Source organism: Flexilinea flocculi, from assembly GCF_001192795.1.
Classification (GTDB): Bacteria; Chloroflexota; Anaerolineae; order Anaerolineales; family Anaerolineaceae; genus Flexilinea; species Flexilinea flocculi.
Genome location: NZ_DF968181.1, coordinates 1,493,488 through 1,954,860, shown reverse-complemented (window position 1 = coordinate 1,954,860; position 461,373 = coordinate 1,493,488). Strand labels below are relative to the sequence as shown.

General features: G+C 38.9%; 382 protein-coding genes, 8 tRNA genes, 1 other RNA gene and 1 pseudogene (1 of these 392 only partly in view). 185 read left to right on the top strand and 207 right to left on the bottom strand.

The window, feature by feature from the left end; translation table 11 throughout:
* Both ATC1_RS13100 and ATC1_RS13095 read right to left on the bottom strand, forming a co-directional pair.
* A protein-coding gene (locus ATC1_RS13100) for an ABC transporter ATP-binding protein (protein ID WP_201777288.1) crosses the window boundary here: on the bottom strand, positions 1-1,430 show its 5' portion. 106 nt of this gene lie to the left of the window's left edge; 1,430 of the gene's 1,536 nt are visible here — the first part of the coding sequence; its start codon is at positions 1,428-1,430; its stop codon lies beyond the left edge, outside the window.
* A gap of 86 nt (positions 1,431-1,516) precedes the next feature.
* Positions 1,517-2,593 (bottom strand): BMP family protein, encoded by a 1,077-nt coding sequence (locus tag ATC1_RS13095; RefSeq protein ID WP_062283124.1) that lies wholly within the window; start codon positions 2,591-2,593, stop codon positions 1,517-1,519.
* 382 nt (positions 2,594-2,975) lie between these two features.
* Here ATC1_RS13095 and ATC1_RS13090 point away from each other — a divergent pair, with 382 nt between their 5' ends.
* From ATC1_RS13090 to ATC1_RS13080, 3 genes are read left to right on the top strand one after another with little or no spacing between them, the layout of a single operon-like run.
* The gene (locus ATC1_RS13090; RefSeq protein ID WP_172667791.1) at positions 2,976-4,424 is read left to right on the top strand and encodes a glycosyltransferase family 39 protein; all 1,449 of its coding nucleotides are present in this window, start codon (positions 2,976-2,978) and stop codon (positions 4,422-4,424) included.
* A 44-nt stretch (positions 4,425-4,468) separates the two neighbouring features.
* The gene (locus tag ATC1_RS13085) at positions 4,469-5,407 is read left to right on the top strand and encodes a sugar-binding transcriptional regulator (protein ID WP_062283117.1); all 939 of its coding nucleotides are present in this window, start codon (positions 4,469-4,471) and stop codon (positions 5,405-5,407) included.
* 20 nt (positions 5,408-5,427) lie between these two features.
* Complete coding sequence (locus ATC1_RS13080; protein ID WP_062283114.1) at positions 5,428-6,441, top strand: uroporphyrinogen decarboxylase family protein; 1,014 nt, start codon at positions 5,428-5,430, stop codon at positions 6,439-6,441.
* Between the two features lie 105 nt (positions 6,442-6,546).
* Here ATC1_RS13080 and ATC1_RS13075 read toward each other — a convergent pair whose 3' ends face one another.
* Together ATC1_RS13075 and ATC1_RS13070 are read right to left on the bottom strand one after the other, a co-directional pair.
* The gene (locus ATC1_RS13075) at positions 6,547-7,560 is read right to left on the bottom strand and encodes a glycosyltransferase family 2 protein (RefSeq protein WP_062283111.1); all 1,014 of its coding nucleotides are present in this window, start codon (positions 7,558-7,560) and stop codon (positions 6,547-6,549) included.
* An 11-nt stretch (positions 7,561-7,571) separates the two neighbouring features.
* On the bottom strand, positions 7,572-8,279 hold the full coding sequence (locus tag ATC1_RS13070) for a sugar transferase (protein WP_201777287.1): 708 nt from the start codon (positions 8,277-8,279) through the stop codon (positions 7,572-7,574).
* Positions 8,280-8,604: 325 nt separating this feature from the next.
* Here ATC1_RS13070 and ATC1_RS13065 point away from each other — a divergent pair, with 325 nt between their 5' ends.
* Together ATC1_RS13065 and typA are read left to right on the top strand one after the other, a co-directional pair.
* The gene (locus tag ATC1_RS13065; protein WP_082174801.1) at positions 8,605-9,258 is read left to right on the top strand and encodes a queuosine precursor transporter; all 654 of its coding nucleotides are present in this window, start codon (positions 8,605-8,607) and stop codon (positions 9,256-9,258) included.
* A gap of 150 nt (positions 9,259-9,408) precedes the next feature.
* Positions 9,409-11,256: a translational GTPase TypA gene (typA, locus tag ATC1_RS13060; protein ID WP_062283107.1), complete on the top strand. Its 1,848-nt coding sequence runs from the start codon at positions 9,409-9,411 to the stop codon at positions 11,254-11,256.
* 157 nt (positions 11,257-11,413) lie between these two features.
* On the opposite strand, the gene ATC1_RS13055 is transcribed toward typA, so the two are convergent.
* Positions 11,414-12,637, bottom strand: a complete 1,224-nt coding sequence (locus ATC1_RS13055) for a BaiN/RdsA family NAD(P)/FAD-dependent oxidoreductase (RefSeq protein ID WP_062283105.1) — start codon at positions 12,635-12,637, stop codon at positions 11,414-11,416.
* Positions 12,638-12,858: 221 nt separating this feature from the next.
* Here ATC1_RS13055 and ATC1_RS13050 point away from each other — a divergent pair, with 221 nt between their 5' ends.
* Positions 12,859-13,512, top strand: coding sequence for a response regulator (locus ATC1_RS13050; protein ID WP_062283102.1), 654 nt, complete (start codon positions 12,859-12,861; stop codon positions 13,510-13,512).
* Between the two features lie 65 nt (positions 13,513-13,577).
* Here ATC1_RS13050 and ATC1_RS13045 read toward each other — a convergent pair whose 3' ends face one another.
* From ATC1_RS13045 to ATC1_RS13025, 5 genes are all read right to left on the bottom strand, one after another.
* Entirely contained in the window at positions 13,578-14,438 is an 861-nt protein-coding gene (locus ATC1_RS13045) for a hypothetical protein (RefSeq protein WP_152024321.1), read from the bottom strand.
* 16 nt (positions 14,439-14,454) lie between these two features.
* Positions 14,455-15,954 (bottom strand): serine hydrolase, encoded by a 1,500-nt coding sequence (locus ATC1_RS13040; protein WP_062283093.1) that lies wholly within the window; start codon positions 15,952-15,954, stop codon positions 14,455-14,457.
* A gap of 165 nt (positions 15,955-16,119) precedes the next feature.
* The gene (locus ATC1_RS13035; protein WP_062283090.1) at positions 16,120-16,530 is read right to left on the bottom strand and encodes an ATP-binding protein; all 411 of its coding nucleotides are present in this window, start codon (positions 16,528-16,530) and stop codon (positions 16,120-16,122) included.
* Entirely contained in the window at positions 16,527-18,368 is a 1,842-nt protein-coding gene (locus ATC1_RS13030; RefSeq protein ID WP_062283088.1) for a PP2C family protein-serine/threonine phosphatase, read from the bottom strand. The genes ATC1_RS13035 and ATC1_RS13030 overlap by 4 nt, the downstream gene beginning before the upstream one ends.
* 9 nt (positions 18,369-18,377) lie before the next feature.
* Positions 18,378-18,674, bottom strand: coding sequence for an STAS domain-containing protein (locus ATC1_RS13025; RefSeq protein ID WP_062283085.1), 297 nt, complete (start codon positions 18,672-18,674; stop codon positions 18,378-18,380).
* 372 nt (positions 18,675-19,046) lie between these two features.
* Here ATC1_RS13025 and ATC1_RS13020 point away from each other — a divergent pair, with 372 nt between their 5' ends.
* Positions 19,047-19,478 (top strand): hypothetical protein, encoded by a 432-nt coding sequence (locus ATC1_RS13020; RefSeq protein WP_152024320.1) that lies wholly within the window; start codon positions 19,047-19,049, stop codon positions 19,476-19,478.
* Positions 19,479-19,644: 166 nt separating this feature from the next.
* Positions 19,645-20,298 carry a YigZ family protein gene (locus tag ATC1_RS13015; RefSeq protein WP_062283079.1) on the top strand — a complete coding sequence of 218 codons (654 nt, stop codon included), beginning with the start codon at positions 19,645-19,647 and terminating at the stop codon, positions 20,296-20,298.
* Here ATC1_RS13015 and ATC1_RS13010 read toward each other — a convergent pair.
* A complete protein-coding gene (locus ATC1_RS13010) occupies positions 20,270-21,367 on the bottom strand; it encodes a hypothetical protein (protein ID WP_062283075.1) in 1,098 nt (365 codons plus the stop codon). The genes ATC1_RS13015 and ATC1_RS13010 overlap by 29 nt on opposite strands.
* A 349-nt stretch (positions 21,368-21,716) precedes the next feature.
* Between ATC1_RS13010 and ATC1_RS13005 the strand changes: the two genes are divergently transcribed.
* The gene (locus ATC1_RS13005; RefSeq protein WP_062283071.1) at positions 21,717-23,036 is read left to right on the top strand and encodes a hypothetical protein; all 1,320 of its coding nucleotides are present in this window, start codon (positions 21,717-21,719) and stop codon (positions 23,034-23,036) included.
* Between the two features lie 195 nt (positions 23,037-23,231).
* Here the strand turns inward: ATC1_RS13005 and ATC1_RS13000 are convergent, their stop codons facing one another.
* The 6 genes from ATC1_RS13000 to lysA form a co-directional block, all read right to left on the bottom strand.
* The gene (locus ATC1_RS13000) at positions 23,232-23,744 is read right to left on the bottom strand and encodes a YkgJ family cysteine cluster protein (RefSeq protein WP_062283068.1); all 513 of its coding nucleotides are present in this window, start codon (positions 23,742-23,744) and stop codon (positions 23,232-23,234) included.
* Entirely contained in the window at positions 23,731-24,750 is a 1,020-nt protein-coding gene (locus ATC1_RS12995) for a tRNA dihydrouridine synthase (RefSeq protein ID WP_062283065.1), read from the bottom strand. The genes ATC1_RS13000 and ATC1_RS12995 overlap by 14 nt, the downstream gene beginning before the upstream one ends.
* Positions 24,729-25,415, bottom strand: a complete 687-nt coding sequence (locus ATC1_RS12990) for a hypothetical protein (RefSeq protein WP_062283062.1) — start codon at positions 25,413-25,415, stop codon at positions 24,729-24,731. The genes ATC1_RS12995 and ATC1_RS12990 overlap by 22 nt, the downstream gene beginning before the upstream one ends.
* Positions 25,416-25,924: 509 nt before the next feature.
* Positions 25,925-26,848 (bottom strand): NAD(P)-dependent oxidoreductase, encoded by a 924-nt coding sequence (locus ATC1_RS12980; RefSeq protein ID WP_062283056.1) that lies wholly within the window; start codon positions 26,846-26,848, stop codon positions 25,925-25,927.
* A gap of 16 nt (positions 26,849-26,864) precedes the next feature.
* Positions 26,865-27,935 (bottom strand): 3-phosphoserine/phosphohydroxythreonine transaminase, encoded by a 1,071-nt coding sequence (gene serC, locus ATC1_RS12975; protein WP_062283052.1) that lies wholly within the window; start codon positions 27,933-27,935, stop codon positions 26,865-26,867.
* Between the two features lie 168 nt (positions 27,936-28,103).
* Positions 28,104-29,411, bottom strand: coding sequence for a diaminopimelate decarboxylase (lysA, locus tag ATC1_RS12970; protein ID WP_062283047.1), 1,308 nt, complete (start codon positions 29,409-29,411; stop codon positions 28,104-28,106).
* A gap of 277 nt (positions 29,412-29,688) precedes the next feature.
* Here lysA and rffA point away from each other — a divergent pair, with 277 nt between their 5' ends.
* Positions 29,689-30,834, top strand: coding sequence for a dTDP-4-amino-4,6-dideoxygalactose transaminase (gene rffA, locus ATC1_RS12965; RefSeq protein WP_062284150.1), 1,146 nt, complete (start codon positions 29,689-29,691; stop codon positions 30,832-30,834).
* Positions 30,831-31,535 (top strand): WbqC family protein, encoded by a 705-nt coding sequence (locus tag ATC1_RS12960; protein ID WP_062284153.1) that lies wholly within the window; start codon positions 30,831-30,833, stop codon positions 31,533-31,535. Before rffA ends, ATC1_RS12960 begins: the two co-directional genes overlap by 4 nt.
* Before the next feature lie 22 nt (positions 31,536-31,557).
* Here ATC1_RS12960 and ftcD read toward each other — a convergent pair whose 3' ends face one another.
* Positions 31,558-32,451: a glutamate formimidoyltransferase gene (ftcD, locus tag ATC1_RS12955; protein WP_062283044.1), complete on the bottom strand. Its 894-nt coding sequence runs from the start codon at positions 32,449-32,451 to the stop codon at positions 31,558-31,560.
* A 74-nt stretch (positions 32,452-32,525) separates the two neighbouring features.
* Complete coding sequence (locus ATC1_RS12950; RefSeq protein ID WP_062283041.1) at positions 32,526-33,002, bottom strand: AI-2E family transporter; 477 nt, start codon at positions 33,000-33,002, stop codon at positions 32,526-32,528.
* Between the two features lie 798 nt (positions 33,003-33,800).
* Between ATC1_RS12950 and mreB the strand changes: the two genes are divergently transcribed.
* The 13 genes from mreB to ATC1_RS12885 all read left to right on the top strand — a co-directional run bounded on the left by mreB (position 33,801) and on the right by ATC1_RS12885 (position 47,977).
* Positions 33,801-34,865, top strand: a complete 1,065-nt coding sequence (mreB, locus tag ATC1_RS12945; protein ID WP_082174800.1) for a rod shape-determining protein — start codon at positions 33,801-33,803, stop codon at positions 34,863-34,865.
* Between the two features lie 324 nt (positions 34,866-35,189).
* Complete coding sequence (mreC, locus tag ATC1_RS12940) at positions 35,190-36,020, top strand: rod shape-determining protein MreC (RefSeq protein WP_062283037.1); 831 nt, start codon at positions 35,190-35,192, stop codon at positions 36,018-36,020.
* Positions 36,021-36,037: 17 nt separating this feature from the next.
* Positions 36,038-36,541 carry a restriction endonuclease subunit S domain-containing protein gene (locus ATC1_RS12935; protein ID WP_062283034.1) on the top strand — a complete coding sequence of 168 codons (504 nt, stop codon included), beginning with the start codon at positions 36,038-36,040 and terminating at the stop codon, positions 36,539-36,541.
* On the top strand, positions 36,538-38,613 hold the full coding sequence (gene mrdA, locus ATC1_RS12930; protein WP_062283032.1) for a penicillin-binding protein 2: 2,076 nt from the start codon (positions 36,538-36,540) through the stop codon (positions 38,611-38,613). Before ATC1_RS12935 ends, mrdA begins: the two co-directional genes overlap by 4 nt.
* A 412-nt stretch (positions 38,614-39,025) precedes the next feature.
* On the top strand, positions 39,026-39,712 hold the full coding sequence (minC, locus tag ATC1_RS12925; protein WP_062283029.1) for a septum site-determining protein MinC: 687 nt from the start codon (positions 39,026-39,028) through the stop codon (positions 39,710-39,712).
* Between the two features lie 7 nt (positions 39,713-39,719).
* Positions 39,720-40,511: a septum site-determining protein MinD gene (gene minD, locus ATC1_RS12920; protein ID WP_062283022.1), complete on the top strand. Its 792-nt coding sequence runs from the start codon at positions 39,720-39,722 to the stop codon at positions 40,509-40,511.
* 12 nt (positions 40,512-40,523) lie between these two features.
* Positions 40,524-40,775, top strand: coding sequence for a cell division topological specificity factor MinE (gene minE / locus ATC1_RS12915; protein ID WP_062283019.1), 252 nt, complete (start codon positions 40,524-40,526; stop codon positions 40,773-40,775).
* 6 nt (positions 40,776-40,781) lie between these two features.
* Positions 40,782-41,909, top strand: a complete 1,128-nt coding sequence (locus ATC1_RS12910) for an FtsW/RodA/SpoVE family cell cycle protein (protein ID WP_062283015.1) — start codon at positions 40,782-40,784, stop codon at positions 41,907-41,909.
* A 44-nt stretch (positions 41,910-41,953) separates the two neighbouring features.
* Positions 41,954-43,450, top strand: a complete 1,497-nt coding sequence (gene gltX / locus ATC1_RS12905; RefSeq protein WP_082174799.1) for a glutamate--tRNA ligase — start codon at positions 41,954-41,956, stop codon at positions 43,448-43,450.
* A gap of 286 nt (positions 43,451-43,736) precedes the next feature.
* On the top strand, positions 43,737-44,906 hold the full coding sequence (locus tag ATC1_RS12900) for an iron-containing alcohol dehydrogenase (protein WP_062283006.1): 1,170 nt from the start codon (positions 43,737-43,739) through the stop codon (positions 44,904-44,906).
* Positions 44,907-44,910: 4 nt separating this feature from the next.
* The gene (locus ATC1_RS12895; RefSeq protein ID WP_082174798.1) at positions 44,911-45,633 is read left to right on the top strand and encodes an SDR family oxidoreductase; all 723 of its coding nucleotides are present in this window, start codon (positions 44,911-44,913) and stop codon (positions 45,631-45,633) included.
* A gap of 2 nt (positions 45,634-45,635) precedes the next feature.
* Entirely contained in the window at positions 45,636-46,571 is a 936-nt protein-coding gene (locus tag ATC1_RS12890) for a hypothetical protein (protein ID WP_062283001.1), read from the top strand.
* Between the two features lie 338 nt (positions 46,572-46,909).
* Entirely contained in the window at positions 46,910-47,977 is a 1,068-nt protein-coding gene (locus ATC1_RS12885; protein WP_062282997.1) for a polysaccharide deacetylase family protein, read from the top strand.
* A gap of 109 nt (positions 47,978-48,086) precedes the next feature.
* Here the strand turns inward: ATC1_RS12885 and ATC1_RS12880 are convergent, their stop codons facing one another.
* The 4 genes from ATC1_RS12880 to thpR all read right to left on the bottom strand — a co-directional run bounded on the left by ATC1_RS12880 (position 48,087) and on the right by thpR (position 51,915).
* Positions 48,087-49,769, bottom strand: coding sequence for a glutamine--tRNA ligase/YqeY domain fusion protein (locus ATC1_RS12880; RefSeq protein WP_062282994.1), 1,683 nt, complete (start codon positions 49,767-49,769; stop codon positions 48,087-48,089).
* 527 nt (positions 49,770-50,296) lie between these two features.
* Complete coding sequence (locus ATC1_RS12875; RefSeq protein ID WP_062282991.1) at positions 50,297-50,692, bottom strand: RrF2 family transcriptional regulator; 396 nt, start codon at positions 50,690-50,692, stop codon at positions 50,297-50,299.
* A 259-nt stretch (positions 50,693-50,951) separates the two neighbouring features.
* Positions 50,952-51,269 (bottom strand): ribosome silencing factor, encoded by a 318-nt coding sequence (rsfS, locus tag ATC1_RS12870; RefSeq protein WP_269079302.1) that lies wholly within the window; start codon positions 51,267-51,269, stop codon positions 50,952-50,954.
* Between the two features lie 49 nt (positions 51,270-51,318).
* Positions 51,319-51,915, bottom strand: coding sequence for an RNA 2',3'-cyclic phosphodiesterase (thpR, locus tag ATC1_RS12865; protein ID WP_152024319.1), 597 nt, complete (start codon positions 51,913-51,915; stop codon positions 51,319-51,321).
* A 373-nt stretch (positions 51,916-52,288) separates the two neighbouring features.
* On the opposite strand from thpR, the gene alaS reads away from it, so the two are divergent.
* Positions 52,289-55,027 carry an alanine--tRNA ligase gene (alaS, locus tag ATC1_RS12860; protein WP_062282983.1) on the top strand — a complete coding sequence of 913 codons (2,739 nt, stop codon included), beginning with the start codon at positions 52,289-52,291 and terminating at the stop codon, positions 55,025-55,027.
* 178 nt (positions 55,028-55,205) lie between these two features.
* Here the strand turns inward: alaS and ATC1_RS12855 are convergent, their stop codons facing one another.
* Positions 55,206-56,063 carry a DegV family protein gene (locus ATC1_RS12855; RefSeq protein WP_062282981.1) on the bottom strand — a complete coding sequence of 286 codons (858 nt, stop codon included), beginning with the start codon at positions 56,061-56,063 and terminating at the stop codon, positions 55,206-55,208.
* A 354-nt stretch (positions 56,064-56,417) separates the two neighbouring features.
* On the opposite strand from ATC1_RS12855, the gene surE reads away from it, so the two are divergent.
* The gene (gene surE, locus ATC1_RS12850; RefSeq protein ID WP_062282978.1) at positions 56,418-57,218 is read left to right on the top strand and encodes a 5'/3'-nucleotidase SurE; all 801 of its coding nucleotides are present in this window, start codon (positions 56,418-56,420) and stop codon (positions 57,216-57,218) included.
* A gap of 243 nt (positions 57,219-57,461) precedes the next feature.
* On the opposite strand, the gene ATC1_RS15010 is transcribed toward surE, so the two are convergent.
* The 3 genes from ATC1_RS15010 to phnD all read right to left on the bottom strand — a co-directional run bounded on the left by ATC1_RS15010 (position 57,462) and on the right by phnD (position 61,390).
* Positions 57,462-59,291, bottom strand: a complete 1,830-nt coding sequence (locus tag ATC1_RS15010) for a PhnE/PtxC family ABC transporter permease (protein ID WP_062282974.1) — start codon at positions 59,289-59,291, stop codon at positions 57,462-57,464.
* Positions 59,292-59,295: 4 nt separating this feature from the next.
* The gene (gene phnC, locus ATC1_RS12840) at positions 59,296-60,048 is read right to left on the bottom strand and encodes a phosphonate ABC transporter ATP-binding protein (protein WP_062282971.1); all 753 of its coding nucleotides are present in this window, start codon (positions 60,046-60,048) and stop codon (positions 59,296-59,298) included.
* Positions 60,049-60,361: 313 nt separating this feature from the next.
* Positions 60,362-61,390, bottom strand: a complete 1,029-nt coding sequence (gene phnD / locus ATC1_RS12835) for a phosphate/phosphite/phosphonate ABC transporter substrate-binding protein (RefSeq protein WP_062282968.1) — start codon at positions 61,388-61,390, stop codon at positions 60,362-60,364.
* Positions 61,391-62,085: 695 nt separating this feature from the next.
* Between phnD and ATC1_RS12830 the strand changes: the two genes are divergently transcribed.
* A complete protein-coding gene (locus ATC1_RS12830) occupies positions 62,086-63,174 on the top strand; it encodes a formylglycine-generating enzyme family protein (RefSeq protein WP_172667790.1) in 1,089 nt (362 codons plus the stop codon).
* Between the two features lie 153 nt (positions 63,175-63,327).
* On the opposite strand, the gene ATC1_RS12825 is transcribed toward ATC1_RS12830, so the two are convergent.
* From ATC1_RS12825 to ATC1_RS12775, 11 genes are all read right to left on the bottom strand, one after another.
* Positions 63,328-63,852, bottom strand: coding sequence for a hydrogenase 3 maturation endopeptidase HyCI (locus ATC1_RS12825; RefSeq protein ID WP_062282962.1), 525 nt, complete (start codon positions 63,850-63,852; stop codon positions 63,328-63,330).
* A 682-nt stretch (positions 63,853-64,534) separates the two neighbouring features.
* A complete protein-coding gene (locus ATC1_RS12820; protein WP_062282960.1) occupies positions 64,535-64,945 on the bottom strand; it encodes a 4Fe-4S dicluster domain-containing protein in 411 nt (136 codons plus the stop codon).
* Positions 64,942-65,862 carry a complex I subunit 1 family protein gene (locus ATC1_RS12815; RefSeq protein WP_062282957.1) on the bottom strand — a complete coding sequence of 307 codons (921 nt, stop codon included), beginning with the start codon at positions 65,860-65,862 and terminating at the stop codon, positions 64,942-64,944. The genes ATC1_RS12820 and ATC1_RS12815 overlap by 4 nt, the downstream gene beginning before the upstream one ends.
* 2 nt (positions 65,863-65,864) lie before the next feature.
* The gene (locus ATC1_RS12810; protein ID WP_062282954.1) at positions 65,865-67,121 is read right to left on the bottom strand and encodes a hydrogenase large subunit; all 1,257 of its coding nucleotides are present in this window, start codon (positions 67,119-67,121) and stop codon (positions 65,865-65,867) included.
* A gap of 1 nt (position 67,122) precedes the next feature.
* The gene (locus ATC1_RS12805; RefSeq protein WP_062282951.1) at positions 67,123-67,617 is read right to left on the bottom strand and encodes an NADH-quinone oxidoreductase subunit C; all 495 of its coding nucleotides are present in this window, start codon (positions 67,615-67,617) and stop codon (positions 67,123-67,125) included.
* The gene (locus tag ATC1_RS12800; protein ID WP_082174794.1) at positions 67,614-68,270 is read right to left on the bottom strand and encodes an NADH-quinone oxidoreductase subunit B family protein; all 657 of its coding nucleotides are present in this window, start codon (positions 68,268-68,270) and stop codon (positions 67,614-67,616) included. Before ATC1_RS12800 ends, ATC1_RS12805 begins: the two co-directional genes overlap by 4 nt.
* A gap of 106 nt (positions 68,271-68,376) precedes the next feature.
* Entirely contained in the window at positions 68,377-68,691 is a 315-nt protein-coding gene (locus tag ATC1_RS12795) for a hypothetical protein (RefSeq protein WP_062282947.1), read from the bottom strand.
* A gap of 9 nt (positions 68,692-68,700) precedes the next feature.
* Positions 68,701-70,209, bottom strand: coding sequence for a complex I subunit 5 family protein (locus ATC1_RS12790; RefSeq protein WP_082174793.1), 1,509 nt, complete (start codon positions 70,207-70,209; stop codon positions 68,701-68,703).
* A gap of 4 nt (positions 70,210-70,213) precedes the next feature.
* Entirely contained in the window at positions 70,214-71,968 is a 1,755-nt protein-coding gene (locus ATC1_RS12785) for an NADH-quinone oxidoreductase subunit 5 family protein (protein WP_062282940.1), read from the bottom strand.
* 5 nt (positions 71,969-71,973) lie between these two features.
* Positions 71,974-72,273: an NADH-quinone oxidoreductase subunit K gene (locus tag ATC1_RS12780; RefSeq protein WP_062282938.1), complete on the bottom strand. Its 300-nt coding sequence runs from the start codon at positions 72,271-72,273 to the stop codon at positions 71,974-71,976.
* Positions 72,270-72,767 carry an NADH-quinone oxidoreductase subunit J gene (locus ATC1_RS12775; RefSeq protein ID WP_062282934.1) on the bottom strand — a complete coding sequence of 166 codons (498 nt, stop codon included), beginning with the start codon at positions 72,765-72,767 and terminating at the stop codon, positions 72,270-72,272. Before ATC1_RS12775 ends, ATC1_RS12780 begins: the two co-directional genes overlap by 4 nt.
* 185 nt (positions 72,768-72,952) lie before the next feature.
* Between ATC1_RS12775 and ATC1_RS12770 the strand changes: the two genes are divergently transcribed.
* The gene (locus ATC1_RS12770; RefSeq protein ID WP_172667789.1) at positions 72,953-73,534 is read left to right on the top strand and encodes a phosphatase PAP2 family protein; all 582 of its coding nucleotides are present in this window, start codon (positions 72,953-72,955) and stop codon (positions 73,532-73,534) included.
* 226 nt (positions 73,535-73,760) lie between these two features.
* Here the strand turns inward: ATC1_RS12770 and ATC1_RS12765 are convergent, their stop codons facing one another.
* The 3 genes from ATC1_RS12765 to ATC1_RS12755 are packed head-to-tail and all read right to left on the bottom strand — an operon-like array spanning position 73,761 to position 77,319.
* Complete coding sequence (locus ATC1_RS12765) at positions 73,761-74,777, bottom strand: homoserine dehydrogenase (RefSeq protein WP_062282929.1); 1,017 nt, start codon at positions 74,775-74,777, stop codon at positions 73,761-73,763.
* A gap of 18 nt (positions 74,778-74,795) precedes the next feature.
* Positions 74,796-75,854, bottom strand: coding sequence for an aspartate-semialdehyde dehydrogenase (asd, locus tag ATC1_RS12760; RefSeq protein WP_062282926.1), 1,059 nt, complete (start codon positions 75,852-75,854; stop codon positions 74,796-74,798).
* 34 nt (positions 75,855-75,888) lie between these two features.
* Complete coding sequence (locus tag ATC1_RS12755; RefSeq protein WP_062282923.1) at positions 75,889-77,319, bottom strand: aspartate kinase; 1,431 nt, start codon at positions 77,317-77,319, stop codon at positions 75,889-75,891.
* A 410-nt stretch (positions 77,320-77,729) separates the two neighbouring features.
* Here ATC1_RS12755 and ATC1_RS12750 point away from each other — a divergent pair, with 410 nt between their 5' ends.
* Positions 77,730-78,167, top strand: coding sequence for a dCTP deaminase/dUTPase family protein (locus tag ATC1_RS12750; RefSeq protein ID WP_062282920.1), 438 nt, complete (start codon positions 77,730-77,732; stop codon positions 78,165-78,167).
* Here the strand turns inward: ATC1_RS12750 and ndk are convergent.
* The 5 genes from ndk to ATC1_RS12720 form a co-directional block, all read right to left on the bottom strand.
* Positions 78,162-78,620, bottom strand: coding sequence for a nucleoside-diphosphate kinase (ndk, locus tag ATC1_RS12745; RefSeq protein WP_062282917.1), 459 nt, complete (start codon positions 78,618-78,620; stop codon positions 78,162-78,164). The two genes, ATC1_RS12750 and ndk, sit on opposite strands and share 6 nt — an antisense overlap.
* A gap of 14 nt (positions 78,621-78,634) precedes the next feature.
* Complete coding sequence (locus ATC1_RS12740; protein WP_062282914.1) at positions 78,635-80,053, bottom strand: tetratricopeptide repeat protein; 1,419 nt, start codon at positions 80,051-80,053, stop codon at positions 78,635-78,637.
* Between the two features lie 519 nt (positions 80,054-80,572).
* Positions 80,573-81,778, bottom strand: a complete 1,206-nt coding sequence (locus ATC1_RS12730) for a sigma-70 family RNA polymerase sigma factor (RefSeq protein ID WP_062282908.1) — start codon at positions 81,776-81,778, stop codon at positions 80,573-80,575.
* Between the two features lie 363 nt (positions 81,779-82,141).
* On the bottom strand, positions 82,142-82,990 hold the full coding sequence (locus ATC1_RS12725; protein WP_062282906.1) for a DegV family protein: 849 nt from the start codon (positions 82,988-82,990) through the stop codon (positions 82,142-82,144).
* 12 nt (positions 82,991-83,002) lie between these two features.
* Complete coding sequence (locus tag ATC1_RS12720; protein ID WP_062282903.1) at positions 83,003-84,004, bottom strand: P1 family peptidase; 1,002 nt, start codon at positions 84,002-84,004, stop codon at positions 83,003-83,005.
* A gap of 364 nt (positions 84,005-84,368) precedes the next feature.
* On the opposite strand from ATC1_RS12720, the gene ATC1_RS12715 reads away from it, so the two are divergent.
* From ATC1_RS12715 to ATC1_RS12700, 4 genes are all read left to right on the top strand, one after another.
* Positions 84,369-85,001, top strand: a complete 633-nt coding sequence (locus tag ATC1_RS12715; RefSeq protein WP_062282900.1) for an SH3 domain-containing protein — start codon at positions 84,369-84,371, stop codon at positions 84,999-85,001.
* Between the two features lie 173 nt (positions 85,002-85,174).
* The gene (locus tag ATC1_RS12710; RefSeq protein WP_062282897.1) at positions 85,175-86,035 is read left to right on the top strand and encodes a PSP1 domain-containing protein; all 861 of its coding nucleotides are present in this window, start codon (positions 85,175-85,177) and stop codon (positions 86,033-86,035) included.
* Positions 86,036-86,881: a deoxyribonuclease IV gene (locus tag ATC1_RS12705; protein WP_062282894.1), complete on the top strand. Its 846-nt coding sequence runs from the start codon at positions 86,036-86,038 to the stop codon at positions 86,879-86,881.
* A 19-nt stretch (positions 86,882-86,900) separates the two neighbouring features.
* A complete protein-coding gene (locus tag ATC1_RS12700; RefSeq protein ID WP_062282890.1) occupies positions 86,901-87,515 on the top strand; it encodes a VanZ family protein in 615 nt (204 codons plus the stop codon).
* A 105-nt stretch (positions 87,516-87,620) separates the two neighbouring features.
* Here ATC1_RS12700 and ATC1_RS12695 read toward each other — a convergent pair whose 3' ends face one another.
* The 3 genes from ATC1_RS12695 to ATC1_RS12685 all read right to left on the bottom strand — a co-directional run bounded on the left by ATC1_RS12695 (position 87,621) and on the right by ATC1_RS12685 (position 91,246).
* On the bottom strand, positions 87,621-88,796 hold the full coding sequence (locus tag ATC1_RS12695; RefSeq protein ID WP_062282887.1) for a phosphoglycerate kinase: 1,176 nt from the start codon (positions 88,794-88,796) through the stop codon (positions 87,621-87,623).
* A 304-nt stretch (positions 88,797-89,100) separates the two neighbouring features.
* Positions 89,101-90,153 (bottom strand): type I glyceraldehyde-3-phosphate dehydrogenase, encoded by a 1,053-nt coding sequence (gene gap / locus ATC1_RS12690; RefSeq protein ID WP_062282884.1) that lies wholly within the window; start codon positions 90,151-90,153, stop codon positions 89,101-89,103.
* 85 nt (positions 90,154-90,238) lie between these two features.
* A complete protein-coding gene (locus ATC1_RS12685) occupies positions 90,239-91,246 on the bottom strand; it encodes a gluconeogenesis factor YvcK family protein (RefSeq protein WP_062282881.1) in 1,008 nt (335 codons plus the stop codon).
* Between the two features lie 421 nt (positions 91,247-91,667).
* On the opposite strand from ATC1_RS12685, the gene deoC reads away from it, so the two are divergent.
* From deoC to ATC1_RS12670, 3 genes are all read left to right on the top strand, one after another.
* Positions 91,668-92,327, top strand: a complete 660-nt coding sequence (gene deoC, locus ATC1_RS12680; protein WP_062284145.1) for a deoxyribose-phosphate aldolase — start codon at positions 91,668-91,670, stop codon at positions 92,325-92,327.
* 3 nt (positions 92,328-92,330) lie between these two features.
* Positions 92,331-93,146: an alpha/beta fold hydrolase gene (locus tag ATC1_RS12675; protein WP_062282878.1), complete on the top strand. Its 816-nt coding sequence runs from the start codon at positions 92,331-92,333 to the stop codon at positions 93,144-93,146.
* 144 nt (positions 93,147-93,290) lie between these two features.
* A complete protein-coding gene (locus tag ATC1_RS12670) occupies positions 93,291-93,902 on the top strand; it encodes an SOS response-associated peptidase (protein ID WP_062282875.1) in 612 nt (203 codons plus the stop codon).
* Between the two features lie 83 nt (positions 93,903-93,985).
* On the opposite strand, the gene leuS is transcribed toward ATC1_RS12670, so the two are convergent.
* Positions 93,986-96,433: a leucine--tRNA ligase gene (gene leuS / locus ATC1_RS12665; protein WP_152024340.1), complete on the bottom strand. Its 2,448-nt coding sequence runs from the start codon at positions 96,431-96,433 to the stop codon at positions 93,986-93,988.
* Between the two features lie 383 nt (positions 96,434-96,816).
* Here leuS and ATC1_RS12660 point away from each other — a divergent pair, with 383 nt between their 5' ends.
* Positions 96,817-97,302, top strand: coding sequence for an InlB B-repeat-containing protein (locus ATC1_RS12660; protein WP_062282868.1), 486 nt, complete (start codon positions 96,817-96,819; stop codon positions 97,300-97,302).
* A 339-nt stretch (positions 97,303-97,641) separates the two neighbouring features.
* Here the strand turns inward: ATC1_RS12660 and ATC1_RS12655 are convergent.
* Positions 97,642-97,714, bottom strand: a tRNA-Ala gene (locus tag ATC1_RS12655).
* A gap of 44 nt (positions 97,715-97,758) precedes the next feature.
* Positions 97,759-97,831, bottom strand: a tRNA-Ala gene (locus ATC1_RS12650).
* Between the two features lie 450 nt (positions 97,832-98,281).
* Here ATC1_RS12650 and ATC1_RS12645 point away from each other — a divergent pair.
* Both ATC1_RS12645 and pfkB read left to right on the top strand, forming a co-directional pair.
* Positions 98,282-99,439, top strand: coding sequence for an IS256 family transposase (locus tag ATC1_RS12645; RefSeq protein ID WP_062278182.1), 1,158 nt, complete (start codon positions 98,282-98,284; stop codon positions 99,437-99,439).
* Positions 99,440-99,560: 121 nt separating this feature from the next.
* Positions 99,561-100,514, top strand: coding sequence for a 1-phosphofructokinase (gene pfkB / locus ATC1_RS12640; RefSeq protein ID WP_062282864.1), 954 nt, complete (start codon positions 99,561-99,563; stop codon positions 100,512-100,514).
* An 85-nt stretch (positions 100,515-100,599) separates the two neighbouring features.
* Here pfkB and ATC1_RS12635 read toward each other — a convergent pair whose 3' ends face one another.
* The 6 genes from ATC1_RS12635 to ATC1_RS12610 form a co-directional block, all read right to left on the bottom strand.
* A complete protein-coding gene (locus ATC1_RS12635) occupies positions 100,600-103,608 on the bottom strand; it encodes an insulinase family protein (protein ID WP_062282861.1) in 3,009 nt (1,002 codons plus the stop codon).
* A 151-nt stretch (positions 103,609-103,759) separates the two neighbouring features.
* Positions 103,760-105,796 carry a DUF6020 family protein gene (locus ATC1_RS12630; protein WP_236688151.1) on the bottom strand — a complete coding sequence of 679 codons (2,037 nt, stop codon included), beginning with the start codon at positions 105,794-105,796 and terminating at the stop codon, positions 103,760-103,762.
* A gap of 329 nt (positions 105,797-106,125) precedes the next feature.
* Positions 106,126-107,343: a CAP domain-containing protein gene (locus ATC1_RS12625; protein ID WP_062282855.1), complete on the bottom strand. Its 1,218-nt coding sequence runs from the start codon at positions 107,341-107,343 to the stop codon at positions 106,126-106,128.
* Between the two features lie 387 nt (positions 107,344-107,730).
* Positions 107,731-108,711 (bottom strand): ABC transporter ATP-binding protein, encoded by a 981-nt coding sequence (locus ATC1_RS12620; RefSeq protein WP_330218453.1) that lies wholly within the window; start codon positions 108,709-108,711, stop codon positions 107,731-107,733.
* Entirely contained in the window at positions 108,708-109,700 is a 993-nt protein-coding gene (locus tag ATC1_RS12615; protein ID WP_062282849.1) for an ABC transporter ATP-binding protein, read from the bottom strand. The genes ATC1_RS12620 and ATC1_RS12615 overlap by 4 nt, the downstream gene beginning before the upstream one ends.
* A 41-nt stretch (positions 109,701-109,741) precedes the next feature.
* Positions 109,742-110,446: an aspartate/glutamate racemase family protein gene (locus ATC1_RS12610; RefSeq protein ID WP_062282846.1), complete on the bottom strand. Its 705-nt coding sequence runs from the start codon at positions 110,444-110,446 to the stop codon at positions 109,742-109,744.
* Positions 110,447-111,448: 1,002 nt separating this feature from the next.
* Between ATC1_RS12610 and ATC1_RS12605 the strand changes: the two genes are divergently transcribed.
* The 15 genes from ATC1_RS12605 (at position 111,449) to ATC1_RS12535 (ending at position 129,053) form a co-directional block, all read left to right on the top strand.
* Positions 111,449-112,342 carry a VOC family protein gene (locus ATC1_RS12605; protein WP_062282843.1) on the top strand — a complete coding sequence of 298 codons (894 nt, stop codon included), beginning with the start codon at positions 111,449-111,451 and terminating at the stop codon, positions 112,340-112,342.
* Positions 112,343-112,467: 125 nt separating this feature from the next.
* Positions 112,468-113,583, top strand: a complete 1,116-nt coding sequence (locus ATC1_RS12600) for an aminotransferase class I/II-fold pyridoxal phosphate-dependent enzyme (RefSeq protein ID WP_062282841.1) — start codon at positions 112,468-112,470, stop codon at positions 113,581-113,583.
* Position 113,584: 1 nt separating this feature from the next.
* Positions 113,585-114,586: a 2-hydroxyacid dehydrogenase gene (locus tag ATC1_RS12595; RefSeq protein ID WP_062282838.1), complete on the top strand. Its 1,002-nt coding sequence runs from the start codon at positions 113,585-113,587 to the stop codon at positions 114,584-114,586.
* A gap of 22 nt (positions 114,587-114,608) precedes the next feature.
* Positions 114,609-115,796 (top strand): hypothetical protein, encoded by a 1,188-nt coding sequence (locus ATC1_RS12590; RefSeq protein WP_152024316.1) that lies wholly within the window; start codon positions 114,609-114,611, stop codon positions 115,794-115,796.
* A gap of 30 nt (positions 115,797-115,826) precedes the next feature.
* The gene (locus ATC1_RS12585) at positions 115,827-117,014 is read left to right on the top strand and encodes a M24 family metallopeptidase (protein WP_062282833.1); all 1,188 of its coding nucleotides are present in this window, start codon (positions 115,827-115,829) and stop codon (positions 117,012-117,014) included.
* Between the two features lie 63 nt (positions 117,015-117,077).
* The gene (locus ATC1_RS12580) at positions 117,078-118,229 is read left to right on the top strand and encodes a pyridoxal phosphate-dependent aminotransferase (protein WP_062282830.1); all 1,152 of its coding nucleotides are present in this window, start codon (positions 117,078-117,080) and stop codon (positions 118,227-118,229) included.
* Between the two features lie 181 nt (positions 118,230-118,410).
* Positions 118,411-119,331, top strand: coding sequence for an ABC transporter permease (locus ATC1_RS12575; RefSeq protein ID WP_062282828.1), 921 nt, complete (start codon positions 118,411-118,413; stop codon positions 119,329-119,331).
* A 9-nt stretch (positions 119,332-119,340) separates the two neighbouring features.
* On the top strand, positions 119,341-120,192 hold the full coding sequence (locus ATC1_RS12570) for an ABC transporter permease (RefSeq protein WP_062282824.1): 852 nt from the start codon (positions 119,341-119,343) through the stop codon (positions 120,190-120,192).
* Between the two features lie 16 nt (positions 120,193-120,208).
* A complete protein-coding gene (locus tag ATC1_RS12565; protein WP_062282820.1) occupies positions 120,209-121,387 on the top strand; it encodes a DegT/DnrJ/EryC1/StrS family aminotransferase in 1,179 nt (392 codons plus the stop codon).
* 2 nt (positions 121,388-121,389) lie between these two features.
* Entirely contained in the window at positions 121,390-122,664 is a 1,275-nt protein-coding gene (locus tag ATC1_RS12560; RefSeq protein ID WP_062282818.1) for a M24 family metallopeptidase, read from the top strand.
* Positions 122,665-122,748: 84 nt separating this feature from the next.
* Complete coding sequence (locus tag ATC1_RS12555; RefSeq protein WP_062282816.1) at positions 122,749-124,359, top strand: ABC transporter substrate-binding protein; 1,611 nt, start codon at positions 122,749-122,751, stop codon at positions 124,357-124,359.
* Between the two features lie 228 nt (positions 124,360-124,587).
* On the top strand, positions 124,588-125,613 hold the full coding sequence (locus tag ATC1_RS12550; protein WP_062282813.1) for a succinylglutamate desuccinylase/aspartoacylase family protein: 1,026 nt from the start codon (positions 124,588-124,590) through the stop codon (positions 125,611-125,613).
* A 60-nt stretch (positions 125,614-125,673) separates the two neighbouring features.
* Positions 125,674-126,675 (top strand): Gfo/Idh/MocA family protein, encoded by a 1,002-nt coding sequence (locus tag ATC1_RS12545; RefSeq protein ID WP_062282809.1) that lies wholly within the window; start codon positions 125,674-125,676, stop codon positions 126,673-126,675.
* 33 nt (positions 126,676-126,708) lie between these two features.
* Complete coding sequence (locus ATC1_RS12540) at positions 126,709-127,647, top strand: DUF362 domain-containing protein (protein WP_062282805.1); 939 nt, start codon at positions 126,709-126,711, stop codon at positions 127,645-127,647.
* Positions 127,648-127,832: 185 nt separating this feature from the next.
* Positions 127,833-129,053, top strand: a complete 1,221-nt coding sequence (locus ATC1_RS12535) for an MFS transporter (RefSeq protein WP_062282800.1) — start codon at positions 127,833-127,835, stop codon at positions 129,051-129,053.
* A 71-nt stretch (positions 129,054-129,124) separates the two neighbouring features.
* Here ATC1_RS12535 and ATC1_RS12530 read toward each other — a convergent pair whose 3' ends face one another.
* The 10 genes from ATC1_RS12530 to ATC1_RS12480 form a co-directional block, all read right to left on the bottom strand.
* On the bottom strand, positions 129,125-129,826 hold the full coding sequence (locus ATC1_RS12530; RefSeq protein WP_062282797.1) for a GntR family transcriptional regulator: 702 nt from the start codon (positions 129,824-129,826) through the stop codon (positions 129,125-129,127).
* Positions 129,827-130,140: 314 nt separating this feature from the next.
* Positions 130,141-130,638, bottom strand: coding sequence for a flavin reductase family protein (locus ATC1_RS12525; RefSeq protein ID WP_062282794.1), 498 nt, complete (start codon positions 130,636-130,638; stop codon positions 130,141-130,143).
* Positions 130,639-130,855: 217 nt separating this feature from the next.
* The gene (locus ATC1_RS12520; protein WP_062282791.1) at positions 130,856-132,397 is read right to left on the bottom strand and encodes a xylulokinase; all 1,542 of its coding nucleotides are present in this window, start codon (positions 132,395-132,397) and stop codon (positions 130,856-130,858) included.
* Between the two features lie 328 nt (positions 132,398-132,725).
* Positions 132,726-133,403 carry a hypothetical protein gene (locus ATC1_RS12515; protein ID WP_062282788.1) on the bottom strand — a complete coding sequence of 226 codons (678 nt, stop codon included), beginning with the start codon at positions 133,401-133,403 and terminating at the stop codon, positions 132,726-132,728.
* Positions 133,404-134,061: 658 nt separating this feature from the next.
* Positions 134,062-134,397 (bottom strand): cupin domain-containing protein, encoded by a 336-nt coding sequence (locus ATC1_RS12505; RefSeq protein ID WP_062282781.1) that lies wholly within the window; start codon positions 134,395-134,397, stop codon positions 134,062-134,064.
* A 154-nt stretch (positions 134,398-134,551) separates the two neighbouring features.
* Positions 134,552-135,292 (bottom strand): ABC transporter ATP-binding protein, encoded by a 741-nt coding sequence (locus tag ATC1_RS12500; protein ID WP_062282777.1) that lies wholly within the window; start codon positions 135,290-135,292, stop codon positions 134,552-134,554.
* The gene (locus tag ATC1_RS12495) at positions 135,285-136,067 is read right to left on the bottom strand and encodes an ABC transporter ATP-binding protein (RefSeq protein ID WP_062282773.1); all 783 of its coding nucleotides are present in this window, start codon (positions 136,065-136,067) and stop codon (positions 135,285-135,287) included. Before ATC1_RS12495 ends, ATC1_RS12500 begins: the two co-directional genes overlap by 8 nt.
* Positions 136,064-137,056: a branched-chain amino acid ABC transporter permease gene (locus ATC1_RS12490; RefSeq protein WP_062282770.1), complete on the bottom strand. Its 993-nt coding sequence runs from the start codon at positions 137,054-137,056 to the stop codon at positions 136,064-136,066. The genes ATC1_RS12495 and ATC1_RS12490 overlap by 4 nt, the downstream gene beginning before the upstream one ends.
* An 11-nt stretch (positions 137,057-137,067) precedes the next feature.
* On the bottom strand, positions 137,068-137,964 hold the full coding sequence (locus ATC1_RS12485) for a branched-chain amino acid ABC transporter permease (protein ID WP_062282767.1): 897 nt from the start codon (positions 137,962-137,964) through the stop codon (positions 137,068-137,070).
* 265 nt (positions 137,965-138,229) lie between these two features.
* Positions 138,230-139,390, bottom strand: coding sequence for an ABC transporter substrate-binding protein (locus ATC1_RS12480; protein WP_062282764.1), 1,161 nt, complete (start codon positions 139,388-139,390; stop codon positions 138,230-138,232).
* Between the two features lie 781 nt (positions 139,391-140,171).
* Between ATC1_RS12480 and ATC1_RS12475 the strand changes: the two genes are divergently transcribed.
* From ATC1_RS12475 to ATC1_RS12460, 4 genes are all read left to right on the top strand, one after another.
* Positions 140,172-141,665, top strand: coding sequence for an NAD(P)/FAD-dependent oxidoreductase (locus tag ATC1_RS12475; protein WP_062282761.1), 1,494 nt, complete (start codon positions 140,172-140,174; stop codon positions 141,663-141,665).
* Positions 141,662-142,927: an NAD(P)/FAD-dependent oxidoreductase gene (locus ATC1_RS12470; RefSeq protein ID WP_062282758.1), complete on the top strand. Its 1,266-nt coding sequence runs from the start codon at positions 141,662-141,664 to the stop codon at positions 142,925-142,927. Before ATC1_RS12475 ends, ATC1_RS12470 begins: the two co-directional genes overlap by 4 nt.
* 9 nt (positions 142,928-142,936) lie before the next feature.
* A complete protein-coding gene (locus ATC1_RS12465) occupies positions 142,937-143,323 on the top strand; it encodes a DUF1667 domain-containing protein (RefSeq protein WP_062282755.1) in 387 nt (128 codons plus the stop codon).
* Positions 143,324-143,585: 262 nt separating this feature from the next.
* Positions 143,586-144,350: a DeoR/GlpR family DNA-binding transcription regulator gene (locus tag ATC1_RS12460; RefSeq protein WP_062282752.1), complete on the top strand. Its 765-nt coding sequence runs from the start codon at positions 143,586-143,588 to the stop codon at positions 144,348-144,350.
* A 255-nt stretch (positions 144,351-144,605) separates the two neighbouring features.
* Here the strand turns inward: ATC1_RS12460 and ATC1_RS12455 are convergent, their stop codons facing one another.
* On the bottom strand, positions 144,606-145,262 hold the full coding sequence (locus ATC1_RS12455; protein ID WP_062282748.1) for a GDSL-type esterase/lipase family protein: 657 nt from the start codon (positions 145,260-145,262) through the stop codon (positions 144,606-144,608).
* 391 nt (positions 145,263-145,653) lie between these two features.
* Between ATC1_RS12455 and ATC1_RS12450 the strand changes: the two genes are divergently transcribed.
* The 3 genes from ATC1_RS12450 (at position 145,654) to ATC1_RS12440 (ending at position 149,301) form a co-directional block, all read left to right on the top strand.
* The gene (locus tag ATC1_RS12450) at positions 145,654-146,601 is read left to right on the top strand and encodes an ABC transporter permease (protein ID WP_062282743.1); all 948 of its coding nucleotides are present in this window, start codon (positions 145,654-145,656) and stop codon (positions 146,599-146,601) included.
* 38 nt (positions 146,602-146,639) lie between these two features.
* Positions 146,640-147,629, top strand: a complete 990-nt coding sequence (locus tag ATC1_RS12445; RefSeq protein WP_062282741.1) for a sugar ABC transporter substrate-binding protein — start codon at positions 146,640-146,642, stop codon at positions 147,627-147,629.
* 151 nt (positions 147,630-147,780) lie between these two features.
* Positions 147,781-149,301 carry a sugar ABC transporter ATP-binding protein gene (locus ATC1_RS12440; RefSeq protein WP_062282738.1) on the top strand — a complete coding sequence of 507 codons (1,521 nt, stop codon included), beginning with the start codon at positions 147,781-147,783 and terminating at the stop codon, positions 149,299-149,301.
* Positions 149,302-149,319: 18 nt separating this feature from the next.
* Here ATC1_RS12440 and ATC1_RS12435 read toward each other — a convergent pair whose 3' ends face one another.
* From ATC1_RS12435 to ATC1_RS12410, 6 genes are all read right to left on the bottom strand, one after another.
* A complete protein-coding gene (locus ATC1_RS12435; RefSeq protein WP_062282735.1) occupies positions 149,320-150,348 on the bottom strand; it encodes a LacI family DNA-binding transcriptional regulator in 1,029 nt (342 codons plus the stop codon).
* 858 nt (positions 150,349-151,206) lie between these two features.
* Positions 151,207-151,911, bottom strand: a complete 705-nt coding sequence (locus ATC1_RS12430) for a YesL family protein (RefSeq protein WP_062282732.1) — start codon at positions 151,909-151,911, stop codon at positions 151,207-151,209.
* 9 nt (positions 151,912-151,920) lie between these two features.
* Positions 151,921-152,784, bottom strand: coding sequence for a carbohydrate ABC transporter permease (locus tag ATC1_RS12425; RefSeq protein ID WP_062282729.1), 864 nt, complete (start codon positions 152,782-152,784; stop codon positions 151,921-151,923).
* Positions 152,784-153,704, bottom strand: a complete 921-nt coding sequence (locus ATC1_RS12420) for a carbohydrate ABC transporter permease (RefSeq protein WP_062282726.1) — start codon at positions 153,702-153,704, stop codon at positions 152,784-152,786. The genes ATC1_RS12425 and ATC1_RS12420 overlap by 1 nt, the downstream gene beginning before the upstream one ends.
* Before the next feature lie 81 nt (positions 153,705-153,785).
* A complete protein-coding gene (locus ATC1_RS12415) occupies positions 153,786-155,102 on the bottom strand; it encodes an ABC transporter substrate-binding protein (RefSeq protein ID WP_062282722.1) in 1,317 nt (438 codons plus the stop codon).
* Positions 155,103-155,160: 58 nt separating this feature from the next.
* Positions 155,161-157,098 (bottom strand): glycoside hydrolase family 127 protein, encoded by a 1,938-nt coding sequence (locus tag ATC1_RS12410; protein ID WP_062282718.1) that lies wholly within the window; start codon positions 157,096-157,098, stop codon positions 155,161-155,163.
* Positions 157,099-157,508: 410 nt separating this feature from the next.
* On the opposite strand from ATC1_RS12410, the gene ATC1_RS12405 reads away from it, so the two are divergent.
* Positions 157,509-158,543, top strand: coding sequence for a LacI family DNA-binding transcriptional regulator (locus tag ATC1_RS12405; protein ID WP_062282715.1), 1,035 nt, complete (start codon positions 157,509-157,511; stop codon positions 158,541-158,543).
* A gap of 2 nt (positions 158,544-158,545) precedes the next feature.
* Positions 158,546-160,045: an arabinosylfuranosidase ArfA gene (gene arfA, locus ATC1_RS12400; protein WP_062282711.1), complete on the top strand. Its 1,500-nt coding sequence runs from the start codon at positions 158,546-158,548 to the stop codon at positions 160,043-160,045.
* Between the two features lie 213 nt (positions 160,046-160,258).
* Here arfA and ATC1_RS12395 read toward each other — a convergent pair.
* Positions 160,259-160,331 (bottom strand) — tRNA-Asp (locus ATC1_RS12395).
* Between the two features lie 386 nt (positions 160,332-160,717).
* Between ATC1_RS12395 and ATC1_RS12390 the strand changes: the two genes are divergently transcribed.
* Entirely contained in the window at positions 160,718-161,887 is a 1,170-nt protein-coding gene (locus tag ATC1_RS12390) for an iron-containing alcohol dehydrogenase (protein WP_062282707.1), read from the top strand.
* A 472-nt stretch (positions 161,888-162,359) separates the two neighbouring features.
* On the top strand, positions 162,360-163,148 hold the full coding sequence (locus ATC1_RS12385) for a tryptophan-rich sensory protein (RefSeq protein ID WP_062282704.1): 789 nt from the start codon (positions 162,360-162,362) through the stop codon (positions 163,146-163,148).
* Between the two features lie 144 nt (positions 163,149-163,292).
* Here the strand turns inward: ATC1_RS12385 and ATC1_RS12380 are convergent, their stop codons facing one another.
* From ATC1_RS12380 to ATC1_RS12365, 3 genes are all read right to left on the bottom strand, one after another.
* Entirely contained in the window at positions 163,293-163,739 is a 447-nt protein-coding gene (locus ATC1_RS12380) for a MerR family transcriptional regulator (protein ID WP_062282701.1), read from the bottom strand.
* A 23-nt stretch (positions 163,740-163,762) separates the two neighbouring features.
* Positions 163,763-164,680 (bottom strand): ketopantoate reductase family protein, encoded by a 918-nt coding sequence (locus tag ATC1_RS12375; protein WP_062282698.1) that lies wholly within the window; start codon positions 164,678-164,680, stop codon positions 163,763-163,765.
* Positions 164,681-165,238: 558 nt separating this feature from the next.
* A complete protein-coding gene (locus ATC1_RS12365) occupies positions 165,239-166,681 on the bottom strand; it encodes a tryptophanase (protein WP_236688135.1) in 1,443 nt (480 codons plus the stop codon).
* Positions 166,682-167,137: 456 nt separating this feature from the next.
* On the opposite strand from ATC1_RS12365, the gene ATC1_RS12360 reads away from it, so the two are divergent.
* Positions 167,138-168,874, top strand: coding sequence for an ABC transporter ATP-binding protein (locus tag ATC1_RS12360; RefSeq protein WP_062282689.1), 1,737 nt, complete (start codon positions 167,138-167,140; stop codon positions 168,872-168,874).
* A 72-nt stretch (positions 168,875-168,946) separates the two neighbouring features.
* On the opposite strand, the gene ATC1_RS12355 is transcribed toward ATC1_RS12360, so the two are convergent.
* From ATC1_RS12355 to pyk, 3 genes are all read right to left on the bottom strand, one after another.
* Positions 168,947-170,038, bottom strand: a complete 1,092-nt coding sequence (locus tag ATC1_RS12355; protein ID WP_062282685.1) for a putative NPN-dependent ornithine cyclodeaminase — start codon at positions 170,036-170,038, stop codon at positions 168,947-168,949.
* A 56-nt stretch (positions 170,039-170,094) separates the two neighbouring features.
* Positions 170,095-170,577, bottom strand: coding sequence for a VTT domain-containing protein (locus ATC1_RS12350; protein ID WP_152024315.1), 483 nt, complete (start codon positions 170,575-170,577; stop codon positions 170,095-170,097).
* Positions 170,578-170,731: 154 nt separating this feature from the next.
* On the bottom strand, positions 170,732-172,159 hold the full coding sequence (gene pyk / locus ATC1_RS12345) for a pyruvate kinase (protein WP_062282677.1): 1,428 nt from the start codon (positions 172,157-172,159) through the stop codon (positions 170,732-170,734).
* Positions 172,160-172,510: 351 nt separating this feature from the next.
* On the opposite strand from pyk, the gene fni reads away from it, so the two are divergent.
* The 5 genes from fni (at position 172,511) to ATC1_RS12320 (ending at position 177,673) form a co-directional block, all read left to right on the top strand.
* Complete coding sequence (fni, locus tag ATC1_RS12340) at positions 172,511-173,509, top strand: type 2 isopentenyl-diphosphate Delta-isomerase (RefSeq protein ID WP_062282673.1); 999 nt, start codon at positions 172,511-172,513, stop codon at positions 173,507-173,509.
* Entirely contained in the window at positions 173,502-174,479 is a 978-nt protein-coding gene (locus ATC1_RS12335) for a polyprenyl synthetase family protein (protein ID WP_062282670.1), read from the top strand. The genes fni and ATC1_RS12335 overlap by 8 nt, the downstream gene beginning before the upstream one ends.
* A 29-nt stretch (positions 174,480-174,508) precedes the next feature.
* Complete coding sequence (gene folE / locus ATC1_RS12330; protein ID WP_062284142.1) at positions 174,509-175,063, top strand: GTP cyclohydrolase I FolE; 555 nt, start codon at positions 174,509-174,511, stop codon at positions 175,061-175,063.
* Between the two features lie 126 nt (positions 175,064-175,189).
* Positions 175,190-176,368 (top strand): aminotransferase class I/II-fold pyridoxal phosphate-dependent enzyme, encoded by a 1,179-nt coding sequence (locus tag ATC1_RS12325; protein WP_062282666.1) that lies wholly within the window; start codon positions 175,190-175,192, stop codon positions 176,366-176,368.
* A gap of 78 nt (positions 176,369-176,446) precedes the next feature.
* Positions 176,447-177,673 (top strand): hypothetical protein, encoded by a 1,227-nt coding sequence (locus ATC1_RS12320; protein WP_062282662.1) that lies wholly within the window; start codon positions 176,447-176,449, stop codon positions 177,671-177,673.
* On the opposite strand, the gene fliB is transcribed toward ATC1_RS12320, so the two are convergent.
* Complete coding sequence (fliB, locus tag ATC1_RS12315) at positions 177,651-178,922, bottom strand: flagellin lysine-N-methylase (protein WP_062282659.1); 1,272 nt, start codon at positions 178,920-178,922, stop codon at positions 177,651-177,653. The genes ATC1_RS12320 and fliB overlap by 23 nt on opposite strands.
* A 328-nt stretch (positions 178,923-179,250) precedes the next feature.
* Between fliB and ATC1_RS12310 the strand changes: the two genes are divergently transcribed.
* Positions 179,251-180,006: a hypothetical protein gene (locus ATC1_RS12310; protein ID WP_062282656.1), complete on the top strand. Its 756-nt coding sequence runs from the start codon at positions 179,251-179,253 to the stop codon at positions 180,004-180,006.
* Positions 180,007-180,101: 95 nt separating this feature from the next.
* On the opposite strand, the gene recR is transcribed toward ATC1_RS12310, so the two are convergent.
* The 4 genes from recR to ATC1_RS12290 form a co-directional block, all read right to left on the bottom strand.
* A complete protein-coding gene (recR, locus tag ATC1_RS12305; RefSeq protein ID WP_062282652.1) occupies positions 180,102-180,707 on the bottom strand; it encodes a recombination mediator RecR in 606 nt (201 codons plus the stop codon).
* Positions 180,708-180,714: 7 nt separating this feature from the next.
* The gene (locus ATC1_RS12300; RefSeq protein ID WP_062282649.1) at positions 180,715-181,068 is read right to left on the bottom strand and encodes a YbaB/EbfC family nucleoid-associated protein; all 354 of its coding nucleotides are present in this window, start codon (positions 181,066-181,068) and stop codon (positions 180,715-180,717) included.
* Between the two features lie 289 nt (positions 181,069-181,357).
* Positions 181,358-182,923 carry a DNA polymerase III subunit gamma/tau gene (gene dnaX / locus ATC1_RS12295; RefSeq protein ID WP_062282645.1) on the bottom strand — a complete coding sequence of 522 codons (1,566 nt, stop codon included), beginning with the start codon at positions 182,921-182,923 and terminating at the stop codon, positions 181,358-181,360.
* 257 nt (positions 182,924-183,180) lie between these two features.
* Entirely contained in the window at positions 183,181-183,801 is a 621-nt protein-coding gene (locus ATC1_RS12290) for a lamin tail domain-containing protein (RefSeq protein WP_082174784.1), read from the bottom strand.
* A gap of 176 nt (positions 183,802-183,977) precedes the next feature.
* On the opposite strand from ATC1_RS12290, the gene ATC1_RS12285 reads away from it, so the two are divergent.
* On the top strand, positions 183,978-184,478 hold the full coding sequence (locus ATC1_RS12285; RefSeq protein WP_062282638.1) for an NYN domain-containing protein: 501 nt from the start codon (positions 183,978-183,980) through the stop codon (positions 184,476-184,478).
* Here the strand turns inward: ATC1_RS12285 and ATC1_RS12280 are convergent.
* From ATC1_RS12280 to ATC1_RS12260, 5 genes are read right to left on the bottom strand one after another with little or no spacing between them, the layout of a single operon-like run.
* Positions 184,438-184,917, bottom strand: coding sequence for a tryptophan-rich sensory protein (locus ATC1_RS12280; protein ID WP_062282635.1), 480 nt, complete (start codon positions 184,915-184,917; stop codon positions 184,438-184,440). The two genes, ATC1_RS12285 and ATC1_RS12280, sit on opposite strands and share 41 nt — an antisense overlap.
* Positions 184,918-184,936: 19 nt before the next feature.
* On the bottom strand, positions 184,937-186,625 hold the full coding sequence (locus ATC1_RS12275) for an alpha/beta hydrolase (RefSeq protein ID WP_062282630.1): 1,689 nt from the start codon (positions 186,623-186,625) through the stop codon (positions 184,937-184,939).
* 19 nt (positions 186,626-186,644) lie between these two features.
* Entirely contained in the window at positions 186,645-187,358 is a 714-nt protein-coding gene (locus ATC1_RS12270) for a hypothetical protein (protein ID WP_062282626.1), read from the bottom strand.
* A gap of 3 nt (positions 187,359-187,361) precedes the next feature.
* Positions 187,362-189,026, bottom strand: coding sequence for an elongator complex protein 3 (locus tag ATC1_RS12265; protein WP_062282623.1), 1,665 nt, complete (start codon positions 189,024-189,026; stop codon positions 187,362-187,364).
* Positions 189,023-190,552 (bottom strand): CapA family protein, encoded by a 1,530-nt coding sequence (locus ATC1_RS12260; protein WP_062282620.1) that lies wholly within the window; start codon positions 190,550-190,552, stop codon positions 189,023-189,025. Before ATC1_RS12260 ends, ATC1_RS12265 begins: the two co-directional genes overlap by 4 nt.
* Before the next feature lie 349 nt (positions 190,553-190,901).
* Here ATC1_RS12260 and smpB point away from each other — a divergent pair, with 349 nt between their 5' ends.
* From smpB to ATC1_RS12205, 10 genes are all read left to right on the top strand, one after another.
* Positions 190,902-191,345 (top strand): SsrA-binding protein SmpB, encoded by a 444-nt coding sequence (gene smpB / locus ATC1_RS12250; protein ID WP_062282614.1) that lies wholly within the window; start codon positions 190,902-190,904, stop codon positions 191,343-191,345.
* Positions 191,346-191,422: 77 nt separating this feature from the next.
* The gene (locus ATC1_RS12245) at positions 191,423-192,514 is read left to right on the top strand and encodes a L,D-transpeptidase (RefSeq protein ID WP_062282610.1); all 1,092 of its coding nucleotides are present in this window, start codon (positions 191,423-191,425) and stop codon (positions 192,512-192,514) included.
* A gap of 63 nt (positions 192,515-192,577) precedes the next feature.
* A complete protein-coding gene (locus ATC1_RS12240) occupies positions 192,578-193,213 on the top strand; it encodes a DUF2085 domain-containing protein (protein WP_062282607.1) in 636 nt (211 codons plus the stop codon).
* A complete protein-coding gene (gene pgeF, locus ATC1_RS12235) occupies positions 193,210-193,992 on the top strand; it encodes a peptidoglycan editing factor PgeF (RefSeq protein WP_062282603.1) in 783 nt (260 codons plus the stop codon). Before ATC1_RS12240 ends, pgeF begins: the two co-directional genes overlap by 4 nt.
* A 22-nt stretch (positions 193,993-194,014) precedes the next feature.
* Positions 194,015-194,734 carry a YggS family pyridoxal phosphate-dependent enzyme gene (locus ATC1_RS12230; protein WP_062282598.1) on the top strand — a complete coding sequence of 240 codons (720 nt, stop codon included), beginning with the start codon at positions 194,015-194,017 and terminating at the stop codon, positions 194,732-194,734.
* A 28-nt stretch (positions 194,735-194,762) separates the two neighbouring features.
* A complete protein-coding gene (locus ATC1_RS12225; RefSeq protein ID WP_062282594.1) occupies positions 194,763-195,014 on the top strand; it encodes a YggT family protein in 252 nt (83 codons plus the stop codon).
* A 483-nt stretch (positions 195,015-195,497) separates the two neighbouring features.
* Positions 195,498-196,583, top strand: a complete 1,086-nt coding sequence (locus ATC1_RS12220; RefSeq protein ID WP_062282591.1) for a LacI family DNA-binding transcriptional regulator — start codon at positions 195,498-195,500, stop codon at positions 196,581-196,583.
* Between the two features lie 27 nt (positions 196,584-196,610).
* Positions 196,611-198,149: a sugar ABC transporter ATP-binding protein gene (locus ATC1_RS12215; RefSeq protein WP_062282589.1), complete on the top strand. Its 1,539-nt coding sequence runs from the start codon at positions 196,611-196,613 to the stop codon at positions 198,147-198,149.
* 11 nt (positions 198,150-198,160) lie between these two features.
* Positions 198,161-199,195: an ABC transporter permease gene (locus ATC1_RS12210; protein WP_062282586.1), complete on the top strand. Its 1,035-nt coding sequence runs from the start codon at positions 198,161-198,163 to the stop codon at positions 199,193-199,195.
* 306 nt (positions 199,196-199,501) lie between these two features.
* A complete protein-coding gene (locus tag ATC1_RS12205; RefSeq protein WP_062282582.1) occupies positions 199,502-200,476 on the top strand; it encodes a substrate-binding domain-containing protein in 975 nt (324 codons plus the stop codon).
* Between the two features lie 188 nt (positions 200,477-200,664).
* Here the strand turns inward: ATC1_RS12205 and argF are convergent, their stop codons facing one another.
* From argF to ATC1_RS12160, 9 genes are all read right to left on the bottom strand, one after another.
* Complete coding sequence (gene argF, locus ATC1_RS12200) at positions 200,665-201,594, bottom strand: ornithine carbamoyltransferase (protein ID WP_062282579.1); 930 nt, start codon at positions 201,592-201,594, stop codon at positions 200,665-200,667.
* Positions 201,595-201,778: 184 nt separating this feature from the next.
* Complete coding sequence (locus ATC1_RS12195; protein WP_172667788.1) at positions 201,779-202,609, bottom strand: SDR family oxidoreductase; 831 nt, start codon at positions 202,607-202,609, stop codon at positions 201,779-201,781.
* Positions 202,610-202,635: 26 nt separating this feature from the next.
* Positions 202,636-202,860, bottom strand: a complete 225-nt coding sequence (locus tag ATC1_RS15195) for an FmdB family zinc ribbon protein (protein ID WP_062282573.1) — start codon at positions 202,858-202,860, stop codon at positions 202,636-202,638.
* Positions 202,861-203,228: 368 nt separating this feature from the next.
* On the bottom strand, positions 203,229-204,626 hold the full coding sequence (locus tag ATC1_RS12185) for an ADP-ribosylglycohydrolase family protein (protein ID WP_062282570.1): 1,398 nt from the start codon (positions 204,624-204,626) through the stop codon (positions 203,229-203,231).
* A complete protein-coding gene (locus ATC1_RS12180) occupies positions 204,623-205,519 on the bottom strand; it encodes an ABC transporter permease (RefSeq protein WP_062282567.1) in 897 nt (298 codons plus the stop codon). Before ATC1_RS12180 ends, ATC1_RS12185 begins: the two co-directional genes overlap by 4 nt.
* Positions 205,516-206,604 (bottom strand): ABC transporter permease, encoded by a 1,089-nt coding sequence (locus tag ATC1_RS12175; RefSeq protein ID WP_062282562.1) that lies wholly within the window; start codon positions 206,602-206,604, stop codon positions 205,516-205,518. The genes ATC1_RS12180 and ATC1_RS12175 overlap by 4 nt, the downstream gene beginning before the upstream one ends.
* Positions 206,601-208,127: an ABC transporter ATP-binding protein gene (locus ATC1_RS12170; RefSeq protein WP_062282559.1), complete on the bottom strand. Its 1,527-nt coding sequence runs from the start codon at positions 208,125-208,127 to the stop codon at positions 206,601-206,603. The genes ATC1_RS12175 and ATC1_RS12170 overlap by 4 nt, the downstream gene beginning before the upstream one ends.
* Before the next feature lie 169 nt (positions 208,128-208,296).
* The gene (locus ATC1_RS12165; RefSeq protein ID WP_062282556.1) at positions 208,297-209,322 is read right to left on the bottom strand and encodes a BMP family ABC transporter substrate-binding protein; all 1,026 of its coding nucleotides are present in this window, start codon (positions 209,320-209,322) and stop codon (positions 208,297-208,299) included.
* A gap of 225 nt (positions 209,323-209,547) precedes the next feature.
* Positions 209,548-210,744, bottom strand: coding sequence for an MGDG synthase family glycosyltransferase (locus ATC1_RS12160; RefSeq protein WP_062282551.1), 1,197 nt, complete (start codon positions 210,742-210,744; stop codon positions 209,548-209,550).
* A gap of 615 nt (positions 210,745-211,359) precedes the next feature.
* Between ATC1_RS12160 and ATC1_RS14945 the strand changes: the two genes are divergently transcribed.
* From ATC1_RS14945 to ATC1_RS12115, 9 genes are all read left to right on the top strand, one after another.
* On the top strand, positions 211,360-212,007 hold the full coding sequence (locus ATC1_RS14945; protein WP_172667787.1) for a glycosyltransferase: 648 nt from the start codon (positions 211,360-211,362) through the stop codon (positions 212,005-212,007).
* Between the two features lie 72 nt (positions 212,008-212,079).
* Positions 212,080-213,117, top strand: a complete 1,038-nt coding sequence (locus ATC1_RS15045; protein WP_062282544.1) for a glycosyltransferase — start codon at positions 212,080-212,082, stop codon at positions 213,115-213,117.
* 4 nt (positions 213,118-213,121) lie between these two features.
* Positions 213,122-214,294: an O-antigen ligase family protein gene (locus ATC1_RS15190; protein ID WP_152024313.1), complete on the top strand. Its 1,173-nt coding sequence runs from the start codon at positions 213,122-213,124 to the stop codon at positions 214,292-214,294.
* Between the two features lie 190 nt (positions 214,295-214,484).
* On the top strand, positions 214,485-216,011 hold the full coding sequence (locus ATC1_RS12140; protein ID WP_062282535.1) for a lipopolysaccharide biosynthesis protein: 1,527 nt from the start codon (positions 214,485-214,487) through the stop codon (positions 216,009-216,011).
* A 190-nt stretch (positions 216,012-216,201) separates the two neighbouring features.
* Positions 216,202-218,166 (top strand): leucine-rich repeat domain-containing protein, encoded by a 1,965-nt coding sequence (locus tag ATC1_RS12135; RefSeq protein WP_062282532.1) that lies wholly within the window; start codon positions 216,202-216,204, stop codon positions 218,164-218,166.
* Positions 218,167-218,501: 335 nt separating this feature from the next.
* Positions 218,502-220,280, top strand: coding sequence for a leucine-rich repeat domain-containing protein (locus tag ATC1_RS12130; RefSeq protein ID WP_172667786.1), 1,779 nt, complete (start codon positions 218,502-218,504; stop codon positions 220,278-220,280).
* A complete protein-coding gene (locus ATC1_RS12125) occupies positions 220,277-222,586 on the top strand; it encodes a leucine-rich repeat domain-containing protein (protein ID WP_062282526.1) in 2,310 nt (769 codons plus the stop codon). Before ATC1_RS12130 ends, ATC1_RS12125 begins: the two co-directional genes overlap by 4 nt.
* A gap of 402 nt (positions 222,587-222,988) precedes the next feature.
* The gene (locus ATC1_RS12120) at positions 222,989-223,411 is read left to right on the top strand and encodes a DUF3842 family protein (protein ID WP_062282523.1); all 423 of its coding nucleotides are present in this window, start codon (positions 222,989-222,991) and stop codon (positions 223,409-223,411) included.
* Positions 223,408-225,165 (top strand): universal stress protein, encoded by a 1,758-nt coding sequence (locus ATC1_RS12115; RefSeq protein ID WP_062282520.1) that lies wholly within the window; start codon positions 223,408-223,410, stop codon positions 225,163-225,165. The genes ATC1_RS12120 and ATC1_RS12115 overlap by 4 nt, the downstream gene beginning before the upstream one ends.
* Positions 225,166-225,196: 31 nt before the next feature.
* On the opposite strand, the gene ATC1_RS12110 is transcribed toward ATC1_RS12115, so the two are convergent.
* The 31 genes from ATC1_RS12110 to ATC1_RS11960 all read right to left on the bottom strand — a co-directional run bounded on the left by ATC1_RS12110 (position 225,197) and on the right by ATC1_RS11960 (position 260,103).
* Positions 225,197-226,087, bottom strand: coding sequence for an ROK family protein (locus ATC1_RS12110; RefSeq protein WP_062282516.1), 891 nt, complete (start codon positions 226,085-226,087; stop codon positions 225,197-225,199).
* A gap of 152 nt (positions 226,088-226,239) precedes the next feature.
* Positions 226,240-227,490, bottom strand: a complete 1,251-nt coding sequence (locus ATC1_RS12105; RefSeq protein ID WP_062282512.1) for a nickel-dependent lactate racemase family protein — start codon at positions 227,488-227,490, stop codon at positions 226,240-226,242.
* Positions 227,491-227,552: 62 nt separating this feature from the next.
* Positions 227,553-228,551 (bottom strand): LacI family DNA-binding transcriptional regulator, encoded by a 999-nt coding sequence (locus ATC1_RS12100; protein ID WP_062282509.1) that lies wholly within the window; start codon positions 228,549-228,551, stop codon positions 227,553-227,555.
* Positions 228,552-228,715: 164 nt separating this feature from the next.
* Complete coding sequence (locus ATC1_RS12095) at positions 228,716-229,681, bottom strand: transketolase family protein (protein WP_062282505.1); 966 nt, start codon at positions 229,679-229,681, stop codon at positions 228,716-228,718.
* An 8-nt stretch (positions 229,682-229,689) separates the two neighbouring features.
* Positions 229,690-230,514, bottom strand: coding sequence for a transketolase (locus ATC1_RS12090; RefSeq protein ID WP_062282500.1), 825 nt, complete (start codon positions 230,512-230,514; stop codon positions 229,690-229,692).
* Between the two features lie 365 nt (positions 230,515-230,879).
* Complete coding sequence (locus tag ATC1_RS12085) at positions 230,880-232,142, bottom strand: phosphoglycerate kinase (protein WP_062282497.1); 1,263 nt, start codon at positions 232,140-232,142, stop codon at positions 230,880-230,882.
* Positions 232,133-233,155, bottom strand: a complete 1,023-nt coding sequence (locus tag ATC1_RS12080; RefSeq protein WP_062282494.1) for a type II glyceraldehyde-3-phosphate dehydrogenase — start codon at positions 233,153-233,155, stop codon at positions 232,133-232,135. Before ATC1_RS12080 ends, ATC1_RS12085 begins: the two co-directional genes overlap by 10 nt.
* 155 nt (positions 233,156-233,310) lie before the next feature.
* Entirely contained in the window at positions 233,311-234,207 is an 897-nt protein-coding gene (iolE, locus tag ATC1_RS12075) for a myo-inosose-2 dehydratase (protein WP_062282491.1), read from the bottom strand.
* A 19-nt stretch (positions 234,208-234,226) separates the two neighbouring features.
* A complete protein-coding gene (iolD, locus tag ATC1_RS12070; protein WP_062282488.1) occupies positions 234,227-236,092 on the bottom strand; it encodes a 3D-(3,5/4)-trihydroxycyclohexane-1,2-dione acylhydrolase (decyclizing) in 1,866 nt (621 codons plus the stop codon).
* Entirely contained in the window at positions 236,092-236,901 is an 810-nt protein-coding gene (locus ATC1_RS12065) for a 5-deoxy-glucuronate isomerase (RefSeq protein WP_062282485.1), read from the bottom strand. The genes iolD and ATC1_RS12065 overlap by 1 nt, the downstream gene beginning before the upstream one ends.
* Positions 236,902-236,927: 26 nt before the next feature.
* Positions 236,928-237,941 (bottom strand): inositol 2-dehydrogenase, encoded by a 1,014-nt coding sequence (gene iolG, locus ATC1_RS12060; protein WP_062282481.1) that lies wholly within the window; start codon positions 237,939-237,941, stop codon positions 236,928-236,930.
* Positions 237,942-238,527: 586 nt separating this feature from the next.
* Entirely contained in the window at positions 238,528-240,216 is a 1,689-nt protein-coding gene (gene ettA / locus ATC1_RS12055; RefSeq protein ID WP_062282478.1) for an energy-dependent translational throttle protein EttA, read from the bottom strand.
* 3 nt (positions 240,217-240,219) lie between these two features.
* Complete coding sequence (locus ATC1_RS12050) at positions 240,220-240,585, bottom strand: SUI1 family translation initiation factor (RefSeq protein WP_062282475.1); 366 nt, start codon at positions 240,583-240,585, stop codon at positions 240,220-240,222.
* A gap of 266 nt (positions 240,586-240,851) precedes the next feature.
* Entirely contained in the window at positions 240,852-241,406 is a 555-nt protein-coding gene (locus tag ATC1_RS12045; protein ID WP_062282473.1) for a zinc ribbon domain-containing protein, read from the bottom strand.
* 51 nt (positions 241,407-241,457) lie between these two features.
* Complete coding sequence (locus ATC1_RS12040; RefSeq protein WP_062282469.1) at positions 241,458-242,339, bottom strand: PfkB family carbohydrate kinase; 882 nt, start codon at positions 242,337-242,339, stop codon at positions 241,458-241,460.
* 73 nt (positions 242,340-242,412) lie between these two features.
* Positions 242,413-243,369, bottom strand: coding sequence for an NBR1-Ig-like domain-containing protein (locus ATC1_RS12035; protein WP_062282465.1), 957 nt, complete (start codon positions 243,367-243,369; stop codon positions 242,413-242,415).
* Positions 243,370-243,421: 52 nt separating this feature from the next.
* Positions 243,422-244,078 (bottom strand): NBR1-Ig-like domain-containing protein, encoded by a 657-nt coding sequence (locus ATC1_RS12030; RefSeq protein WP_062282462.1) that lies wholly within the window; start codon positions 244,076-244,078, stop codon positions 243,422-243,424.
* Between the two features lie 267 nt (positions 244,079-244,345).
* Complete coding sequence (locus tag ATC1_RS12025; RefSeq protein WP_062282458.1) at positions 244,346-245,422, bottom strand: ABC transporter ATP-binding protein; 1,077 nt, start codon at positions 245,420-245,422, stop codon at positions 244,346-244,348.
* Positions 245,423-245,441: 19 nt separating this feature from the next.
* Positions 245,442-247,868 (bottom strand): ABC transporter permease, encoded by a 2,427-nt coding sequence (locus ATC1_RS12020; protein ID WP_062282453.1) that lies wholly within the window; start codon positions 247,866-247,868, stop codon positions 245,442-245,444.
* A gap of 127 nt (positions 247,869-247,995) precedes the next feature.
* Positions 247,996-249,048 carry an ABC transporter substrate-binding protein gene (locus ATC1_RS12015; protein WP_062282450.1) on the bottom strand — a complete coding sequence of 351 codons (1,053 nt, stop codon included), beginning with the start codon at positions 249,046-249,048 and terminating at the stop codon, positions 247,996-247,998.
* 267 nt (positions 249,049-249,315) lie between these two features.
* Positions 249,316-249,741, bottom strand: a complete 426-nt coding sequence (gene mscL / locus ATC1_RS12010; RefSeq protein WP_062284139.1) for a large conductance mechanosensitive channel protein MscL — start codon at positions 249,739-249,741, stop codon at positions 249,316-249,318.
* A 394-nt stretch (positions 249,742-250,135) separates the two neighbouring features.
* Positions 250,136-251,224: a peptide chain release factor 2 gene (gene prfB / locus ATC1_RS12005; protein ID WP_062282447.1), complete on the bottom strand. Its 1,089-nt coding sequence runs from the start codon at positions 251,222-251,224 to the stop codon at positions 250,136-250,138.
* A gap of 11 nt (positions 251,225-251,235) precedes the next feature.
* Entirely contained in the window at positions 251,236-252,153 is a 918-nt protein-coding gene (gene ftsY, locus ATC1_RS12000; RefSeq protein WP_062282443.1) for a signal recognition particle-docking protein FtsY, read from the bottom strand.
* A gap of 288 nt (positions 252,154-252,441) precedes the next feature.
* Complete coding sequence (rlmN, locus tag ATC1_RS11995) at positions 252,442-253,485, bottom strand: 23S rRNA (adenine(2503)-C(2))-methyltransferase RlmN (protein WP_062282440.1); 1,044 nt, start codon at positions 253,483-253,485, stop codon at positions 252,442-252,444.
* Positions 253,486-253,536: 51 nt separating this feature from the next.
* Positions 253,537-254,334 (bottom strand): HAD-IIA family hydrolase, encoded by a 798-nt coding sequence (locus tag ATC1_RS11990; RefSeq protein WP_062282437.1) that lies wholly within the window; start codon positions 254,332-254,334, stop codon positions 253,537-253,539.
* A gap of 426 nt (positions 254,335-254,760) precedes the next feature.
* Positions 254,761-255,363 (bottom strand): ATP-dependent Clp protease proteolytic subunit, encoded by a 603-nt coding sequence (locus ATC1_RS11985; protein WP_062282433.1) that lies wholly within the window; start codon positions 255,361-255,363, stop codon positions 254,761-254,763.
* A 207-nt stretch (positions 255,364-255,570) separates the two neighbouring features.
* Positions 255,571-257,010, bottom strand: coding sequence for a trigger factor (gene tig / locus ATC1_RS11980; protein ID WP_062282430.1), 1,440 nt, complete (start codon positions 257,008-257,010; stop codon positions 255,571-255,573).
* 58 nt (positions 257,011-257,068) lie between these two features.
* Positions 257,069-257,150 (bottom strand) — tRNA-Leu (locus tag ATC1_RS11975).
* A gap of 153 nt (positions 257,151-257,303) precedes the next feature.
* Positions 257,304-257,375 (bottom strand) — tRNA-Arg (locus tag ATC1_RS11970).
* A gap of 177 nt (positions 257,376-257,552) precedes the next feature.
* On the bottom strand, positions 257,553-258,209 hold the full coding sequence (locus ATC1_RS11965; RefSeq protein WP_062282427.1) for a TIGR03936 family radical SAM-associated protein: 657 nt from the start codon (positions 258,207-258,209) through the stop codon (positions 257,553-257,555).
* 4 nt (positions 258,210-258,213) lie between these two features.
* Entirely contained in the window at positions 258,214-260,103 is a 1,890-nt protein-coding gene (locus ATC1_RS11960) for a TIGR03960 family B12-binding radical SAM protein (RefSeq protein WP_062284137.1), read from the bottom strand.
* Positions 260,104-260,346: 243 nt separating this feature from the next.
* Here ATC1_RS11960 and ATC1_RS11955 point away from each other — a divergent pair, with 243 nt between their 5' ends.
* The 8 genes from ATC1_RS11955 to lon all read left to right on the top strand — a co-directional run bounded on the left by ATC1_RS11955 (position 260,347) and on the right by lon (position 273,240).
* Positions 260,347-261,342, top strand: coding sequence for a LacI family DNA-binding transcriptional regulator (locus ATC1_RS11955; protein ID WP_062282424.1), 996 nt, complete (start codon positions 260,347-260,349; stop codon positions 261,340-261,342).
* Between the two features lie 55 nt (positions 261,343-261,397).
* Positions 261,398-262,717 (top strand): ABC transporter substrate-binding protein, encoded by a 1,320-nt coding sequence (locus ATC1_RS11950; protein WP_062282422.1) that lies wholly within the window; start codon positions 261,398-261,400, stop codon positions 262,715-262,717.
* Positions 262,718-263,090: 373 nt separating this feature from the next.
* Complete coding sequence (locus ATC1_RS11945; protein ID WP_062282419.1) at positions 263,091-264,188, top strand: carbohydrate ABC transporter permease; 1,098 nt, start codon at positions 263,091-263,093, stop codon at positions 264,186-264,188.
* Positions 264,188-265,315: a carbohydrate ABC transporter permease gene (locus ATC1_RS11940; protein ID WP_062282416.1), complete on the top strand. Its 1,128-nt coding sequence runs from the start codon at positions 264,188-264,190 to the stop codon at positions 265,313-265,315. The genes ATC1_RS11945 and ATC1_RS11940 overlap by 1 nt, the downstream gene beginning before the upstream one ends.
* Positions 265,316-265,517: 202 nt before the next feature.
* Positions 265,518-267,146, top strand: coding sequence for a maltose alpha-D-glucosyltransferase (treS, locus tag ATC1_RS11935; RefSeq protein ID WP_062282413.1), 1,629 nt, complete (start codon positions 265,518-265,520; stop codon positions 267,144-267,146).
* The gene (locus ATC1_RS11930; RefSeq protein ID WP_062282409.1) at positions 267,146-269,128 is read left to right on the top strand and encodes an amylosucrase; all 1,983 of its coding nucleotides are present in this window, start codon (positions 267,146-267,148) and stop codon (positions 269,126-269,128) included. The genes treS and ATC1_RS11930 overlap by 1 nt, the downstream gene beginning before the upstream one ends.
* A gap of 198 nt (positions 269,129-269,326) precedes the next feature.
* Positions 269,327-270,715 carry a bifunctional folylpolyglutamate synthase/dihydrofolate synthase gene (locus ATC1_RS11925; RefSeq protein WP_062282405.1) on the top strand — a complete coding sequence of 463 codons (1,389 nt, stop codon included), beginning with the start codon at positions 269,327-269,329 and terminating at the stop codon, positions 270,713-270,715.
* Between the two features lie 20 nt (positions 270,716-270,735).
* Complete coding sequence (lon, locus tag ATC1_RS11920; protein ID WP_082174779.1) at positions 270,736-273,240, top strand: endopeptidase La; 2,505 nt, start codon at positions 270,736-270,738, stop codon at positions 273,238-273,240.
* Positions 273,241-273,470: 230 nt separating this feature from the next.
* Here lon and ATC1_RS11915 read toward each other — a convergent pair whose 3' ends face one another.
* The 9 genes from ATC1_RS11915 to ATC1_RS11875 form a co-directional block, all read right to left on the bottom strand.
* The gene (locus ATC1_RS11915) at positions 273,471-274,850 is read right to left on the bottom strand and encodes a peptidylprolyl isomerase (RefSeq protein WP_062282402.1); all 1,380 of its coding nucleotides are present in this window, start codon (positions 274,848-274,850) and stop codon (positions 273,471-273,473) included.
* A gap of 70 nt (positions 274,851-274,920) precedes the next feature.
* Positions 274,921-275,202 carry a 30S ribosomal protein S18 gene (gene rpsR / locus ATC1_RS11910; protein WP_082174778.1) on the bottom strand — a complete coding sequence of 94 codons (282 nt, stop codon included), beginning with the start codon at positions 275,200-275,202 and terminating at the stop codon, positions 274,921-274,923.
* Positions 275,203-275,241: 39 nt separating this feature from the next.
* Complete coding sequence (rpsF, locus tag ATC1_RS11905) at positions 275,242-275,529, bottom strand: 30S ribosomal protein S6 (RefSeq protein WP_062282398.1); 288 nt, start codon at positions 275,527-275,529, stop codon at positions 275,242-275,244.
* 222 nt (positions 275,530-275,751) lie between these two features.
* Positions 275,752-276,123 carry a diacylglycerol kinase family protein gene (locus ATC1_RS11900; protein ID WP_201777285.1) on the bottom strand — a complete coding sequence of 124 codons (372 nt, stop codon included), beginning with the start codon at positions 276,121-276,123 and terminating at the stop codon, positions 275,752-275,754.
* A complete protein-coding gene (ybeY, locus tag ATC1_RS11895; RefSeq protein ID WP_062282391.1) occupies positions 276,113-276,583 on the bottom strand; it encodes an rRNA maturation RNase YbeY in 471 nt (156 codons plus the stop codon). The genes ATC1_RS11900 and ybeY overlap by 11 nt, the downstream gene beginning before the upstream one ends.
* A gap of 22 nt (positions 276,584-276,605) precedes the next feature.
* Positions 276,606-278,771, bottom strand: a complete 2,166-nt coding sequence (locus ATC1_RS11890) for an HD family phosphohydrolase (RefSeq protein ID WP_062282389.1) — start codon at positions 278,769-278,771, stop codon at positions 276,606-276,608.
* Positions 278,764-279,216: a GatB/YqeY domain-containing protein gene (locus ATC1_RS11885; RefSeq protein WP_062282386.1), complete on the bottom strand. Its 453-nt coding sequence runs from the start codon at positions 279,214-279,216 to the stop codon at positions 278,764-278,766. Before ATC1_RS11885 ends, ATC1_RS11890 begins: the two co-directional genes overlap by 8 nt.
* A gap of 13 nt (positions 279,217-279,229) precedes the next feature.
* On the bottom strand, positions 279,230-279,778 hold the full coding sequence (locus ATC1_RS11880) for a helix-hairpin-helix domain-containing protein (RefSeq protein ID WP_062282383.1): 549 nt from the start codon (positions 279,776-279,778) through the stop codon (positions 279,230-279,232).
* The gene (locus ATC1_RS11875; protein ID WP_062282380.1) at positions 279,775-280,680 is read right to left on the bottom strand and encodes a DUF1385 domain-containing protein; all 906 of its coding nucleotides are present in this window, start codon (positions 280,678-280,680) and stop codon (positions 279,775-279,777) included. Before ATC1_RS11875 ends, ATC1_RS11880 begins: the two co-directional genes overlap by 4 nt.
* Positions 280,681-281,007: 327 nt before the next feature.
* Here ATC1_RS11875 and radC point away from each other — a divergent pair, with 327 nt between their 5' ends.
* From radC to ATC1_RS11850, 5 genes are all read left to right on the top strand, one after another.
* Complete coding sequence (gene radC, locus ATC1_RS11870) at positions 281,008-281,715, top strand: RadC family protein (RefSeq protein WP_062282378.1); 708 nt, start codon at positions 281,008-281,010, stop codon at positions 281,713-281,715.
* Between the two features lie 788 nt (positions 281,716-282,503).
* Positions 282,504-282,575, top strand: a tRNA-Met gene (locus ATC1_RS11865).
* A gap of 354 nt (positions 282,576-282,929) precedes the next feature.
* Positions 282,930-283,346: a prepilin peptidase gene (locus ATC1_RS14940; RefSeq protein WP_172667785.1), complete on the top strand. Its 417-nt coding sequence runs from the start codon at positions 282,930-282,932 to the stop codon at positions 283,344-283,346.
* Positions 283,343-283,828, top strand: coding sequence for a pyridoxamine 5'-phosphate oxidase family protein (locus tag ATC1_RS11855; protein ID WP_062282373.1), 486 nt, complete (start codon positions 283,343-283,345; stop codon positions 283,826-283,828). Before ATC1_RS14940 ends, ATC1_RS11855 begins: the two co-directional genes overlap by 4 nt.
* A 5-nt stretch (positions 283,829-283,833) precedes the next feature.
* Positions 283,834-284,439, top strand: coding sequence for a GNAT family N-acetyltransferase (locus ATC1_RS11850; RefSeq protein ID WP_172667784.1), 606 nt, complete (start codon positions 283,834-283,836; stop codon positions 284,437-284,439).
* A 264-nt stretch (positions 284,440-284,703) separates the two neighbouring features.
* Here the strand turns inward: ATC1_RS11850 and pckA are convergent, their stop codons facing one another.
* The 3 genes from pckA to ATC1_RS11835 all read right to left on the bottom strand — a co-directional run bounded on the left by pckA (position 284,704) and on the right by ATC1_RS11835 (position 287,604).
* Positions 284,704-286,305: a phosphoenolpyruvate carboxykinase (ATP) gene (gene pckA, locus ATC1_RS11845; RefSeq protein WP_062282367.1), complete on the bottom strand. Its 1,602-nt coding sequence runs from the start codon at positions 286,303-286,305 to the stop codon at positions 284,704-284,706.
* Between the two features lie 243 nt (positions 286,306-286,548).
* Positions 286,549-287,103 (bottom strand): transcription antitermination factor NusB, encoded by a 555-nt coding sequence (nusB, locus tag ATC1_RS11840; RefSeq protein WP_062282364.1) that lies wholly within the window; start codon positions 287,101-287,103, stop codon positions 286,549-286,551.
* Between the two features lie 6 nt (positions 287,104-287,109).
* On the bottom strand, positions 287,110-287,604 hold the full coding sequence (locus ATC1_RS11835; protein WP_062282360.1) for an Asp23/Gls24 family envelope stress response protein: 495 nt from the start codon (positions 287,602-287,604) through the stop codon (positions 287,110-287,112).
* A 142-nt stretch (positions 287,605-287,746) separates the two neighbouring features.
* Between ATC1_RS11835 and ATC1_RS11830 the strand changes: the two genes are divergently transcribed.
* The 6 genes from ATC1_RS11830 (at position 287,747) to ATC1_RS11805 (ending at position 293,767) form a co-directional block, all read left to right on the top strand.
* Entirely contained in the window at positions 287,747-288,775 is a 1,029-nt protein-coding gene (locus ATC1_RS11830) for a tyrosine-type recombinase/integrase (RefSeq protein WP_062282356.1), read from the top strand.
* 211 nt (positions 288,776-288,986) lie between these two features.
* Positions 288,987-290,396: a LysM peptidoglycan-binding domain-containing M23 family metallopeptidase gene (locus ATC1_RS11825; RefSeq protein WP_172667783.1), complete on the top strand. Its 1,410-nt coding sequence runs from the start codon at positions 288,987-288,989 to the stop codon at positions 290,394-290,396.
* 49 nt (positions 290,397-290,445) lie between these two features.
* Entirely contained in the window at positions 290,446-292,044 is a 1,599-nt protein-coding gene (locus tag ATC1_RS11820) for a hypothetical protein (protein ID WP_062282349.1), read from the top strand.
* 2 nt (positions 292,045-292,046) lie between these two features.
* Positions 292,047-292,487: a hypothetical protein gene (locus ATC1_RS11815; RefSeq protein ID WP_062282346.1), complete on the top strand. Its 441-nt coding sequence runs from the start codon at positions 292,047-292,049 to the stop codon at positions 292,485-292,487.
* A 39-nt stretch (positions 292,488-292,526) separates the two neighbouring features.
* The gene (locus ATC1_RS11810; RefSeq protein ID WP_062282343.1) at positions 292,527-293,636 is read left to right on the top strand and encodes a DUF362 domain-containing protein; all 1,110 of its coding nucleotides are present in this window, start codon (positions 292,527-292,529) and stop codon (positions 293,634-293,636) included.
* A gap of 58 nt (positions 293,637-293,694) precedes the next feature.
* Positions 293,695-293,767: transfer RNA gene (locus ATC1_RS11805), tRNA-Arg, on the top strand.
* 85 nt (positions 293,768-293,852) lie between these two features.
* Here ATC1_RS11805 and ATC1_RS14755 read toward each other — a convergent pair.
* The 3 genes from ATC1_RS14755 to ATC1_RS11800 all read right to left on the bottom strand — a co-directional run bounded on the left by ATC1_RS14755 (position 293,853) and on the right by ATC1_RS11800 (position 294,760).
* A complete protein-coding gene (locus ATC1_RS14755) occupies positions 293,853-294,041 on the bottom strand; it encodes a hypothetical protein (RefSeq protein ID WP_152024312.1) in 189 nt (62 codons plus the stop codon).
* Positions 294,042-294,133: 92 nt separating this feature from the next.
* A complete protein-coding gene (locus tag ATC1_RS14750) occupies positions 294,134-294,313 on the bottom strand; it encodes a hypothetical protein (RefSeq protein ID WP_152024311.1) in 180 nt (59 codons plus the stop codon).
* A gap of 195 nt (positions 294,314-294,508) precedes the next feature.
* Positions 294,509-294,760 carry a hypothetical protein gene (locus ATC1_RS11800; RefSeq protein WP_062282340.1) on the bottom strand — a complete coding sequence of 84 codons (252 nt, stop codon included), beginning with the start codon at positions 294,758-294,760 and terminating at the stop codon, positions 294,509-294,511.
* Positions 294,761-295,131: 371 nt separating this feature from the next.
* On the opposite strand from ATC1_RS11800, the gene ATC1_RS11795 reads away from it, so the two are divergent.
* From ATC1_RS11795 to ATC1_RS11760, 7 genes are all read left to right on the top strand, one after another.
* A complete protein-coding gene (locus ATC1_RS11795) occupies positions 295,132-298,338 on the top strand; it encodes a hypothetical protein (protein WP_062282337.1) in 3,207 nt (1,068 codons plus the stop codon).
* 41 nt (positions 298,339-298,379) lie between these two features.
* A complete protein-coding gene (locus tag ATC1_RS11790) occupies positions 298,380-300,668 on the top strand; it encodes a phosphoadenosine phosphosulfate reductase domain-containing protein (RefSeq protein ID WP_236688133.1) in 2,289 nt (762 codons plus the stop codon).
* Between the two features lie 16 nt (positions 300,669-300,684).
* On the top strand, positions 300,685-304,833 hold the full coding sequence (locus ATC1_RS11785; RefSeq protein ID WP_062282329.1) for a hypothetical protein: 4,149 nt from the start codon (positions 300,685-300,687) through the stop codon (positions 304,831-304,833).
* Between the two features lie 7 nt (positions 304,834-304,840).
* Complete coding sequence (pglZ, locus tag ATC1_RS11780; protein ID WP_062282325.1) at positions 304,841-307,084, top strand: BREX-4 system phosphatase PglZ; 2,244 nt, start codon at positions 304,841-304,843, stop codon at positions 307,082-307,084.
* Between the two features lie 12 nt (positions 307,085-307,096).
* The gene (brxL, locus tag ATC1_RS11775) at positions 307,097-308,587 is read left to right on the top strand and encodes a BREX system Lon protease-like protein BrxL (RefSeq protein WP_062282322.1); all 1,491 of its coding nucleotides are present in this window, start codon (positions 307,097-307,099) and stop codon (positions 308,585-308,587) included.
* 215 nt (positions 308,588-308,802) lie between these two features.
* Positions 308,803-309,948, top strand: a complete 1,146-nt coding sequence (locus ATC1_RS11765) for a cysteine desulfurase family protein (protein WP_062282320.1) — start codon at positions 308,803-308,805, stop codon at positions 309,946-309,948.
* 338 nt (positions 309,949-310,286) lie between these two features.
* Positions 310,287-311,411, top strand: a complete 1,125-nt coding sequence (locus tag ATC1_RS11760) for a hypothetical protein (RefSeq protein ID WP_062282318.1) — start codon at positions 310,287-310,289, stop codon at positions 311,409-311,411.
* A 233-nt stretch (positions 311,412-311,644) separates the two neighbouring features.
* On the opposite strand, the gene ATC1_RS15100 is transcribed toward ATC1_RS11760, so the two are convergent.
* Complete coding sequence (locus ATC1_RS15100; protein ID WP_269079296.1) at positions 311,645-311,773, bottom strand: hypothetical protein; 129 nt, start codon at positions 311,771-311,773, stop codon at positions 311,645-311,647.
* Positions 311,774-311,826: 53 nt separating this feature from the next.
* On the opposite strand from ATC1_RS15100, the gene ATC1_RS11755 reads away from it, so the two are divergent.
* From ATC1_RS11755 to malQ, 3 genes are all read left to right on the top strand, one after another.
* The gene (locus tag ATC1_RS11755) at positions 311,827-313,002 is read left to right on the top strand and encodes a molybdopterin-binding protein (protein WP_062282315.1); all 1,176 of its coding nucleotides are present in this window, start codon (positions 311,827-311,829) and stop codon (positions 313,000-313,002) included.
* A 47-nt stretch (positions 313,003-313,049) separates the two neighbouring features.
* The gene (locus ATC1_RS11750) at positions 313,050-314,513 is read left to right on the top strand and encodes a glycogen synthase (RefSeq protein ID WP_062282313.1); all 1,464 of its coding nucleotides are present in this window, start codon (positions 313,050-313,052) and stop codon (positions 314,511-314,513) included.
* 296 nt (positions 314,514-314,809) lie between these two features.
* Entirely contained in the window at positions 314,810-316,393 is a 1,584-nt protein-coding gene (gene malQ, locus ATC1_RS11745; protein WP_330218458.1) for a 4-alpha-glucanotransferase, read from the top strand.
* Between the two features lie 98 nt (positions 316,394-316,491).
* Here malQ and ATC1_RS11740 read toward each other — a convergent pair whose 3' ends face one another.
* The gene (locus ATC1_RS11740; protein WP_062282307.1) at positions 316,492-317,505 is read right to left on the bottom strand and encodes a formylglycine-generating enzyme family protein; all 1,014 of its coding nucleotides are present in this window, start codon (positions 317,503-317,505) and stop codon (positions 316,492-316,494) included.
* Positions 317,506-317,558: 53 nt separating this feature from the next.
* Positions 317,559-319,262: a DUF6909 family protein gene (locus ATC1_RS11735; protein ID WP_062282304.1), complete on the bottom strand. Its 1,704-nt coding sequence runs from the start codon at positions 319,260-319,262 to the stop codon at positions 317,559-317,561.
* A gap of 578 nt (positions 319,263-319,840) precedes the next feature.
* Between ATC1_RS11735 and ATC1_RS11730 the strand changes: the two genes are divergently transcribed.
* Positions 319,841-320,620, top strand: coding sequence for a hypothetical protein (locus ATC1_RS11730; RefSeq protein ID WP_062282301.1), 780 nt, complete (start codon positions 319,841-319,843; stop codon positions 320,618-320,620).
* A 10-nt stretch (positions 320,621-320,630) separates the two neighbouring features.
* Here ATC1_RS11730 and ATC1_RS11725 read toward each other — a convergent pair whose 3' ends face one another.
* Positions 320,631-323,522: a transglycosylase domain-containing protein gene (locus tag ATC1_RS11725; protein ID WP_062282297.1), complete on the bottom strand. Its 2,892-nt coding sequence runs from the start codon at positions 323,520-323,522 to the stop codon at positions 320,631-320,633.
* A gap of 496 nt (positions 323,523-324,018) precedes the next feature.
* Between ATC1_RS11725 and ATC1_RS11720 the strand changes: the two genes are divergently transcribed.
* From ATC1_RS11720 to ATC1_RS11710, 3 genes are all read left to right on the top strand, one after another.
* The gene (locus ATC1_RS11720; protein WP_062282294.1) at positions 324,019-324,357 is read left to right on the top strand and encodes a cyclic-di-AMP receptor; all 339 of its coding nucleotides are present in this window, start codon (positions 324,019-324,021) and stop codon (positions 324,355-324,357) included.
* Position 324,358: 1 nt separating this feature from the next.
* Positions 324,359-324,619, top strand: a complete 261-nt coding sequence (locus tag ATC1_RS11715; RefSeq protein WP_062282291.1) for a cyclic-di-AMP receptor — start codon at positions 324,359-324,361, stop codon at positions 324,617-324,619.
* Between the two features lie 192 nt (positions 324,620-324,811).
* On the top strand, positions 324,812-325,474 hold the full coding sequence (locus ATC1_RS11710) for a DUF4013 domain-containing protein (RefSeq protein ID WP_062282288.1): 663 nt from the start codon (positions 324,812-324,814) through the stop codon (positions 325,472-325,474).
* Between the two features lie 57 nt (positions 325,475-325,531).
* Here ATC1_RS11710 and ATC1_RS11705 read toward each other — a convergent pair whose 3' ends face one another.
* Positions 325,532-327,160 carry a DUF6311 domain-containing protein gene (locus tag ATC1_RS11705; protein WP_062282286.1) on the bottom strand — a complete coding sequence of 543 codons (1,629 nt, stop codon included), beginning with the start codon at positions 327,158-327,160 and terminating at the stop codon, positions 325,532-325,534.
* Positions 327,161-327,381: 221 nt separating this feature from the next.
* Between ATC1_RS11705 and ATC1_RS11700 the strand changes: the two genes are divergently transcribed.
* The 5 genes from ATC1_RS11700 to ATC1_RS11680 all read left to right on the top strand — a co-directional run bounded on the left by ATC1_RS11700 (position 327,382) and on the right by ATC1_RS11680 (position 332,479).
* Entirely contained in the window at positions 327,382-328,017 is a 636-nt protein-coding gene (locus ATC1_RS11700) for a DUF4013 domain-containing protein (RefSeq protein ID WP_172667782.1), read from the top strand.
* A 308-nt stretch (positions 328,018-328,325) separates the two neighbouring features.
* Positions 328,326-329,159, top strand: coding sequence for an N-acetylmuramoyl-L-alanine amidase family protein (locus tag ATC1_RS11695; protein WP_062282280.1), 834 nt, complete (start codon positions 328,326-328,328; stop codon positions 329,157-329,159).
* A gap of 7 nt (positions 329,160-329,166) precedes the next feature.
* The gene (locus tag ATC1_RS11690) at positions 329,167-329,592 is read left to right on the top strand and encodes a hypothetical protein (protein WP_062282277.1); all 426 of its coding nucleotides are present in this window, start codon (positions 329,167-329,169) and stop codon (positions 329,590-329,592) included.
* A 536-nt stretch (positions 329,593-330,128) separates the two neighbouring features.
* Positions 330,129-331,625 (top strand): hypothetical protein, encoded by a 1,497-nt coding sequence (locus ATC1_RS11685; RefSeq protein ID WP_152024309.1) that lies wholly within the window; start codon positions 330,129-330,131, stop codon positions 331,623-331,625.
* A gap of 20 nt (positions 331,626-331,645) precedes the next feature.
* Positions 331,646-332,479 (top strand): tetratricopeptide repeat protein, encoded by an 834-nt coding sequence (locus tag ATC1_RS11680; protein ID WP_062282271.1) that lies wholly within the window; start codon positions 331,646-331,648, stop codon positions 332,477-332,479.
* 3 nt (positions 332,480-332,482) lie between these two features.
* Here the strand turns inward: ATC1_RS11680 and ATC1_RS11675 are convergent, their stop codons facing one another.
* From ATC1_RS11675 to ATC1_RS11645, 7 genes are all read right to left on the bottom strand, one after another.
* A complete protein-coding gene (locus ATC1_RS11675) occupies positions 332,483-332,833 on the bottom strand; it encodes a hypothetical protein (protein WP_062282268.1) in 351 nt (116 codons plus the stop codon).
* On the bottom strand, positions 332,830-334,254 hold the full coding sequence (locus tag ATC1_RS11670) for an AI-2E family transporter (RefSeq protein ID WP_062282266.1): 1,425 nt from the start codon (positions 334,252-334,254) through the stop codon (positions 332,830-332,832). Before ATC1_RS11670 ends, ATC1_RS11675 begins: the two co-directional genes overlap by 4 nt.
* 83 nt (positions 334,255-334,337) lie before the next feature.
* Positions 334,338-335,645, bottom strand: coding sequence for an FHA domain-containing protein (locus ATC1_RS11665; protein ID WP_062282263.1), 1,308 nt, complete (start codon positions 335,643-335,645; stop codon positions 334,338-334,340).
* A 507-nt stretch (positions 335,646-336,152) separates the two neighbouring features.
* Positions 336,153-337,892 (bottom strand): [FeFe] hydrogenase, group A, encoded by a 1,740-nt coding sequence (locus ATC1_RS11660; RefSeq protein WP_062282260.1) that lies wholly within the window; start codon positions 337,890-337,892, stop codon positions 336,153-336,155.
* Positions 337,893-337,895: 3 nt separating this feature from the next.
* Positions 337,896-339,782, bottom strand: coding sequence for an NADH-ubiquinone oxidoreductase-F iron-sulfur binding region domain-containing protein (locus ATC1_RS11655; protein ID WP_062282257.1), 1,887 nt, complete (start codon positions 339,780-339,782; stop codon positions 337,896-337,898).
* 8 nt (positions 339,783-339,790) lie between these two features.
* Positions 339,791-340,285: an NADH-quinone oxidoreductase subunit NuoE family protein gene (locus tag ATC1_RS11650; protein ID WP_062282254.1), complete on the bottom strand. Its 495-nt coding sequence runs from the start codon at positions 340,283-340,285 to the stop codon at positions 339,791-339,793.
* Positions 340,286-340,844: 559 nt separating this feature from the next.
* Positions 340,845-342,002, bottom strand: coding sequence for a Gfo/Idh/MocA family protein (locus ATC1_RS11645; protein ID WP_201777284.1), 1,158 nt, complete (start codon positions 342,000-342,002; stop codon positions 340,845-340,847).
* 806 nt (positions 342,003-342,808) lie between these two features.
* Here ATC1_RS11645 and ATC1_RS11635 point away from each other — a divergent pair.
* Complete coding sequence (locus ATC1_RS11635; protein WP_062282247.1) at positions 342,809-343,183, top strand: YtxH domain-containing protein; 375 nt, start codon at positions 342,809-342,811, stop codon at positions 343,181-343,183.
* A 61-nt stretch (positions 343,184-343,244) separates the two neighbouring features.
* On the opposite strand, the gene ATC1_RS11630 is transcribed toward ATC1_RS11635, so the two are convergent.
* Genes ATC1_RS11630 through ATC1_RS11620 form a run of 3 tightly spaced genes read right to left on the bottom strand, consistent with a single transcriptional unit; the run spans position 343,245 to position 345,575 of the window.
* A complete protein-coding gene (locus tag ATC1_RS11630; RefSeq protein ID WP_062282245.1) occupies positions 343,245-343,829 on the bottom strand; it encodes an ATP-binding cassette domain-containing protein in 585 nt (194 codons plus the stop codon).
* 2 nt (positions 343,830-343,831) lie between these two features.
* Positions 343,832-344,602 (bottom strand): ABC transporter permease, encoded by a 771-nt coding sequence (locus ATC1_RS11625; protein ID WP_062282243.1) that lies wholly within the window; start codon positions 344,600-344,602, stop codon positions 343,832-343,834.
* Positions 344,574-345,575: an ABC transporter substrate-binding protein gene (locus tag ATC1_RS11620; protein WP_062282240.1), complete on the bottom strand. Its 1,002-nt coding sequence runs from the start codon at positions 345,573-345,575 to the stop codon at positions 344,574-344,576. The genes ATC1_RS11625 and ATC1_RS11620 overlap by 29 nt, the downstream gene beginning before the upstream one ends.
* Before the next feature lie 362 nt (positions 345,576-345,937).
* Between ATC1_RS11620 and ATC1_RS11615 the strand changes: the two genes are divergently transcribed.
* Entirely contained in the window at positions 345,938-347,119 is a 1,182-nt protein-coding gene (locus tag ATC1_RS11615) for a peptidylprolyl isomerase (protein WP_062282238.1), read from the top strand.
* A 680-nt stretch (positions 347,120-347,799) separates the two neighbouring features.
* Here ATC1_RS11615 and ATC1_RS11605 read toward each other — a convergent pair.
* Together ATC1_RS11605 and ATC1_RS11600 are read right to left on the bottom strand one after the other, a co-directional pair.
* The gene (locus ATC1_RS11605) at positions 347,800-348,507 is read right to left on the bottom strand and encodes a sugar phosphate nucleotidyltransferase (protein ID WP_062282232.1); all 708 of its coding nucleotides are present in this window, start codon (positions 348,505-348,507) and stop codon (positions 347,800-347,802) included.
* Positions 348,508-348,520: 13 nt separating this feature from the next.
* Positions 348,521-349,501, bottom strand: a complete 981-nt coding sequence (locus ATC1_RS11600) for an NAD-dependent 4,6-dehydratase LegB (RefSeq protein ID WP_062284124.1) — start codon at positions 349,499-349,501, stop codon at positions 348,521-348,523.
* Positions 349,502-349,695: 194 nt separating this feature from the next.
* Between ATC1_RS11600 and ATC1_RS11595 the strand changes: the two genes are divergently transcribed.
* The 3 genes from ATC1_RS11595 (at position 349,696) to ATC1_RS11585 (ending at position 352,194) form a co-directional block, all read left to right on the top strand.
* Entirely contained in the window at positions 349,696-350,445 is a 750-nt protein-coding gene (locus tag ATC1_RS11595) for a YveK family protein (protein ID WP_062282229.1), read from the top strand.
* Entirely contained in the window at positions 350,438-351,193 is a 756-nt protein-coding gene (locus tag ATC1_RS11590; RefSeq protein WP_172667781.1) for a CpsD/CapB family tyrosine-protein kinase, read from the top strand. Before ATC1_RS11595 ends, ATC1_RS11590 begins: the two co-directional genes overlap by 8 nt.
* Positions 351,194-351,441: 248 nt before the next feature.
* The gene (locus tag ATC1_RS11585) at positions 351,442-352,194 is read left to right on the top strand and encodes a tyrosine-protein phosphatase (protein ID WP_062282227.1); all 753 of its coding nucleotides are present in this window, start codon (positions 351,442-351,444) and stop codon (positions 352,192-352,194) included.
* Between the two features lie 718 nt (positions 352,195-352,912).
* Here ATC1_RS11585 and ATC1_RS11575 read toward each other — a convergent pair.
* From ATC1_RS11575 to ATC1_RS11560, 4 genes are all read right to left on the bottom strand, one after another.
* Positions 352,913-354,394 carry a hypothetical protein gene (locus tag ATC1_RS11575; RefSeq protein WP_082174773.1) on the bottom strand — a complete coding sequence of 494 codons (1,482 nt, stop codon included), beginning with the start codon at positions 354,392-354,394 and terminating at the stop codon, positions 352,913-352,915.
* A gap of 453 nt (positions 354,395-354,847) precedes the next feature.
* Complete coding sequence (locus tag ATC1_RS11570; protein ID WP_062282219.1) at positions 354,848-355,195, bottom strand: metal-sulfur cluster assembly factor; 348 nt, start codon at positions 355,193-355,195, stop codon at positions 354,848-354,850.
* Between the two features lie 41 nt (positions 355,196-355,236).
* Positions 355,237-356,919: a hypothetical protein gene (locus ATC1_RS11565; RefSeq protein ID WP_062282218.1), complete on the bottom strand. Its 1,683-nt coding sequence runs from the start codon at positions 356,917-356,919 to the stop codon at positions 355,237-355,239.
* A gap of 157 nt (positions 356,920-357,076) precedes the next feature.
* Positions 357,077-359,203, bottom strand: coding sequence for a glycosyltransferase family 39 protein (locus ATC1_RS11560; protein ID WP_152024307.1), 2,127 nt, complete (start codon positions 359,201-359,203; stop codon positions 357,077-357,079).
* Positions 359,204-359,327: 124 nt separating this feature from the next.
* Here ATC1_RS11560 and ATC1_RS14745 point away from each other — a divergent pair, with 124 nt between their 5' ends.
* The 5 genes from ATC1_RS14745 to ATC1_RS11540 all read left to right on the top strand — a co-directional run bounded on the left by ATC1_RS14745 (position 359,328) and on the right by ATC1_RS11540 (position 362,950).
* Positions 359,328-359,630, top strand: a complete 303-nt coding sequence (locus tag ATC1_RS14745) for a hypothetical protein (protein ID WP_152024306.1) — start codon at positions 359,328-359,330, stop codon at positions 359,628-359,630.
* Between the two features lie 291 nt (positions 359,631-359,921).
* Entirely contained in the window at positions 359,922-360,416 is a 495-nt protein-coding gene (locus ATC1_RS11555; RefSeq protein ID WP_062282211.1) for a double zinc ribbon domain-containing protein, read from the top strand.
* A 22-nt stretch (positions 360,417-360,438) separates the two neighbouring features.
* A complete protein-coding gene (locus ATC1_RS11550) occupies positions 360,439-361,200 on the top strand; it encodes a ParA family protein (RefSeq protein WP_062282208.1) in 762 nt (253 codons plus the stop codon).
* 23 nt (positions 361,201-361,223) lie between these two features.
* Positions 361,224-362,081 carry a ParB/RepB/Spo0J family partition protein gene (locus ATC1_RS11545; protein ID WP_062282205.1) on the top strand — a complete coding sequence of 286 codons (858 nt, stop codon included), beginning with the start codon at positions 361,224-361,226 and terminating at the stop codon, positions 362,079-362,081.
* An 8-nt stretch (positions 362,082-362,089) separates the two neighbouring features.
* A complete protein-coding gene (locus ATC1_RS11540) occupies positions 362,090-362,950 on the top strand; it encodes a GNAT family N-acetyltransferase (protein WP_062282202.1) in 861 nt (286 codons plus the stop codon).
* On the opposite strand, the gene ATC1_RS11535 is transcribed toward ATC1_RS11540, so the two are convergent.
* The 3 genes from ATC1_RS11535 to ATC1_RS11525 all read right to left on the bottom strand — a co-directional run bounded on the left by ATC1_RS11535 (position 362,947) and on the right by ATC1_RS11525 (position 365,894).
* The gene (locus tag ATC1_RS11535; RefSeq protein WP_062284119.1) at positions 362,947-363,657 is read right to left on the bottom strand and encodes a DUF554 domain-containing protein; all 711 of its coding nucleotides are present in this window, start codon (positions 363,655-363,657) and stop codon (positions 362,947-362,949) included. The genes ATC1_RS11540 and ATC1_RS11535 overlap by 4 nt on opposite strands.
* A gap of 55 nt (positions 363,658-363,712) precedes the next feature.
* Positions 363,713-365,413, bottom strand: a complete 1,701-nt coding sequence (locus ATC1_RS11530; protein WP_062282199.1) for an ABC transporter substrate-binding protein — start codon at positions 365,411-365,413, stop codon at positions 363,713-363,715.
* Between the two features lie 259 nt (positions 365,414-365,672).
* Entirely contained in the window at positions 365,673-365,894 is a 222-nt protein-coding gene (locus ATC1_RS11525) for a preprotein translocase subunit SecG (protein ID WP_062282196.1), read from the bottom strand.
* A 422-nt stretch (positions 365,895-366,316) separates the two neighbouring features.
* Here ATC1_RS11525 and ATC1_RS11520 point away from each other — a divergent pair, with 422 nt between their 5' ends.
* The 3 genes from ATC1_RS11520 to ATC1_RS11510 are packed head-to-tail and all read left to right on the top strand — an operon-like array spanning position 366,317 to position 368,714.
* Positions 366,317-367,381, top strand: a complete 1,065-nt coding sequence (locus ATC1_RS11520) for a CehA/McbA family metallohydrolase (RefSeq protein WP_152024305.1) — start codon at positions 366,317-366,319, stop codon at positions 367,379-367,381.
* Positions 367,382-367,389: 8 nt separating this feature from the next.
* On the top strand, positions 367,390-367,890 hold the full coding sequence (locus ATC1_RS11515; RefSeq protein ID WP_172667780.1) for an aminoacyl-tRNA deacylase: 501 nt from the start codon (positions 367,390-367,392) through the stop codon (positions 367,888-367,890).
* Positions 367,887-368,714, top strand: coding sequence for a DUF2085 domain-containing protein (locus tag ATC1_RS11510; protein WP_062282183.1), 828 nt, complete (start codon positions 367,887-367,889; stop codon positions 368,712-368,714). The genes ATC1_RS11515 and ATC1_RS11510 overlap by 4 nt, the downstream gene beginning before the upstream one ends.
* Before the next feature lie 186 nt (positions 368,715-368,900).
* Here ATC1_RS11510 and ATC1_RS11505 read toward each other — a convergent pair whose 3' ends face one another.
* A complete protein-coding gene (locus ATC1_RS11505) occupies positions 368,901-369,941 on the bottom strand; it encodes an ABC transporter ATP-binding protein (protein WP_062282180.1) in 1,041 nt (346 codons plus the stop codon).
* Positions 369,942-370,075: 134 nt separating this feature from the next.
* The gene (locus ATC1_RS11500; protein WP_062282177.1) at positions 370,076-371,731 is read right to left on the bottom strand and encodes an ABC transporter permease; all 1,656 of its coding nucleotides are present in this window, start codon (positions 371,729-371,731) and stop codon (positions 370,076-370,078) included.
* A gap of 294 nt (positions 371,732-372,025) precedes the next feature.
* Between ATC1_RS11500 and ATC1_RS11495 the strand changes: the two genes are divergently transcribed.
* Positions 372,026-374,440: a tetratricopeptide repeat protein gene (locus ATC1_RS11495; protein WP_062282174.1), complete on the top strand. Its 2,415-nt coding sequence runs from the start codon at positions 372,026-372,028 to the stop codon at positions 374,438-374,440.
* Between the two features lie 238 nt (positions 374,441-374,678).
* On the opposite strand, the gene ppdK is transcribed toward ATC1_RS11495, so the two are convergent.
* The 5 genes from ppdK to ATC1_RS11470 all read right to left on the bottom strand — a co-directional run bounded on the left by ppdK (position 374,679) and on the right by ATC1_RS11470 (position 382,147).
* Positions 374,679-377,420 carry a pyruvate, phosphate dikinase gene (gene ppdK / locus ATC1_RS11490; RefSeq protein ID WP_062282170.1) on the bottom strand — a complete coding sequence of 914 codons (2,742 nt, stop codon included), beginning with the start codon at positions 377,418-377,420 and terminating at the stop codon, positions 374,679-374,681.
* 406 nt (positions 377,421-377,826) lie between these two features.
* A complete protein-coding gene (locus ATC1_RS11485; RefSeq protein WP_062282167.1) occupies positions 377,827-379,236 on the bottom strand; it encodes a tRNA nucleotidyltransferase/poly(A) polymerase family protein in 1,410 nt (469 codons plus the stop codon).
* Between the two features lie 2 nt (positions 379,237-379,238).
* Positions 379,239-379,808 carry a hypoxanthine phosphoribosyltransferase gene (gene hpt / locus ATC1_RS11480; RefSeq protein WP_062282163.1) on the bottom strand — a complete coding sequence of 190 codons (570 nt, stop codon included), beginning with the start codon at positions 379,806-379,808 and terminating at the stop codon, positions 379,239-379,241.
* 13 nt (positions 379,809-379,821) lie between these two features.
* Positions 379,822-380,397: a thymidine kinase gene (locus ATC1_RS11475; RefSeq protein WP_062282161.1), complete on the bottom strand. Its 576-nt coding sequence runs from the start codon at positions 380,395-380,397 to the stop codon at positions 379,822-379,824.
* 187 nt (positions 380,398-380,584) lie between these two features.
* Entirely contained in the window at positions 380,585-382,147 is a 1,563-nt protein-coding gene (locus ATC1_RS11470; protein ID WP_062282158.1) for an NAD(P)H-hydrate dehydratase, read from the bottom strand.
* A 389-nt stretch (positions 382,148-382,536) separates the two neighbouring features.
* Between ATC1_RS11470 and ATC1_RS11465 the strand changes: the two genes are divergently transcribed.
* The 4 genes from ATC1_RS11465 to ATC1_RS11450 all read left to right on the top strand — a co-directional run bounded on the left by ATC1_RS11465 (position 382,537) and on the right by ATC1_RS11450 (position 386,924).
* Entirely contained in the window at positions 382,537-384,069 is a 1,533-nt protein-coding gene (locus ATC1_RS11465; RefSeq protein WP_152024304.1) for a spermidine synthase, read from the top strand.
* A gap of 70 nt (positions 384,070-384,139) precedes the next feature.
* Entirely contained in the window at positions 384,140-384,856 is a 717-nt protein-coding gene (locus tag ATC1_RS15185) for a lipoprotein intramolecular transacylase Lit (protein WP_062282151.1), read from the top strand.
* 77 nt (positions 384,857-384,933) lie between these two features.
* Positions 384,934-385,953, top strand: coding sequence for an NAD-dependent epimerase/dehydratase family protein (locus tag ATC1_RS11455; protein ID WP_062282148.1), 1,020 nt, complete (start codon positions 384,934-384,936; stop codon positions 385,951-385,953).
* 119 nt (positions 385,954-386,072) lie between these two features.
* A complete protein-coding gene (locus ATC1_RS11450) occupies positions 386,073-386,924 on the top strand; it encodes a DegV family protein (RefSeq protein ID WP_201777282.1) in 852 nt (283 codons plus the stop codon).
* A gap of 208 nt (positions 386,925-387,132) precedes the next feature.
* Here the strand turns inward: ATC1_RS11450 and ATC1_RS11445 are convergent, their stop codons facing one another.
* A complete protein-coding gene (locus tag ATC1_RS11445) occupies positions 387,133-387,321 on the bottom strand; it encodes a ferredoxin (RefSeq protein WP_062282145.1) in 189 nt (62 codons plus the stop codon).
* Positions 387,305-387,670, bottom strand: coding sequence for a cupin domain-containing protein (locus ATC1_RS11440; protein ID WP_062282142.1), 366 nt, complete (start codon positions 387,668-387,670; stop codon positions 387,305-387,307). The genes ATC1_RS11445 and ATC1_RS11440 overlap by 17 nt, the downstream gene beginning before the upstream one ends.
* Positions 387,671-387,928: 258 nt before the next feature.
* Between ATC1_RS11440 and ATC1_RS11435 the strand changes: the two genes are divergently transcribed.
* On the top strand, positions 387,929-388,606 hold the full coding sequence (locus tag ATC1_RS11435) for a Crp/Fnr family transcriptional regulator (RefSeq protein ID WP_062282140.1): 678 nt from the start codon (positions 387,929-387,931) through the stop codon (positions 388,604-388,606).
* 66 nt (positions 388,607-388,672) lie between these two features.
* Here the strand turns inward: ATC1_RS11435 and ATC1_RS11430 are convergent, their stop codons facing one another.
* From ATC1_RS11430 to ATC1_RS11400, 7 genes are all read right to left on the bottom strand, one after another.
* Positions 388,673-389,785, bottom strand: coding sequence for an ABC transporter ATP-binding protein (locus ATC1_RS11430; protein ID WP_062282138.1), 1,113 nt, complete (start codon positions 389,783-389,785; stop codon positions 388,673-388,675).
* Between the two features lie 377 nt (positions 389,786-390,162).
* Positions 390,163-390,339, bottom strand: a non-coding RNA gene (gene ssrS / locus ATC1_RS11425) — 6S RNA.
* 176 nt (positions 390,340-390,515) lie between these two features.
* The gene (locus ATC1_RS11420; RefSeq protein WP_062282135.1) at positions 390,516-393,191 is read right to left on the bottom strand and encodes a tetratricopeptide repeat protein; all 2,676 of its coding nucleotides are present in this window, start codon (positions 393,189-393,191) and stop codon (positions 390,516-390,518) included.
* A 10-nt stretch (positions 393,192-393,201) separates the two neighbouring features.
* Positions 393,202-393,522: a hypothetical protein gene (locus ATC1_RS11415; RefSeq protein ID WP_062282132.1), complete on the bottom strand. Its 321-nt coding sequence runs from the start codon at positions 393,520-393,522 to the stop codon at positions 393,202-393,204.
* A 14-nt stretch (positions 393,523-393,536) separates the two neighbouring features.
* Entirely contained in the window at positions 393,537-394,712 is a 1,176-nt protein-coding gene (locus ATC1_RS11410; RefSeq protein WP_062282129.1) for a sigma-54-dependent transcriptional regulator, read from the bottom strand.
* Between the two features lie 5 nt (positions 394,713-394,717).
* Entirely contained in the window at positions 394,718-396,634 is a 1,917-nt protein-coding gene (locus ATC1_RS11405; RefSeq protein ID WP_062282127.1) for a two-component system sensor histidine kinase NtrB, read from the bottom strand.
* A gap of 2 nt (positions 396,635-396,636) precedes the next feature.
* A complete protein-coding gene (locus ATC1_RS11400) occupies positions 396,637-398,058 on the bottom strand; it encodes an RNA polymerase factor sigma-54 (protein WP_082174770.1) in 1,422 nt (473 codons plus the stop codon).
* Positions 398,059-398,446: 388 nt separating this feature from the next.
* On the opposite strand from ATC1_RS11400, the gene trmFO reads away from it, so the two are divergent.
* Positions 398,447-399,802, top strand: coding sequence for a methylenetetrahydrofolate--tRNA-(uracil(54)-C(5))-methyltransferase (FADH(2)-oxidizing) TrmFO (gene trmFO / locus ATC1_RS11395; protein ID WP_062282120.1), 1,356 nt, complete (start codon positions 398,447-398,449; stop codon positions 399,800-399,802).
* A gap of 231 nt (positions 399,803-400,033) precedes the next feature.
* Here the strand turns inward: trmFO and ATC1_RS11390 are convergent, their stop codons facing one another.
* The 6 genes from ATC1_RS11390 to ATC1_RS11365 form a co-directional block, all read right to left on the bottom strand.
* Positions 400,034-400,702: an SdpI family protein gene (locus ATC1_RS11390; RefSeq protein WP_062282117.1), complete on the bottom strand. Its 669-nt coding sequence runs from the start codon at positions 400,700-400,702 to the stop codon at positions 400,034-400,036.
* A 6-nt stretch (positions 400,703-400,708) separates the two neighbouring features.
* Positions 400,709-400,972, bottom strand: coding sequence for an autorepressor SdpR family transcription factor (locus ATC1_RS11385; RefSeq protein ID WP_062282114.1), 264 nt, complete (start codon positions 400,970-400,972; stop codon positions 400,709-400,711).
* Between the two features lie 428 nt (positions 400,973-401,400).
* Complete coding sequence (locus tag ATC1_RS11380) at positions 401,401-401,616, bottom strand: cold-shock protein (protein WP_062282112.1); 216 nt, start codon at positions 401,614-401,616, stop codon at positions 401,401-401,403.
* A 13-nt stretch (positions 401,617-401,629) separates the two neighbouring features.
* Positions 401,630-401,890, bottom strand: a complete 261-nt coding sequence (locus ATC1_RS11375) for a hypothetical protein (RefSeq protein ID WP_062282109.1) — start codon at positions 401,888-401,890, stop codon at positions 401,630-401,632.
* Positions 401,887-402,981, bottom strand: a complete 1,095-nt coding sequence (gene mnmA, locus ATC1_RS11370; protein WP_062282107.1) for a tRNA 2-thiouridine(34) synthase MnmA — start codon at positions 402,979-402,981, stop codon at positions 401,887-401,889. The genes ATC1_RS11375 and mnmA overlap by 4 nt, the downstream gene beginning before the upstream one ends.
* Entirely contained in the window at positions 402,978-404,144 is a 1,167-nt protein-coding gene (locus ATC1_RS11365; protein ID WP_062282104.1) for a cysteine desulfurase family protein, read from the bottom strand. Before ATC1_RS11365 ends, mnmA begins: the two co-directional genes overlap by 4 nt.
* A gap of 130 nt (positions 404,145-404,274) precedes the next feature.
* On the opposite strand from ATC1_RS11365, the gene ATC1_RS11360 reads away from it, so the two are divergent.
* From ATC1_RS11360 to ATC1_RS11345, 4 genes are all read left to right on the top strand, one after another.
* Positions 404,275-404,844 (top strand): hypothetical protein, encoded by a 570-nt coding sequence (locus ATC1_RS11360; RefSeq protein ID WP_062282101.1) that lies wholly within the window; start codon positions 404,275-404,277, stop codon positions 404,842-404,844.
* Between the two features lie 82 nt (positions 404,845-404,926).
* Positions 404,927-405,790: a fumarylacetoacetate hydrolase family protein gene (locus ATC1_RS11355; protein WP_062282098.1), complete on the top strand. Its 864-nt coding sequence runs from the start codon at positions 404,927-404,929 to the stop codon at positions 405,788-405,790.
* A gap of 129 nt (positions 405,791-405,919) precedes the next feature.
* A tRNA-Gly gene (locus ATC1_RS11350) sits at positions 405,920-405,991 on the top strand.
* A 731-nt stretch (positions 405,992-406,722) separates the two neighbouring features.
* The gene (locus ATC1_RS11345; RefSeq protein WP_062282094.1) at positions 406,723-408,114 is read left to right on the top strand and encodes an ROK family protein; all 1,392 of its coding nucleotides are present in this window, start codon (positions 406,723-406,725) and stop codon (positions 408,112-408,114) included.
* Positions 408,115-408,247: 133 nt separating this feature from the next.
* Here the strand turns inward: ATC1_RS11345 and ATC1_RS11340 are convergent, their stop codons facing one another.
* Positions 408,248-409,504, bottom strand: coding sequence for a nickel-dependent lactate racemase family protein (locus tag ATC1_RS11340; RefSeq protein ID WP_062282091.1), 1,257 nt, complete (start codon positions 409,502-409,504; stop codon positions 408,248-408,250).
* Positions 409,505-410,107: 603 nt separating this feature from the next.
* Here ATC1_RS11340 and ATC1_RS11335 point away from each other — a divergent pair.
* From ATC1_RS11335 to ATC1_RS11205, 27 genes are all read left to right on the top strand, one after another.
* Positions 410,108-411,946, top strand: coding sequence for an ASKHA domain-containing protein (locus ATC1_RS11335; RefSeq protein ID WP_062282086.1), 1,839 nt, complete (start codon positions 410,108-410,110; stop codon positions 411,944-411,946).
* A gap of 183 nt (positions 411,947-412,129) precedes the next feature.
* The gene (locus ATC1_RS11330; RefSeq protein ID WP_062282083.1) at positions 412,130-413,059 is read left to right on the top strand and encodes an AEC family transporter; all 930 of its coding nucleotides are present in this window, start codon (positions 412,130-412,132) and stop codon (positions 413,057-413,059) included.
* 445 nt (positions 413,060-413,504) lie between these two features.
* The gene (locus ATC1_RS11325; RefSeq protein ID WP_152024303.1) at positions 413,505-414,524 is read left to right on the top strand and encodes a LacI family DNA-binding transcriptional regulator; all 1,020 of its coding nucleotides are present in this window, start codon (positions 413,505-413,507) and stop codon (positions 414,522-414,524) included.
* Positions 414,525-414,595: 71 nt separating this feature from the next.
* On the top strand, positions 414,596-415,051 hold the full coding sequence (locus ATC1_RS11320) for a cupin domain-containing protein (protein ID WP_062282076.1): 456 nt from the start codon (positions 414,596-414,598) through the stop codon (positions 415,049-415,051).
* Positions 415,052-415,116: 65 nt separating this feature from the next.
* A complete protein-coding gene (locus ATC1_RS11315; protein ID WP_062282073.1) occupies positions 415,117-417,045 on the top strand; it encodes an ABC transporter substrate-binding protein in 1,929 nt (642 codons plus the stop codon).
* A 379-nt stretch (positions 417,046-417,424) separates the two neighbouring features.
* Complete coding sequence (locus ATC1_RS11310; protein ID WP_062282070.1) at positions 417,425-418,408, top strand: ABC transporter permease; 984 nt, start codon at positions 417,425-417,427, stop codon at positions 418,406-418,408.
* Between the two features lie 6 nt (positions 418,409-418,414).
* On the top strand, positions 418,415-419,587 hold the full coding sequence (locus tag ATC1_RS11305; protein WP_201777281.1) for an ABC transporter permease: 1,173 nt from the start codon (positions 418,415-418,417) through the stop codon (positions 419,585-419,587).
* Positions 419,588-419,595: 8 nt separating this feature from the next.
* Positions 419,596-420,621: an ABC transporter ATP-binding protein gene (locus ATC1_RS11300; protein ID WP_062282065.1), complete on the top strand. Its 1,026-nt coding sequence runs from the start codon at positions 419,596-419,598 to the stop codon at positions 420,619-420,621.
* The gene (locus ATC1_RS11295; RefSeq protein WP_062282061.1) at positions 420,618-421,661 is read left to right on the top strand and encodes an ABC transporter ATP-binding protein; all 1,044 of its coding nucleotides are present in this window, start codon (positions 420,618-420,620) and stop codon (positions 421,659-421,661) included. Before ATC1_RS11300 ends, ATC1_RS11295 begins: the two co-directional genes overlap by 4 nt.
* Positions 421,658-422,848, top strand: a complete 1,191-nt coding sequence (locus ATC1_RS11290) for an N-acetylglucosamine-6-phosphate deacetylase (protein WP_062282058.1) — start codon at positions 421,658-421,660, stop codon at positions 422,846-422,848. Before ATC1_RS11295 ends, ATC1_RS11290 begins: the two co-directional genes overlap by 4 nt.
* A gap of 11 nt (positions 422,849-422,859) precedes the next feature.
* Positions 422,860-423,210: a cupin domain-containing protein gene (locus ATC1_RS11285; RefSeq protein ID WP_062282054.1), complete on the top strand. Its 351-nt coding sequence runs from the start codon at positions 422,860-422,862 to the stop codon at positions 423,208-423,210.
* A gap of 14 nt (positions 423,211-423,224) precedes the next feature.
* Entirely contained in the window at positions 423,225-424,010 is a 786-nt protein-coding gene (locus ATC1_RS11280) for a glucosamine-6-phosphate deaminase (protein ID WP_172667779.1), read from the top strand.
* Positions 424,011-424,043: 33 nt separating this feature from the next.
* Positions 424,044-424,679 (top strand): SGNH/GDSL hydrolase family protein, encoded by a 636-nt coding sequence (locus ATC1_RS11275; RefSeq protein ID WP_172667778.1) that lies wholly within the window; start codon positions 424,044-424,046, stop codon positions 424,677-424,679.
* Complete coding sequence (locus ATC1_RS11270) at positions 424,676-425,827, top strand: uroporphyrinogen decarboxylase family protein (protein ID WP_152024302.1); 1,152 nt, start codon at positions 424,676-424,678, stop codon at positions 425,825-425,827. Before ATC1_RS11275 ends, ATC1_RS11270 begins: the two co-directional genes overlap by 4 nt.
* 1 nt (position 425,828) lies before the next feature.
* The gene (locus tag ATC1_RS11265; protein ID WP_152024301.1) at positions 425,829-426,902 is read left to right on the top strand and encodes a uroporphyrinogen decarboxylase/cobalamine-independent methonine synthase family protein; all 1,074 of its coding nucleotides are present in this window, start codon (positions 425,829-425,831) and stop codon (positions 426,900-426,902) included.
* The gene (locus ATC1_RS11260) at positions 426,903-427,946 is read left to right on the top strand and encodes a uroporphyrinogen decarboxylase family protein (RefSeq protein ID WP_062282029.1); all 1,044 of its coding nucleotides are present in this window, start codon (positions 426,903-426,905) and stop codon (positions 427,944-427,946) included.
* Between the two features lie 36 nt (positions 427,947-427,982).
* Positions 427,983-429,410 carry a glucuronate isomerase gene (gene uxaC / locus ATC1_RS11255; RefSeq protein WP_062282027.1) on the top strand — a complete coding sequence of 476 codons (1,428 nt, stop codon included), beginning with the start codon at positions 427,983-427,985 and terminating at the stop codon, positions 429,408-429,410.
* Positions 429,411-429,571: 161 nt separating this feature from the next.
* Positions 429,572-430,975 carry a tagaturonate epimerase family protein gene (locus ATC1_RS11250; RefSeq protein ID WP_062282025.1) on the top strand — a complete coding sequence of 468 codons (1,404 nt, stop codon included), beginning with the start codon at positions 429,572-429,574 and terminating at the stop codon, positions 430,973-430,975.
* A gap of 157 nt (positions 430,976-431,132) precedes the next feature.
* Entirely contained in the window at positions 431,133-432,404 is a 1,272-nt protein-coding gene (locus ATC1_RS11245; RefSeq protein WP_062282021.1) for a lactate racemase domain-containing protein, read from the top strand.
* Positions 432,405-432,459: 55 nt separating this feature from the next.
* Positions 432,460-433,278 carry an SDR family oxidoreductase gene (locus tag ATC1_RS11240; RefSeq protein ID WP_062282017.1) on the top strand — a complete coding sequence of 273 codons (819 nt, stop codon included), beginning with the start codon at positions 432,460-432,462 and terminating at the stop codon, positions 433,276-433,278.
* A 26-nt stretch (positions 433,279-433,304) separates the two neighbouring features.
* A complete protein-coding gene (locus ATC1_RS11235; protein WP_062282014.1) occupies positions 433,305-434,249 on the top strand; it encodes an HAD family hydrolase in 945 nt (314 codons plus the stop codon).
* Positions 434,250-434,263: 14 nt separating this feature from the next.
* A complete protein-coding gene (gene gndA / locus ATC1_RS11230) occupies positions 434,264-435,676 on the top strand; it encodes an NADP-dependent phosphogluconate dehydrogenase (RefSeq protein WP_062282010.1) in 1,413 nt (470 codons plus the stop codon).
* A 9-nt stretch (positions 435,677-435,685) separates the two neighbouring features.
* Positions 435,686-436,969, top strand: a complete 1,284-nt coding sequence (locus ATC1_RS11225) for a diphosphate--fructose-6-phosphate 1-phosphotransferase (RefSeq protein WP_062282007.1) — start codon at positions 435,686-435,688, stop codon at positions 436,967-436,969.
* Positions 436,970-437,017: 48 nt separating this feature from the next.
* A complete protein-coding gene (locus tag ATC1_RS11220; RefSeq protein WP_201777280.1) occupies positions 437,018-438,154 on the top strand; it encodes a uroporphyrinogen decarboxylase family protein in 1,137 nt (378 codons plus the stop codon).
* Positions 438,155-438,158: 4 nt separating this feature from the next.
* Positions 438,159-438,794, top strand: a complete 636-nt coding sequence (locus tag ATC1_RS11215) for a corrinoid protein (RefSeq protein WP_062282004.1) — start codon at positions 438,159-438,161, stop codon at positions 438,792-438,794.
* Positions 438,795-438,894: 100 nt separating this feature from the next.
* A complete protein-coding gene (locus tag ATC1_RS11210) occupies positions 438,895-439,779 on the top strand; it encodes a homocysteine S-methyltransferase family protein (protein ID WP_062282001.1) in 885 nt (294 codons plus the stop codon).
* Positions 439,780-440,070: 291 nt separating this feature from the next.
* Complete coding sequence (locus tag ATC1_RS11205) at positions 440,071-441,147, top strand: M42 family metallopeptidase (protein WP_062281998.1); 1,077 nt, start codon at positions 440,071-440,073, stop codon at positions 441,145-441,147.
* Positions 441,148-441,212: 65 nt separating this feature from the next.
* On the opposite strand, the pseudogene ATC1_RS11200 reads toward ATC1_RS11205, so the two are convergent.
* Both ATC1_RS11200 and deoD read right to left on the bottom strand, forming a co-directional pair.
* Positions 441,213-441,980, bottom strand: a pseudogene (locus tag ATC1_RS11200) (ABC transporter permease); the annotation flags it as partial.
* A gap of 216 nt (positions 441,981-442,196) precedes the next feature.
* Positions 442,197-442,916 carry a purine-nucleoside phosphorylase gene (gene deoD / locus ATC1_RS11195; protein ID WP_062281996.1) on the bottom strand — a complete coding sequence of 240 codons (720 nt, stop codon included), beginning with the start codon at positions 442,914-442,916 and terminating at the stop codon, positions 442,197-442,199.
* 400 nt (positions 442,917-443,316) lie between these two features.
* Here deoD and hisD point away from each other — a divergent pair, with 400 nt between their 5' ends.
* The 4 genes from hisD to ATC1_RS11175 are packed head-to-tail and all read left to right on the top strand — an operon-like array spanning position 443,317 to position 447,294.
* Positions 443,317-444,648, top strand: a complete 1,332-nt coding sequence (gene hisD, locus ATC1_RS11190; RefSeq protein ID WP_062281993.1) for a histidinol dehydrogenase — start codon at positions 443,317-443,319, stop codon at positions 444,646-444,648.
* Positions 444,649-444,668: 20 nt separating this feature from the next.
* Positions 444,669-445,637 carry an ABC transporter substrate-binding protein gene (locus ATC1_RS11185; protein WP_172667777.1) on the top strand — a complete coding sequence of 323 codons (969 nt, stop codon included), beginning with the start codon at positions 444,669-444,671 and terminating at the stop codon, positions 445,635-445,637.
* A 4-nt stretch (positions 445,638-445,641) separates the two neighbouring features.
* Complete coding sequence (locus ATC1_RS11180) at positions 445,642-446,481, top strand: ABC transporter permease (RefSeq protein ID WP_082174768.1); 840 nt, start codon at positions 445,642-445,644, stop codon at positions 446,479-446,481.
* Positions 446,482-446,484: 3 nt separating this feature from the next.
* Positions 446,485-447,294: an ABC transporter ATP-binding protein gene (locus tag ATC1_RS11175; RefSeq protein ID WP_062281987.1), complete on the top strand. Its 810-nt coding sequence runs from the start codon at positions 446,485-446,487 to the stop codon at positions 447,292-447,294.
* Positions 447,295-447,437: 143 nt separating this feature from the next.
* On the opposite strand, the gene ATC1_RS11170 is transcribed toward ATC1_RS11175, so the two are convergent.
* The 11 genes from ATC1_RS11170 to ATC1_RS11120 form a co-directional block, all read right to left on the bottom strand.
* The gene (locus ATC1_RS11170; RefSeq protein ID WP_062281983.1) at positions 447,438-447,659 is read right to left on the bottom strand and encodes a dodecin family protein; all 222 of its coding nucleotides are present in this window, start codon (positions 447,657-447,659) and stop codon (positions 447,438-447,440) included.
* A gap of 200 nt (positions 447,660-447,859) precedes the next feature.
* Positions 447,860-449,233, bottom strand: coding sequence for a radical SAM protein (locus ATC1_RS11165; protein WP_062281979.1), 1,374 nt, complete (start codon positions 449,231-449,233; stop codon positions 447,860-447,862).
* Positions 449,234-449,235: 2 nt separating this feature from the next.
* Positions 449,236-450,588, bottom strand: coding sequence for a WD40 repeat domain-containing protein (locus ATC1_RS11160; RefSeq protein WP_172667776.1), 1,353 nt, complete (start codon positions 450,586-450,588; stop codon positions 449,236-449,238).
* A 61-nt stretch (positions 450,589-450,649) separates the two neighbouring features.
* The gene (locus ATC1_RS11155; protein WP_062281974.1) at positions 450,650-451,948 is read right to left on the bottom strand and encodes a radical SAM protein; all 1,299 of its coding nucleotides are present in this window, start codon (positions 451,946-451,948) and stop codon (positions 450,650-450,652) included.
* Between the two features lie 163 nt (positions 451,949-452,111).
* On the bottom strand, positions 452,112-453,503 hold the full coding sequence (locus ATC1_RS11150; RefSeq protein ID WP_082174766.1) for a radical SAM protein: 1,392 nt from the start codon (positions 453,501-453,503) through the stop codon (positions 452,112-452,114).
* A gap of 3 nt (positions 453,504-453,506) precedes the next feature.
* The gene (locus tag ATC1_RS11145) at positions 453,507-453,971 is read right to left on the bottom strand and encodes a hypothetical protein (RefSeq protein ID WP_062281969.1); all 465 of its coding nucleotides are present in this window, start codon (positions 453,969-453,971) and stop codon (positions 453,507-453,509) included.
* On the bottom strand, positions 453,971-454,939 hold the full coding sequence (locus tag ATC1_RS11140) for a radical SAM protein (RefSeq protein ID WP_062281966.1): 969 nt from the start codon (positions 454,937-454,939) through the stop codon (positions 453,971-453,973). The genes ATC1_RS11145 and ATC1_RS11140 overlap by 1 nt, the downstream gene beginning before the upstream one ends.
* Positions 454,932-455,207, bottom strand: coding sequence for a hypothetical protein (locus ATC1_RS11135; protein WP_152024299.1), 276 nt, complete (start codon positions 455,205-455,207; stop codon positions 454,932-454,934). Before ATC1_RS11135 ends, ATC1_RS11140 begins: the two co-directional genes overlap by 8 nt.
* Before the next feature lie 85 nt (positions 455,208-455,292).
* The gene (locus tag ATC1_RS11130) at positions 455,293-456,675 is read right to left on the bottom strand and encodes a radical SAM protein (RefSeq protein ID WP_062281959.1); all 1,383 of its coding nucleotides are present in this window, start codon (positions 456,673-456,675) and stop codon (positions 455,293-455,295) included.
* A 2-nt stretch (positions 456,676-456,677) separates the two neighbouring features.
* On the bottom strand, positions 456,678-458,894 hold the full coding sequence (locus ATC1_RS11125) for an SUMF1/EgtB/PvdO family nonheme iron enzyme (RefSeq protein WP_062281957.1): 2,217 nt from the start codon (positions 458,892-458,894) through the stop codon (positions 456,678-456,680).
* A gap of 647 nt (positions 458,895-459,541) precedes the next feature.
* Positions 459,542-460,915: an NAD(P)/FAD-dependent oxidoreductase gene (locus ATC1_RS11120; protein WP_062281954.1), complete on the bottom strand. Its 1,374-nt coding sequence runs from the start codon at positions 460,913-460,915 to the stop codon at positions 459,542-459,544.
* Positions 460,916-461,373 lie beyond the last annotated feature (458 nt).

Sequence of the window (461,373 nt, the reverse complement as noted above, 5' to 3'; positions counted from 1 at the left end):
TCAGACAGTTCGAAAATTTCATCAAGTTCTGTTGAGATAAGTAAAATCCCGTTTCCGTTTTCCCGCTGTTCAAGCAACTTCTCATGAACGAATTCAGTTGCTCCCACGTCTAATCCTCGACTTGGCTGCATGGCAATAATGAATTTGGGCATTCTTGAAAATTCCCTGGCCAAGACCAATTTTTGTTGATTCCCTCCAGATAATGTTGCTGCTGTCTGATCAACGCTGATGCAGCGGATATCGTAATCTTTAATTAATTGTTTGGATGTATTTCGAATGTTATTGAAGTTGAGAATCCCATGTTTTGAAACAGGCTCTTTCCCACTGGTTTCCAGAATGAAATTTTCTCCTAATGAAACGTCCATCACCAGACCCAATCGCTGCCGATCACCTGGAATATGTGCGAGTCCGGCGGTAATTCTCTTTCCGGGTGACAGTTTTGTCACATCATTCCCATTGATGAAAATCCGACCACTATCCGGTCTTAAAATACCTGCTAAAACTTTCGCCAGTTCTACCTGACCGTTCCCGTCAACTCCAGCAATGCCATGGATTTCACCTTTTTTGACTGTCAAATCCAATTCTCGTAATACCGGTAATTTTCGTTCATCAAAATAGGTTATCCGATCGATCTTCACCAGTTCTGAAGCTTCCGGTGGAACCGGCTTAATTGTCCGTTTTTTTGTGAATTCATGGCCAACCATTAAGATCGACAGATCTTTTTCATTTGTTTCATCTTTTGAGATCTCGGCGGTTACTTTTCCCTGACGTAAGACTGTTATACGGTCACTGATCTCCATTACTTCGTTCAATTTATGACTGATAAAAATAACCGAGCACCCTTGTCCGGTTAAAAATTTGATTATTCCAAACAATCCATGTGTTTCCTGCGGGGTTAATATGGATGTAGGTTCATCCAGGATAAGTATTTTTGCACCGCGATATAACGCTTTCAGAATTTCTACACGCTGCTGAGTTCCGACTGAAAGGGTGGAGACAATTGCTTTTGGATCAATCTGCAAATTATATTTTTCAGAAATTTTTATAAGTTCATTTTCAACCTTCAAAATATTTGGGAAAGGATATCCTGCTGACTTCAAACCTATACAAACGTTTTTCGCAACTGAAAGTGTTGGAATCAACATAAAATGTTGATGAACCATTCCGATTCCAAGTTGTTGAGAATGAATTGGCGAGAGGATTTGGACTTCTTTCCCATTGATTTGAATCCGGCCGGATTCCGGTTTAATGATTCCAGCCAGCACTTTCATTAAAGTTGTTTTTCCGGCGCCATTTTCACCAAGCAATGCCAGCGTCTGTCCGTGATCGACTGAAATATTGACACCATCATTGGCTATGAAACTTCCATAGCGAACTGTGATTCCCTGCATTTGAAGATTTACTTTTTGAGATGACAAAGGTGGATGCATTTAAATCATTTTCCCCTGAATGAGCAACACATGGCGGCCAATTTTTGGCCGCCATGTTCTTTTGTTTTTACAGACTAAAAAACTGACTATTTAACTTCGCTTGTATCATGCGGTACTTCAAATTCACCAGTTTTAATTGCGTCGAATTTCGCATTGACCTTCTCTAAAACATCAGCAGGTATGTTTGAATCCAAACCATGATATTCAGCAAAATAAACTGCTCCGTCTGCGATTCCATAAGAGCGATTTCCACTTTTCCATGTACCGTCAATTACTTCCTGAGTGACATTCTTGATGCACGGATATAAGTCCCACATAACACTGGTAAGAACAACATCCGGACCCATGAAGTTCTGATCCGTCATCGCACCTAATGCCCAGACCTTTTTTTCGATTGCGGCGTCAATGACACCAACACCCTGAGAACTCAGTACATCTGCTCCCTGTTCAATTTGAGCAATGGCTGCTTCTTTTGCTTTTGGAGGATCATACCAACTACCGATGAATGTATGCAGTACTTTTATTTCAGGATTCATTTCCAACGCACCAGCTTGATACGCATGCAAGTTCGCGAGCATGTTTGGCGAGGCCATTCCATCGACCCAGCCAATGGTACCGGTCTTACTGATTCCGGCTGCAAGCATTCCGGCGAGGTATGCTCCTTGATAATCCGGATTGTCATAGGTGCCCATGTTTTCGGTTAATTCATTTGCTGTACCGGCCATGAAAATTGTCTCCGGGAAATCTTTCGCAACTTTTAAAGTTGCTTCACCGAAAGAAAAACTGTGCGCAAAAATCAAACGATAACCCCGAGCAGCGTAGTCACGAATTACACGTTCTGCATCGGCGTCAGTAACACTTTCGCTATATGCGAATTCGACACCCAATTCTTCGCAGGCTTTTTTCAAGCCATTATAACCCACTGAATTCCAGTCATCATCATTGATTGGGCCGGATAGCACCATTGCAACTTTAACATCGGATTTTTTATCGGTTGCTACACTGGTATCTGCGGATTTCTCAGCGGCAGGAACTTCGGCTACTGTTTTCGTCTCTTCGATAACAGGAGCCGCAGTAGGCTCGGTTTTTGTATTGCATGCTGCAAAAAGCAGTGTTGAAGCTAATACAAAACAGAACAGAATTAAAAGTACTCTTTTTTTCATAAAATCTCCCTGTTTATGTTTGTTTTACAGTATGTATAAAAATCCGTTTGAAACTCATTAGCGAAAATCTGAATCTCATTCAGAAATCATCAATTCGTGATTATTGATTAACATACTGCTTTTTTTGGACTCTTGGACCAAAATTAAGTAGAATATGATGGTCAGTTTTGTTGTGTCCATTATATGGGATGTTTTTTTGAAGAACAAGGTATGGATCAAATTCAAGTACAACCATTTTGTATTTATTTGCGATTTAATAACTTATTTAATACCCGGACTCCGCATCGGTAAATATACAATCATTCGTAATGAATTCAATCAACAAACAATCAGGTTCGAAATGTGCTGTCCTGATACAGCAACTATACTTTATAATACAATCATGAATCTTCAAAAAAAAATCTTAAAAATCAGATTTTCACCGTTAACGGAAAAACTACTTCTCCTATTTACTATCGTATTGCTTTTTGTACTGCTATCTGCGGTTCTTACCGATGGTCATGGCTGGGGCGATGATTTTGCTCTGTATCTTCAACAGGCGAAGAATATCGCAGAAAAACATGAGTATTCGAATTCCGGATATATTTATAATGAGCGGGAACCACTTTATTCACCCAGGCTTTATCCTCCGGTGTATCCCTTCTTTTTATCCCTGGTTTATAAATGGTTTGGATTGGATTTCATAAAGTTAAAAACAGTCAGTGTGATTTTTTATGTGCTTTATCTGGTTTTATTATTTATTTTTTTTCGAAAGCGGTTTTCGTTTTTCATCAGCATCCTTGTAGTCATTTTGTTCGGATTAAATCCGGATTATTTTATAGAACTGGATCAGATCCTGTCTGACTTCACAGCTTTGTTTTTTACAATGCTTGCAATTCTTGCCATTGAAAAATTTTCCAATAAGACAACTGTATCTCAATCGATATTAATAGCCGTTCTAATCTGGTTATCTTATGCATCTCGATCAGCAGGAATTGTACTGATCCCATCTTTTATTCTGTATTATCTTTTTCTGAATAAAAAAATAAAAAAAGAACTCATATTAACAATCGTATTAACAGTAATTCTAATCATCATGCAGAAACTGTTGCTGCATGAAAGTGCGTACTTCAATTTACGATTGATTTTTAAAGATCCTTTAGGGACGATATTTTTTAATATCGTTTATTATTCAAAAATTTTGGCAAAATCGATCCTCAGAACAGATGTTTTACCGATAGTTCTAATTTTTATCTTTTTCGTGATTGGCGGAATCATTTCAACACTTTATTCCTCAAAGAAAATCGATTTTGTCGTTCTCTTTTCGTTCTTTTTTTTGGGTTTGCTGCTTATATTCCCTTCTATTCAAGGATCAAGATATATTTTCGCATTAATTCCGTTTTCATTGATGTTTGGGATAATTTTTCTTCAAAAAATGCTTAAAACTGATCAAAGAATTATTCCAGTCCTATTAATTCTATTGATTATCGGCTATGTTCCGGAATATTTTCATATGAAAGAAAAAGCGAATGAAATTCAAGAGGCAACAAATCCTGCAGCAATGAATTTGTACGAATTCGTTGATCAATCGGGCAATGACGGATATTATTTTCGAAAACCCAGGGCATTGGCTTTTTTTGCCGATGTTCATGCCGGTTTAATATCAAATGAAGATCTGAATCAATATGAAACGACGAAATCTGAGGCTGATCGATTGGGTATCCGGTATTTTGTTGAGGACAAGAACCATTTCTCACGATTCAAAACGATTCAAGAATTGAATCAAGAAAAATTCAAACAGGTTTATGAAAATGAAGGATTTCTGATTTATCAGTTTGCAGAATCTAATTAATCCTGAAGGATACTATTCTTTGAAAAAAAACATGGAAACTATACATGGCAGCAGCGGATAATATCTATCTATCTCTAAAGATTTGTCATATGTATTATATTGAAAAGAAAAGTCAGAAGGAAATTTCTGCTGAATTGGATATTTCGCGACCTCAAATCAGCAGGATTTTAGCTGCAGCATGGAACAAAAATCTAATTTCTGTCAAAATTAATAATCCGTTTGAGAATGAAATGAGACTTGAACGTGAATTAATTATGCGATATCAACTAAGGGATGCACTGGTATTAAAAATCAATGAGACGAACCATTTGTCACGGGTCGAAAAGTTCGGACAATTGGCTGCGGTTAATCTGGATTCTTATATTGCCGATAATGACCGTGTTGGAATCTTGAGCGGTTTCACAATTGGCAGTCTGATTCATGGAATTACCACTTTTAACCGAAAGAACTTGGAAATTGTCCCATTAATTGGAAATGTCGGCGCTTTAAATACAGAATATCAGGCGAATTATTTAGCCCGAAATTTAGCCAGTTTGTCAGGCGGCAGGAATTTTTCTTTCAATGCACCGGCGAAATTGATCGATATACAATCTAAAGAAATTCTAAAAAGTGAACCAGATATTGCCTCTGTCCTTGAATTAGGGTCAAAATGTGATGTTGTCCTATTTGAGATCAATGGAATCAATCATCCTTCCGGTTCAATTTTGTTAAGGAATTTATCTGTAAAAGATATCGAACTCCTGATGAAATTAGGAGCGACAGCATCGATTGGAATTTCATTTCTGGATAATTTTGGAAATTTGATCCCGTCTGAGATTTCGGATCTGTTATTAGGAAAAACAATCGATGAAATGAAAAACGCAAAAAAGATTGCAGCTGCAATCGGAAAAAACAATGTCGATGCAATCAAATCTGCATTTATGGGCAAGTATGTCGATATATTTATGACTGATTATGATACTGCAAAGGCGCTTTTAGAATAAAGCAGTAAAGGTGAACACGAATGAATTCATATGAACGCGTCATGAATCGTATTGGTGGACTTTCGGTTGACCGTATTCCGAATTTGTGCATCCTGATGACATTTGCTGCAAAATTTATTGATGTGACCTATGATCGATATGTGCAGGATTACCGGCTGCTGGTGGAAGGAAATCTTCGTTGCTGCGATACTTTTGGAATTGATCTATTATCTGCTATTTCTGATCCTGTTCGCGAAGCAACAGATCTTGGCGCTGAGGTGGTCTTTCCCTTTGATGATGTTCCGTATTTGCAGAAAGCCTTTATTGAAGGCTTAAATAACTTTGATAAATTGTGCATCATTAAACCGGAAAATGGTCGCCGGATGACTGATCGAGTGAATGCTGTGTCACTGTTTCGTGAAAAAGTCGGAAAAGAATATCCGGTTCTTGGATGGGTAGAGGGCGCTTTCGCAGAAGCCTGTGATTTGCACACCGTGGCAAACATGATGATTTCAATTGTCGATGAACCTGAATTTTCAAGCGCATTACTGGATTTTTGTACGGAACAGGCCATTCTCTTTGCTCAGGCACAGATCGATGCCGGGGTGGATTTTATTGGTATCGGCGATGCAGCAGCTTCACTGATCAGTAAACGAATGTATCAAAAATGGGTTTTCCCATACGAAAAAAGAATTATCGATGCGATTCATGCCAGAGGAGCGAAGGCAAAGCTGCATATCTGCGGAAATACCAACCATTTGCTGGAAGGAATGTTGGCTACTGGCGCTGATATGATCGATATCGATTGGATGGTCGATTTTGATGATGCTGTCCGTATATGTGGCAATGAAGCCTCGATTTGCGGTAATTTTGATCCCGTATCTGTTTTATTGCATGGCTCGACACAACAAGTACATGATGCAGTGGCTGCATGTATCCGAAAATCCAGAGCAAATACGTTTATTGCAGCAGGATGTGAAGTGCCTGGAAAAACTCCGATTGAAAATTTGCAAATGGTGAATCAAGTTATTCTTGAAAACCGGATATTTGAATAAATACATACATATCGATTACTTCTTTCCATCTATTTCGAATTGTTGGATCACAACGATTCTTTACTGATTGAATTGGCAATATTTTCGTATTTCAAATAATTGATATCAGTTCACATGATGAATTGTCGATTTTTGAAAAGGAATACACAGCAATCCAGTCAGTGCTCCACAACCATAGGACAGATGGAAAATCGGAAAAAGTAAAAACAACAAAGGAAACTGCCTGATTGAATGAAATGTTTTTTGATAGGTGAAATATAAATCCAGAAGAAAATAGACTGATAGTTCCAGAATAAGCATCCATTGAAAAAATGGGTGAATGGAAAAAAGAATGGAAAAGATGATAATCGAACTAAGAAATATAAGCGGGACAAGATGACGGATTGTAATCAACCCAGCACATACGTGATTTTTCTTAATCGACCAGTATCCATTTGTTAAGGCATATTTGATCATTTTCTTGAGAGATGATCTGCAATAGTATTTACTGTAAATATCCTTTGCAAGAAAAACTTTGCCGCCATTTTTTTTGATCCGTAAATTCATTTCCAAATCTTGAGTTCTGGTCAGATGCGTATTGAATTTCCCAATTCGATTAAATAGCTCTTTAGGAAATGCTCCATAAGGAACTGTTTCGACAAAACCATTTTGATTACCAGTTCTGAATTGACAAGAACCGACCCCGAATTTGGAGGAAAACAACATTGCGATTGTTTCCCCTATAAAGCCTTCTCCGACCGTCACTAAATGTCCGCCTACATTGTCATAGTGTTTTGTCGATAAATAATCAACGCACCGTTGAATATATTCAGGGGGAAATTCAGCGTGAGCATCCATACGAATAATATACTTTCCTTTTGCATGTGAAATCCCCATATTTAATGCAAATGGGACGGTGTGGTATTCGTTTTTTAAACAAACAAATAAATTTGGATATTGCAGATCGAATTCACGGACAATATTCATTGTATTATCAGTGGAGCATCCATCGATAATGAAGATCTCCATCTTTTCTTTTGAGAATGACTGATTGATCACAGAGGTCAGAAATCTGCGAATGTATCTTTCTTCATTGTAGACCGGGATGATGACTGAAACACTCGGGCTGTATTTTTCCATTTTTTTAATAATTATTCGGCGAGATTAATCAGATGGATTCGATTGATATCATTGTTGACATTCTTATGCTGAATGACGCACAAAATCGTTTTTAGGCAGATTATCAGATCGATGCCCAGGGAAAGCCTATGAATGTAATCCAGATCGAAATTGAACTTGTCTTCCCATAGTAAACTGTTTCTGCCATTGATTTGTGCTAACCCTGTCAATCCCGGACGCACAGTATGTCTTTTCTTTTGTTCTTCATTTAAAAAAATAATATCGCTGGAAAGAATTGGCCTTGGTCCAACGAAGGACATTTCTCCTCGAAAAATGTTCCAAAGCTGCGGCAGTTCATCTAAAGATGAGTTGCGCAGAAATTTTCCTAACTTCGTCATTCTTTGTTCTTCAGAGAGCGATGGTTTATTCTCATTAAAATTTGATTTCATTTTATTAAATTTATAAATTGTGAAAACTTTTCCCTGAAATCCGATTCGTTCTTGATGGAAAATAATCGGCCTCCCAACTGAAATAAGAACGCTTATGGCTATGATTAAAAAGACCGGAGAAAGGAGGATTAATAATAAGAATGCCAGGATTCTATCGATCCACTTTTTCCAGAACAAGTAATCACAAAATTTTGTAATCCCTTGATCTCTTAGAATCTTTTCTGATTCGTTGCACTTCTCTGATCGTTGTGCCGGATTTTTAGCTCGGTGTAGAAATGTTGATTGATTCACTGCATGGTTCCTTAAATCATCATTAGATAATATATCTGTAATCAAATAATAATACAAATACAAAAAATATGCAAGATAAAAAACTTGTTAAATACACTGTTTGTCTCTTGTCATAAAAGAATTGTCCTATTTTTCTTTCCTGAATTTCATAGGATAAACAATAAAATCGATTCAATTAAAGGAAATAAGTCGAGAGTAATTTTCTTAATATTCTTTTCTTAGATATAAATTGTCGCTGCATGTATAGATTTCTATGGCGGGTTATCATGTCTTTAGGACTTTCTGTTCGAATTCTTCTCGAAATTGCGTATAATCCAGCGTGTTTATGAAAAATATTCAAACCCTTAACGCGACTGTGTTGGAAAAAAGAGCTGCAATTAGTGCAGTGATTATTATCTCTGCTTATATTGGTGTTCAGATGATCTCTGATATCAGCAGCCTGCAGATTGTTTCGATATTTGGTACAGCTCTGGATGCTGGGACATTTATCTATCCATTTTCTTTTACGCTTCGGGATGTGGTTCAAAAGAAAATGGGAAAAGAGAATGCCCGTCTCTTGATCATTTGCGCTGCAGTGATCAATTTATTTATGGCATTATGCTTTTATTTTATTTCTTTGCTTCCGTATGACCAAAATGCGGGAGGGAGCGATCTTTGGATTCGAGTATTAACTCCGGTATGGCGGATTACGATCGCATCGATTGTGGCTGAAGTTTTTTCAGAACTGCTTGATACGGAAGTTTATAGCTGGTGGGTTGAAAAAGTTACAAAGCGGCATCAATGGGCAAGAGTCGTCGTCTCTAATGGATTCAGTGTTCCCCTTGACTCGTTATTATTTGTTTTTATTGCATTTTTCGGAACAATGCCAATCGATGCTGTCTGGCAGATATTTTTAGGAAATGTCATTTTAAAGATGCTGGTTACAATTTTGAGTATTCCCATGATATATCTTGTCAAAGACTCAAATGGTACGGTATAAAATTAACGATTTGAAATATGGAAAAGAATTCTCAGTTGTTGTGTCGTTTTGCACAGCATGCAAAAGCGATACTACGACAATCGTTTTCTCTTTTTATAAAGACTTTTCCCAATTTTAAATTACTGGTATAAGATGGAAACGGACTGATATATGACTATTGAAAGAAAAGATATTCGTAATATTGCGATCATTGCCCATGTTGATCACGGAAAAACCACGCTTGTGGACGCGATGCTGAAACAAGCCAAAGTATTTCGTGAAAACCAACAGGTTGAAGAGCGCATTATGGATTCAAATGATCTTGAACGAGAACGCGGTATTACGATTTTGTCGAAAAATACAGCGATTGCCATTCCCGATAACGAAACTGGTGAATTGGTAAAAATCAATATCGTTGACACTCCAGGGCATGCCGATTTTGGCGGCGAAGTAGAGCGTGTCATGAATATGGTGGATGGGGCTTTGCTATTGGTGGATGCTGCAGAAGGTCCAATGGCTCAGACACGTTTTGTATTAAAAAAAGCGCTGTCAATGGGCCACAAAGTCATTGTTGTGATCAATAAGATGGATCGGAAAGATGCGGATCCGGATCGGACATTAAATAAAACATTTGATTTGTTCGTTGAACTTGGAGCAAATGATGAACAGACTGATTTCCCGGTCGTTTATGCAAATGGAATTCAAGGACGTGCGGGTTATACAGAAGAATTATCGCCAAGCCTGCAGCCTTTGTTTGAAACGATCTTAAGAAAAATCAACCCGCCTATTGTTGAACCGGATGCGCCATTTCAAATCGTGGTAACAAATATTTCCTATGACGATTATCGGGGTTTAAATGCAATCGGTAGAATTCATCGCGGAACCATCACTGCAGGCATGAACTTAGCCAGAATTAAGCTGGATGGATCGATCGTACCGGAGAAAGCTCGCTATTTATATACTTATAGCGGACTGGAAAAGGTTGAAACGAATTCTGCTGCTGCAGGAGAAATCATATCGATAGCCGGATTGGAAGGTGTTTCGATTGGAGAAACATTAACCGATCCAGAGCATCCAGAGGCTTTACCGGCAATTTATGTCGAAGAACCAACAGTGAAAATGACCTTTGGTGTCAACACATCTCCATTTGCCGGTCGAGAAGGAAAATGGGGTACCTCCCGGAAACTTCGTGAACGATTATACGCTGAATTGCGCAATAATGTGGCATTGCGGGTTGCTGATACTGATAGCGCAGATAGTTTCATTGTTTCAGGACGCGGGGAACTTCACTTGGCGATCCTGATCGAAACTATGCGTAGAGAAGGCTATGAATTTCAAATCTCCCGCCCTGAAGTTATTATGATGTCCGGAGTCAATGGCGAGATGCTGGAACCTTTTGAAGAAGCTCATATCGATACAAGTCCGGATACTGTTGGAACGGTTGTAGAAATGATGGGAATGAGGAAAGGGCGTTTGCAGGATATGTATGATAATCCGGATGGGTCTGTTCATCTTGCTTATGTTATCCCTACGCGAGGTTTACTCGGTTTCCGTTACCAGTTCCTGACTGCAACGCACGGTATGGGAATCATTAATACATCTTTTCTTGAATATGCCCCTTATGCCGGGGCATTAACCAACCGTAATACAAATTCCATTGTTGCATGGGAAGATGGGCAAACGACCACTTATGGGCTAAAAAATGCTGAGGAACGCGGTGTTCTTTTTGTTGATGCAGGCGTAGATGTTTATGAGGGAATGGTAATTGGTGAATCCATGCGGATGTCCGATCTTTCAGTCAACGTCTGCAAGAAGAAGCATTTGACCAATATGCGGCAATCCAATAAGGATATTGAGATTCGTTTGAACGGGATACGTCAGATGAGTCTGGATGAGGCTATTGAGTACCTTGCTGATGATGAATTGCTGGAAGTAACACCATTGAGTTTTAGAATTCGGAAACGCATTCTGAATACCGAAGAACGTGGAAAACAAACCCACCGCGATAAAATTGGATAAAAAAAAGGAAAACTCACAAAATATTTTGTGAGTTTTTTTTATAATTCGGTAGTTTTTTCTTTTTTTGGAAGAAATCGATAATTCTTCTCTGATTTATAAAATAGGATGAATTTGTTGCGATAGGTTCGAATTGTCTGTCGATGTTAAGAATTACTGTTTAATCCGCTTGAGCATTTATTGATTCTCCAGCGATGATCCCGGAAGTTATCGCCCAATGTAGGTTGTAACCGCCGCAAGGTCCCGTTACATCTAAGATTTCACCTGCAAAAAAGAGCCCTGGAATTTTTTTTGACTGCATTGTGTCCAAATCGATCTCTGAAAGAAGAATCCCGCCTGCTGATGCCTGGGCAAATTTATACCCTTTAACAGTATGAATTCCAACTCGAATACTCTGCATATCTTTGAGATGAGCATGCATATTTTTTATTGGAATATCACTGCAAATCGTGTTTTCTGGTAATTTCCATCGATTAAAGAAAAAATCTACCACTTTTTCTGGAAGGAGTGATAGGAAAATGCTTCGATAATGGAAGGGCGTTTTTCTTGTTTTTTCAAAAAAATTCTCGATTTGTTTTCGGTTGCTTTCCGGAAGAAAATTGATGATGACTGAAAAAATCTTCTCGTTATTTGGATCGATTAAATGGCTTAGATTCATGATACCGGGTCCATTTAATCCGAAATCAGTAAAGATGATATTTCCAATATTTTTCCTAATCAGCAAGTTATTTTTAAAAAGTTGAATTTCTGCATCCATGCGAATTCCAGCGATCGGTTGAAAGGTCTTTTCTGATAGTTCCACAGGAACAAGTGCAGGGCGAAATGGGACAGTTTGGATTCCCATTTTTTCGAAATCCTTCAGAATGGAAGTATCAGCACGTAATTGCGGGAATGCTTTCCCGCCAGTCGCAGCAACCAGACGATCAAAATGAAATTTTTTCTGTTGGTTATCAACGGTGAGTATGAACTCATTATTTCGATTTTCGACCGAAATTACTTTCGTGTCTTCGATGATATGAATCCCCCGAGAATCCAAATGGTCTCTTAAAATTTGTACAACGTTATTGGCTGAATAGGATTGGGGATAAACCCAGCCATCGTCTGTCGTAACGGTGGGTATGCCTAACTCATCCAAAATATTTCGCACATGGATCGGGGAATAACGGTCAAATATTTTTTTCAGGTTGGCAGGCTGGAAACTGAAATATGCGTCAGATTGGATATTTAAATTCGTGATATTACAGCGCCCGCTTCCCGTGACGGAGAATTTTTTGCCGATGCGGGGATTGGCATCAAATAGATAAATATCATTCATTATTACATTACGGACATTAAGCGCTGCAAAAATTCCGGCAGGCCCTGCCCCAAAAATTCCAATTTTCATTTGTTTGCCTTGCTTTATTTTTTGGTGTACAATGTAACTTGTCAGGTGGAAATTATTATTTTGACATGGTTCTGATATGACATTATACTTCACTTGGATGTTGCATTTGACATTTACAAATATTATCAGTAATTTGAGATACGAAAATCAAAGAATTCTTTTTTATATTAAGAATAGCTGAAAATTTTATCATTTGAATAAAAGTCAGGAGTTCCAGCACAATGGCGAAAATGCGCATAGTACTTGTTGACGATCATGAAGTTGTGAGACTTGGTATTAAGGCACTATTAGATCAGAGTTCACAATTCGAAGTCGTTGGAGAAGCCAGTAACGCAAAAGAAGCAATCGAATTGACGGGGAAAATCAGACCTGACATTGTATTGATGGATATTCGTCTTCCAGGAGTATCAGGAATTGATGCTTGTGAAGAAATTGTTCAAATGTACCCCGATATTCGTGTAGTTATGCTAACATCTTATGCGGAAGATGAAATGCTTTTTTCTGCAATCCGTGCTGGTGCCTCAGGATATTTATTGAAACAAATCAGCAGCGAGGATTTGATCCGTTCTCTGGAACAAGTCAGCCGAGGGGATGCTTTATTGGATCCTTTGGTTACACAGCGCGTTTTTCAGGAAGTTCGCCGTGCTGTGAAAGAAGAAGAAGCGTCAGCATTTGCAATCCTGAGCCAACAGGAAAAACATGTCCTCATTTTAGTTTCTGAAGGAAAGACAAACCGTGAGATTGCGAAATCACTGTTCTTAGGCGAGGGGACTGTGCGCAATTACGTCAGCAGTATACTCTCGAAATTAGGAACTAGCAATCGGGCTGAAGCGGCTGCTTATGCGGTCGAGCATAATTTGAAAGATTATTTGTAAAAAATAATTTGAAAAATCACTGAAGGATGTACCTGAAAATTCCAATCCTTTGTAGCAGAGGGTTTTTAATTCAGTCTATCTGTTGAATAAATGGAAAAATCATCGATTGAGACGGACATTGAATTTTGAGCCGCTGGTGCAGTGAAAAAACCACAATACCCTTTTTTCAATATATCGTCTTTTGCTTCTGCGGCTTTTTCTCCATTCAGGTACATTTCCAGTTGATTCCCGATAAATATCAGTTTTAATAAATTGAAATCATTGATTTTCAATAGGTTCCTATCTACGAAACCAGAAGCCAGGGTTGATGCGTTACGCTGGATCTGAACCTTGCCATCACAAGAAATCGATCCGTAATATCCGTTTCCTGTAGCATAGTCTGGCGCCCGAACGACAATTCCAAACTGATCAGCGTTAAAACAGGAATTGAACTTGAACTTTATTTCAACAAAGCCGTCGCTGATTTCCGGAGGTCTGAGTCTCCAATTTCTCCACCCATTTTTCATTTTGGGATTGATATTTAAATTTCCACCAATAATTTCCATCCGGATCGTTTCATCATCGAAATTTTCGGCGATCCCAAATCCAGCCGCATCTTTTGTAAATTGATCTTGAACAACAGATTTAAAAGAAATTTGTGTTGGTGTAATTATTTTTATTTCTGGCGGATTTTGCAAATTAGCGATTTGGATCGAAGGCATTTGCGTTGGTGAAGGAAGCGTGACGGCTTCAGAAGGAATCCCTTTAATTTGTTGTGTCAATGTTGCAGTAGAAGGAATAGCGCTCAATGTCTGCATAACTGCATTCGCTACCATGTCTTCTGTAGAAGGTCTTGCTGCCGAACAACCGGTCAGAATGAATACAAAAAAAATGTAAGCTATTTTTTTCATAAAAGATAAACGAAATTGAGCCAGATAATGATTCATTGATTTGCTTATTTGATTATTCTGAGGATTTTTCCGAAATCGGGACGAAATACCCATAAACTGCAGCAGAAATTTGCGTAAACAATTTATTCCCCTCTTCAAAAATCAGATTTTCTGGGTGATATGTATAGATACCCAAAATATAGTCTCCATTCGGAGTATAAACGATACCCACATTGCTCATAGTGTGCAACAATCCGTCACTTTCTTCAATCCAACCGTGTTTGTGAGCAACCACAGTGCCATCCGGAACTCCAGCGCTGATCAGATAAGGCAAGTGGTTTCTTTTTAAGAGGTCTATCATGCTGGAACATTCTGTCTGCGTAATTTTTTTCGGAAACACTTCTGTTAATTTGCCTGAGCCGTCTTGACTGCATTGATATAAATCGAATAAAAGATTTGTCATATCCTTTGCAGTTGTCTGATTATACATATCCGGCTTTAAATTGATATCCGTACGGGTATTTGCCGGTGTTTCAATGATATCGAGCAAAGGTGCTCCTAAATAGAAGTATCCGGCAAGAAATATATTCTTATATCCCAGTTTTCTCATATCATCCGTTACAGTCAGCGGAGCCAGATTCCCTCCGATGATGTTTTCCATCATCCAATCGGTCTGTTCATTTTTGGATTCAGTAATCATCAAGGATAATTGCTTCTTTGTGGTGGCATCGGGTTCTTCATCCATTATACGGAAGGATGAAATCATGATTGGAATCTTGATGGTGCTTGCTGCAGTGAAGGAGATTTCTGGAGGGACATCTTTTTGATTCTGTCTGGCAAAATCAAAAGTGTCTCCAGTAGACGGATCGATCAGAACTACTTCCGTAATTTGTCCCTGTTCCTGAATTTGGTCAATAAGTTGTTTCAATTGAGTTTCCAGATTGTTGATTATTGCTTTCGGTTCATCAATTCTTGTAACGGATAAAACAGCAAACCGGCTTTCAACTGAAACCAGCGCTTTCTCGATGGTTTGAATGGACGAATCAATATCCAATGCAAAACCAAATTCTCCAGCAAGAAAACCTGATCCATTCAGAATCGGCTGTTTCGCTTTTGCCGGTTTATCATAACGCGGAACAATTTCGTTGATAAGGTAATCACGAATTTTTTGTTGGCTCCAGCTCATTTTCAATTCCAGATGAATTGGTTCTGCATGAAATTTACCAAAAAGATATGGAAAAAAATTCTTATTGGAATAGATATTTTCCATCTGGGATTTTAGATCACTTTCCAGAGAATTAAGATCCAAATGAAAATCAAAAATTTCAGGAGAAACCTGGATTAATTGATCCTGGTAGGAAAGCATGACAGGTTGTTGGAAAAAGGTTTTAGGTTCTACTAACGCCTGGCTTATTTCCAGTTCCCCAATGGAAAACGGACCAATGGTCGAATCGCTCGGTATAATTTGGCTTTGTTTTTGATATTCCTGAATGGAAATAAAAAATAATACTCCAGCAAAAAAGAAGAGCGAAATGCTGATAAAAATGAATCCTGCCTTTGTCTTTCCTTCCATGATTACACTTTCATTTCAATAATTCGAGATTTGTGAAAATATTTTGAAAACATGGGAAGAAAATTGATTGTTGTGTCGTTTTTGAGGGTAGTGCAAATGCGACACAACAATCAATCATTCTTTTTTTATTCAAGTTAGAAGCACGAAAATGAGGCTATCGGGTACTTATTTCAGGTTCTTTTGAATCGTTAAAATGTTTTTTCCATCTTTGTACTCATATTTGACATTATCCATTGTCTTTTTTACCAATAATATACCAAGACCGCCTATAGCCCGTTCTTCAGCGTTCAATGTGATGTCTGCATCGATTCTTTCAAGCGGATTATACGGTTTCCCCTGATCCAGGAACTGGATCATGATTGCAGGCACGCTTTTCTGAATTGTACTCCGAATCGTTACTGTGCCTGTATTCGGATGATAAGCATAATCCGCGATATTGACAAATATCTCTTCTATTGCCAACGCGATTTGCATACATATTTTCATTGGACACGCAATCTTTTCAAGCTCAATTTCAATGAAATGTTGTACTTCTTCCAAATGCGAACGATCAGCGTTGACTGTGATCTCTTTCATGATATTCCGTGTCCCTTGTATTGCAAAGCCAGCATCGTAATGTCATCTGCCTGAGGAGCGTCATTGGCAAATATATCTATCTCCTCCTTGACAACGTGTATCAGATCAGCCGGATTGTAATTAATTACTTCAGGAGAATTTAAGAAGTCTTTTAGATGATCATTCCCAAACAACGCTCCCGATTGATTCATAGCCTCCGTAATTCCATCTGTATAGAAGAATAACTGATCACCGGGATGAAGGATGATTTCCGTTTGTTTGTATTGCGTAGTATCTAATCCAGCTAATATAAAACCTGGTTTTGTCTGGATCCAGTCATAAGCTTTTAAAGATTGTCTGAATAGTGGCTTATTATGACCGGCATTGACATAGGTGAATTTCCCGGTTGAAATTTCTAATATCCCTAAGAAAGCGGTTACAAACATCTCTGCTTCATTATTTTCACAAAGATGGCGGTTGGCATCGGTAAAAATTTCTGCTGGAGAACGTCCGGATTCAGCAAGGTTTTGGATCATCGTTTTGGATGTCATCATAAACAATGCAGCGGGGATCCCTTTGCCGGAAACATCGGCAATGACAATTGTGAGATGGTCTTCATCAATCATGAAGAAATCATAAAAGTCACCCCCGACTTCTTTCGCTGTAAAAATGGCTGCAAAAATATCAAATTCGGTTCTATCTGGAAATGGAGGAAACAGCGTCGGTAAACTGGACAGCTGGATTTCTCTGGCAAACTCAAGTTCTTTGTCAATTCTTGCCGCTGCCTCTGCAATTGCGTCTTTCAAAGCTGATACAGTCGAATTGATTCCATCAGAAAGTGAGACGAATTCCGGATTAGAACGGACATCAACCCGTTCATCCAGATTTCCCTCTGTAATTTTCTCAAGAGAGCGATTGACATGAAAGATACCGGAAATGACAACCCGATCTACAAGAAATGAGACCAGGAGGAAAACGATGCCGAAAAGAATCGTATTCGAAAAAACTATCGAACGAATCATTTCATTGCGGCTGACATACATCTCATCAACCGGAAGAATTCCAATCAGTACATAGGGGCTGAAAATTTTTGGCTTGCAAAGATATTTAACCCCTTCAATTGTTGCATAAAATGGTTCTTTTTTGTTCAATGTCCCGGATTGGATTCCAAACGAATCCATCCGTAATCCTAAAAGTTTCTCATCAATTGAACTGACAATAATTCCGCTTTTTGTGATCAGAATGCTACCATGATTGCCAATACGGAAACCATCTGCCAAATTTTCGATATCTGCCAAACTCATAGCATTGGCTAATCTTGTCGGATAATAGCCAATTTGCACAATGCCTGTTTCGTCCAGACGGGATACTCCAGTATACTGAAAGATTTCCTGATCCATACCTCTGGGTTGTGCTTCTTGAACATACTCAAAATCCGGATTTCCCAAACCTGCCAGGAATTCTTTAGATTGAGCGTTTGATCTCATATCATATCCGGTTGCTGAAGAGGATGCAACGATAATCCCGTCTTTGTTAATGATGTGAACTTCATCCACATCCAGGATCTTTTCCATCCTTCCTGGCCAGCCTTTTTCTTTCAGAACATCCGGATTATTAAGAATTATTTCGGCTAAAGCGCGTGCCTTTGCCAGCGCTTCTGATTCTGTCATGATGCGGATGGCTTCAACATTTCTTGTGTTGAGTTTAATCTGTTTTACCGCATCGTCTAATTTTAGATCGATTAAATCGATTGAATTAGAATTGGCTTCGCGAGTCTGTAAATAGAATGAAAGACAAAGCGTTAAAAAAAACGCTCCTGCCACAAAAAGAAGCAGCCATTTTTGAAAAGTCTTCCGCATATTGTTCTGTTATTCGATCTTGAGAATGTCAGTGAATCCTGTTGCTTCAAATATTTCCATGATGGTTTCATTGACACCATGGATAACTAATGAACCTTGTCGGTTCATCCTTTTTTGTGCGGAAAGCAGAACGCGCAGACCGGCGCTGGAAAGATAACTCAGTGCTGAGAAATCAAAGATTAATTCATTAATATTGTCAAGCGAGGAATTTAGTTTGTTTTCCAGATCTGGCGCCGTAATTGTATCCAAACGCCCGGAAAGCGTTATGCTTAATTTGTTTCCTTCTTTCATCTCGTGAATTTCCATAAAAAACTCCTTTTTTTTATGATTGCGTACGATTTTGTTACTCAAAACAATGAGATTATTCTGAATAGTTTTTTTATACCTTAGTACATTTCAATTTATTAAAAAATTGATCATCAATTCTATAAAACTATGGCTGAAGTAATATTGATTTTACCAGTAATTCTTCCGTTTTTTCTTTTATTCTTATGAATAGCGATCGGAAATACGAAAAGAAATCATTGTTGTACTTATAGTTTTCTACTAAGCGTCGAATCATACGAACAAAAAGGAATTCTTCCTCAATTTTAAATTGCTGATTATTTCCCGGAAATAGATGGATGTATAATACTTTGATTATGCATGGAAATCTACGAGAAGAATACAGGAGCGGTGATGAGCAGAGTAATTAATCCAGACAACACAGGCAGTGAGCGAACACGTTTATCAAAAACAATTGTCATTGCCATTCGGGAACTGATGAAACAGCAGGAACCAAATGATATTTCTCGAGATTTAATTGCCTATATTTTAATGTCATTAGATCGGATTTTTGAGACGGTTGATATATCTGTGGAGGCATGGGAAAAACGTGGTTATTGGATTAAAGCTGATCGATTTCGAATGGATTGGGATTGGTCTAAGATTTTAGCTGATCGTTTACGACCTTATGTGTTGACTGAAAATTACTCGGAGATAATTCCAATTGTCGTAGAAATTGCGCAGGTTTTTTCAACCATTAAGATCGCTGAACATCATCGTTTTGGTACGCCATGGGTGGGATCCTGGCAGGTTTTACAAAACATGATCAACAGTAAAAGCGAATGATCGAACTCTGTAATTCGAATCTGGAAGCAACATTTGTAATAACAAAGAAAATTTATTATTGTGTTATTTTTCCACTGAGAACAAAAACGATATCATAACATTTAATCCTTCTTATATTTCGTATAACTGCTATTTGATGAAAATTACGTAAAATTACAGGAAATTGATGTCTGATTGCTACATTATTCCGGAAAAAATTGTCAGCACTGAGATGATTGTGGTTAATTCTCGGTTTATTTCAGTTGCCGGTCCTGTATTTTCGACTGAGGAAGCGAGGGAGTTTATTCAGTCTGTGAAGAGGCAATATCCGGATGCTTCGCATCATGTACCGGCTTACGTGATCGGACATGGAAATTCTACCGTTGCTTATTGCAGTGATGACGGTGAACCATCTGGTTCTTCAGGTAAACCGATTTTATCTGTTTTACAAGGTAGTGGTTTCGGTGATGCGATTATTGTTGTGACTCGCTATTTTGGTGGCACAAAACTCGGAATAGGCGGTCTGGTCCATGCTTATGGAGATGCCGCAAAATCAGTTTTAGAAATTATGCCGAAAGCAGTCAAGGTATCGACTTGTTTGGTACAGATCAGTATGCCCTATTCCTTTTATGAAAGAATCCGACTTCTAATCATCAGAAAGAATGCACAAATACTGGATGAATCCTTCCAGGGAGATGTGACGATTACAGGACGATTCTTGACGAAGACTTTTGATCAGTTTCAATCTGATCTTTCCGAGTTGACAGCAGGAAAAATACAAGCGCAGATTATGGATACGAATCCGGAAACGATTATGCCGTTCGGAGCTTTTGAAGAATAAGATCTGCCGCCAGTTTTGCTCCATTCTCTCTTCGAATTTCTGGATTTTTCATCGCAATAAGCTGATTGATTGCATCTGACAGTCTGAAATCCTTAAATGTTTGCCATTCGATTTCAAGCGTATTCGATTGCAGCTGAAGAAATGATCGAAAAGGTCCAGTCTCTCTGAAATCAGAGCGTAGCATATATCCAAACGGAATATTCTCATGGAATAATTCTGCTACTGTACTATATCCGGCTTTCCCAATGAAAAAGTCAGCAGCTGAAACTAAATCAGGATTATAAAATTCTGAATGATGTGGGAGAAAAATTTGAGAGCCACTGCGAGTTACTGCAGGAAAATTTCCTTCAATCACCAGAACAGTGTCTTGTCGGTTCATGAAATCTTTGCGAACTTGCTGGAAATTTTCCGGGATGCCTCCCATACTGATTAATCCCATGAGTTGTTCGGAATCGATTCCCAATTGTTTACGTGTTTCTGATCTCCCATGTTTTGGGTTTCTGCTGACAGGCGGGATGATGAGATCCGCATCCCATGTTTCGTCACAAAATGGAATCAAACGTCCGTGTACGTCGACTGATCGGTAGATATCCGCAAGAATTCGATTGATTTTTATGAATTCAGGATAATCCGTTTCATAAATTTCATAGATCCAATCCCAGGTAAAATTTTCAAATAGAATACAGGGGATACCTGCTTTTTGAGCGGATTTAATTCCTAATGGAGAGATATCACTGATAACGAGCTGATATTCTCGTGTTCGTAATAATTCCGCCATACAAGCCGATTCTGATTCAATTGATGATAAAAAATGAGTTACTTTTTTTATCGTATCCGAAATATCCATCTCCATTGGTGATATTTGAATAATTCCAATATCGGATACAACCGTATATTTTTTTTCGAAAGGAGCTTCTGATTCCAGAAAGAACCATTCAGGAGTTTGTGTATAAATGTCAAAAACCACTTGAGGATTTTGTCGATTTGTTTCCGCCATGATCGCAGAAGACCGTGCTGCGTGTCCAAAACCATGAGAAGAAATAAAATAAGCGATTCGATTTTTTTTCATAAGTCAGTGATTTCATTCGATTTATTACAAGCGTTTCACAGTAATCCCATCGATTTGAAAAATGGGAAGAATTACTGATAGTCTTGTTTTTTAAGTATTTCAAAATTTTAAATTGTTGCAATGTAAAAAAGATTAGACCATGCTTCCGCATATAATGTTTTCATTTTACTATCAATTGGAAGAATTTTTACTCGGTAATCAGCAATTTAGCTATTCGAAATATGGAGAAGATTTTTTATGGTTGTGAGATTAATGCGCTTCGAACAAAAATTGAATCAGCATAATGAAAACCATTCATATTTCAACTCATTGGCAAATTTCAAAAAGAAAGCGGTAAAATAAAAACCGCATGTTAACTGAAAAAGCAAAACTAAATAAAGCGTTGGATATTTTTTGGCCGTTGGCGATCAGTTGGCTATTCATGTCTTTGGATACTCCGATAATATCGGCTGTGATCGGAAGAATGAATAATCCTGAAATATGCCTTGCTGCTCACGGCGGTATAGTAGTACCGATTGCATTGGTCATAGAGGCTCCAATTATTGCGATGCTTTCGGCTTCTATTGCATTGTGTAAAGATTGGTTAAATTACCGAAAAATGTATCGATTTATGATGACTACCTGTGCTGGATTAACCGTCATTCATGTATTGATCAGTTTGACGCCTCTCTTTTCTCTTGTTGTTCGTGATTTAATGGGAACTCCGGCTGAATTACTGCCTTATGCAAGGATTGGTTTGATTATTGTCATCCCTTGGACATGGTCAATCGGTTTTCGCCGTTTTTATCAAGGAATTCTGATTCGATGCGGATATTCCAAACAGGTGACAATTGGCTCAATGGTTCGAGTTTTAAGCCTGATGATCGTGTTAGTTTTGGGATATGTTTTCAAAGATTATGTCAGTGGAGCACTTGTCGGGGCGGCTGCATTATCGGCAGGTGTTATCGCAGAAGCTATCTATGCAGGTGTTAAAGGAATTCCTGTTGCGAAACATTTTTTAGATCATGATTCAAAGGTTTCCATAATTTCAAATACGGAACTCGCATCATTTTACATTCCATTGGTAATAACCCAGATCATTAATTTCGGATGGGTCTTCATTGGCAGCGCTGCGATGAATCGTATGATAACTCCAATTGCCTCATTGGCAGTCTGGCCGATTATGTCCGGTTTGTTGAACATTCTCAGAAGTTTTGGAAATGCATGCAACGAAGTAACAATGACAATATTACTACAGCCCGGTTATTACCGATCTGTTAGGAAATTTACATTCCTTGTTGCTTTTGGATCCCTCTTGGTGTATGCCCTCTTGATTTTGACACCATTAAAAGATTTCTGGTTCCAGACATTCTCTGCATTAAATGATGAACTATCCGTATTGGCTCGAAATGCTTTATTACTGATCTTTTTAATTCCGTTTACCAACGCTTTTCTTAATTTTTATCAGGCTATCTTAATGTTGAATAAGAAAACCAAAGGGATTTTAGAAGGGTTGCTTGCCTTTTTTGGAATGATTTTGGCTTTTATTGGTGTAGGCATTGTGAGCCAAAAATGGCCCGGTGTTTATGTTATTACTGCCGGAATGAATTTCGCTATTCTTGTTCAGACGATCTGGCTGCGAATCAAATCAAAGCGTTTTATAAGCCAGTACCAATCTGAAATCGTGTAGAGATTGGTATATAAAAAAATGATGTTTCAATTATTCTAAACTATACGAAAGCTTGTACACAAATACGAAATCCCAGGGATTCAAAATAGGATAAGAGTTATTTTTTTCTGATGGTTTTCCGCGAAACACAAAGCCGTCAGAACAAAAATTTTTCTTGATTGATACGAAAAGTAAATCCTTGTTTTAAATTGCTGACTAAATCTTTATATCCTTGATTACATTTGCAACCAGTTGCTTTTCTATCTTTTTTCCGGGATTCATTTGAATGGCGGATTTTCGTATAGATAGAATTTTCTCCTTTGAACACATTTCGATATCATTTTCCGCAGTAACGAGTGCAGTGATTTTTGACAACAATTGAGCATTCGATTGTTCATTTCCTTGGGTAAATAGTGGATGCCATGGGGGTAGTGGACGCCTTTCGTATAGGCAACGATAAGCGCAATGCCTGGGCATCCAAATATGAGCAATTTCCAACGTTTCAGCAGAAATTTTCGCACAAGTCGGCATTTTGTGGAATCGATCCAAATAGGAGATACAGTTTCCTTTTTCAATATCCAGAAAAGGACAGGCAATTCGAGTATAGATATATTCACCGGTGTCGTAATCTTCAATTTTGTAAAGGCAACAGATTCCGCAATGGTCGCAGATTTTTTCCCATTCTTCCTCTGTAAAAAACAGACGTAAATCGATTTTATTCATCATCATGCTTCGTTATGCTTCTTACATATAAATTCTTATTTTCAATCAGATGGAAAAAAGTATTAGTGAATTGGACCGGATCTTGTGTAGTAATGATTTCAACAATTCTTTCTGCAGGAATTGAAAACTTTTGCAGATATTTCTTGGCGAATTTTCGAAAAACGATGCACCCTTTTTCAGGACCATGGAACTGTTTCATGGTTTCCAGATGCTTTTTAACAGTCTCGAGAAAAAGCGAATAGGGGACTTCATTCTCATCGAACCCAGAAAAAATCCATGGATTCCAGATTGCGGCTCTTCCAATCATCACTGCATCACACTCTGTGTATTCAAACATCTGATCAGCATCTTTGATCGATTGTATGTTACCATTTCCAATCACCGGAATTTGGAGGGATTGCTTCAATGAAGCGATCGATTCCAGATCGATCGGATCCATAAAATTTTGTTCCTTTGTGCGGGCATGCAGTGTGATAGCTGATGCTCCATAGTCCTGAGCTATTCTTCCAACTTCGAGATAGTTTTTTGAAAGCTCATCCCATCCCAATCGAATTTTGATGGTAATTGGAATCGAGTGAACTTTCACCAGCCCGTCAACGATTTCGATTATTTTATTTGGATGCCGCAGTAATTCAGCACCAGCTCCACGATTGACGACATGACGCACTGAACAGCCCATATTCACATCAATGATGTCCGGTTTCCATCGTTGATATAGTTTTAAAGATGCCTTTATCATTCTCGCCGGATCGTCATCAAATAATTGAAAAACGACAGGTCGTTCCGCTTCAGAAAAAAAACATCGTTTTTCATAACTCACACCATGGCTGACAACATCCATCGTGTTAATAAATTCTGTATAACTTACTGCGGATCCGAGTTCGCGGGTTATTAAACGGAATGGCGAGTCGCTGATACCATCCATCGGAGCAAGGATAAATGGATTATTCACTTGCACATCCCCGATCAAAAAAGGCCGGAATGAATGGCTTAGCTGCGGTACGCGATCCATGTGTAATAAGCCTCAATCAATCGATTATTCTTGGATATTGGTCCGCCAAAGCCTGTTATATCCTGTAAGGGGAGAATATAATTCCTGTTTTGAAAAGTAACTTCACACCATAATCCAAGATTGACATCCCAGCCAGAAAGTTTTTGCAGCATGACGATGTCTCCAAGTTTTAATATTCCATCTTCATCTTCATATTCATAATCAACTTTGCATTTGATCGGAAATTTCATGTTTTGATTAAGATATTGTATCCAATATTCAGCAGGATACTGCTCTCGATTCAACTCTTGCTGGTCAAATACCTGTTGAATAGTTTTTCCATTCCTTCCAAGCAGAGGCCAGAGAATTCGATTGCTGACGGTCTCTTTTGCCCATTCCAAATCAATTGCTGAATGTGACTCCTGAATTACTGTTACACAACAGGAGGGAAGAGCATATGTAGACCATGATTCTTCAATATTTAGAACTTTTTGAAAATATTGATCAGGGATCTGCAAAATCGTTTCAGCTGTCCACTCAATCAGCACAATCTGAAAAGGTTGGTTTTCATCCGGATCGAATATTTGACGAACAAACGCTTTCCAGCCATTGAGGTCAATGCCAGTTCCTTCATCTACTAATTCGTTTTTCACTTGTACTACACTGCCAACACTAATTTCATTCATAGCAAAAATAACCTTTCTCAAAAGGTCTTCGTTTTTATTAATCTCACTGATTATACTCTGTCGTTGTTTATGTGTTTTCTTAATCACCCTTGATTCAGTAATTCGAATAAAGAGAAATGAATACAATTTGTTTAAAAATATTCAAGGCTTTTCCATTATAGAATGATGATATGTATGAAATGATTCGATACCCAGTCAAATGGATTGGATGAAACCAAGCTTTAAGAATCACGCAGAGGCAGAACCTGTCATTGAGAGTCTTGTAGGGAGGAATCAATCTCCTTCTACATGCGGGAAAAGATTGCTTCATCGGGCTGACGCCCTCCTCGCACTCACAGATCGAGAGAAAATTGCTGCCTTTTATTCAATCATTAATCGTATCGACCAGATGATCAATTCACTCAAGATTGAAATAGTATACAAATACACCTGTTAATAAAAAAAACCTGAAATTATTTTTTGAATTGTAATTTCAGGTTTGGTTCTATTACAGGACGTACAATTCGGATTTACAGATTGACTTGGTACTTCTTATCTCCGGATTCAAAGAAATTGTTGACTTGTACGGCCGCTGCAAGTCCGGCGTTATTATTCGCTTCGGAGGTTTGCGCGCCACATTTTTTCGGTGTGAAGAAAAACCTTTTTGGGAATCTTTCTGCAATCAGATCCTTATTCTTGGGGGCAACATCTGCAATATATCCGAAATCCTCGCGATTCTGGAACATTTCAATTAAACCTTCTTCATCAATCACTTCAGCTCTGGCTGTATTGATGAGGACTGCGTTTTTCGGCATTTTTGAGAGTAATTCATAATTGATAGATTTTACTGTCTCAGAATTTGCAGGTATGTGCAAGGATATGAATTGGCAGGTTTTATAAAGTTCATTAATGTCTTTTACGTGATGAACTCCTGCTTTTTCAAAGACTTCCTCTGGGGCAAAGGTATCCAGAGCATAAACTTCCATACCGAATCCCTTTGCGATGCGGGCTACACAACGTCCGACAGCTCCAAAGCCTTGAATTCCGATCTTTTTTCCGAGTAATTCTGTTCCGGTTGAGCCGTCAAAGAACTTTCGGATATACATGACTGTCATGCCAAATACCAGCTCTGCAACTGCATTTGAATTTTGACCGGGTGTATTTTCAACGACGATGCCTTTTTGTGTTGCGGCATCCAGATCAATATTGTCATATCCTGCGCCAGCCCGCACAACAATCTCAAGATTAGGTGCGTGTGCCATGACTTCTTTCGTTATCAAATCGCTTCGGACAATTAACGCATTTACATCTGCAACTGCTTCATAAAGCTGGTTGACATCTGTATATTTTTCAAGTGTGCGAACTTTGTGCCCTTTTTCCTGAAGCAATGCTTTTATGCCATCGGAAGCTTGTTTTGAAAACGGTTTTTCCGTTGCAATTAATACTTTTTTCATCCTAACTCCCTGCAAACTAATTCGATTTTTCAAATTCCTGTAAAGTGGCGACCAGTGCATCGACGCTCTCCATCGGGAGTGCGTTGTAACAGGATGCGCGGAATCCGCCGACAGAGCGGTGTCCTTTGATTCCAACCAGACCGCGCGCTTTTGCTAAATCAAGAAAAGCGGTTTCCAATTCTGCATATTCCGGTTTCAACAGGAATGTAATGTTCATTCTGGAACGGTCAGCTGGATCTTCGACAGTTGGTACGAAGAATTTATTTCTTTCGAGTTCAGCATATACTTTTTCAGATCTGTCGATAGCACGTTTTTCCATTTCTTTGACACCGCCTGACATTTCAATCCATTCCATTGTCTTTAGAGCAGCAAAAATCGGAAAAACGGGGGGTGTGTTAAACATGGAATTCTTGGAAACATGAACACGGTAATCAGCCATTGTCGGCACCGGTCGAACCACTTTTTCCAGGAAAGCGTCCTTGATAATGACCATGGTAACGCCTGCAGGAGCAAAGTTTTTCTGGGCGCCAGCAAAAATGAGAGAATATTTTGAAACATCAACCGGGCGGCTGAAAATATCGGATGACATGTCAGCGATAAAAGGAACCGAAACATCCCAATCTTCACGGATTTCTGTGCCTTCAATCGTGTTGTTGCAACAGATTTCGAAATAATCTACATCCGTAGGAATTTTATAACCTTTAGGAATATATGAATAATTCTTATCCTTGGATGATGCCACAACCTCGACCTCACCATATAACTTCGCTTCTTTAATGCCGCCTAAAGCCCACGTACCGGTGTCCAGATAAGCAGCTTTTGTGCCAAGGAAATTATAGGGAATGGTATAAAACTGAGTACTTGCGCCGCCGCCAAGGAAGATCACCGAATAACCTTCTGGAATATCGAGCAGTCTTTTCGTCGCAGCAACAGCTCCGTCCATGATTGCGTCAAAATCTTTTGAGCGGTGAGAAATTGTCAAAAGTGATAAACCGCTTCCATTTAAATCTTTAATTGCTTCGATGCTTTTTTCAATGGTGTAATCTGGTAAAATTGCGGGTCCTGCATTGAAATTATGTTTTTTCATAGTCTCTCCTTGCTGATGTTTCCTATCGAACAATAAATTTAACCTATTAGATTTTCTGAATTATCAACTGGCATATCAAGTATAACTCAGGATTTTTTAATTGTAGGACAAATTCTTCTATGACAATTTTCCTGATCGTCATTTAATTGTCATACAATTAAGATTACATTATGCCCACCAAGAGCTTTCCTCTGGATTTTCACGATATTGCAGAAGTTCATAAATACCGCCACTTTCCAACCATAGTACAGCAGGCCGCGGTGCAAGATTGTAATTGGATGCCATGCTGAGCTGATATGCACCAGATACGGGGATGATTAAAAGATCATCTCGCTCTGCCTCAGGGAGATAAACTTGATCAATTAGCGTATCTCCCGATTCGCAGAATTTGCCGACGATTCGCGATGGAAAAACTTCATTTGAAGCAATTTTCCCATTAATTACGGCAGTATATTTTGCCTGATACAAGGCATTTCGTGGATTATCAGACATACCGCCATTGATAGCGATGATCCGCAGACCATTCGGTGTCGATTTTTGAGATCCGATTTGATAAATGGAAACGCCGGCTTTTGCAACCAGCCATCTCCCCGGTTCGATGACAATTTTTGGCAGCGGCATTTGTTTTTGGCGGCATTGTTCTATAACAGCGGAACTGATATGTTCAATCCAATCATTTGGATCAGCCACTGGATCTTCCGTCGAATATGGAACACCCCAACCGCCGCCAGGGCTTAATTCCGAAGGGACATAACCACATTCTGAAGCTAAGTCATATAACATTTGAATGGTTATCCGATATGGAAGGGGATCAAAGATCTGACTTCCCAAATGGCAATGGAGACCGGTCAATTCGAAAAAATGTGATTTTAAGGCGTATTGAATTCCTGCTTTGGCTTCACCGGTTGTTACATGAAATCCAAATTTACTTTCAGCTGCAGAGGTTTCGATGTGAGGATGTGTTTTAACATGGATATCCGGGGTGATTCGAAGCCAGATTTTTACGCACTTATTCTTCGATGCTGCGATTTTTTCTGCATACAATAATTCATCCATGTTGTCGATCACCAAAGCATGAATGTTGCAGTCAATCGCTTTTTGAATTTCTTCGGTCGTTTTGTTGTTTCCATGAAAATGGATCTGTTTTGGTGAAAAACCGGCTTTTAGAGCGATCAGAAGTTCAGCCATACTCACTACATCCAGCTCAATATCTTGCTTTGCTATTTTTTCAGCAAATTTGCGGCTTAAATAAGCTTTTGAAGCATAAGCAATTGCGAAATTTCCAGGATAAAACGTTGAAAAAGCGTTTTTCAGTTTTTGAATATTTGCACGAATCGTTTCACTATCATAAAGATAGAGCGGTGATCCAAAATCTTTTGCCAATTTTTTTAAACTGGAACCGGCAATTGTAATTGATCCATCTGGACGAAGTTCTGTAGATAACGGGAACAAATCTTTTTCGATAAATGATGACATTGTGATTTCCTGTAACGTATTGATAAATAGTGAGTATTTAAAAACTAATTATATAAAGAAAACAGAATCCGCAGCAGATATCTGCCTTTCGAGATCGGAAAAAGTGTCTTGAGTAAACATCGAAAATCTGATGTTTTATTGCGCTCCGTGTAAGAACATGGCAACAACGATCTATTTTTCCCCTTTGAATAAATAGAATCGCTGTTTTTCAGCCCGAATATTGGAAAATAATATACAATAATAGCTGCATTTAAAAATTATTGAGAGAGGCAGGATGATGATTTCATTTAATGTTCCTCCTTATTATGGAAATGAAGAAATTTACATTCATGAAGTAATCCAGAATCATAAAATATGTGGTGATGGTCAATTTACAAAACGTTGCAACAATTGGATTGAAGAAAAAACAGGCACATCAAAAGCGTTGCTCACCACTTCTTGCACCAGTGCGTTGGAAATGGCCGCATTGTTATGTGATATCAAGCCGGAAGATGAAGTGATTATGTCTTCTTATACCTTTGTTTCAACAGCAAATGCATTTGTGCTGAGAGGTGCCAAGATTGTTTTTGTTGATATTCGGCCGGATACGATGAATATTAATGAAAAACTCATTGAAAATGCGATCACTGCGAAAACACGCGCCATTGTTCCCATGCATTATGCTGGAATCAGTTGTGAGATGGATGTAATTTTGGACATTGCGAAAAGATATCACCTTCTTGTTGTAGAAGATGCAGCACAAGGAGTCATGTCTACCTATCAGGGGAAAGCGCTTGGTGCGATGGGAGATTTTGGCTGTTACAGCTTTCATGAAACGAAAAATTACAGCATGGGAGAGGGCGGAGCACTTCTTATTCAAAATCAGGATTATGTAGAGCGAGCTGAAATATTGCGGGAAAAAGGAACAAATCGCAGCCAATTTTGGAGAGGTCAGGTGGATAAGTACACCTGGGTGGATTTGGGTTCATCATTCTTACCGAGTGAATTGAACGCAGCTTATTTATTTGGGCAGCTTAGCAAAGCGGATGAAATTAATGAGAATCGTTTAAAGAGCTGGAATTTTTATTATGAAAAGTTATATCCATTATATGAGCAACGAAAAATTCAAATCCCCTTTATTCCAAAGGATTGTGTTCATAATGCGCATATGTTTTATATCAAAACAAGCGACATCACAGAGCGCGATGCTTTGATCCGATATATGAAAGAACACGAAATTGAGACCGTTTTTCATTATATCCCGTTGCATTCAGCCAAAGCAGGTTTGAGATTCGGGCGGTTCAATGGCGATGATGTGTACACAACAAAAGAAAGCGAGCGATTGCTGCGGCTGCCTCTGTATTACGGATTGCAATCTGAGGATATCAACAAAGTCGTCGAATCGATTTGGCAATTTTACAAAAATCGAAATCCAATATTATGAAATTAGCTGTACTTCAATCGAACTATATTCCATGGAAAGGATATTTTGATATTATCCATGATGTGGATCTGTTCCTTTTTTATGATGAGGTTCAGTACACAAAGAATGATTGGCGCAATCGAAATCGTATTTATACACAAACTGGTGTTCAATGGTTGACGGTACCAGTATCAGCCAGTTTGGAAGACAGTATTGATCAGGCTGTCATCGTTCCGAATCGCTGGCAGATGAAGCATTATCAATCGTTGCTAACTTCCTATGCAAAAGCGCCCTATTTTCGGTATTATCAGGAGTTTTTAGAATTTGTTTATCTGGAATCAAAATGGGAAACGATATCCGCAATTAATCAATTTTTAATAAAAAAAATCTCATCGGATTTTCTGAAAATTTCAACCAGATTTGACAACAGTAAAAATTTTGCTTCATCGGGATCCGGCCATCAAAAATTACTCTCTTTAATTCAATCAACCGGAGCAGAGGTATATGTTTCGGGACCGGCAGCGAAGAGCTATATTCATGCTGAGGATTATCAAAATGCCGGTATTCAATTGATTTGGAAAGATTATTCGGATTATCCCGAATATCGGCAACTTTTTCAGCCTTTTGAACATCATGTATCCATTTTAGATCTGCTGTTTAATACAGGACCGGATGCCCCCTATTATATTTGGGGCTGGCGTGAGGATTCGATCGGGCGGTAAATCTCAAAACCATTTTTCAAGATTAACCTGAAAAATGGTTTTCAAGAATTCGATCCTGGCTAAAGTCAAAAAGTAGGATATCTTCTGTATGGATGCCGTCCATAGCTTCCAACGGAAGACAACCGACTAATTCGGAATGATGTAGTCTGATTCCATAGTCTTCAGCTAATTCTTTCACCCGCGTGAAAACGGTTTGAATTGAAGTCTTCCGATAGTTCATTAAATTCATGGAAACCTGAGCTTTATTGTTGACCAACATTCCAAGCGCTTTCACATATGGCAGTCCGCCGGATGATTCTCTGATACTTTTCGCAATTATTTTTGCGTAATGAAGATCTGTTGTATCCAAATAAATATTAAATGCGATCAGTATATCTCTCGCCCCAATCGCGGACGCGCCTGCCTGTCCAATATACAATGGACCATAATCTGGTGTGTGTGCTCGATCAGTACCAATCAGTAATCGTAATTTTTCATATTCTCCTCTTCGGATATCCGAAAGATTTGAATGATCCTGACAAATTGCAGCTTGGCCGTAAAGGAATACCGGTATGTTCAGTTCTTCACCAACCCGTTTCCCTACATCACGGGCTACTTTTATACAGTCTTCCATGCTGGTGTTTCGAAGCGGAATAAATGGAATGACATCTGCCGCACCAATGCGCGGATGTGTTCCGATGTGGTTATTGAGATTGATACAAGCTGCCGCTTTTTCTATTCCTCGAAATGCAGCCGCTTGGATGGACTGAGGTGAACCAATGAGTGTAAATACAGATCGATTATGGTCCTTATCTGAATGAATATTGATCATTTTTACTGAATCATCAGCGTTGATCATTGCGTCAGCAATTGTTTTAATAATATTGGGATTCGTTCCTTCCGAAAAGTTTGGGACACATTCTATCAATTTTTCCATGATCTGCCTGCACTTTTTTTGATTCCATTAAAATCCGACAATTAGAAATGTGCAAAAAATTTTTGCGATCCAATTTATTTTCTTTCTTCATAGAAAAGGTAATGAATTATTTCACGGGCTGTCGCCATAACGGGAATTGCAAAAATTAAACCGGGGATACCCAGCAGTATGCCGAAAATTGTCATTCCGACTAAAGACAGAATCGGATGCATATTAACGGCATCACCGACAATTTTTGGCTTCAGTATATAATTTTCGAACATTTGTATCAGAATATAGATGGCAATAATAATTAATGCAAATAACCAGTTCTCGACGGAAAGAACGGATGAGCCTTTGATATAGGCAATAACAACAGCGGGTATTGTGGCGGCAATGGGACCGATCTGCACAATTCCTTCTCCTACTCCTGCAACAATTGACAGTACCAAAGTGTCCGATAATCCAACCATTTTTCCAACAATATATGTTATTACACCGATGAAAACCATCAATACTAACTGGCTTTTGAGATAATTAATCCAAATTTTTAGAATTCGTTTCAGGAGCATGTTTGGCTTGGTTACTCTTTCTTTGAAATCATCCAGTTTTTCTTTGATTATATAGGCAGAGTTTCATATCGATAAAAGCCAGGGAAGAAATGATGATTTTTTGGACATTTGAAATTTATAATCGGAATTCGATTTCTAATATAGAAATCGGAGTGACTTGTTGACAAGAATTCTACTGAAAATTCGAGAATTTTACTGGAAAAAAGAGAAATATTATTGAAGTGTTATTTTGCTTGGAGTACAAAAATCACATAACAAAAATCTTCTCACTTATTTAAATGGCTCGAATTTATCCAACAATTCCAAATTTGGAAATAATTATATATTGCGTTGTTTTTACACAATGTGCAAAAACAACACAACAATATACTTTCTCTGTAGTTTTTGAAAAGAAAGTCCATATTTTGAATCGCTGTTACCCAAATTTCAAATTACTCGAATTTATCCGTATTTATCGATTTCAATATCGTCTTTGGTATAATCAAACAGTAATTTGTATAATAATTTCAAATTATTATTGGACGAATTGTCTCCGCGGACTGATGATAAAATCCGCATGAAGTGATTTTTTTGTAGCAATTCGTTATATGGGAAGAATTATAAATAGCTGGATTCGAAAGATAGGTTGTTTTTTCGAATTGACGAATTCTTGTCATAAGGGTGATGTAATTCGAAATTTGGTGTAAAATCTGATGCTTGTTTTGTAAAGTAACGGATGCTAAAAAAAATTGAATAAATTTTTTCAAATTTCTTAAGCTGTTACCTGCGAAACGACTATTACAAATCTGGAGTAATCATTTGGCATTTAATCCTTTAAACTGGCTGATGGGACTGTTCTCGTTGGATATTGGTATCGATCTGGGAACAGCAAACACGCTAGTATATGTAAAAGGCAAAGGAATTGTAATTAATGAGCCGTCATGGGTCGCTGTAGAAAAACGAACAAGACGGCCTGTTGCTATTGGTGCGCAAGCGAAAGAAATGGTTGGGAGAACACCAGCTAACCTTCTCGTTGTCAGGCCGATGAAAGATGGTGTGATTGCGGAATTCGAGATTACGAAAGCGATGCTTGGATACTTTATCGGACGTGCCCATCAACAAACCGTTGCCCCCTTTCCTCGTCCACGTGTGGTGATCGGCATTCCATGTGGAGCAACGGATGTCGAACGCAGAGCCGTCTATGATGCTGCGATGGCTGCAGGTGCGCGTGAGATTTACCTGATTGAAGAGCCAAAGGCAACTGCCATCGGAATTGGGCTGCCGATTAATGAGATCCGTGGCACGATGGTCGTTGATATTGGTGGAGGAACAACCGAAGTAGCAATTTTATCCATGAATGAAATCGTTGTGTCCCGTTCACTTCGTGTAGCCGGAGATGAGATTGATCAGGATATTATGAATTACATTCGCAACCGTTATAACCTGTTTATCGGCGAGAGAATGGCAGAACAGACAAAAATTTCGATCGGATCTGCTCATCCATTACCGACTGAAAAGACAATGGTAATTCGGGGCAGGAATCTTGTGACAGGTTTGCCGGAAGCGATTGAAGTTTCGAGCGTTGAAATTCGGGATGCAATTTCCAACTCGATTCAGGTGATCGTCGACACGGTTAAGGATGCAATTGATGAAGCTCCGCCGGAGATTGTTGCAGATCTGATCGAAACTGGAATCTGCCTTTCAGGGGGAGGATCCCAAATTTTAGGAATAGCTGAACGACTGAATGATGAAGTCAATATTCGGGTTTGGGTTGCTGAAGATCCGATGACATGCGTCGCAAGAGGCGCTGGTATGATATTGGAGCATCCCGCGACGATTAATCAATTTACGGCTAGTCTGGATCGATTCAGCAGTAGACGATAAGTATAATAAAAATCCATTCGATAAGTGATAAAGTCTTGGCTCAATTTTTTGTGAAATAAGAAATCATATATCCTCATAGAAATCCGCAGTTCTGAATGATTTACAAAAACGAAAATTTATTATGGTGTTAGTTTTACGCTTTGTGCAAAACCAACACCATAATAAATAATTCTTTCTGTATTTGAAATTATTCATAATTTATCTATTTGGATAGTAATTCCAAATACAGATCGACTTTTCGAATCAAGTACGAAAATTTGTAATTCTTTTCACTTTTCGAATTACTGCCTTCGGGCTGATATTTTGAGTTGATATAATAAAGGAATGAAAAGACGATTTTCAGAAAATTGGCGTAAGCTGACTGTTTTTATCTTTGTAATCGGGATCATTCTTTTAGCATTAAGCGGATTTCTGACAACAATACTCAATCAATTTATTGATCCCGTCATTGAATTACAAACCTGGTTTTCAGAAAGAGTCCAGGTTATCTATGAATTCATCACAGTTCCTCGCGATGTCATCAGTCTGAGACAGGAAAATCAGCAATTGCAAGATACTGTATCATTATTACAAAAAAAAATTATCCAACTTGAGCAGGACTTAAAAGAAGCGGATATTCTCTATGCGCTGCTCGGTTTTGCCAGAGGAAGACCTGAGGAAACTTATATTGCAGCTGCTGTCATCGGCAAGGATCCAAGTCCTTTCCTTCAATATGTGTTGATCGATAAAGGTACTGATGATGGAGTGATGTATAATATGCCGGTGGTGACAGAAAAAGGGCTGGTCGGCAGAATTGATGCTGTCACAGCTTCCGCGGCACGTGTTCAATTAATTACAGATGCAAAATCACAGGTGAATGCTATTATCGAAGAAGCTGGTGCTGAGGGAATTATCACTGGCTCAGTAACTGCTGACATTACCATTGAAATGGTTTCTCAGGAAGCAGAATTACAAGCTGGACAGATTATTCAGACCTCCGGAGTAGGGGGCAGATATCCTTCCGAAGTAGTCATCGGGCAAGTGTTGAATGTAAACAAACTGGAAAACGAGCTTTTTCAATCTGCTGCGGTCCAACCGGCGGAAGATTTCCAGAACCTTCAGGCAGTTCTGGTTGTAGCGAATTTTCGTCCATCCAATATCGCGCCGCTGGAGTGAAATAGAAACACAAACCTATGTGGGAGCTGATCATTTCTTTCCCGATTTTAATTCTTTGTTCCATCGCAGAAACAACACTTTTCAGTCATATACAGATTTTGCATGGATCTGCTGATTTGATGATGCTGATTATTATTGCCTGGGCGCTGCATTCATCGACACGATATTCATGGTTCTGGTTTCTATTTGCTGCGTTATTAATGACCTATATTTCAGCTCTCCCGATGTACGGATATTTTATCATTTACGGAATTTTATGGCTGTTTATCTTGTTTCTAAAAAAAAGAGTATGGCAAATGCCGGTGATCTTAATGTTGTTTCTTACAATTTTTGGAACGATTTTAAATACTGCCTTTTCAATTGGTTCCCTTTATTTCGGGAATGTAAAAATCAATTTTAAACTTATGATTACACAAATCACAATTCCATCATTGATTTTGAATTTAATCCTTGCAATTCCTGTTTTTGCGATTATGAATGATATTGCGGATACGTTATATCTTCGGAGTAATGAATCATGATCGATCATCAAAAAAATACTAAACTGGATTTTTCAAATAAACGGCTGGTGGTTTTTTATATCGTCTTTCTGGGAATTATGCTTTTTTACATTTACAAGTTGTTTTCAATCCAGATTATTAATGGCGATTATTATTTGGAACTTGCTGATGAGAACAGAATTTCTGTTGTAAAAGAACAGACAACACGTGGAATTATCTATGACCGAAATGGTGTAGTTTTAGCAAGAAATGTTCCGACGTATGACATTGTGATAACCCCGGCGGAATTACCTGAGGATGAAGGTGATATTCAAAATATCTATCGAAAACTTTCCGCTTTAATTGACGTACCGGTAAATAAAGGTGAGATCAATGATGAAACGGTACGATTGTATAGTGAATGTTCACCGGATTTTGGCATTACACAGACAGTTTTTATTGCCAGTTCATTGTCACCTTATAAACAAACTGGTATCAAATGTGATGTTGACGAAAAAACTGCTATGGAGATACAGGAGCTGTCCTCAGAAATGCCCGGAGTCAGTGTCCGTGTCAATTCTATCCGCGAATATCCAACAGGCTATGATACCTCAGAAATCATCGGTTTTTTAGGTCCGATTCCTGATTTAATTTCCGATGAGATGGAAGAAAGAGGATTTATTCTTGACAAGGATAAATATGGCTATGGGGGTGTAGAATCCTCGTTACAGGATATTTTGTCTGGAAAGAATGGAAGACGCGTTGTGGAAGTCGATGTTGCCGGTCTGGAACTGCGAGATCTTGAACCTCCTAAGGAACCCGTTCCAGGTTATAACATAAAATTGACGATCGATGTTCGTTTACAGCAAGTAGCAAGAGCGGCCTTGCTTGACACGATGAATTTTTATAATAATATCAGTGTCACTGGACCGATAACGTACGATGGCGCAGCCATTGCGATGAATCCAAAAACCGGAGAAATTTTGGCTATGGTTTCAGAGCCAACCTATGATAATAACCGAATGACGCGTTATATACCCGCTTACTATTATCAGCAGCTTTCGATGGACCTGTCAAAACCATTGATGAATCATGCCATCCAGGTTGCACAACCCCCCGGGTCTGTCTTTAAAATCGTCACGGGAATCGGCTCAATCAACGAAAAAGTCGTTGCTCCAGATTATTATGTGCATTGTCCAGGTCATATTTTTGTGACTCAAAGCTTTTCGCCAAATGATCCAGGTTCACAACAGGAATATGTCTGCCATTTAAGAACTGGACATGGACAAGTGGATTATATTCATGCGCTTGCCTGGTCCTGTAATATCTATTTCAATAAAGTTGGCGGTGGTTATCAGAATGAAGTACCGGAGGGTTTGGGCATTGATCGATTAGGACAATATGCACATGCGTTAGGGTATGGCGAATATTCTGGAATCGAGCTGGATGGTGAAGAAGATGGATTAATTCCCACGAAAACCTGGAAACGTGTCAATCAGGGTGAATCATGGGCAACTGGCGATACATATCTGGCGTCAATGGGGCAGGGATATATCACAGCATCTCCACTCCAAGTATTAGGCTCCTTTGTGACTGTTGCAAATCGCGGAATTCATATAAAACCAACGATTATTCGAGAAGTTCTCGATGAACGCAGCAACGTCGTTTTGCCATTCACGCCACAGATTCTATGGGATATCACAAAAGATCCGAAAATTATGGTTTACGATGAAGATGGCGTGGAGACTGGAGAATATAAAACCGTCGATCCAAAGGTTATCGAATTAACCCGACAAGGATTGCGGCTTGTCACTCAGCCCGGGGGTACTGGTGAGCAAGCTTTTGCAGGAGACAGTCACCAAACATCCGCAAAGACAGGAACCGCAGAATATTGTGATGATATTGCTACGCAGAAAGGTATCTGCAGGTTTGGCGCTTGGCCAGCTCATGCCTGGACTGTTGCCTACGCGCCTTATGATGATCCGGAGATCGCGGTCGTTGCATTTATGTATAACGGAAAAGAAGGGGCATTCATGGCTGGCTATCCAGTCCGCAGGATTATTGATAATTATTTTCTGTTAAAGGAGTATGATGCTGAAAAAGCCGGTGGATAGGGTTGAATGTAAAATTCATTTTATGAATTTGTTCGATAATTTCAGGAAATCAGCACTTTGAATGATGACAGGGATTCAGTTTTCCCCCACCTTCTTGAAAGGTTTATTATTTTCCGAGTGGCTGCACAATTTCAGTAATTTGAAACATTAACTTGTTATTTGATTAAAAAGGAAAAACTTGTTGTTGTGATGGCTTTGCGCGAAGCGCAAAGCCATCACAACAACAAAGAATCATTCCCATGATTCGAATTGCTGGCGAGATTTCAGGAAAAGGTTTATTTTTTGATTCGTGGTTATAATTGTGATGGAATTTTTTTTCAATCTGTATGCTTTGGTGTTCAATTTTGGATAAAAAACTCCTTTCTTAATGGGAAAGCAAATCTTGATTTATCTCGTTTGAGCTATTAATAAAATGGAAAATCATACAAACCAACTTATTGTAAAAGGTATCAATGAAGGATTGATGCTGATACTTCCGGATGGAGAGTGGGAAGTTGTTTGCTCAGACATTAAGGAAAGAATCAATTCGCAATCCACTTTTTTCAAAGGGGCAGATGTATACATTGATGTTGCATCAAGGGATTTGAGAGTTTCAGAAATTGCTGATCTGCGGGATTTATTCGGTTCTTTTGAAATTCGAATGAGAGGATTATTATCTTTTTCCGAAATTACTCAGAAAAATGCAAAATCTTTAGGGTTGGATATCTCAATGCCCCAGAAGCGGATAAAAAAAGGGAAGAAACCTGATGCTTTGAATCCAAATGAAGGCAGTGCATTCCTGGTTCAAAAAAATGTCCGGTCAGGCATACGTATTGAAAAAGAAGAGAGTATCGTAATCGTAGGGGATGTGAATCCTGGTGCAGAAATTATCAGCTGCGGAAGTGTTTTTGTCTGGGGAAAAATTAAAGGGAAAATTACAGCTGGCGCCAATGGTAACGAACAGGCTGTTGTAGGAGCTCTTTTCATTGAAAACTCGCAGATTTCCATCGCAGGGATTATGCGGATTTTTACAAAGCAATCACAAAATTCAAACGGATCTGCACCGCTGATTCTGAAAATCCAGAATGGCGAAATTGTTGCTGACAACATAAAATCTTAGGAGAAATATGACAGGAAAAACGATAACGATTACTTCGGGAAAAGGTGGTGTAGGAAAAACGACGGTTACTGTCAATCTTGCTGTCGGTTTGGGACTTCGCGGGAAAAAAGTCGTTTGTATTGATGGCGATATCGGCTTAAGAAACATGGATGTTATCTTAGGCCTCGAAAATCGAATTGTTTATGATATCGTCGATGTTGTGGAAGGTCGCTGCCGATTAAAACAGGCGATGATTCGAGATAAAAGGCTTCCTGATCTGTTTCTTGTACCAGCTTCCCAAACAAGAGATAAGAATTCTATAACACCGGAAGCTATGATTCGTTTGTGTGAAGAAATTAAATCTGAGTTTGATTATGTTTTGATTGATTCCCCGGCAGGGATAGAACAGGGATTTAAGAATGCAATTGCCCCGGCAGACCAGATATTTGTGGTTACCAATCCTGAAGTATCTGCAGTCCGAGATGCCGATCGAATTATCGGATTGATTGAAGCAGAGGAAAAAGGCCCGGCTAGTCTTATTATCAATCGTATTAATTCGGCGATGGTAAATCGCGGGGATATGTTGACACAGAATGATGTGAATGAGCTTCTGGCGATTGATCTGATTGGATTAATCCCAGAAGATGAAAATGTTATTATCAGTACCAATAAAGGTTCTCCGATTGCTTTCGAAGGAAAATCCAAGGCAGGAAGAGCTTTCCTGAATCTTGCTGCAAGAGTTGAAGGAGATATGATTCCTTTTAACGAAATTGAGGGAAAAGATAATTTTCTCGAAAAGGTTCGCAAACTATTTGGATAGATTGGGGGTATTATGGGATTTTGGAATAAAGAGAATCAATCCAGAAGCTCGACTACTGCAAAAGAACGTCTTAAATTTGTATTGGTACATGACCGAACAGATTTATCACTTGAAAAATTGGATCAAATAAAAAATGAAATACTTGAAGTGATTTCCAGACATATCGATATTGATCCGGAATCGGTTGTGATTGACATTCAGCATGATGGTCGCGAACAGAAATTGATTGCGGATATCCCGATCAAAAATCCGAGACGGAAATAACTCTATATGCGGCGTGAGTTGTGGCGAAATTTTGACTTCTGGTTATATGGAGATGTTGTTATTCTCTGTGTCTTCGGCATTGTTATGATTCGTTCAGCTCTGGCCGGTAATTTGGAAATATCTCTCAATAGCCAGATTGAATATGTGATTATCGGTTTGATCATGATTCTCGTGTTGACGCTAATCGATTATCACTATTTTGAATCGCTGGCGCACTTAATGTATTGGGGAATTATTTTTATCTTGCTGATTTTAAATATATTTGGTCAGGCGACATTTGGATCAGCCCGCTGGCTATCCATCGGCCCGATTCGACTACAACCTTCTGAGTTCGCGAAAACAGTATTAATTATCAGCCTGGCGAAGTATTTTTCAGATCATATGGATGAAAAACACGGTCTGCGCTGGTTGCTCTCGAGTTTTTTCCTTACAATGGGCATTGTAGTCTTTATTTTGTTGCAGCCGAATATGAGTACCTCAATTGTCATGATGGTTTTATGGTTCTCAATGCTTTGGGTAAGCCAGATCCCCATGAAAACTTTAACAATTTTGGGAATTGTCGGGCTCCTGGTAATCGCAGGAATTGTTGTCTGGATTTTTGTTTCTCCGGATACCATTCCGTTTGTTCAGGAATATCAATTGAATCGTGTACGAAATTTTATTGCTCCAGATGAAAATGCGCGATATGGGGATAATTATAATGTCGAACAGGCGATTATTTCTCTCGGATCAGGGCGATGGACTGGTCAGGGATATGGGAATGGAACACAGGTTCAACTTCGATTCTTAAAAGTACGTCATACGGATTTTATCTTTTCAGCATTAGGAGAAGAATTTGGCTTTGTAGGGACCATTTCAGTGATGGCATTGTTAATTTTTATGGTGCTGCGTTGTTTGCGCGCTGCAAGAAAGGCACCGGATATGTTTGGATCACTGATTTGTTATGGTGTGGCGACATTATTCTTTTTTCAGATGTCGGTTAACATGGGGGTGAATTTACAGGTTATGCCGGTAACTGGTTTGACACTGCCTTTTGTCAGCTACGGCGGTTCTTCGACACTGGCTTTGGCATTGGCTATCGGATTGGTTGAAAGTGTCATTGCACGGCAGGAAAAACGCGATGAAATTGTGTAAAAACGGAAAAAACAGGGAAGACTTTTTGAAAGGATTTTAAAAAAATGTCAGATGATTTGCAACCAGTACGCGTTCGTTTTGCTCCATCCCCAACCGGGAGACTACATTTGGGAGGGGGGCGAACCGCCTTATATAACTACCTTTTAGCAAAAAAGACTGGCGGAACTTTTATTTTACGAATAGAAGACACAGATAAAAAACGGTACGTTGATAGCGCTGAAAAGGAAATTATTGACGGTTTACATTGGCTGGGTATCGATTGGGACGAAGGACCCGATAAAGGTGGACCGGATGGCCCTTATCGACAGTCGGAACGCAAACAAATTTATTTGGATGTTGCCGAAAAGCTAATTGAACAGGGAGATGCCTATTATTGCTTTTGCTCACCGGAACGTCTCAAAGAGATGAAAGAACTGCAACAACAGCGCAAAGAATTTCCTCATTATGACGGTTGTTGTCGGAATATTCCGCTAGAAGAAGCCAAGAGACGGGTGGCTGCAGGTGAATCGTATGTGATTCGTTTCAAATCCCCTCAAGAGGGTACGACGACTGTGAAGGATTTGCTGAGAGGAGAGATGACTATAGATAATCGGCAGATCGATGATTATATTATCGTCAAATCTGACGGTTGGGCGCTTTATCATCTGGCAGCAATGGTCGATGATCATCTGATGAGAATCACACATGTGATTCGCGGATCTGAATGGCTTTCAACCCTTCCACTTCATCATTTGATCATTAAAGCGTTGGGATGGAATGAACCTGTCTGGATTCATCTCTCGGTTTTCTTAAAGCCAAGTGGAAAAGGAAAGATGTCAAAACGAGAATCAGCCGATTTACTTAAAGATGGATATTCGATTTTTCTGACAGATTTAAAAGATTTAGGATATATTCCGGAAGCAGTAACGAATTGGATTTCTTTGATGGGCTGGAGTTTTGACGATCATACAGAGATCTTTCAGATGGAGGATCTGATTCGTGATTTCTCTTTGGAACATCTGAATCCATCACCGGCAGCGATTAATTTCACCAAGCTGGATTTCTTTAATGGAAATCACATTCGACGATTGGCTCCGGAAGATTTGGCTCAGCGAATGAAACCTTTTTTCGAACAACAAGGATACGAAACAGATGACGCTACACTGTTAAAAATTGCTCCGATTGTTCAAGAGCATATTGGCGGTTTGGATGAAGCGCCGAATATGGCAGGATTCTTTTTTAAGGATTCAGTCCAACCTTCTGTTGAGGATCTTATTCAAAAAGGATTAACAACAGAACAATGTGCGGAAATTGCATCACGAAGCTATACGCTGTTGTCCGGATTGCCTGAGATCAATACACGAATCGGGGAACCGGAAATGCGAGATCTGGTCGTAGAAATGGGGTTAAAACCAGCTCAGGTTTTTGGCGTTCTTCGCGTAGCCGTTACAGGACAAAAAGTCAGTACACCATTATTTGAAAGTATGGAAATTATCGGAAAAGAAAAGGTCTTGGAACGAATTAAATCAGCAGAAATCTTGCTGCGTTCCTCGAATTCGTAACAGCGCTTTGAAATACGAAAAAGATTTTGTAATAATGTTGTTTTTTCGTTTCGTAAAAAAACAACATTATTACAAGTTTATATCTTAATTCGGATGATTGGTCTGAATTCCGAATTGTTGATAAAGAATACAGGCATTCTCATTTAAAGGTTTGCTTTCATCTGCGAAAAACAGTAATTAATTATTGCCAATGTTTTTCACGAAAAAGGAAATGTAAATAATAGAAGGATGATCATTCTCTTTAATTAACAAAAGATTGGCTTATTGAAAATAGAAAGGAATTGACATGGACAGTTTTTCTTTTCAAATTCCAACTCAAATACATGTTGGACGAGGAAAGATTCAAGATCTTCGGAACGTAAAATTACCGGGGAAGAAGCCCGTTATTGTTACCAGCGGTACATCCATCAAGAAATTTGGTTATTTAGATACATTAAGGATCATACTTTCCGAATTACAAATTGAATCTGTGATTTTTGATTCTGTTGTCCAAAATCCGACAAAACGAAATGTTGAGGAAATTGTCGAAGTTTTCCGTGAGAATCAATGTGACTTTCTAATAGGTTTTGGGGGAGGGAGCAGTATCGATGCGGCGAAAGCGGCAGCTGCCATGCTGACGAATGAAGGCGACCTTTGGGATTATGTGCAAATCGGAACTGGAAAAAGAAAGGCATTTGTTCATGATCCGATTCCGTTGATTGCCATTCCGACGACTGCCGGCACCGGAACAGAAGGGAATGCCACGGCTGTGATAACGAACGAGGCGACCGGCGAAAAAGTCGGAATTGGATGTTGTTTTCCGCGAATCTCGCTTGTCGATCCTGAATTGACGATAAATATATCTCCAAAATACACTGCGTTTCAAGGATTCGATGCGCTGTTTCATTGTATGGAAGCTTTTATTGCGAAAAAAGCGATTCCGATTAGCAATCCTCTGGCTTTGGATGGTGTGAAGATCATATTTAACAATTTAGCCACAGCAGTCAATCATGGCGAAAATATGGATGCACGATCCAATATGGCATGGGGTGCGACATTAGGTGGTATGGTTATATGTTTGTCTTCCTGTACGACAGCACACAATATTGAACACAGTCTGAGCGGAATAAAGCCGGCAGTGGTTCATGGAGCAGGGCTAATTATCATCTCAAGCGCTTTTCATCGTTTAGGGGCAAAAAGAATTCCTGAAAAATATGCAGCATTAGCAGACGCAATCGGTATTTCGATGCCAAATCAGACGATTCAGGAAAAAGCGCATGCCTTTTTGGATGCGTTTGAACAATTAAAATTCGATTGTGGAGTTGGAAAACTGTGTTTAAGAGATTATGGTTTTCTTGAGTCGGATTTTGACGAAATTATCGAAAAATCTCATGTGATTGCTGGCGGTGCGTTCTCAAGGGATTTGTACGAGATTACCGATTCTGATTTAAGAACCATGTTGCTTGAGTCATTTTAAAGTTATGAAAACGGCACTAATTACAGGGTCTTCTAAGCGATTAGGCAGATCAATGGCGCTTCATCTTGCCGAAAAGGATTATTTTGTCTGGATTCACTATTTTCAGGATCATCAGAACGCCATGGCGACTGCAGATCACATCAGACGGCAAGGTGGGGCTGCAGAGATTCTCCAGGCTGACTTGACCAAAGAAGAAGCGGTCTTAGAGATGTTCGCTGAATGCTCACAAAAACGAAAATCGTTGGATTTACTGGTGAATAATGCCGCTGTCATACAATCAAAAAGAATTACCGAAACGAAATTTTCCGAATGGAATGAAATCTTTGGCATCAATTTGCGCGCTCCCTGGTTTTGTTCCATTTGTGCTGCCGAATTGATGAAGTCAATGAGCGATGGCGTAATCATTAATATTGCAGATTCCGGTGCGACAAAAAACTGGATAAAGAATGCAGCCTATGGAATCAGCAAGAATGCATTGATAAATTTAACGCAAGTACTTGCAAAAAGTCTTGCGCCGAATATTCGCGTCAATTCCATTTCTCCCGGATTGATTCTTCCTTCTGACGATATGAAACCGGATCAATGGAATTATCTTGTGCGAAAATCGCTACTAAAACGGGATGGGAAAATCGATGATTTATTGCGCGCTCTGGATTTTATTTTAGATTCGCCATATTTAACCGGTGCCGATATCGTTGTCGATGGCGGATATCGATTGGGATCCTGATTATGCAATTCAATCGTGACATCCTCATTAAAATGTTGAAGATTATTCCACTCTGGAAACTGGCTGTCAGTCTAGGTGCGCTTTTTTCGACAGCCGGGCTGATAAAATTTTGGGGATTTCAATCCAATTGGATCTTTTTTTTCTATGTTTTTTTATTTTCATCGTTGACGATTATTCTTGCCCGCTGGCTGCAAATTCGGTTTGCTTTTCTTCGAGAGCGAATTCCTGTCGGACAGGAATTTACAGTTCTGACGTCTCCATGGCGAAGAGGAATTGATTTTAATCCTGAGAATTCAGTGCCGATTTTTAATTTTATTTTGCTGGTGTCTTGCATTGTCCTCATGCTTTTCTATCTTTGGATGATACATCTTGTTAAAAATCGCCTGGTTAACAATATATTTTTCTTACTGGTGTTATTTCTAGTCCTTTTATTTACTTATGCCGGTTCATACCGAAAAATATCATGGATTGAAGAAATTTCTGATGGTCTCCTTACGGTAATCACACCATCCATATGGCTTTCCATACAATTTGAATCTATGGAGCTTCAATTATCCATTTTAAGCTATATGCTGCCGATCCTTTGCCTTTTCTTATCATTTCGTTTCGTTTTCAGCATGATCATGGTGGAAGAAGATGTGCCGTTTTCTCCCGGTTTTTTTGTCACTGCAATTCACAAAAATTCTTTGCGAATCCACCATTTCTTCCCTTTCGCCGCATATGGCATTATCATTTTAACCAATCTCATGGGAGTCCATTGGCGGATTCAATGGCCTCAATTATTGACAATCCCAACGGTGGTTGTGCAAATGGTATTGATTGAGAGAATTCTCACAGGAAAAAAATTTGAGAGAAGATTATTGACTTTTCTATCATTTGCGAATATTATCTTGCTGGAATATTTTCAGATAACTGCTGTTTGGATTAACAATCTATAGCATGAAAAACGAAAATAACAATGATGAATAAAATGCGATAAAAGACTCCTGCTTCGTACGTAAGAGAAATTTTTTTGTAAGAAGAAAAACGCAGTGTAATTTCAAAAATGGAAAATCGTTTGATGATTAAAAGAAAAGATAATCATGTATAAAAACGCTTAGCTTTTTCGAAGAAAGAAAGAAAGTTTGTTGTAGTGGCGCTTTTGCGTTTTACGCAAAAGCGCCACTACAACAAAAATCCTCCCCATATTTTAAATTACTGGTAAAAAACATCTATGATTCATTTAATCATGTACAATAGACATAAAGAAATTCAGTTGTTGCGAAGGAAATGAAGCATGAAAAGAATTGCGAAAATCATCTTTGTTGCGGGAATCGTTGGATTATTCATCTCTGGCTGCCATTTACCAGATCAGAATGTTGATCCCGGAATTTTATATACATTAGCGGCTGAAACGATTCAGGCGGAAAACAACCGGATTGCTTCTTTAACTCCTCCAACTCCGACATCAACCATCACACCGACACCGACGATAACCCCAACAGCCACGAATACACCGACAGCGACGATTGTTCCTTCACCAACCTGGGTAACCCACGCAGCCGGATCAGCGGATATTCTCGTCTTGTATTATAACGATGTTGCTGAAAGCGCTGATGAGGATGCATATTATCAATGGGAAAGTGAGTCTTATGTACGAAAAGCTGAATTTGAACAGCAGGTCCGAGTACTTTATGAATTAGGTTATACCAGTATCGGTCTATCAGACATGGTGAAGGTTTTATATGAAGGTGGCGAGCTTCCTCCGCGTCCGGTCATGTTTACATTCGATTCAACAAAATTAGGACAATATCGAAATGCTTATCCGATTTTGAAAAAATATGGAATGAAGGGTAATTTGATGCTTTTAGCAGCTCAAATCGATACAAAAAATTGTCTGACGACTGAACAAATCAAAGAAATGATGGCTGATGGATGGGAAATTGGCAGCAGAGGATATTGGGGAAACGATATTTATCACGATCCATCCAAAACTGGCGAGGAAATTGGAAAGTCCAAACCATTATTGGAACAAAAATTTGGTGTTGAAGTTCAGGTATTCGCCTATCCTTACGGTCTTCCAGATAATGAAGGGCGCATGGCCAGTGCAGTCAGTTCATATCTTTACAAAGCTGCATTTGGAAAACAACACACAGTAAAACAATCAATAAACAATGTCTTATATCTTGGAAGATATGAAATATTAAAAGGTCTCTCTTATAATGATTTCTTCTCCTATCTGCCATGGCAGGAAGGGACGATTTCACAGGAGACAATGAATTGGACACTGCCCACTCCGACTGTAGATCCAACTGCTTACGCATTGACTGCAGTTGCAAATGTAGAAGCACCAACAACACCTTAGCCGTTTGAACACCGAATATCTGGACAGAACGAATTGCTGATTTCATTCTAAATAGATAAAAAAAAGCCATCCGTTTATCATGGGATGGCTTTTTTTATGTGATATTTTTCTATTGATTCTGATGCAATTTTTCGATTTTGCTCCATGTATCTCGGAGTGAAACGGTTCGATTGAAGACTGGCAATTCTGCTGTTGTGTCCGGATCAGCAGCGAAGAAACCAACTCTTTCAAATTGAAATTTTTCACCCGAATTTACCATAGCGAGACACGGTTCAACATAACCGTTCAGGATGGTCAGAGAATCCGGATTAATACAGCTCAGGAATCCATCTTCGCCATCTTCCGGATTTTCCTCCAGGAACAGCCGATCATAAAGTCTGAATTCAGCTTTTTTGGCATACGCTTCTGAAAGCCAATGAATCGTCGCTTTTACTTTCCTTCCATCATTGGATTTACCGCCATATGAATCAGGATCATAAGTGCAGTGGACTTCAATGACTTCTCCGTTACTGTTTTTCACAATATCAGTGCATTTGATGTAATACGCATAACGTAATCGAACTTCATTTCCAGGGAACAATCGATAATATTTTGGCGGAGGAGTTTCCCGGAAATCATCCTGATCGATATAAATCACTTTGGAAAATGGAATTTTCCTTGTGCCGGCTTCCGGATCTCCCGGATTATTTTCTGCATCCAGCTCTTCAACCTGTTGATCTGGGTAATTATCGATGATGACTTTAAGCGGTTTCAGTACTGCCATCCGTCGAAGGGAATGCTGATTAAGATCATCCCTGATAGCAGATTCCAATAATGCGATATCGATAATGCTGAAGTTTTTCGCGATACCTACCCGTTTTATGAAATCTTTGATTGCTTCCGGTGTATAACCACGCCTTCGTAAACCGCATAAAGTCGGCATACGGGGATCATCCCATCCTTTTACGATTCCTTCTTTGACAAGCCTGAGCAATTTCCGCTTGCTGAGAACCGTATAACTTAAATTAAGACGTGCAAATTCAATTTGCCGCGGTTTATATTCCCCTAATTCATCCAGGAACCATTCATATAACGGCCGGTGGTTTTCGTAAGCGAGGTCACAGAGAGAATGTGTAATTCCTTCCATGGAGTCATTTTGACCGTGAGCCCAGTCATACATCGGATAGATACACCATTTATTTCCGGTGCGATGATGGGATGGTTCATGGATAATACGATACATGACTGGATCCCGCATATTCATGTTAGGACTTGCCATGTCAATTTTTGCGCGTAAAACACGTGACCCATCCGGAAATTCCCCATTTTTCATACGATTCAGTAAATCAAGATTTTCTTCAACGCTGCGATTGCGAAAAGGGGATTCTTTCCCTGGTTCAGTTAATGTACCGCGATTTTCTTTGACATCTTCCTGAGATTGATCATCAACGTAGGCTTTCCCTTTTTTAACCAAACGGATCGCCCACTCGTACAGTTTGTCAAAGTAGGAGGATGCAAAAAACTCACGATCTTCCCAATCGAAGCCCAACCAATGGATGTCTTCTTTGATAGAATTTACAAATTCGATATTTTCTTTAGTTGGATTGGTGTCATCAAAGCGCAAATTACACTTTCCGCCATATTCTTCTGCAATTCCAAAACTGATTGTAAGCGCTTTGGCATGTCCTATATGTAGATAGCCATTTGGTTCAGGCGGAAATCGCGTATGAATATTTGTAAAACGGCCGGATTTCAAATCTTCATTAATCGCTTCGCGTATAAAATCAATCGATTTATCTTCATCTTGATTCATAGAATAATCCTTTTGGGCAATTTAGGTTATAAAAAAATTTTTTGTGTTCACTTCCCGTCATAGTACATTAACAAAGAGAACCTTTTTTTATATTTATCAGCTTTTTCAGTTGGTGAATAACCTTTCAAAACAAGGGCTTTTATCAATAATTCGATCGATCTTCAGAATTTCGAGTTGCTGGTTATTGATAATAGCTTTTTGATTGATTTCACGGGTTCTTTATCCTTTAAAGCAGATTTATTATAAGACAAGCACTCGGTTTTTTCCAGTTATCATCATATCTGGCAGAAATTCTTTCCACATTTCGAATTGATAAATATTTGATAACAATTCGTTGCAATGAAAAACTATGCCACTATGCGGCTCTCAATGAAAAGTTTCGCGACTTTAGGGCTCACTTGGCAATCGATCATTACGATGATGGTATAAACCTCCGATGAAGCAATCTTATTGTATTAATGAAAAAAGACGGCTGGAAAAAACCGTCTTTTTTTTATTCAAGGTATTGTTTCCGGACAAGGCAGAATTTACTTTTTCAAGAGATCTGACAGTTTATAATCTTTTAATGCTTCCTGTATCCTGTTTCCCACAGCATTCCAAACGTCCAAAGCGATGTCATTTTCTTCAATCGGTTCAGTACTTTCAGATGTTGGAACAGAAAATTGTCCTTCTAATGCATTGAAAATATCATAAATGCTTATTCCCATTCCTTTTGAGCCCAGCTTCAAGCCGCCTTTTGGACCAGGTGTCGCTTTTATTAAGCCGTTTTGCTGTAAAGTATGAGCTATCTGATGCAGGAATGGCAGCGGTATAGCAAGCTGCTCAGAAATTGCAGCGGTGGATTTTGAAGAGTTTTCTTTATCGGATGCCAGCGCTATCATAAGCTGCAATCCGTAATTAAGTCTTCTGCTAACCTTCAACATAGTTCACCTCATAAACACTTTTCTCAGCAATATCTGCTGATTGATTTCCGATAATGAAGAATACTAATCACTATTTATATTAACATTATACACGAATTATATGTTAACTTATTAAGATCAAGTTAGTTTATGATAGTTTGGTAATTCGAAATTAGCGATAACTTTTTGAAAACAGAGCGAAAAATAGTAGTAATGTATTTTTTACACAGAGAGCAAAAAATACATTACTACAAATAAATCTTCCCGAAGATGGTTATTGTTAATGAACTTTTATTAAGGTTTTGGCTTCTTTCCACAAATCTTCCAACTGGTAATAGTCTCTGCGATCCGGAGAAAAAATGTGGACGACAATATCGCCAAAGTCTAATAACACCCATCCTGCGCTGTCTGCGCCTTGTATGCTGCAATGCTGATGATATTCTTCACGAATCTTCTCTGATACTGCTTCGGAAAGACTTTGCAGCATGCGGCTGCTGGTACCTGAGCAAATCACAAAATAATCCGTAAATGAAACTTGCTGACTTACATCCATCAAGATGATATCCTCAGCTTTATGTTCTTCTAAAATATCAACAATTTTTCGGGCAATTGTAATCGTATCCAGAGTATTCTCCTGATTTAAAGTATTAGTTATTTTGAACTGATATTAACATATTTTTAAGATTTTGACTATAGATTGTATGATAAAGCGGACCTTGCGGAGTTAATGTGCTCTCAATTAGTTGAATTTGATCTACAACAAATGGAGGAAAATGAATCTCTTTTACCGTTTGAATCACAGTATCCAGTGATTCGATTGCAATTTCATGACCATTATCAGATAATCTTCCAAGGGTTAGATGCGGTTGAAACGGACGGTTTTCTTTTTCAAAGCCTTGATCAAAAGCCAACTTTTCAAGATCATTCTGTAGTCTACAAAGTGCATCGGGAGGTTGAATTCCGATCCATAATACACGCGGTGTTCTTTTGTTGGGGAAAACGCCTGAATCTTTCAATTGAATTTTAAAAGAATCATGGCTTAGGCCGGATTTTTGAACAATTTCTTTCAATAATTGAACTTTACGAATTGGCACTTCACCTAAAAATTTCAGTGTAATATGAAGATTGTTTTCCGAAATCCAGCGAATATCCGGCATTTTGACAACCGGATTTTGAAGAACATTTTTGACGATGATCTCTTTACTTGTTTTAGAAATTGGAACTGCAATAAACAGACGCGGCATTTTTTTTGTTTCTCTGAATAATATGTAATGATCCGTCAGAATTGTCCGGAACAATCTAATTTAACCACATTTCTAATGTTTTTACTGCCATTCGAAAAATGAAAAGATTTCTTCGTTATTCTTATTGTTTTCCACGAAGCGCAAAAACATCATAACTATAAAGAACACCCCCATATTTTGAACTGATTACTTTCATTATAAGAATTTGAAAAAGAAGAAGGATTCTTTGGATATTCTGTTTTTTTTTGCGATCGATTTGAAAAGTAAGTCTGTTTTTCAAATTAATGAAAATTGACTGTTGCGGTTTATATTTCCGTTTATAATTCTATGGCAAATAAATTAAATAGATAATTCTCAAAGGGGAGCGATCGCTATGCAAAAAGAAATGAGCGGAAATCAAATACGGCAACAATTTATTGATTTTTTTGTTAATAAAGGACATACAGCCGTGCGTTCCGCATCTTTGGTTCCTGCCGGTGATAAAACACTGTTATTCACGAATGCGGGCATGGTTCAATTTAAAGATATTTTTCTTGGAACTGATAAACGTTCTTATACACGTGCTTGCGACAGTCAAAAATGTATGCGCGTTGCCGGAAAGCATAATGATCTGGATGATGTCGGTAGAGATGACAGCCATCATACTTTTTTTGAAATGCTCGGTAACTGGTCATTTGGGGATTATTACAAGGAAGAGGCAATTTCCTGGGCATGGGAGCTGTTGACAGAAGTTTGGAAACTGGATAAGGACAAGCTTTGGACAACTTGTTTTCAGGATGATCGAGGAGAAATTCAACCGGATTCCGAAGCTTATGAGATTTGGAAAAAACAACCCGGAATCAATCCGGAACATGTGTTGTTTTTTGGACGTAAAGAGAATTTTTGGGAAATGGCTGATACTGGCCCTTGTGGTCCGTGTAGTGAAATCCATATCGATTTAGGTCCCGAAAGATGCAACAAAAAAAACGTACCAGGTCATATCTGTCGCGTAAATGGCGACTGCAGCCGTTATATGGAATTGTGGAATCTTGTCTTTATTCAATACAATCGCCTAAATGCAGAAACGCTGGTTCCTTTGTCACAACAATTTGTTGATACCGGAATGGGTTTTGAACGAATCGTTTCGGTGTTGCAGAAGACTGATTCCAACTATAAAACCGATCTGTTTTCGAAAATGATGTCGACCATTCGACAAATTGCCGGAACGAATTTGGAACAAATGCATCAAAATTTTACTCCGTATCGCGTTATTGCCGACCATGCAAGAGCAGCGTCCTTTCTAATTGCTGACGGAGTAGTTCCTGGGAATATCGGGAGGAATTATGTTTGCCGCATGATCATACGAAGAGCTGTGCGATTTGGTCAGCAAATCGGGATCAAAAAACCATTCATGGATAAAGTCGCAGAAAGTGTGATTGAAAGTTACAAAGATGCATATCCTGAACTTGCACAAATGAGGTCATCGATCCTCAATGCGATTTCCTGGGAAGAAAACCGATTTAACAAAACACTGGATAACGGAATCGCTCAGTTGAATGAAATTATCACTCTGATGAAAGAGAATCGTCAAACGATTGTCGATGGGGAGACTTGCTTCGACCTTTATTCAACTCACGGCCTGCCGCTTGAGATTACCTTTGACATCGTTCGCGAATATGGATTTGATGTCGATCGTAATGGATTCCAAAAAGCTGCTGAAACACATCGAATTGTTTCAGGCGGCGGAAAAGCCATGGGTCAGATGGGCGGAGAGGATGCTGATATTTATGCCATGTATTTGGATCATTTGAAAGATCAAGGTTTGCTCACTTCAGACGGTGTCCGATATAACCCGTACGATCATCACCCGATACCATCGAAATTAATATTATTGATCCATGATAAAGAAAATGTTTCCGAAATCAATGAAGGTGATGAAGCTGAAGTGATAACTGACTCTACAAATTTTTATCTGGAAATGGGCGGACAGGTTAGTGATACGGGAACAATTCAAGGAATTGGAAGTGATTTTCTGTTTGAAGTGACCAGTATTCGACGTCCGTGTGCCGGTCTAATCATCCATCAAGGTAGAGTTCTAAAAGGAAATGCAAAAACTGGCAGTGAGGTCATGGTTGCTGTTGACGGAAATCGGCGGCATGATATCATGCGTAATCACACGGCTACCCATCTGTTGCATGCTGCTTTACATCAGGTGATTGGAAACCAGGCCAGACAAGCCGGTTCACTGGTTGCTCCAGACCGTCTGCGTTTTGATTTCAACAGTAATCAGGCTCTGACATCAGAACAAATCGCCGAAATCGAAGATATTGTCAATCAGAAGATATTGGATGCAATTCCAGTTACTACTCAGATTGAAAATCTGGATGATGCGATTCAAGAAGGTGTGACGGCATTATTTAATGAAAAATATGGCAATGAAGTTCGGGTTGTGCGGATCGGATTGGATCAAGATGATGTTATCTCTGCCGAGCTTTGTGGCGGTACTCATGTTTCAAATACCAGTGAGATCGGATTGTTTATGATTTTGAGCGAAAGCAGCGTAGCAACTGGTATCCGCAGAATTGAAGCGGTATCCGGAACGGTTGCAAATGTTCTATCGCGAAAGAAGATATCCGAATTACGCGAAATGTCTGCAATTCTCAATGTACCGATGGATGGTGTGTTAGATCGGGTGGATGAACTTCAGGATCAGAATCATAAAGCGCAAAAAGAAATTACGGATCTTCGTAATGAAATTGCATTAAAAGATTTTTCTGAGAAAATGAATCAAGTTCAGAAAATACAAGATATCAATTTCCTGGGAATTCATATACCGGATGTAAATCCAGATACGCTCCGGATGATGGCTGACAAGTTCCGGGACGAGAATGAAAATGCGGTAGCTATTTTTAGTACGATTTCTGATGAGAAGGTTGTATTAATTGCCACAGTGAAAGAATCCGTGATCAAACGGGGAATAAAAGCGGGTGATATTGTTTCCAGTGCATCTTCGGTTGTTGGTGGAAAAGGTGGCGGAAGACCCACCATGGCTCAAGGCGGAGGAAAAGAGATAGACAAGATTCCGGAAGCTCTGAAAGCTGCTGAAGCATATGTGAAGGGAAAAATCAACTAAGGGGAAAAAGACCGCTCATAAAAAATGGGCGGCTTTTTATGACAGGCTGATTGATATTCACTGTAATTAGAAATTGGAAAAAAATTTAGCGAAAAGATAAAAAAAGAGTATTGTTGTTGCGCTTCAAGCGCAACAACAATACTCCATTCTTCTTATTTTTCGTATCACAGTGCTCTATTCAGCGATGATTTGCCATAAAATACAACGCAATGACACCTGGGCCAGTGTGTGATCCAATGACCGGACCGACATAATTCACTACAAATTCTTTTGTCCTTAAATTTTGTTGAATCATATCCATCAGTTTTTCTACTTCTTCGATACAATCTCCATGGCTGATGAATACTCTTTGATCCGCTGGATCAACTGCCATATCTCTCATTTTTTCAAACAGCCTTTTTATGGCTTTATTTCTGCCAAGGATTTTTTCTCTTGGAATCAATCTTCCAAGGTCATCCATATTCATGACAGGTTTCACATTAAGGACACTACCAAACCAGGCTGCTCCTGCAGAAACTCTTCCGCCTCGCTGCAGAAAAAACAAATCATCGACAGTAAACCAATGATTCAATTTCAACTTGTTCGATTCAAGCCAATTTGCAACTTCTTCCAGACTCTTTCCAGAATCTCGTAATCGTACAGCCTGGTCTACCAAGTAACCTAAACCCATAGAAGCTGACAATGAATCAATTGTGATAATTCTGCAGTCAGGATATGTATTTCCAAGAATTTCTTTTGCTCGACGACCACTTTCCAGCGTCCCGGACAATGCGCTGGAAAAGCCGATATATAAAATATCTTTGTTTTGTGACAGCGCTTTTTTGTATAACTCCACAAAAACTTCCGGATTTGCCTGACTGGTTTTTGACATACTGCCATTTCGCAGACGGTTGTAGAATTCTTTTGCGGGAAAAGAATTTGGCGCCGGTTGTCCATCAATTGTGAAGGATAAATTCGCAATGTGAAAATCAGTATAAGAAGCGGTTAAGGATTCTGGTAAGTCGCAGCAAGAATCTGTAACAATATGAAATGACATAAATCCTCCGATTATTGAATCGTTATAACCTGGACCCATTCTTTCGAAACAGGCTCATAAAAATTATAAGCGAAAATAAGAATCTTTTCTTGATCAATCAAGAATTTGCAGTAATTCAAAAATTTGACTAATTTTCCGAATTACTCGGGAATAACTTGTTGTTGTGATGTTTTTGTACCAACCGTAAAAACATCCCAACAAAAATGAATCTCATCATATTTCAAATTACCGGAAAATTCACAGTACTTTGGGAAATACGGGAATGGTTTGTGTTGTATAGAGTATCTATTAATTTTCAAAAAAGAGGGGTAAAAATCGATTAGAATCAATGTAGCCAATTACATGGAGATTGTCATGACCGATGCGCAAATTGTTTTAACGAATGATGACGGTATAGATTCGCCAGGATTGTGGGCGATTGCAGAGAAACTGGCACTTTTAGGCGATCTTTGGATTGTTGCTCCAAATATTCAATATTCAGGTGCCGGCCGCTGCTATTTTCGCGAATCAGAGGGAATTATTCAGGAACGTGAAAACAAAGTATCCGTATCGAATATTCGGGCATTTGCAGTGAGCGGTTCCCCCGCACAGTCTGTTTTTCATGCAATTCATGAAATTCTGCCCAAGACGCCGGATTTGATCGTCAGTGGGATTAATTATGGGGAAAACTTGGGGAATATCGTAACCAGCTCCGGAACTATTGGAGCAGCTATTGAAGCCGGCGGTTATGGTATTAAATCTGTGGCTATTTCACTGGAAATATTACCGGAGGTTGGTTATCTCAATTATTCAGAGAATGTGGATTTCAGTGCTGCTGCATATTTCGGTCATAAATTTGCTTGGAAAATCCTTGAAAATGGACTGCCGGACGGTGTGGATATCCTGAAAATTGATGTTCCTCGAACTGCCACAACTGCAACACCATGGCGATTAACCCGCGTATCCAGAAACAGCGAAATGAGCAAAAAAGTAAACCGGGTTTCGTTTGACCAGCCGGCGCATATTGACTGGTTCCCTTGTTTCAACAACGATTTAATTGAACATGACTCAGATATTCAAGCGGTTTGTAATGAGTCGATTGTTTCAGTTAGCCCGATGACGATTGATTTGACTGCAAAAAATGATTTCTCGGTTATTATGTCTTATCTTCAATAAAAAATTATGAGAAAAGAACAATCTTCCTGTTTATCGGCGATTTGAAATGGGAAAAGGATTACTGGCTATCGCGTTATTTTGGATTCTGTGTAAAAACAATGCGATAACAAGTTTTGTTTCTTCGTTTTATCCAATTTTCAAATTGCTGATAGATCTTGACTGATAAAGATTGTTCTTTATTAAGTTCATTCCCAATCAGAAAGGACACTTATTAATAGTGATCCTTTTTTGGTGGAAATTGGTTTAAACGATCTTATTTCTTACATAACCGCTTAGATAGTCCATTAATGAGACTACGACCGCGATTGCAATCATCTGCACTGAAGCGGCGCGGTAATTCAGCAGGTTGATGTTTTGCTGTAAGAGGAATCCAATACCTCCGCCGCCTGCAAAACCGATGATCGTTGACATGCGGACATTTTGATCCCAGCGATAGAGCGTAAATGCGATGTAAGGTGGAATGATTTGAGGAATTACAGCATAAACAACTTGCTGAACAAGATTTGCGCCGGTTGCCTGAATGGCTTCTAAAGGTCCTTCGGATATATTTTCAACCTGTTCTGAATACATCTTGCCCAAAGCTGCGATCGTATGCAGCGCCAATGCGAGCGATCCGGCAAAAGGACCAATTCCTACCCAAACGACGAACACAATGACCATCACCAGTGATTCAATCGATCTGAGAATATTGAAAACAGATCGTGTAATAATATAAATCACATTCCCGATTTTAATTTCATAATTTGGTTGAAAGATTAATCCCAACATCAATCCGACCAAGCCGCCAATCATTCCTGTATATAGATTAATTTCTCGAATATTTTTAAATTCATACAAGAAATTTAATGCATTTATGATCAGCAGACACAATCCCGCATATGCTGCGACAGAAAGAACTACCGATATGATTTTTTTCATCCAGATCGGTGGTGCAGCGAGAATGCTTTTACTGATTTTACTGCCAAGACTAACTGCGATGAATGATGCCGCGATTCCAACTCCTACGGGAAGAATCATTTCCAGAATTTCTCCCATATCACGAATGAATTCACCAATAAAAGCGAATGTTCCTAATGATTTTGCCAGTGAATCACCTGCAAGAATGAAGACTTTCGAAAGCAGAAAGCAAAAAACCACGACTGTAATGGCGGCTGTAGATTTTGATAATATAGATCGAAATTTATTTGAAGTATGTTCTCCGGGAATTTTCTGATTGGAAAAAAGCTGTCGAAGCAGTAGAAATATAATGACGGCAAGCAGAATGCATCCGATCACAACGAAAATCGGTGAAATCGTCAGAGTTGAAATCCAGCGAATTATGATTTGAACAATCTTAAGACCGATATAAAACCCGATCGGGAACAAAATGAGTGTCAGAGAAACGCTTATAAACTCAGTCTTCAAACGTTCCATCAGGTTTTTTGCAGCAAAAAAGCTGAGTGGGAGTGCAAAAATACAGCCTACGGTTGTGGATAACAATGCAAGGAACAGGGTTTCGACGATCTTATCCCAGGTGTCTTTTAGGGTTCCCGAAATTTTTAAATTGCCAGCATACACAGAAGTTTTAACTTGTATGGTCTGAGGTTGATCCGATTTACGATTCTTAGGTATTTTTGTCTCGAGAATGAAATGACCGTTTTCATCTGTATTGGCTTGTCCTAAAGTCAGTTTTACTCCATTCGGAGGAATAAATTGAACGAAAATCTGTTCCGATACTTCAAAATTAAATCCTTCGATCGTAATCGCATCTCCGGGGTTTGCACAATAAGTACTCAGTGTCAAGTACGGATCTGAAGTGGTTGGATCCACAGCGATGCCAGTAAAAGCATTTTCTGAACAAGGTGCGAGAATTTTCGTCTGGATCAATGTATCGACTGTATCATATGTAAAAAGATCCGGTTGGACCAATGCACGTATGATCCTGATCAATTGTTTTTGACGAATTTCGGATTTTGTCTCTTCAAGATTTACTTTTGTAACTGAAAAGCCGATTGCATAAAGAATGATTAAACCAATAATAATAAAGGCTACTTTTATCGAATGAAGAAACGGGGATTTTGATTTTTTTTTCATCGTCTTATCCCACCCTCTCTGCATCACGCCCGTAAATTTCTTTAAATTTCATATCATCGATTTCACTTGGTAAACCATCAAAAACCACATAGCCATTGTTAAGCGCAATTACTCTGTCTGCATATCGATGTACCAGATCTAAAAAGTGCAGGCTGCAGATTACTGTAACGCCTAATTCTTTATTGATTTTATCCAGATATTGCATGATAGAATGTGCCAGAACCGGATCAAGTGATGCAACTGGTTCGTCAGCAAGCATAATTTCCGGATTTTGCATCATAGCTCTGGCAATGCTGACGCGTTGTTGCTGCCCGCCGCTGAGTTCATCGGCTCTTTGAAAAGCTTTGTCTGCGATACCGACGCGTTCCAACTGCTTCATCGCATCAAGATAATCTTGTTTTGAGAACCGATTCAAAAAGCTCCAGGCAGGGTTGATGTATCCGAGTCTGCCGGAAAGGACGTTGGTTAAAACTGTTGAGCGAAGTACCAAATTAAAGCTTTGGAAAACCATTCCGATCTTTCTTCGGTATAATCGCATTTCATTTTCCGGAAGTGCAGCTAAATCGATTCCATTCCATATAATTTGGCCTTTTGTCGGTTCAATCAGCCGATTAATACAACGCAGCAGCGTTGATTTTCCGGAACCGCTGAGACCGATGACTGCAAGAAACTGACCTTTGGGTACATTAAAGGTAACTGCTTTTAATGCCTGTGTGCCGCCGGGATATATTTTTGATAGTTCATTGATTTCCAGCATTATGAATCCTTGTCGATGTGGTATTTAGGGATTTCGGATTACAAAACTTTTTTGTAAAATAAAAACATCATGGCTGAGGTTATCAATCTCCATGTGATTCCAGAGAATCATCATAAATTGTATAATCGTACTGGAAAAATGGAATCATAATTCTGTTCAGTCATTCGAAATTCGGAAACGATTTTTGAGTTGTTTTTGCATTTCATGCAAAAACAACTCAAAAACATTACTCATTAGTTCAATTCGGATCGCTGGATCCTGACGCTTGATTTATGAAAACGGGCAACTAACATGTTGCCCGTTTTTTTCAATATTAGTTACTTTTGCGAAAATCATCCAATGTTTCACCTAATTCTGCGACCATCTGGCGGACGATATCATAATTGGTATCATCTGTTCTCTCCAACCCTGTCCAGTCGTAAAAATCAGGATTTCCGATTGATTCTGCCCATTCGGGGGTATCCGCAAATGCAATCAGCGCTTCTTCAATTTTTGCTCGGATATCTGCCGGGAAATCAGGCCCAAAGGATAGTGTGTCGTTTGGAATGGCTTCACTCAAAGCTATTATTTTTACTTTTTGGACGACATCTGGTGCTTCCTCTCGTATATTCGCTCGAGCATCTTTCACAAGATATCCTCCGCAATCGATATTTTTCTTATCTTCAGTGAGAACACACGAATCAATTAAATCTTCCGGAATATCAGGAGGATCACCATATTTCCAGGGTGACACACCTTCCGGTGTTCGAAACGCGCTGTAAAATACCGTTGCGAAATCAGCTTCGCCATTATAAACAGCCTTTACAGCCTGGTTATGACCGCCAGCCTGGACTTCTTCTCCAACTTTGATGCCGAGTTTTTTAAACATGACGGATGGAACGGTGTATCCGGAGGTTGATGCTGCATCCGGGAAAGCCCATTTTTTTCCGGCGAGGTCTTCAATTTTTTCAATGCCGCTATCACGTCGGACGATAAACTCAGACCAATACTCTTTGAATCCGTACCGAAGGGCGGCAAAAGCCACATCGACACCACAAAGTTCACTTCCCAATACATAGGGTTTTGCCGGAATAAATCCCATCGTATTATCCGGACTGGCACACATCTCTTCCACTGTTGCAGCAAATGATGTCGGAACGGAAACTTCAAAGAAATACCCGGTAGCGTCGTGTAACGCTTTTGCCATGATTTCGCCACCGGTGACGATAGTATTGGCTTCAACAGAAGGGACAAATAAGACTTTAATAGGATTTTCCTCAGAACCAATTTCAGCCTGAGCGACAACGGGCAGTATCATGATTAAAGCCATAAAAACTGCAAGGAACATAGAAATTCTTTTCATTTTCACTCCTCTAAAATATTTGCCTTTTTGGAACAAATTGAAAACTGATATCATATCCATCATAGCATAAAAAGGAGGAAAATGAAGAATCAATCTATACAGATTTTCGGAAGGTTTACTTTTATTCACAATTTCAGAGAAATTTCTTCTTAATGATCATCAAAATATCTCAAATTTAAAAAAATACATGCGAAAAAATAAAAGGATGTCCGAATCGGTTCAGTCTTTCACAGAATGAAGACATACTTAATAGTGTAAAAAAAAACCTACTTCTAACGGGCGCGAAACCCGCCCTCAGGCGGGTTTCAGAATCGTAATTACGCGTAAAATTGTCATAAACAGGAGTAGAATATTGGATACAGTTATTAGAAATTAGAAAGACGTTTCTAATAACAAATTGAAATTTAGGAAGGCTTAAAAACAGCAGAAATTGCTTTGTATCATATCAGCGATTCAAAAAGTTGGTTTTCTGTTTGATTTGCTGGTATTAAATAAATTTTCCACTATCATTTTTTGAAATGTGATATTGGAAAACTCTGCAAGAATCGTAAATCAAAAACAAATAATTAAAAAGCAGGCGGATTTTTCCCGTATATATATTCATGTATCGGTATAGAAATCATAGAGCTTGGCTGTATTGTTCGGTGCTTTTTTTCGAATGAACGGATATGGATTTTTTTATGAAAGAAAAATGCATGAATCAAAGAAAGAAATTGTTGAAAACTGTTTGTAATCTCTTTTTATCGATCTCGTTTATTTTGACGAGCGCTTTTATCAATATTACTGATAAATATGTTGTTGATATTCCGGAGGGGATGGTTTATGTGGAAGAGGGAATGTCTACAGTTGGCGCGAAAGATGATGATTTGGACGCAAAATCAGACGCGAAACCGATTCATGAAGTCTACTTGAAATCTTATTATATTGATATCCTTGAAGTTACCAATGAAGCGTATTCAGCCTGTGTTAAAGATGGCAAATGCAGTGAACCACATGAAACGAGCAGTGCAACTCGAGAAAACTATTATGGAAATGCATTGTTTAATCGATATCCCGTTGTCAATGTCACGTGGGAAGATGCAAAAAATTATTGCGAATATGTTGGAAAACGGCTGCCTACTGAAGCGGAGTGGGAAAAAGCAGGGATGGGAACATCCGGATATCGACGCTATTCATGGGGTAACGGGGCACCTCAAACCTATACATTAAATCTTACGAAAATTCCCGGAGATACTGAGATGGGTAATACCTATTGGAAAGGTCAGAGTCCATATGGCATGGTAGATGTAGTCGGGAATGTATCCGAATGGGTTTCTGATTGGTATTCTGAGACCTATTATCAGGAATCAGTTGTTGAAAATCCCTCTGGTCCGGCAGGTGGAACGAAAAAAGTAATTCGCGGCGATTCCTGGAATAGTGATGTCGAAACAATTCATGTCACAAACCGTTTTGCTTTGGAACCTGATCAGTTCAATAATGAAACCGGTTTTCGATGTGCCATGGATGTGAAGGAGCGCGTGTATTACAACACTCCGGAACCGGATCCAACTACTGAGGCTGAAACCAGATATGCGATTGTTAATTCCGGTCATGACGGTGGTGTTTTCCTCCTTCAGGAACCCGGCGTCAATAAGACGATTATTTGTGTAGCTCCGCAAGGCTCTATGCTGGAAATCATTGAGGGACCGGTAGAGATCAATTTCACAAAGTGGTATCATGTACGAACATCCTCTGGCTGGGAAGGTTGGACGATCGAATCCAGTTTGACATTAATGAGTCATTAACTTGTATTTTAAAGAAGCCTTAAAAAAAGGAAAAACTCCAAATGGTGTTGTTTTTACCAGAATAGTAAAAACAGCACCATTACATTATTTATCATTCTCGAATTTTGAATTGCAGGCGATGCGGCGATCATTCAGAACGTGGAAAACCGTCGATTAGAATTCAGCTAAAAGATCAGCCAGGTATTCCGTGATTGTTTCGATCGCTGATATTACTCTGGGGTCGATCGGATGACAGAATTCTATATTATTCACCTGAATTAATAATAAATTCAACTCGCAACCAAGTTCTTTAACCAAAAAACCCGCAAAGACAGACGGCGGCAATGAATGTGTAGAAAAACTCAAATCATCTGTATCCTGAAAATCAGTAAAAACGATCGATCCTGGATTTTTTCCAAACGATCCTGCATCAATTATTAAGACAAAGTCAGGCATGAATTGACGCAATACACCTGTAAAGTTTTCTGGTACCGTACCGCAATCGAAAAGGCAGCGATTGGGGCTGCATGATGATAATGAATGTAGGTGGTCAATTAATTGGCGTATGACCAAAACTCCGGCTGCATCATCCCCGTTCAACTCACTTCCGATACCAAGGATAGCAATTTTTGAGGCTCTTCCTGTTTTGTTTTTAATCTGTTGTAATTTTTCTCGTAATTGTTGATTCCAATGTTCCATTTTTTCTCCAGATGTATATATTAACGTAAAGATTGTAAACTCATGCCGTTGTATTTCAAAGACATCTATATTTGGAACAGTGATTCGAAATTTGCATCGGATTAATTTCCATCAATTATGACATTCGGAATCATCGGTTTCGCTGTTTGTTTCTTCCGAATAAGAGGCATAAAAAACCTGCAGCGCTTGATGGCACAATATGTACCCGATAGCCATGCTGTTCCTCCGCCTTTCGTATAATCCGGTTAACATCCTGTGGCAATTTTATTTAGGGGACTCTTTAAAATAGCTAATGTTATTTTTCCCTTTGAATAGTAAAGTATTTTTCTCTAAAACTTATGATTGCTTTCTCGGATTGACGCCATTCTGGAAATGACCGATTGTCATGTGATCCAAAAAGTAGTAAATCCTGTCATTGCGAGCGTAGCAAAACGATCTTCTGTCACTTTATTAATCATAATCAACGATACACCGATTGTTCACTACCTGTTGGTGAACACCAACTTTCCCTGATCACATTTGAAGAAACTACAAACATGTTCTTTCTCTATTTTTCGATAAAGCTTCTTCACTCCCCTGCATTGCAGTGTGATTTTCCCATTAATACATAATAAAAACCGAGGAGTCTGATCCCCGGTTTTTTGATTTCCATTGATAAAAATTTGAACAACTATTCAGCTTATTATGCTGTTGGTTCTTCATTTTTTTGTTTTAACAATGAATCGATGTGTTCCTTTTTGCCAAAATACAGCTGAAATCCTTCTTTCGAATCCGAAGCTGATTCCCACATAAGATTTGTCATATGAAGCGCATCAAACTTGCAATTGAACACACATTGTTTGCAATAAACACATTCTCCAATGTTGTAGGTCATTACAAATTGTTTTGTCTTCCGGTCGATCACTTTGATCTGAATCGTCTCTGCCGGACAATCCCTGGTACACATCATACAGCCGGTACATTTCGCAGCGTTATAATCAAGTCTTCCGTGATACCTTTCAGGCGGAGGGCTGGGTTTTAAAGGATAGGAAATCGTTGCAGTTTTTTTAAACATTGACGATAAAACATCTTGAATCATTCCAATTAGTTTCATCTAACCCTCACTAAAATGATAATTAGAAGTTGCGCAAGCGAAAGTATGGCTCCTGCTTGCCACCACAACCCGACGGTTTGATCAATTCGGAGGCGTGTAAGCGTTGACTGCATCAGAGCAATGACACAGAGCAATACGACCATTTTTATGGAAAAAAGCAGCGGATTCACAATGCCGCCCAGGTAAAAAACTGTGATCAGGGCAAGACCAATGACAAGTTCCACATTTTTTGCGATTTTAAATAGTCCAAATCCTCTGCCTGAATATTCCGATAAAGCGCCGCTGACAATTTCTTGTTCTGCTTCGGGAGCGTCAAACGGAGGAAGCTCCAATTTACCAATCAAGCCTATGATTGCAACAATGAAACCGATCGGTTGTGTGACAATCATCCATGTATGATTGGACGCATAGTCGGCAATACTGCTGATCGTCCATGACTGGGCAACCAATGCTGGCATCAGTAACGCTAACATGAAAGGACCTTCATACGCAAATAACTGGGTCAATGTTCGTGTTGCACCGACAACAGCAAAACGGTTAATTGAGTTGGTTCCAGCCATTCCCAAACATACAGTCATTGCTGAAAGAAGATACATGGCAATAATCAGGTCTCCCCTGATATGCCATGCCGCTTTAAATCCGAAGAATGGAACATATAGCGATGCTGTCATCACACATGCGAAAGCAAAAATCGGCAGCGCCATGAAAAGCGTTCGGTGAACGCCAATTGGCACAATTTCTTCTTTTGCGAGAAGTTTAAAAATATCCGCAAACGGCTGCAAAAAACGCGGTCCCTGACGATTTTGGAACCGAGCGATCAGTTTTCGGTCAAGCCATTCAAAGAAGAATGAGATCAGGATCAGAAAAAGCCCGGCTGGGAAAATAAACAAAGCGAATAAAGGGTGAAGCGCTGTCATGGCTATTTTTCCTCTCTGAGTTGTTCGATGCCGCAATCAGAAACATTGAATCCCTCTTGCATTGCATGATAATTGATGCCATATTTTCTGAGCTGTTCCCATGTCCAGAGCTGAGCATTTTTTTCTTTGCCGACAATATTAACCATGCGGTCATTACAGGAAAAGCATGGATCAATTCCTGCCAGGATCATTGGCATGTCAGCTAATTTATGCCCTTTTGCGACTGCGGATACAATTGTCCCCCAATTACAAAGACTTGCTGTTCGAACTTTGACACGGTCTGGATTTTCTGTGCCATTGGATCGGACAAAATAGAATAATTCACCGCGCGGCGCTTCAACAGAGGACATTGATTCGCCCGCTGGAATTTTTCTTGGAAACTTAACAGATAGCTCTCCTTCAGGTATTTTTTCCAGGACATCCCGGATATACCGAATGGATTCGAAACACTCTTTTAAGCGTACAACAAAACGAGCGTTGAGGTCTCCATGATCGTCTAAAATCATGTTGATCGGATAGATATCAAAGCCGGAATACGGTCGATCAACACGGATATCTCGTGTAATTCCCGCTGATCGGGCAGTCGGTCCGGTGGCTCCGAGCCTGGTCATTTCTTCTTTGCCGAGTGTACCAATATTTACTGTCCTTGCGCGAAACGTTACATCGTCGTTTACTACATCAAGGTAATGTTTTAACCGTTTCTCAAGAAAATCCAGCTTTATGCGTAATTGTTCAGCAAATTCAGGGGTTATGTCTTCTTTTACTCCTCCTGGAATATTGACTGAATAGTTTACGCGATTTCCAAAGAAATTTTCCAGTATGTCCATGACAATTTCTCGGTCTCGCCAGGAATACATGAACATCGCATCAAAGCCGCCTTCATGGGCAGCGACACCAAGCCAAAGTAAATGGCTGTGGAGCCGTTCGATTTCCCCTGCAATGGCGCGAATGACTTTTGCTCTTGGAGGAATTTCTATTCCTGCCAGCGCTTCCGCATTCTGAATAAACGCTGTCCCATGTGCATGGGAACAGATCCCGCAGACACGTTCTACAAGATAAAGAACCTGTGTCCATGTTCTGCTTTCAGCCGCTTTTTCAACCCCACGATGCACATATCCGAGTCGAATCGAGGCATCTACCACAATTTCGCCTTCTACAGTAAATTCGAAATGTCCCGGTTCTTTCAATGCCGGATGCTGGGGACCGATCGGGACAATATATTTTTGGGATTTGTTGGAATCAATCAAATTGTCGGTCATATTATTTGCTCTCTTTCTGCCATTTACCAGCGTCTGTTAATCCGGTAAAAGATTTTAGCATGGGATAAACGCCATCCGGCCAATCTTCAGGCAGCAGAAGTTTAGATTTATCGGGTGTACCGACGATTTCAATACCAAATAACTCTCGGCATTCCCGTTCATAAACGGTTGCGGATCCGATAATGTCACAGATAGTGTCAACAATCCGATGATCATGAGGCAGAAAAGTACGTATACTGCAGATGGTTGGACCTTCTCCAAAGTGATAGACGAGTCCGATTTGTGGTTTGCCGTCATCACTGGTTGTGTCATATGCCGATATGGTAATGAGATAGCCAAAATGGTGATCATACAGGGCTTTAACAGCTCTTTTTATATCTTGCGGAGCGACATAAACGTCAATCCGGTTCGTTTGATTCTCCGGATAAACCACTTTCTCTGAAATATCGGAGAGATAGGATTCCGCTTCTTTGAGATAGTTCATTATATCTGTCATTGATTCTCTCCCTTGGAAGTGTTTTGGTTTTCTTCAGATACTGAGGATGGTTCCAAACTTGTTTTTTGAGATGGCTCATTTGCAGAGGTCGTTTCAGCTGGTTCAACCGGAATTTCAGGCATCGCAAAGATCGTTGGTCCGCTACTCTCTTTTTTCGAATTTCCAGCTTTGATTTTTGCTAAAAGTGTCGCAACGCCATTAATCATTGCTTCCGGTCGAGGCGGACATCCGGGGACAAAGACATCTACCGGTATCACATCTGCCACACCCCCTTCGACACAATAGCAATCATGGAAAACGCCGCCGCTAATTCCGCAAGATCCCAGCGCAATTACGAATTTAGGCTCGGGCATTTGATTATAAATACGGATGAGGCGATCTTTCGATTGAAATGTTACAGCCCCTGTTACGATCAAGACATCTGCGTGGCGTGGACTGCCCTGCAATTTAATTCCAAGTCTTTCAACGTCATAGCGCGGTGTGACCAACGTTAGTAGTTCAATATCACAACCGTTACAAGATCCGCTGTTGTAATGAATCGCCCATGGGCTGTTGATTCTGGACCAACTGCGGATTTTATCAACAACAGAATCGATGATGCTCTTATCTGACGATTCAGGGTTGATGGTGATTTCTTCAATATTTTCTTCCATAATTTTTCCTCTATAATTCATCGATGCTGCCATTAATCAATAATATATGAAAATGGCGGATTCTGAATTCAAATAATAGATGATTCATTTACATTTCACCGATCCATTACCCCAACATCAACGCGAGCAAGCCAAGCATTAATGCGATCAGATAAACGACAGAAGTCATGCTGAGATTGCTCAAACCTACAACGAGCACACCCAGATGAAGAATTGCAAAGAAGAGAGAAATCAGAAGAAATGGTTTATAACCCGGGACTCCTCTTGATTCAGGTCCGGCTTCGCCACTGCCGTAAAGTGAGCGTTTCTGGTCCAAAGCTGTATCTTCTACCGGCGCTGTGTATTGTCCAAATAACATCAACAGGATTCCCAGCACAATAAAGATCAAGAAAATAACCGGAGTACTCATTAGAATATCCATATTGAGCTCCTATCGAAACATATTCAGCAGTGCTGAAGAGGCACTGCCGGTATAATTTGAAATCAGCATCGGGAAAAGCCCGAGCAACACTACAAAAATTCCTAGCAGAATCAGCGATGCCAGCATTGTGGCTGAACATTTTGAAATTCCTGCCAAAACGGTTTGGGATGGTTGATGGCGGTACATGCGATTAACCAACGGAGCATAGTAGCCGAGAGAAAGCACACTGTTGATTCCTGCAAAAACTATCAAAAACATTGCCCAGGGATTTTTGGATAAAGCTCCACCTGCAAATATCTGCCACTTTGAGATAAAGCCGGCAAGCGGCGGAAGACCACCAAGCGCTAAAACTGCAATACTTAGCAGTAATGCGTACCATGGATATTTCTGTGAAATACCATCCAGATCTTTAACCATCAATGGCGAATGATCTCCTTTTGCCTGTTTCAGATTGAAAACAATCGCTCCGGCGGCGAGAAATGCCAATCCTTTCATCATTGCATGGTTGAATATATGGAAAAAGACGCCATCTGCAGATGCTGTGCTCTCCTGAAAGGTGAGAAAGAATCCGATTCCCAGCGCAATGTAACCCATATGGCTGATTGAAGAAAACGCAAACATCCTTTTAACTTCCGATTGGCGAAGAGCTCCCAGATTTCCAATCAGCATATTTAACGCGCCAATCAATAAAAAGATGATGCCGAAAGAAGCGGCTGCCGGATTCAGAGCGGAGAGAGAGCGGAGAAGTGCAATAAGCCCTGTCTCGATTACAATACCGGAAAGCATAGCGCTGACACCGGAAGGTGCCTGTGAATGGGCATCTGGAAGCCAGAAATGCATTGGAACAAATGCACATTTTATCCCGTAACCCGTAATAAAGCAGGCTCCTGCAGCAATCATGATTCGTTTTGAAGAAGCAATTAATGCAGGAATATCCTGCATGGATATTTTCCCGGTTGTACCAAAAATCATGGCAATCCCAAGAATGATGAAGATCGATCCTGCGGCACTTTGTGTCAAGTATTTGATACCTGCTTCAAGAGATGTTGCACGGTTTCGGTAAAATGCGACCAGTGAATATGTTGAGACAGCCATCAGCTCAAACCAGATGTAAATATTAAACAAGTCAGTGGAGGTTGAAAGACCAATAATACTGGTGATGAGGATCATCAACAATCCGTAAAACTTTTCTTCGCTATGTTCTGCTGCCATATAATCGACAGAAAACAGAATGACTGCCAGTCCGAGAATCAGAACAGTCAACGAGACGAGCATACTGATACCGTCAAAAGCGAGCGTTATATCGCCGATTGTAGTTGCTACTGATTTCCCGTTCAGTATATTGATTGAAGAAAGAATAAAAGGGACAAATGTCGCCGCAATACCTGCAACGCACAGCCATACTGTTTTATTCGGTTTCTCAGTGTCATTCGGCGCAAGGAATCTTCCGACAACATAGACGACTACAGATGAAATCATTGGAGTGAATAATAGCCATAGAATTAAATTGTTTTTCATGATATCACCCCCCGATTCCAAGAACAATAAGGATAAGCACTAAACCGGTCAGGACGCCAAATATATTCCAATTGAGAATTCCGGATTGGAGCTCACGGCTGAATTCGCTGAGATTTTGGATTTTATCAATAATTTTCTCATTGATAATTTCAAACCCAAAACTATTGACAGCACAAGTTTCGAGAACTTTCGGTAATACTGCTTTTGATGGACCAGGTTTATGAAAAATCCATAAAACAATTCCTAAAATGACCATGAAAATTGCCAGATAGGTCAGCGGATCCTTTATGATTGTTGAAAGAAATTTGCCTAAAGATTCTGCTTCAATTTCATGATGTGGAAGTGATTTGCTGAAAGCATTGCTAAAACCACCAAAAGTGAGCCAGGATACTACCGTGCCTGCTGCAAGAACATATAAGGAATATTTCATAAATCTGCCTGGTTCATGAACATGCAGTTCAGATTTTTCTTTTCCAAAAAAGACCATCCAAACACAGCGAATTGAATAAATCGCGGTCAGAATTACTGCGAAAAGCATCAAAATGTACACTGATAACGGCGCTCCGGAATGGATTGCCTCTAAAATTAACTCCTTGGACCAGAAGCCATTAAAAATTGGAATTCCTGCCAAACTGCAAGCTCCGATAATAAAACAAATTGCAACCGGTTTCATTTTTTTATAAAGATTTCCCATCAGTCTCATATCTCTTGTACCGACTGAATGAATGACGGCGCCTGCACATAAAAAGAGAAGCGCTTTAAAGATTGCATGAGATAGTAAATGAAATTGACTGGCGGTTACGGAACCGGCTCCGATGGCTGCAAATAAGAAACCAAGCTGACTGACTGTTGAATACGCTAAAACTCTTTTTAAATCATTTGCAAAAATTGCCATCACAGAGGAGAGTAAAATTGTGATGATTCCAACCCAGAGGACAGTGGTATTCCATCCAGCGACACCCTGAAAAGCAGGAGCGAATCTGCAAAGCAGATAGACACCTGCATTGACCATTGTCGCGGCATGAATTAAAGCACTGACTGGTGTTGGCGCTTCCATGGCATCCGGCAGCCATGTGAAGAATGGAAATTGCGAACTCTTTGCTGCAGCGGCTGCAATCAATCCAAATCCGGCAACAGCCAGCGCAGCGGAAGAAATTTCGCCAGCCTGTGCCGCGGCTATGAAGTGTTGAATATCCAGAGAGCCGGTTTGCGAGAAAATCAGCAAAGATCCAAGAAGTAATCCTATCCCTCCGAATTGTGTGATGAAGAGCGCTTTTAATCCGCCGCGCACAGCTTTCGGATCATCATTGTAGAAGGAAATAAGCTGGTAAGAGCAAAGCGCTGTAATTTCCCAGAAGAAGAAGATCAGCATGGCATTGGAAGTGAGTACCAGTCCGGACATTGCTCCGATAAAGAGTAGAATCATACTGTAATATCGTTGGAGGTCTTTTTCCCCATTCATGTAATCCTTAGAAAAGACTACCGCAAGACATCCGATACAATTTGCAATACATGTAAGTATGATTCCCAATGCATCTGCTGAGAAAGCGAGATCACCCATTCCAATTCCAAGCGAATAGGCAGAGATTTGGTCCTGCCCTATTCTAGTCAGCAAAACCAGGCTGAGAACGGCTGAAAAAGCAGTAAAGCTCATCGCCAGTATATGCGTGAGCTTTTCTTGTTCATCCTTCATTAACCAAATAATGACCGCTCCAAACCATGGAAATAAAATGATTAGTGCAATAAGAATAGCTGTCATGGTCTTTACTTTCTAAGAGTCGAAATCGAACGAATATTGCTGGTATTGGTAATTTGGCGTACTTGAATTGCCATTGCCAGACCAATGACAGCAACAATTGTGTCTGCAACGATAATTGTTAAAGCCATGCTTTGAGCGACCTCCATATTGTCAACCAGACATCCGGCAAACAATACTGCCAGCATTGCGCCTTTCACCAACACTTGAAGTGCAACGACAAGTTTAAGCAGATTTCTTGTGATCAGGAGACAATAAAATCCTATACCTAACAAACCTAAGATACAGATAACGATAATATAACTCATTTCTCTCGCTCCTTCTTGAAACGATTTGCAACGGAAGGCGCAATTAGCAGCATGATGCCCAGAATGCCCGTTATAATCAGAGCTGCCTGTAAATACAAATCAACTTTTCGGTCTTCCCAGATCGTATTTGCCAGGATGTCGGCAGGCGTGTTTTCAAAAACGGGAGAAATCCCGCTGATCCAGAGGAAGGCAAGTATGATGAAAGGTATGGTCGCCATTAACAATGCAGCTAAAGGCGGAATGAAAAATTTCGATTCGATTTTTTCATCTCCAATAATACTGATAGCGAAAACGAAGAGCACTGTGACCAATCCGGCACCGACGCTTAACTCGATAACAGCAATACCGGGAGAGCCCATGATATACATTAAGATCGCCGTAAGGCAGCTTGTCGCAGCCAACCAAAGAGCGGCATTCAGCAGCCCTTTGACTCTTGTCGCTTTATGCGCAGAGTAAAGAAGTGCCACTGCGATCAGTGCATAAATAAACGTCATGTGAATCCTCCTATAAAAATAAGATTCAATCTCATAAAAAAATAATTGATAAGAATTCTCTGTATTTATTATAGACAAAAAAATAAAAAAACGGATTACATTTGGTGGTATATTTAGGTGATTAATACATGAAGAATAATTTCACAAAGAAACTCACAAGACAACCAGGAAAAAAACGAAAAGCAATGCAAAAGATCTTGGAACTGGATCGGGTACTGACTGGTAAAATACGGATAAAGGATGAAAATAACAAATTATTTCGCATAGCTGCATTTCTCTCGCACACAGGAGATTCATGGTTCTGGTGCAGTGGCTTATTCATCATCTGGTTGTTTGCACATGGAACTTTACAGAAAACAGTTGCATTTTGGGGCATTGCCATCGCTGTTACGGCTGTTTTTATCTTTCTCTTGAAATGCATGATTCATCGGAAAAGACCTGAAGGCAACTGGGGTGATATCTATCGGAAAACGGATCCTCATTCTTTTCCTTCCGGTCATGCTGTTCGAGCTGGATTGATTCTTGTTCTGGCAATGAACACCTTTCACTTTCCGTTCATGATATTTTTTATCCTTTGGGCAATACTGATGATTCTTTCCAGAGTGATCACTGGAGTTCATTTTCTATTGGATGTAACGGCTGGTATCTTTCTCGGGCTTCTCATTGGAATTGGATGGATTGCTGTAATGCCATATCTGTTTGAAATGTTCTATTTCCTTTTTGATCGGTCTTTATGGCCGGGAATCCTTGAGAGATTGTTCAATTGATCCATATCTGTAAAATCATATGATTCAACATAACTCCAATAAAATCGTGCGCTATTAAATCGCTCTGAAAGATCAATCTAACAGCGATTCCAAATATGAACAATCTTTTCGGATAGGATGAGAAAATATGTTGTTTAGGTTAAGAACAGCAAGAAGGAAAAAAATTTAAAAAAAAGAATGAGATCGGTTCAATAATCTCATTCTTTTCTGAAAAAAGTCATTTGATCTAATTGAAAATTGAAATCAGATCCTGCAAAATTGCATATCCTGTTTCAATTCTTCCAGCTCCTGGACCGATCAAGAATACAGGCCCTAAAAGTTCGGTCTCATATTCAATTGCATTCATCGCTCCCATCACATTAGCCAAGGCGTTCGAATATGGAATCATGACCGGTTTAACAGAAGCAAGTATCTTATTATCAACTTTTTTGACGGAACCGATCAGTTTCCATCTGGAATTCATCTTTTTTGCAGCGAGGATGTCATCCGGTGTGATATCGGTTATACCTTCTCTCTCAATTTCAGAAGGATTAATCGTCTCTCCGAAAATTAATTGAGACAGAATGGCAACCTTACCCGCTGTGTCAAAACCTTCCACATCTCCGGATGGATCCGCTTCCGCATATCCAAATTCCTGTGCTAATAGCAATGCTTCTGCATACGTTGAACCATTTTCCATCTCTGAGAGGATGAAATTTGTTGTTCCGTTGAATATCCCTTGAATCGCATTGACCCCTGATGAACGCAGAATCTCTGTTCCAAGCCGTAATGTGGGTGTGCCGCTCATTACAGTTCCCTCAATCCCAAACTGAACATTATTTTCTCGTGCAAGCGTATGCAACGTTCGATAATGAAGAGCGACAGGACCTTTGTTACTGGTTACCACATGTTTTCCAGAAAGAATCGCTTCCCGTATATGGAGTACTGCGGGTTCACCTGTTTTAAGATTTGTATAACTTAATTCGACAATAGCGTCTGTCTCAGCGTTATGAATCATATTGACTGCATTCCAGTTGGGATGATCTGCATTTGGGATTTCATTAAGAGATGTATGATTGATCAACGCTTCCAGGTTAATTCCTTCCGGATTGTAAGCTGTGCCTTTTTTTAGGTCAACCACTGCTGTTACCAAAAACTCCAATCCAAATTCTTTCATGTAAAAATCCTTCTTTTCTTGTAGGATCTTTACCAAACCATATGCAACATTTCCAAAACCGATTATTCCAATCCTTACTTTTTTCATCACTCTTCTCCTGCATTTTCAGAAGCCAAATTTTCTTCTTGCCAATAATTCACCATTAAAAATCGATCCTCCTGCGGCTCCCATGATGGTATTATGGGACAGAGAAACCATGCGGAAATCAAAGATTGAATCCTCTCGAATCCTTCCAACACTGGTTGACATTCCTCTGCCCAAATTCCTGTCCAGTCGAGGCTGCGGACGGTTATCCGCTTCGTGATAAACAATTCCTCTATCAGGGCAGGATGGCAATCCGATACATATTTCAGGCATTTGGTAATTTTTCAGTACAGAAATGATATTGTCCTTTGATACTTTCTGATTGGTTGAAAAGGAGAGACAAATCGTATGCGCATCAACAACCGCGACTCTGTTTGTGTGAGCAGAAATTACCATTGGATGCAAGCTGATTTTGCCATCTTGATAACTGCCCATGATTTTTGTCGGTTCGTATTCAACTTTTTCTTCTTCTCCTCCGATGTATGGAATTACATTGTCAATGATATCCATCGAAGCAACACCAGGATACCCGGCTCCGGATATAGCCTGCATTGAAAAAACAATCGCTTTCTGAACGCCATATGCCTTGTCGATTGCATTTAATGGTACAACAAACGCGCAGGTTGTGCAATTCGGATTGGTAATGATTCCTCCGCTCCAGCCATAAGTTTTCTGTTGTATATCTAAAATATCCAAATGATTCGCATTGACTTCAGGAACCAGAATCGGTACCAAAGGATCTTTCCGATACGCTGATGCGTTTGAACAAACATAAATACCTTTTCTTGCGAAATCCGGCTCAACATTTTTTGCTATGTCGGCAGGAAGTGCAGAAAAGGCGAAAACTGATTTCTGAAGAGAATTGGCTTCTGTTGGGAGAAGAGTCAGGTTTTTCACCGATTCCGGCATTGGGTCTGTGATCAGCCAATGGCATGCTTCCTGATAAGTTTTTCCGACAGAACGATCTGAAGCTGTGATTTCTACGACTTCAAACCAAGGATGATTTTCTAATAGACTGATAAAACGCTGGCCTACACTGCCTGTTGCTGCCAAAACTGCTACCGGAATTTTGTTTTTCATGATCAGTTCTCCCTTTGTTGTGATCTTTGATTAATTAATTGATTAATTCATGAATTGTTTTTAGTGCTTCTTTTGTGTCATTGGATGTAATAATGATGTTTAATGAAACATCCGATGCTCCATAGGAAAGCGCTTTAATTTTGAAACCTTTTTCATCAAGCTGATTCAATACTTTTGCGATAATGATCGGGTTTTGTTTCAGTCCGGGGCAAATCACTGTAATAATGTCGACTGTTTCACTGATTTCGATGTCTTCAATATCCATTCTGGATATTTCTCTTTCCAGGATATCTTTCAGTATCCTGGTTACTTTTTCTACATCTTTTATAGGAATGGGCAGGCACAATGATTGCTCGGATGAGCTTTCAATGATCATTGAAACATTTACACCAGCATCTACGATGCCGTTTAAAATTCTCGCTGATACATTCATCCCGTTATCCATACCAGCCCCGGATACTGTGACGAGTTTATATCCGTTGGAGGATGTAACTGCTTTAATTTTCCCGGAATCATTCATGATTTGATTGTCAACCAGTATCGTTCCAATTTCCTTGGGGAAAAAAGTATTGCAGATACGCATTGCAATGTGATTATCTAAACAAGGTTTAACGGATTTCGGATGTAATACTTTTGCTCCATAAAAAGCCATTTCGGAAACTTCCTGAAATGATAAATAGGGAATCGTTTTGGCATTTGGAATAATTCTTGGATCGGCACTCATAACACCGGTAACGTCGGTCCAAATCCAAACATCCGATGCTTTCAGTCCAACACCAATGATGGAAGCAGAATAATCACTGCCGCCTCTGCCTAATGTTGTAATGACCCCTTCTTTCGTTGCTCCCATGAAACCGGTAATGATCGGTATGATTCCATCATTCAATAATGGAACGATGATTTTTTCACAGCGTTTGCGGGTTTCTTCCATGTCAGGTGCTGCATTTTGAAAACAATTATCGGTGATGATGATTTGGGATGATTCGATCGGTTTCGATGGAAATCCCGCTGCTTCCACGCCGGCTGACAAGACACGAACAGCCAGTCTTTCCCCCAAACTCGAAACCGTATCCAGAGCACGCGGACTCAATTCGCCCAAGACTTTAATGGCATTGCAGAGATTCATAAAATCAGAAAGCAGACGGTTAATATCCATTTTTAATTGGAGCCATTTGTTGGGATCATTCACCAGCTTGTCGATTAATTCATGATGCCGGAGCGTCAATTCCCGTGTTGTCTTCTCCGCCGTCAAACTGTTGCCGTTGGCGGCATCGACTGCGCTTTGAATCAGAGCGTTCGTGGCTCCAGAAATCGCAGATGTCACAACAACCAGGTTTTTATGCTCGCTTTTTGTTTCACATATAATCTTGATTGCTGACCGCATTGCAGTGACTGTTCCGACGGATGTTCCACCATATTTCATTACGAGCGTATCATCGGGGAAAATAGTAGAGGGTTTTTCCATAGATATCCTTTCAGGAAAAAAAAAACTGCCTCTCTTTGAGGCAGTTTTGTTATTTTCTAATAATTGGATTTATCCAAAAATAACCGTTCTACCTCGGTATATGAAAGTGACCGGTAGTACCAGTACCGGTTGTCATCATAGCAGTATTGAGGAGGTTGAATCGGATTAATGTTTTCATAATAATTGCATTGTATTGTATGCTACTCACTGAGAACTGTCAAATGATTCGTTACATATATTTAAAATTTGGGGAATATTCTTCAATATTGTGACGTTTTTACGTAAGGCATAAAAAAAACATCACAATATTATATTTTTCCCCCCGAATTTCAAATCGCAAAAACTGCTTTCCTTAGTTTTGAATTACTGATGATATAAATACATGGAAATGAAATTTATGAGGGTGTGATATGACAATCAACGAACTTAGATTTGCAAAATTATCCCGGGATGCAAAAATTCCGACTCGAAAAAATCCTGACGATGCAGGGTTCGATTTATATTCCATCGAAGAAGTAAATATTGCTCCGCATAATTACCATATCATTGGAACTGGAATATCCGTTGATATTCCTAAAAGCTATGTGGGGCTGGTTCTTCCAAAAAGCAGGAATAATTTTTTACTTGGGGGTGGTGTGGTGGATTCTGGTTATCAAGGGGAAGTACTGATTAAGGTGTTCAATATTCTGTCAGAATATTTAAAAATCAGTTCCGGACAGGCGGTCGCCCAATTATTGGTTGTTCCGATCGAAACCCCGACTGCTATCGAGGTTTCGATCCAAGACTTGTATAAAGAAAAATCTCCACGAGGAGAAACTGGCGGCATTGCAGAACAAAAAAAATTATGAGTTTTTTCCAAATACCCAGGGATTCGTAATACTGGTCCATTCAACCATCTCTTCCGGACGGAACCAAAGCGCTATTTCTCTTTCAGCAGTCGGTATTGCATCGGAGGCATGAATCAGATTGCGATCCATTTTTGCTGCAAAATCATGTCGAATTGTTCCGGGGGCAGCTTCAATCGGTTTTGTCGCACCAACCGTCTGCCGTACTCCTTTAATTACATCTTCTCCTTCCCAAACCATTGCAAAGACTGGCCCTGAAGTGATATAGTTGACCAAACCGTTGTAAAAAGCTTTCCCGACATGTTCTGCATAATGTTTTTCTGCTAATTCCCTGCTCACAAGCATGAATTTCGCTGCAACGAGAGTAAAACCGCGATTTTCAAACCGTTTGACGATCTCACCAATTAACCCGCGTTGAACCCCATCCGGTTTAATACATACAAATGTTTTTTCCATTTTTTTATAATCCCTTAAGATATTAGTTGAGATAATTCCTGATTTTCAGGAAAAAGAACGATTAACTTTTGAATATCTTCGCGTACTGATTCCAATCGATTTTGATTTTTGATCAGATCGCGATAAATAGCTATCCCCCTTGCTTGTTCTCCCGTACTGAAACAGTTCCAGGCTTCCCGAATTTTCTCAATGCTTTCATCATTTTTATTCGGATGTATAACGGACGTATCCACCGATTCATCAGCGATTTCCGACGAGAGCGGAATATCCTTTTCCTTCGATTCTGTATGTTCACTTTCCGTCATTACCTGTTCCAGATAATTAAAAGCTTCATCCAAATTTGATTTTTTTGTCGGCTTGTTTGTCTGAGATTTCAAATCGGGTTGAAGAACTGCTTTTGATTTGTTCAGATTGGAATCTTTAATGATCTGGGATCGAAAATAATCCATTTGGAAAAAAGTATCTTCTTCTCTGAAATTCGATGTGAAAATTGACCCTTTTTGAGAAAATGGAAACATTTCATCCTGAGCTGAAGCCGTTTGAGGTTTTGAACTTAATAAATCCATGTTCACAGGTAATAATGAAAGCCAATTCGGAAGAAACCCCGTTTTATTTTCAAGAAATTTATCCCCTGAGAACAAACGTCCGGATAACAGTTTTCTGTTAGGGAATCCTGTCCATTCTTGAAAATTGACGAACAAATCTACCGAACCCGGAATTAAATGCTTGCCAGAAATGGATGCATTTTGATAATTCGGATCCAATTCTGATAATCTTTCTATGCAACGTGAATATTCAATTGGATCTTTCTCATAAGAATAATATGCATGAAACCGCAGCGCGTTTAAATAATATGGATTCTTTTTAAGGATATTTTGAAAAATCAATGCTGCTGTGTCATTGAGGTTGGATTCAGCACAGGCCAACCCCCAAAAAAGCTCATATAAGCTATATGATGGTTTACCATGAAAAGCTTTTTCAAATTCGGATGCTGCTTTTTCGTAATTTCTTTCATCATAGTGCTTTTTCCCTGCGATGAAACTGGTTTCAATTGTATCCGGTAGATAATCTTGGATATCTTTATCCAATAGCTTTTCCCCCTGGTTTTGGGCATCTCCTGCCCTGAGGTAGGCCGCAGTTTTCTTGCATATTTGCTGGTATTCAAACTGGTTTATTTTTCCAAAAATAAATTCCAATGAAATGTAATTGAGTAAAGTATCAGGTTTTGCCGACAATAATCGGGAATAGATTTCTAAAGCTCCATAATAGTTATCAGTTTCGAGATAAACTCTGCCTAATAACTCATAAATTGAAATCATTTTTGGAAATTGGCGTAACAGATACAGACAATGGTGAATTGCCTGGTCATAACAATTTTTAATAATCAGGTCATCAATTTTTGCGAAATATTCTCTTATTTCAATTTTTGACATACGGTTATGACTTCAGGCTTAATACACGAGTTTTCGGGAGTGTTGATTTGAAACGTTATTTTATTTTTCCGTTTTATGTTCTCGGAAACACGTTTCATACTCTTATTTCGATATCCAGATATTATCAGATTGAAAAATTGGACTGTTGATCTATTCCGAGTTCGCATGAGAAAACCAATATTTTCTATTGTCTCGTTTCTTTCAACTGCAGTGTATATCGCTGCTTTATGCAACATTGTTCTATTGTAATCAAAAATTCTGCTAATCCAGTGATTTGATGGTAATTTGAAATATGAAAAGATTTCATTGTTGTTCATAGGGGTTTACGCAAAGCATAAACCCCTATGAACAACAATTTTTCATTTATTCGAAAAAACCATCCAAATTTCAAGCGGCTGTTGATTCGTTTATGGGTAAGACTATTTTTGGATGCGTAATTTCTTCGCTCTGCCAGGAAACCACACATCCATAAAATTTTCTCTGTTTTGAAAAGTCTATTTTCGAATATAAAATTTTATTTTAATCTCCGAGATAGTCTCTTAATATTTTTCGGACAGAAGGATGTCGCAATCTGCTGAGCGCCTGTGCTTCAATTTGGCGCACTCGTTCCCGCGTGACTCCCATTTTTCGTCCAACCTCTTCCAGCGTGTATGCCTGACCATCTAAAAGGCCATAACGAAGTTGTAATATCCTAACCTCTCTTGGTGGAAGTCCATTTAGGACTTCTTCCAAATGTTCTTTGAGAAGGTTATAGGTCGCTGTGTCATCTGGCGGGGGCGCTTCATCATCTTCAATGAAATCTCCTAAAACAGAATCCTCTTCATCATCCGTCGGAGTTTCCAATGATAAAGGTCTGCGGGCAACCTGAATCATGTTGTCAACCTTTTTGGGAGGTACATCCAGAGCATCAGCCAGTTCTTCCACGGATGGATCTCTTCCCAATTTTTGTGTCAACTGGTGTTGCACACGCAATAGTTTATTGATTTGGTCACCCATATGGACCGGAACGCGAATGGTACGTCCCTGATCTGCAATCGCCCGTGTGACTGCTTGTCGGATCCACCAGGTTGCATAGGTACTAAATTTATGACCGCGACGATAATCAAATTTCTTCGTTGCTCGAATTAAACCGATATTTCCTTCCTGGATTAGATCCAGAAAAGGGACGCCGCGTCCCATATATTTCTTTGCAACACTGATGACCAGACGGGAGTTCGCAGTAATTAAGTGCTCTCGAGCCATCCATCCATCTTCAATACTTTTTCGTAATTCAGTTCGGCGGGCAATCGTGACATTTACTCGGGCAAGCTCTTCACGGGACATTCGACCGCGTTCAATCCTTTGTGCCAATTCAACCTCTTCATCTGCGGTTAACAATGGCACACGGCTTACTTCTTTAAGATATAACCCGATCGTATCATCCGTATCGATATTCGCAAGATCATCCAAAGAGATTTCAGCAACTGAATCTTCTTCATCCGTTATTTCCAGATCTTCATCAGGGGGTTCCTCTAAAATTGAATCTTCCAAATAAGGAATCCCTGCGCTTAATAGAGCAGAAAAAGCTTCTTCTAATTGTTCTACATCTTGTTCAGCGTCTGGAAAAATATGCAAAATATCATCGATAGTTACGTAGGTCTTTTGCCTGCCCAGGTCAATTAATCTTGCTATCGCAGAATAACTTTCGTCGTCATCTGCGCTGATATTGATTAATTCATCATTCATATTATCTCAATAACCTTATTTTATTTTTTTACCATAAAACAGAATACACTTTTTTAAACAAAAAATCAATACCCTAAAACTAACGTTACAGACTTCTTGCAAACATAATATTATATTACAAAACGACTATGGAGTCATCAATTGGATACATTTATAGTTTAGAAATTATTCTTCCAATATTTCGACTCGGTGTCGACAAATTATCAATAACGGACTGAATCCTTTGAGTCGCATGTTGATTGACCTTTTTCCAATAACCAGCCATTGAATGAGATTCTGCATGATCAGTCTATTGACAAAAAAAGAGACTGCCCTTGTTGAGCAGTCCCAAATATGAAAAAATAAGAATAATATTAAAAATAGCTAATCAACAAAGAAACTGACAAAAATTACGCTTGGACCTGCGTGGACCATGAAACAAGGGGGCATATTATAGAAAGGCACATTATCAACGCCAATTCTTGACTTGAATTCATCTTGAAAAAATTCCAATTCGTCGGCAGAAATATTTTTCTGCAGTGAGAGTGAGAGGAATCCTTTATCGCCAGTTTTCGGACACTCTTTTTCAACCAGCTCAACAATTCTTGCAAGCGCTTTTTTCTTTGTTCTTTGTTTTTCGTAAGTTTCTACAATCCCATTGCGTAATGTTAGAATCGGTTTAATTTGCAGAATATCGCCGACTAACTTTGAAGCGCCCCCAATTCTTCCGCCTTTGTATAGATACTCCAATGTATCAACTACTGCAAAAATTCGTTCTCGGGACATCATATCTCGAATTCCTGCTTCGATTTCGTCAATGGATTTTCCTTCTTTTGCCCATTTGACTGCCTGGATTAGTTCCATTGCCAGACCGCTCCCTACGCTTTCGGTGTCGATCACGCGAATGTCTAAATCTGGAAAATCGTTTTTTGCTGTCATCGCACTGCGTACAGTACCGCTTAATTTTGATGACGGACAAATGATGATGGCATTATCCCCGGTTCTTTGAAGTTCTTCAAATAATGGTGAATATAATGCAGGTGGCGGGGCTGCAGTTTTCGGAAGGACAGCAGATGCCTCAAGCATTTTTACAAAGGTATCACTGTCGATCTCTGTATCATCACGATAAGATTTTTCTTCAAATACTACGATTTGGGGAATAAAGCCAATACCCAGCTCAGTTGCCTGATCCAGGGTAAGACCTGACGTTGTATCTCCAATGATTTGCGTCATATTTCCTCATTTCTATACATGGATTAAATCGCTGGCGGATGGAATACCGCCTAATGATTCCGCAAAAGTCACTGCATTGACGATCGCCTGTGCAACAACGAGCGGGGCAAATGCAGCTACTGAATTGATATTGGAAGGCTTTTTTTGTGAAGAAACGGCAAACATGGTATCTCCATCGAACATAGTATGGGATGGTTGGATGCTTAATACTAAACCATTCTGCCCTGCCTGAGCAAGTTTGTTCGTTTCATCTTTCGATAATTTTGCATTCGTTAAGACAGCGCCGATGACCGTATTTTGTTTCGCCGAAAAAGAAAGCGATTTTTGTCCGATAAAACTTCCCATGACCGTTAATGTATTGGCGAATCGATCCGTTTCGCCAATTTTAATGATTGATTTTTTGATGGAACGTGCACCGGCAATGATCGAACGGCTATACGGATCGACGATATCACCCAAAGCATTAACCACCATCAAGGCTCCAATCCAGACACCGCCGCCGATTTCGATCGCTGCATGTCCGATACCACCTTTCATCGCTTGACTATTTCCTAGAATTTTTCCAACAGTTGCTCCAGTCCCTGCTCCGTAATTGCCTTGTTTTGGCTCTTGCTCGCTGGCATTTTTACATGCTTCATAGCCCATGACGGCATCAGGTCGAATTTTCGAACTTCCAAAGCCTAAATCAAAAATTACAGCACCTGGTACTATTGGAACGCGGGCAAAACCGGTATCAATCCCTTTTCCTTTTTCTTCCAAAAAACGCATAATACCCGCTGCAGCGTCCAAGCCAAATGCAGAACCGCCTGTCAGAAGTATTGCATTCACATTTTCGACCATGTGCAGCGGTCTTAACAAGTCCGTTTCTCTTGTTCCCGGGGACCCGCCTCTTTGATCAACACCGCCAATGCTCCCGTCATCGCACAAAATGACTGTGCAGCCAGTGAATGCTTCAAGATCTTGCGCGTGCCCGAATTTAAATCCGGGAACTTTTGAGATCGGTTCGAATTTCATGAAGTTATCCTTATTTACGTCAAAAGAATTTTTGTTTTATTAGAGACATGAATGAATACGATCAGCTTTTTCGCAATCTGTCAGTAATTAGAATTCAATCAACATTTTTTATTCGAATTCAGATTATGAATTCAACAAAGAGGAAAAATATCATCTTTTCATAATAAACAATTATAACGAATAAAATCAATAATTCTTCCATTGCAGCAATTCGGAGTATGAATTCACCTTTGGTACAATGAGAGAAATAATTTTTTTATTCGAAAAGCAAATCTCTATGCTGAATTAATAGGTGAGAGATCATGTTATAGTAAAATTAGATAATAAAATTGCACGACAGCCATGCGGAGATGGAGTAAAAGAAATGGTATTGAAAACATATCATGAAAATATAAGACAAATCAGGAAGGAACTGCTTTCGATTATTGGTTTGTTTTCTTTTTTCGTATTTCATGTTTATACCGTGTCTGCGCAAATTCCTACCGTGAGTATTCCGACTGTTACCAGCACGGATCAGGGTGTAGTTGTTACTGTAAAAAACGATCCGGCAAATCCACAAATAAATCTCCGATCCGGCCCGGGAACTGAATATGACAAAGTCGGAACGATGGTGATCAATCAGAAAGCAGTGGCAAAGGGCAGGACTGAAGGCGGCGGTTGGATATTGATTGAATATGCGGGTGGTCCGGGAGGTTATGCATGGGTTTATTCATCTTATGTTGACTATCTGGGCGATCTTCCGATTGTAACGATTCCGAATACTCCGACTCCCAGAATTACGAATACAATTGATCCCACTCTGGCAGCACAGTTTATTATTACGGTTGAACCTACTCGTTTAGCTACGTTTACACAGCCGGTTCCGTTGTCAATTCCAACATTCCGCACGAATCAAAGTTCTGTCATCAATCGAACGATTCCAATGGGACTGGTGATTTCAGCCAGTGCAATTTTAGGGCTGATCATCGGATTATTTACATTAGCTCAACGAAAATAGCTGAAACTTGAAATTCGAGAAAGCCTTTAAGAAAGTGATTAGTTGTTATCGTGTTGTTTTTATTACTTGGTGTAAAAACTATACGATAACATGTACCCTTTCTCTTATTTCGAATTTCTAAAACATTTGAAATATCAATAAAATACTGTTTTTGTGTTTTATGAAGGGAAGTTATGTCAGAAATTTATCCGCTTGTAGTCGGTATTCGTTTTTCAAGAGTCAATAAAATCTATCATTTTGATGCCAGAAATTATAAAGATATCGGATTAAATGATTTTGTAATTGTTGAAACAAGCAAAGGGAAACAGATTGGTGAGGTGGTTCTAATCAAACACGATTTTGAGGTCGAGGGTGAACCGTTGAAACCGATCGAGAGCATTGCAACTCCGCGCGAATTGGTTGCCCGTGAGACCTGGAATCTGAAAAAAGAAGAAATTATTCAATATTGCCGACAACGGGTTTCAGAGCTGAATCTAAAGGATATTCGAATTCTGGATGCGGAATTCAGCTATGACGGATCGAGAATTACTATTGTTTTTTCCAGTTCAATTGAAGAAAAAGTTGATTTGAAAACCTTGAAATTTGATGTACAAAAGGCATTTTCAGTGCCTAATGTAGAAATCCGTCAAGTTGGTCCAAGAGATGTTGCAAAAATATTCGGAGGGATGGGCGCTTGCGGAATGGCTTGCCGATGTTGTTCACGCTATTTGACAGAATTCAATAGTATCTCGATCAAGATGGCAAAAGAACAGGGTATTTCATTAACTCCGACTGAAATTACCGGTATGTGCGGTCGGTTACGATGCTGTCTCGTTTATGAGAATGAGTATTACGTTGAGTGCAGGAAACGATTACCCAAGAAGAATAAACGGGTAGGGACTCCTCAAGGCGAAGGAAAAGTGCTTGAGGTATTTCCCTTGCGGGACTCTGTTCTTGTTGATATACCGGAAGTGGGACGAAGAGAATTTAAAAGAGATCAGATTACCTTTGAGGAGAATAAGGTTAATAAGGATGATGAAAGTGAAGGTTCATAAATGCAAAATCGATTAAACATCGGATGCCATTTATCCGCTGCAGACGGTTATTTTCATATGGGAGAAGAAGCAATAAGGATCGATGCCAATACTTTCCAGTTTTTTACTCGAAATCCGCGAGGCAGCAAAGCGAAGGAAATTAACAAGGATGATATTGCAGCATTGACTCATCTGATGACAATCAATCATTTTGCCCCGATTTTGGCTCATGCCCCTTACACATTAAATCCTTGTTCAGCCGATCCCAAAGTTCGTGATTTTGCATTGATGGTGATGGCGGATGATTTCCGAATTATGGAAAATCTTCCGGGAAATTATTACAATTTCCATCCGGGCAGTCATGTTGGTCAGGGAATCGAAATAGGTATCGATTTGATCACCGACGTTCTAAACCGAACGCTTAAGCCCGAACTTGAGACGACCATATTATTGGAAACGATGTCCGGCAAAGGCAGTGAGGTAGGCAGCAGATTTGAAGAAATTCAAACAATCATTTCGCGTGTTGAACAATCGGATAAACTGGGAGTATGCATGGATTCCTGCCATTTGTATTCAGCCGGATATAACGTTGTGGATGATCTGGATTCAGTTTTGGATGAATTCGATCATATTGTTGGACTTAAGCGGTTGAAAGCATTCCACTTAAATGACAGTATGACCCCTTTTGCCAGTAACAAAGATCGGCACGAAAAAATCGGAAAAGGGACCATTGGTTTAGATGCAATTGTGCGTATTCTTCAACATCCGAAATTGAAAGGAATCCCTTTTTATCTGGAAACTCCAAATGAAGTGGAGGGATATCAGGAAGAAATTCGCATCCTGAGAGCTGCGGTCGGAGAAATCTGACGAAAGACGGGAGTTTGCGGTGAAACCACCAAAAAAACTGAGTATTCTTCTTTGGTGTCTTGTTGTTTTTTGGATGGGGTTCATTTTCTATCAGTCATCGAAATCTGCAAATATTTCATTAAGTAGAAGCGGTCAATTAATTAGTTGGGTAGCAGAAACAATTTATCACCCTTACAATCAGATGGACGAGCCAGAAAAGCAAGAATTCGTCGAGAAATGGCAAATTCCAATTCGAAAACTGGCACATTTTATTGAATATCTGATCTTTGGTTTTTTAGTGAGTCTTGCAGTTGGTTTACTTCCTGGAAAACCCAAAGTCATGTTCGTTTTGGTATTTATATTCTGGGTTTTATATGCTGCAACCGATGAAGTCCATCAGGCTTATGTGCCTGGAAGAAACCCCAGTATCGTGGATGTGTTTATCGATTCTGCCGGAGCTCTGGCAGGAATTCTTGTGGCAAATAAGATCTTTTTGCCGATTAAGAATCGTCGAGCACGGCAGGCGGAAATTGATCGATATAATCGATTCAGAAAAAACCGAAAAAATGCTGCTGTAAATCCTGCCAATCAAGATCACAAAAGCGAATACCCGCCTGGAGAATCTTCAGGACGAGGGAAGAATATTCAAGAGTAACCATAGCCATATCGAAATAAAAAGAGATATTCATCGATTTTGAATATCTCTTTTTGTGAATATTCTACGAAGACTATTTCAGTCATTCAGAAAGAATTTTATCGATTATTTATCTTCCAATGCTGCGACACCCGGCAAAATCAAACCTTCGAGCATTTCAAGAGATGCTCCACCGCCGGTTGAAATATGAGTGACTTTATCGGCTAAGCCAGATTCCTGAATTGCAGCGACAGAATCACCGCCACCAATAATCGAAATTGCATTGCTGTCGGCAACCGCTTTTGCGACACCGAAAGTACCTTTTGCAAAATTTGCCATTTCGAATACTCCCATCGGTCCATTCCAGACGACAGTACCCGCATCCGCAACAAGTTTACTATATGCAGAAATTGTCGCGGGTCCGATATCCAGGACACGCCATCCTGCGGGAATATTGCTAACCGGAATTTCTTTAACGGCAGCATTGTTATCAAAAGCATCGGCAATCACCAGATCAACAGGTAACACCAGTTTACTTGAAGCGGAAGATAGAATTTCCTTGGCGGTTTCTAATGCTTCGTCCTGAACCAGAGAATCAGCCATTTCGAATCCCTGTGCTTTGAAGAAAGTATTTGCCATACCACCGCCGATTAGAACTTTATCAGCTTTGTTCAGTAAATTCTTAATGACGCCAATTTTGTCCGATATTTTTGCTCCGCCTAAAATCGCAATAAATGGACGTTTTGGATTTTCAATTGCACTGGATAAATATTGAATTTCTTTTTCAAGAAGGAATCCTGCGACACCGGGTTTGAAATGCGTTACACCTTCAGTGGATGCATGTGCGCGGTGTGCCGTGCCAAACGCGTCATTCACGAACAGATCGGCTAAATTGGCAAGTTTTTGTGCAAGCTCCATGTCATTTTTCTCTTCACCAGCATAAAAGCGTGTGTTCTCAAGGACCAGAATTTCACCAGGATTTAATGCTGCTGCAGCTTTTTCTGCTGGTTCGTTAATACAATCTGGTGAGAAAAAAACCTTATTGGGAACCAATTTTTGTAAATATTCCGCAACTGGTTTTAAAGAGAAGCTCAGATCTGCAGTTCCTTTCGGTCTGCCAAGGTGGGAGCAAAGTATGACGGCAGCGCCTTGATCAAGCAAATATTGAATAGTGGGAAGCGCACCGCGTATCCGGGTATCATCACCCACAACGCCATTTTTAATCGGGACATTGAAATCCACACGGACGAGAACTTTTTTGCCTTTAACATCAATATCTTTGATGGTCTTCTTATTAAACATTTTTTCCTCCTTCATTGGTATACATTATTAATTCGAAATTTGAAAAAGCTTTTAGAGAAAAAGAAGAAAAATAATTGGTTTTTTTGTGTAGAGCGCAATAACAACATTACAACACATCATCCTTCTTCTTCTATTTCGTATTGCCAGGTTTGCGCAGCAAACACTTGGAAATCCATAGTATTGATTGAAAAAAGTGATCGGACCGGTTGATATACCAGTTTCCGATCACTTTGTCTAAAACGAAGTAGAACAAAGCAGCAATGATTTGAATTTCATCGTTTTGCTGCCTGTATCACGTTATTCCTTAGAGGCTTTTTGAAACCATCAGCGCTAAATCGCATGCGCGATTTGAATAACCCCATTCATTATCATACCAGGAGACAACTTTGAGGAGTTTTCCACCCATGACTGTTGTCTGAGCGCAATCAACAATGGATGAGCGGGAATCGCCGCGGAAGTCGGAGGAAACAAGCGGATCTGAATAGTTTCCGTCGGTTACGCCCAGAATGCCCTTTAATGCTCCATCTGCTGCTGAATGGAATAATGCATTGACTTCTTCTTTGGTTGTTTCTTTCTTAATATTGCAGACGAAGTCGACAATTGATACCGTCGGGGTTGGAACGCGCAATGAGTAGCCATCGAATCTGCCTTTGAGTTCAGGAATGACTAACGCTAAAGCTTTAGCAGCTCCGGTTGTGGTGGGAATAATATTCAAACCAGCAGCGCGTGAGCGACGCATTTCTTTTTTATGTCCCTGGTCTAAAATAACCTGATCATTCGTATAGCTATGAATCGTTGTCATCAAACCATATTCGATACCAAATGCATCATTGATAATTTTTGCTGCGGGCGCCAAACAGTTGGTTGTGCAGGAAGCGTTGGAAATTATATGATGTTTCGCGGGATCATATTTATCATCGTTGACACCCATGACGATGGTGATATCCTCATTTTTCGCAGGAGCTGAAATGATAACCTTTTTTGCACCGCCTTTTAGAATATGAACATTAGCGCCGGGTTTCCCTTTTTCCGGATCACCAATGGCATCTGTGAAAATACCTGTTGATTCAATGACAATGTCAACACCTAAAGCTTTCCATGGAAGGTTGGCAGGATCTTTTTCTGCAAAAACTTTAATGGTGTTTCCGTTAATTACTAAATCATTTCCTTCAACTGCGACTGAACCATTAAAAATGCCATAAGTGGAATCATATTTAAAAAGATGAGCGTTCGCCTTTGTGTCAAAAAGGTCATTGATTGCAACTACTTCTAAATCCTTTGAATAATTTTCGATCAATGATTTAAGAACTTGACGACCGATACGGCCAAAACCATTAATACCTACTTTTACTGTCATTTCTTTCCTCCAAAAGAATGCTTGCATATGCTTCTCTGCCCTGAGAATAAGGGCACAGAATGGATGCCACCTTGATTGTGGCACGTTATGATATATTTATAGTGGAGATTAAGTCGCTATAGACCTTAATCAGCATTTTTGATAATTTATCCGAATCATGACGCCATGGGAACTGGTCATCGACCAGATTCCCTTGGAACACATGAAATTCGTCTAAAATTTTCTGGTTAATTTTAACCCAAGAAACAAAATCAGGAATATTGTACTCGTGAAAATTGTTACAGATCACCGCGTCGATGTGAACATTTGGCAAGGTATTTTGAATTACGGAAACATGATCATAACATGTATATTGATCCGTTTCTCCGGGTTGCGTGGTTACATTGCAAATATAGACTTTTTTCGCTCGCGAAGCACTGAGAGCCTGAGCAATTCCATACACTTTTAAATTCGGAAGAATACTGGTATACAGACTTCCCGGTCCAAGCGTAATTAAATCAGCTGCGAGGATTGCTTTGATCGCTTCTGGATTGGCGCTGACGTTGGAAGGTTCAATGGAAAGGCTGAGTATTTTGCCTTTGTTTCTCGGAATTTTTGACTCGCCAAAAACAGTTTCTTGTACAATTTTTCCATCTTTTATGAATTCAACCTCTGCAACAAGGTTAACATCCTCCAATGTGGATGGAGTTACTGTTCCTTTAATGGCTAATATTTTTGCGAGCTCCTGGATTCCCTGTTCAAAACTTCCCGTGATGTTCGCTAAGGCGGTCAGAAGCAGGTTCCCTAAATTATGACCGCCGACTCCTGAATCAGTAGAAAATCGATATTGCAGTACCTGTGTGAAAAAATCCTCGTCTGCGGACAGCGCTGCCAGACAGTTTCGGATATCTCCAGGAGGAAGGACTCCGATGTCCCTTCTTAATGCCCCAGAGGAACCCCCATCATCCGCGACAGTGACAATTGCTGTCAACTGGCTGGGATTTTTCTTTAAACCACGGAGAATTGTTGATAAACCGTGTCCACCGCCGATTACAACAATTTTTGCCGGAAAAGATGAAATCTCTGAATTCGTTAAATTTTGCTCAGTTTGCATATCCGCATATCATAGCATTTCTCATAAAGACTGTAAAGGAGCTTGAAATCTGCAATTCGAAATATTGGGATGATTCTTCGTTATCGTTATGTTTGTGCACTTCGCGAAAAAACATCACGATACCGAATTGTTCCCTCTTAATTCGAATCAGAATCCTCGAATTTTGAATTGCTGGAACAGGATTTTTATGCTGAATCAATCCTGATATAATATTTTAAGGATTAGTATAGAAGAGGAGACGGTGATGAAAAAAGAGTTTTTTGAAGAATCTGAAGACGAATTCGAGAATTACGAAAATGAATATTCTGGAAATATCGAAATGGTCGTTGAGGAGGCGGAAGGATTACAAGTTCTAACCACCTATGATTCGAATGGATATGTAGTGGATGCTCGTGTCTGTTCATCTGAAGAGAGCAGTGATATCGACAAAAAAGTTCATCTTGCAAAGTACATTGACCACACTTTATTAAAACCGGATGCGACACCTGAACAAATTATGAGTTTATGCCGTGAAGCGAAAGAGAATCATTTTGCGTCCGTTTGTGTGAATTCGTGCTGGGTGCGGTTGTGTGCTGAACTTCTTCGTGGAACCAATGTGAAGATTTGCAGTGTCGTCGGATTTCCTCTTGGGGCGATGATTCCTGAAGCAAAAGCATTCGAAGCAGAATGTGCGATAGAAAATGGTGCTTCGGAAATTGATATGGTAATTAATATTGGCGCATTAAAAGCCAGAGACCTGCGTATGGTAGCCAAGGATATTCATGGCGTTGTTGAGACGGCACATGAATCCGGTGCACTTGTTAAAGTCATCATTGAAACGTGTTTATTGACGAAGGAAGAAAAGGTCATTGCCTGTCTTTTATCAAAAACAGCACACGCCGATTTTGTGAAAACATCGACAGGATTCTCAACTGGCGGAGCCACAGAAGAAGATGTTGCATTAATGCGAAAAGTAGTTGGTGATGAAATTGGAGTCAAAGCTTCTGCCGGTATTCGATCTCGCGAGGATGCTGAAAAAATGATTGCCGCCGGCGCTAATCGGCTTGGGACAAGTTCTGGAATGAAAATTATCAGCGGATAGAATATGGATAAATTATTTGTTGGCAGTATTGAATCGGATGGTGTGAAAATCCATTATTCTCGGACGAGTCAAGATTTTCCTTCTGTAATTATGCTGCATGGACTTACTGATAGCGGACTCTGTTTTTCCCACCTTGCCTATGCTCTGTTTCGACTCTATGATGTTGTTTTACCTGATGCAAGGGGACATGGTCTTTCTGATGCACCCGGTCGAGGTTATGATGTTGCTCAATTTGCGAAGGATGTTAAAGCTTTAGCATCCGCATTAGGTCTGCAAAAGCCGGTTGTTATCGGACATTCCATGGGCGCCGCAACGGCTGCCAGGCTTGCCGCTGATTTCCCGGAAAGTTTAAGTGGTGTCGTTCTGATTGATCCTCCCTGGTTCAGCGAAGATCTTTGCACTGAAGAGCGTTATGAAATCAGCAGGAAGACGCATATTGAAAATATCCAGAATTATCATCGGATGACGATGCAGGAGTTGGATGCGCATATACGAAAAGAACATCCGAACTGGCATGAAGATGAATACCTGAATTGGTGCAAATCGAAACAACAGGTGAAGGAAGAAGTCATTCCAATCATCCGATCGATTGTGGAAGGTTGGAAAGAAACTGCAGATCGAATTCATTGTCCGACATTATTAATGACAGGAAATCCGAACCTGGGTGCCATTGTATCAGCTGAAACAAGCGCGGAACTCGCTGCGAAACATTTGGATTGGACAATTATTAATTTCCCGAATGCTGGTCACAGCATTCAACGGGATTCATTTGAAGACTGTAAAAATTCGATATTGGATTTCTTGAAAAAAGTGTACTAAGATTGCAATTCGAAATATCGTGAGGATTCTTGGTTGTTGTGACGTTTTTGCGCGAAGCGCAAAAACGTCACAACAACCAAGTTTTTCCTGATTACTCGAATAGAAAATTGATTTTTGGATTACTGGAACTGAGAGCATTGCATCATGTGCGGACGATTTACCATTATGATTCAGCCGGAAATGCTACAGCTTGAATTAGATTTGGGCTCTGTATCTCCATCGCTGGTTTTCATGAAAGATTTTTACCCGGGATCCGGCATACCGGTAGTCGTCGATGCTGCACAACGTAACGTTGAGGTATTTTATTGGGGACTGGTTCCTTCCTGGGCAAAGGATATTTCAATCAGTCGCAAAATGTTTAATGCCCGGTCTGAAACATTGCTTGAAAAACCATCTTATCGAACATCCTTTTTACGAAGACGCTGCTTAATTCCTGCATCCGGATTTTATGAGTGGAAAAATACAAACGGGAAAAAAATCCCGTATTATTTTTCAGTCAAAAATCAAAATGCGTTTACATTTGCCGGCCTTTGGGAATATTGGATGGATGCGTCCGGTAATGAATTATATTCAGCAACAATCATAACTTGTCCTGCCAATCCATTGATTCAGTCCTATCATGATCGAATGCCGGTTATATTGAATCAAGAAAATCGCTGGAAATGGATGGAGGATCGCTCAACAGCCGAACTATCATCATTTCTTAGACCGTATGAATCAGATCAAATGTTTGTTCAGAAGGTCCAAACGGAATAACTGAGCGGAACGGATCATACCGAGAAAAAAGAAAACCATTTCAATCCATTGAAATGGTTTTCTTATACAAAATTTTGTATCGATCAAAGAACAATATTGATCAGTTTTTTTGGCACAACAATAATTTTTTTAATTTCTTTATTTTGAACAGCGGAATGTATCTGCTCAGTAGCAAGCGCAATTGTTTTGGCGTCTTCATCTGAGATATCAGCAGGAACAGTGATGCGATCACGAACCTTTCCATTGATTTGTATCACGAGCGTAATTTCTTCCTCTTTCGCGGCTTCTTCATCGACTTCGGGCCATAATTGGTTATGAATGGAATATGGATAACCCAGTAATGACCAAATTTCTTCTGAAATATGCGGTGTGACAGGAGCCATCATTCGGAGATAGATATTCGCTGCTTCATTCCATTCTTTGGATCCGAATGCTCCGTTTTGTTTTGCCTTCATCAATTCATTGAGCAATTCCATCAAACCGGAAATGACTGTGTTGAATTGAAAATTCTCTAAATCTCGCGTTACAGCTTTCAGTGTCTGGTGCAGTTTTCTGCGCATGATGCGCAAAGTGTCCTCATTTGCACAATTCTGTCTGTCAGCCGGTTCAAGGAATAAGGACCATACTCTGCGAATCCAACGGGATGATCCTTCAATACCGGAACTGTTCCAGGGCGCTCCAAGCTCCCAGCGTGCAAAAAACATTAAATATGCACGAACGGTATCCGCGCCATATTGGGCAACTAATTTATCCGGATCAACGACATTGCCTCTGCTTTTTGACATCTTTTCATTATCTTCGCCCAGAACGCTGCCCTGATTGCGCAGCATGAGCATCGGTTCTTTCCCTTTCATAATGCCCATGTCACGGCCAGCCTTATGGAAGAAGCGCGTATAGATGAGATGCATTGTGGCATGTTCGATACCGCCTGTATAAATATCAACCGGCATCCAATAATCGTATTCCTTTTGGTCAAAGGGCCAGGTATTAAAATACGGACTCAGATATCCTAAATGATACCAACTGGAACACATGAAGGTATCCATCGTGTCGGTCTCACGTTCTGCATCTGCACCGCAACAAGGGCAGGTTACTTTTTTCCAGGTTGGATGCAGCTTCAGCGGACTTTCTCCGGTAGGTTTCCATTCAACGTCTTCCGGAAGCAAGACTGGCAGGTCTTTTTCAGGAACAGGAACAACACCGCAATTCGGACAATAGATCATTGGAATGGGAGCTCCCCAATATCTCTGACGCGAAATCAACCAGTCTCGAAGGCGGTAGTTTACAGTCCGATGCCCGATACCTTTTTCTTCAAGCCAACTGACTACACGATCGAAAGCTTTGTCTCCGGGAGTGCCTGTCATGAGATCCGAATTGACAAGCGTCCCATGCGCAGGTACTGATTGTGTCATTGTGTCCCCATCCAATAATTCCATATTTTCAGGCTGAACAACGACAATGACTTTCAAATTGAATTTTCTTGCAAATGCAAAATCGCGCTCATCATGCGCAGGAACGGCCATGATGGCGCCAGTTCCATATCCCATTAGAACGTAATCTGCAATCCAAATCGGAATTTTTGCTTGATTGACGGGATTAATTGCGTACGATCCGGAAAAGACGCCTGTCTTTTCTCGATCCGCAGCTTCACGCTGAATATCCGATTGCCTTTTTGCTTGTTCAACATAAGCAGCCACTTCTGCTATATGATCCGGCGTAGTCAATTTCGAAACCAGCGGATGTTCAGGAGCAATCACCATAAAGGTTGCACCCCACAGCGTGTCCGGCCTTGTAGTGAAAACTTCCAGCGGATCTCCATCTTCAGAGAGAAATGTAACTGAAGCCCCTTCTGATTTTCCGATCCAATTCGTTTGCAAGGTCTGGACTCTTTCCGGCCAGTCCATTTCTGAAAAATCAAGCAACTCTTCTGCATACTTTGTAGTTCGAAAATACCATTGGTTCAAATCTTTTTTAATTACCGGAGTTCCGCAACGTTCACAATGCCGGTCGTCACCCCAAACCTGCTCGCGAGCCAGCGTTGTATTACAGGTGGGGCACCAATCAACTGGAGAAAATTTCCGGTATGCAAGATTATTTTTATATAATTGCAGGAAAAACCATTCTGTCCAGCGGTAGTATTCCGGCTTTGCGCTGATAATTTCACGTCTCCAGTCAAACATCGCACCCATTGATTTCAATTGATCCCGCATGTGATCGATATTATCAAAAGTCCATTTGCTGGGATGAATATTATGTTTAATCGCAGCATTTTCAGCTGGAAGACCGAACGCATCAAAACCCATTGGAAACATCACGTTATAACCGCGCATTCGCATATATCGCGCATGTGCGTCAGATGGTGTAATAGCATACCAGTGACCGATATGGAGATTACCTGAGGGATATGGAAGCATCGTCAAGGCATAATGTTTTGGTTTATTTGGATCAATGTTTGCTTCAAAAATCTTATCGTCAGCCCATTTCTGCTGCCATTTTTTTTCAATCTTACCGGAATTGTAGACAGGAACAATTGTCTCACTCATTGGAAACCTCCAAGAAAGGATGATAATATTTTATGATTATAAATCATAAGAAATGAAATACCCCGATGATACGCGTAAGCTGTGACCTGAAAAAATAATGTCCGTTGTTTTTCTGCTTTTCAAATGATTGATCTTTTTTACACTTCATATGGGGAGGATTCTTTGACGTTGAATGCGTTTACCCTTCGCGTAAACGCATTCAACGTCAAGTTTTCTTTCTTATTTGGACTTTCTGATTCATGATTGGATAAACCTTGAAAAAATTTGTATAATTGATATTGAAAGCCAATATATTTGAAATTTAATAGAAATATTGGAAATTAAGCAGGCAATAATTATTCAGCGGGAATTCATATGAAGAAGAGGGAAAAATGAAAAAAAATTTCGTAGTTTTTCTGGTATTAGTCGTACTTTTCAGTACGAGCTTCGCTGCTTCAGCCGAAGACTGTTCCTGTCCATGCCAGCAAGGAACCGTTTCCGTTGAAAACTGCGAAAGCTGTTCGAATCCATGCTCCAAAGAGTTAGGCACATACTGTGTAACGTATCACCCCAATAATTGTCTGTTATCCGTTCCTGTTGACCAGAATGCATATCATTATGGCGATACCGTAACGGTTTTATTTGATCCGGTGCTTTACAAAGATGGGCTGATTTTTTATGGCTGGTCGCACACTCCGAATGGAAATGCAAATTATGGATATGCATATAATCAATTTATGATGCCTGCGCAAAATGTTGATCTTTATGCCATTTGTATCACTCCATATTATGGACCTGCGCAACGCCCGCATCACGATTCTGGTTGCTGTTACCCGTATCCACAGTGGCCGCAATGGCCGGGTTTGGTACGTAACTAATCAAGAAACCGATTGATGATTTTTTGGGAGAGGTATCTTCAATGAAAATGGAGATTCCTCTTTCTGTTTAAACGGATCATTCGATATCAATCGGATTGATTTAATATTTTGAAATATGAAAAGATACGAATTTTTCTCTCTTTGAAAAAGGAGTTTCAAAATTCTAAAAGACAGATGATCAGAATTCTTGTTGTTCCAATGGCTTTAAGTTTTGCACAAAGCCATTGGAACATTCTATTTGCTCTTTTTATTCGGAAGGATAATCCATATTTGGATTTGCAGGATTTGATTTCATTCGGTTGGATAAAAAAAGTCCGGATTGATAAATCCGGACTTTTGTGGACCTAGTGAGATTCGAACTCACGACCTTCTCAATGCCATTGAGACGCGCTCCCAACTGCGCTATAGGCCCAAAAAATTTACTTTATCTTCATAATCTAAGGAGCCGATCTGAAGTGGACCTGGGGGGATTCGAACCCCCGACCTCTTCAGTGCGATTGAAGCGCGCTCCCAACTGCGCTACAGGCCCTTATTTCTGAAGGCTCCAATATTCTATCTCGATGGCAACAAAGTGTCAAGGTAATTGGGAAATTTTCTTCAGAATCTCGGTGTGAAATTCTTGTTGTTGTGATGTTTTATGAGAAGTGCAAAACATCCCAACAACAGGTATTTCTCGATAAATCTGAACAGCAAGTCTGCGTTTCGGATTACTGAGTACCGTGAAGATGCTGTTTAAAATTCATTTGGCCATTCGAAATGTAAAGAGGTTTTTATTCACGATTCGAAAGAATTGTGAGTTCTGATCATTTGCACTGAATAATTCGTTATTGTTAATGAATCCTTGAACACAGAAATTGTTGTCGACATGGACAATTTTCATTTGTTGGTGTAACATATTTTCTGTAAAATAAAGAACCTTAACAAAAGAGGTGAGTCAGAAGTATCCTTATAGTAACCAAACCATAAAAGGAGACTAGAAATGACTCACCCAAATAATTATACCTTTGCAGAGGAAATAGCGGAAAAAGGATTGGAAGCAATTCCAGAAATGATGCGAGTGCTGATAAATAACGCCATGCAAGTAGAAAGATCAAGGTACTTACAAGCTGAACAGTACGAACGCACAAAGGATCGCAAGGGACATGCAAATGGTTTCAAACCGAAGACGATACAGACCAGGATAGGAAACATTACCTTTGCAGTTCCACAGGTTAGAGAGGGTGGTTTTTATCCCAGTGCTCTGGAAAAGGGACTGCGAAGTGAAAGAGCCCTTACGATCACACTGGCTGAAATGTATGTACAGGGAGTATCGACTCGGAAGGTAAAAACCATTACGGAACAGCTTTGTGGGATTGAGGTCTCAGCCACACAAGTCAGCCGGGCAACAGCGCAATTGGACGAAGTACTGCAAGAATGGCGTGAAAGGCCATTAGGAGAGATCAGCTATCTCTTTGTGGATGCCCGATATGAGAAGATTCGTGAAGCAGGACAAGTAAGAGATGCAGCGGTTTTGGTGGCCTCTGGCATTACGCCAGAAGGCGAACGGCAAATACTTGGGGTTTCAGTTTCGCTTAGTGAGCATGAAACACATTGGAAAGCATTTTTAAAGAGTCTAAAAGAGCGAGGGTTACACGGAATAAAGCTGATTATCAGTGATGACCATGAAGGTCTAGGGGCAGCCAGAAGAGCAGTTTTTGGCGGTATTCCCTGGCAACGGTGTCAGTTCCATCTGCAACAGAATGCCGGAGCTTATCTGCCCAGACAATCGATGAGATTGGAAGTGGCAGCAGACATCAGAGCCATATTTAATGCTCCTGATCGAAAGACAGCAGAAGAGCTCTTGCAGAGCGCCATCCAGAAGTATGCTATTTCTGCTCCGCGGCTTTCATCTTGGCTCGAAAATAACCTTTTTGAGGGTTTTTTGGTTTTTGATTTTCCATTGGAACATCGAAGAACGATACGAACAACCAATAGTCTGGAGAGGATTAATAAAGAGATTCGCAGACGGACAAGAGTGGTTGGTGTGTTTCCAAATCAAGCTTCTTGTCTCAGGTTGGTCTCGGCATTACTGATGGAGACCTGCGAAGAATGGCAGATCGGAAAACATTTTTGTACTGGCAAGTTTATGAATTCTTAAAGATCTATGGATATTTCAGACTCTAATTTACAGAAAAAGGGTTGCATAATCTTTCATTTTCCTGTTCTCCGTTTTTGTTCGATATAATTCTTTTGTTTCATACAAGGAAATGGAATATATTATGATCTTTACAGTTACATTGAATCCGGCTATTGATAAAACTGTTACAATCGACAATTTTCGTATTGGGGATGTCAATCGAATTACAACGTCAAGAATCGACGCAGGTGGAAAAGGGATTAATGTATCACGTGTTATCAACCAACTCGGTGGAAAAAGTATCGCGTTGGGTATTCTTGGAAAAAATGGTGCATCCACGATCCAAAATGCTTTGGATATCTCTGGGATTGACCATTACTTCGTTTTGATCGATGGCGATGTCCGTGTCAATCTGAAAATTATTGATTGTCAGAATCACACGAACACAGATATCAATGAAGCGGGAATCTCAGTCAGTAATGAACAACTGGCGGATATATTTGATCAGATCCAGGTACGGATGAAACCGGATGACATTGTCGTTCTGACTGGCAGTCTTCCTCCAGGAACTGATCCTTCTTTATACAGACAATGGACAGAGATGTTGCAAAGAAGAGGCACTCGTGTTTTTCTTGATGCAGATCGGACACCGTTTCAAATGGGCATCGAATCAGCGCCTTTCTTTATTAAACCCAACCGTTTCGAATTGGAACAACTCTGTCATACAACACTTCCTTCATTGGATCATATTATTGCCGAAGGAAAAAAATTACTAAATACTGGAATCAAGGTAATCCTGGTTTCTCTTGGAGCTGAAGGAGCTTTGCTCCTTACGGAGGATCAGATTATCCGTGTGGAAGGCATCCGTGTAAAGCCCCAAAGCACTGTCGGCGCCGGCGATGCCATGCTGGCTTCCTTTGCTATCAGTTTGGAACAGCATCAGAGTTATCTTGAAGCTGCTCGTCTGGCATCAGCCGTCAGTACTGCGAAAGTGCTGTGCCCAGGTTCAAATCCACCTGACCCTGCTGTTATCCGTCAATTATTAACTCAGACGATTGTGTATGATTATTCAAAGAGAATAACACTTGAAAGATGAACCAGGCTGTTGAAATCGTTTCTTGCCTGGTTCATCCAATTTATTGTTTTCGAAAATATTATAAGATCATGGGAAGTCTTTTTATCTAACGAATATCGGTAATCGTTTCAAATAGTTCTGCATGTTCCTGGATTGTATCCGGAAAACCGTAAACGGTAATTTGAGAGGCTTGAAACGCCTTGGCGAGTTGTTCTCCCAGAATTGGAAGGTCCTCAAGTTTTACCGATTTCAATTCCATGTATTCATTTTTCTGATCCTGAATTGTTTTCCCAAGCAAATAGTTTTGGATGCCTTCCAAAACGAAAGTAATCTCACCTTTGGGTGTCGTATAGTCGGCGTATGCAGTAATAATATGCTGATCCAGTTCTTTTTGCGTATATCCGGAATTTTTTAATACATCCGGAATTCTTGAAAAGACTTCCAAAGTATTGGTAAGATTTGGATCGTTGTAACTGAAAGCTAACATCGATGAGAGATAAAAATGGATTGATGCGCCGTAAGCACCCCCGGTAAATCGAATTTCTGGTGTTAATAATTCATCGGAGATGATTTTTTCAATTACGGATAATCCCGCTTGATATGGTAGAACATCCTTGGTTGAAGCGGAAAGGGCTATGTTCTGAACTTTCGTATTTGCCAATAATCCATTATTCTTTTCCGGTGATGGATAATCAAATGGCTTCATAGCTTCATCAGATAGCGGTGTATCACTCATATTTGCAATAAAAGCTTTCACATCCTGATCAAATTTAGTTTTACTCCCCTCCGGACCAGCAAATAGAACCAGCAAATTTTTTTTGTTTAAGACGGTTTTCCGCGATTGATCAATTTTTTCTAAAACTGATTTTGGATCCGATTCGATATCCTTCTTGATTTTTTCCAGAAAACTCATCAAATTCGGACCTGAGAAAAACCTTGTAAACCTTTGTGAAGGAATAAAAATGCTTTGTGCTTGTTGGACAACATACTGAACACCGTTTTTCTTGTAATTATCACAAAAGCTTAATTGCTCATCGATAATTGTTTTTATCATATCTAAATTATTTTCGGTCAATTCTGATCTGAATAGCATTTCTGTGATGCTATTAAAAGCGTTTTCACTTTGACTGGTTTCATAAAACCAGCCTGATCGGAAAACCGGTCTGTACTCGTCTGACCGATAAGTAATTGACATCGGGCTTAGGGAAAAAGTTTTGTTGTAAAGATATTTGGATGAAAGCAGCGATATTTCCTCCTGAGAGTAATTTTCAGTAGAAATTCGACCGATTAATGCAGTGTAAAAATTGAAGTATTCAAGCGTATCCGGATTGATGTTTTGGACATCGTTGATGATTTGCACTCCTGCGGCATCCGGAACAGGACTGATTGCGCTCAGTATTCGAACTCCGTCGATGTATTCTTCATCGACCTGAGTATTATTTATCTCTTCAGGAAGATCGTCGACTGTCAGGACTGCGATCTTGTCAATCGTTTCCGGGTTTGGTTCCATGGCATCCCAACTGGCAAAATCTTTCGTTTTCTGAACCATGCTTTCGATTTCTTCCTGGCTCATCGCAGCCTTTTTCTCATCAAGCTTATCTTGCAGTTTGGCTTCCTGTTCCTCTAAAAGACCTGGTCGTGGGATTGCTGAAAGAAGAACGGCATGCGGATTTTGTAAAATGTACTTTTGGATCAAATCCTCAAAGAAACCTTCATCGATTTTGGAAGCAATTTTTTCGATATGCTCAGCTTGGTGGGCGCCATAAAATGGATCATTCAGGATATGCCATGTGTTGGTCATCTCAACAATGAGGTCAAGACCTTTTGTGCTGCTTTCCGGTTTGAATTTTGCCGCTAATGCATTATGTGAAACGATAGAATCGATCAGTTCGGGATTGATTCCATTTTTTACTACATCCTGCAGCACTTCTTCAATTGTTTGACGCAACAGATCAGCTTTGCTTTCATCAGCATAAGCAGCCTGGAAGAACAAAGCAGGTTGCAGCGTATTTGAATCATAAAAAAATTGAAACTGTGCGGCAATGTCTCTCTGCCGTAATGTGTCAAGAAGGGGGAATGACTCGTGATTAAAGAGTTCATTTACTAACAATTTTAGACCAATAATCTCATCGAATGAAATACCTTTCGGTAATCCGTAGGCTAACTCGATATAAGCTTGATTTTCGGTTTCACTGCCCGTTCCTACCGGATGTTCATAGGTGGCTGTTTTTAGTTGAGAAAATGGCTTCTGTGAGGCAGGTTCCTGATTTTGTTTTGTTTTTTCTGCATTTTGAAAGTAATTCTGGTTGATATTATTCAGAAATTTTCGGTAATCGACATTCCCATATAAGAACATTTTTGCTTTGGAAGGAGCATAGTAATTGTGATAGTATTCCAAAGCCTGCTCATAAGTAAGTGTTAGTATATCATCCGGTTTACCGGCTGAGTCAAAACGATCCGGTGTGTCCGGAAAAAGATTTTCCAGTGTTTTTCGGTATGCGCTGTATTCGATATCATTCACATATTGTTTCATTTCGTTGTAAACGATTCCCACTGGATATAATGGAGAATCTTCATTCTCCAATTCATATCGGATTCCTTCCCGGTAGAAAAAATTTGGATTCGAGAGGACTGAAGAATGAAAAAGCAAATCCAGATAAGCATCGCTGGCGGCAAAAAATTGTTTTTCCGAAGTCGAGGAAATTGGAAACATCGTGTAATTTGACGAAGTGAATGCATTGATAAATGTCAAATAACCTTTATAGATCATATCAAAGAAAACATCATTACCCGGATATTTTTCTGAGGAGGACAGAAGGCTGTGTTCCAGGATGTGCTGAATTCCCTGACTGCTGTCAGGCGGAGTTTTAAACGTAACAGAGAAAACCAGATTGGTGTCATCGTTCTGTATAAAAATTAACTCAGCACCGCTTTCCTGATGCACGAATCTGACTGCAGAAGCATTGTAATCCGATATCTCATCTTTCTCGATAACCTCAAATCCGGAGACAATTTCTCCGATATTCGGTAAGTCCGGTACAATATTTTCTTGAGCAAAGACATTAGAAAAAGATAAACTGATAAATATGATTGTTAGTATCAAGATGCGTTTCATTGTTTTTCTCCTGTGTTTCATAGGAATTAAAAAATTATCGTGATTAGATACATCTTCAAAATCAAAACGTCAAAATTCCTGCTCTTTGTCGATACAATTTTTCTCGATGGATGAGAAAAGTTCGTTTCTATTTCGAATTGCTGTATATCTATCATTTCCTTGCGCTTTGCTGTGAATCTTTTTCTCTTTTGTGTAAGTTTTTCCAGAAAAAGAACATAAATAATCCAATAAAATATTCCATAATCAGATATACCCCATATTGAAACCGCACATCTTGTGCCACATTAAAAAGTAGCATAATTAACGATTGTATGAATGCCGGACCAAGGATGAGGATTAAAGTCCATTTCTTTTCAATTCGCAATAATAATAAAAAGATGAGCAGCAGAATGATCAAATATATCGCTGGACACCAAAAAAGAAAATGCAGCGAGGTTAACGAATTGAGTGAGAAAGTTCGGTCAAAAAATTTTGTCAGCGGAGCGACAAGTTCTGGTATTTTTGACTGTTCTCCTTTTATACCATCAACAGTGAAATCAATCCAGCTCGCAGGAGGATTTGCTGTCGGTTTGTAGACCAGAGGTGAAATATATGGTTTGCATTGCGGATTGACAGAATAAACCAATGATCCGATGTCAGCGACTGCTTTCAGATCAGGAATCGGGTCCTGCAAAAATAATTGAAAAGCAAGCTGAAAAAACTTTAATGGATTATTGCTGATTTTGGCTTGATCGAGATGAGGATTCCACATAATCGGGTCGATAGAACATGGTGAATACTCCCAATTATCCAATGGTATGAGTTCATTAATCTCATTGCTTTGCTGGTTAGTAAGAATACTCTTTTGTTCTAAGTGTGCTGCAATGTGATACAGGATTGTTGCATACTGATAATTTGCTGTCATTGGTTCTACTTCCAGTTTTTGATACAGCGGGCCTGTAACCATCCAGCGAAATATGCAAAACAGAAGCAGGATAGCAATAGACCATTTTCTTTGTTTCCGGAACATTAGAACCAATAAAACTGGGATCAAAATCGCAACCGGCAAGCCATTGTGACGAAACAATGAAATCAAGAGCACGCAGATACTTAATAAAACAGAATTCCTGATTTTTTCCAGCCACTTACCATTGGTTGAATAGACTTCAAAGAGGATGATTGTCAGCCACAGCAAGCTGACGCTATAAGGAATATCCTTCCATATGGTAATCACTGTCAGCCAGTTTACCGGAGAAACAGCAAAGAGAATACTGATCAACCATCCAATTACGGGCGGCATCCCTTTCTTTTGAAGATTTCCGATTCCCCAGGAAACTACGATTGAAAAGAATAAAATTTGTGAAATAACAATTGCTGCGGGATTGTCCCAGATTCTGGTGATCAGCCAGATCAATAGTGTGTGAAATGCGGGATGCTGATCGGTCAATTGAAAATTATGCGCCTGTGTCCATTGGACAAGCGAATCTCCACTCATGATGCCGGGATAATAGATCATCAGCATCAGTGAAAAAGTGAAGATCATGGGGATTGCATACTTTAGCCAAAAACCTTTTGAGTTCTTTTTCAAAATGGGTGCAGGTAAGCTAATGACATAACATAGAAGAATGCAGATAAAAACTGTGAAAAAGAATGTGCCAGTTGAAAAATAAATAATTTTTATAAAAATATTTACAGGGAGTGTTTTATATAAGATGATCTGGCTGCTTTCATCTGCCTGAAAAGAACGTTCTTCCACGGAACCGTCCCAGGATATGCGCGCAGTGCCCATCCCGGGACCTTTTTGAAACGTAAGAGAAATCTGATTGGAAGTGCGTCCGGTCCAAGTAATCCCTGCAGCCGTATTGGTTGAAAACTGAGCGTTCTTATAATCCCAGTCACCGGTCAGAACAAACTGTGAATGCGGTATATCTTTGTCTCCGTTATTGATCCCTTCAAAGAGGATTTCTCCTGTCCCCGGGATCGATTCAATGGAAATAATTCTGGTCTGTAAATACGAAAGACTCCCTGGTATGAACATCGCGAAAAATACGGAAAGTAAAAAAGCGGGTATTAAAACTTTATTCAGGTGTTTTTGAGGAAATCCATACTTTTTGATTGCAGCGATCATTTGATTTGCAGTAAATACGAAAAAGAAAAAGCTGCCCAGCACAATTGCCAGTGATCTGCGGGATATCAGGTTTTCTTCCACTGTCAAACAATAGATCCAAAAAGAACCGCATATTGACATCAGAAGAATAGATAAATGCGCATAGTTGAATAATATTATTGAGATTCTGCGGATACGATTGATCATATGCAGTAATTATAGTATGGATAAGAAGTTATTCTTGTCTTAGATCTGATTATAAAATTTTATGCAGTTCAGTAGATTCTGTGAATAACAAACATGGCATCATGGTAAATTCATCCTTAGACGAAATTTATTTTTTTTCGCAATCTCAACAAAATTATAAAATTATTAATAAGCACTCAAGAATTTGTAAGGGAAAAGACAACAATTGATTTACTGATAATAAATCATTTCCTTGTCAACTTGTAAATGCAAAATATCATCATTCCGAGGAAACCAAGAAGGATGCTTCCTGCTTTGAGCCATTTTGATTTGTCTTCCTTTTCGGAAGCAGTCTGAGTGATGATATCCTTTTTATCATCAGGAGGTGTTTCTGTTTTGGCGAGATTTGGAATCCCTGTTGCAGTCGGAGATAGTGTCGATGAGGGCAAAGACGTTATTGTGGGAGTTACCGGGATCCATAGATTCCAGCCAATATTGATTACAGACTCCTGATTCAATCCATTGGTTGATAGCAGCCGATCGATGTCAATATTCCACATCTTCGCTATGCCCCAGATTGTTTCACCTTGTTTTACTGTATAACGAAACGTTCCATCCGCTTTCATTGTCGGAAGCGCTATCGGTGGGGAGGTTGGGGCGGATCCTTTTCCCGGAATTAACAATTTCTGTCCCAAGTGCAGCAGTGTATCCGTACTGATATGATTCCAGGAGGCAAGATCATCAATGGTTGTTCCGTAGGCATTTGCGATATGCCACAAAGCCTGTCCTTGTTTGACAGTGTGCCAGGTTTTTCCATCTGGATCGGGTGTGGTCGTTATGACTTTGTAAATCAGATCCGATCCGTTGAAGACGCCACTTTCACCCGATGTTACACGTTTTAATCCATGGATTTCTGCTACTTCCGGTTTTACATAATCACAACCGGCTTTGAATGCAGGGTAAGCAGCTTGCAGAACAAAATAGACGGTCCCATCATCCGCTTCAGCGATTCCTGCTCCAATATGACAGTAAAGCGGATTCTCTGCCGGAATCATGTGCGGTTGATCACCCCAGCTTTGCCGAATTTCATCCAAAGTCGAATCTGCACGTCCCAACCACCAATTTTCTGTCGCCCAACATTCGTAATAATTGTTATATCCAAAGGAAGAAATACGATTTCTGACATCACCGATATGTCCGTTCATATGATAATACGCCATTTTGTCAGCCGTGTCCTGAGCACATTTCATGATGTTTTCATCGACCTTTAGTGGAGCGAGGCCATTCGCTGAGCGGCTTTCATTTTCCATTGTAATCAGATCATGCGCTGTGACAGCTTGGGATGCAGCTTGGACGTTGAAAAGGATCAGATTTTTATTGTAAAAATCGATATCCTGGTGTAAAAAGCGATTTCCAATCCAGGCGCATCCAAAGAATAAAAAAATTCTAAATAGAATTCTCAATAGATTTTTCATACATTATTGATAAAAAAGAATTGATAATTTGTAAATCAAAAAAAATGGAAAAGCAATACTGGATTAACGTTCAAAGGGGATATTCAGTTCCCGACCTGAGAATCGAAATTTGTGAGGAATTATTTGTTGTTGCGTTGTTTCTTATTACTGAAATGGCTTCTTAAAATTTCGTTTTTGTTGGGTCCCACCTTCAATTAATGAAAATGTAATCTAAAAATATTATGATTCCAGTTGTTGTAGAGGTTTTCAATTAAGGTCGAAAAAAATACTCAAAGAAGAAAAGTACTTATGAATGGAAAAGGGAGAAATTCTCCTAAAAGAATTCTCTCCCTTTTAATATTAGTTTCTGGTTATTCTTTTCGATTTATCAAAAAACTAAAAATGGCATGCGACGGAATGTCCAGGTTTAATTTCTTTTAATTCGGGATCTTCAACAGAACAGATTTCCTTTGCATATCGGCATCGTGTACGGAATCTACAACCACTAGGCGGATTTACCGGTGAAGGGACATCTCCTTCCAATATGATGCGTTTTCTTGTTTCTTCAATAAAAGGATCTGGAAAAGGAATCGCGGATAAAAGTGCTTGTGCATATGGATGTCGCGGATCGGCATAAAGTTCATTTCTGTCAGCCAGTTCGACGATTTTTCCAAGATACATAACGGCAATTCGATTACTGATATGACGAACCATGGATAAGTCATGTGCGATAAATAAATAGGTTAAGCCCATTTTTTGTTGTAAGTCTTCAAGCAGATTGACAACTTGTGCTTGAATCGATACGTCTAAAGCGGAAATGGGTTCATCACAAACGATCAGCTTTGGTTCCAGAGCAAGTGCCCTGGCGATTCCGATGCGTTGTCGCTGCCCTCCGGAAAATTCATGCGGATATCGGTTGATAAAAGTTGGATTTAATCCGACTAATTCCAACAATTCTCTAACCCTTTTTAATTTTGCTTCACCTTGAAAAGTTTTGTGAATCTCCATTGGTTCGCCGATGATTTGTGCAACTGTCATGCGGGGATTCAGACTTGCATAGGGATCTTGAAAAATCATTTGCAATTGCCGACGTTTCTGGCGCAGTTTTTTCCCTTGCAATACTGCTAAATCTTCTCCATTAAACCAGACACTTCCTGATGTCGGGGGATAAAGCTGCAGGATGGTTCTTCCGGTTGTGGATTTTCCGCAGCCGGATTCTCCAACCAGACCGAGAGTCTCTCCTTGATAAATATTAAATGAAACACCATCGACCGCATGAACATAACCGGCGTTTCTCGAAAACAAACTTCCCTTTTTTATAGGAAAGAGTTTTACAAGATTGTCAACTTTTAATAAGATATTATTTTCTGACATCATGCATATTCCTTTCCGGTTTTGGGATTAACCCAGCATGCGGCGAAATGGCCTTCTCCCTCAACTTGTAATAATCCTGGATTCATGTTTCGGCATTTATCCACTGCGAATCTGCAGCGTGGTTCAAAACAGCAATAATTGGGTTTTTCCAATAAAATTGGCGGTAAACCATCGATGGATGTAAGACGGCGATATTCTGATGAATCCATACGAGGAAGACTGCCTAAAAGCCCAATTGTATATGGATGTTGCGGATTCTTATAAAGATCTTTTACCGGTGCAGTTTCAACAATGTAACCGCCATACATAACATTGACACGGTCAGCAAGACCGGCAATAATTCCAAGGTCATGTGTGATCCAAATAATCGACATTCCAAGTTCGTTCTGCAGCCGTTTTACCAGTTCAACAATTTGTGCCTGAATTGTGACATCCAACGCAGTGGTCGGTTCATCTGCAATTAATATTTTGGGTTCACAAATCAACCCCATCGCAATCATTGCACGCTGCCGCATTCCACCTGAAAATTGATGCGGATAATCATTCAGACGTTCACGTGGATTTGGAATACCTACCAGATCAATGTATTTTACTGCCCTGTCCAGTGCATCCGTTTTCGACGCATCGGAATGGACGCGAAATGGTTCTGAAACCTGATCGCCTATAGTCAAAACTGGATTGAAAGAAGTCATCGGATCCTGAAAAACAACACTAATTTTTGACCCGCGTACTTTTCTGACTTCATTGTCACTAATCGATAAAAGATCTTGATTCTCAAAAAGAGCTTTCCCTGCTAAGACTTTTCCTGGAGGATTGGGAATAAGTCGCAATAGTGACATCATTGAAACGCTTTTACCGCATCCGCTCTCACCTACAATTCCGAGAGTTTCTCCTTCCTTTAGAGAAAAATTAACTCCATTAACTGCATGTATAACACCTTCTCTTGTTTTAAATTGTGTCTCGAGATCAGTTACTTGTAATATATCCGCCATGTTTTCATCCTTGAAAAAAAGTTTGTCGAAAATCAGCTCAATTAATTAAATTTTTGTGGTTTTGGCGTTGAATATAAACCGATTTTTGATTGTGAAAGGCCTGTTTCGATTAAACCTTCAACGAGTTTAAAGGTCGCAATCGTAGGGTCAATTACTGGAATACCAATCTCTTTTGAAAGCATTTGCGAATAACCTGCCATGGATGAACAACCAAGAATAATTACTTCTGCACCATTTTCAATTAATTTTTTGGCAGCTTCTTTTCCGCGTTCGAAAACTTTCTCTCGTTGATTTGCAATTTCTACTACACCCATATCTAAGGCACAGACTCCTGCAAACCGTTTCTCCAAACCATGTTTTCTCACCTCTCGCGATTTTACGGATTCTTTGTGTTTTTTCTCGGTAAGAATTCCAAATTTGTTTCCAAAAAGTAAAGATACAGAAAAAGAACATTCTTCAAGTCCAAAAACTGGAATTGATGAGATCTCCTTTAAGGCTTCAATTCCAGGATCACAAAAAGCAGCTATAATGATCGCTGCAAATCCCTCTTCACTTGCTTTTTTAACCGCGTCGATCTCATACGGAACTGCAAGCGCTTCATCATAAAACGATTCCAGTGATTCTGGTCCATGCTCAATGCTTTTAACAACAACCTCTGTGTCTGGTCTGGCGATCTGATGAATGACATCGGCAACTTTTTGTGTAACAATTTCAGAAGTGTTTGGATTAAGAACGAGTATTTTCATGAATATCTGCCTCTCTTTTTACCCTATTTTGATTGCATTGAGATCCGCTTATTTTGTATAATAATAATATTGTCGACAATAAATCAAATTCATATTAATTGATAAATAAAAGAATGTCAATAGGAAAAAAAGTCATAGAAAAAGGGTGAAATATCATGATTTTAATTTTTCCCAGAGTGATTTTCATAAAACAAAATTGCTGATTTGGATGGAATATACTTGCAAGTTCTGATTTTTTATTTGTTTATTCCTTGAAGATCGATAACCCCGGTAATCAACAATTCGAAATATGGTAGGATTCTTTGTTGAAGCGATGTTTTTTACACTAAGCTCAAATACATCGCTTCTATAAAAATTTCCCGATTCATTCGGTTAGCTTGTCTTAATCACGAGTTTCTACATGACAATTGAAAATTACAATATGGCAATTTTGCCCGATAAATGTCAGGTTTGGTTTTTGACAATTGTCTGGAATTTCATTATTCCGTCATAACTTTACAAGAAGAATTGGAATATAAATGATGTTCGATAGAAAATCATTTATATTCCAATTTAAATTAGAACAGACTCTCTTTATTTAAAGCCAATCACTTCTGCAAAAGAATCAACGAACTGAGAAAAAAGGTTTTGGAATAAGAGTTTTGAAAATGAAAATCATTTTAACGTTTTCATTTTCAGTTGTAAATCATTTTCTAACTTTAAGAAGGGTGCTGATCCTATTAATAGGTCTGACTAAAATAGAAAAAGAAAAGCAGAATTTAGCACTACCCTGAATTAAGTAATGTTTATTATTTGACATTTGTTTTCTTGACATTATTTCTTTTCTACTGTAATATCGTTATTGCAAGATTGTCGACAATATACAATTCACACAAAATAATTTTTCGATTTTTAATTTTAAGAGAATACTAAATTGTCACTGCAATTAATTATTTTAGGTTCATTGGATTATTGATATAACGATACAGTTTCAAAATAAATAATGAAAACAAGGAGTAATGAATGATTTTACGAATCCATCATGTTGGTCTTGTTGTTGACAAACTTGACAAAGCAGTAAATACCTATGAAAAATTGTTCGGATTTAAAGCAACTGATTTTCGCAATGATCAGGGTAAGGGCTTTCAGCTAGACGCACGTATCATGATGCCCAATCAAACCTGGATTCATCTGGTTGAAAACTGGAATCCTGAGTCTCGTGTAAATCAGTTTCTTAAGAAACATGGGGAAAGTATTGAACATATCGCATTAGAGACTACTGATATTGAAGAGGAAGTAGCCCATTTGAAATCAATCGGGGTTCCCATTTATCAAGACAAGATCTTTAAAGCAGCAGACGGATACGAAGCATTTGTTTATCCGGAAGATGGTATTGGCTTTACAGTGGAGCTTATTCAACCTCATGTTACAAGTTATACCTGGGAACCATGGAAAGTCTCCAATCCTAATCTATTGGGATTACAGCATATCGGTGTAGCAGTTAAGGATGTAAAAGCTTCATGCGAAAAATTTGAAAAATTATTCCGTGTCAAACCGGCAGCCTTAAGAACAGATCAGCATTATGGAACACAAAAAGACATGATGATTGAATTTGGCAATGATCGGATGTGGCTGCATCTGGTGGAAAGTGTGGATCCGGAGAATCGAGTAACGCAATTTATGGAGAGACACGGTGAAGGTTTAGAGCATTTGTCCATTGAAGTAGGCGATATTCGCCGTGCCGTAAAACGAATTCAAGCTGCAGGAGTATCTCTTTATCAAAATAAAATCTTTTTGGATAGAGAAGATGGATTCGAAGCATTTGTTTATCCTGAGGACAACCATGGTGTAACGATCGAATTAATTGAACCTTACATCACAAGCCGGGGATATCGTTATAAAGTGGAAGATTTTTAGTTTTTGGTCTGATTTTCAACGACGAATAAGGTTGTTTTTACTCTGGGAAACCGGTCTTTCTCCCTGATGACAAATTGTAAAGACAAAAATGAAAGCGTTTATTTGAATTTAGGAGTTGATTCAATATGAGTATTTCAACAAAAGAAATGATTATTGAACGTCAAAAAGCGAATATTGTGAAACGTTCAAGCACAAGTTCAGAATATGATTTTACATTTGATCATCCATCATTACAAATAAAACGGGAACTTGTCGAACAAGCAGTTGAAGCATTAAAAAAGGGCGAAACGCATTATGTGGATGTTCCTGGCGTTATGGCTTTGCGAAAAATCATTGCAGATACATTGCAGACGACTGGATTAACATCGATCTCGGCGGCAAATGTGCTGGTAACCACTGGAATCCATGAATCACGTTTCTTAGCAATTCAGGTTTTCTCCGCTTTACTCGGAGGAATTGCTGTCCCTTCTTCTTGTGATCCCAATGTTCATCAAATCCTTAAGGTTCGGGAAACAAGATCCTTAAAAACTGCAACCAATCGTAAGAATTTTCAAACTTTACCGGATGAAGTATTGCGAGCAGTACAAAATGGATATAAGCTCGTTTATTTTGAAAATCCTGTCAGACTATCCGGTAAATTATTAGAAAATGGGCAATTTGAGGAAATTTGTTCAATTCTTGAACGCTATGATGCTTACGCAATCATAGATATCGGATTCCTCCCATGGGCTGAAATACCAGATCACTTTTATTCAGCATTGACGAATCGAATTCAACGATTTGTTCTGATCGGCGAGACTTTCCCCGGCATCGGAATGAAGGGTCTGAATACAGCGTTCATTACTGCAAAAGAGGATTGGGTGACGCTTCTTCAAGTTCAAAAACAAGTGCTTTCTATATGTACCAGTGCTCCCACACAGTATGCGTCGATTATGGCGGGTAAACTTTATGCAGAAAAGTATTCTGACTTATTTGAAACTCTTAAGTCCCAGAAAAATGCTCTTTTATCTGCTTTAGCAGATGCACGCATTGCAGCGATTCCGGGTGAGGCAGCAAATGTCGCAGCATTTTTTGACCCTGAGGAAAAGATCTATCGGGCATTTGTTGAATCTGGTATTGATTTGTTACCAGGAAATATATTCAATGCCAAGGGCGTTACAAGAATTAGTATCTCTCTGGATGACCAAAAGAATAAGAAAATCATTAGTTTTCTATCAAAATTTGAGAAACAGGAGAAATAACATGGCGAAACGCGTTTTGGTCATCGATCCGGAATTCTTTGACTTCCTTCCAGAAGTTAAATCAAAATTTCCGGATTATGAACTTATCTGTCCAAAGACGGCAGAAAACCTTAGTTCATTACTTTCAAAGAATTATGAGGTCATAATCAGTAAGACCGAAAAAGTAACCAGTCAAATGATTGATCAAGTTACTGGATTGCAGATGATCATGAAAATGGGCAGAAGCTACCATAATATTGATACAGCTTACGCCCGCTCGAAAAAGATCAGTCTTTATTGCACTCCTCGGAAAGGACCAAACTGTGTCGCTGAATTGGCCATGACCCTGATCCTTGCTTTGAGCAAAGACCTGGTTACTTCTCATGCAAGCGTCATGGATTGTGCATTCCGGTATCGCGGTCTGCGACCAATACTGACCGATCAAATGAAAATGGCGTTTCATTGGATGGCAAATACGGCGGTGCATGAAGTTAGAGGGAAAACCTTAGGCATAATCGGGATGGGCGAGATCGGTTGTGAGCTGTCACGAAGAGCAAATGTTATGGGAATGAAAGTTAATTACTATAAACGATCTCCCTTATCTAAAGAATTGGAAGAGAGGTTTGACGCAACATATCTGCCTTTGGAAGATTTGATGAAAACCTCTGATTATGTCTGTCTGGCAGTACCGCAAACACCCGAAACAGAAGGAATGATCAACCAAAAGCTTCTGGAGATGATGAAATCCACTGCTTACTTTGTGAATGTGTGCCGCGGAGGCAACGTAGATGAAGAGGCATTAATAAAAGTACTTCAGGACAAGAAAATTGCGGGAGCTGGGCTGGATGTATTTATATATGAACCGCTGCCTGAAACTAGTCCGATTTTAGAATTGGACAATGTGATATTAACACCGCATATTGGTGGAGGGTCTGGAACAAATCGCGGGCTTGAATTGTCCGAAACGATGATAGAAGTGAATCGCATCTTTAATGGTGAAAAACCACAAATCGATTTTAGCTGATATAAAAAAATTGGGAGATGCAATGAAACTGGAAAAACAGATTCTGAAACTAATTGAAGTATCCCTTGCTATCGACACGCAGGAAGCAGAACGAACTGGGATTCATCCGTTTTTATCTCGCAATGTTTTTGATTATGGAATAAAAGACCCCGGCTGGGATTGGAAAGAGATCAGCAAACAAGTTGATCTTCTGGAAAATGAAGTAGGGACTTTGCCGGCAGAACGCCAGGATTATTTATTTTCAGTTGTAGATGCCTATAGAGTTATGGCACGATTTGGATTGGGCGAAAAAATTCCATATCAGGAACGTGTTAAGACATTTTTACAGCTTGACTCGATTTTGATTAATCAAAGTGAAATCGAAACTACGAAAGAGAAGCTTTGCAGGGCGCTGGCTGAAGCTGGATATCCGGATAATGTCAACATCGGTCTGCAGCAGTGGAAATCAGACCAGGCGATTTCTGGCGCTGAGATGGAAAAATATGGGCAGGAAATCCTTTCGAAAGGACGACAACATGTCGTGGATTTAGAAATTGGTCTGCCTTCTGAGCAACATACGAAATTGAATTTTCCAATGAATTATCCATACAGAGGCTATAGCTCCTATGATGGAAAATACCAGGGACAAATTTGGCTGAATGGTGAAGTTAATTGGGAACGGCCAAGTTTGAAGCACACGATTTTGCATGAAGCTTATCCAGGGCATCAGACGTTTTCAGCCATCAGAGAGAAATTGTTTAATGAGGAAAACATCGATGTTGAAGCTACACTTTGTTTCTACAACACGGGAATTAGTCCAATTCATGAAGGACAATGTGAACTTAGCATGGAAATGATTGGCATGGAAGAAGGAATCAACGATGTCATTCAGGCTCTTGCAACGGATTACACCAACGGAATTGAAACAAATCTGGCGATTGCATGCAACGAAGGCAGGCTTTCTTCTGAGGATGTAGCAAAAGTGTTAATCGAAGAAACTTGTATGGATCCGAAATTAGCAAAAGTCCGCTATGGATTTTTCACGAATCCACTGTGGTCAACTTGTTTCCCCCATTATTATCATGGACGGAAATTTATTCGCGATATTTACCGCAAGATGAAACAGCATGGATTCGCACATCAATATGCTGAAATGGTATTTACCAAACCGCATACAGTTAAAACATTAGAAAAAGCAGTCAATGAATTCCTCCAAATGAATTCAAAATAATCAAAACCGATAAAAAAAAGGAGTCTCTAAATGATCAGAAGATTTGCGCTCGAACAAGATGTAGCAAGAAGAGTTAAGAAAATCCAGAGTCTTATGAAGGAAAAAGGCATTGGAGCTTTAGTAATTCCGGCACATGGTGCACCCGGAATGATGGGCATGGCAAAGTACATTACGAATCTTAACCTTTGGGCTGGAGCTGCTTGGGTCGTCTTGGGAGCGGATGCAGAAGAACCGGCAATCCTGCAGTGGTCTCCGTACGGAGCAGACTGGAATCGGCAGGATGCCACGACAAAATGGGTTGAAAACCCAGATCCTGATGCTTACGGACGCGTAATAGAAATTGCAAAGGAATTCTGTGTAAAAGATAAAAAAGTCGGTGTTGACCATGTTGCTGGTAATTGGTCTGTAGGTGACTGGGATAGAATCCACAAAGAAATGCCAGATTGTGAGTTTATCGACTTGACAAAAGAACTTGACAAGATTCGTGCTGTAAAAACATTTTTCGAAATCGAAGAAAATTACAACACGGGCAGAATTATGTCAGAAGCATTTGACACGTTCAATATGGTTGCAAAACCGGGTGTACGTGTTTGGGAAGCTGCAGCAGTTGCTGAAGAAGTATTAAAAGAACAAGGTTGTTTCTGGGGACGCTCAAAGTATTCATTTGATCTTCGGCCGGAGACGATTCCTACTCCTTTGGACAAAGTTTTCACTGAGGATGATATTTTCGTTTTCGAACTGGTTTACACCGGCCCTCTTGGCTATTGGTCAGAAATGACTGCGCTTTATTCCTTCAAACCATTGCCGGAACCGATTGCTCATCAACTTGCAGTCCATGAAGTTGTCATTCAGGAATGTGCAGCAGTTGCAAAAACAGGCAACCATATCGGAATTATTGCGGAGACCTCCAATCGTGTCTGGCGCGAAAATGGATTCAAAATTATCGGTGATGCAAATTACTCTCCAAATGTAAAACAATTAATTCCCAACGGAAAACATACACCGGATGCGCACTCAATTGGTTTGGATGAAAGTGATGGACCATCTGCATGGTTTACACCTGCTGAAATTCTAGAATCGAATATGGTTCTTTCTTTCCATCCCTCAACAATGCTTGAAGGCCATAAGGCTTTCTTAATTTCCGACAATTATTTAGTTACTCCGGATGGTTCCATTCGGTTATCACCGAAAGACTGGTCCTATCGACTTTTGGACTAAAAAAATATATATTGTCTGCCGGATTTTTTCCGGCAGACAATAAAAGATCATCAGGCAGGAATAATGACGAACCAGAATAATCTTCCAAAAATTACTACTTCCCAGCTTTATGCACTGAATGCAAAAGCAAAAAAATATCCGGATCGGATTGAATTGGGAAGAGGGGACCCCGATTTTGATACCCCTGAATATATTATTGACAGTGTTAAAGATTTTGCGTCCAATCATGTTATTTGGGATTCACCTGTCGAGGGAATTCTGCCATTGCGGGAGGCAATTGCCAAACGAGTCAGGGAGATAAATCATATTGATGTGAATCCTGAAACAGATATTGTTGTGACAAATGGCGGACAAGAAGCAGTTTTTTTGATGATTAACACTGTATTGACTAAAGATGATGAAATCTTAGTTCCTGATCCGAATTACAACTCTTATCGAGATTCCATTAAGTTTTCCGGTGCGGTTCGCGTATCGGTACCGACAAAAGTAGAAGAAAATTTCCGAATAGATCCTGAAGTAGTAGAAAATCTGATTACGGATAAAACCAGAGCGATTTTACTTGTTTCCCCCAATAATCCGGCAGGTGCAGTGATTGATCCTGAAGTTGTAAAGAAACTGGTAAAAATCGCTGTGGATCACGACTTAATCATCATTTCAGACGATATTTATGATCGCTTTGTCTATGATGGGATTCAACATCTCAGTCCGGCATCATTAAAAGAAGCATTTGACAGAACACTTACATTAAATGCTGCGTCAAAACAATTCGCAATGTGCGGTTGGAGGTTGGGATGGATCGTGGGGCCCAAAGACCTGATTGCGGCGGTTAAAAATTACAAAGCAATAATGACTGGACCGACAACCATAATCGGGCAGGTTGGGGCGCTGGCGGCATTAACCGGTAAAACACAATCCATTGAGAAGATGTATAACACCTTCGTTTTACGACGAAGAGCTGTTATGGACGGGCTTGACAGGATTGGTATGGAATATGGCGTCCCTGAAGGCGGGCAGTTTGTATTTGTCTCAATAAAGAAATTCAAGATGACATCCTATGAATTTGCACAAAAAGTGTTGGAAAACTGCCATGTGCTTGTCTATCCTGGCGGTGCATATGGAGCTCAATTTGATGATTTTATTCGAATTACTTTTTTGCAACCGGAAGAAAAGCTCACAGAAGCCTTAAAACGGATGGAGTCATATCTAAAAAAATAATTATCAACTGAATGAGCAGGAGATATTTTTCTTCAGGCTCATTCAGATACGAATCGAAATGGAAGAATTTATAAGGAGCGTGTGAAGAAACTGTTTTGCCATTAGTGATAAAGGTTCTTAATGCTATTTATCAAATCCGATAATAGAACAGGACCGATACGATAACAGTAGGAGGAAAATTTTGCTTTCATATATCATACGCAGACTTTTGGTTTGCATACCCACAGTTTTTTTAGTAATAACACTTGTTTTTTTTGCATTTCAGTTAATTCCTGGTGATGCAGCTTTAATTTTTGCAGGAGAACAAGCATCACAGGAACAAATAGCTCAGATTCGATCTGATTTGGGGCTAGACAAACCGGTTTTTGAACAGTATTCAATCTATTTGCAACGACTTTTAAAAGGTGACATGGGGAAATCGGCTATAACCGGCCGCCCTGTATTTTTAGAAATAAAGTCTCGCTTCTTTAATACAGTAAGACTTGCTGTAGTTGCAACTGTCGTTTCATCGATATTTGGTATTGTTTTCGGGACCATTTCCGCATTAAAACGCGAAAAACCTGCCGATTATGTAATCAGTGTTCTTTCAATATTTGGAATTTCGATACCGTCTTTTTGGTTGGCATTGTTGTTGATGTATTTTTTCAGCGTTAAATTAAAGTTATTACCGACTACGGGCAATGCTTCACTAAAACATTACATTATGCCGACGATTGTATTGTCAGTTTATTCAATTGCTTTCATTGCACGAATGACACGTTCATCACTATTCGAGATTCTCGGAGAAGATTATGTCCGCACAGCAAGAGAAAAAGGGATGAAGGAGCGGATTGTAATTGCAAAACATGTTTTACGGAATGCATTAATCCCGGTAATCACAGTCGTTGGTCTGCAATTTGGATATTTACTTGGTGGGGCTGTTGTTACTGAGACTGTATTTGCATGGCCAGGCTTGGGCAGGTTATTAGTTACATCAGTCGAACAGCGAGACCTAATGGTGGTACAAGGTGTTCTACTTGTTTTTGCTACAAGTTTTGTTTTAGTCAATCTGTTAATAGATTTACTTTATGGATTGGTTGATCCAAGAATTCGTTTTAACTAAGGATGACAGATGGACACATTGAATCATATAAAAAACAATTTTCACTTTTTTTTCAAGAATAATAAGCTTGGAACGATCGGGGGAATCATTGTTATTCTCTTCATCCTGATAGCAGTTTTTGCTCCTTATCTTGTCACTTATTCTCCGAACCAAATTGATTTGACTAGTGCACTGAAATCCCCAAGTAAAGGACATATTTTTGGAACTGACAATAACGGACGCGATATTTATACGCGGGTTGTATTTGGATCAAGGATTTCATTATCTATCGCATTTATTTCGGTCACTCTTGGAGCTATTATCGGTGTTACTCTCGGCCTCCTGGCTGGTTGGTTTAAGAGAAGTGAAATGATCATTATGAGACTGGTGGATGTATTGCTGTCATTTCCCGGAATTATTGTAGCGTTGACGATTATTTCAATTCTCGGAACTGATGTCAAAAACATGATTATCGCTGTGACTTTCAGCCAAATTCCTCAATTTGCGCGATTAACCCATGGACAGGTCTTATCCGTCAAAGAACGTGAATTTGTGACTTCATCCGTTACTGTTGGAGCTGATGACCTTTGGATTATGCAAAAGTGTATTCTTCCGAATATTCTGTCTTCGATTATTGTACAAATGAGTATTTTAATCCCGTCGGCAATTATGATGGCGGCCAGTCTCAGTTTTCTTGGACTCGGCGTTCGTCCGCCCACAGCGGAATGGGGAAGTATGCTCCAGGATAGTGTTAAATGGTTCCGGATGGCTCCACATATGATGATTTTCCCAGGTTTAGCTTTAATGCTGGTTGTCTTCGGATTCAATACACTGGGTGATGGATTGCGTGTAGCCCTTGACCCCAGAATGAAAAATCGATAAATCAACGCAAAAAGAAATGGCTTTAAAAATGGATAATCCTTTCAACACACAGAATGAAGATCTTCGCCTTGGCAGAACCAATGCACATTTGTTTCATCGCCAGATCAGAGATCGACTTCTAAAGAGAATTGAACCGATTCTTTTCGATGAATACTGGGATTCCTGGCAAATTGTCAAAGAATTTGAAGCATCTTTTTCTGACACAATGGGGTATTCCTTTGTCAGCACGGTTCAATCCGGATCAGCGGGTCTTCGGTTGTGTTTAGAATCGTTGGGACTAAAACAAGATGATGAAGTCATCACTGTTGCAAATTCTGATTTGGCAACTACGGCTGCAATATCACAATGTGGTGGAAAAATTGTATTCTGCGATATCAATCCCCAAGATTATTGTATCGATGTTGAGAAAATTGAAACATTAATCACGCAAAAGACAAAAGGAATTATTGCAGTTGATATGTATGGATTAATCGCTGACGGAAAACGAATCAGAGAAATTGCAGATCAACACGGTTTATTCGTTCTTGAAGATGCTACCTTATCGCTTGGTGGGACAGATTGTGGATTTCCTGTAGGTCATTTCGCGGATGCTGCCGTTTTTAGTACTTGCCCTTATAAACCATTTGAAAGTGCCGGTGGAGGTGGAATTGTCGTCACGAATCGTCAGGAATTTTGGGAGAAAGTTGAAATTCTCAAGGGATTTGGGATGAAACCGAATACCGGAGGATCACTGCCCATACGATACGACCATATCGCTGAAGGATATAACCTGAAGATGCTCCCTTTTGAAGCTGCGGTACTTCTTGAAAAATTACCATATCTCAAACAGTGGAGTAATAATCGCCGTTTGATAGGGAAAAAATATAAAGAAAAATTTCGTCAAGAGCCTGCAATCCAGTGCCCAAATATCCGAGAAGAATCTGAACCGATTTTTCGAATGTATCCCATTTGTGTACCAGAGAGAGACCTGTTGTTTGACCGGCTCTGTTCCAAAGGAGTCAAGGCCTCCCTGCATTATTTTCCACCGGTACATATGCAGTCTGTTTACAGAGATATGAAAATTCGCGGATCCGAAAACTTAACAGAAACCGAATCTGTAGCAAATCAACTTATTTGTCTGCCGTCCGATCCTCTTATGAGGGACGAGGATATTTCATATATCAGTGAAATTATTTTGGAACATATCAGAAGATAAAGATGGAAATGAATCATTTGTCCGATATTATTGATCCGATCGTACTGGAACCACCTTTTCAATTGGAAGAATCATGGTTTAAGAAAACTATCGGAATATTGAAATCCAGAATAAATAATTGTGGATTTGAAGGTATTTTGTTAAAAAATCCATGGAATATCCTATATTTTTCTGGTTTATCCTGTTGGACAACAGAACGGCCATTTTGGTTGTTTATTCCTGCAAAAGGTGAGCCATCCTTTTATTATCCCGCACTAGATAAAGAATTGATTGACACATGGTGGATTAAAGATGGCGCTTGGTATTTTGATTATCCACATTGTGGTCCTTACAATCAAACGGTCTTTCAATCAGGGGAAAAACAGGATTTATTTGTCTGGTTGTTAGAGAATCTTGCAGAGCGTGGTTTTTCTAAGGCACGTATTGGTATTGACACTGAATTTTCTGGTTCAGAAAATCTGACTGCGAAAAAAAGTTTTCCTGAAATAAAATTTGAAACCGCAGCCGATATTTGTCTTCAGATGCGCCAGATTAAGAGCGATGAAGAAATCCAATTGATATCCAATGCCATTTATTTGCAGGACCATTTGCTGGAATATGCTCGAAGGTTAATTATCGAATTTACATCAAGAATTACCGATTTTGCCGTCCAACACGAAGTAAAACGATATGGAACTGAGTTATTGATGAAATACTGTAAGGTGGATGGCTCTTTGCATAAGGGAACTGGAATCGATATGGCATTTACATGTCGGGCAGGAAAGACGACGGCTTTTCCTCATCCGAATCAGTTTTACTATCATACGATTGAGCGCGGAGATCCGATTCAACTGGCAGGTTTTATTCATATTGGTGGTTATGTGGGTGAAGGCTACCGTGCTTTGCATGTCAACCCCATAACGGCGGAACAGTTAAAGATGTGGGAAGTGCATACGGAGATGGCCAATGTTCAAACTTCATTTATGCGGCCTGGAGTACTCTGCAGTGAAGTGTGCTCGAAAGTACTCGAAGTAGCAGAACGTAATGGAATGGAAAAATATGTTTTCCATCGGCCGGCTCATGGGATAGGGATGGAAGGGCATCAACCGCCTTTCATCGCGTTAGCCGATCATACTCCTCTGGAAGAAAATATGGTCTTCAGTAACGAACCGGGACTTTATGATCCAGCCAGCGGATATGGATACAACCATTCCAATACAATCCTTGTGACAAGAAATGGAGGGAAACAGATTAATACTACACCAATGACCAAAGAATGGTGTTTTCTCAATACTTAAGTCCGTATAGCAGCATCATAGAGAAATTTACTCAGTGAATGCAGCTTTTTGTAACTTAACAAAAACAAAAAAGGAGAGAAAAAAGTGAAAAAAAGTTTTCGTATCAGTGTAATGGTAATACTTGCAGTTTTTGTTTTGATGGTGTCCGCAGTATCCGCAGCTGACCCTGAACCTCAATATGGCGGTACATTTGTGATGACTGTCCCAAGTATTGTGCATTTGGATGTTCAGGCGATCAATCAGATATCGAGCAACCTCTGGTCACAAATGTATTATGAGACTTTATTCGATGTCAACGATCAGGGTGAGGTTGTGCCGCTTTTGGTAGAATCCTTTGATGTATCTGATGATGGTCTTGTTTATAACTTTAAACTTCATGAAGGAATCAAATTCCATGATGGAACGGATTTCAATGCTGAGGTAGCAAAATGGAATTTTGACCGTAAAATCGAAAAACAACTTCCGATGTGGAATGATATTCCGATCGATAAGATTGAAGTTGTTGATGCGTATACCCTTCGATTTACTCTGACTCAGCCTTATGCGCCAATTTTCAAAACACTGGCGATCAAGACATTCGGCATGTATAGCCCTGCTTTTGTTGAAAAAGTTGGTGATGAAGGTTTGAAGAACGAAGCATGCGGAACAGGACCATTCGTTGTGGATGAATATATTCCGGGCGAAATTCTGAAACTGAAAAAGAATGAAAATTATTGGCAGGATGGTTTACCGTACCTTGATGCTGTCGAAATAAAAATCATTCCGGATAATAATACGCGAGCTATGATGCTGGAAACTGGCGAAACCCAAATGACAACCGATTTGTCATTTCAAGATATTTCTCGTTTTGAAAGTGATCCAAATCTGAAAATTTGGTCAGGTGCAGGTTCTCGTGCATACTATTTCTCGCTGGTCAACATTCATCCTCCACTTGATAATATCAATGTCCGCAAAGCTTTCAATCATGCAATTGATAAAGACAGTATTGCTAATGTGATTTTCATGGGATATGCATCGCCGCTTCGCTCACGTCTGGCAACTTCTGCACTTGATGGTTTTGCTGCTCAGGAAGTATATGCATATGATCCTGAACTGGCGAAACAAATGCTTGAAGCTGAAGGATTAGTTGATACCAATAATGATGGTTTCCGTGAATTTAATGGTGAAGAGCTCGAACTAATCATGTGGACTCGCAAAGGATTGGAAGCAGGCGATTATGAGCTTGCTGAGCTTGTCCAGGGTTACCTCGCAAATGTTGGGATCAATGTCCGAATCGAAGTACAAGATAATGCTTCTTACCTCGCGTCATTAAATAATGCTCCTGTATCCACCGAGAAGGGAGTCCAACCTTATTATGATATGGCCAACTTGTCCTGGGGTACTTTCAATGGAGATGTGAACTATTTATCAAAATACGCCTGGCCGTGTTCAGCCTGGCCGACCACTTATTGGAACTATTCTTATTATTGTAATGAAGAAGTCGATAAGATGATCGATGCGGCGAATTTACTCCCGACCGTTGAAGAGCGTGATGAGGCATATAAAGCAATCCAAAAAACAATGTGGGATGAAGCATCAGATTTGTATCTGTTCGAGAAACAATCAGTTGTGGTTACTACAAGCAATGTCTACGGCTTGTATCTGGATGCAGCTCAAACAATTTTCCCGATCAAATGGGCTTATATTGTTGACTAAAAAAAATAACTAACCTGCAAACTTTTTCATCAGTTGTCCGTCCTTTCAGATTTTCATCATCAACAGAAGGGACGGACATCCTGGGTAGAAAAATTATTGCTAAAGGAAAATCAGATCGGTTCGTGGTAGATGGAAAAAAGCAGATTCAAACAAGAGATTGGTTTTAAGATAGGGCTTTTTCAACAACAAAACCAATAAAATGTTTCTAAAAAAAAAGGAGTAAAAATTGTGTCAACAGAATTAAAAATCGGAAATGTAGTAACAAATCCAGGTGAGATGAAACGAGGAACGATCTCAATTGGAAAAAATATGTATGGAATTGAACGTGAGATTCCGATCGTTGTATATCACGGTATCAAAGAAGGCAAAAACCTTTGGATCATGGGTTCAACCCACGGTGATGAACCCGAAGGACCCTATTCAATCGCCCTATTAACAAAACAGCCTGAATTAGATCCTAAAAAGATGGCTGGTACATTGGTTCTTGTTCCTGCACTTAACGTTGAAGCATTAATGGACGGACAACGAGGTGACCCTCGCGATGCTTTTTCCTACGACATGAACCGATTTTATCCAGGAAAACCGGATGGATATCCGTCAGAGCGCGTTGCCTGGGCTTATCATGAAATCGCATCGAAACATGCTGATCTTCATTTGGCGATTCATTCTGGTGGTGACCATTCAATGTTATGTCGTGCATTTTTTGCACCGGAAAATCCGGAAAGTCTGGAATTGGGTAAAGCAATGGGACCGGATTGGAACCTGGCATTACATAGTCGTAAAGCCGGAACCGGAAATCCGACTGCGATGTTCGGTGGAATGGGAAAAGGCGCTTTGACAGTTGAACATGGCGGATATTGCCGTACATTAACTACGGATTTTCATGAAGTAGCACAGGTATATCTTGATGCGTATCTGAACGTAATGCGGCATTATGGAATGATTGAAGGGCAAGCCGTGTACGCAAAACAATGGAGTCGCGGACACCAGGTCGCATTGCTCGCGAACGCCAGCGGATTATTTGTCGGGGCGGATGTACCGCTTCGTACTCCTTTGAAAAAAGGAACTGTTTTGGGACATATTTACAATTTGTATGGTGATGTGTTAGAGACATTGACAGCGCCTGCTGATGGACAGATTTTTGGCCTGCGGTATCGTCCGAGTGTCATTGAAGGAGAATGGTGCAGTTTTTATGCCGTTATCGATGAAGAACGGGAAGATCTTCTTGTCTCAAAAGGTATCATCACCGAATAATCAAAAAGAAATGGTATAAAAATCAAGAAAAACATTTCTTAGAAAAAAGAAATATAAACAATGAACGATTTTATTTCGGTTTCAATTATTGGAGCAGGACAAATAGGCCAGACACATGCCGAATCATTCCACTCACTCGGCGATCAGGTAAAAATTTCATCGATTGTCGATGTTGATGAAAATCGTGGCCGAAAAATGGCAGAAAAAGTCGATGCCAAATACGTTGCCGATTATCGTCAAGTGCTGGCGGAAAAACCGGATTTGGTTGTTATTTGTCTGCCGCATACCCTGCATAAAGAAGTTGGAATTGCCGCAGCTCAAGCTGGCTGCCATATATTAATGGAAAAACCAATTGCCAATACGGTAGAAGAAGCAATGGAAATTGTTTCCCAATGCAAGCGCAACCATGTTTTTATGGCAGTCAGTTTTGCTCATCGTTACCGATTGGAATATCAACAGGCAAAACGGTTAATTTCTGAAGGATTTGTTGGGAAACCATATACTGTATCGGATATATTCACAACCAACGGAGGAATTCACGTTCCAGGCTGGGTATGGAATAAAAAACTGTCCGGTGGCGGAATTATGATGTACAGCGGTATTCACAGTATCGATTGGCAATGCTGGTTAATGGATTCAAAGATCAGTGAAGTATTTGCTAACGGTTTATCCTATGATGAAAGCACAGATGTTGAAGCTCAAATTAATGGTTTGCTTCAATTTGAGAATGGCAGCACTGGAACAATCATTGGACGTCAGCCGCCTTACCTGGTTACAGCAAGAACGCGTGATACAGAAGTAATTGGAGATAAAGGACGTTTACGAATTCGAATGGGCGAATATCTGGATGGAAGTTCGGAGCACCAGTCTTTTCTATGGACAACAGAACGTGACGCACCATTTATCACACAAGCTGCTGCAGTTATTAAAGCAATTAGAGAAAATACAGAACCTTGGATAAATTACCACGATGGCTTACGTGCTCAAGCTGTCATTGAAGCATTGTATAAATCGATTGAATGCAAAAAAGCGATCAAAGTTGAATACCCGGAAAATAATTGACCTGATAGGAATTATCAAAAGGAGAAATAATAAATGGCACCGGTTCGACCTCGAAAAGAGAATGTATTTACCAAAGATGGCAAACCTCTCGTAGCAAAAGTTCCACACTATAACGGAGATTACATGCCTTTTACAATTCGCAAAGCAGTAGAATTGCTTGGCGGTTTGGATAAAACGATGAAACCTGGTGATACCGTTATTCTGAAACCGAATTTCAATTGTTCTTTCGCAACGCCATTGTCAACAGATTTGGCTTACTTAGCTGCAGTAATCGAGCTTCTTCAGGATTATGGAGTGAAGGTAAAAGTTGCGGAAATGTGCGGAAGGGCAGATTGGCCAACGGAAAAAGTGGTTCAAAACCTGGAAGTTATACCTGTGTTAAAGCGTTATGGCGTTCCATTCATTTGTCTTTTTGAAGATGAATGGGTTGAAGTAGACATTAACGGTAAATATTGGCAGAAAATTCATGTTCCGCGTACCATGTATGAAGCTGACCATAGAATTTATTGTGCAAATATGCGAACTCACTCTGCAGGGCGTTATTCATGTACTATAAAACTTGGAGTCGGATGGCTTCACCCCGATGATCGCGAAATCATGCATTCGGATAGAACTAAATCAGAATCCATGATTGCCGAAATCAATCTGGCATTCCAACCCGATCTCGTATTTGTCGATGGAAGACGAAGCACGATTGAATGGGCTGGGCGTGGACCATATGTTCATCCCAATGTTGTGATGGCATCTGGCGATATCGTTGCTGCAGATTCCGAAGCAGTCAAAATATTAAGAACCTATCCAGCAGAGAATCGAATTCAGATCCCGTTCGATGAAATCATGCAGATCACAACGGCAGCCATGCATAAACTTGGTTCAACGGATTATACAGTTGTTGAGGCTCCCGGACATGAAAGGACAGAAGAAGACGATAACCGGGATCCAGCGACATTAGCAGTCAAAGGATTAAAATAATACTGATAAGGGACAGGCAGTCAACCCTTGGTGAATCAATTATCAAAAAACTGCCTACTTAAAACATTTAGAATCAACTGGCGAAAACGGGGTAAAAAATCATTTTTTGCCCCTGTTTTTTTTATGAAATCAATGTAATTTAATAAAACATTGAAGCACGATCATACAAATTTTAAGGATAAATCATGTTTATTACAGAAAAGGACCGTACCAGATGGCTTATGCCGATTACGTTCGGATATTTTCTTTCACTCTTATCATTAGGATTTGTCGGAAGCATTTTTGGTTCGATGTTGACCGAACTGATTGAAGCAACCCATAGTGATGCATCTCAAATCAGTAAAATATTTATTTGGCAGGGACTTGGATTTATCTTATCATCGCTGACGCTTTCAAAATACTATGATCGATTACCAGGGAATAAGATCCTTTCTTTTGCAATTGTGTTACTTGTTGGTTGTATGTATATGATAAGCAGAGTAGATACACTTTGGATGATCTGCGCAATAAGTTTCACATTTGGAATTTCGGTTTGTCTCGTGAATATTGGAACGAATACGCTGATGCAATGGCTGCATGGTGATAACATGAAGCCATTCCTGAACGCGGAACATATTTTTTACGCAATAGGCTGTGTGATTACTCCGATTATCCTTGCAGAAGCATTTCGGACCCATGCCGATGTTGGAAACGCCCTTCGGATTTTACTATTCATATTGTCCTTGGTATCACTCTATCTTTTCATCCTTCCCAGTCCGAATATTCCTGATCCTGGAACACAAAAAGAAGATAAAAGATTTGATTATTCAACAAGTCAGCGGAAAAAATGGCTGCTCTCTTTTTCAATTGGAATATTTCTATTCTTTGTTCTGGGCGGTCATGCATCGTTCTATAACTGGATTTCTGCTTCTTTAGTCCACTCAAAGGGCGTTCGTGAAGAGACAGCGGCTTATTACATATCTATTTTTTGGGCCGGGATCCTTATTGGCAGAATAATTAGTACAGTCATTATCGATAAAGTAAATACTGTCCGATATATGTTGGTTTCACTGCTGATGGCTGTTGTATGCAGTGTTATTTTGACATTTTGTGATAACCTGATCTTTTATGCGATCATTACATTATTATTCGGTATTGCCATCGGGCCGCAATACGCAAATACGTTTATCTATTTACGGGAAAAAGCAATCATAACCGGAAAAATGAATGGATTTATTTTTGCGATCTATCAAACTGGAAGTATGACAATTCCCTGGTTAGTCGGACAGTTGGTTGCAGCATGTGATTATTCGTATTTCATGAAGACAATCACACTCAGTTTCTCCATTGGACTTATTCTATTTTTTCTGATTCAGAATATTTTTCAAAATATTTCTTGCCCCGGATACAGAGATGGAAAGAAATAAACGCGATTTACTATGAAAACAACCACCTTATGGTGGTTGTTTTGACAGAAATACGAAAAATCAAAAAAAGCTTAATGGACTAGATCATTCTTTTTTTGCAGATTTTTTATAGCGCGTTCTTTAGCGTCTAAAAGGTGATGTTCTAAAGCTTTTTCAGCTTCTGCAAGATCTTTATAACGAATAGCATTTAATAGATTCTGATGAATTGTTTTTGGCTCTTCCAGATATTCATAGTCAGTTCTACTCGTAATTCCAATAAGAAGCTGGGATTGTGTTTTAATACTTTTCCATGCTGAATACAGCCTCTTGTTATTCGCAAGTGACATCAGGTACTCATGGAATTCAATGTCAACATCAGGCACTGAATTTTTCTTTTCTGAATTGGTCAGATAATCACCTAAAGTGTCGATAATTGCTTGAAGGTGATCAAATTCTACTTCCGTTAATTTTGGATAAGCCATCCGTAATCCGCCGACTTCTAAAAGCGTGCGTACTTCATAGATTTCGTGAATGTCCGTTTCATTAAACACAGGAACAAAGTAACCACGTCTGAAAATATCAACGACCAGGCCATCTTTTTGAAGCGCTGTCAATGCTTCCCGAACTGGGGCTCTGCTTACTTCGAGTTGTTCTGCAATATCATATTCGACCAACTTTTGTCCAGGCTGAAAAACACCGCTTAATATCGCAGTTCTCAGTTCTCTTTCAACTCTGTCCCGTAAGTTTAACGCATTTAGCTTTTTTAGTTTTTGCTTGTTTTCCTCATTTTCCATGCAAAGTAATCCTGTCCTTAGGAACGTTCTGGCTTTTTTTTAGATAATAGAATAATATTTAAATTTTACAATACTACAATTTTATCATGAAATTAATCTATACCCAGCCAGCAATTTGAAATTTGGAAATGTCTTTTGAGAAAAAAGAGAAGCCTTATTATTCGAAATGCAAGACCATATTTCGAATTACTGATCTCTAATCAAAAATTTCCAGTATTTCTAACCAAGGAAAATGAATTGAAAAAAGAGAGAAGCACAACAATCGTACCTCTCTCTTTTTTCAATGGTTCATGTATATTTCGAATCGCTAATTGCTATCCAACTGTTTTCAACGCTCCGTAACCATTTACAGCATATAAGGCTTTCTTATTTTGATCGGAAAAAATATGCTGCACAATACCAACAAAAACAGTATGGTCACCGACTTGATAAAAGGTTTCCACCTGGCATTCAAAAACAATACGGCTGTCTGCCACGAGTTTGGCGGAGATGGTTTTTCCTGGAATTAATTCAATGCCGAATTCGGTCGCTTTATCTCTGTCTCGGCCGGAACATGTCCCGCATTGAAACGCTGCGGTTTCCAGAGACTCGCTCACAATGGATAGTCCAAATTCTTTCCTGTTTTTAATACATTCGGTTGAAAATCCTTTATTGCTGAGACAAATCAGTATGGTGGCAGGATGATTCGAAGCGTACGTCCACCAGGAGATTGCCATTAAATTTGTAGAACCATCCGGTTTTGTCGAACTGACTAATCCAAATGGATTCGGGGATGACAGCTTTTGTGCAGTTCCGATTGAAATCTCTTCCATGTTTTCCTCCGTTTTATCAGTCTGTTTCCAAGCAGTAATTTGAAATATGAACAACCCTTTTAATTCAATTGGAAAAACTTATTATTGTGTTATTTTTGCGAGGAGGGAAAAATAACACAATAATAAATAATGATCTTCATATTTCGAATCGCTGGTTTCCACGTAAACAAATCGTAGTTTTCTTGAATCCTGTCGATATTCCGTTGATCATCAATTCTCATTTGGTAATTGATGATTCTGCATCCTTCTTGAACAAATTCTCCAATGAAGAAAATAGTATTTTATATTTTTCATATTGTTTTCGATATAATGCATGGTTTTCTTCATTCGGGATATATTCTTTTTTGATGCGAATCATGGAATTGCATGCAGATTCTATACTTTCAAAGATCCCGGCAGCAACTCCGGCAAGAATTGCAGCGCCAAGACAGGCTGTATCTTGGGAAGAATAGGTTGTATATAACTTTTTCCCGGTGATATCCGCTTTGATCTGATTCCAGATATCTGATTTTGAACCTCCACCGATTGTTCTGATCTGAGAAATCTCCAAACCCATTGCATCAATTGCTTCAATATTGCGGGAAATAATGTAGCCCAGACTTTCCATGATGCTTCTGATGAAGTGTGCTTTCTTGTGCTGCAAGGTCGCTCCATAGAATACTGCTTTTGCATTCAAATTGACATCCGGCGCCATCGATCCCTGCAGATGGGGCAGTGTGATAAGTCCATCAGAACCGGCAGGAACCAATTCGGCTTCTTTACCAAGTAAATCATACGCATCAATTCCGGTAACATTCTGAATATCAATTTCCTGCTGGCAGAATTCATCACGAAACCATCGCAGACACATACCGCCGGTAGTAAACGTATGCATCATGTACGTATCCGGAACTGCAAAATAATGTACCGGCATTAATCGGTTTTTGTCATAGGTTAATTTTTTTGTTGGAACACAGATGGCCAATGCCGCTCCGATATTCTCAGAGAAAATCCCCGGTTTGATATTTCCGCATCCGATTGCACCTGCAACCTGATCCAGACAACCGGTACATACCGTGGCTTCTGGTGACACTGTCAGTAAATCAGCCATTTCCGGCAAAATTTTTCCAACAGCTTCCCCTGATTCTCTGATTTCCGGAAGATATTCTTCTTTGATTCCGATAAAATCAAGCATCTCTTTCCAATATCGTTTCGTCTGAATATTCCAATATTCTGTTGAAGTCAGCAGAGATCCTTCCGCGACAAACTTACCTGTTAACAGATAAATGATGTAATCCTCGAGCAACAGGAAATGGCGTGTCTTGTTAAAAATTTCCGGTTCATTTTCTTTTACCCAAAGAATTTTGGAAGCAGGCCAGCAGGCTTCAAAACTGACTTGGCCAGTAATTTGGTAGCATAATTCGTCACCGAACGCTTCCCTTAATTTCCCGGCTTCATTCCCAGCTCGATTATCCATCCATACAATCGCATTTCTCAGCGGCTTGCAGTCTTCTCCGAGAAAACAAAGCGTTTCTCCCTGGACCGAAAAACTCATCACAGTGATGTCTCTTGTGTCGATGACATTTTTTGCTGCAATGTTTTTCATACATTCAATGATGGAATCAAGATAAATATTACACGGGGCTTCAACAAAATTTGCACCTGGAGTCAGCAAGGAATACTCAACTACTGCAGATGCTTTCTGTGTACCTGCATGATCAAAAACTGCTGCTTTCACTGAAGTTGTACCGATGTCAATTCCCAGAATTAAATTTGCCATATGGTTTCTCCTGTTTTCATTGCGTTGACTTATCCTGATTCAAAATATAGACTGGTCTTTTACGTCAATCATGAGAGTTTTGTTATGCGGTGACTTTATGTGAAGAAAACAATTACTTCATATAAAGAAGATACCTTCCTGCATTTCGAAACAGAGTCATTCAATCGTGTATAAAAAAATCCTTATTAAGAGAAATATTTGTCATTCTCTGCAGTTGGATGGATATTTGTGTTGTTGATGTATAAAAAAGGGCGACGTTGGAAAAAGCATTTGGAGGAATATAAAATTGCTTTTTGAAAAGGACATCGCCCATTTTTGTTGATTACGTTCAGGATTTATCAATTTGATTCATATACTCGATTACAGCGATCAAATTAGTCCGAAAATCGGCATGGGGAACAAAATTCGCCGTAAAGAGTGCTGAACCCATTGTAAACGCCCATGGATTAATTTCATTTATAAATTCAATGCGTTCATAATTATTAATACTGCCTGCAATTACAACAGGCGCTTTTACACGGGAACAATATTCGCGGGCAAGTTCAGCGCCATGTTTGTGGCGGAAAGCCAGCAGATCGATACCGTCAACCCCTTTATCAATCATCTGCTGAGCGTCGGCGATGATATCATCAAAGCTTCCTTCCAGAATACTGGGACTACCTGAAACAGTACCGCAGAACGGTAAGTATTTGATTTTTTGTGTCTTGAGATAATTATAAACATTGTCAAAGAATAGTGTTCCCATCAGATAATCAAAACCTAATTCGACAGCAAGCTTAGCTCCATTCATGCATTCTTGTTCTGAATACGTAACGATTTCAAGAAATGTAGTCTTTCCAGCCGCTTTCATGGCATCGATTAATGTTTTCATTTCCTCTCTTGGAAGACCCACATCTTTGAATCCCCAAAAATCGATTGGTAAATCTTTGCATTGTTCAAAAACTTGCAGCGCATCTTTCACTGTTTGATCATTATGTGTAAGCATAATAATGATTTTGGATTGCATGACATTCTCCTTAATATTTTTTATTTTGGAAGATTATTTCCATATATATATTCGTATATGAAAACCGAATGATGAGACCTGGTTACGATTTACTTTCTACAAAAAATAAAAAAACGACCCGTTCGATAATGATCAAATTTGAAAAGAAATGATCTGATAAATTTTCATTTATTATCAAATATTATCTTTTTTAACGCATTTTTGTCAAGGTTATTCGTCAACAATTCAAAATCTGGATTGACTTTTCGAATCACGAAAGGAAATTTGTTGTTCTTCTCATATTTCAAATTAATGGTTTTTCGTGCGATTTTTTTTCAAAATGACACATAGGTACTCATAACTTTTGATTTTTTGAAGCGTTACAGCTATTCGAAATGGATGTTCTTTGAAATGGAAGAGAGGAAAAATATAATTTCGAATCGCTGGAAGCATCATGATGAAATAAAACCGGATGAATGTTTTGGGAAAATGCCATAAATTCGAAAGGAAATACGTCTTCAATAAAGAGAGAAGATTTATGGTTGTGTTGTTTTTTCGCTCAGCGAAAAAACAACACAAAATAGAAAAAAGATCATTATGATTATGTCTGCGGTTTTGCCCACTGAGAGTTATGAATGTTCAATAAATCAGATGAACAACGCGCTATTGAGATTTTGAACTATTGGTGCGGGGCACATGACCAGGTCAAGATGGCTTTGACATCACCGATATTGAATAGCTTATGATCTTTTCCCTGTGGGACGAGCATGGCATCTCCCTCTTTCAGATGGTAGTATTTGTTATCCTGGGAGACATAACATAGGACCTCCCCCTGAACGCAGAAGAATACCTCATGTGCTTCAGCATGTCCCGGATCGATGGCACCAACGGCTCCAGGTTGCAATTCAGACATGCCAAAAGTGATTTTGTCTGTTTTGTAATATTCGCGGCAGACCTCCTGGTCTTCCATCCAAATTCTTGCATCGTCCTTTGAAGTTACAATTACATCAGTCATAAAAGCTCCTTTTAAAATTTTGCTGAATACTTATTTCACATTGCAATGTATTGAGTCTCGCTGAATATGAAAAAAAATCAGAAAAATGACAGACAATTGGTCGATTCAAATCAATCCCAGCGATCAAAATTCGTTTTCATTGAACCAGCTTTGATTATGATCCCAAATATGCTTCTACGATGTTCTTATTGGCTTTCATCATTTGCGGCGTTCCATCATAGGTAACGTTACCGGTTTCGAGGACGTAACAATAATGAGCGATTTCCATCGCCATCATGGCATTTTGTTCGACCAACATGATCGTTTGTCCATTTTCAGCAATCTTCTTGATGGTTTCGAATATCTCCATAACCAGATTTGGAGCCATTCCCATCGATGGTTCATCCATTAAAACAATATCTCCACCGGTGATCAAAGCACGTCCAATTGCCAGCATCTGTTGTTCTCCGCCGGAAAGCGTTCCTCCCAGCTGTGTAACACGTTCACGAAGGCGAGGGAATAAATTCATTACATAGTCGCGACGATTTTCAAACAGGGCTTTATCTTTTTTCTCATAGAGATATGCTGCTGCTCGCAGATTCTCCCCGACTGTCAAAGAAGGGAAAATTCGCCGTCCTTCCGGAACGTGAATCATGCCCATTATTGTGATTTTATGTGTCGGCATTCCTTTGATGTTTTTTCCTTTAAATACTATTTCACCATTTTTTACAGAAATTACGCTGGTCAAGGCATTCAAGGTTGTTGTCTTGCCAGCGCCGTTTGCTCCCAGCATCGCAACAATTTCTCCCTTGTAGACATCAAAAGAAATACCTTTAATCGCAGCGATTTTTCCGTATGAGACAACTAAATCCGATACATGCAGCAGAGGATTTTGACGGTTTTCTCGATCACTCATTTGATTTAACCTTTCCTAAATATGCTTCCAGTACCTCAGGATTATTTTTTATATCATTCGGTTTGCCAATCGCTAATTTTCGTCCGAAATTTGTCACCAATATTTCATTGCATATTTCCATCACCAAACGCATCTGATGTTCTACAACCAGAACCGTCAAATTGAATTGATTACGGATTTTGAGGATTAATTGATTTAATTCGTCGATTTCAACGGGATTCATTCCGGCTGCCGGTTCATCCAAAAGAAGAACTTCCGGTTTGCAGCTCAGTGCACGTGCGATCTCAATTCGTCGTTGCGCACCATAGGGCAAAGCCCCTGCTTTCTGTTCCGCATAGGCGGTGAGGTTCATAAAATCCAAAATTGCTAAACTTTCTTCTTCAATCCGTTCTTCTTCTTTTTTGAAACGATTAGAAGTAAAAATAACATCCATAATGCCATAATGAATATGACTATAGTGAGCGATTTTCAGGTTATCCAATACGGTCTGATTCTCAAATAATCGAATATTCTGAAAGGTTCTGGTGATGCCGTTACCGGTAATATAATTTGGCGGCAGATTATTAATGCGGCGATTGTGAAAATAGATATCTCCAGAAGTCGGTTTATAGATACCGGATAAAACATTGAAAATTGTCGTTTTTCCGGCGCCGTTAGGCCCGATAATTCCAAAAACCTGACCTTCATCCACATCAAAACTGATATCATCGATCGCTTTCACTCCGCCAAAATACATACAGACATTTTTAAAGGAAACGATTGCTTCGTTATTCATTTTGTTGTTTCCTCCGAAATAGTCTTATTTGTTTTTGAACGACTGAAATATTTCCGAATTGCATGGATTGCATCGGATAATTCTTTGTTTCCAAAAATTCCGTTGGTCAGGAAAATCATGATCACACAGAGCAGCCCGCCGCCAACAACCCAGCGCCAGGTACCCAGATTTTTCAGCGTTTGAATGAGAATTTGCCATAACGTTGCACCTACGATGGAACCGGTAATCGAACCCATCCCGCCCAGATAGACCATTACCAATCCGTCCACAATATTGGTGTATCCATATGCCGACGGACTTGTATAACCCAGCAAATGCACCAGCAAAGCGCCTGAGATTCCGATCAGAAATGCTGAAACAGCGAATGCTATCGTTTTCGCACGTTTCACATCGACTGAGACTAATTCAGAAGCTACCTGATCCTCGCGGATCGCTTTCAAGCTTCTGCCATATTTGGAATTGATGAATTTCCGGACAATGATGATAGCAAATAAAAGGCAGCCATACACCCAATAGATATTTGTGAACTTTGCCACGTTATTGATGCCTTTGGATGCACCGACAAATCGCCAGTTTTGCAGAAAACTTTGTACTATTAATGAAAAACCTAATGTAATGATCGCCAGATAGTCACCTTTAGCCTTAAAGGATGGGATTGACATAATAAGTCCAATCAACATGGCGATTAAGCCACCAAATAACAGTATCAGAGGAAACATCCAAGATTCTTTGAAGAAGTATTTACTGCTGATCGCTGCCGCATAAGCGCCGGATGCCATAAATCCGGCATGCGCTAGCGAAAAAATTCCCAGATAGCCATTAACCATGTTGATTCCCAGCACAAAAATCGAATACAATCCGATGTATTGAAGAATTAGTAATCTTGAGGTTGAAATTAGTTTAAATTCTTTGAGGACGATTAAAATTGCAGCAATGATGATGACAGGAATAACGTCGCCCAACAAATGATTCTTTCTTTTGGTTATCATATGAACGTTTCCTATACTTTTTCGGCTGCATTTTTTCCAAGCAGACCGGTAGGTTTGATTAAAAGAACAAATATTAATACTCCGAATGCCACGATATCTTTGTAACTGGAAACTGGCAGCACCATCGGAGCTATGACGTTGATCCCGCCAAGAATGAATCCGCCTAATACGGCGCCTTCAATACTGCCGATACCACCCAGAACGGCTGCGATGAATGACCACCAGTTGATGGTATCACCTACGTTGTACGCAAAAATTGAGTATGCACTTCCGTATAATCCTGCTGCAATTGTTGCCAGAACTGCTCCAAAAATAAAGGAATAGGTAATTACTCTGTTACTATCGATACCCATAAACGCAGCGGCAGTTTTATCCTGAGAAACTGCACGCATGGCAACACCCAGCTGTGTTTTACGAACCAGTAGACTAAGAATAATCATTGCAATAAAAGCAATCACAATAATCATGATTTTAAAAAGCGGTATTGTTGTTCCGGCAATATCAATCGTTATATCCGGAATCAGATTGGGCATTCGTTTTGCTTTCGATCCAGCTAAATTGAGCGCCAAATATTCCAGCAGCATCCCAACACCGACTGAAGAGACAACGACTGAAATCGGAGGTGCATTTCGTAAGGGTTTGTAAGCAATTCTTTCCATCAAGATTGCAACAATGGATGTACCCAGACTTGCTATCATAAGAGAAAGTACGAATACTCCCCAGGTAGCGCTTGTAATTTTGAATAAGAGCGTACTGGCATAGAAGAGTAGATACATCGCAATTGTAAAAACACTGCCATGCGCGAAATTTACCAGACCTGCAATGCCGTAAACCATGGAAAAAGAAATTGCTGCTAATGCGTAAATACTGCCTAACTGTAAAAAATTAATAAATTGTTGTAGTAGCAAAGCAGTCTCCTTAATTTACATTCTGATAATGAGAAATGAACCATAAGTCTTATCAGTGAAATGAAAAATGATGAGATTATTTTTTGCTATGTTATGTTTGCATGTATTGAAAAAGATCACATAACATCAAATTTTCTCTTTATAATTACAAAGATAGTCTCTAAATTTTGAATTGCTCAAAGTGGAATGATATACAACTCAGGGTGTCTAGCAAGTAACATTGCCGACACCCTGTCATCCTGGTATTTCAGATGATTGTGATCAATTATGGAGTCACTGAATCAACATATTGGAACTTGCCATCAACAATTTTCATGATCACTGCTGATTTTGTCGGATCTCCGTTTCCATTATTGAAAGTCATGGTTCCGGTAACACCTTCATAAACCTCAATGTTTGCCAGTGAGTCGCGAATTGCTTTCCGCTCGAAAGACTGACCATTTTCAATTGCAGTCTTGAGAAGGTAGACAGCATCATAGTTGAGCGCAACGATATCATTCGGATCGCCGGTTTCGCCATAAATCTTATGATAATTATCAATAAATTTTAAAGCGACATCGGATGCAATATCTTTATGGTAATGGCCGACAACCGCTGAACCTTCAAGTAAGCCTTCCGTATCCCATTCAAGCAGTGAGGTATCAACCCAGGTGTCGGATCCAAGGAATTTTCCTTTGTAACCCATATCACGCGCTTGTGTTGCCTGACTGACAATTTCTTCATAGAAGTTCGGCATGAGAAGAATATCAGGGTTTTTTCCGGTGATCTTTGTGAGTTGGGATGTAAAATCTTCTTCCCCAGTTTTGCCATTATACGTCTGGCTTTCAACGACTTCGCCGCCTAATTCTTTGAAGACTTCAGAAAAACGAGTGGCAACACCTTCATTGTATGGATTTGACATGTCATACAGAACCGCTGCAGTGCGAGCATTTTCATAGTTATATGCATAATTTGCAAGAATGGCTCCCTGGAAGGTGTCCGTAAAGCATGCGCGGAAGTAATACTCACAACTTGTCAGTTCAACCAATGTGGACCATGGTGAAATCATCGGCAGACCGTCACCGCAGGCGATGGCCTGTGTTGCCATACACATATCCGAGTCATTCGGACCGATGCTGGCAACGATGGATTCATCATCTGCAAACTCCTGAGCGTTCAGAGCGGATTCATCGGTGTTGAAACCGTTATCCAAAGCTTTATAAGCAAATTTGTAAGATTTCCCGTTGACAACAAGTCCGCCAGCTTCATTAATCTCATTTACAGCCATATCGACGCCTTTAATGGCCGATTCGCCAATAATCGGATTGGCGCCTGTGAGCTCATAATTAACTCCGAAGTAGATAGTGTCTTCATCAGCTGCAATGGCGCTTCCGAAGATCATTCCGAAAGCCAGCAAACATAGAATAACAAAATACAATTTCTTCATATCCTTTTTCTCCTTTATTAAATTAGTCCCAATTTTTTTTTGGAATTGGCTTTATGATCCTTTTTAAAAAATATCAGAGAATGAATTGATTGTCAATGCTAAAAGCGTAGGAATCGCGCCAAATTATTCCAAAACAGGTCATATGTCATTCAAAAGCAAGCAGAATTCAATACATATCCGTAGTTTCTTTTTGGGAAATGCATCCAACAGATATTTGCGTTTCAATCCTCACGAATTCTGAATATGGGGATGTTTCTTTATTGTTGTTCAGTTTTTATGCTTTATTCGAATAGCAAGTCTATGTTTAAATTACTGGTCAATCATTTCATACCAGTTCGAGCAGTAGAAAAAATTAATTCGACATACCGTTAAACCATTCGGCGAATACGAGAAATTTTGTATCGTTTTCTACTTTGCAAAAGAAGATAATAAGAGTTTGATCGCATTTATAAAATGATTTCGAATATTTATAAATACCAGATTGGAACATATTTCATTAAATTGCAGCGATTAAAAATTTGTGGAGAATTCCTTTGATGTTAAGATGTTTTTTCGTGAATTTAAAAACATCTCAACATCAAGTTTTTCCTGATTAAATCGAACAGCAAGTTGATATTTCAAATAAAAGATTGAATTGGGGGGTTGCCTGATGAGAAGATTTCAAGTATAGTTCAAAATATTCCAATTTGTACCATATAATTTCATTGAATCGGGAAAAATGGTGTACAGATTGAGTTTATACAAAACCCAAAGAAAACGCGTTCGCAAGAAAGAGGAATTCATGTATGATGCAATCATAATTGGATCAGGAATCAGCGGCGCATCACTGGCTTACGAGCTGGCAGCCTATAAATTGCGCATAGCCGTTATCGAAAAAGGAAGCGATATCTGTTCTGGAACCAGCCGCGGTAATTCCGCTACCGTTCATTCGGGACATGATGCAGCTTATGGAACCCAGAAAGCTCTCTATAACGTGATGGGTAACGCAATGTTTGATCAATTATGTTCTGATCTGAAAGTACCTTTTATTCGCAATGGAACAATTCTATTCGCAATCAATGAAGCCGATATGGAAGAAGTCCGTCGGTTAAAACATAATGCTGATAAGAATCACGTTCCAGGCGTTGAAGTATTGGATCGCGACGGCTTGTTGCGAATCGAGCATTATTTTGGTCCGGATGTAATTGGCGGATTGTATGCTCCGACCGGCGGTATCGTATGTCCTTATACGCTAGTAATTGCGTTATGTGAACAGGCTCTTCGCAATCATGTTGATTTTTTCCTGAATAACAAGGTAATGTGTATTCAAAAAAACGCAACCGGATTTTTCGTAACAACCAATAAAACAGTTTTTCAGACTCGTTTTCTTTTCAATTGCGCAGGAACCCACGCGGATGAAATTAATAATATGGTCAGCTCGAATAAAATTACCATCCTGCCGCGTAAAGGGGAACATATCCTATTAGACAAAAAACTTGCTCCGTATGTGCGAGCTACAATCTCTCAGACGCCTGTCAATCTACCGAGCGGCGGGCACACCAAGGGGATGGGAATAATGCCTTCTGTTGATAAGACCATTATTCTTGGATGCGATGCTCATGATGTGACTGACAAGGATGATACAGCTACCACTGCAATCGGTTTGGATGAAATTACATCATACTTTGAGAAAAACTGGCGACATCTGCCGATCAGCGAAAAAATCCCGAAATTTCCCCATAATAGGATCATTAATGCTTTTGGCGGATTACGCCCGCATTCAACGACCGATGACTTTATTATTGGGGAGTCTGAAGATGTGGCAGGATTTTTCAACATGGCCGGAATTGAATCCCCTGGATTAACAGCTGCTCCGGCGATTGCAAAAAAAATTGTTCAGGATGCGGCTGAAAAATATCATTTCGAAAAAACAGATGTATTTATTCCAACACGAGACCATGTAAAACCTTTTCGGGATATGAACGACGAGGAACGCAGACAGGCTGTAATGGAGAACAAAGAATATGGAGACATTGTGTGCCGCTGCGAAATGGTCACCAAAGCGGAGATCAAGGCTGCCATTCATTCGCCGTTAGGTGCTACAAATGTAAATGCGGTAAAAATGCGCACACGTGCAGGAATGGGGCGCTGTCAAGGAGGTTTCTGCAGCCCGGTTGTGGCAAAAATATTAGCTGAAGAACTCAGCATCGATCTGACGGAGGTTACACAAAGTGGCGAAGGATCGAACATATTTTTCCCAAAAAACGGAAATCAGGCAAAGAGGAACTCACAATGAAGACTTATGATCTGATCGTGATTGGCGGAGGACCTGCCGGCATGGCGGCTGCTATTTCTGCCAGAGAAAACGGTTGTGAGGATGTTCTGATTTTGGAGCGCGGATCTTCGCTGGGTGGGATACTCAATCAATGCATCCATAACGGTTTTGGTTTGCTTACTTTCCATGAAGAGCTGACTGGACCGGAGTATGCAGCTCGATATGCTGAAAAAATTTGTGCGCTGAATATTGATTATCAATTGAACACAACGGTCATTCGTATCGACAGAGAAAAAAAAGTAACGGCAATCAATGCGGATAAAGGGTTGCAGATCTTGCAATCCAAAACTATCATACTCGCAATGGGATGCAGAGAACGCCCGCGCGGTGCGCTGAATATTCCCGGCAGTCGTCCCGCTGGAATTTTCTCTGCCGGAACTGCGCAACGCATCATTAACATCGATGGATATATGCCGGGGCACAATGTTGTGATCCTCGGTTCCGGTGATATTGGTCTGATTATGGCTCGGAGAATGACGTTGGAAGGTGCAAAGGTCAAAGTTGTAGCTGAACTGATGCCCTATTCCAGCGGTCTAAAACGAAATATTGTCCAATGCCTTGATGATTTTGGAATTCCATTGAAATTCCGAACTTCTGTAGTAAAAATTCATGGGGATAAACGCCTGACTGGTGTTACATTGGCACGAATGGATGACAGGAACAAACCGATTCCAGATACAGAAGAATTCTATGAATGTGATACGCTGCTGCTTTCAGTAGGGTTGATTCCGGAAAATGAAATTAGTGATGAAGCCGGGATCCCATTGGATCCATCGACATGCGGACCTGTTGTTAATAATGATTTTGAAACAGAGGCAGAAGGCATATTCGCTTGCGGAAATGTATTGCATGTGCATGATCTCGTTGATTTTGTCTCACAGGAGGCTGCATCAGCCGGTAAAAATGCGGCTTGCTATATCCGGAGAAATGGCCTTTCAAACAAAGAAAGAACGGTACGACTTTTCGGATCTGACGGAGTGCGATACACAGTGCCGCAGATCCTGAATCCGGATCGGAAGGATGAAGACCTGACCGTACGATTCCGTGTAGGAGAGGTGTATCAAAATGCTTTTATCAGTGTATTTTTTAACGATCAATGTATACTGCGCAGAAAAAAACCGATTGTCACACCAGGTGAAATGGAACTGATTAAGCTTCGGAAAGAGCAAATAAATCAATTTCCTGATTTAAAGTCAATTACTATCAAGATAGAAAAAGGCTAACACTAAAACATGGAGATTCGATATATTACCTGTATTTGTTGTCCGTTCGGCTGTCAAATTGAAGTTGCGGTGGGAAGCGGAGGAATTCAATCGATTTCTGGATATACATGTAATCGAGGCTTGAACTTTGCTGCGAATGAGGTCAATCATCCGGAACGAATGGTTACAACCACAGTGAGGGTTATCGGTGGCATGCAGCCGCAAGTATCTGTAAAAACCAGAAAGGGAATTCCTAAATCCGAGGTTTTTCGTTGTATGGAAGAACTTAAGTCAGTGGAAGTCCATGCACCAGTCAGAATTGGCGATCTTATCCGTGAAAATATCTGTGGCACGGGAATTGACGTTATCGCAACAAAGGATGTTCAACAGATAAATTTTCAAAATTTTTCGGATTGAAATGGAATTACATTGTATATTTTTTTTGCAACCGAAAATATTCACAATTTAAAAACAGATCAGGCTGCTCATTTATCAAATTGAAGGAATTTGAAGCATGAATAGAATCCATTGTTTTTTCATTATTCGAAAAGTCAATTTATATTTCGAATTGTTGATCGAAACAATGAAGAATCAATAATTTCTGTAAAATGCTTTTATAATTTAGAAAATTGAATTCAGGAAACATATATCGCCATTTGTTCAGGAGAGAACGGTTCTTATGCTAAAAGTCGAACGTCTTGAAGTCATTACAGCGGAATTAAAGAAAAATGGAGTTGTTTCGATCGATAAACTTTCGGAAAAGTTGAAAACGTCCCGTTCAACGATTCGGCGGGATATCAACGAGTTGGAAACCCAAAACTCACTCCAGCGCGTTCGCGGCGGTGCGGTTTTCTCAAAACAATCAACCTCCTATGAACCGCCTTTTTCCATCCGACAGGACCTGTTTCTGGAGGAAAAACAACGTATTGCCAAAGCTGCCCATGATTTGATTCAGCCAAATGAAACGCTGATCCTTGGCGGCGGGACGACTGTGTTTGAATTGTCAAAATTGCTGGATGATATCGATCCTTTATATATCGCCACAAATGATTTGATGACCGCGATGGAGCTTTCGGCGCTTAAAAATGTATCTTTGATGGTTTTGGGTGGAGCGCTTCGCAGAAATCATTACTCGCTCAACGGATATTTTACAGAAACGATGATTACACAAATTCATGCAGATAAGGTGTTTTTCAGCGTCGATGCCGTTGACTTTAATGTGGGGCTGATGAATTTTTCAACCGAAGAGATTCAGACGAATAAGAAGATGCTCAAAGCGGCGCATGACATCATCCTGCTCTGCGATCATTCCAAGTTTGAGAAGATCGCGTTTGTCAATACCTGCGGTTTTGATCAGATTGATTTGCTGATCACCGGCAAGGAGATCGATGCTTCCATTGCGGATCAGCTGAATGAACTGGGCGTCAAGTTCATGACAGTATAAAAGACAATCTATTCGAAAATAATTTTCTATATTTCAGAGAAGCTTGTATATTTCAATTAAAATTATTTCGATTCAATAATTTCTTAATTAGTGTTGATCTTACTGGAAATTAATATGGCGGTAGTAATAAAGGAAACCTGCCGCCAATGTAATTATTCTTGAATATTTATAACGAAAATTGGTAAAAACAAAAAAGATAAAAAAAACCGCTTTTCTTGATTGCTTAATTTGATATAAATTTATTGAACAAATCCCTTATAAATTCAACAGTTGACGAACGATAACTGAAATTTTTTCAGCAAAGATGCGATGTCCTTCCGGATTGAAATGCGTTCCGTCTGACTCATCCGGAACGAGCCATTGATTAGCATCTGCAAACGCGCAGTCATGCTTTATTGCGATTTCCTGATACAGCATGCCTAATTTTAAGCCTTTCGAAATGGATTCCTCTGAAAAATCGTAATAAAAACCACCTTGAGCAGTTTTCGTCACATTTACAGGAGAAACCAGTAAAATCCTGGCTGCAGGATTATGAGATTCGGAAATCAATTCTTTCAGACGGATGATTAAACGTTCCATGCCGCTAGCAATCACACCAGCTGAGGCAGCGAACTGATCCTTGATATCATTTGTCCCCAACATCACGATGATCAGATCCAGCGGTTCGTTTGATTTGAAGGCGACATCCAAGAATGTATAGCCATTTCTTCCGTATTCAAGAGGATCTTCAAAAACGGTTGTTCTTCCACCCATCCCGGCTTCATAAACATGAGCTGAATCTCCAAGATCTTTTTGGAGCAAACATGTCCATCGTACGCTCTCATCGAAGCGTCCAGATTTTCCTGTAGCAGGGTATTCTCTGCTGTCATACCCATACGTATTCGAATCGCCATAGCACAAAATCTGTTTCATCGTCTTATTGCCCTTTCAAATGAAGGAAAGATCAAATGATGTTTCAGTACTCGTCAATGGGCACGAGCACACAATATAATCGCGCTAAGTGTACACGAATTATCAATGAATGTCAAACGATCAATGATGAATGAGATAAGACAAAATGGATCAGATTATTACAAATGTCCTGGCTTATTATTCAATTGTCACTATTGACAAATAGGCATGTATCAGGTAAAGTAATTCTAAGAATGTGCACGAGCACATATTTTTTTCTGACAATATTTTCAACCCAATCAAAGGAAAACGTCTGTAAGAAGCGTATTGCATAATTTTGGAAAATTGACGAGAGTAAAATTGACAGCGAATTGTCTTTCTCGAAATAAAAAGCAAACATGGAGGATCCAACTTGAAACAGACTGCTAAAAACATTTTATCGAATAAAGCTGTTTCGGCTTTTTTAGTATTGTTCGTCATGTCTTTGTTTGTCGGATTAAAAAGTCCCTATTTCTTTACAGCGGGTAATTTTTTCAACGTGTTACGGCAGATTTCGATATACGGCATTCTGGCAGTTGCTGAAGCACTCGTCATTATTACAGGAAATATCGATCTTTCAGTCGGTTATCTTTTTGGATTATGCGGAGTTTTTACAGCTGTTTTAGCCAATGCAGCTGTTCCAGCTTTTCTGATCCTGCCGTTAGTGATGCTGATTGGAGCTCTAATCGGCTGTTTTTCCGGATTCCTGGTCACAAAAGTTGGAATCAGCGCCTTTATTGCTACTTTAGGTGTCCAGAATATATGTCGTGGCAGTGCATTGTTGATCACTGGTGGAAATGCAATTTCTTATAAAAGCAGCATCTCTGTACTTGGGGCAGGATATCTTGGTTCCTGGCCGGTCAGTGCGCTGATTATGATAAGCGTCGGTATATTTTTTGCCTGGGTAATGCAATATACACAATTTGGCCGAAACGTTTTTGCCTCAGGCAGTAATATCCGATCGGCAAAGCTGGCAGGTATTGCTGTTGATCGTGTGCGAATTACGGTTTTTGCGATTTGCGGCGCATTATGCGGTTTGTGCGGCATTATTCAATCCGGCAACCTGCATAGCGCGGAAGCAGCTGCAGGTGCGGGTTTTGAGTTGAATGCGATTGCAGCGGTTGTGATTGGTGGTACCAGCATGGCAGGCGGAGAAGGTACGATCATTGGCGTTTTGATCGGTGCGGCAATCATGGGCGTTCTGAAGAACGCGTTTGTTTTACTACGCATCTCTGCTTACTGGCAAATTATTGTTCTCGGATTTGTGGTTATTTTGGCAGTTTTGGCTGACAGTCTGAAGCAAAAACGGGCTGAACGCTGATCTGACAAATCTTTTATATATAAATGAAAGAGGATAAGATGAAAAAAAGTATTGTATTATTATTGACGGTTTTGTTATTGGCAGCCAGCATGTTCAGCTCCTGCTTTGCTGAGGAAGAGCTTCCTTTTTATGCATCGATCACGGCTGAAAAGGTTTCTGATGAACCGGTTCGCCTCGTCATGCTGGCTTTTGATACGAATCCATTCTTCAATCAGATCAAGAATGGCTTTAATGCAGTTTCAGATTATCTGGCTGACAAAAACGCCACTGTGGATTGGATTTCCATGGGTGATATGACCAGTGAAAATATTATCGCCGCAATTGAAAATGCAATCTCGATGAAATATGATGGTATCGCTGTAATTTCTGTTTTTGACGGTGTCGAAACGGTAATCAACAAAGCAGTTGATGCAGGGATCCAGGTTGTTACATTTGTCGCAGAAGGCAATGTACCAAGCAAACGCATGACCAGCATCGGTCAAAATGCAAAATCAGCTGGTAAAACGGCCGGTGAGGCAATTGAAGCATTCACAGGCGGCAAAGGACAGATGGCTGTTATTACGGGAACGTTCGGCGCTGTACAGCATGAAGATCGTATGAACGGTGCATTGGATTACTTGAAAGAAAATGATCCGGACATCGAAATTGTCGGCGTTGTGGAAAATAATGACTCAGCAACAACTGCCTATAACCAGACGATGGATTTCCTGACTGCTTATCCGGATCTCAAATGCGTTTACGTTACTGCAGGTGGTCCTTTCGGAGCATGCCAGGCGATTAAAGAGATGGGATTGACTGGAAAAGTTGGTGTCGTTGGGTTTGATCACACACCGGAAAATCTGGAATACGTCTATTCTGGCGAAATGATTGCTGCCGTCTCTCAGGATCCTGAAGGACAGGCGTGGAACAGCATTATGATGCTTTACAACAATATTGTCAATGGAACTACCTATGATGATCATGTTGCGACACCAAATGTTGTCGTAAATCCAGAGAATGTTGTTGAATACTACGGTGAAGCAAAATAAAACTCAGTAAATAATCACTGATTGATTCGGTAAATACAGAAAAACAACAAACACTTTTTCAGAATGTTTGTGATTTATCCGGTAATAGACAACCGGAACTTGATCTGAGGACGGTATCTCTCAAACCGTCCTCAGAAACCTTGGAGGACAAATGGCTGATTTATTAATCAAAGTTAGTAACTTATCCAAAAATTTTTCGGGAGTTCATGCGCTCAGCAATGTAAATTTCGAAGTCTATCCAGGGGAAATCCATGCCATTGTTGGTGAAAATGGCGCAGGGAAATCGACGCTGATGAATATTCTGTCAGGAGTCTATCGTCAGACTTCGGGGGACGTTTTTTGGAATGGGAAGATAGTCCATTTTCGCAATGTGAAAGAACCTCGCGACATTGGTATCGTTATGATCCATCAAGAATTGTCGTTGGCACAGCATTTGAGTGTGATGGAAAATATTTACATGGGGAATTTGCCGAAAACACGTTCAGGAATGATCGATTATCGACAATTAAAAAACAATGCGATTGAACAACTAAAACGTGTACGGTTGGATGCCTCTTTTGCAACGAAAATGGTGAATGAATTAAGCATATCTCAACAACAGATGGTTGAGATTGCCAAAGCTTTGACCTTACAAGCGAAGCTGTTGATAATGGATGAGCCTACTTCCTGTTTGACGGCAGTTGAGACTGAAGTGCTGCTTGATATTATGAAAGATCTTCGGACACAGGGAGTTTCTATCCTCTTTATCTCTCATCGGATGGAAGAAGTCTTTCGTATATCCGATCGAATCACCGTCTTACGAGATGGCAGTTCGGTTGCATCCGCATTGCGGAAAGATATTGAAGTCAACGAAGTATTATCGCTTATGGTTGGGCGTGAATATTCAGACAGTCAGGTTCATACCTGTTGTGCCAATTATGAAGCAGAACCAATTCTGAAGGTTGAAAATCTTTGCTATGGCGATTTAATAAAAAATGCCAGTTTTGAGCTTTATCCCTCCGAAGTGTTGTTCATCACCGGATTGGTTGGTGCAGGACGCAGTGAATTGATTGAGACGATCTTCGGCGGCAGAAAGATGTCTTCCGGAAAGATTTTCTTTGAAGGGAAGGAAGTTCACGCTCATGGGACTAAGGAAATGATGGAACTTGGAATCTCACTTGTTCCAGAAGGGCGAAAAATTCAGGGGATTTTTGCCAACCTTTCAGTTGCCGACAACATTCAAATCAGTGCATTGAAGAAATTTTCTAAAGCTGGAGTTTTGAACATCAGGCAATTGCGTGTAGAGATCAAAAAACAGGTTGACGCCTTACGCATAAAAACCCCTTCTGTTCAACAATTAATCAGGAATCTATCTGGTGGTAATCAACAGAAAGCAGTTTTAGGGCGTTGTCTGATGTGTTCTCCCAGAATTCTGATTTTGGATGAACCAACAAATGGCATTGATGTCGGGACCAAGCAAGAAATCTATAGAATTATTGATCGATTAGCGCATGAGGGTGTTTCTGTAATTTGTGTTTCATCCGAAATGGCCGAAGTCTTGTCGATGGCAGATCGCGCCATCGTGATGCATGAAGGAAAAATCAACGGTATATTGAAAAGAGATGGAAATTTGACGCAAGATACCATTGTAAAATATGAAACTCGTATGACTGATTGCGTTCAAGCGGTTTGATCGGGGAAGTCGTTGGATCTATAGATTCTCACGAATTTTAATTTCGATATCAGTGAAAAAGATATCCGTTTCCGGCTTTTTTTGGGAAATGATGTAGTCAAACAGTATTTGAAGTGGTTTTGAACCTTGTGTAAACGGCTGCTGGCAAATTGACGCATCAATTACGCCATCGCGAATCAGCTTAACTGTCATTGGAACCGAATCGGAGCTGATGATTGTCAATTTTTTTTCAAGTCCTAACTGCATGACTGCTCGGCATGCTCCGTAGACGCCAGCTGAAGCGATATAGAGACCATCTATCTCCGGATGATGAGCCAGCATTTCCTTTGTGACATAAAAACTTTCGATATCATCATCGTGATTTTCTTGTACTTCAATAATCCGCATATCCGGAGCATATTTTTCAAGAATATCTGCAAAACCCTGAATTCGTTCATAATGTCCACGGATGTCTTTGGACCCAAGGACTACGCCAATGTTACCATGTCCATTTTTCATTAATCGCATCAATCCACCGGCAGTTTCGCCGCTTTGCGTGTGATTGCTGCCGACATACGCGATGCGTCCTGAATGATCAATGTCGCTGTTCACCGCAACAACGGGAATTCCCATATGGTGCAGTGATAACAGTTTCTCGGATATTCTGGGGTTGTTGACGGGAGTTAATGCCAAACCGTTTATCCCTTGTGCGATAAGCTCATCAATGGAGTTCAATTGCGGTTCAATATTATCAAAATCAGAAAAGCGTTTCTCAACCGTAACGCCAAATTCTTCCAGTTCTTTTGATTTGGCATCAATTCCTGTGACAACATCTTCAAAATAGGGATTACTGGTGGTACTGCTAAAAATAATAAAACCAAATTTAATATTTTTTTTGATAATGGAAAGCGTTTTTCCGATTTTATTGGGAGTATATTGTAATAATGCAGCGATTTCCCGAATCTTTGCTTCCGTCTCAGGATTTACCAGACCACGGTTGTTCAAAACCCGGTCAACCGTACCGCGCGATACACCGGCGAGATTGGCTATTTGTTTGATCGTTGCCATGGTTCTCTCTGCTTTCCTTTGTTTTTATCATAGCTTGTTTAGGCTGGTTTGTCAACCCGTGCCCGTACACAAAATATTATAAATTTCCGAAAAATATTGATAATATTCAGGATTGTGCTCGAACACATACTAACATCTCAAGTTCAAAAAAATGAATACAACTCAATTTTATATTTAAACGTACTTTTTTGGGAGAAACTGACGAAAAACGACAGTTGGTGTTTCTCTTTTTATTGGGGTTGATTGGCAGAAATTTCAGATGGTTGTTCGGAAAAATTATCTAAGTAATAATATGTGCGGCAAATATTCTTGATTCATCGCGCTTCAAATACGTGGGAAAATCGCAGGAGGCTCTGCTATCTGCGATTTTTGAAAGTTCATATGTGCAAAACACCATTGATATTGCCCGATCAAATGATTGGTGTCTTTGAAATCAATGATGCGCTTTGTATTAGTTTTTCCTCACCCCCCACGTCTGAAACAATGGCAAGAAGAAATTGCCTCCAATTTTCCTAACACCGATATAAAGGAAAGCGTTTTCAGTTCAATTCTTTACTGATGCTCACAGAGATATCGCTGACGGAACCATCTGTATTATAAGTACATACGGCTGATGTGTCCTTTTCACCAACCGTGATGACAGCAAATGTGCGGGTTCCATCGGGATAACTTGCGTTATGGTCAATCCAGGTGCCTGAATTCAGATTGGTTTTTCCACATTTCTGACAATTCTAAAATATGGGTTGACTTTTCGGTTAAGAAATAAACTTAGTTGTTCTATTGGTTTTGCGCTTCGCGCAAAACCAATAGAACAACAAAAAAATTTTTTTATATTTCAAGTTACTGAATTCAGCCTGATTAACCTGCTTTTTGTTTTTCTTCGAATGGTTTGATGATATGTTTCTGTACGGGTCCATTCAGAAAATAACAGATGATGTATTGCGCAAAAGATACCAACAGCAAAAAATAAATCGGGAGAGAAAACGGGAATACAGCCAGAATAAAGCAGAATGCCACTACAAACACTATCATAACCACCAGATTCTGCCTCCATTCCAGCAACATCAAGATCCGTGCGTTTTTGAGCAATGCTCCGATATTCAGATCAAGCATCGCTGTTAAAACGAAAGTCCATGCGCTGAACAGACAAAAGAAAGCCGTTCCCCAAAAGCCAAGTACCAAGCCCAGTAATCCGGAAAAACTTTGAAGGTTTTCAATGCCAAAATTTAATAGATAATACGAGATGCCAAGGCCAATTGTCATGACCAATCCGATTTTCAGGGATCGGAAAAAACTCCGTCGAAATTCTTCCCAAAAATCTGACCAGAGAAAGCAATGACCGTTCCGAATGAGGAGGATCAGAACACGATTAATTCCGGCAATTGCAGAAGGAATTGTAATAATCGGGATACAAAAAACCGTGAACAACAGGTTGAGTTTGATAAATACCCAGAAATGAGTCCGAATCAGAGCAAAAAAGAAAGCTGCACCCTCTACAGGATACGGCTTTCCTGCACCTTCCTTTAAATTATGCTGTCTGGAAATGATTTCTAAGAATCCCATACGCGTCTGCTAATTCTTCATACCAGTCAAGACAATACCTTCCACAAAATACTTCTGTCCGATAAGATAGAAAATGATCCCCGGCGCAAAAGACATGCAGGTCGCACACATGATGTACGCCCATTCCTGTTTCAGAGAGCCTTTGAATTGGCTTAATCCGATCGCAATTGTGAATTTGTCTCCTGTGTTGATGTAAATAATCTGCTGCAGCAAGTCATTCCAGATTTGAATAAAAAGAAGCAGTGCAACCACAATGATTGCAGGTTTTATTGAGGGAACGATGATATTTGTCAAAATCCGAAAATAACCGGCGCCATCGATTGTTGCTGCCTCATCCAATTCTCTCGGGATTGTCGAGATAAACTGGCGAATCAGGAAAATATTGAAAGCGCCGCCACCACAGAAATAAGGCAGGATTAACGGCCAATACGTATTCGCCAAGTGGAAGCCCTTTGTCCACATAATATAGAGGGGGATCAATGTCACCATATTCGGCAGCAGCATGGACCCAACGCACAGGCTGAAGAGGAACTTCTTTCCGCGGAAGCGTAGACGGGCAAAGGCATAACCACCCATCGTTGCTGTAATCGTTCCTCCAAGCACTGATGGTATGATGATTGTCATTGTATTCTTTAGATACTGTAAAAATGGAAAGTATTTCAGCGCTTTTGTGTAATTTGAAAACAGCCAATCTTTTGGAAAAAAGGAAGGTGGCCACGCAAAAAGCTGAGCATTCGTCATTAAACTTGAACGGAAGATCCACCAGATCGGAAGCATAACCAGGAGGGACGCCAGGATTACAGCGATCAACGCAAGTGTATTTAGCGTTTTTTCATGTTTCATCCGGCTTTGGAATGCAGTTTTTTTCGCCATTAGTCATTTCCTCCCTGATAGAAAACCCATCTTCCGCTTGTGACAAAAAGGATAATCGTAAATACAGCGATAATCAGGAAAAAGATAAAACTGATCGCACAGGCATAACTGAGCTTGGCATCCTTAAATGCGTATGTGTACATCACATAGGAAATAAAACGGGAAGAATTACCCGGACCGCCCTGCGTCAGCGCCAAAGCCGGTGTGACGACTTGCATATTCGTGATTAAAGACATAAGAAGGTTATAAAAAATGATCGGGGTCATACAAGGAATTGTGATATATCGAAAACGCTGCCAACCGCTTGCACCGTCCATTTCAGCCGCTTCATGATAGACACGGGGAACATTCTGCAAACCAGCGAGAAAAATGACAATCAAGTTGCCTGAGAGCCAAACGGCAATCAAAGCCAGAGAGGGAACCACCCAGGTGGGAGATCCGATAAATTTGACTTTCCCAATCCCTAAGAAGCTCAAGATATAATTAAACAGTCCCCAGTTGGATTCATACAGCCAGCTCCATCCAAGGTAAACCGCCATTGCTGGCAATACATATGGCAGATAAAAAATCGCTCGAAAGAAGCCGCGCGCGGGGATTTTTTGGTTTAATAAAAGCGCAATTGCAAAAGAATAAAGAATACTGCCGAAAACCGCGAGGACGGAAAAATAGACGGTTACTTTAATCGCATCAATGAAATAGGGGTCTTTCGTAAAAAGGCGTACGTAATTAGTTAGTCCGACCCATTGGAGTGTACCGACTCCTTTCCAATTGAAAAAACTAAGTATTAAAACCGTGATCAAAGGCACATAAGTCAAAAAAATCAAGCCGATACAGGATGGAATCAGACATAGGTAGGCAGTTTTTCGTTCTCCATCCAACAGCCTGTGATCAGCTTTTTTTTTGCGTACATCTATTTCCATATTTCCTCTTAGAACTGGGCGGTATCCGCACACTCTGTGCGGATACCGCAATAATTGATTGGTAAAGTATATCAGCGGGTTTTATTCACCGGCAAGGATGCTGCTCAGATAATCATAACCGCCATTGATCGCTTCTTCTGCTGTCTGTGTTCCATCCCAGACTGGACCGAGAATCGAGCGTAAGTATTCGATGAATTCATTTGTATGAGGTGTATAGTACCAGCTCGTGGAGACGGCATAGTTCATTGCATAGTCAACGACGGCTGCTTTATAATCTTCATATTTTGGGAAATTCGGGTTGTCGATCCATTTTTTGGTCAATGCTTCATCTGTATAGTATTTTTCAAGGATAGGCATCCAGATACCGGTTGCGATCAGATTATCCCAACTATTCTCTTCCTTTGTATACCATTTGATGAATTCCATTGCTTCAGCCTGATGTTTTGACTGGCTGAAAATGACCTGCGGACCGCCGGTACAAATGGTGACTTCTTTTTTCATAACTGGCAATGGAGCAACACTGTATTTTACAGAACCAGGCAGACTTGTGCCTACGTTCCATGTTCCACCGGTTGCCATTGCAACAGTTCCAGATACGATTGACCGTTGGATACCATTATCCTCAAGGCCTGCATTATAGGGCATGACTTTATCTACGAGATACAAGTCGGCAACCTTCTGGATGGATTCGATCGCCTCAGGACTGTTGATTGTGACTTCTGTACCATCAGCGTTGAACCAACTGCCACCGTTAGATAGAGCCCACACTTCGAGCTGCCATGTCCAGTTGTCAACGACTGCACCGTATTGGACGATATTTTCAGCATCGAATTCCGGATCATCGGCGTTTTTGCCATTTTTATCTAATGTCAGTTTCTTGGCAGTAGCGACAAATTCATCCCATGTCATCGGTTCAGTTGCTGAAGGATAAGGCAGCCCCGCAGCATCAAACATATCGGTGTTATAGTACAGAATCAGGATTTCATTCGCAGCCGAATATGCAACCGGTTTCCCGTCTTTTTTGAAGGTGATGCTGTCCAAAGGCATGGAATCTGCTCCGGCATACATATCGGAGACATCTGCAAGCAGACCTTTTTCCGCAAAATCCAAAACGCCGGCTTCATTCATAATACCGCAATCCGGTAATTCATTCGCAGTAGCCATGGTATTCAATTTTGTCACATACTCTTCATTTGGAATTGCCATCACTTTGACAACGATCTCAGGATGTTCGGCATTGAATCGATCAGCGACTGCTTGAACACTCGCAGCTTCATCAGGCGTACCCCAGTAGGAGTAGGTGATTTCGACAGGCTCTGCAGCTGCGACAATAGAGGCTGCAACACTTATCAGCAAAACAGCAATTAACAGAGCAAAAAACAACTTATTGGTCTTCATATTATCTTCCTTTCTTTACTTATATCAAACAGCAAAACACTTGCTGCAATTTACAAACTTAAAATGTTGTTTTTATCCAAACCAGCATCTCACCAGGTGTTCGATTTCCCCACAACGCATACGGAACAGCAGTCAGGTTCTGGTCACACATTGAAAAAGCCGGTTTGCCGTAAAGCTGGGAGCCAACGCCGCTTGAAAAACGTTTCCCGTTCAAATGGAGTGTGGGTAATTCACCAGGGAGATTTTCGATGGGCAGTCCTTTTATGATTTCCGAATTTGCAGATACAAATAATGCCGCAAGATTCTCCCCATTATCAACCTGCTCCAGGCAATAAACGTAGGGACCATATTGCAGTGCCAGACGACCGACATCTGCCCGCACATTTTCATTCGCGGCGATGAAAACCGGTTCAACGGACCCGCTGATTTGAATGATGCGTTTTCCTGCTTCTGAAATATTCAGAACAACATACCCGTTATTTATTTCTGCGTCGAGTGAATTGCCATCCAGTGTCACTTCAGGTTGCTCGAGATATTTTGGTATCCGAATGGATAAATTGAATGCGGATGCTTCGAAGGTTTCAACCGTGATGGTTGCAGTGCCATTTTGAAGCAGATATGCGTTAATTTCAATGTTGCCTTTTATTTCAGCCGTTTTAATGCAAAAAGTGGAAGAAATCAGCATGTTGATGTAAATCGAATTATCATCTTCTGCATAAATATACTGTCCCAGTGAAGCGAGTGTTCTGGAAATATTTGTCGGGCAGCACGCTACTTCGTACCATGGCTGACGCACTGGTTTTACGTGTGACATTGATGTCGCTGGCAGACAGTTTGCCGGCCAGACTTCCAACGGATTGACATAAAAATAGCGGTCACCATCCTTGGATATACCTGCCAGAATGGTATTGCAGAGCACTCGTTCGACCACTTCGTAATACTGCGCATCTCTCGTCAATTCCGCCATTCGCTGACCAAACATCATCAGCCCGACCGATGCACAGCTTTCGCAATAGGTACGATCATTTGGCAGGTCATAATCCGTTGTGAAGCGTTCCAGATGTCCTGACGAACCAATTCCACCGGTAATATACATCCGACGTTGTGTCACATTTTGCCAAAGGCTCGTACAAGTATCCTTGAGAGCTTCGTCATTGCATTCATTTGCGACATCAGCCATCGCAGAAAACATATACATGGCACGGACTGCATGACCTTCCGCGGTTTTTTGTCTCACTGGTTCGTCGTATGTCTGTGCATAAAATTCATCGTAATCTGCGAATTCGGGAAATAAACGATTCTGAGCAGTTCGTTCCAATTCTTTAAGAAGATAGTTTGGTTTTTTCCCTCGTTCCTCGAGAAAATGTTTTGCCAAAGCGAGGTAGTTCGGATTACCAGAGATTCGGTAAAGTTTGACTAATGCCAGCTCGATTTCCTGATGACCAGGATATCCAGCTCTTCCGCCAACGATGAATACAGAATAAATCAGATCAGCGAATCGGATCGCAATTTGTAACAGTTGATCCTTTCCTGTTGCCTGAAAATAGGCAACTGCGGCTTCGATGAGATGCCCTGCACAATAGAGTTCATGTCCTTCAGCCAGGTTGCTCCATTTTTCATCAGGATGATTGATTGAAAAATAGGTATTCAAATAACCATCCGCTTGTTGAGCCTGTCCAATCAATGCGATTAATTCATCTGCAATCGGCTCAAAGGCTTTCGCTTTGCCATTTTCCAGACAATAAGCAAGCGCTTCGATCCATTTGTAGGCATCTGTGTCACAGAAAACCGCACCTTGATGCTTTCCGTTTTTCTTGCCTGCCGCAACACGAAAATTTTCTACGCAATGAGACGCTATCACATCAGGAACCTGATCGTTCAATACCATCCATTGATATGGCAGTATTTGATCCGCCACCAGAGAAACATAATGTTTAAATAACGGGTCAGTTATTCGAATATTCTGCAGCGCTGATGGATGTATACCGTTTCTCATAAGTTCCCTTTCAAATAGTTAAACGTTATTTAATATTATTGTGTATACGAGGTGAATTTAAAATAATCTTCAGCGAAAAGTAAAACGTTTAACAGCATATTGATACTTTATCATCGATCATTCCATTTGTAAAGAGTTACTTATTTCATATTTATATATTACTAATTTAACTAATTTATAAAAAATTAAAGCATATGCCGAACTCTGCTCCATATATTTTTGATGTTTATGTGAATATTCTTGATTAAACGTTTACAACAGAGCAACTGACAGTGTTGCGTGTTTCTTGCTTTTATATCTGATATTTGTAATAATATAGTTTTATTCTGCCGAAAAACGATTTAAAATCCCCTTGAAATTCCAGAAGAAAACGTTTATTATGAGGATCAGAATAATGTGCAGGTGTAAAAATGGCTACGATAAAAGAAATATCGAAACAGGCAAACGTTTCAATTGCAACCGTCAGTAAAGTACTTAACGGGAAAACTGGCGTCAACCCAAAGGTCAGGGAAAAAGTACTCGAAGTCGCTAGAAATCTGAATTATCATCCCAATCTGAATGCGAGAAACTTAAAAGCTGGGTCCAGTCACACGATTGGTATTATCACAGAAGATCTGACCGTTTTTAACGCTCCTGAAATTGTTGATGGAATCGCTGCGGAATGTGAGACGGCAGGGTATCATTACATTCTTTCCAATCTGCGCTTTTTCAAACGATATGGCAATGGACCGAAAGATCTAAAAGAAAGTGTTGAGCTGGTGCATTCTACTGTGGATGACATGATCAGCAAGCAGGTTGATGGAATCATCTATATCGGGTGTCACAGCCATATCGTTATTTCGCTGCCTGATCATACCAATCTAAAATATGTCTGTGCGTACTGCGTCAGTGAAGATCCATCCATTCCTTCCATTATCTATAACGATGAAAAAGCCAGTTATGAAGAGACGGAGCTTCTGCTCAACCGTGGTGATCGAAAAATCGGGATGATTACCGGGCTGGCGGATAGCAGTCATACGGCAAAACGAATCCGCGGACATCAATCTGCGTTGTTCGCGCATGGAATTCCCTACGATCCGAATCTGACACTAACAGGAGATTGGGGGCGCGACTGCGGCAGCGTTCTAGGCAAACAATTGATCCGTGAAGGTGTGACTGCCATATTTGCACATAACGATTTGATGGCATTAGGTGTTTTGGATTACTGCAATGCAAATGGGATCGAAGTTGGAAAAGATTTCCGGCTCATCGGCTTTGATAATCAGGCGATAGCGTCGGTATGCCGCCCCAGCCTATCAAGCGTGGCACTCCCGTTATTTGAAATCGGCCAGACTGCTGCAAAAGAAATGCTGCGCCTCCTGCAAGGCGAAAAACCAACGGGGCATCAAATTATGCTCGACTGTACAATCATTGAGCGAGAATCTACTCAAAGAATCAACGAATAAAAATGAATGCCGAAATCTCAATATCAAAAAATCAAACGATTGCACCAATCGATAAACGAATTTTCAGCTCTTTCATCGAACATATGGGGCGTGCTGTCTACACTGGTATTTATGAGCCAGGTCATACCACTGCGGATAAGTATGGCTTTCGCACGGATGTAGCCAGTCTGATTCGGCCATTGAACCTGTCTCATATCCGCTATCCCGGCGGGAATTTCCTCTCCGGCTATAACTGGCTGGATGGGATCGGTCCCAAAGACGAACGCCTGATGCGGGCAGATCTCGCCTGGTCAGCGCTTGAACCCAATGAAGTGGGCACCGATGAATTTCTGCAATGGTGTGAACGACTTGGAATCGAACCTATGCTGGGTGTCAACCTTGGCACCGGAACACCGCAATCTGCGGTTGATCTGCTTGAATATGTTAATGGCGATCTGCCTACCAAATTTGCGAATTTGCGACGCCAAAATGGACATGAGAAGCCCTATAATATCAAGCTCTGGTGTCTTGGTAATGAAATGGATGGACCCTGGCAAATCTGTATGAAAACAGCGGAGGAATACGGCCGAATTGCCTGTGAAACCGCTAAGATGATGAAATGGATGGATCCATCGATCGAGCTGATTGCCTGCGGCAGCTCTTTCTATGACATGCCAACTTTTGGTTCCTGGGAACGAACTGTCCTCAAGCATTGTTATCGGTATATCGATTACATTTCTCTACATCAGTATTACCAGAATAATGACGGTGATATTCCTTCTTTCCTTTCCCGGAGTCTTGAGATGGAAGAGATGATCCACAAAATTGCAGTGATCTGTCGGGAAGCGAAGATGGAGCAAAAAGAGGCGCATGATATTGCATTGTCTTTTGATGAATGGAACGTCTGGTACCATTTTCAAAAAAGCGGTCAACAGCCGCCCAAATGGACTGTAGCCCGACCCATCGAGGAAGAAAATTATGATCTTGCGGATGCGTTGCTGGTCGGATGTATGTTGAACACACTTTTACGCAATGCGGATACGGTAAAAATTGCCTGTCTGGCGCAGCTTGTTAATGTCATCGCACCGATCATGACGGAACCCAATGGACGCGCGTGGGTCCAGACGATTTACTATCCTTTTCTTTACCTGTCAAAATATGGAAGAGGAACAAGTCTGCGGTTAAGCTGTGAATCCGCACAATATGATTGCACAATTCGGAAAAATGTCCCTTATCTGGACGCATCCGCAGTATTAAACCTCGATGGCATTTGCACGCTTTTTTTGGTTAATCGAAATCAGACCGAAGCCCTGAATTGCACGATTTACTTCAATCAGGATTGGGATTATGTTCAGGAATGGATTTCTTTGTCCGGGAATGACTCTGCTCAGCGGAATGATGCTGATCATGAGCCTATCAAACCGCAGGCAAGAGAGTGCCCGAATACAAAAGATGGAATCCTCACAATCGATCTGCCGCCTTCTTCCTGGAACATGATCCGTCTTTCTGTAAATAATCGTTGAGGGTAGGGACAGAAACGCTTAATGTCCGATTAATGGTTTTTTCATCGATCAAGAATATATGTTGGTGGGGAGTCGCCCGATCTGTCATTTTCAATAAATGAAAACAGAATTCAATAAATTGATTCGTGAAACTCGATCAGTATAAAATAGTTTTATCGATCATTACCGAAGTATTAAACAAAAAAGGTGTACTTTTATTAGTACACCTTTGTGCGGGAGCGACGGGGTTCGAACCCGCGATCTCGGCCTTGACAGGGCCGCATGTTAGCCGCTACACCACGCCCCCAGAGTTTTCTTTGACTTTCGTCTCTGATTCGCTCAACGGGAGAAATTTTAGCACAGGTATTGAATCAGGTCAAGTAATTTCATAAAAATGAGTTGTTAATCAACGACCTCGTGAATTGAAATAGTAAATGCAACTTGGGAAGATGAAAAAGGGAAATCCAGGTTGCACTAAGTCTGACAAAGAGGAGGTTGCATTTAATTCTACAAAAAGGTGTGAATTGACAAAGAAAATGCAACAACAATTTTTCTTTTCTTTATACATATTCGTTTAATTTTCTGAGTAATTAGGACATCATGAATCATCAATTTAGACCTTGACTTAGAGCCAACTCCAAGTTATATGATTGAATTATCAAAAGCGAAACAGAAAAAATGGAGGAAAGAATCATGAATTTTAATTACTATGTTCCAGTCCGAATTCTATTTGGACGCGGTCAGCTTAACAATCTGCATCAGCAAACACTGCCCGGCAAAAAAGCTTTGATTGTGATTTCATCTGGAAAATCGATCCGCGCAAACGGATACCTGGATCAACTTGAAGGGCAGTTGGATAAAGCCGGTGTGAGCTATGTGGTTTTTGATAAAGTAATGCCCAATCCGATGTTGAAACATGTCACGGAAGGTGCTGCTCTGGCAAAAGCAGAGCAATGCGATTTCGTAATTGGCTTTGGCGGCGGCAGCAGCATTGATTCTGCAAAAGCGATAGCTGTGATGGCTACCAATGACGGGAATTACTGGGATTATGTAGGAGCTGGCAGCGGTAAAGGTCAACCGGTTAAGAATCAGCCGCTTCCGATTGTTGCGATTACGACGACAGCCGGTACGGGAACCGAAGCTGATCCCTGGGCTGTGATCACCAAAGAAGATACAAATGAGAAGATTGGATCCGGGTGGGATTGCACTTTCCCGTATTTATCAATCGTGGATCCGGAACTGATGGTCTCCATTCCGCCAACTTTAACTGCTTACCAGGGATTTGATGCATTGTTCCACAGTACCGAAGGATACCTCAATACAACAGCCAACGTGATGAGCGATCTTTTCGCGTTAAAAGCAATTGAGTCGATCGGAGCAAATCTTGACAAAGCAGTTGCGGATGGGAAAAATCTCGATGCGCGGGACAATGTCGCATTGGCGAATACCTTATCCGGTATTGTAGAAAGTGTTTCTGGATGTATTTCGGAACATTCACTGGAACATGCGCTCAGTGCCTATCACCCGAATTTGCCTCATGGCGCGGGTTTGATCATGATCAGCAAAGCGTATTACACATTCTTTGCGAAATCCGGCTCCTGTGATGATCGTCTCGTAAAAATGGCTCAGGCATTGGGCAAAACGGAAGCCTCACAACCGATGGATTTTGTCGATGCATTGGTTGATCTGCAGCGCCGATGTCATGTCGATCAATTGAAAATGTCTGATTATGGCATTACTCGTGAAGAGTTACCTGAAATCGTGAAGAATGCCCGACATACGATGGGGCACTTGTTCCATGTAGATCCGGCAGTTCTTACGGATGAGGATTGTTTGAAGATTTATCAGGAATCCTATCGATAACGATATATTACTTCGCAAAAAACTGTCGTAAAAAATGTGGCACTTCGAAATTTAATTGAACCTTATTAGAAAAAAGAGAAAGCCTCTTGTAGTATTGTTTTTTGCGTTTTATGCAAAAACAATACTACAAAGATTTTCCCCTCAATTGATTCGAAAAGTAAGTCACTATTTCGAATTAATGGATAAATTTAATACTGTAATTGAAAATAATCGATATATTGTACAATTGATTCAAGCAATAAATTCTAATCAGGAGTGCAATGGATTATAAGAAAACAGAAGAAATTAAACCTTATTTTGAAAAATGATTTGAAATGATTTCAATTCAACTTCATTCCATTGGTAGATCAAAATGGGAGGGAAAGTTCCCTTTTGATCCGGTCTTCGTAAATCAGACATTGGTAAGGATAAAGAAGCTTTCTCATAATCTTCTTTTACATGTCAGGAAAACAGTATTAAAAGGAGAAATCTCATGAATGCAACAAAAAAAGCCTGGGTCAATTTGATCTTATTGGCAGTTACATTGGTTATCAATACACTGGGAGCGTTGGGCTTAATTAATGGCCTTTCGCAAAAGGAAATTTCGGATACCTACCTTACCCTGATCACACCGAGTCCTTCCACTTTCAGCATCTGGAGTGTGATTTATTCTTTGTTAATCATTTCCGTTATTATTATGCTTGTAAAAAAGAACGATCCTTATTTCCAAAAAGCCTTAAATCAGATTTCTGTTCTTTTCTGGATTTCTTGTTTATTGAATATTGCATGGATTGTTTCTTTCTCTTATGAATTAGTTGAGTTATCAGTTCTGTTTATATTGGGGTTTGTTATCACGTTATCAATCATATGCCAAAAGTTACTGACAATTCAGGACGGAAAGCAGTGGCTGTTGCCTTTGACATTCGGAATATATACCGGTTGGTTATTTATTGCAAACGTGGTTAATATTTCAGCTGCATTCGTAAAACAAGAATGGGATGGCTTCGGAATTGCCAAATCGACCTGGGCAGTTGCAATTCTATTAATCGCAATCGTGTTGTTAATTCTTGTGCTCTTGAAAATCCGCAATGCCGCTTTTCCGCTTCCTGTTTCCTGGGCATATTTTGGAATTTATCAATTCCTAAAAGCGCCTGAAGGTTTTAACGGCGAATATAACCTGCTGCAAACAATTGCTCTTGTTGGAATGATCCTTTTACTGTTGATTGCTGTCGTACAGTTGATTCGAAATCGGTTTTCTGTGATCCCTGTTGTAGAAAAATGACCTGTATCCAATAAAATTAAATCCCTTTCAATCATAGGCATTTTTTGAATTAAAAAACCTTGGCAGCTAATTCATGAGCCAAGGTTTTTTATGCCTTATAAAAAAACAGATGCAGAATTACAAATCAGTTTTTTGCGCTATTCATTAAGCATGGATTTCTTCTATGGCAAGCGTTCCAGTCGAATTGTTTTCGATTTGAGCACAGTTTTTTTTATGAATCGATTCGGTGCCAGCTTCAACGGCAGTGGTGTAGTACCAGATTTTGTAATCGATCTTGTCAAGGTATTTTTGAAGTTCAGCCATTTTTTTCTCGAGTTCATCCTTTTGTTTCAGGAACATATCCAGCCGTTTCTGCAGTGTGCTGTCACCCTCCATGCACCAACTGATGAATTCGCCAATCTCTTTGATAGGCATTCCAGTACCTTTCAGGCATTCAATGAGAGCCAGCCATTCAAAATCACTTTCTTTGAATTCTCGAATCCCGTTTGCATTTCGATCGATAAAAGGCAACAAGCCCTCTTTTTCATAATATCTGAGTGTATAGGGCGTTGTATTCATCCGTTTTGCAGCTTCGCTGATGGAATAGTTCATTCGAATGCCTCAATCAAATTATTCTAAAATTTGCTTTCGATTTCTTTAATACGATCATACAGGAATTGGTTGACTGGCGTTGGAATGCCGCATTCTTTTCCAAGTCGGATCACTGTTCCGGCAAATAGATCAACCTCTGTTTTACGATGAGCTAATGTATCCTGCCGCATGGATGGCATGGCATCCGGACTCATTGGTGCAAGGACATCATTTACCCAGTACTGGATATCAGCTTCAGTGAGATCGATTCCTTTGTAATTTGCGATTGCTTTGACTTCTCTCATAGCAGCGAGGAATTTATCTCTGGCTTCCCCTTCTTTTTGCGTTTCCCGATATGTTGTTTCGTAAGCAGTAACCACCTGATTGACGCCGACATTGAGCATCCATTTGCTCCACATCTTTTTGATCATGTCTTTCGGCATTCCATGAGCGATTCCAGCTTTCGTGAAGAATTCATCCACAGCTTTAACTTTGTCCGAATATGATCCATCTGCTTCACCGAATTCAATTCGGCCAGGGAGATGATACGTCAGTTGATTCCCTGTTTTCACAGCATCCATTCCTTGAGCGACACTGTAGAGGATCTTGTCCATTCCATAGGTCTTTCCGATGATTTCTTCGCTGACGATACCATTTAGCAGAGATAAAATGATCGTATTATCTCCAATCTGGTTCCTGGCTGTCTTGATTGCACTGTTCAATTGCAGGTATTTAACTGTAAATATCACAAGATCAGCCGGTTCACAAGGTGCATCTGAATCCATATAGAGGAAATCGCATTTTTCTCCATTGGAAAACACACCTTCTCTTTGATAGCGTTCAATTCGATCTTTGTCTGCGACAAATCGAACAGCTTCTTTTCCGAGGTGATCGGTGATGATTTTTCCGAAAAGGTTTCCTAAAACACCATGGCCAATAATTGAAACAGTTTTAATTTCCATCGTTATGATCCTTGTAAAAAATAGTAATCACTACATCATTCATTTTACTTTAGAAATATTTGTTTGGTTCAACAGGAGCAATTCGAAATATGAAAATACTTTTCAAAACCATCAAGAAAACTTGTCGTTCTTATGATTTCAGTCATCAGGAATATGGGGCAGTATTTCGAAAGATGCAAAAAATATATATGATGTTGTGTTGATTCTTGCGCTTTGTGTAAAAGATTTATTGGATGAATTATTCATGTAATGATCTGTCATTGCGATCATTGAGAAGCATTCTATTCTTGCATGCGGCAGGAGATTGATTCGTTCCTGCGGGACTCGCAATGACACAATGACAGAATTTATCCAAACCATTTGACTTGTTTTCTAATAACTTCATATAGAACATCATTCATTCAGGTACAAGCTTTTTTTTTGACAATATTTATTCGTTTCTCCTAATTTTTATTATTTCGAATTACTGTATGTCCTGATCGAAATGAATCATCATCGAAGATGCTTAATAAACTATGCCGAAAACAAACAGAGCGTGCGAATCATCAGCCGAAATCGTTAATACGCTCCGAAATCCGATTGAAAGGCCTGAAGCAGATCGTACTCCCAACGATTAATGGATTCCAGGCGACCGATAAAGAATCGTAACACAGGCGGTTCTTCAACCCATTTTAATCCTTGAATGAGGTCGCGATGATTGTAGAGCCAGGAAATACGATCCGCTAAAAATTCTAATTGCGACATCGTAAAAGTCCTTCTTGGGACAGCCAGTCGGAGAAGCTCCATGTCGGATTGTTCTTCTTCCCCATCAGCTTCCCGATCCATTGATAAACTGCCTCTTTCCATTCCGCGGCAGCCGGAAATGATATAGACTGCTGCTGCCAAAGCTCCGGCAGGATACTCATTCCAGGGGATATTTGGCAAGAATTTTGAAGCGTCAATATGACAGCCTAATCCCCCGGGAGGTGTTACAACGGGTACTCCGTACTCAATTAATCGGTTCGCAAAGAATCTGATAAACTCTGCGCCGCTGCCAGCGATATTGAGGTCAACCATTTCATACATCCCGACGGCGATCGATTCAATTTCTTTCGTTGACATTCCGCCATATGTAATAAATCCTTCATATACCGGTACATTGGGAAGAATTTCGTTAAATATCCTTTGATGATTCGTTGCAATCAGTCCTCCTCTTGCCATGGCGCTTTTTCTGGCTGACATGTAGACCATATCGACCTGTTCAATCATCTCACGAATAATTTCTTTGATTGTTTTATCCTCAAATCCTGGTTCTCTGGTTTTGATAAAATAAGCGTTTTCTGAGATCAGACTGCAATCCATTACCATCATAATGCCATATTCGTTAGCGATTTTCCTGACCTCCTTCAAGTTTTGCATAGAAAATGGTTGACCGCCTATTAAATTCGTTGTCGCTTCCATTCTGATCGAATTAATCCGCTCTTTGCCTAATTTTTCGATTGTTTTTCGGAGTTCCAGAACATCCATATTACCTTTGAAAGGACAATGGCTGTTGGTGATTCGTCCTTCATCACCGATCAACTCAATGACTTCCCCGCCGCATAGCCGGATATGTGCTTTTGTGGTAGTGAAATGGTAATTCGTAATGACATAGGTTCCGGGTTTTACAAAAACTTTTGCAATTAAATGTTCACAGGCTCGACCTTGATGTGCTGGAATTACATATTTCAAACCAAAAATATCTTGAACAGCTTCTTCCAATTTGTAAAAACTCTCTGATCCGGCATAAGCATCATCGGATAAAAGCATGGCGCTCTGCTGGTTATCGCTCATCGCATTGGTCCCGCTGTCAGTCAACATGTCCAGAAAAAGGTTGTGGCTTTTGAGAAGGAATGTATTGAAACCCGCTGATTGTATTGCTTCAATGCGTTCTTCTATGGCTGGCAAGAATGTCTGTTGAACAATTTTAATTTTGTGCATTTCCATCGGAATTACTTTGCCATTTGATAATTTCACTTCCATCATATCCTCCAAATTGGTTTTTATGTTTTTCCTGAGTTGAAATTCAGGTTGAATGACGAAAAGAAAATAAAAAAAAGCGATATCCGGAAGATATCGCTTTTTTTTATTTTTGACTGATGATTCTTACTTACGCGAAAAATCCGGCACAACGTTATTTCGTTTGCCGTAATAATAATAAGCGTAGGCAGAAAGAATTTGGAAATTCATAGTTGCAAATGATTTTAATGAGAAATCGTCAGATTGACAAGGGCTGAGTTTTCTCTTAACTAATCAACGCGATTTATAAAATTCTTATGAATCAACTGAGGAAATATCGTGATGTGCTGTTCTTGCTCTTAGGTTGCAAGAACAGTACATCATTTTATATATTTCTCTATTTATAAATTGCAGAAATTGAATTTTTCGAATCGATTTTTGAATGGAAATCTGATAAAATATTGGACTTGGAGTAAGAAAATGAAACTATTACTGCGAATAATAAAAATGACAGGCGGATATTGGAAATATCTTACGATTTCCATATTTTCGCTGATTATGCTAAATATACTGAACTTTACTACGCCTGCCCTTGTAAGAGAATTAACCTCGCGTCTGGAACAAAATACGCTGACTGAAAATTTTATCTGGTTACTCTCCGGAATACTTCTTTTGGCATATTTGTTGCGTTTCTTATTCAGTTTTCTCAGTAGTTATTTAAGTCACAAAGTGTCCTGGAATCTCGTGCCAGAGATCTATTGGAAGATGTATGATCATCTTCAAAAACTGTCGCTTCATTTTTACCATAATAAGCAGACTGGTGATTTGATGTCTCACATCATCAATGATGCCGATAAAGTCGAAACACTGATATCACATGCTCTCCCTGATATTTTCAGCAGTGTTTTCACAATCCTGATCATTGTGATCCTATTATTCTCCATCAATGTAAAATTAGCGATGGCAACCTGTATCCCGATTCCTTTTGTTATTGTCTTTGCGGTTAAATTTTCGAGCCGGATATCATCGATTTTTGTAAAAAGCCGGAAAGTAATGGGAGAAATCAACGCAATCCTGCAAGATAATCTCTCCGGAATCAAAGAAATCCAGGCTTTCGGGAAACAAAGAGAAGAATCCAAACGCGTTCATGAAATAACACGTAAATATGCAGCTTTAGAGGTGAACGCACTAAAGAATATTACGTTTTTCCGTCCGATGATTCAATTTTTTACATCGATCGGAACTGTTGTCGTGCTTGGGTACGGCGGCTGGATGGGGCTGCATGGGGAACTGCCAATATCAGATATTGTGGGTTTCATCCTGTATCTGAACCTTCTTTATGAACCTGTTACGACCATGTCTCGCACGTTGGAAGATTTCACACGTGCTTTTTCCGGGGCGATTCGTATCTTTGAGATTCTTGATTCCGAACCGGACATTGTGGATTTGCCGGATGCTGTTCCGATGGAAAAATGTGACGGAGGACTGACCTTCGAAAATGTATCCTTTCATTATTCTTTCGATTCACCTGTATTAAAAAATGTCAGTTTTCATGTTGAACCAGGAAAAATGTTGGCTCTGGTTGGTCCAACGGGTGTTGGAAAAACGACGATTATCTCATTAATAGAACGTTTCTATGATCCACAGGAAGGTCGTGTGTTGATAGACGGTCAGGACATTCGTAAGTATAAGATTGATTCGCTGCGAAAAAACATTTCAATGGTATTGCAGGATGTATTCTTGTTTCATGGCACCATTGAGGAGAATATTGCCTATGGAGCAGCGAATCCAAGTATTGAACAAATTATTGAAGCGGCAAAAATTGCCTCTGCGCATGAGTTTATTCAGGATATGCCTGAAGCATATAAAACGATGATCGGAGAACGTGGCGTTCGCTTGAGCGGTGGCCAGAAACAGCGCATAGCCATTGCAAGAGCTGTGCTGCGTAACAGTCCTATCCTGATTCTGGATGAAGCGACAGCTTCGGTTGATGTTCAAACCGAAAAGGAAATTCAAGATTCAATTCAAAAATTGGCTGGTACTCGAACTATCATTGTCATCGCGCATCGATTATCCACAGTCAAACGGGCAGATCAGATTCTTGTATTAGACCAGGGTGAAATTGTCGAAGTAGGAACGCACGATGAACTCAGCAAAACCGGCGGCTTATACGCAAGTTATTGTTCCGTACAGTTTCAAGCAGAAGAAATGGACTGAAATAACTGCTTCATCGAATAGCTCTTCTTATCACGGATTGTTTAAAAAAAGATGTGATTCTATTGAAAAACTTTATTGGTTTTTTAGCACACCTTTGGAAACCATCACGAGAAAATCTTGAACATTGGTCACGATGGATTTTGCTGTCAGGCTGCCGCGATCACTGAGTTTGTTCACTGCGAATTCCGAAATATCGATGGTATACATGAACAACGGTCTGATAATTCCATGATTGATTCGATAACATGGGGTCATATTTCCGGTCGCTATCGTATGCAGTTGTGTCGCCAGACAAATAATGGTTGTTGCTTTTCGAATCAAATTCCGCATGGCGTCCTGTCCATCATAAGTGTTCCCGATTACATCCGGAAGCGGACCATCATCGCGGATGGAACCAGTCAACACAAAAGGAATTCCATATCGATTGCATGAATAAATGATTCCGTTTCGAATCGATTCAGTCTGAATAAAATTAGCAATGGAACCGCTTTTTCGAACTTTATTAATGAGATCAAGGTGGTTATAATGCCCATTTTTCTGCGAAATTTGCGTATAGATGTTTTGACCAAGCGCAGTTCCAAATAATGCTGCTTCCAAATCGTGTGTAGCCAATGCATTTCCAGCTAAAAGCCCATCTACATAACCATTTTCGATTAATATTTCCATGGCTTTTCTGGAATCTGCATCAAAAGTGCATGCCGGCCCCATCACCCATAAAATATTTCCATTTTCTTTGTCAAAATTTAGTAATTCGTAGAGGGAATCATAATCTTTTGAAAAAGCAGTTTCTCGACTTCGTCCTGTTCGAAATGAAAAACGCTCTTTCCCCGTGTTTAATTCTTCAAAACCATCTTCATGAAGAAAAATTCCATCCTCTCCATGTTCAGTCCTGCCAATAACAACCATATCTCCTTTTTTCAGGTTTCGCGGTTCAATTACTTCCAGTTTCCCATTGTTGATTTTAATACAGCAATCCATTCTGCTTTCTTCAGCCAGCATCCATCTTTCGTTAATTTTAAAATATTCAGGAAAAATCGAGGTTGCGTGAAAGAAATCCGGTGCAATTCCATCCCATAAAACGGATTCGGTTTTTACATCAGGGGAATTTTGGAATTTTTCAAGCGAAAAATCCGGGGAGTGGTATTCCGGCAAATGAAATTTCATGATTTATTTCTCCGTGATATTAGTAGAATGATAAAGTAGAAAGACAAGAACCGTCGCTATAAAAGTTCGAACAATCCGTATCCACCATATGCGACAATTGCTGCACCGGCAAAATTCGAAAGGATGGCAGTCCAAAAAAATGTAAACAGACTGATTCGATACATGCCACTGGTGATACCCACAAATTTGGCTCCCACCCCCGGGATTACTCTGCCGAAGATTTGGAATACAGGGGAATCGATTGGCAATTTTTTTAAAAATTTCGGTAAGGTTACCTTTCGTTGTGTAAACTCAGTGATATCTGATACTTGACTTCCGATCAAATATTCAACAAAAGCTGCAGCAGTATTTCCGATTGTGACCATAAAAATTGTCCAAATTGGTCCACAAAGTCCGGATAAAACAATCGTGAATGGTTCCGAAGGAACGGGCGTTGCGCCTAAACACGCATACAGAAATACGCATAAAAAAATGCCCAAATATCGATGATTCTGGATAAATCTTTGAATTAAGGAATAATCTATTCTACTTGAAATCATGATCGCTATCAAAATCAGGGATACCAATATCAAGGCTTTTACCACTTTATTTTGTTTTATTTGGACCCATTTATTCACAAGTTTCCCTCTCTGAATCGAATCGTGATAACGTTCAGGAAAAAGATGGTTGATAAATTTGGAATATCGAATTCGATTAGAAATCTTCTTTACCGACGATGTGAACTCTGAGAAGGTTCGTGTTTCCACTGACTCCGATAGGTATGCCAGCCGTTAGAATGACAAGATCTCCGTCATTAAGATACCCTGATTTCTTACAGGCGTCAACAGCATGCTGAAAAAGTAATTTTGTTTCAGATTCTTCTGTAATTAAAATCGGTTTAATCCCCCAATTGAGGTTCATTTGGCGATAACTTACTTCGCTGGGTGTACAACTGAGAATGGGACATGCCGGGCGAAATCTGGAAATTTGACGTGCTGTTCTTCCTGTTTTCGTGACTGTAATAATGGCTTTTGCTCGTAAATCGATTGCGGACATACAAGTGGCATGGGATATGGCTTCAGAAATGGTTGATCCCCAGGTTTCAGTTTTAAGAAAGCGGGACTGATAATCAATGTCGTTTTCTGTCCGTTCGATAATTCGAATCATTGTATTTAAGGATTGAACGGGGTATTTGCCCGCAGCGGTCTCTCCGGACAACATAACAGCGCTGGTTCCATCGTAAATTGCGTTTGCAACATCTGTAGCTTCAGCTCGGGTAGGTCTTGGATTCTTCATCATGGAATCCAACATCTGGGTTGCGGTAATGACCTGTTTTCCGGCATTATATACTTTTTTAATAATTTTTTTCTGTATAACTGGGACATCTTCGATGGGTAGCTCAATCCCCATATCTCCACGGGCAATCATGACGCCATCCGCAGCTTTAATGATTTCATCGATATTCTTTACACCTAACCGATTTTCAATTTTTGCGATGATGGCAATCGAATTACAATGGAATTCTTCTAATATGGATCGAATTTTATGAATATCTTCCGCATTTCTCACAAAAGAAGCAGCAATAAAATCAAAGCCGTTCTGAATGGCAAAAATGATGTCTTCTCTGTCTGCCTGGCTGATGTATGGGATGGTTATATGTGTCCCAGGCACATTGACTCCCTTGTGATCCGAAATTGTCCCATCATTTTTTACGATGCAGGTGATGGTTGTATTGGTTTTATCGATTGTTTCCAACTCCACTAATCCGTCATCAATTAAAATTTTGTCGCCAATAGTGATGTCCTTAGGCAAATCTTTATAAGAGATCGATACTTCTTCATTGGATCCTTCCACGGTTTTGGTTGTCAGCTTAAATTTTTGTCCGGAAATTAGATTGATCTTACCTTCCTTAAAAGTACCGATTCTGATTTCAGGACCTTTCGTATCCAACAATGTGGAAATTGGCAATCCATACTTTTCACGCAATTTTACTAAAGCATCAAATCTTCTTTTGTGTTCCTCATGAGAACCATGCGAGAAGTTAAATCTGGCAGTATCCATGCCAGTCGTTATCAGTTTTTCCAATATTCCACCCTCATCTGTAGCAGGACCGAGTGTGCAAATGATTTTCGTTTTTCTCATATCAGCCTCTATAAAAAGGATGCTTTCTTAATATTAATTCTACTGTGAATATGGGAGAATTGATGCAATATTTCATTTATTCGAAGTATTGATTTACTATTTGAACCAACCAGGGAAAAATTTATTGTGATGTTTTTGCGCTTTGCTCTAAAAGCATCACAATATAAAAAGAGTCCTCCCCATCTTTTGATTTGTGTATATTCCATTAATTTGAAATAGAAACTTGTTGTTCAAGAGAGAGGGAAAATAGTATTTCTCTTTTTTCATAGACGGAATTCTAAAATTTTGAATTACTGTTTTTGAGAATCATTTCAAAACATGGTAAACTGAGAGGTATTAAAAGGCTGAATCATGACGATTAATTCTCGCAAAGACAACCATATTGCCGTCTGTTTGAATAAAAATGTTCAATCGGAATCTACGAACGGATTTGAAAAATACAGGCTTGTTCATAATGCACTGCCTGAGACAAATTTCGAAGATATCAAAACCGAGACAGTTTTTCTCAATCAAAAAATTGCTGCCCCTATATTAATTTCCTCGATAACCGGTGGAACAGAATCCGGAAATCGAATCAATCGATCTCTGCTGGAAGCAGCGAACACACTGAACATCCCATTTGCGATGGGATCAATGCGGATACTGCTTGAAGAAGATTCACACGGGATTTATGATAATCCAAGAAAATATGCTCCGAGTATTCCAGTTTTGGCAAATGTTGGGGCTGTTCAATTTAATTATGGGTTCTCCAGAGATCAATGTCTGCGGGCGATTGAATTAATTGAAGCAAATGCGCTGATTTTGCATCTGAATCCGCTACAGGAAGTGTTGCAATCCTCAAAAAACACAAATTTTTCTGGACTTTTAAAAAAAATTGACTATTTGTGCTCGAATTTTCCAGTGCCGATCATTGTAAAAGAAGTTGGATGGGGAATTTCTGACGTTGTGGCAAAAAATTTAATTGATGCAGGTGTCCAGATCATCGATGTAGCGGGAGCAGGAGGTACATCCTGGGCGAAAGTTGAAGCCGAAATATCCGGCACTGAAACTGCTGAGCAATTGGCATCCCCTTTTTTTAGCTGGGGTATTCCAACAGCTCAATGTATAGAACAAATTCACGCACGATTCCCAAATATTTCCCTGATTGCTTCAGGCGGTATCACTCATGGTGTTGATATCTGGAAAGCGTTACTATTAGGTGCCAAAATGATAGGAATTGCCGGTCCCTTATTAGCTCCGGCAAATGAAGGGCCGCAAGCTGTTGTGTCATTTTTAGAGATCCTTGTGCAACAATTGCGCATTGCAAAATTTTTAAGTCAAACAATTGTAAAAGAAAAAGATTATGATTGAAAAAATTAATATTGAGCTATTAAAATTCTTGTCTGAAAAAGAAATCCTTCATCACGATAAAACATTGAAAGAGATGATTTATTATTCGGTGGGATTTGATCCTGATGGAAATCTGATCGGTGGCGGAAAAAGATTACGCCCAATCATCTGTGGATTGGTCAGCGGTTCTTTGTGCGGGGATTGGGAAATTTCTCTCCCATTCGGCATCAGTCTGGAACTCTTGCATAACTTTACTTTAATCCATGACGATATTGAAGATCAGAGTGATACCCGTCATCGCTTGCCAACTTTGTGGAAAAAATGGGGCTTGCCACTTAGTTTAAATGCAGGGGATTTGTTATTCGCAATTGCGTATCAATCGATATTGGATGCAGCGACTTCTGAGCAAAAACCAAAGGCTATAAAGATTTTTAATCGTATTATCCAGAATCTTATATTAGGTCAGCATCGGGATATATCCTTTGAAAAACGGGATGTGATTAGCGAGGATGAGTATTTCTCCATGATTCATGGAAAAACCGTTTCATTATTTGGCGGATGTTGTGCATTTGGTGCGCTTGCAGCCGGTGCTGACGATCGAGTCCTTGAAGATTTTACGACAGTCGGAGAATACTTCGGCTATGCATTCCAAATACGGGATGATTTTCTCGGTATCTGGGGCGATACCGACGTGTTCGGGAAATCAGTATCAAGTGATATCACCAGTAAAAAAATGACACTCCCGATCGTTTACGGATTGGAAAAAGACTCAGATTTCAAGGAATTCTGGACAAATTATTCAGGCGATGAGTCCGAAGTACAAAAAGTAAATTCCTGGCTGAAAGAAATCGGTGCGGATAAATATACAGAAATGCGTTGCCAGTATTTTACTGATAAAGCAACTTGTTTATTACAAAGTTATACGATTCACGAAGAATACCAGAAAAAAATTTCCGAGCTCTTCACTTCTTTATTGGATCGAAAAATATGATTCAGAATACAACAGATAAGAATAATACAATTCGTGACGCTGTTGGAATTATCTTAGCAGCGATTGGAGAAGATTCAACACGGGAAGGATTAATTGGCACTCCCGATCGTGTTGAAAAAATGTTCCAGGAGATTTGCAGCGGATATCAGGCGGATTTGGTTAAAATTGTGAACGGAGCCGTTTTCCATGAAGCTGCTGAAGGCATGATTCTGATTCGGGACATCGAATTCTATAGTCTTTGCGAGCATCATTTAATGCCTTTTTTTGGAAAAGTACATGTTGCCTATATTCCAGATGGAAAGATAATCGGTTTGTCAAAAATCCCCCGTATCGTGGATATGTATGCCCGACGTCTTCAGGTTCAGGAACGTATGACTCACCAGATAATGGAAGCCATTCAATCCGTGTTGGCACCAAAGGGAATTGCTGTGGTAGTAGAGGCCAGCCATTTATGTGCCAGGATGCGTGGTGTAAAAAAAGAACAGGCAAAATTAGTAACCAGTCTATTTACTGGTGTTTTTGATTCAAATAATACTTTGCGCAATGAATTTTTTGAACGATTAAAAATGGATGTTTTGCTGTAATCAATCAGAATAAAAAAGATCGAAGAATTAACATTAATCGTATAATGTGGAAGATTCAATTCAAAACAGTTATTAAATCCCGTTTTTTTTGTTATTATTTCTCATTCTTTTTCATAGGGGCTTATTATGGATATTTTTGAAAAATGTTACGCTGATGACTATATCAAGGAAATGATTCGAAATGGTCAGTATCCTTATTTCCTTCCGTTGTCTGAAAATGAAGGCAATGTAGCAAGTTATAAGGGTAAAAAATTGATAATGTGTGGTTCGAATAATTATCTTGGGTTAACTACACATCCGAAAGTACGCGAAGCTGCCATTGAAGCCATCAGAAAATATGGAACAAGCTGTACTGGTTCTCGATACCTCAATGGTTCCATTGAATTACATGAAACGTTAGAGCATGAAATTGCTGACTTTGTTGGGAAAAAAGCTGCATTGGTATTTTCCACCGGTATGCAGGTCAATCTTGGGACGATCAGCGCATTAATTGGCAGGGGAGATTACGCAGTTCTGGATAAAGATTCACACGCAAGTATTTATGACGGTGTCAAATTGTCTTATGGAAAATTAGAACGATTTTCCCATAATGATATGGACCATCTTGAACGCGTTCTCCAATCTATTCCGGAAGATGCAGGAAAAATGATTATTGTGGATGGCCTTTTCAGTATGGAAGGAGATCTGGCTCCACTTGATCTTCTGGTACCGATTGCGAAGAGATATGGGGCACGGCTCATGGTCGATGACGCCCATGGAATCGGTGTAACCGGCGGAGGCCACGGAACATCGGCTCAATTTGGATTGACTGATGAAGTTGATTTAATTATGTCTACATTCAGCAAAAGTTTTGCCTCATTGGGCGGTTTTATCGCCGGTGATACTGATGTTGTACAATACATCAAACATCATGCCCGATCTATGATTTTCAGCGCAAGTATTCAGCCTGCCAGCACAGCTGCCGCATTAGCTGCGCTGAGAATTATGGTAGCTGAACCGGAATGGAATGCAAAACTGATCCACAATGGCGAGAAAATGCGCAAAGGATTCAGGGATCTTGGTTTTAACATCGGTAATTCTGTTACTCCTATTATTCCCATTTTGATCGGAGATAATGATAAAACCTTTGAAATGGCACAAGGTTTATTTGAAAATGGTGTGTTTGTGAATTCTGTTATTTCCCCTGCAACCCCTCCAGGAAGGCAGTTGTTGCGGACAAGTTATATGGCTACACATACCGAAGAACAATTGGATCAGGTGCTTGATACTTTTAAAGTAGTCGGGAAAAAAGTGGGTTTGATTTAAGAATATTGTTACAAGAGGATCTACAATGGCGGGGCGTTTAATTATGTCCCGCCATTTTTTAAAGGTGATGGGTTTTTTATGATAGAAAATACTTTTGTATTGCTGGATATAGACGGCGTTTTAATTCAACCAGGCGGATACCGTCATTCCTATGCCGATACGGTAAATTATTATCTTACGTTTTTGGGACAACCTCATTTGCATGTGAATGATCGTATCGCTGAAACCTTTGAATTTTTTTCCATTCAGGCTGAATGGGATATGGTACCTTTGACTATCGCCGCGTTTCTTGAATGGTTTGCCGAAGTGAGAGGTGAACATCCAAATTTTATTTCTATTGATCAGTCGGGCAATCTGCCGTCAATCGGTGAACAGGAACAATTCCTATCTTTTTTGAAAAACAAGATCATTGATTTTTCAAAAGCACTTTCAAACAAAGAAATACCAGCTTTGGCGATTTATCATAATTGTATACGAAATCAACAGCATAGTGTTTTGCCGCGAATTTGGAATGATCCAATTTTGGAAGAGATTTTATTAAACTCGTTAGATATCTATCGTTCTCCATTATTCCGAAGATTGGAAACACAATTGTTAGGTACGGAATATATGAACAACCGGTTTCAGCTTAATATTCAGGAACAAATTGCGCCAAATCTCGAAGTAGTTGATTTTCCGATTCTGTCTGAAGAACACCGAGATCGGCTGATCCAAAAAAAGGATGGTTTTCACACGGCAATACTGACTGCCCGCCCAAACTTGCTTCCGGATGCGATCGGTGCAACAGAGGCAGATTCCCATTTTATTCTGCCGGAAGCAGAAATCGCATTCCGATTAATTGGATGGGATGAGCATGCGATACCAGTTATCGGCGTGGGCAGTTTGAGTTATATTGAAAATAAATATCATTTGCCAAAAGATTCCTTTCTCAAACCCCATCCCTTTCATTCAATCGCATCCATACTGAACACGATGATACAAAGTCAAACAGAAGCGCTGGAAACAGCTAAAATGGTCTATGATCGATGGGTTGAGGGAAATTTATTATCCAATCCACTGGGGCAATTTATCCAGGAAGGATCAAAAATTCGCATAGCTGTTTTCGAAGATTCGGCTTCTGGTATCCAATCTTGTATAAGTGCAGGAAAAATTTTCAGCGACTATGGCTATTACCCTGAGATTGAGGCTTATGGTATTTATTCGACCGAAGAGAAGAAATTGCAACTGCAGAATCTCGGAGCACAAATCTATCCAAACGTCAATGAAGCTTTGGATGTTTTCTTCAACACGACAAAAGCATTCTAATGTCCTCTTCTTTCAGTGGCATATTTGGAAAATGGCGCATACTTTGGGAAATGTACATCGGATAATGAAGATAACTCTGATCGGCTTGATAGATAACTTCCAAAAAGATTGAAGAATCCATTTCTCCTGAAATTAAACTTTGTTTGACAAAAAGGAACTGCATTAAAGAAAAAACTGCGCATAATTGGAGAATTTCAAATTGAAGGATATTTGAAACATTCGTGGTTTCATTTTGATAAATTGAAAATTGTTTCAAAAAGTCAGAAAAAATGAAATGTACAAGGAAATTTTCGAGCAAATAGGGATTATTTCTAAGAAAAGGGTAGAAAACCTGATTTCGGGCAAAAAGATAATTTTCCGCCATAATGATTAATGGATTTTTCGCATAGGAAAGTAGTTGAAGAAAATCTTTTTGAATAGCTGTATGATATCTGGCGCTGGATTCCAAACCCCAGTTGAAGGTCAGACTTAGCAATTGTAACCATCTGGCTAAATCCTCTACTGAATCGACTGGTCTGACCGGATTAATCCCGTTCTTATGAATGTAATCAACTGCTTCAGCAATCATCAGATCGAAACTTGAATTTTCTTCTGAGTTTAGAAGAATTCCAAGCCTGTTTAAAAAAGCACATACGCAAAATAATTTGTTGGGAATCAGGTCGTTCTTATTTTGGAGGAGCATAATCATTATATCGACGATTTTTTGTCTGTTTAATAACAACATTTGCATGCGCTTATCGCTGACCAGTGATATATCAAGCCATTCCGAATCCGGGTCTTGATCTGTTTCTATCCATGAAAAACGGATTGGATCGGTACTTAAAATCGCTTTTCGCAATACTTCCGGACAGGACAATGAAGCGCTGAGTGACCACTGGTCTTCAATCTGCCAGAGTATCTTTGGAAAAAAATAACAGGTTGTACATAAAATTTCTGAACCATATTTTTTTTGCAGCCTGCACATTCTTGTTTTATCTAAAAGCGGACATAAATCTCCTTCCTGATCTAACAACTTAAGGAAGTAGCGATTTTCTTGTTTCCCATTTTTCTTGACTCTAATTTTTTTGAAGACATTCATCAATATGGGGGATAATTCAGAATCATCCAAATTTTCATATTTTTCTGCATGGGCCTGATCAACCGGAATATTCCATCCCTTGCAGCAGGTATTCGGACAATCGGTTCCAAGGCAGTAAAAATCTTTCATCCATTCCGGTGTATATGCGTTAATTCTTTGATATAGCCCCATATTTCACTCGTAAATAGTAAATTTATTTTGAAACTAATTGTAAACAAGAAACGTCTATTTCTCAATTGGAAGCAAAAATTCGAAATATGCAGAAGAATCTTTATTGTTGTGATGTATTTTATTATAGATTCGAATCGCAAGTCCACAGTTCAAATTACTGAATTGGATTCAGCAAATCGAAATCAGGAAAAAAATTTTTGTTGTGTTTTCTTATTCAAAGCGTGAACTCACAATAAATCCTTCTCCCATTTCGATATGCTGTATCGGAACTGAGACAAAAAAATACAGTAAAATTACTTTGGTAACGAAGTGATATGAAAGGATAAAAATGATCAGAATTAAAAAGGTATTGTCGTTTAGCATCGCAATAGTATTCATCAGCAGTCTTGTTGTATCTTTTTCACACGCAACGCAACCGATTTCAGCATCGAATTCATTTCAGTCAGCAGAACAAAAAACAAAATCCGAATCACTTGTAGTCGAAAATTTTGTTGTAAAAACGCTGCAGGCAGAATCAGAACTTCAGACACTCAAAAAAAATACACCTGTTCCATCCAATACGCCAACCGTATTACCAACTACCTCTCAATCCAGTTCAGCAAAATACTTTTGGTGGTCAACTTCAACACCGGATCCCGCAATTCGCATGATTCCCACTGATACAAAAGTTTCACCTTCTGAATATGCTTGCAATGTCGTTGTCAACTCACCAAAATACTATCAAAAGATGGGCTTTGGCGAAGATTTCGATTTTGATGTGACCATTACGAATACTGGAACAAAAGACTGGGATACCGATATGGATGTCATGCAATATACCGGTATGCGTTTGGAGATTGACAATTTATATTTGTACGACCTGGATAAAGATTACGATCAAGCCTGGATTATCCATCCTGGAGATTCTGTCCATTGGAAAATCCGAATGGAAGCACCTCAAGAAAAGCTGCATGATGATAACAAATATTTTGCAACCTATGCTCTGGTTAAGAGCAGATCCAGTGAAATTGCCAGCGGACAACGAAAGGAAGATGAGGAAGGAATTTTCTGTCCTTTTTCATTCTATATTTACGTTCCTGAATAATTTCTGCGTATTAAAAAAAAAGCAAGTAATTCTTGATTCAAACAAGAATTACCTGCTTTTTTTGTTTCACAAAATAACCTAAAATGAAGAAGCAATCAAATTTCCTGACGGCCGGAAAGTGCGCGAAGCAGTGTGTTTTGATCGGCATATTCCAATTCACCACCAGCCGGAAGTCCCCTTGCTAAACGTGTAATTCGAATGTGATAAGGCTCTAATTTTTGTCGTATATAAAGAGCAGTAGCATCACCTTCCATGGATGGATTGGTTGCAATGATAACTTCTCTTATTTTTCCTTCGGCGATTCGTTTAAATAACGGTTCTAACCGGATGTCCTCTGGATTGATTCCTTCAATGGGGGAAAGAACTCCATGCAGCACGTGATATTTCCCTTTGAATCCTCCCGATTGTTCAAGAACAATGACATCCATTGGTGCTTCAACCACACAGATAACATCCTGATCACGTTGATCATTGGAACAAATTTCACACCGGTCTTGACCGGAAAGCGTTATATTGAAACATTCTTTGCATAATCCGGTAGCAGATTTTAAATTTACCAAAGCTTCTGCAAGCTTCAATCCGATATCATCCTGATTCCTCAAAAGAAAAAAAGTCAACCTTGACGCTGTTCTCGGTCCGATGCCGGGCAGTCTCGAAAAAGCATCTATTAGATTTTGAACTGGCGCTGGAACATTTGACATATCGGCATCAGAAACCCAAACCGAGTCCAGACAAACCGCCGGTGAACGGGCTCATTTTTTCTTCCTGCAATTTTCTGCTTTGATCAAGTGCCATATTGATTCCGCTTAATAATATATCCTGCAGCATCTCTGCATCAGTGTCTTTCAAAAAATCCGGATCAATCGATATGCTTTTACAGACTTGATCACCTGTCATTGTAATCTTGACAGCTCCACCGCCAACTGTTGCGGTAACAAGCGCGTCAGCTAATTTCGTTTGTTCCTCTTCAATTTTTTTCTGCATATCCAATAATTGTTGACGCATCGCTCCTGGATTTCCCATCGGCCGTCCGCCGCCCATTTTTCCATATCCCTTTGCCATTTGTTTTCTCCTAATTCATTATGCTAAACTTTAGAATTTATACCACATCAATCATAAAATTCAGTAATTTGAAATATGAAAAGATTCCTTTTTTGTTTTTTCTTTATTTGAAAAGTCAATCCTTATTTCGAAGAGCTGGCTGAAACACCGATTCGAAATCTGAATCAGTAATTCCAAATAAAGTGAGGATTCTTTGATCAAATAATGGGTCTCTATTTCAAATTGCTGCATAAAAGTATCTTCTGAAGTGAGGTTATTTCAAAAAGGTTTTTCAAAATTTGGAAAAGTATTATTTTTGAATAACTAACTTTCCTCCCATTTGCAATGCTGCATCAACCAATGGACCGGCAGAGGAATCTGCAACGGCAGAGCGCTTTCGTAAGATAGTGAGCGAAACACCGACGGATTTGCCTAATATATTGGAAATGGCAGCGCTTGTCCAAAGCAAACTTTTTCTGTTTTCTTCAACCTTATTTTTAATCATTTCTCTGGGAAAACCCAGATAAAGAACGCCATCACGAACATATAGTAATTTCGCATGATTGAGCGTTGCATCCAGAATTGCATCATGTTGTTTAATCAATGCACGGACTTTAGACCAATTTCTTTCAATTTCTTCTTTTGTTACTGTCGGATCAGGAATTTGTCCTTTTTTTATAATCACTTTTAAAGGTTGGTCTTCTGTTTCTTCCAAGTCATCGTCAACAGCGATAAATTCTTCAGGTTTTTTTGCAGCAATTTTCTCAATCAACTTCTCAACGACCTGTACTGGTTTTTCCTCTACACAACTTTCTGCCAATGCCAATTCCAGATTTAGACCAGGATGCCATCCCACACGGCTGTCCACTGCCGCCTGATTGAACAGGCGGATCATATTAACAAGTCTGTCCGTGCTGATTTTCTGGCATTGTTGTTGCATAAGCGCTCGATTCTCTGAGCTGATTTCCAGTGATTCATTTGTTCCCAGACGGAGAATCAGGAGCTGACGCAAATAATCAACAACTTGACGTGCTAATTGGCGTGAATCACTTCCTGAATCGAGTGCTTTATGAAGCGCTGATAATCCTTCCGCTGTGTTATATTCAGTGATCGATCCGATCAGATCGATCACTGCCTGGTTAGCAGCGACTCCTAAAGTATTTTGAGCTGTTTGCAGCGTTATTTTTTCACCATTGGAAGACAACTGATCCAACATTGAAATCGCATCCCTCATAGCGCCGGTGGCTTGACGGGCAATCAGTGTTAATGCGTCCGGATGCGCGTCAATTTTTTCTTCAGCGCAAATTTTTTGGAGCCATTGAACAATGTCAGTCACTGGGATCCTGCGGAATTCATGGTGTTGACAACGAGAAAGAACGGTTGCCGGAATTTTATGTATTTCAGTTGTTGCTAGAATGAACATCGCGTGCGAAGGAGGTTCTTCCAACGTTTTTAATAACGCGTTAAATGCTGCAGTTGAAAGCATATGAACTTCATCAATAATATAGACTTTCATGCGACCCTGGGTTGGAGAAAAATTGATCTTATCCCGCAGGTCACGCACATCATCAACACTGGTGTTGGAGGCAGCATCAATCTCCATGATATCCAGAAATCTACCTTCGTTCATTGCTATGCAATTGCTGCAGTGATCACAAGGGCGAGCTCCTAAATCAGAATCCAGACAATTCACAGCACGCGCTAAAATTCTCGCAATTGTCGTTTTCCCCGTACCGCGCGGTCCGGAAAAAAGATAAGCATGACCCACACGGTCAGAGCGAATTGCATTTTTTAAGATACGGACGATATGTTCTTGACTGACAACTTCATCCCATGTTTGCGGCCGCCATTTTCTATATAATGCCTGTGATGTCATTAACTCTTTTCCCCTTTCTTATACAACAATTCGAAATGTGAGAATATGATTTTTTGAAATGTTTTTTCTCTATTTATTCCTAAGAATGTTGAAAAATCCGAACTGTTGTTTCAATATCAATTTGATAAGCAAAAAAAACATATGTCATGCGGCGTATCTGATCGCGCCAATCCAGATTGATTCTATGATATGCCTGAATTGATTCACTGAACCAGCTCATAATTCGATCTAAATAAGTCGGCTTAATTATACTCAACTCAGGGGATCCGATACGTTGATTGGAGTTGTCCTTTGGCATCTTTTAGTTCGATGGTCTCCCCTGACTGCCAAACAGCGACAGAACGCCCCCAATAGAGTTCGTAAGGTGTATCATGCCCTGATCTGGAGTAAACCTCAAGAAAAAAACCTTTTCGAATCATTTGGATATTCGGGAAAGAAAAGATATTTCCTTCTGAATCTTCCAAAGTCCAGCCTGCAAGCGAAACAGCATCATCAGTGTTACTTTCTATACGTACCGCTTCAAGATTGACATCACCAATTCCAATTGCTTGCGGGATGAAGACCAGAGAACCGCGAACGGGTGCAATCTCATCTATCGATTCTTCTGTTGAAGAGATGTCTGATTGTTCGATCGAATCCGTTATTTCAACTGTCAGCGTTGTCAATGGCGATGTCGATGTCGATACAATTGCATAATCTATTTCTGGCGATGAAGCTTTTTGTTCTGTTTTTTCAATTTCTTCGGATGTGATAAGTGTATAGGGTTTCTCGGCATTATGAATATTTTCCCAATAGTATAGCACTGCCAGCGTTGCTGATACTGAAACAAGAATGTTGATAAGTAATAACAGCAAAATTTTTCCGAAAGAATTCATCATTTACCTCAATAAGACCAATTGATCCGACAATTCGAGATTTGATTTGAAAAAGCCTTTAATGATAAAAAAGGATTTTGATGTTATGCTGTTTTTGTCCAAAACAAATCAACAATGAATCCTCCTTATTTTTTCGAATCGTGGCAACAGATTTGGACAACTACGATAGAATTTAATTAATGATAACAGTTATTGACGGACACAATCTGATTCCTAAAATTCCAGGGTTAAGTCTGCTTCAAATCGATGATGAAAACCAACTAATTGACATACTGCGGGAGTTTTCACGCCTGTCAAGAAGAAAATTGGAAGTATATTTTGATGGCGCTCCGATTGGTTATTCCGGTGACCGAATGGATGGAATGGTTCGCGTTGTCTTCGTTTCTGAGAAAACAACCGCTGATGAAGAAATCATCAACCGAATTCGCCGAATCGGCAAGCGCGTCAAGGAATTCATCGTCGTTTCCTCCGATCATCATGTGCAGAACCAGGTAAGATCATTAGGAGCCAAAACGATTACATCGGATCAATTTGTCAAAGAGCTTTTTTCTGTACTCAATGCTAATACGAACAACAGTGATGAAATAAAAAGAGAGCGTCAGCTTTCAGACGATGAAATCCAGGAATGGATCCACCTTTTTAATTCAGCACCACCAGAGAAATACTCAGATAAAGACTGAATAATGCCCAAATGAATGTTGGAAACAACAGATATCCAGCCTGGTGATTAATCAACCAGAACATCAGCATTGTAAGACCAGCCAGCGCAATTTCGCCGATATTCATCGCCAATGCTCCGGATAAGTTCCCTTGAGTGGTAAACAATAAAAAATTCCATCCATAAATCGATCCAAGCAACATTAATAGAATGATCAGCGCATTTTTCTTCCTGTTGATTGAGATTTTATTTGTTAATATGAATACTGTTGAAATTGTTGCCAAAAGTAACAGGAAGGACCAAATTAACATAAGTCCATTCCTGGTTGGGAAACCCGAAGGTAACCGAAATGCTCCGGAAAACAAACCAGAACTGTCTGTTTGAATCAGGTCAAAAATTAAAAAACCAATCAATCCAATTACAGTAAATGATAATATTTCAATGATCAATGTTTTTTTCATTTGTTTTATACCCGCTTTCTTAAAATTGAGTTGTTCCAGAAATTAATAACCAGGAATATAAACCACTGCAGACAAAAGAAACAAATAAATTGTTGAACTTCTGCTGGGCAAGTTTTGTTTGAAGTAAGAAAAGTGCGCCTGAGATTACTACATTGAAAAGTGCCATTAATGAACCGAATCCCCAGACAAATCCATTAAATTCCTGTAATCCAGCCATAAAATTGGTAGGACCTCGTAATGATGAAAAAAGCCATTCCCAACCAGAAGTCTGGAAGAATACAACCGGGATGTATTCGATCGCCAGAAAGATTAGCTGACTTCCAATGCCGATTAAAAGAAAACGGATGTATGAGTGTTTGTTTCTATAAGCGGACGCAAAAATATTAGAATACAAACCAAAAAATAGCGACGAAATGAAAAAAACACTTAGAAAGAGCAGCCATTTTTTATCGAGGGATCGGAAAAAGGGGAAAATAAAATGAAGGTCAATCATGAATACCCTTGAAAAAAGCCGCATTGTTCCATACATCCATAAAAGGACTGTCAAAGCGATCAATAAAGATATGAGGAAATTACCTACATTAATATGAGAAAAAGCTTCTTTATCTTTTTCCTTTTGCCAAATTGTCACAGGAATTATCCAAAAAATAACCATGCTGCTTATCCAGATTAAGTTAACGCTGATTGAGAAAAATCGATAAAAAAGATTACTATTGTGATAAAGAAAATACGCAATGATCAACGCGATGATGTACAGGATAATTCCGGAGACGATCCACAGAAATGGCAGACATCTGACAGCATTAGAAGAAATCTTCTGGGGGGTAATAGCAAGATGGTTTTTAGAGATGCGAGCCAGTAATTCAGAAACAGGAAGGATGACGATTAGCCAAAAGACAAAACAGATCGCTTGGCATAAATCACGGATCCACGCAGATTGCAGATTCGTGTTGAACCAAAGCGGTGCGTCATTCGGAATCTGTAGATCCGCATGGATTTGGTCTAAAACCTTAGCAATGATCCTTGGATGAATTGGCATGATGAAATGGAAAATGTTCGTCTGAATCTGATCTACCTGATTTGATTTATTTTTTTCTATTAACGATTCTGAAGCTCGAAATTGCGTGAATTCATTGAAAAATGGGCTGATGATATGGATTTTTCGGATGATACTGTCGCTCATTTTTATCCGAGCTAGATCTTCATATGGCGCTAATAGAAGAATTGAAGCAAAATTTCGTAGTTCTGAAGCCAGCAATGTATCGATTGTACCAACCGAAAAACCAACAATACCTATTCGTTCCTTGTCAACAAATGATTGGGATTTAAGTAGTGAATACGCGCTATCAATGACGCTTTCACCCGGTAGCAAACTTCGAGAAGGCGTACTTCCTTGTCCAAAATTATCAATGGATAAAGCAACATATCCGCGTTTAGCCAACTCAATTGCGATGGATGACATGCCATCTTTATCATTTTGGAGACCAGGTACCAAAACAACAGCTGGACGTTGATTCAGAGATTGTGCATTGAGTGGACGATAGATTTTCCCTGCTGCACATGATGTTTCCGTAATTTCAATATCTATTTTATGAATTAATATTTTTCCACCGTCTGTTTCGATCCATCGTGAAAGAGCAAAGGCAATCAGAATGAATGAAAAACAGAGAAAAAGCTGTGCAACCGGAGAAAAATGGATCCTTTTCACAAGAATTCTGTATACAGAATTAGTTTGTTATGATCGTTTGCATATAAGAATCAAGCACTGATAAGGATGGATTCCAGCTTTCTGCAGGAAGACTGCTCCAGTCAAACGTTGTCAGATCAACCGGACCCGTTATCTGCATATTGGAAATTGGTATAACTGCACTGATATATTTTGATACATCCTGTGTGATTCCCTGCATGGAATAGACAAGATTATCATTTGATACAGAACTACCGGCGTCGCCATAAGCAGTGACTGTTCTGATTCCAATACCATTATCAAAATGTATTATTGTTGGAAGGCTTGCAAACAATTGCGTTTTCAGTTGATAAGGCAGGAAAGGAACCGGAGGAGTTATGGTAAGATTGCCTTCGCTCAGGCTTGCCTGGTTCAGTAGAGCAGCCAGATTAGTCGCTACAGTATAGATTTCACTATTGACTGAAGAGAGCGCATTCATGGAAAATACGGTAACTTCCGGATTGAAATTACCTGCCCGCATATAGTCATTGATTACAACGGATGCACTGGCAATTTTCGCATCCGTTAATGGTTTGTCAGTACCAGCTGCTTCACTATTCATCACCGTCAGGCATTTAACGTTGGTCGAAGGCACAGACATGGTCAAAGTAATTGCGGTATTACTGCATTGTACACGAATATCCTCTGCAAGTACCGGAAAATTAATAAATGAAAAGGCACAAACGACAAGGAAAATTCGAAGAATATTTTTCATTTCTTATCCTTTCTGTTCATCATATGATTTGTTTAAAAGTCGAATCATATAATAGTCCCCGCGGGAAAAACCTCTTGATTGATAATACCTTCTTGTACCAATTGCTGAGATAACAGCAATTTTTTGGAAACCCTCTTGTCTGGCGATTTCACATGCTGATTCAATTAATCGAGTTCCCAATCCCATATGCTGCGCTGCTCCAGTTTGTTCTGATCCAACTGCCAGACTTTGTCCATAAATATGAATTTCTCTGATGAGCGCTGCATTTTCCAACTCTGCGATTCCTGTTTGCGGAGCATTCTTGGCAGGGAGTGACAGACGCAGGTAACCGGCAATTTTATCCTGGTCAGTAACAAATTGCAGAAAATGCTCATGGGAATATGCAGGAGCATATTGGAAATCGATCAGTTGCAGTTTTTCCGGTTTGATTGCTTGCCCTTTAATTTCTCGACAACGGATACATTTGCATTTTGTACCGAGCAGATTCATCCGTTTTTGAACATCCATACGCAGGCTTGATCTGGTGTTGCCCTCAACAATATGGTGCGATGGAATATCACGAATGACACGATTAATACGGCAATAGGGCTGCACTGTAGCTTTTATATCTGCAATCAATTGAATCAGGGTTTCTGTGTCATAAGGCTGATACAACCCTTTTTCCCATTCTTTATATAGATCTGTATTTATTAAAAGCTGTGTCGGATAAATTTTAAGTTCATCAGGGCAGAATCCCAAACCATTTTCTGCCTGGATCCAAAATTTTCGAAAATCTTCACGATCACTTTCCGGTGTGGCATGTAATAAATTTGGCATCCAATGCAGAACGATCTTATACCCTGCAGCTCTGCATAACGCAGTTGCGGAGAGCGCTTCCGCTACAGTGTGACCACGTCGATTTGACAACAGGATATCATCATTGAGGCTTTGGATTCCAATCTGAATTTTTGTGACACCCAAAATTCTTAAAAACTTTAATATTTCCGGATTGATCAGATCCGGTCGGGTTTCAATGACTAATCCAACATTTCGATGAGCTGCTGTCTCATTGATCATCTGAGCGGACTGGATATTTTCTGAATCACAACCATTCATTGCGTCAAGGCATCTTTGAACAAACCATGTTTGATAGGATTGAGGATAATTTGTCCAGGATCCACCCAAAATTAACAGTTCAATTTTATCGGTCGGATGGCCAACTGCTTCATAGGTTTTTATTCTGGACAAGACCTGTTCATATGGATCAAAATGATTTTGAAATGCACGGGCAGCTCCTGGCTCATCCGGAAGATAGCTTTTCGGCATGCGGATATCTGTCGGACAAAAAATGCAATTACCCGGACATGGATATGGTCCGGTAAGGACTGTAACAGTTGTGACACCACTTAAGGTGCGCATCGGTTTCATGCGAATTCGCGAAAGAAGCTTTGAATCCTCAGCTATTTCACCTTTACTGATCATATCTTTATAAGCAGTGACGAGGGCATGCTTCGAAATATTACCGTGATTTGGAACTGGATATTTTCGAATTGTTTCATAAACATCTGCACCTTTCATCACTTTTAAAAGAATTTTTTTCGCAGTAGCCAAGACTTCCGGAGAAATTTTTATAGATGCTTCCCATTCATTAACATCTTTAACATGGGTCTGATCGATAAACTCTGTCATTTGTTGGCTTCCCTTTGATTTAAATCGAAATCAATTTTCGTTTCAGCAAAGATGCGGTTGAGAACAGGAATTCGTTCTTCCATGGTCATAAACCGATTGATCGCAAGATTTGTAAATTTTATCGTTAAAACCTCTGTACCAATATGTTTTCCGGCATAAAATGTATGAATATCCAGTGTCGCTTCACTCGTCTCTGGCAGAAAAAACGCCTGATCGAAGAACAAATTTCCTAAACCGTAATGAATAAAAGAGTCTTTTGAAATTTCAAAAGCCATTGGAATATGCGATTGGCTACCACTTACGATGACAGCTCCGGCATCTGCGACAGCTTGAAAATCTGCCAGCATATCTTCATTAGGGGATATATGGTAATACTCGATATGTTGAAAGGTAACGATTGGTATAATTCCATCCTTTTTTAAGGATTGAATTTGTTTTATGATCGATGGAATATCGCAATGGACTGCTCCTGGCCGTGTTTCTGATGCAGCAGCATACCCGATTTCTTTTCCGTTGCAACCGATGAATGCAAATTTATTCCCGTTATGATCAACGCGAAGCGGTTTTTTAGCATCTTCCATATTATATCCGCCGCCGTAATATGCAATTTTATTCTTTTGATATAAATCCAAGGTATAAATGACTGCCTCATCACCAAAATCCTGGAAATGATCTCCGTTCAACTCTACAACATCTGTACCAATATCTTTAAGCAAATTCATGTAGGAACTTTTACTGCAGAAAACCAGATGATTCAACTGGTCAGGTGTTTGCTGGCAGACCTGGGCAAAAGGCACTTCATTATTCACATGCAGAATATCTGCAGAACGCAGGACATCTCGTATATTTTTCCCGGGATATTCAGGACCCCAAACATCCATATATTGTGCAGTCCCCCGAACCATTGCAGTTACACCGGTCAGCATCAGCGTTGTCAGTTTATTGGGGTCTCGATTAGCAGGAATTATTGAATCCCAATCCTCTTTGCTCATATTTTCATTTCCACCGATATTGACTGTGAGCGGCCATTTGTTGTGATCGAATGTATTGCTTAGTGGAGAGGCTTGATTAATATGGATTACTTTATATCGAGATTCCAGTTGGTCAAAAGGAAGGATTGCCCAATCATTATTCTGATAAACATCATTTAATATTCTGTCTGGTGAAGCGATAACGATAGAATTGGATGGCGATGAGCCAAAAACAGTCGCTAATCGGGATGCGGTTTCAGCCGAAAGAAGGATTTTTTCTGTTGGGAAATCTTTTTCATTTGATTTGCCAAAAACCCAAAAATTTTGCAATTGATCGAATGAAATATTATCAACTGTCGATGTAAAAGGTGCTGTCAACGCAAACACAAGCCGGTAAGGTTCCTCTTCAGAAGATGACTGTATCGGATTGGTTTCGTTGACAGACGAAATCGGTGTTGGTTTCGATCCTGGAAAAGGCAAATCAGTAGTCAGTCCGATCGTATTCTTCGCATAGACACTGGAATATGTGACAAGAAACAAAAGAATGAGAATCATTATATTTTTCTTTTTCATGGTTTCTATTATAAGACCAGCAATTCGAAATATGGGACTGCGATGCGAAATATGGGAAGGATTATTTGTTGTTGTTTCGATTTTACGCTGGATGTAAACACACGAATTAACCTAAAATTTATTCATATTAATTGGAAAACAGATCAAATTATTGGATTTCTGCGTCTCCCCTTTTATACTGGAAAACTGATGAGCACACTTTTATCCACTAATTCGAAATATGAAAAGAATTCTTTGTTTTCCTTATTCAAAAAGTGAATCCAAATTTCGTTTTACTGAGATTTATCGGATGATGTGCTCAGATTATGAATAACCTGTTAAAATAGAGACCATGGGTGAGAAAATTTTAGCTGCGAATCGAAAAGCACGTTTTGAATATTTTATTTTAGAAACCTATGAAGCTGGCATTGCATTGCAAGGGACAGAAATAAAGTCAGTTCGCTCTGGGAAGATCAGCATCAGTGAATCTTATGTGGAAATACGAGATGGGAAAGAGGCTTGGCTGCTTAATGCACATATTTCACCATACGATCCTGCGAGCAGATATAACCACAATCCAGTCAGACCACGCCGCCTATTGCTGAATAAAAAAGAAATCAGAGATTTATGGAATGACGTACGATTAAAGGGGGTAACAATCATTCCGACCAAAGTATATTTGAGCCATGGATTGGCGAAAGTCGAAATTGGAGTAGCAAAAGGCAAAAAACTGTATGATAAGAGACAAGAAATTGCGAAAAAAGATGCTCAAAGAGATCGTGAGCGCCGAGAATAGTCCTCTTAATGGTTTTCACAAAATTGGAATTATCACTTATCTATAGAATTACGCAAAAATAGGATGTTATTTATAGAATGAACAGGCGGGATTTCTTAAAAGCAGCAGCGATATCAGGTGGTTTGTTAATTTTACCGAAAAAGACATTATCCTTTTTTGATCCCTTCACACAAATTGATACATTTCCTGAGGCTGAATTTCTTGGACGTAATTGTCTGGGTGGAATCATGAATTTTCGGATTCGCCCGTCCGCTGACGCAGAAATTAATAAAAGCGTTTATGAAGATTTCATTTTTCCGATTTACCAGCAAGTTGTCGGGGAACCTCCTGCCGGTTCATATTCTGCTACATGGTTTGAAACACCTTATGGATTTGTTTATTCACCTGGGGTACAGATTGTAAAAAACGAGCCAAACCTCACTCCGGTAACCTCTTTGCCGGATTCCAGTATGGGGAAAGGTTTTTGGGCTGAAGTGACAGTTCCCTATTCAAATATTATCTTTGGAAAAGAACCGATATCTCCCTGGTATATCGCAGTAAAAGATCTGAATCCTCGAGTTTACTATAGTCAGGTTTTTTGGATTGATGAAATTAAACAGGGAAATGATGGGCTGACATATTACAGGGCCAATGAATTATATGGAACTTATGGCGATATCGCATATGTCGATTCGCGCGCTTTTCGACCGATTACGAAAGAAGAAGTAGAACCCATTCATCCAGATGTCCAAAATAAACGAATTTATGCAAATCTTACTTATCAGACTTTGACCTGTTACGAAAACGATGTAGAGGTTTATTTTTGTCGAATATCATCCGGAGCAGTATATAGTAATGAGGGTGCAGTGATTGATAGCTATGCAACTCCTACTGGGAATCATTATCCATGGCGAAAAGTAATCTCTATTCATATGTCGGGAAGTTTGACTGGTTCGGGTTGGGATACACCTGGTGTTCCATGGTCAGTTATTTTTGCGACCGGAGGAGCATCGATTCATGCTGTATTCTGGCACAATGGGTTTGGAACTCCGAGGTCACACGGATGCATCAATTGCAAACCCGAAGATGCCAAATGGATCTGGCGATGGGTAAATCCTCAAGTCGGATTAGATCCCGGTGACGTCCATGTTGAAGGACAAGTTGGTACTTTGATCGAAGTAAAAAATTAAGCCAAATTTATAGAAAGACCAATCATAAAACCAGGACAATTTCCGGACGTATGTTATTTATACATGGACGATAAATTTTCGAAATTTTTCCGCAGATTTTATATTCTGATTTTTTTTACAGTATTTATTCTTTATTCCGGGTTGGCAATTTTAGCTCCTGTTCTGATGCATTATCATTTCGAAACACCTGCCAAAATCCTGTACGGCGGATATCGTTTCATGTGCCATCAGCTTCCATATCGTTCTTTTTTCCTATTCGGGGAGCAGTATTATTATCCACTTCAAGAAATAAATCAAAATAAAACCATTCTTTCATTTGAGGAAGCATCTGGAATTGAGAGTGTGGATTTTAAAGAAATCAGGGAATTTGTTGGAAATTCGCAAATGGGTTATAAGGTTGCTATCTGTCAGCGTGATCTGGCAATCTATTTGGCAATTGCTGTTTTTTGTCTGCTGTATTTTATATCAAACTACCGTCTCCCGAGAATTCATTGGCTGGTCTGGTTGATCTTGGGCCTTTTGCCAATGACATGGGATGGATTAACGCAAATGGCGAGCCACATACTGCCCTCATTGGGGCCGATTCGGGAAAGCACCCCAATTATCCGGGTATTGACAGGCAGCAGTTTTGGATTCTTCACTGCCTGGTTTCTTTTCCCTTATCTGGAGTATGTTTTTCTAAATCAGGAGAAATCGTGATTATACAAGAACAAAATGGACTAAAATTCTATCAATTTGAACAGTTCAATAATTATGGAGTCAAACATGGATTCTTTACACGATTGGGCGGTGTCAGTCCTGCTCCGTTTAACAGCCTCAACATGGCTACAACGGTTGGCGATTCCAATGAAAATGTCCTGGAGAATCTGAATCGCATGTTTTCTGTTTTCGGTCTGGATCTTTCAACGCGTTATGATGGCTGGCAGGTTCATAGCGCAACCACGATTTGTACGGATATTCCCAGAAATGTTAAAACACGCACAATACGAACAGATGGAATTATTACGGATAATCCTGAGGTTACATTAGTGATGCGGTTTGGTGATTGTGTTCCGGTAATTGTTTTTGATCCGATCAAAAAAGTATCTGCAATCTATCATGCCGGATGGCAGGGAACTGTTCTGCAAATTGGTCGAAATGTGATTAAAAACATGACTGAAATCTACGATTGCGAACCCAAAAATCTTATTGCGGGGATCGGTCCTTCGATCGGGCCAGACCATTTTATCGTTCACCAGGATGTAGAGGAGAAATTTATCAAATCATTTCCTGAGGATGCAAATCGTCTGATTTGTCATAAGGATGGAAGAATTCATATTGATTTATGGAAAGCGAATTTTCTGACACTCGAAAATGCAGGCGTTACCAAAATTGAAACCAGTGAGATCTGTACTGTTTGTCATAAAGATGAATGGTTCTCTCATCGCGGAGATCAAGGAAAAACAGGCAGATTTGGTGTGCTGATGACAACAGGGTAAAAACTTTTTTGGAAATATACAAATGATTACTCAAGAAACAATAAAGATGAATTTGGACGAAATTCGTGCCGCGATGAGCTTTTCCGCTCATAGAGCCGGCAGAAATATACAAGATATCCGCTTGATGGCTGTAACAAAATTAAAACCGGCAGATGTCATTCAATCATTGATTGATCTCGGAATTAAAGATATTGGTGAGAATTATCCGGATGAAACCATGACAAAAATTGAAGTTTTCCAGAACGCTCCGGAAGACGTCAGACTGCATATGATAGGACATTGTCAAAGCAGAAAAGCCAGGCTTGTTGCGGAATACTTCGATTCTTTTCAATCATTGGATCGGTTGGATATTGGTTTAAAACTAAATTCAATTTTAGAAAAAAAAGGGAAAAAAATGCCTGTACTTTTGGAATTAAATACAGGCGAAGAAGTAAATAAAAAGGGCTGGATTTTAAAAGGGACTGACTTTTCAAGCAGCTTTTTACAGGATTTGGAACAACTGCAAAATTGCACACAGCTTGATATCCAAGGATTAATGACGCTTCCTCCTTTTACAGAGAATGCTGAGGACAACAGATATTATTTTGCAAATTTGAGACAGGTTTTAGAAAACCTCAATTCCCATTATGGTACCCACCTGACAGAATTGTCGATGGGAACAAGCATTGATTATTGCGTAGCAATTGAAGAGGGTGCCACATTTATAAGACTCGGGACAATTTTAGTCGGACCGCGAGCGTGAAGTAAGAGAAGCATAGGAATAATATATTATGAGCAGATTCTTGGAATTATTTATATCAACACTTGTTAATATCATGTCTACACTTTTGATGGTTTATATCATCGTTTCCTGGTTCGTATCACCCTATAATAAGTATCGAGCCATGTTGGACAGATTTATGAATACTTTTCTTGATCCGATTCGACGAATCATGCCGAATACAGGAATGTTTGATCTTAGTCCGATTATATTAATGCTGATTCTTCAATTTGTTGAATCTGCTGCCAGATGGTTTTTTTAGAGATTTGGAAATTTACTGAGGAAATAGACGAAATCCTGCAAACTTCAGCGATTTGAATCTAAGGGGAAAAAAGTCGGTTTGTTGTTTTTGTGCTTAGCATACTAACAACAAACCGACATTTATTTTCAAGTACATATCTGCTAAAAGACTGGCCATAATACCTTTTGAGCATGTAGTCAGTAGTGCATTTCAGTATATTTTTGTAAAGTACTGTTTTTCCTGCGTTATTCAAACAGGTTGTATTTTTTAAAAAAAGATAAGAAAACCTTTTCAGAAATACAATCAATTTCCCTATTGACAAAAAAACGTATGCTTTATACAATCTGTTATGTATAGAAAACGTTTTCTTATTTGTATTTATTTTGTGGTTATTTAATATTCCGAATAATAAAAATCAGTTAGTTTGCAATTCTATTAAGATAAACAAAAATTATGAGGGCTATCTTGGTTTCATAATACTTCTTATACATTGAGGACACAAAATTGATTGAAAAGAAAAAAAAACAACAAAAACAAGAACACGAACAGGCTGAGGGGAAAAACAATATCTTTCAAGTTGCAAAACTCTCAGGGGTTTCAATTGCAACGGTTTCACGTGTGATGAGCGGTAAAGTTTATGTCAGTTCCGAATTAACCAGCCGAGTGAAAAAAGCAGCGCTAACGTTGGGTTATTGCCCTAATCGTTCAGCAAGCAACCTTCGTAAAAGAGTGTCAAAGACCATTGGAGTCATTATCTCGGATATTGAAAATCCGTTTTTTACCAGTGTAATTCGTGGAATTGAGACGATTCTTTATGATGCAGGATATAGTCTTTTGTTCTGCAATTCGGATGAAGACCCGAAAAGAGAGAAAACTCATCTATCCATTTTAAGGGCTGAAGATGTTGCGGGAATCATTTTGACTCCGACTAAAAATAATAATGAATTCTGTAAGAGTTTAGTGGAATCAGGCATCCAATTGGTAGCGATTGATCGTTCACCGGGGATGGATTATATGGATGGTGTTACAGTCAAAAATAAAAAAGGAGCGTTTGAGGCAACCTCTCATTTAGCACAATTGGGATACCAGAGAATTGGCATCATCTGCGGCCCTAAACAGACAAGCACTTCGGTTGAACGTCTTGAAGGGTTTAAAGAAGCACTTTTGCATCATAATCTGGTTTTAGATCAAAAATTAATCATTTATAGTGATTTTAGACAGATGGGTGGATATAAGGCGATGCAGACTCTTTTGGACTTGGAATTCCCTCCAATTGCAGTAATGGTATCAAATAATCTGATGACTTTAGGTGCATTGCAGGCAATTCATGAACGTAATTTAAAAATTCCTGATCAAATAGCAATTGTTGGTTTTGACGACATGCCTTGGGCAACATCGCTACAACCCTCCCTAACTGCTGTGGCACAACCGGCATTTGATATAGGGACGACGGCTGCACAATTACTTTTAGAGCGTTTAAAAGATCCAACAAGATCATATCGCCAGGTTGTTCTGGATACAAAATTAATGGTCCGTACTTCTTCCGGATCAAAAATGAATTTGTTAATAAAACCAGTAAACGAAACATGATAATGATTGATTACAAAGCGGAAAATTATGTTAGAAATCAAATCAGTAAGTAAGAATTTTGGTGGTGTACAAGCACTTAAAGATATTAGCTTCCAGGTGGAAGAAGGTGAAATCCATGCTGTCGTTGGAGAGAACGGAGCTGGAAAATCCACTTTAATGAATATATTGAGCGGTGTTTATACTGATTATTTGGGGGAGCTGCTTTGGAATGGCCAGCCTCTGAGATTTAAAAATCCGCGCGATGCACAAATTCATGGAGTAGCGATTATTCACCAGGAGTTGAATTTAATAACGGAATTAACGATTACAGAGAATATTTTCTTGGGTCGTGAATCTTATACTCCATTGGGTATATTGGATAATAAAAAAATGGAAAACGAAGCCATTAAACTTCTCGAAAGATTAAATCTTTATATTAATCCAAACAGAAAAGTAAAAGGCTTAAGAATGGGTGAACAACAATTGGTAGAAGTAGCGAAAGCGCTCTCCCTTGATGCGAAACTACTGATTTTAGATGAGCCAACCTCAGCTTTGAGCGAAAATGAAATTGAAAAACTTTTTGCAGTCATCAAATCTCTCAAACAAGAGGGTACAACAATGATTTATATCTCTCATAAATTAGATGAAATATTTCAAATTTCAGATCGAATAACCGTTTTTCGGGATGGTCAATACATTGGAACAAAGTTGACCAAATCGGTCAACCAAAAAGAATTGATACAAATGATGGTTAACCGTGAATTTGAAGAATTGTTCCCCAATACAACTGCACAGGCGGGAAATACCGTTTTGGAGGTAAAAAATTTATTTCTGTCTGATGATCCACGCAAAGGACGCCATCCTCTATACAATATTTCTTTTGACTTAAAACGGGGTGAGATTATCGGAGTAGCGGGATTATTAGGTGCCGGTCGTACAGAACTTCTTGAGACTCTTTTCGGAGTGAACAATCCAAAACGAGTAAAAGGTCAAATTTTAATAAACGGTCTTGAGTGCCATTTTCACTCACCATCAGATGCAATTGATGCAGGCCTGGCATTTGTGACGGAAGATCGGAAAACACAAAGTTTAATTTTAAAAATGTCAGTGGCTCACAATATCACGATTTCTGCCTTAAAAAAATTCCTTACACATCAAATAATTCGAAAAAAAGACGAAAATAATGCTGTTCAATTATCAATCAAAGAGCTGCAAATTAAAACATCTTCCCCCAATGTTTTAGTAAGTAAACTCTCTGGTGGTAATCAGCAAAAAGTTTCCTTAGCCAAATGTCTATTAACGAATCCTCATATATTATTGTTAGATGAACCAACACATGGCATTGATGTAGGTGCGAAAGCTGAAATTTATGCCTTATTAAGTCGATTAGTTAATGCCGGTGCCAGTATTATTATGGCATCCTCAGAACTACCTGAGATATTAGCCATGTGTGATCGAATTCTCGTTTTATGCGAAGGCCGATTAACAGCTGTCTTACATCGATCTGAAGCCACACAGGAAAAGATTATGGAAGCTGCTACTGAATTTCAAACAAGCGTGACTGAAACGTTGATCCCACAATCATAGGATGACCATCTATGCAAGAAAAAAATTTACACACTCTCATTGTTACTCCTGAAAGAAAAAAAATTGGAGATATCGTTGGAAAACTTTTTTTGCGCTCCCAAAGCTATTTTGGATTATTTGGAATATTTATACTATCAATAATCTTATCACCTGTCCGTAATGGACATATTGTATTTCTGAATCCTGAAAATTTGCTAAATATTGTTCGTTTTGCATCAGAGAATGGAATAATTGCTGTCGGGATGACATTGGTGATTATGCTGGCTGGAATTGATTTATCTGTTGGTGCTGTTTTGGCGTTAAGTGCTGTCGGTTCTGCGTCATTAATGATGCGCAGCGACTGGGAGGTAGTACCTACTTTACTCGTTATATTTGCTGCGGGAGCATTCATTGGTTTCATTAATGGAGTCATAACGACCAAGATAAAAATTCAGCCATTTATTGTAACCTTAGCAATGATGACAATTGCTCGTGGTATTGCTTCATTATGGTCAGGTGGATATGCAATTCCATTAGCTTTTGGCGGCGCCGGGGCTCCTCAGGCTTATAAGGATATGTTCGCGGGTCATGTTAATCTATTCGGATTGGAGGTTCCAGTTCAGGTATTTTATCTGGCAGGTGTCGGGATTATTGCATCTTTCATCTTAAAAAAAACAGGATTCGGGAGGCATGTACTCGCTGTTGGAGGAAATGAAGTAGCAGCCAGACTTTCCGGTGTTGCAGTCGACCGAACAAAGATTATAGTATTTACATTATGCAGCTTTTTGGCTTCATTAGCTGCAATGCTTCATGCGGCCTTAGTGAACCAGGGAAGTCATATCGATGGTAACGGTTATGAGACAAATGCTATTGCTGCTGTTGTTATTGGCGGTACCAGTATGGCAGGTGGATCAGGAACAGTGTTAGGTTCTGTCATGGGAGCAATTATATTGAGCATCCTGGATAATATCTTAGGATTGCGTAATATTCAGTCTGAATATCAAATGATTCTTAAAGGTGCCTTAATCATCCTGGCTGTTATTTCACAAAAGCAAAAATCAGAATAAGAATTCGATATTGATCGGAAAAAGTATCTAAATATCATTCATATAAAACAAAAAAATACATGGAATGAAATCGTTTATAGCATAGGATGAATCCTTCATCATGGGAAAAAATCAATAATGATGTAAACGTTTTCTTCACCTTTATTCGACTATAACTCTGTTTGTCATTCGCTTTTTTTTTATTATGAGAACCAAGAAAGGAGGCCGTATTTTTGAAGGAAATTACAGAGTTTCCATCTATTGTTAATTTAATATTGTATACGCTGTTCGATTATTGTCTTACAAACATAAAGAGGAGATATTTCAATGAATACCAAAAAATTTGTATTGGTAATATTTGTTATTCTGACTGTGTTAACAACTACAGTTATGGCGATTGCTGCCCCAGCCAACGAAGATAAATTCTTAATTGGTATGTCCCAGGCTAATAAAGGTGAACCCTGGCGACAGGCGATGAATGACCAAATCGCAGCTGCAGCAGCGGCATACCCCGAATTGGAAGTTGTTTTTGCAGATGCTGCTCAAAACAATGCCAAACAGGTTGCTGATGTCGAAAATTTCTTGCAACAAGGCATCGATTTACTTATCATTTCGCCAAACGAGGCAGCTCCATTGACGGATGTAGTTGCTAAAGCATATGACAAAGGTATTCCTGTGATTGTGTTGGATCGTAAAGTAAATGGCGAGAAATACACGATGTGGATTGGTGCAGATAATGTCCTTATCGGACAAAAAGCAGGAGAGTATGTTGCGAAATGGTGTAAAGATAAAGCAATAACTCCGTGTAATGTGCTTGAAATTCGTGGTTTGGAGGGTGCAACACCGGCAAAGGAACGCGGAGATGGTTTCCGCGAAGGAATTGCATCAAATACAGATGTGGCAATTATTGCAAGCCAGAACGCAGATTGGTTACGGGAGAAAGCTATTCCGGTTTCACAATCAATGTTTGCAGCAAATCCCGAATTTAATGTAGTTTATGCGCATAATGATCCAATGGCTGAAGCAGCAATCATTTCGGCAGAGAATGCCAAAATTGATTTGAGCGATAAGGTTGTCATCGGAATCGATGGTCTGCCCACCTTGGATGGTGGTATTAAATCTGTGATGGATGGCCGGATAAATGTAACTTATGTTTATCCAACTGGTGGCGCTGAAGCAATCGACTGGGCAGTGAAGATCCTTGAAAAGAGTGTCGAACCTGAGAGGACCGTAGTTCTTGAAACCATAGAAATCACCAAAGATAACGCTGAGGAAATGTACAAAAAATTTGGCGGAAGTTAATTAATTCGTGATATTTGGGCTTTTGATTGTTATTAAGTCAAAAGCCCAAATCATTTAGACGATCGTTTTAATGAAAGCACGTTTCATTGGTTATGCATACGCAAGAATAGCATTGATCAAGGCGATCGCAATGGCTTTGATTAATGTATTGGTGTCAATAAACATCAGCCTTGTTAGATTTCTTTGAATTACATATCTGCCAGAAGACAGGCCATGATACCTTTCTGGGCATGCAAACGGTTATGTGCTTCCGGAAAAACTCTGGATTGCGGACCATCTTGAACTTCATCAGTAATTTCCTGGCCGCGATGGGAAGGCAGACAATGCATGACAATCGCCTCTTTCGGAGCCGTAGATAGTAATTCTTGATTGACCTGATAGGGTTTAAATATTTTTAACCGTGTTTCTGATTCTGCTTCCTGCCCCATACTGACCCATGTATCAGTATAAATAACTTGCGCATTTTTTACAACTTCATAAGGATCGTTACTGAAATGCAAGGAACTCCCGCTGATAGTTGAAAAATCTTTCGCCATTGAAATGGCGTTTTCCGGCATGTCATAACCTGCAGGATTGGCAATTGAGAAATTCGCTCCCATTTTTGTACATGCGTGCATGAGTGAGACTGCTACGTTATTCCCGTCTCCGACAAACGCCACATTAATTCCCTTGAGTGTGCCGAATTCTTCCAGAATTGTCATGACATCTGCCATACCCTGACAGGGATGATTGTAATCTGAAAGTCCATTGATCACTGGAATTCCGGCATATTTTGCCAGTTCTACGATATGCTCATGTTTGAATACACGAGCCATGATTGCGTCTACATATCCAGCGAGAACTTGTGCTATATCTTTCACAGCTTCTCGTTTTCCTAAACCAATTTCATCCGGTGAAAGATAAAATGCATATCCACCGAGCTGTTGCATCCCCATCTCAAAACTGACACGTGTTCGAAGTGAAGCTTTCTGAAAAACCAATGCCATTGATTTTCCTCGTAAAATCGGTTTATTCCCGCCAGATTTTAACTCTTTTTTTAATTGAATTGATACATCTAAAATATGCATCAATTCCGGTTCGGAATAATCCGCAATTGATAAGAAATGGTTCATTTTCATAATCGTTGACTCCTTTAAATGAATGAACAATAAAAAACAAATCAACTTTAACGATTCTCTAAATAATCCGAATCGATACAAATTGATCTTTTTGGTATGAAATTTTCTGTTTTATCGAACAGAAAATGATGGATCATGCCAGCAATTTCGATTTTCTTTCCTTGGCTGGAACGTAAAATTTGTCTCAGGCATCTGGACCATATTTATTAAAAGCCTTCAATGTGAAGTAATCCAAAACGCGATGAATACCAGTTCCAAGTAAATTACTTGCAGTGTACAATAATTTTGTGTCACGATCAGGCATGATGACGTATTTTTTTTGTTGGATACCTTGTAAAATTTTTGTTGCAACAAAATCAGGCGACAATGGTTTAATGGTTCCACTTACTTCTCGAGTAATTTTTGGCTTGAACTGATTCTCATAAGCAAGCTGCGGTGTGTCAGTGTCGGGAGGAAAAACGATGGAGACTTGAACGTGATAAGGTTTTAATTCGGATCGCAGAACATCGCACAATCCTCGAATAGCATATTTTGAACCACTATAGGCTGAATACCCCCAGATACCGATGAATGAAGCTGCGGATCCCATAGCGACGATATGACCGGATTTTCTTTCTTTCATTTTCGGAACGACCGTCTGAAACAGATTGACAGCGCCAAAATAATTCGTATCCATCATCCAGTGAAATTGTTCATTTGAAATTTTCTCAAAGACGGCAGGATAGACAACACCAGCGGAATGAACAACGATATCAGGAACGCCAAAGCGGTCAAATACTGGCGACAGCGTGTTTTTTACTGTTTCAAAACTCCGCATATCAACTGAAACTGTCTCAACAAATTGTCGATCGTCGATAAAAGATTTTGAGATTTCTTCTTTTGCTGTCGCAAGTTGATTTTCTCGCCGTGCACAAATTAAGAGCGAAGCGCCCTTTTCAGCCATCTTTTTTGCAAGTGATAGTCCGATCCCGCTGGATCCACCGGAAATTAATACCAGTTTGTTTGATAATTTCATTTGATCTGGTTTTCCCATATATGCCTTTAATGTCCGCAATGTGAACAACTGCCACCGGAGCAGCTCTGACAACTTCCAGCAGAATTGTTTCCGGATAGATGATCGCCTTTACTGAAACATTTTGATACGATACGATGTGTTTTTGCGCTTCTGCACGAAGCACAGACAGCTGCATCGTCAGCCTGACTAATTGATCGTACTAATTCAAACTTTTTTAAACATTCTTCACAAATATATTCATAAATTGGCATCGATCAGCCTCCAATTTGTTTATTTTGGGAATAATTCTCATATAATAAATCGCAATTCAAAATTTGAAAAAATCTTTTGAGAAAAGAGCGAAAAAGAGTTTTTATAAGGTTTTTGCGAAGTGCGTAAAAACCTTATAAAAACAAATGATCTTTTCCATATTTTAAATCGATGCCAATTATATTGCAAAAACGATTCGAAATTTCGCTAAAGTGACCGTTATTTTGTGAAAAGTACTTAACAGTGCCTGCTTAATCCGTAATTCGAAAAGTCACCCCATATTTCGAGTTGTTGCTGCGTGCAGCTTTCAAAACCGAGAATCTATTCGCGATTGACAATGATTTCAATTCATGAAAACAATGAAAAAAATTTACTGTTGAATAATTTGATAGCTTTTTGCAAGACGTGCAGTTCGGGCAGCAAGTTCTTTTATCGAAAGTCTTTCTTTCCCTTTGATATAGGTCTCAAGCAGGTCCCCAATAGGATCTGCCCAGACAGGCGGAACACCTTTCATCACTCCAAGAATATTCCCAACCAAACCGGCATTGCAATCGACATCATTTCCCGCTTTTGCGAGGAGTGCCATAGCTTCTGTAAAGTCATCGTTGCAATACCATAAAGAAAATAAGTCAGCTGCCATGTTTGGGTAGGAATGGATCCAGTTATAGCGCTCAAAATGTTTTTCTAATAAGGACCAGGCTTTATCAGGATTTTTATTTTCAGACAGTGTTTTGATAACGAAAGCTGCTTTTTCAGCATATTCCGATCCTGAAGGAATAAAATTCAAGGCATCTTGAATGAGTTTCCGCGAATCACAGGCAGTGAATGCAAGCGCAGTGAGTGCGCCTGCAAACATTTCCCCACAAACACCATTGGAGGCATGCGAGACTACGCCATCGATGTATGAAAGCCGGATGGCTTCCAGTGGATTGGCTGGTGCGAGCATGCCGCAAATCATACCTCTCATTTGTGCCCCGATCCAATCAGAATAGAAATTGAGAAACTTCCCTGATTCAGGTGGGAAAATTCCCATACTCAAATTGCGTAATGCGACCCATTCCGCAGACCACCCGAAAGGAATCTGCCGGATCCATTCCACCCCGATTTCCTCTGAGGTGATATTGCTGCCCATCCTTTCAAAAACGTCGAGAAAAACGAGTTCGTAGAGGACATCATCGTTCTTTGTTTCAGGAGGTGTGATATAAGATCGGACTTCGCCATATACTTTTGCAATTTGTGTACCTGTGTACCCTTCAATCGCTGTTCCAAAGGATCCGCCAGCCAGCTGTCCTAACCAGCCCCAATAAATTTTTTCGTTAAACGAATCTAACCAGAGTACAGGAGGAAAGCTCTGTGATGCAGAAGGAAGTGCATGAACAATTTCATCCCAGGATGAATATTGCGCATAGCCATTATATGGATGGTTCGGGATTTTCGACGCAGTTCTCAAATGGTTGAGTAGTTTTACTGTTAATACTCTTAATGCTTCCATTTGATCAGAGGCACGAAGAGCAATTCCGATTGGGATCAGTTTTTCTGCTTCTGAAACATCATACCCCTGATTGGACCAGGCTTGCACCATCTCCTGATATGGAATTTCTGGAGCAAGTGAACCCGGAACACTCGAATTCCAAAACAAACGGATGAGATCATCTCCGGATGGCGCAGAAAAATCGGATTCGTACCAATGGGATGCATGCTTTCTTCTATCGATCGGAATTGCTGAATCTCGTAATTCTCTTTCCAATTGCCAGGCTTTTTTCATCATATCAATGCCTCTTTCTTTTTTTTGCGAATCGAATAAATAAATAACGCGATCAATGTCGCAACATAAGGTACCATTGATGTGAATTGTGAAGGAAGTGATTGCTGGAGAAATAATCCTAATCCATCAGCAAACCCAAACAAGAGTGAGACGAGTGCAATGCCAAGAGGATTTCCAGAGACAAGTATGACTGCAGCGAGGGAGATCCAGCCACGACCAGCAGACATATTCTCAGTAAAGAGCGTTACATACCCAAGGGAGAGGAAAGAACCCGCAAATCCACATAGTATTCCACATAGCATTAAGGAATGAAAACGGATTAAATTGGATGATACTCCGCTTGTATCCAGACATGTGCTGTTGTACCCGGCTGCCCGCAGGCGTAAGCCGAAACGTGTTTTAAACACAAGCCAGGTGATGAAGATTACAGCAATCAACGCGATATATACAATTAGGTTCTGTCCACTAAGAATTTTCCCTAAAACCGGAATATTTTGGATCATTGGAATTTGAATTTTGGGAATTGGAACGATTCCCGGATCAGTAAAAGCTCCTTTGACATTAAATATCTGTCGCAGTAGATAAGTTGTTAATCCCACCGCAAAAAGATTTAATCCGACACCGGTCACAAATTCATCTACTTTTAGAAAAATTGAGAAAAAAATGAAAATCAGGGCGATCAGAATCGCACCAAGAACGCCAAAGAGGATTCCGACAATCCAGCTATGAAAAAAATATGATCCAAGAACAGCAAAAAAAGCGCCACTTAACATCATTCCTTCCATAGCAATATTGAAAATACCTGCATAATACGTTAGCGTACCACCAAGTGCTGCCAGCAGAATGGGTGTGGCTGCAGCGATCATCCCATTAATTAATCCAATCATGATATTCATAGCTTTGTATCCTCTCTGTTGATCGCGTTTTGATCGATAAACTGTGGATGAATATCACGATCTTTGAGCTTGCGCCTGGTTGCAATTTTCGCGATCATTAATTCAAAATATCCTCTTCCTGCAACAACTACAAGGACAATAACTGCTTGAAGAACAGTAATCAGTTCACTAGGAACAGCCGTAATCAGCTCCATTCCCAATGATCCTGTCTGCAAAATTGAAAAGAACAGACCATACAATAATGTTGCAGTAATTCCATTATTTGCCACCATAGCGATCATAATGCCATCCCAAGCATAATTCGCGCCTAAACCTTTAATAAAACGGTGCGGTCCCGACATAATAACCAGACCGCCTGCCAAACCTGCCAAAGCCCCTGTCAGAAGCATGACTGAGAGATAATTTTTTTCAATTTTTACACCACCGATACGAGCAAAAAGACTGTTTTTGCCAGAGATTCTCCATTCATATCCTGCAATCGTACGGTTAAAAATGAACCAGATCACAAAGAAAACAAGCAGCATCACAATGACATTGGTGTTAAAATTTCCCCATTTCGGCATGAAACCATTTTTTGTGATCAATGGTGTTTGAGGATGATTTGCGCGGGGTTCGAATAATGGATAAGTAATTGCCCAATACGTGAGGTAATCTGCAATCATATTCAACATCAGCGTTGTAATGAACTCATCCATCCGAAAGAACTTCTTTAAGAGAGCTGCAATTCCTGACCAAAAAGCACCTCCGAGCATGGAAAGCAGCAAAAGGAAAGGGATCATTAAAAACGGTGGCAAATCGACATATAATCCCCCGATTACGCAAAATATTGCACCTATCAGGAATTGTCCTGGTTGACCAAGATTGACTGGACCTGATGCAAATGCAACGGATGCTGAAAGGCCGGTAAGAATCAATGGGACTGCGTTGCGTAAGGTCGTAGAAAACGAATAGAAGTTTGCTAATGAATAACCGAATAACGCGCCATAGGTTTCTGCCGGGTTATAACCCTGAATGAGCATAACAATGGCGCCCAGCAGCATTGCAATTAATACTCCTGCCAGATTTACAAAGAGATTCCGTTTCATTGAGCGCCTCCTTCCAGCATTAAGATTCCAACTTCTTCGATCGAAGTGTGCTCTGTCTCCAAATTGGCAACAATCTGACCGCGATGAAGGACCAGAATTCGATCGGAGAGTCGAAAGAGTTCTTCCAGGTCTGCTGAAAGCAAGAGGATTGCATGACCTTCATCTTTCATTTGAAGGATGTGCTCATGGACATATTCAATGGAACCTACGTCTAATCCACGAGTTGGTTGATCGAGGAGAAGAAATGGCGTATCCAATGACAATTCACGTCCTAAAATTGTTTTTTGCTGGTTTCCTCCTGAAAGTGATCGCATTTCTGCATCCGTGCTGTCCATCTGAATATCAAACGAATTCCTGACTTCTTCACTGAATTTATTAATTTGAGCTTTTTCTAAAACAATACCATTCCATTTTGAAAAACGACTGTTTAACCGGTGATGCGTCATCAGAATATTTTCAGAAATCGAGGCATTAAGACAGGAACCCATATTGGCGCGATCTTGAGAAACAAATGAGATTTTTTTCCTTCGTTCAAGAATGGAAGCGTGAGTAAAATCGTCTCCCTGAATTTCAATTTTTCCGTGATCTGGCTTTATCAATCCCATAATGATATTGACTAATTCAAGCTGGCCATTTCCTTCGACACCTGCGATACCGACAATTTCTCCTGCTCTGATTTGCATTTGAATGCTTTGCAGAAGCGGTCGATTTTTCGGGAATGAATAATCAACGCCACTCATATCAAAAACGACATCTCCTGTTTTCTGTTGTTTGCGAATGGATTCAAAAATGACTTCTCTGCCTACCATCATTTGCGAAAGGGATCTTTTTGTCGCACCAGACGATTCAATTGTGTCAATTTTGGAACCTTTGCGCAGAACGGTGATTCTGTCACTTAATTCCAGGACTTCTTCAAGATGATGGGATATATACACAATTGTCCGTCCATTGTCACGCATTCTTCGCAATTCATCAAAAAGCTGGGGTATCTCCTGTGGAGTGAGAACAGAAGTCGGTTCATCGAGAATCAGAAATGACACATTTCGATACAGCAGTTTTAATATTTCAACTTTCTGCCGAGCAGCAACAGAAATATCTTCTACCCGGGCATCCGGATCTAAATGGAATTGGAATTCATCGATTTGCTGTTTTACTTTTTGTCTGGATTTCTGGCGGTCAATTTTCCCGAAATACCCCGTCGGTTCAACTCCCAGTATTACATTTTCCCAAATTGTGTATTCAGGAATCAGGAGGATTTCCTGATGAACCATACCGATTCCGCTGGAAATCGCTTCGCCTGGTTTATTAAACCGAACCTGATTCCCTTTAAAAAAAATATTGCCGGAATTTGCTTCCTGCATCCCATAAAGGATTTTCATTAATGTTGTTTTCCCGGCACCGTTTTCACCAACAACAGCATGAATTTCTCCTTCCCGAAACGTTACACTGACATCATCCAATGCAACAACATTCGGCGGGAAAACCTTAACGATATGATCCATTGTAATCACATCTGTCATCATTTCACCCTTTTATCCGCAATTGGAAATATGAGGAAAATTTGAAATATTCTCCCTATTATTCAAAACTTTTTCCAAATTTCGAATTACTTCCCTTTGAATTTCAAATTGTTAATTTGAGACGCCAGAAATCTGGCGTCTCAAATATTAAATCTTATTTTGAAGAAAGCAGTTATTCTGCCTGATAAATATCGATTTTAAGCGCACCGCTTATGATGTCTGAACGAAGAGAATCGACTTTATCGATAATCGCTTTGGGCAGTATGTCGCTATTTCCCTCAAAAACAACATCGACCGCTTTTGTAGCCAGTCCATACGAAAGAATTGTACCTGGAACATAGGTTTTTTCATCGATGGTTTTGTAAACATTGATAATTGCCATTCCAACATCTTTTATATCAGAGGCTGCTACGTGTCCTGGAATGATATTATTCTGATTTGTGTCGACCCCAATGGAATAGAGTCCTCGATCACCGGATGCCTGAAGAACACCCATACCTGCAGCAGCAGCGACTTGAAACACAATATCAGCGCCAAGATCGTATAACTGGAGTGTGGCTTGTTTCGCTTTTGCAGTGTCTTCCCAATCACCGAGATATTTTCGTTCCACCTTTATTTCAGGATCGATGTAATGGGCGCCATTTTCGTATGCAAAAAGAAATGCATCCACAACAGGATCTACATCACCGCCAACAACGCCGATTAATTTGTCAGCGTTGATGTTGGGAATGGTTGTATCTGTAGTGACCATTGCTGCAACGACGCCGGCAAGAAATGCGCTCTCTTCTTCAATAAAATCGACACTGGTTATGGTCTTTTGTGAGTTTTCTACAATAGTGTCGAGATTGACGAAAATTTTTTCTGGAAATCGATCTGCAATTTCTTTCAGTTGATCTTCAAAACCGTATGAGATCACGAAAATAATATCTGCATAGCCGGCTGCCGCTTCCAGAGATGGTTCATATTGGCCTGCATCAAAACCACATTCAATGGTACGGATATCCAATCCATATTGGTCTCGGAGATATTCCATTCCAGCCTGACCCGAATCATAGAATGCATTATCTCCTAATGAACCGTTAATTAAATAAACTGCTCTTTTTTTTGCATCTGCTTTATGCACAGGGGAAAATGCACTGGCGCTGATTACGACAATAAGAACAATACTGATTAAGAACAACAATTTCCTATTTTTCATTTTTCTCCTTATAGTGTCAATGTTTTTTGTGAAAAAATGAGTTTTAATAATTATACGCTCATACAAGAACCATACGGCAAATCTGCAGTGATTGGAAATCCGAGCCAATTTTATATTATTACATTATTCTTGCATAATGCATAATATCAGCGAAATAATTTGGTTTCTATTTTTTATTAATACTTGTCAAAAACTCAAGATTTTTAATATTCCATCATAACTCTTCTATGCATCTAATAAACTTTGGATTATTTTTACAATATGTGAACTCGAATCCGGTCGACCGATCCGTCTTGCATTTTCGGCAGCAAGTTTTAACCCTGCCTTATTATTTCTGAGCCAAAGAGAAATCGTTTCGATCAGTTTAATCGGATCTGATATGACAATGCCCGCACCGTTATTTTGGACAAAACTTGCATTTCCTTCTTCTTGCCCTGGCAGAACATCAATCAATATCATTGGTAAACCTGCAGCCAGTGCCTCGCTGGTAACCAATCCCCCCGCTTTGGTCACTACGAAATCAGATGCAAGCATCATTTCTGGCAATTCTTGTGTGAAATTAACGATTTTTACAGGGATATTCCATTGTGTACTTTGCATGGTTTGATAGAGTTTTTCATCACCTCCCGCTGCCATGATCAGCTGGAGATCAAAACCACTGTGATTCATTACGGTCAGGTTTTCCATTAAATTGGATACTCGCTTGCTGCCAATAGCCAGGACTGTGGTTTTTTCAGGATCGAGACCAAAGTACACCCTCAGTGCGGCTTTTGTACGAGTTTCTTCAGAAAAAACCGGATTAATAGGAATTCCAGTGCAAAAAACTTTTTCTGGTGACAGACCGTTTTGAATAACCTGGTAACGCATTAATTCGGTGGCAACACAATAAGCATCCGGAAGCAAACTCATCCATAACAGATGAACTGAAGCAAAATCCGTAATGACTGTAATGAACGGAATGTGTTTGCCACGAAAAGAGAATTTGCTGATAGCAGATTGTGGTAAAAATTTTGAGATTTCTTCTGAAGTCCAGGAAGCTTCATTAATAAGATACCAGGTTTGTGCTGGCGGATGATACAGTGGATAGGTATTGACAATAATATCAGGTTGATACTCATCCATCTCGTTTGAAAAGGATTTGAACAAAAGCGCTGATAGTCCAATCTGGGCAAGTTGTGAGGGAAATGGTTTATCGCTGCTTTCGTATCCAAATTCGTACAATTTCGGAGATTCTCTGATTAATTTATCATAGTCATACTGTGAATTTCTGAGAAGCGATGGGGTTTTGGGATCATTCAGAAGATTTTGTACTTTTACTTCGATATCCATACTCTTTTGTTTCTGCAGCGTTGCGGCGATTGCGTTTGCAGCGCTTCGGTGACCAAAACCCGCATCTGCAGTTAATATCAAGACTCTTTTCATGTTTAACCTCGATCTTAAATAACCTAAGATTTCTACATATGATAATTGAAATTTCAAAAAACAGTAATTCGAGATTTCGAAAAGCCATTGGAGAAAAGAAATAATAATCAATTTACGAGTTGCATTAAAAAGAAATTCTAAAATATACTTGAAAAATAATAATAAATGTAGTATATAATTAACTCAAATACTATGACGAATAATGATTTGAATAATATAAAAATTGCTCCAATTTGTGTTTTCGGTCATTTTGCATTCGGAAGCGAATCATTTGACGGACAAACCATTAAAACTAAAACAATAACTGATTATTTAATCGAGACAGAATTGTTTTCAAAGATTTATACTGTCGATACCTGTGGATGGAAGAATCGGCCTTTTTCTGTATTTTTACAGATGATTCAATCATTTTTTCGTTGTTCAACCATTATCTTTCTTCTTTCACAAAATGGACGAAAAATATTTTATCCATTGTTTTTTATCTGTAAACAATTGATCCCGATCAAAATTTTCCAAATTGTTATAGGAGGAGCTTTAGACAGGCAAGTTTTAAAGAGAAAACAATGGGTTTATTTTCTGAATTCATTTAATGCGAATTTTGTTGAGACGATAGCAATGAAACAGCGATTGAATTCGTTGAACGTTCGAAATGTAATCATGTTACCGAATTGTAAAAAGATAACCGTTTTATCTATCCGTGAGCTCCGGACTGAATTCCAAAAGCCATTCCCGATTTGTACATATTCCAGAGTGATGGAAGAAAAAGGTATTGAAGATGCAATAGAAGCCACTGTAAAGATCAATACAAATAGCAAACAGGTTCTGTTTCATCTTGATATTATCGGCAAGGTTGATCAAAAATATGAAAAGAGATTTTATGAAATAATTAATCAATCCCCTGATTACATCCAATACAAGGGTGTCATCCCATCCGATCATTCGGTAGAAACATTAAAGAATTATTTTTTACTTCTTTTTTTAACTTGCTGGGAAAATGAAGGATTTGCCGGATGCATCATTGATGCCTTCTCTGCCGGATTGCCTGTCGTTGCGAGCAATTGGGGTGGAAATTCAGAAATTATTACCGAAGGAAAAACCGGCCGAATTGTTCCCGTTCATGATCAGGAGCGACTCATTTCTATATTGCAGGAATATGCAGAAGATCCGGGAGCTGTAATGATTATGAAGCAAAATTGTGTAAATGAAGCGCGAAAATATTCACCAGAGCAAGCGCTGAAACCTTTATTAGAGAGACTTGTATAAAGAAACAGGGATTTCTTGAAAACTCACGTCGCAATCATATTGCCATATTTTAAAACTGGCGGAGCCGAAAAGATGGCAGCAATGTTGGCTTCAAACATTGATCTGTCTCGATTCGTTGTTACTGTGATATGCCTTTATGGCAAACACCAGAATACAGTCTTTGAAAAAAACATCCATTCTCAAGGTATACCGATTATTTATTTAAATAAGGGCTTAGGTTTTTCTATTAAGGTTGTCTGGAAAATGTGGAGAACATTGAATCAATTAAAACCGGATGTAATCCATTCGCATTTAGCTGCATGTATTTATGCAGCGCCATGGGTTTTATTTCATCCGGTAAAGATGGTTCATACGATCCATAATAGTCCACAGTATGAAGGGAATATCTATCGTCGGATTGTGCTCTGGTTCCTGTTTCATACAAACAGAGCGATACCGATAGCATTATCACCCCAAAACAAGTTGATGATTTCCCAGTATTTCCATATTAAAGAATTGCAAGTAAAGATTGTGCGGAATCCTGTTCAACTAAATCAATATCATGCGAAGAAACTGAATCATCAAGATCAGAAATCGATTCGTTTTATTAATGTTGGAAGATTAACCAGACAGAAGAATCAGGTTTTTCTTTTGAATGCTTTTAAAAAACTTCACAATCTCTATCCGAATATATCTTTGATGATAGTCGGAGATGGTCCTGAAAGAGAAGAATTAGAGAAAACTGTTAACAGTTTACAAATGCGTGATTCTGTTGTTTTCACTGGCGAAGTAGAAAAAATCGAAGATTATTTAGCCTTAGCAGATATCTTTGTATTGACATCGATCTATGAGGGATTGCCTCTTTCAGTTTTGGAAGCGATGGCTTCTGGTTTGCCAATTATTGCATCAGATGTTGGGGGCATAAGAGATATTGTCGAAGAAAATGGAATGATTGTACCTGTAAATGATGAGAGTGCTTTGATTCATGCAATGGCAGAGCAAATCAATAATTCGCAAATGCGGGAAAAAATGGGAGAGCTTTCGCATGAAATGTCAAAGCAATATGATATTTCGATTATTACAAATGAATATGAAGCAATTTACCTAAGTGTATCGAAAAGAAAAAAGTGATCAGATGCTGAATCAAATCGGGAGAAAAACTTTTCAGTCTAACGGCATAATGACTTGTTGTATTTCTTTATATTTCATCATGCTGCCTTTTGGAGCTGTTTCATTAGGGAAAGAGGGATCAGTTCTGAAATTTATTGCTGTTCTTCCGTGTTTCTTCTTTTTGCTGATTTATCAACGAATTGTTCTAAGCAAGATTGTAATCCTGCAATTTTTCTTGATCATAAAGTATATCGTGGACTTATGTTATACCATAGAGGTTAATTCATCAATTCAAGTTATAAAGACAAATATCCTTTTTTTAGTTTTACTTGTTGTTACTGGTTGTGCTAATTTTGATCATTCTGAATTAAAAGTTATTCGAAATTCGCTCGTATGGGCTTCCCGCATTACTTGTATATTCCTGATTTTTTTTGGATCCTTTAAAGAAAATCGATATTTACTTTCAGGGGTAATTACTGAAGATCCTAACTATATAAACGGGTATTTTTTATTTGGTCTTGTACATGCCGTACAGGCTTTTCGTTCAGATGATCGCAAGAAAATAAAATTTCTTTCCTTACTTGAAATTTCTATTTATTTTTCTGCATCGATATTAACCGGATCAAGAGGTGGTCTATTATCGTTGATTGTGTCTGTATTTTTGATGGTTGTTCTCGGCAGCAATACCAGAAATCGAGGAAATAGAAAGAAAATTATCATATTTTTACTATTAATGTTCATTTTTTTGTGTTTGTTGGAAATCATACCGGAAAGCAGCACAAGCCGGTTTTATTTATCAACTGTGATGAGTACAGGAGGAACTCATCGGTTTGAAATTTGGAAAAAATCGTTGGAAATTTTTATCGAATCAAATGTTTTTCGGGAAATTTTTGGGTATGGATGCGGCACGATTCGCTCGATTTATTTAACTCATCAGTATATGGATGTCGTCTCACATAACGTATTTATTCAACAAATATTAGAAGGAGGAATAATCTCATTCACATTGTATTCATTGATAATCTGTTGTTGTTTGAATTATTTGATTCAAAAAAAAGACTGGATGTTGTTTTCTTGTTTTATTGGTTTCATTGTGCTTTCATTAAGCACATCTATAATGACATTTAAGCCATATTGGAATGCAATACTCATTGTTAATTTATTATCAGGTAATGACAGAATGCTATCACAAGAATGAGGTTATGAAGAAATTCGAAATATATCCTTAATATTCGAATAAATAGGGAAAATCCAATCATCCATCGTAATTTGTAAATTCAATTCATTATTCGAATTTGCTGATTTCTAACCAATGAACGAATTAAATCTTGCAAAGCACATTGTATTATTTCAATTATCTATTGAACCAAGGAGAAAAAACATCGACAATGTTTCGAGATAACCAGAGAAAAGCAGGAGCGGTTTTATCTTATCTGCAGATTCTGATCCATAATTTATCAGGAATACTCTATACACCGGTTATGCTTCGCTTCCTGGGACAAAGTGAGTATGGATTATATAATCTCTCCGCTTCTACAATTTCTTATTTGGGTTTGTTAAGTTTTGGAATAAACAACTCTTATGTTCATTTTTACTCCCGATATCAAGCGGATGATGATCAGAGACATATTGCTAAATTGAACGGTGTATACTTGCTCATTTTATGTTTCATTGCAATTTTTGCTCTTGTAGCAGGATTGATTCTGTTGAATTTTCTTCCGGAAATTTTTGATAAATCTTTATCTTTCCAGGAAATTAATAAAACGAAAAAACTGATGTTCATATTGATGATCAGTCTGGCAGTTACTTTCCCTGCCAGTTTATTTTCTTCGTATATCCACGTTCAGGAACACTTTGTCTTTCAACGCATTTTATCGTTAATAAAAACGTTTTGTTCACCGTTTCTTACAATTCCGTTACTTTTAATGGGTTATCAATCAGTTGCTCTGGCTGTGATCTCGATGAGCACAACCATTGCTGAATCCTGTGTCAGTGTTTGGTATTGTCTGAAAAAGCTGAAAATCCAGATTTCGTTTGGCCAAATTGACTGGTTTTTACTAAAAGAAATCTGGATTTTTTCATTTTTTATTTTTGTTAATATTTTTATCGACCAAGTAAATGGGAATCTCAGTAAATTCCTGTTAGGTATTTATAAAGGGTCAGTTTCCGTTGCAATATACGGGATTGCCTCTCAGTTATGTACTTTCTATATACAACTCTCGTCGACATTTCAAACCGTTTTTACACCGAAAATTAATCGGATGGTTGCGGAAAAGAATGACAACCAAAGGTTAACGATTTTATTTACTTCTGTTGGCAGAATTCAATTTATGATTTTATTTTTTTTCTGTCTTGGGTATATCTTCTTTGGAAAACCGTTCATTCACTTTTGGGCTGGAGATGACTATCTTTCCGCTTACCCGATAGGATTAATCCTGCTCATTTCAATGACAATTCCTTTGATCCAAAATTTAGGAATTCCCATTCAACAAGCCAAAAACAAGCATCAATTTTGGGCAGTTGTTTGCTTCTTGGTTTCAATATTTAATTTAATTGTGAGTATTCCTTTGTGTAAAAAATATGGAGGAATTGGCTGCAGCATTGGGACATCGTTGTCTAATATCATCGGCAATGGCATTTTCATGAATCTTTATTATCATAAAAAAATCGGGTTGGATATGAAGTATTTTTGGCTTTCGATATTATCAATTTTCCCAGCTTTGATCTTCCCAGCGATATTTGGATTCGTTGTCACCAGCTTCATCGATTTATACCAGTTAGGAACTCTGTTGATATCCGGGATTTTATTCAGTCTGGTTTTTATATCAGCGATTTGGTTTTTTGCATTCAACAAATCTGAGAAAAAAAAATGCAAACCTTTTTTGTTATATTTTAGAATTTCGAGATATCAGTAACTGATGGCTGAATCTGAAATATTATAAAATAAATTGATTATGAAATAAAAAGATAGTAGAATAATCAACAAAAAATAACACAATAAATCTATAGATCTGATGTAAAATAAAATTTAAAAATTGATTAATTAATACCTCTAATTATTGTTGATAAAGAATAAATATCATATAGTAGACAAAGGGTGCACTAATGAAAAAAATTACTGTCATCTTATTTGTTTTTATCACCATATTTTGTTTCCAGGCTAATAATTCACCCGATAAACAAATTGATGTGAATGATCAAAAACAAGTTGCTGGGGATTGGCAATATACGATCAATGAAGGGACCATTTCTATTACAGGCTATACTGGAAGTGAATCAATCCTTGAGATTCCTGCTGAAATTGATAATATTCCGGTAACCATGATTGGTGACGAAGTCTTTCGAGATCACACAGAACTTACAAAAATATGGATGCCGGATAGTATATTGACGATTGGAAAAGCTGCCTTTTCAGGTTGTACATCGTTGAAACAAATTCGATTATCCGCATCGCTCGAAAAAATCCTAAATGAAGGTTTTCGCTATTGTACAAGTCTGGAATCGATTGAATTTCCTGCCGGATTGATTTCAATCGGAAACAATGCGTTTGAGGAATGTTCATTATTAAAAGAGCTTGTTCTGCCAGAATCCCTGGTAAATATCTCTGCTAATGCTTTTAGGAATTGCCGTTCATTGATTTCCATCAATATTCAAAAAAATGTTAAGACAATTGGAGGCAATGCATTTTGGGGAACGTCTTGGTTAGACAATCAAACAGAAGAATTTGTTATCGTTGGAAACAGAATCTTAATTAAATACAACGGTTCTAACAGTATTGTAGATGTTCCTGTATCAGTAACTAGTATCGTTGATGCATTTTCAGGAAATATTCAAATTGAAAAAGTGGTCTTACCGGACACGCTGTTGAATATCAACGACAACAGTTTCAAAGATTGTATCAATCTTAGAGAAATTCAAATTCCACAAAAAATTACAAGCATAGGGTCCTATGCCTTCGCTAATTGCAGGAGTCTTCAAGAAATTGAAATACCAGAAAATGTGTCCTGGATTGGTGATCATGCATTTGAGAAATGTGAGCAGCTAAAAAAGGTAAGATTACCAGTAGTATTGAAATCAATCGGTGAAAGAATGTTTGATGGGTGTTCATCTTTAGAAACCGTCTCAATTCCTGCATCAGTAAAACAAATCCATGAAACCGCTTTTGATAATTGTCCAAATTTGAATTTGAAGGTGGTTTTTGAAACAACAGGAGAAACGTTTGCCAAGGAAAAATCAATTCCATTCAAATATTTGTCCCAGAAAAATGAAGACTATTCCTATTTGAAAGGGGAAAATGGCATTGAAATCCTGGATTATATTGGGCAAGTTTATAATGTCAAGGTGCCATCCATTCTGGATGGACAGAATGTCTGGAAAATTGGACCTGGTGCTTTTCAAGAAAATTCCTTTGCAAGAGACGTCATACTTTCAGATACAATTCGTGAAATTGGGGAGTGGGCCTTTTCGTATTCTGAAAGTTTGAAATCAGTCAGTATTGCAGATGGCACAAGCAAGATTGGTGCAAATGCCTTTACAGGTTGTCCAAACTTAACAGAGGTTTTTATACCGTCCAGCGTTTCCGAAATTGGGACAGATGCTTTTCGAGATTGCCCCAATGTTGTTATTCAGTCCGTCTCAGGATCATATGCATCAAAAGAAGCACAACAACTAGGTTTGAACTTGATTGATCCGTTAACAATATCCGGCGATTTCCGTTTGGCTGAGGAAGATGGAAAGTATATTCTTGTTGGCTATACCGGTTCAGAGAAAAAAATCACACTTCTTTCTGAAATTCTTGGCAGGAAGATTACACATGTGGGAAATAATATTTTCCAATATGCTTCAATGGAAGAGATTATTATTCCGGAAGGTTATATAAGCATCGGAGATTATGCTTTTGCCAATATGGCACAACCATTAACCATATATCTTCCAGACAGTCTGACCGAAATTTCTGACAACGCTTTTGAGGGGACTGAAAGCATTTTCAAGGCACACACAGGAACTGCCGCGGAAGCGTATGCAAGAAAATATAACATTAAATTTCTTGTTCACCGTGATGATGAATAGATGCTGTAAAAAAATTCGATCCGTAAGAAAAAAATATTGAATATTGTGTTATTTTTATATAGAGCTCAAAAAGAACACAATAAAAGGAATTATCTCTATATAACATTGAAATGGTAATTGATTTAAATATAGGCGATCTTGGAAAATAAATGACAGAGAATTGCAGCTCGAAAGTAATATTATGGATTGTTAAAATGTTTATGAAAAGTACAACCAGACGAAAGGTTCTTTGCAGCATTTTTGGAATCTTTTGTTTATCTTTTTCATTTTTATTTAATGTCGATTTTATTGTTCAAGGAAATGACGAAATCACGGAGAATAACGAAAGAGGTTTTTTGTATGTACTTAAACAGGGATCTGTAATAATTACAGGATATGAAGGCGTTGGCGGTGATCTGGATATCCCTTGGAGTCTGGGCGGTGCCGAGGTTGTTGAAATATCTGAAAATGCTTTTCGTGGAAATGAAGATATTACCTCCATCAATCTCCCTAATTCGATTCAGCGTATTGGCCGAGCTGCTTTTTCCGGATGCACAAAATTGTTGAAATTCAGGTTATCATCACAGATTGAAAAAATACCTGAGGACTTATTCAATGGTTGTATCAAACTGACTTCAATACTGATTCCGGAACGTGTTACTGAAATCGGACGAAATGCATTTGCCGGATGTATCAATTTGATTTACATATATTTCGGAGGGACAGAAAAGTTGACCCATATCGGACCGGCTGCTTTTCTGGATACTCCTTGGTTTGAAAAACAAAAAGATGAATTTGTTATTGTTGGAAATGGCGTTTTGATAAAATATAATGGAAAAGACAAAAAAGTCAAATTACCATGGAATTCATATTATATTGCGGACGCCTTTGAGAATCACTCTGAAATAGAAGAAATCGTTCTTGCTGAATGGACAAAAGGAATCTTAGAAAATGCTTTTCGAGGTTGCACCGCGTTGAAATCGGTGCAATTTGGTAATTGGATAACAGAAATCGGACCTCACGCGTTTGAGAATTGTGTATCACTTGAAAATATTACGCTTCCGGTAAATATTCGAACGATAGGCAGTTATGCATTTGCAGGATGTCAAAACCTGAGCGGTATTGAATCTTTGGACAATCTTTCAACCATTGAGCCGGGGACGTTTATGAATTGCAGATCACTTGAAAATATCGTGTTATCTGATAAGCTGACATCTATTGGCGAAAACGCCTTTTCGAATTGCATATCGTTGAAATTTGTCAAATATGGAGAAAAGGTAAATAGAATTGGAAAAGATGCATTTTCAGGTTGTACTAAACTTATCTCTATTCAAATGTCTGAGTCATTAGCTGAAATTGGCGAGGGTGCCTTTCAAAATTCCGGGATTCAAGCAATATCATTGCCGATCGGGATAGAAAAAATTCAGAAAAACGTTTTCAAGGGATGTAATAGTCTTAAAGAAGTTCGACTCAATAATATAAATGTAGTCATTGACGATACAGCTTTTGAACAAACAGATCCGGTTTTAATCATCCCTGACAACTTGGATAGAACCGAAAAAGAAAGACATCTGGCCGGATTTGATTTTCAGTCATTCTCCCCTTTCGATGAATTAAGAATACCGGCAGTACAGTTTGCACAAAAGAATCAGTTGAAATATCAATTTCAACCCATTCAGACGAACTATTATCATTTTTTACGTTACTCCAATACAAATTCGTATGCAATTATTTTTTCAAATCTGGTTGACAAAACTGAATTGATTGTACCTTCTCGGATCAATGGATTTCCAGTTTCAATTATCGGGGAAGCTGCATTTCAGAATTTTTCAGCGCTGCAATCTTTGGTTATCAGTGATACGATCACAACAATAGGAAATTGGGCTTTTTCCTATTGTACCGGGCTTAAAAATATCATTATCGGAAAATCAGTTGTTTCCATCGGAGCAGATGCTTTTCACGGGGATACTATGATCGAAAAAATTTATATTCCACCTACTGTTCGTCAAATTGGCTCTGATGCATTTAAGGATTGTCCTAATCTGATTATCACTGGCGAATCAGGATCAGAAGCAGAAACATATTCTTTTGTCAATGGAATTCATTTTGAGATTGAGTCCCTACATATCCTATGAAAAAAATAACAATTGTCTTAATAATCATCCTGATAACCGTTGTTGTCAGTAAATATTACTTTTTCCCCTCTGAAAAAAACAATGATGACACGAAGGTTTATAAATTTGAAAAATGGCGTTATCAAATTGAGAATGGAGCTGTGACACTGACTCAATATGCAGGAAAAGAAACAAAAATTTTAATTCCTGATGTTATCGATAATAAGCCTGTCAAAAAACTTGGTGACCAATTGTTTATGAATCATGTAAAACTGATTGAGGTCATAATTCCTGACAGTGTTATTTCTATTGGTTCGTCGATCTTTAAGGGATGTTCTTCATTGAAGAGAGTACATTTACCCAAAGGAATTTTGAAAATACCGGCGGAAGCTTTTTTTTATTGTACATCGCTTGAAGAAATTGTTATACCAGAACCCGTTCAAGAAATCGGATCATTTGCATTTCAAAATTGTGAAAAACTTAGGTCAATAAAGATTCCGGATTCCGTGACCAATATCGGACAAAAAGCTTTTGCAAATAATTCCGAGCTAATTGATATTTCGATCTCAAAAAACGTTAAGATGGTTGGGGCAAGCGCCTTTCGAGGAACTCCATGGCTGGATGAACAAAAAGATGAATTCGTGATCATTGGAGATCACATTTTACTGAAATATAACGGAAATCAAGAAATTGTCCAGGTTCCGGTGCCGATATCATCCATTGTGGATGCATTTGAGGGGAATGTTCAAATAAAAAAAGTCCTTCTTCCAGCAACACTTCGTATCATCGGAGATCATGCATTTGCGAGTTGTATCAATTTGCAGGAAATCACGATTCCATCAAATGTAGTCTCTATTCAGAACAGCTCATTTTCAGGATGTGTCAATCTTTCTTCTGTTACATTTTCCGAAAAATTAGTTTCAATAGGTTCATATGCCTTTCAACGATGTCTCTCCCTTAACGCCATCGAGATCCCACAAAACGTGAAGAAAATCGATGAAGGAGCTTTTTCAGAATGCGCAGCTTTACAAACAGTAATGATACCATCTGGTGTTGAAGAAATTACTTCCAATGTATTCGAGAAAAGTCCAAATATAAAATTGAATGTCAGTTATGGTTCACCAGCGGAAGCTTTTGCGAAAAAAAATAATATTCCCTTTGTCTATTTACGCGAAATCTATGATGATTATTCATTTCAAAGGAGCGAAAAAGGGGTAGAAATATTTCGCTACGTTGGTAATATGTTTGATGTCAGAATTCCGGATAAAATCGATGGTTTTCCTGTTTGGAAAATCGGTGCTGGAGCTTTTCAAAACAATTCAAGTGTACGTTCTATTGTTTTCTCTGTATCGTTAAAAGAGATTGACGATTATGCCTTTTCTTCTATGCCAAATCTGGAAAGTGTGATAATCTTCGAAAACTTGGAAAAAATTGGAAAAGAGGCATTTTCTAATAATCCAAAACTTCTTGAAATTACAATCAGCTCGCTTAGGACAGATATTGCAAAAGACGCCTTTAAAAATTGTCCAAAACTTAAAATTAATGCACCTGCAGGATCTACTGCAGAAAAAGCAATAAATAATTTAAGAATCACAGAAAAGATTTTTTCAGAAGAACCTCCAAAGAATCCGATTTATATAGGTAATCTCAGTTCTGAGAGCCCAACGGCTGATTTCCAACAGATAACGCCGAAAATACCGTATATTGAAAAATTACCAACTGCTGATGAGACGCAGTTACCATTGGAAGCAAAATCATCAGAAACAGCCTTGATAAATATTGGAAAATCAACCGATACACTTTTTGAGTCTACTGCACGCAGTTTTTATACACCGACACCTGATAATACTCTTACGATGCAAAATCATCTGGTATCTGTCATCGAAATCAGCGATACACCGGAATTAACCCAATTTGTAACTGCACAACCCGAACCAATAGCTGACCAAACACGTATTATTGACAATAAATTTCGTATAGGTATTATTCAAGATCAGTTTATTATTACGGAATACATTGGAACCGAGAATGAAATTGTCCTTCCTGACCTTTTAGAAGGAAAAAAAATCAGTATTATAGGGGAATCGGTTTTTTCTGCTAAAGCAATTTATCATATTACAATTCCAGATGGATATATTCAAATTGATGATTTCGCTTTTAGTGATATGCCAGAAAAAGTCGTTATAACCATCCCTTCCAGTGTTACTGATATTGCAAATAATGCTTTTCGTGGGTCACAAGTTATTATCCGAGGATTTGTTGGATCTGCGGCAGAGAAGTTTGCAAGGGACCAAAAAATTCAATTTCGTGTAATCAAATATGAATAAATACTGAACTGATAAAAAAATCACCACAGATTTCTGATCGCTGTTTTGCTGCTGTAAGTCATCAGAAATTTTATATGTAAAAAAATGTATTTATATTCATACGGTTTTACCGAAAGCGTAAAACCATATGAATATAAAATTTTCTTTATTTATTTGAAAAGTCCATCCATTTTTCCAATTGCAGATAATTCATAATTCATAATTGAAACAACTTTATAAAAAGAGAGAAAATTCGATGTTGTGTTGTTTTTTACGGATTGTAAAAATCACACATCAAAAAAGTATTCCCATTTTTAATATTGTAGTTTATTGATGAATTCAGAAGATAGAAATCCTGATAAGATTAATTATGAAAAAAATAAACATAATATCGATAAAAATAGTAAATAGCAGGAATAAATTATGAAAATTGTTGTCATTGATGGCCAAGGCGGAAGTTTAGGGAAAATTATCGTAACTCAATTAAAAAAATATATCCCCGGAATCAAAGTCCATGCGATCGGAACGAATAGTATAGCGACTTTGGCGATGCGGAAAGCGGGCGCTGATTATTGTGCCTCTGGAGAGAATCCAGTCATAGTTGCGTGTGAAGATGCGGATATTATTATTGGCCCAATGGGCATTATTGCTGCTGATTCATTACTGGGCGAAATTACTCCAGCTATGGCCAATGCAATTGGAAAAAGTAAAGCCCATAAGATTTTAATTCCTGTCAGTAAATGCAAAATCACAGTAGCAGGAGTACAGGATTTACCTTATAACACCTATATTGACCTTGCAGTGGAAAATATTAAAATGTTGATCGAAAGTGAAAATGATAGATGATTGATCCGTTTCCTGATCCAAGAGATAGTATGCTGATCAGTAAAGCGCAGAATGATTTTGATCGTGCAAAACGTGCTGCTGATTGGCAATATGCAGTTGGAATTCTGACAAAGAAAGATTATCATCTTATTGATTATAACGAAGTGAGAAGCCGGTTAAGCGATACCTGTAATTTGCCAATCGTTCATAAAGAAATACCTATCCAATCCATCGTTGGGTCAGTATCCAGAAATACTGACTTTACCCGCACCTTTTTACCGAAACTTATACATGATCGAGAGCGCTGGGTAAAAGTCAAGTTAGCAAATGAGAGTTCGGAAGGTGTACCCCCGATCGAAGTATATCAGATCGGGAATGTCTATTTTGTACTTGACGGACATCATCGAGTATCGGTCATGAAAAGTTATGGCGCTGAATTCATTAGTGCCAATGTACGAATCATCAATCGGGATGTGCCTCTTTTACCATCTGATTCTGCTGATGAAATTATTGTTAAAGTTGAACGAGATTCTTTTCTCAAAAAGACAAAAATCGATAAATTGCTTCCTGCCGTCAATTTCGAACTAAAAAATCCCGGAGAGTACATCGAGTTATTAGAACATATTACTGTCCATCGTTATTTTATGGGTTTAGATTTTCAGCGCGATATCGATTCGGATGAGGCAGTTCTGCATTGGTATGAAAATGTCTATTTACCAGTGATAAAAATTGTTCGTGATAGAAATATGTTGCGCGGTTTTCCTGATAAGACCGAAACAGAACTATATTTATGGATTGAAAATAATAAAGCAGAACTGACCAAAGAATTTGGCGATGAGCTTCGAACTGCTGCAGTGGCTTGGAATATACAGGAAAAATATGATATTCGGAAGACCAGTGTATGGAAAAAAATTTGGAAAAAAATCTACATTTGGTTAACACCGAATATGTCGGATTGGGGTGTGCGAACAGGTGACTGGAGAAAAGAATTTTTACAATATGATACATCACCTTTTATTCACAGGATGATGATTGCAGTAGCAGATCTGGAAGCAGACAAAGAATATTTGCGAAGTGCGATTCAATTTTCAAAAAAATATGGAGCCTGGGTGGGTATTGTCCATGTGGTCAAACGCCAGACGATGCTTCATTCAGAATGGATGAAAAAATACCAGGCAGAAATCGAAGATATGCTTGAAACGGAAGGAGTACAAGGAAAATTCTTTCCATTATATGGAAATTTGACAAAAATACTGTCGGAAAGGGCTTTCTGGAGCGATCTGTCTTTGTTCAAATTAAAATATCGCCCGCAATTAAAGAAAATCACTCTCACAGAGGATGGATGGAATGCCATAATTATGCGTATTCCCGGCCCAATATGTGTAATTCCGGAAATTATCGAGGCAGAAATAAAACAAGTTGTTTTAGCGTTTTCCCAAAGTCCCAAAGCAAGAGAAGCGATGTGTTTTGCAGATATTCTTTCAAAAAGTACCAACTGTAAAATATCTGTAGTAATCTCAGGAAAGGATGAAACCAGACGGAATTCTGCATATGAAGAAGTAAAAAAATATTATATTCGACAGAATGTGGAAGCTGATTATTTTGTTATCGATAATGAACCGGAAGTCGCAATACTTCAGACAGCCGATCAGATTCATGCGGATCTGATTGTTATGGGTGGATTTTCGCGATCGCTACTCCAACGAATTTTTAAAAGGAGTACGATAGATAAAATTTTTGTGGCGACAAAAAAACCTGTGATCATTTGTAAGTAATCACAGGTTTTTTTTTGAATGGTTATATCAATTATGCTTGAAGTAATTGAGCAAGGGCAATAGCTCCGCAAGCTCCCGAACGATTACCAAGTACCGGCGGTGTGATATATTGGTCGATATGCTCCAGAATCATTGGATGTTTTACATAGTTATTTAACATCAACAAAACTTTCTTGTGAATCATTGGAAAGAGTTGCTTTTGTTCCATCACTCCTCCGCCAAGAACAATTTTTTCTGGTGAAATCTGGCAAATTTGCGTAACGCAAGCCTGTGCGATGTAACCGGCAAGAATTTCCCAAAAAGGATGGTCTGATGGTAAATCCTGAGCTGGTACTCCAAAACGTTCTTTTATCGATGGACCACAACAAAGACCCTCTAAACAATTGCCATGATATGAACAAAATCCGGAATATGGATCTATTTCTTTATCCTGTCGTACTAAAATATGGCCTCCCTCAGGATGAACAAGACCATGAACTGGCTGGCCATGAATGACTACTCCGGCTCCCACGCCTGTTCCAATTGTATAATAGACAAGACTGTCAACTTTCGTTGGATTGCCCCATTTATATTCGGCTAATGCCGCACCATTGACGTCTGTATCAAAACCTACCGGCAAACCTAATTCCCGTTCTAATAAGCCAGTTACTTCTGTAAATTCCCAACCCGCTTTTGGAGTCGTAGTAATATAACCGTAGGTTGGTGATCTTTTATCTAAATCAATCGGTCCAAAGCAGCTCACTCCAATCGCGGATAGGTTGTATTTTTGTTGTTGTTCTTTGAAAAATAAAACTGCTTTTGCAAGCGTCTCTTGGGGAGTAGTCGTTGGGAAACGGATTTCCGAAAAATAATGATCAGGATCAGCTGCAACAGAGCAAACAAATTTTGTCCCGCCAGCTTCTATAGCACCATAATATTCCATTTTTTCTCTCTATTTCTAAAAGGCTTTTTTCAGATTATTAATGCTGCTTTGTAACTGAATCATCGATATCAGTGATTTATATTAAATCGACGATCTTAAGTCCTTTGATTGAATACGTAATATTTATTCGAAGAGCAAGTCTATATTTCAAATTACTTCGGTAAAACTACTGGAAGTGTAGCTCCGCCAAAAGGCATTGCAAGGACTGAAGCATTACTTCCATATTTTATCAGCAGATTATCCAGGGCTTTTTGAGCATCTGATGCTGCATGAAGATGAACTCTTTCCACAATGCTCGGTTCCAGGTCGGTTATCAAGATGATGTCTGCCCGTTCTAATACCATCGCAATGGCTGCTGCTTTATGTCCTCCTAATACAAATTCTCGTTGAATATGATCAATCATCTCAGAAGGATTGGAATGATGGATCATCCAGTCTTCAAAATGTTTTTCGCCTAAACCTTCAGCTGCAGATGCAATCCAGAGGATTGTGCCACCATCCTTAACAGCATGTCCAGCATTATCTAAAGCTTTCTGCGCCTGGTATAAATTGATATCTTTTGGATAACCTCCTGAAGAGACGATAACGATATCTGCTTTATGGGAGATTTCGATTCGATAAAGTTTATCTAAAAGATCACAACCTCTTCGGTGAGCATTTCGATAATGACCGGCAACACAGTGGCATATGTGCTTGTGTTCGTCTAAAATGACATTGACAATAAAATCGATTGAGATGAAATCAACAACTGAATCGATGTCATTACGAACAGGATTTGAATCAATCTGACCTGCACAAGCGTTCGGATCAGTCATCCTGCTATGGTTTGCTTGAATTGCATTCCGTGTAGAAACCCCAGGCATTATAGCTTTGGCTCCACCACTGTATCCGGCAAAATAATGGTATTCTATGTTCCCGATACAAATTCTGCGATCAGCTTCTGCAACTGGTTTGAAAATGTCTACTGGTGTCCCCGCTTTGGTTTCCCCTAAATGAACAAATTCCCCGATTGAATCAATACATCGATATTGATTGAAAATTTGCTCTCCGACTATTCTTATCTTTTCATCATCAGTATGAGGACGATGAGAACCAAGCGCAAATACAATCAAAATATCTTCGTCACGAATTGAGGCGGATTTCAACTCAGAAAGAATAAATGGAAGCACCTTTTTAGAGGGCATTGGTCGGGTAATATCACTGGTAATGATGGCGATTTTTTCTCCGGGTTTAACAAGTTCTCGGAGCCTTGGGGAATCAATTGGATGACTTAATGCATTGACGATGATATTACTCTCATCTGTTTCCCTTTCAATTTCATTTGCATGTAGAATTCCCGCCAAATTTCGATCTGGAATATCGATTAGAATTTCCGCAGAACCAAAACCAAAAGGCACTTTCATTTTTTATACCTCGTTTGTATCATTATGAATCAGTAATTCGAAGGAAGAAATCTCTGTTTCGATTATGAATAATTTCTTGTGCTTTTCCGGATGATCAATTTCGGCTCAAGTAAAATATGCTCAACAAAACTGGACGATCCATTTTCAATCCTCTTAATCAGAGTATTCACTGCCATTGATCCCATTTGACTTCTTGGCTGTGCAACTGTTGTCATTTGTATCTGAGGTAGAGAAGCAAAATAGACATCGTCAAATCCGACAAGTCCGAATTTTTCGGGAACCGAAATGCCGGTTTCTACAAGGTATTGAAAAACACCCAATGCGATTAAATCATTACCGCAGAACGCGCAGTCTGGCGGATCGTTTGTTCCCATCAGACTTTTAATAATCTGATAGCCGCTTTCGATTGTAAAAGGACCAAATCGAATTTTCTCTTCACTTAATTGATAACCATGCTTTTCCAGTGTTTTCCGATAACCTTCTAAACGATCTGAATTGGATCTGGATTCTTTTGCGCCCCCGATAAATGAAAATTTTTTATAACCGCATTGTATCAAATGCTGTGCTGTGTCTTTTCCACCTTTAAAATTGTCCACTTCGATGAAACTGAGTCCATTTGCAACCAAATTAGAAATCATTACCGTTGGTATATTAAGGTCAAGATACAGATCAGGAGATCGATCAGCTGGTTTAAAGATAATTCCATCAACCCTTTGATCCTGAATCAATTTTAACTGTGCTTTTTCGATTTCTGGATCCCAATTTGTACTGCAAAGAATTGTATTATAGCCGTATTGATATGCTGTTTTATTGACTGCCAAAGCGATGTCGGAGAAAAATGGATTGGATATATCAGGAACGATCAATGCTAAGGTAAACGTCTGATTGGTCTTCAAACTCCGGGCATGGATGTTGGGACGATACCCAAGATCCTTTGCCGCTTGCAGGATTTTTTCTCGAGTTGCTGCGTTTACACCAGAACGATTATTCAATGTTCGAGAAACCGTTGCATAGGATACACCAGTAGCTTCAGCGATATCTTTTATTGTCACATCCGACATGGGCTGCTCTTTGAAATACTTTGAATTCTTCTGCCTCGAAAACAGAAGAAATTTGTTGATATAAAAAAATATGAGTATTTGAATCCTCTCGGATAGTGAAGTAATCAAATACTCATATTGAACTTCATTACAACCAATTGCAGCAGTTCATAATCAAAAAAAAGTTATTTTTTTAATGAAATTGATTTTTTCACTGCAGCAACAACATCAGCCGGAGTTAGACCATAAACACCAGCAAGATACTCTGGAGTACCAACCTGGCCAAATTCATCTTTTACTCCGACACGAATTACAGGTGTTGGTCTGGTTTCAGAAAGGAATCCGGCAACTGCAGCGCCAAGACCTCCAACAACATTTCCATTCTCTGCTGTTACAACAGCTCCGGTTTTTTCTGCAAATTCCAGAACTTTGGCAGTGTCTAAGGGTTTGATTGTAAACATATCTACCACTGCGGTTGAGATACCTTCTTTTTCAAGCGTTTCAGCAGCTTTCAAAGATTCGGAAACCATATATCCGCAAGCAAAAATCACAGCATCTTTGCCGTCACGAAGGATGTTTGCCACTCCCGGTTCAAAAACGGAATCTTCAGAATAAATTGCGATGCAATTTTTCCTGCTCAAACGGCAATAAGTCAAACCCGGGCGCTCTTTTATCACAGGTAAAAGAGCTGCAGTCATGGCGCTGTCAGTGAATTCAATCACTGTCGAATGAGGAATTGCACGATAGAGGCAGATATCCTCAAAAGGCATATGCGTTCCTCCATTGTATGCGGAGGTTATTCCCGGGTCAGATCCGATGACTCTGACATTGTTTTTTGCATATGCTATCGAAATAAAAACTTGATCATAACAACGTCTTCCTGCAAATGAGGCAAATGTGTGCATAAACGGTTTTTTACCAACAGCAGATAGTCCGCCAGACAAACCCGCCATATTTGCTTCTTGAATACCCACTTCAATTACCTGATTGGGAAACGATTTTTCCAAACCCGATGTGCCAATTGAGTTCATTAAATCAGCGTCCAGATAAACTACCTGCGGATCTTCTTCAATCATTTTTCGGATAGTTTCGCCAAAGACAGTTTTTCCGGCTTTTGTTTCTTTCTCACCGTTATAAATGCATTTAAACATGGTTTTTTCTATCCTTCCTTTTGTTTGATAAGCTGTTTGATGATCTCGTCAGCCAATTCTGTAGTCATGTTGAGGTGGTGATTGAGCGTTGTATCCTCAATTTGTTTCACGCCGCCACCCTTAACGGTATCTAGAACGATCATCGCAGGGCGATCTTTTTGATTCTTCTGTGTTTCCAGAATTGTTTCGTAGATTTTATCCGGATCATCACCTTTGATTCTTTTGACGTACCAGTTAAAACTTTCAAATTTTGCTGCAGGATCTTCTAAGTCACAAATATCTGTGACGTATCCATCCAACTGGCGCTTGTTGTAATCAAGAAATGCGATAAAGTTGCCAAGTTTGTGCTGGGCAGCGAAGAGTGCCATTTCCCAAACTTGCCCTTCCTGACATTCGCCGTCACCTAAAATGAGGTAAACGCGGGAATCTTTTCCGGAAAGTTTCAGCCCTAACGCCATTCCACAAGCAGTTGATGCACCTTGCCCGAGTGAACCGGTAGTCATATCTACACCAGGAGTAAGATTCCGATCACAATGACTGGGAAGCGTAGTCCCGTTTTGGTTCAGGGTTTTTAATGTTTCAAGCGGAAAATATCCCTTTAATGCTAAAGCCGCATAGAGCGCAGGGCCTGAATGCCCTTTTGATACTACAAGCCGATCGCGATCTTCCCAATTTGGATTTTTCGGATCAATTCGCATAATTCCACCATAAAGAGCAGCTAAACAATCCGTGATGGAAAGCGATCCACCCACATGACCAAAACCACGCGCTTTGAATTCTTCCATCTGTTGAATACGGATGTCGGTTGCAAATTCTTTTAAAGGCGTAAGCATAAGTTATAATCCTTTCAAATCTGCATGATTCCATCTTCCGTTGGAAAAAAGTAAAGATCGAGCTTTTCCACGGAATACTGTTTTTCTGAAGTCAATTTTATCTTATATTTCGTAGAAGAAACGCAGTAATTCGAAATTTGGGAAGAATTATTCATAGTTATAGCATTTTTACGGTTCATGCAAAAACACCATAACAGAAGATTTTTTTCGTTTTTAATAAAACTTCTCCAAATTTTAAATTAATGTATTAGAAGACTCTGGCAAAAAAATTACACGAGAAAAATAGAAAGTTACAGCAAGATTAATTCCCCCTAAAAGGGGAATTAATCTTGCGACTTCATGATGAAAAGATGTAATCAGAGAATTCAGTTTGTGTTTTTATGATCCCTCTCATAGGCTTTTTCCATCGCTACAATCAATGGAAGCTTTTTCCCAGACATAAAACGGATCATTGCACCTCCGCCAGTACATACATAACTGATTTTTTGCATATCAATGAATCGGCTTGCAGAACTGATTGTATCTCCGCCGCCGATTACAGAATAGGCTGCAGAATCGGCAATAGCTTGCCAGAGTCCCCTTGTGCCTGTCTCAAATAACGGATTTTCATAAACGCCGGCAGGTCCATTTGCAAAAATCGTTTTCGCTTCGGATAAAATTTTTGTGTAAAGCTGAATTGTTTTTTGTCCGATATCCAGATATAAAGTATCTTTTGGCATTTCCTTTATATCCATTTCAGCACGTTGATGGTTTTGCTCATATGCAACATCTACCGGCATAACAATTTTTCCCGGAAAATCACGAAGATATTCTTTCGAGTCATTGACGAACCCAAGTAAGTCTTTATCTTTTAAAAATTGAACAGTTTTTTCTCCAACATCGATTCCTGAGGCATACAACATAACCAAACCGGTTAAACCACTGGTTAGAATTGTATCTGCTGTACCATTGGCAAGGACAGTTTTCATCATGCCATAGGCATCAGAAATTTTCGCTCCGCCTAAAACAAAAACAGTCGGTTTTACAGCGCCATGCAGCACTTTTGACAAGGCTTCATATTCCTGAAACAGGAGTGGTCCGGCTGCCGTTGGAAGCAATTCCTGAAATGCCACCATGCTTGGAGAATTCCTGTGAGCAGCCGAGAAAGCTTCATTAACATAAAGATCAAATAATGGGGCAAGTTTCCGGACTTCCCATGTCTTTGTGTAAGCAGCAGCATCGAGTTTCACATCTTTTTCAAAAGTGGAAACCTCTTCAGATAAATAGCGCAAATTTCCGAGAATGATGATCTCCCCTGCTTTTAAGCGCTGGATTCGGTCAATCGCAGCCGGGCCGCAAACATCATCAATATATTCGACATTTGTTCCAAGCAATTCAGAAATGCGGATTGCGTGTTCCTGGAGATCCACCAGATTCTGATAATCAAGCGTATCTCCCTGATGAGCGATAATCGCAATAGCTGCTCCTCCATCCAACAATTCACGAATGACCGGGATTGTTTTTACAATTCTTTCATCATTAATGATTTTTTTCGATACCGGATCAAGAGGAGAATTAATATCAGGCCGCAGAAGGACTTTTTTCCCGGCTAATGGAATCCCCTGCAGTGAACGCATTTTTATTTCCATTTCCCAATCCCTAAATATTCGTTCGTCTTTGCGACGCCTTCAAGCCGGTTTGTTTGCATTTCGCAAGCAGCCCGGATGCCATCCACAGTTTCCGGAATTGTTACCGATTCCTGAGGAATATTGATTGCGAACATAATATCATCGCCTGTTTCCACAATGCTATCTTCCCAAAGACCGATTTCATACATATCACCACGCGGATTTCCAAGATCGCGGGCATATTTAAAGAAAGAGGAATTACCAAGAAATCCATCGCTGATCTTTACAACACGGATACGATCATGATTCAGAAAGGACTTAAGCGCCATGTCTTTGGTAATTTTCTTTTTCCCAGTTGCGACGACTGTGATGATGTGCCCGTGAGTGACAGGAGTATGAATCAGAATGCCAGTTGCATTTATATGAGGCATGATTGTCATTAGATCAACAGCCTGGTGACTTGGAGCTTTATCGATTTGAAGCGCATTTGTCAATCCGCGGTGATAATCACCCGGATCCGCAACCCGCCGAACGATGGTTATTGCCACTCGATCGATACCATAATCTCTGTCTAAGCAATCCACTGCTCGAATTAATCCGGTAGTATTACAGGAAGTAAGCTTTAAGAATTGTTTCCCGATTCCTTTTTCGTAATTTGCATAACCATGAAAGAATACATCAGCTACTGAATTTTTTTCTCCACCCTGGAATATGGCTTTTTTCTCATATTTTGAATATATCTCTTTATTTTTTGCGCCAACGCCAGCGTTGGTGGCATCCAGAATAATGTCGCATTTTTGAACCATTTCTTCCATTGTTCCCGAAACAGGAATATTCAACTTCTCAAAATCTGATCGATAATCCTCAACAGAGAGAAATAAATTATAAGGCATGCCCTTTTCTTTTAACGCACGTATTGCCAGCGTTGGCGCTACATCTGCGACACCGATTAATTCCATATCTTTTTGGAGAGCGACTCCATCCGCTAAGCGCTGACCAATCGTCCCATATCCACAAACGCCTACTTTAATCATAACATTCCTCCTATTTTTGTTCTTTTATTAACCAGTTCTCCGAAATATGAAATGAATTCATTATTATTCTTATAGTTTTACACGAAGCGCAATACTGTAAGAACAACAAATTTACTTTCTTTATTCGAATAGTCAATCATATTTCGAATTCTTTTTTATAAACCGGATGCTTCCCGAATATATTTTCGCGCTTTTACAGCGTATTCAAAAGGATTCGCTTTAGCAGGATCCTGTTCCGCTTCTACGACAACCCAACCTTCGTAATCAGCCTGTGACAGGATTTCAAAAATAGGTTTGAAGTCGACATCCCCATCTCCTGGTACTGTAAATACTCCTGCTCGAACAGCATCCAAAAAACTCATGTTTTGAGATTTTACTGTTTCATAGATTGATTTTCGCATGTCCTTCAGATGGACATGTTTGACGCGATGAACGTATTTTTTTAATACAGGCACTGGATCGATGCCTGCGAAACTTAAATGTCCGGAATCAAACAATAAAAAGACCAGATCCGGATCTGTCATTTCCATGATGCGGTCAATTTCCTCCGATGTTTGTATTCCTGTTCCCATATGGTGGTGGATTGTAAAAAACATTCCCTTTTCACGAGCTAAAGCACCCATTTCATTGAATCCCTTTGAAACAAGCTGCCATTGTTCTTCTGTATAAACCGGTTTGTTTTTTAAGATGGGAATATCCAATTTCCCCTGAATAGAATTTCCTTGTTCAGAGGCCCCGATTACTTTTGCTCCAAGAAAATTTAATTTATCCCGATGCTGAATGAATGCACGGATTGTATCCTGATACGGAAGTGATGTTAATAGCGAGGAGAACCAGGCATTGCATACCTGAAGTCCGCGAACATCCAGATAATGTTTCAGTACAACCGGATCTTTCGGGTATTTATTTCCGATTTCGCAGCCTTTAAATCCTGCTAACGCCATCTCGCTGATGCATTGTTCAAATGAGTTTTCAGCGCCCAGATCAGGCATATCATCATTCGTCCAGCCAATCGGTGCAATTGCCAGTTTTACTTTATTTGAATTTAACATAACCAATTTTCTCCAATCATTAATAATCTCTTGCTTTGGATATATGTTGCTGCATATCCGCATATGCATCCTGGACGGATTTATCTTTTGCGATTTCTGCAACACCGACTCGCCACCAGCTTTCATATCCGGGAGTCATGCTACCAGGTATCACTTTAATGTCAAAAACACATGGAAGACTTTGTTTTCTGGCATCTTCAAGTGCTGATTTTAATGCTTGTACAGATCGGATTGAGTAGCCGATCGCTCCATATCCCTCAGCGATTTTTGCGAAATCGATCGGCAGGTTTGATCCATCTAATAGCCCTGATTCCGGATTGCGTGCTTTAAAAACAGTCCCGAATGTTTTTGTACCCTGATTATTTTGTAGATTTTCAATACATCCCCATCCGGAATTGTCAAAAATCATTACATTGATCTTCAACCCTTCCTGAATAGCCGTATACAATTCACTGTGAAGCATCAGAAAACTTCCATCTCCCAGAAAAGTGTAAACTTCCGATGAGGGAGAGGATAATTTCACGCCGACAGCTGCACAGATTTCATACCCCATACACGAAAAACCATATTCCATGTGATAGGAACAAGGTTCTCCCGGACGAAACAAACGCTGCATATCGCCCGGCAGACTGCCGGCTGATCCAACGGCAATATCTGACGATTTCATGAAACGATTAATTTCCCCAAGAGCTCGTGTCTGAGAAAGTCCTTCTTCTGATTCTGGCATTGTGTAAAGTTTATCAACAATTGCATCCCACTCCTGCTTCACAGATTCAATTTCACCTGTATAGGCTGACCGATAATTCTCTTTTTTTAGCACAGTGTGTAATGACACAATCGCTTCTTTAGCATCAGCCTGAATTGGCAGCGCATCCATTTTTACCGCGTCGAAGGAACAAATGTTAATTGAGATCATTTGGACATTGGGATTTTGAAATAACCATTTCGAACAGGTGGTGAAATCTGTAAACCGCGTCCCTATCCCTATTATCAGATCCGCATCTTTTGCAATGATGTTTGCTGCTTTCGTTCCAGTTACACCTATTCCGCCTAAATTCAGAGGATGATTCCATGCTATGACTGATTTTCCGGCTTGAGTCTCACAGACTGGAATATTAAAATCTTCGGAAAACTGTTGAAGTTCTTTCCATGCTTCGCTGTATCGAACACCTCCGCCGCAGATGATTAACGGCTTTTTACTGGAACGTATTAGTGTTGCCGCTCTGTCAGTTTGACCCTGTGTCATCGGACGCCGGTCGAAATGCCACACTCTTTTTTGGAAGAAGTAGTCCGGATAATCATAAGCTTCCCCTTCAACATCCTGAGGTAAAGCAATACATACAGCGCCTGTATCTGCCGGATCCGTTAATACACGCATAGCATGGATCATTGCTGTCATTAATTGTTCCGGACGTTCGACTTTATCCCAATACTTGCAGACTCCTTTGAAAGCGTCGTTGACAGTGGAACCATAACTTGTCGGGAATTCAACCTGCTGTAGAACAGGGTCAGGCTGTCTGGATGCAAAAGTATCACCAGGAAAAACCAGGAGAGGAATTCGATTGGCAGAAGCTGTACCACAGGCAGTAATCATGTTAAGAGCGCCGGGTCCAATAGAGGATAAACAAGGGATAATTTTTCTGCGGTTGTGTTGTTTCGCATAGCCAATAGCAATATGAGCCATACCCTGTTCATTATGCCCTTGATAGAATCGGATACGATGTCCGCCCTGTTCTAAGGCCTGTCCTACGCCAACTACACAACCATGACCGAAAATTCCAAGCATGCCATCAATAAAACGATCCTCAACACCATCAAATTCTACATATTGATTATCTAAAAACTTAACTAAAGCCTGCGCCATTGTCAGACGAATTCGTTTCATTATGCCTCCTTTTTCTCGGAAAAAGGCCAGAATTTTGCGTTCGGTTCCGTGACCCATAAATGTTCTGGCAAAAATGTCGGATGGATATAAGGGTTTCCATCAATATGTCGAATTACCCATAAATACCAGAGCGCATACCCGGGATACGTTACATGCGGATGTGTTTTCCCACTGGTGATCAGAATGGTGTCGTTTTCACTTAGTTTCATTACATCATCACCCACTTCAGCAAATGCATGTCCGCCTTTGGGATTGGTTTTATAGTAATAAATTTCCGGCTGCGGATGATGGTGCGGAGGGTATGAACTCCATTTCCCCGGGAATCCGATCACCTCTCCAATGACGAGATTTGAATAGGGTGCGTTGGAAAAATCAAATGTTGTCCTGACAATTCTGGTCGATGTTTCCTGCATTGTACCTGCGCCGCGATATTCATCTGCAGTTTCTTTCGGTTCATAAAGATGAGGCTCAAAAATATTCGCATTCTCTGTTCGATGAACAGTGACTTCAGAATCCTCAGCAACACCGATGATTTTTAATTCCACTCCTGCGGGAATATGCAATACCCATGGTGAATCATCAAAACAATTCTTTCTTCTGATTGTCTTTTCGATACCGTTATACGACAGCGTAATTTCTCCATATACCAATAAAAAAGCTCGTTCGAGATTATAAATATCTTCATAAATCTGACCTTTTTGAAGACGTAAAATCCCGAAATCCATCAGCATATCCGGATTTCCGCCAATCCTTGTAATCTCATTGTATCGATATTGAAAATCAACACCTTTGATATGGAAATTATTCATGGAAAATTCTCTCCTTATCTTCTATTTTATTGAATTTCAGAGAGTTTTACCGGTCGATTCTCCAACATTGATTTTTTTGCTGCAATGGCAATTTTGATCGGTTTCAATCCATCTTCAATGGTCACAGGTACTTCTGTTTGATTCTGGATTGCGTCAATAAAGGACCGCATTTCATCACCGAACGATTGCATATATCGCTCCAGGAAGAAATACAGTGGCTTATCGGAACAAACGGAATCTTTTGAACTGAATTTGACAGTCGTTTCCGTGTCGTTTTCTGCAATCGCAGAACCATTTGTTCCAAAGACTTCAACTCGCTGATCGTAGCCATAAATTGCTTTTCTGCAATTATCGATTATTGCGATCGCGCCATTTTCGAAGCGTAATGTAATGACCGCTGTGTCAATATCACCAGCTTTTCCAATTTCCGGATCAACAGTGACGGCTCCTACTGCAAAAACTTCTGTGACCTCACTGCCAGCTTGAAAACATGCCATATCAAAATCGTGGATGGTCATATCGAGGAACATTCCACCGGAATTCTTTGCATATTCCGGTGATGGCGGTTCAGGATCACGGGATGTAATTTTAATGATTTGAACTTTGCCCAGTTTTCCTTCTTCAGTAAGCGCTCGGATGCGGCGGAAATTATGGTCAAAACGACGATTGAAACCAATCTGCATTTTGACACCTGATTCCTTGATAACTTTTTGAGTTTCAAGAATTTTTGATACAGTTGTATCAATGGGCTTTTCACAGAAAATATGTTTTCCAGCTCTGGCAGCTTCCATCGCGATATCAGCATGCGTATTTGTCGGTGAACAAATTAAAACTGCATTTATGGAAGGATCATTTAGAATTTCATGATAATCAGAATATGTATTAGGAATACCGAATGTCTCGGCAGCTTTTTTTGCCGCTTCCATAAAAGGATCAGAAATCGCTACAATTTCAGCTTGTGGAATTCCATTAGTAATGGATTGAGCATGAACACGCCCGATACGTCCTGCTCCAATGATGCCAATACGTACTTTTTTCATAACAGATTCTCCTGAAACATTAATGTTTGATTGACACTATATGCAGATATGACAATTCGAATTTGTGTTCCGAAAAGCGAAATAAGGAAAAATCATTGTTTTGTCGTTTAAGCATTCCGAACTTACACAGATAGACATATTTTCCCCTACTTAATCAGAAGTTTATCCAAAAACTCAAATTGATTAATCTGAATGTGCAAAAGCGTAAACATCTATTGTAAACGTTTACAATCATATGCCTATCATATCACTTTGTCTTGTTTGTTTCAAGTTTAGAAATGTAATGTAAATCCATGTAATATCTCATGAAATGGCTTTTTATAACCATGTTCTATTGGAATCAGCGATTCGAAACATGGGGAGAATCGTTTATTGTTGTGCTCTGCGTAAAAATACCACAATAATTCTTGTTCTCAATTGATTTGAGATGTAGGTTAATATTTCGAATTACTGTAACGGAATCGGATGGATCAGGATTCAATCTATTGAAATCAAAATTCGAATTGTTGATAAGAATTAATAAAAAACGGCAAAAAGAAAATTCTTTTGCCGTTTCTACTAAAAAATGTTAATAGACCTGTAAAATTTAAGCCCTTGTTAATGAACGATATTTCATCCTATGCGGAGTATCGGCTGCAACGCCCAATCGTTTTCTGCGATCCTCTTCGTATTGCGTATAGTTGCCATCGAAGAAAGTAATATCCGTATCCCCTTCAAAAGCAAGAATATGTGTTGCGATCCGATCTAAAAACCAGCGATCATGTGAAATAACCAATGCGCATCCGCCAAAATTCTCAAGCGCCTCTTCCAACGCTCTGATTGTATTTACATCAAGATCATTGGTCGGTTCATCGAGGAGTAATACGTTTGCTTCACTTTTCAATGTTCTGGCCAACTGAACTCGATTTCTTTCTCCACCTGAGAGATTACCGACTTTCTTTTGCTGATCTGTTCCAGAAAAATTAAATCTTGAGACATAAGCACGCGAATTTACAGTTCTATCTCCGATTTTTATCTCTTCTGCTCCTTCAGATATAACTTCCCAAATTGTTTTATCAGGATCCAGACAGTCACGACTTTGATCCATATAACCGAGTTTGACAGTTTCTCCGATGCGGACGGTTCCAGTATCGGGTTTGACTGATCCGGTTATGATACGAAATAGTGTGGTCTTTCCAGCTCCATTCGGTCCGATAATTCCGATAACACCACCAGGGGGCAGATTAAACGTTACATGTTCCATGATGATACGATCACCAAAGACCTTGGAGACATCTTTCATTTCAATCACAAGATTTCCTAATCTTGGGCCAGGTGGGATGAATAGTTGTAAATCCGCAGCGGATTTTACAAAATCCTGCGATAGGAGCTTCTCATAAGAAGAAATTCTGGCTTTTGATTTTGAATGTTGTCCTTTAGGAGACATACGAATCCACTCAAGCTCTCTTTCCAGTGTTTTTTGACGCTGACTTTCGCCCTTTTCTTCATGTTGGAGACGACTTTTTTTCTGTTCCAACCAGGATGAATAATTTCCTTGATAGGGTATACCTTGACCGCGATCCAGTTCCAGAATCCAGCCGGCTACATGATCCAGAAAATATCGGTCATGTGTAACTGCAATAACAGTTCCCGGATATTGCTGCAGATGACGTTCGAGCCATGCAACAGCTTCCGCATCAAGGTGGTTGGTCGGTTCATCTAAAAGCAGGATATCCGGCCGCTGTAACAGTAAACGACACAGCGCAACACGGCGGCGTTCACCACCGGAAAGCGTTTCGATTGATGCATCCGGAGGTGGACAACGGAGCGCCTCCATCGCCATATCTAATCTTGCATCAATATCCCATGCATCCAGCGCATCAATTTTCTCTTGGACTTTTCCCTGACGATCCATGAGCTTGTTCATTTCTTCATCGCTCATTGGATCCATAAACTTATTGCTGAGTTCTTCAAACTCTCTTAAAAGCGAGATAGCCTCATGTGCCCCTTCTTCCACGACTTCCCGCACTGTTTTCTTGTTGTCAACGAGTGGTTCTTGTTCAAGGTAACCGATTGTATATCCCGGAGCGATGACAGTTTCACCGATAAAATCTTTATCCACTCCTGCCAGTATTTTTAAAAGAGAACTTTTCCCGGATCCATTTAAACCGAGAACGCCAATTTTTGCGCCATAAAAATACGATAGATATATATCTTTTAGAATTACTTTCTTATCAAAATTCTTTGAAACCCCAATCATGGAGTAAATCACTTTATTTTGTTCGACCGCCGCCATCCTTTATCCTCCATCTTTTTTGATTTTCATTCCAAGCTTAGTGAAATAATTCATGATAAATTCGATATGGTCTCCTTGAATAATTATTTCTCCGTCTTTAATTGAACCGCCAGCACCACATTGTTTTTTAATATTTCCGGCGTGGATCTGCAGGTCTTTCAAGGATCCCGAAATTCCTCGAATTATCGAGACTTCTTTCCCTGCACGTCCCTGTTTTTCTCTGCGCACACGGATGATTCCATCCGGAAAGGAGGCTGCAGATGCCGTTTTGCTGTTTTTGCATATACAGGACTGTTTTGGAAATCCGCAGTTTGGGCAGATCCGCCCAGATTCTGTTGAAAAAACGACGGGGTTTTCATTTCTTTTCATATGGAATTTATTATATCGAAATGTTATTCGTTTCTTCCATTCTCATGCAGCAATTCGGAATATAGGTAGGATTTTATGAGGATGTGATGATTTAGTCTTTGCGCAAAAACATCACATCCACAAGTTCTTCCCTCTTAATTCAAATAGAAAATTGATATTTCAAATTATAGATTCTCATAAAAAAAGAAAAAGCCGACAGAAAACCTGCCGGCATAATCATCAAGCGAGAGACTGGTTATTTGAAAAGATTGCTTACGAAAATATCATCAGGCAGATTTGAAAGCAACAAAAAAGCCTAAAACTCCGCAAAGACAGAGCAAGAGCAAGACTGCTACACTGATAATCACCCATAACCATATTTTTTTATCCGGATTTTTGGATACGTTTTTAGTAATATTTGGTTTAGATGGTGCATCCGACATAGGAATCTCATTGATCGATGGCGGAAGATTGTCGATTTCTTCTTTCGCATCCCTGACCTCTGGTTTTACAGGTTTGGGTGTCGGAACGTATGTTGGAATGTGGATCGACTCTCCATTTTTTATTAAGGGTTCATTCTCGGGAAGAGTCTCTTTTGTGACTGATTCCGGATTGTCTGCCGATTTTTCATTTTCCGATTTGTTTGTTCCTCCAAATGCATCCGGGAGTTTTTCTTCAGTAAATGAAATAGATTCCACAGGAATTGTGGAAACTGGAACGGCGCCGGATGTTTGTGCTTCAGCAGGTGAAGAAACATCTGCACCGCAATATGGGCAATGTTCTACATCCGCAGAAATTAATCCATTGCAGCTTGGACATGTTTTGTTATTTTGATCCATCATCATTCCCTCCGATTCACAAGACAAATTGTCTGCTATTTTTTTGACACTTGTTTATGCTTCATATACGATGGAACGATCGAAACGTTGCGGATCAATTTCTCCAGTCCATGGACCATGTTTTTCCTGTTTCATTGAAGTAATAATACCGGCAATCTTGCATGATCGTTCCGGATCATATTTCAATCTGGAGCCGACATAGGATGTAATGCAGGTATCCCCGCGGCCTGTCCTGCCATCCAGATTTTTTGGCAGGAATGGAGCTCTATAATATTTCCCTTCAGCATAGACCAGTACCTCTTTGGTCTGAGTCAGAACAATTTCTTTCGGTCCATATGCAGCTAATATTTTGGCGGCTTTTTCAAGATCATCAGTGCCGGTAATGTGCTGCGCTTCTGCTTTATCAACTTTCAGAAACGTGACATGTTTTAGACCTTCTTCCATATCTTTCCAAGGGCGGAAGTTTAAGTCATCGCCTTCCGGTACACGTACAAATCCCTGTACATCCAATGCGACCGGCGCTTTTTCTGAAAGTTTAATGAGCGTTTCTAACGAGACTTCTCCTGCAATGATCGGTGTGATCATGATAATTTTTGGATTTACTTCTGGAATATCAGAATATGGAATTTCTCCGGCGAATCCATTGAGCTTGCATATTCTTCGTTCCATATCAGCCGATTGATAAATATTGATGCAACCGGAAGACTGAGAAGCGGGTTTAACATCCACTTCAATTCCCAAATCGGTCAATTCTTTCAGATAATTGAAATCATCCGGATTTCCGCGTGTAGCAACTCCTACCTCCAAACCAAGCCTTTTTAAAACAACACTGCCATAATAAACGGCACCGCCGGCACATTCAAAACCTTCATTATCGATGATGATCTTATCTTTGGCAAAATGACCAACCATTAAAATGTCTAAATTTTTTTTCATGGCATATTCCTTTTTAATCGTAATTCATATAAAAGATATCAATTAAGTAAACAATAACAATTTATGATTATATTTATGGCACGGGAGGAGTTCCAGGTATATCCGTCGGAACGGCTGTCGCAGGCTCTGAAGTCGCTGTCGGAGGAATTGGAGTTGCTGTTGGAGCCTGTGTTGCAGTGGGTGCAGTTGTTGAAGAGGAAATAGGTGTTGCTGTGTTATTCAAGATACCGTTGTAATAGCAGTTTAATGCATAAGGAACCGTGTTTTTACAATAAGTTTCGCATCCTTCTCCTTGTTGTAAGCTTAATTCGGCAGAGGAACACATATGCCCAAAATAAGATCCTGTCGTTGCAGTAAATTGAGGAGTGGTAGTGATTGTTGCCGTATAGGTCGCGATGGAAGTTAAGGATGTAAAGTCTCCGACAATCAGTGTATAGCTGAAATAGAAAAATGGCGTGCCATATGCATCTGCCAAATACCAGTTCGAGGTATAGGTACCTGTCGTAGAGGGAGCAATCATATACATGGAAGTTGTGTAATCACTGCCTGTACCAACTGCATACGAGAGTGGATAGGAAGAACTGTAAGCCAATTGTGTCCCGTTATAGAAAACCAGATCATAATCTGTTGACCAGGTTGTTGTTCCCGTATTATTTAACTCAATTGTCAGATAAAATACCTGTCCAGGCAAAACCGTCGTATTTGTCACCGGCGAAAAGCTAACCCAGACTGCAGCGTCTTTCAGACCTCCTGATGAAATTCCGGATGGAGCAGCAGTTGCAGAACTGGCATAGCGCAAGGTTGTTGGAAGGATAATTGGTGTAGCCGTATAGTTCGGTAGCGTATTTTCCACAACGGGCGAAGCAGTCTCTGTCGGGGGCATCGCTGCTGCGGTTTCAAGCTGATTTATTTGTTCCGTTGCTGCTTTATCTGTGTTTCGAATCATTACGGCATCCGGAGTATTGGTACACGAAGAAAGGAAAAGCAGGAAAAGGACAAAAAAGATTGTGCTGTGAAATGTTTTTTTCATAATTCCTCAAAAGTCACCAATTTTTTCTTAAGGATTGGACTTTTCTGATGATCTATAATGATGGCGTTTCTGATGGGACCAAAGTCGGTTCACTCGTAATAAAAGTCTGGTCACCTACTACAACCGTATAATAAACATAATAAAAAGTGATTCCTTCCGGATTGGAAAATGACCATTCTGTCTGATATGTTCCATATTCTGCAGGCGCTGTAGATGGCATCGAAATAATTAATGTTTGTCCAGGCTGAACGATCTGATTAATTTCATATATGGACTGATCTGCAAGTTGAATGCCTTTATGATAAGCAAATTTATATTTTCCTGACCAGGTGGCCGTTCCGATATTCTTTAATTGCCAGGTCAGTCTAAATTTTTGCCCTGGTGTAAATTGATTGGGATATGGTTCTACACTGAGAAACTCCACCTGATACGGATTAATAATATTTGAAGTTGGAGTCACTTCTGTATTTGAGATTGCGGTTGGAATGAGGATAATCGGATTCGTTGGCAGTACTGTTGGAGTATTGGTGGGAGTCGTTGTGGTTGTCGGAGTCGGCGGCATAGCTGCTGCGGTTTCAGTTAAATTTACGGCAATCGTCTGAGCCGCTTGCGTATAAAGATCATATTTATTCTCTTGAGGAATATGAGAACATGCAGAAATACCGAGGATGATTGAAAATAAACATATAAAATGACGAATTTGATTCATGATACTCTCTTTTTTGAAATACTATCGATTATTATAGCCTCTTTTATACGATTCACAAAAGAAGCAGTAATTTGAAATATGGCCTGAATGATTGATCGTTGTGTTATTTTTGAGCGGAATACAAAAACAACGACTATTCCATGTCTTTCAACTTGCTGTAAACGGAGAGCAGTTCAAAAAAATAATTCGAATTGTTATGAATTAAGGAAAGAATTATGGTAAAGGAGTAAAAAAGAGCATCTCCAAAACTGGAGATGCTCTTTTTTATTATGCTTTTAAGACGTGCAGACAGTTTTCGATAAATGATACTTTCACATTTGATTTTTCAGGAATTATATCCAGTCTCGCAGGATCCGTCTCATGGGCAGTTATTTGTTTCCCGTTCAAGTCTAAAACATATTCAATGGATTCTCCAAGATATGCTGCCTGGATGATCTTAGCCTCAAATTTACCTTCTTCTCTGCGGACATGAACCATTTCAGGGCGAACAACAACATCGACTTTTTCTCCCGCATTAAAATCAACATATCTCGGATCAAAAAGGAAAATGGTTTTTCCCTCAACTTCGATTTCTAACTCATTCTGTGATACATTTCGAATGATCCCGTTCAAAAAATTCGCCCTTCCTATAAAATCCGCTACAAATTTTGTTTTTGGGTACCGGTAAATATCACGAGGAGCGCCAATTTGTTCTATTTTTCCTGCGTTCATAACAACAACTTTGTCTGAAAGGACCATCGCTTCCAGTTGATCATGTGTTACGTAAACACAAGTGAAACCCAGTTCCCTTTGTAATTGACGAATTTCGAAACGCATTTTTTCTCGCAATTTCGTGTCAAGGTTAGAAAGCGGTTCATCCATCAGCAGTACTTTTGGTTCCATCACGAGTGCTCTGGCAAGCGCAACGCGCTGTTGTTGTCCGCCGGATAATTGATTGGGAGCTCGTGTTTCGAATCCTTCAAGATGTACCATTTCTAATACTTGATTAATACGTCTTTTTTGGTCATCCTTGCTGATTTTTTGGACATTCAGACCATATGCGATGTTTTCATAAACATTTAGATGCGGAAAAATCGCATAGCTTTGAAAAACCATGGACATATCTCTTTTATGTGTTGGAACATTATTAATTAGTTTTCCATCTAACAGGATATTCCCGCCTGTAGGAAACTCAAATCCGGCAATTAATCGAAGTGTAGTGGTTTTACCGCAACCTGAAGGTCCAAGCATGGTTACTAATTCACCTTTATTGATTTCGATGCATATTCCATCCAGCGCTTTGACTTCTTTGGCTCCTCCTCTGGGAGGAAAAACTTTTTCAACATGATCAATTTCAAGGTACATAAATTATTACTCCTTTAACTCAGAAGGCGGAATTGATATCGATATTTGCATCAATTTTCAATATTTTTCTGGTAACAATATTCATGATCCCGATAAAAATCAGTACCAGAACAATAATGACCGATGAGTAGGTCGCTGCATAGCTTATTCCATCCTGTTCCCATCCGCTCATAATTGATGCAGTCACAATCTGCCATTTGGAAGTCACAAGGAAAATAATGGCAGAAAGACTTGTCATATGACGTGTGAAGCTGAATATCAATCCTGTCATTAAAGCAGGAAGGATTAAAGGCAATGTGACTTTTCGGAAAGTATATTGACTATCCCCGCCTAAAATTGTTGACGCTTCTTCAATCGAATAATCGATTTGCTGCAAGGCTGCAATACCTGACCGTACTGAAGCAGGAAGTGAACGAACTAAAAATGCAAAAAGGATAATATAGGCGCTACCATTCATTTGCATCTGATCACCGGTGAATAAAATCATTATGGAAAGAATCAAAAATATCGTTTTAATCAGTTTCTCAAATTTTCCGCGGTATTGATAAATGATTATTGCAGTCACAAAAAACAGACACACACCCAGAAAAAAAGTCGGTAACGAAAAAGGCACTTCAAGATAATCTGCTCCCTGTGTACATAGCGCTTTCCACCAGCGAATTTTTTGTTGTTTCCCATAAATGCGAATTGGTTTTGTAATATAGGGAATAATTCGATTGAGCAAAAGGTAAATACCAACCCAAAATGCAGTTTTTCCCATACTTCGATACGACCGCTGCGTTGTTAGAAAAATCGACAGTAAAATGAAACATGCTCCGACAACGTAATAAATATTGTTCAGCCCGATACCGAAGGGAATTGCGCTTTCACTGAGGATATTGCCAGATATTCGTTGAAAATTTAATCCAAACCAGCCAGTAGGTCCCCAAAGAAATCCACCGTCATCCAGGCAACTGAAAATGAGACCGAGTAAAACACCTGGAATAAGAATAGTGATGCGTTTTTTCCAGGTCTCAGCAACACAAGTTATGAAAAACCAGCTTCCGGCAACTACTAAAAAAATTGCCAGCCATGGATTTGGAAAATTAAAAGTCAGGATAAAACCCATACCGACGATTGTTCCGGGAACTGCTCCGCCGATATTCGAACCAAAATCAAGAACTTCTTTCCCAGGAAATTTTTTACGAACAACCAGGAAAGCAATAACCATTCCTAAGAGAGCGGCGATCGGAGTCGCATAGAGACTCAGGAAGGTTGTATCCAAAATTGATTCCAAACCGCGGCCAAACATTTTTGTCCAGTTATTCAGCGTTGGTGTGAAGTTGATGCCCCAATTTTTCACAAACGAACTTGCAATGACTGTAAGATAAATAACGACGATAAATGCGCAGATTATATAAACCAGAACAGCAAAAATGGTACGGATTCCATTACTTTTTTCGTAAACTTTCCCGACTGTTGGTTTTCCTGTAACGGAAATGTATGAACGGCGAGAAATATAGTACCTCTGAACGAGATATACAATGAGTGTGGGCAACAGCAAGACGAAGGAGAGCGCTGAGGCTTTTTGATAGTTGTATTCTCCGATGACTGCCATATAGATTTGTGAGGAAAGGACTGTTGTATTGCCCGAAATGAATTGAGGATTACCAAGATCTGCCAGTGACTCTACAAATAAAAGCATAAAGCTCGCTGCAATTCCCGGGATCAGCAATGGCAGGGTAATTGTTCGGAAGAGATAAAACCTGCTTGCTCCCAATGTCTCAGCAGCTTCTTCCATAGAGGCATCCAAACGTTCCATCATCGATTTCAGCATCAGATAGGAAACGGAGAAGAAAGTTAAAGTCTGGACAATCACCAGACCATCCATCCCGTAAATATCATTCATGCCGGGTGTAAATTTGATACCCAGAAGCGTTTTGGTCACCAAGCCATTTCTGCCAAATAATTGAATCATTGCAATCGCAACCGCAAATGGCGGTGAAACAGTGGGAACTAACGCCAGTAAATGGACAAATTTTTTGCCTGGGACATTGCAGCGTACAGTCGCATATGCAAAAATGAAACCGACGATTGTTCCGCAAGTCGATGACATCAATCCCATCTTTATGGTGTCAGCAAATACGGCGCGATAAGTCCGGCCGTATTTGGCAGTCTCTTGTAAAATCAAACCAGCCGATCTCAATAATTTCGTAATGCCATCGAAGATGGTGCCATCAAAATACCGCGCAAATTGAGTCAAATCAGTCTGACCGGTATCTGATACAAATCCTCGAATCACCGTTCTAAGAATTGGATAAAATATAAAAATGATCAGAAATATAAATGAAAAAATTAATGCGATCATTAAAATCGGATCGCGGGCAATCAATCCGATTTCCCGAATTTGGCGGATTAAGCCTGATGGCTTTTTTCTTTTAAGAGTATTTGCCTGAATATCTGTCATTTCCCGCTCCGCTAATTGAAATTGATAAAATAGATGTACTTATTGGTTTGAAAAAAAAGAAGAAGGGCGGCAGCTTGAATGTACCGCCCTTCAAAATGTTTTAGTTATCTAAAACATTCATTGGGAACTATTTCTTCATGACTCCGCTTTCATCCATTTCAGCATTCTGGATTTCATTTGCGAATTTGTCCTGGAATTCCTGTTTATGAGCACCTGACCATGTGAAGTCATAATTGATCAGTTTTACATCCAATAATTCGGGATGTGATAATTCAACACCGGATACTGTTGGCGCCTGATACGATTGAAATACTGGACCCAAAGCCTGTGCTTCCGGAGTGATTGCCCAGTCATACCATAATTTTGCATTTTCAAGGTTCTTTGCACCTTTCAAAATTGCTTCGGCTCCAACTTCATAGCCAGTTCCTTCTGACGGGAAAGAGATCGTCATTGGTGCACCATTATCTTCAATCTCTTTGACCATATCATGGGAGAACATGACACCAACACCGAATTCACCGGAGGCAACATATTTACCAGCACCGGAACCAGATTTTGTGTACATGGCAACCTGGTCATTGAATTTCTTCAAATATTCCCAGCCCTTTTCTTCACCCATAACCTGTAGTACGGTTGAAAGGAAAGTATAGGCAGTTCCTGCAGTTGACGGATGAGAAATAACAATTTGTCCTTTATATTCTGGTTTCAGCAAATCTTCGAAGGATTTTGGTGCTTCAACTCCAGGGTTTTCAGCTAACCAGTCTGTATTGGTCATGAAAGCCAGTGAACCCATGTAAATTCCCGTATAATAATGATCTTTGTCAACAAATAAGTCATAAAAATCGGGATTTATGTTTTTGAGGTTCGGGGATTCATATTGTTCAAGGAGACCACCTTGGTCTTTTGCTGCAATGAAACTGTCCATCGGGCCGCCCCACCAGATATCAAAGGAAGGATTTCCTGCTTCTGCCTGAACTCTGGCTAAACCTTCGCCTGATGATAAGCGAATCCATTGTACATCGATTTCAGGATATTTCGCTTCGAATGCTTCTTCCATACCCTGGCACCATAATTCCTGGGGAGTGCATAGAACGCTCAAAACACCGCTCTGAGCAAAAACAGGGGCAGTAAGAGCAAGCGCTAATACTGCAACAGCAAAAACAAATAAACTTTTCTTCATGCGAGTTTTCCTCCTAAATAGAATATTAAAATCTTCTATTACAAAATAAGAGCAAATATCTTTTACTTGCCTGACATTTTATCCTGCTCATTTATCAGTATACTTTAAAAACTCATTTTAGTCTGTTTATAAAGAGGAAGAAGAATCGAAAATGTGAAGTACGTAATTATTTTATGTGACAAATTACTAAAAGAAATGGAAAACAGGAATACGTTGTTGCAGTAACTGACAAACTAAGTATTCCTGTTTCCTGAAAATGTATAAAATTTATTTACTTTGTAAAGCATCTCGAATTTCGGTTAATAGTTTCACTTCATCTGATGGTTCTACGGGTTTCGGGGCTTCTGCTTCCTTCTTTTCCAAAGCGTTTATAAATTTTCCCATTGCTTTCATAACAAAGAACAATACAATTGCGATGATGATAAATGTCAGTAGAGCTGATATAAAGTTTCCTATCGTTATGATTGGAGCGCCAGCATCCTGAGCCAACTTCAACGTTGCATAAGACTCACCATTAAGCGGAATAAACCAGTTCTGAAAAGATACGCCGGATGTGATCAAACCGATGATCGGCATGAAAATGTCATTAATCAGGGAAGTGATAATTGCATTGAAAGCTGTTCCCATCATGAGACCGACTGCCAAACCAATGACATTCCCTTTCGATATAAATGCTGAAAATTCAGAGAACATTTTTTTCATTTTTTTCTCCTACAAAAAAAGTATGAGGGGGTAATTCTCTGTTATTTTGAAATTATTATGCATCATGTAAAAATTTCAAAATAACAAGTTTTTCCCGATTGCGACTTATAACGAGGTTCTATTTCAAATAAATGACAGATATTTGGAAAAAATTATCAATAAAAACATTATGCCATAAAATCTGAAAAAAGAAAAATGGGACTTATTGAGAGATTAAAAAAAGGATTTCAAATCACTGAGACAGATAAGAATAATATACTTATAGGATAACCATGACAACAATTCGAAATATGAATTATTCTTTCGAATAAAGAACGAACAGCAAAGAATATTTTCATATTTCGAATCGCTGTAAACAAGATCGGTATTATTAAATTACTAAAAACTATTTTGATTTACATAAAAATTTCAGATAAGCTTCCATAAAACCGTCCAAATTACCATCGAGTACAGATTGTGCATTACCAACTTCAAAATCCGTTCTGTGATCTTTTACCATCTGGTATGGATGCAGCACATAAGATCGAATCTGGCTACCCCATTCTGCTTTCACATATTCTCCTCGAAGTTCGCCTAATTCTTTTTCTTGTTCCTGATGTTTAATATCGAGAAGCCTGGATTTTAATACTTTCATTGCATTTTCACGGTTTTGTGTCTGTGATCGTTCATTTTGGCAGGTAACAATGATTCCAGTCGGGATGTGGAGCAGTCGAACTGCAGTTGAGTTCTTCTGAACGTTCTGGCCGCCTGCACCTGAGGATTTAAAAACGTCAATCCGAATTTCGTCTGCCGGAATTTCGATTGAATCATCATCGATTGCTTCCGGGAGCACTTCCACCATCGCGAAGGAAGTATGTCGCCGATGTGCCGCATCAAAAGGAGATAATCGTACAAGCCGGTGGGTACCTTTTTCAGATTTCAATTTTCCATAAGCATATTTTCCGGTAATTGTCAGTGTGATAGTCTTTGTTCCGGCTTCTTCTCCTGGTGTGAAATCAACAATATCGCACAAGTAATTATGCTCTTCTGCCCAACGCAGGTACATACGCTGCAACATGGATGCCCAATCATGGGCTTCGGTTCCGCCAGCTCCGGCATGAATTGCCAGAATCGCATTACCGCGATCATATTTCCCTGATAAAAGTGTTGATAGCTCTTTCTGATTTACTTCAAGATTCAGACTGCTGATTTCTTTTTCTAATTCAGGACGCAGCGATTCATCGTTCAGCTTAGCCAATTCTAAAGCATCGTTAATGCGGGCGCTTAAATGTTCCCAACCAGATAGTTCATCCTGAAGATCATTGACCTGTTTTAAGATTTTCTGAGCGCGTTCCTGATCATTCCATAGATTCGGATCTTCTGATTCACGATGCAGCTGAGTAAGGGATTCGCGAATTTTATCCAATCCGACGTTTTGAATGAGTTCATCAATTTTTTGTTTGTTTAACGATATTTGGTCAATTAAATCCTGCATTGACTGATTCCTTAATCTCCTATAATTCCTTCAACGAAACTTTCACGATTAAATCTTTCCAGGTCTTCCGGCTTTTCCCCTAAACCGGCATAGATGATTGGCAGATCTAATTCTCTTGCGATAGCAAAAGCCATACCACCTTTTGCGGAAGTATCCAATTTCGCTAATATTGCACCGTTGACTTTGACGGATTCCTTAAAGGACTTGGCTTGCGATAAAGCATTTTGGCCGGTGGTCGCATCCAATACAATCCAGGTCGCATGCGGTGCGCCATCCAGTGCTTTTCCAATTACACGATGAACTTTTTTTAATTCTTCCATTAAATTGAATCGAGACTGAAGTCTGCCTGCTGTGTCAATAATCAGAATATCACTGCCGCGAGCAATTGCTGCCTGAACAGCATCATAAGCAACGGCTGCTGAATCTCCGCCTTCTTTTCCAGCAATAACCGGAATATTCAGACGATCTCCCCAAACTTGAAGCTGGTCAATTGCAGCGGCTCGGAATGTATCTCCTGCTGCTATCATTACCTTCTTGCCGGATTGCTGATATATTTTGGCCAGTTTTGCGGTTGTGGTTGTCTTTCCAGATCCATTAACTCCAACCATCAGGATAACAAAAGGTTTTGCATCTTTTGCATCCTGAAAAGGATCTGGGACATCTTTTAATCGATTCATCAACTCAATTTTTAAAAACTTCACTAAATCATTTGCTTTAAATAATCCTTGGTCTGCGGCAGTCCTTTTCAGACTTTTCAATATATCGGCAGAGGTATCGATTCCTAAGTCAGCCTGAATCAGGATCTCTTCCAGATCATCCCATAAATAATCGTCAATTTCGTTTGTTCCAAAAACCGAAGTAAGACGAGAAAAAGTTACTTTTCTTGTCTTATCCAAGCCTTTAATCCACTTTGAGAAAATATCTGCCATGACACCTCAAATCATATTACAAGGGTTAATCGGGGAAATTATATCATGCTTGCATAACCAGTCATCAACCAGCAACTCGAAATATAGGGGACATTTTTTATTTGTGACAGCCTTAAGCTTCGTATAAAAATCATCACAGCAATATGTCTTTCCCATTTGATTCGAATAGCAAATCAAAATTTCGAATTACTGGGTATTTACTCGAAATTTGAATAAGTAATTATGTTAGAAGGATATCTCTTTGATTATTTGTTTTTTGTTTATAAAAATAACAAATGATTAAATAATTTACTCATTTTTTGAACTGCTGGTAAGTAATTGTCCGCAACCGGCACCGATGTCGACGCCACGTTTCAAACGAATCGAACAAGCAATTCCGTATTTATCCAGCATCATTTTAAAATCATTTGTTCGCTCTCTTGAAGATCCCTTCTGGTCAAATTTAATGGTGCTATTTAAAGGAATTAAATTAACATGACACAACATCCCCTTCAATAACTTTGCCAGAAGCGCTGCTTCTTCAGGTGAGTCATTAAAACCATGTATCAGTGCATATTCAAATGTAATTCTGCGGCCAGTTTTTTCTGTATAGGTTTTACATGTTTCAATAAGTTGTTCCAATGGATATTTTTTATTGGCTGGAATGATTTGATCGCGAATTTTTGATGTTGGTGCATGCAAAGAAACAGCTAAATTTATTTGACGTTTTGCTTTTGTGAATTTTTCAATCATGGGGATGATTCCGACTGTGGAAATTGTGATTCGTCGTTCTCCAAATTGAAAACCATCTGAATCGTTGATAATATCGATCGCTTTCATCACATGATCATAATTATGGAACGGCTCGCCCATGCCCATAATGACAATATTCGTTAGTTTTTTTTCTTCTAATTTCAACTTTTCTGCAAAGAATAATACTTGTCCAACGATTTCTCCAACCGATAAATTACGAATGAATCCCATTTGACCGGTCGCACAAAATGCACAATTCATGGCACAACCTGCTTGTGAGGAGATGCAGATTGTATTTCGTTCATAATATCTCATTAATACTGCTTCAATTTTTTTACCATCTGAAAGTTGAAGCAAGATCTTTTCTGTCTGTTTATCTTCAGACTGAATATTCTTAATTTCTGTTACTGGATGAAAATCATATTCATTTAAAAAGCGATTACGGAGCTCTTTGGGGACTGTATTCCATAATTGTGGATCCAAATATAACTTTTTATAAACAAACTGCCAGATCTGTTTAGCTCGAAAAACAGGTTCGCCCCATTCTTTCATTACGTTTTCAAGGTCACTCAGATTTAAATCATAAAAACTGACATTCATATTTTGCTCAATTCAAGTAAAACTATTTCTTCAACTGGAATAGACGTATTATTATTGAGATCTCTCAGTTAGAAGTTGGTCTGCTATCGTGTTCAGATCCTGACAGATCAAATCCGGCTGTTCAGCATAACAGGCAATCGAGGATTTTGAATCAACTCCGGACAGAACCAGCGCTGTGCGGCAGCCTGCGCGAATTCCTCCCAAAATATCCGTATCGTATCGATCACCTACTGCTAAAATCTCTGATGGGTGCAAACCAGTTTTCTCACAGGCAATATTCGCCATGATCGTATTTGGCTTTCCGATGACGATTGGAGATACACCAGTGCACGTTTGCACAGCATTGACCATAACTCCGCCTCCAGGTATCCAGCCATTTTCTGACGCAAGGACATTATCCAGATTTGTCGCATAGAAAGCTGCACCTTCATTAATTAATTTCATGGCAACAGCGACTTTTTGATAAGTCATTTCTTTATCGAGACTGACTAATACAATATCCGCGTTTTCATCAACCAATGAGAATCCTGCTTTTTGTAGATATTCTTTTAATGCGTTCGAACCGAAGACATGAATTCGCGCGTTGATTGAAAAATCTCTTTGAAATAGATATGCTGCTCCTACGGCGGGTGTAATCACCTGGTCTGAATTAATCTCGACTCCCATTTTTGCGAGATAATCCCGATAAGCTTCAGGTGTGCGCGTGGAATTATTCGTTCCGAAAAGCGGGATGATTCCAATTTTTTGAAATTTATGAAAAATGGAAGGCAGATCCCCGATGGGATTCTTACCATGCCATAAAACACCATCCATGTCTAAAAAAAGCGCTTTAATTGAATGAAGGTCCATTCCAGACAATATTCCTGACTGTTGTAATTCGATCTTGAGTAAAACTTCAATTTATAAAATTTTCTCAATAATTGATGAGAGACGATCATGGATATGTATTTTCGGCTTCATATCGATGATACTGCTAATAAACAAGAAAAACTATTATATCTCGATATCGCTTCCCCTCACGATTTCAATGATAATAATTATCAATTTGAAATATGAAAAGAATTCATGTAGTTCTCATGGTTTTACGCTTAGCGTAAAACCATGAGAACTACATATTTACTCTTTTTATTCAACAGGTTAATCCATATTTCGATTTGCTAAAAAATATTCTTGAAATTCGAAATTATTACTTAAAATTCGAATCAATCGATAATCTGATAACTTAAAATAAAAAGCTGTTCTAAAAAGAACAGCTTTTTAATACAAATCCGATACTTAAATTTTATTCGATTCAAGAACTTTATCAATTAAACCGTACTCCATCGCCTCTGGTGCGGTGAAATAACGATCTCTGTCCGTATCATGCAAGATGGTTTCATAGGACTGTCCAGTATGTTTTGCCATGATATTGGACAAATCGGCTTTAAGCCTTAGAATTTCTTTGGCTTGAATTTCAATATCTGAAGCCTGTCCTTCAACACCACCCAATGGTTGATGCATATGGATTGTTGCGTTCGGTAATGCAAAACGGTGTCCTTTGGTGCCCGCAGTTAAAAGAACTGTGCCGAAGGAAGCGGTTACTCCACATGCAACCGTATTGATCACATTCGGGATCATTTGCATTGTGTCATAAATAGCCAATCCTTCATAAACTGATCCACCTGGAGAATTGATATAAAATTGAATATCCCGTTCCGGATCTTCTCGGCTAAGATATAACAATTGAGCAATAATCAGATTGGAAATCTGAGAATCAATTTGAGTCCCTAAAAAAATGATTCGTTCTTTTAGAAGTAGTGAAAAAATATCATAAGAGCGTTCCCCATATCCGCTTCCCTCCACAACCATCGGAACGACAGTATTTAAAGGCGTTTTCATTTTTCCTGAGCCCTTTCTAAAGAATAATCTCTAAGAAATCGATTAAACTGGTTTCAAATCACAGCTTTTTTCTTCGAACAATCTTATCATGATTACAGGGTGAAACATAATAGAAATTTGTTAGAAACAAAAACGGCATGGTGTTTCCAGCCGTTTTTGTTGTCTTCTTTTTGAATTCGAATGATTGAAAAACGATCATTCGTTCAATTATTCCTCGCTTGAAGAGTTATCAGTCGCTTCCGGAGTTATAAGTTCTTCTGATTTGACAAGCGCCGATTCATCCAGGTTCTTATCCGTGTGGTCTGACTCAATGGCGGGATTCTCACCTTTTGCAATTGAAATCAATCTTTCAAAAATGGCGTCCGAGTAAGTCTGATTCATTGCAGTTGTTGTAATTCGGTTGGTAATTTCGGCCTTATCTTTTTTTGTCTTTGCTAACTGCAATTCTTTTGCTGCTGATTTTTCAAGAGAAGCAATTGCTTCCTTAAACTTGTCAAAGTTGATCTGTATCTTTTCCTCAGAAGCAAATTTTTCAATAACCAGGCGGCGTTTTAATTGATTTTCAGCGTTTGGTTTTATTTCTTCATTGAGGAATTTCTCCATGTCTGTTTTCTTCAGCTTGAGATAGGTGTCAAGATCCAGATTCTGATGACTGAGCCTGTGTTTCAAATCTTCAACCATATCGTTTACTTCTTGTTCAAGTGTATCAAGGCTGAATTGGATATCGGACTGGTCAATAATTTTTGATAATACTTTATCAATGAATTCATCTTCATAAAGATGATTTTTCTGGATTAGAAGCCGCTTCTTTACATCTTCAACGAAGGCTTCATAAGAATCAAATTCCCCATAATTTTTCGTAAATTCAAGATCATCTGCAGGTAATACAAGTTTTTTGATACTTTGAATAGTGGTCGTGAAAACAGCTTTTTTCCCTTTCAATGACTCAATGAGAGTATCTTCAGGATATACATACTCTGTTGTGATGATCTGACCTGCTTCTTTTCCTAAAAGATTTTTTGTAAAACCTGCAAAAGGCCATGAATTTTCTTCATCTGTATCCTGACCGATGACGAATTCATAGGGCATCTCTTTAATCAGATCTCTTGAACCCGATTCTGCTTCAGGATCTTCTATTTCAGCTTTTATTAAAACGTATGCGGTATGACCTTCAGCAGCAGGGGCATCAATCGGTTCAGCAACTGCAAATGGCTTTTTTAACTCTTCAATTGCATTGGCAACTTCAGTCTCAGTTAATTCAGGCTCAACGAAATCTTCGCGAACATCCCGATAGGAATTCAAATTGACAGAAGGCGCCAGCGGAACAATGATGCTAAATTTTGGAGGAGCAATCTGCTCAATCTTATCCAATTTTCCCATTCCGCCTGGTTCAATCGATGCTTCTTTCAGAATCTGTTCATATTGTTTTTCCAGTAGAATATCGAGAGCTTCTTGTTCAATTGCTTGATCACCATAATTTCTGCGAATAATTTCATAAGGCGCTTTGCCTGGACGGAAACCTGCAATTTTTGCTTGACCCGCAATTTTCCTGGCAGCTTGAATTTTCAATGGTTCAAATTCTTCAGCGCTGACCTCAACAATGATTTTGGTCTCATGATTTTCAAGTTTTTGTGATTCAATTTTCACGATGGTTTTCCTTATTTCATTACAAATATTTTTTGATAATCCCACCTTCGATTCGGAGTAGGGAAGGAGGGGCTCGAACCCTCATGCCTTTTGGCACATGATCCTAAGTCATGCCTGTCTGCCAATTCCAGCACTCCCCCAAAATTTTCAACGTTTTTCTACCCCAATTTCTTCAGGCAATATATTTTACCCCATATTTATATGCAATATATAAATTCATGAGCTAAAAATCAATTTGTTTAAGAGAGAATATGTAGCTTGAAAATCAGGAATTTATCACCAAATGCTATCTGTGCGCCTACTGAGACTCGAACTCAGACTTCTACCTCCGGAGGGTAACGTGATGTCCATTTCACTATAGGCGCATAACGAAATCTATTTTACCACTGTTTCATCAGTGATTCGAAATTTGGAAAAAAATACAGCAAAAATATATTTTCTCTCGCTATTTGTCTTATCCATATTTCGGATGACTAACAATAGTATTTATCATTCGTAAAGTGCAGAAATACTATGGGGCAGTTTCCTATGAAAACCGTTTTTTAGGAAGATGCTAATATGAAACATAATCTTGAATAACGAATTTGATCGAAATTTAATCCCAAGGCATCGACAACTTCATCCGGGCGTCCCATCGCAGAATCTCTTGCAGCCATCTGAATTTTCATAATCGTATTTATATCTTGCTCTTGGTTAAAAGAATATTCTTCAATCAAGGGCTTCAGGTCATAAGGTTTATTTCTACGACTTCGAATGATCGATGGAGTTGCAAACAAGGCTTCCATCTTTATCCGAAGCTCATCTGGAGAAATTTGAGTAAAAAAGTTAATTTCATAGACAGCGCTTTGCGTTATGGTTGTTAACGCTGGTGAATATATAGGAATTAATTGCAGATTCACAATATTCAGTCCTTGCGGAGCATTTTGATTAATTCTGTCCGACAAATTCTTTTCGGTTATTTCATAGTTCGGATTGATATTATCAAAATCGAACCAGAGGTCAATCATTTCTCCAAATCCGTTCCATCCCAGAGCAAGCGGCCAACCTGGAGATATCTTCGGTACCGGATGAAAGCCTTGCGTATAAGCCAATGGAATTTTTGCTCTTAAAAGTGTGCGGATCCAAATTTTTTGCAGATCTAAATGGCTGATATACCGGAGGGGGCCAGTCTTTTGATAAGTAATTCGATAGCGATTCATTATATTAATCCTCCGAATGGCGGGTAGCGATGGATGGGCAGAACCATTTTGCGTCTGGACTCTCTGCCCGAATTGCTGCAAAAGATTGATTGATGCCGCAGCCATAGCAGCCATTTCTGCAATCTTCCCGCAGTTCGCCTTTCAGACTGAGCTCATATTCCTTTCGCAAGATTTTCTTTGAAACGCCTGTATCAATGTGATCCCAGGGAAACACTTCATTTTCACTTCGTTCCCGGTGAATATAGAAATTGGGGTCGAGATGGTTTTCCTCAAACGCTTGAATCCAGGCTTCTTTATGAAAATGATCCTGCCATGCATCAAATTTGGCTCCCAACTGCCAGGCTCGATAAATGACCGACGATTGACGTCGATCTCCACGAGATGACCAGGATTCAAACATAGTAATATCTGACTGTGACCAGGTAATTTTAATCCCAGGTGTGGAGAGCGCATCTTTTAATAGCTTTTGTTTTTCAAGAATTTTTTCTGGATCATCCGCTTTTGCCCATTGAAATGGTGTATGCGGTTTTGGAACAAATGTGGAAATTCCCAGATTCAATTGGGATCGTTTGCCTATATGCTTCCTGCCAATTTTAATAACCTTAATACACAAATCTGCAATCGCTTGTACATCATCCAATGTTTCTTCAGGAAGACCGATCATAAAATACAGCTTGATCGTCTGCCAGCCGTGGCTGAATATCATATCGACGGTTTCCAACAGCTGATCTTCAGAAATATGTTTATTGATCGTGTGTTTAATTTTTTCTGAAGCTGCTTCCGGCGCCAAGGTAAATCCACTGAATCTGCTTCCACGCAGTTGTTCCAGAATATCCACGGATACCGTGTCAATGCGCAGCGAGGGTAGTGATATGTTCAGTTTGCGTTTGTTATAGATATCATGTAATTTCGAAACAAGCGATTGGATTTGCGTGTAGTCAGATGATGAAAGCGATAATAATGCAATTTCTTCATGCCCGGTTTCATTGACGGATGTTTCAATTGATTCAATAATTTGCTCGAGCGGGCGCTCACGAACCGGTCTGGTAACAAAACCTGCCTGACAAAAACGACATCCTCTGGTACAACCGCGCATAATTTCGATCGCTACACGATTCTGAACGACATCAATCAGAGGAACCACAAAATGTTTTGGCGGTGGAGGAAGAATGGGTACGATTCTTTTTCTGATTTTTTGTTTTACATCGGGATAAAGAGGGTTCAGCCTGGCTAACGTACCATCCGCATGATATTCCGGTTCATAAAAGGCTGGAATGTAAACCCCTTCAAGTTGCGAAATTTCGTGTAGCAATTCAAACTTAGGCTTACTTAACGATTTCCATAACTGATAGATCCGTATAATATCTGTAATTACCTCCTCCCCTTCCCCAATCACAAAAACGTCAATAAATGCCGACATCGGTTCCGGATTGAAGGTGGAGTGCCCTCCAGCAATAATCAAAGGATACCCTTCCGAACGATCTTTGGAAAAAATCGGGATCTGTGCCAGATCCAGTAAATTTAATACATTGGTATATAGCGATTCGTATGGGATCGTAATTCCGATAATATCCATTTTATCGAGTGGAGTCTTGCTTTCCAGCGTATAAAGCGGGATATTTCTGTTTCGCATCTCCATTTCCATATCTTCCCATGGCAGGTAGGTACGCTCTGCCCAAACGTTATCCATCTGGTTGAGTTGATCATAAAAAATGGACAAGCCCAAATTGGGGACACCCAGATCATATATATCGGGAAATGCCAGAGCAATTCTGGTCTTGATGGTATCTGGATTTTTATGTACTGAATTAAATTCACCGCCGACATATCGGCCGGGTTTCTGTACTTTTAATAAAAACTGGTCTAATTGTTCTTCAATTTCTTTTGAATTCAAGGAATGGCAGCCTTTCTTAAAGGATTCAAATGATGAAAGCGTAAAAAAATATATGAAATCAGTTTTACAAATGTCATCAACGCGTATGATATTTGTAACTTTACAGGTTTTTAGCGTAATTTCAAATTGACCATTTATCAATTATAAGATAATCTTAACTGTAATAAGTTACAATGAAAGCAGTTACATAACGCGACTTCAGAGAAAAATTTTTTCAGAAATATACCAGGTGGGTATTTTCAAATGGCCAAAGCTCCAACGATCTATGATGTTTCACGAAAAGCCGGCGTCAGTACAGCGACTGTTTCTCGTGTACTGAACAATCCCGGAAAAGTGAATTCTTCAAAACGAGAGTTGGTAGAGAAAGCAATTCGAGAACTTGATTATCATCCTCTGCTGGAAGCCCGTTTGCGAACGACGAAAGATGTCAAACGGATTTGTGTTTGTGCCCCGCACTTTACAGCAAATTCTTTCGTGCAGCGATTAAGGGGTATTGCTGCTGCATTAGCCGGTCGCAATTATGAATTGCAGGTCTATACAGTATCATCGAAAAATCAGATGGACCATTTTATTGAGACTTTAGAACTAAACAAATTGGACGGAATTATTACATTATCGCTCCCATTCACTGAAAAACAGATTCAAAGAATTTTTGATTGTCAAATCGAAATGGTAATGATTGAATACCTTTCACCATATGCCAACTGTGTCACTATCGATGATTGGCAAGGCGGTGTGATTGCAGCTGACCATTTGTTAAAAAAAGGCCATAAAAAATTTGGAATTGTTTGTGAGTTATCAAAGCCGGATTACAGCGTTTTCCCAATATTGCCAAGAATGGAAGGCTTTCGTTACGAGTTAAGTCGTAACAATCAAAAACTTGAAGATAAATATATTTTTGATGTTCCTTGTGAAATTAAAGGTACCTATCAAAGATTTATAGAAGTTTTTAAATCAGGCGATTTTCCGGATGCAATTTTTGCTACAGCCGATTTGGAAGCATTAGGTATTCTAAGAGCAGCGAAAGAATCCGGAATTCGGATTCCCGAAGATGTTGCGGTGATTGGTTTTGATGATATTGATTTTGCTGATTATGTCGGATTGACAACTATTCGGCAGAATCTTGATCAAAGCGGCAGAATTGCGGTGGATCTTTTGACAAGTCGAATGAAAGACCCCAAAAGGCCGCTTCAACATGTGAGGCTTCCATTAGAAATTGTTCAAAGGGAGACCACATAAAATCAGGGAAAGAATTCCGATATTTTCGGAATATATAAATCTTTTTGGAGGAAAAATGAAAAAGTTTTTGTCACTGTTGTTGGTAGCAGCAATGTTACTTGGCGTTACTGCTGCTGTCTCTGCTCAGGATAAAACCTATCTTGAGCGTGCCTATGAAGGTGAATTCAAAGGCAAAACGGTAATTTTTGACGGCCCATTTATCGATAATGATCAGGTCTTATTCGAAGAATCCATTAAGGATTTTGAAGAAAAGACCGGTATTGATATCCAATACATTGGTAATAAAGATTTTGAATCCACCATTCAGATGCGTGCAGAAGGCGGAAATGCTCCTGATATCGCTGATTTCCCGCAGCCTGGTTTGATGGCAAATCTTGCAGCCGGTGGTTACCTGGTGGATGTTCGTGATTCGATTTCCGAAGATTGGCTGAAAGAAAATTATTCCCAATCATGGCTTGACCTGGCAATGGCCAAAGATAAAGATGGCAATGATATTATGGCCGGTGTCTGGGCACGCAATAATGCAAAATCACAGGTATACTATCGCCCGGCAGTTTGGGCTGAAGCCGGATATGAAGTTCCGACAACCTGGGATGAAATGATGGCTCTTTCAAAACAAATGGTGGAAGATGGTGAAACACCATGGTGCATCGGTATCGAATCAGGCGGCGCAACCGGTTGGCCTGCGACTGACTGGATCGAAGATATTATGCTGCGCACTGTTACCCCCGAAACCTATGACAAATGGACCAAAGGCGAATTAAAATTCGATTCACCAGAAGTACGAAATGCTATTCAGATTCTGAGCGACTTATGGTTTGCTGATGGATTTGTCTATGGTGGAAGAAAAGCAATTGCTTCAACCAATTTTGGCGAATCTGTAAAACCATTATTCTACGATACTGATGGTTGTATGATGCATCGTATGGGCAACTTCATTACGGCTTATTTCCCCGAAGGACTTACCCCGGGTGTTGATTACGATGTGTTTTATCTGCCTCCGATTAATCCAGAAATGGGCAATCCCTATTTAGGCGCTGGCGATATCTATGGTATGTTCGTAGGACATGATCGTGATGAAGTCAAGGCTGTCCTTGAATTCTTCTCCCATGGCGAATCCCTGAAATTCTGGCTTGGACAGGGCGGCGCAATGTTCCCTGGAAAAGATGCAGATCCTTCCTGGTATGCCAATCCGACCGATGCAAAGATTGCTGGATGGGTTGCTAATGCATCAACATTCCGATTTGATGGTTCCGATCTGATGCCGGCTGCAGTTGGCGCAGGAACCTTCTGGAAAGGAATGACTGATCTGGTAACTGGTTCCGACATCGAAACTGTAATTAAGGAAATTGATGCCGGCTGGCCTGCAAAATAATATGTAAAAATGGGCTGAAAGAAGGGGAATTTCCCCTTCTTTCAGCCATTCAATAGCTTTTTTGAAGATAATTCAAAAAATACGGAAAATTCCCTATAATTAATAAACAATAACCTCAATCATTCAGCCGTACGTAAATATTCACATCATGCATGAAAAGCATTGAACTTAACGACTTCAATTTAAAAAATACAATAAGTATCTTTTTTTCTTGATATACCTGAGAAAAAGCGATACTTATAGTCTTTTTTTGGTGAATCGAAATTGGATATTCCTTCCCATATTTCGAAATGCTGCTTTTTTGTTAGAGGCAGGTTTCTTATTCGTTTCACATGAATAGATAATAAATTCATAGAAAGAATGGAAAAAAAATATGAATACTAAATCTGATGTAAGAATACAGAAAATAAATCGATTGACATTGTTTCTAAAAATGGCAGCCATCATTATTGGAATCGTTTTGTTTTTTGCAGCAGGAATAAAAATCCTGGAATATCTTGATATAAAAGAACAAAAATTGCTTTCTGCTTTGTTCGCTATACTTTGGGGTGTCTCTGCAGTTTCATTATTTTTTATTGGTGCAAATTGGATTGTTGAACATTTCTCTCCCAGATGGACTTCCAGAATTCAGCCTTACGTTTTTGTAGGTCCCGCTGTACTGATATTACTTTGGGCACTCGCCGTTCCAACTGTGCGAACATTAATCTTTTCATTAAAGGATGCAAACGCCAGACACTGGATCGGACTGGCGAACTACAAGTTCGCATTTACTGATCCGCAAATGCTGATCGTTTTTCGAAACAACCTGCTTTGGTTGATTCTGGGAACATCCGCTTGTGTCATTCTGGGGCTTGTAATCGCAGTATTAGCTGATCGATCAAGATATGAAAAAATTTATAAATCCATCATTTTTACACCGATGGCAATTTCTTTTGTCGGCGCTGGTGTCATTTTCAAATTTGTATATAACTATAAAGGGCAGGGAAATGAAACTGGTTTACTGAATGCCATCATTATGGCTTTTGGTGGAGAACCACAAGCATGGCTGCAAATGCCATTTTGGAATAATATCTTTCTTATTGTCATTATGATATGGATACAAACTGGATATTGTATGGTGATTCTCTCCTCTGCGATTAAAGGAATTTCTTCGGAATTGCTGGAAGCGGCCCGTATTGACGGGGCAAATGAATTTCAGATTTTCTTTAAAGTAATCATCCCGGTAATTCGAGGGTCCATTATTGCGGTAACAACGACAGTGCTGATCTTCAGCTTGAAAACATTTGACGTTGTAAGAGCGATGACAGGCGGTCAATATGGCACAAACGTAATTGCAAATGAGTTTTTCAACCAAAGATTTTTATATTATGACAAAGGACGTGCTTCAGCGATCGCAATTGTATTATTGATTCTTGTGATCCCGATCATGTATTTTAATTTACGGCAATTCAATGAAAGGAAGGCATTCTGATGGCTGAAAAACATGCAAGTTTAAAACGACAACAAAGAATCTCCGCCTTTTTTGTCAATCTGACTTTGATTTTTATTTGTCTCCTTTTCATGGTTCCGATTTTTGGTATTTTCATTACTTCTTTCCGACAATCAGAGAAAATTTTCAATAGTGGCTGGTGGACTTTTTTCCCGCACAAAGTATGGCAGGAGACCGGAGAAATAAAACTGGACAAAGATGTTGACCTTAATGGAGTCATTTCATTCACATTGGAAGATGGCACAAAAGTAGAAGGGACCTATGCGACATTAAAGAACGGTGTTTTTCTCAAGGATGGTATAAAAGTTCAATATATAGGCGCAAAAAGGACAAGAACGATCAAATTATCCGAAAAACGATGGGTTGGATTTGAAACAGATTTGACCCTGGAAAACTATAAAAACGTTTTAACCGGAAAAGCTATTTCATATAAAGGGGAAGATGGCAGTATTCTGACACGAAATGGGACCGATTTAAGCAAATCGTTTATCAACTCCTTTGCGGTTACGATCCCATCTACCATTATTCCGATACTGATCGCAGCGTTTGCTGCATATGGATTTGCATGGCTGAATTTTCGCGGTCGAAAAGTGATGTTTACAATGGTTGTAGCATTACTGGTTGTGCCTTTGCAAATTGCCATAGTCCCTGTACTGCAAGACTTTTCCAAGGTAAATCTTAATGGAACGTTTCTTGGAATCTGGTTAGCTCATACAGGTTTTGGCCTTCCGCTTGCGATTTACCTGTTGTTCAACTATATCAGTGAATTGCCACGGGATATTTTGGAGTCTGCTTTTATTGACGGAGCAACGAACTTCACGATTTTCACACAACTGATCTTACCTTTGTCCGTTCCTGCAATTGCTTCTTTCGCAATCTTTCAATTCCTTTGGGTTTGGAATGATTACCTGGTTGCATTGGTTGTTTTAGGCGGAGGAAATAATGAAGTTGTGACGCAGACGCTGGCAAACATGGTCGGGACGAAAGGACAAGACTGGCACTTGCTCACAGCCGGAGCTTTTGTTTCCATGGTTGTTCCAATGGTTGTGTTTTTCTCACTGCAGCGTTATTTTGTCCGCGGAATGATGGCTGGATCTGTAAAAGGTTAAAGTCGATCAAAGATTTCTTACTACAGATCAAGTACCTCCATAGCAGAATTTTTGATAAAATTTTCGAAACAATTCTGTGAGTGTTAGTATTTTCCCTGAAATCGGATAAAACTAACACTCAAACGTTTTCTGAAGAGATTTCTTAATAGAATTGTTTGAAATAGATGAGAGCGAATTACTCAATATAGTAAAAGGAAATATTATGCAGAATCATGAAAATTTGTGGTATAAAAATGCGATTTTTTATCAAATTTATCCCCGATCTTTTTTTGATTCAAACGGTGACGGCTATGGTGATTTTCAAGGAATTATACAAAAATTGGATTATGTCTCCGATTTGGGTGTGGATTGCATCTGGATTATGCCAACCTATTCTTCTCCGCTAAAAGATGATGGATATGACATTTCAGATTTTTACAGCGTTTATGAACCATTTGGAACATTAGAAGATCTGCAGAAAATGTTTGATGAAATTCATAAACGAGGCATGAAAGTAATTACGGATCTTGTCCTTAACCATTGTTCAGACCAACACCCCTGGTTTCAGGAAGCTCGAAAAAATAGGCAATCCAAATATCGCGACTATTTTGTATGGAGTGATTCTGACCAGAAGTATTCAGAAACTCGCATTATTTTTGTCGATTCGCAAAAATCCAATTGGACATGGGATGATGAAGCCGGACAATACTATTGGCATCGTTTTTACCCTTCTCAACCTGACCTGAATTATGACAATCCGGAAGTGCGGGAAGAGATGAAAAATGTTATGCGCTATTGGCTGAAGATGGGTATTGATGGATTTCGAGCTGACGCAGTTCCATACTTGTTTGAACGGGAAGGAACTATAAACGAAAATCTTCCGGAAACGCATGCTTATCTGAAAGAGCTGCGAAAAATGATGGATGACGAATTTCCAGGCACGATTCTTCTTTGTGAAGCAAATCAATGGCCGAAAGATGTTAGAGAATATTTTGGCGAAGGGGATGAATTCCATTTAGGTTTTCATTTTCCATTAATGCCACGAATTTTTAAATCGATCGGACAACAAGATGCGAGCTCGCTGGTAAATATATTGAAAGAAACTCCTGATATTCCAGAAAATTGCCAATGGTGTAATTTCCTTCGAAACCATGATGAATTAACTCTGGAAATGGTGAGCGAAGAAGACAGACAATGGATGTGGAATTTTTATGCACCGGATCGGGAAATGAGAATGAATCTGGGGATTCGCAGAAGATTATATCCGCTGTTGGAGAATGACCGAAGAAAAATTGGACTGGCTTATTCGTTAATGCTGACGTTACCAGGATCTCCGGTTCTATATTATGGCGATGAAATCGGAATGGGCGATGATATTCGCCAGTTCGATCGAAATGGCGTCCGAACGCCAATGCAATGGGATGATTCACCTAACGGAGGTTTTTCTACTTCTAAAAAAACCTATCTACCGGTGATTGATAGTGAAGAGTACGGCTATCGAACAATTAATGTTAAAAAACAACAGGAAAATCCTGATTCCAATTTAAATTGGCTTAAGCATCTGATCCGAATTCGGAAAAGCTCAAAAGCATTGGGTACAGGAAATATTACATGGCTGAATCAAGAAGATTCTGCTATACCGGTATTGGCATATAGAAGACAAACAAATGATGAGACTATCATTATGATACATAATATGACAGAAAATACTGCATCAATCGATATTGCTGCAGATACCGGTATATATCAGGATTTGCTGCAACCATCAATTCGTTATCGTTGCAGTGATGCAATGATTAAAAATGTTCAATTAAAACCCAGAGAATTCTTTTGGCTTAAAAAAGAGAAATAATGGCATATTTTTTTCATCATCAGGATGATTCAATTGATAAAAAAGAGGCTTTGGAGGTCATTTTCTCCAAAGCAGTTCTTTCGTTAAAAAGGAACGAACGCGACTTTCTTAAAAATAATGATCGTGAATATCAATTATTTTTACACAGAGTTGAGAAATATTTACCAGATCTGATTTCAGTATATTTCGAAATTTATCAATCCTGCATCTTTGCTTATCCCTTTCTTATTGAACTCCTGACGCTGATGATAAGAAGCTGGATAGAACGGGATCGTTCACTGAAACAAATAGATCTGCAGAGAGAGATTTCATCGGATTGGTTGACATCGAATCAAATCATTGGCGGAGTTTGTTATGTTGATCTTTTCGCGAAAGATCTTAAAGGATTGGAAGAACAAATTCCCTATTTTAAAGAACTTGGATTGACTTATATTCATTTGATGCCGTTGTTTTTAACGAATGAAGGGGATAACGATGGAGGGTATGCGATCAGCAGTTATCGCGACATCAATCCAAAACTCGGTACAATTGAAAATTTACGAGAATTGGCAAAAAAATTCAGAGAAAATGATATTTTGCTGGTAATTGATTTTGTATTTAATCACACTTCGGATGAACACATTTGGGCAAAAAAAGCCAGGAAAAACAATGCTCGGTATAAGCGATACTACTGGATCTATGAAGATCGAAAAATTCCTGATCAGTATGAGCGGACATTGCGAGAAATTTTCCCTGATGAACATCCCGGCGCATTTACCTGGAAAAAAGAAATGGAAAGCTGGGTTTGGACAACATTTCATTCATACCAATGGGATTTAAATTATCAAAACCCGGAAGTTTTTGTACGAATGGCTGATGAAATGCTTTTTTTGGCGAATTTGGGAGTAGATATTCTGCGTCTGGATGCAGTTGCGTTCATCTGGAAACAGAAGGGAACAAACTGTGAGAATCTTCCGCAGGCTTATAAATTGGTTGAAGCATTTAATTTGATAGCTCGAATTGCAGCGCCAGCATTGCAGTTTAAATCCGAAGCAATCGTCCATCCTGATGAAGTGATTCGATATATTTCCAAAAAACGATGTCAGCTATCTTATAATCCTTTGTTAATGGCGTTGTTATGGGAATCGCTTGCTACACGCGAGGTGAAATTACTGGCGTATTCGATGGAAAAGCGTTTCACAATTCCGGATGGTACAGTTTGGGTAAATTATATCCGTTGCCATGATGACATCGGATGGACATTCTCCGATGAGGATGCATCAGCTTTGGGAATCAATGGATATGACCATCGAAAATTCCTCAACCAGTTTTATACTGGAAAATTCCCAGGCAGTTTTGCTCGAGGATATCCTTTTCAGGAAAATCCTGCTACAGGTGATTGCAGGATTTCCGGGACGTTAGCTTCATTGGCGGGTCTCGAAAAAGCCATTTTGGAAAATGATTCGATTGAAGAAGAACATGCAACCGATCGAATTCTTTTATTATTCAGCATCATCATGACAATTGGTGGAATCCCACTGATTTATCTTGGCGATGAAGTCGGTTCACTTAATAACTATAATTTTCTTAAAGACGAACAGAAAAAAAATGACAGCCGATGGATTCACAGGTTTCCATATAACGCAGATTTATATGCAAAAAGACATGATTTAAACAGTCCTGCCGGGAAAATATGGTCAGGGATTCAACAATTAATTCAACTACGCAAGAAATATGATGTTTTTCAAACTCCAAATATAAATATTATTAATTCCGGCAATCAACATGTTCTTGCTTTCACCAAAGAAAATTCAAAACATCGGGTATTAGTTCTGGCAAATTTTAGCGAGCATGAACAATTGGTTGAATCACTGATTTTTACAAAATCTGGAAACATTAAAAATTGGACGAACATCATGAATCATGAGCCACAGGAAGCAGGAATGATTTTTATGAAGTCGTACCAGTTTTTCTGTTTTTTGGCGGATTTGCAAGAACACTAAATTACGAATAAATCCCTATTTTTTTAATTTGCAAATCAAAAATACGGTAAGGATAAAAGTTGTTGTACGATTTTTTATAAGCTTTGCTAAAAACGACAGTACAACAACTTTTTATTCCATGGAAAAAGCAGCAATTCAGAATCGGAAGATTTGTTGATTTTTTTAACCATTTCCTTCATCATAAGATAAAATAAGCGGATGAAAATAAGAGCAGAAAATATACAGCAAACATTCGATGCTATCTATTCTTTTGTCGATTATAGCTTGACCCATGCAAATCAGGTCTCACCAGATGTTTTCAGCTTGACAAAAATTGAGCAATTACTGTCACAATTGGGCAATCCTCATCTTGCTTATAAAGTCGTGCATGTAGCCGGAACAAAAGGCAAGGGATCAACGTGTGCAATGATATCTTCAGGGTTGCAAGCAGCGGGATTTAATGTCGGACTATATACTTCACCGCATTTAATTCGTTTTAATGAAAGAATTCAAATCAATGGGAAAATGATATCTGATCAGGAATTGATTGATTGTTTTAATCGGATAATCCCTTTTGTTGACGACTTGAATCCTGTAAGTACATTTGAAATAACAACTGCCATCGCTTTTGATTTTTTTCGGGAAAAACATGTAGATTATGCTGTAATTGAAACCGGATTGGGCGGAAGGCTGGATGCTACCAATGTCGTAAAACCAGTATTATCAGTGATAACCTCAATTTCGATTGATCACACTACGTTTCTCGGTAATACGCTGCCATTAATTGCGGCCGAAAAAGGCGGAATCATTAAACCTGAAGTGCCTGTCGTTGTAGCAAAACAAAAAGATGAAGCAAAATCGGTCTTAAGGGCAATCGCTGCTGAAAGAAAATCTGAATGGATCGACATCGAAGATAAGTATGGCTCAATTCCTGTCGAAGAGCATGCGTTTTCTCAGAAAATTGCGATTTGGGAAAAGAAAGATCAACTTCGTCTGGCTGAATGGCTTGAATCTCAAAAGGAACCCAATTGGAAGCCTGAATTTATTACGATTCCATTCTCAGGTCTGCATCAGACAGATAACGCAGTAGCTGCCTATGCGGCTTTGGCTGCGATAAAAAAGTATGAATCGAATGTTGATTTAGAAAAAATGGCAGACGGATTGGCAAAGACCTTCTGGCCTTGCCGCTTTGAAAAAATTCAAGATTCACCATTAATTATTGCAGATGGTGCGCACAATCTGGATTCGATTCAAAAATTGATTTTTCTTTTTAACCGGTTTTATGGAAATCGTGAGATAATCTGTGTATTTGGCGCATCAGCTGACAAGAAATGTAATGAAATGATTAATGAACTGGCGCCGAATGTCTCCCGCTTTATCGTAACCCGTTCAACACATCCACGTGCTGCAATACCGAAAGATCTGTGTGACATGGTAATTCGATGCGGAAAACATGTACAGCTCACAGATCAAATTGAAGAAGCTTATGATATCATTTGTAATTCAAGAAATGATGGTATATATATTGTAACTGGAAGTTTGTTTGTTGCAGCAGGATTCCGTGAAATCGTCATGCAACAAAAAGGCAACCTTCCCTATTTTACTTAGACACTTTGCGGGGTTTATTTATGGGCTCAAATAATAACTGGTTTGATGACAAAGACTTGATTGCTGATTTTACTTCTAACATTAACCAGAGAACAGAAGAATTATTTCGTATTCCAGACATGGAATTAGATGAAGACGGTTGTTTCATTGCTCCTGTCGTTGTATTGCGCGAAAATGTTGTTTTTCCAAGAATGATATCGCCGGTTTTTGTGGGACAAAAACAAAACCTTGAGTCGATTCGATTTGGTTTGGAAAATGATCAGACTGTTATTACACTAATTCCTAAGGATGAAGAAAAGGAAAATCCGGTTCGGAAAACAGATTTTTATCCAATTGGATTGGAAATCGCTGTCGGACGATTAGTAAATTTGCCAGAAGATCACTTTTCGACACTTATTCAAGGTCGGAGACGTGTTATTTTGATGGGTATCGTACAGAAAAAACCGGTACTAATGGCAAAGGTTTACGTGCCGGAAGAAACCGTTGAAGAAACAAGAATCCTTACTGCTTTAATGAGAACAACCAGAAATTTGTTCGAAAAATGTGTGCAATTAGATCGAAAACTTCCGGATGAAGCGCATGCTTATTCCACGACAATTACTGATCCCTCCTGGTTGGCTGACATGATCGCAACAACGATTTCTCTTCCAACAGAACAAAGAAGAGAAATCTTGTTTGAATTAAATCCAACAAAAAGGCTGAAGCTTCTGAATCAATTTCTGGCGCAGGAATTAGATGTTTTGGAATTAGGAAATGAAATCAGCACAAAAGTACAAAACGAAGTCGATAAAAATCAGAGGGAATTTTATTTACGCGAGCAATTAAAGGCAATTCAGGCTGAATTGGACGAAGAAGATGTATTTACACGGGAATTATCTGATCTAAAAAAGAAAATTGATGAAGCCTCTTTCAGCGATGAAGCAAGAAATGCAGCAATCAAAGAATTCGAACGTCTCAATCAGATGCCTCCAATGTCCCCCGAAGTAAGTGTCATACGTGGGTACATTGATTGGCTGCTGGATCTTCCATGGACTGTAGCGACTGAAGATAATCTGAATGTTTTACATGCCTCTGATGTACTCGATCAAAATCATTATGGATTGACGAAAGCCAAAGACCGGATTTTGGAGTATATTGCAATACGATCCCTCAAACCAAAAAAAGAAAAACAGCCAATTCTCTGTTTTATTGGTCCTCCTGGAACAGGAAAGACATCGATCGGCAGATCCATAGCCGAGGCTTTGGGGAAAAAATTCGTCAGGGTATCATTGGGAGGTGTGCGGGATGAAGCAGAAATTCGCGGTCATCGCAGAACCTATGTGGGATCCATGCCTGGAAGAATTCTTCAGACTATGAAAAAAGCTGGGACGATTAATCCGCTATTTATGCTGGATGAAATTGATAAATTAGGAAATGATTATCGAGGAGATCCTTCCTCCGCTTTACTGGAAGTGCTGGACCCAGAACAGAACGACAAATTTTCGGATCATTATTTGGAAGTTGATTATGATCTTTCACATGTTATGTTCATCACAACGGCGAATTCCGCTGATTCTATACCGGATGCGTTGTTGGATCGAATGGAAATCATTGAATTCCCTGGCTATGTGGAAGAAGAAAAACTTACTATTGCTAACAAGTATTTAATAAGCCGACAGATTGACGAAAATGGATTGGAACCTGCTGATATTTCTTTTGATGAAGGTACGATAAAGAAACTGATTCGTGAATATACATATGAAGCAGGTGTGAGAAATTTGGAAAGAGAAATCGGGAAAGTATGTCGGAAAATTGCTCGATTGAAAGCCGAAGGCAAAAATATTCCTGCAATTATTCATGAAAACGATTTAGAAGAATTTATGGGTCCTCCAAACTTTTTTCAATCAGAGACTGAGAAAAAGGATGAAATTGGTGTTGCAACAGGTCTCGCATGGACGGCAAATGGTGGAGACATCACAACGATAGAAGTACTTACTTTTGAAGGAAAAGGAAACCTTCAAATTACCGGTCAGATTGGTGACGTTATGCAAGAATCTGCGCAGGCTGCATTGTCATTTATTAAATCAAAAGCGAAACAATTGAACTTGAAAAATGATTTTTTTGAAAAAATTGATATTCATGTACATGTACCTGAAGGGGCTGTTCCGAAAGATGGCCCAAGCGCAGGAATCACGTTGGCTGTAGCATTGATTTCAGCAGTAACTGAAATACCGGTTAAAAAAGATATTGCGATGACCGGGGAAATAACGTTGCGAGGCCATGTGCTGCCTGTTGGTGGAATCAGAGAAAAAGTGCTCGCAGCAAATCGCATTGGAATCAAGACCATTTTGATTCCTGAGAAAAACATAAAAGATTTAGTCGAACTGCCAGAACAAGTACGAAATGTTTTGGAGATAATTCCAGTCAACCACATGGATCAGGTTATCTTTCATACTTTTGGAACTGAAACACCAAAAAGAAAAGAATCTCCTACAAGGGAAACAAAAAAGAAGCCCGAAAAAGGAAATGAGCCAGTGCTCAATTAATAAGAAAGATTCATAAGTTGTAATTTGGGATTAGAGTTTTGCACAATAACAAATACAACAAAAAGTTATCTTATAAAATTAAAAGCTTTTCCAAATTAGGGGCACAAAATAATATCTGACAATTCGACGTCCATAACCGAATTCAATATAGATTATAAAAAAAAACAGAGGGTTTCTAATGAAGCCCTCTGTGAATATATTTCTTGGGATATGATGAATTTTATAGAAAGCTATAAAATCGGGCTGAATTCCGGATCGGTTGGGACGTAATCCATCCAATCATTTCCAATCTTTACATTCAGTTTTTCTTTTGCCGCGGAAAGCCATTTGTTGTAAGCATTCGAAATCGCATCCTTCTGATTTTTACTGGTGAGGGGTCTAACCTCATGTCCAATGATTTGAATGATGTGAAAGCCATAAGAAGTTTCAACTGGAGTCTGGCTGAAAGTACCGATCTCCTGATCAAAAGCCGCTTTTTCAAATTCTTCAGTCATTTCGCCATGCATAAACCAACCCAGATCACCGCCATTATCTTTGTTGGAAGTATCCTGAGACAATTCTGCAGCTAATGCTGACCAGTCTTCTCCGGCTTTTAGACGATCGATCACGTTTTGTGCTTCTTCAACTGTTTTAACGAGAATATGCCGTGCCCAGACCATATCATCTTCAGCCGGAATATCTTTCGCTAATGCAGCAGTGACTTTATCCTGCAATAATTCATAGTAAATCTGTTTTGTAAAGAATTCTTTTGTGAAGTAAGGATTATTCGCAAACTGATTATTGAGATTTTTTTGATACATTTCATCTGTATAGACAGTTGGTGTCAGACTTGGTGTTGGACTCATCACTTCTGTTGGCGTCTGAGATACATCGGTCGGAGCTGTCTCAGAAGATTCAGTATTCTCTTCTGTAGCTGAAACCGTTGATGTCGGTTCAACTATTTTTGTTGGTTCACTCGGACCAACTTCTTCCAATGATGTAATATCTGAAACCGGTTCTGTCGGTAAAGGCGTTGCAGTATATTTTAATAATTCCAATTGTGCTGCAGAAATTGTTGGCGTATTTTTTAAAGGAATTGCAGTCGGTTCTGCAGTGGGTGTCCCATTCGGATAGTACCCAAAAAGAGACTCTAATCGTTGGTTTATTTCTTCTTCAGATACTGAAAAACCGGCTTCTTTAGCGCCGAAGTCCAAGATTTTCTGATTTACCATCGAATTGATAATTTGATTTCCCATGAATCCGGAATACTCAGGGGAAAGCTGTGTTTCATAGGAACTCTTTGTAGATTCATCCATTGGCATGCCAAAGGATTGATAAATTTGAGCCATATAATTGTAATTATTGATCAGATTTGTTCTTTGGTAGCGGACAGCTTCCTGAAAATCTGAAACAGAAATCTTTTCGTTTTCAACTCTTGCTAAAGTCTTGTTTGGTTTATATACATATTCGTAAACAACACCGAGTATGATAATCAAGACAATTAAGATTCCGAGGATGATTGAACCCAATTTAAGCCATTTCATGAGGTTTAATTCTTTTTCACGTCTGGCTTTATTCGCTTTGTTCATTGCGCGTGGATGTGAGTTTTCATTGTTTTCTGTAGTTGGCATTATCTTTCTCCTTAGAAAATAGGGCACAGAGAGATTCTCTATGCCCTATTTTATTCAATAATTTTGAAAATTACCGAATTACATCCTGATATGGCTCAGATGTGAATGGTAATAATGCGATATATCGGGCGCGTTTCACTGCAACTGCAACTGCACGCTGATGTTTTGCGCAAGTTCCAGTTTGGCGGCGAGGCCGAATTCTGCCTTCCTCCGTGACAAAACGACGAAGCAAGTCAGTATTTTTATAATCAATTTTTATGTTTTTATCAGAGCAAAATTGACATACTTTGGGTCGAGCTATAAATTTGCGCGGACCTTTGTGTTCTTGCTCATTATTCATTTCTTCACTCATTTCAAACTCCTGATTCCGAATAATAAACGGAACAAATATTTATTCCTCAACCAAAGTAATCATTGAACGAATAATACTTTCAACGAATCGAAGGTTATTAGATAATTCTTTTGTTGCTGACGGTTCCATATTTGCGGTAATCAATACATATTGTCCGTCACGTTGCTTCTGGATTCGATAGGTTAAACGTTTTTTACCCCAGTTTTCGACTTTCTCTACAACGCCGCCGCTGGCTTGAATCCAACCACTGATTTTTTCGATAACACCGTTTAGGGAATCTTCATCGATATCAGGATTAGCAATAAAGAGAACTTCATACTTACGCATTGCTTTTTCCTCCTTTCCTTGGGATTATTCTCAGGACAAATGCCGAGAATGGAAAGATTGCCTGTTGGCAATACAAACGATAAGATTTTATCATATTATTTTTTTTTATGCTGAATTTGGAGTCGAAATCCTGAAATATTGTCAATTACTTCGCGATACCAGTCAAAATTTCGAGTCATTGAAATTTTGACTGGTATCTCATAAAAGATTGCCTGAAAAATCTCAGAGTAATAAGAGCAGCTTTGGTACATAAATTAATAATCCGATTAAACTGCTGATGAATGCTGAAATCAATACTGCACCTGCAGCCATATCTTTTCCGGATTTTGCCAGCGGGTGATAGTGTAGCGTCTTCAGATCAATCGTTCGTTCAATTGCAGAATTAAAAAGTTCAGCAGCGAGAACAAATCCGATACAAAGAAGAATGATACACCATTCGAGAATACTGATTTTTAGAAAGAAATTGAAAAAAAAGACAATTATGGAAACTGTTATGTGAATTTTAAAATTTCTTTCCTGAAGAAAACAGTTAATAATTCCTTGAATGGCATGTTGAAAAGAAAGGAACATCGTTTTTAGAGAATTAATAACCAAGATCCTCTCCCGGCTTTCTGCCAAGGTTTATATTGAATAAGTCTAAATACTCGTTTTGAAGCGCCCACATTTCTTCTTTTTGTGACTCATCACTATGATCATACCCTAAGAGATGAAGCAGCCCATGAATGAGTAGTAGCTCAATTTCATTTTGAAGCGGATGATTCGATGATGCCGCTTGTTCAGAAGCACGAGATACACAAATTAATATATCTCCAAGGTATTCTTTCCCTGTTTCGGGATCGACCTCCCCATCGGAAGGGAAGGTTAGAACGTCTGTCACCTCATCATAGCCTCGATAAGTTTTATTTAATTCTTGGATTTCACGTGGTGTAATAAAAGAAAGTGATAATTCAGGAATCGTATCAAAATAATGCGTAAGAATATTTTCGGAAATTGAATGCAATCGATTTTCGTCAATGATGAAATCGATTAAATCTGTACGATTATCGATATCCATGTGTTGATACTCCATCATAATACTATTGAACTACAGAATCAAAAAAATCATCTTCTGGTGCAGGATTTGTTTTTTGCTTAATAGATAATTTTTGTGATCCATTTTTGGATTTCGTGTGCTGATCCGGATAACGAACGCGAGGATGATATGTGTTCCTCAATACTTTGATAAAAGACTCTCTGATTTTTGTCAGATCCTGCAGTGTTAAAGGCGCATAATCCAATTGTCCGCTGGTACTGTAATAATCAAAAACGCTTTTCACCAAATCTTTTATTTCCTCATCATTTTTCGGTTTATCAGCTCTTGCACGTGCTTCACAAGTATCCGCCAACATGACCAAAGCAGTTTCTTTGGATTGAGGACTAGGACCGGGGTATGTAAAATCTGATATATTTGTTTGATCAGAATCCGTGCTATTCATAGCCTGGTTTAACTGATAACGTGTAACATTGGTACCATGATGCTGTTCGACAAAATCGATGATTCTTTCAGGTAAACGATATTTTTTTATCAGATTGACACCATCCGGAACATGTTGAATGATAGAAGCGGCACTTTCTTTCGGCGAAATATCGTCATGTAAATTCAAATTTCCAGATACCTGATTTTCTACGAAAAAGGATGGATTTAATGCTTTTCCTGCATCATGGTACATGGCGCCTGCTCTTACAAGCAATGGATCAGCTCCAATTTCTTTAGCAGCTTGCTCAGATAAATTCGCTACCATCAACGAATGCTGATAAGTTCCGGGCGCTGTGCTCAATATATACTGCAGAAGTGGTGAATCCGGTCGAATGATTTCCATTAATTGGAGTGATGTAGCTAATCCAATAAACCTGGAAAATAGGTACTGTGAAAAAAGCGTTATACCAACTGAAAACAATCCGCTTAATATCGAAGCAGCCGATAGAGTTAATAATCCGATGGCGTCTGTAGCTTTATTCGTAAACTGGTACGCTAAAATAATGGGAATACCGATGAATCCAGAGCTCAGTCCTGCCAGAAAGAAAGAAGATATCTGGCGTCCCTTTCGCAGAACGAGAATACCGGTAATTGACGAGACGATATAGAATGTCGTATAGCAAATTGCATCAGTAAAATCATATGGCGCCAGAATGCTGATAATAATTGAAAAGATGATCCCTAAACGATTTCCGCTTAGACATGCAATCGTTAATCCGAGCGCCTGAATAGGAAAGATGTATGGCAGTATGACACGATTTGGAATAATCAAACGAGCAGAGAATAGAAAAAGCAAATACAATAATGCCAGTAATAGTGTCTCTCGTAATCGTAACACTTTAGAACTGTCATTGAGAAAGAAGACCAGAGCAAATAATGCTAATCCGAAAACCAGGCAAGCGGCTGCAGTAATCCGTTGACGGTTATTATCAGAGTAAACCAATCCCATTTCGTCAAGTGCTTCGAAGATAAGGGGTGTAATAATCTGTCCTCGGGAGACAATCGTCTGATTCGTAACGTAAGTTCGCTCTCTGGCTTGGACTGAATCTCTGGCTTCCTGTTTATTTTTTTCAGTTAATTCCTCACTATAGAGACTGTTGGGCACTACAAATTTTCGTGTGATACCGTTAATCAAATCTGCAATCTGCGGATTGATATAATAATTGATCATAGTGGGGATGTTTTCAATTCTGGAAATGACTTGTGTATCACGAATTGAGTTTTGCATAACTTGTTCAAGAACGCGCTGGCTTTCTGTTTGGACAGTATTCCAGTCAGTTTCGCTCAAATCCAAAATTTGCCTGATGGTTGATTCATCAAGTCGAACATAAACGAGCTTATTAATATCCTCAATCTTTTGCAGCTCAGATGCATACTCATCTTCGCGAACTGTTGAAATAAATTGAAACGTACTGCGCAGATTTTGACTTTGATTTCGTGAAATTGTTGGATCGGCAGGTAAGTATACTTTCCCGACAATATCTTCTGCGTCCTTCCGAGCCTGTTCGGTCAAGATTTCGCTGATATAGGTGACAGTCCTGGGAGCTAATATATCCTGTGTGGTGACATCACCAATCTTTAAGCTGTAACTTGATTTTCTAACTGAAATTTGAATGGTTAATAATGCAAAAGTCAACAATACGCTGACAATATAAATTAAATTGCGCCATCGCCTTTTCTCTTTCAAGTTATTACTTATCGAAGTGGAACTATCAGATTCAGTCATTACTTGCCAATAGATCCTTTACAAGCTTACTGACAACGTCATTTGCCGCTCTTCCTTTTACTTTTGGAAGGACAATTTTCATAACTTTTCCCATGTCTGCTGCGTTTTTTGCCTGTGCTTCCAATATTGCGGATTTGACAATTTCCTGAAGATCATCCACTGAAAGCTGCTTAGGAAGAAATCCTTCAAGTATAACTATCTCATTTTTCAACAGAGAAACCATTTCTTCGCGATCGCTTTTCAGAGCTTCCTGCATTGTTTCATTTCGAATTTTAATTTCTTTCTGAAGAATGGCTGTCAATTCTTGATCATCCAACTCTTTGTTTTCATTCTTTTCGATAAATTTTATGGATGAAAGTGCCATACGAAATACCCTTTTTCGATCCTCATCATGAGATTTCATCGCATCTTTCAATCCTTGTTCCAAATCTGCTTTTATTGACATATTACCTCTTTCTCTATTCAACCGTTATTCTATCCAGAAACTGCTCAATGGTTTTTTCTCCGATGCCTGGAATATTCAATAAATCTGCTATCTCATCAAAACTGCCATTCACTTCACGAAAACGAATGATTTCTTTTGCTTTCGTTTCACCGATACCAGGAAGAGTCATCAGATCTTGAATTGTTGCAGAATTTAAATGAATCATGTTTATCGTATTCTTAGGCAATTGGGGAGTGATTGTTGCTTCATAAATTGTTTTTGTCGGTATTATAATCCGATCACCATCAAATACTTTGGCAGAAAGATTGCTCATAATGAGATCTGCATTTTCCTTTAATCCCCCTGCCAAAGCTACAGCATCTTGAACACGTATACTCAAAGCTGCTGAATAGACTCCTGGCTTTTTAACTGCACCATAAACCTCAAAATGAATGCTGATGGGAGTCGTATTATTATTAATGATGATCGGTTTTCCTTTAGGCTTAGTAGAAATCAACAGGATGATTCCGCTGAAAAGAAAACCCAGGATTATTCCAATAAAAATTGGATACCACTTGTTCATTTCAGGGCAAAATCCTCTTCCTTTCTGTTTTCATAATCAATCATTATATTGAAAGAATTTATTGCACATTCCAGCATTGAATCATCCGGATCTGCTGTTGTAATTTTTTGAACCATCAAATTGGGATAATAAAGAAATTTTACAAATGGATTTTTCAAATGACGGGCACTCCATTGAATATATTCATAGGAAACACCTGCAATGACAGGGATTAACAAAATTCGACTGATTAATCTTGCTGCCAATGTATTCGTAAATGGTCCGATTATAATAAAAAGGACAATTGAAATTATGACAACCGTAACCATAAAAGCGGTTCCGCAGCGTGGATGTAGACGTGATTGTTCGCGGACATTTTCGATTGTAATTTCTAATCCCTGATCAAATGCGTTAATGGTTTTATGTTCAGCGCCATGATATCGAAAGACTCGCTTTATTTCTTCCATTCGTGAAACAAGAACCATATAAGCAACAACAACTGCCAACCGTAGCAATCCTTCAAATGTGTTACTGACCCATTGCGCCAAATTCAGTTTGTTTTCGATAATTTGTGCAATCCAGGCTGGAGCTATGAAAAAAAATAGAATTGCAATACCAAAGGAAGCCAGCAACGTTAAAACCATTTGCGGTCCTTCGATTTTTTCATCTTCACCGGTTTGAATGTTTGCGGACATTGTTAAGAATCGCATTCCCAGACCTAATGAATCCCATAAGACCAGAAGTCCTCGTAAGACAGGAACTTTCTTTATCCAGCTTTTATAAATTCCGCCTAATTCCTCATGAATCACTTCGATATGACCGTCTGGAGCTCTCATGGATGCTACGACATGATTGCTGCCTCTCATCAAGACACCTTCAATTAACGCTTGTCCCCCATATGAGGGTAATTTTTTTTCTGACATTTTTCTCTCTCCATATTTATGGATTATATACGAAAAACAGTTGAATTACCATTGCTGGTCGAAAAAAACTGCGATCCTAAATTCATAAAGGTTATTTGTTGATATTTGCGTATGCTTTCTGCAAAATGAAACAAATTAACAAGTCATACTTCTATCCGTAAAATGTTTTCATAAGATTGACTTTAGAAAAACGTTAATATTTAGAGAAAATGAACAATATATATTTCAAAAATAATTTATTAATGATATAAAATAATAATACATAAATATTGCTAATATATTATTAGTATATTCGAATTGATCAGATTGAATAGGAATGAGGAAATAATGATTTCAGAAGGGAATAATTTTATCCATCGCATCGCAGATATGGAATCGGATGAAAGACCCAGAGAGCGAATGCAAAAAAATGGAGCGGAAGCTTTATCAAATTACGAATTAATCGCCATTCTCCTCAGAACTGGTATGAAAAATGAAAATGTAATTGATCAGGCAAAACGCATGCTGTTAACCATCGGAGGTTTATATGGATTGAAAAAAGTATCTCTGGACGAATTAAGTCATTTGCGAGGAATCGGGCTGGCAAAAGCAGCTCAAATTTGTGCGGCGGTGGAGTTAGGCCGGAGATTTTCTGTAATTCATGATGAAAACGACAAGCTGATGATACAGTCCGCAGAAGATGTATATAATATCGTTTACTATGAGATGAGCACATTTAATCATGAAGAACTTTGGATATTAAATCTGGATACACGGCATCGATTAATTGCGACTGACCGGCTCTACAAAGGTTCACTAAACAATTCGCCAGTTCGAATCTCTGAAGTATTTCAAAAACCGATTATCCGAAATGCCGCAGCAATCATTATGGTCCATAATCATCCGAGTGGTGATCCGAAACCAAGTTCCGCAGATATCGTTGTAACGAAAAGTGTTCAGCAAGCAGGATCCTTATTAGAAATAAAGATGCTCGATCACATTATTATTGGCTCGAAAAAATATTATTCAATTTTAAAAGATATTGGAGACGTATAATTTCCCAATCTATGATCTTTTTTACTGTTTGATTCGTTTATATTTTTTTTTGGGATTGCGTTGAATTTGTCTTTTTACAGGGTGAGTTGACAAAGTAAATGCAACCAAAGCGCCTACTGAGGAAACAAGGACAAATTAGGACGAAAAATAGTTGACATTCGGGAAGAAAATTTATCAAAGAATAAGCCACAAGCCGTGATAAATGACACTGACAAACATCACTACTTAGCTAAAAATAGGTATATTAAACAGAAGGTTCACAAGTTTTATTTTTTCGGAATTAGTAAATGCAACCTCTTGTTACGAGTAATAATTCAATTAGACTATCCTTGGATCTTCTGCCATTTAACGAACTAGGATGGCTTAACATATCAAGGATATAGTAATCTTATCATCATAAATTGTATTGAAAGATTGGTCTAGAAAACCCTATTGACCGAATAAAATACAGGTTGACAAAGAGCCTCCGCAGTCATAATTCGTCAGCTGGAAAAGGCCATGCCCAAGGGGGCTGACCGCAAAAAAGCTTATCATGACTGCCCTCCTTATCAACCTGTATTTTATTTCTACAGTATTTGCATAGAGGGGAGAGTCTCACATTGATCTACCTTTTTGTAGAATTAAATGCAACCTCCTCTTTGTCAGACTTAGTGCAACCTGGATTCCCCTTTTTCATCTTCCCAAGTTGCATTTACTTTTTCAATTCACGTGTCTTTTTACAGAAAATACTTTTTTTAGAATTTTATTGACAAAATAATCTCTCCATAGTATTATTTCATACGCTTAACGGCGAGGTAGCTCAGTGGCAGAGCAGGGGACTCATAAGCCCTTTGTCGTGAGTTCAACTCTCACCCTCGCCACTTTTCTTATTAAAAAATCCCCGAGTTATCTAATGGAGTGGCGGCAGGAAGTTGTTTTCAGTATAAGTTCAATACTGAAAAAGCAATGGTTTTTTCTTAATTTCGCGTTTCAAATATCTTAATAAAATGTTATTTTATTCATTTCTTCTATCAATACTTGACGTCAGTATTTCTGTTGTCTTCATTATTCTCATATCAAGATTACGAATTCGCTTATTTCGAAAAACAACATCCAAAATCCAATTTATTAAAACAAGCCATAAACACTTTTGGATCATTCCGTTCAATTTTCTTATCCTGATTGCAACGTATCATATTTGGTCTGGCGGCATCAAAGATTTTGCATTTTTCACGATGATGTTATTGATTATTCTTTCCAATATTGACATACTGACTTACTTCCTTCCTTTTGAACTGCTTTTCGCATTAATAATAACAATCCTGTTGCAGATTCACACAGCTCAGCAATGGTCTGAAAAAAGTATTGGATTTTTATCCACAGCGGCTATTTTGTATCTGGTTTATATTATTAGTAACCGATCTGAACAAAAAAAAGAAATTGGTTTTGGATTTGGAGACGTTATTTATGGAAGCTGCCTCGGCATGAATCTTGGTTGGTATGGTGGATTGTACTCAATTTCCTTTGGATTGATTATCTCAGGTTTATATGCGGCAATATTAATGCTTTTAGGAAAAGAAAAGGAGTCAAGAATCCCTTTATCTCCATTTTTCCTGGTAGGATTGGCGATATATGAAAGGATAATAAAATGAGGCATGCCGATAGAGAAGTAAAAGAAGTATCACAAATCGTTGAGATATTAAATCGTTCCAATGTATTGCGTATAGCCATTAATGATCAATATTTCCCTTATATCATACCGATTCATTTTTCATATTTCTTAAATGAAAACTCCTCGATTATCTTTTATATGCATTCATCATCCATCGGAAAAAAAATTGAATTAATCAACAAAAACAATCATATCGGGTTCGAGACTGATATATTTTATAGGTTTGCGAACCAGGAATCAACAATCCCATGTCAGTGGAGTACGATCTATGAAAGTGTTATCGGTGATGGATATGTAGAAATAATCACAGATGAAAAAGAAAAAAAATTTGGACTGGACTCAATTATGAGACGGTTTGGCAAAGGTAAAGCATTTGAACCTTATTTGAACACTGCGCTGCAAAAAGTAGTTATATTGAAACTGATCGTAGAAAATATTAGCGGGAAAAGACACATACAATGAATCCTATGAATATTGAAATTCGCTTGGCTGAAGAAAAAGATCTGCCGTATATACTTGAAATTTATGCTCCGTACATTACACAATCCAAAATATCTATGGAATATACTGTTCCAGAGCTTAATGAATTTGTTGAACGTTATCGGAATATTACTCAGTTTTTTCCATGGATCGTTTGTTTGATTAATAATAGAATTATTGGATATGCTTATGCAAGCCATGCTTTTTCACGAATGGGATATCAATGGGATGCAAGTCTGACAGTCTATATTACTAAAGAATTTCATAAACAGAGGATCGGTATATCCTTGTACCAGAGTTTATTTGAAATATTAGATTTACAGGGAATGGTAAATCTATATGGCATCATTAGCAATGATAATAAAGGAAGTATTCATTTCCATGAAAAACTGGGCTTCCAAACCGAAGCCGTTTTCCATAATTCAGGTTACAAATTTGGTGAATGGGTTGATGTTACCTGGATGGTAAAACATATTCGACCAATTTCAGAGAATCCTGCTTTACCCAGATCAATTCATCAAATTGATCATAATGAAATTTTAAGAATATTGAAACAATATACAGAATTTCTGATTGCCAACAGGACAAAATAATACCTGTTTCCCTCACATTAGTGTCCTGGAATCTATCTGCTTCGATTGTGTAAAGGGTACAGCACGAAAAGAGGTTACTTCGTCGGCTGCTGGTGCTTTACTTGGAATGACAATTTGCCATGTGCTTACCCGTTAGCATATCGGATTAGTGCCCTGAAATCACCAAATTTGAGCTTAAAACAGGAATAATCTTATTTAAATTAAAAAAAAGAGTGCATCTTTTTACTTGAGATACACTCTTTTAAAATTAAGCATTAATCTGAATTAGGCTTTTGGACCTGCATCGATAATAGCTTTTGAAGTTCGAGCTTCATATTTCGCAAAGTTCTTTACAAACGCTGCAGCAAGCTTCTTGGCAGCTTCATCATAAGCTGCTTTATCAGCCCATGTATCACGTGGATTTAGAACTTCTGAAGGAACACCCGGGCAGGAAGTCGGGATTTCAAGGCCAAAGAAGGGTTCTTTTTCGAATTCGACAGCATCAAATGCACCCGTTAATGCAGCTCTTACAAATGCGCGTGTATAAGGCAGTTTGAATCTGGAACCTACTCCATAAGGACCACCGGACCAGCCAGTATTAAGAAGCCATACTTTAGAATCATGTTCAGCGATTTTCTTGCCAAGCATCTCCGCATAAACAGATGGATGGAGCGGTAAGAAAGGTTGTCCAAAGCAGGTTGAGAAACTGGGTTGTGGTTCTGTAATTCCGGTTTCTGTTCCAGCCAATTTCGAAGTGTATCCGGACATGAAGTAATACATCGCTTGTTCTTGTGTCAGTCTTGAAATGGGAGGTAAAACACCGGAAGCATCAGCAGTCAGCATAAATACATTCTTCGGATGTCCTGCATGTCCTTCGGGGACAATTCCATCGATGAAATTAATCGGATATGCGCCGCGTGTATTCTCTGTAATGGAATCATCATCAAAATCAATTTCATGATTAATTTCATCATAAACACAATTTTCAAGAACAGCAGAGAATCGATGCACTGCATTCCAAATAAGCGGTTCATGCTCCTGACTTAATTTAATCATCTTCGCATAGCAGCCACCTTCAAAATTAAAGATGCCTGTGTCACTCCAACCGTGTTCATCGTCGCCGATTAACAAACGCTCCGGATCTGAGGATAATGTAGTTTTTCCAGTACCAGAAAGTCCGAAGAACAATGCAGTATCGCCATCTTTTCCGACATTGGCTGAGCAGTGCATAGTCATGACACCCTTCATCGGAAGAATGAAATTCATGACAGAGAAGATCGATTTTTTAATTTCACCCGCGTAGGCGGATCCACCGATAAGGACAATCTTTTTCAGGAAGTTGACGATAATAAATGTTCCGCTGTTCGTTCCATCTTCACCCTTAATTGCTTCCAGTCCAGGGACACAAATAACAGTAAAGCCTGGGATCTGATCAGGGCGTTTGGATAAATCAGGTCTTAAGAATAGATTATTGGCGAAGAGATTTGACCAGGCGTATTCTGTGATAACACGGATCGGGAGTCGATAGGTCTCATCAGCACCGGCTTCAAGATCTGCAACAAATAAATCCTTACCCTGAACATACCCCAACATTTTTTGGTAAATTTTCTCGTAATTCTCAGGAGAAATTTTTACATTTACACTGGTCCAGTCAATTCCTTTTTCTTCCTCAGTTCCATTATCAACGATGAATTTGTCTTTCGGAGAACGACCTGTGTGAGCGCCAGTGGAAGCCATAATGGCTCCTTCAGGAGAAAGAACACCTTCACCTCGTTTTAAAGCTTCAGCAATTAAAATGGCCGGTTGAGCGTTCCAATAGATTTTACCGGCATTTTTGATACCGTAATTCTCTAAACCGTATTTGCCGGGTATTCCGATATTTTCCATACAGCACACCTCCAAGTGTAATTTAATTTAAGAGTTCCTGAATCATGAATTGTACTTTTTGCTGTTTCTTTTGACGGTAAATGGCCAAAAGGACAATTTCCAACAGTAGAATATTATACTAAAAATTGTAAAAAAAGAAATTAAATAATCTGAACAATTACAATAATAGGTACTATGAAGATGTTTCTTTCTTAAAAAGAAGAAGCATAATCACTTTATCAGTATAAATAATTCGATTTTGAATCAGATTTCTTCCAAAGCTGTTTTAATATCAATTTGGTGATCAGCCAGACTACCTAAAACGCCGTTAACAAATCTTTGTGAACTTTCTGAACCGAAAACTTTTGCCAATTCAACGGATTCATTGATTACCACTTTCAGTGGAGTATGTTCAGAAATTGCAAATTCCCAAACAGCTATTCGAATGATATTTCTGTCAATGACTGCAATTTGTTCTATCGGCCATTCTGTAGCATACTTGGCAATAAAACGATCGATTTCATGGCTGATAGGAGCAACCCCTAATACGATCGATTCTACAAATTTCGGTAAACCACCTTCCAACTTAACGGCATCAAGCCTTTCTTTTAAAATAATATTGATGGGATGATCGGTCATATCCATCTCGAATAAGACTTGTAAGGCTATCCCTCGAGCTCTTGTCCGTTCATCTAACTCAATTTCCTCTATTTCTTCTTTATATAGAACAGTTTCATCATCTGGTTGGAGGTTATTTTGTGATTCAGGAATAATTGAATCTTGACTCTCGATGCCTTCGAAATTTTCAAATATGCTCATATTTCGTTATTTTACCGTTTCCGTTGTGGGAAAATCAAAATCTTCCACATGAATATTGATGCAGCCAGGTTCCATTCCAACCGTTTCAGAAATTGCTCTTGAAATATCATTTTGTAACTTCTTACCAACTTTCAATGTATTTTGCCGGTGATCAAGGATGACATAAACGTCTGCGTGAACGATATTATCTTCAATTTTGATTTTTACACCTGAATTTGAAGGACTTACAAATACGCGGTTAACACCTTTTGTTTCACAGGCAGTCATTTTAATAATCGTTTCAATAACTTCCGGTGCAATTGTCGTACAACCAGCAACACGAGGTTTTTCACTCATAGTATTTTCCTTTCTATTTCCAGCTTTGATTCCTATTATAAAGGATAAATTATTCTTAAAAAATATTTGTAAATTTTTTGCTATAAAAAGCAGCATTTCATAATATGAAGAGGATTCTTTGTCTTTTTTAGTTTCACGAAAACTTATAGCCGAAATAATCAACATTTTTTCCACCTTTTTTGAATATTAAATCGAAATTTGAATGAATAATGAAGCGGTGGCATATCATGATATAATTTTATGGGTTCGATAAGTACTCTTATCGCACACAAAGAATTATTGAATATCAGGAAGGAAAAATGAAAACATGAACTTTCAAAGCCAAGGAACGATAAAATCTGATAAACCATCTATCCAGGAATGTATTCAAAAATTTTTAGAAAATATTTCTCTTACGCGCAGTGAAAATACTTTTAAGACCTATCGAAATGGAATGAATGTTTTCTGCGAAATGCTGGCAGAAAACGAAATCTCTCCAGAATCGTCAGTGTTAGAAATTACTGAGGAATTTACGGCAAAATTTGCAAAATACTTGAAATATTATTCTTCTGCAACAGAAAATCTGTATATTAATGTCTATAAAAATTTCCTTGAATTTTTAACTGCTGAAAACCTAATCGATATTAATCTATTCCAAGTGAAGCAGCTGATCGGACAGCGAATTCGGAAACCTGGTATCCGTTTACCCCAATTTCCGCAAGAGGATATTGAAAAAGTAATCTCTTACGCTCTTGAGCTGCCTTCTAAACTCTGTGAAAATGAAATGGATTCATTAATCAATTTACGAGACTGTGCTTTTCTGATCACATTAGCAGATACTGGATTGAGGATTCATGAGGCATGTAATCTTAGACGAGGCGATATCGATTGGTTTAAAAAAAAAGCTATTATTATAGGAAAAGGAAACAAACAAGCAGTTATCCGATTTTCAGAAAGATCAATATTGGCTATGCGCAGTTATTTGCACACTCGAGGGAATTTAGACGGAAATTCGTCCAGGCAATTAGCTGTATTACCAATTTTTGCCAGACATGATAAAGGCGCAGGAAAAAATATTCTTCCCATCACAACAAAAACAGGAAGAATGATCGTTTCGCAGCGCGTTGAAGAATGTCTTGGTAAAGAAGCTGTCGGTACGATCACACCGCACTCTTTTCGTCATTATTTTGTAACTTGTGTGCTCAAGAAAACCGGTAATTTGAAAATTGCCCAGGAGTTTGCGAGACATACCAACATCGCTGTCACCCAACGATATACTCACTTGGCAAATGACGAGTTGGATTCGGTTTATAAAAAAATATTTGACGTTGATAATCAGGAAAGTCAGGAAACTTAATAATCAATTCGCTTTTAAAATGGACTCTTTGGTTATAAATATCCATAGCGGACGTGTTCCGGGCTTGCCTGATTTCGAAATATTTCAGAGAATTACTGTGATTGGTTTTTAACTCGAATAGCTGAAGTGATAAAGACAACAGGCACTTCTCCATTCAAATCACAGGGACATAATGATCTTCATTTTTATGTTACAATTCATAAAGTTGTTTATGCAAAATAAAAAACATTTCTTTTTATCGATTTTATTCGTTTTTCTTGCGAGCTTTTGTACAGCCGGATTTCGCGATATATCAAATGATATCTACCCTGAATATATCATTGAGGAAGGCGATTTTCTATCTACGATTGCAGATCGTTTTTCCACATCGATTGATGCAATCCTCCAAATCAATGATATTGTAGATGCGAATTCGATTTCAATCGGCGATAAGATTAAAATTCCATCATTAAAAGGCATTTCGGGAATTCTATCGACAGAAACACTTACAATTGGAGAAACAGTAAGCAATATTTGTATTTTAAATGGAATGAAAGAAAGTGATTTGATTGCCATAAACCAAATCACCAGTCCTACTGAGTTGTACATCGGAAGCACTTTGATGGTGGTCCGTGATGAAGACAATCAGACATACTCCAGTATTGATTTTTTTGATCATAACCAAACACTTATTGAAAAATCCATGATCCATTCTAAAAATCCTTCTACCTTTCAAAAAGTAAATCGCATGAATGGTCCATGGGATATTGCGGAGAAACAATTACTTTTTGCCAATATCCAAGAGGATTCCAATACAATAGTCCGGTTTATATCTCCCTTGATTGATTTATTAGAAATTAAACAACTACCTGTTACACAGGGCGAGACACATGTTGTCCATATTAAATCTCCTTATTCTTTGTCTCTTACAGGAAGTATTGGAGATCAGGGATTAAATTTTTTCCAGGACAATGGAAATCAATCTGAATGGTATGCATTCTTTGGGATTGATGCAATGGCAAAAACCGGTTTGACGAACTTTTCGATTTCCGGATCTGATTCAAGTCAAAATTCGTTTGCAATTGATCAGAAAATTATTATCAGTGAAAACACATTTACCGATGAAGTTGTTGAGGGTGTTGATGCAGCAACACTTGAAGATAACACCAATCAGACAGAAAGCCAGACATTAGAATCCATCAAACAGACTTCCTTGCAAAAACTATGGGGAGACAATGTGCTCTCTTATCCGGTTGATGAACCTTGTCTGGCGTCCGGATTCGGAACTCGAAGGACTTACAATAATGGTACTTATAACAACTATCATACAGGCGTGGATTTCATTGTTTGTTCAGCAGAAAATTTAAATATTTATGCTGCTGCAGACGGCCAGGTAGTATTCGCTGGGGAATTACCAATTCATGGAAATCACACGATTATCGATCACGGTTGGGGTGTATATTCAACTTACTCTCACCAATCTCAAATACTTGTTTCTCCGGGGCAAAATGTTAAACGTGGTGATTTAATTGGAATCATCGGAACTACAGGAAGATCCGTTGGACCTCATTTGCATTTTGAAATAAAGATCAACGGAATCTATGTAAATCCAATGACTTGGCTAAGCAAAGTATTTCCATAAAAAATTTTCTCTCGTGTCAACGTGAGAGTACAAGCAGGGGATTATATCAGTGACAGAAAATTCAAATCAAATTCAAATTAATTGGGATGATATGTCCTTTGATGAATCATGTCTGGATTTTGTATTTGATTTTCTCTTCGAAAAAGAAATGCCAATGACTCCATTCGATTTGGCAAAAGCGATCATTCAGGAGAAAATCAGAGTTTACAAAAAGGAAATTGCCAAACAAGAAAAATCACAAGGACTACTTTATCGTCCGAAAGAAAAATACAGGATCGGAGAAGAAGTTACTTTTCCTCTCCTAAACAATCTTAAGGGGAAAGTAATTGAGATCCGTCAAGGAAATAATCCGGATATTCCAATCTTTTCGGTCGCATCTTTTCAAATGGAAGATGGATCTGTACGGCAATTTGTCAGTGAATATGAAGATCATTCATTAAACACGTTTGATTATTCCTCATTATATTCCTCAACACTTACAGATCCGATAGCTGTCTATAAAAAATACGGAAAAAAAATCGCTGCAAAAATCCAAAAACTTCTTTCTCAAAATGGCAGCCTAATTTCCATTGCAAATTATTGGTTTCCCAAAGCGCTCCTGATTGACATAAACCCGGGATATCTAAATCTTGCGGAAGCAGTCCTTGAAATGGAAGAAGGAAAGCCCGTTCATACAAAGAAAATTCTGGAGCTAATTGAATATCCGGTTGATTCTAACGATCAATTAACCGAATTCTCATTTAACTATGCGCTGCATTCAGATGATCGTTTTGACGAAGTCGGTCCAATCGGAACCGTGTTATGGACATTGAAATTATTAGAACCGGAAGACGTTCGAAAGGTCCCATTAACCTTAAAATGTTATGATGATTTTCATATTGAGAATCATGGATCGCCATCTTATTCCTTTGATCAATTGCGCATCCATGACGAATTAGACACAACGTCCAACGACGCACCAGAAGATGATATCGATTATTTTGATGTGTGCATTAATTATCCGCATTGGAAAGCCGGAACAATTCCTCTTATAAAAAAAATCCATTCAATATTTCCGACAGCGTTAGAAACAGATCGCGTAATTTTCAATTTTATTGACGCAAAAACAAAGGAATCCTTTCCAGGCTGGGTAATAATCCCCGAAAAATATGTCTGCGGTTTAAAAACCTGGTACCGTGAATACAGCGTAATACCAGGAAGTATTATTCGAATCTCAAAAACCGAGAAGATCGATGAAGTTATCGTTTCACTAATTCCTCCACGAGCATCAAGAGATTGGATTCGGACAGCATTGTTTGATCAAAAAGGAAGGATTTATTTTGAAACGAAACATCAATCCATTAGCACCAAATTTGATGAGCGGATGTGCATTTTCATAGAAAATTCACCGCAGTTAGATATTGTCTGGGAACAAAACAATAAGAATGGAATTAACCTGCAGCGATTAATTGGCAATATCTTCAAAGATTTGTCGCGTTCGAATCCACAGGGAATTGTTCATTTTCAGGAAATCTATGCAGGCTTAAATATGATGCATCGGTGCCCCCCCCAACCACTCCTCGACATCTTAATGAATGATGATCAATTTGTTGCGTTAGATGATCTTAATTTCAAACTGAATGTTAAGGCAGCAGAAGATGAGGCTTAAGAATGACTGAACAAAAGATCTCTGAGAAAATGTCGTCTTTTTCAAGACCTATGATTTCTACCATGTTCCACATCGATTTTGAATGGTTAATGGAAAATGATCAGAATTGGCACATCTCGCTTTCTGGATATCTATGCGAAAAACATCGCATGTTTTTTGATACGACAAAAGGTCATCAAATGATTGATTCGATCAATCCGAAAACAGGTGAAGTCATTCAGACCGACCAATTGATGGATATTCTTATGAACCATTGTGCAAAACAAGATAATTTCATACCGCCTAATGGAACCCTTACCGATTCTGTCTTTCGTCTTTTCTTATCGAATGGGAATCAACCGCTTAATGCAGAAGAAATCGGTAAAATCATAAACCGATCACCAGAAACTATCCTCAAAACATTGAGTGGTCCGAGAATTTATAAAGGAATAAAACCCCTTTAGTTTACATTATTTCAGTAACCCGCGAATAAGGAGCCTTCGATGGAAAAATCAAAAGTCTATTTTTCGGATTTTCGTACTCAATCAATGGTCAATAATCTCCAACTGAAATTAATAAAATTGATGAAAACCGCTGGAATCGGAAATATTGATTTTTCACATAAATACGCAGCGATAAAAATGCATTTTGGAGAACCAGGAAATTTGGCTTTTCTGAGGCCGAATTTTGCCAAAACAGTAGCCGATGTCGTAAAAGAGTTGGGAGGCAGACCATATTTAACCGACTGCAACACATTGTATGTCGGCGGACGAAAAGATGAACTGGTACATCTGGACACTGCATATGAAAATGGCTTTTCAGTATTAAGTACCGGATGTCATATCATTATCGGAGATGGTCTTAAAGGAAACGATGAAACGATTGTTCCAATCGATGGCCAATACGTAAAAGAAGCGAAAATCGGCACAGCCATCATGGACGCGGATGTCATCATCTCGTTAACGCATTTTAAGGGTCATGAAGGAACAGGATTTGGCGGAACGCTGAAAAATCTTGGCATGGGTTGTGGTTCACGAGCGGGGAAAATGGACATGCACAGCAACGGCAAAGCCATGGTAAATCATGATTTATGCATCGGATGCGGGAAGTGCGTCAAAATTTGTGCTCACAACGCTCCGAATGTAACCAATAAAAAGTCAACGATAAACCTTCAAAAATGTGTCGGCTGCGGACGCTGTATCGCCATTTGTCCTGTCAATGCCATATCGCCGCAGGGAGACTCATCGAATGATATTTTGAACTGTAAAATTGCCGAATACGCTTATGCAGTTGTCAAAGATCGCCCGAATTTCCATATCAGTCTGGTCATGGACGTTTCTCCAAATTGTGATTGTCATGACGAGAATGATTTACAAATCGTTCCCAACGTTGGCATGTTCGCATCATTCGATCCGGTAGCATTGGATCAGGCATGTGCTGATGCGGTCAACCGTCAGCCTATAATTCCTGGAAGCTGGCTTGATGATGTGGATCGCAAATCCAACGACCATTTCCATAACGCCCATCCCAACACAAATTGGAAAGTTTGTTTGGATCATGCTGAAAAGATCGGGTTGGGAACCAGAAATTACGAGCTGGTAATCGTAAAATAAGTGGTATAATATCCTCCGTTGTGGGACAAAGAGCATATCATAATGTCCCATAGAAATTGCCCTCATGGCTCAATGGATAGAGCACCGGTCTTCTAAACCGATGGTTGCAGGTTCGAGTCCTGCTGGGGGCGCACAAACAAAACACACAACTTCACGAAACAAATCAATTGGGCAACCACAAGGGTTGCCCCTACACAAAAACGATCATCCCAAACCTTATCGATATCGGGCAACCGCAAGGGTTGCCCCTACAAAAAATCGGTTATCCATTTGTATAAAAAAATTTGTAGGGGCAGGGCTTGTCCCTGCCCAAAATAGGTCATGCCAGAGATAATACATCGGGAAACCGACCGTCCCTGCCCAGGATGGACCATGAAGAACCTTATCGACATCGGGCAACCGCAAGGGTGGCCCCTACAAAAAATCGGTTACCCATTTGTATAAAAAAATTTGTAGGGGCAGGGCTTGTCCCTGTCCAGGATGGACCATGACGAACCCTATCGATATCGGGCAACCACAAGGGTTGCATCTACAAAAAATCGGTTATCCAATTTCATCGTAGAGGCAGGGTTTGTCCCTGCCCAAAATAGGTCATGCCAGAGATAATACATCGGGAAACCGACCGTCTCTGCCCAGGATGGACCATGACGAACCATATCGATATCGGGCAACCACAAGGGTTGTCCCTACAAAAAATCGGTTACCCATTTGTATAAAAAAATTTGTAGGGGCAGGGCTTGTCCCTGTCCAGGATGGACCATGACGAACCATATCGACATCGGGCAGCCACAAGGGTTGCCCCTACAATAAATCGGTTATCCATTTGTATAAAAAATTTTGTAGGGGCAGGGCTTGTCCCTGCCCAAAATAGGTCATGCCAGAGATAATACATCGGGAAACCGACCGTCCCTGCCCAGGATGGACCATGACGAACCATATCGACATCGGGCAGCCACAAGGGTTGCCCCTACAAAAAATCGGTTATCCATTTGTATAAAAAAATTTGTAGGGGCAGGGCTTGTCCCTGCCCAAAACAGGTCATGCCAGAGATAATACATCGGGATACCGACCGTCCCTGCCCAGGATGGACCATGACGAACCATATCGACATCGGGCAACAGCAAGGGTTGCCCCTACCCCTGCCAAAATGTAAAATTTGGAAATGAAACTACAAATAAATGGATTATCGAGAGAGCGCTCATTATCTGGATAAATAACATTGACTGGCATTTATCATGACGTTAATCATTATTTTCAGATGAATAAATAAGGAATTCGTTGATTGAATCATGATTTGTTATTAGAATTACAGCGAAAACCAGTTGCAAAACGAAATCATTCTGTTGAACAGATTATTTGAAAAAGCAAAACAATATTATAATTATTGCCGAAATGAACCGTTAACCAATCTTATTCCCAAAGCACTTGAATAAAATTTTAAAGGTTTTCTCAAATTTCTTCACAATTTAAAAGGATTTATGAATTTTACAAGATTATGCAAGATATTCGAATTTTTGGCTTAAAACAGGAATTCATAAAATGGATAAATGCCGGAAACTCGGAAAGCTATGACCTGAGTGTCGTTGTTTCCTGTTTGGAAAAAGTATCAGAATATGCCATCCGTAAAAAAATATGTCAGACCAGTTTCTGGAATATATCGCAATATTTTACTTTTGAGCTAATTTATCAAAAATTATTAAAATCAGTCCAAATGCAAATCCTGGAAAGAAACACCTATAAGAAATTTATTCATGTGGGAAAACTTTATTTAAAATTTCTAAAGGAAAAGCCATATCTTCAGCAAGCCAATGAGCCGAACTTTTCGGTAATGACAATTGCAGGAAGGGATACCAAAGCAGACTCGGACACGGCAACAATTATTTTACCTACTATTCAAAATGTAGAAACAGCGATCAATCCTTTTGAAATGGATGAGAAAAATCCAACAATTGATCCATTCGAAACAGCAGTAGAAGAGACAGCAATTATTCCACTTGAAACAACATTGGATGAATTGGCAATTCCTCCATCTGAGATGGAAGAGGATGAACCGACAATTGATCTATTCGAAACAGTGTTGGATGAATCGGCAATCCCACCATCTGAAATTGAGGAGGATGAACCAACAATTGATCTATTCGAAACAGCAGTAGAAGAGAAAGCAATTATTCCATTCGAAATAACAATGGAAGCATCGGAATTCCCTCCATCTGAAATTGAGGAGGATGATCCGACAAGCAATCCATTCGAAATAGCAATGGAAACATCGGCAATCCCTCCATCTGAAATTGAGGAGGATGATCCGACAAGCAATCCATTCGAAACAACAATGGGTGAATGGGAATTCCCTCCATCTGAAATGGATTTTGAAGAAATAGAAATTTTTCCATTCGAAAAAGAAGTAGAAGAAACTGTAACCATTTCTTCTGAAACGAAAATTGAAGAATCGTCAATTCTTCCAAAGACAAAACAACCTGAAAAACGTTATTTAAAAGAAATCAATCCGGATGAGATGATTGCCTGGTTGATTACGCAGCGAAATGAAAATGGAACACGATATTTGAAATTTGTCGTCGAGCGATATGTCCACAGCCTGAAATATGCTCCGGCAAAATTAGACTTGCCTCCCGGAGTGAACCGGAATGTTTTTTCCTGTCAGTCGGTGGAGGAATTCAATATGCTTTGGGAGCGTTATAAGGCAGCTCCGAACTTCGAGAGTATTAACGAGAAACATTATGGCCGTCTATCTGAAGGATTGAACTGTCTTTCCCGATATGTATCGTATCTAACAGAAAACCAGAATGAAAAAATACTGTTTAATTTCATACAGAAACCAACACCTTCGATCGAACAGCCGAAACCCGATACCGCTCGTTCCGATCCTGGTAAGGTTGTTGACTTTAATAAACCGGAACAATATCAAAATACAAAACCGGTATCCTGTAAGATCCAAGGCAAAGAGATTTTTATAGATTCACAATATTGGAACAGCGTTCTGGTTGAAATTACTGAATGGTTAATAAAAGAATGTAATCCCTGTCTCCCCGTTCTGAATTGGATATCTCTTTATGGTAGTCAACCCTTTTTCCTCCACCAAAAACCGGGAAAAATCACCAGCAGGTTGCTTTCGAACGGCAAGTGGATCAGTGTCAATTACAGCGCGAATACGATCGTCACTGTAATTGGGAATCTTCTGCGGCATTGTAAAATCCCGTTTGAAGATGTGGTCATTACCTATGCGCCGGAAAATAGAATGATTTCTGACGTAAAAAAACAACTGCTTGTTCGAAATATTCCAAAAGTAATTGATGAAGCAGTGATCACGATAATTAAGGATATTTTGGTCAAGTACTTTCCGAATGGATTCAGGCTTGACTCTCCAATCGAGCTGAAGCGATTTCGCAATTATTCCGCGGATGATCATGCCGAAAACATTCCTCTTTTCGATGAAGATTTGCAAACAGTAATTCGTTTATGTGGAACATTATTTCAAGGAAAAGTATATGTTATTGAAGAAGAAACCGAAAGCAGGTTGAAAGAAGAGATTGATTCACAGACCACTTGCGGAGTGGAGATCATTTATTATTCTTCCTTTTATGATCGACATGAAAGCTGGTTATTTGATGGAAGGATAATCTCCGATGATATGTTAAAACAGATATTAATGAGTCTTTATCCAGCATTTACACACAAGCCAAGTTACTTCACGATCCATGATCATCGAAGCAGAGAATTGTCGATCATAAAAAATGAAATTCTTCGAATTTGGAACCATGATGTTTTATTAGATTACGATCAGATTGCAGCGCGATTGCCTTACATACCGCTTGAAAAAATCAAGTATGCTTTAGCGATGGATAATGGTTTTATTTGGAATTCGAAAGATGTATACACCCATATCGGGATGGTTGATATCTCGGAGGAAGAACGATTCTCAATCCAGGAATATGTCGAAAACACATGTCTTCTTTCTGGCTATGCATCCATCAACGATATTCCGCTTAAAGCAATTGAAGAACACAATAATGAATTATCGCTTACAGCAATCCATAGCGCAGTTTATTCAATAGCACTTTCGGATTACTATGACAAGCACGGTAAAATCATTACTCGTAAAGGCGATTCACTTGATGCACGTTTATTAATGAAAGAAAAGTGTCGTTCGATAGATACATGTTCTCTGAAAGAGTTGATTCAATATGAGCAAGAATTGACTGGTGATACATACACATGGATCGCTTTAGAAGCAGGGTATTCCATTTTAGTAAGGACATCTGAAGAAAGCTTTGTGGCTGAAAAATTTGTTCATTTCGATTGCGAAGCGATTGATTCAGCGCTTGATCTTTTTGTGACAGGTCAATATCTACCTTTGAAAGGTGTTACGACATTTGCTGCTTTTCCCGATTGTGGGCAGTTATGGAATCTGTTTCTCCTTGAAAGTTACTGTCGAAGATTTAGTAATCGATATCGATTTGATTCGTTGACGATGAACTCTCAAAATGCCGGGGTGATTATCCGTAAGGATTGCGGTCTTTCTTACCCTGAAATTATCACAGATGCAGTGGCTGCCTCCAACGTAGACCTTACGAAAACTGCAGTGATCGAATATTTGTATAAAGGTGGTTATCTTGGCAGACGAGTTTATAACAGAATCGATGAGTTGATTGAACAGGTAAAAACCCTGCGAGAAAGGGAACATTAATCTTGTATTCTTATACATACGACCGTATGACAGGTGGATTGTTGCTAAATACATCCCCTACTGGCTTTTCAAAAGAACCACGTCCGGTATACGCCCAGGAGCTTGACATTCTGGGTTTTGATCAATATTGGAACTATGACAAACAAATGGAACAGCCGTACATGTGGGCTGAGGCAAACACCTATTGGTATAGAGGTGTCTGTGTTGCAAAGTTGAAAGGCGGCAACCTGTATACCGCTCCGGAGATTATCATTCCGACAGACGAAAATGGTATTCCAATAGTACCCGAACCGGATGGGAACTTCCTGCGCCCTGTAGATATTCAGGCGATGGTCTCGGCAAACCTCGATATCCTTCAAATTATTGAGCAGACGACAGTTAAAAAAATATTAGCAGTCTATGAAAAATATAAAGGCAGACTTGATCTTTTTCATGTCGCATTTTCAGGCGGTAAGGACAGCGCTGTTCTGCTTGACCTTGTGAAAAAAGCGCTTCCAAAGGGCAGCTTTGTCGTTGTATTCGGCGATACCGGCATGGAATTTCCTGATACGTATGATGTCGTAAACAAAACCCAAAAGTTGTGCGAGCAGGAGGAAATTCCATTCTATATCGCAAAGTCTCACTTCGATCCGGAACAGTCCTGGAAGTTATTCGGACCTCCGTCAAGGGTGCTCCGCTGGTGCTGCAGTGTCCATAAAAGCACACCGCAAACACTTCTTCTGCGTGAGATCACTGGTATTAATAATTATATCGGACTTGACTTTGTCGGAGTTCGAGCACATGAAAGTGCCACACGAAGTGATTACAAATATGAAAATTTCGGAAAGAAGCAAAGAGGACAGTACAGTCATAATTCAATTCTTGAGTGGACATCTGCAGAAATATGGTCGTATATATATGCAAATAACATAGTTATCAATGAAGCATATAAAAAAGGAAACGGGCGCGCAGGTTGCTTGTTTTGCCCTATGTCAGGAGGCATAAGTGATTATTTTCGTAGGTATAACTACAAAACCGAGATCGATAGATATATCAATCTAATTAATCAAACATATGATGGAGAAAAACAGAAAAAAAATGCCGAATCTTATATCATTAATGGCGGTTGGAATGCACGTAAGAATGGAAGAGAAATCACTAACAATGCGAATCGTTGCATTGAAAAAATATATAATGGCAACTTGATTATTGAAGTTACAAACCCAAGGAACGATTGGACAGAATGGATAAAAACGATTGGTGTACTTCTCAAAAGGGAAAATAATTACTCCATATTTTTTAATGATTCTGTTTTTGACTTTGATCTAAAGATAAATAAGACAGGCTATATTGTTACTATTCCAGAAATAATCTTGAAAGATAATCCAGCCTTTGGAAAATTATTCCGCCAAGTATTTAGAAAAGCATCTTATTGCAGTGCCTGCCGTGTTTGTGAAACAAATTGTAGGAAAAGAGCAATTACTTTTTTAGAAGGAAAAATAAAAATAAATAATTGCAGTAGATGTCACGATTGTCATAACATAGATAGCGGATGTTTACTATTCCATTCCCTAAGACATCCACAAGGAGGAGGATCTTCTATGAAAAGCCTAAACTCATTTGCAGATCATGCGCCTAAACCAGAATGGTTGCGATCATTCTTTGAACTCAAAGAAGCGTTTTACTCTGAGCATACGCTAGGACCGATGATGTATGATATTTTTAGACGTTTCCTAAAAGATGCTTCTCTGAATGAAAAAAATCATTTCACCAAGTTTGCTTCATTGATTTCGAAAATTGGGTGGGAAACCAATACAGCTTGGGGTCTTATTCTTGTCAACCTTGTAAACGAGAATCCTCAAATTGAATGGTATATAGAGAGTCTGGACATCGGACATATCTATAAAAGGCAGGCAGTTGAAGATATGTTAATTGCTGCCAATGTAAAGCCTAAAGATGCAAAGTCCATCGTCAAAGCATTCAAACGCTTGACCGAAATACCACTAGGCATGAATCTTCATTTCGGTTATGTCACCGAGGAAGGTGACCTTGTTCGCACGAAGTGTTCCGTGTCTGACCCGCGCGTGCTGTTGTATGGTTTATTCAAATTCGCCGAGAAGTGTAATGATTATAAGGAATTTACTCTTGCCACGCTATTAAATGACAGCATCGACCGAGACGGGATCAGCCCGACAAGGATATTTGGGCTTGATCGGGAAGACATGACACCGCTGTTGTTGGGACTTTCTGCGAAGTACCCGGAATTCATTTCAGCGTCGTTTACGCACGACCTTGAGAAAATTACGCTTGCAAAAGATAAAACTTCATCAGATGTACTCGAACTTTTCTAAGGGGGGGAAAAAGATAATGCTTTACCGAGAATATTTTGATATTGACGACCAGTATTTTCCACAAATCAACGATTCCTCAATTGCTGAAGCAAGTCCGGATTTCTGGATGCGTACATATCCGCACGAGACATTCATTGATATGCTGACCAATTTAGAGCGTGCGCTTTCACGTCAGGAAAAGCGATCCCTTTGGATAGAAGGTGCATATGGGACAGGAAAATCTCAATGCGCTTATGCTCTGAAAAAGATTCTTGAAGTACCGGAAGAAGAACTCCGTGAATATTGGAATCGTTATGAACCGCTGAAAAATAAAGCCGATCTGCTTGAAAAAATTCTCGGACATAAACAAAAAGGCATCGTGACCGCCTATCGCTATGCCTCTGGCAGCATCGGTTCTCCGCGTGATTTTTTCCTTGCTATTCAAAACAGCCTGAAATCTTCGCTCGATGAACAAAAACTCTATGCAGGTGAAAATACGTTAAAAGAAAGCGTCATTGCCTGGATTGATGAACCCACACACAAGTTGTTCTTGGATGCCCTCTTGAAGAAACCGGAGTGGTCTGCACTTTTTTCTCAAACAAATGCGAATCAAGTATTAGATACGCTGCATAGGGGCGGCGAAATAAAAACGTTAATGGATAATCTTTTCCGTCTGGCTGATAAAGAAGGTATCACAGCATTGAACATTGATTCTGACAGGCTCATTGCCTGGCTGACAGACATTATCGATCAGAACAACATAAAAATCGTTTTTATATGGGATGAATTTTCTGACTATTTCAAGAACAACCGAGAGAGCCTTTCCGAGTTCCAGAAGATTGCTGAGCTTGTTAACCATAAACCGTTTTACTTGATTGTTGTAACACACGAATCAGGACAATTGTTCAACGCTGCTGATGCGACATGGACGAAAGTTCGCGATCGCTTCATCCCGGTACAAATCACATTGCCAGATAATATTGCGTTTAATCTTATCGGTCATGCCTTTAATGTGAAACCGGCAGCAAAAGATTCCTGGAATACAGTGGCGGATGATTTGAACAGCAGAGTCAGTACATCACGAGAAATGGTGATGAGAACCGCAAAAATCACAAATCCACAGGTAATGAAGGACATAATGCCGCTTCATCCGATGACAGCGTTGATCTTAAAGAACATCGCTTCTGCATTCAAATCGAATCAGCGCAGTATGTTTGATTTCATAAAATCCTCAGATATCGATCATGTGAAGGCATTTCAATGGTTTATTGAGACAACAGGTCCCTATGATAACCATCCACTCCTTACAGTGGATATGCTATGGAATTTCTTCTATGAAAGAGGTAAAGACAATCTGACCCCCGATATCAGGCTTATTTTGGATATATTTCCGCAACAGCAGAATTTACGGGATGACGAAAAAGCAGTCTTAAAAACGATTCTCATCATGCAAGCAATTGATCAACGGTTAGGCGGAACGATTGATCTGTTCAAAGCCACTGAGCAAAATTTGAGTTATGTTTTTGAAGGTATCACTTCGGGTTTAGATGTGTCTTGTAAACGATTAGCCAAAGGTTTAAAGGATAAGGGCATACTCGTTAATAACCCGATCAGTAATGGACGAGAAGTATATGTCGCAGCAGTACTGGCGGGTGACCAGACGAAAATTGATAATTATAAAAAGGATGTACGTCAAAATTGCACAACTGCGAGATTAGTAACAGAAGGTTCTCTTGCGAATGTATTGTCGTTATCACCTGCACTTCGCTTACGTTTTGAGTCCGAACCAAACACAGGAAAAATCACACCGGTAACGACAACAGATTTCACGCGTACCATTAACAGCCTTCGTGATCGTCCCAATGGATGGCATTTCCATGCTGTCATCGCATTTGCAAAAGACGATGCCGAAGCCAATACTTTCCGCAAAATGATCAAAAACGCCGCCGCCGAAAAGCAGTATGAACATATCATATTCATCGATGCACTTTCTACACCGCTTGGCATAGAAGCTTATGAGCAATATGTGGATTACTCTGCAATGGCACTGTACTATAATGGCAGCAATAACACCTCATCGCGGGAAAGTGCAGATAAAGCGCGTCACATTTTGGACCAGGAATGGAAGAATCGTATCTATAATGGTCGGTTCATCGTTTACTCATACGCAAATCAGGAAGGTGAAATACTTGGCAACGGGCAGGGAGTGGCAAGTGTTCTCCAGACTATTGTAACAACGCATTTCGAGCTAAAAGCCGGATTTCTTTGTGTTTTTGACTTTACAAGAAATTTAACTGAAAATCAGTTAAAACTTACAAATCCTGCTGCCGCCGCTAAAAGCGGAATTATACAGAGCACAAGCGGGGTCGTAACTGGGATTGAAAAGCATTTACTGTCTGCTGTGTGGAACGTCGATTCGTATTGGAAAAATCCTGCCTTTGCTTCTCTGCCCATTTCGAGAATCAAGATAGAAATTGACAAATTAATTGAAGATGCTTTTAATCGTGACGGGCAGATATCGATTGGTGATATATATGATTTTCTTGTAGAGAAGTATGGTTTTGCACCATGTAATCTTTCTGCTTTTCTTACAGGTTTTCTGCTGAAGGAATATAGCAATGAGCCGTATCGCTACAGTGATGTCGCCGGCGGTCATGATGTAATGGTTCCAGATAAACTCAAGGAAATGATTGGTAATTATATCGGGAAAAGTCCAAATCCAACATATATCGTAAAGATGACTGCTGAAGAAATGGCATTCTATGATCTTACTGAAAAAGCTTGGAGTATTCAGCCAAATTCATGTTCTTCAGCAAGCCAGGCGTCAATAGCCGTATCAGCAAAGATGCGAAGTTTTGGATTACCGGTATGGTGCCTTGCCGAAGTCGACGAAAATGATGTTTTTGATGTGGTTCAAAAATATATCGAACTTGTTCAGAAAGAAGGGAACGAAGCCCATAAGAAGGCGGTTGAAATTGGTAAAATCGCTATGGTAAAAACCTCACTTGCTGGCAGCTTGTCAGCCTTGTTAAAGATTGATAACTGTCAACAAGGTATGCTTGAGTTCCTGAAAACCTTTGAGGGAGGAAAGATTCTTTCACTTGCAGGAGAAATTGGAGCAACTGATAAAGTACTTTCCGATATTAAGGTTTTATTTTCAGTGAAACATTCCTGTTTATGGGATAAACAAACCGGCGAAAATGAAATTCGTAAACTCCTGACAGATTATGGCATTGTAAAAGAGAGCAATATCCTTCTTGCAACAGCAGCACATTCGCGAGTGGATGCATTCAAGGAGTGGCGTGAGCGTTTGAAATTCATCGGGATTTCCAGTGAGGCACTGAAAATGAAGATGCCGCAAATTGCAGGATTTCTTGATCTGTTGATGAGAATTTATCAACAATTGGATATGCTTCCCGATCAGATAAAAACCTTTTATGATGAACTCATGGCAAAGACAGCTGAGATTAAGTTCCTGCTGAATAACGATAAGGCAATCTTTTCCGAAATCTACGCCCCTTATCTTGAAAATCTGAGCGAATCAGATATTAGTGAGATTAAATGCAAATTACCTCCTGGAATGTTTGAACTTTCCAGAACCGACAGCAACGCAAAGGTGAAAGCAACAGCAGAGGAATTTCGCAGAAATCAATTAAAGACGCAAATGTATAAAATATGGAAAGATAAAACTGGTACAAAGAATCCATATGAATGGTCAAATCGTTACAGGACACCGATCCTCTGCTGTGTGTGTGAAAATGAGTTCGAGAGAGCTAAAACTGTATTCGATATTCTAAACAGAAACTGGGTGACAGACGCAGAAATCCAAACAGCAATTGAGTTCCTTGAATCAACAAGTCTTTTCGAAACCTTAGCAAACGAAGAGAAACGTAATGAAGCTTTTCTCCGCGGGATCATCGGTGAATATCGCATTTTACTTTCCAACGCAGATAAAGTGCGTGATGTTCTTGAACGTTTGACGGTTGATCCGTATAATTGGCGAGGAAATCCATCTGTTGAAAATAAAATAAAGCAACTCGCTGAAGCGGAATACAACGCCGGTGGCAGTGACAAAGCCTTGTTAAAAATCGACCATATGGACGATTCACAACTTAAGCAATATTTGAAGCGACTTGTTAAGGAAAATATGACTGTCGGAATAGAAATAATTTCGAGCGGGGGATAATAAAGGAATGTCTATTGAAAAAGTAAATGCGTACCTTGCCTCAAGTGTTTCTACACCTTTTTTTTATTCAGTTAGTGACCGAAATTATTTGAGCGTCAGAGAAAAATTGACAGAATCAGGATTTTCCATTGTTAAAGTTAGTGACTATTGTCAAAATGATGATAAGTTGCCAGATATTGATGGATTAATTAACGACCTTAGGACACTTGATAGTACTTTTGTCGGCAAAAAAGTAGCTTTGATCGGACTTGGTGAATATCTTACGCTTCGTGGAAGACGTGAGGCAGCAAGTGTCTTATCGCAATTAAAAGACCTGAATCTTGGAACTATAAAAGTGGTATTACTCTTATGTGGGATCGAAACACAAGTAAAAGATCTGCAATCCGATCCTCGCTTTGATAGACGCCGCTGTTGTCTTTCGGATGAAACTGATTGTAATCTTTCTATCACGTTAGTCTCCCCTGCAGTAGATATAACAGCGACGATGGGATTCAAAGCCTTATTAATGAAACTTGAAAACGACAAGACTGGTAATATTGCTGTAAAAACAGTTGTCAATTTAAATGACGCAATAGCAACGCTCCATAAGATTTCCAATTCATATGAAGGAATTCGGTTAACCTGCCCAAAATTTGATTTGCCATATTCATGTGGAAACGAACAACAATGGACCAGACTTCTTTCAGAAATAAATCAAAATAATGGTTCGTTTGAAAAAATATTTAAAAAATACGGATTCACAAATGATCTAAACATAGATTTTTATAATCTTGTTGCAGGTCTTGATTTCAGGAACTGGTTATATTTTATTTTTCTAAAAATAAGAATTAATGTATCTGGTTCTGGTTATTTGAATTATGTTTTGGAAATTACATCTCAATTTGATAAATTTAAGGATAATGTACTAAATGCAATTATTGAAATAAACCACACTGACAACCGTTTTCATTCGTTTTATTTAGAACGGAAGGCGCTGGTTGATAATTTTCCGGAATCTGAAATAGCGAATTTCGTCATCAACAACCGTAAAAACATTAATGAAAGTATTTATAAACTAACTGACAATACGAGAACAGAGCGTGAAGAAATAATTTCATGGGTTGTAAAAAATGGCATTCCATCCTGTCTCACGCTGGTTTATCCTGCATTATCGTCTTATTTAGAAAGATACGAGTTCAAATGTGATGGTTTATCTACGCTGTTAACCGATTATTTTGAAGCATACAAGAAACAGAAGGTTTCGAATAAGCTTGACAATGAATTTTTAACAAAGGTCGAAGAATTTGCCCAAAGCAGAAAATATAACCGTTTGCCAACTCGTAATGAAATAATTGAGAGATTGGTTAAAACTGATACCTATTTACTTTGGGTTGATGCCCTTGGTGTTGAATATTTGGCATTCATTTCCGAATTAGCTCGTTCTCTTGGTCTGTCACTCTCAATTTATATCGCACGTTCTGAGCTTCCCACGATAACGATAAAAAACCGTGGATTCTTTGATGATTGGCAAGAAAGTGGAAAAGAAAAAAACGAAGAACTTGATACGATTAAGCACAAAGAAGCAGGTGGATATAACTTCGAGAATAATGAATTACCAATTCATCTCGCAAGAGAACTGGAAATCATAACCAATGTTCTTGATAAAGCAGCAACAGAACTCGCACTGAGGCACTATAAACGAATTTTGATTGCCAGCGATCATGGAGCAAGCCGTCTTGCCGTTTTACGCCGCAAGGAAGAAAAATATGAGACAGATACCAAAGGTGAACATTCAGGGCGTTGTTGTAAATATTTTGAGCCGTATGATTTACCTTTTGCTGCCGAAGAGAACGGTTATCTGGTGCTTGCTGATTATGGAAGATTTAAGGGAAGTCGTGCTGCGAATGTTGAGGTTCATGGCGGAGCTTCTCTGGAAGAAGTTGTCGTTCCTGTTATCGAATTAAAATTAAAAAATGAAAATATAGATATTTCTCTCGTTGAGCCAACTGCGACAGTTGATTTCCGCGATGGAACAGCAATCACGTTATTCTCAAAAAGTGAATTCGAAGATGTTTCAATTGTTTTAAAAGGTAAACGTTATCCCGCTGTTAAAATTGATGCCAATCATTATTCTGTAACCCTGTTCGATATAAAACGTACGGGAGAATATCCCGCAGACATTTACGTTGGAGATGATTTAGTCAGTAAAATCAAGATTATAGCACTGGGTAAGAGCGGCAGGGTCAATAATGAATTTAACGAATTATTTTAGAAGAGGCTCTAAATGATTGAAAAACTCAGGAACTGCTTTGATGAGATGGTTGTTTACAAGGATCTCAAGAAAAGTAATTTTTTTTCAGCATTAAGTCTTCCGTCTTTTATGCGCGATTGGCTTTTAAAGAAATTTGAGGATGAGAATGGGGTTTTCGATTCAGACGAGCTGGTTCAATTTGTGCGAACATACTTGCCGCGTAAAGATGATTGGACAGCCATAAAGAACAAGCTGATAATCGAAAATGAGCGAGTCAAATTCCTTGCAAAGGTATCAGTAGATATCGATATCAAGACTGGAGAAGTTTCCTTTTCACTTCCAGATTTTGGATTGACAAGCAAAGATACCATCATTGAAGATAAAGTGTGGGATGTTTGCAAGGCGGATCTAGTAAGCAGCCGAGAGACTTGGGGAATGGTCGAATTAGGATACCGCCCTCCTGATGACCTCGATATAGAGTATTCAAGAAATAAGACAAAAAGTACAAATAAGGGAAAAATAAAGCTGACAGCATTCAAGAGTTTTTGCCCATATACAATCGACATTGACTTCTATAAAGATGCTCGCAGGGAATTCAGTACTTCGGAGTGGATAGATGTGCTCTTGGGGGCGGTCGATTATAATGCAAGTGGCTATCTTGGCGATGAGGAAAAGAAGCTGACAATGTTGACGCGATTGCTACCTTTTGTTGAGAAACGTCTAAACTTAATCGAACTTGCTCCCAAAGGAACTGGAAAATCATATCTTTTTGGTCGTGTCAGTCGTTTTGGTTGGCTTTCAAGTGGTGGTGTGATGAGTCGAGCAAAGATGTTCTACGATATCTCAAAACAAACTGAAGGACTTATATCAGGTAATGATTATGTAACACTTGATGAGGTCCAAACGATATCATTTCCCGACGTAGATGAAATGCGAGCGGCGCTCAAAGGGTATCTTGAGTCCGGTTTTTATACCGTCGGAAATTTCAAGGGGACATCAGAAGCAGGCGTTATCTTATGCGGAAACATTAAGAAAGAGACGATGGATTACGATGGGTATACCAACATGTTTGAGGAGCTCCCTGTGGTGTTCCACGAATCCGCATTGATCGAACGTTTTCATGGCTTTATTAAAGGGTGGAATATTCCTCGCATGAATGATGACTTGAAAATTTCAGGTTGGGCACTAAATTCTGAATATTTTTGTTCCATCCTTCATGAACTTAGAAATGACATGAGCTATCGGGCTGTTGTAGATGAACTCGTTGAAGTTCCTGAAGCTGCAGATACTCGTGATACAGAAGCGGTGAAACGTATTGCAACAGCTTATTTGAAGCTACTTTTTCCAAACGTTCGTGAGCCAAACGATATTTCTTGTCGTGAGTTTAAACGATATTGCCTTGATAGAGCTCGTAAAATGAGAGATACCATAAAGTATCAATTAGGTATTCTGGATGTGGAATACAGAGGGAAAGATATTCCTGTCTTTAGTATAAATCCTGAATATGACAAAAAAGATGAGTGAAATTATTAACGCGCAGAAATGTTATGTCTGCGGCAAAGAAAATCTCAGCAAGAATGAAATTGGGCTTACGAAAAAATTTCTTAGTAAAAGATCCAAGATTTTTTATTGCATAGATTGCCTTTCTGATTATCTTGATGTGGATAAAGACTTTCTGATGGAAAAAATTGAGGAATTTAAGGCACAAGGTTGCGATTTGTTTTAAAGGTTTCAATAGTGTGATTTACATAGATAACGCTGCAACAACAAAAATTTCTGAGTTGGCTTATGAAAAGATGCTCCCGTATTTGAGAGATCAATACGGCAATGCCTCCAGCCAATATGCAATCGGGATACACGCGAAAGCCGCTATCGAACATTCCAGACAGCAAGCGGCCAATGCGATTGGCGCACAACCATCTGAAATTATTTTTACGTCTGGAGGCTCCGAAGCCAACAATTGGGTGTTGCGAAGCGTCTCTGAGACGTTTCCAAATCAGGCAATCCATCTGATCACATCATCGATCGAACATCATTCTGTCTTAAATGCTTGCTATGCCCTGGAAACGAGCGGTATAGAAATCACCTATTTACCAGTTAATCAAAATGGGATAATTGCTATGGATGATGTAAAAGCAGCGATCAAACCAAACACGAAACTCGTCTCATTGATGCTCGCAAATAACGAAATTGGAACCATTCAGCCAATCGCGGAAATTGGAAGATTTCTCCAAGGGAAAGAAATTCTTTTTCACACGGACGCTGTCCAGGCTGTCGGTCATATTCCAGTCGATGTCAAAGAACTGCACGTTGATTTTCTTTCCGCTTCAGCTCATAAGTTTAATGGAGCCAAGGGGACTGGTTTTCTGTATAAGCGTTCTGGCAAAAAAATTATTCCACTGATCCATGGCGGAGGACAGGAACTCAGTTTTCGTGCTGGGACAGAAAACGTTGCTGGTATTGTCGCGCTGGGTTATGCGCTGGAAGAAAATGTTGCTGAGATGCAGGCTACAACATCCTTGTTAAAAATACTGGTTGATAGAACTGTCAAAGGTATTCTGAAAAAGCTGCCTTTTGTATCCATTAATGGCGATTATGAAAAGCGTTTGCCAGGAACAGTGAATCTCAGATTTGAGGGGATTTCTGGAGAATCCCTGATGCATCTGCTTGATTTAAAAGGAATTTGTGTCTCTACCAGTTCCGCTTGTAATGCGGGATATGATACACCTTCGCATGTACTTCTTGCATTGGGACAATCTGAAGAAGAAGCAAAATCAGCAATTCGGATTTCTTATGGCCGGTACAATACATTGGAAGAAGTTGACAGCATTGTTAAAAATATCTGCAATGCTTGCAGCAAAATTAAATATGCCATGAAACAATAATTCAGATAACAACCTCCTATAGTATTTTTTGGAATTGTATAAATAATTCATAGGTTCCTATTTAAACATCACCCTATGCATCATCGAAAAAAGAAAAGAAAAAAATGGACTTTCCCACGAAACAGGTTGATTAAGAATATCAAGGGATGAAATCGATAAGGCAAATGGGTTCGATCGATCCTATCTTGTATTTTTGAAAGACTTTTTCATATTACGAATTACTGAAATACTATTCAAACCTCCAAGAATTTTGTATACTGATAAATAATATAAGCAATATAGTTTGTTATAAATCGCAGAATATTCTCAATATAAAAAAAAGTTTTCTTGGAGGAGATATGAATACAAAACGATTATTAATACTGATTTTGGTCTTTCTTTCAGCAGCATTCGTTTCCGCGCCTCAGTCAAACTCCCTTGAATTTACAGGAGTAGGAGATGATGTCATCACTGCTGAATTTAGCGTAGCTGATTACCCTGTTATGGAAATAGAAGCCATATGCGAATATGATTATGACTATATTACTGTAACCTTGTTCGGAAGCAACGATGAAGAAATTTCAGCTTTTTACGACTCCTGCGAAAAAACCGGACAGATTTATTATGCGAATAATGAAATTGATCAAGTTGAATATCTCCAAATTTCAGGAGCAGTAGACTGGACCCTAACATTTCTTCCGATCAATGATGCAAATATCGAAACATATACAGCGCCTGCAAAAATCGAAGGATCCGGTACCGCCTTCTTCATTGTTAATAATCCGGGAAAAGTATTACAGTTCGATTATTCCGGTGATGATTATGTACAGGTCTACCAATACTCCGGCGAAGGCGTAAAAGGATGGGATGGATATAAACAGCTCTTCTACGAACAAGGACCATATTCCGGCAAGACAATCATCAACCCGAAATTTACAATCTTCCAGATTTTTTCATCGGATGCATGGTCATTTGATATCAGTGGATCAGGAGGTTCAAAAACGGAACAAACGCCAGTCGCAGCGCCCACATCCGTTTCACTTTTCCCGACAAAAGCTCCGACCGAAGCACCTGTAGAGACAATCGCCGAAAATAAGAGCCCTGATTTTCTGACTTTATATGGAGATAGAGCGTCTTTCCCTGACTATGACAACCAAATGCAATTAGCTGCTTCTTCCTTTGGTTTGCTTGGCGGAAAATATGTAAATAATTGGGAACTGTTTACCTATACAGGCGATTTCACATTAGAAGAATTAGCTAACCAGCTTTATGATTTTTACGCAGAGGAATATGCTGATGATGGCTACACGAAATTCGCGGAACCTCGTTTGTTCCCATTGGTTCTTATGGATGAAGATTTGGGTGAAGGTTATCAGATGCTCCTGCAAAGAGACACGGACAGGATTTGGATTGTTGTTTCTGAAAGTCCTGAGCAGGAAAAAGGGGTATTTGTTTTCTACTGCAATACATCGGCAGCAGGATAAAAAAGCAGCTATACGAAAAAAGTAAATTTGAATTTAAAATAGCTGATAAAACTGTTTAGCCCATATGAGAAAAGGCCGATAGGTTTAAATGTATCGGCCTTTTCGTTGGTCAGTGTCAGCAATCATTAATTCCTATGAAAATAGAATTCGATTTTCATCATCGGATGTGGTATTTCTTTCATCTGCTGTTTGAAATAATGATTGATCTGTCACTGCGATCATTGAGAAGCAATCTATTTCCGGATGGCGCTCTGCCTTACCTGTGGCGGGGAAATTGCCACGCCCATCCAGGGTAATAACAATGACAGGTTCCTGATAGCAATTCCGTTCTGTAATGGAAGAAATTGATATAACAAACTCATAGATCTCTTTTCAGTATAATAATAATCAAAATACGTCAGTACTTGGAGAGTATATGGCTTCAGCAGAGATTATCGCAATTGGATCAGAATTATTGCTGGGAGAAACACAAGACACAAACACGCTTTTCTTATTATGCAAATTACGAGATTGCGGTATCAATGTTTTTCGTACGACAATGATTGGAGATAATGTCAACAGAATTTCAAATGCCATCCAGGAAGCTTTAACGCGATCCGATATCGTCATTACCACTGGGGGCCTTGGTCCAACAGTTGATGATCCGACTCGTGAAGCGGTTGCTCTTTCGTTTGGTTGCAATCTGATTTTCGACAAACAACTGTGGGAAAATATCCATGAGTATTTCAAGAAAATGCAGCGAAATCCTACAGAGAATAACAAACGTCAAGCTTATCTGCCTGAAATCGCTGAGCCAATCCTTAATCCTGTCGGAACTGCGCCTGCATTTTATATACATCAGAATAATAAATTACTGATATCATTACCTGGCGTTCCGCTTGAAATGAAATATTTGACTGAAGAAACAGTCATTCCGTTGTTAAAAAAAATCTATTCAGAAAATGAAGTAATTCTTGTTCGCACGCTGCACTCCTATGGCTTAGGAGAGTCGGTTATTGATGAATTAGTCAGCGATTTGGAAAAGGCATCCAATCCGACATTAGGTTTGTCGGCGAAATTCGGACAAATTGATCTTCGCATCACGGCAAAAGGAAATACATTTCTGGAAACAAAAAAATTAATTTCTGACTTTGAGAGTCAAATCCGTAGAAGGTTGGGGATCAATATTTTTGGCAGTGATGATGAAACGCTTGCATTGGTGACCAATCGAATGCTTTATGAAAAAGGGATTCAACTGGAAACTTTAGAAATCAATACGAATGGATGTCTATCTGCGGCAATTGAGCCGAAAAATCTTTTCAGTCAAACGATAAAATCAGAAGATCCGGATAGCCTGACTTCAGATGATATTTTTATGAAACACATTGCAGAAACAGGTTACCCTTATAGTATTGCTTTAATCAATCGAAAAGACAAAATGCAGAATCAGATTCATTCTAAAATTTATTTTAAGATGAATACGAATATTTACCACAAAGAGAGATTTTATAACAGTCTGACCTTTTCCGATGAACAACCTGTGTTACTTGCTATGGAACTCATTCGTGAAACGATTCTCAACGAAGCGAATACCGAAACCGAAATGAATTAAAAAGCAGCTGAAGCAATTTTTTTGATACTCCTTGTCAAGGGTGATTTATGTCACAAAAAATGAATGTCCTTTTTGTAATTTCTGAAGCAGAGCCATTGATTAAAGTCGGTGGATTGGGAGATGTTGGCGGTACACTTCCTTTGGCGTTGAAGAATTTGCCTGAAAGTATGACGGATCCTTATGTAATTGACATAAAAGTTGTCATACCCTATCACGATCAAATAAAAAGGAATCAATGGCCTGTTGAACCTGTTGTATCTTTTAAGGTATTGAGCAGGAATGGTTTTATAACAGCAAATGTTTTTCGGGCATTAAAAACCGATCTGCCAATTTATCTGATTGATGGAGAACCAATCCAAAATACTGGAACCTATAGCAGTGATACTTCCATTGACACAAAAAAATATGCCTTTTTCTCCATAGCTGCTTTAGAATTTTGCCGTGCAATTAAGTGGAAACCGGATCTACTGCATGCGCATGATTGGCATACTGCAGTTGCTATTCAAAAATTGTCTCAAATTCGATCGTATGATACTTTTTTCTCTCAGACCAAATCATTATATACAATTCATAACTTGCCGTATTCTGGGGGAAATCATCCGGAGATTTTATATGCTTTTGATATTCATCAAGCATTTGATCCTGAAATTCCACAGTATATGCGCAATTTACCAATGGCATTAGGTTTGGATGCTGCAGATCATATTAATACCGTTTCCAAAACGTATGCAGAAGAAATTATGACCGACGGTTTTGGAAATGGATATCAGAATTACTTGCGGTCTCATTCAGGAAAAGTCTCAGGAATTATCAACGGGATCATGATGGAGCAATGGAATCCATCTGCGGAAAAAGTGCTTTACAAGAATTATTCGGTTGACACCTTATCGGATCGGATTGAAAACAAAAGAATGTTGCAACAGGAATTGTGGCTTCCAATAAAAGATCAGACGGTGCTTTTTGTAATGGTCGGAAGGATGACGTATCAAAAAGGATTTGATCTTTGTGTTCAGGCGCTGCGCCAGATGCGAGACCTGGATTGGCAAATCATCATTCTTGGAACCGGAGAAGACTCTATTCAAAAAACTTGTTTATCTTTATCCAACGAATTTCCTGATCGTGTCCGTACGGAATTACGATATGATGAGCCATTATCCAGAAGGTTATATGCGGGAGGAGATATTTTGCTGATGCCTTCACGCTATGAACCCTGCGGCATTGCACAAATGATCAGTATGCTGTATGGATGCATTCCTGTTGCTTGTGCAACCGGAGGATTGAAAGATACGATAAAAGATCCGTTTGATTATCCGGATGAATATACTGGCTTCTTATTCTCTCATCCAGATGTCTCTGCAGCCGAATGGGCAATGCGACGATCGATTGAGTATTTTCAAGATCAGGATAATTGGAGACAGATACAGGTCAGAGCGATGAAGCAGGATTTTTCCTGGGAAAAATCCGCCAAAAAATATTTCGATCTATACAAATCAATTCAGTCATCCAAATAATCAGTAATTCGAAATTTGGAGAGGATTCGTTATTGTTGTGATACTTTTACGCTAAATCAAAAGACCTCTCAACAATAATTTGTTCCAGATTGAGTCAGAGAGCAAGTCAATAATTCGAATTACTGCCCGTATTTTGAATTACTGGCAAATGATATAATGAGTATACAATAATTCGAAATATGAATAGAATTTCTTGTTGTTCTTATGGTTTTACGCGAAGCGTAAAACCATAAGAACAACAAATTTTCTTGATTGATACGAAAAGTCAATCCATATTTTAAATTGCTGATGGATAGATCATTTGCCCCGAAAAATCTTATTTTCTAAGGATCAATTCTATGAATTTGCAGCGTTCTTCTGGAATTTTACTTCATCCATCCAGTTTTCCAAGTTTGGATGGCATTGGTGATTTGGGTCCGCAGGCATATTATTGGATCGATTTTCTAAAATCTTCCGGATGTTCAATCTGGCAAGTTTTACCGCTAGGGCCAACCGGATTTGGGGACTCCCCTTATCAATCATTTTCAGCTTTTGCGGGTAATCCCTATTTGATCAGCTCAACAATTATGCTGGATGAAGGTTTATTAACGCCGGAGGATCTTTCAGATCGGCCAACATTTCCTGATAATAAAATTGACTACGGAGCTGCGATCGAGTGGAAATTAAAAATAATTGACCGTGCTTATCAAAATTTCAAACACGACCCATTTGAATTACAGGAAGAATTTTCGAATTTTCGAAAGCACCACGCAGGCTGGTTGTCAGATTATGCCTTGTTTATGGCAATTAAAGAAACCCAAAATGGACAAAGCTGGCTCAATTGGCCTGAATTGTTTCGGAAAAGAGATCCAAATACCTTGAGAGAATTTTCGGAAAAATTTCATGATTTGATTGAACAGCATGAATTTCGTCAGTTTATTTTTTTCCGACAGTGGTTGAATTTAAAAAAATATGCCAACAAAAAAGGCATTACGATTATTGGAGATATTCCCATTTTTGTCTCAATGGATAGCGCTGATGTATGGAGCAATCCTGAATTGTTTTATCTTGACGATACAGGTCGTCCAACGGTTGTTGCCGGAGTTCCGCCAGATTATTTTTCTCCTACGGGTCAGCTTTGGGGGAATCCTCTATATAAATGGGCAGAACATGAAAGAACCAACTTCGACTGGTGGACAAAGAGAATTAAATCCACTTTGATCATGGCTGATCTTATACGGTTAGATCATTTCCGAGGCTTCTGTGGATACTGGGAAGTACCAGCTGGTGAACCGACAGCAATCAAAGGGCGATGGGTTCGAGGATCAGGAAGAGCATTCTTAGATCATTTGAAAACCAAAATTGGGGATCTTCCCATCATTGCAGAAGATTTAGGTGAAATAACGCAAGATGTATTGGATTTGCGGGATTCATTTAACTTGCCCGGTATGAAAATTTTTCAGTTTGCCTTCTCCGATGACGCAAGGAATTTATTCCTTCCGCATAACTATATTAATAATTGCATTTCGTACACGGGAACTCACGACAATGACACCTCTTTAGGCTGGTATCAGACAGCACCGGAAAAAGAAAGGGATTTCATTCGACGCTATTTATCAACTGACGGATCAGATATCGCATGGAAAATGATCGATTGTGTTTGGAGCTCAGTCGCTGTGTATGCTATCGCACCATTGCAGGATTTTCTGGCTTTGGGAAGCGATGCAAGGATGAATTTTCCGGGACGTGCTCAGGGAAACTGGTGCTACCGATTTAAATCAACCGATTTGACTCCTGATTTAGCGCATCGAATTCTGGACCTGAACAAACTTTATAATCGAATCCCTGCAATCAATTCGCAGCCGCTGGCAAGGCCGGTTATATTGTATGAAGAACCTTAATTATTGCTGTTACTTTCCAGCAATTTGAAATTATGAAAAGACTTTATTGAAAAAGGTTCACTAAATCATTAATTTTTTCCATATTTCGAATTGTTGGTTTATTGACTGGAAGCACAACGGAATCCTACATCAATAGAGGATTCCGTTTTTTTCATTTTTCCCGATAATTCTAATCCAAGAAGGTTATTTGGCGTTCTCCAGGATCCTCCACGAATTTTTTGTTCTTCAAGATTGTCCGAGGATTCTGTCCATTCCCAGACATTGCCTAACATATCCATAAGTCCATAAGGACTCATTCCTGACGGATATTGCCCCGGTTTTACTCTTTTTTCCAGGAACAAATTCGCGTTGACCCTATTTTGGTCAGGAGAATCATTTCCCCACGGGTATTCGGTATTGAAAAGAATTCCTGCGCCAGTCAGCCATTCAGAATCAGTAATCAGATGTTTACCTGCCCATAAACAATAGGTTGCCGCCTGATTCCAATTCACATTGACTACCGGCAGATTCTGATCATCATCTTCTGAAGCTTGTGTAACTCGATCGCATTTGCCCATATTTACACATAAGGAATATTGTTGACAGGTTACTTCATATTTATCAATCCAAAATGTCTTTCCAGCTTCCTGGATTCTCACCATAATCGACTGATCATTTCCCTTCCTTTTTTCGAAATAACCTTTTTCATTGAGGATCATTGATGGCGTTGCAGTATAAACAATTGCTTCTGCTGTTTCTGTCTGAGCTTCAAAAAATGCAAATAGAATTTTTGTTTCCATCATACTCATATCGACTGTATTTACAGGTGTCAAAGTGGATGTTGGAGTCAAAGTTTTTGTTTTTGCAGCTTCGGTTTTTGAATGGTTCGAATCAATTGTTTGGGCAATCGATGTATGCAGCCGCATCAAATCGATGGTATTAATCGGCGTTAATGTCGTTGTTGGAGTGATTGTATGAGTAAATGAAGCAGTCGGAGAAGCAGTAAATGAAGGGATAAAAAGGAAGCCGTTTCCATGCTTTATTGCCTGGACCATTCCGGTAATCAGAATAATCAGTAGAATCAAAAGAATCAGGATTCCTGTTAATGGTAATAATTGTTTTCTTTTATCCATTGTTCAATTACCGTACTTTTTGAAATTGGCCATAGCCCATACTGGTACTGGTCTTATAAATATTTCTGGATTTCAAGCGACATAATTCGTCGTAGTATGGCAATGGCAGCCGCATAGGTGGAATCCATTCCGAAATAGGAAAGAGCGCCGGCGCCAAGATTTTTACCTTTGCTCATCGGAGTGTCAGAAACATAATGCAATATTCCCAGGTCAAATTTCATATTATAAAATGCGACAATTTCATCAGTAGGATGACGAGTCGCACGGATCATCTCATAAACAGCAGACAGGTAGGGTCCCCCTTCCATCTCGATATCGGTGAATCCGCCCCGATAAAGTGCGTCCATGAATTGTCTGTTTTGCAGATATGTTCCAAAGACAGACACAGCTCTTTGATTATCCAGAATTGAACCATAAACCAGCCAAGGTTCAATATCAGCACCAGAAAAAGCATTCTGGAAAAAGTATGTATTCTCTGAGTGCATATCATGCACAACAGAGGGAATAATTACATCTCCATGCACACCATTTAATGAAGCTGCTTTTCCCATAATATAGATCCCGCATATATTTTCAAATTCCTCAGATAACTTAGACAAAATATTAAATGCAGTCATCCCTAATGGATAATCGATATTAAATAAGAATGCGTTCGATTTTTTGAGCGCTTCAATGTGTTCCGTCTGAATTCTTGGATCAATATTTTGTAAATCGATTTTTGATAAATCGATGATTTGCGCTTCCACGTCAAATGTTTGAATACTGGGAACCCGATAGATTCCTGATTTTTTTTCGTAATCTTTTTGTTCCTGAATGGTATATTCTCCCTGATTTGTTTGCTGATATTTTTTCAACATATAATAAAGGAGGTTTTCTCTACTGGCGGATAATTTTTTCTTTTCAATCAATTCCCATTCGTTGAAGAATGTTCCATTATCTGATTCATTCATAAACTCAACCAGCTCTTGCTCTTTATGAAGCGCATAACCAGATAACATATTTGCGATACAGTGTGTGTTACTTGAGATAAAGTAAATCGATTTTTGTTGAATATCAGGACATTCCACTAAAATATTTTTTAACCATGAATTCGTTGATCGTGCATATTGAACGAGTGAACTATCCAAGAGACGAATTCGCAAATCAGAACTGTGTTTCTTTATCTCTTGCATCCAATCATCCATCTCTTGTCCCCAAACATTCTGTAATCTTTTTAAGTCTTCAACGGGTGACAGTATGATTTCAGAAATTTTCTTAAATTTATCGGAATTTTCCGGAGAAATTTTCTGCAAATATTCAATTGATATATCGGTAAGTAGTAGATGAATCTTGTTCCATTCAATTTGAAACGCAGTAAGTACCGGAACGATATCATCAATATCCGATCTGCTTGTAATAAAACAAGCCAATGTATCTGAGCCATTATATAAGCAAAACCTTCGTCTGGCTTTCGCAGAGACTTCTGTCCAGGATTCAATATCTGAATACCCCTGCTGAATAAACATACGGATATTTTGTCCGAGAATAATTTTTTCAACATGAAGCATGCAAGAGGGCATTCGCAATAAACCGTAAATAAACGCATTAAAATCAGGAACGTTCGAACGTGCATCATGATGAAGCACCGAATCCATTCCGCGGTGAGCTTCTTCGAATACGCTGATTCTCGTATCAGATTTCGAGCGCAATACTGAGTAAATTGTTCTCAAATAAAAATCAATGGATTCTGATGATTCTTTTGGAATGCTGCGTTCCATATTTCTCCTGCTTTTCGATTAAAGATCTTGAAATTTATATAATCATATCATGCGAAAGCTATTTGAAAAAAGAGCATTAATTCGGAATATGAGGAAGATTCAGTATAGTTGTGCTGTTTTTACGCAGAGCGCAAAATCAACACAACTACCGATCTTCTCGATTGATAGGAGGGTTTTAACCTGACAAAGTATTTTTTTGTGTCAGTAGATTGCTTCGCAATTACAGGCTTTCATTTTTTCCATATCTCATACCACTGATTTGGTAATGGTTTTCTATTGTATTAACTGTAAAAACTGCACAACGATAAATAATCCTTCCTATATTTCGAATTGTTGTGAGCAAATATCCTTGAAACTCATTTATAATTATTTCAAATAATCAATCGAATAATTATCAGCATATTTCTTAAATGTTGTTGGATTTGCAGGAGCTGCACTTGTTGATCTTGAACCGATTTATTCTCATTCAAAATTCGGAATTTATTTTTGCGATTGTATGTTTTTTCCCTGGTTTTTTTGTTGCTGCGATTCAAAAGTGATATCTTATAGCTGTTATTCGTAAATAAATTGGAGTATCAATGAATAAAAAGAGTTTAGAAATAATTAGGAAAATTGGTATTTCAGCTTTAATTTTGATTGTTTTTTCCTTTTTATTTATTCTTCCGAATTTTCAGCCAAAAGAATTCGATCTGAGATCAACCGTTGATTACGCATTGCAATTAACAATGGATAGTATTCCAACTGCAACTTACTATCCGACCTATACAAATCTGCCAACCTTTACACCGCTTTCGACGTACACTGCTTTGCCAACATATACCAGCGTTTTCACCTATACGCCACTTCCTACGCATACAGCCAGACCAACTTATACCAGCGTTTTTACCTATACGCCATTTCCTACGTATACAGTCAGACCTACTTATACCAGCGCCTTTACTTATACACCGCTCCCTACGCATACAGCCAGACCAACCTATACCAGCGTTTTCACCTACACGCCGTTTCCTACACAAACACCGAAACCGACCTATACAATGTTTCCATCGTTAACGCCAAACCCTACCTATACTCCTTACATTGTTGAACGTCTTGTAACTCCAACTACTGACAGTAATATCTTAAAAGCTGGGAAAACGGATGGTTTTTACCTTGTAGGTCCTGAAATTATCCCCGGTGTATGGAGAACTGAAGAAGGAAAAACTAAATGCTATTGGAAAATCACAGACATCAAAGGGAATATTATATCCAACTACCTGGGGGCTGGCGGAGGAACTATTTTTATCGACGAGAATGCCTTTCAAATTGAAATTCTTAATTGTGGGACAATCACCTATTTAGAAACATATACCAATTAACTCAGAGATTTTATTCGATCAGGAAGAATTCCGGAATTCCTTCTTCCGGTATGTCGATCATTTCCATACCGGAATTCCTGGATGATTCATTGTTCTGTTTATCAATATTTACATTCACATATACCCTTTTTTCAGCATAAGTATTTTCAGGGCTGGTTACGTAGATCCGCAAGGTGTAATCACCGTTTTCAATGCCATTCAGATTCCAGGTTCCAATTTTTTCAGGATAAACATATGGTTGGCGGATTCCATTGGTGATGACAAACCATTCACTCGGATTGCGACCTTTTCCGAATTCCAGACTGAAGGACTGAATTCCACCTGATGCATTCACGATACCGAAAACTTCCTGTATAGGACTTTGAATTTGCATTCCATCTACCATGTTTGTAAACGAAATGGTCGGTTCTGAATCCTGTGGACTACAGGATTTTTGCGGTGTAAAGAAGTATGTCTTATTTCGAGATAAATCAGGCATATTGAGGGATGATATCCAATTATTTCCTTCTTGGGTTGTTAAGATCCACCTTTGAGCCCATATATCCTTCACATTCAACGTCATCGTTTCAATAGTATTGGATGCGCAGTATTCATTGGGGATAAGACCTGTCCAGGTATTGATGCGTGTTTCTTTCCAAAGATCCTCTGAGCTGGGCAAAGGCGGCTGGAAATAAGCAAAATACTCATCCATGTGAACCGGACAAAATTGCGACGGTTCTGTACCGGAAATCGCACAAACAGTTTGACTGACAATTCCGGAGGGAATTGAGAAATCAGTCGGGGTGTAATTGGATACCTGATACGCAGCCTGGCTTATAAAATCAGACCATATCGGCGCTGCACCGCTGATTCCTGTACTATCCGTCATGGGAGAATAATCGGCGTTTCCAATCCAAACGCCGACGGATAAATCCGGCGTATATCCAATTGTCCAATTATCTCGATAATCATTGGTGGTACCTGTTTTTACGGCAACTGGAAAAGGCAAATTTAATACTGAATCGGGACCAAATGCTGGTGTCCTGGCAGCGTTGTCAGATAATATTGAATTTATTTGAAATGCATATTCTTCCCGAATAATCTGTTCCTTTTCAGGGATTGCGGATTCATAAATAACTTCATCCTGTTTATTGATAATTTTTTTTATGGCTGTTGCTGGAATATACGCTCCATTATTTGCGAAAACGCTGAATGCGTTTGTTAACTCCAGGAGTGTCACTTCTCCGCCACCTAAAGCAAGGGACAAACCATAATCAGCCTGATTGAATGTCGTAATATGAAATCTTTTTGCAAAATTAATAAATCCGTCCATTTCTTCTGTTGTTGGATCATCATAAATTTTTACAAATTCTAAAGCTTTTACCGCCGGGATATTGTAAGAGTTTGCTAATGCGCTTCTCAACAAGACCGGTCCATGAAAGGTACCGTCATAATTAACCGGCGAATAAGCTTGAGAGTAAATTAATTCATCAGGATTTCCGTTGGGAGAGAAATCTGTCGGGACATCCCAGATAAGCGTTGATGGCGTCCATCCTTTTTCAAAGGCGGCTGCATAAATAAGTGGTTTTATCGCAGAGCCGGGTTGACGAGGAGAAACTGCCATATTGATCTGGCTGCTAAAATCTTCACTCCAAAAATCAGGAGACCCCACCATAGCCAGTATTTCACCGGTGTCTGGTTTTATGGCAACCAAAGCGCCATTTTGAACATTACTGCCGCGTAGATTCATGATTTGATTTGTAACTGTTTGTTTAGCCAGCTCCTGCAAAGTGGGATCGATTGTTGTATACACAGTAAAACCGGATCGGTAAAGCGTTTGAGCGCCATATTCTTGTTCAAGCAACGATCGAATATAGTTCACCCAATGGGGGTATTTCATGACAAATTTGGTTTGCTGAAAATCATAGTCCTCAATTTCTCGAATGGCTTTATCCACCATGATTTCATCAATACACACTTTATCAGGCGTATTACTGACCTTGATGCAGTCTTTTTCTTTGCTTAATGTGTATATCAGCAGTAAAACATTTTTTTGTCGATTAATGGTTGCCGAAAAATTTGTAAAAATATCATAGACGCCGGGAGCTTGCGGCAAGCCGGCTAAAAAAGCAGATTGCGACAAATCGAGATACTTTGCAGGTATTCCAAAATAAGTTTGAGCCGCCGCTTCAATTCCATAGGCAAAACTGCCGTAATAATTCTCATTCAGATAAAGCTCAAGAATTTCATCTTTTGTATAGCGACGCGTTATTTCCGCAGCCAAAAAAATCTCTTTTGTTTTTCGAATGACGGATCGGGTCGATCTTTCTTCTGGAGATAACAAAATATTTCTTGCCAGTTGCTGCGTTATCGTTGATGCGCCTGATACGGTTGTTCCGGATTGAAAATTCTGAAAAACCGCTCGGATGATCGCTGTTACATCAAAACCGGGATGAAAATAAAAATATTTATCCTCCGTCGCAATTGTCGCAGCAATCAGGTAGGGCGATATGTTATTGAGAGTGATATAATCCCGACGCCCGGCATTCGGATCCACAATCTCATAAAGCAAATTTCCTTCCCTGTCCAAAATTCGCGTTGTTTCAAATTGTGAGGCTTTTTTATTTAAGTCTTCGATATCCGGCAATGTTGATGCAACTTGAATATACCAGACTAAAAATATCGTGCAGAAAACGGCAAAGATTCCCATGATTACGATGAGGATACTCACAATGATTTTTTGAATCGTTAACAAATTACCTGAGAGTCTGATTTTTCCAGATTGAAATAGTTTTTTATTCGCTGGCTCTTCGACTGCGATGAATTTTCGTGCTCGAAACGAGATGATTTCATCATCCGGTTTTTTTAATATACTTTTTAACTCTGGATTTTCTGACTTTTTTTCATTTCCGCTTTTTGCCATACTTTTTACACCTGATTCGTATTTTTTATAAATGGCTATTTTAAACCAAAGTTCATTGAGTTGAGAAAAATACACAAATTCGATTCAGAGCTGAAATTTCAGCCAGAGACGAATTTCTATTTTCCATTTTCCAATTTATTTCTTTCTCATCAAATCATACTATATCCTCTTTTTATAACGACAATTAATTCCGCAGCGATTTGAAATATGAGAAGAGTTATTTGTTATGTTGTTTCGCATGGAGAGCAAAAACAATACGAGAACAGGCTTTCTCGTCTTTCTTATTTGTCCCTATCAAATTACAAATTGTTGTTAAATCAGGATTTTTTTTGAAGAAGATCATCAAATCAATGGATAAAAACACAGTAACGAACATTCTATTCCTCATCATCTTGCTTTTAAAAATTTCAAATTGTTGACACACAACGGAGAGGTTTTTTTACGTTATAATGTCATTATCATCGATATCAAAAATACATAAGAAAGGAGAATCAGAATGGAAACGAAACCAGATAATACTGTTTTTCTCGCAATTGTTCAATCGCAAGATATTGATTCGGCTGAAGATGCTTTGCGTGAGATTAAAATTGACTCCTACCGATTGCCCAGTGTAGGTGGCTTCCTTGGCAGGAGAAATGCGACACTGCTCATAGTGACTCCTCCTGATCGTGAAGAACAAATCATCGATATTCTACAAAAAACTTGCCGCCAGCGCATTGAATATATTGCTGTACCGTTAGAGAGCGCTTCATTGACATTGCCCACACCAACGCCTATTAATGTTGGAGGTGCAATAATTTTTGGTATCGATATTGAACAATATAAGGAGTTATAAAATGAAACTGATAATTACGATTATTCCTGATTCTGTTACAGATTCAGTCTCACTTGCTCTGACCAGTCAAAAATTTCGCGTAACACAGATTGCATCTACAGGGGGATTTCTCAGAAAAGGGAATTCAACTTTATTAATTGGTGTTGAAGATGAGCATCTGGATGAAGCATTGAGCATTCTTCAGGATAATGTGAAAAAAACAAATGAGGCTCAAAAAGGCGTCGTTTTTGTTATTAAAGTTGATAAATTTTTCCATTTCTAATCACACAAAGAAAATATAAAACTTTCTTAATAATCTTGCGTATACAAATCAGGATAATAAAAGGACAAATGGCTTATTGATTATGATTTAGCAAATATATAAATAAATAATCGATTATCACCATCCTTTGTTTATCAAAAATGTTTGTGCATAAATCGTTAATTTATGCAGTAATGAAAATTAAGGAGCAATATGAACTATTCATTAGCATTTTCTTTTGTAAAAGAAGAAAAAGACTGGATATTGAAGCTTCTGGTTTCCGGATTGATTTCATTAATTCCTGTCATCGGACAATTGTATCTGATCGGCTGGTTGTTTGAAATAGCCCGAAGAACCGCCTCGCATGAATCAATGATTTTGCCCGATGTCAATTTTTCTGCCTTTATTAAATCAGGTTTCAAACTGACCGTCATAGCATTCGTTTATATGCTTCCCTGTACAATCCTCAGCATTATTTCTTCCATTAGCGGCAATATTATTGCGGAATCGAAATCAGGTTTGGTTAGAGCATTTGGCACTGCAATTTCATGTTCAGCAGGTTTAGTAGGCGCAATTATTGGCATTGCGCTCAGTTTGCTGCTGATTGCTGCGTATGCACGATTCTTTGAAACAAACAAAATTTCAGACGCTTTTAATGTTTTTGCAGTATGGAATTCGTTCCGAAAACATGCCCAAGATTATCTGATTTTATGGATATTTGATATCTTGGTTAGTTTGATTGCTTTATTCGGCTTTCTTTTCTGCTTAATTGGGATACTTTTCACTTTTCCGTATAGCTATGCAGTCTGGGGACATCTTTTCGGGCAGATGATGCAAAAAATTGGAATTGCTGATCAAAGTACAATTAATCCATAATAATTGAAATATTAAAAATTCAGAAAGCTGCCTGTTATCAATAAAGGGCAGCTTTTTTTATTGTTTGATGATGTATATAAAATACTCTGTACGATAAAAATCATTTGGATAATTTTCAACAGCCAGCCTTTTGTCTTCATCGTTGATTATGATGTAAATCGTATCTCTCTGTAATGCGCGGTTGACCAGTTGATCGTGTACAGAATCATTAACCCTTTCATAAATCGGATAAATTTTCCGTGCATTCGCACTTCTGTTGAATGATAAATCGTTTTCTACAGCAAACAATGCTAAACGATCAATCATTCTTGAATCGCCATCGGTTACAGCCAAATGTTTCACGGACGGAAAGGCTTCCATCGGTATATCAACAGAAAATTCCTGGACTTCAGAGGATTTTTCTTGATGAAATCGATTATAAAAAGAAATGTTGAACTCGGAAAGATCTGCAATTTGTAATCCAAGACATAGAATTATGATGATTTTTGCAAAATTTAATCGTCGTTTACTTACCGTAACTTTCCGGTAAATTAAGAAACCGGATCCAAATAAAAATAAATAATAAAATGGCCAGGCAAATCGTCCTGATGATCGGAATGTAGATAGCAATTGTTCCATTTTGGTCGAAAGAGGAAACGTTGCCAGAACCTTCTGATCGAAAGTGATCGTATTGGACAAAGCAAACAAAAGATATAAAACAACCGGAAAAATGAAAATCAAAACCTTTTTTATTTGTTCAGGTTTCAGATGAAACAATGAAAAAACGATCAAAACGATCAAGCCGAATCCCAAATAGTTAAATCCTTCATATTGCAACGGAAAGGTTTCTCTGTTGGGTAAGAAAACGGACGAACCATCCGGATTAAAAAATGCGTTGAGATTCATGGATAATTCGCCATATGAAGAAGATTGCGGCAAAATATAGTTAAATCCGGCGATGAAATAAATTAGGGTTAAAGGGATGAAAAATGAAGTAATAATCAAGAGAATCCGAATCCAGTTATCCCGATTCTGCACCATCCAAAGAAGCTGTAAAAGCAGAATAAAACTCACCATCGGTAAGAAATAGCTGTGAATCAGCATCACGAAGACAGTGATGATTGACCAATGCAGCCAATTATGTCTGGATTTCCAATTTAATGCAGCAAGAATGGCATAGAGAATGAGCCAATGTGCTGTCAGTGTATCATGAATTGCCGTTCGCTGTAAAATGACCGGATTTAGAATCGTGAAAATGCTTAATGTACAAGTAAAAAGGCGATCTCGAGACAATTTCCAGCCGATACAACCTGAAAAAAAACCGATTAATCCATAATTCAGCAGAATCCAAATGCCGTTGAATTGAAAATTCTGCGGTAAAAACGGCCGAAATAATTTAAAAATCAGACAGAAGAGAGGATTTGAATCCGTAACAATGACTGAACTTCCTTCAGGATAATTCAGATTCTGCATAAATAGAAAATGTTTTGTCCATGGACTGATTCGGAAAAATCGCCAGCCGATATAATGCTGGAAATAATCTCCACCGCCTTTTATCACCCAATCTGTATTGTTAGGATTTATGTTGTGGGTACCAAAAATGAGCGAAATATAAATCATACCGGTAAAAGCACACAATATGAGTATCAACCATTTTGTTGACAATTTTCGTTCCATCAATTGTTGAATTTTTTTATACCGCAACATAAAGTTTCTTTTTCCGTATATAAAATAGAATCAAATAGAGATCATTAACAATCGTAATACCGCAACAATTCGAAATATGAATTTACTTTTCGAATAAAAAGAGGAAATAAATTGTTCTTTTGGTTTTTTGCGACATGTAAAATCATAAGAGCACCAAGAGAATCCTTTTCATGTTTCGGACTATTGATTTTACCGACATAATGATCAGAAATGGAGTAGAAATGGATTTTACCAGGGCAATTACCTTTGTTTTTCATGAAAGAGATTGGATAAAAAAATTATTTATAGAAGGGATTATTTCAATTATTCCTTTTGCAGGGTTTGTTCACCTGATTGGTTGGGCATCAGAAATTGCGAAACGAGTCTCCCGTTTTGATTCTGAATTGATTCCGAATCCAGCGACATGGAAATATTTTTCAAATGGTATCAAACTGCTCATATCAGGATTAGTATACTATATACCATGGCTGCTGATTACCCTCATTTTAAAAATTTTTTCATGGACATGGGCATTCGTTTTTTCGGGCGGTTTTGAAAAATTCGGAATTCATTTATTCGTATTTCTGAACGATATTTGGAATTTTCTTTATTTCTTTCTTTTCTTGTTTATTCTCCCTGTCATAATACAGTTATTCTTGGAGAACGAGAAAATTCGAGAAACTTTTAACTTTAAAAGTGTTTATCTGCGGATTAAGAGAAACAAACAGACATATGTAACACTGTTCGTGTCATTAATTGTCTCATTCATCATCGCCAGTTTTGGTTTATCAATTTTTTATATTGGTATTCTTTTTACCATACCTTATGCAGCCGCTTTCTTTTCAAATTTACTGGGTCAGACAAATCAAATCATTTAACCGATTTTTAACAAACTGTTTTATAAAAAGAGAATATTTGTAAATAATTTTTAGCTTCGCTGGATGTATAAACAAATGATGAACGGATATTTCTGCCAGCAATTCAATTGGTGAAATCAATCGTATCTGGACGGTTCGATTATAATAATGAGCGGATTTTCATCACCGCTCATTATTTGTGATAATAGAGAAATGAATGAGTGTTAACAAATAGCGTGAGAATTTTGCCATATTCGAATTGCTGTAATTGCTGCTTCAGAGACTAGTTTTTCGATGCTTCGCTTATAATTAATCATAACGAAAATCTTATGAAAACACTTTCACCTTTTCGGGCAATTTTTATTATTCTGATTACCGCGATAATATCAGCGACTGTTTTCATATTTTTTTCTCCTGGGCAGGATATTGACTTATATTTATATAATCAATTGTCAAAATCCACTCCCGATCAAAAAGAGAATGCCGAATTGCCAGTAGTGCTTCCGAATGATCAGAGCAGAATTGGAATTGTTGCCGGCCATTGGGGTTTTGACACCGGACATGTTTGCGGGAAGGAACTAAATAACGTTCAAGAAGTGGACGTCAATCTTCGAATTGCCACAATGGTACGAAACATCTTAGTAAAAGCAGGATATAACGTCGATCTGCTGCATGAATTCGATCCACAGCTTTCGGATTACACTGGTCTTGCATTATTGGCAATTCATAATGATACTTGTGATTTTATCAATGAAGCTGCATCCGGTTATAAAGTATCCAGCACTGCCCATGTAAGTTATCCAGCAGAAGCAAAAAAATTCAATGATTGCCTGGTTGATCGCTATCAACGAAATACAGAACTTCCTTTCCGTGGTAATACGATTTCCTCGGATTCGGAAATGTTTTATTCATACAATATGATCAATGATTATACGACTGCATCGGTAATTGAGACTGGCTATCTGAATCTGGATTATCGATTTTTAACAGAAAAAACAGAAAAGGCTGCACAGGGGATTGCAGAAGGGATTCTCTGTTACATCAATAACGAGACTGTCTCAGAAACCGATAATTTTAAACAAGTCGATTATTCAACTGCATTTACAGAAGACAATAAAAGATTTATTCTTCCTGGAATCGATTTTCTTCAATATTCTCGTTAGGAGTTTTATGGCAAAAAAAGCTCTTTTTTCCGGATTAATTATGGACGAAAATGACAATCCTGTTGATGTGGGGCAAATTGGCCAGGAAACCTACTACATCGTCAACGATGCCGGTTTCCTGAGACATATACCTTCGGAAGAAATTGACAGGCAAATATTAAAAACATTTACCGATCAAATTTCAGGTAATGAAGATTATTTAAGCAAGCAAGCTGCTTCGATGTTAGGGCAGGATGATATATTTACGATCGCAATTCTAAAGAACCAAATGAAGAATATTGATCAACAAATCGATTCTATATTAGAGACAGGTATACCGGAAGAAGTCAGAGCTTATCTTGGTATGATGGGTATGAAAATTACGATCAATTACCATGGCGAAATAATCAATCTGACTCTGCCTTCCAAAGTAGATGATGGAGATTCGGATTGAAATTTCCAGTTTCTCCTACATACAAAGCTCGATTTCTTGAAAGAAAAGGCTATTTATATATATATTTTGCGACCATTTGTCTCATCATTCATGGTATTTTTATTTTTTACCATGGTTTTTTTTGGGATGATTGGAGCCAATTATTTCTAAGAATAAAATTTGGAGATTCCGCATATTGGGAATATTTTTTGGCAGATCGCCCGACATCTGGTTGGACTGCTTATTTTTTCAATCGTTTATTTCTGAATAGCCCGATCCTTTGGCATATTTTTATCCTTTTCTTGAAGTATTTGTCTGGACTTTTATCTTTCAAATTGCTTGAATGCTTGTGGCCTGAAAATCGCTGGCAAAACTTCATTATAATAAGTTTGTTTTTTGTCTGCCCATTATTCTCGCAATCATATATTTCAGTCGCCTATACACAACATTATCTGAACTATATTTTATTTTTGTTATCCGTAATTTGTTTGGTCGCGTTTCTAAAGCATAATCAACCATCCAAAAAGGTTTTATTTGGTTTTTTGTCGATCTTATTCATGATCCTTCAGCTAAGTATCACGGAATATTTTTCATTTTTAGAATGGATCAAATTTCCAGTCATTTTCATCATCTATAAATCCAAAAACTTACCAATAAAGACAGTGATCAAAAAGACGTTGACTTTGTTCACACCGGTATTCCTGATTTTTGTTTTATACAGCATATTCAGATTGAATTTCGCAAAAATCTTTCCAATTCTTGAAGCAGATCAACCGGTTTTACTTCAAAAATTCGCATCGGAGCCATTTCAGGCGTTGATTTCCTTGATAAAGAACCTCATTCTGGATTTTAGTTATATTTTCTTTAATTTTATCGGGAAAGTCATTTCTATCGATTTGAATCATTTCTTTCGATCGTTTCATGTCCTTATTGCCATTCTGTTGATGGTTTTGTTTTTCATTATGTATTCTTTCTTGTCAAATGTACTGAAAAATGAGTCTGAAAATCCAGATACAAAATCTGAAATTGAGATGTTGATTTTTGCAATTCTCTGGATAATTCTCTCAATCTTACCATTTTGGACCATCGGCGAAAATTACGTGAATGCTGAAGATCCTCCACATGCTGACCGGCATTTTTTCGCATCCGTATTCGGTGCAGTAATTCTTTTCAGTTGGATTATCCGTTTTTTTATCCAGTCAGGGAAAAAATATGTGGTGGCAGTTTGTATCCTGTCTTCGCTCTTTGCCAGTCAGTTTTTTGAAGAAAATGATATGGCAAAATGGCAGACTGAAAAACAAAGCGATGTATATTGGCAAATGTTCTATCGTATGCCTTCATTATCAAACAACACGGCAATTGTAGATGATACGGTAATTTTCCCGTTTCAAGGAAATTTTTCAACATCATCCGCATTAAACATTCTCTATTCAAATCCAATTAATGAAAATGGTACCGTTCCGATTTGGGTATTTGATGCAGGAAAAATCCGATATGAACAACATGCCGGTTTTCATACGACTAAAAGAAACTTTCAATTTATCGCTCCCACACAGCAAATGATTTTTATAGATTATGATAATCAATTTGCAAATTGTATCTGGATTTTTTCTCCAGAAGATATCGATCATCCACATGTGTCTGAAACACAAAAAACCTGGATAGCCCATTCTGCCATATCCAGAATCGGATTTGACAGTCAGGCTGTTCCGAGTAAAAATATATTTGGTTCTCCAAAACAAAACTGGTGTTCTTTATATCAAAAAGCATCGTTGTACAGGCAATTTGGAAAATGGGATCAACTGAATAAGCTCACACAAATTGCACTTGAAAATGGTTTTTCACCCTCAGCTGTCAGTTCGAATTCGCCATTCGAATGGTGGCCTTTTGTCGAGGGTTTAATCCGAAATGGATCACTTCAAATTGCCGAAGATCTATCAATTGAGGCAATTCAAACAGATCCAGCCTATAAAGATTTTTATTGCACCCGGTGGAACCAGCTGTTGGAAGATTCTGCAATAATGTATAATACGAATGAAATCTGCGGAAATTAGTAAAAAGGTATTCTGATATTATGAGCGATTCATATATTATCGATGTAAACGAAATGAATTTTGAAGAAGAAGTCATGTTGTATTCAATGAATACGGCTGTTCTATTGAATTTTTGGGCACATTGGTCTAAACAAAGCAAAGAATATAAAGATTTTCTTGAAAGTCTTACAATTCGTTTAGATGGAATGATTCGTTTAGCTTCGATTAATATTGATCTAAGTCCATTACTCTCTGTAAAATTTGCCATTCATAAATTACCTACATTAAAATTAATCTTTCAAGAACAAATTGTCGGCGAATTGATCGGTCCGCAACCTGAATCGCGCATTATCCAATTACTTAATGCTGTTCAACCGGCTGATCCTACTGCGCTGGAAGTTGAGAAAGCACAAGCATTACTCACTTCCGGAGATTATTCAGAAGCGGAAGAATTATTTAATGCAGTCCTTGAGAAAAAAAGTCAGGATCCGGAGGCTTTGTTGGGTTATGCAAAAGCATTACTGTTTCAGGGAAAAGCGGTCGATGCGCTGTATGCTTTGAAAGATTTTCCAGCAAGCAAATGGTATTCGTCAGCAGAAGCAATTATTCCGCTCGCAAAAGCGCTGGTTCAATTACGGGATAATACATTACCAGACAAAACGGAGCTTGATTTTTCTTTTCGAACCGCACTCCGTTTCGCCTCAGAAAATAAATATTATTTATCAATTGACGGATTGATGGAAATTCTAAAACAGGACAGAAATTATCTCAATGGATTTGCTCATAAAGTTATCCTGGCAATCATCGAAATGCTTCCTGATGAGGATCCACAAAAAAGGATGTACCGATCTGAATTGGCGTCCATCCTTTTTTAATGATTACAAATCTCGAATCAACTCGCAAAATTCAATCCAATCTTCTTCAAAAAGGAACAAAGTTGCGCCCGGGATTTCCATCGTATAGAGATAATCCCCGGAATCAATTTTTTCACAACTTACAAAATAGGTATCAGAATCAGCCAATGTTCCGGTTGTTCTTTTGGGAATGCTGATAAAACCATTTTTGAACTCTTTAAATTCTTCCCATTCTTCGCTGAAGAAATGAATTGTCAGATTATTAATTTCGATATGAAATGTCGCCTCATCATCTGGTTCTTCAGCTTTCCAGGCGATAAAATTATCTGTCTGAGCAACAATACTGGTTTTAATGTCTGAATCCATGCTATTCATTTGATTTTCTCCTCATTCTTGGTTTCTTGACTCTTTTTCATCAAAATTTTATTTTTGAAAATTTTCCGATCGATACATTGATCCATTTTCATATTCTTAATCAGTTTCCAATTTTCTGAACAAAATGTCCATATCTTTTTTAGGGAACTTTTCAATTTTTCGATTGACTTGTCTATCAGTTCCTTTAACGGAACTGGTGGCGTGATGGTTTCAATATTTTCCCATGGATCTGAATCGCTCAGCTTATGCAAGATATAGTTTACAACAAGCTTCAGACTGGCAAACATCGGCGCGGCAAGAAAAAATCCAATAATTCCAAAAATCCTTGAAAATATAATTGCAAAGATAAGGATCATTGCCGGATGGATTTTTAGAGTATCCGCCATAATTTTCGGCGTCAGTAATCCATCAATTATCTTGTCAATAATAAATGCTATTCCAACTATCATGATTGCATAAGCCAACGGTGATAGTCCAAATATTGCCGGCTCCTGAAAATATGCGACAATCCCATAGGCTGTAAATGCAACGGTCGATCCCACATAAGGGATCAATCGTGCAGCGCCGACTCCTAAGGCTAAAATGAAGCTATAATTCAACCCTAATATTGAAAAGAGCAAAGTATATAGTAAGATGGCAAAAATCATCAGGATGACTTGTCCACGCAAAAAACTGTTCCATATTCTGGATATTTGTTGTTTTGCCATCAGAATATCAAATTCGTATCCCTTTGTAGAAAATGTAATCTCAGATTTTCCGAAGTGCCTGGATTCCAGCACAATAAAAAATGAAAAGCCAATAATAAAGAAAAGCCATCCGATTTTTGAAAGTGCACCTTGAGCAAATGATGCAATCCCGCCGGCAGCATTTTTTAAAATTCCTTGGATATTATCAGACAGTTGTACACCAATTTTTGAATCCAGCAGAATCCACAAATTTGTTTTTAGAGGATCGGAATTTCCGTTTACGGGTTTTAAGAATTTTTCCATTAATTTCGGAAAATCATTGATCGATTCAATCAAAAAATTAATAAGATTTTCCGCTTGAGAGAAAATCGCAAAGCCTCCCCAGGTTGTTATTCCTAAAATTATTAAGATCATTATCAGATAAATAACAACAACACTGACTGTCCATGAAAATCTAAATTTACGATGTATATATGAAGCAATTGGTAAAATTAGATAAGTTAGTATTAAAGAAAATATAATCGGAGCAATCATATTTCGAAGGAAATAAATACTAATCGCCAATATGACAAACAATCCGATTACAACAAATTGTTTTGTACTATTTTGCCATCGAGGAGAACGATTTGGAACAACCTGAACAGGCAGTTCTTTTCCTTTTTCTTCGAAAACAACAGCTTTCGGCTCGGGCGGTCTGATTTTATTAATTGTATTTGAAAGAAAATTTTTGAACATAGTACTTTCAAAAAAATAGAAAAAGCTCCCCGACCGACACAATTCTTTACCTATCGGAGAGCTTCAGCTTGTTCAATTATTGTTTACGGATAAATAGCGCAGGCTTCAGCACTCCATAAGAATGGGAATACATCACACCACAAGTAGTTTGTATCGATAATGATGATGAAGACAATTATTGCAATAATGAAAAGCAAAACAGCTCCTAAAATGATGTATAGTTTTTTCCTTTTTTGAGCTTCTTCATCAGCTTGATTTTCTTCATTCTGTGGATATCCGGTCTGATAACCATAATTCTGCGGGTAACCTGGATATCCTCCGCCATAATACGGATTATTCTGCGGTACATTTCCTTGTTGTCCATAACCTTGTTGAACTGGATTGTTCATATAGCCAGATTGCGGATAAGGCTGGTTTGCCATCCATGGCTGTTGCGGAAATTCGTTCGGATTTTGACCGTATGGCACAGGCGCTGCATATGGATTTTGAGGTTGATTCCACGGTTGGCCCGGATACTGTGAAGATTGGCTTTGCGGCATATTAAATTGAGAATTGTCGGCATTCATCTGACCGGGAACTGGATAATTGGAATTTTGCGGATTCGGGAACTGAGACTGTCCAAAAGCAGGATTCATCGGTTGATATTGCGGAATCTGTTGTCCTGGATAAGGTTGTTGATTGAAATTTTGCTGATATGGATAGGGCTGATCAGGATATGCCTGAGGATATGGCCTATTGAAATCAGGAATATTGTTCTGTTGTCCATATATTGGGGTTGAATTATTACCCTGCGGCTGGCCAAAATTTGGCTGCGAATTTTCACCTGATTTTGGGTTCATTTTGTCTTCCATATCATTATTTTGGATTTTTTCTAAATTTATATCTTCTGTCAAATTTGTATTCGGGTTGGATTTTATGGATCCGATCTGATTTTTCAGAAGGTCATTCGCATTGGGTATGTTTGAGCTTCCATTTTCCGGAACCGGAGGTTGATATGAAGGAATCATATTTGACTGAGCGTATGGATTATTTAGATTTGATTGATAATTTTGCGGCGGAAATGGTGCATACGGTGTCTGCATTTCCGGAACTTTTTCCAGAACCAAAGCTACTTCACCCCCAAGCATGATAACAGAATTTTCAGTGATCTGCACAGGAGTTGTAACAGGCATGTTGTTTACTGTCGTTCCATTGGTTGAATTATTATCCACAAGAACGACATTGTTCATATCCTGATGATAAATAATCAAATGAATTCGTGAAACCGAATTCTCGGTTAAGATAATATCACAGGATGGATCTCTTCCGATTTTAAATTCCGGTTTATTAATAATAAATGCCTGTCCCCTTAATGAACCGGAATGAACACGGATTTGATATTTATTATTCATATTTACTCCCGACTCTATACCAATCAAGGTCTTCTTTTTTTTATTCATCAAAATTTTATTATATCATAACAGACAATTCTAATTTTTCGCATCAATTAAACAATAATTCGAAGTATGTAAAGAATTCTTATTATTCTTATGGCTTCTTAGTTCCACACAAAACCATAAAAACAACATACTTCCTCTTTTTTTATAAGGTTAAACCAAATTTCGAATTGCTGGCAATAAAAATTGTTTTTATCTTTTCCGTATTAAGTGGCTGGTTTTGTTGATATTATGGAATTCAGCAAATCGAAGTATTCGTTATTTTCAAATAAGCCTCTCCAAATTTTATTTTTTTGGATGTTTTGCGTTAATTGTATAAGTATTAGGAAAATAATTATTTTTTAACGTACATTTTGAAATGTTGTTTTTTCTTCAATTCAACAATTATGATTTACCATATTTCGTGAATAATTAACAGGCAGTGAATGGTATACACGATTCACTGCCTGTTGCAAAAAAACATTAAGAATTCGGGATTTCTGTTTCTGTCGGTCTGATATGATAATGCGTATGCAAGTATTGATGAGATACTTCACTGTTGGGTTCTTTTAACCATTTATCATATAACTCGCATACAAGTACATTATCTCGGGCTATACGAATTTGCTGCCGTGTATCAGCGACATGCAAGCCATTCATCCTTTTATTGCGCTGCTTCATCTCATTGGGCAAAGGCTGTCCGCCTCCCCCCACACAACCTCCGGGGCATGCCATGATTTCGACGATATCATATTCAAGTTGTTTGGAATCCAATGCTTCTAAAACTCTACGTACATTACCCATTCCGCTTACAACAGCTAATTTTACTTGAGAACCATCCGGCAAATCAACCAGCGCAGAGCGTAAACCGGGGAAACCATCAACTGGAGACATTTCGATATCTGTGATTCGCAATCCGGTTAATAAATAGGTTGCTTCGCGCACAACTGCAGTCGCAACACCACCTGTCATACCGTAGATAACCGCTGATCCAGTTGAAAGTCCATAAGGAATATCAAATGATTCTTCTTGTAATTCATTGAAAACAATTCCCGCAGATTTGATCATTTTTGCCAACTCAGAGGTTGTTATGACTGCATCCACATCCTGATATCCGTTTGTGCTAAGTTCCGAACGCGCAGCTTCAAATTTTTTGGCAACGCATGGCATTACAGAGACTATAAATAATTTATCACGGGGAATTCCCTGTTCTTCAACATAATGGTGTACCAGAAGTGATGCATCCATTGCTTGAGGGCTTTTGCAGGTTGAGAGATTCTTAATTTTTTCAGGGTATAGTGTTTCACATGCTTTTACCCATGCTGGACAACAGGATGTAAAATGCGGCAAATTTTCTTTTTTGGTAAACCGTTTTAGAAATTCTGTTGTTTCCTCCCAGGTTGTTAAGTCCGCTGAATAGCAAGTATCAAAAACTTGATCAAAACCCAGTTTTTTGATTGCAGCAACCAATCGGCCTGTTTCAACCACGCCAGGATTCTCGCCAAACTCTTCTCCAATCGCAACACGTACTGCAGGCGCAATGGACATTACCACTTTCACTTCCGGATCATACAGCTTCTTCCAAATCAGGTTTACTTTCGAAGGACTCGTTAAGGCTCCAGTCGGGCACACTGCTATACATTGTCCGCAATTAATACAATTCGTTTCAGCAAGTCCCCGATTGAAGGCACTCATGACTCGTGTTTTGGAGCTCCGATTCGCAAAATCAATCGCTCCGATTCCTTGAATTTCTGCACAAGTTCTAACGCAATCTCCGCACAAAATACATTTATTCTCATCCCGTGTGATACTGACGCTGGTCCGATCAATTGGCAGCATTTGTTTATCAGCAGCGAATCGGATGGTATCGATTCCAAATTTATTGCATAACTCTTGAAGCTTGCATTTTCCGCTCTTGGAACATGTTGTGCATTCGCGATCATGATTAGCCAGGAGTAATTCAAGCATCATTTTACGGATTTGAATTAACCTTGGAGTATGCGTTTTGATTATCATCCCGTTTGCAGGCGGCGTCGAACAGGAACTGATGATCTGTCCCTTATCTGTTTCAACGACGCAAAGCCGGCATGCTCCATATATCGACAATTCAGAATGATAACAAAAAGTAGGCATGTCTATTCCTGTTTTTTGAATCATCTCCAAAAGGTTTTTCTCACCTTCAATTTTGACATCTCGATCATTGATTTTTACATAGCCAGCCATTTTTTACCTCACTTCAATTGCATCAAAACGACACGTTTCTTTACAAACGCCGCATTTTATACAGAGATCCTGGTTTATTTGGAAAGGATTTTTAATAATTCCGGAAATCGCTTGTGATCTGCATTTTTTCGCACATGCACCGCATCCGACACATTTTTCCGGAACAATGGTATAGTGTTTGAAAGCTTTACACACGCCTGCCGGGCATCGATGTTCGACGATGTGAGCGATGTACTCATCACGAAAATATCGCAATGTTGTCAAGATGGGGTTTGCTGCGGTTTTTCCCAGTGCACATAAAGAAGCATCTTTTACAATGGATGCAACTTCCTCTAAGAGTTCAAGATCTTCCAGCGTTGCACGATCTTCGACAATTTTTGTCATGATGTTTAGCATCTGTTTTGTTCCTTCCCGACATGCAACACATTTTCCGCAGGATTCCGCCTGGATAAATGTCATAAAATATCGGGCAACTTCAACAATACAATTGTCTTCGTCCATCACAACGATACCACCTGAGCCGACCATGGCACCGACTTTTTGAAGCGAATCATAATCTAAAGCGTTGTCCAATTGTGATTCGGGCAGGCAGCCACCTGATGGACCGCCGATTTGCACAGCTTTAAATTTCTTTTGATTTTGTATGCCACCACCAATATCGAAAACCATCTCGCGAAGCGTTGTACCCATCGGAATCTCGACCAGCCCTGTATTTCGAACTTTCCCGGTCAACGCAAATGTTTTTGTTCCGGGGCTTTTTTCTGTTCCAATAGATTTAAACCATTCTGGACCATTAAGAATGATCTTTGGAATATTTGCCAGTGTTTCCACATTGTTTATGATTGTTGGCTTCTTGTACAAGCCAGAAACTGCAGGGAATGGAGGTCGGGGACTTGAAATACCTCTTTTCCCCTCTATAGAAGCCATTAATGCGGTCTCTTCACCGCATACGAATGCTCCCGCTCCTTCACGTACGGAAAGAGAATATGAGAATTCACTTCCCATAATGTTTTTACCTAATAATCCGGCTTCTTCGCATTGTTTAATAGATGCTTTCAGTCGTTTTACAGCTAAAGGATATTCCGCACGAACATAAAAGATTCCTTCATCGGCTCCGATTGTGTACCCTGCAATCATCATTCCTTCAATCACCCGAAAACAATCGCCTTCCAGTACTGAACGATTCATGAACGCTCCGGGATCTCCCTCGTCGCCATTACAAATCATATATTTCTTTTCAGAGTTCTGCGTTCTGGCAAATTTCCATTTCGTTCCGGTTGGGAAGCCACCACCACCTCTGCCGCGCAATCCTGATTCGGAAACAATTTGATTGACATCTTCTGGACTCAAGCCAGAAAGAACTTTTGCTAAGGCTCGAAACCCATTATCAGCGATATATTCTTCAATAGAGGCAGGATCAATGTGACCGCTATGCTCCAATATATTTATTTTTTGTTTTCGGTAAAATGGTGACTCTTCGATGTGGAGATACGGTTTATTGGTTTCGGGATCTTTTTCAAGGAGTCTCTCGACAACTTGGCCCTTTAAAGAAGAGTAATAAATTTCTTCTGCATCTTCTTCCTTCACATGCACATAAACAAGGTTCAGCGTATCTACGCGAACCATTGGGCCTCGTGTACAGAATCCAAGGCATCCGGTTTTAACAATCGCTTTCCCTTTAACATTTTCATCGTTCGAAAGCAACTGAATATTTACCAAACCACCGTCTTTTTCTGCGACTTCCACCAATTTTTTATAAACGTTCAAAGATCCGTTAGCAATACAGCCTGTATCTGCACAAACTGAAATCCGCAAGGTTTGCCGGCTAAGCGCATTCCGATATTTTTCGCTTGCTTGAACCAAATCTGTAATTGAGTTGATTCTTTCCATTATGACTCCTAATCACCATTTTTTCGGTTATAAAGCATATCAATGACACCCGCGGCAGTTTCCGGATCCATATGCGGGTAAACAGTCTCGTTGATAACCATCACTGGTCCGATGCTGCAAGCACCAAGACATGCAACGGTTTCCAATGTAAAAAGGCCATCTTTCGTGGTCTTTTTGTCAGTCTGCAGGTTTAACTTTTTCACCAATGCATCATAAATCAGCATGGAATTCCTGACATGACAGGCTGTTCCGTTGCATATCTGCACAAGATATTTCCCTTTGGGATCCAATGAAAATTGTGCATAAAACGTCGCAACACCATAAATGGTCTGTGCAGTAACTTTCAGACCTTCTGCCAGTTGAAGCAATGCAACTTCTGGAAGATAATGGTATTTTTCCTGAACTTCCTGGAGCATCGTTATGACTTCTGCTTTTTTATAAGCATGATCCTCGAGGACGTCCAAAGTAAACGCCTTTACTTCTTCTACACTTATAGTACTCATCTCTTCTCCGTTTTATTCAAATGTATTTTTTATGTGAAAATTTTTACAAGTGATTAAGGAGAATTTTACTATAGTTAAAAAAAGATGACAACAATAATTTATTGACAAATGAAAATAGAGTTGATTCTGATTAAAAGATGAAAAGAATTGTTCTCGAGTAACAATAATTCGAAATATTGACTTGCTATTCGAATAATTTGTTCATTGAAAGTGGTTAGATTTTCGCAGTGTATTTGATTACAGGCATAACAAAGGTGTTTTATAGTGAAATAATCGGTTTTCGAACTGAATTTTTTCTCTCCACGTTTAAATGAATCCTGTTTTTATTTATTACGACACAAAAGGAGGATTCCAATTGATTATCTGATGAGGAAAACTTCAAATAGGTTTTAATTGAGTCGAAAGTCAATTCAATTTTTTGATTCACTGGAGAGATTCTTTTGTTAATATGCTTCTACACTAAGTGTAAAAGCATATTAACAACTCATATTTTTTTACTTATGCTTCGATTACGTCAGATAATATTTTTTTTGCTGCGCAAGTAGAATTAATGATTTTTTCAAGATTCGATGTCAATCCATCTGCCCTCTTTTGCGCTTTTCTCAATTGCTTCATTGACTTTGATAATATAGTGCCCATCTTCAATTGATGCAAAATCTTTCGGCAGGTTAAAATTCCCATTTTCAATATATCGATATATTTTTTGAAAATGCTGCTTCATCGTATCGGAATATCCTTCCAGGTGCCCTCCAGGATAAGAAATTATTTCACGTGCTTCCTGGTGAACTAACGATGGATCTCTCATTAAGATTTCATTCGGTTTGTCACGATTTCCGATCCAAATCTCATTGCATTTTTCCTGGTCAAACGCAACTGATTTCTTTGATCCGTTAATTTCATAAAACAACCGATTTTTTCTGCCTGAACACATCTGAGATACATTAACCTGTCCGAAAACACCATCTTTCATGCGCAGCATGATACTCGCAAAATCTTCATTTTCGATGGGGACTTCAGTATATTCATCGGAAATAAGTAACTTGTTGGAAAATGCAGCTACGGAGTTTTTTGGTTTTTTGCGATTATTGATGAATGTCTTGAAATCTGCAAAAACTGATTCAACATCCTTTTTAGTAATAAACCGGACAAGATCAATCCAGTGGGATGCAATATCCGCTACGGTCCTGAGACTGCCATTGATTTTAGGATCCAATCTCCATGACCAATCCGTGTCTTTTAATAACCAGTCTTGAAAATAACAACCGGTAATCGTGAAGATCTTTCCAAATTCTGCTTCATCTTGGACGATTGATCGGACTTCATGATTCATCGGATAGAAGCGTAAATTGAAATTTACAGCGGCTATCCTATTTGTTTCTCTGGATATTTGAATTAATTCAGCAGATTCTTTTGAATTAACGGCAAGTGGTTTTTCACAAACAATATGCTTGCCTGCAAGCATGGCAGCTTTAGCCTGTTCATAATGAACATTATTCGGACTGCAGATATGAACTACATTGATTTCAGGGTCTTCCAACATTTCCTGAAATGACGAATATCCTTTTTCAAGTTCAAGACGTAGAGCTGAATCTATTGCTCGTTGAGAAGATGATCCACAGATCCCTTTCACAGGAATATTCAATCTCCGCAAACACTCGACATGAACTGGACCAATAAAACCAGTACCTGAAATTCCAGCTTTCAATTTTGTCATCATGATCCCTCGTTGATCAAAAATTCGAATTATATAAACGATTATATGTCGTTCTTTTATTTTTGCGCAATGCGTCAGTAATTCAAAATGAAGCTTCACGCTTTGATTATTAAGGAAAATCTATGTTGGTGTGTCAAAAAAACAGTTTGCATATAGTCTTCTTGTCCTCAAAATTTCTCTTTCTTTTAATCATAAAGAATATAACCATCATGTATTCGGGTATAATATTTGTGTCAATTGAATAATTCGATTTATTGAAAAGTTTTTATGAAATAAAAAAGTTTTCTTAGCGTTTGTCAGCTGGGAGCAAATAATAAATTATTCTCCCGAAATTTCGAATCTCTTATATCAATATACAAGAATAGAAAAGAAAAAGGCATGGAAAACCAGAAACTGCCATCTAAGCCAATAAAAAGCACAGGAAAAAGCGGAAAAAAATTTACTATATTTATTTTTCTCCTTTTAATTGCAGCTGGAATTGTTTATTTCTTGACTATCTCATCAGTTCAAACAATCACAAAAATACGCGATTTATCGATTATTTTATTTGTCTTTGAATCGATAATCATTTGTTTTTTTCTGATTATTCTCATTATTCAATTTTCAATCTTAATAAATTTAATACAAAATGAAATTAAACCAATACTGAAAACGACAAAAGAAACAGTCAATCATATCAAAGGTACTGTTGAATTTCTTGGAGATAATATGGTTGAACCGGTAATTCAAACGAATTCGAAAATTGCCGGATTCACAAAAATTATATCAAGCCTGAAATCAGGAATAATAAACAAAAAAGGGAGATAAATATGGCAGAACGAGACAGTTTTAGTTCTTTTATAATCGGTTTTATCGCTGGAGGTATTGCGGGTGCAATTGCAACTGTTCTTTATGCTCCGAAATCTGGAGCAGAAACCAGAAATGCGCTGAAGGAGAAAAAAGAAGAGATTCTAGATAAAGCGAATCTTTCAGTGGATGAAGCATATAAGCAGGCAGAAATGGCAGCTAAGGACGCAAGAGATCGATTTGAAGCGCTGGCCAATACTACAAAATCACGCGCTGAAGAAGTAACACGCCGTGGACAGGTTTTTTTGGAAGAAAGAAAAAATCAATTAAAGGGACTTAAGAATGAGCTGGAAAAGGACGACAGTGCTGAAGAAATCCCGACCATTCCTGAATCTTAACATTTTTCATTAGTATAAATATAAAAATACCTGTCAATTGACAATTGTTGACAGGTATTTTTTATGATCCCATCTCAATTAATTCAGCATTTAAGCTTTCAACATCTCGAAAATCATGAGTTGATATTAGAAGTGTCTTTCCACCAGTCATATGATGAATGCAGTTAATAACGCGTTTTTTATTTTCGGTGTCCAATCCGCGAAATGGTTCATCCATTAAAATGAAGGTTGATTTTGGAACAATAGCTCTGACTATTGCGACCCTCCGCTGCATTCCTCCGCTTAGTTCTGCAATCGGTTTCATGAGATCACTTCGATCCAGTCCAACTTGTTCAAAAATGTCTTCCAGCTTCTGGCGGGAGATATCCAAATCCCTGCAAACAAGTTGGATATTTTTTATTGCGTTGAGATAGTTACACAACCGATTTTCCTGAAAAACGGCAGTAATGGTCTGATTTTCCATTCCATAAATAGCACCGCTGTCAGGTTGTGTCAGCCCTAATAGAATTCGGAAAAACGTAGTTTTCCCACAGCCACTTGGACCCATCAGACAAGTAGTTTTATTTTCTGGAATCGAACAATTCCAATTTGACAATACAATTTGTGTTCCAAAGCTTTTTTTTATGTCAATTGCTTGAATATTCATGACTATACGCTGTTTTCAATTCCAGTTTTTATATAAGCTAATAAACGCAGATAAAGTTTCTCAAAAGATATACTTAATAAAATTATCACAAACGTCCAGGCAAATAACTCAGCAGAATTAAGATAAATCTTAGCTTCGTACAATCTTTCACCGATACTGCCTGACGGAATTCCAATGAGCTCCGCAGCTACACCACTTTTCCAGCAAAGGCCTAACGCGATCAGACAGCTTGAATAATAAAACGGCAGTACTTCATGCATATAAATATATATAAATTTCGATAAGAATGGAATCCGAAATACTTTAGCCATTTCGACTAATTGTTGATTGACATTAACGATACCCTGCAATGTATTTGTATATATGATCGGGAAAACCATTAAAAAGGATATAACGATCGATAAATTTTTACTTCCGAACCAAAGAATTACGAGTATTACAAAACTTGCAACTGGCGTTGACTTTACAAAGCTGATCAGCGGATTTAGAAGGAACCTGATCGTTGCAAAACGATATGAAAGGATTGCCAGAATTATTCCAAACAAATTGGCTAATAGGAAGCCGGAAGTGATACGAAAAACACTGTAAAAAACAGTTTTCCAAAAAGAAATTTCAAATATCAGTGAAGCAAGTGTTTTAAGAACAAGAATTGGTGATGAAATTAATAGCTCCTGATGGACAATTTGGCTGGTCATCTGCCAGACAACCAGCCAAAATAGAATCGACAGGATTTTTTTTAATTTACTATTTTGCTTTGAAATAAAAAGCTTCATCAGGCAGCTTTCCACCAATGGACTGTGGATTGGCATCAAACAGAACCTGTAAATATCCGTTTAACTTCTTTTCCATCTCATCACCGGTGATGAAAGTAATATTACAGTATGGCAGAGCTTTTACAGCAATCGGAGCAGCAGCAACAATTTCGTATTTTGCGATTAATTCTGCTGCAGATTCGATATTGGAATTGACATATTGTGTTGAGTTATTATAATCCGTCATGAATTGTTCAAACACTTCGGGCGATTTTTCTATAAAATCTTTTTGAGCAACAACACATCCAGTTACTAAAGCGCTATCAGTACTTACTTTATTCCATTCGTCGGAAAGGTTGAGAGCGATTCTAACCTTTTCATTTTTCATTTGCACAGCAGTTACATATGGTTGTGGCAGTAATGCAATCATATTATCACTTTGTCCTAATAATACTGCCAATTCAGTCGATTCACTTTTATACTCAATCGTTACATCTTTGCCAGGCTCTAAACCGTTTTGTGTAAGAATATAATTTAAAGCAAATTCCGGCGTTGTACCTTTCCCTGTTGAATAGATCGTCTTTCCTTTCAGGTCTCCAACACTTTGAACAGAGTTACCTGATTCAACTAAATATAAAACACCTAATGTATTGATAGCAGTAACCAGAACTTGTCCTTTGGTTTTATTATACAAAACACTTGATAAATTGCACGGGACTGCAGCAGCATCTATTTTCCCACTGACTATCCCGGTAACTATTTCGTCAGCTGTTCCATACATGGATACTTGATAATTGTTCCTGGTCAATCCCTGTTCAGAATCATTCATTAACTTCACCATTCCCATGGTTGTAGGTCCTTTTAATGATCCAATTTCTATTGTAGCTCTCGTTTCAGCTTCCTGAGCATAAATATTTTTATTGACGCTCCAGTTTATTGCGAAAAAAAGGATAATACTCAATAGAATTATTGTTCTGGAATTGTGCAGTTTCATGGTCAGATAGATTCTCCTTATCATACGTGTTATACTCATGCAGTGGGAATTATAACCTCGGTTTGTGAAAATTTTCTATATTAGTACATTTTTCATTAGTTCTATAAATGAAATAGATTCCGTAATATTTTCTATTTTTACGTTGAGCTCAAAACTCCATAATAATGGGTATTTTCCCTTTTCGTTAAAGGCTTTTAATTGATGATAAGGGAAAAAAATCGGTTCAGTATATAAAATATTGAAAATAACTAAATATGATGATTTAAAGTAACGTTTAGGTTGTGTTATCGGTTTTTATATCCCTAAATTCGATTTTCCAACTACAATATATTTTAAGAATTATTTAATAAAGGAAGATTTTCATGAAAAACAAAAAATTATTTATTAGCTTTGTATATATCATGGCTTTTGCCTTATTCCTAGGCTTTACATTTGCATGCGAAGCAGCGGATAAAGATATCGTTGCTACGTTAAACGGAACAAACATCACCTTAGATGAATTTAAGGAAGCAGTCCGTTACAAACGATTCAGCACCTTGCAAGAATACCAATATATTGCATATCTCTACTCTATGTATAATATGCCCTTAGATGAATCGCTCACGACAAAATACGAAACAATTTTGAGTGAAGATGGAAAGGTTGATTTGGGTCAAAAAACAATCGATCAACTTGTCTACAACATTATCCTTGACACCGAATCCAAAAAAGCAGGTATATCGGTGACAGATGACGAAGTCAATGAATCATTGAAACAGATGTTTGGCATTACAGAAGAAAGTGCCGCAGATCAGACAGAATCTACTGGAGACACGCTCCTGGATTCCAATTCCTCGGATATGACACCTCCGGAACCTGAAATCAGTCAGGAAGCAAAGCTTCAAACAGCAATGGATGAGTATTTTACGGCAACAGTTGGCGATTTGTTTTCACAAGATTTCTTCACAAATCAAATCTATTACAGTTTGCTTGAATCGAAACTCCTTGACGAGACTGTTTTTGCTAATCATGTCTTTGAAGCTGAGATGGTTTCAGCTCGTCACATCCTTGTTGAAACAGAAGAAATTGCAAAAGAAGTTCTCGAGAAGCTGAATTCAGGGGAAAAATGGGATGATTTAGCTGCTGCATATTCAAAAGATTCAAGTAATAAAGATAAAGGTGGAAATTTGGGTTGGTTTGCCAGAGGAATGATGGTAAAACCTTTTGAAGATGCTGCATTCTCACTTGAAAAAGGAGAAATCAGCGAACCCATTAAAACTGATTTCGGATATCATATTATTGCATCGGATGGAAAAGAAATTCGGCCATTGGAAGATGACGCTTTAAACAACGCGAAAAATGAGCTTTATAAAACCTGGTACGAAAAAGTGAATTCGGAATATAAACCGGAAACCTTCGATATTTGGAAGGATAACATTCCGATGGAACCCGTATTCAAACCGATCGAACAACCAAAAGCCGAAGCAAGCGAAGTACCGGCTGAAGAATCAGCGCCAGAAACCTCACCTGAATCTACTCCGGTTGCTGAAACAAAACAACCGTAAGATTTTTTCGAAAAAAAATGGTCCTCTATACGTAAAGGACCATTTTTTTTTAAACAAAACAGATAACAAAATTGTCTTCTTCAAATTGCTTGATATTGAAAAAGTTCAGTAAATCATATTTTATTGCGAAAGAAATTCTGTTATCGGAGCATCGATGGATTTTCGTTGTAATTTGGAAAATATCGGGGGTTGAATTTGATTTTTTTAATATCATTTGAATTCAACCCCCATATGCAAGGGATTTTACCCGATTTTTCTTTTTGAAAATAAAAACCGCCTAAAGGCGGTTTTTCAACGATATTAAGGATTACACGAATAATTTTGAAATCACCTTCGCCCATTTTTTATAGGAAGATGGTAAGCAATAACAAGACAATCAAAATGATAGAAGTCATTTTTTTCATATTTTTTGATTATATCAAAACTTATTACGCTGTCAATAAAAAGTCAGCAATTCAAAATATGGGAAGTATTGTTTATCATTTCGAATTACCGTTGATCATCAAAAAATAAAAATACCATAATCTATTCTATTCAGAATAGATTTTTTCTTGTTCTGACATGCATTTTTATCGCATATTTTAACGCGAAACAGAAATAGTTTACTTAATAAATCCTATTACTTCTTAATAACAAGCCCATGTGATAGACAGTTCCAATATTAATTACGCAAATTCAAATCATTTCTGAATTTGAAAATTATTGCGATAATCAAATTGAGCCTTTTGATAATTTTCAATATTCCCGATATCAATCCAATAATCTGTGATTTCAAATTTGACAATTGGTTGATTTTTTTCCAGCATTGTCTGAATTAACATATCCATTCCAAAATATTTGTTGTCAGGAATTAATGACAACACTTCCGGCTTCATCACATAGATACCTGCCAAAGCATAAGTTGTTATTTCTTTCTTTTCTTCTATCCCAGTTACATAATCACCAGTAAAAAAAATATTTCCGAAATCGTAAGGTAAAGTGATCTTTTTTATCCCGACTGTCATAAGAGAATTCTTTTCATATGCAAATTTATATAATTCTTCCAAATTCACTTGCGTCAGGATATCTCCATTCATCACCAAGAATGGATCTTCGAAATTTTTTTGAAGCAATTTAATCGGTCCAGCTGTTCCTAAAGGCTTTTCTTCCTGGCTGATGGTTAATTTTATTCCATATTGAGATCCATTACCAAAAAACTTGTAGAAGTAATCCGATTTATAATTTGTCGCTAATATTATTTCCTGGAATCCAAATTTCACCAGTCTTTCAATCTGCACTTCCAAAATTGCTTTTTCGCCTAATGGCAATAAAGGTTTGGGAATAACGTTTGTAAACGGTTGCAACCTTTTGCCAAGCCCACCGGAAAGAATTACTGCTTTTTTATTCATTTTTATTTCCTGTTCATTTTTGATACAAATTTGCCTTCTCAAGTTGTGAAGACTGCCGCATCCATTCAATCGTTTTCTTAAGACCCTCATCAAAAGAATAGTCAGGTTGCCATCCAGTTATTCGATAGATTTTTTCATTACTGCCAAATAATCGAAAAACTTCACTGTTTTGTGGTCTTAAGCGTTCTTGATCAAAACAAATTTGTGCTGAAGGATTGATCAAATTGATAATTTTTTCTGCCAGTTGACCTATTGATATTTCGTGCCCAGATGCAATTTGGATGACTTCACCTATGACTTTATCCGATTCAGCAATGCTGATAAAACCTTTAACTGTATCTTTTACATAAGTAAAATCACGTGTCGGATAGACCGAACCCAATTGAATTTTTTGACTCCCGCCTAACAATTGGAGGATTATTGACGGAATTACCGCACGGAGCGATTGTCTGGGACCATAAGTATTAAAAGGGCGCACAATTACCACGGGGAGGGAATAACTTCTAAAAAAGCTCTCTGCAATTTTGTCAGAAGCAATTTTTGATGCAGCATATGGTGATTGTGCTGTCAAAGGATGATTCTCATCCATCGGAACGTAGCGCGCGGTACCATATACCTCTGATGTAGAAGTAACCAGTATCTTCTGTACATTTCCGTACCGAGCAGCTTGCAGGACGTTTAAAGTGCCTCGGACGTTAGTATCGATATATAGATCCGGTGATTCATAACTGAAAGGAATCGCGATCAATGCTGCCAGGTGAAAAATCATATCAATATTTAGAATTTTTCTTCGTAGAAAATCGGCATCTCGTATATCACCACTAATGATTTCAATTTCTTTTTTAACATCCGAGGATAAAGTATCCAGCCATCCCCATGAATTATTGGAATTATAAAAAACAAAAGCTTTTACGTTATACCCTTTAAACACCAATTCTTCAGTTAGATGGCTGCCAATAAATCCTTCTGCTCCTGTGACTAATACATTTCTTATCATTTTCCACCTACCATGAAACCTCTTGTTGGAATTTCTTGTATTTCTCAGTCCCATTCGTCATAGAATTTTTTTATAGTATTTAGGCTTATTTGAATTTATATTTCATTGTATTTTTATTGCTATTATAATATAATATGTAATATATTTATAACATATTTATTGCAAAATAGAATAACATAGGAGCAACTACATTGATAGAAAACAATAAAACCATCAGTTTAAAAGATTTGGTTGATCTGATATGGGGATATTCCCTATTTTTATTTATTGCGAGTGTTATTGGTGGATTAGCCGCTTGGTCCTATACATTTTTTTTTATCACGCCACAATTTGAATCAAAGGCAACTATGATCGTTAATTCCAGAGCAGAGCAAAATGTCACCATTACATATGACCAGATTAATTCCGCAAGGAATCTGGTTAACACCTATGCTGTGATCCTGATGAGCGACACAGTAATCAACCAAGTTATCCGAAATCTGCAGAACAAAGGCTATTATTCAATAAAAAATATCGAACCAATCGAAATGATGAAAAAAATTGAGATCAGTCAGGTCGGAACAACACAGATCATGAGCATTACAGCAAGAGATCCCGATCGTATTTTGGCGGCTGATATTGTCAATGAAATTCTTGCAATAGCGCCAAATTTTCTCGTCATGACGGTAAAAGCGGGATCTGTCGAAATCGTTTCACCTCCATCTGTTACAGATAAACCTGTTACTCCGGATGTCCTTAAAAATACGCTGATTGGATCATTGTTCTGCGGAATAATTTCATTTTGTATTATTGTTTTCCGAGAATTTTTAGATAATACTGTTAAATCAGATAATGATATACGAAATCTAATAGGTTTGCCGGTTTTAGGTGTGATCCCTTTAGTAGAAAATGCAACGATTTATCTGCAAGGAGAAAAAAAGAAAAATGCTTACGATGGATAGAAAACTTTTGACAAATTTTTTTAGAAAAAATCAAAAAATCAATGACCAAAACATTCGTTCGCTGAAAAAAATTACGGATGAAAATTCTCCCTTTCAATTTGTAGAAGCTTATAAATCACTTCGTACCAACATTGACTTCGTATCCGTAAATAAAAGATATCAAACGATTGAAATAACCAGTGCTATACCAAAAGAAGGTAAATCAGGAATCGCAATTAATCTTTCCATTTCATTTGTAGAAATTGGGAAAAAAGTCATATTGATTGATGCTGATCTCAGAAAACCGATGCTGTCATCGTATCTGGGAGAGAATCCAGCGGACGCGAAAGGATTGTCAACCGTATTGACTGGCTGCGATCTATATGCTTCGATTCTTCATACAAAATTTCATTTTGATTTTTTACCAGCAGGATTAATCCCACCTAACCCGGTTGAGTTGTTAGGTTCCAGGCAAATGGGAGAAATCCTCTGTGAACTGCGAAACGAATATGATTTCATCGTCATAGACACGCCTCCAGTATCACTTCTGACGGATGCTGTTACATTATGTCAATTTGTTGACGGAATTATCTTTGTGATTCGTCAAAAAACTGCTTCGATTGATCAAATAAAATTCGCAATGAAGAAACTGGAATCCGTTAAAGCCAACGTGATAGGTGCTATTCTGAACGATTATGTTGTTCCAAAAGACAGTAGTCAGTCAAAGAATTACTACAATAATTACAGCGATTACTATCAGCATAAATAAAATGTTCTTTTTCTTATAAATATCATTTAATCGAAATAGAAGGAGAATATGTTGTTGTAATGTTTTTTATGCTTTGCGTAAAAACATCACAGTAACGTTTTTTTGAGATTGATTCAAATAAAAAGTCATTATTTCAAAGTTCTGAATCATCTTGTGTAGAGAATACTATCTGAGTCATCTCATAAAATTCCTTTGTATATAATTCGTTTTGCAGCGAATCAGTCACCATAGAATTCCCAGAGGTAACCTTGGTCGATTTGCATTGCCACATTTTACCGGAAATTGATGAAAGCACACAATCGTTATCAGATTCCATACGCTTGCTTTCGTTAGAAAAAGAAAATGGTGTCTCAAAAATCGTCTTTACACCTCATTTCAATTTTGAAAAAAATCATCTTGAGGAGTTTTTAGAGAAAAGAAAAGATTCCTATGCACGATTGATTTCTTCATTTCCAAACACTGAATTAGAATTCAGTTTCGTTCTAAGCGCAGAAGTCGCATTCTCTCCGAAAGTGTTATTCAATTATCAAAAATTACTGGTTGGGAATACCCATTACCTCTTGCTTGAACTCCCATTATCGTATTTTCCCGATCTGATCAATGATGTAGTTTTCCGCCTAATATCAAATGGTATCATTCCGATTATCTGTCACGTTGATAGATATCGTTATTTTTTTCAAAATCCGCTCCTCTTATTCAATCTTGTTAATCTCGGAGCAATTATTCAAGTCAATGCCTCTCCAATTGTACATGATTCAAAAGTACGGAGATTTGTGTCCTTTTTAGATCGACATAATTTATTTCATTGTATTGCAAGTGATACGCATTCGGTTGTTCAAAGGCCTCCGGAAATAAAAAATGCCTATATGTATCTGAGGCAGTTGATCGGTGAAGAAAAAACGGAGAAAACTAAAAGTAATGCTGAGTTAATCTTTCAAGGAAGAAATATCAGAGCAGAAAAACCAACAATTCCTGTTCACGTATTAACAAAATGGATTTAAAAAAGGAATAACAGCCATTTTAGGCTGATATTCCTTCTTTTTCTAAACGATTTTATATTTTCACAAAATCTGGATTTGGAGTCAGTGATCACTACAATCAATAAAATTCCCCAAATTTCTCATTTGTAAAACGCTTGATTAACCTTTTAGTTCTGACCTTCGTCTTCCTCCAGGTTATCAGTAGCAAACTCGAGGCACTGAATCACCAACTGATTCAATGATATATTATTATCATCAGACAATTTTTCCAATTGTTTGACTAACTCGATTGGTAGACGAAAAGTTTTACTGATTGAATTAAATCCTTTTTTAATCTTGAAATTGCTCATATTTTTTCTCCTTTGTTTTTCCTTTTTTAATCTTCATTCCCATTCTTCGTATATGAAAAAAATTTCAACAAATTTCTTCATAATAATCTGATTTTTATATATTATATGCAAATGAGTTGCATAAAAACCAAATAATTTTTCTATCAGTCGATCATCATTTTATTGATAATTTAACCACACATTGAGTAATTCAACTCAATTTTTTTAATAAGGGATACTTTTTTATAGCAAGATTTTACTGAGGTATTTTATACCATATATTTATATTATTCATTTTGTATTCTAATAAATTTGAATTTTATTCCTTGTATTGAAATTATTTTCGGATTGAAGAAAATAAAAAGGTGTCTTTTTCAAGACACCTTTTTATTTATTACTTGTGATTTTGTTTATTTATATTTTAACTGAAGGAATTCATCTGCTGCAGCGCCAAAGACAAGATGAAGCAATAAATCTTTATTAGTTTTTACATATGGAAGATCAACTTTATCCTCCAAAGCCGGCATCAAATAAGAAGCTGGACGATATTTCTTGATATCGTTTTCGTCTCCCAAAATCTGGTTCATGATTTCCTGATTGACTGGACCGGGAGTTTTTCCAAACTCTCCTCTCAAAATCATCTTGAATTCATTGGATGTAAAGGCATATCGAGAGCCTGCCATCACATTATAGGCAGCCTGTGATCCAACAATCTGGCTTGTAGGAGTCACTAAAGGAACATATCCTACATCTGCCCGTACGTTTGGAATTTCAGCCATCAATGCATCCATCATATTTTCAGATACACCCATTTCCTTAAGTTGTTTCTGGAAATTGGAAAGCATTCCACCGGGGATTTGTGTTTCAAAAATACGATCATCATAGCCAGGATAATCCAAATCATTTAAAATTTCTCGGCTGACATCAATCGCAGTTTGCAGATCTTCATTGTCTTTCATAATAGCTTCAACCAGTTTATCAACTTTGTCGACTGGTACGTCAGAAAAATGTACTGGTTTTCTCCGCGATTTTCCAAAGCTTGGAATGGAGCTTTTTAATTCTTCAAAAATCACTCGTAATTCGTCCTGAGCTTTTGTCAAAGCATCTTTATCCAATCCGGTATCATATCCCATTCTTTCTGCAATTACTGCAGCTACTTCAATCGGAGAATGTGACGGACCTCCGGCAAAGGGTGAAATACAAGTATCGAAACTGTCAATACCATATTTGATTCCCAATGCAATATTTACTAAGGAAACGCCAGTTGTTGAATGTGTATGGAGAACCAGTGGAACGTTTACAACCTTCTTTAATGACTTGAAAAGATCAACGGCATCTCTCGGATGAAGCAAAGCTGCCATATCTTTAATTGCAATCCGATCAACGCCTTCTTTAAGGAGTTCTTCGGCATAATCAATAAAGTATTGCGTTGTGTGAACGGGGCTAGTTGTATAAGACATCGCTGCTTCAACTTTGCCGCCATACGCTTTTGTCGCCAGAATTGCCATCCGCAGATTCCGGATATCATTCAAAGCGTCAAAGATACGCATATTGGTGCTGCCGCTTTCAATACTCTGACGAATAAAAGCAATCAACAAATCATCGGGATATGGATTGTATGCAAAAAGATTCTGACCTCTCAGCAGAGATTGGATCTTGTCACCACTGCCCATCTCTTTATGAAACGTTTCGAGTCTCTCCCATGGGTCATCACGGGTAAAGCGGATTGCTGAATCGAGCGTAGCTCCGCCCCATAATTCGAACATACTGTATCCGGCGTCTTTTATAATTGGAAGCACGCGCATACATTGTTCAGTTGTCATTCTAGTAGCGGCGCAACTTTGATGCCCGTCGCGTAAAGTAAGATCATTAAAATAAACTCGTTTGGACATTTCTTTCTTTCTCCGTGACTTTTGAATCACGTTTTTCGTATCTAATTATCTCAGATGTCTAAGATAAAGTTTTTTATGATCGGATAAACAGAATATAAAAATCCGAATCATACTATTAAGATAATTTTACCACATTCGATTTCGTTCTAAAAAAAAATTTAATTAATAGTATTTTATTAATTGTTTAATAATAAATTGCATTTTTACTTCGGCCATCAATTTTCCGTATTTGGAGTAATTAGAATTTTATAAAAGATTTCTATGAACAAAATATTTTGGTGTGATGTTTTGCTGTTCCAGATAATAATATAAGCACAACAAGCGATCCCGCCTATATGTCGTATCACAAATATTTTCCCGTTTAAATTCCTGACAAAATTTTTGAAAGAATTATCGATAGAAAAATATTTCAGATCCTGTCAAAAGTTTCTCTTAGAATTGCTTTAATAATGCCTAAAAGCCCCAATCCAATTCAAATCCTTCTTCCATCATATCAGGATCCCATGGATCGAAACGCAAATCTATAATGGCATCCATTGATAAAGCATCCATTGCAGTTTTTCTGACACTTTCAATCAACATTCCACCATATGGACAAAACGGTGTAGTTAAGATCATAGTTAGTACAATATGATCATCTTTTACCTCAACATTTCGTATTAAGCCAAGATCAATGACGCTATACCCAAGTTCCGGATCCAACACAGATCTTAATGCATCCTTCAGAAGATCTGCTTTTTCAGGATCAATAATTGAATATTCCCATTTAGGTGGATTTTTTTTTGCGATTACGTCGTCCATTATCATTCTCCTGAATTCTTTTTGTAAAGGAAATTTCGATTTTACTCATGTCTATCAGCCAGTGCTCCTAATTCTATCAATGCTCGGTAGATTATTTTCTCTCCTTTTGATTTAATAATGATCGTGTTGTCATTTAATCGTTGTTCGATCCATGGCGCTGTATCCTTAGAACTAAGTAATGCATTGATCCAGTTTGGATTATTTACAGTTACTAAAAGCGCATGAAATATTGTAGCCTGCGTATCGACTTTATCCCATTGATCGATTGCAATGAGCAGTTTTTGCGGAACCCCGCTTCCGATACTTCTTTTTAACAATCCAATGAACGAATTGACTGACAAACCGTTTTCTTTAGCCTGCCGTAATGAAAAAGGTGTGATAGAAAAAACACTTCTGGTAATTTCCAGTTTTGTCCATTCACAAAATCTTGAGATTTGGTACCGTAATAATCGTGGTGTACTATTTGTGAGAATAATTTTTCCATCGATCGATATTTTCGGGATATCTTTTTCGGTATTCTTAATTTTTAAAATCTTCTCTGAAATGGATTTTTTGTCCATTTCATCCAGGAAAATTCGTCCTATTCTAGTAATTCGAAAAGCGCTGATTTTCTGTTTCGATTCATTTTCGCTCTTCTCATGGAAGGCTATATCAACGATACCGAACCAATATAAAGGATAATGAAGCAGATATTGAAGATATTCCCCTTCAATACTTGCCCATTCATTAAAATTGTTACGAATAGTATTGCGAATTAACCAGGGTGAGTTTTCTCCATCTGGTCGAAGGAAATTGGGATTCGCTTTTCGTATAGAGGCTGAAAAGCCATCAAAGCTGCACCATTCATTTGAGGTTATTCTTTGCATTAAGGATAATACCGATTTTCGTATTTCTCGAGATGAATACTTTACCAGATCATCGATGAATAAATCTGTCGTTTCCCGCAAATCATCAATTTGATCAGAATTTTTCCAGCTCATCATCATTTGCAGAAGGGCTGCAATTCTGTTCATTTGAAGGAAGTTCTGGGCTTCCTCGAGATGGATGATTTCATTATTTTGAACAAGAGACATTTCTTCAAATATTCTCAAAACAAAATCTGTTTTTTCTTTTTGGAATACCGAATATAAATTTTGAATCGGTTTACCTGTTCGAATTGATGCAATCAGTAGACACCCCAAATCCAAAATTAAATCATTACCCCTTTGTACCAATACAACTTCATTAGGAGATGCCGGTCGGACGATTAATTCATTCTCGTCAACAATTCTTTCATTGAACGGGAAATATCTTGACAATATTTTGCGAATTTCATCTGGAAGATAAACATATTCATGAATTTCAACCTGTCCTGGCAAAGCCAGCATATTCATTTGAATCACACCGTGATACCAAAGCCATTCTGTAACAGAAATTGGAGATTCCCAGGGCTTTTCAAGCATTTTTCGCCTTTCTCCCATTACACGTATTTCGCCAAATTGTTCAAAAAAAATAGTAGATAAAATAAAACCATTTTGAGCAATCAGGTATGAGAGAACAGGTAACGTTTCAAAAGGCGCTTCAGCCAGCTTTTCGATTAAATTATTCTCAGTAACTATTTTGTGCAAAATGATTTCAGCAGCATCCTTTTTTGAATATGCAGTAATATCAAGTTGCCACAGATTACCGACAATCTGCAAGTAATGATCATCTTGCTGTATAAGACTTTTCAATAAAGAAGGCATGTCAATAAACTCAACAGGAATATAGTAATTTGATATACTGATTTGTTATGTAAATAAAGAAGAAAGAATTTGATGTTATGATGCGTTTACGCTAATTGCAAAAACATCACAACAACAAAGGGTCCCTCTTATTTTCGCCATGCTGGGAAGAATCATATCATCGTAAAAATGAAGATTTCCATATCACAGTTTGTTCTGCTGCTTTTCCGATGATAATCCAAGCATGAAAATAATCCTTTTTCTGTTCCCCAATTACTACCACATCCATCGGATCCTGAATAGGATAAACAGCAGTTGACCTATAAACAGGCAATGATATTGTATTCACTCTTTGATTGATCATCATCCAAACCATTCGTCCATAACCTGCTTCTCGTTTAATGGAAGAACTTGCTCCGGAATCTCCTTCATTTGCCGGATAATATCGAGGGTAAACGGCGCTCCCCTCAATTATTTTTAGTTTTCCTTCATTAATCATTTCAGCAATTGGCTGATTTGGCAAATTCTGCTGTAAATATGAAATACCTCTTTCTTTTAAATCCAATTGTTGAATTTTCAGAGTTGCATCATCATACCGATAGGGAATAAATCGATCCAGAAACGGGAGGATAAAACCAAACAAGAGGAAAGGTACCATCAGGAATACTATTGTCTTCTTTGAAAAATGTTCATGGCGCGTATCAGAAGCTATCTTCATAAGCCGTTTCAGTGAATCTCGCAAGTTTTCGAAATATAAACCAAGGAGCAAATAAAAAATCCCGACAATTCCGATGGCAAAGTAAAAATATCCGATCCAATCGACTGGCAGCAAAAAGCGAAATCCGGAATTCATTGCAAAGGATGTTCCTATATTATAGAAAATATGAATTCCCAAAGGCATCAATCCGGATAATCCCGATTTCACGGTAGCAAAACCTAGTCCCAAACAGATTATCAGACAATATACAGAAATTAGGATGCCATTCTCTGATAGTACCCCCTTAGAACTCTCGCGATACCAAAAGAGCGTAGGATCATGAAACCATGATTTAATACTGTCCGCATTCGTTTCCCGAGCAGGCATTACAAGTAAAGTTGAGACCTCATTATTTACAAAATGGGAGAAGATAGATGAAAGAATCTGTTTTGGATAGTTCAAAATTATATTAATGAAAGAACCCTTTACGATTTCATTTTCAAAATCATTATCAAATCGCGGAGTCTGGTTTATGGATCCTTCATACAATCTGTAGAGATAATTTATTTCTGAACTGCTATGATCCACTGTTGTATTTGGAAATAACTGACTGTGAATATTCCATGGCAAAATAATAAAACATATCCCTAACACGAACAAAACTGTTTCTTTGAAAAAAGATTTACTGGATTGTTTAGATGTTATCTTATTAAACAAACTCAATAGCAAGATCGCGGGAATAAGAATAGCTGATTGGGTTCTGATAAGCACTCCGACACCGCAGCACCCGCCTGTGATCAACGAAAAAAACAATTTTCGATTGTCGCTTTGAAACCATTTGATAGCTGCATAGACTGTGAAACTGATTATCAATGCCATCGGAAGATCTGACATCAGCAATCTGGAATTGGATACTTGAACAAAAGGTGTGATACGAATGGATTCCTTCTCTCTCCAGATACACCATATGGCAGCGAGCAAACCACTAAGAGGATGGTGTATATTCTTTCCAATCAGGTAAATCATCATTGGAAAGAGAGCAAGAATAATAATTTGCAGATTGGTCAAAAACATATAATCGTTTTGGGCTATGCAATGAAGTAACGAAAGAAATGCGATATATAACGGTCTTACAACAGTCATCCCATTTCGAAAACCATTTCCGATCAAAATGCTCTGCGCCAGTAAGTCATAATTTTCTGCATCCGAAGAAGGATAAAAATTGTAATTCGGCTGACGGAGAGCTGGCAAAAAATAGCTTCTTCCTTCAAAAGGAGTTCGAATCCAAAGCAACGCTGCTATAAACCATATACACAATGGAATCATGATTTCAATAATAATCGCAAACTGATTCCGTCTTTTTTCTGCAAATATGATTCTTTTCTGGAGACCGGCACCAACCAGAACCGATAAAAAAACAAAAAAAACAGGCAGAATAACTTGACCTTCTAAAAGAGAGACTCCCTGTCTGTAAAAAGTACCAGAAATTATGTTCAATCCAAATCCAAATTTCAACGCAATCCATAAAAAAGACAAAGAAAGAATAAAAAAAGCGACAGTGATAATCATCGCTTTTCTGGCTGGAAAGTAAAATCGACTTGTATTCATGCGTTTATATCGCCAAAAAAGTAAAATGAACATTTGCATTGAATAAAGTCCCATCCAGCGGAATATTGGAAGGAATCTATCGAAAATGGATCGAATCAATGGGATTTTTCCAATCGGAGACTGAATGATCAGAAAAACCGATATTGTGATCATTATAGCAATCACCGATGCCCAAAAAGAAAATCGTAATATTTTATTTTCATCAGAGAGTTTTAAATCAGGATTTTGTTTATACAACAAAGAAGAAAAAAAGAAACAAACACCAGAAAGTGATAATACAATTACAAATAGAATGAATCGATATTTAGAGAGTCCAAAGATACTGGGGACAGAGCTTTCGGATGGAAGCAAAAACATGGAAAAGCCAAAAATTACTCCCTCTATACCGGTTAAAAGCCAGAAAAGTATCCATTTATTTTTTATTTGATTAGGGATCATCATAAATGATTTGCTTTCAGAAATTGAGTCTTTTTTGATTCCAGGCATATAAATTGTACTTGAATTCTTCGGAAGATTTGTTTTTCAATCCAGTAATTCAAATTTTGTAATATTTCTTTTTAAAGTATAGGAAAAGAATTATTGCGTCTTTTGGCACCTGGAAATAAAACAAAAACGACAATCAAAAATTCTTCAATGCTTCAAATTGTTGAATTTGATTATATATATCATTCTTTTCATCTTTGTTTATGCTATAATTTTTTTTGGCTCAGGGAACAGAATGAATATTGACCCGCAAATATTAAATAATATAATTTTAATCGCAACATCATTAGGTGTCTCGTTTATTGTCGCCTTATGGATGAGTATCATTTTCTGGGTTATCCGAGATATTCGTTCCCGATCACGCGATCCGTTTGTGGGATTGCTTTCGTTTTTATTAGTCATTATTTTACCGATTTTTGGAATCTTCATCTATTGGATCATTCGGCCGAATCAAACAATCGAGCAAAAATATCAAACAGCTTTGGAAGAAGAAGCTTTATTAAAAGAATTAGAAAAAAAGCAGAATTGTCCGGGATGTGGACGAATGATTGAAGATGATTGGATTCTATGTCCATCATGCCATACGCGGATTAAAAAAATCTGCATTTCCTGCGGGAAAATACTTGAGCTTCCATGGAACTTATGCCCGTTTTGTGGAAATCCACAACAAAAAGTATACAAAACGGATAAAGCCCAGGCGAATTTATATCAACTTGATAAAAAGGATTGAATCTTCTGTGAAAATATACACAATGATTAATCAAAAAGGTGGCGTGGGAAAAACCACGACAGCAATCAATTTAGGCGCCTCGCTTGCTTCTTATGGCCAAAAAATTCTTGTTATCGATATGGATCCTCAGGCAAATGCTACTTCATCAATTGGTTTGGATAAAAATGAAATAAAAAAAGGGACTTACGAAGTTCTCATAGGATCAGCGCCAATCAGCCCGCAAATCATTCGAAACAATGAATTTCATATTTCTATCCTCCCATCTTCTCCAGCATTGTCAGGAGCTGAAATTGAATTAATTGATTTTGACCATCGTGAGAGTTTGTTAAAAAATGCGATTGATCAAATTGCAGTCCAATATGACTACATCATAATTGATTGTCCGCCCTCATTAAGCCTCCTAACAATCAACGCCTTGGTTGCTGCCAAAGATGGCGTAATTATTCCAGTTCAATGCGAATACCTTGCGTTGGAAGGCCTTGGACAATTAACTTCGACAATTAACCAGGTTAAAAAAACTTTCCCATCCGTCAATGTCAGAGGCGTTGTACTGACAATGTTTGATGGAAGAACTCGTTTGGCAATTGATGTTGTAAATGAGGTTCGAAAGTTTTTCCCTGATAAAGTTTTTGAAAGCATTATCCCAAGAAGCATCCGTTTAGCTGAAGCTCCTTCTTATGGACAGCCGATCAATTTCTACTCAAAAGAAAGTAATGCCTGTAAAGCTTATAACGAGTTAGCGAAAGAAATTTTGATCCAAGATGGTATCCAAATTTCGAGTTAAAGAAATATGGAAGGATTATTAAGATGAATGCACAAAGAAGAGCTGGATTAGGCCGCGGATTGGGAGCTTTACTGCCATCGTCTGAACCTTCAGTATCGCAAGAAGCTGCTAATATGGTTCCAGTAAGTGCTATCGCGTCAAATCCTCATCAACCACGCACAGATTTTAAGAATGAAGAATTAGAAGAACTTGCTGATTCCATTCGCGAACATGGAATCATTCAACCATTAATTGTGACACAAGAAGCGGAAGGTAACTATACATTAATAGCTGGAGAGAGAAGATTAAAAGCTGCGCAAATGGCTGGTTTATCGATGGTTCCTGTAATTATCCGTCAGGCAACCGATCGAGAATTGCTTGAACTGGCATTAATCGAAAACGTTCAAAGAGAAGATCTGTCTCCTCTTGAAACTGCCGAAGCTTATAAAAATCTCGAGGAAAATTTTGAATTAACTCACGAAGAAATTTCTCGAAGAGTCGGTAAAAACCGAGTTTCAATTACAAATACACTACGCTTATTAAAATTACCTGAAAGCGTCCGTAGCGCGCTGGCTAATCGTTCCATTACTGAAGGGCATGCGCGTGCTCTGTTGGCATTACCAAGTGAACAAGCACAATACTCTGTCTTGCAAATGATTATCAAGCAGAATCTGAATGTCCGCCAAACTGAGGAAATTGTTCGGAAACTCTCTGGTGAAAAAGCCAAAGAAAAAAGAAATATCAAACCAGTCATAGCTGAATTGAAAGAAATTGAAGATCGCTTAATGCAATTAATGGGGACGAAAGTCACAGTTCATCCCGGGAAAAAAGGTGGTTCCATTACCATTTATTACTACTCCAATGATGACTTAGAAGACTTAGTCACCCGATTTTCAAGATAGCCGGTTTCATGGATATGCGAATTTTTACATTATCAAGTCATGACAAGGAAAAGCTTGAGGAATTAATTCTTCAAGCTTTTTTCATCCAGGAACATTTAGATTGGCTAAATATGGATGATGTTCTGAATACCGGATACTGTTATATGCTAATGGAACAAAGTCATCCGACAGCAGCTTTAGGACTTATTGAAAATTCGCCCGGAATTTTTTGGATCCAATTTTTTTATTCAATAAATCCTGATGAAAAAATTGAAGAACGATGGAACCTGTTGTATTCTTATGCATTTTCCCAACTGCATCTTATCCAGCCTGTTATCGCCTCTATTCCAACAACAAATCGATTTGAAAAAATACTTTTCTCAAATGGGTTTCGCATATTCGAAAATTTTATCCTGCTTAAATGCCATCGCTCTAATGACTGTACATCTATTAATCTGTTGCCTTCAATATCTATACGAAATATGCGCTTAGATGACATTGATTCTGTTTCATCACTTTGTGATCTGTCATTCCCGCCATTATGGAAGCTTTCCAGAAAAAATATTCTTAATGCTTTCGAACAGTCTGATTTCGCCATTGTTGCCGAAAATAATACTGATGAGATTGTTGGGTATTTGCTCGCTGTTGCAGAAAATCATTCGGCACACTTATCAAGAATTGCTGTTAATCCCGCTTTTCAGAAATCAGGTCTTGGCTTTACCATGATTAATCTTTTTTTTACCCATTATCAGAAGTTAAATATTATGGATTTTTCAGTGAATACACAATCTAAAAATCAGGCTGCGATTGCATTATATGAAAAAGCCGGTTTTGAAAAAACCGGCGATTCATATCCTGTTTATTTACTCAGCTCAAATAATTCCTATTAAAATCGTGCAACCAGCCAAACTAATATCGGTGTTATAACTAAAGCGGGGATCATGCTGGATACGCGAATTTTTTTAATATTCATCATGCTAGATAAAGCAATCGCTCCAAGCATAATTCCTCCTGTTGCACTCATTTCTGCAATCATTGAATCGGTCATCACAGCTTGAGCATTTCCGGCCAATAAACTGATCAGTCCCTGATATACAAATATCGGAATTGCAGAAAAAGCGACTCCAAATCCAAGTGTTGAAGCAAACACAATGGAAGTAATCCCATCCAAAATTGATTTGATTGCGAGCAGGTTATAATCCCCGGTCAATCCATCTTGTATAGATCCAAGTATACTGACAGGACCAATTCCAAAAAGCAATGTCGCTGTTAAAAAAGCTTGAATAAATCGTTCTTTCCCACCGCTTCGTTCTTTTCCAAATACTTTTTCAGAGAATTGTTGAAAACTCCCGCCAAGTTGTTCAAGTGCTTTTTCAATGTTCCACCATTCCCCGAGGCATGTACCAATGACTAAGCCGATCAGACTGATCGTACTGTTTTCAGATTTTAAGAACATGCTGCAGCCTAAAAATAAAGTGAATATTCCGATTCCGGCTACGATTGTATTTTTTAGATTTTCATTGAATTTTTTACCTAATAACAAACCAATAATCGTCCCTAAGATTATCGCAACAACATTAAGAATTGTCCCAGTCATATAAATTTGCGGAATCGTCAAAGAGAAATCTTTTTTCTGCTTTGATGCTTGTTCCTTACTCTTCTCCTAAATTATTTTCTTTAAATTCATCACTAAGCGTTGTTCGTGAAACAATATACCAGGATTCAATGTTCTGAAATCGATCTGAAGTCCGATATAAAGGTCCTACACTGACCCCTTTTACTTTCGAATTAATTGCGAAATTATACACTGGATTATAGAGGGGTAATGCCGGAAGCTCTTCTGCAAATACCACCTGGAAATTACGATATAATCGTTCACGTTCTGCCTGATTAATTTCAACCCGGCCTGCTTCCAAATATTGACTAACGACACGATGATTCCATTGTGAATAATTTTGTCCATTTGAAATTTGTGTTTGATCCCAAAACGGATATGGATCAGGATCAGGGGCGTTGGATATATTCAGATCCACTAAAGCGGCTTCATATTCCCTTTTTTCTAATCTCGTATTAATTAATTCATCGTAAGGAACTGCTTCAAGATTTACAAGAATATTGATCAATGCCCAATCCTGCTGAATCATTTCAGCGACCTTCCGATGTATATCATCATCCGGATACAATAACGTAAAGTTGAGTGTGATACCATCTTTCGATCGAACTTGATCTTGTTCATTCGCAAGAATGTACCCTGCTGATTTCAACAATTCACGCGCTTTATAGGAATCATATTCAACTTTGGGTATTCCGCTGTAATAAGCCCAATTCCCAGTTAGAATCGGTCCATTGGAAATAAGCGCTTGGCCTTTCATAACAGACTGAACCATTTTTACACGATTCAATCCCATTAATAATGCTCGCCTTAGTTTAACATCCTGAAAAAATTTTACAGTCGTATTGTCAAGGTTGAATAGTATCATTGACTGCATGGGAAGTCGGGACGTATATAACGACAGATTCGGTTCTGTCAGCACCGAAGAAAGAATATCATCTGAGATGTAACTGATCCCGTCAATAATATTTTGCTGATATGCCTGAAATGCCAGAATACTATCCTGGTAATATGTAAATTGAATTTCATCCAGGAAGGGTTTTGTTCCAAAATAGGTGGAATTATTTTTAAGAACGATTCCAGATATACTAGAACCATTCAATGTCAATTTATCCAGACGAAAAGGGCCGCTGCCTACTGGTTGTATATTCAATTTAGATTCAACCATATCAGCAAAAGTCATATTTCCCCAAATATGTCTCGGAAGAATTCCAACGCTCAGATAATCTAAAAACGGAGCGTAAGCCTCTTCCAGAACAAACTGAACTGTCTGCTTATCTAAAGCCTTTACTTCAATCTTCTCCCAGAAAGAGATTAAATCATCGGGAAGGTATCCTTTCCCTTGTTTTAACATATTAAATGTAAAAACGATATCTTCCGCAACTACAGGTTGTCCATCATGCCATTTCGCATTTGGATTTAAAGCAAAATTATAAATTTTCCCGTCCATTGAAATACCCCAAGAAGTAGCAAGATCTTTCATTGGAAGACCACGGGAATCAAATCGAATCAGACCACTGTAAATCAGACGACAGACATCTTGATCCGCATGATTGTAATAGGAGAGTAAAGGATTCAGTCGCTGAAGCGTTCCAACCAGACCTTCCTTATAGATACCTCCTCTTGTGGGTTGCGATTCAAAAATCTGGATTGGGCCTGTGGTGGTATCACTTAATAGCAAAATCCCGACAACCAAACCGGTAAGGAATATGATAATTAATTGCCATCGCAGTTTTTTCATGTTTCTAATTCTAATAGCTTATAAGCATAAATGAAAGGTACGTCAATAAATCGAAATATGAGAAAGAATCTATAATTGAGATATTTATATTTGATGCTTAAAACATCACCTCAATTAGTTTTTCGGATTGATTTGAATAGAAAGTTCATATTCCGAATTGTTGACGACGTAATCGAAAACCAAGCATTTTTTATTTTAATTAAATAAAATAAAAAAGAGCTTCTGCAATAGAAGCTCCCCTTTTTCCATTTTTGATCGTTTAGAAAATTAATACGCTAGTTACAACCAGGACAACTAATAACGCACTAAATCCAATTGTCACATAAAACAGGATCTTTTCTACACCGCGGCGGGCGGAAAAAATCGCTCCGGGCTCGCTTCCAGCAAGACTACCCATTCCAACTCCACGATTTTGCAAAACCACACAAATAACAGTTGCAATTGATGTTATGATAAGCGCGATATCAAAAAAAGTTTTCATCCATTCCCTCCACAATTCTTTAGCGTTGTGATTATACTCTGTTTCTACCAAAACAGTCAACAATTCTTACAGTAATTCGAAATACAGATTTGCTTGGTGAGACAAGCGGAAAAATTGAGTGTCTGTGAGATAGCTTTGCGCTTCGCAAAATAACATCACAACGACATTAAATTCTCCGCATATTTCGAATTACTACAATTCTTACAACTGATCAATAATTCCTTCATAACAATTTTATAATTAATAGCAATAATTTAATGATGGCCAGAATAATCCTGAAAAACCGGTGATTTGAAATATCGGAAGGATGAATAATTAATGTGTGGTTTTGCGCTTTGAGCAAAGCCACACATTAATAAAATTTATCTGTTTTTTCAGATAAATTATATATATTTTGAAATTCTGATTTAAAAACGAAAACCATGGAAGAAATTACCGTTAACTTACATAATCACTCGAACATGTCAGATGGAAGTGGAACTTTTTATGAAATCGCACAAGCCGGACTTGATGCCGGTATAGATGTTATCGTCACCACGGATCATAATATTTATATTCAGGATAATGACAAGTATTATTATCGAGATGGGAAGAGAGTTCTTTTATTGACCGGCGAAGAAATCCATAACCCTAAAAATCCTCATCAAAATCACCTATTAATATTGAACTATGGAAAAGAAGCATCATCCCGCTCATCTGATCTGCAAGACTTAATCGACGACGTAAACAAAACACAGTCCATCAGCATTCTTGCCCATCCTTTTGATCAAGGTTTATCTCTTTTACGAGAACCCTCAATCCCGTGGACAAACTGGGAAATTAAGAATTTCACAGGGTTGGAGATTTTCAATCTGTCATCAGAATTCAAAAAACAATCCCATAATATTTTTCAAATAGTAAAAAATGCATTAGATCAAAAATCGTTTCCCGTAGGGCCTGATGAAAACAGTATCATAAAATGGGACGAATTATTATGCAAAGGAATTGCTGTAAACGCTTATTCAGCTTCAGACGCACACCAAAAAGTCAGGAGAATTGGCCCATTCCGTTTAATCACTTTCCCATATGCTTTCCATTTTTCAGCGCTTAATAACCATCTTTATGTTCCTGAAAAGTTAAGCGGTAATCTTCTGAAAGACAAAGAGTTGATTTACAATTCACTCAGGATTGGTCGATCGTTTGTCGGATTTGATCTTGTAGCTCCGACTACTGGTTTTCGATTTTTTGCAGAAGGTGAAAACAGAAAAGCCTGGCCGGGAGAACGGATGTCAATTCGTAATGGAGTGACCATTAAAATTGATATTCCACAGGAATCCATTTGCAGATTAATCCATAATGGGAATGTTGTGCGCCAATGGGAAAAAATAAAATCTGTTCCAGTAAACATTACGGAAACCGGTTATTATCGTGTGGAATGCTATTTGCCCTATCGTCATAAACTGCGGGGTTGGATCTACTCGAATCCAATCTATTTATTAAAAGGATGATTCTGAATATGACGATTCAAAATAATGTCACGCGGTTTTTGGTGTCTCAGAAAATTGAATTTATGGCACTCGAGTCAGAAAGTATAAAAAGAAGTGCGCAAGAGACAGCGAATTTGTTTCACCTGGATCCTAACATCGTTTATAAAACCATTGTTGTGTGCCGATTCAACTCAGGGAAGAATCTATTAATCGTAACACCAGGTCCATTAGAGGTTGATTTAAAAAAAGTGGCAGCATTGATTCATGAGAAAAAAGTTCGAATTCCAACCCAAAATGAAGCAGAAGCCATCACAAAACTACAGGCAGGAGGAATATCTCCAATCGCTCTATTGAATCATGGCTTTGAAATTTTCATCCATCAAACAATAAAAAATCAATCAAAAATCGCGATATCTGGAGGACAACGTGGATTAACAATCCTCCTGTCAGCAAATGACTTTTTGCGCATTACCAAAGCGAAAATTGCTGATGTCGCTTCTCCTAATCAGAAAGACAATTCAGATCTATGAAAAAGATCCTATTATCACGGTCTTTCTTTATAGCAGAAATTTTGCTAATTTTAGCCTTGTTCGGAATTTGGTTTTCGGCTACTTTACCGGGTTTTTATAATAAAATCAACGCAGTAGGATATGCCTTTTGTCATCAATTCAAGGAAAGATCATTTCTGATAGATGATATGCAATTTGCTTTTTGCCATCGATGTACAGGACAGTTGCTTGGGATCTTTTTTGCATGGATGTGGCAGATCCCGTTGGGAAAATATCGGAAAGTATTTTCTTTTCCAAAATTAGTATTCATCATTTTTAGTGTTTTATTTTTTCTCATTGATGTCATCAATGGAACAATCCTGTTCAATTTTTTCCCTGACAAAAGCTTCTATGAGCCATCCGCAGTGATTCGATTTATCAGCGGCTTATTTGTTGGAACATCCTGCTCATTTCTGATCTTTCCGATTTTCAATAATGTCTTTTGGAATCAAGGGGAAGTAACTGTTCAACCAGTAAGAACCAAATGGCTCTTATTCGGTTTATTCTCATCTGAATTTTTAGTTCTTTTCCTTTTATTTTCAAAAAACCAAGTCATTCTGACAATCATTGATGCGGTTGCGGTGTTTACAGCAATCCTGTTTTTAGGATTACTTTATTCCATCCTGATTCTGCTCTTAATTCGTTTAGAAATTCAATTCTCTTCGCTATGGGAAGGGAAAAATGTGCTATTGGCAGGAATCATTGTCGCAATTATTCAAATTCTAATTATCAGTACCATTCGATTTCGATTGACAGGTGTATGGTATTGGGCTGTAATTCAAAGTATTGCCTTACTATTCGAATAAAGAGAGAAAAGCCAATTGGAGTAATGCTTTTGTCTGAAGAGCAAAAATCATCACTACAACAAATAATCTTTCTCATTCAAAATCGCAACAATTTCAGGTTTTACAGCTTTTACTGCAAAAATCATCACTACAACAAATAATCTTTCTCATATTTTCGATGATTGGATACTGGTCATCTTGAATCCTTCAAAGAAAGAAATGAAGATTTTCATTCCGATAACCGATTTTCACCTTCTGGTTAATAGGAAAAGACTTAATACTATGAAAAGTAAATTCTTCCTTTTCCTCAATCAGGATTTTCAACTCATATTCGTAACCGCGAAAAATATTTTGAATCACCGTTCCGTTGAGATAGTTTATATCCTCGTGAAGTTCCTGATTAATAACACCGTCCTGGAAGAAAATATGCACAAGCTGGCCTCTTTTTGATGGAATATGAGTTGGAAGCGTAAAATTGTATTCGGCATGCGGGAATAATATTCGAACAGAGCCTTCACCAGTGTCTTCTCCATCAAGAATATTATTTAAACCGAAAAAATTAGCTGTCCACAAGGATTCCGGATTTCGATATACTTTATCCGGTTCACCAAATTGGATGATGATTCCTTGATTTAATAATGCAACTTTATCAGCGAGGAAAAAAGCTTCTTCTTGATCATGGGTTACATATATCGCCGGTATGCCATTTTCTCCCAAAATACTACGCAACTCCTCCAACAGCGTTATTCTCAATGTGTGATCCAGTGCACCTAACGGTTCATCCAGCATAAGCAAACCTGGTTGTGGCGCAATCGCACGGGCTAATGCTACGCGTTGTTGTTCTCCTCCGGATAATTCTGTCACTTTTCGATCAGCAAAAGATAACATTCCGACCTGTTTCAAGCATAATTCCACTCTTTTATGAATTGCTGCTTTTGGTAATCTTTGCATTTTTAATCCGAATGCAATATTTTCATATACATTCTGATGTGGAAACAGTGCATAATCTTGAAACATCAAGCCAAAATTTCTTTTATGAGCAGGAACTTCTGATAAATTCAAATCATTCCATCGGATTTCGCCACTGAGGGGCTTAACCAGACCGGCAATGATACGCAATATTGTGCTTTTACCACTTCCGCTCGGCCCAAGCAAACCAACGACTTCATGCTCACCTACAGAAAGATTGATACCATTCAGCAGCGGCTTTTCATCATATTGATAATAAACGTTTGTTAATTTAAGCATTTTTCCGATCCATCGATTCCATTTCGTCTCAGATTATAAATCGAAAAAATCAGGTGGAGTTGTTGGTATAAATTCTGTGTATGAAACATGATAAAACAACAATAACGAGCTGATTCCCTTTTCACTATTTTTGTTTATTCTTTTTGATCGACAACTGCAATCATGATCAGACAGAAAGTCATCAATATTGAAGCCATTGCCATGGCTTGCCCATAATTCATTAACCCGGGTTGACCTAAAAATCGATAGATTGCAATAGGGATTGTTGGTCTGTCCGGACGTGTTATGAAAGATGTTGCTCCAAATTCACCAAGCGAAATGGTGAACGCAAAAATAAATCCATTAATCAATTCTCGAAATATAATGGGGAAATCAATTTTTAAGAAAACTTGAATTGGCGACGCGCCTAGAATCGCGGCTGATTGTCTCAAAGAATTTGGAATATTAAATATTGCAGGTTTGATCGATCGTATGACAAATGGCAAAGCTATAAGGCTGTGAGCGAAGGGTATCAACCAGGCTTTTTGTATATCACGGCCAAAATACAATAAATATCCTAATCCAAGCGTTACTGCTGAAGTACCGATTGGTATCATAAAAACCGATTCTAGTTTCCCTGTCCACGGATAGCGATTTTCTCCGACAACGATGAATAAAGAAATGATCAAAGAAATTCCAGATGCGGCAACCGCTATACTCAAAGAATTAAGGATTGCTTTTATTGGCGGTACAAAAAAGATTGAATTTCTTTCATTAATAAAAAGCTGTTGATAATAAATCGATGTCCATCCCGGTGATAAAGCAGTACGGCTGCTTTCTGATGGAAAGATATACAAAGATCGGAAAAAAAGCGCTAATATGGGGGATAACAAAAAAATAATCTGAAAGAAAAGAATTAGAAAGATTAATATTCTTTCCAACCCTAATTCCGGTTTTCGCATATTTTCACCGGAGATTCTTGGCGCACGGTTAATAAGAATAATTTGGGAAAGCCGCTTATCAATGAGTGTCACCGCGATCGTAATTACGATCTGTAAAATCGAGAGAATACCTGATAGCGGAAGATTCAACATTTGAAGCGCCTGATAATAAATTTCGACTTCGATCGTTCGAAATTTTGGCCCTCCCAATAAAAAAACGACCCCGTAGCTGGTAAAATCAAATAAAAAAATCAACAGACATGCTGATAAAATAGCCGGTTTCAGTTGCGGGAATACGACCCGAAAAAAGACTTGTAATGGTGACGCGCCTAAAGTTTTTGCTGCATCTTCAAGTCTTGCATCAATTTGTGACCACGAATTCCCAATGACACGAATCACTACAGATGTGTTATAGAAAACATGCGCAAGAAGAATGATCCAGATTGTATTCATCAATTGAACCGCCGGTTTGGTTGAACCGGTCATTGACATCCAGACCATATTGATAAATCCCCTCGGACCTAACAGCGCATTGAATGCAGAGGCGGTCACAACAGTCGGAAGAATAAAAGGGATAGTGAATAGCGCATTGAGTATCTTTTTTCCGGGGAAAGTAAACCGTGAAAAAATCCATGCAGCAGGAAATCCAGCGAGTAATGTCAATAATGTCGAAACAATTGCCTGCCATAACGTGAACCAAAAAACATTTCCTATATTTTGCCAGTTAATGGATAATTCTCTGGATAAAAATTGAAACGCATTCTTAAAAATCGAAAATAACGGGAAAAAATAGAGTTCAATAAAAAAAATCAGAGGGATTACAAAAAATAGCGATCCAATATAATAGTTGGTTTTGACAGTTTTTCTCAAGGTAATTTCCTAATTTCTTTTGATTATAGCATTGAGAACACCATTAAACAGCAATTCAAATTTGGGAGTGTATCAATGTTCTCAATTACTTTATTTGCAGAGAATAAAAAAGAATTGAACATTAAATAATCTTTCCTATGGCTTGAACTACTGTAGAAAGTATTTCTCGAATTACCGAATCAAGGTAAACTTATGAGAAGTAGATATCAATGTTAAGATGTGACCGTTTCAATATATTTCAAATAATTGATGGAAACATAAATGGAAACAAAGAATTAAGATAATAAATCAATCATGAAATTTAAAATAGCAACTATTTTCACTCTCTGTTTCATCGGTTTACTTCTTTGCGGTTGTGACTCAAAACGGAACCAGCTCATTCTGGGTTTCTTTTTTACACAAACGCCTGTTCCCCCTACTGCGACTTGGACACCTGAACCGACGCAAACAGCAACCCCCATCCCGACACCACTTCCGGAATTTCGAATTCAATCAGCTGAAGAATTTATGCTTGCTGGAGATTATGATAGAGCATGGTCTGAATATGAAAAAATTCGTTCTCAAAATCCTCGGGAAGAATATGTAGCAGCCTCAATTTTTGGCGAATCCCGTATTGCCTTTCTTCGAGGAAAATTTGATCAATGTCAATCAATTCTCACTGAAGGTTTAAAGGAAATATCTGGAAACGAAAACCAGTCGAGGCTATGGTACCAAAAAGCAGAATGTTATCAAGCATCAGGACAATGGCTTGATGAATTGGATGCGCTTCGAAAATTTCTTGAGATCAGTCCGGATACATCCCTGATCTTTGATGTATTAGAAAGGCAGGGTGATGCATTCTATGCATTGGAAGAGTATTCGAAAGCAGCAGAACAATATCTATCAGCATTAACATTAAAAACGAACAACAGTGTCAAAATAAAATTAGCAGATACATATTATGCGCAGGAATTGTATTCAGAAGCCTTTAAAGTTTGGCTTGAGATCCTTTCATCATCGGCAAGTGACCAACAAAAAGCTAGTATTTGTTATCGCATGGGAAAAGCATATCTGCAAATTGGATCAAAAGAACAAGCCTATTCTCAGTTTCAGGAAGCCGTAAATCAATATCCGCGGTATTATGACAGTTATGCATCCCTCTTAATATTGCTTGAAAATAATCAGCCGGTTAATGAATTCCAGCGTGGATTGGTCAATTATTATATGCAGCAATATGCACTCGCTTCTGAATCATTCTACAGGTATATAGCTGCAGAACCGAATCATGATGGTTCTGCTTATTATTACATCGGTCTTTGTCAGATGTATATGGCAGAATATGAAGCAGCGATCACTTCATTTCAAAAAATCATTGATGAGTATCCGAACAATCGTTTCTATGTTTCTGCGTGGGATGAAAAAGCATACATCCAATGGACAGAACTGAAACGATATGATCAAGCCGCACAAACACTGATTCAATATGCATCGAAACATCCGGATCAGCCTGATGCTGCGAACTTTATTTTTGAAGCAGGACGAATTCTTGAAAGAGGAAATCATCTTTCTGATGCAGCAAAGCAATGGGAACGTTTGATCGATGAATACCCGTTGTACGAAAAAAGCAGTTATGCATTATTTCTTTCAGGACTTTCTCGTTTTCGGATAAAGAGCTATGATTCAGCTTTAGCTACATTAAATCGGCTTTTATTGCTCAGTACAGAACCAGAAGAATTGGCTCGTGCTCACTTCTGGATTGCAAAAGTCTACGCTGAAAAAGGAGAAAAGGATGCTGCGGATCGATATTTTCATCTCGCTGCTGAAGACGATCCCTCTGATTTTTATAGTGAAAGAGCATCAGATATTCTTTCCAATAAGGCACCTTTTGAGTTTTCGCAATTAAGTCATCTTGAAGTTAATTTAAGGCAGGAACGACAGATTGCAGACCAATGGATGCGGCTCACATTCAATCTCTCTTCTGATATCGTCCTGGATCAACCGGATGAATTACTCCTGAATTCCACCTATAAAGCTGCAAATGAACTTTGGAATCTTGGCCAGTATCAAGAAGCTATAAACCAGTTTGATCAAATTCGGCTGGAATATGTGGATGATCCTGTAAATTCCTATCGATTATTAAATCGGTTGGTAGATCTGGGCGCATGGCGGCCTGCTGTTTTCACAAGCAGACAAATATTGACAGCCGCCGGATTAATTGAAGATGTAAGAACTCTTTCTGCTCCAAATTATTTTAACCATATTCGTTATTGCATTCTTTATCCCGAAATTATCAACGATACTTATGAAACCTATAAAATTCATCCTTTCATTCTTTACGGGTTAATGAGACAGGAAAGCATGTATGATCCTTGGATCTCCTCTTCTGCAGGAGCCATTGGCTTGATGCAAATTATGCCTTCAACTGGATTGGAAATCTCCAAAAATCTACATTGGCCGCCAGATTATACAGATTCAGATCTGCAAAGAGCTTTAGTAGCAATCAATTTTTCCGGCTACTATCTGGAGAGACAATTTTCTTATCATGGCGGCAGTTATTTCTACATGCTTGCCGCGTATAATGCCGGTCCTGGCAATACGGCTCAATGGATTAAACTTGCAAATGATGATCCGGACTTGTTTTATGAGGTCATACGGTTTGAAGAAACACGAAACTATATTGAGCATGTTTATGAATTTTCAAAAATGTATGAGCGATTATATACCGGATAAAGAATCCTATGAGACAACCTTTTATTTCTTAAAAAAGATCCAACGATTCGAAATTTACGTAGGAGAAAAGGTTGTTGCGTTGAATAGGTATGAATTGTGGACAAATCACAATAACGAAATTTTTTTCCACTCCATTTGAATAGCAAGTCTTTCATTACGCATAACTGACGAATTTCAGACTTAATTGAAAAGAACCGTTATTTCATAATAACGGTTCTTTTTTTGATCCTGTATAAATTTATTTCTTGATATTTTTCCGTGCTTCCGGATTCGGGAAGTCCAATTTTGCCTGAGCTGCAGCTAAACGTGCAACAGGTACACGGAACGGTGAACAGCTCACATAATCATTTCCAATGATATGGCACCATTCAATAGATTTTGGATCCCCACCATGTTCACCGCAAATTCCGACTTTAAGGTCAGGGCGAGAGGCTCGGCCATCTTGAATTGCGATTTGCATCAATTTACCGACGCCATTGCGGTCAATTACCTGGAATGGATTTTCAGGAAGAATACCCTCTTCAACGTATTTAACCAGGAAAGAACGTTCTGCATCATCACGGCTATAACCAAAGGTCATTTGCGTCAAATCATTTGTTCCGAAAGAGAAAAATTCAGCAACTTCTGCAATTTCACCTGCAGTAACGGCAGCACGTGGAATTTCAATCATTGTTCCGAAAAGATATTCCACCTCAACTTTTTTCTCTGCCATCACTTGCTTAGCGATTTCAATTAACCGTGGTTGAATTCGTTTCAGTTCATTTACATGGCCGGTCAACGGAATCATAATCTCAGGTCTCGGCTCAAATCCCCGCAGTTTCACATCACATGCAGCTTCGAAAATAGCCCGAACCTGCATTTCAACGATCTCAGGCATAACAATACTGAGACGGACACCGCGAAGACCCATCATCGGATTTGATTCGTGTCGAAGTTCTACTTCTTTTAACATTTTTTCCAGATTAACCAGCTCTTTATCGATTGCCTTGCCGTTGACATAATCGGAAATTTTTTCGATTCTTTTGGTGATAATCTGTTCTTTTAAATCTTCCGCATTGGGTAAAAATTCATGGAGCGGCGGATCGATCAGACGAATAATAACTGGATATCCCGTCATGGCTTCGAATAAGCCGTCAAAATCAGATCGTTGATGAGGGAGCAATTCGTTTAATGCTGCAGTCCGATCTTCAGAATTTTTTGCTAAAATCATCTTCTGAACAATTGGAAGTCTTTCAACTTCAAAGAACATATGCTCGGTTCTGCAAAGACCAATACCTTTGGCTCCAAATGAACGGGCTCTGCGTGCATCACGTGGATAATCGGCATTTGCCCAGACTTCGATATCAGAGATTTCATCCGCCCAAGAAAGCAAAGTGGTCAGATCTTTCATTTCTTCTAAATCCGGAACAACAACATCGATTTTACCGACATATGCTTTTCCAGTATTTCCGTCTACCGAAATCCAATCGCCTTCATGCAGCGTCAAATCACCGCAAGTCAAAACTCTTTTATCCAAATCGATTTTTATAGCAGAGGCACCGACGACACAAGGAACGCCAAATTGTCTTGCAACAACGGCTGCATGTGAAGTTGCGCCACCTTCAGAAGTTAAGATTCCTTTTGCGGAAAGCATTCCATGAACGTCATCTGGTTTCGTAAATGGTCGAACCATGATGCAGTCCTGATTTTCTTTCTCTTTCATCTCAACGACTTTATCTGCGTCAAAATAAATTCTTCCAACTGCAGCGCCAGGAGAAGCATTCACACCAGAAGCGAAAGCTTCAATTTTCTTGATTTTATTAGGATCAAATTGAGGATGAAGCAATGCATCAACCTGTTTTGTGGTAACTCTTTGCAGAGCAGTCTCTTTGTTGATAAGCCCTTCATTTACCATCTGAACCGCAATGGCGACCGCGGATCGAGCAGTTCGTTTTCCGCTGCGCGTTTGAAGCATCCAGAGTTTGCCATGTTCGATAGTAAATTCAACATCTTGCATATCTCGATAATGTTTTTCAAGCTTATGCGTGATATCCATAAATTGTTTATAGACATCCGGCATCACTTTTTCAAGAGACTCGATTTTGTTGGTGTTACGAATTCCAGCCACAACATCTTCGCCTTGAGCATTCAGAAGATATTCACCGAACATTTTATTGGTTCCATCGACCGGGTTTCGAGTAAATGCAACGCCAGTCCCTGAATCATCACCCATGTTTCCAAATACCATCGTAACAATATTTACTGCTGTCCCCAAATTGTCAGGAATTCTTTCTGCTCTGCGGTAATCCACTGCACGTTTTCCATTCCAGGAACGAAATACTGCCTGCGTTGCAAGTCTCATTTGTTCAAGAGGGTCCTGTGGAAAATCAAAACCTTTCTCTGATTTAACAACATCTTTAAATATTTTTGTCAATTCTTTTAAATCAGATGCTGTCATCTCAGTGTCAAGTTTGTATCCTTTCGATTCTTTAAATGAATCCATTGGATTTTCAAATGCTTCATCGGGAATTTCCAAAACGACTGAACCAAACATCTGGATTAAACGCCGATATGAATCATATACAAAGCGTTCATTTCCAGTCAGTTCAACCATACCTTTTGCTGTTTCATCATTTAAGCCAATATTTAAGACGGTGTCCATCATTCCCGGCATAGAGAATTTTGCACCGGAACGGCAAGAAACTAAAAGAGGATTTTTCGAATCTCCGAATTTTTTTCCAGCTTCCTTTTCGACCTCTGAAAGTCCGGCCAGCATCTGATCCCACATTCCATCAGGAAATTTGCCATTCGCAGAATATTCATTGCAAGCTTCTGTTGTAACTGTGAATCCCGGAGGTACAGGCACACCAATTCTGCTCATGTCGGCAAGATTTGCACCTTTTCCTCCTAATAACCCACGAACCTTATCCCAATCTCCGCCTACGTATGCTTCAGCTTGATTTACTTCGCTGAACAAATAAACCCATTTTTTTTCTGTCATTGGTTTTCTTTTTTTCCTCCCAATAGAACTTTATTCAACATATTCCCGAAAATGCTGAGAAGTTTGAACTGGAACAGATTTTATCATATACGGCTTATGTCCCAGTAATCGACACACAAAAAAAAGTACTTTTTTGAAAAAATAATCTCTTTCTCTATCGTATTGCAATATCTTCCTCTCACAATAATGACAGAATATTTTATAAACAGGTTGTCTCATGAAAAATCATGAAAAATTGATATATTCTCGCTTTGATTAAACCAATAATTTCGTTTTTTTTATCAGTTTACCAAATATTTGAAATAATTTCATTGGTGAGTTTTTTGGCACAATGTTTCGAATACAAAAAGGAAAAATTCTTGTTGTTATGACTTCATGCGATGCGTATACCCATCATATCAACAATTTATTCGTTTGGTTCGAGAAGAATCTTTTTTGCGAAAACAATCGCTTCTTCATAAGTTGAAATTTTCTTTTCGATCTGGGCTTCAGTAATCGCTTCTTTAATCATTCCGATTTTTGGACCAGACGGAATATTTAGTACCTCACTGAGTTGATTTCCGCTGATTAACTTTTCAGGTTTTACAATTTCAAAGAACCGATTGAACCAGGCATCAAGATATTTTACACATCGCTCTAAAATCTTTGTCCAGTGATTGATGTCTGTTTGTGAATTGTTGGAACAAAAAGAATCAGCAAGATAAAGAAAAAGACCGTCAATTCCATAACTTGCAAATTTGCGATAATATCGATAAAGCTGCGTATCAGATAATTCCTGATCCAATTCATCGCTTTTTAGTTGCTGCCATGCTGCATATACTGAGGATGAATATTTAATTTCATCAGCACTGAGTATGATGGTTTTCGCTCTTTTTTTTATTACGTCAGCTCGTTTTTCATGGGAATCAATATGATAGCTTGACGCAATCAAAGTAAATAGCAATAATGATCGATGGTCGTGAATCATGCTGATTGAGTCGTCAAAAAACTCTTTCAATTGTTCTCGAAATTTGCCAATTTTTAAAACGGTTAATCCTGAAAATAAGTTGGATGATTCTTCTTCATTGAACGTTTTTGTAAGGATATTTAATAAATGATCGATTGACCTTGAAAAACTAAGCAAGGGTTGTATTTCATCATCAAGGTTGGTTTGAAACATAAAAGATAAAAATCCGAATTTTTCCAACAATTGAATTGCTGAAGAAGTTTTTTCTAAAGCTAAAATCTTAAAAAACTCATCGCGATATCTCTCCATGGAACAGGAAGGGAACAAAGGTACTACTCCCTTGATTGCAGCAATTAACTCAGCATCCATGGTTAGAGAGTACTCCAGCGCCATGCGAATGGCTCTCATTGCCCGCAGTGGATCTTTTTCAAGGCTGTCAATACTACACATTCTCAATCTTTTTTTCTGCAAATCAGCAGCTCCCATTAACGGATCGACAACGATATTTTTTTGCATAAAATCGATTGCGATTGCATTAATTGTGAAATCCCTGGATAATAAATCTTCATTTAAATTGGGACCAGTGAACTGTGCTATATCAATACAGTAACAATCATTAGAATCATGATTGAGAATTACTCGAACGATATTTCTTTCATCATCCATCACATAATACTTACCATTCAATTCTCGAGCTAACTTTTTCCCAATCGGACGAACCAGACCCTCTGCAACAAAATCAAAATCCTTGATCTTTTTATTTTGCAGAATATCGCGGACTGCACCACCGACCAGGTAGATTTGCACACTTGCTGGTACAACTTTCCGCATTGCATCGAAAATTTCATGATAAGTATATGTTTGAGTCATTTTTATGATGGCTTTTCTTTAATTTTTTCCAGTTTTTCCAGATCAACTACTCCGATAAATGGAAGGTTACGGAAATATTCATCGAGGTCCAGCCCATAACCATAGACAAATTTATCAGGGATTGTAAACCCGCGATATCGAATCGGTATTTCAACTTTACGCCGATCTTTTTTATCCAGAAGCGTGCAGATGCACAAGCTTTTTGGTCCTCTGGTTGATAATAACTGAATAACTGCGTTTAAGGTATTCCCGCTATCAACAATATCCTCAACAATCACTACATTTCTTCCCTCAATACGTGTATTGAGATCGTACGTAATACGGACATCACCGCTGGATTCACGATTTCCAGAACCATAAGATGAAACAGCCATAAATTCGATTTGATTTGGTACACTGACATAGCGCATTAAATCGATTAAAAATACGACGCCACCCCGCAAAATACAAATGAAAATCAGATCCTGTCCTTCAAAATCTCGGGAGATTTGTTCTCCTAATTCGCGGACTCTTTTTTGCAGTGTTTCTTCATCAATTAATATTTCAGCTAACACATCTTTATATGAATACATATTTCCTCAAACATTACTTGCCTGGAACGATATGGTGTTTTCTGCATCGAGCCTCATACATTTCTGAAGCTCCGACAATAACAATGGGGTCATGATAATTTGCCGGTTTGCCATCAACCAAACGTTGTGTTCTGGTAGCGGGTTCCCCACAAACCATACAAATCGCATATAATTTGTCAACTTTTTCAGCTTTCGACATTAAAATCGGCATCATTCCAAATGGTTCTCCACGAAAATCCATATCCAGACCAGCCAAAACTACCCTGATCCCTTTTTCGCTTAAATCATCCACAACATGCACGATATCATCTGAAAAAAATTGTGCTTCATCGATCCCGATAACACTGGTATTTGAATCAAGCAGATGATAAATTTCTGTAATATCAGAAATTGGAGCAGCGTCTATTTCAATTCCTGCATGAGAATGGACTCGTTCTACAACATATCGATTATCAATGATCGGTTTAAAAACCTGAACTTGATTTTTAGCAATTATAGCTCTTCTTAATCTGCGAATTAATTCTTCGGTTTTTCCGCAAAACATGGAGCCACAAATGACTTCAATCGTTCCTGGCGAGTTTTTAACCATGGATATCTCCTGTAAATGATTTGGTTTTTATTGCTTCAGAAATCCGTGAATGCACCTGCATTATTCTACACCACTTCAGAATTGAACTTTTTAAATCAGGAAAAATGAATCGATGAATATTGATCAAATTCTTCTTTCTAATTTCATACTTCTGATTCACAAAAAAAACAATTATTTACAAAAAATTTTATCGTATAAGCGTCGTTATCGCTTCCCGAATGGATTGGATGATATCTGTGGCTGTGACAGAATATTCATTTCCAATTCTCTCTTTCGCAATAAGGCCTGCATTTCCATGAATCCAGACACCCAGGCAAGCAGCAGTGAATTGATCGTTGATTCCCTGCGAAAGGAATCCGGCGATGATTCCAGATAAAACATCACCGCTGCCTGCTTTTGCTAATGCTGAGGATGCAATCGGCAACACTCCTGTCCTTCCATCCGGAGACGAAATTACGGTATAAGCACCTTTTAGAACAACAACTTTATTCCATCGTTTTGCATATTCTTCACAGATTCGAACTCGATTCCTCTGAATCTCCTGGATCGGTAACGCAGACAACCTTGAGAATTCCCCGGGATGGGGTGTCAGAATGCAAAGTTGCGGTAACCTTTTTGGCCAATCTGCCAGAGCAGCGAGTAAATTCAATCCATCGGCATCAATTATGAAATTTTGCTCTGAATATGGAGATACTTCTTGTACCTGCTCAAAAAACTTACGAGTAAATTCAATTTGTATATCACCTATTCCTAACCCTGGCCCGATAACAAACGCATGTTTTTTCTTTTTTGCTTCAATAATTTTTTCCATACAAAGATCCATTGCATGCGGGTCTTTGATATTTAATATTGTCCATATCGCCTCAGGGATCATATTTGCGGATATATCTCTGACTATTTGTGGAACAAACATATTTACTAAACCACAACCTGCTTTATAAGCTGCCATCCCGGTTAAAATCGGCGCACCGATATATTGATCAGATCCGCCAATGATGTCAACTGTTCCAAATGTCCCTTTGTTACCATCAACTTCTCTGACAGGAATATCTTTATTAAGGGATTCTCTTTGGATAATGTTTCTTTTAATCTTCTGATATATCGGTAAATTTTCTGGCAAATCCAATGAAATGGATTCAATTTTTCCTGTGAAGCGATAACCAGGATTTTGGATTTCGCCAATTTTCAGTGCTTCAATACAGAAGGTCATATCCGCATGGATGCAATGCTCATCACATTCGCCGGAATCACAGTCCATTCCTGAAGGACAGTCAACGGCAATTGTAGTAAAACGCTTTGAGATGCTATGGATATGCGAAAATACTTCAGAATAATCACTTGCCAATGGAAGATGACATCCAATTCCGAGAGCTCCATCTAAAAGGATATCGGAACTTTGTAGCCATTGATCCAGCTGATTGAAATATTGGTCATTCTGATACTCCACTGTTTGACCATTACGATATTGAAAATTGGATAACAAATTGTCCTTATCATGCCGTTTGCGGATCATCCAGGCATTGGCAGTCCATCCTTCTTTGATCAATTCCGTTAAAGCAATTAAAGCATCTCCTCCATTGTTTCCCGTGCCAATGATTGCAGTAATTGTTCGATTCAAATAAAGTGTCTCGGAAAGAATTTTTTGAGCGATTTTTTTTCCGGCTGTAATCATCATTTGTTCATACGAAATGCCACTCTCATAAGCCTCTTTTTCTATCTGACGCATCTCGTCCACAGAAATAATTTTCATCCAATTATCCTTTGTATTTATTTGTGTAAAAGATTCAATACCTGCTGCTAAAACATGAACCCCTCAATTTTTCAAAAAATCCCTGAAAAATAATTAATGAGAAAAGTATTTTTACAAAAAATATGAATTCAAAATTTTGGTTTGTTTATCAAATACAGGATGATGTTTCTTTTACTTTTTGAAATAACCCCTCAAGAATTTCGAATTACGGACGGTATCGAAGGAATTTGAAATAAGGTAACGATTCGTTATTGCTATGATACGATTGCTCAAAATATAAAAGCATTACAACAACAAATATTTTCCTTTTTATTCGAATAAGATGTCTATAATTTCAAGTACTGACGATAACTCCATTTTACATCGTTAACGATTAAAATATACCAATCATGAAACGGTTTTTACTCGTTATGGCTTTTTTCAGTGGTCTATGTTCCATGGCTATTGAAATGACTGCTTCGCGCATGCTTCAAAATTTTTTCAGCGCCACGAATATCATCTGGGCATGTATTATCGGTTCTATATTAATTTACCTCTCAGTAGGAAACTGGATCGGCGGAAAGATCGTTGAAAAAACGCCAAACAGAAAGTTGCTTTCCGTTTTATTGATTCTTTCTGGAGTTAGTACTTGTGTTATTCCGCTTCTTTCGCGGCCCCTGCTTCAAAAGAGCGCTAATGCTTTGAATGAACAGCAATTTTTATATCTCATTTTTCTGTTCTTTTTACTGCTTTGTATTTTATCTATTCCCATGTTGATTCTTGGCATGATCAACCCGATTTCGATTTACTTCTATAACCATGCCGGACATCCGTTTGGAAATTCAATCGGGTCCATATTGTCATCATCGACTTTGGGATCGTTTGCCGGAACATTTATTCCTGTTTTTTTTCTGATTCCACAATTTGGAACCTCAAGAGCTTTAATAATTATCGGCTTTTTGCTTATCGGGGTTGGAATTGGCGGATGGATCTTTTCCGAATCAGAACAGAAACGTTTTTTAATAATCGCGATGTTGTTTTTTCCAGTATCCGAATTCTTTCTAATTTCACCTAAAGTGAAAAACTCTTCCAATCAAATCTATGAAAAAGAGTCCATGTATAATTACATAGAAATTGTGGAGGAACACAACTTCTCGCTCTTAAAAATTAATGAAGGACAAGCAATTCAAAGCATTTACCACCCAGAACAGGTAAATTATTATGGTCCCTGGGAACAGATTCTGACAGCTCCATATCTTGTCAATTATCCTGTCGAATCCGAATCCATAAAAAATGCTGCCATCCTTGGTTTGGCAGGCGGTACAGCTGCGATGCAGTTGAAGAAAATTTTCCCTGATGTTGTCATCGACGGATATGAAATTGATCCTGATATTATCGACGCTGCGAAAAAACACATGGGATTGAATGAAAACGTCGCTGCAATTCATCTCGTTGACGCCAGGATTGGTATTACGCAAAGTAAAAATCAATATGATCTCATCATGGCAGATGCTTACAAGCCACCTTATATCGCCCCGAATTTGTGCACTTATGAGTTTTTTCTGATGATTTCAAAAAAATTGTCCGATTCGGGAGTTTTGATTGTAAATGTTGGACGTTCAGAAACATCAAGATATCTGCTGGAATCATTGGCTACGACTGCCGGCGCTGTATTCCCCTGCTTATGTGTCGTTGATATCCCGAATTCGATGAATTCGATATTATTCGCGTCGAATAAAAAATTGAGTTATGAAAATTTGTTAAGAAATTATTCAGACCTATCATCGGAAAGTAATGTCCCCAAATTACTCATTGAAACACTTTCTGTTGCACTTGGGAATTTTCAAGAAAACCCTGGAAAAGAAGGACTGTTTTTATCAGATGATTCTGTACCCGTTGACCGAATTATAAATCAGATGATTTTCGGTTCTGTTTTTAGATAAAATGAGATCAGTAATTTAGAATATTACCTAACTTTTCGAATCAATAGAAAGAGATACTCGATAATCGTATATGGGAAGATTCGTTCATAAAACATATGTTCTTCTAAATTCAATAACTCTCCCATTTTCAATATTAATGGGAATGGTTCTGCTGGTTTTCCAGCCATGGTTCCTTCAGTATGAATATTCCAGAAGCAATTTTCCCCCGGATCAATATGGATTTTCTTATGAGGATCGGATTCAATATGGAACAGCGTCTCTGTTGTTTATCACAAAAAATCATCCAAAGGAATTCTTATCAAATCTGACATTTGATGTTGTAAGTCCGATCTACAATCAAAGAGAATTAGATCATATGATGGATGTCCAGGTTGTTTTTCGGAACGCAAAAAGAATATGGATCGTTTTCTTCTTTTTATATTTTTTTCAAACTCTTATTTTCTTTCGAAAGCCAAATTTTCAGCTCATCATCCGTCAAATCTTGACTTATGGTAGTCAATTAACGATTGTTATTTTTTTCTTCATTTTTTTTGTCGTTATATTCGCTTTTGATCCTTTTTTTCAGTTTTTTCATCAGCTTTTCTTTACAGAAAACAGTTGGCTATTTTATGAAAATGATACATTAATTCGCCTATTTCCGGAAAAGCTCTGGATTGACGGATTTCTTATTGTCTCCGTGTTAACCATCATGACTGCACTCATTTTCTTTTTGATTGGTACCGATTTTTCAATTTTCAAAAAGCACTCTCATCGTTTCAATTTCTTGAAATTCTTCAGGAAAGGGTAATTGTTTTTTTATTCAGATTAAATCTTAAGGGGAAATCGATTAACAAAACATTTTTTCAGAAGGAGAATTCTACACACATGAGAATCCTATTTATAGGTGGAACAGGAAACATCAGTGAAGCTGTTTCAAAACTTGTCGTTTCAAAAGGGCATGAATTATTCTTATTAAACCGCGGCTTGACACAGCATACGATTTCAGGCGCGCAGATAATACAGGCGGATATTCATTCTTTTTCCAGTGTTGAAGCGTCCATAAAACAGATGTCTTTCGATGTTGTTGCAGATTTTATCGCATTCACACCGGATGATGTGAAAAGAGACATTCAATTGTTTCAAAAGATCACAAAACAGTATGTTTTTGTCAGTTCTGCAGTTGTCTATGAGAAAAATCGAATTCTGACACCGATCAGGGAATGTTCTCCTCACGCAAATCCTAATTGGGATTATGCCGTAAAAAAAATCGAATGTGAAAGAATACTAATGAATGCCTGGGAAAATGAACATTTTCCTGTGACAATTGTTCGTCCTTCGCATACGTACGATAAAATGATCCCTGTTGCCATTGGAAAAGGGTACGATCTGATTGATCGTATGCGCAAAGGTAATCGCGTTATTATTCACGATTCTGGCAATAATCTATGGACGATGACACATTCGTCTGATTTTGCCAAGGGATTTGTCGGTTTACTTGGAAATCCTGTTACGATTGGAGAAGCCTTTCATATCACTTCTGATGAACATTTATCATGGAATCAAATTTACCGGATAATTGCTGATGCGGCAGGAGTATCCGATTTTGATGCCGTTCATATTCCAGGAGAGTTCATTCAGCGATTAGAACCGGAATGGGGTCCCACAATTACTTGTGATAAAGGATTTAGCGCAATATTCGATAACTCAAAAATCAAACGGTATGTTCCGAGTTTTGAGTGTACCATACCGTTCTATGAAGGTTTCCGTAATACGCTTTCAAGATATGATAACGGAGAACTATCGAAAGAAATTGATAGCGCTGTCAGTCATAAATTGGACAACATCATCCAGACATGGATAGAATTTGTGAATCAAGCCGAAGCAGCATATCGGCTTATGAAATGATTTCTTTTTGTTAATGCTGTACATTTTGGCCATTATTTTATTAGCCATATATATTTACATGCTCTTTTACGGTATCTATCAATATCAATAAATTAATAAATTCGAAACAGGTAATTTTTGTGAACAAACGCATTCTTATTACTTCAGACAGCACTTGTGATCTTTCACCTGAATTGATGCAGAGGTATCATATCGAAACAATCCCTCTACATATTCAATTAGGTGAAAGATCATTTCTTGATGGAGTTGAGATTCAACCATCTGCTATTTTTGAAATCTTCGAAAAAGAAGGAATTCTTCCACAAACGTCAGCGGTTTCAGAACATGATTATACAGAATTTTTTTCCAGATTCGACCCTGATTCAATTGATATTATTCATATATCCATTGGTTCTGATTTTTCATGCTGTTATCAAAATGCTCTTATTGCGGCAAAAGAATTCGCTAACGTCAGAGTCATTGATTCCTGCAGCGTCTCGATTGGTACCGGATTGTTAGCAGTATTGGGTGCGGAATTAGCTGAACGAGGCGATTCAATAGAACAAATTTATACCTATTTATTGGATGCTGTTCCCAGGGTGGAAATTAGTTTTGTGATCGATACGCTTACTTTCTTGAGCAAAGGTGGCCGATGTAGTTCTGTTGCAGCATTGGGCGCTGGTTTATTACATTTAAAACCTTGTATAGAAATTAAAAACGGGAAAATGGTCGTTGGAAAAAAATACCGCGGGAAATTAGATCAATGTTTGGTTTCATATGTTCATGACAGATTATCATCCAGATCAGATATTGATAATCATCGAATCTTTATTACTCATAGTTTAGAAGATACTTCAGTAATTCATAAAATCCAAAGTGAAATTCAATCTTATATTCCATTTAAAGAAATTCAAATTACGAAAGCGGGATGCGCGATTTCAAGTCATTGTGGACCAAGAACTTTAGGAATCATTTTCATGAGAAGTGTGTAAAGAATAGCGCAATACTCACCTGCCCAAGGTTTTGTAGTAGTAAAAAGAAGGAATATCTCTGCATAAGTTTCCTGGATATTCCTTCTTCAATCCCGAACACAAAACAATATATTGTCTACGTGTTTTCTAATAGAAGCAGTACGAATAGTTGTTTCATCTCCCGCAGGAAACAAATCAACACGTCCGCCTCTGCAGATTTTATTACCAATTATGCTTCTGTAGAAATTGCACCGACAGGGCAGCCATCAATTGCTTCATTCACACTATCAACCAGATCAGTTGAATATTCCTGAAAAGCTTCAGCGACACCATCATCGTTCATTCTGAAAACATCCGGACAAGTTGTTACACATAATCCACAACCGATACATAAAGACTGATCAACTTTTGCTTTCATTTTTTTCTCCTTTTTTTGGAAATACTACGATTAAGAACATTTTAAACCGTTCGATTGCATAAACAGCATGAGGAATTTTTGCCGGCATTAATATGGATTGACCGACTGATAAAATACTATCTTTTCCATCGATTGTTATTTGCCCTTTTCCGTCCAAGACAAGAATCAATGCGTCCCCGTCAGAGTCATGGGTACTTATCGCTTCTCCTTGGTCAAAAGCAAATAATGTCAGGCTTACTGCTTCATTTTGAGCAAGCGTTTTACTGACAATTTGTCCATCCAAATAATTTACCTGATCCACCAATGAAAGTACTTTTGCAGCATCCAAATTTTTTATAAATTTTTCCATTTTTTTATCCCTTGTTGTTGTAGGTTATCAATTTTTGAAATAATACTGAAATTTGGATTCACCTTCTTACCGAATAATTCCAGTTGGAAAAATCGCAAACCAGATTGACGTTTTCAATCCCAAATCTGTAGTTCGAAATGTAGACTTCTTATTCAGACTATAATTCGAATTGCTGATCCTGAACGTTTTTCGTTTTCTTTTTTTATTGTATTATACTGATATATAAATTTATGTTGTAATTACAACATCAGGAGCAATATGCTTACAGATCCTTCAGTTCTTTTATCATCGCCCTTATTTCAAGGCCTAAGCACGAAAGACACAATTTCTCTTCTGCAGTGTATTTCTGTAAACAGAAAGAAATTTTCTCAAGGAGAAGTTATTTTTCTTTCTGGTGAACCGATAAACCGGATCGGTGTCATCCTGCAGGGAAGCATTACGATTATCAAGGAAGATTTTTCAGGTAATCGATCAATACTGGCAGAATTTGTAAAAGGCAATATCTTCGGAGAAGCTTTTGCATTTTCTAATAATGAGAAATTAAGCGTTACTGCAATTTCTGCCTCTGAAAGTGAAATTCTTTTTATCGACGCAAATAGAATCTTCACATTTTGTGCATCGGCTTGTCCGTATCATTCGAGACTAATCGAAAACATGCTGAAAATCATTGCAAAAAAAAATATTGTATTAAATGAAAAAATTGATGTCCTTTCAAAACGCACAATACGAAATCGATTGCTTTCCTTTCTTCAAATCCAATCTCAAAAAAATGACTCAAATCACTTTTCAATTCCCTTCAATCGACAGGAATTGGCTGATTATTTATGTGTCGATCGCAGTGCCTTATCAAATGAAATGAGCAAATTACAAAATGAAGGATTTTTTTCCGTATCAAAAAACGAATTTACAATTTATTCTTCTAAGGGAAACAAATAAAAGAGATAGATTTCTAAGAAAGGAAAAATCTATCTCTTTAAAACAATTAAAATCTTAGTTTAGTTCTCAGCGAATCGCAACGGGATTTTCACTGTCAACAGAAGGATCAAAAATGTGGAAATTACTCATATCAAACACGAGATTTACCGTGGAGCCGATACTATAGCGGCTTCGTGGATCAACGCGAGCGGAAAATTGAGTTGAACCTGCAATACAATATACAAATATTTCATTGCCCATCAACTCAGTTACATCAACTTTTGCTGCAACGTCAGCCTTAACAATTCCTGGCGGGCAAAATTCAGGATTATAGATATTTTCAGGGCGAATTCCAAATACCACATCCTTACCATCCATTCCTGCATAAACTTCTTTTCGATTTTCAGGAATTTCAACAGAAAAAGCTTCATGTTCAAAATAAACTTTTCCATCCCCTTTTCTGATTTTTCCATTAAAGAAATTCATGGATGGTGATCCGATAAATCCAGCAACAAACAGATTGCATGGAAAATCATAAAGCATTTGCGGCGTATCCAGCTGTTGAATGATACCTTTATACATGACTGCAATCCTGTCAGCCATTGTCATCGCTTCCACCTGATCATGCGTAACATAAATAAAAGTTGTCTGCAGCCTCTGGTGCAACTTGCTGATTTCGGATCGCGTCTGTACTCTTAGTTTTGCATCAAGATTGGATAACGGTTCATCAAACAGAAAAACCTGAGGATTCCGAACAATAGCACGACCTAAAGCCACGCGTTGTCGTTGGCCGCCGGATAGTTCACGAGGTCTTCGTTGAAGAAGCCGATCAAGTCCTAAAGTTGCAGCAGCTTCCGTAACGCGTTTTTGAATTTCCTCTTTTGGCGTCTTCCGCAATTTCAGTCCAAATGCCATATTGTCAAATACAGTCATATGCGGATAAAGTGCATAAGACTGGAACACCATCGCTATGTCCCGATCTTTTGGTGAGACATCATTTACTACACGATCGCCGATTAGTATTTCGCCATCGGTGACTTCTTCCAGACCGGCTAAACAGCGTAATGCTGTTGATTTACCACAGCCTGAAGGACCCACAAGAACTAAGAATTCTTTATCGTTTATGGACAGTTGGATGTCTTTTAGTACTTCAACATCGCCAAATTTCTTCCATACATGGTTATACGTTACACTTGCCATAATAAGCTGCCTCCATTCGGTACGAGTATTGTAGCTTTATTATATCTTTATTCGCTTTTTGTAAAGAGGGGTCAATAATTCAAAATATCAAAGAGAATTCATTGATATTCTTTATTCAAAAAGTCAATCGCTATTTTGAATTATTGAAGAGGGGGAAATAAATTAAAAACCAAACTTTCAATTCAATGGAGGAAACCTGTGGTTGAGTTGTTTTTACGACGGATCGAAAAACAACTCAACCATATATTATTCTCCACATATTCCGAACCGTTTCATTATTGCCAAGCCATAATACGTAAATTAAAAAAAAAGAGAGAAATCTCTCTCTAAATTGTAATGTTTATAAAAAAAATTGACTGTATCGAATTTACAAAAAAAAACACCCCGATGTGCCGTGTGCTGTTAAGTTTTGAACCTGCAATCGCAGGTTGGTTTCTCGTTCCATAACGCAGCCTTGGCCGAAACCTATCGCTTTATTATGAAAAAAAAGAAACCATTTTTATTCGTGTTGGCCCAAAACCGGTTGTACAGCATCACCAACACAACAGGGTTTAATGACTTTATACCATAATTTTATCTTGTTGAAAAGATTTTTATGAATTCTACAATTATTCATGATTTTGAAAAAGCATTTAAGAAAAGAGAGAATTCGTGTTTTGGTGATGCTATTGTGCGAAACAGAAGAACAACATTTCTTCTATCATAATTCAAAAGCCCAATCCGCTTGTAATCATCGTGAAAAAGATACTTTGATAATCTTCCCCTCACGATTGACCGTTACTCGTGTAATCAACCGGTCCAGCATATTTCCAACTTTCGTATCTTTTGAATAAACAATTACATAATTTTGGCTTTTTTCAATATCCTCCAAATCTCCTCCAGACTTACGATTGATGATTTGTTTCTGAATTGTAAAAGTAGAAAATTCATCGCTCACGACATTCAGATTGTACATTTGGTTGACTTCGTTGTATATTTTTTTTGCCATTGCAAAATCAATCGCTACTTTGCTATCCAGTTTTTCCCGAGCCAACTCATAATTACGAGAAGTTTTTGCTCGCTGCATGCGATCAGTAATATCCGCATAATCATCCACTGCGTACAACGGATCACCTAAAAGCACGAATGACAGGAGTGTCTTTTGTACCTCGCCATCCAGACTGCCATTTGAAGATTCTATTTCCGTTGCCAGGTTTTTTCTTGCCCTTCGAAACGCTTCACCGCATGAAATTCCGGTCAATAAATGTTTCCAAAATAAATTTGCCAGCAAATCAGCCGCCGTTAAAGGCAGATTCATAGCGCCATATGCAATTGCAGTTGACCCAATAAATACGTGGGTAGTCTTACCTAACATATGCAGAGATAACGCATTCGATTCATTGCGATTGATAATATCACTGCCATAACAATTTTCTGCAAAAACAACCTTTGGGGTTTTTGTTATATTTCTGGCATTACTGATTTCCAGAGCAACCGGGATCATCGGTATAGAGGAGGTATCTTTCGTGTCTTTCTGCCCATACCAGTTTGGCTGACCTTTTATTCCGTGCAAATTAAAATAAGCATAATCAACATTTTCCAATCTGCTTAAAGGAAAATTCGAAGCCATTGTTGCAGGAGATATCAATAAATTCGAAGCATCTGTGAGATTTTTATAAACAGCAACCGAAGGCCGCTGCCATACTGCACAACTATAGCCGAAACATTTTTCACTTTTCAATACCTTCGAAAATTTTCCGATAATTGGTTGTTTATTAATACCATTTTTATTTTCACCTGATTTTTGACCATTGAATCGAGTCATGTGATGATTTTGAATTTCACGTAACTGGCTGAGAAGTAAGCCTGGATCATTTGAATTATCGCCAGGGATTCTGCCAATTTGCCAGTGCTGATCATAAAAACAGATACTGTCTGAACTTGCATATGGCACATCAGAATAGATTTTCAAGTCATCATCCATTGCGGGATTATTCAACGTAAAAAATGGTACAACATCGTGACCGCCTACGATCAATAATGCCCCAATCATCAATCCTTTTGCAGATAATGATTGATCCAACTGAATTAATGATGCCCGTATAGATTCCGCGCTCATTGTGGTCATACTCCCTGATTGAAATTCGTCAGGATAGTAAACCATTGCATTCCAGCCTTCGCGATTTTCAACCGCATCAACAACAGAACGCATTTCTTGATCGATAAAATCTTTGTTATTCTTTCCATATTTTGCCGTTAAACCAGAAATCGTAGACAAAACAACATAGACCGGAAATCGTTCATCTGCGTCTTCCAGGTTTAGTTTATAAACATATTCTTTAATAGGATCCGTGGTTGCTGTACCAATTTTTTTCTCATTCTTTTTTATAAGGTTCTTAATGTCTCCTTTTATCGAGAAAAATGAAGGATAGAGTTCTTTTTTCTTTTCAGTTTTCTTTGAAGAAGGTAACTGTTCCCGATCAGGTTCTCTAGTTTTTTCTGTCGTTTTTGTTGAAGAATCCAAATAATTTTTTTGTGAAATAATCGAAGGGTCATTCACTTGGTGATTATTGAATGTTTCTTCTGTGTTAAGATTTGTCCTGGCAGTATTTTCGGCCTTTTTTATTCGATTCTGTTCCTGAAAGTCCAGATCGTTTTCCGATTCTACAATCAAGTTGTATTCTTTATCCAGTTTTGAATGCTTTGCGACCTTTGCAGGAATTTCCAAAGTTGAAATATCCAACGTCAACTGATCTGAATCAAGCCAAAGATCTTTGTAAGGGTTTTCACTTTTCCATAGTCGATAAGCTACTTGTCCGATCAAATCATTTTCAAGAGTCGCATGGATGATTTGAATGCCTTCTTCAGAATTACCCATCCGATTCAATACATCTCCCAGCATTAATCGAAACTGCACCGCTTTTGGCCATCTTCTTGTATAAATTTTCAGCAGTCTGTGACAGGAAGACAAATCTGTTCCGGATCCAATCTTTTTAATAATCCGAATCGCTGATAGAATATCAAAATCATCCAGATCATCGATATCAATCGATTCCTTTTTCCTAAAAAAAACGTTCTTTGAGGTTTGACCGGCTATATCCTGCTTTTTAAATGAATTGAGGATCTTCTGACGCTGAATTGCAACTTTTTTTTGTTCAGAAGCATCGGGATATAATGCTGCGAGCAATGCCCAGACTTCAATGAATTCCGGATCATGATCTACAATAATTTCACTCAGCCTTATTGCTTCATCTTTTAAACCTAATTTGTAAAGGATGATTGCTAACCGATACTGAATCCAAAGATCGCTGGGATGCTTTTTCAGCCATGAAATAATTATTCTTTTAGCAAAGGCAAAATTTTCAACTTGATAAGCAGTATTTGACAGTTCTATGAATTGAGATCGGTTAATGAGGATAGTATTCATGCAATCACCTTTATGAAACAAGACGCGTTAGAATGATCAATCCACCAACAATTAAAATGGCACCCGTACAAATTAAAACGACACCAATTCCTCGGCTGGTTGCGATCATTGAGTTGAGTTCTTTTACAAGGAAGCTGGCATTTCCTAATGCTCCGCTGATTTCGTCAGTAACACCTTTCATAGCCAATTTCGCAGCTTGGTGCTGAATTTCCTTAATATCATTCGAAAAAACCTTTGAAATCAATGTGATAATTCCTGAAATCAGGCTCAATCCCCCAATTACAATGATCACAATTCCTGTGATAACGATGGTATTTTGTACATCACTCATGGGATTCCTCTTTTTTATTTAATCAAATCGGCGATGTCTGAAGGTATGTCGCACAATTGAATTGTTTCCCCATTACAGAAAATACTGGCTCTTTCAATAACATGATGTAATTCACGAATATTTCCCGGCCATGAATACTTCTTAAAAGCATCAACCACCTGATCCGAGACACCGGTAATATTCAAACCGATTTCCTGGCTGATTGTTTTTACAAAGAACCCGATAAAATCCGGCAAATCCTCCATCCTTTCCCGCAAAGGTGGTACAGTGATGTCGACTACATGCAGACGGTAGTATAAATCTGAGCGAAATTCGCCTTTTTCAATCATTTTGAGCATATCTTTGTTGGAAGCAGCGATAATCTGAACATCGACCGGGATTTCTTTAAGTCCGCCAACATGGCGGATTTTTTTGTCTTCAATTGCCCGTAGGATTTTCGCTTGCATATCTTGACCCATTGATGAAATTTCATCCAAAAACAGAATCCCCCCATCTGCTGCTTCAAACAAACCTTGACGTTTTTTGTCCGCGCCTGTAAAAGCTCCCTGTTCGTATCCAAACAACTCCGATTCCAGGACAGTTGGCTGAATAGCAGGGCAGCAAATGGGAATAAACGGTTTGGAGGCACGCGGCCCTACCTGATGAATGTACCTTGCAATAATGTCTTTTCCTACTCCCGTCTCCCCATTGATTAGAACGGAAGCCTGTGCCATAGCGGTTCTTTCAGCATCTTGAAAGATCCGTTTCATTTTCATATTCTGTCCTTTAACAAAAGACAAGTTATTCACATATGAACCTTTGAGATTATCCAATTCACGTTGCAACACAATCATATCTTCCGCCTTTTTGAGGCGTGCATCCAGAACGCTGAAATTGATTGGTTTTGACAAAAAATCAAATGCACCATTCTTCATGGCATCTACTGCCATTTCTACTTCGCCATATGCGGTTATGATAATCGTGCGAGGAGCAGGTCTTAATCGATTGATGTCAAAAAGCAGATCCGGGCCATATTCTTTTTGAATTTGTACATCCAATAGAACAATATCGATCGGTATTTGTTTTAGAATCTCACGCGCTTTTGTCAAATTCTCAGCATCATGAACTTCATACCCTTTTTTTAGAAGGTTTTGTTTTATTCCTTCCCGAAAATTTTCTTCATCATCAACAACCAATATTGAAAATTCCATGTCCTCTATGCTCCATTTATGATTGGAAGGAGTATTTCGAATACAGTTCCCCCAGGATAAGATTTAACTTGAATTGATCCTTTATGCGAAGTAACAATCCGTTTGCTGATTGCCAGTCCCCAGCCATTTCCCTTCTTTTTTGACGTCACAAATGGTTCAAAAATATGATCAATCATATCATCCGGAATCCCTGGCCCATTATCCGATACAGAGATTAAGGCTTTCCGACCACCCGTTTCCGGCTGATACAGACTGATTTTCAACGAAATTACGCCACCCTTATTGTCAAATGCGTCAATTGCATTTCCAATCAGATTATTAAAAACTTGTTCCAACGCTCTTGGATCGCCCATAATTTTCGGGAAGTTATCAGGAGGAGAAAAATAATACTTAATATTAGAGCGAACGAAGTTGATCTTCCATCTTTCTAAAAGATCAAGCAGAAAAGATGCTAAATCGACTTCTTCCAAGTTTAGTTTCAATGGTTTTGAATATGCCAGAATATTCGTTACCAGATGGGATACGCGCGAACAATCATCCTCGATACGATGTGCTGCTTTATATATTTCATCATCTTCATGACACAAACTTTTAATGTTTTGAATCCAAACATTCATATTATTAACCGGATTACGAATCTCATGTGCCAGTAAAGAAGCAAAGTCCCCCAAAAATGCTCTTTGTGCCAATTGTTCCGATTTCATGCGATTTTCTTCAGTTTCAGTTACATCGGTCAAAATAAAAATGGTATAAGAATTTTTTTCATCAAAATCGAATTTCTTAATTTCAATCTGGCAAGGAAATGTTTCTCCGCTTCTGCGATGGAAATATCGAATTGTATCGGTTTCATCATCATCCTGATTCTCTTCAGTGGAAAAATGATGAGAGACCATTTCTCTTACTCCTTCACGAGTAACGATCAAATCATCGATATCATGACCAATCACATCCTTTGGACAGAATCCAAACATTTTTGAAGAAATCTGATTGATATAAACAATTAAGAAATCATTATTTACAATAATGACGCCTTCCGAAATATTATCTACAATAATGGAATTGAGTGAATTTTCAAAAACATTTTGATATAGAGATTTTGTCATCTCCATTTTTTCAATCAATTCTTTAAAATGAAAATTAAATATTTCAAGGATCGTTTGAATGATTTGCTGTGATTGGCTGTCTCCTGGTCGGATTACTATTAAAAATGATCCGATTTCTTGGGTCTCATCCTTGATTTTATATATCATCCAAGTCTCAGGAGCTTCGGGAAGAAAATCAACTACATACAGTAATTTGCCGCTTTCGAGTTTTTTAGTTTCATTTGTAATCTGATCAATATAGACAAAAAAACTTTTTTGACTGTTAATACGATGGATCATCTCGTATAAATCAAATCTTTTAAAACAATCAGAAGGGATAAATCCGATTTCAGAAATACCTGATTCGATTTCAATTTCATCGAGTAAATTTTCAAATCCCTCTATAAAATCAGTTCTTGAACAAAAAACCGACGAAACCGAACCAAGAATCCTGGTAATAAAACTCATCGGCTGATGATTTTGTTGATCAACAGCCCATGTTGGATTAATTACAACGGTGGCAATCAAATCACGTTTCTGATCCAAATAGGAATTTCTGACCTGAACAGGTTTTATTGATCCATCCTGTTGAAAAAACTCAAACCACATGGTATGGTGTTCAGAATATGATATGTCTTTCCAATTTCGAATCAATCGATCAAACTCGGATGGTTTACCAGATGGCCATAATGATTCAAAGAATCGTTCTGCCTGTTCATTGAAATATTGAATTTTTTTACAGTTTATCGACCAAATAAATGCCGGCGTAGCCAATGAAAATAGAAATGTATCATAAACATTGGAAGTTATAAATGAGTTATCAATCAGTTTGCCTGACATAATTATCTCATGTTGATTACGTTCCGCATGTGTGCGGGTAGGATTCCTTCCATGGCTCGATATTTTGCCACGGTTCGACGTGCAATATCAAAACCCATGCCAGATAATATATCGACTATTTTCGCATCGGTTAATGGTTTTTTCTCTTCCTTTACTAAATCTTTAATAATCGTTCGAACATTTAAACTGCGGTCGAAAAAGGAAGCAAGGGGAATCACTTTTTTGTTAGGCAGCATGACTGTCTTATTGGAAACAGCCCTGCTGATGGTGGATTCATGAACATCAAGTTCTTTTGCCACTTGAGCTCTTGTAATCGGTTTGATACTCATATCTCCATGACGTATATAATCGGATTGAAGCGTTACCAGTATCTGCATCAGACGAACCATTGTATTGTTTCGCTGGTTGATACATTTTACCAATAAGGAGGCGCGTTCAATATCATTTTTCCACTCTTCCGCTTTTAACTCAGGAGCATTCCGCAATTCCGTTTTGAATATTGGATTTACCTGCAAAAAGCCGGTAATCGGCATAATGATTTCGACAACCAATTGATTTTTTGGATCATCATTCAAATAATAAATTAATATATCCGGTTGATGGAAAGTATCCAGATCTCTGTCATCCGGGAAAATATTCTCTCCCCAAAAGGCTCTTCCTGGAAAAGGATTCAGGTTCTCGCGTATAAACTTTTCAATATTCTGAACTTGTTTTACTGAAAGAGCATGCTTTTTTGAGATCTCCCGGTATTTTCCATGCATCAGTAAATCATAGGATTCCTCAACCAGTTCTTTTGTCCCCGACGGAATGTTAACGATACTGGAAAGATGTTGGATTTGCACCAGTAGAGCTTCTTGTGGATTTCTTGATCCAACTCCAGCCGGATCGGCATGTTGAATCAATTTGATTACTTCTTCAATTTTTGACGGTAAGACATGATAATAGTTTGCGATTTCATGGACACTGGTTGTCAGGAACCCATCTTCATCCAAACCAGTCAGCAAATATGCGGCAATTTTCTTTTGATCTTCAAGCAGATCCGGACCGATCTGCCTCAGCACATAGGTTGGCAAGTCCTCTTTTTGAGCCGAATCCACGTCAGGCTCATCCATATATGAATTGGAATACGAAGAATATTTTCCAGAATAGAAATCTTCTCGGGGACTGACAAAAACAATATTTTCATGGTCGGAGTCAGATTTTGGAACTCCGCAGAATTGACAAATTCCCTGTTGTGGTAATGGCCTTTTACATGTAGGACAGATTCTTTCGTCGATTCTTTCTAAAGCGGGATTAATTGAAAGTTCACTTTCAACCTGTTCTCGAACCTCATCAGCCGACATACTCAACATTTCCATAGTCTTAGCCAAATGGATAGAAATCGTCGTTCGCGTATCGGTTTTCTGCTTTATATTTTGATACATAATCCGATCCTTTATGCAATGCTGATTAGACAGAGACAAATATCCATGCCTAATTCTCTTTTTATTCCATTATGGAAGAACAGTGCAATTTTTGTACCACATGCTCAAGAATTGTACCAACTTTTTCTTGATCCGCCAGCAATTCGAGCTTTTCGATAAGCAAATCGAAATTCGTAAATGATTTATTACAATTGTGGTGTATATCCTCTGATTAAAGCGACAGTACGAATTTGATCTCCTTATTCATATGATCGGTCAACGTTTAAATTGCTGCATTCTTTCGAAAGAAGGATTAACTTTTCGAATAATCAAAGAATTCTTCCCAAATTTCGAATTGCAGGCACATTATCTGATTAATTAAGTAAAATACGTGATAAAACTATGGTTGATGAAAAAAGATAATCGTTGTGACTTGATTGTTATTGGTGGCGGACTTGCGGGATGTGAAGCTGCCTGGCAAGCAGCGAATCGCAATCTTAAAATTAAGCTATTTGAGATGCGTCCAAGCTTGATGACAGGGGCACATGAAACCGGCAATCTGGCAGAATTGGTCTGTTCGAATTCTCTTGGTTCGAACCTGATTGATCGTGCTTCAGGATTATTGAAAGAAGAATTGAGAATTTGCGGATCATTATTAATGAAAGCTGCAGAAAAATCCAAAATACCGGCAGGAAATGCGCTTGCCGTAGATCGTAATTCATTTTCTCAATTTGTGGAATCAGAATTAGCCAGCCATCCCAACATTGAAATCATACGGGAAGAGGTAAAAATAATCCCTGAACAAATTCCCGTTATTCTTGCAAGCGGACCGCTGACTTCCAAAGATTTATCAGAGAGTATTCAAAGTATTACCGGAAAAGAGAATCTATTTTTTTACGATGCCATTGCACCCGTAATCACCTATGATTCAATTAACTTTAAGACAGCCTATAAAGCATCCCGATATGGGAAAGGGAATGCTTCCGAAGGTGATTATATTAATTGCCCCTTTACAAAAGAAGAATATTATCAATTTGCTGAAGCTCTCCGAACTGCAGAACGCATCGCATTACATTCGTTTGAAGGTGAAATTGATCAGGGAGTAAATGCCGGAAAAGAAAGTTATTTTGAAGGATGTCTGCCGGTTGAAGTGCTTGCCAACCGAAATCCTGATGCGCTTGCCTTTGGTCCGATGCGTCCGGTCGGATTGATTGATCCGCGTACAAATAAACGACCCTACGCGGTGATTCAGCTTAGACAGGATAACCTTGCCGGCAGTCTATATAATATCGTTGGCTTTCAAACCAATCTAAAGCAACAGGAACAGAATCGTGTCTTTCATATGATTCCCGGACTTGAAAATGCCGTTTTCGAACGGTATGGGCAGATGCATCGAAATACTTATATCGCATCTCCGGGATTGATCAATGAATTTTTACAATTGACCAATGATCAAAGGATTTTTTTTGCTGGTCAGCTTTCTGGAGTTGAAGGTTACGTTGGAAATATCGCTTCCGGTTTAGCCGCAGGTATCAATGCATCAGCTTTGATTCACCAGCAGCCACTTGTAAGATTTCCTGATAAAACGATGATTGGTGCTTTATTGCATTATATCTCTCATGCAGAAAAGAAACATTTTCAACCGATGAAGGCAAATTTTGGAATTCTTCCCCCATTGGATGATCCGTCTCGTTCGAAACAGGATCGCGGACAACAATATTCAGCCCGTTCGTTAGAAACTATTCGCAAACTAATACTGCCATAATTTCCGAATAGACTCATCGCAATTCGTTTCTTAATCAAAGAATTATTTCTGTAAAAAAAATCGGCAAACAATTTATGCCGATTTTTTTTTACAGCTTAACTGCGATTCGAAAATGAGAAGGATTATTTGAGAAAGTGTTGTTTATTCTCCCTCTATGGAAAAAAACGATGTGTCAATTTTCCTCGTTGTTTCCATAAAGATTCCTAAATTTCGATGTACAAAAAATCGAACTCAGGATTTTTTTCCTTTGGGATGGAGTCTTGTATACAAACGCCACGAATAGAAAATTGGGATTACTACAACGAGGATCATACTGATACCTGAACCATATGCAAGGACACTTGCATTCTGTACGATATAACCTGCAATGCCTGTAACGACCAGCAATAATCCACCGATTACACCCAAATATCCTCCCAATCGATGGGTCTTTTTCCATACGGTATCATCATGCAATGTCCAATACACTTTGATTCCAAGCGTTCGGTTTTGCACAATTTTCCCAAAGTCATTACTGATTACAACGATCACCAGGCCAAGTAGAGCTGGAATTAAGTACTTGAAACTGCCAAGAATCCCGTTTCCATATAATGCCGTATAGGTGAAAATACCTCCTAAAACGATAAACATTGGAGTGATGATCGATAATAATTTTCGCTCAATTTTTTGATTGTCCAGAATCATATCATTTTGATTCATTGTTCGATTACGCCATTGATATGACAATTCGATACCGATAGGAATCACAGCAAAAAGAAGATATGTCCATTTATTGCCCCATGCGTCCGCATTCCCAGAAAAATTAAAATGAGTAGGAACAATTTCTTTTTCACTAAGAAAAATCGCTGCAGCTAAACCAACTGTATTGATTCCGCATAGATAAATCATCCATTTTTTCATTTTCGTTTATTTCCTCTTTTCGATCAAAACGGCAAGAATATTCATTACATCTTCCAAGACACTTGTACTAATGGTGTAAATTACGTTTTGTCCATGTTTTTCTGATCGGACAAGACCGGCATTTCTCAGGATATTCAGATGATGGCTGATGGAAGGTTTGGATATATCAAATTTCTCGGCGATCTCACCCGCATTCATATCATTTTTTTTCAGCATCATCAGAATTTCGCGTCTTGTAGGATCAGTCAACGCATCCCACACATCATTCATATGAGTCCTCAATTATTTAGATTTATTTCTAATTATATAATTATCTAATTATATAATATAATACCCACGCTTACTTTTTTTGTCAATAGAAGCAGCAATTTGAAATTTGAACATGCTTTTCAATAGAGTGAGAACACTTGTTATTGTGATGTTTTTACACTTCACGCAAAGACATCACAATAACAAAGAATCCCCTCTTCATTTCATATTGCTGGAAATAATTGTTCAATTTTGCTTTTTAAAACTACGAAATTATTGAAGAAATTTGAATTTGCACACAACCGCGAATGAAACGAGACAAGAACCAGTGAGCAAAAGCAAACGAAAACATCGTTTATTAATCCCTCAAAAAAGTGAATCAGGGATACTTGGAGCAACGATCAGCTATTCAAAGTCTCGAAAAACCATTTATGATAAAAGGGATAATTTTATGGCTTTCGCACAATTACATTTTTAGCCCTTGGTCCTTTATTACCAATTTCTATATTGAAATCTACAACCTGTCCCTCACTTAGATTTCGAAAACCTTCTGATTGAATATCCGAATAATGAACAAAAATATCACCTTTTTCTGGAACCGTGATAAAACCAAATCCTTTGTTTGAATTGAACCACTTTACAGTACCTGAGACTTTTTCTTCCATATGTAACTCCATTTTATTTTATTGAACGACTGATCCATCCGCTTAGTAATAAAAGAAATATACTGAAAAACGATCCGGTTCCAAAATTAATGGTTCCGATCTGAAAAAAATGAAATTTCAGGAGAGTATCCAAATATTGCCCGATGAAAAACCCCCCAACTGCAACGACGACATAGACAAACAAATGGAAAATATTTTCACCCAGAATAAAATGGTAGATTGTCGCATAGAGTGATGAAATAATAATGCTAAAAATGATCGCAGGAAAAGTCATAATTGATTCTCTGTTTGTATAATTCTGCCGCTGACAATGACTTCATTATCTTCATTATATAATACAGCAATCTGTCCGCAAGCGATATCATTTGCAGCCACTTCTAAACCAATTTTCAGCCTATTATCCGGTTGGATTTCAGCAGATACCAATTTGGGCACTGCTTTGTAGCGAAATTGGGCATACGCATGAATCGGTTTGTGAATCGGCATACAAGATACCCAGTTGACGTCATCGATAAGAACCTGATTAATAAGAAGGTCATTTTTCTTTCCAACAAGTACTTCATTTTTTTCAGGATTTTTGGATAAAACATAATAGGGTTCCGGAGCTGAGATTTTCAATCCCTTTCTCTGACCAATTGTAAAGAATGGCAGCCCGGGATGAATGCCAAGGATATTATGCTGCTGATCGACAATATTTCCTGATTGAATGAGACTCCCATAATTTCTTTTGAGAAAATTTCGATAATCGCCATCTCCAATAAAACAAATATCCTGACTGTCCGGTTTCGATGCTGAGGGTAATTCATATTCAGCTGCAATTTTTCGGATTTCCAGTTTTGTATAAATACCCAGCGGGAAGATGGAACGTTGTAATTGAATTTGATTCAAGCGACTGATAATATAGGATTGGTCTTTTTGTGAATCTACACCGCGAAATAGATGCACTCGTTTGTCTGGATCAATGCTTGTGCGCGCATAATGTCCGGTTGATACAAATTGAGCATCGATGGCATCGGCATAGTCCAGAAGCATTTTCCACCGAACCAAAGGATTGCATAACGAACAGGGATTCGGTGTTTGACCGCATAAATAGGAATCAACAAACGGTTTTACAACCGAATTGTAGAATTGATTAGAGGCATCAAGAAGATAAAATGGAATTCCAATTTTTGAGGCGATAATTCTTGCTTGTTGCGCAGATTCTAATGAACAACACTGGTTGTCCCTGCCGAATCCTTCTTCAGACCACAGCTTCAGCATCACGCCGATCACTTGATAACCCTGCTGCTTCAACAGCAGAGCTGCGACAGAGCTGTCTACACCGCCACTCATTCCGACAACAACTTTCCCCAATGATTCGCTCATCTGGTATTCTTTCGAAGAAAAGAAATATAGCGCGCCAGGGTTTCAGTTAATTCATCAACAGCATCATCCGTTGTAAAAGCCCCGACAGTTATCCGAAGACCGCCATTCGTCCATTCATTATCCAATCCAATATTCCGAAGCTGTTGCTGTCCCTTGATTGATGTTGACCTGCAGGCAGAACCAATCGAAACAGCAAAGCCGCTTTGATCCAATAAAGCCAGAAGCGATAATCCATCAACATTTCGAAAAGCGAAACTCGTATGATTTGACAATCGATTTGTTGGATGACCAGTTATCACAACATCCGGTATTTTTGTCGAAATCTGTTCAAAAATACGATCTCGATGGCGCTTTTCAGCATGGATTCTGTTATCACATTCAGCCTCTAATAAGGCATATGCTTTTGCCATTCCGACAATATATGGCACATTATGTGTTCCTGCCCGCTGCGCTTTTTCCTGGCGTCCTCCAAAAATCAACGGCATTATGTTAATTTTCGAATTGCTTATTAATGCTCCGATTCCCTTAGGTCCATAACATTTATGCGCAGCAACACTAATGAAATCAACCGGCAGTTTTTGCAGATCCACAAGTTGATGAGCCGCAAATTGTGTGGCGTCAGTATGAAACGGCACATTTTTCGTCTTACAAATATTACCCAAATCCGGAATTGGATTGACACTGCCGATTTCGTTGTTTCCATAAATGACGGAAACCAGAACAGTATCCTTTCGAATCATCCAGGATAAATCATCTGGATTTACGATACCGTGATGGTCAACTGGAAGATAATCCAAAACACAAAAACCAGCCTCATGCAGATGCTGTGCAGTTTGTCCTACCGCACTATGCTCTAACGGAGAAATAATGAGATGTCCGGGTTTTCGATTTTCATTCCAATACGACATAACAAAATGATTCAGAACTGTGTTATTAGATTCAGTTGATGATCCGGTAAAGCATATATTTTCGGGGTTTGTATGGAAATGTTTTGACAGACTCTCTCGAGCTTCTTCGACAGCTGTAAATGCATCTTGACCCCAACGATGCGCAGAAGAAGGATTTCCAAAACACTCCGAAAAATAAGGGCTCATTGCATTAACTACATCCGGATGAACAGGTGTTGTAGCTGCATAATCAAAATATTTGGATATATCAGGCATAATCAAGAATTATATCTCTGCTTGCAGTTTCTTAGAAAAAAATATTGCCGGAGTCTGTGGATCGAAAGAGTCGAATTAATGATTTGCAGCAAGATTTCGCTTTATAATTATTTGAACCGGAGGGACTGTTATGGATCAAATAGGCATCTTTTTTCAGGAAATTTCTAATTGGGTATCATCTTTGGATTTAGCTGATCTTCTCGGAGTAATCGGTTTCCTTCTTTCCGCATTAATGATTCTGATTTCGATCGTCAGAATTCTTATTCGTTCCTTCAAACGAGAAAAATCTGTTCTGCAATTTCACACTCGAATTGAAGATGTTACGCATCAGATATTTAAGAAAAAAGGATTTGTAACCTTTGATCTATATATTCGAAATGAAAACCATATACCCGTCGAAATTTTACGGACAGGTTTTGTGCTGTCTGATGGAACTGAAAAGACCTTGTATGAAGAAGATCACAAGTTGAAACGTCCTGATATTTCAATCATTGAACCTGGACGAGAAGCATTTTATAACGATTGCGACCTTTTTTATACGCTGAATAATCAGGGAGTTTGTTATAAGAAAATTATGGGTATTTTTATCGATATAAAAGACAAACCGCGTTTTGTCAGCAAAGTTGACATTCATCCCTTCCTTAATGATCTGACGATTCGTGGAATTCTTACCGATAAAAAGGGGTTGAACGGTTTTTAGAATTTCTAGGATATCACTTTCTCTGACTCGCTGCTACGATTAATAATTGCCAATAAAAGACCGAAAGACAGGACAGGAATATATGAAATTTTTAAATTTTTACTCCGGTGAAAAGATCCATTTAGGTATAAAGACAGAATATGGAATCATCGACATTCAAAATAATGATCAAAAAAAGAATTCGTTGGATCACTTTCCCATTGAACAGGTTATTCGATCCTGGGGAGAAATTCGGCCTTTTATTGAGGAAATCCTGGTAAATCATTCAACAGCGATTCCGGAAGAAACTTTGCATTTTGCACCAGCCATTTGCCATCCCGAAAAAATTTTATGCGTTGGTTTGAATTATCAGAATCACATTAAAGAATCGAAAATGGAAATCCCGAAATTTCCGGTCATTTTTAGCAAATTTAACAACGCGTTGGCAGCGCACAAAGAGAAAATCACGCTTCCGAATTCAGCACAAAAATATGATTATGAAGCAGAATTAGTCATCGTTATCGGAAAAGAAGGAAAGAATATCAAAAGAGAGGATGCGCTCTCATATGTATTTGGATATACAATCGGGAATGACCTGAGTGCGCGGGATCTTCAAATGCGCACAAGCCAATGGCTGATCGGAAAATCGTGTGACGGTTTTGCTCCCATTGGACCTTATCTGGTCACCGCCGACGAAATTAATCCGGATCAACTCGATATTTGCTGTGAAGTAAACGGAGAAATTCGTCAACAGTCCAACACCAAACATATGATTTTTAATTGTGCTGACATCATCAGTTACATTTCTCAATATATGACACTGAAACCGGGGGATATCATCTTCACCGGTACACCACAAGGCGTCATCCTGGGTTATCCGGAATCGGAACAAGTTTGGCTGAAATCAGGGGATAGAATCCGTATTTCAATAGAAAATTTAGGTACTCTGTCAAATACAATTGCGTAATTCAAGGGATTCGGTCTGATAGAAAAAACTGTGATTTTTTAATCAAGAACCAGTGTTTTTTCCAGTGAAAAAAAAAGATCAACTGCTTCATAAATTTTCGAATCCTATGATATAATTTTTTCTCGTCAAGCGGGAGTCGCCAAGTGGTAAGGCATTAGCTTCCCAAGCTAATATTCGCGAGTTCGAATCTCGTCTCCCGCTCATATTTCACAATTTTCCAATTTTTTAAATATTTTTTGAAAGAATTTTATACAGTCGATCCATCAGAATCTTCAAGATACTTTTTTTAAGTACATGAAACCATTGATTATCATGATGTTTATACACTATAATTACGTTTGGATTTATGACTAAATCATAAATTCGAGGTAATCATTAGAAATAAATGCTTTATAAGGAGGAAATTATGGGCGATTCCGGAAAAAAAGATAAAGGGAAAAAGGAAGAAAGAAAAAAGCCAAAATTGACCATTAAGGAAAAACGAAAACTGAAAAATGAAAAAGAGAAAAATACAGGTACTGTTTAATTAACTTTTCATTAGATTAACTTCGGTTTTTTCGTTTATCAAACGGCTAATTGGACGTAAATATAAGAAATTTCCAGAGGTTTTTACTCATTTTTTTTGTTTCATATATATCGTTAGTCTACAAAATAAAATGATCTGTTTTCGACAGATCATTTTATTTACCACAAATAATTCAAAATTTGGTGATTTTTTGCCCTTCGAGCATACAGATCACAACCACAATGAATTCTCCCCATATTTCAAATTTGTGAATTCGAACAGCGTAATTGTTCCAAGAATCACCCATATATTTTCCTTTGATTGATGATGGGATGATCTGATAGTAGAATTACACTATCGGTCTTTTCACCTTCCATTTTCCGTTCCTTGGCAATTTGGAGGGATTATTTTAGAATGAGGTTTCTGTATGAAAAAAGATGTTTTCGGTATTCAGGTCGAATATCAGTATCAGCCAAAACTCGATCCGGATTTTTTACCTTTTGCCCCATTCATCGAAAGTTATTTAAAGACAGCCAAACTCCCGTTTGCCATTGGATTGGAACGAGAGAATCAGCAAATCCAGGTTTTTGAAACATTTATTCATGGCACCGAAGCTTATCGATCAGCTGATCATCTCTATGTTGAACGGATCGTAAAATTTTTCCTCTGGGCGCGAGGAGGATTCCGGCTGTATGTCTGCGGAAGCAGAGAGATCAGGGAATATATTGCAAAGGTTTATTCCAGTACCGGGTTACGCAGCTTTGATGCGAATTTCATGAGCAAAGTATATGACCGCCCGTTTGAAGTTGTTTACTGCGATTATGAACAAAGGCCAAAAACAAATCAAAATTCGGTTTCGATTGGAAGAAATCTGGATGGATGCAGAATTGGTTTTGATGCAGGAGGAAGTGATCGTAAAGTATCAGCAGTCATTGATGGCGAGCCTGTTTTCAGTGAAGAAACTGTCTGGAATCCAAAAATTACTTCTGATCCATCATACCATTATGAGGGAATTCTTGATTCTTTCAGAAAAGCTGCTGCGCATATGCCGCGTGTTGATGCGATTGGAGTCTCTTCTGCAGGAATCTATGTAGATAATCAAACAAAAGTGGCATCACTGTTTCTAAAAGTCTCTGACGATGACTTTCAAAAAACGATCAAGAATATTTACATTAACGCTGCAAAAGCGATTGGTCCTGATATTCCGATTGTTGTGGCCAATGACGGTGATGTAACCGCGCTTGCGGGAGCTATGAGTTTGCAAAAAAATGGCGTTCTGGGAATTGCTATGGGAACCAGTGAAGCGGGCGGTTATGTCGATCCCGCTGGGAAGATAACAGGCTGGTTGAATGAATTCGCCTTTACCCCGGTTGATTTATCTCCGAAAGCTACTATGGATGAGTGGTCAGGAGATATTGGCTGCGGAGTTAAATACTTCAGTCAGGACGGTGTCATTAAATTGTGCCATGCAGCAGGTATCAATCTGCCTGAAAACGCGACACCAGCAGAAAAATTAAAAGTTGTGCAAGCATTGATGGAACATAAAGATCCGAAAGCTGCAGAGATCTTTGAAACGATCGGTGTTTGGCTTGGATATACAATGAAACTTTATCGTATCTTCTATGATGCGGATGAAGTTCTTCTGCTTGGAAGAGTCGTTTCGGGTGAAGGTGGCAATATTATCCTGAATAAAACGAAAGAAGTATTGTCAACAGAATATCCGACTCTAAAGCTCAATATCTCATTGCCATCTGAAAAAAGCCGTAGGATAGGACAGTCAGTCGCTGCTGCCAGTTTGCCGATAATAAAGAAACCATAGAATCGCGATTGATCTTAGCGATTTAAAAAGAATCAGAAGGCTTATTTATTCTTGTGTTGATTTTCCCTGGAGCGTAAAATCAACACAAGATCTTTATAATCTCATTTCTCATCAAACTTATCATTTTCTCCAATTACAAATAAGGAATCGTTAAGGGACCTTCCGGTAAAATACAGATTTTTTCATGAGGATGGATATTTTTCACAGCATCAGAAATTGAGTGGATGGGAGTCAAAAATGCTTGTCGCATCTTCTCATCATCCAACCCATCCGAATAAAAAAATACTTTTGCCTTCCGTAAAACTTCAGAAAGAATGATTACTTGCCATTCATCCTGCTCTGTTGGGTGGGGTGAATTGATCCATTCAAATAAATCTTCAACTTTCTTTTCCTGAAACAATCTTTGTTTAAAGTTTCCATGATCAGGAAAACCTTCGCAGCATTCCGCTGCCATGATGATTGAACCGCCTGGTTTAACGATTTTTGCAGCTGCGCTCATTCCTTTTACAGATTGATATAAGTTTAGATCCAAAGGATAACCAGAATTGGACGTGATAACAATGTCATACGCTTCAGGAACTTGAAACATGGATGTTTCTTTCATGAATCTGCATCCCGCATCATGTGCTGATACCGGATCACCACAGAAAATACCAGTGATTTCATGCTGATTGTTTGTGGTGACATTTACCAGAAATATTTGCCCACATCGTTGGATGATTTCATTGACCTCTTCATAGAATGGATTTCCATCCGTTATTCCCCATGTTGCATTAGGTTGGGTGATCATATCTCTGGAGTGATTGGCAAAAATCGTTTTCCACCCAGCCATTCCAGGAATAATTGCTTTTCCTCCGCCAGAAAAACCAGCAAAAAAGTGCGGTTCGATAAAGCCAGTCAATATTTTTAGATCACAATCATAAAATTCTCGATTAATCCAGATTTCATGATGAAATGAATCATCTCCAAGGTATATTTGAGTTTCCATATCATCGCTATTATTTTGAATGATCCGGAAATTTTCAACAATTTCTTCTCCAAGCATCTTTCGTAACTCATCTTCGGTATTTGCTCTGTGAGTTCCTAATGCATTAAACAATCTGATGTTTTCTCTGGGAATGGCTTTCAGTTGATTCAATATGACAGGAAGCATGATTTTTGAAGGTGATGCGCGTGTGATATCACTGAAGACTATCCCAACGGTCATATGTGGATTAGCGATCAATGAAGAAAGTGGCACAGTGCTGATTGGGTTTTCCAAAGCTTTCATCAATTCAGCTTCAGGGTGATAGATGCCAGGGACATTCTTTGTCGATATGATATCAGCATGAATTGAATCATCCAAATCAAATGCCAGTTTTCCCTTTCCATACAGAAGTGAGTATTTCATTTTTCTCTCCCTAAATTATTAGGATAAGTCAATCAGTAAATTTCTCCCAGAAAGCGAAAAAAAAAGAATCTCAGTGATTTTTATGATTAGGGAAACTAATTTTGTTTCAAATTTCGAATTTCTGGATAATATCGGTTTTACTGCTTTATAATCGATTGTGTCAGGTATTAACAGCTGCAGCTGTAATACGAAATAGGAACTTACTATTCGAATGAAGAAGAAAAACTTTTTATTGTGATTTTTTACACTTCACTGGAACACACCACAACAAAAAAAAATACTCTGGAAAATTCGAATTGTTATATTCTCAGAAAAAAGAGAGGAAACCATGATAATCAACATAGTTTCCTCCATAGAATACAGGCTGAGTGATTCCTTAGGAGGGAATTTTATCGTTCAACCTGTTATTCACGATTAGAAACAATATAACATATTTTATCGCAATTATTTGCAGCCAGTAATTCGAAAAACACATATCAGCAATTCGAAATATGAGAAGAGTGATTTGTTATTGTGTTGTTGACGCTCAGTGCGCAATAACAATCTCTAAATTTCAATTATTTCTCCAATTTTGAATCGATAGGGAGGACAAATTGCAACAGAATGAGTACTCTTTCTAAATCAGACACTCCGATCTATGTCATTGAATGGCAGCCAATCGGATTAAAATCCACTGGAATCCAGCAACAGACAATTCTTGCCGCCGCACAATCAGCTGGAATTCGTTTTGTCGCATTCTGCGGTGGTAATGGTACTTGCGGATCTTGCAAGATTCGAATTATAAAAGGGGAACTTTCGCCGATCACGGAAACAGAACGAGCCCGTCTCTCTGATGAAGATTTTGCACATGGAATGCGTTTGGCCTGCCAGATTCATCCACTGTCTGATCTAAAAATCGAAATTCCGCCATCAACACTAAGCACAGAACAAAGACTTCAATTGGAAGGCGAAGGATTTCTTTCGATTTTTTCACAAAAGACCTGTCCGATTCAATCGGTTCATCTCCAAATTAAAGAACCTTCAATTTTAGATTCATGCGCAGATACTGTCCGAATAAAAAAAGCCTTGCTTATAACCGGTATTAATATTTCATGCATACACCCCCGCTTACTTCATTCAATATCCGATGTTTTACGGGAATTGCATTGGGATATTCAACTGATACTACGAAATCAGGAAGTCATTGCGGTCCTGCCAAAAAATGCAATTCCGCTCGGGCTTGCTGTCGATATCGGCACCACGAAAATTGCTGCTTATTTAATAGATCTGAAAACCGGATTCATAGTATTAAAAAAAGGGGAAATGAATCCGCAAATCAGTTACGGTGAAGATATCATCAGTAGAATCGCTTATACCAATATCAATCCTGAAGGAAGAGAAGCTTTACAAAAAAATCTGATTCATACGATTAATAAGCTGATCCGTGATTTATGCAAAGGAATACATGTCGTTCCAAATCAAATTGTAGAAACGGTTTTTGTTGGCAATACAGCCATTCACCATTTTTTTTGTAATTTACCGGTGGGACAGTTAGGGAGATATCCATTTGTCGCAGCAGTGTCGGAAGCGCTGAATTTTTCCGCTTCGGATTTCGGTTTAAAAATTTCGCCTGCGGCCGGGGTCTATCTTCCTCCAAATATTGCCGGTTATGTGGGAGCTGATCATATCGCTATGCTGATCGGAACCAACAGTGACCAATGCAATCGAACTCGAATTGCAATCGATATTGGGACCAATACGGAAATCAGTTTAATTCACCAAGGGAAAATCTTTTCCTGTTCCTGCGCATCCGGTCCAGCATTTGAAGGAGCACACATCAGTTGCGGAATGAGAGCTGCAGATGGAGCAATCGAAAGAGTTCAAATCTCTGATGGCGTTTTTCAAATAAAAACGATTTCTGATCAACCGCCTATTGGTTTCTGCGGTTCGGGAATTTTGGACATGGTTGCAGCATTAAGAAAATCGGGAATAATCAACGCACGTGGAAACTTCAACAAAGAAGATCCGAGAGTACAAAAAGCAGAACGCAATTATGAGTTCGTAGTTGTTTCAAAAGAAAAATCCACCACTGGAAAAGCGATCACGGTTACCCGGGCAGACATCAATGAGATCATTTTAGCAAAAAGCGCCATTCGCACAGGAATTGAGATTCTTCTCGAAACAACAGGTATCACGTCCGATCAGATTGAAGAGTTTATAGTCGCTGGCGCATTTGGCACATTTCTCAACGTAAACAGTGCAGTAATCGTCGGCATGTTCCCTGATATCAACCCGGAAAAATTTCAACAAGTAGGGAATGCAGCAGGGACTGGCGCCTGTGCCATGTTGCGTTCCACAGAAATCAGGAAACGTTGTGAAGAACTATCACAACGAATAACATATGTGGAACTATCCACGTATCCAAATTTCAATGATACTCTAATATCCTGGATGCATCTCTGATAATCGCCAGTGTTTCGAATTATTTTTCTCGTACGAGAAAAATAAGGAGATCTTGTTGTTGTGGCTTTTTTTCACGAAGCGTACAAACGCCACAACAACAAGCATTCCTTTCCATATTTGGAATTGCTGGAGATTTGATGAGTGTTTAATAAATCAGATGATAAAAGGTCAAAATAAAAAATTATGCAATTTTTCGAAATTTTCAAGACAACATTTTCATTATTCCTTCTGATTACTGTCGGTTATATATCTAGAAAAAAGAAAATTATTAATGATCAGGCGACAATTGATTTTTCCCGCTTTCTCTTAAAGATACTTTTTCCAATTTATCTCTTTCAGGCAGCCAGTTCGTATATGACACGTGCATATGTATTTTCGGCTCCTATTTATTTCCTCGTTAATTTCATCTTATTAATCATCCTTTATTTTCTTTCAAAACCTTTGACAAGATTTTTCCATATCAGTCCTGAAAGGGAGTCTACTTTTCGATTATGTTCGATTATGGGAAATACTGGTTTCTTTGGAATGATTTTCGCGGCAAGTTTCTATGGACCGCAAGGCATTGTCGCTGCAACGCTTTATGATTTTGGCGGATCAATTCCATTCTTCCTAATACTGCTGCCATCGCTTTTTCAAAGAGATCATAAAGGGAACATTTTTGCTATTTTCAAAGAACCGAATATTATTGCTGTAATTTTTGGAATGATCATTGGAATACTTGGTCTAAAAATCCCGGATTTCTTTTCGCCGGCTTTTGAAATGGTCAGTAGAATTACACTTCCGCTTGCTTTAATCATGTGTGGTTCCCAATTGGCAGGAATCCAGACATTCGCCGGACATAAATACTCCCAAATTTGGTATTTGATTCTGATTAAAATGGTACTCTCGCCATTAATACTGCTTGGAATCGTATGGTTTCTTCCTCTTGAACCATTGATGAAACAATTTGTCATCCTGGATGCAGCAATGCCAACCGGAATTTCGATGGTAAATTTTACAAAAGCCTTTGACAAGGATACTGATTTTGCGGCAATCAGCATTTTCAGTACAACAACTGTTGCGCTCCTGTGGCTTCCAGTATTAATGATCGGTCTTTCTTCGTTATTTTCATAAGACGAGAATCTCCAATTTGAAATTTAGTCAGAATTTTCAAAATCGATATGGAGAATCGCTATATTCCAAAATTATTCAATAAATGAGGACTAAGAATTAAATATAATCGTGCAGTTTTTACTCTCCATAAAAAACTGCATGATTATTATTTTTTTCTTACCCCAATAGGATTTTTTTAAAATTTCGATTAACTGCTCCAACTTCCGAATTACTGAACGAATTATATGGTGTCATCAAAGAATATTTCTAATTATTTCATGAAATTTTTCATGAAGCCCTCCTTTCTTATGATTGAAATAATTTCAAAACATAAGCAATTAGCCGGTGCAAAAATTGAATTCATGACGGATCTGTGACAAAAGTCACATCAATAATTCAGGGTGGTTTGCTATAATAAGTATGAAGAAAATTTCTGAAATTGTCTGAAATTTTTTATACAGGTTTTATGAAAATTACACTGAAGGAAATTGCAAAAGAAGCTGGTGTATCCCAATCAACGATTTCCAGGATGGTTACAGGAAATGCCGCTGTCAGTTATGAATTGGAACAGAAAGTATTACAAGCTTCGCAAAAATTAGGTGTTGAATTTCCCAAAAGAAGCAATCATCATCGTGAATTCTCCAATGTGATCGGTCTCCTTGTGGCTGATCTTTCGAATCCGTATTTCTTAGATATAATGCGCGGTGTTACAAGCGAAGCAAAGGTTCTCGATTATGGTGTGCAAATTTTTGAAACGAATGAAGATGTACAATTCGAAGAGGAAACATTTCGATCCATAGGAAATTTTAATTTATGCGGATTGATTTTATGCGCCTCTAGAATATCCGATGCACGTTTGTTGAACTTTTACCATCAATGCAATCTGCCAATAGTACTTGTCAATCGGTACGTTAAAGATCCATCGATTTGCTGCATTACAGTTGATTATCACAAATCCTTGTTCCAGGCTACAACGCATCTCATCAACTTAGGGCATAGAAGAATCGCTTATCTTTCAGGTCCATCAAAGAGCGACACCTCTCTTAATCGAAGAAGCGGCATTGAGGATGCCTTGGCTCAGATTAATCTCAATCTGGAGCCTGATCTTTGTCCCGGCAGTTTTCCAAACGTTGAAGGCGGTTTTCAAGCAATGATTTCTTTATTGACACTCCCGGAATCAAAACGACCAACCGCTGTTTTAGCTTACAATGATCTGATTGCAGTCGGCGCTTTAAAAGCTATACGCATGAAAGGACTGAGAGTCCCTGAAGATATATCTGTAATCGGTATCGATAACATTTATCTGACAACCCACACCAATCCGCCATTAACTACGATTTCGCCTCCAAAAGTACAAATTGGAGCATTAGCTATGCGAACAGTCTATCGTATGAATATGGGCGATTACGAAAAAGGTGAAGGTTATATGGAAATTGATGCACCATTAACCTTAAGATATTCTACCGGTCCTGCTCCGACACCCTGAATAATTCTTACAAATCATAATAAAGAAAATTGGATCTCATTCCGAGAAAATCAATGGAGAATTAGAAAAAGATGGAAAAGAAAAAATATGTTTTTGAGACCGAAGGAAAAATTATTCGTTATCGTTACCCAACTCATATCAATGATCTGACAATTCCTCGTGAGGAAACAGCATCTTCCGAGGTTTTCATGGTCTTATTAGATGAAAAAGAAGCACCTCCTTTTCATAAGCATGATGATGCCGAACAAATTTTTTATATGATTCAGGGCGTTGGAAAATTAGAGATAAAAGAGGACGGATCGTCAGAATCAGAATTTTTTGAAATCATCCCCGGACAGGTAATTCGAATTCCCCCGCATACCTGGCATCGGGTTACAGCACTCAATAAAGAGGGTGTACGGTATTTATGTGTTGATTGTTTCCCAAACGGCTTTAATCCAGAAGAACCGACCTGGGATTCTCATGTTAAAAACCTATGTGATCAACTGGGCTGGGACTTTAATATAATTCGTGAGGATAGACGCTGACAAGCTGTCACGTCTTTTTTGATTTGAAGTCAAAATGACATTCATAATTTGTTAGGAGGAAAAAAATGAATCGAAGAAGTATTGTTTTCGGATTACTATTGACATTTGTCTTAGTAATTGCTGCTGTCGGTATCGTCTCCGCTGTTGATTACAGCGAAGCCCCTATGCTGGCAGAAAAAGTTGCTGCCGGCGAACTGCCTGCGCTTAAGGATCGCCTTCCGGAAGAACCACTTGTCGAAACCCCGCTGGAGTCAGTCGGTGTTTACGGCGGTACGCTTCGTCGTGGCATTACCGGTCCGAATGATCATAACAGTTATGTACGATGGATGTATGATTCCCTGGTCCGTTTTTCACAGGATGGAACATCTACGTATCCTCATTTGATCAAAGCTTTAACTCCCAGCGAGGATTATAAAGTTTGGACATTTGAGATGCTAAAAGGCGCAAAATGGTCTGACGGTTCTCCCTTTACCTCGGCAGATATACTATTCTGGTTTAATGACGTTTATTGCAATCCAGAATTAAAACCTGCCAAACTCCCCTGGTTATACAACTCGGATGGTTCACTGGTTGAGGTCACTGCGCCGGATGATTATACAGTGGTCTTTACCTGGAAGGATCCCATTACAACGGTTCCGATGGAAGTTGCAGCCATGGACAATCGAGACAACCTCATCCCGATGTTCCTGCCTTCAGCATACTTAAAGCAATTCCATGCGTCCTATACCAACGTAGACGAACTGAATGAAATGGCGAAAAAAGAATCTTTCGAAACCTGGAAACAGTTATTCGAAAATCGTCAGGCTCCTTTCCGCAATCCTGCCCGCCCAGTCATGGCAGCCTGGATGTCCGTCACGACCATTAACGACCCGATTTATACGCTTGTCCGCAATCCGTATTATCCGATTGTTGACACAGCCGGTCAGCAGCTTCCTTATATTGATCAAATCAATTTCATCACCTATCAAAGCATTGATGCATTGAATATGGCTGTGATTCAGGGTGAACTGGATATGCAGGACCGCCATGTGATCATGCAAAACTACCCGGCATTGGTTGAAGAAGCAGGAAAATCCGGTAAATACGATGTCCGCTTATGGCCGACCTTCGGCGGAGTTGACGCAGCCCTGTCCATCAACTATTACTATGACAAAGATCCGGAATACATGAAGCTGTTCCAAAATCATGATTTTCGGGTTGCATTGTCAATTGGTATCGATCGTGAAGAAATTATCCAGAGTGCCTTCCTGGGCGTTGGTGAAGCACGACAGCCAGTTCCAAGAAACACCAGCCCATATTATCCTGGCGATGAATACGCCTTCAAATATACAGAATATGATCAGGCAAAATCCAACGAGCTGCTCGATAATCTTGGCCTGACCAAGCGAGATGCTGAAGGATATCGTTTGATGCCGGACGGATCACGCTGTATGATCGAAATTGCTTATGCCCCGCAGTTCGCAAACTGGGGTGATATTGCCCAAATGGTTGCCGAAGACTGGAAGGGAATTGGTATCGAAGGTGTTGTCGTAGAAAATGAACGAACCAACCACTTCGCAAAACGCGATTCCAATGAACTCATGACTGAAATTTGGAATGAGGACACCACCGGATTCCCGTTCACCGGAGCTCCAAAATTTGATCCTCGCACAAGCCCGGGTGTCTGTATTGCTACGGCAGCCAGAACATGGCTCAACTCGAATGGTGCAGAAGGTTATGAACCAAATGCTGATTTCAAACGCATCATGGATATCATTGATGAAGCGAAACATGTCGATCCTGAAAAACAGGCTGAATTAGGAAAAGAACTGTTCAGAATCTGGTCAGAAGGCTGTTATGAAATTGGTCTGGTTGGTCTTACTCCATTGATTCAGGGTGTCGCAGTGATCAATGTGAACTTAGCCAACGTTCCGGCTGCTGACACACTCGGAAATGACTGGCCGCTCCGCACTCCAGGAAATGGTCGAGCAGAACAATTCTATTTCACGAAATAACATTTATTTTTTTTCACACAGGTGGGTGGACCCCTCACCCACCTGTAACTTTCAATAACATTGATTTATTATCTTGAAAAATAAGCTTATAAGAATACCAATTCAGTAATTTTAAAAATAGATTTGTTATTTGAAAAAAGGGTGAAAAATTTGTTGTTATGATGTTTTTATTTTTTGCGTAAAAAAAATAACAACAAAGAAACCTCCCCATATTTCGAACAACTGGTATCGATTCGATTTGCAGGAAGGTTTTGTTGTTAATAATTTCTTTTTATAGTTCTCTTTGAGAAATTTACCAGTCAATAAGATTGACTGTAAGAAAAGAAATTATCAACAACAGAATGATTCAGTATGTAGAAATCATTTTCAAGGAGGATAAATGGCAAGTTATATCGCAAAAAGATTACTCGTCATTCCGTTATTGTTACTCGTTTTTTCTATCGTCATTTTCTTCTTGATTCAGGCCCCTCCGGGTGATTTCATGACGACCTATTCAGCTATTCTTGCCGGATCAGGATCATCGATGGATAATGAACAGCTCAATTTAATGCGCATTGATTATGGCTTGGATAAACCCATGCATATTCAATACATTCGCTGGATGGGCAAGCTACTGCATGGAGACATGGGATTGTCATTGCTTTATATGCTCCCGAACACAAAATTGATTGGTGACAGAATTGGCCTGACTGTCTTGCTTGCATTCTTTTCTTTTATACTATCCTGGCTGATTGCGATCCCCGCAGGAATCTATTCAGCAACGCATAAGAATTCAATTGGTGATTATTTCTTTACGGTTATCAACTACATCGGCGTTGCTATTCCGAATTTTTTCCTGGCATTGCTTCTTATGTGGATTTGTTATGATCTCTGGGGATTAAATCTGGTCGGTCTTTTTTCGCCGAAATATGAAATGGCGCCATGGAGTTGGGCTAAGGTTGGCGATTTGTTAAGCCATATCTGGCTGCCATCACTGATATTAGCTTTGGGTGGTTCCGCAAGGCTTACACGCATTATGAGAGCGAATTTACTGGATGAACTCGGGAAACCTTATATGATTACCGGCAGAGCAAAAGGTATGTCTGAATGGGCTCTTGTTATGAAATATCCAGTCCGGTTAGCAATTAACCCCCTGGTCAGTACCATTGGCAATTATATACCGCAGCTTTTTTCGGGTTCTCTGGTTGTTGCTACCGTTATGAATCTTCAAAATATCGGTCCCTTATTACTGCAAGCATTATCCATGCAGGATATGTATCTCTCCGGATCTATTTTGTTGGTTTATTGTCTTTTGGCAATTATAGGAACGATTCTTTCCGATATGTTGTTGGTATGGGTTGATCCCCGCATTCGAATGGAGTAAAGGAAAATGACACAAAAAAAAGGATCCTCATCCAAACAAAACGAATTTACTATGATTGCGGACAAAGAAAACGCAGAAGAATTTTCATCTTCGGCAAGTGAAGAAAAAGTATCCGTTGCGTCAAACTGGAAGCTTGTCTGGTGGCGTTATCGCAAGAATCGTCTCGCAGTTATCAGTTTATTCCTTTTATTCTTCGTTCTGACCATTATTATTTTCCCTGATTTCTATGCAAATCAGTATTCCGAAAAGACGAATGCGCGTGAGGCATATATTCCCATTCAAAAAATCCACTTTTTTAAAGATGGGAAAGTTGATCTTTGGGCTGAAAAATTAGTCGGTAAAAGAAACATGAAAACGCTGGCCATGGAATGGGTTTCTGATCCTGCTCAATCGGTTGACGTTCAATTTTTTGGAAAAGGATTCCAATGGAAATTCCTTTTCTGGAATACAGAACGTCATTTACTTGTTCCGGCAGACGCATCAACACGTATTTTCATTTTAGGCTCCGATCGAATGGGCAGAGACCAATGGTCGCGTCTGATGTACGCGACAAAAACATCCTTGACCGTTGGTATGGTTTCTGTTCTGATCAGCGTGTTGTTAGGTGTGCTGCTCGGTGGAATCAGCGGTTATTTTGGCGGAACGGCGGACATGATTATTCAGCGACTCATAGAAATTTTAAATTCCGTGCCTTATGTCCCAATTTGGATGGCAATGACAGCAGCATTGCCGCGAAACTGGTCATCCGAACAACGATTTTTTGCAATTACTGTGATTCTTTCCTTATTAGGCTGGACAACCTTAGGGCGTGAAGTCCGAGGAAAATTCTTGTCCATTCGTGAAGAAGATTATGTTTTGGCAGCAGAATTAATTGGCTGCAGTAAGTTTCGCATTATCGCCAACCACATGGTTCCAACTTTCTTAAGTCACATCATTGCAACTGGAACCCTGATGATTCCACAGATGATTGTCAATGAGACCTCTTTGAGTTTTCTTGGCCTTGGGCTCAGACCGCCTGCAATCAGTTACGGCGTTATGCTTCAGGAAGCTCAAAATGTAAAAACGATGGCTCAAGCGCCCTGGCTGATGATTCCTGGTTTAGTAGTCGTCATTGCGGTACTTATGTTCAATCTTGCCGGAGACGGTTTGCGTGATGCAGCTGATCCGTACAGTAAATAGGAGCAAAAATGACTGATCAAAAACCATTATTATCTGTACGTGATTTACAAGTTTACTTTCATTTAGATGAAGGAATCGTTAAGTCGGTTGATGGTGTCTCGTTTGACGCTTACAAAGGTCAGGTATTGGGAATTGTCGGCGAATCAGGTTGTGGAAAATCGGTAACGATGAAATCGATCCTCAGAATTGTCGAACCACCCGGGAGAATTATGGGAGGGCAAGTTCTTCTAAGCAAGCGCGATCATCCGGATGAATACCTCGATCTGACTGCTATGAACGAGAAAGGAAAAGAAATTCGTGCGGTACGTGGTGGCGAAATTGCTCTGATTCCGCAGGAGCCGATGGCTGCTTTTAGTCCGGTTCACACTATCGGCAACCAGATTATGGAAGCAATTATGCTTCACTGCAACGTCAATAAAAATGAAGCACGAGAAATCTGTGTACAATCGCTCAAATCTGTCGGGATGTCCATGCCGGAGAAAAGAGTAGATTCATATTCATGGCAGTTGTCAGGAGGACTCCGTCAAAGAGCGATCATTGCCATGGCAATTGCTGGGAATCCCCGACTTCTGGTTGCGGATGAACCAACCACTGCAATTGATGTCACAACACAAGCACAAATTCTAAGGTTGCTAAAAGATTTACAGCGTCAAAGAGAGATGTCCATTCTGTTTATCACACATGATTTGGGTGTTATTGCGCAAATGGCACAATATGTCGTCGTGATGTATCTTGGTCGTGTAATGGAAAAAGGACCAGTCGATGCCATATTCCACAATCCAAAACACCCTTACACACAGGCACTGCTGCGATCTATTCCGTCAGCGCAAAAAACCACGAAAACAAAACTGCCAACCATCACCGGTTCGATTCCCCATCCCTTTAATAAGCCGAAAGGCTGCCCATTCCATCCGCGTTGCATTGATGCAATCAAAGGAAAATGCGATGTCGAGCTGCCTGTTGAGTATATTGTGGGAGATCAACAATTTGCCAGTTGTTTCCGCTACGAAAAAAACGAGGTTAACAACAGATGAGCGATATAACTTTTACTCAAAGAAATATTCCTGCTGAAAGACTCCTGGAAGTCAATCATCTGAAAAAATATTTTCCCATCACCAGCGGGATTTTTAAGAAACATATTGGGGATGTCAAGGCTGTTGATGATTTAAATCTCTATGTTAACGAAGGCGAAACACTCGGATTGGTCGGGGAGTCTGGTTGCGGAAAGACTACCGCATCCCGATGTATCCTGCGGGCTTATGAACCGACTGCAGGTGAAATCTTCTTTCGCAATAAAAAGCAGGAATATGTCGATCTTGCGCATTTGTCGGATAAAGATCTTCGCCCGATGCGGCCAGAAATGCAAATGATATTTCAAGACCCCTTTGGTTCTTTGAATCCACGCATGAACATTTTTGATATTATCAGCGAACCGATGCTGGTAAACGGAATTCGAAATCGCAAAGAAAGAGAAGAACGCGTTGTCGATTTATTAAAAAAAGTTGGCTTACGACCTGAATATATGGTCAGGTATCCTCATTCATTTAGCGGCGGACAGAGACAACGGATCGGTATAGCGCGTGCACTGGCGCTTCAGCCAAGACTTGTTGTGGCAGATGAGCCAGTTTCGGCTTTGGACGTTTCCGTTCAGGCACAAGTCTTAAATTTATTAATGGAATTAATGGAAGACATGGGGCTTACCTATTTGTTCGTTGCACATGATCTTTCTGTAGTACGGCATATATGCGACCGCGTTACCGTAATGTACGTCGGAAAAATTGTTGAAACTGCACCGACTGAGGAACTGTATTACAATCCCCGTCATCCATATTCAGAAGCGTTGATGGCAGCAGTTCCGATTGCGGATCCAAGATTGCAGCAGGATCGCAAAGGACTTCCCGGCGAAGTTCCCAGCCCGGCAAATCCGCCAAGCGGTTGTTACTTTCATCCCAGATGCAGCTACTGCAAAGATCGGTGTAAAGCTGAAGTTCCGGAATTGAGAGAAATCTCACCAAATCACTGGACTGCCTGTCATAGAGCAGAAGAATTATCGTTGGAAGGGCTGAAAAAATGAGTATAGCCAGTAAACCAACTGCAATTATTCATGGAAAAATCATTCTTTCTGATCAAATTCTTGAAGGAAAAACTTTATTGATTGCAGATGGAAAAATTAAAGCCATCGACCAAATTGATTCCATTAATAAAAATGAATATGATTGTGTCGATGCAAGGCAAAAATTCATTACGCCGGGCTTGATCGATTTACATATCCATGGCTGCCTCCATCATACATTCAATGAAGCGGACGAATCGGCGTTTCAAACCATCCTGTCTAAAACGCTCTCCTGCGGTGTTACGACGCTCCAACCGACACTGGTATCTGCCGCTATTCCGCAATTATGTCGTTCGCTTGACTTCATTGCAACCTGGAAAAAAGCACAGACAATCGGAATGTCCCAAATTACGGGTGCCTATCTGGAAAGTCCCTATATCTCACCGGCTGCTAATGGAGCCATTCCTGCCTCGACATTGCGAATACCGGATGATGGATCAATCGAGGAACTTTTGGAAATTCCTGATGCGCTTTCAATGCTGATGATTGCACCGGAATTACCGGGAGCCATTAATTCGATAAAAAAGATTACAGCAAAAGGGATTATTGCAGCCTTAGGTCATTCCATGGCGATTGAAAAAGAAATAATTCCGGCAATAGATGCTGGAGCGTCTCATGTAACGCATCTGTGGAGCGCTATGTCAAGTGTCGTTCGCCATGGTCCCTGGCGTCAGCCGGGGTTATTGGAGGTTGCGCTGACGAATCCATCATTAACGGCAGAAATTATCGCAGATAATCGCCATTTACCCCCTACTTTAATGAAACTTGCAGTACAGTCAAAGAAAGGTTCTCTTTGTGCAGTTTCGGACGCATTAAATGGCGCTGGATTACCCGAAGGTTCTCATTTTACTGTCGGAGATCAGATTTATGAAGTTGCTGACGGTGTCGGTATGGTTCCTGATCGGAGTTGTTTTGCAGGCAGTACAACACTATTAAATCGAGAAATACCGGTTCTCATTGAGAAAGTCGGACTTTCTATTCCGGATGCGATTCGGATGGTCACTGAAATACCATCAAGAATTATTCACATCGATCAGGAGACTGGAAGCATAAAATCAGGCCTTTCTGCGGATTTGGTCATTTTTAATGATGATTTCACACCAGTCAGAGTGTTTCAAAAAGGTATTACCGTATATTCTGTCAATTAAAAAGGAATCATATGAACACGAATTATATAAAAACATTTGAAGAATTAGAACAATACACACAAGAGAGTGGTCCCAATATCGTTTATAAACATTTGCTGCCAAAAGGAATAGCAGGGAATAATATTTCTATGGGACTTGTTACGCTCGAAGGGCCTACTGAAACTGAAATCAATTCCCATTCTGACTGGATGCAAGCTTACGTAATTCTCTCGGGATCCGGAACAGTTATTCTGGGAAATTCGGAAATACATATCAGTGAACCGTCAATTGTAAATATACCGCTGAATACGCTGCACGGAGTCCGTTTGAGCGCCGGAGAAAAAATGCAATACATCTATGTAAACAACTATTCATGCAAATAAAAGGAAATTGCAAAATGAAACCAATTTTTCAAGATGTTTGGGGAAAACTTCCAGTCTTTGTTTATGAAACAAACGATGAAATGGGAAAAGCTGCTGCTTTAGAAGCTCGTGAAATCATTAATCAGGCGATACAAGAAAAAGGTTTTTCCAATATTATTATTGCGACAGGCAACTCTCAGCTTTCCTTTCTAAAAGCGCTGCGGGAACTGGATCAGATTGATTGGGGAAAAGTAAATGTCTTCCACATGGATGAATATGTAGGTCTTCCTGCTGGTCATACTGCCAGTTTCCCATATTTTTTGAAAAAACATTTTCTGGATCATATTGACAAAGTTAAAGCGTTTTATCCAGTACCTGGCAATCCGGATACTTTAAGAGAAGACATGCTGGCATACGAAAAATTACTGCGGGATAATCCTGCTGATTTATGCGCACTGGGAATCGGAGAAAACGGGCACATCGCATTCAATGATCCTCCATTTGCTGATTTTGATGATCCGGTATTTATTAAGAAAGTCCGTCTGGCTGAAAAATCACGCCGACAACAGGTAGGAGAAGGACATTTTCACGCTATCGAAGAAGTGCCTACTTATGCCCTCTCATTAACGATTCCTGCATTGCGGTCAGCGAAGAGAATGCTGTGTATGGTTCCGGAATCGAGAAAAGCTGAAGCTGTCGAGAAGACAAAAATACAGGATATCAATGATGAATGTCCGGCAACTATTCTAAAAGACACACCCTGGTGTACGCTCTTTTTAGATAGAGATGCTGCACAGAGAATTCTCCCCTCAAATCTTTGAAATGAGGCTATGCGAAGTCAAGAGAAATTGCTGATGACGAATGAATTATTTATCCTTGGTGATAGTATTTCCATCCATTACACACCGTATCTGCGAGCTTTTTTAAGTCCGGAATGGAAAGTAGTGCGAAAAGGAGAGATTGCCGCGCCAGAGATTCCCGGAGAGGTAGACAAAGAGAATGGCACAGACTCAGGTGTTGTATTGCGCTACTTGCAGACAATCCTTCCACGCATGGATGCAAAGGTCATCCTTCTAAACGCAGGACTTCATGATGTGAAACGACTGCCGACTGACAATGATCCCTGCCAAGTTTCTTTACAGCAATATAAAAGATATTTACATGAAATCATTGATCTGATATCAGCAGCAGGGAAGATGATGATATGGGTCACTACCACTCCGGTGGATGATGAGCGACATCGACAATTTGAAAAGGGTTTTTTCCGTTTCGATCAGGATGTACTGCAATATAACCGGGCATCATCAGAAATTATGAGAAAACATGGAATACGGATTATCGATTTAGGAAGTTTCACAAAAAAGCTGGAAACCCCGTTATATATCGATCACGTCCATTTCACTGAAAGAATTCGTGTTTTGCAAGCTGCTTTCCTGGCAGGCTCTATCAATATGTTTTCAGCAATGAAAGAAGATTGGGATTCAAAATGAATTCAAGAGAACGGTTATTAACTGCAATGAATTTCCAGGAACCGGATCGAGTTCCTTTCGATTTAGGAAGTACTCAGGTCACGGGGATAAACGAAATCGCTTATCGCAACCTTCGGAAAGCATATGGGTTGCCGGATAAAGAAGTCGTCTATTCAGATCAAATTCAAGGGCTGGCATTGCCCGATGAGGATTTTTTACAACTCATCGGCGTAGATACAAGGGGAATATTCCCGCTCAATGCGCACAATTGGAATGTTCAAGTTACAGACGGCGGTGATTATTGGATGTATCACGACGAATGGGGAATCACCTACCGCAAACCAAAAGTTAACGGCCTATATTTTTCAATTCTTCAGGAACCACTAAAAAATGAGAGACTGACTCCAGACTCAATTAAGAATCATCCTTGGCCTGATTTTAAGGACCCTATTCGAATACAGGGACTAAAAGCGCTGGCGGATGAATACCATTCCAAAGGTTTTGCGGTCGTAGTCAAAGATCCTTTCGCCGGAATTTTTGAAATGTCTCAGCGAATATGCGGTATGGATTATCTGCTTATGTTGATGGCAAGCGAACCGGAACTTGCGGGACTTCTTTTTGATAAAATGCTGGAATTAAAAATCGACTTTTTTACAATGGCTTTGCCGATTTTACAAGATTCCATCGATGTCGTCGGGTTGATGGATGATTATGGAACGCAGGTATCACAGTTGATTTCCCCACGAATGTTTCGCAATCAAATTAAGCCCAGGCTCAAGGAAGTATTTGATTGCGTGAAAGCTTATGCGCCAAATGCAAAACGGTTTTTCCATTCCTGCGGGAATGTTCGCCCTCTTATTCCAGATTTTTTGGAAATTGGTGTTCAAATCCTCAACCCGATCCATGTTCGAGCAGCAGGAATGGACCCGTTTGAATTAAAAAAAGATTATGGCGACAAAATTGTGTTTTGGGGCGGCGGAGTTGATACGCAAGGGATTCTGCCGATGGGAACACCGCAACAAGTCCGAGATGACGTAAAACGAAATCTCGAGGCATTAATGCCTGGAGGTGGTTATATTTTCAACACAATCCATGATATTCAGGCAGATGTTCCGCCGGAAAACTTAGTTGCAATGATTGAAACGCTTCATACATATGGGGTTTACTAAAATGATGAGCCTCACTGCAGATCAATTTCTTCCTCTTGAGTTTGTTTTTAATCCAAATTGGTGGAATAAAAATGCAGGGATCAAATTTGATTCAACATTCTATATGGATGCGGATACTCGGGAGAAAAATGATCAAATCATGCGGCGAGTTCTTTATGAAAAGCTCGGAAATTTTGGATTTGGTGAAAAAAATCCACAACTGCGACCGGTTATCGGTTCTCTGTTCGTCGCCGGAGGATTTATCATTCCGGCAATGCTGGGAGCGCAAATCCGGTTTTCAGACGCGGAAGCTCCACAGCCGCTCCCTGTAACGTTAACGAAACAACAAATTGAATCATTTTCACATCCGGTTTTTCGGGAAACATGGCCGATGTCGGAACTAATCAGGAGCTGGGATGCACAGGAAAATAAATACGGATATCTGGTTGGAGATCTAAATACAGATGGTTTACTGAATGCCGCATATCATTTTTACGGCGCAGATCTTTTTACAGATTTATTAGAAGAACCAGATCGTCCCATTCGTTTTATGCAAGAAATTTCAGATTTAATTGTAGAAACTGCTTCTTATATTCAGCACCGAACCGGAAGTTACTCGATTTCAGTCAATCGAATGGCAGCTCATCTGAATCCCACCCCATTTATTCACGCAAATTGTTCTGTTCAAATGATATCCCCTCGCATTTATTCCCGTTGCCATCTTGCGATCGAACAAAAAATGGCTGAAAGGATTCAGCCGTTTGGAATTCATCATTGCGGCATACAGATGGAAAGATATGCAGCGGAATATGCCAAAGTTCCAACAGATTTTTGTGATGTTGGGTGGGGTTCGGATCCTATGAAATGCCGTGAAGCGCTGCCGGATTCCTTTCTAAATTTACGGCTTAGTCCAATCCGCATGCTCCGCAACACGCTGGAAGAAATCATCGCTGATACGGAATACTTACTAAATCGGGTCGGATCTTTAGATCGCGTTGGAATCTGTTGTATCAATATGGATTATGGCACACCGGAAGAAAATTTGTTCGCAGTCTGTCAGGTCGTAGAAAAATACAGAAAGTTGTCAGGTAAATAAATGGATAAACATTGGGAACTCTTTAAAAAAGCAGCACGAGGGGAAAAAACGGATCAGGTTTTACTGGGATTGATCGTTGACAGTCCCTGGATCCCGGGTTATGCAGGAATTGACACACTCGATTATTATCTGGATGAAAATTTGTGGTTCGATATCAATATGGGATTGCGTGATCGTTTTCCGGAAGCTGTGATGATTCCAGGATTTTGGTGGGAATACGGGATGGCGATCGAAGCCTCGGCTTTTGGCGGGCACCTTCTCTTCCATCATGATCAACCACCTTCAGTCGAACCTTTCAGTACAGATTTGCAGTTTTGGGCAACTCACATAAAAAAACAAAATCCAGAAACATCCGGACTCATGCCGCTCGTATTGCGACAGATTGAACGCATGGATCATCGTATGGAGCCCTATGGATTGGGACAGCATATTGCCTGTTCACGCGGTATCTTAACGGTTACATCCTGGTTTATGGGTGTTACCACACTGATGGAATCACTGATTTCCGATCCAGATACCATCACGCCAATTCTTGAGAAAGTAACCGATACGATTATTGACTGGCTGGATGCACAATTGAAACGGATGCGAGATCCGGATGGCGTCATGGTTCTGGATGATTTGGTTGGAATGATTTCAAAACGGCAATATCAGAAAATGGTAGAGCCCCATTTTAAACGGATCTGGAACCATTTTGAAGGGAAAATTCGAATTTATCATAATGATACGCCTTGCGAGCATCTCTATCCAGTTTTCAAAAATGCCGGTTTTGATGTTTTCAATTTCTCTCATAAAACGGAAATTTCAGAAACAAGGCGACTTATAGGAGAAAATATCGTTTTATTGGGGAATGTCGCGCCGCGAGATCTTGGAGTTTTCGGAACACCTGACCAGGTTTATCAGGCAGCATGGAACTGTCTGAAACAAGCACAGGATGACGGGAAATTGATTCTCTCATTTGGCGGCGGCGTCTCCCCCGCTACTCCTGCAGAAAATATTGATGCCATGTGTAAAGCGATCAAAGAATGGAACTTCCAACACTGAAATGTGGATATATCGAATCAGTACAAAGAGGAAAAAATGAGTAGGAAATGGATTTTACCTGAGGATCGCTTTTTTGATCCGGATGATTCGCAGAAGAAAATTGCATTAGAGATTTATCATTCAGTTAAAGATCTGCCAATCGTCAGTCCTCATGGTCATGTTGACCCGAAACTGTTCAGCAAAGATTCTGAGGGCTTTGGAACCCCAGCCGATCTGTTGATCATCCCTGATCATTATGTATTTCGTCTTTTTTATTCTCAGGGTCTTCGGTTGGAGGATTTTGGAATTCCAAGGAGAGACGGTTCCAAGGAAGAAATTGAACAAGATCATCGGAAAATCTGGCAGCGATTTGCCGATAATTTTCATATGCTGAGAACAACTGCCTCATATAGTTGGCTGGCTTATGAATTTAAATTTATTTTAGGGATCGATGAAATTCCAGATTCAGACAATGCTCAGGAAATTTATGACGATATTTATGAAAAATTAAAATCGCCGGAATTCCAACCAAGAAATCTGTTTGATCGATTTCAGATTGAAGTCTTAAGCACCACCGACGGAGCCGCCGATTCTCTCTCTATCCATCAAGAAATCAAGGAATCAGGTTGGAAAGGAAATATCATTCCAGCTTTTCGTCCCGATTCCGTGATGAACATCACTTCGCCAAATTTCAAACAAGAAATTGACAAACTATCCAATGCCGCTGGCATTGACATTATTGACTTTAAAACCTATATTCGTGCGCTTGAATCACGTCGCCAGTTCTTCAAATCAATGGGTGCTGTTTCGACAGATCATGCAGTTGTATGTCCAATGACATCCGAACTACCTGAACCTGAATTGAATAGAATTTTTACGAACGCACTGAAAGGCGAATCAACTGAAGCCGAACAGGCCGCTTTTTCTGGTCATATGTTGAACGAGATGGCTCGTATGAGCTGTGAAGATGGTATGGTGATGCAGCTTCACCCCGGAGTTCTCAGAAACCACAACCATATGATTTATGACCGATTTGGAGCTGATAAAGGATGCGATATTCCGGTAACAACAGAATTCACCCGGAATTTACAGCCTTTATTATCAAAATTTGGCAATAATCCTCGCTTTACATTATGCCTGTTTACTGTCGATGAATACACGTATTCACGAGAATTGGCACCGCTTGCAGGGCATTATCCTGCGATTCGACTCGGACCTCCCTGGTGGTTTAATGACAGTTGGAATGGAATGACTCGTTTCTTTGACTCAGTTACTGAAACTGCCGGATTATATAATCTGAGTGGATTTATCGATGATACAAGAGCCTTTCCCAGTATTCCCGCCAGGCATGATGTATGGAGAAGAGTTGTTTCAAACTGGCTAGCGAAAATGGTTTCTCGATCGTTTATCGATACACAAGATGCGCTCGATCTGGCGAATATGCTGGTCTATCGACAGCCAAAATCCGTATACAAACTCGGATGATGTACAGCGATTCGAAACATAGGGGAAATGATTATTTATCGGATTGTTTTTGCTCGAAATATAAAAACAACACTTCAACAAGTGATCTCAACTGATTTGAAAGGCACGCATATATTTCGAACTGCTGGATCATTGTGAATCGAAAACAAGAAGGAATTGATATGAATTATCAAAAAATTGAAAAATCAATCGTATCCTATGAAGGATCAGATTTATGGTTGAGTAAAAACCAAAATGGGGATCGATTTTTATGTTCCCCAGGTAACCCGCTTGGACTTACAGATCAAATCGAACCAGGTATCTTCGCTCTTTCAGCTCACAATGCAGCATTAATGCGAAAATACTTTTCATGGTTAAATCCTCAACCGCTCGGTTTGCAAACCAGTGCAGGAACAGGCGACCGGCTTGGTTTGGCAACAACAGGACATATTCTGGCATTTGAAGGATCGGGAATAGCCCCGATTTTCGCTCAGCAATCTGTCAGGGAAAATGTTCGGACGCATCGCACTCCGCAGCAGGTGATGGATGATGCCATGTGGGGTGTCTTTGAAATGGGATGGAGATTGCCTTGGGGCGCTGATGGCGATCATTTGAAGAATTCAGAAGATATAAAAAGTTTTGTTGATGCCGGATACACTTTTTTTACAATCGATCCTGGTGCTTTTGTATGCAAAGCAGATCCGAAAATCAGTAACGTCCAATTAATAGAATCACTGGATGATTTTAATTTTGAGTCTTTCCAAATTTCGTTGGATTCTCTGTTGAAATCCTACAATACACAAAAACTGCCTGTAGAAAACATCAACTGCAGCGATCACGATGTTCTGATTGCATTGATAAAATATGGCAAAGCAATCCTGCATGTCAAAGAAATGTTTTTGGATTTAAGTCAGCGAATGGGTTTAAAACCCTTTGATTTTGAAGTATCAGTAGATGAGACTGATTGGCCAACATCAGTCTTTGAACATTATTTCATCGCGAATGAAATGAAAAGACTTGGTATTCAATGGACATCCCTGGCGCCGCGTTTCGTTGGCAGGTTTGAAAAAGGTGTTGATTATATCGGGGATTTAAGTCAATTCGAAACCGAATATAAAATTCATGCTGCGATACAAAAATATTTTGGAAATTATAAGATCAGTCTGCACTCTGGCAGTGATAAGTTCAGTATCTACCGTATCTGTGCAACCAACAGTGATTATAAAATCCATTTAAAAACAGCCGGTACAAGTTATTTGGAGGCACTGCGTGTTCTGGCATTAATAGAGCCAAAGTTATTTCGCGAAATTTATGATTTCAGCAGAAAGCAATATGATACCGATAAAGTCTCATATCATGTTTCAGCAGAATTCTCGAAAATGCCGATTCCAGATGAATTGTCGGATGATCAATTGCCTGTTTTATTAGACAATTTCCAGGCAAGACAAGCGCTGCATGTCTGCTTCGGTTCTGTTCTGGATCAATTCGGGAAAGAGCTCCTCGTGATGCTCAAACATAACAGAGACATTTACGACAAAACAATTAAAAATCATTTTAGTCGGCACTTGGCGGATTTTATCCAATGATAGCCGATTTGAACGTGTTGGATTGGACAAATTGCATGGTTTTCGTCACGGACGGAATGTTTCACATCAAATGGATTTCATCTACTCATTCAATTCGAAATGACATGTCGGATATTGAATGTGAGTTGGATGAGAAGGAATAAAGCAAAGGTTAATAATGGAACTATCGAAGGCTGTTTTTGGTTATGGAAGTCCTGATTCAGATGCACTCCTCACAAATCAGGAAGTCTTTGACATTCTGAATGGGGTTTTTACCGCAAATAATCTTTCCGGCAAGCGGATTCTGGTGATTATTCCCGATAGTACGCGTACAATGCCTCTCCCCATTTTCTTTCAATATTTTGTCAAACTTCTGCGCGGAAAAGCAGCAAAAATGGACTTTATCATCGCTCTTGGAACCCATCTCCCCATGAGCAGGGAAGCAATTTGCCGTCATTTCGACATTTCGCTTGAAGAAATGAACAGTACTTATCAAGATATCCGGTTTTTTAATCATGCTTGGGATCAAAAAGAGACATTTATTGATTTGGGTAAATTTGATGCTGAAGAAATCAGCCGCTTGACTTTTGGAACAATTCAAAAAGATGTAACGGTACAAATCAACAAAATTATTCTTGATTATGACGTCTTAATCGTCTGCGGTCCTGTTTTCCCACATGAAGTCATGGGATTTTCCGGCGGAACAAAGTACTTCTTTCCAGGGATCAGTGGCCCTGAATTTACAAATACAACCCATTGGATCGGTGCCATGAATACCTGTATGAAAACGATCGGTGTCCGCGACACACCGCAGCGGGGCCTTTTAGAAAGAGCCGCTGCATGGATCCCAGTCCCTCGGTTATATTGCTGCCCTGTTGTCAAATCAGAAGGAATCTATGGATTGTTTGCCGGCGATCCATTTGAAACCTGGAAAAAAGCAGCAGATTTATCTGCAGAAGTCCATGTTGAATATAAATCCAAAGCATTTCACACGGTTTTTTCCGAAATGCCGCTTCTGTATGATGACATTTGGACTGCAGCCAAAGGAATGTATAAATTGGAAGCAGTCGTTGAAGACGATGGCGAGCTTATTATTTACGCTCCGCATATCGATGAGATCAGTTATACCCATGGGAAAATATTGGACAAAATTGGATACCATTGCAGGGACTATTTTGTCAACCAATGGGAAAAATTTAAAGACGAGCCATGGGGTGTTTTGGCTCATTCTACACACCTGACAGGATTAGGAACCTTCGAAAATGGGACAGAAAAGAAACGGATTCGAGTCACTTTGGCTACGCGTATTCCAAAAGAACGATGCGAAATGCTCGGATTAGGCTATATCAATCCGGAGGAAATTAATCCAGATTCTTATAAAAATATGGAAAATGAAGGGATTCTCTACGTTCCCCACGCAGGAGAAACACTTTATAAAATACGACAATAATCGATTCGATTTATTTGTTTCCTATTTCGATCAAATTGTCTGACAAGGAGAAATTATGATACCTGATTTTTGTATTAAAGATAAAGTAATTGTTGTAACAGGTGGAGCCGGAGCAATCTGCGGTACGATGTGCCGAACGTTTGGAGAAGCCGGAGCAAAAGTAGCAGTTCTGGATCTGCGGCAAGATTTTGCCCAGAAAATTGCCGATGAAATTACGGCTAAGGGGGGGCAAGCGATTGGCGTTGCATGCAATGTGTTGGAAAAAGACAGCATTGAGACAGCAGCAGAGATCGTCATGCAGCAATGGGATCGCGTTGATGTATTGATCAATGGTGCCGGCGGGAATAAACCTCAAGCAACAACCAATTCGCAGGTTTCTTTTTTTGATCTTCCAGCTGATGCCATTCAATGGGTATTCAATTTGAATTGTCTGGGTGCGATGCTCCCAAGCCAGGTCTTTGGAAAAATCATGGCAAAAACCGGTGAAGGCTGCATCTTGAATATCTCCAGTATGAATGCATTTCGCCCATTAACCAGAATTCCAGCCTACAGTGCAGCCAAGGCCGGCATCAATAATTTCACGCAATGGTTGGCGGTTGACATGGCAAAGAATGTCTCTCCAAAAATTCGTGTGAATGCAATTGCTCCCGGTTTTTTTATCGGCAATCAAAATCGTGATCTGTTGATTGATAAAGAGACTGGCGAGTTAACAGAACGAGGAAAATCCATCATCAACCTGACACCGATGAACCGATTTGGTGAATTTGAAGAACTGATGGGAGCAACGTTATTCCTGATTTCACCCGCTTCTGAATTCATAACTGGCGTTGTGATACCGGTTGACGGCGGATTCTCCTCATTTTCCGGCGTATAAAAAAATATTATTCAGAGGACATAATCATGAGTGAAGACTCAGAACTGACGAAAAAATTATTATCGCTGAAGCCCCAACATGACTTTTTTGTCGGAATTGATTCCGATGGCTGCGTATACGATGCGATGGAAATTAAACAGAAAGAATGTTTTTGCCCGAATACAATTCGAGTATGGGAGTTGCAGCCAATTTCAAAATACGCAAGAGAAGCCGTAGAGTTTGTAAACCTTTACTCGAAATGGCGCGGAATCAATCGTTGGCCGGCATTAATAAAAGTTTTTGAACTCCTTAAAGATCGCCCGGAAGTATTACGACGGAAAGCGCAAATCCCATTAGGCAATGACATACGTGCATTTATATCCAGTGGATTGCCAACGAGTGATTCCGGATTATTAAAATATATGGAAACTCACAGCAGTCGTGAGTTGGATCAGGCCTGGGAATGGACTACGTCGGTCAATGAAACGATCAAAAATATTGTCCATGGATTGATGCCGTTCCCATTTTCGAAAGAAAGCATGGAAGCACTCCAGAATGATGCGGATGTATTTTGCGTTTCAGCGACTCCATCCGAAGCATTGGAGAGGGAATGGCGTTCAGGCGGTATCGATCACCTGGTCCGCATGATTTGCGGTCAGGAAATTGGGACAAAAGAGGATATCCTTCGGCATGGCGCCTTTGGAAAGTATGCTCCGGATCACGTTTTGATGATGGGAGATGCTCCCGGAGATCTCAAAGCTGCCCGCGCAGTTAATGCCCTTTTCTTCCCGATCAACCCCGGACATGAAGAAGAATCCTGGGAGCGATTCTACTCCGAAGGATATAAGAAATTCCTGGACGGAACTTTCAGTGGTTCCTATGAGACAATGTTAATCGATGAGTTTGAAAAACTGCTTCCAGAAGTGCCGCCATGGAATCTCAAACACCATGACGAAACCGGAAGCCAGCATTCATTTCGATTGGATAGATGAGAGGAGATAAGATAATGTCAAAAGCAAAAATTGGTCTGATCGGTCTGGGTGTCATGGGTTCCAACCTGGCATTGAATATCGAACGAAATGGTTTTCCAATTGCTGTCTATAATCGGACGTTGGAAAAAACAAAAGAATTCGTAAAAGGGGATGCCTCAGGTAAACAGGTTTTTGGAGCTGAATCGGTTGAAGAATTGATCGCCATGCTCGAAAAACCTCGCAGAATTATATTGATGGTAAAAGCCGGCAGCGCGGTTGATGAAACAATTGAACTTGTTAAACCATTTCTGGAAAAAGGCGATATTTTGATAGATGCCGGAAATTCCTTCTTTCAGGATACAGAAAGAAGAAGCGAATATCTGTCAAAAAGCGGTCTGAATTTCTTCGGGATGGGAGTCAGTGGAGGTGAAGAAGGCGCTCTTTGGGGGCCCAGTATCATGCCTGGCGGACAGAAAGAGTGCTGGGAAGCGCTTCGTCCGATTCTAAAATCGATTGCAGCAAAATATATAGATGGCGAACCTTGTGTCGAATATATCGGACCGCGTGGCAGCGGTCATTATGTCAAAATGGTACATAATGGCATCGAATATGGCGATATGCAATTGATCGCAGAAACATATGATTTACTTCATAGAGGACTCAATCTACAGCAAGATGAACTGCGCCAGATTTTTACGAAATGGAATAACGGAGTTCTGAAATCGTATCTGATCGAAATTACAGAACAAATTCTCACGAAATATGATCCGGAAACCGGAAAACCGATGGTAGATATCATTTTAGATGAGGCGCAGCAAAAGGGAACCGGTAAATGGACAGCTCAAAATGCTCTGGATATTGGAGCGCCAACACCGACTCTGAACAGCGGCGTTGAATGCCGGATTTTATCTTCATTGAAAGAAGAACGCGTCCATGCCAGCCGAATTCTTACCGGACCCGATCCAAAATATACGGGTGACAAAGAGAAACTGATTCAAGCTGCTGAAAATTCACTTTATTGTGCAAAAATAGCGTCCTATGCGCAAGGATTGGGATTATTAAAAATAGCCAGCAAAGAATATGGCTATGCGCTGAATTTGGGAGAAATTGCAAAAATTTGGAGAGCCGGCTGCATCATCCGTGCTGATTTTCTAAACGATATTACGCGAGCATATGATGCCAATCCTGAATTACAAAACTTGATGTTAGACGATTTCTTCCATCAGGCGATTGAATCCCGACAGGCGGATTGGAGATTTATCGTTAAAACTTCCGTTGATCTGGGTATTCCCATGTTAGCCACCTCTTCAGCATTATCATACTATGACAGTTACCGAAGCGAAGTCCTTCCTGCTAACTTAACGCAGGCACAGCGTGATTTCTTTGGCGCGCATACGTATCGACGAATTGATAAGGAAGGAAGTTTTCACACAATTTGGGAAGGTTAGGAGTGAATCATGAAAAAGAACGTGATCGTCGCTCAATCGGGGGGGCCTAGTCCGGTCATCAACAGTACACTGCGGGGAATATTCGATTTCTGCCACAGTATGCCAGACATTTTTGGTGATATTTACGCGGGTTTCCATGGGATTGAAGGTGTTCTTAAAGAGGAATTGATCAATTTAAGTGCGCAAAAAGAAGAAGAGATCCAATATCTCAGCTTCACACCTGCCGCCGGCGGAATTGGAACCTGCCGTTATAAATTACGCTCGAGTCAACTTGAAGATTTTAACCGGGTTATTGATGTATTTAAAGCCCATAACATCGGGTATTTCTTCTATATTGGCGGCAACGATTCGATGGATACAGCAAATAAAGTTGCAAAACTGGCTGTAGAAAAAGGATTGGACCTGATTGGAGTGGGCGGACCGAAAACTATTGATAATGACGTAGGTGATAGTGAATTTAAGATTATCGACCATACACCCGGTTATGGGAGCGTAGCACGATACTGGGCGCTCAACGTTCAAAACGCCAATGAGGAAAATGAAGGATCCTATCCTGCTGACCCGGTTTTAGTTTTACAGGCAATGGGGCGAAAAATCGGATTTATTCCTGCGGCTGCCAGACTTGCTGATCCAAAACGTGAAATGCCGCTTCAAATTTATATGACGGAATCTAAAGTAACACTTCCGGAATTAGCGGATAATGTGAATGACGAACTTCGAAAAAGCAAACGTTGTATCGTCGTTGTTTCAGAAGGTTTTGATGTAGGAGATATTGGCGCCAGAAAGGATAATTTCGGGCATATAGCTTTCGGTGCAAGTCAAATTTCCGTAACCCAGGCAGTTGTTAACTATCTCAACGAACATGGTCTGAAGGCCAAGGGTCTGGCACGCGGCGATACGCCTGGAACCGATCAGCGACGCAACATGATCTACGCTTCGACAGTTGATATAGAGGAAGCCTACAAATTGGGACAAGAGGCTGCCTTGATCGCATCAAGGGGCGAATCGGGATATATGAGCACCATTCTCAGAAATGCTGGGCCGATTTATAGCGTCCGGTATGATAAAGTACCGCTGGAAGTTGTCGCAAATTCAGAACGCTTTTTCCCTGAATCATGGATTTCTCCAAATCGATTCGATGTGACAGATGACTTTATCAATTATGCCAGACCCTTAATCGGAGAAAACTGGCCTGCCATTCCTCTGGTAAATGGAATCCAGCGGTACGCAAGGATTGAACCGATTTTTGTTCCCCAGATTCTGCCCAGTTACATTCCACAGGGATTACGATAACAAAACAGAGACAAAATTTCGAAATCAATCGGATTATTCGTTGTAAATTTGCCATTACAAATTTACAACGAAATTCCTTCCGGTATTCGAAAACCGGTCGATTCTTCGAATTACTTTATCGGAGGTGAAAAATTGATGCAGCATATGATGAAATGGCTTGAGGATTTACACAACTCATCGGTGAAAAAAGCAATGCCGGTTTTATCCTTTCCCGCAATCCAGTTAATGGGGATCACCGTTTTGGATTTGATCAATGACAGTGATCTTCAAGCAAAAGCCATGAAGATGATTGCAGATCGTGTTGATTCCGCAGCATCCCTCAGCTTAATGGATCTTTCCGTAGAGGCGGAATGTTTCGGTTCTGAAATTCGCAAGTCAGATTACGAAGTTCCGACTGTGACAGGCAGTATCGTTACAGATATGCAGAGTGCAGAACGATTAAGTATTCCTGAAATCGGAACAGGTCGAACCGGGATTTACATTGATGCAGTGACAAAAGCCAAAAAGATGATTCAGGATCGTCCTGTTTTTGCCGGTATGATCGGTCCATTTTCGCTTTCTGGACGATTATTGAATGTAACTGAGATTATGGTCCATTGTTATGATGATCCGGAATTAGTCCATGCAGTAATGGAGAAATCTACCGAATTTTTAATAAACTATGCGAAGGCGTATAAAAAATCAGGTGCAAATGGAATAATCATGGCAGAACCGCTGACTGGTATCTTGTCACCGGTTCTGGCGAGAAAATTTTCATCCCCGTATGTAAAAAAAATCGTTGACGAAATACAGGATGATAATTTCCTGGTTATTTATCATAATTGTGGAAACAACACGATTCAGATGATCGATTCGATTCTTTTCACAGGAGCTGCCGCGTTTCATTTTGGTAATAGTATCGATATGTCTGTAATGCTTCAAAAAATTCCCGAACACATCATCGTGATGGGAAATATTGATCCGGCAAAAGAAATTAAAGGCGGCACACCGCAGTCTGTTCGAAAAGCAACGCTTGAAACACTTGAAAAATGCTCTCATCATCCAAATTTTGTCATTTCATCCGGGTGCGATATCCCTCCGCTTTCAAGTTGGGAAAACATTGACGCGTTCTTCGGAGCTGTAAAAGAGTATTATGATAAAATCAAAAATAATGATAATGAATCAGCTTTTTTAGAGAAGGAATAATCACATGGCAGATCTACTTAATGAAATTAAAGAAGCCGTAATTGACGGTTTACAGAAAGTTGTACCCGGAAAAGTCCAGGCAGCTTTGGACGCTGGAATTGATCCAGAAACCATTCTGAATGAAGCGATGATTAAAGGGATGTCCGAGGTTGGACAACTATTTGAAGATGGGGAGTTCTTTGTTCCAGAAATGCTTGTCGCAGCACGTGCAATGGCTTCTGGAATGGAAATTCTGAAACCGCGATTAATTCAGGCGGATGTAAAATCAGCCGGAAAAGTGATTATTGGAACAGTCCAGGGTGACCTGCACGATATTGGGAAAAATTTAGTCGGAATGATGCTTGAAGGAGCTGCATTCGAAGTCGTTGACTTAGGAGCTGATGTTTCACCTGAGAAATTTGTGGAAGCCGTGAAAGAGAATGGCGCTCAGATTGTTGCCCTTTCGGCATTGTTAACCACGACGATGCCAAGCATGAAAGCAACAATTGAAGCATTGGAGACTGCCGGACTACGTGATAAAGTAAAGGTAATGGTTGGTGGAGCTCCGCTCTCGGATCAATATGCAAAAGAGATTCATGCAGATGGATATTCACCGGATGCAAACCGAGCCGTAGCATTAGCCAAATCACTCATCGCCTGACAATATTTTTGAAGAATAAAAAAGAATCAATGATTTTTGTAGATTATTCATATTGCCTCTAAATTAATAGAAAGTAGTATTTTCGCTAAATGGAGAAAGTATGGCTGGAAAACCTCTGATAGACGATATAAAAAACGGCAAAATATTTATTCTGGATGGCGCTCTCGGCACTAATATGCAATTGAACGGTCTTCCAGCCGGAAAACTGAATGAAGAGTGGGTTCTTGAAAAACCAGAAATTCCTCTGAAAATTCATTCGGATTTTGCCGAAGCAGGTTCTGATATTTTGTTGACAATGACCTTTTGCGCAAATCCAATTCACCTTTCCGATACTCCATTTGCACAGCGGACAAAAGAAATCAACTATAAAGCTGTCGATCTTGTAAAAGAAGCAGCAAAAGGAAAAAACATTTCCATTGCAGGCAGTTTAGGACCAATCGGGAAACTGATGGCACCTTATGGACCTTTAGAACCAAATGATTTTTATACCAGCTTCGCTGAACAAGCCAAATACTTAACAGAAGCCGGCGTTGATCTTTTGGTTCTTGAAACCTTCTATTCCATTGAAGAAGGAACAGAAGCATTAAAAGGAATCCGCTCTGTTTCCGATTTACCTTTAGTCGTATCATTTAGCTTTGATCGAGGCACACGCACAATGATGGGAGCCAAACCGAGCACTGTCGCTCAGACATTCACTGACCTTGGCGCTGATGTGATCGGAATAAATTGTGGTAAAGGGTTAGATGAAAATACAGAATGTCTAAAAATGATGCGTGACGCGACGACATTGCCGCTGTGGTTCAAACCAAATGCAGGAAAACCGGAAATCGGTTCTGACGGGAAAACGCATTATCATGTTACTCCAGAAGAAATTGCATCCAGAGTTCCTGACTGGTTAGCGATAGGCGCTCAGTTCATCGGCTGCTGCTGCGGATCGACCGCAGCCCATATCCATGCAATCGCATCGAGAATAAAAACCGCCTGATTATAAATTTCTTTTTGTTCTTTCCAAGATTTAATTGATAGAAAGCATTATTTGTTGTTGCGTACTTTTTCTGCGAAGCGTAAAGAGTACGTAACAACAAATTTTTATTCGTATATTTTTGCCCTCGATTTTCTCATAGTTCAAATCACTTTCAGTTTGAAATATCGATTGACTGTTTGATAAAAGAAAGAACAACATTGTATTTTTTTCATATTTCGAATTCCTGTCGAAAAATAAGTAAAGCGTTAAAATGGAAGTAATTCAATTTTAATTTTTCGTACGGGAGAAAAAATGCCAAATCAAATTGACCTTTCAATAATCGAAGAATTTTCCAATGCAAATGGCGTCTCAGGGTTCGAAGATGAAGTACTACAGATAGCCCGTAAATTTGCCCCAGTTGGCTCATCTTTTTCAGAGGACAGTTTACGGAATCTGTATATTTTTCGAAAAGAGCACCATCAAGGAAAACCGGTTATTCAATTGGACGCTCACAGCGACGAAGTCGGTTTTATGGTTCATGCAATCAAACCAGACGGAACCTTAAGATTTATTTCACTCGGAAACTGGATTGTAAACAATATCCCGGCACATAAAGTCAGAGTACAAAATGCAGACGGTGTCTATATTCCGGGAATCGTTACTTCAAAACCTCCTCATTTTTCTTCAGAATCCGGCGATTGTCAAAAACTTTCGATCGAACAATTGTCCATCGATATCGGAGCATCGACAAAAGAAGAAGCGCTGCATGATTATAAGATTCAAATCGGCGCTCCAATCGTTCCCGATGTGTCCTTTGAATACGATTCAAGCCATGACGTAATGTTCGGGAAAGGGTTTGATTGTCGTCTCGGCTGCGCTGCAATCATCAATATTTTACGCGAGTTAGATGGAATTGAATTAGGAATGGATATCGTGGGGACATTGTCATCACAGGAAGAAATCGGAATGCGTGGTGCTTCTGTTTCGGTCAATCGAATTAAACCGGATATCGCAATTGTTTTTGAAGGCTGTCCAGCAGATGATACCGTTGTCGAGCCCTATTTGGTTCAAACAGCGATGAAGCATGGTCCGATGCTTCGTCATATCGATGCATGTATGATTACTAATCCAAGATACCAACGATTTGCATTAAATCTCGCAAAATCGCTTGATATTCCAATTCAAGAATCGGTACGTACCGGAGGAGCCACAGATGGAGCGCCCATTCATTTAGCAAATTTGGGAATCCCTGCAATCGTTATTGGCATCCCAGTCAGATATATTCATACACACTATGGCTTAGCATCCTATTCAGATTATGTAAATACAGTCAAATTGGGTGTTGAAATTTGCAGGAAATTAAATCGAGAACAAATCACCAGCTTCTAAATTACGTTTTTTCGAAAAAAAGAACGCTGTGGAGATTATTCCACAGCGTTCTTTTTTTCCCCAGATTAACGTTTTGATTTTGTATTTCGCAGGAAATCGATATAAACGGCTAACAAGATGACAACGCCTTTCACAACATATTGCCAAAATGAATTCACGTTTAGCAAATTCAGACCGTTATTTAAAACGCCAATAATTAGACCGCCGATGATCGTTCCGCCTATTTTACCGGATCCGCCTGCCATGGATGTTCCACCGACCACTACGGCTGCAATTGCGTCCATTTCCGCACCGTCCCCTGCAGTTGGCTGTCCGGAATACATTCGGGACGCCAAAACCATTCCAGCCAGTCCTGCAAGTAAACCGGAATATGCATGAACAAAGAACTTAACTTTTTGTACATTAATACCAGAAAATTGGGCTGCCTGGGCATTGCCGCCAACCGCATAGATATGACGCCCTATTTGCGTCTTATTCATAATAATTCCGGTCAGAATTAAAACGCCAATAAGAATGATGACTGGTGTGGGGAATGGTCCAATATAACCAGCTCCCAAAAACTGCCATTCTTTCGTGACAACACGGACAGGTGCTCCGCCTGTATAGACATAGGCTAAACCTTTAGCAATATTCATCGTAGCCAATGTAACAATAAAAGGCGGAATTGTCGTTTTTGAAATGACAAAACCATTGAAAATACCAAACAGTAACCCAACCAGTAAGCCGCCTAAGATCGCTGCAGCAATCGGAAGGCCATGCCGCGATACAATTGCAGCGCCTACACATCCGGTCAGCGCGATGATCGAACCGACCGAAAGATCAATTCCGCTTAAATAGTGATTGTCCGATTGACTCATTATTCGTAATTGAAATTAAAAAAAATTAATAGTCATCTTTTTTTACGAAATAAAAAATGATCAGACCATTTATATATTTATTTCTACACAAAAAAATAAAACTAATAATTAAATTTTTAGTTTTATTTAGAGCGATCGTTAAATAATAATCTGTCGAAGAAAATAAATGATTGATACGATTAAATTACGAACCTACTCTGCAATGGTTAATGCAACTTCCATCATTGCATTGAAAGCATTCTGACGCTCCGCTGCAGTTGTAACCGCTCCATTCTCCATCAAATCAGAGATTGTGCAAATCGCAAGCGCTTTTTTTCCAGCACGGGCAGCATTCATATACAACGCCGCCGCTTCCATCTCCACAGCCAGAACACCGAATTTCCGCCATTGCAGGGTTTCTTGTACACCACCTTCATTGTAAAAAACATCGGAAGAAAGAATATTGCCAAGTTTATATCTCAATCCGCGACTTTTGCATGTTTCAACCGCTTTGCTGAGCAATTCAAAATCTGCAATCGGAGCATAAGATCCGCGAATTTTAAAATTCTGAAAGTAATTTGAGTCCGTACAAGCGCCCTGAGCGATCACGATATCATATAATTGCAGATCAGGGTGAATCGCTCCGGCTGATCCGATCCGAATGATACTTTCCACATGGAACATATTATACAATTCATAAGAATAAATACCGATTGATGGCATACCCATTCCGCTGGCCATCACAGAAATCCTTTTTCCCTGATAATATCCTGTATATCCTTGTATACCACGAATATTATTAACAAGTTCAGCGTCAGTCAGATAATTCTCGGCAATCAGTTTCGCTCTCAGCGGATCTCCCGGCATTAATACGGTTTTTGCAAAATCTTCAGGGCTGCAGCCAATATGTGGGGTAATACTTGCAGGATTCATTGTTTCATATCCTTTCACTATTCACAAAATTATATCAGACCACAAATTCTTTTGGCGTAAGTCAACATTAATTCAAAATAAAGGGAGAATCCATGATTGCTGTTATGTTGTTTTTTCGTGGTATTTAAGAAAAACGCAACAATAATTTGTCTCTATGGATTGGATCGTCCGACCTTAACCAATGTATCACTTTATCGTAATAAATTACTAAATTACCATTGACAGAAAAAATATTGCCTCTTAGAATTCCTTTCATCATTCATTTTGTATCAGAATCGGATATCTTGAAAACTTGAAATTATGGATCCTATTTGCGGATTGAATTGAAATTGTGTTTTCAATAGTCGTCTTGATTCGATTAATAAATGGATCCCATCAAGTAAATTTTCTGGAGCAAATTATGCTTTCAATCCTGGATGTAACAACTGCAAAAAGAACCATACTGAATCGAACTTCTTTGGAAAAAACGGTTATACCAGAAAAAATTTTCGATAATTTGGAAAAAACATTCGGCGAGCGAATCCAACCTTCCGAAGCGGTTCGCCGCATTTTAGAAGACATTCGTATCCATGGCGACAATGCGTTACGATCCTGGACAAAACGCATCGACAACGCTGATATTCCTCAGCCAAGAGTCTCAGATTCTAAAATTAAAGCTTCTTTAAATGAAATCGATCCGGCAATTCGATCGGCACTGGAAGATGCGGCAGTCCGAATACGACAATTTCATCAGAAACAACCTGTATTTTCCTGGATGGATCAATCGATGGGTGGAACATTGGGACAACTTGTTCGTCCGATTCATCGGGTTGGATTTTATGTACCCGGAGGAACCGCGCCGCTCCCTTCCACGATATTAATGTCAGTCATTCCAGCCATTGTCGCAGGAGTCAAAGAGATTGTCATCACAACTCCGCCGCGATATGGCAGCGATGCGATCGATCCTGCGATTCTTGCTGCTGCTGCGATTGCAGGTGTTGATGAAATTTACATCGCGGGAGGCGCACAAGCGATCGCAATTATGGCCTATGGCAGTGAAAGCATAACACCAGTGGATAAGATTGTCGGACCCGGGAATTTATTTGTAACCCTGGCAAAGCAGCAAGTATTTGGACAAGTTGGAATTGATGGGCTTGCCGGTCCTACTGAAACCATCGTAATCGCAGATGAAACTGCAAATCCCAAATGGATTGCTGCTGATCTACTCGCTCAAGCAGAACATGATCTTATGGCAACCGCTATTCTGATCACTCCTTCGGAAACACTTGCGAATAATGTATGCGCAGAGATTGATCAGTTTTTATCAGACATCAAATTAAAAAGAGCAGAAATCATTAGACAATCTCTCAAAAATCGCGGTGGCGCAGTTATTACAAAAGATATTGCAGAGGCAATCACGCTGTCGAATGCCTACGCTCCCGAACATTTGAACCTTGCCGTCAAGGATGCCTGGAACTGGATTGATCATATAACAAATACCGGTGGCATATTTATCGGCGAATACTCCTGTGAAGTCATGGGTGATTACATAGCAGGGCCGAGTCATGTAATGCCTACCAGCGGATCAGCACGTTTTTCTTCGCCATTAAATGTGACGGATTTTATTAAGATTATCAGCCTGGTTGGTTTAAATCAGACGACTGCGTCTTACCTTGGTTCACAAGCAGAAATCATTGCCCGTGCTGAAGGATTAGATTCCCATGCATTGGCTGCAAAACTACGATCAGTCTAATGAATAAAGGAAAAAATAAAATGAAAAAATGGATAAGTATATTAATTACTGTAATTTTTGTTTTCAGTTCAACGATGCTCGTTTTTGCGGCACCTGCACCGGAAGAAACCACAAAAGTCCGGATCGGTACACAACCCTGGATTGGATATGGACCTTGGTGGATCGCAAAAGATCAAGGATTATTTGAAAAATATGGATTGGAAGCCGAGTTGGTGGATTTCATCGAAGATAAAGAAGTCAATGCAGCATTTGCCAGCGGAGACATGAATGCGGCTAACATTGCAACCCATACTGCATTGAAACTCTTCAGTGTCGGTTTGGATCTGAAACTGGTTCTTGTTGAAGATATTTCAACCAGTGCAGATGCAATCCTGGTATCCAACGAGATCAGTTCTATCGCTGATCTGAAAGGGAAATCAGTTGCTTATGAGGAAGGAACGACCAGTGATCTTCTTCTTAACTATGCGCTGACACAATCCGGATTAAGTCTTTCTGATATCTCTCCGGTTCCAATGCCGGCTTCCGATGCGGGAACCACACTCTTATCCGGAGATGTCCAGGCAGCAGTAACCTATGAACCTTATATCAGTGAAATTCTCAAGAATAATGATTCGATAAAAATTCTTTATAAAGCGGAGGAGCGTCCCGGTTTGATTTCCGATGTCTTCGTTGTAAGCGCCAAGTGGGCTCAGGGAAACGAGGAAACTGTTCGCAAGCTTCTGCAGGTTTGGGATGAGGCATTGCAGTATTATCAGGAGAATCCGGAAGACGCCAGGAAGATCATTGCAGATGCCGTTGGCAGTGCGCCGGAAGATTTAGTTACCGCTTTTGATGGAGTCCAGTTCTTTGACGTCAACGAGAATCAAAAAGCTCTTTCCGGTGATTTCCTGACAACAATTCAGGATGTTGCAATGGTTTCTCAAAGTATCGGTCTGTTCGAAACCATTCCTGATTTTTCGAATCTGATTGATGCTTCTTATGTAGATTAATCAAATGGATCAAATACTATCTGTAAAAGAAAAAGAATCCAGCGAGTCGGCTTCATACCGGCTCCTGGACTTGCGCAGCGATATTCCAAGCCGCATTTATTGGAGTGCCGGAGGTTTATTTTTCATTTTCATTTTTATCCTTTGGTTGTTCTTAACTTCTCTGAAAATCGTTTCACCGCTATTTCTGCCTGGACCCGAAGCGGTTTGGGATGAATTTCTCCGTCAACTGCATGAAGGTATATTATTGCAGGATGCGAGTGCGAGTCTTTATCGAATTATGCTTGGATGGATTATTTCAACGATAATTGCCGTCCCGATAGGCATCCTGATGGGGAACTTCAAACTTTTTGAGGGGATGTTGGAGCCTTTTATCGATCTTATTCGATATATGCCCGCCGTTGCATTTGTACCTTTGACAATTTTATGGGCGGGTGTAGGAAATAGTCAAAAGATTCTAATTCTTTTTATCGGGACATTTTTTCAGGAAGTATTGATGATCATGGATAATGTTAAAAGTGTCCCCAGAGAATTAATCGAAGTCAGTTCAACTTTCGGCTTGTCGCGTTTTGAAATTCTCAGGGATGTCATTCTGCGTTATGCGATGCCAGGAATCTGGGATACCTTCAGAATCACTTTAGGCTGGGCATGGACGTATCTGGTTGTAGCGGAACTGGTCGCAGCCAGTTCCGGTTTGGGATATCGAATCATGAAAGCACAACGTTTCTTACAGACAGAATCAATTATTTTAGGTATCCTCATGATCGGTTTGATGGGATTGATAACAGACATGATTTTCAAATTTACATATCGAAAGTTGTTTCGCTGGCTGGATGGGAAAGGATAATTCATGGACTCACCCGCACTTGAGATCAGTCAACTCAGTATTAAATTTAAATCAAACAATCAGAAAGAGATCACAGCTGTTGAAAATGTCAGTCTCAACATCAATTCCAACGAGTTCGTATCGATAATTGGTCCTTCAGGCTGTGGAAAATCAACGCTTCTTCGAGCAGCAGCGGGGCTTGAACGACCGCAATTCGGTAAAATACGGGTAGATGGTCATATTGTCACCCATCCGGGAGCAGATCGCGGTATGGTTTTTCAAACCTACACCTTGTTCCCATGGCTCACAACTTATGAAAATATTCTTTTCTCTCTCAAAAAAAGTCCTTTATCAACACCAGAAAAAGAAGCGCTCGTTAACCATTACATTCAAATGATTGGTTTGGAAGGATTTGAAAATGCGTATCCCAATCAGCTTTCAGGCGGTATGCGCCAACGCGTTGCTATTGCCAGAGCGCTTGTATATCAACCAAAAATTTTATTGATGGATGAACCATTTGGCGCATTGGATGCGCAAACCCGCATGTCTATGCAAGAATTGTTATTGGACGTCTGGGATCAGCAGCGCCTGGCTGTTTTATTCGTTACACATGATGTAGAAGAAGCTGTAATTTTGTCAGACAGAATCTATGTTATGAGCAATCGTCCTGGGAGAATCAAGACCATGATCGATGTTGAATTACCCCGGCCGAGGGGATTGATTGACCTTGAGAGCAGTCCTGCGTTTTTATCATACAAACGCAATCTCCTGGACTTAATTCGCCAGGAGTCAAATTTTTATCAAAAAATTCCGTTATCAGAAAAAATTGCATGATCCCTTTTTTTTTTGATCATGTAATCAATCAGGAAGATTTCCTGCAATTCGAAATATCGAATTATCGTTTGAACAGAGTAAATAAATTGATTATTCTCTCTTGATTATTGAATTTATTCGATATTTCGAATTGCCAATCGAGTTCAGGACACATCCTTACTATGATATTTAAATGAAATCTTGAGCCGTGTCCGATAAGCCAGGATTTTACCATCTTCAATCTGAATATCTTGTTTGACAACCTCTGCGATTCTTACATCATCCAAGGTCTTCATTGCAGTCTCTATAGCTGTCACGGCTGCTTTCTCCCATGATTCAGTGCTGGTTCCCACCAATTCAATAATCTTGTAAACACTTTCGCTCATTTGGTTCCTTTCCAGAATTCTTTTCGATAACAAATAGGGATCAGTATTCTTATTTTTAGTTATATCAAATTGAAATTGGTTTTTCAAGCGGCGGGACAGCAATCTGCAATTCAATAGAAGAATATGTTTTTCGAGTGGACAGAAAACCTATGATCAATTGTTGTACAGCAATTCAGCAATCCGATATATATACTGAAAAACTAATAGATAAATGTTGTTGTGTCAATGTTTTCAGCGGCGTCAGATAATAACTTGCCAATAAACCAAGCTCCGTTGGGAGTCAATGTGCAGGAATCACCGGATGGATCGACACAGATCATTTTTAATCGAATCCATTTAGCAAACAAATCCATTGATTTTTCGTAGCCGATATTTGCAACAAAAACCAATGGATCCGGTTTACCGCTGCGAATCTCCACCTCAAGCTGCCTGTACACATCCTCTGCTGCAGATCGTACCAGTCCTCCTTCAAAACCCGGATTCTTCTCAGAAATTGATTTTAAATAAGCCAAATAGGTACTATGTCGATATTGGAAATTGCCAAAATATCCATCGGCAATCGTCCCGATTCCCAAAAGATCTTCATGCCTGGATGGTGAGGTGAAATATAGATTTTTATCTCTATGCTTTGAAAGATGGTTATAAAGACAATTCTCAAAACCGTGCTTTAACAAATGTTGAAAAGCTGTTTGAAACATAATAAATTTATCCAGAATTGGCTGTTGTGTCAGATGAAATTGATCAAAAAACAACCGATTACGAGGTGATTGAACCAATTCATAAATGGAAAAACCTTCCACACCGTTTTCCATCAGAGAATCCAAATCATCTAATATTCCGGGATTTCTGTAACCGGGGAGCCCGATAATTACATCGGTACTGACAATCCATCCGAAACGAACTGCACATCGGATTTTTTCCAGAACAGTTTTGGGCGATTCCCGTCTGCCAATTTTTTTTCGTACATCCTCCTGCAAACTTTGTACACCAATATGGATTCTTGAAAATCCCAATTGATTGAATGAAGCGAGGATTTCTTCAGTCAGCATAGAACTGGTCGTCTCAAACGCCAACTCAGTTTTGCTTGAAAAGCAGAAATTGTGTTTTAATGCGTTGACAATTCTGTCGAGGTTCGAGATGCCCAGCATTAAAGGAGTCCCTCCTCCAAAATGGACTGTGGAAATAATCCGTTCTTTGAGTAGTTCCTGAGACCCCCACATCTCAATTTCCTGAACCAGAGCATCGGTATACTGCTGAATATGCCGTTGTTCATTCTTTGATAATGGGAAGGCATAACAATCGCAATAACCACATCGCGCTCGGCAAAACGGAACGTGAATATAAATACAATATGGGGTTATTCGGCTATGCGAAGAAGGAATCCCGGATAATTTCTCCCAGGCTTCAATTCCATCATGATCATAGTTTCGCACAGCCCATAACGGCTTCGGCATCCAGCGACGTCCAACGATCTGTTCAAGATTATTGTGCCGCTCCGTTTTATCTTCAAGCGCACCTAACTGATCTTTGATGATGGCTATATATTCTTGTGGTACTTCATCCCAAACATTCATGATTAATTGGGGTGCCAGTAATGATAGGAATACGTCACGGTATGCCCGACACAGCTGCATGTTGAATGACTGTCGCAGCTACAGGTTGTGTAAGCATCACAACTGCACAAAGATCCTCCCACACAATTGCAGACACATACGGCTCCTGCTGGAAGTGGTGATCCACAAGGTAGCGTAAAAGTGATCGTTTTTCCTGTCACTTCATCGACCTTTTCAATCGTAATAGCTTTTTCATTTTCTGGCATAATGCTCAAGTCAACAGGGCATTGAATTAATTTACCATCTGGAAGAGACCAAACCAGGATCGATTTCCCGGTGGTTGAAATCAATAAGGTGCCATCCGGTGTGATGGAAAGAAGAGGAAGTTTTTGAGAGAATGAAAAAATCTCGGAAATTAATTTCCCGTTGCTAGTACTCCACATTTTCAACGTGTTTTGTGTACCGCTAGTTATAAAAAGAGAACCGTCCGGACTGCTTTCCAAAGCAAAAACAGTATCGCCAGGATTATCTGCCGCCCAGATTTCCCTGTCTTCCGGTAAAGAGTAAAAAACGAAACCGCCCTCATGCAGAGAATAAATCAAATGGATATCTCCAGGGATGAATCCTGCTGCAGTGATGGTCCGATCCAGTTCCAGGCTGGTATCAAGCAACTTTAGTTCGGGCACAGAATAGGTACGAATATTTCCAGTAAAACTGCAGGTATACAGCGTCTTGGCATCAGCCGAAAAATTCATTTTCACAAAACTGTGATCAGTGGTGTCGAGTTGGGCGATTATTTTGCCAGCTTCATTATCATAAAGGAAAAGCTTTCCTTCATCATTACTCAAAGCAATCATATTTCCATTTTTACTGATCGCCATACATGAAATTGGTGAGGAAGTATCAGTTAAGATCGTTTCCTGTATCTCCATCGTTTCCAACAGAATTCGAAAAACACTTCCGAGATCAGTCCCGACATATAAAATAGTGCTGTCTATGTTAAAAATGCAAGATCGAATCGTTCCATTTCCGATCATCAACGAATTTTCCAATCCAAAGTCAGGCAAAGTCCACACCTTGATCTCTCCGCTTTCATCGCCAGAAACAAAACGGGTACTGGACGAATTGACCGCGATTGCTGTGATCTCTTCGTTATGCGCTTTGCTTACTTTACAAAGATCATTCATTTCAGCAGCTGAGACTGGAATTAATCTGCTGCGATTTCCGATTCCTGCCGCAGCTAAAGCCGAAGCAGCGCCAGCCGTTTTCAAGAAATCCCTGCGACTGATTTGCCAGCCATTTTTTCCTTTTTTCAAGGAGTAGATTTCAGGAATTTCATTTTCATCATCAAGATTTTTGTTTTCAAAATCATTCATAGGTACTCCCATTTTTTTCTGAATAAGATCGATAAAAACTGATTCATCGCAAAAATTACTTTCACAATGAACTCTGTTCTGCAATTCCTCGTACAATTAATCCCGCAGTAATTTTCCGATTAATATCACAGCGCGAATATGGCCATTCCCCATTCCCGGTTGGGAAACCTCTGGTGTAACAATCTCCTGCACAATGCCAACGGCAGAAGCATTGATCACAACGATTCTTACGATGCCCGATCTTTTCCATTAATGCTGCTCTTTTTTCATTGTCTATTCGAAAATCTAATGCATCCTCGGAACCGAATAGAGAAGAATCGTCAATATTTGTGTCTCTTCCAGTCATTTCATAACATCCGACCACCTCTCCTTTTGCATTGACTGTCAGACTCTGTCCAAAGGGCGCTTCACAAAACACATTAGTCACCAGCCAAGGTCGTGCCCCTGAGTAATACAGATTACAGTTTCTCTCATGTGCAGCATCCCATGCTTCCAAAAATGCATCGGCAAATCTTTCATTATCCTCTGTATTTGATTTTTGATGACTGCCGCGGATTGTGTTAAATGCAGGTTCAATCTGGATGGATTTACAGTTCGTCGCATCACATAAAAAGGAGATATCTTCTTTCATACAAGAAAATCTTTCCGGCGTTACCGTTGCGCGAATATGATATGGGAAAGAAATTTGATCTAATTTTGCGATAGTTGCCATAACAGGTTCAAAAGAACCTTTTCCGTTTGAAAAGGGACGTTGATAATCTTGTGTCTGTTGATCGCCATCCATTGAAATAGTGATTTCATCAATTTGTTGGCTGATCCACTCAAACTGTTTTTGACTCCAAATTCCATTGCTGACCAGACAGGTCTTAACCGGAATACTTTTTTGTTTGGCATAGGTAGCTGCTTCAACCAATACGTCCCAATTTAATGTCGGCTCTCCCCCACCGTGAAAAGTAACATGAAAAAAAGATCGATTTTTTTTAATCGCGTTGTTTGAAACCAGATCTATTGCTTTTTTCGCTGTTGAAAAGGTCATATCCAGATCATTTTCGCTACCGCCATTTGCGTAACAATAAATGCAGCGTAAATTACAACGATTGGTCATCAATAACGCGGCAGCTGTCGGAGAAAAATCCAGGCTGAAAGAAGATTGACTCTCGATAATCGGGTCTTCCTGAAAAAAACCAGTCTCTTTCAAATAATGAATAACTTCATTCTGAATCAATACATCCATTCGATCAGGATGATTGCAGACTTCTTCGGCCAGATCGGCAGCAAAATGATTCGCCAAAACTGCATAATGCAGTTTCGGACGGTACAATATCTCTTTATTTTCAAATGGTATTCGGAAAAAGTCCATAACCAGCCTTTCTTTTCAGCAACAGAAAATTTGGGAAAAACATATGAGAAAAGAGCGAAAACTTGTTATAGTGTTATTTTTTCGCGATGAATTCAGAAAACCCAACAACAAAAAATCCGTCCCAAATTTCAAATTGCTGTTTTTTTGGCGCATTTTTAATAACCTAATGGATTTCCATTCCGATGATCTCATGTTCAGAAATCATCGGAAGCAAAAAATCATCAGTAAATTTGAGTAAGGAATATCCTGTCATTATCTTATTGATCCGACATCGAAAACTCCCATAATCTTCACTTCCAGCCAATGGACATATGTCAGGACATCCGCGTGAGCAATGAAAGCGGTTAAAACAATAAAGGCAAGCGGGATCATCCATTGATAGTTTTCTGCTTATCTCCGATAACTGAAGCAAATTTACATCACTATCATGAATATCACCCATCAAACTTCCTCCATTTTTTGCAGTATTTCGGTCTATCGTCTTAAAACATGTCGAAATGCCTCCGCCGGGAACGATTTGGAGCACATGACGAAAAATTTGACAATATCTTCCATGAATTTCATTCAGTCTGCTTCCGCTGAATTCTACGGTTGCTCCTTTTTTTGCTGCCAGTTCATTTCCTTTTACAAATTGGCTACAAAAATATTCTGCATCTCGAATTGAAAAGCCATTAACTCTTTCCGAATCCAATCCGTCAAAAACCGGTTCCAGATGAATTTCATCTGCATGCAACGTATCACAAAAGTATCTTATGATCTCCGGAATTTGCGAACACGATTCCTTTGTGATCGTTGCACGGATAATTATCTTCTTTTTCTCATCATGCAGAATGCGAGCAGTCCGTTCGATCATGGGTGAAGTCTGATCTCCATTCCTTCCAGACCGCTGCCGATTCTGAATGTCCGGATATCCGTCACAGGATAAACCAATCTGATCGATATGTGCTGCTGCCCATTTGGCAGCTTTTTCTGATACGACTCCATTGGTTGCAATATAAGAAGAAATTTTTACATTGTAGATATCGGCAATTTCATGGATACAATTCCAGATTTTTGGTAAGCGTGGATCAATCAGCGGTTCACCACCGCCATGAAAAACAACACTCATCGGAAGCGAAGCTTTTTTGCATTTTTCAGCAACGATTCCGGCGCCTTTTCGGATTGCTATCAGATCTAAATTAACACTGCTTGTATGCTCCTTGCTTCCTGAGTAACAATAACAACAATCTAAATTACAATCGGTCGAAGTATATAACGTCAAACAATAAGGTGTAAAAGTCGAAATTCGATGCTGTAAATCAAACTGACTGACAGCCATTTCAGCTTTTTGTCTGATCTGTCTTGCATAGACGGACCGGGGATTCGGATTATGCAAATCGAAAATCAGTTGTGAAGCCTGATCCGGACTTGCAGCAATCAATAATCCAGGTGTGTAAAAAAGCGTATGTCCTTTATATTCATGCATAAAAATCGGTAAATCGCAAGTCTGGATTTGTTGGAAAAAAAATCCTTTCTGTATTGAGATAGCGACTGATTCCATCACCGACTCGTCCATGATTTACCCTGGTTCACAGATTCTGACTTCACATAATCGTAAGAATAAATTTCTGACAACTGCTGCAGATTTATCCAAACTCCAACCTGTTTCTTCTTGAATGATCGAAACAATCTCAGCTATCGTTTGCTGTCCATTAAATTGATTGAATATATTGAGCGTCAGCGATTGAATTGGGAATAATCGTATCGGTTCGTTTCCGGAGCATGGTGTCCCGCAAACGATTTGCTCGATAATCTGAATTTTTACGCCTTTACAAACAACCGGTTTAATCTGCATAAATTCATTTGTTTCCAAATCGGTTAAATTGTCAATCAGATAGGTCGGAATGCCAATTTGACGCATTTTTTTCGCTTGAATCTGTTCTTTTGCAAAAGATAGGACTGCCCGACGCGGTATCGTTACCCTTAATTTTTCAATAGGTAAAATATGATCACAGTCGAACAAGTATGATTTTCGATTTTTCATTAATTCCCTGAGTTTCCAATCGGATGAAAACGATTTAGAATCATTGAAAGGCATCCACCGCAACATTCCCCGCTTCTTTTATAGAGACATGTTCCGCATTCCGGGTAAATTCCGCTGATTTGCCAGGGATTCGTCCTTTCGATCAAATTTTCACGAATTTCGTGGATTCCCATCGATTCATGGTATTTTTCATAGAATTTTTCAGACAAGGCAAAACAATGTAAGAAATGTCCTTCCGAACAGATGTCTATGACGGGACTGCAGCAAGAAACATAATGGAAGTCGTGTTTCTTTAAAATTTGAAAATCATCTTCTGAAAACATACATCGTACGAAACCGCAATCCGGTTCAATTTGAATTCCGTACTGAAAGGCAGTGAATGATTGTTGGGCTAAGCAATGACCTGCTACGGGAAATTGCTTTGGATGAAGCGCCTTATTTTTTTTTGAAAAAATCGGCAGTGATAAACCTAATCGAACGATTCGTTGAAGGTTGTAATCCAGAATCGTTTGAATCAGACTATCTAATGAAAAAACAGGTTGTGTGATTGTATATCCGGAAATCACTTTGTCTCCAAGCCGGATCAGTGTTTTTTCCCGAGTCCTGATCTGTTCCTGAGAAATCTTTGCATTCATATTCATGATAATGGCACATTCATCGGGAGAGAGGTTTTCCAAAGCCGCCAACGCAATTTCAGATAAACATCCGTTGGTAAAAATCGTGATATGTTTTGAATTCGCTTTGGCGAATGCGATGATTTCATCAAAAGCAGGATGGAGCGTTGGTTCTCCGCCTAACAATCGAATATCATGGATGTCGGCTTGATCGAAAAGATGAACATATGATCGGATCTCATCGAATGACATAAATTTCTGTTTTGAATGGTTTTCTCTTTCATGCAGGAATGAGGATGCAAAACAAAAATCACAATTTGCATTACAGATGTTGGATATGATCAAATTAGTCATTCCCGTGCTCCACAAGGTTGTTTTTCTCCCACTTGCTTAGAATAGAAAGTATTTTTCCTTTGCCCTCATCTTCAGAAACCGAAATAATAGCTGAAAATCGTCTGATAATCGCATCAGAATCTATATGAATAATAAGTAAACGCCATAGAATACTTTCAGAGGATCCCAGTAAATAGGATTGCTGATGCTGCTCATCAACCACAACCACACCATTCCTATCATTGACCCAATAAAGATTATTGGTAAATGAATAATTCCAGATATTCATAAAATCAACCTTTGTTTTCCCGATCCTCGGAAAAGAAATTGTCATCATTCCGAAAAAAATATGCCTGGTCGGTTCTATCTTATTTTCAGAGTTCGGCTATCGCCATGGATCTATAATCCAACCAGCGATCCGAAGATTGTGCTGCCATGATCCGAATACTGTCTTCATCGGACAGCCATTCTTCTTTCAGCGCAGATTGATTTAATTCATCCAATAAAAATGCCGCACTGATCATTCGCGTTTCAATGCAGAAATCATCATACAAACCAGATACTTTATCGGTGTTGTGAGAAAGATGGCATCCACCTGTACAATGATATTTACAAAAACAGTTTTCACAAAACCGTTTGTTATGAACAGAAAATTCGCGACAGTGATTCACTTTTTCCATATCAAAATGGAAACCTTCTGAATCTATCCATCCAAAAGACAAATCCATTTTTTGCCTTTTCCATTCTGTTTCGAGCTGATAACAACTGGAAATGGATCCTTCGGGCGAGATTATCAAAGCATCCTGTCCCAACGGACAAATTGAATTTGTATTTTTTGTAATATCGGTAGTCGAAAAAATTACTGGAATTCCAAAATTTTTAAGAATATCAGATGCATTGCAAAAATTTTGCACAAAATCAACAGGTTTTGCTGGAAAAATTTCATTTTTTTGCGATTCCTGAGATTTTGTCATCGGCTCAAAACAGACCATCGATGGCAGTAAGTTGTTTCCAATCCATTCAGCCCACTGAGGCAGATGTGCTGCATTATCTTGAAATACACATGAACGGATCACGAATTCACAATCTGAATCCGAGAAAATACGAGCGTTGTTACAGACAGTTTCGAATGACGGGGATCCATTTTTCATCGGACGAAATCGATTTTGAAATTCGCCAAATCCATCTACAGAAAGAATCACAGTGTCAAAATTTTGAGAAAGCCATTGCGCGAGAGTTGTTGAATATAAACCGTTCGTAATCAGTTCAAAATGAATCTCGATTTTATTTTTTCCGGCTTCATATCGCGCATATTCAACCGCAAACTGTACCAATTCAGGAACAATCATCGGTTCTCCGCCAAAAAAATGGATTTCTCCTTTTTTTTTGTCATTTTGATGGAGTAATTCAAGATAAGCGCGAATGGCATTCTTTGCAGTATCAAAGGACATAATTGCAGGATTAGATGAAGTAAAATCACAATATCTGCAGCTCATATTGCAGGCACGTGTCGGTATCAATCCAAGCAACAACGGGTCCGTCAGGTTACCGGATCGGCAACTCGGCTCTCCCTTCTGCGATAGTTCAAATCGTGAAAACAATTCCAAAGCGGATTCCGGACATTGCTTGTTATCTTCAAGGTATCCAGACCACTTCTTCCAGGCGACTCGATTAATTAAAGCGGTCACATCATGCAGCGGGGCATAAATTAATACTTTTTTACCGACAGGCACAGCAAAAATATCCGCAGAATTCATAATTAATTCTGCCGAACACAACGGAAACCTCGATCGAATCCTGCACCAGTGGGCAAAGATTGAAATCGATTCACAGTCTGCGCAGTATTCTGTGAAGTCAGCCATGAGCCGCCGCGCAAAATGCGATAAGCCCCAATATCAGGTCCGGTTGGATTCTCCGGCTGATTTGTTGTGGTATACCAATTTTCCGCATATAGATCAGAAACCCACTCCGCTACATTTCCGGACAGGTTCAAAATACCATAGCCGCTCATCCCATTTTCGTACATATCAACAGGTTGTGTATCATTTATTCCGCTTCCGGAAAAATTCAAGTTCTGGGGAACAAACTCATTTCCCCATGGATAGAGCGTACCATCAAGTCCTTTTGCTGCTTTTTCCCATTCTGCTTCAGTCGGGAGTCTCCCTTCTATCCAGTGGCAATAATCAGATGCTTGCTGCCAGGTTACCTGAATTACAGGATAATTTTCAAACTCGGGATTTCCATAATAATCCTTCCTTTTAAAAGAATTTTTTCCTCCTGGTTCTGTGCAAACACCAGCATTAACACAGGAAGCATACTGTTGATTGCTAACTTCAAACTTATCCATCCAAAAGGAACTCAGGAAAACTGTATGTGCAGGTTTTTCATTGACAGCTCCATTTGGATTACCCATCACAAAATTGCCTTCTGGAATGAATACCTCGATCATCCCGTCGGATTCACGATCGCGTTCCGAACCTATATCCGGTGAATCAGTTTCTGCCGGTTCATCATTCATAATCTTATGTACATTGTAATCGGCAGGATTTATCTCTCTGGTAGAAATTCCACATCGGAAGCCGAGGTCGTCTGCATAATAATCAGGAGACACCAATAATTTACTTGTTGTCTGGACTGAAATTGCATAGCTATTCCAAGCGCCGCCTCTGATAAATTTTGCTTCAGTTTTTGAATCGTTATCTGGATTGACCCATTCCCATACATTACCAGCAAGATCAAAGATGGAATCTTTCGTTTTACCCTTTGGATAAGTTCCCACTGCGGTTGTATCCCGATTTCCACTGTCTGCGGCATTTACTTTGTCTTTTGAAAAAGTTTTTCCCCATGGGTATGGATCTTCTGATTCATTTTCCGCAGCAGATTGCCATTCTGAATCGGTCGGTAATCGCCTGCCAGCCCAATTACAGTACGATGAAGCCTGTTCATAGGTTACGTGAATAACTGGATATTCAGAATATGCATCATTTGTGTAATAGTCCTCAGTCTTTGCAGAGCGCACATTGTTTGGCGGTGTGCAAAAACCGGACGTTTCACACAGATGATATTGTTGATTGGTCACTTCATATTGATCTATCCAGAAGTCATTATTTGAATCCGATCCATGCAAAGCAGATTCATCTGTTGTGCTGTTGTTATTTGGATCCATTTGGATCCGAACGATAACTGCCTGATCTGATTTACTTTTCAAAGAGTTACTTTCCAAAATTACATTACTTGATATAGGGGTTTCAGTTGAGTATTCCACAACAGCTTCAGTTGTTTCTGATGTCTCATTATGGACTGTCTTCGTTACTTCAGCTTGAGCCTTTGTAATTTCAGGCGATCCAATCGACACAGCTGTTTCCGTGACAGTTTTTCCAGAGAATATACGGTGATTCTGAATACTCGAAATCAAATCTGTAGTCTTCTCAACAATAGCAGTATAGGTTTGATCGGATAAATGAATTTCTTCAGCAAAAAATGAAACTGCTGATAAATACTTATTTTGAAATTGTTGATCTTTTATATAATATATTATGCATACGGCTGTAAGAATCAACGGAAGCCATATCCATCCACCGTTCCTTGGTTTATTCAGAATTGCTCGAAGACGAGGATTCGCATCAAACAAAATTTTTTCCATTCGTGTTTCTTTGCTTTTCATGAGAAGAAACACCACTAAAACGATCTGTCCGAAAATGGGAATCAATTGAATGAGAATCCACCAGCCGGTTTTTTGAATATCATGCAGGCGACGAACAGTTATCGTCCAGAGCGGAAACCAGGTTAAGAACCGATAAAAGATATTGAAAGAAAAAAGTACCAGGAAAAGGTTTGACTCTCCTGCAGTATAACGTGGTGAAGTCATCAGAATTCCGAGATCGGATAACAATAATATAATAATATGCAATGTTATGGCTGACCAAAACTGTTTACGCGTCGTTTTTCCGGAAAAATTTGCATAGTTTCGAAGCATTTTAAAATAGTTTACGAACATGACTCCCCCGTTTTGGCAAACAAAAAAATCCAAGTACTTCAGAAACAGTAATCCAAAATGCAGACCAGACTACTAAATGCAGAAATGAGCGTACTGTTCATTTTCATTGCATTGCGCGCGAAATAAAATGAACAATCATGATTCTCACATATGGTGAAATTCTGTCTCAGATGTAGAAAGACAAGATTTAGTGAATAAATATTATCATGAAAATAATATTCAGAAAGCAAAATTTGCGGTCTGATGATGAAATCCAGATCTTCGTTTTTGCAATTGGTTTTTTTTAATAGACGGGAAAAATATCAATCACTTCATTCAAAGACACAAAGCATTATGAAAGCTAAATCGACAATTTCATAATTGCATTCCGCGACTCGAAATATGTGAAGAATCATTTGTTGTTGTGTTATTTTTGAGAAAAACCTAAAAATAACACAACAACGATTTTTCTTTCTTTATCCAAAAGGAGTTACCGGCTTTCGGAATATTGAATTACATACCTTTTCCATGATGTTCAATCATTATGACCACTTTGAACACTATAAACTGAAAGATGAACCAGTCTTTCCTTCTGTATTTCGAATCGTTTTAATATTTTTTATTATTAATGAAAGCAAGAGTATTGATTATTTTTCAGCGTTGCCTAATATTTTCTTAGCCACGTAAATACCCATTGCTCCGGCCTGTGACAAACTCCGCGTAATACCGCTGCCATCGCCAATACAGTACACATTTTTTGAAATCTCAAAGTTTTCATTGGTTTGCGGACGTATTGAATAATATTTTGCTTCAACGCCATATAACAAGGAATCATCATTCGAGGTTCCGGGCGCAACCTGGTTCAATGCATATATTGTCTCGATTATGTTATCCAGGATTCTTTTGGGCAGCACAAGTGACAAATCTCCCGGAGTCGCTTTCAAAGTCGGAATCGTTGTTGACATTGCAATTCGGGATTCCGTGGATCTGCGACCTCGAATCAAATCGCCAAATCGCTGAATCAGTACATTTCCGTTACCAATAATATTCGACAGCTTCGCAATACTGCTGACATATTCAATGGGATTATTGAAAGGTTCCGTAAAATGAATCGAAGAAAGAATCGCAAAATTACTGTTATTGGTCTTAAGTTTTTCTTCTTTATAAGCATGACCATTCGTTGTCAGAATTCCATTTGTGTTTTCAGTGACCACATAACCGCGAGAATTATGGCAAAACATTCTTGTCGTATCTTCATATGTTTTCGTCCGATATTGAATTTTCGGTTCATAAATCTTATCTTCAAATTCCTTCCAGATTACAGAAGGTAATTCGACTCTGACTCCCAGATCGACGTGATTGGAATATACTTTTATACCGTTTCTGTTGCAGTAATCCTCGATAAATTTATTGCCGACTCTGCCAACTGCGAAAATCACCTTGCGGCATTCTTCATCTGTTTTATTCGTTTGAACTTTGAATAAATTCTCCTGCACATTAATAATCGATTTCACATCCATCTCCGTATCGATTTCGACGCCCTTATCCAGCAAAAAATCAATCATGTTTTTCATAATGATTCTGCCATGATCAGTCCCAATATGCTTCAGAGGTGATGATATTAATCGCAAATTGTGCCGCAAACAGCGTTGTTGAAGCTCATCATCCGGATATTTTATTTCCGTCTGATCACCAAATTTTTCAAGGATTTCATTGAATTGATTTATTAATACCTGTGTTTGATCCCATCCGATATAATCCTGAAGCCAACCTCCATACGAAGGAGACAGAATTGTTTTAAAATCACTAAATCCGCCTGCTCCTACTTCACCAGACATAATCGAACACGGATTGCAGCGGATGCATTGCTGCGTATTTGAAACAAAGCATTTCCGTTCATTCAGCTTTTTCCCTTTTTCAATAATCTTGATTTTCAGAGAAGGATTGTTTTGAATGAGCTCATATGCTGAAAACAAACCACCCATTCCGGCTCCAACAATGATTACATCATAAACAGTCATTATCCATCATCCTTTTTATTTTTTATTCAACAATTCAAAATATAAGTTAGATTCTCTTTTGCAGTGATGATTTTACGCTCCACGTAAAATTCGTCGCCAAAAAAAGTTTTTTCCCGATTGATTCAAATAGCAAGTCAATTTTTCGAATCGCTGATTTAAATATGTTCCGACAAATAAATCATACCTTATCATCGAATTCTCTTCTTGTTTTTCCAAAAATTTATATACAAGAAAAAAGTATCCTTTTTACGATTCTTATAAGATTCAGAATAAAGCAATGATTGAAGGTTTTTTGGTTATACGCAAATATTCGAGTTTTTGTTGAATATTTGATCTAATATATTAACTATAAATTCGATTTTCAATTTGAAGGACTGGGATGCATCAATGATTTTCACCAGCAATTCGAAATATGGGGAGAATAATAAGTCAATATTTCGAGTTTCCGGATTGTCACA

Bases quoted from the DNA above. Each gene is read 5' to 3' on its own strand.
- lysA (WP_062283047.1), bottom strand. From the start codon at position 29,411: ATGTCATCATTTATCGAAAAAGATTTGTTCCCGTTATCTACAGAACTT.
- ATC1_RS12525 (WP_062282794.1), bottom strand. From the start codon at position 130,638: ATGGAAGAGATTTCAATCGGAACTGCACAAAAGCTGTCATCCCCGAAT.
- ATC1_RS13000 (WP_062283068.1), bottom strand. From the start codon at position 23,744: ATGATGATGAATAAAATCGATTTACGTCTGTTTTTTACAGAGGAAGAA.
- ATC1_RS12100 (WP_062282509.1), bottom strand. From the start codon at position 228,551: ATGTCGGATGTGACAATAAAAGATATCGCTGAAGCTACTGGTGTATCC.
- ATC1_RS11560 (WP_152024307.1), bottom strand. From the start codon at position 359,203: ATGAATACAAGTCGATTTTACTTTCCAGCCAGAAAAGCGATGATTATC.
- ATC1_RS11160 (WP_172667776.1), bottom strand. From the start codon at position 450,588: ATGAATGATTTTGAAAACAAAAATCTTGATGATGAAAATGAAATTCCT.
- fliB (WP_062282659.1), bottom strand. From the start codon at position 178,922: ATGGGGCTATATCAAAGAATTAACGCATATACACCGGAATGGATGAAA.
- ATC1_RS12105 (WP_062282512.1), bottom strand. From the start codon at position 227,490: ATGAAAGTGCCTTTTGGTTTTGGTTCTGCGGAAATTCTAATCGATATT.
- phnD (WP_062282968.1), bottom strand. From the start codon at position 61,390: ATGAAAAGAATTTCTATGTTCCTTGCAGTTTTTATGGCTTTAATCATG.
- ATC1_RS12995 (WP_062283065.1), bottom strand. From the start codon at position 24,750: ATGGATCGCGTACCGCAGCTAAGCCATTCATTCCGGCCTTTTTTGATC.
- ATC1_RS12430 (WP_062282732.1), bottom strand. From the start codon at position 151,911: ATGGGATTCTTAGAAATCATTTCCAGACAGCATAATTTAAAGGAAGGT.
- ATC1_RS11795 (WP_062282337.1), top strand. From the start codon at position 295,132: ATGCAAGATATTCGAATTTTTGGCTTAAAACAGGAATTCATAAAATGG.
- ATC1_RS12140 (WP_062282535.1), top strand. From the start codon at position 214,485: ATGTTTCGAGATAACCAGAGAAAAGCAGGAGCGGTTTTATCTTATCTG.
- ATC1_RS12125 (WP_062282526.1), top strand. From the start codon at position 220,277: ATGAAAAAAATAACAATTGTCTTAATAATCATCCTGATAACCGTTGTT.
- ATC1_RS11675 (WP_062282268.1), bottom strand. From the start codon at position 332,833: ATGAATAGCATGGATTCAGACATTAAAACCAGTATTGTTGCTCAGACA.
- ATC1_RS12545 (WP_062282809.1), top strand. From the start codon at position 125,674: ATGAACGATTTTATTTCGGTTTCAATTATTGGAGCAGGACAAATAGGC.
- ATC1_RS11240 (WP_062282017.1), top strand. From the start codon at position 432,460: ATGATACCTGATTTTTGTATTAAAGATAAAGTAATTGTTGTAACAGGT.
- ATC1_RS12685 (WP_062282881.1), bottom strand. From the start codon at position 91,246: ATGCAAACTGAGCAAAATTTAACGAATTCAGAGATTTCATCTTTTCCG.
- hpt (WP_062282163.1), bottom strand. From the start codon at position 379,808: ATGTATTCATATAAAGATGTGTTAGCTGAAATATTAATTGATGAAGAA.
- ATC1_RS11985 (WP_062282433.1), bottom strand. From the start codon at position 255,363: ATGAAAACGCCTTTAAATACTGTCGTTCCGATGGTTGTGGAGGGAAGC.
- recR (WP_062282652.1), bottom strand. From the start codon at position 180,707: ATGTCAAATGTTCCAGCGCCAGTTCAAAATCTAATAGATGCTTTTTCG.
- ATC1_RS12115 (WP_062282520.1), top strand. From the start codon at position 223,408: ATGATTGATCCGTTTCCTGATCCAAGAGATAGTATGCTGATCAGTAAA.
- ATC1_RS11185 (WP_172667777.1), top strand. From the start codon at position 444,669: ATGAAAAAATGGATAAGTATATTAATTACTGTAATTTTTGTTTTCAGT.
- ATC1_RS12475 (WP_062282761.1), top strand. From the start codon at position 140,172: ATGTATGATGCAATCATAATTGGATCAGGAATCAGCGGCGCATCACTG.
- mrdA (WP_062283032.1), top strand. From the start codon at position 36,538: ATGATCGATCATCAAAAAAATACTAAACTGGATTTTTCAAATAAACGG.
- minD (WP_062283022.1), top strand. From the start codon at position 39,720: ATGACAGGAAAAACGATAACGATTACTTCGGGAAAAGGTGGTGTAGGA.
- ATC1_RS12535 (WP_062282800.1), top strand. From the start codon at position 127,833: ATGTTTATTACAGAAAAGGACCGTACCAGATGGCTTATGCCGATTACG.
- radC (WP_062282378.1), top strand. From the start codon at position 281,008: ATGATTTCAGAAGGGAATAATTTTATCCATCGCATCGCAGATATGGAA.
- serC (WP_062283052.1), bottom strand. From the start codon at position 27,935: ATGAAAAAACATAATTTCAATGCAGGACCCGCAATTTTACCAGATTAC.
- ATC1_RS11855 (WP_062282373.1), top strand. From the start codon at position 283,343: ATGAGGCATGCCGATAGAGAAGTAAAAGAAGTATCACAAATCGTTGAG.
- ATC1_RS11570 (WP_062282219.1), bottom strand. From the start codon at position 355,195: ATGGACGACGTAATCGCAAAAAAAAATCCACCTAAATGGGAATATTCA.
- ATC1_RS11345 (WP_062282094.1), top strand. From the start codon at position 406,723: ATGAAAAAAGATGTTTTCGGTATTCAGGTCGAATATCAGTATCAGCCA.
- ATC1_RS11825 (WP_172667783.1), top strand. From the start codon at position 288,987: ATGCAAAATAAAAAACATTTCTTTTTATCGATTTTATTCGTTTTTCTT.
- ATC1_RS12875 (WP_062282991.1), bottom strand. From the start codon at position 50,692: ATGTTGAAGGTTAGCAGAAGACTTAATTACGGATTGCAGCTTATGATA.
- ATC1_RS11365 (WP_062282104.1), bottom strand. From the start codon at position 404,144: ATGCCTGATATATCCAAATATTTTGATTATGCAGCTACAACACCTGTT.
- ATC1_RS11750 (WP_062282313.1), top strand. From the start codon at position 313,050: ATGTCACAAAAAATGAATGTCCTTTTTGTAATTTCTGAAGCAGAGCCA.
- ATC1_RS12825 (WP_062282962.1), bottom strand. From the start codon at position 63,852: ATGGAACATTGGAATCAACAATTACGAGAAAAATTACAACAGATTAAA.
- iolD (WP_062282488.1), bottom strand. From the start codon at position 236,092: ATGAAACGAATTCGTCTGACAATGGCGCAGGCTTTAGTTAAGTTTTTA.
- ATC1_RS15045 (WP_062282544.1), top strand. From the start codon at position 212,080: ATGGCAGCAATGTTGGCTTCAAACATTGATCTGTCTCGATTCGTTGTT.
- ATC1_RS12780 (WP_062282938.1), bottom strand. From the start codon at position 72,273: ATGAGTTATATTATCGTTATCTGTATCTTAGGTTTGTTAGGTATAGGA.
- argF (WP_062282579.1), bottom strand. From the start codon at position 201,594: ATGAAAATGAACCATTTCTTATCAATTGCGGATTATTCCGAACCGGAA.
- ATC1_RS12715 (WP_062282900.1), top strand. From the start codon at position 84,369: ATGGTATTGAAAACATATCATGAAAATATAAGACAAATCAGGAAGGAA.
- ATC1_RS11505 (WP_062282180.1), bottom strand. From the start codon at position 369,941: ATGCTTAAATTAACAAACGTTTATTATCAATATGATGAAAAGCCGCTG.
- ATC1_RS11275 (WP_172667778.1), top strand. From the start codon at position 424,044: ATGACGAATGAATTATTTATCCTTGGTGATAGTATTTCCATCCATTAC.
- ATC1_RS11575 (WP_082174773.1), bottom strand. From the start codon at position 354,394: ATGTCCAAACGAGTTTATTTTAATGATCTTACTTTACGCGACGGGCAT.
- ATC1_RS13030 (WP_062283088.1), bottom strand. From the start codon at position 18,368: ATGCGGAAGACTTTTCAAAAATGGCTGCTTCTTTTTGTGGCAGGAGCG.
- ATC1_RS11535 (WP_062284119.1), bottom strand. From the start codon at position 363,657: ATGACTGGGACAATTCTTAATGTTGTTGCGATAATCTTAGGGACGATT.
- ATC1_RS11290 (WP_062282058.1), top strand. From the start codon at position 421,658: ATGAGTATAGCCAGTAAACCAACTGCAATTATTCATGGAAAAATCATT.
- ATC1_RS12695 (WP_062282887.1), bottom strand. From the start codon at position 88,796: ATGTTTAATAAGAAGACCATCAAAGATATTGATGTTAAAGGCAAAAAA.
- ATC1_RS12420 (WP_062282726.1), bottom strand. From the start codon at position 153,704: ATGGAAATAGATGTACGCAAAAAAAAAGCTGATCACAGGCTGTTGGAT.
- ATC1_RS11155 (WP_062281974.1), bottom strand. From the start codon at position 451,948: ATGGACTTTTTCCGAATACCATTTGAAAATAAAGAGATATTGTACCGT.
- ATC1_RS12030 (WP_062282462.1), bottom strand. From the start codon at position 244,078: ATGAATCAAATTCGTCATTTTATATGTTTATTTTCAATCATCCTCGGT.
- ATC1_RS12095 (WP_062282505.1), bottom strand. From the start codon at position 229,681: ATGTTTAAATGCATTTATAACGGTGAGAAAGAAACAAAAGCCGGAAAA.
- pfkB (WP_062282864.1), top strand. From the start codon at position 99,561: ATGATCTTTACAGTTACATTGAATCCGGCTATTGATAAAACTGTTACA.
- ATC1_RS12565 (WP_062282820.1), top strand. From the start codon at position 120,209: ATGGCTTTAAAAATGGATAATCCTTTCAACACACAGAATGAAGATCTT.
- ATC1_RS11555 (WP_062282211.1), top strand. From the start codon at position 359,922: ATGAATATTGACCCGCAAATATTAAATAATATAATTTTAATCGCAACA.
- ATC1_RS11390 (WP_062282117.1), bottom strand. From the start codon at position 400,702: ATGAAAAAATGGATGATTTATCTATGCGGAATCAATACAGTTGGTTTA.
- ATC1_RS12310 (WP_062282656.1), top strand. From the start codon at position 179,251: ATGATCAGAATTAAAAAGGTATTGTCGTTTAGCATCGCAATAGTATTC.
- ATC1_RS11360 (WP_062282101.1), top strand. From the start codon at position 404,275: ATGGATCAAATAGGCATCTTTTTTCAGGAAATTTCTAATTGGGTATCA.
- ATC1_RS12360 (WP_062282689.1), top strand. From the start codon at position 167,138: ATGAAACTATTACTGCGAATAATAAAAATGACAGGCGGATATTGGAAA.
- ATC1_RS12135 (WP_062282532.1), top strand. From the start codon at position 216,202: ATGAAAAAAATTACTGTCATCTTATTTGTTTTTATCACCATATTTTGT.
- pyk (WP_062282677.1), bottom strand. From the start codon at position 172,159: ATGAGAAAAACGAAAATCATTTGCACACTCGGTCCTGCTACAGATGAG.
- mscL (WP_062284139.1), bottom strand. From the start codon at position 249,741: ATGTTCTCTGAATTTTCAGCATTTATATCGAAAGGGAATGTCATTGGT.
- ATC1_RS11465 (WP_152024304.1), top strand. From the start codon at position 382,537: ATGAAACGGTTTTTACTCGTTATGGCTTTTTTCAGTGGTCTATGTTCC.
- ATC1_RS13050 (WP_062283102.1), top strand. From the start codon at position 12,859: ATGGCGAAAATGCGCATAGTACTTGTTGACGATCATGAAGTTGTGAGA.
- ATC1_RS11925 (WP_062282405.1), top strand. From the start codon at position 269,327: ATGAAAATAAGAGCAGAAAATATACAGCAAACATTCGATGCTATCTAT.
- minE (WP_062283019.1), top strand. From the start codon at position 40,524: ATGGGATTTTGGAATAAAGAGAATCAATCCAGAAGCTCGACTACTGCA.
- dnaX (WP_062282645.1), bottom strand. From the start codon at position 182,923: ATGACATCACAGGCATTATATAGAAAATGGCGGCCGCAAACATGGGAT.
- brxL (WP_062282322.1), top strand. From the start codon at position 307,097: ATGATTGAAAAACTCAGGAACTGCTTTGATGAGATGGTTGTTTACAAG.
- ATC1_RS12080 (WP_062282494.1), bottom strand. From the start codon at position 233,155: ATGATTAAAGTAGGCGTTTGTGGATATGGGACGATTGGTCAGCGCTTA.
- ATC1_RS12980 (WP_062283056.1), bottom strand. From the start codon at position 26,848: ATGAAAAAAGTATTAATTGCAACGGAAAAACCGTTTTCAAAACAAGCT.
- ATC1_RS11590 (WP_172667781.1), top strand. From the start codon at position 350,438: ATGGATAGAAAACTTTTGACAAATTTTTTTAGAAAAAATCAAAAAATC.
- ATC1_RS12755 (WP_062282923.1), bottom strand. From the start codon at position 77,319: ATGGAAAAACCCTCTACTATTTTCCCCGATGATACGCTCGTAATGAAA.
- asd (WP_062282926.1), bottom strand. From the start codon at position 75,854: ATGAAAAACAAAATTCCGGTAGCAGTTTTGGCAGCAACAGGCAGTGTA.
- ATC1_RS13055 (WP_062283105.1), bottom strand. From the start codon at position 12,637: ATGAAAATTGGAATTTTTGGGGCAGGGCCTGCCGGAATTTTTGCAGCG.
- ATC1_RS14945 (WP_172667787.1), top strand. From the start codon at position 211,360: ATGAAACAGCGATTGAATTCGTTGAACGTTCGAAATGTAATCATGTTA.
- ATC1_RS11665 (WP_062282263.1), bottom strand. From the start codon at position 335,645: ATGAATAATAAATATCAAATCCGTGTTCATTCCGGTTCATTAAGGGGA.
- alaS (WP_062282983.1), top strand. From the start codon at position 52,289: ATGCAAAAAGAAATGAGCGGAAATCAAATACGGCAACAATTTATTGAT.
- ATC1_RS11645 (WP_201777284.1), bottom strand. From the start codon at position 342,002: ATGATGACAAAATTGAAAGCTGGAATTTCAGGTACTGGTTTTATTGGT.
- ATC1_RS12160 (WP_062282551.1), bottom strand. From the start codon at position 210,744: ATGAAAAGAGTCTTGATATTAACTGCAGATGCGGGTTTTGGTCACCGA.
- ATC1_RS11875 (WP_062282380.1), bottom strand. From the start codon at position 280,680: ATGTCAGAAAAAAAATTACCCTCATATGGGGGACAAGCGTTAATTGAA.
- ATC1_RS12090 (WP_062282500.1), bottom strand. From the start codon at position 230,514: ATGCTTACGCCTTTAAAAGAATTTGCAACCGACATCCGTATTCAACAG.
- uxaC (WP_062282027.1), top strand. From the start codon at position 427,983: ATGAGTAGGAAATGGATTTTACCTGAGGATCGCTTTTTTGATCCGGAT.
- ATC1_RS12520 (WP_062282791.1), bottom strand. From the start codon at position 132,397: ATGGCAAATTTAATTCTGGGAATTGACATCGGTACAACTTCAGTGAAA.
- ATC1_RS11305 (WP_201777281.1), top strand. From the start codon at position 418,415: ATGACACAAAAAAAAGGATCCTCATCCAAACAAAACGAATTTACTATG.
- ATC1_RS12260 (WP_062282620.1), bottom strand. From the start codon at position 190,552: ATGATTCTCATTCTTTTGTTTCTTGTCACATATTCCAGTGTCTATGCG.
- thpR (WP_152024319.1), bottom strand. From the start codon at position 51,915: ATGCCGCGTCTGTTTATTGCAGTTCCAATTTCTAAAACAAGTAAAGAG.
- ATC1_RS12675 (WP_062282878.1), top strand. From the start codon at position 92,331: ATGGATAAATTATTTGTTGGCAGTATTGAATCGGATGGTGTGAAAATC.
- ATC1_RS12515 (WP_062282788.1), bottom strand. From the start codon at position 133,403: ATGCAATCCAAAATCATTATTATGCTTACACATAATGATCAAACAGTG.
- ATC1_RS12750 (WP_062282920.1), top strand. From the start codon at position 77,730: ATGACAATCAACGAACTTAGATTTGCAAAATTATCCCGGGATGCAAAA.
- ATC1_RS12085 (WP_062282497.1), bottom strand. From the start codon at position 232,142: ATGGAAATAAAAATGCGTTCACTGCAGGGGATTCCATTAGCCGGGAAA.
- arfA (WP_062282711.1), top strand. From the start codon at position 158,546: ATGAATGCCGAAATCTCAATATCAAAAAATCAAACGATTGCACCAATC.
- pglZ (WP_062282325.1), top strand. From the start codon at position 304,841: ATGTCTATTGAAAAAGTAAATGCGTACCTTGCCTCAAGTGTTTCTACA.
- ATC1_RS12265 (WP_062282623.1), bottom strand. From the start codon at position 189,026: ATGACAGAGTTTATCGATCAGACCCATGTTAAAGATGTTAATGAATGG.
- lon (WP_082174779.1), top strand. From the start codon at position 270,736: ATGGGCTCAAATAATAACTGGTTTGATGACAAAGACTTGATTGCTGAT.
- ATC1_RS12605 (WP_062282843.1), top strand. From the start codon at position 111,449: ATGATTTTACGAATCCATCATGTTGGTCTTGTTGTTGACAAACTTGAC.
- ATC1_RS11125 (WP_062281957.1), bottom strand. From the start codon at position 458,894: ATGCTTCGAAACTATGCAAATTTTTCCGGAAAAACGACGCGTAAACAG.
- ATC1_RS12595 (WP_062282838.1), top strand. From the start codon at position 113,585: ATGGCGAAACGCGTTTTGGTCATCGATCCGGAATTCTTTGACTTCCTT.
- ATC1_RS15100 (WP_269079296.1), bottom strand. From the start codon at position 311,773: ATGAGTTTGTTATATCAATTTCTTCCATTACAGAACGGAATTGCTATC.
- ATC1_RS11915 (WP_062282402.1), bottom strand. From the start codon at position 274,850: ATGCCAACTACAGAAAACAATGAAAACTCACATCCACGCGCAATGAAC.
- ATC1_RS11965 (WP_062282427.1), bottom strand. From the start codon at position 258,209: ATGAATCGCTATCGAATTACTTATCAAAAGACTGGCCCCCTCCGGTAT.
- ATC1_RS11300 (WP_062282065.1), top strand. From the start codon at position 419,596: ATGACTGATCAAAAACCATTATTATCTGTACGTGATTTACAAGTTTAC.
- rffA (WP_062284150.1), top strand. From the start codon at position 29,689: ATGATTTCATTTAATGTTCCTCCTTATTATGGAAATGAAGAAATTTAC.
- ATC1_RS12465 (WP_062282755.1), top strand. From the start codon at position 142,937: ATGGAGATTCGATATATTACCTGTATTTGTTGTCCGTTCGGCTGTCAA.
- ATC1_RS12570 (WP_062282824.1), top strand. From the start codon at position 119,341: ATGGACACATTGAATCATATAAAAAACAATTTTCACTTTTTTTTCAAG.
- iolE (WP_062282491.1), bottom strand. From the start codon at position 234,207: ATGTTAAATTCAAATAAAGTAAAACTGGCAATTGCACCGATTGGCTGG.
- ATC1_RS11810 (WP_062282343.1), top strand. From the start codon at position 292,527: ATGGAAAAATCAAAAGTCTATTTTTCGGATTTTCGTACTCAATCAATG.
- ATC1_RS12530 (WP_062282797.1), bottom strand. From the start codon at position 129,826: ATGGAAAATGAGGAAAACAAGCAAAAACTAAAAAAGCTAAATGCGTTA.
- ATC1_RS11485 (WP_062282167.1), bottom strand. From the start codon at position 379,236: ATGACTCAAACATATACTTATCATGAAATTTTCGATGCAATGCGGAAA.
- ATC1_RS11135 (WP_152024299.1), bottom strand. From the start codon at position 455,207: ATGAATATCTGGAATTATTCATTTACCAATAATCTTTATTGGGTCAAT.
- ATC1_RS11885 (WP_062282386.1), bottom strand. From the start codon at position 279,216: ATGTCAATAAAAGCAGATTTGGAACAAGGATTGAAAGATGCGATGAAA.
- ATC1_RS12375 (WP_062282698.1), bottom strand. From the start codon at position 164,680: ATGGAAATTAAAACTGTTTCAATTATTGGCCATGGTGTTTTAGGAAAC.
- ATC1_RS11440 (WP_062282142.1), bottom strand. From the start codon at position 387,670: ATGGAAAAATTTATAAAAAATTTGGATGCTGCAAAAGTACTTTCATTG.
- ATC1_RS12820 (WP_062282960.1), bottom strand. From the start codon at position 64,945: ATGAAACTAATTGGAATGATTCAAGATGTTTTATCGTCAATGTTTAAA.
- ATC1_RS12580 (WP_062282830.1), top strand. From the start codon at position 117,078: ATGACGAACCAGAATAATCTTCCAAAAATTACTACTTCCCAGCTTTAT.
- rpsF (WP_062282398.1), bottom strand. From the start codon at position 275,529: ATGCGTAAGTATGAAGTTCTCTTTATTGCTAATCCTGATATCGATGAA.
- ftcD (WP_062283044.1), bottom strand. From the start codon at position 32,451: ATGGAAAAATTGATAGAATGTGTCCCAAACTTTTCGGAAGGAACGAAT.
- ATC1_RS12385 (WP_062282704.1), top strand. From the start codon at position 162,360: ATGAATGCAACAAAAAAAGCCTGGGTCAATTTGATCTTATTGGCAGTT.
- ATC1_RS13095 (WP_062283124.1), bottom strand. From the start codon at position 2,593: ATGAAAAAAAGAGTACTTTTAATTCTGTTCTGTTTTGTATTAGCTTCA.
- ATC1_RS12290 (WP_082174784.1), bottom strand. From the start codon at position 183,801: ATGATGAATTCTTTCGGAAAAATTTTGCTGTTATTACTTATCAACATT.
- ATC1_RS11310 (WP_062282070.1), top strand. From the start codon at position 417,425: ATGGCAAGTTATATCGCAAAAAGATTACTCGTCATTCCGTTATTGTTA.
- ATC1_RS12245 (WP_062282610.1), top strand. From the start codon at position 191,423: ATGAACAGGCGGGATTTCTTAAAAGCAGCAGCGATATCAGGTGGTTTG.
- ATC1_RS11760 (WP_062282318.1), top strand. From the start codon at position 310,287: ATGAATACAAAACGATTATTAATACTGATTTTGGTCTTTCTTTCAGCA.
- ftsY (WP_062282443.1), bottom strand. From the start codon at position 252,153: ATGGCAGATATTTTCTCAAAGTGGATTAAAGGCTTGGATAAGACAAGA.
- ATC1_RS11285 (WP_062282054.1), top strand. From the start codon at position 422,860: ATGAACACGAATTATATAAAAACATTTGAAGAATTAGAACAATACACA.
- deoD (WP_062281996.1), bottom strand. From the start codon at position 442,916: ATGAATCCTGCAAGTATTACCCCACATATTGGCTGCAGCCCTGAAGAT.
- ATC1_RS11630 (WP_062282245.1), bottom strand. From the start codon at position 343,829: ATGAATATTCAAGCAATTGACATAAAAAAAAGCTTTGGAACACAAATT.
- ATC1_RS11700 (WP_172667782.1), top strand. From the start codon at position 327,382: ATGGATTTTACCAGGGCAATTACCTTTGTTTTTCATGAAAGAGATTGG.
- ATC1_RS12470 (WP_062282758.1), top strand. From the start codon at position 141,662: ATGAAGACTTATGATCTGATCGTGATTGGCGGAGGACCTGCCGGCATG.
- ATC1_RS12045 (WP_062282473.1), bottom strand. From the start codon at position 241,406: ATGATGGATCAAAATAACAAAACATGTCCAAGCTGCAATGGATTAATT.
- ATC1_RS12720 (WP_062282903.1), bottom strand. From the start codon at position 84,004: ATGAAATTCGAACCGATCTCAAAAGTTCCCGGATTTAAATTCGGGCAC.
- ATC1_RS12855 (WP_062282981.1), bottom strand. From the start codon at position 56,063: ATGTCATTTCATATTGTTACAGATTCTTGCTGCGACTTACCAGAATCC.
- ATC1_RS12445 (WP_062282741.1), top strand. From the start codon at position 146,640: ATGAAAAAAAGTATTGTATTATTATTGACGGTTTTGTTATTGGCAGCC.
- ATC1_RS12890 (WP_062283001.1), top strand. From the start codon at position 45,636: ATGCAATTCAATCGTGACATCCTCATTAAAATGTTGAAGATTATTCCA.
- ATC1_RS12435 (WP_062282735.1), bottom strand. From the start codon at position 150,348: ATGGCAACGATCAAACAAATAGCCAATCTCGCCGGTGTATCGCGCGGT.
- ATC1_RS12335 (WP_062282670.1), top strand. From the start codon at position 173,502: ATGATTGAAAAAATTAATATTGAGCTATTAAAATTCTTGTCTGAAAAA.
- ATC1_RS12175 (WP_062282562.1), bottom strand. From the start codon at position 206,604: ATGAAACGGAATCTCTTTGTAAATCTGGCAGGAGTATTAATTGCAATG.
- ATC1_RS13015 (WP_062283079.1), top strand. From the start codon at position 19,645: ATGTCTGATTGCTACATTATTCCGGAAAAAATTGTCAGCACTGAGATG.
- ATC1_RS12225 (WP_062282594.1), top strand. From the start codon at position 194,763: ATGAGCAGATTCTTGGAATTATTTATATCAACACTTGTTAATATCATG.
- ATC1_RS13035 (WP_062283090.1), bottom strand. From the start codon at position 16,530: ATGAAAGAGATCACAGTCAACGCTGATCGTTCGCATTTGGAAGAAGTA.
- ATC1_RS13020 (WP_152024320.1), top strand. From the start codon at position 19,047: ATGAGCAGAGTAATTAATCCAGACAACACAGGCAGTGAGCGAACACGT.
- ATC1_RS12815 (WP_062282957.1), bottom strand. From the start codon at position 65,862: ATGACAGCGCTTCACCCTTTATTCGCTTTGTTTATTTTCCCAGCCGGG.
- ATC1_RS13085 (WP_062283117.1), top strand. From the start codon at position 4,469: ATGGCAGCAGCGGATAATATCTATCTATCTCTAAAGATTTGTCATATG.
- ATC1_RS12320 (WP_062282662.1), top strand. From the start codon at position 176,447: ATGATAGAAAATACTTTTGTATTGCTGGATATAGACGGCGTTTTAATT.
- ATC1_RS12380 (WP_062282701.1), bottom strand. From the start codon at position 163,739: ATGAACTATTCCATCAGCGAAGCTGCAAAACGGATGAATACAACGCCC.
- ATC1_RS12015 (WP_062282450.1), bottom strand. From the start codon at position 249,048: ATGAAGAAAAGTTTATTTGTTTTTGCTGTTGCAGTATTAGCGCTTGCT.
- ATC1_RS11210 (WP_062282001.1), top strand. From the start codon at position 438,895: ATGGCTGGAAAACCTCTGATAGACGATATAAAAAACGGCAAAATATTT.
- ATC1_RS13040 (WP_062283093.1), bottom strand. From the start codon at position 15,954: ATGGAAGGAAAGACAAAGGCAGGATTCATTTTTATCAGCATTTCGCTC.
- ATC1_RS12880 (WP_062282994.1), bottom strand. From the start codon at position 49,769: ATGAATCAAGATGAAGATAAATCGATTGATTTTATACGCGAAGCGATT.
- ATC1_RS12390 (WP_062282707.1), top strand. From the start codon at position 160,718: ATGAATTTTAATTACTATGTTCCAGTCCGAATTCTATTTGGACGCGGT.
- ATC1_RS12205 (WP_062282582.1), top strand. From the start codon at position 199,502: ATGAATACCAAAAAATTTGTATTGGTAATATTTGTTATTCTGACTGTG.
- ATC1_RS12180 (WP_062282567.1), bottom strand. From the start codon at position 205,519: ATGAATATCATGATTGGATTAATTAATGGGATGATCGCTGCAGCCACA.
- ATC1_RS13065 (WP_082174801.1), top strand. From the start codon at position 8,605: ATGAAAAATATTCAAACCCTTAACGCGACTGTGTTGGAAAAAAGAGCT.
- ATC1_RS12895 (WP_082174798.1), top strand. From the start codon at position 44,911: ATGAAAACGGCACTAATTACAGGGTCTTCTAAGCGATTAGGCAGATCA.
- ATC1_RS12495 (WP_062282773.1), bottom strand. From the start codon at position 136,067: ATGAATAACGAAGCAATCGTTTCCTTTAAAAATGTCTGTATGTATTTT.
- ATC1_RS11295 (WP_062282061.1), top strand. From the start codon at position 420,618: ATGAGCGATATAACTTTTACTCAAAGAAATATTCCTGCTGAAAGACTC.
- rpsR (WP_082174778.1), bottom strand. From the start codon at position 275,202: ATGAGTGAAGAAATGAATAATGAGCAAGAACACAAAGGTCCGCGCAAA.
- ATC1_RS11385 (WP_062282114.1), bottom strand. From the start codon at position 400,972: ATGAATGATGTGTGGGATGCGTTGACTGATCCTACAAGACGCGAAATT.
- ATC1_RS12490 (WP_062282770.1), bottom strand. From the start codon at position 137,056: ATGATAACCAAAAGAAAGAATCATTTGTTGGGCGACGTTATTCCTGTC.
- ATC1_RS12405 (WP_062282715.1), top strand. From the start codon at position 157,509: ATGGCTACGATAAAAGAAATATCGAAACAGGCAAACGTTTCAATTGCA.
- ATC1_RS14940 (WP_172667785.1), top strand. From the start codon at position 282,930: ATGATGTTATTGATTATTCTTTCCAATATTGACATACTGACTTACTTC.
- ATC1_RS11615 (WP_062282238.1), top strand. From the start codon at position 345,938: ATGAAAAACAAAAAATTATTTATTAGCTTTGTATATATCATGGCTTTT.
- ATC1_RS11340 (WP_062282091.1), bottom strand. From the start codon at position 409,504: ATGAAATACTCACTTCTGTATGGAAAGGGAAAACTGGCATTTGATTTG.
- ATC1_RS12480 (WP_062282764.1), bottom strand. From the start codon at position 139,390: ATGAAGAAATTGTATTTTGTTATTCTATGTTTGCTGGCTTTCGGAATG.
- ATC1_RS12215 (WP_062282589.1), top strand. From the start codon at position 196,611: ATGTTAGAAATCAAATCAGTAAGTAAGAATTTTGGTGGTGTACAAGCA.
- ATC1_RS12355 (WP_062282685.1), bottom strand. From the start codon at position 170,038: ATGAAATTTCATTTGCCGGAATACCACTCCCCGGATTTTTCGCTTGAA.
- surE (WP_062282978.1), top strand. From the start codon at position 56,418: ATGACCGATGCGCAAATTGTTTTAACGAATGATGACGGTATAGATTCG.
- ATC1_RS12740 (WP_062282914.1), bottom strand. From the start codon at position 80,053: ATGTCAAAAATTGAAATAAGAGAATATTTCGCAAAAATTGATGACCTG.
- ATC1_RS15010 (WP_062282974.1), bottom strand. From the start codon at position 59,291: ATGAAAAAAAAATCAAAATCCCCGTTTCTTCATTCGATAAAAGTAGCC.
- fni (WP_062282673.1), top strand. From the start codon at position 172,511: ATGACGATTAATTCTCGCAAAGACAACCATATTGCCGTCTGTTTGAAT.
- ATC1_RS11315 (WP_062282073.1), top strand. From the start codon at position 415,117: ATGAATCGAAGAAGTATTGTTTTCGGATTACTATTGACATTTGTCTTA.
- ATC1_RS11815 (WP_062282346.1), top strand. From the start codon at position 292,047: ATGACTGAACAAAAGATCTCTGAGAAAATGTCGTCTTTTTCAAGACCT.
- ATC1_RS11150 (WP_082174766.1), bottom strand. From the start codon at position 453,503: ATGGACGAGTCGGTGATGGAATCAGTCGCTATCTCAATACAGAAAGGA.
- ATC1_RS12540 (WP_062282805.1), top strand. From the start codon at position 126,709: ATGGCACCGGTTCGACCTCGAAAAGAGAATGTATTTACCAAAGATGGC.
- ATC1_RS11225 (WP_062282007.1), top strand. From the start codon at position 435,686: ATGAAAAAGAACGTGATCGTCGCTCAATCGGGGGGGCCTAGTCCGGTC.
- ATC1_RS12195 (WP_172667788.1), bottom strand. From the start codon at position 202,609: ATGAAATTATCAAACAAACTGGTATTAATTTCCGGTGGATCCAGCGGG.
- ATC1_RS11670 (WP_062282266.1), bottom strand. From the start codon at position 334,254: ATGTTCAAAAATTTTCTTTCAAATACAATTAATAAAATCAGACCGCCC.
- ATC1_RS12790 (WP_082174793.1), bottom strand. From the start codon at position 70,209: ATGAAAAACAATTTAATTCTATGGCTATTATTCACTCCAATGATTTCA.
- ATC1_RS11650 (WP_062282254.1), bottom strand. From the start codon at position 340,285: ATGAGTACTATAAGTGTAGAAGAAGTAAAGGCGTTTACTTTGGACGTC.
- ATC1_RS12775 (WP_062282934.1), bottom strand. From the start codon at position 72,767: ATGACGTTTATTTATGCACTGATCGCAGTGGCACTTCTTTACTCTGCG.
- ATC1_RS12810 (WP_062282954.1), bottom strand. From the start codon at position 67,121: ATGACCGACAATTTGATTGATTCCAACAAATCCCAAAAATATATTGTC.
- ATC1_RS13090 (WP_172667791.1), top strand. From the start codon at position 2,976: ATGAATCTTCAAAAAAAAATCTTAAAAATCAGATTTTCACCGTTAACG.
- ATC1_RS11685 (WP_152024309.1), top strand. From the start codon at position 330,129: ATGATCCTTCAGCTAAGTATCACGGAATATTTTTCATTTTTAGAATGG.
- ATC1_RS11420 (WP_062282135.1), bottom strand. From the start codon at position 393,191: ATGAATACTATCCTCATTAACCGATCTCAATTCATAGAACTGTCAAAT.
- ATC1_RS12230 (WP_062282598.1), top strand. From the start codon at position 194,015: ATGATTACTCAAGAAACAATAAAGATGAATTTGGACGAAATTCGTGCC.
- ATC1_RS12240 (WP_062282607.1), top strand. From the start codon at position 192,578: ATGGACGATAAATTTTCGAAATTTTTCCGCAGATTTTATATTCTGATT.
- ATC1_RS11755 (WP_062282315.1), top strand. From the start codon at position 311,827: ATGGCTTCAGCAGAGATTATCGCAATTGGATCAGAATTATTGCTGGGA.
- ATC1_RS11655 (WP_062282257.1), bottom strand. From the start codon at position 339,782: ATGGAAAGAATCAACTCAATTACAGATTTGGTTCAAGCAAGCGAAAAA.
- ATC1_RS13080 (WP_062283114.1), top strand. From the start codon at position 5,428: ATGAATTCATATGAACGCGTCATGAATCGTATTGGTGGACTTTCGGTT.
- ATC1_RS11530 (WP_062282199.1), bottom strand. From the start codon at position 365,413: ATGAAAAAACTGCGATGGCAATTAATTATCATATTCCTTACCGGTTTG.
- typA (WP_062283107.1), top strand. From the start codon at position 9,409: ATGACTATTGAAAGAAAAGATATTCGTAATATTGCGATCATTGCCCAT.
- ATC1_RS13005 (WP_062283071.1), top strand. From the start codon at position 21,717: ATGTTAACTGAAAAAGCAAAACTAAATAAAGCGTTGGATATTTTTTGG.
- ATC1_RS11660 (WP_062282260.1), bottom strand. From the start codon at position 337,892: ATGGCTGGCTATGTAAAAATCAATGATCGAGATGTCAAAATTGAAGGT.
- ATC1_RS12770 (WP_172667789.1), top strand. From the start codon at position 72,953: ATGCAAAAGATCTTGGAACTGGATCGGGTACTGACTGGTAAAATACGG.
- smpB (WP_062282614.1), top strand. From the start codon at position 190,902: ATGGGTGAGAAAATTTTAGCTGCGAATCGAAAAGCACGTTTTGAATAT.
- ATC1_RS11405 (WP_062282127.1), bottom strand. From the start codon at position 396,634: ATGTCAGGCAAACTGATTGATAACTCATTTATAACTTCCAATGTTTAT.
- ATC1_RS12365 (WP_236688135.1), bottom strand. From the start codon at position 166,681: ATGGAAGTGAAATTATCAAATGGCAAAGTAATTCCGATGGAAATGCAC.
- ATC1_RS12270 (WP_062282626.1), bottom strand. From the start codon at position 187,358: ATGAAAAATATTCTTCGAATTTTCCTTGTCGTTTGTGCCTTTTCATTT.
- ATC1_RS12050 (WP_062282475.1), bottom strand. From the start codon at position 240,585: ATGAAAAGAAATGAAAACCCCGTCGTTTTTTCAACAGAATCTGGGCGG.
- ATC1_RS11215 (WP_062282004.1), top strand. From the start codon at position 438,159: ATGGCAGATCTACTTAATGAAATTAAAGAAGCCGTAATTGACGGTTTA.
- ATC1_RS12425 (WP_062282729.1), bottom strand. From the start codon at position 152,784: ATGGCGAAAAAAACTGCATTCCAAAGCCGGATGAAACATGAAAAAACG.
- ATC1_RS12800 (WP_082174794.1), bottom strand. From the start codon at position 68,270: ATGGAAGAAAATATTGAAGAAATCACCATCAACCCTGAATCGTCAGAT.
- ATC1_RS12410 (WP_062282718.1), bottom strand. From the start codon at position 157,098: ATGAGAAACGGTATACATCCATCAGCGCTGCAGAATATTCGAATAACT.
- ATC1_RS11625 (WP_062282243.1), bottom strand. From the start codon at position 344,602: ATGAAGCTTTTTATTTCAAAGCAAAATAGTAAATTAAAAAAAATCCTG.
- ppdK (WP_062282170.1), bottom strand. From the start codon at position 377,420: ATGACAGAAAAAAAATGGGTTTATTTGTTCAGCGAAGTAAATCAAGCT.
- phnC (WP_062282971.1), bottom strand. From the start codon at position 60,048: ATGCTGGAAATCAATGAACTATCAAAAATATATCCCGGCGGCACACAG.
- ATC1_RS12185 (WP_062282570.1), bottom strand. From the start codon at position 204,626: ATGATGAAAAAAGCCTGGCAATTGGAAAGAGAATTACGAGATTCAGCA.
- ATC1_RS11735 (WP_062282304.1), bottom strand. From the start codon at position 319,262: ATGGAACGCAGCATTCCAAAAGAATCATCAGAATCCATTGATTTTTAT.
- ATC1_RS11680 (WP_062282271.1), top strand. From the start codon at position 331,646: ATGAGCGATTCATATATTATCGATGTAAACGAAATGAATTTTGAAGAA.
- mreC (WP_062283037.1), top strand. From the start codon at position 35,190: ATGAAAAGACGATTTTCAGAAAATTGGCGTAAGCTGACTGTTTTTATC.
- nusB (WP_062282364.1), bottom strand. From the start codon at position 287,103: ATGAGCATATTTGAAAATTTCGAAGGCATCGAGAGTCAAGATTCAATT.
- ATC1_RS11725 (WP_062282297.1), bottom strand. From the start codon at position 323,522: ATGGCAAAAAGCGGAAATGAAAAAAAGTCAGAAAATCCAGAGTTAAAA.
- ATC1_RS12040 (WP_062282469.1), bottom strand. From the start codon at position 242,339: ATGAAAAAAAATTTAGACATTTTAATGGTTGGTCATTTTGCCAAAGAT.
- ATC1_RS12440 (WP_062282738.1), top strand. From the start codon at position 147,781: ATGGCTGATTTATTAATCAAAGTTAGTAACTTATCCAAAAATTTTTCG.
- ATC1_RS11545 (WP_062282205.1), top strand. From the start codon at position 361,224: ATGAATGCACAAAGAAGAGCTGGATTAGGCCGCGGATTGGGAGCTTTA.
- ATC1_RS11540 (WP_062282202.1), top strand. From the start codon at position 362,090: ATGGATATGCGAATTTTTACATTATCAAGTCATGACAAGGAAAAGCTT.
- ATC1_RS12560 (WP_062282818.1), top strand. From the start codon at position 121,390: ATGGAAATGAATCATTTGTCCGATATTATTGATCCGATCGTACTGGAA.
- ATC1_RS11550 (WP_062282208.1), top strand. From the start codon at position 360,439: ATGATTAATCAAAAAGGTGGCGTGGGAAAAACCACGACAGCAATCAAT.
- ATC1_RS12990 (WP_062283062.1), bottom strand. From the start codon at position 25,415: ATGAATGAAATTAGTGTTGGCAGTGTAGTACAAGTGAAAAACGAATTA.
- ATC1_RS12600 (WP_062282841.1), top strand. From the start codon at position 112,468: ATGAGTATTTCAACAAAAGAAATGATTATTGAACGTCAAAAAGCGAAT.
- ATC1_RS12710 (WP_062282897.1), top strand. From the start codon at position 85,175: ATGTCAGAAATTTATCCGCTTGTAGTCGGTATTCGTTTTTCAAGAGTC.
- ATC1_RS11410 (WP_062282129.1), bottom strand. From the start codon at position 394,712: ATGGAATTTTCAATATTGGTTGTTGATGATGAAGAAAATTTTCGGGAA.
- ATC1_RS11170 (WP_062281983.1), bottom strand. From the start codon at position 447,659: ATGAGCGAAAGTGTTTACAAGATTATTGAATTGGTGGGAACCAGCACT.
- ATC1_RS11445 (WP_062282145.1), bottom strand. From the start codon at position 387,321: ATGAAAGCAAAAGTTGATCAGTCTTTATGTATCGGTTGTGGATTATGT.
- ATC1_RS11245 (WP_062282021.1), top strand. From the start codon at position 431,133: ATGGAACTATCGAAGGCTGTTTTTGGTTATGGAAGTCCTGATTCAGAT.
- ndk (WP_062282917.1), bottom strand. From the start codon at position 78,620: ATGGAAAAAACATTTGTATGTATTAAACCGGATGGGGTTCAACGCGGG.
- ATC1_RS12210 (WP_062282586.1), top strand. From the start codon at position 198,161: ATGCAAGAAAAAAATTTACACACTCTCATTGTTACTCCTGAAAGAAAA.
- ATC1_RS12785 (WP_062282940.1), bottom strand. From the start codon at position 71,968: ATGACAGCTATTCTTATTGCACTAATCATTTTATTTCCATGGTTTGGA.
- ATC1_RS11510 (WP_062282183.1), top strand. From the start codon at position 367,887: ATGAAAAAGATCCTATTATCACGGTCTTTCTTTATAGCAGAAATTTTG.
- ATC1_RS12280 (WP_062282635.1), bottom strand. From the start codon at position 184,917: ATGAAAAAAACATTGATCATTGAAATATTATCATTTACTGTAATTGGA.
- ATC1_RS11455 (WP_062282148.1), top strand. From the start codon at position 384,934: ATGAGAATCCTATTTATAGGTGGAACAGGAAACATCAGTGAAGCTGTT.
- ATC1_RS12065 (WP_062282485.1), bottom strand. From the start codon at position 236,901: ATGAATAATTTCCATATCAAAGGTGTTGATTTTCAATATCGATACAAT.
- minC (WP_062283029.1), top strand. From the start codon at position 39,026: ATGGAAAATCATACAAACCAACTTATTGTAAAAGGTATCAATGAAGGA.
- ATC1_RS12620 (WP_330218453.1), bottom strand. From the start codon at position 108,711: ATGATGTCAGAAAATAATATCTTATTAAAAGTTGACAATCTTGTAAAA.
- ATC1_RS12910 (WP_062283015.1), top strand. From the start codon at position 40,782: ATGCGGCGTGAGTTGTGGCGAAATTTTGACTTCTGGTTATATGGAGAT.
- ATC1_RS11375 (WP_062282109.1), bottom strand. From the start codon at position 401,890: ATGACTTTTCCTGCGATCATTTTTAGCATTATTATTTCATCACTCTAT.
- ATC1_RS11880 (WP_062282383.1), bottom strand. From the start codon at position 279,778: ATGAACAAGTGGTATCCAATTTTTATTGGAATAATCCTGGGTTTTCTT.
- ATC1_RS13010 (WP_062283075.1), bottom strand. From the start codon at position 21,367: ATGAAAAAAAATCGAATCGCTTATTTTATTTCTTCTCATGGTTTTGGA.
- ATC1_RS11380 (WP_062282112.1), bottom strand. From the start codon at position 401,616: ATGGAAGAAAAAGTCTCAGGTACTGTAAAGTGGTTCAATTCAAACAAA.
- ATC1_RS12950 (WP_062283041.1), bottom strand. From the start codon at position 33,002: ATGCTCCTGAAACGAATTCTAAAAATTTGGATTAATTATCTCAAAAGC.
- ATC1_RS11250 (WP_062282025.1), top strand. From the start codon at position 429,572: ATGAATTATCAAAAAATTGAAAAATCAATCGTATCCTATGAAGGATCA.
- ATC1_RS11940 (WP_062282416.1), top strand. From the start codon at position 264,188: ATGGCTGAAAAACATGCAAGTTTAAAACGACAACAAAGAATCTCCGCC.
- ATC1_RS12795 (WP_062282947.1), bottom strand. From the start codon at position 68,691: ATGGATATTCTAATGAGTACTCCGGTTATTTTCTTGATCTTTATTGTG.
- ATC1_RS13025 (WP_062283085.1), bottom strand. From the start codon at position 18,674: ATGGAAATTCACGAGATGAAAGAAGGAAACAAATTAAGCATAACGCTT.
- gap (WP_062282884.1), bottom strand. From the start codon at position 90,153: ATGACAGTAAAAGTAGGTATTAATGGTTTTGGCCGTATCGGTCGTCAA.
- mnmA (WP_062282107.1), bottom strand. From the start codon at position 402,981: ATGAGCGAATCATTGGGGAAAGTTGTTGTCGGAATGAGTGGCGGTGTA.
- ATC1_RS11325 (WP_152024303.1), top strand. From the start codon at position 413,505: ATGAAAATTACACTGAAGGAAATTGCAAAAGAAGCTGGTGTATCCCAA.
- ATC1_RS11715 (WP_062282291.1), top strand. From the start codon at position 324,359: ATGAAACTGATAATTACGATTATTCCTGATTCTGTTACAGATTCAGTC.
- ATC1_RS15195 (WP_062282573.1), bottom strand. From the start codon at position 202,860: ATGCCAATTTATGAATATATTTGTGAAGAATGTTTAAAAAAGTTTGAA.
- ATC1_RS12350 (WP_152024315.1), bottom strand. From the start codon at position 170,577: ATGATTTCAAGTAGAATAGATTATTCCTTAATTCAAAGATTTATCCAG.
- ATC1_RS11705 (WP_062282286.1), bottom strand. From the start codon at position 327,160: ATGTTGCGGTATAAAAAAATTCAACAATTGATGGAACGAAAATTGTCA.
- gndA (WP_062282010.1), top strand. From the start codon at position 434,264: ATGTCAAAAGCAAAAATTGGTCTGATCGGTCTGGGTGTCATGGGTTCC.
- ATC1_RS11130 (WP_062281959.1), bottom strand. From the start codon at position 456,675: ATGAATTCTGCGGATATTTTTGCTGTGCCTGTCGGTAAAAAAGTATTA.
- ATC1_RS11835 (WP_062282360.1), bottom strand. From the start codon at position 287,604: ATGTTGATTATTTCGGCTATAAGTTTTCGTGAAACTAAAAAAGACAAA.
- ATC1_RS11180 (WP_082174768.1), top strand. From the start codon at position 445,642: ATGGATCAAATACTATCTGTAAAAGAAAAAGAATCCAGCGAGTCGGCT.
- ATC1_RS11635 (WP_062282247.1), top strand. From the start codon at position 342,809: ATGGCAGAACGAGACAGTTTTAGTTCTTTTATAATCGGTTTTATCGCT.
- ATC1_RS11235 (WP_062282014.1), top strand. From the start codon at position 433,305: ATGAGTGAAGACTCAGAACTGACGAAAAAATTATTATCGCTGAAGCCC.
- ATC1_RS11475 (WP_062282161.1), bottom strand. From the start codon at position 380,397: ATGGTTAAAAACTCGCCAGGAACGATTGAAGTCATTTGTGGCTCCATG.
- ATC1_RS11270 (WP_152024302.1), top strand. From the start codon at position 424,676: ATGAATTCAAGAGAACGGTTATTAACTGCAATGAATTTCCAGGAACCG.
- ATC1_RS12300 (WP_062282649.1), bottom strand. From the start codon at position 181,068: ATGGCAAAGGGATATGGAAAAATGGGCGGCGGACGGCCGATGGGAAAT.
- ATC1_RS11520 (WP_152024305.1), top strand. From the start codon at position 366,317: ATGGAAGAAATTACCGTTAACTTACATAATCACTCGAACATGTCAGAT.
- rlmN (WP_062282440.1), bottom strand. From the start codon at position 253,485: ATGAATGTCAGTTTTTATGATTTAAATCTGAGTGACCTTGAAAACGTA.
- trmFO (WP_062282120.1), top strand. From the start codon at position 398,447: ATGAAAAAAGATAATCGTTGTGACTTGATTGTTATTGGTGGCGGACTT.
- ATC1_RS12885 (WP_062282997.1), top strand. From the start codon at position 46,910: ATGAAAAGAATTGCGAAAATCATCTTTGTTGCGGGAATCGTTGGATTA.
- ATC1_RS12505 (WP_062282781.1), bottom strand. From the start codon at position 134,397: ATGACTGATGTAATTGTAACTTCAAAGGACGATGCAAGAATTTGGATG.
- ATC1_RS11720 (WP_062282294.1), top strand. From the start codon at position 324,019: ATGGAAACGAAACCAGATAATACTGTTTTTCTCGCAATTGTTCAATCG.
- ATC1_RS12670 (WP_062282875.1), top strand. From the start codon at position 93,291: ATGTGCGGACGATTTACCATTATGATTCAGCCGGAAATGCTACAGCTT.
- ATC1_RS11740 (WP_062282307.1), bottom strand. From the start codon at position 317,505: ATGGATAAAAGAAAACAATTATTACCATTAACAGGAATCCTGATTCTT.
- ATC1_RS15185 (WP_062282151.1), top strand. From the start codon at position 384,140: ATGGGAAGATTCGTTCATAAAACATATGTTCTTCTAAATTCAATAACT.
- ATC1_RS11205 (WP_062281998.1), top strand. From the start codon at position 440,071: ATGCCAAATCAAATTGACCTTTCAATAATCGAAGAATTTTCCAATGCA.
- treS (WP_062282413.1), top strand. From the start codon at position 265,518: ATGCAGAATCATGAAAATTTGTGGTATAAAAATGCGATTTTTTATCAA.
- ATC1_RS11355 (WP_062282098.1), top strand. From the start codon at position 404,927: ATGAAATTTTTAAATTTTTACTCCGGTGAAAAGATCCATTTAGGTATA.
- ATC1_RS12585 (WP_062282833.1), top strand. From the start codon at position 115,827: ATGATCAGAAGATTTGCGCTCGAACAAGATGTAGCAAGAAGAGTTAAG.
- ATC1_RS12805 (WP_062282951.1), bottom strand. From the start codon at position 67,617: ATGACAGATATAATGAACTATCTCAAAGAAGCGGAATCCTATCTCTCC.
- ATC1_RS12900 (WP_062283006.1), top strand. From the start codon at position 43,737: ATGGACAGTTTTTCTTTTCAAATTCCAACTCAAATACATGTTGGACGA.
- ATC1_RS11830 (WP_062282356.1), top strand. From the start codon at position 287,747: ATGAACTTTCAAAGCCAAGGAACGATAAAATCTGATAAACCATCTATC.
- ATC1_RS12035 (WP_062282465.1), bottom strand. From the start codon at position 243,369: ATGAAAAAAACATTTCACAGCACAATCTTTTTTGTCCTTTTCCTGCTT.
- ATC1_RS11990 (WP_062282437.1), bottom strand. From the start codon at position 254,334: ATGGACCTTCATTCAATTAAAGCGCTTTTTTTAGACATGGATGGTGTT.
- ATC1_RS11260 (WP_062282029.1), top strand. From the start codon at position 426,903: ATGGATAAACATTGGGAACTCTTTAAAAAAGCAGCACGAGGGGAAAAA.
- ATC1_RS13045 (WP_152024321.1), bottom strand. From the start codon at position 14,438: ATGAATCATTATCTGGCTCAATTTCGTTTATCTTTTATGAAAAAAATA.
- gltX (WP_082174799.1), top strand. From the start codon at position 41,954: ATGTCAGATGATTTGCAACCAGTACGCGTTCGTTTTGCTCCATCCCCA.
- ATC1_RS11330 (WP_062282083.1), top strand. From the start codon at position 412,130: ATGCAATTTTTCGAAATTTTCAAGACAACATTTTCATTATTCCTTCTG.
- ATC1_RS11495 (WP_062282174.1), top strand. From the start codon at position 372,026: ATGAAATTTAAAATAGCAACTATTTTCACTCTCTGTTTCATCGGTTTA.
- ATC1_RS12765 (WP_062282929.1), bottom strand. From the start codon at position 74,777: ATGAAAAAAGTAAGGATTGGAATAATCGGTTTTGGAAATGTTGCATAT.
- ATC1_RS12615 (WP_062282849.1), bottom strand. From the start codon at position 109,700: ATGGCGGATATATTACAAGTAACTGATCTCGAGACACAATTTAAAACA.
- ATC1_RS11690 (WP_062282277.1), top strand. From the start codon at position 329,167: ATGGCAAAAAAAGCTCTTTTTTCCGGATTAATTATGGACGAAAATGAC.
- ATC1_RS11265 (WP_152024301.1), top strand. From the start codon at position 425,829: ATGATGAGCCTCACTGCAGATCAATTTCTTCCTCTTGAGTTTGTTTTT.
- ATC1_RS12500 (WP_062282777.1), bottom strand. From the start codon at position 135,292: ATGAGTGATCGAGAAAACCGTCAAAATCCTCTGCTGCATGTATCGGAT.
- ATC1_RS12610 (WP_062282846.1), bottom strand. From the start codon at position 110,446: ATGAAAATACTCGTTCTTAATCCAAACACTTCTGAAATTGTTACACAA.
- ATC1_RS12960 (WP_062284153.1), top strand. From the start codon at position 30,831: ATGAAATTAGCTGTACTTCAATCGAACTATATTCCATGGAAAGGATAT.
- ettA (WP_062282478.1), bottom strand. From the start codon at position 240,216: ATGGCGGCGGTCGAACAAAATAAAGTGATTTACTCCATGATTGGGGTT.
- ATC1_RS11400 (WP_082174770.1), bottom strand. From the start codon at position 398,058: ATGTATCAAAATATAAAGCAGAAAACCGATACGCGAACGACGATTTCT.
- ATC1_RS11165 (WP_062281979.1), bottom strand. From the start codon at position 449,233: ATGAATGTTTGGGATGAAGTACCACAAGAATATATAGCCATCATCAAA.
- ATC1_RS11430 (WP_062282138.1), bottom strand. From the start codon at position 389,785: ATGGCAAGTGTAACGTATAACCATGTATGGAAGAAATTTGGCGATGTT.
- ATC1_RS12645 (WP_062278182.1), top strand. From the start codon at position 98,282: ATGACTCACCCAAATAATTATACCTTTGCAGAGGAAATAGCGGAAAAA.
- ATC1_RS11525 (WP_062282196.1), bottom strand. From the start codon at position 365,894: ATGAAAACTTTTTTTGATATCGCGCTTATCATAACATCAATTGCAACT.
- ATC1_RS12285 (WP_062282638.1), top strand. From the start codon at position 183,978: ATGATAACAGTTATTGACGGACACAATCTGATTCCTAAAATTCCAGGG.
- ATC1_RS11930 (WP_062282409.1), top strand. From the start codon at position 267,146: ATGGCATATTTTTTTCATCATCAGGATGATTCAATTGATAAAAAAGAG.
- ATC1_RS12110 (WP_062282516.1), bottom strand. From the start codon at position 226,087: ATGGAATATTATGGTGCTATAGAAGCTGGCGGGACAAAATTTGTTTGC.
- ATC1_RS11435 (WP_062282140.1), top strand. From the start codon at position 387,929: ATGCTTACAGATCCTTCAGTTCTTTTATCATCGCCCTTATTTCAAGGC.
- hisD (WP_062281993.1), top strand. From the start codon at position 443,317: ATGCTTTCAATCCTGGATGTAACAACTGCAAAAAGAACCATACTGAAT.
- ATC1_RS12730 (WP_062282908.1), bottom strand. From the start codon at position 81,778: ATGAATGATGAATTAATCAATATCAGCGCAGATGACGACGAAAGTTAT.
- ATC1_RS11785 (WP_062282329.1), top strand. From the start codon at position 300,685: ATGCTTTACCGAGAATATTTTGATATTGACGACCAGTATTTTCCACAA.
- ATC1_RS14745 (WP_152024306.1), top strand. From the start codon at position 359,328: ATGATCAGAAAAACCGATATTGTGATCATTATAGCAATCACCGATGCC.
- ATC1_RS11280 (WP_172667779.1), top strand. From the start codon at position 423,225: ATGAAACCAATTTTTCAAGATGTTTGGGGAAAACTTCCAGTCTTTGTT.
- ATC1_RS12935 (WP_062283034.1), top strand. From the start codon at position 36,038: ATGTGGGAGCTGATCATTTCTTTCCCGATTTTAATTCTTTGTTCCATC.
- ATC1_RS12635 (WP_062282861.1), bottom strand. From the start codon at position 103,608: ATGAAACGCATCTTGATACTAACAATCATATTTATCAGTTTATCTTTT.
- ATC1_RS11515 (WP_172667780.1), top strand. From the start codon at position 367,390: ATGACGATTCAAAATAATGTCACGCGGTTTTTGGTGTCTCAGAAAATT.
- ATC1_RS11890 (WP_062282389.1), bottom strand. From the start codon at position 278,771: ATGACTGAATCTGATAGTTCCACTTCGATAAGTAATAACTTGAAAGAG.
- ATC1_RS11850 (WP_172667784.1), top strand. From the start codon at position 283,834: ATGAATATTGAAATTCGCTTGGCTGAAGAAAAAGATCTGCCGTATATA.
- ATC1_RS11730 (WP_062282301.1), top strand. From the start codon at position 319,841: ATGAATAAAAAGAGTTTAGAAATAATTAGGAAAATTGGTATTTCAGCT.
- ATC1_RS13075 (WP_062283111.1), bottom strand. From the start codon at position 7,560: ATGGAAAAATACAGCCCGAGTGTTTCAGTCATCATCCCGGTCTACAAT.
- ATC1_RS12460 (WP_062282752.1), top strand. From the start codon at position 143,586: ATGCTAAAAGTCGAACGTCTTGAAGTCATTACAGCGGAATTAAAGAAA.
- ATC1_RS12020 (WP_062282453.1), bottom strand. From the start codon at position 247,868: ATGACAGATATTCAGGCAAATACTCTTAAAAGAAAAAAGCCATCAGGC.
- ATC1_RS11565 (WP_062282218.1), bottom strand. From the start codon at position 356,919: ATGCCTTCTTTATTGAAAAGTCTTATACAGCAAGATGATCATTACTTG.
- ATC1_RS12415 (WP_062282722.1), bottom strand. From the start codon at position 155,102: ATGAAGACCAATAAGTTGTTTTTTGCTCTGTTAATTGCTGTTTTGCTG.
- ATC1_RS11955 (WP_062282424.1), top strand. From the start codon at position 260,347: ATGGCCAAAGCTCCAACGATCTATGATGTTTCACGAAAAGCCGGCGTC.
- ATC1_RS12660 (WP_062282868.1), top strand. From the start codon at position 96,817: ATGAAAAAAAATTTCGTAGTTTTTCTGGTATTAGTCGTACTTTTCAGT.
- ATC1_RS12830 (WP_172667790.1), top strand. From the start codon at position 62,086: ATGAATCAAAGAAAGAAATTGTTGAAAACTGTTTGTAATCTCTTTTTA.
- ATC1_RS11710 (WP_062282288.1), top strand. From the start codon at position 324,812: ATGAACTATTCATTAGCATTTTCTTTTGTAAAAGAAGAAAAAGACTGG.
- ATC1_RS12455 (WP_062282748.1), bottom strand. From the start codon at position 145,262: ATGAAACAGATTTTGTGCTATGGCGATTCGAATACGTATGGGTATGAC.
- ATC1_RS11175 (WP_062281987.1), top strand. From the start codon at position 446,485: ATGGACTCACCCGCACTTGAGATCAGTCAACTCAGTATTAAATTTAAA.
- ATC1_RS12165 (WP_062282556.1), bottom strand. From the start codon at position 209,322: ATGAAAAATAGGAAATTGTTGTTCTTAATCAGTATTGTTCTTATTGTC.
- ATC1_RS15190 (WP_152024313.1), top strand. From the start codon at position 213,122: ATGCTGAATCAAATCGGGAGAAAAACTTTTCAGTCTAACGGCATAATG.
- ATC1_RS12120 (WP_062282523.1), top strand. From the start codon at position 222,989: ATGAAAATTGTTGTCATTGATGGCCAAGGCGGAAGTTTAGGGAAAATT.
- ATC1_RS12170 (WP_062282559.1), bottom strand. From the start codon at position 208,127: ATGATGACAGATGTGATTACAATGGATCATATCGTTAAGGTTTTCCCG.
- ybeY (WP_062282391.1), bottom strand. From the start codon at position 276,583: ATGGATATCGATAATCGTACAGATTTAATCGATTTCATCATTGACGAA.
- ATC1_RS11335 (WP_062282086.1), top strand. From the start codon at position 410,108: ATGAGTACTCTTTCTAAATCAGACACTCCGATCTATGTCATTGAATGG.
- ATC1_RS11120 (WP_062281954.1), bottom strand. From the start codon at position 460,915: ATGACTGTTTATGATGTAATCATTGTTGGAGCCGGAATGGGTGGTTTG.
- iolG (WP_062282481.1), bottom strand. From the start codon at position 237,941: ATGAAAAAAGTACGTATTGGCATCATTGGAGCAGGACGTATCGGGCGT.
- ATC1_RS12705 (WP_062282894.1), top strand. From the start codon at position 86,036: ATGCAAAATCGATTAAACATCGGATGCCATTTATCCGCTGCAGACGGT.
- ATC1_RS12025 (WP_062282458.1), bottom strand. From the start codon at position 245,422: ATGTACCTTGAAATTGATCATGTTGAAAAAGTTTTTCCTCCCAGAGGA.
- pckA (WP_062282367.1), bottom strand. From the start codon at position 286,305: ATGGAAAATATCGGAATACCCGGCAAATACGGTTTAGAGAATTACGGT.
- ATC1_RS11415 (WP_062282132.1), bottom strand. From the start codon at position 393,522: ATGAGTGATGTACAAAATACCATCGTTATCACAGGAATTGTGATCATT.
- ATC1_RS11695 (WP_062282280.1), top strand. From the start codon at position 328,326: ATGAAAACACTTTCACCTTTTCGGGCAATTTTTATTATTCTGATTACC.
- ATC1_RS11320 (WP_062282076.1), top strand. From the start codon at position 414,596: ATGGAAAAGAAAAAATATGTTTTTGAGACCGAAGGAAAAATTATTCGT.
- ATC1_RS11945 (WP_062282419.1), top strand. From the start codon at position 263,091: ATGAATACTAAATCTGATGTAAGAATACAGAAAATAAATCGATTGACA.
- ATC1_RS12725 (WP_062282906.1), bottom strand. From the start codon at position 82,990: ATGACGCAAATCATTGGAGATACAACGTCAGGTCTTACCCTGGATCAG.
- ATC1_RS12590 (WP_152024316.1), top strand. From the start codon at position 114,609: ATGAAACTGGAAAAACAGATTCTGAAACTAATTGAAGTATCCCTTGCT.
- ATC1_RS11620 (WP_062282240.1), bottom strand. From the start codon at position 345,575: ATGAAACTGCACAATTCCAGAACAATAATTCTATTGAGTATTATCCTT.
- ATC1_RS12325 (WP_062282666.1), top strand. From the start codon at position 175,190: ATGGATATTTTTGAAAAATGTTACGCTGATGACTATATCAAGGAAATG.
- ATC1_RS11605 (WP_062282232.1), bottom strand. From the start codon at position 348,507: ATGAATAAAAAAGCAGTAATTCTTTCCGGTGGGCTTGGCAAAAGGTTG.
- prfB (WP_062282447.1), bottom strand. From the start codon at position 251,224: ATGCAGGATTTAATTGACCAAATATCGTTAAACAAACAAAAAATTGAT.
- ATC1_RS11950 (WP_062282422.1), top strand. From the start codon at position 261,398: ATGAAAAAGTTTTTGTCACTGTTGTTGGTAGCAGCAATGTTACTTGGC.
- ATC1_RS11145 (WP_062281969.1), bottom strand. From the start codon at position 453,971: ATGAAAAATCGAAAATCATACTTGTTCGACTGTGATCATATTTTACCT.
- ATC1_RS11140 (WP_062281966.1), bottom strand. From the start codon at position 454,939: ATGACTAATTTGATCATATCCAACATCTGTAATGCAAATTGTGATTTT.
- ATC1_RS11470 (WP_062282158.1), bottom strand. From the start codon at position 382,147: ATGAAAATTATTTCTGTGGACGAGATGCGTCAGATAGAAAAAGAGGCT.